The organism is Agrobacterium albertimagni AOL15 (genome assembly GCF_000300855.1).
In the GTDB taxonomy this organism is placed as follows: domain Bacteria; phylum Pseudomonadota; class Alphaproteobacteria; order Rhizobiales; family Rhizobiaceae; genus Allorhizobium; species Allorhizobium albertimagni.
The window spans coordinates 1-461373 of the sequence record NZ_ALJF01000002.1 but is presented as its reverse complement, the minus strand read 5'-3'; the positions used below and the strand labels follow the sequence as shown (position 1 = coordinate 461373).

At 61.5% G+C, this 461373-nt stretch carries 429 protein-coding genes, 3 tRNA genes, 1 rRNA gene, 2 pseudogenes and 3 riboswitches (1 of these 438 only partly in view); of the genes and pseudogenes, 225 read left to right on the top strand and 210 right to left on the bottom strand.

The window, feature by feature from the left end:
• The 3 genes in view from phnC (QWE_RS03010) to phnE (QWE_RS03000) are tightly spaced (each overlapping or abutting the next) and all read left to right on the top strand, a layout consistent with a single transcriptional unit that may run on beyond the window.
• On the top strand, positions 1–18 hold the 3' end of the coding sequence (phnC, locus tag QWE_RS03010; protein WP_006724597.1) for a phosphonate ABC transporter ATP-binding protein. The gene continues 822 nt to the left of window position 1, outside the view; 18 of the gene's 840 nt are visible here — the last part of the coding sequence; its start codon lies off the left edge, out of view; its stop codon occupies positions 16–18.
• On the top strand, positions 15–827 hold the full coding sequence (gene phnE / locus QWE_RS03005; protein ID WP_006724596.1) for a phosphonate ABC transporter, permease protein PhnE: 813 nt from the start codon (positions 15–17) through the stop codon (positions 825–827). Before phnC (QWE_RS03010) ends, phnE (QWE_RS03005) begins: the two co-directional genes overlap by 4 nt.
• Entirely contained in the window at positions 827–1645 is an 819-nt protein-coding gene (gene phnE / locus QWE_RS03000) for a phosphonate ABC transporter, permease protein PhnE (RefSeq protein WP_006724595.1), read from the top strand. The genes phnE (QWE_RS03005) and phnE (QWE_RS03000) overlap by 1 nt, the downstream gene beginning before the upstream one ends.
• Before the next feature lie 23 nt (positions 1646–1668).
• Here phnE (QWE_RS03000) and QWE_RS02995 read toward each other — a convergent pair whose 3' ends face one another.
• The 7 genes from QWE_RS02995 to aioX form a co-directional block, all read right to left on the bottom strand.
• Positions 1669–2964, bottom strand: a complete 1296-nt coding sequence (locus QWE_RS02995) for a molybdopterin molybdotransferase MoeA (RefSeq protein WP_083872811.1) — start codon at positions 2962–2964, stop codon at positions 1669–1671.
• Positions 2965–3041: 77 nt separating this feature from the next.
• Positions 3042–3425, bottom strand: coding sequence for a c-type cytochrome (locus tag QWE_RS02990; RefSeq protein ID WP_006724593.1), 384 nt, complete (start codon positions 3423–3425; stop codon positions 3042–3044).
• A gap of 90 nt (positions 3426–3515) precedes the next feature.
• Complete coding sequence (locus tag QWE_RS02985; protein ID WP_006724592.1) at positions 3516–6053, bottom strand: arsenate reductase (azurin) large subunit; 2538 nt, start codon at positions 6051–6053, stop codon at positions 3516–3518.
• A 13-nt stretch (positions 6054–6066) separates the two neighbouring features.
• Positions 6067–6594, bottom strand: coding sequence for an arsenate reductase (azurin) small subunit (locus QWE_RS02980; protein ID WP_193353699.1), 528 nt, complete (start codon positions 6592–6594; stop codon positions 6067–6069).
• A gap of 138 nt (positions 6595–6732) precedes the next feature.
• Positions 6733–8061, bottom strand: a complete 1329-nt coding sequence (gene aioR / locus QWE_RS02975; RefSeq protein WP_006724590.1) for an arsenic response regulator transcription factor AioR — start codon at positions 8059–8061, stop codon at positions 6733–6735.
• Positions 8051–9517, bottom strand: coding sequence for a sensor histidine kinase (locus tag QWE_RS02970; RefSeq protein WP_006724589.1), 1467 nt, complete (start codon positions 9515–9517; stop codon positions 8051–8053). Before QWE_RS02970 ends, aioR begins: the two co-directional genes overlap by 11 nt.
• Positions 9514–10434 (bottom strand): periplasmic arsenite-binding protein AioX, encoded by a 921-nt coding sequence (aioX, locus tag QWE_RS02965; protein WP_006724588.1) that lies wholly within the window; start codon positions 10432–10434, stop codon positions 9514–9516. The genes QWE_RS02970 and aioX overlap by 4 nt, the downstream gene beginning before the upstream one ends.
• A 524-nt stretch (positions 10435–10958) precedes the next feature.
• Between aioX and QWE_RS02960 the strand changes: the two genes are divergently transcribed.
• From QWE_RS02960 to QWE_RS02920, 9 genes are all read left to right on the top strand, one after another.
• Positions 10959–11207 (top strand): metalloregulator ArsR/SmtB family transcription factor, encoded by a 249-nt coding sequence (locus tag QWE_RS02960; protein ID WP_240532491.1) that lies wholly within the window; start codon positions 10959–10961, stop codon positions 11205–11207.
• Entirely contained in the window at positions 11204–12265 is a 1062-nt protein-coding gene (locus QWE_RS02955; protein WP_006724586.1) for a permease, read from the top strand. The genes QWE_RS02960 and QWE_RS02955 overlap by 4 nt, the downstream gene beginning before the upstream one ends.
• A 21-nt stretch (positions 12266–12286) precedes the next feature.
• Positions 12287–12517 carry a thioredoxin family protein gene (locus tag QWE_RS02950; protein WP_006724585.1) on the top strand — a complete coding sequence of 77 codons (231 nt, stop codon included), beginning with the start codon at positions 12287–12289 and terminating at the stop codon, positions 12515–12517.
• A gap of 11 nt (positions 12518–12528) precedes the next feature.
• Complete coding sequence (locus QWE_RS02945; RefSeq protein WP_006724584.1) at positions 12529–12927, top strand: rhodanese-like domain-containing protein; 399 nt, start codon at positions 12529–12531, stop codon at positions 12925–12927.
• A gap of 134 nt (positions 12928–13061) precedes the next feature.
• Entirely contained in the window at positions 13062–13466 is a 405-nt protein-coding gene (locus QWE_RS02940; protein WP_006724583.1) for an OsmC family protein, read from the top strand.
• A gap of 4 nt (positions 13467–13470) precedes the next feature.
• Positions 13471–14373, top strand: a complete 903-nt coding sequence (locus QWE_RS02935) for a cation diffusion facilitator family transporter (RefSeq protein ID WP_006724582.1) — start codon at positions 13471–13473, stop codon at positions 14371–14373.
• A 219-nt stretch (positions 14374–14592) separates the two neighbouring features.
• The gene (locus tag QWE_RS02930; RefSeq protein ID WP_006724581.1) at positions 14593–15594 is read left to right on the top strand and encodes an extracellular solute-binding protein; all 1002 of its coding nucleotides are present in this window, start codon (positions 14593–14595) and stop codon (positions 15592–15594) included.
• Between the two features lie 19 nt (positions 15595–15613).
• Positions 15614–16723, top strand: a complete 1110-nt coding sequence (locus QWE_RS02925; RefSeq protein WP_006724580.1) for an ABC transporter ATP-binding protein — start codon at positions 15614–15616, stop codon at positions 16721–16723.
• Positions 16724–16749: 26 nt separating this feature from the next.
• Entirely contained in the window at positions 16750–18423 is a 1674-nt protein-coding gene (locus QWE_RS02920; protein WP_006724579.1) for an ABC transporter permease, read from the top strand.
• Between the two features lie 70 nt (positions 18424–18493).
• Here QWE_RS02920 and QWE_RS02915 read toward each other — a convergent pair whose 3' ends face one another.
• The 4 genes from QWE_RS02915 to QWE_RS02900 are packed head-to-tail and all read right to left on the bottom strand — an operon-like array spanning position 18494 to position 23504.
• Positions 18494–19285 carry an inositol monophosphatase family protein gene (locus tag QWE_RS02915; protein ID WP_006724578.1) on the bottom strand — a complete coding sequence of 264 codons (792 nt, stop codon included), beginning with the start codon at positions 19283–19285 and terminating at the stop codon, positions 18494–18496.
• A gap of 16 nt (positions 19286–19301) precedes the next feature.
• The gene (locus QWE_RS02910) at positions 19302–20315 is read right to left on the bottom strand and encodes an ABC transporter ATP-binding protein (RefSeq protein WP_006724577.1); all 1014 of its coding nucleotides are present in this window, start codon (positions 20313–20315) and stop codon (positions 19302–19304) included.
• A 1-nt stretch (position 20316) separates the two neighbouring features.
• Entirely contained in the window at positions 20317–22488 is a 2172-nt protein-coding gene (locus tag QWE_RS02905) for an ABC transporter permease (RefSeq protein ID WP_006724576.1), read from the bottom strand.
• Positions 22485–23504 (bottom strand): ABC transporter substrate-binding protein, encoded by a 1020-nt coding sequence (locus QWE_RS02900; protein ID WP_006724575.1) that lies wholly within the window; start codon positions 23502–23504, stop codon positions 22485–22487. Before QWE_RS02900 ends, QWE_RS02905 begins: the two co-directional genes overlap by 4 nt.
• 155 nt (positions 23505–23659) lie before the next feature.
• Here QWE_RS02900 and QWE_RS02895 point away from each other — a divergent pair, with 155 nt between their 5' ends.
• Both QWE_RS02895 and QWE_RS02890 read left to right on the top strand, forming a co-directional pair.
• The gene (locus QWE_RS02895) at positions 23660–24298 is read left to right on the top strand and encodes a phosphatase domain-containing protein (protein WP_006724574.1); all 639 of its coding nucleotides are present in this window, start codon (positions 23660–23662) and stop codon (positions 24296–24298) included.
• A gap of 200 nt (positions 24299–24498) precedes the next feature.
• Entirely contained in the window at positions 24499–25551 is a 1053-nt protein-coding gene (locus tag QWE_RS02890) for an ArsO family NAD(P)H-dependent flavin-containing monooxygenase (RefSeq protein WP_006724573.1), read from the top strand.
• 181 nt (positions 25552–25732) lie between these two features.
• On the opposite strand, the gene QWE_RS02885 is transcribed toward QWE_RS02890, so the two are convergent.
• Positions 25733–26806 (bottom strand): site-specific integrase, encoded by a 1074-nt coding sequence (locus QWE_RS02885; protein WP_006724572.1) that lies wholly within the window; start codon positions 26804–26806, stop codon positions 25733–25735.
• Positions 26807–26926: 120 nt separating this feature from the next.
• Here QWE_RS02885 and dusA point away from each other — a divergent pair, with 120 nt between their 5' ends.
• A complete protein-coding gene (gene dusA, locus QWE_RS02880) occupies positions 26927–27973 on the top strand; it encodes a tRNA dihydrouridine(20/20a) synthase DusA (RefSeq protein WP_006724571.1) in 1047 nt (348 codons plus the stop codon).
• A gap of 80 nt (positions 27974–28053) precedes the next feature.
• On the opposite strand, the gene QWE_RS02875 is transcribed toward dusA, so the two are convergent.
• Positions 28054–28266, bottom strand: coding sequence for a cold-shock protein (locus QWE_RS02875; RefSeq protein ID WP_006724570.1), 213 nt, complete (start codon positions 28264–28266; stop codon positions 28054–28056).
• A 450-nt stretch (positions 28267–28716) separates the two neighbouring features.
• Here QWE_RS02875 and QWE_RS02870 point away from each other — a divergent pair, with 450 nt between their 5' ends.
• Complete coding sequence (locus QWE_RS02870) at positions 28717–29343, top strand: J domain-containing protein (RefSeq protein ID WP_006724569.1); 627 nt, start codon at positions 28717–28719, stop codon at positions 29341–29343.
• A 297-nt stretch (positions 29344–29640) separates the two neighbouring features.
• A complete protein-coding gene (locus tag QWE_RS02865) occupies positions 29641–29934 on the top strand; it encodes a DUF6074 family protein (protein ID WP_006724568.1) in 294 nt (97 codons plus the stop codon).
• A 68-nt stretch (positions 29935–30002) separates the two neighbouring features.
• On the opposite strand, the gene QWE_RS02860 is transcribed toward QWE_RS02865, so the two are convergent.
• Complete coding sequence (locus QWE_RS02860) at positions 30003–30542, bottom strand: hypothetical protein (protein ID WP_006724567.1); 540 nt, start codon at positions 30540–30542, stop codon at positions 30003–30005.
• 1426 nt (positions 30543–31968) lie between these two features.
• Here QWE_RS02860 and QWE_RS02855 point away from each other — a divergent pair.
• The 8 genes from QWE_RS02855 to QWE_RS02820 all read left to right on the top strand — a co-directional run bounded on the left by QWE_RS02855 (position 31969) and on the right by QWE_RS02820 (position 39645).
• Positions 31969–32826 (top strand): rhomboid family intramembrane serine protease, encoded by an 858-nt coding sequence (locus QWE_RS02855; RefSeq protein ID WP_006724566.1) that lies wholly within the window; start codon positions 31969–31971, stop codon positions 32824–32826.
• A gap of 174 nt (positions 32827–33000) precedes the next feature.
• Positions 33001–33750: an electron transfer flavoprotein subunit beta/FixA family protein gene (locus QWE_RS02850; protein WP_006724565.1), complete on the top strand. Its 750-nt coding sequence runs from the start codon at positions 33001–33003 to the stop codon at positions 33748–33750.
• A gap of 25 nt (positions 33751–33775) precedes the next feature.
• Positions 33776–34705: an electron transfer flavoprotein subunit alpha/FixB family protein gene (locus QWE_RS02845; RefSeq protein WP_006724564.1), complete on the top strand. Its 930-nt coding sequence runs from the start codon at positions 33776–33778 to the stop codon at positions 34703–34705.
• Positions 34706–34831: 126 nt separating this feature from the next.
• On the top strand, positions 34832–35713 hold the full coding sequence (locus QWE_RS02840) for a 3-hydroxybutyryl-CoA dehydrogenase (RefSeq protein WP_006724563.1): 882 nt from the start codon (positions 34832–34834) through the stop codon (positions 35711–35713).
• Between the two features lie 144 nt (positions 35714–35857).
• Positions 35858–36841: a thiosulfate ABC transporter substrate-binding protein CysP gene (gene cysP, locus QWE_RS02835; RefSeq protein ID WP_006724562.1), complete on the top strand. Its 984-nt coding sequence runs from the start codon at positions 35858–35860 to the stop codon at positions 36839–36841.
• A gap of 68 nt (positions 36842–36909) precedes the next feature.
• Positions 36910–37731 (top strand): sulfate ABC transporter permease subunit CysT, encoded by an 822-nt coding sequence (gene cysT, locus QWE_RS02830; protein WP_006724561.1) that lies wholly within the window; start codon positions 36910–36912, stop codon positions 37729–37731.
• Positions 37732–37735: 4 nt separating this feature from the next.
• Positions 37736–38626 carry a sulfate ABC transporter permease subunit CysW gene (gene cysW / locus QWE_RS02825; RefSeq protein WP_006724560.1) on the top strand — a complete coding sequence of 297 codons (891 nt, stop codon included), beginning with the start codon at positions 37736–37738 and terminating at the stop codon, positions 38624–38626.
• The gene (locus tag QWE_RS02820; protein WP_006724559.1) at positions 38623–39645 is read left to right on the top strand and encodes a sulfate/molybdate ABC transporter ATP-binding protein; all 1023 of its coding nucleotides are present in this window, start codon (positions 38623–38625) and stop codon (positions 39643–39645) included. The genes cysW and QWE_RS02820 overlap by 4 nt, the downstream gene beginning before the upstream one ends.
• 20 nt (positions 39646–39665) lie before the next feature.
• On the opposite strand, the gene tlpA is transcribed toward QWE_RS02820, so the two are convergent.
• The gene (tlpA, locus tag QWE_RS02815; protein WP_006724558.1) at positions 39666–40331 is read right to left on the bottom strand and encodes a thiol:disulfide interchange protein TlpA; all 666 of its coding nucleotides are present in this window, start codon (positions 40329–40331) and stop codon (positions 39666–39668) included.
• Positions 40332–40355: 24 nt separating this feature from the next.
• Between tlpA and argH the strand changes: the two genes are divergently transcribed.
• From argH to QWE_RS02795, 4 genes are all read left to right on the top strand, one after another.
• Complete coding sequence (gene argH / locus QWE_RS02810) at positions 40356–41759, top strand: argininosuccinate lyase (RefSeq protein WP_006724557.1); 1404 nt, start codon at positions 40356–40358, stop codon at positions 41757–41759.
• Positions 41760–41868: 109 nt separating this feature from the next.
• Positions 41869–42057: an LPS translocon maturation chaperone LptM gene (gene lptM / locus QWE_RS02805; RefSeq protein ID WP_040299387.1), complete on the top strand. Its 189-nt coding sequence runs from the start codon at positions 41869–41871 to the stop codon at positions 42055–42057.
• A gap of 13 nt (positions 42058–42070) precedes the next feature.
• Entirely contained in the window at positions 42071–43339 is a 1269-nt protein-coding gene (lysA, locus tag QWE_RS02800) for a diaminopimelate decarboxylase (protein WP_006724555.1), read from the top strand.
• 133 nt (positions 43340–43472) lie between these two features.
• Positions 43473–46127, top strand: a complete 2655-nt coding sequence (locus QWE_RS02795; RefSeq protein WP_040299322.1) for a TIGR02302 family protein — start codon at positions 43473–43475, stop codon at positions 46125–46127.
• 77 nt (positions 46128–46204) lie between these two features.
• On the opposite strand, the gene QWE_RS02790 is transcribed toward QWE_RS02795, so the two are convergent.
• The 3 genes from QWE_RS02790 to QWE_RS02780 form a co-directional block, all read right to left on the bottom strand.
• A complete protein-coding gene (locus tag QWE_RS02790) occupies positions 46205–46564 on the bottom strand; it encodes a response regulator (protein WP_006724553.1) in 360 nt (119 codons plus the stop codon).
• Positions 46565–46715: 151 nt separating this feature from the next.
• Complete coding sequence (hpt, locus tag QWE_RS02785) at positions 46716–47258, bottom strand: hypoxanthine phosphoribosyltransferase (RefSeq protein ID WP_006724552.1); 543 nt, start codon at positions 47256–47258, stop codon at positions 46716–46718.
• An 82-nt stretch (positions 47259–47340) separates the two neighbouring features.
• Entirely contained in the window at positions 47341–47994 is a 654-nt protein-coding gene (locus QWE_RS02780; protein WP_006724551.1) for a hypothetical protein, read from the bottom strand.
• A 200-nt stretch (positions 47995–48194) separates the two neighbouring features.
• Here QWE_RS02780 and ftsE point away from each other — a divergent pair, with 200 nt between their 5' ends.
• The 4 genes from ftsE (at position 48195) to QWE_RS02760 (ending at position 51526) form a co-directional block, all read left to right on the top strand.
• Positions 48195–48854 carry a cell division ATP-binding protein FtsE gene (ftsE, locus tag QWE_RS02775; protein ID WP_006724550.1) on the top strand — a complete coding sequence of 220 codons (660 nt, stop codon included), beginning with the start codon at positions 48195–48197 and terminating at the stop codon, positions 48852–48854.
• Entirely contained in the window at positions 48847–49857 is a 1011-nt protein-coding gene (locus QWE_RS02770) for a cell division protein FtsX (protein ID WP_006724549.1), read from the top strand. Before ftsE ends, QWE_RS02770 begins: the two co-directional genes overlap by 8 nt.
• A gap of 85 nt (positions 49858–49942) precedes the next feature.
• Complete coding sequence (locus tag QWE_RS02765; RefSeq protein WP_006724548.1) at positions 49943–50659, top strand: YdcF family protein; 717 nt, start codon at positions 49943–49945, stop codon at positions 50657–50659.
• A gap of 81 nt (positions 50660–50740) precedes the next feature.
• A complete protein-coding gene (locus tag QWE_RS02760; RefSeq protein WP_006724547.1) occupies positions 50741–51526 on the top strand; it encodes a lysophospholipid acyltransferase family protein in 786 nt (261 codons plus the stop codon).
• A gap of 32 nt (positions 51527–51558) precedes the next feature.
• Here QWE_RS02760 and QWE_RS02755 read toward each other — a convergent pair whose 3' ends face one another.
• Positions 51559–52086: a gamma-glutamylcyclotransferase gene (locus QWE_RS02755; RefSeq protein ID WP_006724546.1), complete on the bottom strand. Its 528-nt coding sequence runs from the start codon at positions 52084–52086 to the stop codon at positions 51559–51561.
• 48 nt (positions 52087–52134) lie between these two features.
• Between QWE_RS02755 and QWE_RS02750 the strand changes: the two genes are divergently transcribed.
• Positions 52135–53145, top strand: coding sequence for a DUF2125 domain-containing protein (locus QWE_RS02750; protein ID WP_006724545.1), 1011 nt, complete (start codon positions 52135–52137; stop codon positions 53143–53145).
• Positions 53146–53157: 12 nt separating this feature from the next.
• Here QWE_RS02750 and QWE_RS02745 read toward each other — a convergent pair whose 3' ends face one another.
• The 3 genes from QWE_RS02745 to QWE_RS02735 form a co-directional block, all read right to left on the bottom strand.
• Positions 53158–54099, bottom strand: a complete 942-nt coding sequence (locus QWE_RS02745; protein WP_240532496.1) for a prephenate/arogenate dehydrogenase family protein — start codon at positions 54097–54099, stop codon at positions 53158–53160.
• On the bottom strand, positions 54081–55184 hold the full coding sequence (gene hisC, locus QWE_RS02740; RefSeq protein WP_006724542.1) for a histidinol-phosphate transaminase: 1104 nt from the start codon (positions 55182–55184) through the stop codon (positions 54081–54083). Before hisC (QWE_RS02740) ends, QWE_RS02745 begins: the two co-directional genes overlap by 19 nt.
• Before the next feature lie 115 nt (positions 55185–55299).
• Positions 55300–56052: a class I SAM-dependent methyltransferase gene (locus QWE_RS02735; protein ID WP_006724541.1), complete on the bottom strand. Its 753-nt coding sequence runs from the start codon at positions 56050–56052 to the stop codon at positions 55300–55302.
• A 91-nt stretch (positions 56053–56143) separates the two neighbouring features.
• Between QWE_RS02735 and gloB the strand changes: the two genes are divergently transcribed.
• A complete protein-coding gene (gene gloB, locus QWE_RS02730; RefSeq protein ID WP_006724540.1) occupies positions 56144–56914 on the top strand; it encodes a hydroxyacylglutathione hydrolase in 771 nt (256 codons plus the stop codon).
• Positions 56914–57336, top strand: a complete 423-nt coding sequence (locus QWE_RS02725) for a cupin domain-containing protein (protein ID WP_006724539.1) — start codon at positions 56914–56916, stop codon at positions 57334–57336. Before gloB ends, QWE_RS02725 begins: the two co-directional genes overlap by 1 nt.
• A gap of 9 nt (positions 57337–57345) precedes the next feature.
• Here the strand turns inward: QWE_RS02725 and QWE_RS02720 are convergent, their stop codons facing one another.
• The 3 genes from QWE_RS02720 to QWE_RS02710 are packed head-to-tail and all read right to left on the bottom strand — an operon-like array spanning position 57346 to position 59672.
• Positions 57346–57987, bottom strand: a complete 642-nt coding sequence (locus tag QWE_RS02720; RefSeq protein WP_006724538.1) for a lysoplasmalogenase — start codon at positions 57985–57987, stop codon at positions 57346–57348.
• An 11-nt stretch (positions 57988–57998) separates the two neighbouring features.
• Positions 57999–58877 (bottom strand): aromatic amino acid exporter YddG, encoded by an 879-nt coding sequence (yddG, locus tag QWE_RS02715; protein ID WP_006724537.1) that lies wholly within the window; start codon positions 58875–58877, stop codon positions 57999–58001.
• Between the two features lie 33 nt (positions 58878–58910).
• Positions 58911–59672, bottom strand: coding sequence for a DUF3108 domain-containing protein (locus QWE_RS02710; protein WP_006724536.1), 762 nt, complete (start codon positions 59670–59672; stop codon positions 58911–58913).
• Between the two features lie 239 nt (positions 59673–59911).
• On the opposite strand from QWE_RS02710, the gene rpmB reads away from it, so the two are divergent.
• Positions 59912–60202: a 50S ribosomal protein L28 gene (rpmB, locus tag QWE_RS02705; RefSeq protein ID WP_006724535.1), complete on the top strand. Its 291-nt coding sequence runs from the start codon at positions 59912–59914 to the stop codon at positions 60200–60202.
• A gap of 151 nt (positions 60203–60353) precedes the next feature.
• The gene (locus QWE_RS02700; RefSeq protein ID WP_006724534.1) at positions 60354–60992 is read left to right on the top strand and encodes a VUT family protein; all 639 of its coding nucleotides are present in this window, start codon (positions 60354–60356) and stop codon (positions 60990–60992) included.
• Positions 60993–61065: 73 nt separating this feature from the next.
• Here QWE_RS02700 and QWE_RS02695 read toward each other — a convergent pair whose 3' ends face one another.
• From QWE_RS02695 to QWE_RS02680, 4 genes are read right to left on the bottom strand one after another with little or no spacing between them, the layout of a single operon-like run.
• The gene (locus QWE_RS02695; RefSeq protein WP_100220830.1) at positions 61066–62097 is read right to left on the bottom strand and encodes an esterase-like activity of phytase family protein; all 1032 of its coding nucleotides are present in this window, start codon (positions 62095–62097) and stop codon (positions 61066–61068) included.
• Complete coding sequence (gene cobT / locus QWE_RS02690; RefSeq protein WP_006724532.1) at positions 62090–63979, bottom strand: cobaltochelatase subunit CobT; 1890 nt, start codon at positions 63977–63979, stop codon at positions 62090–62092. The genes QWE_RS02695 and cobT overlap by 8 nt, the downstream gene beginning before the upstream one ends.
• Before the next feature lie 12 nt (positions 63980–63991).
• Positions 63992–64984, bottom strand: coding sequence for a cobaltochelatase subunit CobS (gene cobS, locus QWE_RS02685; RefSeq protein WP_006724531.1), 993 nt, complete (start codon positions 64982–64984; stop codon positions 63992–63994).
• Positions 64985–65044: 60 nt separating this feature from the next.
• Positions 65045–65671, bottom strand: coding sequence for a J domain-containing protein (locus QWE_RS02680; RefSeq protein ID WP_006724530.1), 627 nt, complete (start codon positions 65669–65671; stop codon positions 65045–65047).
• Between the two features lie 104 nt (positions 65672–65775).
• Between QWE_RS02680 and QWE_RS02675 the strand changes: the two genes are divergently transcribed.
• Entirely contained in the window at positions 65776–66057 is a 282-nt protein-coding gene (locus QWE_RS02675; RefSeq protein WP_006724529.1) for a BolA family protein, read from the top strand.
• Between the two features lie 13 nt (positions 66058–66070).
• On the opposite strand, the gene QWE_RS02670 is transcribed toward QWE_RS02675, so the two are convergent.
• The 3 genes from QWE_RS02670 to QWE_RS02660 are packed head-to-tail and all read right to left on the bottom strand — an operon-like array spanning position 66071 to position 69086.
• Complete coding sequence (locus tag QWE_RS02670) at positions 66071–67375, bottom strand: HlyC/CorC family transporter (protein WP_006724528.1); 1305 nt, start codon at positions 67373–67375, stop codon at positions 66071–66073.
• A complete protein-coding gene (gene aroB / locus QWE_RS02665; protein ID WP_006724527.1) occupies positions 67372–68499 on the bottom strand; it encodes a 3-dehydroquinate synthase in 1128 nt (375 codons plus the stop codon). The genes QWE_RS02670 and aroB overlap by 4 nt, the downstream gene beginning before the upstream one ends.
• Positions 68496–69086: a shikimate kinase gene (locus QWE_RS02660; protein WP_006724526.1), complete on the bottom strand. Its 591-nt coding sequence runs from the start codon at positions 69084–69086 to the stop codon at positions 68496–68498. Before QWE_RS02660 ends, aroB begins: the two co-directional genes overlap by 4 nt.
• 144 nt (positions 69087–69230) lie before the next feature.
• On the opposite strand from QWE_RS02660, the gene QWE_RS25445 reads away from it, so the two are divergent.
• From QWE_RS25445 to QWE_RS02635, 5 genes are all read left to right on the top strand, one after another.
• Entirely contained in the window at positions 69231–69383 is a 153-nt protein-coding gene (locus tag QWE_RS25445) for a hypothetical protein (protein WP_006724525.1), read from the top strand.
• Between the two features lie 13 nt (positions 69384–69396).
• Positions 69397–70338 (top strand): site-specific tyrosine recombinase XerD, encoded by a 942-nt coding sequence (xerD, locus tag QWE_RS02650; protein WP_006724524.1) that lies wholly within the window; start codon positions 69397–69399, stop codon positions 70336–70338.
• Between the two features lie 62 nt (positions 70339–70400).
• A complete protein-coding gene (locus tag QWE_RS02645; protein ID WP_006724523.1) occupies positions 70401–71354 on the top strand; it encodes an acetyl-CoA carboxylase carboxyltransferase subunit alpha in 954 nt (317 codons plus the stop codon).
• Between the two features lie 181 nt (positions 71355–71535).
• Positions 71536–72786: a L,D-transpeptidase family protein gene (locus QWE_RS02640; RefSeq protein ID WP_006724522.1), complete on the top strand. Its 1251-nt coding sequence runs from the start codon at positions 71536–71538 to the stop codon at positions 72784–72786.
• 4 nt (positions 72787–72790) lie between these two features.
• On the top strand, positions 72791–73033 hold the full coding sequence (locus QWE_RS02635; protein ID WP_006724521.1) for a sulfurtransferase TusA family protein: 243 nt from the start codon (positions 72791–72793) through the stop codon (positions 73031–73033).
• Here the strand turns inward: QWE_RS02635 and QWE_RS02630 are convergent.
• Complete coding sequence (locus QWE_RS02630) at positions 73030–74178, bottom strand: CobW family GTP-binding protein (RefSeq protein WP_006724520.1); 1149 nt, start codon at positions 74176–74178, stop codon at positions 73030–73032. The genes QWE_RS02635 and QWE_RS02630 overlap by 4 nt on opposite strands.
• Before the next feature lie 8 nt (positions 74179–74186).
• Positions 74187–75290, bottom strand: coding sequence for a D-alanyl-D-alanine carboxypeptidase family protein (locus tag QWE_RS02625; RefSeq protein ID WP_006724519.1), 1104 nt, complete (start codon positions 75288–75290; stop codon positions 74187–74189).
• 179 nt (positions 75291–75469) lie between these two features.
• Here QWE_RS02625 and QWE_RS02620 point away from each other — a divergent pair, with 179 nt between their 5' ends.
• The 3 genes from QWE_RS02620 (at position 75470) to QWE_RS02610 (ending at position 77135) form a co-directional block, all read left to right on the top strand.
• Positions 75470–76633: a M20 aminoacylase family protein gene (locus tag QWE_RS02620; protein WP_006724518.1), complete on the top strand. Its 1164-nt coding sequence runs from the start codon at positions 75470–75472 to the stop codon at positions 76631–76633.
• Positions 76634–76699: 66 nt separating this feature from the next.
• Positions 76700–76776: transfer RNA gene (locus tag QWE_RS02615), tRNA-Arg, on the top strand.
• Positions 76777–76907: 131 nt separating this feature from the next.
• On the top strand, positions 76908–77135 hold the full coding sequence (locus QWE_RS02610) for a hypothetical protein (protein WP_006724517.1): 228 nt from the start codon (positions 76908–76910) through the stop codon (positions 77133–77135).
• A 21-nt stretch (positions 77136–77156) separates the two neighbouring features.
• Here the strand turns inward: QWE_RS02610 and QWE_RS25180 are convergent, their stop codons facing one another.
• The 3 genes from QWE_RS25180 to QWE_RS02595 form a co-directional block, all read right to left on the bottom strand.
• Positions 77157–77345: a hypothetical protein gene (locus tag QWE_RS25180; protein ID WP_006724516.1), complete on the bottom strand. Its 189-nt coding sequence runs from the start codon at positions 77343–77345 to the stop codon at positions 77157–77159.
• 76 nt (positions 77346–77421) lie between these two features.
• Positions 77422–77610 carry a hypothetical protein gene (locus QWE_RS02600; protein WP_006724515.1) on the bottom strand — a complete coding sequence of 63 codons (189 nt, stop codon included), beginning with the start codon at positions 77608–77610 and terminating at the stop codon, positions 77422–77424.
• A gap of 118 nt (positions 77611–77728) precedes the next feature.
• Entirely contained in the window at positions 77729–78061 is a 333-nt protein-coding gene (locus QWE_RS02595; protein WP_006724514.1) for a hypothetical protein, read from the bottom strand.
• Between the two features lie 156 nt (positions 78062–78217).
• On the opposite strand from QWE_RS02595, the gene QWE_RS02590 reads away from it, so the two are divergent.
• The 3 genes from QWE_RS02590 to QWE_RS02580 all read left to right on the top strand — a co-directional run bounded on the left by QWE_RS02590 (position 78218) and on the right by QWE_RS02580 (position 80201).
• Positions 78218–78481 carry a hypothetical protein gene (locus QWE_RS02590; protein WP_006724513.1) on the top strand — a complete coding sequence of 88 codons (264 nt, stop codon included), beginning with the start codon at positions 78218–78220 and terminating at the stop codon, positions 78479–78481.
• Between the two features lie 98 nt (positions 78482–78579).
• Positions 78580–79107 (top strand): sigma-70 family RNA polymerase sigma factor, encoded by a 528-nt coding sequence (locus tag QWE_RS02585; protein WP_006724512.1) that lies wholly within the window; start codon positions 78580–78582, stop codon positions 79105–79107.
• Positions 79104–80201: a DNA topoisomerase IB gene (locus QWE_RS02580; RefSeq protein WP_006724511.1), complete on the top strand. Its 1098-nt coding sequence runs from the start codon at positions 79104–79106 to the stop codon at positions 80199–80201. Before QWE_RS02585 ends, QWE_RS02580 begins: the two co-directional genes overlap by 4 nt.
• Before the next feature lie 74 nt (positions 80202–80275).
• On the opposite strand, the gene QWE_RS02575 is transcribed toward QWE_RS02580, so the two are convergent.
• Positions 80276–80776: a YciE/YciF ferroxidase family protein gene (locus QWE_RS02575; RefSeq protein ID WP_006724510.1), complete on the bottom strand. Its 501-nt coding sequence runs from the start codon at positions 80774–80776 to the stop codon at positions 80276–80278.
• A 164-nt stretch (positions 80777–80940) separates the two neighbouring features.
• Here QWE_RS02575 and QWE_RS24600 point away from each other — a divergent pair, with 164 nt between their 5' ends.
• Positions 80941–81693: a BON domain-containing protein gene (locus QWE_RS24600; RefSeq protein WP_006724509.1), complete on the top strand. Its 753-nt coding sequence runs from the start codon at positions 80941–80943 to the stop codon at positions 81691–81693.
• Positions 81694–81700: 7 nt separating this feature from the next.
• Here the strand turns inward: QWE_RS24600 and QWE_RS02565 are convergent, their stop codons facing one another.
• Entirely contained in the window at positions 81701–83548 is a 1848-nt protein-coding gene (locus QWE_RS02565; protein WP_006724508.1) for a heavy metal translocating P-type ATPase, read from the bottom strand.
• A 108-nt stretch (positions 83549–83656) separates the two neighbouring features.
• Here QWE_RS02565 and dxr point away from each other — a divergent pair, with 108 nt between their 5' ends.
• Positions 83657–84835, top strand: a complete 1179-nt coding sequence (dxr, locus tag QWE_RS02560) for a 1-deoxy-D-xylulose-5-phosphate reductoisomerase (RefSeq protein WP_006724507.1) — start codon at positions 83657–83659, stop codon at positions 84833–84835.
• 8 nt (positions 84836–84843) lie between these two features.
• On the opposite strand, the gene QWE_RS02555 is transcribed toward dxr, so the two are convergent.
• From QWE_RS02555 to QWE_RS02535, 5 genes are all read right to left on the bottom strand, one after another.
• The gene (locus QWE_RS02555; RefSeq protein WP_040299378.1) at positions 84844–85962 is read right to left on the bottom strand and encodes a serine hydrolase domain-containing protein; all 1119 of its coding nucleotides are present in this window, start codon (positions 85960–85962) and stop codon (positions 84844–84846) included.
• Positions 85963–86040: 78 nt separating this feature from the next.
• Positions 86041–87255, bottom strand: a complete 1215-nt coding sequence (hemA, locus tag QWE_RS02550; RefSeq protein WP_006724505.1) for a 5-aminolevulinate synthase — start codon at positions 87253–87255, stop codon at positions 86041–86043.
• Between the two features lie 222 nt (positions 87256–87477).
• Complete coding sequence (locus tag QWE_RS02545) at positions 87478–88278, bottom strand: FAD binding domain-containing protein (RefSeq protein WP_006724504.1); 801 nt, start codon at positions 88276–88278, stop codon at positions 87478–87480.
• A 14-nt stretch (positions 88279–88292) separates the two neighbouring features.
• Positions 88293–90659 carry a xanthine dehydrogenase family protein molybdopterin-binding subunit gene (locus QWE_RS02540; protein ID WP_006724503.1) on the bottom strand — a complete coding sequence of 789 codons (2367 nt, stop codon included), beginning with the start codon at positions 90657–90659 and terminating at the stop codon, positions 88293–88295.
• Between the two features lie 118 nt (positions 90660–90777).
• Complete coding sequence (locus QWE_RS02535; protein WP_006724502.1) at positions 90778–91266, bottom strand: (2Fe-2S)-binding protein; 489 nt, start codon at positions 91264–91266, stop codon at positions 90778–90780.
• A gap of 317 nt (positions 91267–91583) precedes the next feature.
• On the opposite strand from QWE_RS02535, the gene QWE_RS02530 reads away from it, so the two are divergent.
• The 3 genes from QWE_RS02530 to QWE_RS02520 all read left to right on the top strand — a co-directional run bounded on the left by QWE_RS02530 (position 91584) and on the right by QWE_RS02520 (position 98114).
• On the top strand, positions 91584–91847 hold the full coding sequence (locus QWE_RS02530; protein WP_006724501.1) for a glycine zipper domain-containing protein: 264 nt from the start codon (positions 91584–91586) through the stop codon (positions 91845–91847).
• A gap of 148 nt (positions 91848–91995) precedes the next feature.
• Positions 91996–93930: an autotransporter assembly complex protein TamA gene (locus QWE_RS02525; RefSeq protein WP_040299316.1), complete on the top strand. Its 1935-nt coding sequence runs from the start codon at positions 91996–91998 to the stop codon at positions 93928–93930.
• Positions 93931–93956: 26 nt separating this feature from the next.
• Complete coding sequence (locus tag QWE_RS02520) at positions 93957–98114, top strand: translocation/assembly module TamB domain-containing protein (RefSeq protein WP_006724499.1); 4158 nt, start codon at positions 93957–93959, stop codon at positions 98112–98114.
• A gap of 23 nt (positions 98115–98137) precedes the next feature.
• Here the strand turns inward: QWE_RS02520 and QWE_RS02515 are convergent, their stop codons facing one another.
• Positions 98138–98563: an Lrp/AsnC family transcriptional regulator gene (locus tag QWE_RS02515; protein WP_006724498.1), complete on the bottom strand. Its 426-nt coding sequence runs from the start codon at positions 98561–98563 to the stop codon at positions 98138–98140.
• 123 nt (positions 98564–98686) lie between these two features.
• On the opposite strand from QWE_RS02515, the gene rocF reads away from it, so the two are divergent.
• The 4 genes from rocF to QWE_RS02495 all read left to right on the top strand — a co-directional run bounded on the left by rocF (position 98687) and on the right by QWE_RS02495 (position 103072).
• Positions 98687–99622, top strand: coding sequence for an arginase (gene rocF, locus QWE_RS02510; protein ID WP_006724497.1), 936 nt, complete (start codon positions 98687–98689; stop codon positions 99620–99622).
• A 217-nt stretch (positions 99623–99839) separates the two neighbouring features.
• Positions 99840–101624 (top strand): methyl-accepting chemotaxis protein, encoded by a 1785-nt coding sequence (locus QWE_RS02505; RefSeq protein WP_006724496.1) that lies wholly within the window; start codon positions 99840–99842, stop codon positions 101622–101624.
• Complete coding sequence (locus QWE_RS02500; protein WP_006724495.1) at positions 101624–102100, top strand: chemotaxis protein CheW; 477 nt, start codon at positions 101624–101626, stop codon at positions 102098–102100. Before QWE_RS02505 ends, QWE_RS02500 begins: the two co-directional genes overlap by 1 nt.
• 126 nt (positions 102101–102226) lie before the next feature.
• Positions 102227–103072, top strand: a complete 846-nt coding sequence (locus QWE_RS02495; RefSeq protein WP_006724494.1) for an asparaginase domain-containing protein — start codon at positions 102227–102229, stop codon at positions 103070–103072.
• Positions 103073–103090: 18 nt separating this feature from the next.
• Here QWE_RS02495 and QWE_RS02490 read toward each other — a convergent pair whose 3' ends face one another.
• The 8 genes from QWE_RS02490 to QWE_RS02455 all read right to left on the bottom strand — a co-directional run bounded on the left by QWE_RS02490 (position 103091) and on the right by QWE_RS02455 (position 111751).
• Positions 103091–103435, bottom strand: coding sequence for a formate dehydrogenase subunit delta (locus tag QWE_RS02490; RefSeq protein ID WP_006724493.1), 345 nt, complete (start codon positions 103433–103435; stop codon positions 103091–103093).
• Positions 103428–104258, bottom strand: a complete 831-nt coding sequence (gene fdhD / locus QWE_RS02485; protein WP_006724492.1) for a formate dehydrogenase accessory sulfurtransferase FdhD — start codon at positions 104256–104258, stop codon at positions 103428–103430. Before fdhD ends, QWE_RS02490 begins: the two co-directional genes overlap by 8 nt.
• A complete protein-coding gene (fdhF, locus tag QWE_RS02480) occupies positions 104255–107137 on the bottom strand; it encodes a formate dehydrogenase subunit alpha (protein WP_006724491.1) in 2883 nt (960 codons plus the stop codon). The genes fdhD and fdhF overlap by 4 nt, the downstream gene beginning before the upstream one ends.
• A gap of 151 nt (positions 107138–107288) precedes the next feature.
• Complete coding sequence (locus QWE_RS02475; RefSeq protein WP_006724490.1) at positions 107289–108857, bottom strand: formate dehydrogenase beta subunit; 1569 nt, start codon at positions 108855–108857, stop codon at positions 107289–107291.
• Positions 108854–109333 (bottom strand): formate dehydrogenase subunit gamma, encoded by a 480-nt coding sequence (locus tag QWE_RS02470; RefSeq protein ID WP_006724489.1) that lies wholly within the window; start codon positions 109331–109333, stop codon positions 108854–108856. Before QWE_RS02470 ends, QWE_RS02475 begins: the two co-directional genes overlap by 4 nt.
• Before the next feature lie 65 nt (positions 109334–109398).
• Positions 109399–110337, bottom strand: coding sequence for a LysR family transcriptional regulator (locus tag QWE_RS02465; RefSeq protein WP_006724488.1), 939 nt, complete (start codon positions 110335–110337; stop codon positions 109399–109401).
• Positions 110338–110366: 29 nt separating this feature from the next.
• Entirely contained in the window at positions 110367–110732 is a 366-nt protein-coding gene (locus QWE_RS02460; RefSeq protein WP_006724487.1) for an ArsR/SmtB family transcription factor, read from the bottom strand.
• Between the two features lie 86 nt (positions 110733–110818).
• Positions 110819–111751 (bottom strand): L-lactate dehydrogenase, encoded by a 933-nt coding sequence (locus QWE_RS02455; protein WP_006724486.1) that lies wholly within the window; start codon positions 111749–111751, stop codon positions 110819–110821.
• 168 nt (positions 111752–111919) lie between these two features.
• Here QWE_RS02455 and QWE_RS02450 point away from each other — a divergent pair, with 168 nt between their 5' ends.
• From QWE_RS02450 to QWE_RS02435, 4 genes are all read left to right on the top strand, one after another.
• Positions 111920–112846, top strand: coding sequence for a LysR substrate-binding domain-containing protein (locus QWE_RS02450; protein WP_040299312.1), 927 nt, complete (start codon positions 111920–111922; stop codon positions 112844–112846).
• A 102-nt stretch (positions 112847–112948) separates the two neighbouring features.
• Entirely contained in the window at positions 112949–114373 is a 1425-nt protein-coding gene (locus tag QWE_RS02445; RefSeq protein ID WP_006724484.1) for an aldehyde dehydrogenase family protein, read from the top strand.
• 42 nt (positions 114374–114415) lie between these two features.
• Positions 114416–115633, top strand: a complete 1218-nt coding sequence (locus QWE_RS02440) for a mandelate racemase/muconate lactonizing enzyme family protein (RefSeq protein WP_006724483.1) — start codon at positions 114416–114418, stop codon at positions 115631–115633.
• A gap of 9 nt (positions 115634–115642) precedes the next feature.
• A complete protein-coding gene (locus tag QWE_RS02435; protein ID WP_006724482.1) occupies positions 115643–117262 on the top strand; it encodes a GMC family oxidoreductase in 1620 nt (539 codons plus the stop codon).
• A gap of 65 nt (positions 117263–117327) precedes the next feature.
• Here the strand turns inward: QWE_RS02435 and QWE_RS02430 are convergent, their stop codons facing one another.
• The 8 genes from QWE_RS02430 to QWE_RS02395 form a co-directional block, all read right to left on the bottom strand.
• The gene (locus tag QWE_RS02430; RefSeq protein WP_006724481.1) at positions 117328–117735 is read right to left on the bottom strand and encodes a F0F1 ATP synthase subunit epsilon; all 408 of its coding nucleotides are present in this window, start codon (positions 117733–117735) and stop codon (positions 117328–117330) included.
• A gap of 69 nt (positions 117736–117804) precedes the next feature.
• Positions 117805–119268, bottom strand: a complete 1464-nt coding sequence (gene atpD / locus QWE_RS02425) for a F0F1 ATP synthase subunit beta (protein ID WP_006724480.1) — start codon at positions 119266–119268, stop codon at positions 117805–117807.
• Positions 119269–119292: 24 nt separating this feature from the next.
• Positions 119293–120171, bottom strand: coding sequence for a F0F1 ATP synthase subunit gamma (locus QWE_RS02420; RefSeq protein WP_006724479.1), 879 nt, complete (start codon positions 120169–120171; stop codon positions 119293–119295).
• A gap of 29 nt (positions 120172–120200) precedes the next feature.
• A complete protein-coding gene (gene atpA, locus QWE_RS02415) occupies positions 120201–121730 on the bottom strand; it encodes a F0F1 ATP synthase subunit alpha (protein WP_006724478.1) in 1530 nt (509 codons plus the stop codon).
• On the bottom strand, positions 121730–122296 hold the full coding sequence (locus QWE_RS02410; protein WP_040299310.1) for a F0F1 ATP synthase subunit delta: 567 nt from the start codon (positions 122294–122296) through the stop codon (positions 121730–121732). Before QWE_RS02410 ends, atpA begins: the two co-directional genes overlap by 1 nt.
• Before the next feature lie 263 nt (positions 122297–122559).
• Entirely contained in the window at positions 122560–122943 is a 384-nt protein-coding gene (locus QWE_RS02405) for an AGROH133_08824 family phage infection protein (RefSeq protein ID WP_006724476.1), read from the bottom strand.
• 114 nt (positions 122944–123057) lie between these two features.
• Positions 123058–125271 carry a primosomal protein N' gene (locus QWE_RS02400; RefSeq protein WP_006724475.1) on the bottom strand — a complete coding sequence of 738 codons (2214 nt, stop codon included), beginning with the start codon at positions 125269–125271 and terminating at the stop codon, positions 123058–123060.
• Positions 125272–125331: 60 nt separating this feature from the next.
• A complete protein-coding gene (locus QWE_RS02395; protein WP_040299374.1) occupies positions 125332–126228 on the bottom strand; it encodes a GNAT family N-acetyltransferase in 897 nt (298 codons plus the stop codon).
• Positions 126229–126370: 142 nt separating this feature from the next.
• Between QWE_RS02395 and QWE_RS02390 the strand changes: the two genes are divergently transcribed.
• Together QWE_RS02390 and QWE_RS02385 are read left to right on the top strand one after the other, a co-directional pair.
• Positions 126371–127294 (top strand): tyrosine recombinase XerC, encoded by a 924-nt coding sequence (locus QWE_RS02390; RefSeq protein WP_006724473.1) that lies wholly within the window; start codon positions 126371–126373, stop codon positions 127292–127294.
• Between the two features lie 183 nt (positions 127295–127477).
• A complete protein-coding gene (locus tag QWE_RS02385; protein ID WP_420804540.1) occupies positions 127478–128476 on the top strand; it encodes a TraB/GumN family protein in 999 nt (332 codons plus the stop codon).
• On the opposite strand, the gene QWE_RS02380 is transcribed toward QWE_RS02385, so the two are convergent.
• The 17 genes from QWE_RS02380 to sdhC all read right to left on the bottom strand — a co-directional run bounded on the left by QWE_RS02380 (position 128457) and on the right by sdhC (position 145816).
• On the bottom strand, positions 128457–128957 hold the full coding sequence (locus tag QWE_RS02380; RefSeq protein WP_006724471.1) for a DUF2867 domain-containing protein: 501 nt from the start codon (positions 128955–128957) through the stop codon (positions 128457–128459). The two genes, QWE_RS02385 and QWE_RS02380, sit on opposite strands and share 20 nt — an antisense overlap.
• 16 nt (positions 128958–128973) lie before the next feature.
• The gene (locus QWE_RS02375) at positions 128974–129471 is read right to left on the bottom strand and encodes a cytochrome b (protein WP_006724470.1); all 498 of its coding nucleotides are present in this window, start codon (positions 129469–129471) and stop codon (positions 128974–128976) included.
• A gap of 129 nt (positions 129472–129600) precedes the next feature.
• On the bottom strand, positions 129601–131007 hold the full coding sequence (gene lpdA, locus QWE_RS02370) for a dihydrolipoyl dehydrogenase (protein WP_006724469.1): 1407 nt from the start codon (positions 131005–131007) through the stop codon (positions 129601–129603).
• A gap of 24 nt (positions 131008–131031) precedes the next feature.
• Positions 131032–131781, bottom strand: a complete 750-nt coding sequence (locus QWE_RS02365) for an SDR family oxidoreductase (protein WP_006724468.1) — start codon at positions 131779–131781, stop codon at positions 131032–131034.
• Positions 131778–132272 carry a hypothetical protein gene (locus QWE_RS02360; protein WP_006724467.1) on the bottom strand — a complete coding sequence of 165 codons (495 nt, stop codon included), beginning with the start codon at positions 132270–132272 and terminating at the stop codon, positions 131778–131780. Before QWE_RS02360 ends, QWE_RS02365 begins: the two co-directional genes overlap by 4 nt.
• A gap of 8 nt (positions 132273–132280) precedes the next feature.
• The gene (locus QWE_RS02355; RefSeq protein ID WP_006724466.1) at positions 132281–132694 is read right to left on the bottom strand and encodes an MAPEG family protein; all 414 of its coding nucleotides are present in this window, start codon (positions 132692–132694) and stop codon (positions 132281–132283) included.
• Positions 132695–132706: 12 nt separating this feature from the next.
• Entirely contained in the window at positions 132707–133936 is a 1230-nt protein-coding gene (gene odhB / locus QWE_RS02350; protein WP_006724465.1) for a 2-oxoglutarate dehydrogenase complex dihydrolipoyllysine-residue succinyltransferase, read from the bottom strand.
• Between the two features lie 57 nt (positions 133937–133993).
• Positions 133994–136990, bottom strand: coding sequence for a 2-oxoglutarate dehydrogenase E1 component (locus QWE_RS02345; RefSeq protein ID WP_006724464.1), 2997 nt, complete (start codon positions 136988–136990; stop codon positions 133994–133996).
• A gap of 159 nt (positions 136991–137149) precedes the next feature.
• Positions 137150–138052, bottom strand: coding sequence for a succinate--CoA ligase subunit alpha (sucD, locus tag QWE_RS02340; RefSeq protein ID WP_006724463.1), 903 nt, complete (start codon positions 138050–138052; stop codon positions 137150–137152).
• A 17-nt stretch (positions 138053–138069) separates the two neighbouring features.
• Positions 138070–139263 (bottom strand): ADP-forming succinate--CoA ligase subunit beta, encoded by a 1194-nt coding sequence (gene sucC, locus QWE_RS02335; protein ID WP_006724462.1) that lies wholly within the window; start codon positions 139261–139263, stop codon positions 138070–138072.
• A gap of 45 nt (positions 139264–139308) precedes the next feature.
• On the bottom strand, positions 139309–140271 hold the full coding sequence (gene mdh / locus QWE_RS02330; protein WP_006724461.1) for a malate dehydrogenase: 963 nt from the start codon (positions 140269–140271) through the stop codon (positions 139309–139311).
• 161 nt (positions 140272–140432) lie between these two features.
• Entirely contained in the window at positions 140433–141608 is a 1176-nt protein-coding gene (zapE, locus tag QWE_RS02325; protein WP_006724460.1) for a cell division protein ZapE, read from the bottom strand.
• A gap of 61 nt (positions 141609–141669) precedes the next feature.
• Positions 141670–142200, bottom strand: a complete 531-nt coding sequence (locus QWE_RS02320; protein WP_006724459.1) for a protease inhibitor Inh/omp19 family protein — start codon at positions 142198–142200, stop codon at positions 141670–141672.
• Positions 142201–142382: 182 nt separating this feature from the next.
• Positions 142383–143162, bottom strand: a complete 780-nt coding sequence (locus tag QWE_RS02315) for a succinate dehydrogenase iron-sulfur subunit (protein ID WP_006724458.1) — start codon at positions 143160–143162, stop codon at positions 142383–142385.
• Positions 143163–143177: 15 nt separating this feature from the next.
• Positions 143178–145022 carry a succinate dehydrogenase flavoprotein subunit gene (gene sdhA / locus QWE_RS02310; protein WP_006724457.1) on the bottom strand — a complete coding sequence of 615 codons (1845 nt, stop codon included), beginning with the start codon at positions 145020–145022 and terminating at the stop codon, positions 143178–143180.
• Between the two features lie 6 nt (positions 145023–145028).
• A complete protein-coding gene (sdhD, locus tag QWE_RS02305) occupies positions 145029–145409 on the bottom strand; it encodes a succinate dehydrogenase, hydrophobic membrane anchor protein (protein ID WP_006724456.1) in 381 nt (126 codons plus the stop codon).
• A gap of 11 nt (positions 145410–145420) precedes the next feature.
• The gene (gene sdhC / locus QWE_RS02300; RefSeq protein WP_006724455.1) at positions 145421–145816 is read right to left on the bottom strand and encodes a succinate dehydrogenase, cytochrome b556 subunit; all 396 of its coding nucleotides are present in this window, start codon (positions 145814–145816) and stop codon (positions 145421–145423) included.
• 287 nt (positions 145817–146103) lie between these two features.
• Between sdhC and QWE_RS02295 the strand changes: the two genes are divergently transcribed.
• On the top strand, positions 146104–146466 hold the full coding sequence (locus QWE_RS02295) for a hypothetical protein (RefSeq protein ID WP_006724454.1): 363 nt from the start codon (positions 146104–146106) through the stop codon (positions 146464–146466).
• On the opposite strand, the gene QWE_RS02290 is transcribed toward QWE_RS02295, so the two are convergent.
• From QWE_RS02290 to tsaD, 5 genes are read right to left on the bottom strand one after another with little or no spacing between them, the layout of a single operon-like run.
• A complete protein-coding gene (locus QWE_RS02290) occupies positions 146463–147107 on the bottom strand; it encodes a class I SAM-dependent methyltransferase (RefSeq protein WP_006724453.1) in 645 nt (214 codons plus the stop codon). The two genes, QWE_RS02295 and QWE_RS02290, sit on opposite strands and share 4 nt — an antisense overlap.
• Positions 147108–147114: 7 nt before the next feature.
• Positions 147115–147546, bottom strand: coding sequence for an EVE domain-containing protein (locus tag QWE_RS02285; protein ID WP_006724452.1), 432 nt, complete (start codon positions 147544–147546; stop codon positions 147115–147117).
• Between the two features lie 5 nt (positions 147547–147551).
• Positions 147552–147845 (bottom strand): YciI-like protein, encoded by a 294-nt coding sequence (locus QWE_RS02280; RefSeq protein WP_006724451.1) that lies wholly within the window; start codon positions 147843–147845, stop codon positions 147552–147554.
• Positions 147846–147867: 22 nt separating this feature from the next.
• Positions 147868–148857: an NAD(P)H-dependent glycerol-3-phosphate dehydrogenase gene (locus QWE_RS02275; RefSeq protein ID WP_006724450.1), complete on the bottom strand. Its 990-nt coding sequence runs from the start codon at positions 148855–148857 to the stop codon at positions 147868–147870.
• Positions 148854–149948: a tRNA (adenosine(37)-N6)-threonylcarbamoyltransferase complex transferase subunit TsaD gene (tsaD, locus tag QWE_RS02270; RefSeq protein ID WP_006724449.1), complete on the bottom strand. Its 1095-nt coding sequence runs from the start codon at positions 149946–149948 to the stop codon at positions 148854–148856. The genes QWE_RS02275 and tsaD overlap by 4 nt, the downstream gene beginning before the upstream one ends.
• Positions 149949–150021: 73 nt before the next feature.
• Between tsaD and hemC the strand changes: the two genes are divergently transcribed.
• The 6 genes from hemC to QWE_RS02240 all read left to right on the top strand — a co-directional run bounded on the left by hemC (position 150022) and on the right by QWE_RS02240 (position 155930).
• Complete coding sequence (hemC, locus tag QWE_RS02265; protein ID WP_006724448.1) at positions 150022–150951, top strand: hydroxymethylbilane synthase; 930 nt, start codon at positions 150022–150024, stop codon at positions 150949–150951.
• A 3-nt stretch (positions 150952–150954) separates the two neighbouring features.
• The gene (locus tag QWE_RS02260; protein ID WP_006724447.1) at positions 150955–151674 is read left to right on the top strand and encodes a uroporphyrinogen-III synthase; all 720 of its coding nucleotides are present in this window, start codon (positions 150955–150957) and stop codon (positions 151672–151674) included.
• Positions 151675–151764: 90 nt separating this feature from the next.
• Entirely contained in the window at positions 151765–153036 is a 1272-nt protein-coding gene (locus QWE_RS02255; RefSeq protein ID WP_006724446.1) for a mitofilin family membrane protein, read from the top strand.
• Between the two features lie 3 nt (positions 153037–153039).
• Positions 153040–154716 carry a heme biosynthesis protein HemY gene (locus tag QWE_RS02250; RefSeq protein ID WP_006724445.1) on the top strand — a complete coding sequence of 559 codons (1677 nt, stop codon included), beginning with the start codon at positions 153040–153042 and terminating at the stop codon, positions 154714–154716.
• A 10-nt stretch (positions 154717–154726) separates the two neighbouring features.
• Positions 154727–155206 (top strand): tellurite resistance TerB family protein, encoded by a 480-nt coding sequence (locus QWE_RS02245; RefSeq protein ID WP_006724444.1) that lies wholly within the window; start codon positions 154727–154729, stop codon positions 155204–155206.
• Entirely contained in the window at positions 155196–155930 is a 735-nt protein-coding gene (locus QWE_RS02240) for a glutamine amidotransferase (RefSeq protein WP_006724443.1), read from the top strand. Before QWE_RS02245 ends, QWE_RS02240 begins: the two co-directional genes overlap by 11 nt.
• Here the strand turns inward: QWE_RS02240 and QWE_RS02235 are convergent.
• Positions 155915–157162, bottom strand: coding sequence for an MFS transporter (locus QWE_RS02235; protein WP_006724442.1), 1248 nt, complete (start codon positions 157160–157162; stop codon positions 155915–155917). The two genes, QWE_RS02240 and QWE_RS02235, sit on opposite strands and share 16 nt — an antisense overlap.
• 124 nt (positions 157163–157286) lie before the next feature.
• On the opposite strand from QWE_RS02235, the gene QWE_RS02230 reads away from it, so the two are divergent.
• On the top strand, positions 157287–157577 hold the full coding sequence (locus QWE_RS02230) for a YggT family protein (RefSeq protein WP_006724441.1): 291 nt from the start codon (positions 157287–157289) through the stop codon (positions 157575–157577).
• Positions 157574–157888, top strand: coding sequence for a DUF167 domain-containing protein (locus QWE_RS02225; RefSeq protein ID WP_006724440.1), 315 nt, complete (start codon positions 157574–157576; stop codon positions 157886–157888). The genes QWE_RS02230 and QWE_RS02225 overlap by 4 nt, the downstream gene beginning before the upstream one ends.
• Positions 157889–157892: 4 nt before the next feature.
• Here QWE_RS02225 and ppa read toward each other — a convergent pair whose 3' ends face one another.
• A complete protein-coding gene (ppa, locus tag QWE_RS02220) occupies positions 157893–158429 on the bottom strand; it encodes an inorganic diphosphatase (RefSeq protein ID WP_006724439.1) in 537 nt (178 codons plus the stop codon).
• 126 nt (positions 158430–158555) lie between these two features.
• On the opposite strand from ppa, the gene QWE_RS02215 reads away from it, so the two are divergent.
• A complete protein-coding gene (locus QWE_RS02215) occupies positions 158556–159188 on the top strand; it encodes a hypothetical protein (protein ID WP_006724438.1) in 633 nt (210 codons plus the stop codon).
• Positions 159189–159203: 15 nt separating this feature from the next.
• Here the strand turns inward: QWE_RS02215 and QWE_RS02210 are convergent, their stop codons facing one another.
• The 3 genes from QWE_RS02210 to QWE_RS02200 all read right to left on the bottom strand — a co-directional run bounded on the left by QWE_RS02210 (position 159204) and on the right by QWE_RS02200 (position 163937).
• Positions 159204–159710 carry a GNAT family N-acetyltransferase gene (locus tag QWE_RS02210; RefSeq protein WP_006724437.1) on the bottom strand — a complete coding sequence of 169 codons (507 nt, stop codon included), beginning with the start codon at positions 159708–159710 and terminating at the stop codon, positions 159204–159206.
• 185 nt (positions 159711–159895) lie between these two features.
• Entirely contained in the window at positions 159896–161716 is a 1821-nt protein-coding gene (gene typA, locus QWE_RS02205) for a translational GTPase TypA (RefSeq protein ID WP_006724436.1), read from the bottom strand.
• 157 nt (positions 161717–161873) lie between these two features.
• Complete coding sequence (locus tag QWE_RS02200; RefSeq protein WP_006724435.1) at positions 161874–163937, bottom strand: M3 family metallopeptidase; 2064 nt, start codon at positions 163935–163937, stop codon at positions 161874–161876.
• Between the two features lie 197 nt (positions 163938–164134).
• On the opposite strand from QWE_RS02200, the gene QWE_RS02195 reads away from it, so the two are divergent.
• Both QWE_RS02195 and QWE_RS02190 read left to right on the top strand, forming a co-directional pair.
• A complete protein-coding gene (locus QWE_RS02195) occupies positions 164135–164563 on the top strand; it encodes a hypothetical protein (RefSeq protein WP_006724434.1) in 429 nt (142 codons plus the stop codon).
• A gap of 108 nt (positions 164564–164671) precedes the next feature.
• Positions 164672–165862: a multidrug effflux MFS transporter gene (locus QWE_RS02190; protein ID WP_006724433.1), complete on the top strand. Its 1191-nt coding sequence runs from the start codon at positions 164672–164674 to the stop codon at positions 165860–165862.
• Positions 165863–165915: 53 nt separating this feature from the next.
• Here the strand turns inward: QWE_RS02190 and QWE_RS02185 are convergent, their stop codons facing one another.
• From QWE_RS02185 to QWE_RS02175, 3 genes are all read right to left on the bottom strand, one after another.
• Positions 165916–167139, bottom strand: a complete 1224-nt coding sequence (locus QWE_RS02185; RefSeq protein ID WP_006724432.1) for an argininosuccinate synthase — start codon at positions 167137–167139, stop codon at positions 165916–165918.
• 105 nt (positions 167140–167244) lie between these two features.
• A complete protein-coding gene (locus tag QWE_RS02180) occupies positions 167245–167535 on the bottom strand; it encodes a type II toxin-antitoxin system RelE/ParE family toxin (RefSeq protein ID WP_040299303.1) in 291 nt (96 codons plus the stop codon).
• Position 167536: 1 nt separating this feature from the next.
• Positions 167537–167782: a type II toxin-antitoxin system ParD family antitoxin gene (locus QWE_RS02175; RefSeq protein WP_006724430.1), complete on the bottom strand. Its 246-nt coding sequence runs from the start codon at positions 167780–167782 to the stop codon at positions 167537–167539.
• Positions 167783–167884: 102 nt separating this feature from the next.
• Here QWE_RS02175 and QWE_RS02170 point away from each other — a divergent pair.
• Positions 167885–168748: pseudogene (locus QWE_RS02170) on the top strand (SDR family NAD(P)-dependent oxidoreductase).
• A 74-nt stretch (positions 168749–168822) separates the two neighbouring features.
• Positions 168823–169464, top strand: coding sequence for a LysE family translocator (locus tag QWE_RS02165; RefSeq protein WP_006724427.1), 642 nt, complete (start codon positions 168823–168825; stop codon positions 169462–169464).
• A 33-nt stretch (positions 169465–169497) separates the two neighbouring features.
• On the opposite strand, the gene rlmN is transcribed toward QWE_RS02165, so the two are convergent.
• The 4 genes from rlmN to QWE_RS02145 form a co-directional block, all read right to left on the bottom strand.
• Entirely contained in the window at positions 169498–170736 is a 1239-nt protein-coding gene (rlmN, locus tag QWE_RS02160; protein ID WP_006724426.1) for a dual-specificity RNA methyltransferase RlmN, read from the bottom strand.
• A gap of 236 nt (positions 170737–170972) precedes the next feature.
• Entirely contained in the window at positions 170973–171476 is a 504-nt protein-coding gene (locus QWE_RS02155) for an invasion associated locus B family protein (protein ID WP_006724425.1), read from the bottom strand.
• Between the two features lie 263 nt (positions 171477–171739).
• Entirely contained in the window at positions 171740–172120 is a 381-nt protein-coding gene (locus QWE_RS02150; protein WP_006724424.1) for a YkvA family protein, read from the bottom strand.
• 69 nt (positions 172121–172189) lie between these two features.
• Positions 172190–172492 (bottom strand): 4a-hydroxytetrahydrobiopterin dehydratase, encoded by a 303-nt coding sequence (locus QWE_RS02145; RefSeq protein WP_006724423.1) that lies wholly within the window; start codon positions 172490–172492, stop codon positions 172190–172192.
• A gap of 27 nt (positions 172493–172519) precedes the next feature.
• Between QWE_RS02145 and QWE_RS02140 the strand changes: the two genes are divergently transcribed.
• The gene (locus tag QWE_RS02140; RefSeq protein WP_040299302.1) at positions 172520–172978 is read left to right on the top strand and encodes a low molecular weight protein-tyrosine-phosphatase; all 459 of its coding nucleotides are present in this window, start codon (positions 172520–172522) and stop codon (positions 172976–172978) included.
• On the opposite strand, the gene thpR is transcribed toward QWE_RS02140, so the two are convergent.
• Entirely contained in the window at positions 172927–173520 is a 594-nt protein-coding gene (thpR, locus tag QWE_RS02135) for an RNA 2',3'-cyclic phosphodiesterase (RefSeq protein ID WP_006724421.1), read from the bottom strand. The two genes, QWE_RS02140 and thpR, sit on opposite strands and share 52 nt — an antisense overlap.
• 66 nt (positions 173521–173586) lie before the next feature.
• Entirely contained in the window at positions 173587–174234 is a 648-nt protein-coding gene (locus QWE_RS02130; protein ID WP_006724420.1) for an arylesterase, read from the bottom strand.
• Between the two features lie 73 nt (positions 174235–174307).
• On the opposite strand from QWE_RS02130, the gene QWE_RS02125 reads away from it, so the two are divergent.
• From QWE_RS02125 to QWE_RS02115, 3 genes are all read left to right on the top strand, one after another.
• The gene (locus QWE_RS02125) at positions 174308–175021 is read left to right on the top strand and encodes an ABC transporter ATP-binding protein (protein WP_006724419.1); all 714 of its coding nucleotides are present in this window, start codon (positions 174308–174310) and stop codon (positions 175019–175021) included.
• A complete protein-coding gene (locus QWE_RS02120) occupies positions 175018–177564 on the top strand; it encodes an ABC transporter permease (protein WP_006724418.1) in 2547 nt (848 codons plus the stop codon). Before QWE_RS02125 ends, QWE_RS02120 begins: the two co-directional genes overlap by 4 nt.
• A 177-nt stretch (positions 177565–177741) precedes the next feature.
• Positions 177742–178470 (top strand): Bax inhibitor-1/YccA family protein, encoded by a 729-nt coding sequence (locus QWE_RS02115; protein ID WP_006724417.1) that lies wholly within the window; start codon positions 177742–177744, stop codon positions 178468–178470.
• Between the two features lie 137 nt (positions 178471–178607).
• On the opposite strand, the gene QWE_RS02110 is transcribed toward QWE_RS02115, so the two are convergent.
• From QWE_RS02110 to QWE_RS02095, 4 genes are all read right to left on the bottom strand, one after another.
• A complete protein-coding gene (locus tag QWE_RS02110; protein WP_006724416.1) occupies positions 178608–179180 on the bottom strand; it encodes a CarD family transcriptional regulator in 573 nt (190 codons plus the stop codon).
• A gap of 382 nt (positions 179181–179562) precedes the next feature.
• The gene (gene fdxA / locus QWE_RS02105) at positions 179563–179901 is read right to left on the bottom strand and encodes a ferredoxin FdxA (protein ID WP_006724415.1); all 339 of its coding nucleotides are present in this window, start codon (positions 179899–179901) and stop codon (positions 179563–179565) included.
• 192 nt (positions 179902–180093) lie between these two features.
• Complete coding sequence (locus QWE_RS02100) at positions 180094–180504, bottom strand: RNA-binding S4 domain-containing protein (RefSeq protein WP_006724414.1); 411 nt, start codon at positions 180502–180504, stop codon at positions 180094–180096.
• On the bottom strand, positions 180504–183542 hold the full coding sequence (locus QWE_RS02095; RefSeq protein ID WP_006724413.1) for a helicase-related protein: 3039 nt from the start codon (positions 183540–183542) through the stop codon (positions 180504–180506). The genes QWE_RS02100 and QWE_RS02095 overlap by 1 nt, the downstream gene beginning before the upstream one ends.
• Positions 183543–183891: 349 nt before the next feature.
• On the opposite strand from QWE_RS02095, the pseudogene QWE_RS25665 reads away from it, so the two are divergent.
• From QWE_RS25665 to QWE_RS02085, 3 genes and pseudogenes are all read left to right on the top strand, one after another.
• A pseudogene (locus QWE_RS25665) lies at positions 183892–184671 on the top strand (alpha/beta fold hydrolase); the annotation flags it as partial.
• Between the two features lie 229 nt (positions 184672–184900).
• Entirely contained in the window at positions 184901–185053 is a 153-nt protein-coding gene (locus tag QWE_RS25660; RefSeq protein WP_082511155.1) for a DUF3309 family protein, read from the top strand.
• Positions 185054–185094: 41 nt separating this feature from the next.
• Entirely contained in the window at positions 185095–185349 is a 255-nt protein-coding gene (locus tag QWE_RS02085) for a glycine zipper domain-containing protein (protein WP_006724409.1), read from the top strand.
• 212 nt (positions 185350–185561) lie between these two features.
• Here the strand turns inward: QWE_RS02085 and QWE_RS02080 are convergent, their stop codons facing one another.
• The 3 genes from QWE_RS02080 to QWE_RS02070 all read right to left on the bottom strand — a co-directional run bounded on the left by QWE_RS02080 (position 185562) and on the right by QWE_RS02070 (position 188038).
• A complete protein-coding gene (locus tag QWE_RS02080; RefSeq protein ID WP_006724408.1) occupies positions 185562–185948 on the bottom strand; it encodes a YunG family protein in 387 nt (128 codons plus the stop codon).
• Positions 185949–185981: 33 nt separating this feature from the next.
• A complete protein-coding gene (phbB, locus tag QWE_RS02075; protein ID WP_006724406.1) occupies positions 185982–186707 on the bottom strand; it encodes a beta-ketoacyl-ACP reductase in 726 nt (241 codons plus the stop codon).
• 149 nt (positions 186708–186856) lie between these two features.
• Entirely contained in the window at positions 186857–188038 is a 1182-nt protein-coding gene (locus tag QWE_RS02070) for an acetyl-CoA C-acetyltransferase (RefSeq protein WP_006724405.1), read from the bottom strand.
• A 224-nt stretch (positions 188039–188262) separates the two neighbouring features.
• On the opposite strand from QWE_RS02070, the gene phaR reads away from it, so the two are divergent.
• A complete protein-coding gene (gene phaR / locus QWE_RS02065; protein ID WP_006724404.1) occupies positions 188263–188841 on the top strand; it encodes a polyhydroxyalkanoate synthesis repressor PhaR in 579 nt (192 codons plus the stop codon).
• Between the two features lie 41 nt (positions 188842–188882).
• Here the strand turns inward: phaR and QWE_RS02060 are convergent, their stop codons facing one another.
• The 4 genes from QWE_RS02060 to mtgA form a co-directional block, all read right to left on the bottom strand.
• Entirely contained in the window at positions 188883–189278 is a 396-nt protein-coding gene (locus QWE_RS02060) for a hypothetical protein (RefSeq protein ID WP_006724403.1), read from the bottom strand.
• 133 nt (positions 189279–189411) lie between these two features.
• Positions 189412–189597 (bottom strand): 50S ribosomal protein L32, encoded by a 186-nt coding sequence (gene rpmF, locus QWE_RS02055; protein WP_006724402.1) that lies wholly within the window; start codon positions 189595–189597, stop codon positions 189412–189414.
• 156 nt (positions 189598–189753) lie between these two features.
• Positions 189754–190401 (bottom strand): glutathione S-transferase family protein, encoded by a 648-nt coding sequence (locus QWE_RS02050; protein WP_006724401.1) that lies wholly within the window; start codon positions 190399–190401, stop codon positions 189754–189756.
• A gap of 72 nt (positions 190402–190473) precedes the next feature.
• Complete coding sequence (gene mtgA, locus QWE_RS02045; RefSeq protein WP_006724400.1) at positions 190474–191289, bottom strand: monofunctional biosynthetic peptidoglycan transglycosylase; 816 nt, start codon at positions 191287–191289, stop codon at positions 190474–190476.
• Between the two features lie 63 nt (positions 191290–191352).
• Between mtgA and QWE_RS02040 the strand changes: the two genes are divergently transcribed.
• The 3 genes from QWE_RS02040 (at position 191353) to QWE_RS02030 (ending at position 194019) form a co-directional block, all read left to right on the top strand.
• The gene (locus QWE_RS02040) at positions 191353–192267 is read left to right on the top strand and encodes a polyprenyl synthetase family protein (RefSeq protein ID WP_006724399.1); all 915 of its coding nucleotides are present in this window, start codon (positions 191353–191355) and stop codon (positions 192265–192267) included.
• A gap of 1 nt (position 192268) precedes the next feature.
• Complete coding sequence (hisC, locus tag QWE_RS02035; RefSeq protein WP_006724398.1) at positions 192269–193324, top strand: histidinol-phosphate transaminase; 1056 nt, start codon at positions 192269–192271, stop codon at positions 193322–193324.
• 62 nt (positions 193325–193386) lie between these two features.
• Positions 193387–194019 (top strand): LysE family translocator, encoded by a 633-nt coding sequence (locus QWE_RS02030; RefSeq protein WP_006724397.1) that lies wholly within the window; start codon positions 193387–193389, stop codon positions 194017–194019.
• A 53-nt stretch (positions 194020–194072) separates the two neighbouring features.
• On the opposite strand, the gene QWE_RS02025 is transcribed toward QWE_RS02030, so the two are convergent.
• The 3 genes from QWE_RS02025 to QWE_RS02015 all read right to left on the bottom strand — a co-directional run bounded on the left by QWE_RS02025 (position 194073) and on the right by QWE_RS02015 (position 197405).
• The gene (locus QWE_RS02025; protein WP_006724396.1) at positions 194073–194738 is read right to left on the bottom strand and encodes a YiaD family glycine zipper/OmpA-like lipoprotein; all 666 of its coding nucleotides are present in this window, start codon (positions 194736–194738) and stop codon (positions 194073–194075) included.
• A 76-nt stretch (positions 194739–194814) separates the two neighbouring features.
• On the bottom strand, positions 194815–196080 hold the full coding sequence (gene ispG / locus QWE_RS02020) for a flavodoxin-dependent (E)-4-hydroxy-3-methylbut-2-enyl-diphosphate synthase (RefSeq protein WP_006724395.1): 1266 nt from the start codon (positions 196078–196080) through the stop codon (positions 194815–194817).
• Between the two features lie 131 nt (positions 196081–196211).
• Entirely contained in the window at positions 196212–197405 is a 1194-nt protein-coding gene (locus QWE_RS02015) for an MFS transporter (RefSeq protein WP_006724394.1), read from the bottom strand.
• 200 nt (positions 197406–197605) lie between these two features.
• On the opposite strand from QWE_RS02015, the gene QWE_RS02010 reads away from it, so the two are divergent.
• Positions 197606–198484: a DMT family transporter gene (locus QWE_RS02010; RefSeq protein WP_006724393.1), complete on the top strand. Its 879-nt coding sequence runs from the start codon at positions 197606–197608 to the stop codon at positions 198482–198484.
• On the opposite strand, the gene QWE_RS02005 is transcribed toward QWE_RS02010, so the two are convergent.
• On the bottom strand, positions 198466–199629 hold the full coding sequence (locus QWE_RS02005) for a M20 aminoacylase family protein (RefSeq protein ID WP_006724392.1): 1164 nt from the start codon (positions 199627–199629) through the stop codon (positions 198466–198468). The genes QWE_RS02010 and QWE_RS02005 overlap by 19 nt on opposite strands.
• Positions 199630–199766: 137 nt before the next feature.
• Between QWE_RS02005 and QWE_RS02000 the strand changes: the two genes are divergently transcribed.
• Positions 199767–200402: a TetR family transcriptional regulator C-terminal domain-containing protein gene (locus QWE_RS02000; protein ID WP_006724391.1), complete on the top strand. Its 636-nt coding sequence runs from the start codon at positions 199767–199769 to the stop codon at positions 200400–200402.
• Positions 200403–200760: 358 nt separating this feature from the next.
• A complete protein-coding gene (locus QWE_RS01995) occupies positions 200761–209268 on the top strand; it encodes a glycoside hydrolase family 94 protein (RefSeq protein ID WP_006724390.1) in 8508 nt (2835 codons plus the stop codon).
• Positions 209269–209332: 64 nt separating this feature from the next.
• Here the strand turns inward: QWE_RS01995 and pyc are convergent, their stop codons facing one another.
• Both pyc and QWE_RS01985 read right to left on the bottom strand, forming a co-directional pair.
• Positions 209333–212794, bottom strand: coding sequence for a pyruvate carboxylase (gene pyc, locus QWE_RS01990; protein ID WP_006724389.1), 3462 nt, complete (start codon positions 212792–212794; stop codon positions 209333–209335).
• Positions 212795–212911: 117 nt separating this feature from the next.
• Positions 212912–213649 carry a LuxR family transcriptional regulator gene (locus QWE_RS01985; RefSeq protein ID WP_006724388.1) on the bottom strand — a complete coding sequence of 246 codons (738 nt, stop codon included), beginning with the start codon at positions 213647–213649 and terminating at the stop codon, positions 212912–212914.
• Between the two features lie 280 nt (positions 213650–213929).
• On the opposite strand from QWE_RS01985, the gene QWE_RS01980 reads away from it, so the two are divergent.
• Entirely contained in the window at positions 213930–215675 is a 1746-nt protein-coding gene (locus QWE_RS01980) for a glucan ABC transporter ATP-binding protein/ permease (protein ID WP_006724387.1), read from the top strand.
• A gap of 13 nt (positions 215676–215688) precedes the next feature.
• Here QWE_RS01980 and QWE_RS01975 read toward each other — a convergent pair whose 3' ends face one another.
• The 10 genes from QWE_RS01975 to QWE_RS01930 all read right to left on the bottom strand — a co-directional run bounded on the left by QWE_RS01975 (position 215689) and on the right by QWE_RS01930 (position 228029).
• Positions 215689–217227: a cryptochrome/photolyase family protein gene (locus QWE_RS01975; RefSeq protein WP_006724386.1), complete on the bottom strand. Its 1539-nt coding sequence runs from the start codon at positions 217225–217227 to the stop codon at positions 215689–215691.
• Positions 217221–217937, bottom strand: a complete 717-nt coding sequence (locus QWE_RS01970) for an SDR family oxidoreductase (RefSeq protein WP_006724385.1) — start codon at positions 217935–217937, stop codon at positions 217221–217223. The genes QWE_RS01975 and QWE_RS01970 overlap by 7 nt, the downstream gene beginning before the upstream one ends.
• 68 nt (positions 217938–218005) lie before the next feature.
• On the bottom strand, positions 218006–218812 hold the full coding sequence (locus QWE_RS01965) for an alkaline phosphatase family protein (RefSeq protein WP_006724384.1): 807 nt from the start codon (positions 218810–218812) through the stop codon (positions 218006–218008).
• Positions 218813–218854: 42 nt separating this feature from the next.
• Positions 218855–219712: an SDR family oxidoreductase gene (locus tag QWE_RS01960; protein WP_006724383.1), complete on the bottom strand. Its 858-nt coding sequence runs from the start codon at positions 219710–219712 to the stop codon at positions 218855–218857.
• A gap of 119 nt (positions 219713–219831) precedes the next feature.
• A complete protein-coding gene (locus tag QWE_RS01955; protein ID WP_006724382.1) occupies positions 219832–221763 on the bottom strand; it encodes a beta-galactosidase in 1932 nt (643 codons plus the stop codon).
• Entirely contained in the window at positions 221763–222854 is a 1092-nt protein-coding gene (locus QWE_RS01950; RefSeq protein ID WP_006724381.1) for an ABC transporter ATP-binding protein, read from the bottom strand. The genes QWE_RS01955 and QWE_RS01950 overlap by 1 nt, the downstream gene beginning before the upstream one ends.
• Positions 222847–224952 (bottom strand): alpha-galactosidase, encoded by a 2106-nt coding sequence (locus tag QWE_RS01945; protein ID WP_006724380.1) that lies wholly within the window; start codon positions 224950–224952, stop codon positions 222847–222849. Before QWE_RS01945 ends, QWE_RS01950 begins: the two co-directional genes overlap by 8 nt.
• On the bottom strand, positions 224949–225800 hold the full coding sequence (locus tag QWE_RS01940; RefSeq protein ID WP_006724379.1) for a carbohydrate ABC transporter permease: 852 nt from the start codon (positions 225798–225800) through the stop codon (positions 224949–224951). The genes QWE_RS01945 and QWE_RS01940 overlap by 4 nt, the downstream gene beginning before the upstream one ends.
• Positions 225800–226708: a carbohydrate ABC transporter permease gene (locus QWE_RS01935; RefSeq protein WP_040299362.1), complete on the bottom strand. Its 909-nt coding sequence runs from the start codon at positions 226706–226708 to the stop codon at positions 225800–225802. The genes QWE_RS01940 and QWE_RS01935 overlap by 1 nt, the downstream gene beginning before the upstream one ends.
• A gap of 88 nt (positions 226709–226796) precedes the next feature.
• Entirely contained in the window at positions 226797–228029 is a 1233-nt protein-coding gene (locus QWE_RS01930) for an ABC transporter substrate-binding protein (protein WP_040299361.1), read from the bottom strand.
• A gap of 279 nt (positions 228030–228308) precedes the next feature.
• Here QWE_RS01930 and QWE_RS01925 point away from each other — a divergent pair, with 279 nt between their 5' ends.
• Positions 228309–229103, top strand: coding sequence for a helix-turn-helix domain-containing protein (locus tag QWE_RS01925; protein ID WP_420804539.1), 795 nt, complete (start codon positions 228309–228311; stop codon positions 229101–229103).
• A gap of 12 nt (positions 229104–229115) precedes the next feature.
• On the opposite strand, the gene QWE_RS01920 is transcribed toward QWE_RS01925, so the two are convergent.
• Both QWE_RS01920 and QWE_RS01915 read right to left on the bottom strand, forming a co-directional pair.
• Positions 229116–230204, bottom strand: a complete 1089-nt coding sequence (locus QWE_RS01920) for a mannitol dehydrogenase family protein (protein ID WP_006724375.1) — start codon at positions 230202–230204, stop codon at positions 229116–229118.
• A 3-nt stretch (positions 230205–230207) separates the two neighbouring features.
• Positions 230208–231095 carry a GntR family transcriptional regulator gene (locus QWE_RS01915; RefSeq protein WP_006724374.1) on the bottom strand — a complete coding sequence of 296 codons (888 nt, stop codon included), beginning with the start codon at positions 231093–231095 and terminating at the stop codon, positions 230208–230210.
• Positions 231096–231342: 247 nt separating this feature from the next.
• Between QWE_RS01915 and QWE_RS01910 the strand changes: the two genes are divergently transcribed.
• The 7 genes from QWE_RS01910 to QWE_RS01880 all read left to right on the top strand — a co-directional run bounded on the left by QWE_RS01910 (position 231343) and on the right by QWE_RS01880 (position 239295).
• Entirely contained in the window at positions 231343–232848 is a 1506-nt protein-coding gene (locus QWE_RS01910) for a UxaA family hydrolase (RefSeq protein WP_006724373.1), read from the top strand.
• 28 nt (positions 232849–232876) lie between these two features.
• A complete protein-coding gene (locus QWE_RS01905; protein WP_006724372.1) occupies positions 232877–233896 on the top strand; it encodes an aldo/keto reductase in 1020 nt (339 codons plus the stop codon).
• A gap of 10 nt (positions 233897–233906) precedes the next feature.
• The gene (locus QWE_RS01900; protein ID WP_006724371.1) at positions 233907–234353 is read left to right on the top strand and encodes an RbsD/FucU family protein; all 447 of its coding nucleotides are present in this window, start codon (positions 233907–233909) and stop codon (positions 234351–234353) included.
• A 188-nt stretch (positions 234354–234541) separates the two neighbouring features.
• Complete coding sequence (locus tag QWE_RS01895; protein ID WP_006724370.1) at positions 234542–235528, top strand: ABC transporter substrate-binding protein; 987 nt, start codon at positions 234542–234544, stop codon at positions 235526–235528.
• 100 nt (positions 235529–235628) lie between these two features.
• A complete protein-coding gene (locus QWE_RS01890; RefSeq protein ID WP_006724369.1) occupies positions 235629–237182 on the top strand; it encodes a sugar ABC transporter ATP-binding protein in 1554 nt (517 codons plus the stop codon).
• Between the two features lie 46 nt (positions 237183–237228).
• Entirely contained in the window at positions 237229–238200 is a 972-nt protein-coding gene (locus tag QWE_RS01885; RefSeq protein WP_006724368.1) for an ABC transporter permease, read from the top strand.
• A gap of 78 nt (positions 238201–238278) precedes the next feature.
• Positions 238279–239295, top strand: coding sequence for a zinc-binding alcohol dehydrogenase family protein (locus QWE_RS01880; protein WP_006724367.1), 1017 nt, complete (start codon positions 238279–238281; stop codon positions 239293–239295).
• Between the two features lie 62 nt (positions 239296–239357).
• Here the strand turns inward: QWE_RS01880 and QWE_RS01875 are convergent, their stop codons facing one another.
• Both QWE_RS01875 and QWE_RS01870 read right to left on the bottom strand, forming a co-directional pair.
• Entirely contained in the window at positions 239358–239966 is a 609-nt protein-coding gene (locus QWE_RS01875) for an alpha/beta hydrolase (protein WP_040299359.1), read from the bottom strand.
• Between the two features lie 59 nt (positions 239967–240025).
• Positions 240026–240955, bottom strand: a complete 930-nt coding sequence (locus QWE_RS01870) for a ring-cleaving dioxygenase (protein WP_006724365.1) — start codon at positions 240953–240955, stop codon at positions 240026–240028.
• A gap of 123 nt (positions 240956–241078) precedes the next feature.
• Here QWE_RS01870 and QWE_RS01865 point away from each other — a divergent pair, with 123 nt between their 5' ends.
• Entirely contained in the window at positions 241079–241990 is a 912-nt protein-coding gene (locus tag QWE_RS01865; RefSeq protein WP_006724364.1) for a LysR family transcriptional regulator, read from the top strand.
• 6 nt (positions 241991–241996) lie between these two features.
• On the opposite strand, the gene QWE_RS01860 is transcribed toward QWE_RS01865, so the two are convergent.
• Positions 241997–242683 (bottom strand): type 1 glutamine amidotransferase, encoded by a 687-nt coding sequence (locus QWE_RS01860; protein WP_006724363.1) that lies wholly within the window; start codon positions 242681–242683, stop codon positions 241997–241999.
• Between the two features lie 157 nt (positions 242684–242840).
• On the opposite strand from QWE_RS01860, the gene QWE_RS01855 reads away from it, so the two are divergent.
• On the top strand, positions 242841–243518 hold the full coding sequence (locus tag QWE_RS01855) for a GntR family transcriptional regulator (RefSeq protein ID WP_006724362.1): 678 nt from the start codon (positions 242841–242843) through the stop codon (positions 243516–243518).
• 30 nt (positions 243519–243548) lie between these two features.
• Here the strand turns inward: QWE_RS01855 and QWE_RS01850 are convergent, their stop codons facing one another.
• Positions 243549–246254, bottom strand: coding sequence for a cation-transporting P-type ATPase (locus QWE_RS01850; protein WP_006724361.1), 2706 nt, complete (start codon positions 246252–246254; stop codon positions 243549–243551).
• A gap of 390 nt (positions 246255–246644) precedes the next feature.
• Here QWE_RS01850 and QWE_RS01845 point away from each other — a divergent pair, with 390 nt between their 5' ends.
• Entirely contained in the window at positions 246645–250889 is a 4245-nt protein-coding gene (locus QWE_RS01845; protein ID WP_006724360.1) for a beta strand repeat-containing protein, read from the top strand.
• A 39-nt stretch (positions 250890–250928) separates the two neighbouring features.
• Here QWE_RS01845 and phnF read toward each other — a convergent pair whose 3' ends face one another.
• The gene (gene phnF, locus QWE_RS01840; RefSeq protein ID WP_006724359.1) at positions 250929–251648 is read right to left on the bottom strand and encodes a phosphonate metabolism transcriptional regulator PhnF; all 720 of its coding nucleotides are present in this window, start codon (positions 251646–251648) and stop codon (positions 250929–250931) included.
• Between the two features lie 103 nt (positions 251649–251751).
• On the opposite strand from phnF, the gene phnG reads away from it, so the two are divergent.
• From phnG to phnN, 14 genes are all read left to right on the top strand, one after another.
• Positions 251752–252222: a phosphonate C-P lyase system protein PhnG gene (gene phnG, locus QWE_RS01835; RefSeq protein WP_006724358.1), complete on the top strand. Its 471-nt coding sequence runs from the start codon at positions 251752–251754 to the stop codon at positions 252220–252222.
• Complete coding sequence (phnH, locus tag QWE_RS01830; RefSeq protein ID WP_006724357.1) at positions 252222–252830, top strand: phosphonate C-P lyase system protein PhnH; 609 nt, start codon at positions 252222–252224, stop codon at positions 252828–252830. The genes phnG and phnH overlap by 1 nt, the downstream gene beginning before the upstream one ends.
• Positions 252831–252833: 3 nt before the next feature.
• Complete coding sequence (locus tag QWE_RS01825) at positions 252834–253940, top strand: carbon-phosphorus lyase complex subunit (RefSeq protein ID WP_006724356.1); 1107 nt, start codon at positions 252834–252836, stop codon at positions 253938–253940.
• Between the two features lie 11 nt (positions 253941–253951).
• On the top strand, positions 253952–254830 hold the full coding sequence (locus QWE_RS01820; protein WP_006724355.1) for an alpha-D-ribose 1-methylphosphonate 5-phosphate C-P-lyase PhnJ: 879 nt from the start codon (positions 253952–253954) through the stop codon (positions 254828–254830).
• Positions 254827–255603, top strand: coding sequence for a phosphonate C-P lyase system protein PhnK (gene phnK / locus QWE_RS01815; RefSeq protein ID WP_006724354.1), 777 nt, complete (start codon positions 254827–254829; stop codon positions 255601–255603). Before QWE_RS01820 ends, phnK begins: the two co-directional genes overlap by 4 nt.
• A gap of 37 nt (positions 255604–255640) precedes the next feature.
• Entirely contained in the window at positions 255641–256348 is a 708-nt protein-coding gene (phnL, locus tag QWE_RS01810; protein WP_006724353.1) for a phosphonate C-P lyase system protein PhnL, read from the top strand.
• On the top strand, positions 256345–256959 hold the full coding sequence (locus QWE_RS01805) for a DapH/DapD/GlmU-related protein (protein ID WP_006724352.1): 615 nt from the start codon (positions 256345–256347) through the stop codon (positions 256957–256959). The genes phnL and QWE_RS01805 overlap by 4 nt, the downstream gene beginning before the upstream one ends.
• Positions 256960–257080: 121 nt before the next feature.
• A complete protein-coding gene (gene phnC, locus QWE_RS01800; protein WP_006724351.1) occupies positions 257081–257938 on the top strand; it encodes a phosphonate ABC transporter ATP-binding protein in 858 nt (285 codons plus the stop codon).
• 78 nt (positions 257939–258016) lie between these two features.
• A complete protein-coding gene (gene phnD / locus QWE_RS01795; protein WP_006724350.1) occupies positions 258017–258922 on the top strand; it encodes a phosphonate ABC transporter substrate-binding protein in 906 nt (301 codons plus the stop codon).
• An 82-nt stretch (positions 258923–259004) separates the two neighbouring features.
• Positions 259005–259967, top strand: coding sequence for a phosphonate ABC transporter, permease protein PhnE (phnE, locus tag QWE_RS01790; RefSeq protein ID WP_006724349.1), 963 nt, complete (start codon positions 259005–259007; stop codon positions 259965–259967).
• Positions 259968–259974: 7 nt separating this feature from the next.
• Positions 259975–261501 (top strand): phosphonate ABC transporter, permease protein PhnE, encoded by a 1527-nt coding sequence (gene phnE / locus QWE_RS01785; protein ID WP_006724348.1) that lies wholly within the window; start codon positions 259975–259977, stop codon positions 261499–261501.
• Between the two features lie 53 nt (positions 261502–261554).
• The gene (locus QWE_RS01780; protein WP_040299289.1) at positions 261555–262256 is read left to right on the top strand and encodes a DUF1045 domain-containing protein; all 702 of its coding nucleotides are present in this window, start codon (positions 261555–261557) and stop codon (positions 262254–262256) included.
• 5 nt (positions 262257–262261) lie between these two features.
• Positions 262262–263398, top strand: coding sequence for an alpha-D-ribose 1-methylphosphonate 5-triphosphate diphosphatase (locus QWE_RS01775; protein WP_006724346.1), 1137 nt, complete (start codon positions 262262–262264; stop codon positions 263396–263398).
• Entirely contained in the window at positions 263398–263994 is a 597-nt protein-coding gene (phnN, locus tag QWE_RS24595; RefSeq protein WP_006724345.1) for a phosphonate metabolism protein/1,5-bisphosphokinase (PRPP-forming) PhnN, read from the top strand. Before QWE_RS01775 ends, phnN begins: the two co-directional genes overlap by 1 nt.
• Here phnN and QWE_RS01765 read toward each other — a convergent pair.
• A tRNA-Ser gene (locus QWE_RS01765) sits at positions 263987–264075 on the bottom strand. The two genes, phnN and QWE_RS01765, sit on opposite strands and share 8 nt — an antisense overlap.
• Before the next feature lie 275 nt (positions 264076–264350).
• On the opposite strand from QWE_RS01765, the gene rplU reads away from it, so the two are divergent.
• From rplU to QWE_RS01745, 4 genes are all read left to right on the top strand, one after another.
• Positions 264351–264665: a 50S ribosomal protein L21 gene (rplU, locus tag QWE_RS01760; RefSeq protein WP_006724344.1), complete on the top strand. Its 315-nt coding sequence runs from the start codon at positions 264351–264353 to the stop codon at positions 264663–264665.
• 33 nt (positions 264666–264698) lie between these two features.
• Positions 264699–264968: a 50S ribosomal protein L27 gene (rpmA, locus tag QWE_RS01755; RefSeq protein ID WP_006724343.1), complete on the top strand. Its 270-nt coding sequence runs from the start codon at positions 264699–264701 to the stop codon at positions 264966–264968.
• A gap of 124 nt (positions 264969–265092) precedes the next feature.
• Positions 265093–265731: a GNAT family N-acetyltransferase gene (locus tag QWE_RS01750; RefSeq protein WP_006724342.1), complete on the top strand. Its 639-nt coding sequence runs from the start codon at positions 265093–265095 to the stop codon at positions 265729–265731.
• A complete protein-coding gene (locus QWE_RS01745; RefSeq protein WP_006724341.1) occupies positions 265728–266315 on the top strand; it encodes a GNAT family N-acetyltransferase in 588 nt (195 codons plus the stop codon). Before QWE_RS01750 ends, QWE_RS01745 begins: the two co-directional genes overlap by 4 nt.
• A gap of 35 nt (positions 266316–266350) precedes the next feature.
• On the opposite strand, the gene QWE_RS01740 is transcribed toward QWE_RS01745, so the two are convergent.
• Positions 266351–267211, bottom strand: a complete 861-nt coding sequence (locus QWE_RS01740) for an endonuclease/exonuclease/phosphatase family protein (RefSeq protein ID WP_006724340.1) — start codon at positions 267209–267211, stop codon at positions 266351–266353.
• 87 nt (positions 267212–267298) lie between these two features.
• On the opposite strand from QWE_RS01740, the gene obgE reads away from it, so the two are divergent.
• The 10 genes from obgE to QWE_RS01690 all read left to right on the top strand — a co-directional run bounded on the left by obgE (position 267299) and on the right by QWE_RS01690 (position 277299).
• A complete protein-coding gene (gene obgE / locus QWE_RS01735; protein ID WP_006724339.1) occupies positions 267299–268390 on the top strand; it encodes a GTPase ObgE in 1092 nt (363 codons plus the stop codon).
• Positions 268390–269565 (top strand): glutamate 5-kinase, encoded by a 1176-nt coding sequence (proB, locus tag QWE_RS01730; RefSeq protein ID WP_006724338.1) that lies wholly within the window; start codon positions 268390–268392, stop codon positions 269563–269565. The genes obgE and proB overlap by 1 nt, the downstream gene beginning before the upstream one ends.
• The gene (locus QWE_RS01725; protein ID WP_006724337.1) at positions 269558–270841 is read left to right on the top strand and encodes a glutamate-5-semialdehyde dehydrogenase; all 1284 of its coding nucleotides are present in this window, start codon (positions 269558–269560) and stop codon (positions 270839–270841) included. Before proB ends, QWE_RS01725 begins: the two co-directional genes overlap by 8 nt.
• Positions 270842–270878: 37 nt before the next feature.
• Positions 270879–271475 carry a nicotinate-nucleotide adenylyltransferase gene (locus QWE_RS01720; RefSeq protein WP_193353701.1) on the top strand — a complete coding sequence of 199 codons (597 nt, stop codon included), beginning with the start codon at positions 270879–270881 and terminating at the stop codon, positions 271473–271475.
• Positions 271476–271653: 178 nt separating this feature from the next.
• On the top strand, positions 271654–272013 hold the full coding sequence (gene rsfS / locus QWE_RS01715; RefSeq protein ID WP_006724335.1) for a ribosome silencing factor: 360 nt from the start codon (positions 271654–271656) through the stop codon (positions 272011–272013).
• 104 nt (positions 272014–272117) lie between these two features.
• A complete protein-coding gene (gene rlmH / locus QWE_RS01710) occupies positions 272118–272600 on the top strand; it encodes a 23S rRNA (pseudouridine(1915)-N(3))-methyltransferase RlmH (protein ID WP_006724334.1) in 483 nt (160 codons plus the stop codon).
• 141 nt (positions 272601–272741) lie between these two features.
• Positions 272742–274184, top strand: a complete 1443-nt coding sequence (locus QWE_RS01705; protein WP_040299357.1) for a murein hydrolase activator EnvC family protein — start codon at positions 272742–272744, stop codon at positions 274182–274184.
• Entirely contained in the window at positions 274174–275493 is a 1320-nt protein-coding gene (locus QWE_RS01700; protein ID WP_006724332.1) for a S41 family peptidase, read from the top strand. Before QWE_RS01705 ends, QWE_RS01700 begins: the two co-directional genes overlap by 11 nt.
• Before the next feature lie 83 nt (positions 275494–275576).
• Positions 275577–276758, top strand: a complete 1182-nt coding sequence (locus QWE_RS01695) for a divergent polysaccharide deacetylase family protein (protein ID WP_006724331.1) — start codon at positions 275577–275579, stop codon at positions 276756–276758.
• Between the two features lie 7 nt (positions 276759–276765).
• The gene (locus QWE_RS01690; RefSeq protein ID WP_006724330.1) at positions 276766–277299 is read left to right on the top strand and encodes an RNA pyrophosphohydrolase; all 534 of its coding nucleotides are present in this window, start codon (positions 276766–276768) and stop codon (positions 277297–277299) included.
• Between the two features lie 18 nt (positions 277300–277317).
• On the opposite strand, the gene QWE_RS01685 is transcribed toward QWE_RS01690, so the two are convergent.
• A complete protein-coding gene (locus QWE_RS01685) occupies positions 277318–277716 on the bottom strand; it encodes a rhodanese-like domain-containing protein (protein ID WP_006724329.1) in 399 nt (132 codons plus the stop codon).
• A gap of 69 nt (positions 277717–277785) precedes the next feature.
• On the opposite strand from QWE_RS01685, the gene ftrA reads away from it, so the two are divergent.
• Positions 277786–278817, top strand: a complete 1032-nt coding sequence (gene ftrA / locus QWE_RS01680) for a transcriptional regulator FtrA (RefSeq protein ID WP_040299280.1) — start codon at positions 277786–277788, stop codon at positions 278815–278817.
• Positions 278818–278823: 6 nt separating this feature from the next.
• On the opposite strand, the gene QWE_RS01675 is transcribed toward ftrA, so the two are convergent.
• Positions 278824–279267 carry a metallopeptidase family protein gene (locus QWE_RS01675; protein ID WP_006724327.1) on the bottom strand — a complete coding sequence of 148 codons (444 nt, stop codon included), beginning with the start codon at positions 279265–279267 and terminating at the stop codon, positions 278824–278826.
• Between the two features lie 159 nt (positions 279268–279426).
• On the opposite strand from QWE_RS01675, the gene QWE_RS25440 reads away from it, so the two are divergent.
• The 5 genes from QWE_RS25440 to bfr all read left to right on the top strand — a co-directional run bounded on the left by QWE_RS25440 (position 279427) and on the right by bfr (position 286330).
• A complete protein-coding gene (locus QWE_RS25440; protein WP_006724326.1) occupies positions 279427–280356 on the top strand; it encodes a hypothetical protein in 930 nt (309 codons plus the stop codon).
• Positions 280244–281824, top strand: a complete 1581-nt coding sequence (locus tag QWE_RS01665; RefSeq protein ID WP_167539681.1) for a Y-family DNA polymerase — start codon at positions 280244–280246, stop codon at positions 281822–281824. The genes QWE_RS25440 and QWE_RS01665 overlap by 113 nt, the downstream gene beginning before the upstream one ends.
• 16 nt (positions 281825–281840) lie before the next feature.
• Positions 281841–285197 carry an error-prone DNA polymerase gene (locus QWE_RS01660; RefSeq protein WP_006724324.1) on the top strand — a complete coding sequence of 1119 codons (3357 nt, stop codon included), beginning with the start codon at positions 281841–281843 and terminating at the stop codon, positions 285195–285197.
• Positions 285198–285317: 120 nt separating this feature from the next.
• The gene (locus tag QWE_RS01655) at positions 285318–285641 is read left to right on the top strand and encodes a hypothetical protein (protein ID WP_006724323.1); all 324 of its coding nucleotides are present in this window, start codon (positions 285318–285320) and stop codon (positions 285639–285641) included.
• Positions 285642–285844: 203 nt separating this feature from the next.
• On the top strand, positions 285845–286330 hold the full coding sequence (gene bfr / locus QWE_RS01650; RefSeq protein WP_006724322.1) for a bacterioferritin: 486 nt from the start codon (positions 285845–285847) through the stop codon (positions 286328–286330).
• Between the two features lie 124 nt (positions 286331–286454).
• Here bfr and QWE_RS01645 read toward each other — a convergent pair whose 3' ends face one another.
• Positions 286455–287294 carry an AAA family ATPase gene (locus tag QWE_RS01645; RefSeq protein ID WP_006724321.1) on the bottom strand — a complete coding sequence of 280 codons (840 nt, stop codon included), beginning with the start codon at positions 287292–287294 and terminating at the stop codon, positions 286455–286457.
• 364 nt (positions 287295–287658) lie between these two features.
• On the opposite strand from QWE_RS01645, the gene QWE_RS01640 reads away from it, so the two are divergent.
• From QWE_RS01640 to QWE_RS01610, 7 genes are all read left to right on the top strand, one after another.
• Entirely contained in the window at positions 287659–287949 is a 291-nt protein-coding gene (locus QWE_RS01640) for a hypothetical protein (RefSeq protein ID WP_006724320.1), read from the top strand.
• Between the two features lie 224 nt (positions 287950–288173).
• Positions 288174–288827: a thiamine diphosphokinase gene (locus QWE_RS01635; protein ID WP_006724319.1), complete on the top strand. Its 654-nt coding sequence runs from the start codon at positions 288174–288176 to the stop codon at positions 288825–288827.
• A 4-nt stretch (positions 288828–288831) separates the two neighbouring features.
• Positions 288832–290661, top strand: a complete 1830-nt coding sequence (locus tag QWE_RS01630) for an ABC-F family ATP-binding cassette domain-containing protein (RefSeq protein ID WP_006724318.1) — start codon at positions 288832–288834, stop codon at positions 290659–290661.
• 121 nt (positions 290662–290782) lie between these two features.
• A riboswitch (TPP riboswitch) is annotated at positions 290783–290897 on the top strand.
• 94 nt (positions 290898–290991) lie between these two features.
• Positions 290992–291963 (top strand): thiamine ABC transporter substrate binding subunit, encoded by a 972-nt coding sequence (thiB, locus tag QWE_RS01625; RefSeq protein ID WP_420804538.1) that lies wholly within the window; start codon positions 290992–290994, stop codon positions 291961–291963.
• 6 nt (positions 291964–291969) lie between these two features.
• Complete coding sequence (locus tag QWE_RS01620; protein ID WP_006724316.1) at positions 291970–293625, top strand: thiamine/thiamine pyrophosphate ABC transporter permease ThiP; 1656 nt, start codon at positions 291970–291972, stop codon at positions 293623–293625.
• On the top strand, positions 293615–294358 hold the full coding sequence (locus QWE_RS01615; RefSeq protein WP_006724315.1) for a thiamine ABC transporter ATP-binding protein: 744 nt from the start codon (positions 293615–293617) through the stop codon (positions 294356–294358). The genes QWE_RS01620 and QWE_RS01615 overlap by 11 nt, the downstream gene beginning before the upstream one ends.
• A 223-nt stretch (positions 294359–294581) precedes the next feature.
• Positions 294582–296108, top strand: coding sequence for a M48 family metalloprotease (locus QWE_RS01610; RefSeq protein WP_040299276.1), 1527 nt, complete (start codon positions 294582–294584; stop codon positions 296106–296108).
• A gap of 66 nt (positions 296109–296174) precedes the next feature.
• On the opposite strand, the gene QWE_RS01605 is transcribed toward QWE_RS01610, so the two are convergent.
• Both QWE_RS01605 and leuB read right to left on the bottom strand, forming a co-directional pair.
• Entirely contained in the window at positions 296175–297047 is an 873-nt protein-coding gene (locus QWE_RS01605; RefSeq protein ID WP_006724313.1) for an RNA polymerase factor sigma-32, read from the bottom strand.
• Positions 297048–297367: 320 nt separating this feature from the next.
• Positions 297368–298480 carry a 3-isopropylmalate dehydrogenase gene (leuB, locus tag QWE_RS01600; protein WP_006724312.1) on the bottom strand — a complete coding sequence of 371 codons (1113 nt, stop codon included), beginning with the start codon at positions 298478–298480 and terminating at the stop codon, positions 297368–297370.
• A 176-nt stretch (positions 298481–298656) separates the two neighbouring features.
• Here leuB and QWE_RS01595 point away from each other — a divergent pair, with 176 nt between their 5' ends.
• Positions 298657–299589, top strand: coding sequence for a pyridoxal-phosphate dependent enzyme (locus tag QWE_RS01595; RefSeq protein WP_006724311.1), 933 nt, complete (start codon positions 298657–298659; stop codon positions 299587–299589).
• A 58-nt stretch (positions 299590–299647) separates the two neighbouring features.
• Here the strand turns inward: QWE_RS01595 and leuD are convergent, their stop codons facing one another.
• Both leuD and QWE_RS01585 read right to left on the bottom strand, forming a co-directional pair.
• Positions 299648–300253 (bottom strand): 3-isopropylmalate dehydratase small subunit, encoded by a 606-nt coding sequence (gene leuD, locus QWE_RS01590; protein WP_006724310.1) that lies wholly within the window; start codon positions 300251–300253, stop codon positions 299648–299650.
• A gap of 164 nt (positions 300254–300417) precedes the next feature.
• The gene (locus QWE_RS01585) at positions 300418–300648 is read right to left on the bottom strand and encodes a hypothetical protein (RefSeq protein WP_006724309.1); all 231 of its coding nucleotides are present in this window, start codon (positions 300646–300648) and stop codon (positions 300418–300420) included.
• Between the two features lie 110 nt (positions 300649–300758).
• Here QWE_RS01585 and QWE_RS01580 point away from each other — a divergent pair, with 110 nt between their 5' ends.
• The 5 genes from QWE_RS01580 (at position 300759) to QWE_RS01560 (ending at position 305663) form a co-directional block, all read left to right on the top strand.
• Positions 300759–301679: an HpcH/HpaI aldolase/citrate lyase family protein gene (locus QWE_RS01580; protein ID WP_006724308.1), complete on the top strand. Its 921-nt coding sequence runs from the start codon at positions 300759–300761 to the stop codon at positions 301677–301679.
• A complete protein-coding gene (locus QWE_RS01575; protein ID WP_006724307.1) occupies positions 301676–301882 on the top strand; it encodes a DUF1737 domain-containing protein in 207 nt (68 codons plus the stop codon). The genes QWE_RS01580 and QWE_RS01575 overlap by 4 nt, the downstream gene beginning before the upstream one ends.
• A gap of 350 nt (positions 301883–302232) precedes the next feature.
• Positions 302233–302310: riboswitch (SAM riboswitch) on the top strand.
• A gap of 91 nt (positions 302311–302401) precedes the next feature.
• Positions 302402–303331, top strand: coding sequence for a homoserine O-acetyltransferase MetA (gene metA / locus QWE_RS01570; protein ID WP_006724305.1), 930 nt, complete (start codon positions 302402–302404; stop codon positions 303329–303331).
• A 94-nt stretch (positions 303332–303425) separates the two neighbouring features.
• Positions 303426–304610: a vWA domain-containing protein gene (locus QWE_RS01565; protein WP_006724304.1), complete on the top strand. Its 1185-nt coding sequence runs from the start codon at positions 303426–303428 to the stop codon at positions 304608–304610.
• A 42-nt stretch (positions 304611–304652) separates the two neighbouring features.
• Positions 304653–305663 carry an aldose epimerase family protein gene (locus tag QWE_RS01560; RefSeq protein ID WP_006724303.1) on the top strand — a complete coding sequence of 337 codons (1011 nt, stop codon included), beginning with the start codon at positions 304653–304655 and terminating at the stop codon, positions 305661–305663.
• Positions 305664–305770: 107 nt separating this feature from the next.
• Here QWE_RS01560 and QWE_RS01555 read toward each other — a convergent pair.
• Positions 305771–305845: transfer RNA gene (locus tag QWE_RS01555), tRNA-Gly, on the bottom strand.
• A gap of 276 nt (positions 305846–306121) precedes the next feature.
• Between QWE_RS01555 and QWE_RS01550 the strand changes: the two genes are divergently transcribed.
• From QWE_RS01550 to QWE_RS01535, 4 genes are all read left to right on the top strand, one after another.
• Positions 306122–306625, top strand: coding sequence for a prolyl-tRNA synthetase associated domain-containing protein (locus tag QWE_RS01550; protein ID WP_006724302.1), 504 nt, complete (start codon positions 306122–306124; stop codon positions 306623–306625).
• 67 nt (positions 306626–306692) lie between these two features.
• Positions 306693–307667: a thioredoxin gene (trxA, locus tag QWE_RS01545; RefSeq protein WP_006724301.1), complete on the top strand. Its 975-nt coding sequence runs from the start codon at positions 306693–306695 to the stop codon at positions 307665–307667.
• 86 nt (positions 307668–307753) lie between these two features.
• Entirely contained in the window at positions 307754–308431 is a 678-nt protein-coding gene (locus QWE_RS01540; RefSeq protein WP_006724300.1) for an LON peptidase substrate-binding domain-containing protein, read from the top strand.
• A 3-nt stretch (positions 308432–308434) separates the two neighbouring features.
• A complete protein-coding gene (locus QWE_RS01535) occupies positions 308435–308632 on the top strand; it encodes a Trm112 family protein (protein WP_006724299.1) in 198 nt (65 codons plus the stop codon).
• A gap of 36 nt (positions 308633–308668) precedes the next feature.
• Here the strand turns inward: QWE_RS01535 and QWE_RS01530 are convergent, their stop codons facing one another.
• A complete protein-coding gene (locus QWE_RS01530; protein ID WP_276306988.1) occupies positions 308669–309913 on the bottom strand; it encodes a ubiquinone biosynthesis hydroxylase in 1245 nt (414 codons plus the stop codon).
• Positions 309914–309966: 53 nt separating this feature from the next.
• Between QWE_RS01530 and tesB the strand changes: the two genes are divergently transcribed.
• The 6 genes from tesB to QWE_RS01500 all read left to right on the top strand — a co-directional run bounded on the left by tesB (position 309967) and on the right by QWE_RS01500 (position 317364).
• The gene (tesB, locus tag QWE_RS01525) at positions 309967–310851 is read left to right on the top strand and encodes an acyl-CoA thioesterase II (RefSeq protein ID WP_006724297.1); all 885 of its coding nucleotides are present in this window, start codon (positions 309967–309969) and stop codon (positions 310849–310851) included.
• Between the two features lie 215 nt (positions 310852–311066).
• Positions 311067–311417 carry a P-II family nitrogen regulator gene (locus tag QWE_RS01520; RefSeq protein ID WP_040299273.1) on the top strand — a complete coding sequence of 117 codons (351 nt, stop codon included), beginning with the start codon at positions 311067–311069 and terminating at the stop codon, positions 311415–311417.
• 27 nt (positions 311418–311444) lie between these two features.
• Positions 311445–312806, top strand: a complete 1362-nt coding sequence (locus QWE_RS01515) for an ammonium transporter (protein ID WP_006724295.1) — start codon at positions 311445–311447, stop codon at positions 312804–312806.
• A gap of 201 nt (positions 312807–313007) precedes the next feature.
• A complete protein-coding gene (locus QWE_RS01510) occupies positions 313008–315659 on the top strand; it encodes an FtsK/SpoIIIE family DNA translocase (protein WP_006724294.1) in 2652 nt (883 codons plus the stop codon).
• A gap of 110 nt (positions 315660–315769) precedes the next feature.
• Positions 315770–316441, top strand: coding sequence for an outer membrane lipoprotein carrier protein LolA (locus QWE_RS01505; protein WP_420804537.1), 672 nt, complete (start codon positions 315770–315772; stop codon positions 316439–316441).
• Positions 316442–316557: 116 nt separating this feature from the next.
• On the top strand, positions 316558–317364 hold the full coding sequence (locus QWE_RS01500) for an exodeoxyribonuclease III (RefSeq protein ID WP_006724292.1): 807 nt from the start codon (positions 316558–316560) through the stop codon (positions 317362–317364).
• 22 nt (positions 317365–317386) lie between these two features.
• Here QWE_RS01500 and QWE_RS01495 read toward each other — a convergent pair whose 3' ends face one another.
• Positions 317387–317842 carry a cyclic nucleotide-binding domain-containing protein gene (locus QWE_RS01495; protein ID WP_006724291.1) on the bottom strand — a complete coding sequence of 152 codons (456 nt, stop codon included), beginning with the start codon at positions 317840–317842 and terminating at the stop codon, positions 317387–317389.
• A 117-nt stretch (positions 317843–317959) separates the two neighbouring features.
• A complete protein-coding gene (locus tag QWE_RS01490) occupies positions 317960–318643 on the bottom strand; it encodes a response regulator transcription factor (RefSeq protein WP_006724290.1) in 684 nt (227 codons plus the stop codon).
• A 151-nt stretch (positions 318644–318794) separates the two neighbouring features.
• Here QWE_RS01490 and QWE_RS01485 point away from each other — a divergent pair, with 151 nt between their 5' ends.
• Together QWE_RS01485 and QWE_RS01480 are read left to right on the top strand one after the other, a co-directional pair.
• The gene (locus QWE_RS01485; RefSeq protein ID WP_040299352.1) at positions 318795–319325 is read left to right on the top strand and encodes a L,D-transpeptidase family protein; all 531 of its coding nucleotides are present in this window, start codon (positions 318795–318797) and stop codon (positions 319323–319325) included.
• A 156-nt stretch (positions 319326–319481) separates the two neighbouring features.
• Positions 319482–320312: an aldo/keto reductase gene (locus QWE_RS01480; protein ID WP_006724288.1), complete on the top strand. Its 831-nt coding sequence runs from the start codon at positions 319482–319484 to the stop codon at positions 320310–320312.
• 68 nt (positions 320313–320380) lie between these two features.
• On the opposite strand, the gene QWE_RS01475 is transcribed toward QWE_RS01480, so the two are convergent.
• A complete protein-coding gene (locus QWE_RS01475; protein ID WP_006724287.1) occupies positions 320381–320887 on the bottom strand; it encodes a nuclear transport factor 2 family protein in 507 nt (168 codons plus the stop codon).
• Positions 320888–321107: 220 nt separating this feature from the next.
• On the opposite strand from QWE_RS01475, the gene QWE_RS01470 reads away from it, so the two are divergent.
• Genes QWE_RS01470 through QWE_RS01460 form a run of 3 tightly spaced genes read left to right on the top strand, consistent with a single transcriptional unit; the run spans position 321108 to position 323765 of the window.
• Complete coding sequence (locus QWE_RS01470) at positions 321108–321905, top strand: transporter substrate-binding domain-containing protein (RefSeq protein WP_006724286.1); 798 nt, start codon at positions 321108–321110, stop codon at positions 321903–321905.
• Positions 321906–321942: 37 nt separating this feature from the next.
• Positions 321943–322761 (top strand): amino acid ABC transporter permease, encoded by an 819-nt coding sequence (locus tag QWE_RS01465; RefSeq protein WP_006724285.1) that lies wholly within the window; start codon positions 321943–321945, stop codon positions 322759–322761.
• A 41-nt stretch (positions 322762–322802) separates the two neighbouring features.
• Positions 322803–323765, top strand: coding sequence for a glycosyl transferase family 90 (locus QWE_RS01460; RefSeq protein WP_157790667.1), 963 nt, complete (start codon positions 322803–322805; stop codon positions 323763–323765).
• Positions 323766–323769: 4 nt separating this feature from the next.
• Here QWE_RS01460 and ppk2 read toward each other — a convergent pair whose 3' ends face one another.
• Positions 323770–324663 (bottom strand): polyphosphate kinase 2, encoded by an 894-nt coding sequence (ppk2, locus tag QWE_RS01455; RefSeq protein ID WP_006724283.1) that lies wholly within the window; start codon positions 324661–324663, stop codon positions 323770–323772.
• Between the two features lie 330 nt (positions 324664–324993).
• On the opposite strand from ppk2, the gene leuC reads away from it, so the two are divergent.
• Both leuC and QWE_RS01445 read left to right on the top strand, forming a co-directional pair.
• Positions 324994–326403 (top strand): 3-isopropylmalate dehydratase large subunit, encoded by a 1410-nt coding sequence (gene leuC, locus QWE_RS01450; RefSeq protein WP_006724281.1) that lies wholly within the window; start codon positions 324994–324996, stop codon positions 326401–326403.
• Positions 326404–326585: 182 nt separating this feature from the next.
• Positions 326586–327416 (top strand): DMT family transporter, encoded by an 831-nt coding sequence (locus QWE_RS01445; RefSeq protein WP_040299270.1) that lies wholly within the window; start codon positions 326586–326588, stop codon positions 327414–327416.
• 68 nt (positions 327417–327484) lie between these two features.
• Here the strand turns inward: QWE_RS01445 and rplS are convergent, their stop codons facing one another.
• Positions 327485–328021, bottom strand: coding sequence for a 50S ribosomal protein L19 (gene rplS, locus QWE_RS01440; protein WP_006724279.1), 537 nt, complete (start codon positions 328019–328021; stop codon positions 327485–327487).
• Positions 328022–328299: 278 nt separating this feature from the next.
• On the opposite strand from rplS, the gene QWE_RS01435 reads away from it, so the two are divergent.
• Positions 328300–329046 (top strand): sulfite exporter TauE/SafE family protein, encoded by a 747-nt coding sequence (locus QWE_RS01435; RefSeq protein WP_006724278.1) that lies wholly within the window; start codon positions 328300–328302, stop codon positions 329044–329046.
• Here QWE_RS01435 and trmD read toward each other — a convergent pair.
• From trmD to ffh, 5 genes are all read right to left on the bottom strand, one after another.
• Entirely contained in the window at positions 329028–329720 is a 693-nt protein-coding gene (gene trmD / locus QWE_RS01430; RefSeq protein WP_006724277.1) for a tRNA (guanosine(37)-N1)-methyltransferase TrmD, read from the bottom strand. The genes QWE_RS01435 and trmD overlap by 19 nt on opposite strands.
• 7 nt (positions 329721–329727) lie before the next feature.
• Positions 329728–330306: a ribosome maturation factor RimM gene (gene rimM / locus QWE_RS01425; protein WP_006724276.1), complete on the bottom strand. Its 579-nt coding sequence runs from the start codon at positions 330304–330306 to the stop codon at positions 329728–329730.
• 385 nt (positions 330307–330691) lie between these two features.
• On the bottom strand, positions 330692–331066 hold the full coding sequence (gene rpsP / locus QWE_RS01420) for a 30S ribosomal protein S16 (RefSeq protein ID WP_006724274.1): 375 nt from the start codon (positions 331064–331066) through the stop codon (positions 330692–330694).
• A 67-nt stretch (positions 331067–331133) separates the two neighbouring features.
• The gene (locus tag QWE_RS01415; RefSeq protein WP_006724273.1) at positions 331134–331454 is read right to left on the bottom strand and encodes a chorismate mutase; all 321 of its coding nucleotides are present in this window, start codon (positions 331452–331454) and stop codon (positions 331134–331136) included.
• A gap of 10 nt (positions 331455–331464) precedes the next feature.
• Entirely contained in the window at positions 331465–333036 is a 1572-nt protein-coding gene (ffh, locus tag QWE_RS01410) for a signal recognition particle protein (RefSeq protein WP_006724272.1), read from the bottom strand.
• Positions 333037–333344: 308 nt separating this feature from the next.
• On the opposite strand from ffh, the gene QWE_RS01405 reads away from it, so the two are divergent.
• The 11 genes from QWE_RS01405 to QWE_RS01355 all read left to right on the top strand — a co-directional run bounded on the left by QWE_RS01405 (position 333345) and on the right by QWE_RS01355 (position 344101).
• Positions 333345–334430, top strand: a complete 1086-nt coding sequence (locus QWE_RS01405; protein ID WP_006724271.1) for an MBL fold metallo-hydrolase — start codon at positions 333345–333347, stop codon at positions 334428–334430.
• Positions 334431–334477: 47 nt separating this feature from the next.
• Positions 334478–334608, top strand: a riboswitch (TPP riboswitch).
• 91 nt (positions 334609–334699) lie between these two features.
• Positions 334700–336538: a phosphomethylpyrimidine synthase ThiC gene (gene thiC / locus QWE_RS01400; protein WP_006724270.1), complete on the top strand. Its 1839-nt coding sequence runs from the start codon at positions 334700–334702 to the stop codon at positions 336536–336538.
• Entirely contained in the window at positions 336535–337518 is a 984-nt protein-coding gene (gene thiO / locus QWE_RS01395; RefSeq protein ID WP_006724269.1) for a glycine oxidase ThiO, read from the top strand. Before thiC ends, thiO begins: the two co-directional genes overlap by 4 nt.
• Positions 337515–337712, top strand: a complete 198-nt coding sequence (gene thiS, locus QWE_RS01390; RefSeq protein WP_006724268.1) for a sulfur carrier protein ThiS — start codon at positions 337515–337517, stop codon at positions 337710–337712. The genes thiO and thiS overlap by 4 nt, the downstream gene beginning before the upstream one ends.
• Before the next feature lies 1 nt (position 337713).
• The gene (locus QWE_RS01385) at positions 337714–338490 is read left to right on the top strand and encodes a thiazole synthase (protein WP_006724267.1); all 777 of its coding nucleotides are present in this window, start codon (positions 337714–337716) and stop codon (positions 338488–338490) included.
• Positions 338487–339092, top strand: coding sequence for a thiamine phosphate synthase (locus tag QWE_RS01380; RefSeq protein WP_006724266.1), 606 nt, complete (start codon positions 338487–338489; stop codon positions 339090–339092). Before QWE_RS01385 ends, QWE_RS01380 begins: the two co-directional genes overlap by 4 nt.
• An 87-nt stretch (positions 339093–339179) precedes the next feature.
• Complete coding sequence (dapF, locus tag QWE_RS01375) at positions 339180–340088, top strand: diaminopimelate epimerase (protein ID WP_006724265.1); 909 nt, start codon at positions 339180–339182, stop codon at positions 340086–340088.
• Positions 340085–341377, top strand: coding sequence for a tRNA (N(6)-L-threonylcarbamoyladenosine(37)-C(2))-methylthiotransferase MtaB (gene mtaB / locus QWE_RS01370; protein WP_006724264.1), 1293 nt, complete (start codon positions 340085–340087; stop codon positions 341375–341377). The genes dapF and mtaB overlap by 4 nt, the downstream gene beginning before the upstream one ends.
• A 19-nt stretch (positions 341378–341396) precedes the next feature.
• Entirely contained in the window at positions 341397–342845 is a 1449-nt protein-coding gene (ftsY, locus tag QWE_RS01365; protein WP_006724263.1) for a signal recognition particle-docking protein FtsY, read from the top strand.
• Between the two features lie 27 nt (positions 342846–342872).
• Positions 342873–343514 carry a septation protein A gene (locus QWE_RS01360; protein WP_006724262.1) on the top strand — a complete coding sequence of 214 codons (642 nt, stop codon included), beginning with the start codon at positions 342873–342875 and terminating at the stop codon, positions 343512–343514.
• Positions 343511–344101, top strand: a complete 591-nt coding sequence (locus tag QWE_RS01355; protein WP_006724261.1) for a DUF2585 domain-containing protein — start codon at positions 343511–343513, stop codon at positions 344099–344101. The genes QWE_RS01360 and QWE_RS01355 overlap by 4 nt, the downstream gene beginning before the upstream one ends.
• 10 nt (positions 344102–344111) lie before the next feature.
• Here the strand turns inward: QWE_RS01355 and QWE_RS01350 are convergent, their stop codons facing one another.
• Genes QWE_RS01350 through ccmA form a run of 5 tightly spaced genes read right to left on the bottom strand, consistent with a single transcriptional unit; the run spans position 344112 to position 346999 of the window.
• Positions 344112–344702 (bottom strand): DsbE family thiol:disulfide interchange protein, encoded by a 591-nt coding sequence (locus QWE_RS01350; RefSeq protein ID WP_006724260.1) that lies wholly within the window; start codon positions 344700–344702, stop codon positions 344112–344114.
• On the bottom strand, positions 344699–344872 hold the full coding sequence (gene ccmD, locus QWE_RS01345; protein ID WP_006724259.1) for a heme exporter protein CcmD: 174 nt from the start codon (positions 344870–344872) through the stop codon (positions 344699–344701). The genes QWE_RS01350 and ccmD overlap by 4 nt, the downstream gene beginning before the upstream one ends.
• The gene (locus QWE_RS01340) at positions 344869–345636 is read right to left on the bottom strand and encodes a heme ABC transporter permease (protein ID WP_006724258.1); all 768 of its coding nucleotides are present in this window, start codon (positions 345634–345636) and stop codon (positions 344869–344871) included. The genes ccmD and QWE_RS01340 overlap by 4 nt, the downstream gene beginning before the upstream one ends.
• Positions 345637–345695: 59 nt before the next feature.
• Entirely contained in the window at positions 345696–346355 is a 660-nt protein-coding gene (ccmB, locus tag QWE_RS01335) for a heme exporter protein CcmB (protein WP_006724257.1), read from the bottom strand.
• Positions 346352–346999, bottom strand: a complete 648-nt coding sequence (gene ccmA, locus QWE_RS01330; protein ID WP_040299346.1) for a heme ABC exporter ATP-binding protein CcmA — start codon at positions 346997–346999, stop codon at positions 346352–346354. The genes ccmB and ccmA overlap by 4 nt, the downstream gene beginning before the upstream one ends.
• A gap of 273 nt (positions 347000–347272) precedes the next feature.
• Here ccmA and acnA point away from each other — a divergent pair, with 273 nt between their 5' ends.
• Positions 347273–349966: an aconitate hydratase AcnA gene (gene acnA / locus QWE_RS01325; RefSeq protein WP_006724255.1), complete on the top strand. Its 2694-nt coding sequence runs from the start codon at positions 347273–347275 to the stop codon at positions 349964–349966.
• A gap of 162 nt (positions 349967–350128) precedes the next feature.
• A complete protein-coding gene (locus QWE_RS01320) occupies positions 350129–350917 on the top strand; it encodes a DUF1223 domain-containing protein (protein ID WP_006724254.1) in 789 nt (262 codons plus the stop codon).
• 271 nt (positions 350918–351188) lie between these two features.
• On the opposite strand, the gene QWE_RS01315 is transcribed toward QWE_RS01320, so the two are convergent.
• From QWE_RS01315 to chvE, 9 genes are all read right to left on the bottom strand, one after another.
• Positions 351189–351821 carry a 2-dehydro-3-deoxy-6-phosphogalactonate aldolase gene (locus tag QWE_RS01315; protein WP_006724253.1) on the bottom strand — a complete coding sequence of 211 codons (633 nt, stop codon included), beginning with the start codon at positions 351819–351821 and terminating at the stop codon, positions 351189–351191.
• A 3-nt stretch (positions 351822–351824) separates the two neighbouring features.
• A complete protein-coding gene (locus tag QWE_RS01310) occupies positions 351825–352757 on the bottom strand; it encodes a 2-dehydro-3-deoxygalactonokinase (RefSeq protein ID WP_006724252.1) in 933 nt (310 codons plus the stop codon).
• Between the two features lie 9 nt (positions 352758–352766).
• Positions 352767–354281: an aldehyde dehydrogenase (NADP(+)) gene (locus tag QWE_RS01305; protein WP_006724251.1), complete on the bottom strand. Its 1515-nt coding sequence runs from the start codon at positions 354279–354281 to the stop codon at positions 352767–352769.
• A gap of 21 nt (positions 354282–354302) precedes the next feature.
• Positions 354303–355232, bottom strand: coding sequence for a Gfo/Idh/MocA family protein (locus QWE_RS01300; protein WP_006724250.1), 930 nt, complete (start codon positions 355230–355232; stop codon positions 354303–354305).
• 11 nt (positions 355233–355243) lie between these two features.
• Positions 355244–356989 carry an L-arabinonate dehydratase gene (araD, locus tag QWE_RS01295; protein WP_006724249.1) on the bottom strand — a complete coding sequence of 582 codons (1746 nt, stop codon included), beginning with the start codon at positions 356987–356989 and terminating at the stop codon, positions 355244–355246.
• Between the two features lie 49 nt (positions 356990–357038).
• Positions 357039–358004: an AraD1 family protein gene (gene araD1 / locus QWE_RS01290; protein WP_006724248.1), complete on the bottom strand. Its 966-nt coding sequence runs from the start codon at positions 358002–358004 to the stop codon at positions 357039–357041.
• A 10-nt stretch (positions 358005–358014) separates the two neighbouring features.
• Entirely contained in the window at positions 358015–359226 is a 1212-nt protein-coding gene (gene mmsB / locus QWE_RS01285) for a multiple monosaccharide ABC transporter permease (protein ID WP_006724247.1), read from the bottom strand.
• Positions 359226–360761, bottom strand: coding sequence for a multiple monosaccharide ABC transporter ATP-binding protein (mmsA, locus tag QWE_RS01280; protein ID WP_006724246.1), 1536 nt, complete (start codon positions 360759–360761; stop codon positions 359226–359228). The genes mmsB and mmsA overlap by 1 nt, the downstream gene beginning before the upstream one ends.
• Before the next feature lie 121 nt (positions 360762–360882).
• Positions 360883–361953 carry a multiple monosaccharide ABC transporter substrate-binding protein gene (chvE, locus tag QWE_RS01275; RefSeq protein WP_006724245.1) on the bottom strand — a complete coding sequence of 357 codons (1071 nt, stop codon included), beginning with the start codon at positions 361951–361953 and terminating at the stop codon, positions 360883–360885.
• 153 nt (positions 361954–362106) lie between these two features.
• Between chvE and QWE_RS01270 the strand changes: the two genes are divergently transcribed.
• The gene (locus QWE_RS01270; protein ID WP_167539680.1) at positions 362107–363063 is read left to right on the top strand and encodes a LysR family transcriptional regulator; all 957 of its coding nucleotides are present in this window, start codon (positions 362107–362109) and stop codon (positions 363061–363063) included.
• Between the two features lie 94 nt (positions 363064–363157).
• Positions 363158–363556, top strand: coding sequence for a DUF2794 domain-containing protein (locus QWE_RS01265; RefSeq protein ID WP_006724243.1), 399 nt, complete (start codon positions 363158–363160; stop codon positions 363554–363556).
• Positions 363557–363559: 3 nt separating this feature from the next.
• Here the strand turns inward: QWE_RS01265 and QWE_RS01260 are convergent, their stop codons facing one another.
• On the bottom strand, positions 363560–364111 hold the full coding sequence (locus QWE_RS01260; protein WP_006724242.1) for a GNAT family N-acetyltransferase: 552 nt from the start codon (positions 364109–364111) through the stop codon (positions 363560–363562).
• Between the two features lie 410 nt (positions 364112–364521).
• On the opposite strand from QWE_RS01260, the gene QWE_RS01255 reads away from it, so the two are divergent.
• Complete coding sequence (locus QWE_RS01255; RefSeq protein WP_006724241.1) at positions 364522–365553, top strand: aspartate-semialdehyde dehydrogenase; 1032 nt, start codon at positions 364522–364524, stop codon at positions 365551–365553.
• A gap of 180 nt (positions 365554–365733) precedes the next feature.
• Positions 365734–366555, top strand: a complete 822-nt coding sequence (locus QWE_RS01250) for a lytic murein transglycosylase (protein ID WP_006724240.1) — start codon at positions 365734–365736, stop codon at positions 366553–366555.
• Positions 366556–366624: 69 nt separating this feature from the next.
• Here QWE_RS01250 and QWE_RS01245 read toward each other — a convergent pair whose 3' ends face one another.
• Together QWE_RS01245 and pdxY are read right to left on the bottom strand one after the other, a co-directional pair.
• Positions 366625–367278 (bottom strand): carbonic anhydrase, encoded by a 654-nt coding sequence (locus QWE_RS01245; RefSeq protein ID WP_006724239.1) that lies wholly within the window; start codon positions 367276–367278, stop codon positions 366625–366627.
• A 65-nt stretch (positions 367279–367343) separates the two neighbouring features.
• Complete coding sequence (pdxY, locus tag QWE_RS01240; protein WP_006724238.1) at positions 367344–368228, bottom strand: pyridoxal kinase PdxY; 885 nt, start codon at positions 368226–368228, stop codon at positions 367344–367346.
• A gap of 187 nt (positions 368229–368415) precedes the next feature.
• Between pdxY and QWE_RS01235 the strand changes: the two genes are divergently transcribed.
• Positions 368416–373203 carry an NAD-glutamate dehydrogenase gene (locus QWE_RS01235; RefSeq protein ID WP_006724237.1) on the top strand — a complete coding sequence of 1596 codons (4788 nt, stop codon included), beginning with the start codon at positions 368416–368418 and terminating at the stop codon, positions 373201–373203.
• Positions 373204–373258: 55 nt separating this feature from the next.
• Entirely contained in the window at positions 373259–374635 is a 1377-nt protein-coding gene (locus QWE_RS01230; RefSeq protein WP_006724236.1) for an MFS transporter, read from the top strand.
• A 55-nt stretch (positions 374636–374690) separates the two neighbouring features.
• On the opposite strand, the gene purH is transcribed toward QWE_RS01230, so the two are convergent.
• From purH to htpX, 4 genes are all read right to left on the bottom strand, one after another.
• Complete coding sequence (purH, locus tag QWE_RS01225; protein WP_006724235.1) at positions 374691–376307, bottom strand: bifunctional phosphoribosylaminoimidazolecarboxamide formyltransferase/IMP cyclohydrolase; 1617 nt, start codon at positions 376305–376307, stop codon at positions 374691–374693.
• A 100-nt stretch (positions 376308–376407) separates the two neighbouring features.
• On the bottom strand, positions 376408–378084 hold the full coding sequence (locus QWE_RS01220; RefSeq protein ID WP_006724234.1) for a heparinase II/III family protein: 1677 nt from the start codon (positions 378082–378084) through the stop codon (positions 376408–376410).
• A 189-nt stretch (positions 378085–378273) separates the two neighbouring features.
• Positions 378274–379662, bottom strand: a complete 1389-nt coding sequence (locus QWE_RS01215) for an RsmB/NOP family class I SAM-dependent RNA methyltransferase (protein ID WP_006724233.1) — start codon at positions 379660–379662, stop codon at positions 378274–378276.
• Positions 379653–380615 (bottom strand): zinc metalloprotease HtpX, encoded by a 963-nt coding sequence (gene htpX / locus QWE_RS01210; RefSeq protein ID WP_006724232.1) that lies wholly within the window; start codon positions 380613–380615, stop codon positions 379653–379655. Before htpX ends, QWE_RS01215 begins: the two co-directional genes overlap by 10 nt.
• A 123-nt stretch (positions 380616–380738) precedes the next feature.
• On the opposite strand from htpX, the gene QWE_RS01205 reads away from it, so the two are divergent.
• The 3 genes from QWE_RS01205 to QWE_RS24580 are packed head-to-tail and all read left to right on the top strand — an operon-like array spanning position 380739 to position 381764.
• A complete protein-coding gene (locus QWE_RS01205) occupies positions 380739–380942 on the top strand; it encodes a DUF1674 domain-containing protein (RefSeq protein ID WP_006724231.1) in 204 nt (67 codons plus the stop codon).
• Between the two features lie 19 nt (positions 380943–380961).
• Positions 380962–381450: a thermonuclease family protein gene (locus tag QWE_RS01200; RefSeq protein WP_240532487.1), complete on the top strand. Its 489-nt coding sequence runs from the start codon at positions 380962–380964 to the stop codon at positions 381448–381450.
• A gap of 35 nt (positions 381451–381485) precedes the next feature.
• Entirely contained in the window at positions 381486–381764 is a 279-nt protein-coding gene (locus QWE_RS24580) for an excalibur calcium-binding domain-containing protein (protein WP_338058753.1), read from the top strand.
• A 41-nt stretch (positions 381765–381805) separates the two neighbouring features.
• Here the strand turns inward: QWE_RS24580 and acs are convergent, their stop codons facing one another.
• Complete coding sequence (acs, locus tag QWE_RS01195; protein ID WP_006724229.1) at positions 381806–383758, bottom strand: acetate--CoA ligase; 1953 nt, start codon at positions 383756–383758, stop codon at positions 381806–381808.
• 233 nt (positions 383759–383991) lie between these two features.
• Here acs and QWE_RS01190 point away from each other — a divergent pair, with 233 nt between their 5' ends.
• Entirely contained in the window at positions 383992–384693 is a 702-nt protein-coding gene (locus QWE_RS01190; protein WP_006724228.1) for a DUF1013 domain-containing protein, read from the top strand.
• A gap of 73 nt (positions 384694–384766) precedes the next feature.
• Here QWE_RS01190 and QWE_RS01185 read toward each other — a convergent pair whose 3' ends face one another.
• Together QWE_RS01185 and QWE_RS01180 are read right to left on the bottom strand one after the other, a co-directional pair.
• The gene (locus QWE_RS01185; RefSeq protein ID WP_006724227.1) at positions 384767–386704 is read right to left on the bottom strand and encodes a propionyl-CoA synthetase; all 1938 of its coding nucleotides are present in this window, start codon (positions 386702–386704) and stop codon (positions 384767–384769) included.
• Between the two features lie 111 nt (positions 386705–386815).
• Positions 386816–387475: a YggS family pyridoxal phosphate-dependent enzyme gene (locus tag QWE_RS01180; RefSeq protein ID WP_006724226.1), complete on the bottom strand. Its 660-nt coding sequence runs from the start codon at positions 387473–387475 to the stop codon at positions 386816–386818.
• A 193-nt stretch (positions 387476–387668) separates the two neighbouring features.
• On the opposite strand from QWE_RS01180, the gene leuS reads away from it, so the two are divergent.
• Genes leuS through holA form a run of 3 tightly spaced genes read left to right on the top strand, consistent with a single transcriptional unit; the run spans position 387669 to position 391851 of the window.
• On the top strand, positions 387669–390290 hold the full coding sequence (gene leuS, locus QWE_RS01175) for a leucine--tRNA ligase (RefSeq protein WP_006724225.1): 2622 nt from the start codon (positions 387669–387671) through the stop codon (positions 390288–390290).
• On the top strand, positions 390280–390795 hold the full coding sequence (locus tag QWE_RS01170; protein ID WP_006724224.1) for an LPS assembly lipoprotein LptE: 516 nt from the start codon (positions 390280–390282) through the stop codon (positions 390793–390795). The genes leuS and QWE_RS01170 overlap by 11 nt, the downstream gene beginning before the upstream one ends.
• Positions 390796–390804: 9 nt before the next feature.
• Positions 390805–391851 carry a DNA polymerase III subunit delta gene (holA, locus tag QWE_RS01165; RefSeq protein ID WP_006724223.1) on the top strand — a complete coding sequence of 349 codons (1047 nt, stop codon included), beginning with the start codon at positions 390805–390807 and terminating at the stop codon, positions 391849–391851.
• Here the strand turns inward: holA and QWE_RS01160 are convergent, their stop codons facing one another.
• The 8 genes from QWE_RS01160 to hemE all read right to left on the bottom strand — a co-directional run bounded on the left by QWE_RS01160 (position 391852) and on the right by hemE (position 400493).
• On the bottom strand, positions 391852–392733 hold the full coding sequence (locus tag QWE_RS01160) for a ParB/RepB/Spo0J family partition protein (protein ID WP_006724222.1): 882 nt from the start codon (positions 392731–392733) through the stop codon (positions 391852–391854). It lies immediately after the preceding gene.
• Positions 392734–392754: 21 nt separating this feature from the next.
• Positions 392755–393549, bottom strand: coding sequence for a ParA family protein (locus QWE_RS01155; protein ID WP_006724221.1), 795 nt, complete (start codon positions 393547–393549; stop codon positions 392755–392757).
• A 15-nt stretch (positions 393550–393564) separates the two neighbouring features.
• Positions 393565–394188 (bottom strand): 16S rRNA (guanine(527)-N(7))-methyltransferase RsmG, encoded by a 624-nt coding sequence (gene rsmG / locus QWE_RS01150; RefSeq protein ID WP_006724220.1) that lies wholly within the window; start codon positions 394186–394188, stop codon positions 393565–393567.
• A gap of 1 nt (position 394189) precedes the next feature.
• Positions 394190–396061 carry a tRNA uridine-5-carboxymethylaminomethyl(34) synthesis enzyme MnmG gene (gene mnmG, locus QWE_RS01145; RefSeq protein WP_006724219.1) on the bottom strand — a complete coding sequence of 624 codons (1872 nt, stop codon included), beginning with the start codon at positions 396059–396061 and terminating at the stop codon, positions 394190–394192.
• Between the two features lie 28 nt (positions 396062–396089).
• Positions 396090–397412, bottom strand: a complete 1323-nt coding sequence (mnmE, locus tag QWE_RS01140; protein WP_040299343.1) for a tRNA uridine-5-carboxymethylaminomethyl(34) synthesis GTPase MnmE — start codon at positions 397410–397412, stop codon at positions 396090–396092.
• 51 nt (positions 397413–397463) lie between these two features.
• Positions 397464–398729 carry a transcription termination factor Rho gene (gene rho, locus QWE_RS01135; protein WP_085942900.1) on the bottom strand — a complete coding sequence of 422 codons (1266 nt, stop codon included), beginning with the start codon at positions 398727–398729 and terminating at the stop codon, positions 397464–397466.
• Positions 398730–398922: 193 nt separating this feature from the next.
• Entirely contained in the window at positions 398923–399459 is a 537-nt protein-coding gene (hemJ, locus tag QWE_RS01130) for a protoporphyrinogen oxidase HemJ (protein WP_006724216.1), read from the bottom strand.
• A gap of 2 nt (positions 399460–399461) precedes the next feature.
• Complete coding sequence (hemE, locus tag QWE_RS01125) at positions 399462–400493, bottom strand: uroporphyrinogen decarboxylase (protein WP_006724215.1); 1032 nt, start codon at positions 400491–400493, stop codon at positions 399462–399464.
• A gap of 405 nt (positions 400494–400898) precedes the next feature.
• On the opposite strand from hemE, the gene QWE_RS01120 reads away from it, so the two are divergent.
• From QWE_RS01120 to dnaQ, 5 genes are read left to right on the top strand one after another with little or no spacing between them, the layout of a single operon-like run.
• Positions 400899–401720, top strand: a complete 822-nt coding sequence (locus QWE_RS01120) for a pyruvate, water dikinase regulatory protein (RefSeq protein ID WP_006724214.1) — start codon at positions 400899–400901, stop codon at positions 401718–401720.
• 31 nt (positions 401721–401751) lie between these two features.
• On the top strand, positions 401752–402351 hold the full coding sequence (locus QWE_RS01115; protein WP_006724213.1) for a Maf family protein: 600 nt from the start codon (positions 401752–401754) through the stop codon (positions 402349–402351).
• Positions 402344–403204 (top strand): shikimate dehydrogenase, encoded by an 861-nt coding sequence (locus QWE_RS01110; RefSeq protein WP_006724212.1) that lies wholly within the window; start codon positions 402344–402346, stop codon positions 403202–403204. Before QWE_RS01115 ends, QWE_RS01110 begins: the two co-directional genes overlap by 8 nt.
• Positions 403201–403806, top strand: a complete 606-nt coding sequence (gene coaE, locus QWE_RS01105; RefSeq protein WP_006724211.1) for a dephospho-CoA kinase — start codon at positions 403201–403203, stop codon at positions 403804–403806. Before QWE_RS01110 ends, coaE begins: the two co-directional genes overlap by 4 nt.
• Positions 403799–404500, top strand: coding sequence for a DNA polymerase III subunit epsilon (dnaQ, locus tag QWE_RS01100; protein ID WP_006724210.1), 702 nt, complete (start codon positions 403799–403801; stop codon positions 404498–404500). The genes coaE and dnaQ overlap by 8 nt, the downstream gene beginning before the upstream one ends.
• 49 nt (positions 404501–404549) lie before the next feature.
• On the opposite strand, the gene secB is transcribed toward dnaQ, so the two are convergent.
• A complete protein-coding gene (secB, locus tag QWE_RS01095; protein ID WP_006724209.1) occupies positions 404550–405026 on the bottom strand; it encodes a protein-export chaperone SecB in 477 nt (158 codons plus the stop codon).
• 86 nt (positions 405027–405112) lie between these two features.
• Positions 405113–405601 (bottom strand): FxsA family protein, encoded by a 489-nt coding sequence (locus QWE_RS01090; protein WP_006724208.1) that lies wholly within the window; start codon positions 405599–405601, stop codon positions 405113–405115.
• A gap of 148 nt (positions 405602–405749) precedes the next feature.
• Between QWE_RS01090 and QWE_RS01085 the strand changes: the two genes are divergently transcribed.
• The 5 genes from QWE_RS01085 (at position 405750) to gyrB (ending at position 411072) form a co-directional block, all read left to right on the top strand.
• On the top strand, positions 405750–406448 hold the full coding sequence (locus QWE_RS01085) for a Tim44/TimA family putative adaptor protein (protein WP_006724207.1): 699 nt from the start codon (positions 405750–405752) through the stop codon (positions 406446–406448).
• Positions 406445–407560: a murein transglycosylase A gene (mltA, locus tag QWE_RS01080; protein ID WP_006724206.1), complete on the top strand. Its 1116-nt coding sequence runs from the start codon at positions 406445–406447 to the stop codon at positions 407558–407560. The genes QWE_RS01085 and mltA overlap by 4 nt, the downstream gene beginning before the upstream one ends.
• Positions 407561–408130, top strand: coding sequence for a Smr/MutS family protein (locus QWE_RS01075; protein ID WP_006724205.1), 570 nt, complete (start codon positions 407561–407563; stop codon positions 408128–408130). It abuts the gene before it with no gap.
• Positions 408130–408495, top strand: a complete 366-nt coding sequence (locus QWE_RS01070) for a helix-turn-helix domain-containing protein (protein WP_006724204.1) — start codon at positions 408130–408132, stop codon at positions 408493–408495. Before QWE_RS01075 ends, QWE_RS01070 begins: the two co-directional genes overlap by 1 nt.
• A 141-nt stretch (positions 408496–408636) precedes the next feature.
• On the top strand, positions 408637–411072 hold the full coding sequence (gene gyrB / locus QWE_RS01065; protein WP_006724203.1) for a DNA topoisomerase (ATP-hydrolyzing) subunit B: 2436 nt from the start codon (positions 408637–408639) through the stop codon (positions 411070–411072).
• Positions 411073–411189: 117 nt separating this feature from the next.
• Here gyrB and QWE_RS01060 read toward each other — a convergent pair whose 3' ends face one another.
• Positions 411190–411780: a nitroreductase family protein gene (locus QWE_RS01060; RefSeq protein WP_006724202.1), complete on the bottom strand. Its 591-nt coding sequence runs from the start codon at positions 411778–411780 to the stop codon at positions 411190–411192.
• Positions 411781–412056: 276 nt separating this feature from the next.
• Between QWE_RS01060 and QWE_RS01055 the strand changes: the two genes are divergently transcribed.
• From QWE_RS01055 to QWE_RS01020, 8 genes are all read left to right on the top strand, one after another.
• Positions 412057–413340 (top strand): polyhydroxyalkanoate depolymerase, encoded by a 1284-nt coding sequence (locus QWE_RS01055; RefSeq protein WP_006724201.1) that lies wholly within the window; start codon positions 412057–412059, stop codon positions 413338–413340.
• A gap of 144 nt (positions 413341–413484) precedes the next feature.
• A complete protein-coding gene (locus QWE_RS01050) occupies positions 413485–413916 on the top strand; it encodes a DUF2852 domain-containing protein (RefSeq protein WP_006724200.1) in 432 nt (143 codons plus the stop codon).
• A gap of 94 nt (positions 413917–414010) precedes the next feature.
• Positions 414011–414769 carry a M48 family metallopeptidase gene (locus QWE_RS01045; protein WP_006724199.1) on the top strand — a complete coding sequence of 253 codons (759 nt, stop codon included), beginning with the start codon at positions 414011–414013 and terminating at the stop codon, positions 414767–414769.
• A gap of 72 nt (positions 414770–414841) precedes the next feature.
• Positions 414842–415516, top strand: a complete 675-nt coding sequence (locus QWE_RS01040) for a phosphoribosylanthranilate isomerase (RefSeq protein WP_006724198.1) — start codon at positions 414842–414844, stop codon at positions 415514–415516.
• Positions 415513–416733, top strand: coding sequence for a tryptophan synthase subunit beta (gene trpB, locus QWE_RS01035; RefSeq protein WP_006724197.1), 1221 nt, complete (start codon positions 415513–415515; stop codon positions 416731–416733). The genes QWE_RS01040 and trpB overlap by 4 nt, the downstream gene beginning before the upstream one ends.
• A gap of 2 nt (positions 416734–416735) precedes the next feature.
• Positions 416736–417575, top strand: coding sequence for a tryptophan synthase subunit alpha (gene trpA / locus QWE_RS01030; protein ID WP_006724196.1), 840 nt, complete (start codon positions 416736–416738; stop codon positions 417573–417575).
• A gap of 38 nt (positions 417576–417613) precedes the next feature.
• Positions 417614–418522, top strand: a complete 909-nt coding sequence (gene accD, locus QWE_RS01025) for an acetyl-CoA carboxylase, carboxyltransferase subunit beta (protein WP_006724195.1) — start codon at positions 417614–417616, stop codon at positions 418520–418522.
• Positions 418523–418562: 40 nt separating this feature from the next.
• Positions 418563–419903 carry a bifunctional folylpolyglutamate synthase/dihydrofolate synthase gene (locus tag QWE_RS01020; protein WP_006724194.1) on the top strand — a complete coding sequence of 447 codons (1341 nt, stop codon included), beginning with the start codon at positions 418563–418565 and terminating at the stop codon, positions 419901–419903.
• A gap of 52 nt (positions 419904–419955) precedes the next feature.
• Here QWE_RS01020 and trxA (QWE_RS01015) read toward each other — a convergent pair whose 3' ends face one another.
• The 12 genes from trxA (QWE_RS01015) to QWE_RS00960 all read right to left on the bottom strand — a co-directional run bounded on the left by trxA (QWE_RS01015) (position 419956) and on the right by QWE_RS00960 (position 437514).
• On the bottom strand, positions 419956–420276 hold the full coding sequence (gene trxA / locus QWE_RS01015; RefSeq protein WP_006724193.1) for a thioredoxin: 321 nt from the start codon (positions 420274–420276) through the stop codon (positions 419956–419958).
• Between the two features lie 75 nt (positions 420277–420351).
• Positions 420352–423909, bottom strand: coding sequence for a double-strand break repair helicase AddA (addA, locus tag QWE_RS01010; protein WP_006724192.1), 3558 nt, complete (start codon positions 423907–423909; stop codon positions 420352–420354).
• Positions 423902–427090 carry a double-strand break repair protein AddB gene (gene addB, locus QWE_RS01005; protein WP_006724191.1) on the bottom strand — a complete coding sequence of 1063 codons (3189 nt, stop codon included), beginning with the start codon at positions 427088–427090 and terminating at the stop codon, positions 423902–423904. The genes addA and addB overlap by 8 nt, the downstream gene beginning before the upstream one ends.
• Before the next feature lies 1 nt (position 427091).
• Positions 427092–427826: a nucleotidyltransferase family protein gene (locus QWE_RS01000; protein ID WP_006724190.1), complete on the bottom strand. Its 735-nt coding sequence runs from the start codon at positions 427824–427826 to the stop codon at positions 427092–427094.
• Between the two features lie 5 nt (positions 427827–427831).
• A complete protein-coding gene (locus QWE_RS00995; protein WP_006724189.1) occupies positions 427832–429361 on the bottom strand; it encodes a bifunctional tRNA (adenosine(37)-N6)-threonylcarbamoyltransferase complex ATPase subunit type 1 TsaE/phosphotransferase in 1530 nt (509 codons plus the stop codon).
• On the bottom strand, positions 429358–431898 hold the full coding sequence (locus tag QWE_RS00990; RefSeq protein WP_006724188.1) for a sensor histidine kinase: 2541 nt from the start codon (positions 431896–431898) through the stop codon (positions 429358–429360). Before QWE_RS00990 ends, QWE_RS00995 begins: the two co-directional genes overlap by 4 nt.
• Positions 431899–432138: 240 nt before the next feature.
• Entirely contained in the window at positions 432139–433536 is a 1398-nt protein-coding gene (gene ahcY, locus QWE_RS00985) for an adenosylhomocysteinase (RefSeq protein ID WP_006724187.1), read from the bottom strand.
• Positions 433537–433696: 160 nt separating this feature from the next.
• Positions 433697–433984 carry an HPr family phosphocarrier protein gene (locus QWE_RS00980; RefSeq protein WP_006724186.1) on the bottom strand — a complete coding sequence of 96 codons (288 nt, stop codon included), beginning with the start codon at positions 433982–433984 and terminating at the stop codon, positions 433697–433699.
• Complete coding sequence (locus tag QWE_RS00975; protein ID WP_006724185.1) at positions 433981–434382, bottom strand: PTS sugar transporter subunit IIA; 402 nt, start codon at positions 434380–434382, stop codon at positions 433981–433983. The genes QWE_RS00980 and QWE_RS00975 overlap by 4 nt, the downstream gene beginning before the upstream one ends.
• 117 nt (positions 434383–434499) lie before the next feature.
• Positions 434500–434958, bottom strand: coding sequence for an HPr kinase/phosphorylase (locus QWE_RS00970; protein WP_006724184.1), 459 nt, complete (start codon positions 434956–434958; stop codon positions 434500–434502).
• Positions 434955–436736 (bottom strand): sensor histidine kinase, encoded by a 1782-nt coding sequence (locus QWE_RS00965; RefSeq protein WP_006724183.1) that lies wholly within the window; start codon positions 436734–436736, stop codon positions 434955–434957. The genes QWE_RS00970 and QWE_RS00965 overlap by 4 nt, the downstream gene beginning before the upstream one ends.
• Positions 436737–436788: 52 nt before the next feature.
• A complete protein-coding gene (locus tag QWE_RS00960) occupies positions 436789–437514 on the bottom strand; it encodes a response regulator transcription factor (RefSeq protein WP_006724182.1) in 726 nt (241 codons plus the stop codon).
• Between the two features lie 340 nt (positions 437515–437854).
• Between QWE_RS00960 and QWE_RS00955 the strand changes: the two genes are divergently transcribed.
• The 3 genes from QWE_RS00955 to QWE_RS00945 all read left to right on the top strand — a co-directional run bounded on the left by QWE_RS00955 (position 437855) and on the right by QWE_RS00945 (position 440647).
• A complete protein-coding gene (locus QWE_RS00955) occupies positions 437855–439465 on the top strand; it encodes a phosphoenolpyruvate carboxykinase (RefSeq protein ID WP_006724181.1) in 1611 nt (536 codons plus the stop codon).
• A gap of 115 nt (positions 439466–439580) precedes the next feature.
• Complete coding sequence (gene arfB / locus QWE_RS00950) at positions 439581–440015, top strand: alternative ribosome rescue aminoacyl-tRNA hydrolase ArfB (RefSeq protein ID WP_006724180.1); 435 nt, start codon at positions 439581–439583, stop codon at positions 440013–440015.
• A 2-nt stretch (positions 440016–440017) separates the two neighbouring features.
• Entirely contained in the window at positions 440018–440647 is a 630-nt protein-coding gene (locus QWE_RS00945) for an alpha-ketoglutarate-dependent dioxygenase AlkB family protein (protein ID WP_006724179.1), read from the top strand.
• A 15-nt stretch (positions 440648–440662) separates the two neighbouring features.
• Here the strand turns inward: QWE_RS00945 and coaA are convergent, their stop codons facing one another.
• The 6 genes from coaA to hisB all read right to left on the bottom strand — a co-directional run bounded on the left by coaA (position 440663) and on the right by hisB (position 444868).
• Positions 440663–441658 carry a type I pantothenate kinase gene (coaA, locus tag QWE_RS00940; RefSeq protein ID WP_040299255.1) on the bottom strand — a complete coding sequence of 332 codons (996 nt, stop codon included), beginning with the start codon at positions 441656–441658 and terminating at the stop codon, positions 440663–440665.
• On the bottom strand, positions 441655–441978 hold the full coding sequence (locus tag QWE_RS00935) for a phosphoribosyl-ATP diphosphatase (RefSeq protein ID WP_006724177.1): 324 nt from the start codon (positions 441976–441978) through the stop codon (positions 441655–441657). The genes coaA and QWE_RS00935 overlap by 4 nt, the downstream gene beginning before the upstream one ends.
• Positions 441979–441994: 16 nt before the next feature.
• The gene (hisF, locus tag QWE_RS00930) at positions 441995–442771 is read right to left on the bottom strand and encodes an imidazole glycerol phosphate synthase subunit HisF (RefSeq protein ID WP_006724176.1); all 777 of its coding nucleotides are present in this window, start codon (positions 442769–442771) and stop codon (positions 441995–441997) included.
• 10 nt (positions 442772–442781) lie between these two features.
• Positions 442782–443516: a 1-(5-phosphoribosyl)-5-[(5-phosphoribosylamino)methylideneamino]imidazole-4-carboxamide isomerase gene (gene hisA / locus QWE_RS00925; RefSeq protein WP_006724175.1), complete on the bottom strand. Its 735-nt coding sequence runs from the start codon at positions 443514–443516 to the stop codon at positions 442782–442784.
• An 18-nt stretch (positions 443517–443534) separates the two neighbouring features.
• Positions 443535–444185 (bottom strand): imidazole glycerol phosphate synthase subunit HisH, encoded by a 651-nt coding sequence (gene hisH / locus QWE_RS00920; RefSeq protein WP_006724174.1) that lies wholly within the window; start codon positions 444183–444185, stop codon positions 443535–443537.
• 86 nt (positions 444186–444271) lie between these two features.
• Complete coding sequence (gene hisB, locus QWE_RS00915; RefSeq protein ID WP_006724173.1) at positions 444272–444868, bottom strand: imidazoleglycerol-phosphate dehydratase HisB; 597 nt, start codon at positions 444866–444868, stop codon at positions 444272–444274.
• A 200-nt stretch (positions 444869–445068) separates the two neighbouring features.
• Here hisB and hslV point away from each other — a divergent pair, with 200 nt between their 5' ends.
• The 6 genes from hslV to QWE_RS00885 all read left to right on the top strand — a co-directional run bounded on the left by hslV (position 445069) and on the right by QWE_RS00885 (position 453906).
• The gene (gene hslV, locus QWE_RS00910) at positions 445069–445596 is read left to right on the top strand and encodes an ATP-dependent protease subunit HslV (protein WP_006724172.1); all 528 of its coding nucleotides are present in this window, start codon (positions 445069–445071) and stop codon (positions 445594–445596) included.
• 69 nt (positions 445597–445665) lie between these two features.
• On the top strand, positions 445666–446973 hold the full coding sequence (gene hslU / locus QWE_RS00905) for an ATP-dependent protease ATPase subunit HslU (protein WP_006724171.1): 1308 nt from the start codon (positions 445666–445668) through the stop codon (positions 446971–446973).
• A gap of 114 nt (positions 446974–447087) precedes the next feature.
• Positions 447088–448089 (top strand): DUF1402 family protein, encoded by a 1002-nt coding sequence (locus QWE_RS00900; protein ID WP_006724170.1) that lies wholly within the window; start codon positions 447088–447090, stop codon positions 448087–448089.
• 39 nt (positions 448090–448128) lie between these two features.
• Complete coding sequence (locus QWE_RS00895) at positions 448129–449532, top strand: cytochrome P450 (RefSeq protein WP_006724169.1); 1404 nt, start codon at positions 448129–448131, stop codon at positions 449530–449532.
• A 98-nt stretch (positions 449533–449630) separates the two neighbouring features.
• Positions 449631–451634: a hydantoinase/oxoprolinase N-terminal domain-containing protein gene (locus QWE_RS00890; RefSeq protein ID WP_040299336.1), complete on the top strand. Its 2004-nt coding sequence runs from the start codon at positions 449631–449633 to the stop codon at positions 451632–451634.
• 103 nt (positions 451635–451737) lie between these two features.
• The gene (locus QWE_RS00885) at positions 451738–453906 is read left to right on the top strand and encodes a malate synthase G (protein ID WP_006724167.1); all 2169 of its coding nucleotides are present in this window, start codon (positions 451738–451740) and stop codon (positions 453904–453906) included.
• A 76-nt stretch (positions 453907–453982) separates the two neighbouring features.
• On the opposite strand, the gene QWE_RS00880 is transcribed toward QWE_RS00885, so the two are convergent.
• Positions 453983–454648, bottom strand: coding sequence for a L,D-transpeptidase (locus tag QWE_RS00880; RefSeq protein WP_006724166.1), 666 nt, complete (start codon positions 454646–454648; stop codon positions 453983–453985).
• A gap of 177 nt (positions 454649–454825) precedes the next feature.
• On the opposite strand from QWE_RS00880, the gene QWE_RS00875 reads away from it, so the two are divergent.
• Entirely contained in the window at positions 454826–455308 is a 483-nt protein-coding gene (locus QWE_RS00875) for an MmcB family DNA repair protein (RefSeq protein ID WP_006724165.1), read from the top strand.
• Here QWE_RS00875 and QWE_RS00870 read toward each other — a convergent pair whose 3' ends face one another.
• From QWE_RS00870 to lhpI, 4 genes are all read right to left on the bottom strand, one after another.
• Positions 455309–455905 carry an ActR/PrrA/RegA family redox response regulator transcription factor gene (locus tag QWE_RS00870; RefSeq protein ID WP_006724164.1) on the bottom strand — a complete coding sequence of 199 codons (597 nt, stop codon included), beginning with the start codon at positions 455903–455905 and terminating at the stop codon, positions 455309–455311. It lies immediately after the preceding gene.
• Between the two features lie 70 nt (positions 455906–455975).
• Positions 455976–457277, bottom strand: coding sequence for an ActS/PrrB/RegB family redox-sensitive histidine kinase (locus tag QWE_RS00865; RefSeq protein ID WP_006724163.1), 1302 nt, complete (start codon positions 457275–457277; stop codon positions 455976–455978).
• Between the two features lie 25 nt (positions 457278–457302).
• A complete protein-coding gene (hrpB, locus tag QWE_RS00860) occupies positions 457303–459765 on the bottom strand; it encodes an ATP-dependent helicase HrpB (protein ID WP_006724162.1) in 2463 nt (820 codons plus the stop codon).
• Positions 459762–460715 (bottom strand): bifunctional Delta(1)-pyrroline-2-carboxylate/Delta(1)-piperideine-2-carboxylate reductase, encoded by a 954-nt coding sequence (gene lhpI, locus QWE_RS00855; protein WP_006724161.1) that lies wholly within the window; start codon positions 460713–460715, stop codon positions 459762–459764. The genes hrpB and lhpI overlap by 4 nt, the downstream gene beginning before the upstream one ends.
• 592 nt (positions 460716–461307) lie before the next feature.
• On the opposite strand from lhpI, the gene QWE_RS00850 reads away from it, so the two are divergent.
• A 16S ribosomal RNA gene (locus QWE_RS00850) occupies positions 461308–461373 on the top strand; the annotation flags it as partial.

The window sequence follows — 461373 nt, the reverse complement described above, 5'->3', positions numbered from 1 at the left end:
ATGGCAGGTGTCGTGTGACAGCCTCGGTTCGCACCTATCCGACGCAGTGGCGCCGGCCGCCTCTGTTCATCAAGGATCGGAACCTGCGCTGGTTCATCTATGGCGGGTTCCTGATCTATCTGATCCTGGCCGCCTCGACGGTCGAGGTAAACTGGGCCCGCGCCTATGAAGGTCTCGACCGCGGCTGGCGTTTCCTCCAGGGCTTCCTGGTGCCGGACTTCACCTCGCGCTGGCGTGATATCGTGTCCGGGCTGCAGGAAAGCCTGACAATGACGCTGTGCTCGACGATTGTCGGCATCCTGATCTCGATCCCGATCGGCGTTGGCGCGGCCCGCAATATGGCGCCGGCACCCGTCTATTATGTCTGCCGCTCGATCATCGCCGTATCGCGCGCCTTTCAGGAAATTATCATCGCCATTCTGCTGGTCACGATGTTCGGTTTCGGCCCCTTCGCCGGGTTCCTCACGCTCACCTTCGCGACGATCGGTTTCATCGCCAAGCTTCTCGCTGAAGACATCGAGGAGATTGACGAGTCCCAGGCCGAGGCCGTGCGCGCCACCGGTGCCTCCTGGCTGCAACTCGTCAACTACGCGGTCCAGCCTCAGGTCATGCCGCGCCTGATCGGCCTGTCGCTCTATCGTTTCGACATCAATTTCCGGGAATCGGCCGTCATCGGCATCGTCGGTGCCGGCGGCATCGGCGCCACGCTCAACACCTCGATCGATCGTTATGAATATGACAGCGCCGGCGCGGTGCTGATCCTTATCATCGTCATCGTGATGCTCGCCGAATACGGCTCCGGCCTCATACGCAAACGGATCCAGTGATGCCCATTTCAACGAATTCCGACGGCCGCAAGGTTTGGCAGCACCAGACGACCCGGGCTGAGATCCTGCAATGGGCCGGTTGGCTCGTGCTCGTTGCCCTGTTTATCTTCTGCTGGCAGGTGATGACCAAGGACACGATCTGGGCCTTTGTCTATGACGCACCCAAGCAGGGCGGCGATCTCCTGGCTCGTGCCTTTCCGCCGCGCTTCGAATATCTGCCGGAACTGCTCGTGCCGCTCTGGGATACGCTCAACATGGCGACGCTCGGCACCCTGGCCGGGACCATCATCGCCGTGCCGATCGCCTTTCTGGCCGCCAGCAACACCACGCCTAGCCGGGTATTCGTTCGGCCGGTCGCCCTGTTCCTGATCGTTGCGTCGCGATCGATCAACTCGCTGATCTGGGCCTTGTTGCTGGTCTCGATCCTCGGTCCCGGATTGCTGGCCGGCATCATCGCGATCGCGCTGCGGTCGATCGGTTTCGTCGGCAAGCTGCTTTACGAGGCGATCGAGGAAATCGATGAGAAACAGGTCGATGCCGTCTCGGCGACCGGTGCAAGCGGACTGCAGGTGATCGACTACGCAATCGTGCCGCAGGTCCTGCCGTCCTTCCTCGGCATCACCGTGTTTCGCTGGGACATCAACATCCGCGAATCCGCCATTCTCGGCCTAGTCGGCGCGGGCGGCCTTGGCCTCAAGCTGCAATCGTCGCTCAACATGCTCGCCTGGCCGCAGGTCACGACGATTTTCATCGTCATCCTGGGAACGGTGGTCGTGTCGGAATGGGTGTCCGCCAAGGTGCGCAAGGCGATCACCTGATCGCCGACGCCACGGGCGGCGCCTCACATCGCGAATGGTTCGAACCGCAGGGGCATGCCGCGCTCAATTGTCACGAGCTCCGGCGGCAGGATTGCCACGCCGTCGGCATGGGCCATGGGTGACAGGCTGCCCGACGACCCCCGGCCGAGCATTGCAACCACGGGCGTGCGAGAAGCGTCGCGACCCTGAACGCGGACGGGTACGAATTCCGTACGTCCCTCCTTCTTGCGCAACGCAAAGTCGGAGATCGCCATCATCCAGACTGGATCCCGATGCTCGATGCCCGCGACGGCCCTGATCGCCGGCAGCGCAATCTTGTCGAGCGTCACGGCGGCGGCCATGGGGTTCCCGGGAAGGCCGATGAAGAGTGCCGAGCCCAGTGTGCCGAAGGACACGGGTTTGCCGGGCCGCATCGCGACATCGAGCACGCCAAGAGATCCGCCGCAGCGTGTCAGGGCGTCACGCACATGATCCTCGCCACCCTTGGACAACCCGCCCGAGGTGACGACGATATCGTGGTGCATGGAAGCGCCGTGAATGAGTTCGGTCGTTGACTCGATCGTGTCCGGGATCGAGCCGAGATCGTGGACCTCAAGCCAGGGATGCGCGAGCATGGAGGCGAGAAGGTAGCGGTTCGAATTGTAGATCTGGCCGGCTCCCAGTGGTTCGCCGGGTTCCTTCAGTTCCGAGCCCGTCGTGATGAAACCGAGCCGGATCTTTCGAACGACAGAAATTCGAGACAGGCCTGCGGCTGCGAGAAGCGCAATCTTGTGCGGCGTCAGAACAGTCCCGGCCTTGAACAGCAGTGCGTCATGATCGACATCTTCGCCGGCCCTGCGGATGTTCTCGCCGGGGCGGGGCCGGTAGGCGGTGGTGAACTGGCGATCGTGCCTGGAGCATTTTTCACCGATGATCACGGTGTCGAAGTCAGCCGGGATCATCGCGCCTGTGAAGATTTCGACAGCCTCGGCGCTCTCGAAATCGCGTCCGACAGTATGATCACCCGCCGCCACCCGCGCCGCGATGCGAAAGGTCCAGGGACCGTTGCCTGTAAAAGAAGCCGCGCGCACCGCAAACCCGTCCATCGCTGAATGATCGAAGCGCGGCAAGGCGCAAGGAGAGCGAATGCCAGCGGCCACGACGCGACCGGCCGCCGAAAACAGATCGAGATCTTCGCTGGCGGTGACAGGCTGGCAGAGGCTGATGGCGCGGGTCACCGCATCGGCGACCGACAGCATGGGGCGAGCGGCGTAAGGCTGCCCGCAGTCGAGTGCGGCAAGGTCGGACAACGCGACGCTGTCCCTTGATATGAAGTTCATCGAGGCCTCCCAACCAAGATCACAGACACAGGTGTGGAGGTCGCGACCTCTCTTTATGAGATCGCGACACCAGAGCGTCACGGGGTGCTGAATGTCTTCAGATAGGCGATGACGTCGGCCACATCCTCGGGCTTCTTCAGGCCGGCGAAGGCCATCTTGGTTCCCTTGATATAGGCCCTGGGATTGGCGAGATATTCGGTCAGGTGCGCCTCGTCCCAGGTCCAGCCCTCTTCCGCCTTTGCCTTGAAGGCAGGCGAATAGTTGAAGCCCTCGACGCCTGCGACCTTGCGGCCGATCAGGCCATTCAGTTCAGGGCCGACCTTGTTGGCCGCACCTTCGCCGACCGCATGACAGGCGGCGCATTTCTTGAAAACGACTGCGCCCTTTTCCGCGTCACCCTCAGCCATGGCCGGGGAGGATGCGATCAGACACAGTGATACGATCGAAAACAGTTTCCGCATTTGTATTGTCCATATGTTTGAAGGAGTGGGCGGCGCTGGTGGCCGCCCACGTCTGGAGGTAAGAGTGGCAGGGGCCACTCGCTGGTGTGCTCAAGCCGACTGGTATTCTTTCGACTTGAAGGTGAGGTGCGCCACGTTCCTGGGCGCATCCGAAATCTTGCGGATATTGCCCCAGGTCTGCTTGTAGTTCGGGATGATCAACTCGTTCGTCCCGGCACTGGTCACATTGCCCTGCACGCCGGTCGGGAAACCGAACAGCATGAAGGTTTCGCCGCGGCGTGCCGTCGGTGTCGGATAGGCCATGGCCTGGGTTGCGCCGGCATCATTGTAGATCTCGACGAGGTCGCCCTCCTTGAGCCCAGCTTCGGCCATGTCCTCCGGGTTCATCTCGATGAACGGATAGGGAAAACGATCCATGACGAAGTCGTTCTCCTGATCGAGATAGGCGGATTGCCAGACGACATTGGCACGGCCGTTGTTGATCAGATATTTGTGGTTATCCTTCTGCTGCTGCTTGCCCGGTGCCTGCAGCCCGCGCCACGGCGCATCCATGAAGCGCGCCTTGCCGTCGTCGGTCGAGAACACGCCGTCGGTGTAGAGCCGCTGGGTGCCCGCGATCTTGCCGTCGGCAAAACTGGTGGCCGGCTCCTGGAAGCCGTTGGTGCCCATGGCGCTCAGCCGTTCATAGGTGACGAATTCGCCGCCATGGGCGTGTCTGTTGTAGCCGTCCATGAAGGCGTCTTCTTCGGTCTGCCAGTCGAAGCCCTTGAACTGGCCGGCATAGGTGGCGTCACCCATCTCGGTCAGCACGCGTTCCATGGTGTTTGCGAGACGCGCGGCAATCAGGCAGTCCGGCATGGACTGGCCGGGCGGATCCATGTAGCGCTCGGTCAGTCGCATCCGCCGCTCGCCGTTCATCGACGTCAGGTTCATCTCGCCCGAGGTGGCCGCCGGCAGGATGACATGACAGGCCTCGCCGATCTTCGTCGGGATGATGTCCATGTTGACGGCGAACAGACCACCCTGGTTGATCGCAGCGACAATGGCGTTCACCATGGCCTCGCGGTCACCGTAGGGGGCCGCACTCATCGCATCCTTCACCATGTCGGTGCGCTTCTTGTAGACGCGCTTGAACTCGTGGGCGTTGAGCGTAGTCTTGTAGTGGTCGCAGCCCCAGATGTGGTGCACGCCGCCCTGTCCACCGATCAGCAACTGGTCGACATAGGCCGCCGGTCGACCGACATGGGCGTCGGAGGGGCGCACATACCCTTCCTGGTGCCCGCCGAGGCGCACGACGCCGCCGCCGGGACGACCGATATTGCCGGTGGCCAGCGCCAGGTTCACCAGGGCGCCGTTGGTGCGGTAATTGTCATTGCCCCAGATCAGGCCCTTCTCGTAGCCGAACATGACGCGTCGACGCTTTCCACCCTCCTTCGGCATGGCGATCCATTCGGCTGCCTTGATGATCTGGGCGGCATCGAGCCCGGTGATCTCCGCAGCCTCTTCGATCGACATGCGGCAGCCTTCGACGGCGTCCTCGAAGCTGGAGAGGTGCCCCGGATTGCTCTCGGACACGCCACGAGCCGGATAGAGCGGCGGCCGGGTCGTCCCTTCGCGCAGCGTCGACTTGTCGATGAACTCCCGGTCGACCCAGCCCTTGTCGGCGATATAGGTGAAGAGCGCGTTGAACAGCGCAAGGTCGGTTCCCGAATTGATCGCCAGATGCAGGACGTTTTCTGCGCCGGCAGTCTCCTCGCAGGCATTGACGGTCACGGTGCGGCGTGGGTCGACGATGATGATCCGGCCAGCCTCGTGCGGCTCGTCCGGCATGAGTTCATTCTTCTTGCCAAGGCTTTCCCCGCGCAGGTTCGGGATCCAGTGATTGAGGAAATAATTGGTCTGGGTCTCGAGCGCATTGGTGCCGACGGCGACGATCGTGTCGGCCAGTTCGGCGTCCTCGTAGCAGTTGTTCAATTCGCCGACGCCCATGTCGCGGGTGCCGTGAACTTCGGAATTATAGGCCGGGCGATTGTGGATGCGGATGTTCTTGACCTTCATGGCCTCGAAATAGAGCTTGCCCGTGCCCCAGGTGTTCTCGTAGCCGCCGCCTGCACCGCCATGGTCGAAGGCAGACACGATGAGCGCATCTTCGCCCTTTTCCTTGATGATCTTCGCCGTCACGCGGGCGACGAGATCGAGCGCATCGTCCCAGCTCGTCGGCTGCATCTGTCCGTAGCGCCAGACGAGCGGATCGGTGAGGCGTTGCTGCTGGGTGTTGCGGGCTTCGGAAAAACTCGTCTCCGCCATGCGGGCGCCGCGCACGGAACCGAGACCGGAATTCACCACGCAGTCGTGGTCCGGCTTGATCACGACATGAACGTCGCGGCCATCCTGTTTGACGACATTGTACATGGACGGCGAATACCAGGCGTCGGTTTCCGCCTGCTGCTGTTCGGACAGATCGACGCCGAAGACGTTGTTTTGCGGATCCGTGCCGCCCTGTTTGTTGATCGGCCAGGTATAGGCGTGATAGCCGCAGCCGACGATGCAGAAGTGGCAGGTGACATTGTGCTTTTTCGCGTCCGCGGGAATGATCGGCAGACGGTCGATGTGACGTTTGAAGGCCATGATCTTCTTCCCCTTATAACACGTTGGACAGACGGCCGTAGAGCAGCTCGTCGACGCCTTCGGCAAAGATGTCGCCATTGTCGGCGACGCGGAGCACGTATTGCGGCAGGTTCTGCGTCGCCTGGCCCCAGACCTGCTGGCCACCCTTTTCAGGATCGAACACGGAGAAGTGGCCGGGACAGTTGAACGTCTTGTTGTCTGCGGAATAGCTCAGCGGAAATCCCTTGTGAGGACAGATGGTCGAAAAGCCGACGATGTCGCCGTCAGGACCGACGCCACCTTCGACACGGGTGCCTAGTTTCAGCAGCACGCCCGTAGCATCCTCGTCGGGATAGGCGACGTCGAGCGGTTCGTTCAGCGTCAGTTCCGAGATGTTCGCAAGACGATTGGCGGGATAGTCTACGCCGGCTGCAGCCGTGGCAGCTCTTGCATGCGGCGCACCGACGCCCGAGACGGCGACGGTTGCACTTGCGGCCGCAAGCGCCCCTCCGCGCAGGAACTGGCGCCGACCAATATCGACCATGTTTCGACAGCGTGACATGTGATCCTCCTCCATTGGATGTCGAAGGAATGTCTGCAATCACCGTGCCAGACGTCAGTGCTTTGGGTTTTCAGGCATTTTTACCTTGCCAAGTCAGGCAAACGTTCAAGAATTGGAACAGGCGCCGTCGGCTGATGTTCAACTATCTGAACATTCGCTTGTTTCTATCCCGAAGCGGGTCATCTTCCCCCAGAGCGTGGTGCGGGAAATGCCGAGCCGTCTCGCAGCTTGGGAGATCTGCCCGTTGGTCGCGCCAAGGACCCTGAGGATCTGGCGACGTTCGGCAGCCTCTCGCGCATTGGCAAGCGTCTCGATCTGCGGGGTATCGAATGCGGTTACGACGTCGGGGAAGATGTCCGCCGGCATCAGAAGCAGATTTTCCGAGAGTGCGGCTGCTCGCTCCAGCCGGTTTCTAAGTTCGCGGGCATTTCCGGGCCAACCGTGCTCCAGCATGGCATCTTCCGCGAGCGTACCGATGCCGCGAACGCGGGTATCCCGGATCTCCATGATCTCATCGAGAAAGCGGTGCGCGAGCCACAAAATGTCTTCCTGGCGTTCGCGCAGCGGCGCAATTCTGACAGGCAGGGCGGAAAGCCGGAAGAAGAGGTCCTTGCGGAAACTGCTGCCATCGGCCCCGATGGCCTGATGGGTCGCACAGACGATGCGGGCCTTGAAGGGGAGCGGCGCCTCGCTGCCGACCCGATGGAAAGTGCCATCCTCGATGAGGCGCAGCAGCTTGGCCTGCAGATTGGCCGGCATGTCGCCGATCTCGTCGAGAAACAGGATGCCGTCGCCGGCGCGTTCGGCATACCCGCGATGAAGCTGGTGGGCGCCGGTAAAGGCCCCCTTTTCGTGACCGAAGAGTTCACTCTCCAGCAACTCTGCGGGGATCGCTGCGCAGTTTACGGCGATGAAGGGTGCAGATTTTCGAGTGGATATCTGATGCAGGAAGCGGGCGCTGACTTCCTTACCGGTGCCTGTCTCACCCTGCAGGAGCACCGGCAAGGGATGAGATGCATAGCGTTGCAATACTTGCTCGACATTCCGCATGGCACTGGAGATGCCGAGCGTGCCACCGGAGGCGAGCTGTTCCCGGCTCCTCAGGCTCAGGGCCACCCGTTCAAGGAACGCCGCCATGTCGAACGGCTTGGTGATATAATCGACCGCGCCACTGCGCATCAGACGAACTGCCTGGTCGATGTCTCCATATCCGGACATGAAGAGAAAGGGCGCTGCCGTTTCGCGACTTGCTTTGCGGAACACTTCTTCGCCATTCATGTCGGGGAGGCGGATATCGCAGACGATGAGGTCGAAGGCGTCGGGACAGTCGATGAGTTCGCGAACTGCCTGCTCGCCCTTTGTCCACCACTTGACCCTATGTCCCTCAATGGTGAGGCGGTGCTGGAGTGACTCACCCATGATTGGATCGTCTTCGAGGATGGCAATACGCCCCGTATCATGCGGCATGGCTTGTTTCCTCCCCAGGAAGCGAAATCGGCAGATGAAGTTCGATAATCGTCCGACGGTCTTCGCTGCGACGAAGTTGGATATGTCCGCGTGCGTCTTCGACCATCTTGCGCACCATCCACAGACCGAGGCCGCCGGCCGATTGTGCTGCTGGCCACGGTTCGGATGAGACGAGTACGCGTGCTGCAGCGTCAGGCAGGCCTGGCCCACTGTCAGAGACGGACAGGATCAGTGTGGAGTGGTCGTCCTCAATACGCATCTCTACCGATATGCTGCCGTTGTTGCCAGCGGCAGCGCTCGCGTTCAGAACCAGATTAAGCAGCGCCTGGCGAACTGTCGAGCCGGAGAGTACGGGAAGGACGATATCCGCCGTATTGCTCATCCAGGTCAGCGTCTGCTTGCGTCCGGCAACAACCGGGCCGGCCAGGAGGCGAACGTCGTCGAGATCTTTCAGAACCAGCGGGCGGCCGGTGCTATCCGGTCGATAGGTCGCAAGCGCTGCCTGCACCACGTCACGGATGCCTGCCAGACCCCGCTCGAGAAGCGACAGGCTGGTGCCGCGCACAGCCTCGTTTGCGCCGTGCTGCTTGAGCGTGTCGATCGAGTTGAACAGGCCGCCGAGCGGATTGTTGATCTCATGCGCCATGCTGGAGGCGAGCCGGCCGAGGCTTGCGAGCTTTTCCTCTTCCGCCAGACGTCGGGTGAGAGCGCTTCTCTCCCGTTCCGCTTCGACCAGGGCGTTGAAGCCGTGGAACAGGTCCCCGAGTTCGCCGTTGCGGCGTGGAAACTCGGCGAGGGGGATCGTGTTGGGCGTTCCAGTCGCGCTGGCGCGCATGTGCTGCGCGAGAGTGGTAACGGGCTTGACCATGCGTCTGGTCAGCACATAGCCCGTCGCCGCAAAGACGAGCGCCAGCAAGGCATTCGTCGCGAGAAGGGTCTTGAGGACCTGATATCGTTCGGCGACCAGATGGGAAATGTCGAAGGAGGCATGCACGGTCCCGATGGTTTTTCCCTGATAAATGAGTGGCCGGGTCCCGAAGCCTGTGTCCGATTGCCAGTCAATGCGGATGTCGCCTGACGCGTTGCGATCTGAAAACGCGTCCGGCAGGGCTGAAAGCACGGGGATCTTGCGGGGGTCGCTGGAAGCCAGCACCAGGCCATCTCGTCCGATCACCACCGTCTCGATCGGGGAGACGGCCTGGAACATCGTGCGGGTACGGTCGAGCAGATCATAGGTTTCCCAGACGTCCTGCCGAAGCACAGCTGGAATAAGCACCGTCGACAGGCCGTCGAAATAGGTGCCGGCGACCCCGTTCAGATGCTGCTCCTGCATGTCGTTGAGGCGATTGAGAACACGTTCCGAGATGATCAAGCTGACGACCATCATCAGTAGGGCCACCATGGCCGGAACCCTGACGGTCAGCGGAATGATCCTGATGCGTTCAAGAAGGCTCATCCGAGCCTCCGCACGCGTTCCATGTTGGCAGCGATGCTGTCGTAACTTTCGGCCGTGGTTTCGACAAAGCCGTCGAGCTGCAACTTGGCAAGCACGGAGCGTCCGAGAACGTCCTGGTTCATGTCCAGGAGGGCGCTTCTGATCCTGGCGACCGCCTGGCTCTTCCTCTGTCCTGCGGCGGCTGCCACCGGTGGGAAGCCGTGCCAGCCGGATCTGACGAGCACCCGGGTCTTTGCGACCAGTTCCGGTTCAGTTGTTTTCATGACCTCCCAGACATAGCCGTCGACACTGCCGGAATCGGCAAGGCCCGAGGCTACCGCCCGGATCACATTGCGATGCCCATAGGTGAAGAAGGATTTGCGGAAGAAGGTTTCTTCCGACACGCCGCGCTCGGCAAGATAGGTCTTGGTGACGAGATACCCAGAATTGGAATCGGGATCGGAAAAAGCGTGAATGTCCCTTTGGCAGTCTTCGAAGCCTGAGATGTCGCGGTCCTGCCCGACAATGAGGTAGGACTGGTAAACCGGCCTGCCACGCCAGAGCGGTGTGGCGACCAGTTCCAGTTCGTCGCGGAATTTCATGAAGGGAAAGCCGCAGATCCAGGCGGCCTCGAGATTGCCAGAGACCAGCAGTGCCGTGACTTCCTGATAGGTGCGCTGGGTGACGAGCTGCACCTCCTCCCCGATGGCTCGGGTGAGATAGGCCTGCAGTTCGTCGAGAACCTCAAGGTCATTTGACAGAAACACGGGCGTCAGGCCGAAGCGGATGACGCCAGGCCGAAGCACCGTAGAAACGATTTCGCTCTGCGCATCCGACGCCGCAAGGCCGACCGTCGCCATGGCGCCGCCGATCAGGGTCCTGCGCGAAATTTTGTGCTCCGCTGGACGCTGATAGCGCCGTGCGTCTGGATCCGACACCGATTGTTTCTCCCATCGGGCTCGCTCCCAGAGCCTCAGGTCAGAATATTAGACCGGTGTCGTCGATTGTCCAACCTGCAATGGTCGCGCAGGCTTGCGACGGCCCTCGGCTGCCCGTCAGCGGGCCTGCATGAACAGCGGCAAGACGATCTGGGCGACACCGAGAAGCAGGATCAGCGCGAACAGCGCCAGTTTCCATTGGGGGATGTCGTGATTTTGCGGACGCATCGGTACACCTCCTTTGCCTCTGGGACGGAAGGGTCGACGGTTTTCGCCATTTCTGCAAGCAATTTTTGCCCGCTGGGCGATTTGAGCATGTGTTGGTGAACCGACTTCCTCCCGTATCTTTCGTCCTTTTTCGCCGTCGTGAGCACGTTCCGCCTGCGACATCTCGTCCGGAAAGTGATTCACTTGATCCCTTATGTTGCATTAAGATGTATCTACGAATACATGTTTATGCGCATAAGCGCAAAAGGTATCACGTGATCATGTCCTCCCTGACGGCTCTCGCCGAGCCGACCCGAATGGCAGTCGCTCTGATCCTTTCGGATGGATCAGAGCACTGCGTCTGCGAACTCATGAGAAGGCTTGATGTAACGCAAAGCCGGATGTCCCGGCATATGCAAACATTGAAACAAGCCGGTCTGGTGATCGACCGACGCAACGCGCAATGGGTGCGCTATCGGCTCAATCCGGCGATGCCGTCTGAGATCAGGGCGGTTCTCGACGCAGTCATCACTGCTGCAAGGGCCGAAGAGAGGATCGCTGCATGAGCCTGAATGCTTCCAGTCCCGTTCATCCCTACAGCCCGAACTGGCTTTGGCATGTAGCTGTTCTGGCCTTCGTCCTCGCTTGGTACGGCGTCTATGGGCTGTTAATCCCGTTTTCCGAATGGATCACGGCGCTCTTTCCCGTCGCGCGCCACAGCCATACTGGCGAGGCGATCGCCTTCTTCTTCTACGACGTGCCCAAGGTGATGATGCTTCTGACGCTCATCGTCTTTGCCATGGGTGTGGTGCGAAGCTTCTTTTCACCGGAACGCACGCGTGCGCTGCTCGCCGGCAAGCGGGAAGGCGTCGGCAATGTCATGGCGGCCTCGCTCGGCGTGGTCACACCCTTCTGTTCCTGTTCGGCGGTGCCGCTGTTCATCGGCCTGGTCTCGGCCGGGGTGCCCTTGGGCGTGACCTTTTCCTTCCTGATCTCGGCGCCCATGGTGAACGAGGTGGCGCTGGTACTGCTGTTCGGCCTCGTTGGCTGGAAGGTGGCGGCGACCTATTTCGCTTTCGGCCTCGGTGTTGCGATCATCGCCGGCTGGATCATCGGCCGACTGCATCTGGAAGGCTGGCTGCAGGACTGGGTGCGGGACATCCATTCGGGCGCCACGGCTCCGACGGTTACGGAAGGCGCGCGTTTGCCGATGGTCGATCGTTACCGGCTCGGCATCGTGGCGGTGCGCGAGATCTTCGCCAAGGTCTGGTTCTGGATCATTCTCGGTATCGGTATGGGCGCCCTGATCCATGGCTATGTGCCAGAGGATCTCATGGTCTCCATCATGGGGGCGGATCAGTGGTGGTCGGTGCCGGCCGCCGTGGTAATCGGCATCCCGATGTATACCAATGCGGCCGGGGTCATTCCGATCGTCGAAGCGCTTCTCGGCAAGGGAGCCGCACTCGGTACGGTTCTCGCCTTCATGATGAGCGTGATCGCGCTTTCCCTTCCCGAAATGATCATCCTCAAACAGGTGCTGACCCTGAGGCTCATCGCCGTGTTCATCGGTGTCGTCGGGTCGGGCATTCTCGCCGTCGGCTTCCTGTTCAACCTCCTCTTCTGATGTTCGAGAAAGGCAATCAAAATGGAAATCAAGATCTTGGGTCCGGGCTGTGCCAAGTGCAAGACAACGGTCGATCTGATCGATCGTGTTGCGAAAGAGACGGGCAAGGATGTCACCCTCGAAAAGGTCGAGGACATGCGCCAGATCGTCGGATACGGCGTCATGTCGACTCCCGGTGTCGTCGTCGGCGGCAAGGTCGTGCATACTGGCTCCGTGCCGACGCGCGATCAGGTTCTGTCCTGGTTGGGATGAGTGGATATCCGATGAATGAGACCGTAAAGAAGGATCTGGCGGAAGCGCGCGAGGTCTGCCCGACCACATCGGAACGCCTGCTCAGGGAAGGCGCGCTGCTTGTGGATGTGCGCGAGCCGGACGAGGTCGCCCAGGTCGGATTCGGTGGTGGCGAGGTCATCAACATTCCCCTGTCGGAATTCGAGGCGCGCTGGCGCGAAGTGCCGCGTGACCGCGACGTCATCCTCGCCTGCGCCGTCGGGGAACGGAGCCTCAAGGCGACCTATTTCCTGATGTACCAGGGATACGAGCGCGTCGCGAACATGCGCCCCGGCATAGGCCGATGGGCGGAACGCGGTTTCCCGATTACCGGCTCGGCTGAAAACGTTTCGACCACCGAGGCGGCTTCCACCTGCTGCGGGAGCGCATAGAACGGTTGCCGCGGAGATGTCTGTGGTCAAGGTGAAGGGACCGGGAGCGGGCCAGCCGCTTTCTGCTGACAAACCTTGGTCCGGCCACCAGGGTCGTCATGCGGATGACCATCCAATCGAAGAGGAAGAGGACGATGCTGGAATATCATGTTGCGGCCCGTAGGATCGACAGTCACGGATCGGAGGCGGCGACGAAACAGGCGACAATCATCCTCGACACCGACATGGCTGGCCGCCCGGACGCCTTCAATCCCGCCGAGATGTTGCTCGCAAGCCTGGCCGCCTGCATTCTCAAAGGTGCAGAGCGGGTGATCCCGATGCTCGATTTCGATCTACGCGGGATCGAAGTCACCTTGCACGGCATCCGACAGGAGAGCCCGCCCCGGATGGTGCGGATCAACTATGACATCGTCGTCGAAACCGACGAGACTGACGCACGGCTCGACCTGCTGCACCGCAATCTTCAGAAATACGGCACGATCTACAACACTCTGGCCGGCGCGACCGAACTGGTCGGCAACATCAGACGAAAAGAGTGAACTCTTGGCCCATGATCATGCCCACACGCATACGCCGCCGACCGATCTCGGTCCCGCCTTTCGCTGGGCTGTCGGTCTCAATACAGCCTATGTGATCATCGAGGCAACGGCGGGGCTCCTGACCGGTTCGCTTGCCCTTCTGGCCGATGCGGCGCACAACCTGACGGATGTTGCCGGCCTGCTGATCGCCTGGGGTGCAGCAGTGCTGGCAAAACGTGTCGGCACCGCCACCTATACCTTTGGCTATGGCCGCGCGACCATCCTCGCTGCCATGCTGAATGCGATCGCCATCCTGATCGGAGTCGTCGTGGTCATCTGGGAGGCAGCGCAGAGGTTTCAAAGCGCGGTCGAGGTGCCGGGCCTGACCATTCTCCTTGTGGCTTTGGTGGGGATCGGGGTGAATACCGGGTCGGCGCTCCTGTTCATGACATCCCAAAAGCAGGACCTGAATGCCAAGGGCGCCTATCTGCATATGGCCGCCGACGCGGCCGTCTCGGGCGCTGTCGTGCTGGCTGCTGCCGGCATCATGCTGACCGGATGGTCATGGCTCGACCCGGCCGTGGCCATTGCCGTCAGTCTGCTGATCGCGGTGACGGCCTGGCGCCTGCTGCGCGCGTCGCTTCTGCTCGAACTCGACGGAGTACCCGCAACGGTCGACAGACAGGCCGTCGCCGACTGGCTGGGCGCACAGACGGGTGTCAGCCATGTGCACGATCTGCACATATGGGCCCTCTCTACCACACGCACGGCGCTCGCGGTGCATCTCGTCTGGGATGGATCTGACCCCGATGCCTTTCTCGACCAAGTCACGGATGAGTTGGAGCAAGCCTTCGGGATTGCCCATGCGACCGTGCAATTGGAACGCAGGCCCTGCGAACGGGCAGGGATCTGCCTTGCTGTGAGATAGGTGCCGGGACTGGTAGCAAGTTGCGCAAAGCCGTTAGGCTAGCACCTTGATGGTTGCGTGGCAGACTGGATGGCCACCCGATGGCGCTGTTTGCCAGAACATCGTCAAGGAATACACCAACGGTTCGTCGCGAGGTGAGGTCGTGACCGCGGGCGCTGTCACCGCCCTGTCACGTGAGCGACCTATAGGCATGTTAAACCTCAACAAAGGAGACGTGTTGTGACCTTTTCCATCACCCGCCGCCAAACCCTCGCAGGCCTTGCTGCTACCACCTCCCTGCTGGCCGCGCCTGGCTTGCTGCGCGCCCAAAACAAGACGGTGTCGGTCTACACAGCCTTTGCTGAAGCGGTAAACGCACTCGCTCCCGGTTTCACGGCTGCCACCGGCTTTGCGGTTGAGACGGTCGCAGCAGGATCTGGTGAGTTGATCGCGCGGGTCAAGGCGGAGGCAGCGCGCCCGCTAGGTGATTGCGTAATCTCGATCGGCGGTGAAGGCATCGATGCCAGCCCGGACATTTTCCAGGCCTATACGCCGAAGGGGTCTGAGGCTGTGCGCACAGATATCAAGCTCAGTGATCTCTGGGCTCCCTTCTCGGTGACGGTGCCCGCAGTGCTAGCCGTGAACACCACCCTGGTGTCGGAGTCAGATGCTCCCACGTCGTGGGCAGAGCTCGCGGACCCCAAGTGGAAAGACAAGATTGCCTTTGCCGGCGCGGACAAATCTGGCTCCGCGCTGATCCAGATGCTGCAGATCATCCATACCGCCGAGACGGATGAAGCGGGTTGGGCATTGTTCGAAACCATGTTCCCCAATTTCATCGTGACCGGCAGCTCGAGCGCCGTGCCGCGTGGCGTTGCGGGTGGCGAATACGCGATCGGCCTCGTGCTGGAAGACGGTGCGCAACGTTTCATCGAGGGAGGGGCCCCAGTTCGCATCGTGTATCCGAAGGAGGGCGTCACACTCTCGTCGGACGCCATGGCGCTGATCAAGAACGGGCCGAATCCCGAAGGTGCTCAAGCATTCCTGGACTATATCACCTCGCCGGAGGGCCAGTCGGTAATCGTCGGTGAGTTCGGTCGCCGTCCGATCCGTGACGATGTCGGTGCGCCGAAGAACGTCCCGGTCGCAGCGGAGCTCCCGGTCAACAATCCGGATCCGGCCTGGGTGCGGATGGCGACGCCGAAATACAAGGACATGTATCTCGAACTCGCCCGCCGCTGAGGCCATTGTGGTGCACGGCATGACAGTCAATGATGAAGAGGCGGCTGCTGCCGCCTCTTCGTGCCATCTGCGCATCGACGCCGTTTCGGTCGCATTCGCCGATCATCACGCGCTGAAGGGAATAGATCTCAACGTGAAGCGGGGAGAGCTGGTTTCCTTGCTCGGTCCGTCCGGTTGCGGCAAGACGACTCTGCTGCGCTGTATTGCCGGTTTCATCACGCAGAATGCCGGTTCCGTTCGTCTCAATGGTCGTCCGGTGGACGGTGCCCCGCCACACCGGCGGAATTTCGGCATGGTGTTCCAGAATTATGCGGTGTTTCCGCATCTGTCGGTCGCGGAGAACGTTGCCTATGGATTGCGGGCTCGTGGTGTGTCCTCTTCGGAGCGCGGCCCCCGCGTCGTGCAGGCGCTTGAGCGGGTGCAGCTTGCGCATCTGGCGCATCGTTTTCCAGATGCCCTGTCGGGCGGCCAGAAGCAACGTGTCGGCATTGCCCGGGCACTGGTGATCGAGCCCGATCTCCTGTTGATGGATGAACCTCTGTCCAATCTCGATGCAAAGCTCAGAGTGGAGATGCGTCAGGAAATTCGGCTGATACAGCGAGAGCTCGGGATCACCACGCTTTATGTGACGCATGATCAGGACGAAGCAATGTCGATCTCAGATCGTGTGGCTGTCATGGATCGCGGCGTGATTCAGCAGGTCGCCCCGCCTGAGGTCATGTTCGAGGACCCGGCCAACGCCTTCGTTGCGGACTTCATCGGGGGGTGTAACTGGGTTGACGCGGAAGTGGTCGGCCCGCCGCAAATGCCTATTCTGCAGATCGCAGGTGAGGATCCGCTTTTGCTGCCGTCTAAGACCATTACGCGCGGGCCGGTCCGGGCAGGGATACGCGCCGAGGATATTCATGTCGTTCGCGAGGACGTGCCGGGCCTTTCCGCTCGGGTCCTCGTTCGTTCCTTTCTCGGATCCCGCACGCGGCTTCGGACGGAAACACAAGGCGGGATGCGGATGGATGTCGAGGTTCCCTCCGGCGCGGACTGCCCCCGAGAGGATCAGGTTCTGCGTCTTGGCGTTCTACCGGACAGTATCCGACTTTACGCGCTTGAAGACGGGCGGCGCCTCGGATGATTGTCAGGGCGTTTACGGATGGCGCAATGCGGAGGCTGCAGGCATCGGTCACTGACCCATGGTCTGTGCTGGCCGCCCTCAGTCTGGTATTCCTTCTGATCTTCGTCGCACTGCCGCTTGCCGAACTGGCGAAGCAGGCCTTTATCGGCCAACGTAGCGGTGTCTTCGGTCTGGAGAATTTTTCGACCTTCTTCAGCTCGGGTTTCTTTCGTCGGGCCTTGTTCAACAGCCTGGTGACCTCGGCCTTGGCGACACTTCTGGCGCTTGCGCTCGGTCTGCCCTTGGCCTTCATGTTTGCCCGATATGCCTTTCCGGGCAAACGGTGGATCGAGGTGGCGATCCTATTATCGATGCTGTCGCCGCCTTTTGTCGGTGCCTATGCCTGGATCATCCTGTTCGGGCGATCGGGCTTCGTGACCCTGTTCGCCCGAGACCTTGGCCTCAATCTGCCAACAATCTACGGCCCCTACGGGATCGCGCTCGCCTCGGCTTTCAGCCTCTTTCCGCTGGTCTTCCTGGTCGTGCGCGGTGCCTTCATGCGTGTCGACATCGGTCTGGAAGAGGCCGGAGCCAGTCTCGGCCGGCCGCCCTGGCGTGTGGCCGCAGATGTGACCTTGCCCTTGGTCATGCCGGCCATCACGACTGCGGCGCTGCTCGTATTTCTAGGCGCCATTTCGGACTTCGGAACGCCGGCGATCCTGGGTGAGGGCGACCGTTATCCCGTGCTCGCTACGCTCGCCTATTCGCTCTACATTTCCGAGATCGGCGCCGAGACCGGCATGGCCGCAACCACCTGCATGCTCCTGGTATTGATTGCATTCGGGCTGGTATTCGGTGCGCGGTTCCTGGCAACCCGGCGGCGTGTGGCCAACGACATGGCGCCCACGCGTGCTCTTCGCCACCTGTCGCCGAAAGGCGGGCGGTGGATGGCGATTGGAGTGTCATTTTTCGTCGCCATGACGAACCTTCCCCTGATCGTTGTGCTAGTTTCGTCCGTTCTGGAAGTGCGGGGGGTCGTGTTTCAGCCGGTATTAACCGTCGACAATTACACCCGCGCATGGGCAGTCATGGGGAGTGCGCTGAGTAACAGCCTGATGTTTGCCGGCACCGCGCTGGTGGCAACGGTCATTCTTGGTACGGCTTTGGGCTACTATGTCACGCGGCGGACCGGGCCGCTTGCGCGCGCAATCGATCTTCTGGTGATGATACCCTATGTGGTACCGGGCACTGTGATCGGGATCGGCTATGCGCAAGTGTTCAATGGCCCTCCAATATTTCTGACTGGGACGGCGACAGTCATAGGTATCGTCTATCTGGTGCGGCGTTTGCCCTACATGACGCGGGCGGCCTCTTCTGTGGTGTTCCAGATCGATCAAAGCCTTGAAGAGGCGTCGCAGAATCTTGGCATGCCGCCGGCACAGGGGTTCGCCCGCATCATGGTGCCATTGATGCGGCCGGCGATCCTGGCTGGCGCCGCGATTGCTTGGGTCGAGATATTGAACGAGCTTTCGGCTTCGATCGTCCTTTACACCGGCGCTACCCGCACTTTGCCGATTGCAGCCTATCAACAATCGCTGGGTGGTGATGTCGGTATCGCTGCAGCCTATGCAGCCATGCTGGTCGGTGTGACGGTTGTCGCGCTGCTGATTTTCTTCATGGCGGGGGGGCTGCGCGAAGATCGCGGTTTGGCTGCATTGTAAACCCTTACCCGCCATCGATCGGACGCTTTAATGCGTCGTAGAGGCGGGTAAAATCCGGGTCTCGCTGATCCTAGCGAGACGGTATTGCGGCATTGATGACGGCCTGCAACGTGGCGAACACGTTCGGGGCTGCGCCCAGCACCAGGCCTCCGGCCGGGTCGGCCGTCACTGGCAGTGTGTGCCCGCCGGCCTCATCGATCATGAGCAATCCTGCAAGGCAGTCCCAAGGGTTCATGTGCGGTTCGTAGTAGCCGCCCAGGCGACCCGCTGCGACGAGTGCAAGCATGAGCGCACCGGACCCATTGCGGTAAAACATGCCTCCGGCTTCCATGAGGCCGGAAACGACCAGTCCCACATGTGCCGGATCCGCACGGTGGCTGGCCCCGATGGCGACGAGGCTGTTGTCGATCCTGTATGCGGGATCGCAACGGAGCGCTACGCCATCGACAGACGCCCCTTCTCCGCGGACCGCTGTGAATGTCTCGTTTCCGCACGGATGCACGGTAACTGCAGCAACCGTCTCGCCACCCTGCACCAGGGCAATCACGACGCACCAGTGGGGCAGCCCGGCTAAGAAGGCGGAGGTCCCGTCGATCGGGTCGATTACCCATAGGAAGCCGCTATCACCTGACTGGCCGCCTCCCTCTTCGCCGAGCAAGGCATCATCGGGAAATGCTGCTCCGATGCGCGCACGGATCAGGTCCTCGACCTCACGGTCCGCACGGCTGACGATGTCCTGTGGCGTCGCCTTCGCCTCGACCACCAACTGATTACGATTGCGGAAATGGTCGAGCGCCAGCGCGCCGGCTTCGGCGGCCACAGTCGAGGCGAGACGGAAGCGGTCACGAACATCATCAGTCATGGAAAAAAACGACTCCTCAAGCGACGCGAAACGCGTCTTTGGATGAAATGACAAGGGAAACACTTTCGCCGACTTGGAAACGGGGTTCGGCAATCGAACGCGAAACGAGGATCTCGCCGGCTTGAGCGGCAATCACGTATTCCATGCGGCTTCCCAGATATGTGGCGCTCAGCACGTGGTCGCTTCCACCCCGCGAGAGTAGTATCCGTTCGGGCCTGATCGAGAGCGTTGCCTTTCCGCTCTGGCCGCCGATATCGAGGTGAATTCCGGGTGCGCTAAACTGGCCTTTCAAAACTTCGCCCTCAATGAGGTTTGCATCCCCGATAAAGTCGGCAATGAAAGGCGTCTCCGGACGTTCGTAGAGATCGGCAGGGGTCCCGACCTGGGCAATTGTGCCCCGGTCCATGACAACGATCCGGTCGGATACCGCGAGTGCCTCCTCCTGATCATGGGTCACATAAACGGCCGTCAGGCCGAAGCGACGCTGAAGCGCGCGGATTTCCTCACGTACCTTGCGGCGGAGCTTCGCATCTACATTGGACAGGGGTTCATCGAAGAGGATGACGTCGGGTTGCTGCACGATGGCACGGGCCACAGCGACCCGCTGTTGCTGTCCTCCGGACAATTCTGCCGGCAGGCGATCCTGCAATCCGGCCAGGCCGACCTGATCGAGAATTTCCAGCGCTCGCGCATGCGCTTCGGACCGCCTTGTCCCACGGATTGCCGGACCATAGGCCACATTCTCCAGCACCGACATATGCGGAAACAGGGCATATGACTGGAAGACCATGCCGACATTGCGCTCAGACGCAGGCGCCCGACTGACGTCGCGCCCGGCGATGAAGACCTGCCCTTCGCTGGGAAGCTCCAGTCCTGCGATGAGCCGTAGCGATGTCGTCTTGCCGCAGCCCGAAGGCCCCAGGAAAGTCACAAGCTCTCCCTTTGCAATGGAGAGGTCGATGCCGGCGACAGCGGTCGCACTGCCATAGCGTTTTACCACGCCGCGAAATTCGATAGCAATGTCACTCATACTATTCCTGTCCTGTCGGATTGCCTGCCTGTACAAGGGCTGATCTTCGCCCCAGAAGCCGCCGTCCGACGGCGAGGTTCATTAGTGCCACGCAAGCCGCCATGACCAGCATCAGGACGGTCGAATAGGCGATTGCCAGGGCAAACTCGCCGCTCTCGACGCGCCCCATGATATAGGCGGTGGCCATATTGTGCCGCGCCGAGACGAGGAAGATGACAGCCGACACTGCCGTCATGGCGGTTACGAAGGCATAGACCAAGGCAGTGAAGATTGCCGGCTTGATCAAGGGCAGCACCACGTCGCGGAGTACCCGCCCGCCGCCTGCCCCCATTGTCTGGCTTGCCTCCTCCATGCTGCGGTCGATCTGTGCCAGGGCCGCGATGCCCGCCCGCATGCCAACAGGCATATTGCGAAAGACAAAGCAGATGACCAGGATCCAGAGCGTTCCCGTGATGTCGATGGGGGGCACGTTGAAGGCCGCAATATAGCTGACGCCTACCACGGTTCCCGGAATCGCAAAGGACAGGAGGGTGCCGAACTCGAACGCCCGTTTTCCAGCAAAATCCTGCCGGGCGATCAGCCATGCCGTCAGTATGCCGATGCCCATGGTCAAAGGTGCAGACAGTGCGGATACCCAGAGCGTGGTGATCATGCTGTCCCAGGCGGAGCCGAAGAGCTGTACACCACGTTCGTTGATCTCGAAGGAAAAGGCCGTCCAGAGATGCCCGAAGGTTGGCGACAACTCCATCCGGGCGATGTCCTTGACGAAACCTCCAGCCAGAACGATCGCATAGACGCCGACGGTGAAAAGCACAAATGGCAGGACTGCCGCCACCGCCAGCCACTTTATGACAGGCGGCACGGGGGCAATCAGGCCGGCATCCGATTTGCCCGTGACTGTGACATAGCTCGCGCGGCCCAACCAGCGTGTCTGCACCCAGAAAGCCGCGACCGTCAGCGACAGAAGCAGCACGGACAAGGTGGCAGCCTGGCCCAGGTCATATTGCGCACCGACTACGGCGAAGAAGATCTTAGTGGAAAGAACGTCAAAACTGCCGCCCAGTACAATCGGATTGCCGAAATCGGCCAGGCTTTCGATGAAGGCGAGCAGGAATGCGGCAGCGAGCGCGGGTCGCAGCAGCGGCCAGGTTACGGTGCGAAACGTGGTCACGGGTCGTGCGCCCAGCGTCGTCGAGGCTTCTTCCAGCGTCGGGTTGATCGCCTCTAAGGCGGACAGGATGACGAGGAACGTGACCGGGGCAAAGGCGAGAACCTGCGCCATCAAGATGCCCGGAAGGCCGTAGATCCATCGTGTGGGTCGGATCCCGAACCACTCTGCGATCTCAACGGTGACGATGCCGGTTCGACCGAAAAGGACGATGATCGCCACCCCGACGACAAAGGGCGGCGTTATGATTGGGAGGATAGAGATCGCGCGCAAGGCACGCTTCATGCGAAAATCAGTCCGCGCCACGAGAAGCGCCAGTGCGAGCCCGAGTGCCGTGGCAAATGCTGCAGACAAGATACCCAACAGCAACGTGTTGATCACCACGCCGCAGCGTCCAGCGCCGGTAATGCAGCCGAGCGTCCAGAGATCGTCAGCGACAAGCCGGGCGATGAAAGGTGCCGCAGAGATGGAACCGCTTGGCGTGATGAATGCGGCGGACATCAGTTTCAAGATCGGAAAGAAAACAAAGAGGGTCAATGCGGCGACTATGCCGATGATAGAGAAGGCGGCAAAGCGCTCTCCCCGGCAGAACCCGCGAGAGGCGAGAACTTCGGCAAGCGTGCCCGTCAGAGCCAGACCTGCAAGCCAGGCTCCCCAGCCAAATCCCGGCTGTCCCTCGGCTGCCATCGGGAACAACATTTCCAGTCCCGGCAAGACCGGTCCGCGCAGTCCCACACCGAAGCCTTGCAGAAAGAGCCAGGCGAAGCCCATGCCGACCAAGACGGGGGTTGCGGCATGAATGCGCCAGTCCTTTGTCATCACGGTGAGAGCAGCCAAGACTGCAGCGATCACCAGCAGCGGCAAAAGCCAAACCCGGCCCTCCATGCCTTCTGCCAGGGCAGTCGAAAATGCGGCCCCGCCCTTGTACCAGGGCAGGGCCAACAATGCCGCCAGAAGCAGAAGGGGCCAGCCGAGGCTGGCCCGTCCTTTAAGCGTCTGGATCACTTCGGAAGTGCGCCGATTTCGGCATCCCAGCGTGCGAGCAGGGCGTTGCGCACTTCGGACGAGCCGTATTTGGCGAAGTCGTAGTCGATCAGCTTGATTTCCGAGAGCTTGGGCGCTTGCGGCGGTGTCGCAGCCTTCATGTTCGACGGAACCTGGAAGCTCTTGGCTGTCGCACCGACTTCCTGAGCCTTGGCGGAGAGGGCCCAGTCATACCAGATCTTGGCTTCTTCAGGGTTCGGGCCGCCCTTGATCAGCGACATCGAGCCGACTTCGTATCCGGTACCTTCGCAGGGCGCGACGGTGACAATCGGGGCACCTTCGACGGTCTGGGTCACGGCATCATGCATGAAGACGATGCCGATTGCGCTTTCGCCGGTGGCTGCAGCACGGATCGGAGCAGAGCCGGACTTGGTGTACTGGTTGATGTTGGCATGCAGTTCCTTCAGGTAGGCGAAAGCTTCGTCTTCGCCCATCAACTGCACGAGGGTGGCCAGCATGGTGTAGGACGTGCCGGACGAATTGGGGTTTGCGACCTGAATATCGTCCTTGTAGCGAGCGTCGAGCAGATCCTTCCAGCAGGCCGGAGCATTCTCTGTGACCATAGTGGAATTGTAGCCGAAGCCGAGCGCACCCGCATAGATGCCGACAGTCCGGTAGCCTGAGGTCTCGGCCTGGCTGACGGCCCAGGGCTGCAATTCCGCCAGGAGAGGCGAACGGTATTCTTCCGTCAGGCCTTCCTGTGCGGCCTGGAGATGGGGGTCGCCAGTGCCGCCCCACCAGACGTCGCCACGCGGCTGGCCTTCCTCGGCCTTGATCTGTGCGTAGGTTTCGCCAGAGGACTTGCGGGTCATCAAGACGTTGATGCCAGTGTCACGCGTGAATGCTTCCGACTGAGCGCGGCACCATTCCTCGCCGACCGTGCAATAGAGGACGAGTTCTTTTGCCTGGGCAATCGTGGTTGCCGGCAACAGGGCCATGGCCGTCGCGGCAAGCAATGTGAAACGGTTGATCATCATGTAGTTTCTCCTCATGTGGCGCCTTGGTGGCGACAGTCTGTGGGCGTTGCGAGTGCATGCCAGGTATCTGGCAGCCGAGCCGGCCAGTTCAGGGGCGCCCCGGCGCCGCCCTCCCCAAATTGGGGGTATGGCTAACCAGCCTGTGTAACAGCGGCATGACAGGGTTCGCATGCGAGCATGAGGTCCGGTTCCGGGAATTCAGCAAGAGACGCTATCTTTGGTGGTCGGCGATGGGGTATCAGAGCGAGCCATCGATCTTCGGCGACCCCATCAACCCAACGAGGCGGCACCAGATGCACAGATTTCCGGCACCTCATCTGTCTCGACTGGACTTTCCGGACGCTGGCGGCATCGCGATGATGCAGTGCCCCGGGCGAGCCGGAAACTTGGTCGAGGAGGTTGCCGCGTTGAAAGCGACGGGCGTCGACCTCGTGCTCAGCCTGATCCAGGACACAGAATATCCTGATCTTGCAGCCTTTGCGGCGGCGATGGACCTCCACCGCCTCGAATGGGTCAGGATGCCCTTGGTGCCCGGCGGGGTTCCGGGCAACGTAGATGAGTGGCCCGACATACGCGCAAGGCTGATCGTTAGAATCGCTAAAGGTGGCGTTGTCGCCATTCATTGTTGGGGAGGGCTCGGCCGAACGGGTGTGGTCGCAGCCGACCTGCTGATGGCCTTCGGCTTCACTGCTGACGAGGCCATTTCGCATGTTCGTGAAGTCAGGCCCGGAACGATAGAGTCCCAGGAGCAGGAGCTCTGGATAAAGCGGGGAAATTCTGACGGAGTTCGATGACACGCCGGCGAGTTTCGATGGGTGACCGAAGTGCCGCCTGTCTCAATCTTGCAGGAAAATTTCCCGGTACGCCCAGATGCTGCCATCCCCGCCTTTCGACCTATCGAAGGAGACCGTTTTTCAAGCGCCCGCGCGCGCATGTGACCACTTCCCTTTGGCGTGCGCGCCTTATTGACGGCCTCTAAATCGACAGGTGACCAATGTCCGTAAATCCCCTTGATGTGATCCTGATCGGAGCCGGGCAGGCAGGTCTTGCGTCTGCCTATTATCTGCGGCGGGCCGGTATCGATTTCGTCATGCTCGATGCCGAAGAAAGTTCCGGAGGCGCCTGGCGGCATGGCTGGAACTCGCTTCGGCTGTTTTCCCCCGCCTCCTTCAGTTCTTTGCCGGGATGGTTGATGCCGGCAAGGAGCGCGACGAGCTATCCTGGTCGCAACGAAGTGATCGACTACCTCTCGCGCTATGAAGCACGGTATGGGTTCAGGATTGAACGACCGGTTGTCGTCACATCGGTTCGCCAGATCGATGGCTGCCTGGAGGTCGTGACAGACAAGGCGCGGTGGCACGCACGGGCAGTCTTGAGTACGACTGGTACCTGGCGAAAACCGTTCATTCCCGACTATCCCGGTGCCTCTGAATTCAAGGGACGTCAGCTTCATTCGGCCGATTATGTGTCGGAGCAGCCGTTCGTTGGCCAGCGCGTCGCGATCGTCGGCGGAGGCAATTCCGGCGCACAGATACTTGCGGAGATTTCGAAGGTCGCGGAAACGGTCTGGGTCACACCGCAAGTGCCGGTGTTCCTTCCGGACGACGTCGACGGCCATGTGCTGTTCGAGAGAGCCACCGCCCGGGTTCTTGGCAAGAAGGACGGTTCAGAGCCCGGCGGGCTGGGGGACATCGTCATGGTGCCCTCCGTTCGCGAGGCGAGGGAACGCGGGGCGCTCGGATCGGTACGACCGTTCACCCATTTTGATGTAAATGGTGTCGTGTGGCGGGATGGCACGAGAACCGACCTCGACGCGGTTATCTGGTGCACGGGGTTTCGATCTGCGTTGGACCATCTTCGCGACTTGGACGTCGTGACGGAAGACGGCAAAGTGGAGGTCAATGGAGGACAATCGATCAAGCAGCCGCGTCTTTGGCTCGCCGGCTACGGCAACTGGACAGGCGCGGCGTCCGCGACTCTGCTCGGAGCGGGCAGGGCTGCGAGAGACATGATCCCGCGGCTCGTTGCGTCTGTACGAAGAGGGTAACGTAGTCCTCGTCGTGGACTGCGGAGTTCCAAAATTCCGCCTTATCCCGCAACAGGCGAGTTTGGCGCTCTTGACGCGGTTTTTATACAAGTCTCCGTGTGTTCAGGCCCCCGCGACCAATCCCTTCTCCACACTACGTGGTTCTTTCCTTGCGCCAGTGGCACAGTAGGTGGTCGGCTACCTATTTGGTGTCGATCGTCAATTGAAGGCCGTGCCAGCCCGCATATTTATCGCCCGTCTCGCGAACGTGTGTATATCGCTTGAGGCTGATCCATGAACGGTGCCCGCTGACTGCAGCCACATGAGGGATATTCCACCCCATCTCAAACAGCCGTGAAATGCCTTCGTGACGCAGGTCGTGAAAGCGCAGATCGTCGATGGCCAACAACTTGCAGGCTCGGGTAAAATTCGCGGAGATGGCGTCGGTGGAGTAGGGAAAGATCTCTGACTTACTCTTTGGCATGCTGCCGATGATCTGGACCGCCTGATCGGGAAGGTCCACCCAGGTATGATTACCGATCTTTTCTCCTGGATGCTTCATATCGCGAACGAGGACGCGTTTGTGCTCTCTCTGAAAGTCTTTCCATCTGATCCGCGTAATTTCCTCCTGACGGCGGGCCGAAAACAGTGCGAAAGCTATGACTTTGTGCATTGGCATTGACTGTGGGGCTTTATTCCGCCGTTCAATGAAATGGCCGATCAGACGATCCAGTTCCTCCAATGTGGGCCTTCGATCGCGTTGTGCTGACCGGGTTATGATACCCATCCGACGGGCAACCTTGACAGCGTCCCTCATCTCCTGCTCGTCGAGCCGATAGCCCCACATCGGCCGCGCGATCGCGAAGATTGCAGCGAGATGGCTGGCGTAGTTTCCGACGGTCTGTGGCTGTGCCGTCAATGACTGCAGGAATTCAACGATGTCTTTCGATTTGATGGAAGAGCAGGGCATGTTGGCGATCTCGTAGTTCTTGATCGCAGTTAGGACCTGCGCTTTTGTGCGACCAATCTCCTTGACGGTCTCCTCGATGTAGCGGTCGATTACCTTGGTCAACGTCGTCGGATCTTCATTTTTAGATTTGGCGACTGCCCCTGGTTTGGAGAGTTCCCGTTCGCGTTTTGAAATCCAGGCTGCGGCCGCAGGACGTCTGTCAAAGGTCTCGGTCTCGTGATAGGCTTCACCATCCCGCACAACCCGCACTCGTGCCATGTAGCCGATACTGCCGTCCTTGCGCTTGCGAGCGGTGATTGTGCCCATAGCCGTGCCTCAGTTGGTACATGAAAAACGATAATTGGTACATTGTACCAAGTCTAGTACCAAAATGGGCGGAAATAACGCAGAACGAGCGTAAACGAGACGATGAAGAAAGTGCCGTAAGTGTCTGTAAAAAAACAAAATGCCAATTATTTCAAGGCTCCCGTTTTCGCCGTTGCGCCGATGATCGACTGGACGGATCGGCATTGCCGGTTCTTCCACCGGCAGCTTTCGGCCCGCGCGCTGCTCTATAGCGAGATGGTGGTGGCCGATGCGATCATTCATGGGCCGCGGGAGAAGCTCCTGTCGTTCAACGGCGAGGAGCATCCCGTCGCGCTGCAGCTTGGCGGGTCGGATCCGGCAAAGCTGGTCGAGGCAGTGAAGATTGCTGCCGATTACGGCTATGACGAGATCAACCTGAATGTCGGATGCCCGTCGGACCGGGTGCAGTCGGGGACCTTCGGGGCTTGTCTCATGCAGACGCCGGAGGTTGTCGAAGCCTGTGTCGCGGCCATGAAAAAGGTGGCGACGGTGCCGGTGACCGTCAAGTGCCGGATCGGGGTGGACGAGCAGGAGCCGGCCGACGTGCTTCCCGATTTCCTCGCCCGGATGATCGGGGCGGGGGCGGATGCAATCTGGATCCATGCCCGCAAGGCCTGGCTGAAGGGCCTGTCGCCGAAGGAGAACCGAGAGATCCCGCCGCTCGATTACGAGCTCGTCTATCTGATGAAGCGGGAGAACCCGGATGTTTTCATCGGCATCAATGGCGGTATCACCGATCTCGACCAGGCGGTTCAGCATCTCGCGGTCATGGACGGCGTGATGCTCGGGCGCGCGAGCTATCACAATGCGACGCTTCTGACCGAGGTCGATGCCCGGATCTATGGTGAAGCGGCCGTCTCGGTCGACTGGGACCGGGTGCGCGATGTGATGATCGGCTATGCGGAGCGGGTGGTGGCGTCGGGCGGGCGGCTCAACCATGTCACGCGGCATATGGTCGGGCTGTTCCAGGCCTATGCGGGGGCTCGGCGTTACCGGCAGATCCTGTCGTCGGAGGCGACGAAGCCGGGTGTATCGCCGGACCTGATCGCCGAGGCTTTTGCGGCGGTCGATATCACGGGCGGGCCGAAGACACAGGGTGCTTCGGGGGCGTCTGCTGCGGCCGAGTAAGGTCTAGCGCGGCTTTCCGGCGTTTTTCAGGCCTGAAAGCGAGAATGGCGTCCCGGGGGACGCCATTCGAAAACTTTAGATCAGGCAGCCTGGATGTTGACGGCCTTGGGGCCCTTGCCCATGCGGTCCGGCTCGGTGTCGAAGGTGACCTGCTGGCCGTCCTGCAGGGTCTGCAGACCCGAAGCCTGGAGCGCGGAGATGTGGACGAATACGTCCTTCGCGCCGCCTTCCGGGGTGATGAAGCCGAAGCCCTTGTCCTGGTTGAAGAATTTTACGGTGCCCTTGGTGGCCATGGGGATAGTCCTTATTCCCGTGTTGTCGTCTGCGCCGCGGCCGGCTGACCGGAAGCGGCAAGGTAAAGTTCCGCCGAAACGGAACCGTCGAGGGATCGCGATAACGGGGAAAGAACGTCTACCGGCGGGAGAAGGCCCCCAAGGACCGCGCGGGCGGTCGATACAAGTCAGTCCAGTCTCCGGGATCATTTGTGCCCGAACAGCGTAAGAGGTAGGGACATTTCGGAATCTTGGCAAGTATGAAAAGTCACAGTCTGGCCGACAAAATCGCAGCAACGGGCTGAATTCCTTGAGATTTAATGGGTGGTACCGTTTCCATGTTCCATGCGCGCGCCCAAGGCCCTCGTGCGGGCCGCCCGGTTCGTGACCGGGGACAGAGGTTTGTTCCGTCTTGAAGCAGCCGCCATCCGGGGGTAGGGGAAGGGTGGCTGGGCGCGGGAGTGTGTGAGTATGGCAAAGACGGGTGCCGCAGTGATCGACCCTTACGATGTCCTGGGCGTGGCCCGCGATGCCGACGAGGCCGCCATCAAGGCCGCCTATCGCAAGGTGGCGAAGACAGCCCATCCGGATGCCGGTGGCGATGCCGAGGCCTTCGCCAAGATCTCCGCCTGCTATGAACTCCTGAAGGATCCCGTGCGCCGCCGCGTCTTCGACGACACCGGCTATGATCCGCAGCTGGCCGAGCCCACCGACCTCAAGGGGCTGATGGTGCTGGAAACGCTGATCAACGACATGATCCTCGACGAGCGCGAGCCCGGCTCCTTCGATCCGGTCGCGGGGCTGCGCCGCAAACTGACCGACGATATCCTGAAAGCCCGCTTCCACATTCTCGAGCTGGAGCGCCACCGGGCGCGGGTGCGGAAGCATCTCGACCGGCTCGGCCGGCGGCCAGAGACGGACGTGCTGGGCTCGATGCTGAGGGCGCGGGCGCAATCGATCACCGACGCGATCAAGTCCGCGGAAGTGCAGATCGGCGCGATCGAGCGGGCCTATTCCATGCTCGAGGGCTATTCCTACGAGATGGAGCCACTGCCTGTGGACGTCGAGGCCGAGGAGCTGCCGAAGGCGGCGGAATAGGCGCGGAGCGTAAGCTCCGTTTGACATTTTTTGTTCGACAACCTGACGAAACACAATTGTCGTGGAGAAGCTGTCAACGCCCGTTGACAGTGATCTATCGTCTTTTAGTGTTGCGACATACTCCGGTGAACTGGCCCTCGTTGAAGGCAGTATCGGCACTGTCACCCCAGTAGACCTGGCATGGCATAGCATGGCATGGATCAGATCCGCCGGGCGCTGCGCGCGTTTGCGCTGCCTCCTCCTGATCCGTGAACCCTGGGAGGGGTCCCCAGATACCAACAACTGGAGAAGGCACAGATGCATAGCGACGGCTTCGTTTCGCAGGCGCGCGAGACGATCATTCACTTCCCCCTTGCCCACCGCCGGCACCTCGTTCGCTCCGCTGCCTGTCGGCTGGATCAGCTGAACGGACAGGCGGCGACTGATTTCTGGAAATCGCTCTGCAGCCGGCTGAAAACCGAGCTGTTCGATACCGGCCAATCCCATGAGGATGTGCGCCGGGAGATCCTCGCCTTTCAGGCCGAGGTGCATCGGGAGCTGCTCCTGCTCTACGAGCCTATCGGCGGCGAGCGCAGTCTCGCGGGGGCCTAGCGGCGCTTCCTCCCCCTTGCGACGTTCGGGGGCTTGCGGCCTGTCCGCCGTGATGACGGCAGGCCGCGTCATGTCCTGTCGCAAGACAGTGGGATGCCTGACGATGGCGCGGCGCCCGAATTTGTGCGCGGGCGTTTGAGCATCTTGGTGTGGCGCCAGATGCGACGGCAGAGGGCGGTGGTTTCGGGGTCGGGGTCGGTGGCATACCAAGCGGCGAGCGCCGTCCGTTCGCTCTGCGGATGGGAGCCGGGGCGGGTGTGGATGCGCTCGACGATCGCCAGCGCCTGGCAAAGGTGGTTGGCCGCCTCTCTGTCATCCGGCCAGGTACCGGGGGCGGTGCGGTCGGCAAGCGGAGGCAGAATATCCGCTGCCCAGGCCAGGAACCGCCGGCGCAGCTCGGGTGTGGCGCGGATGGCGCAGGGCGGCAGCCATTCGTCTGCGTTGATCGGATCTGCCGGGCGATGGGCTGTGCCGCTGCAGTGCCGGCTGCGGCGGCATTGGCGCCGCGGGCAAAGGAGCGGGGTTCGGTGTTCGTCGAGGATGTCGCGCAACAGGCGCAGTTCCAGCGGTTCGGGGGCGGGGGTTTCGGAGATTTGTCGGTTCGGCATGTCTGGCTCCTTTCGGCGCTAAGGGAATTGGCGAAATAGGGAATTTCGGAAGGGGTGGGGGAGTGCGAGGCCCATCTCCCCCTTGGTGGGGGAGAAAGCGATTTCGATGAATTAGGCCAGCGCAAGCGGCCTAAACATCTGAAATCGCAAGTGAGGGGGGCCGTTCGTTGTGCCCGCAACACCGATCCCCTCACCAACAAAATCTGAGGTTTAGCCCTGATCGGGCTAAGCCCTCGATTTTGTAACCTCTCCCACAAGGGGGAGAGGTGGCAACCGCGCGCACCTCGCCTCCGAAAGGGGGAGGTGGAACTGAGCTGTCAAAAAACCCAAGCTTCGCCGCCGGTCGGGATCATCTCCCTCCGGGTGGGTCAAACTTGTCTCGGACGAGGCGCCAGAAGCAACCTGTCTAAGGTGTTTATGTGGCTCCTTCCGGCGCCCCGTTCGGCGTCTATTCCCGCTGCATGCGTCTCTCTGGCAAGGCGGCGACGGTCTTCGGGACCTTCGTCCCGAGGATTGACCGGGCGCAGGGTCCGGCTTGGCAGAGTCGTCCCGTGGGAATGTCTGCCAGAGCCTGGCCGGTGGCCCGGGAGGTTCCCGCCGGATGGTGCACCATTCCGACCGGGACCCTCGCCCGGGGGATGCGGCTCTGGTCATTGGCGACCTTTGCCCATCATCCCCGCCGTTTTATCCGCCCCGCCGTCTGGTGATGTTCGCGACGGCGTGGGCGCCTTGTCTGTGTGCCTCTGAGGCACGTCCTTCCGATCGGGGTATCCGGTGAAGAGGCATCCGACCCCTTAACCTTCGTTACCAGCCCCTCGTCCGGAGGGAGACCGTTGCAGCGGGCCGGGGATTTATGCCTGCGACAGCACGCCACCCCGGCGCCGGCCCCGCCTCGCCTGACATCGCATCGTCAGGTGTATCCGAGGGCGGGACGGGGACTAGGGTAAGGGCGTGGAAATGGGCGGGGATGAAAAAGTGTGCCGGGGTTTGAATCTGTTTGGGATTTTCTCAAAGTCATCCCCTTTTTTCGGCCGGAGACGCAGAGAATGTGGCTTTGCCCCTCACCCTACCTTCTCCCCGCTCGCGGGGAGAAGGTAGGGTGAGGGGCTAACGTGATTGGGATGAGGGGCGAAAGCTGAGAGCGCGATGCCCATCTCCCCCTTGGTGGGGGAGAAAGCGATTTCGATGAATTAGGCCAGCGCAAGCGGCCTAAACATCAGAAATCGCAAGTGAGGGGGTCCGTGATGTCGTGGCAACGGAACCGATCCCCTCACCAACAAAATCTGAGGTTTAGCCCTGATCGGGCTAAGCCCTCGATTTTGTAACCTCTCCCACAAGGGGAGAGGGATAGGAACCGCCGCTCGGCCCCTGTCCGCGCATCCCAACCTGCGTTAGGATTGGCCCACCCTAACCCCGACGAGGCGCGATGTTCATTCCCCTGCACGACCGAAACGCGCTGAAGCACATCCGCAAGCAGTATGTGACCCTGGGGCTGATCCTTGCCAATGTCGTGACCCATGTGCTGGCGACGCTGGCACCCGATGCGCTCTACGAGATCGGCGTCTATGGCATGGGTTTCATCCCGGCTGTCGCATTCAACATTGCCGAACTCGACCCGCGCCTCGTGCTGGTGCCGGAAGGTGCGACTTACGTCACCTATTCCTTTCTGCATGGCAGCTGGCTGCATCTGGGCTCCAACATGCTCTTCCTCTGGGTCTTCGGCGACAATGTCGAGGATGCCATGGGGCACTTCAAGTTTCTGTTCTTCTATCTTGCCTGCGCGGCCGCAGGTGCCTTTGTCCATGCGCTGGTGGTCCCGGCAAGCCAGGCACCGCTGATCGGGGCCTCGGGCGCAGTCTCCGGTGTCGTCGCCGCCTATCTGATGCTGCATCCGAAAGTGCGCGTCTGGGTGCTGGTCTTCATGCGTTTCCCCCTGCCGCTCCCGGCCTTCATCCCGCTTCTCTTCTGGGTCGGCCAGCAATTCGTCATGCTGGTCATCGACCGCGACAGCAACGTGTCCTGGGGCGCCCATGTCGGCGGAATCCTGCCAGGCGGACTCCTGGTGCTCTTTTTGCGACGTCCGGGCGTGCCGCTCTTCGATCGGGCGATCGTGACACCCAAGGCAGTCGAACACGCAGCGCCCACGGTTGATGTCGCGACCGTCGGACCCTGGGGTCAAAGACCGGCCGGCGACCCGAAAGGCCGGGAGCGGGACGAGACCGCAAACGGCGCAAAAACCCCGGCGTCGCAACCGGTTCGCAAGGTCACTCACTGGGGGCGATGACAAGAGGTCGCGGCCGCGAAGTATTGACGTGAACGTCAACGTAAATTATTGCTGTCCGTCAAACGGCATCGATCGTTGTGTTTGGGAAAAAAATGCGTATCGATGTCGCCAATCGACAAACGGCGGAGCGCATCAACGCGCATTTTCCGGCAGAAGATTTGAAGAGAGGAACCCATGAAGATACTCGTCCCAGTCAAGCGGGTTGTGGATTACAACGTCAAGATCCGCGTCAAGCCGGATGGTTCCGGCGTCGAGCTCGCCAACGTCAAGATGTCCATGAATCCTTTCGACGAGATCTCGGTCGAGGAGGCTCTGCGACTGAAGGAAGCCGGCAAGGCCGAGGAAGTGGTGATCGTATCGATCGGCCCTGCTAAGGCAGAGGAAACCATCCGCACCGCACTCGCCATGGGCGCTGATCGCGGCATCCTGATCGAGACCGACGAGACCGTCGAGCCGCTCGCGGTCGCCAAGCTCTTGAAGGGCGTGGTGGAAGCCGAGGCTCCGGGCCTCGTCATCGTCGGCAAGCAGGCAATCGACGACGATTCGAACCAGACCGGCCAGATGCTGGCAGCGCTGCTCGGCTGGGGCCAGGCGACATTCGCCTCCAAGCTCGAGCTCGGCGCCGACAAGGCGACCGTGACCCGCGAAGTCGACGGTGGTCTGCAGACCATCGACGTGAAGCTCCCCGCGATCGTCACCACGGATCTGCGCCTGAACGAGCCGCGTTATGCCTCGCTGCCGAACATCATGAAGGCCAAGAAAAAGCCGCTCGACAAGAAGGCGCCTGCCGACTTCGGCGTCGACGTTGCGCCGCGCCTCAAGGTTCTGAAGACCGAGGAGCCGGGTGGCCGCAAGGCGGGCATCAAGGTGAAGTCGGTGGCAGAACTCGTCGACAAGCTCAAGAACGAAGCCGGCGTATTGTAAGCGGAACGGACAGGAGAAACATAAAATGGCTATTCTTCTTCTCGCAGAACACGACAACGCGACCGTCTCCGAACAGACCGCGAAGGCACTGACGGCTGCCACTCAGATCGGTGGCGATGTGCATGTGCTGGTGGCAGGTGCTGGCGCCAAGGCCGCCGCTGATGCTGCTGCCAAGCTCTCGGGCGTCTCCAAGGTGCTGCTCGCAGACGACGCTTCGCTCGGCAACAACCTGGCGGAGCCGCTGGCCGCTCTCATCGTCTCGCTCGCCGGCTCCTATGACACGATCATCGCGGCTGCGACCTCGGTCGGCAAGAACGTGATGCCGCGCGTCGCGGCCCTGCTCGACGTGATGCAGGTATCGGAAATCACCGAGGTGGTCTCTGCCGACACCTTCAAGCGTCCGATCTATGCCGGCAACGCGATCCAGACCGTGCAGTCGACCGATGCCAAAAAGGTGATCACCGTCCGCACCGCCTCCTTCGCCGCCGCCGCTGAAGGTGGTTCGGCTGCCGTCGAGACCGTTGCTGCTGCCGCAAACCCCGGCGTTTCCAGCCACGTCTCCGACGCGCTGTCCTCGTCCGACCGTCCGGAACTGGCTTCGGCCAAGATCATCATTTCCGGTGGCCGCGCACTTGGCTCCTCGGAGAAGTTCCAGGAAGTGATCCTGCCCGTCGCCGACAAGCTGGGGGCAGCCGTTGGCGCCTCGCGCGCGGCTGTCGACGCCGGTTACGCCCCGAACGACTGGCAGGTCGGCCAGACCGGCAAGGTCGTTGCCCCGCAGCTCTACATCGCCTGCGGCATCTCCGGTGCCATCCAGCACCTCGCCGGCATGAAGGACTCGAAGGTCATCGTCGCGATCAATAAGGACGAGGAAGCGCCGATCTTCCAGGTCGCCGATTACGGTCTCGTCGCCGACATCTTCGAGGCCCTGCCGGAGCTCGAGAAGGCACTCTGATCACCCTTTCGCAACTGCGAAAGGACTGGTCAAAGAACCCTTTGCGGTCTATCAATCAGCCGGGCCCGCGATAAACGGGCCCGGCATTTTCTTGGGTGAAGTCTGGAACGGGTGAGGAGCGAGACGATGACGGGTAAGATCAGCAACGTGGGTGTCGTGGGTGCCGGCCAGATGGGCTGCGGCATCGCACAGGTCTCCGCCGCCGCCGGCTACAAGGTCACGATCTACGACCTCTCCAAGGACCGGATCGAAGCCGGTCTCGCCACGATTAACGGCAATCTCGCCCGCCAGGTGACCAACGGCAAGATCACCGACGAGCAGCGGAAGGCGGCCCTTGCCCTGATTTCGGGCTCGTCCGACGTCAACGATCTCGCTCCATCAGATCTCGTCATCGAGGCGGCAACGGAAGACGAGAGCGTCAAGCGCAAGATCTTCGCGGCCCTGTGCCCAGTGCTTAAACCCGAAGCCCTGATCGCGACCAACACCTCCTCGCTGTCGATCACCCGCCTTGCCTCTGCCACCGATCGGCCGGAGCGCTTCATGGGCATCCATTTCATGAACCCCGTTCCGGTCATGAAGCTCGTCGAACTGGTGCGCGGCATCGCGACCGACGAGACCACCTTCGCCACCGCCAAGGATTTCGTCTCCTCGCTCGACAAGACGATCACGGTGGCCGAAGACTTCCCGGCCTTCATCGTCAACCGTATCCTGCTGCCGATGATCAACGAGGCGATTTACACGCTGTATGAAGGCGTCGGCTCGGTCGAGGCGATCGACACGGCGATGAAGCTCGGCGCCAACCACCCGATGGGTCCGCTGCAGCTGGCCGATTTCATCGGTCTCGACACCTGCCTTTCGATCATGCAGGTCCTGCACGACGGCCTGTCGGACTCGAAGTATCGCCCCTGCCCGCTGCTGGTCAAATATGTCGAGGCCGGCTGGCTCGGTCGCAAGTCCGGTCGTGGCTTCTACGACTACCGCGGCGAAGTGCCGGTCCCGACCCGCTGACGCGCCATTCCGGTCCGGCACTCTCCGGCGGAAAGATATTTGCCCCTCCGGGCAATCATTGGTCGGCCATTCCTCGGAAGAGACGGGCCGACCCTCTAGTTTGCGGGGCAGATAGAGATCCCCCGCATACCGGAGTACCAGTCCATGAAACGCCTCCTGCTCTTGAGCGCCGCCATCGCCGCCCTCTCCCTGCCGGTTTCGGCCAGCGCCGCAGACAAGCTGCTCAACGCCTCCTATGACATCGCCCGCGAAATCTTCGCCGCCCAGAACGAAGCCTTCATCAAGGCCAATCCGGGTGTGACCATCGACCAGTCGCATGGCGGCACCTCGCGCCAGGCCCGCGCCATCGTCGAAGGTCTGGAAGCCGACGTCGTGACCTTCAACCAAGTGACGGACGTCGAATTCCTGGCGAAGAACGGCTTCATCAACGAGGGATGGCAGTCGGAATTCCCGAACAATGCCTCGCCCTTCTATTCCTTCCCGTCCTTCCTGGTGCGCGCTGGCAACCCGAAAAACATCAAGGACTGGGACGACCTCGCCCGTGACGACGTGCAGGTGATCTTCCCCAACCCGAAGACCTCGGGCAATGCCCGCTACACCTATCTGGCGGCAACGGCCTATGCGAAGGAGAAGTTTGCCGGCGACGAGGCCAAGGTGACGGAATTCGTCGACAAGATCTTCGACAACGTGCCGGTCTTCGACACCGGTGGCCGCGCCGCAACGACGACCTTCGTCGAGCGCGAGACGGGCGACGTGATCATAACCTTCGAAGCCGAAACCAAGTCGATCGCCAAGCAGTATGGCGAGGACAAGTTCCAGCAGGTCGTACCTTCGATGAGCCTTCTCGCCGAATTCCCGGTCGCCGTCGTCGACAAGGTCGCCGATGCGAAGGGAAGCCAGGAGATTGCCAAGAAGTATCTCGACTTCCTCTACACGCCCGAGGGACAGAAGATCGCCGCCGACTTCGGTCACCGCGTTCACGACGAGACGGTCGCTGCCGAATACAGGGACCAGTTCCCTGAGATCCGCCTCGTGACGGTCGAAGACGTGTTCGGCGGCTGGGAGAAGGTTTCCGCGGAGCATTTCGCCGAGGGTGCCATCCTTGATGGGATCTATGGCAGCCGCTAAGCACGGTTCCCGATCGATTTCAGGACCGGCGGATCATCCGCCGGTTTTCTCATGAAAGGACGACGACGTTGAAACGCCGCGTATTGCCCGGCTTCAGACTGTCCCTCGGGATCACGCTGGTCTATGCCGCGATCATCATCCTGTTGCCGCTGGCAGCCCTGATCTTCAAGGCCGCGAGCCTTGGCCCCGCCGACTACTGGCGCATTGTCTCTTCCGAACGCGCCGTGGCGAGCTATGGCGTGACGGTCGGCTCGGCGCTGGTCGCGACCCTGTTCAACCTCGTCTTTGGTCTGGCACTTGCCTGGGTGCTGGTGCGCTACCGCTTCCCTGGCCGCCGCATTGTCGATGCGCTCGTCGACCTGCCCTTTGCGCTGCCGACGGCGGTCGCGGGCATTTCCCTCACCACGCTTTTCGCCTCCAATGGCTGGTTCGGATCCGCACTCGGTGAAATCGGCATCAAGGTCGCCTATACGCCGCTCGGCATCATGGTCGCCATGGCCTTCACCAGCCTGCCCTTCATCGTCCGCACGGTGCAGCCTGTGCTCGAAGAGCTCGACCCGGCGCTTGAAGAGGCCGGCCAGACATTGGGTTCCAGCGACTGGTCGATCTTCCGCCGCGTGATCCTGCCGCTTCTGACGCCGGCACTGCTTGCCGGCACCTCGCTCGCCTTTGCCCGGAGCCTCGGCGAATTCGGCGCGATCATCTTCATCGCCGGCAACCAGCCCTTTTCGACGGAAATCACGGCGCTTCTCGCCTTCATCCGGCTCGAGGAATACGACTATCCGGCATCGGCGGCGATCGCCTCCGTCATGCTGTTTGCCGCCTTCGTCATGCTGGCGGTCACAAACTACCTGCAGGCCCGCGCCCTGCGCTACACGGTGAAAGGTTGAAGCCATGAGCCAGGCAACGACAGGGCGACGCCCGCCGCGCGTCGGCGACGCTCCTCTTTTCAAATATGCGCTGATTGGCGTGGTGCTGTTTTTCGTCCTGTTCGTCGTGGTCGCCCCAATGGCGGTCATCGGCATCGAGGCCTTTTCCAAGGGCGTGCCGTTCTTCCTCGAGACGATCGCTGCCCCCGACACGCGCCATGCCATCTGGCTGACGGTGATGACGGCGCTGATCGCCGTACCGATCAACACCATCTTCGGCGTGGCGGCCGCCTGGGCGATCACCAAGCATGATTTCCGCGGCAAGCGCTTGCTCACCATCCTGATCGAGATCCCCTTCTCGGTCTCGCCTGTTGTCGCCGGCGTCGCCTATCTCTTCGTCTATGGCCTGCAGGGCATATTCGGCCCCACCCTCGACAGCGCCGGCCTGAAGATCCTCTTTGCCCTGCCGGGCATCGTGCTCGCCTCGATGTTCGTGACGGCACCCTTCGTCGCGCGCGAACTGATCCCGCTGATGCAGGCGCAGGGGCGTGATCTCGAAGAGGCGGCCACCTCGCTCGGTGCGAGTGGCCTGCGCACCTTCTGGTCGGTGACATTGCCGAACATCAAATGGGCCATGCTCTACGGTGTGGTGCTCTGCAACGCCCGTGTCATGGGCGAGTTCGGCGCCGTGTCTATCGTCTCCGGCAACATCCGTGGCCAGACCAACACGCTGCCGCTGCATATCGAGCTGCTTTACCAGGACTACAACGCCGTCGGCGCCTTCGCTGCCGCCTCAATGCTCGCCGCGCTGGCACTTGTCACGCTCGTGGCCAAGGTTCTGCTCGAACGCCAGGGCGCAGGTCGGCGGAACCGCCCGACCACGCTCGCCGGCAATACTTCGGAGAAGATTTCATGAATATTCGCCTCGACACTGTCGTCAAGACCTTCGAAACCTTCCGTGCCGTTCACGGCGTCTCGCTCGACATCAGAAGCGGCGAACTGGTGGCGCTGCTCGGCCCCTCGGGCTCCGGCAAGACGACCATACTGCGCATGGTCGCCGGCCTCGAATTTGCCGATGGCGGCCAGATCCATTTCGGTGATGAGGATGCGACAGACATTCCCGTGCGTGATCGCGGCGTCGGCTTCGTCTTCCAGCATTATGCGTTGTTCCCGCACATGACGGTGGCCGAGAACATCGCCTTCGGCATGAAGGTGTCGAAGGTAAAGCGCTCGACCGCCGACATCGACCGGCGGGTCGAAGAGCTGCTCTCTCTCGTCCAGCTCGCTGGATTGGGCGAACGCTTTCCCGGCCAGATCTCCGGCGGCCAGCGGCAGCGCGTGGCGCTGGCCCGTGCGCTTGCCGTCGACCCACGCGTGCTTTTGCTCGACGAGCCTTTCGGCGCGCTGGATGCCAATGTGCGCCGCGACCTTCGCCGCTGGCTACGTTCCATCCATGACGAACTCGGCATCACCACGCTCTTTGTCACCCACGACCAGGAAGAAGCCCTTGACCTCGCCGATCGCGTCGTCATCCTCGACAAGGGCAAGATCGTTCAGCAGGGCACGCCGGAAGAAGTTTGCCGCCATCCGGCCAACGCCTTCGTCATGCGCTTCCTCGGCGACACCAATGCGCTGAAGGCGAGTGTTGTGAAAGGACAGGCGACCGTCTGCAACATGACCTATGCGGCGGACGGCCTGAAGGATGGATCGGCCGAGCTTCTCTTCCGTCCGACCGATGTCGTCTGGAGCGAAGACGCTTCAAAGGGCGTCGCGGCAACCATCCAGCGGGTTCTGGATCGGCCGGGCTCGCGACGGGTGCTCGCCGGAACGACAGACGGCACCACCGTCGAGTTCGACGTTGCCCCCGACTTCGCCAAAGCGAAGGGCGACGAGGGCTTCGTCGAAATTCTCAGGCCGCGCCTGTTTCAGGACTGACACCGGTCGCGGGCAGCGATTTAGCTGCCCGTCGCTGCCGCCATCACCAGCGCCTTGGCATCGGCCCCATCCCAGACGGCCGGTCCGTTCATGCTGCCGAGAAGGCAACCCTTTCCGTCGACCAGCAGCGTGACCGGCAGGCCGAAGGCAAGCCCCTCGCGCTTCAGCTGGTTGAACACGCCCATGGACGCGTCGCGATAGAGACCGAGCGCGTCGACGCCGGTCTCTTCCAGGAAGGTCTGCGGCTTTTCGACGTCGCCGGTGTCAATATTGATCGCGAGTACCTGGAAGGCTTCGCCGCCGGCCGCCGTCTGCAGGTTGTTGAGGGCCGGCATTTCTTCGCGGCAAGGCACGCACCACGTGGCCCAGAGATTGATCAGCACCGTCTTGTCGGCAAAATTTGCCATGGTCATCGGTGCGCCTTCCTTGTCCTGGAACGATAGCCCCTCGATGAGCTTCGGCTCGCTGACGGGGATCATCGCCGCGACATCGCCCTTCAAATAAGGCTTCAGGCTCTCAGCCCGCTCGACAGAACCCCCACATTGGGCGGCATCTGCGGTCTCCACGGCATTGCCAGACATGGTCTGCTTCACGTATACCGCAGCCGCGCCGGCGACGATGCCGGCCACCGCCGCGATCGCAACCAGCTTGGTGGGGAAGAGACCGCTAGGTCTTTTTTCTGTCATGTCATTCTCCAGGACGGGCACTTCATGGCCGAGGACATCAAGGACACCAAATCCTCCAACCAGATGTGGGGCGGTCGCTTCGCCTCCGGCCCTTCGGCCATCATGGAGGAGATAAATGCCTCCATCGGTTTCGACAAGAAGCTTTACGCCCAGGATATCCGCGGCTCAAAGGCGCATGCGACCATGCTGGCGCACCAAGGCATCATCTCCGTCGAAGATAAAGACAAGATCCTTCACGGCCTGGACACGATCCTGTCAGAGATCGAAAGCGGCAATTTCACCTTCTCGCGCAAGCTCGAAGACATCCATATGAATGTCGAGGCACGCCTTGCCGAGCTGATCGGCCCGGCCGCCGGTCGCCTGCACACGGCCCGTTCGCGCAACGACCAGGTGGCGCTCGATTTCCGCCTCTGGGTCAAGGAAGAACTGCAGAAGACGGAAGCCGCTTTGTCCGGCCTGATCGCGGCTTTTCTCGACCGCGCCGAAGAACATGCCGACACCGTCATGCCCGGCTTCACCCATCTCCAGACGGCCCAGCCGGTGACCTTCGGCCACCATTGCATGGCCTATGTCGAGATGTTCGGCCGTGACCGCCAGCGCGTGCGCCATGCGATCGAACACTTGGACGAAAGCCCGATTGGTGCTGCAGCGCTTGCCGGCACCGGCTACGACATCGACCGCCACATGACGGCGAAGGCACTCGGTTTCCGCGAGCCGACGCGCAACTCGATCGACACGGTGTCCGACCGCGATTTCGCGCTGGAATTCCTCTCGATCGCCTCGATCTGCGCGGTGCATCTGTCGCGTCTGGCCGAAGAGATCGTCATCTGGTCGACGCCGCAATTCGGCTTCATCCGCCTGTCGGACGCCTTCTCCACCGGCTCCTCGATCATGCCGCAGAAGAAGAACCCGGATGCGGCCGAACTGGTGCGCGCCAAGACCGGCCGGATCAACGGCTCGCTGATCGCGCTGCTGACCGTGATGAAGGGCCTGCCGCTCGCCTATTCCAAGGACATGCAGGAAGACAAGGAACAGGTCTTCGACGCTGCCGAAAGCCTGGAACTGGCGATTGCCGCCATGACCGGCATGGTCACCGACATGACCATCCGCACCGACAAGATGAAGGCGGCAGCGGGTTCCGGCTATTCGACCGCAACCGATCTCGCCGACTGGCTGGTCCGCGAAGCCGGCCTGCCCTTCCGCGACGCCCACCATGTGACCGGCAATGCGGTCGCCATGGCCGAGAAGAAGGGCTGCGATCTCGCCGAGCTTTCGCTCGAGGAGTTGCAGAGCATCAATGCGGCGATCACGGCCGACGTCTTCAATGTTCTGACCGTCGAAGCCTCGGTCGCCAGCCGCAAGAGTTTTGGCGGCACGGCACCATCGGAAGTCAGGAAGCAGATCGCCTGGTGGCGGGCCCGTAACTGACTGGGCAACTGATCACGCGCACCGACGCGACACATCACGAGATCAGGGGTGCACAAGCGCCCCTTTTTTCTGTAAACGCTAGCACAACAATATCTTCATGGACCGGGTCATGGTGAATTCGCTGAAACGCACGACGCTTACGCTCTCTCTTGTGCTGGCCGCCTCGCTGGCTCTGTCCGCCTGCGGCCGCAAGGGCGACCTCGACCCGCCGAGCACACCTGTGAGCCAGCAGAACCAGCGCGGCGCCGAGGCGCCGGCGACGCCAGACAGCCCCTTCCTTCTTGATCCGCTTCTCTGACAGGGCTTAACCCGTGAACCATTTCGAGTATCGCGACGGCGTCCTCTACGCCGAAGGCGTGGCCATCCCCGAGATCGCGCGTGCCGTCGGCACGCCCTTCTACTGTTATTCGACGGCAACGCTGGAGCGTCACTACAAGGTCTTCGCAAAAGCCTTCGACGGCGTCGATGCCCTCGTCTGCTACGCGATGAAGGCCAATTCCAACCAGGCCGTCCTGAAGACGCTGGGTCGCCTCGGCGCCGGCGTGGACGTGGTCTCGGAAGGCGAACTCCGCCGCGCGCTGGCAGCCGGCATCCCGGCAGAGCGCATCATGTTCTCCGGCGTCGGCAAGACGCCGAGCGAAATGGATTTAGCACTCGAAGCCGGCATCTACTGCTTCAACGTCGAGAGCGAGCCGGAACTGGAAATCCTGAACCAGCGGGCCATCAAGGCCGGCAAGAAGGCGCATGTCTCCTTCCGCATCAATCCTGATGTCGATGCCAAGACCCATGCCAAGATCTCGACCGGCAAGAAGGAAAACAAGTTCGGCATTTCCTACGAACGCGCACGCGCTGTCTATGCACGGGCAGCGTCGCTGGAAGGCATCCAGGTTTCCGGGATCGACATGCATATCGGCAGCCAGATCACCGATCTGCAGCCCTTCGAAGACGCCTTCCGCCTGCTGCGCGAACTCGTCCAGACGCTGCGCGGCGACGGCCACAGCATCGATCACGTCGATGTCGGCGGCGGTCTTGGCATTCCCTACAAGGACGACAACAACCCGCCGCCCGAGCCCGACGCCTATGCGAAGATCGTCAAGGACCAGCTTTCGGAGCTGAACTGCCGCATCGTCACCGAGCCCGGCCGCCTGATCGTCGGCAATGCCGGCATCCTGGTGACCGAGGTCATCTATGTGAAGGACGGCGGCGACAAGACCTTCGTCATCGTTGACGGCGCCATGAACGACCTCATTCGCCCGACGCTCTACGAGGCCTATCACGAGATCAAGCCCGTGGTGATTTCGGCGGCGAACGCGCCGCGCATCAAGGCCGATGTCGTGGGCCCTGTCTGCGAGACCGGCGACTATCTCGCGCTCGATCGCGAGATGGCCATGCCAAAGCCGGGCGATCTGATTGCCGTCGGTTCGGCGGGCGCCTATGGCGCCGTACAGGCCGGAACCTACAACACCCGCAGGCTCGTGCCGGAGGTTCTGGTGAACGGCAACGACTTCCATGTGATTCGGCCGCGTCCGACCTATGAGGACCTGATCGCGCTCGACAGCGTGCCCGACTGGTTGGCCTGATCCATTCACAATTCGGCGATGAGGCGGGAAAAGCTTGCCGCTTTTCCTTGCCGCCCTCGTCTTCGCCACAAAGACTGCTATCTTCGAGATCTGTCAGCCGTGATCATGCGCGGCGCTCTCGGAGACCAGACGGATGAGCTCTTCCCGCCCGGCCGGCCACAGGAAAGGCGCCTTGAAGGACGACCCCAAGCTTGCGCGTCGCGTCGGCGTCAAACGCGTGCTCGCACGGTCCGTGCTGTTTGCCGAGCGTCTGCTGCCGCTCTTCCTGCCGGTTTTCGGCATCGCCGCTCTCTTCGTTGCGCTTGCCTGGTTCGGCGTCTACCGCGAAGTGCCGGACCTTGTCCGCCTGGCGATCGTTTTCATTCTCGTGTTTGCTTTCGTCGCCTCCTTCCTGCCGTTCCTCAAAGTTCGTCTGCCGAGCATTGCCGAAGCCGACAGGCTGCTGGAAGAGCGCAACGGTCTCGCCCACCAGCCGGTGGCGGTGCAGGACGACCAGCTCTCAGCCGAGACGCCCTTTGCCCGCGCGCTCTGGCAGGAACACCAGCGGCGCATGGCCGAGCGGATCGCCGCTCTCGACGCCGGTCTGCCGCAGCCAGACATCGCCCGCTACGACCGGTACGCCCTTCGCGCCGTGCCAGCCCTGCTCTTCGTCACCGCACTTGCCTATTCCGGCTCCAATGGGGCAGGCTCGATCGCCGATGCCTTCCGTCAGCATGTGCCGGAAAGCGAGGCACCGACAATCCGCATTGACGCCTGGATCACGCCCCCGGGTTATACCGGCCAGCCGCCGGTCTTCCTGTCAGGTCTCGGCACGCAAGCCGCAGCCGGCGTAACCGTGCCGCAGAAGTCCAAGGTGACGGTACGCATCAGTGGCGGGCCGTCGGATGAAAAAGTCCTCTTCGTCCAGCAATCGGATGGTACTGTTGTCGACGTCGCCGAGAAGGACAATGCGGCCCGCATGCCAACGGTAGGCTCCGAGATTGACGCAAGGAGCCAGACGGCCGTTCCGACGCCGCCGCCAGCGCCGGTTCCGAACGCTCCGATGGTCGCGCGCACCCATGAACTGGAACTGGACGACGCGGGCGAGTTGCGCGTTGCCGACCGGACTTGGACGATCGGCGTCACACCCGACAGGGCACCCGAAATCGCCTTTGACGGCACGCCGCGTCGGGCGATCAACGGGGCGCTCGAAATCGCCTTCACCGCCAAGGACGACTATGGCCTGCAAAAGGCGCATGCCGAGATCGTGCCGGTCGAGGAACAGCCGGGTGCCACCCCGCTCTATCCGCTGCCCGACTACAAGCTCGACCTGCCGAGGCACAATGCGCGCGACACCAAGGGTGTGGCCAGCCGCAACATCACCGAACATCCGCTCGCCGGCCAGATGGTGAAAATCACGCTGGTGGCGACCGATGGCGCCGGCCAGACCGGCCGCAGCGAGCCGATCCAGATGCTCCTGCCCGGCCGCAATTTCAACGAGCCGCTGGCCGCAGCCGTTGCCGAACAGCGCAAGGTCTTTGCGCTCGACACCCGCCAGATGCCGCAGGCGATCGCGCTGAACGAAGCACTGGTGCTGCGCGCAGACGAGACGATCCCCGATCTCGGCAACTTTATTGCGCTCGAAAGCGCCCGCGCACGCATGAACATGGCGCGCGGCGAAGAACAGCTGAAGGATACCGCCGACTATCTCTGGGAAATCGCGCTCGGCATCGAGGACGGCGATCTGTCGCTGGCCGAACGCCGCCTGCGCGACGCCCAGCAGGCGCTCTCCGATGCGTTGGAGAACGGCGCCTCCGACGAGGAAATCCAGCGGCTGATGGCAGAGCTGCGCTCGGCAATGCAGGAATTCCTGCAGGCCCTCGCGCAGCGCATGCCGAACCAGCAGGGCGAACCGCAGCAGAATGCCCAGAACATGCTGCGCCAGCAGGATCTCGACAACATGCTCGACCAGCTGGAGAACCTCGCCCGCTCCGGCAATCGCGATCAGGCACAGCAACTCCTTTCGGAACTGCAGCGCATGATGAACAACCTGCAGGCCGGACGCCCGCAGCAGGGCCAGCAGCAGCAGAACAGCGAGGCCCGCCGCCAGATCGACAAGCTCGGCGAGATCATGCAGGAGCAGCAACGGCTGATGGACGAGACTTTCCGTCTGGATCAGGCGCTGCGCGACCGCATGCAACGCGGCGATCCGCAGCAGGGCGAAGAAGGCGCTGAAGGCCAGCAGCAGCAGGGTCAGCAGCAACAGGGCCAGCAGGGGCAGCAGGGCCTGGACGGCATGACGGCCGAACAGCTGAGGGAAGCACTGCGTCAGCTGCGTGAACAGCAGGAACAGCTCGGACAGCAGCTTGGCGAATTGCAGGAAGGCCTCAAAGGCCTCGGCATGGAGCCCGGCCCCGGTTTCGGCGAAGCCCAGCAGGAAATGCAGGGTGCCGGCGAGGCGCTTGGCCAGGGCCAGGGTGGCCCCGCCGTCGAAGGCCAGGGTCGCGCCATGGAGGCGCTTCGTCAGGGCGCCCGCGACATGATGAACCAGATGATGCAGGCGCAGCAGGGCGAGGGTGGCCAGGGTCCGCAGATGGGTCAGGGCCAGGGCAATCAGGATGGTCGCGATCCTCTCGGTCGCCCCCGCGCCACCAGCGGTCCGGATTTCGGCGAACGCGTGAAGGTACCGGACGAGATCGATGTCCAGCGCGCCCGCGAAATTCTCGAAGCGATCCGTGAAAAGCTCGGCGAAAACTCGAGCCCCGAGATCGAGCGGCGCTATCTGGAACGGCTCTTGGATATCCAGTAGTCCAAGCACACAGCTGCGAAGACGAATACGCCCGCATCAGCGGGCGCATTCGTGTTGAGGGATAGGGTGGAGAAGTCTCAGCCGGCGAGCGCCGAAGCGACGGCCTTACGAATATCAGGCAGCGCGAAGGGCTTGGAGACGACGTCGACGATCTTTGCCGACAGGTCGTCGGCGCGCTCGCGCTGTTCGGCATAGCCGGTCATCAGCAGGATCTTCATCGCCGGAAATTCGGAATGGGCGCGGTGCGCGAGCTCGATGCCGTCCATGACCGGCATGCGGATATCGGACAGAAGCAGGTCGAAGGCGCCTTCGGAGAGCTTCTCCAGCCCTTCGGCACCATCGGCGGCCTCATGCGTCTCGTGACCGTCGAGGCGTAGCGCGCGCGCCACGAAGGAGCGGAGGGAGTCTTCGTCTTCGGTGATGAGGATTCTCGCCATGGTTGAAGTCTTCTCCCGCGTTCTTTTCAGCCTTGCGAGAGGCAAATCACCAGACTTTCCTTGTCGAGTGGTAAACGCCGGACCTGCAGTCCGGCGTGATGGTTAACAGCTCACTGCCGTCAGGGGGCAAGATGTTTCCTTTTGAAACAGCTCACGCGTCGCCGGTGACAACGCCGACGAAGGGCAGTTCGCGGAAGGCATAGGCCACATCCATGCCGTAGCCCACGACGAAATAGTCGGGGCATTCGAAGCCGACATAATCAGCCTCAAACTGTTCTTTCCGCTTCACTTTCTTGTCGAGGAGTACTGCGATCGTGACGTTTGCCGCGCCACGCTCGAACATCAGTTCCTTGGCGAACAGCAGCGTACGGCCCGACTCCAGAATATCGTCGATCAGGAGGATGTTGCGCCCCTTCACGTCGCTGTCGATGTCCTTGATGATCTTTACGCCTTGGGAGACTGTGCCTGTGCCATAACTGGACAGGGTGATGAACTCGACCTCGGGAGCAAGACCGACATCATGCAACGCACGAATGAGGTCGGCAGCGAAAATGAAGGAGCCCTTCAGCACCGAAATGACCAGAAGATCATCGCAGGGGCCCTTGATGATATCCTGGGCGAGTTCGAGATTGCGCTGCCGGATCTGCTCGGCGGTAAAGAGCGGTTCGATGTTCTTTCCGCGAACTACGGGCATGGGGAACTCCTTGCTTGTCGACCTCAGGTCCATGGCCGGCGGCATGCCGGAAAGGCAAGGGCCTTAGCACACTGGCAAGGACTTAGGCACCCGACTCTTCGAAGGAAAGCCGGACTTCCGGCGTTTTTCCACCGGGATGCTGGAGACGCGTGACAATGCCGCGGCTCTCGCCGCCGTCGAGGCTTGCCACCGGTGGCTCAATATAGGTGCTGGCGATCACCTGCCCGTCGAGGAGAAGATCGGCCCTGAGCTTCGGCAATGACACTTCCCGGGCAGTGCGGTTTTCGACGATGGCATTGAGCAGGAGGACACGCATCCCGTTGCGGTCCTGCGGCGTCAGGTTGACATGCGTGAAGTCGAGCGGCTTGGCGGCAATCTCCGGATGCTCCCCGTCGCCGAAAACCAGCTGCCCGGCAAGCGAGAAGATGGAGACGAAGGCAATCGCCACCAGCAGCGAAAAGGCGACGTCCGACAGACGTTGCAGGCGCTGTTCGATGGCATTGACCGCATGACGGAGGAGTGTGCGCAGATCAGGTGCGACAGCTACGGCAGACACGGATGCAGCCGGGCGCGGCGACGCCTTGGGCGGTTCACGGACCGTGACGAACTGCGCATCGAGGACTTCGTGGCGCGGTGTGCGCGGGTGCTGGGGATCAATCCGGCGGCGGGCACGATCCGGCGGCAGGAGGTCGAGGTCCGCGGCGGCGGCCTGCTTCTGGTAACGGAAAGCGCTCATGCGTGCGGACCTTTCGCACAGCCAAAATCGGATACCCCGAAAGTCGGCGGTTGAAACGAATCCCCACCAGTCGTAAATTCAAATGGTTAATGCTTCGGAAAAGCGGCTGAGAAAGCCAGGCTCGCCGGCGCATCTTTACCGGCCGTTGACGATCTTCGTTTACGAGCCCCAGACCTCGGACACGTCAGACTGGGCCCCCTTTGATCCATTTCGAAAATGTCGGCCTGCGCTATGGGATGGGACCGGAGATCCTCCGCGACCTGACCTTCGACCTGCCGAAGGGATCCTTCCAGTTCCTGACCGGCCCGTCGGGCGCCGGCAAGACGACGCTTCTACGCCTGCTCTTCATGTCGCTGCAGCCGACGCGCGGACTGATCAAGAGCTTCGGTCGAGACATTACCAGCATCCCCCGCAGCGAATTGCCAATGCTGCGCCGCCGGGTCGGCATCGTCTTTCAGGATTTTCGCCTGCTCGACCACCTGACGACCTATGAAAATGTCGCACTGCCCCTGCGCGTGCGCGGCAAGGCCGAGCAAAGCTACAAGCAGGACGTCATCGAACTCTTGAAATGGGTGGGGCTTGGCGAGCGCATCAACGTGCTGCCGCCGGTGCTTTCGGGCGGGGAGAAGCAGCGTGTGGCGATTGCCCGCGCCCTGATCGACCGGCCGGAGATCCTGCTTGCCGACGAGCCGACGGGCAATGTCGATCCGCCGATGGCACGCCGGCTCCTGAGCCTCTTCCTGGAGCTCAACCGCCTTGGCACGGCGGTCGTGATTGCCACCCATGATCTGGCGTTGATGGACCAGGTGGATGCACGCCGCATGATCCTCACCGACGGGCGGCTCGACATCTATGAATGAGATCCCCCAGGACCCAAATCAGACGCCTGGTCAGAAGAAGCGCCGTGTCGAGATGACGGTGAGGCCGACAGGCCCGATCCTGCCGCCGTCGAACATTCAGGGCAATGCGCTGATGGTGGTGATCTCCATCATGGCCTTCCTCGCCTGCCTGACGCTGGGCGGCGTCTCCATGGTCCGCGCCACGGCCGCCGGCTGGCAGAGCGAGATTTCTCGCGAGATCACCATCCAGATCAAACCCGAAGAAGGCCTTGACATGGGCGCCGCCCTTGTCAAGGCGCGCGATCTAGCGCTCACCTTCGTTGGCACGCGCGACGGCCAGATCATGGACGATGGGGCGACCGCGCGCCTGCTTGAACCCTGGCTCGGCACGGGGCTCAACCTCGAAGACCTGCCCGTTCCGCGGCTGATCGTGATCACCATCGACGAGACCAATCCGCCCGACTTCGACGCCATGCGCGCGCTCCTGAATGAAGAAGTGCCACAGGCCTTCCTCGACGACCATCGCACCTGGGTCGACCGGCTGGTGCAGATGGCCCGCACGACGGTGCTGATCGGCTCGGGCATCTTGATCCTCGTCTTCACGGCCATGGTGCTGACGGTGGTCTTTGCGACGCGCGGTGCCTTGTCGGGCAATCGCCACATCATCGAGGTGCTGCATTTCGTCGGCGCCGAGGGCAGCTTCGTCGCCCAGGAATTTCAGAAACACTTTCTGAAGATCAGTCTCAAGGGAGCGGCGACCGGTGGTTTTCTCGCGGCCGCCTTCTTTGGCCTCGCGAGCTCCTGGCAGAGCCGTTCGCTGGCGACACCGCAAAGCGACCAGGCGACGGCCCTCTTCGGCACCTTCACGATCGGCTGGGGCGGCTATCTCGGCATCTTTGCGACGATGATCGTGATCGCGCTTCTGACCACCATCACGGCGCGCCTGACCGTCATGCGCACGATCTATGAAATCGATCTCATTCGCTCCGATCCGGCCCGCACGGACGGGCTTCTCGACGATTGACGAAATCTCGCATGTTGACTTGCCTTAAAGCCGCCTGTTCGCTGTGGGAAATCCCGGCTATTCACGGGCTATGAGCATGGATCGGATGACCTCGAATCAACCGCTGCGTGACGGCAGCCGCCCTCCTTGGGGTGGCGGCCTTTTTGCGCGTAAAGGCCTGATACGCCGCGCTTTGCGCTATAGCGGGATGCTCGTGATCCTCAGCGCCGCGGTGCTGGTGGCCGGCTTTCTGATCTTTGCTGATTCGGTGAGCAACATGCGCCCGCCCGACACGGTGAAGGCCGACGCGATCGTCGTTTTGACCGGCGGATACCAGCGTATCGAACAGGCGATCGATCTTCTGAAGCGCGGCTACGGCGAAAGACTTCTGATCTCGGGGGTGAACCCCTCGACCACCGCAGGCCAGATCCGCAAGGCGACGCGCACCTCGCCCGACCTCTTCGACTGCTGCGTCGACATCGGCTACGCCGCGATCGACACGATCGGCAATGCCAACGAGACGGCGATCTGGATCCGCGACAAGGGCTATCGCTCCATTCTGGTCGTCACCAGCAATTACCATCTTTCGCGCAGCCTGATGGAATTGCGCCGCAGCGACCCGGACACCGAATTCATCGGCTATCCTGTGGTCAATGCCGATCTGAAGACGCGCGCCTGGTACAGCGAGCCGGATGCGATGCGCACCATGCTGGCCGAATACGGGAAGACGGTGATTGCTTATGTCAGGGGCGTGACCGGATGGAGCCGGGATCAGGGCCTGCGTCCGGACGGAGAAATCACCGAATCTGGACGCACATCCTGACCAGCAAGAAGAAGCTAGCGCTTTTGCTGGCGGGACTTTTGCTCTAATGACGGTTTCGCCCGCCCTCGAGAGCCCCACGACATGATTGCGCTGCGTTCCATTCTCTTCAACACTGCCTTCTATGCCAACCTCATCATCAGGATGATCGTGCTGTCGCCGATCTATTTCCTCCTGCCGCGCAAGAAGGCCTTCTTCGTGCCGAAGGATTGGGCACGCGCCAATCACTGGCTGATGGAAAAGATCGTCGGCACGACGTTTACGGTCGAGGGACTGGAGAACATTCCAAAGAGCGGCGGCTATATCCTCGCCCCCAAGCACCAGTCCTTCTGGGACACCTATGCGCTGCTTCCCTGGCTGGACGACCCGGTCTACATCCTGAAGCGCGAGCTGATGTGGATCCCGGTCTTCGGCTGGTATGTCGCCAAGCAGCGTATGATCCCGGTCAATCGCGGCGCCAAGGGCAAGGTCATGGCCCAGGTCATCGAGCGCACCAAGCTCGAAATGGCCAATGGCCGCCAGCTGATCATCTATCCCGAGGGCACCCGCCGCCCGCCGGGCGCGCCGCCGGAATACAAATATGGCATCGCCCGTCTCTACCGCGACATCAACGTGCCGGTCGTGCCCGTGGCCATGCATCCCGGCCTCTTCTGGCCGCGCCGCAAGTTCCTGCGCTTTCCCGGGCATTTCGTCGTCCGCATCCTGCCGCCGATCGAGCCGGGTCTCGATCCCGACGTCATGCAGGCAACCCTGATGGAACGTCTGGAGGCGGCAAGCGACGAATTGCTGATCAAGACGGCCAAGGATAACCCGCAGCTGCCGCTGCCTCCCACAGCCGTGAACAGGCTGAAGGAACTTGGAGCGCTCTGAGCGCATTCAAGACGGGAATGGCGGGCGGCGCTTCAGGCTCCGTTCGCGGTGATGGCGGAAGCCACGCTCTCGAGCCAGTGGTCGCGAATGCCGATTTCCCGAAGATGGGCGACGGTGTTGGCGACATAGACCGGATTGGGACCCGAGCGACCGACGGCGCCCTCGATAATCTGCGCCGCCTCCTCGACAGTGACGGCGCCTGCATATTGCGGGTGGGCCCGGTCGATGACGTAGGTGAGTGCTCGGACAGAGCGGCCGTCGGAAAGCTGGGTGCGAACATGACGTTCGAGATAGACGCTAGTGACGAGTTCGCGTTCGCGCAGATAGTCGACGGTGGACTGCCATGAAGACGGGGCGACCCGAAAGGCGACACCCTTGCAGGAACCGCCGCGGTCGAGCCCCAGCACCAGGCCGGGCCGATCTTCGGTGCCACGGTGAACATAGGAGCGGACGCAGAGGGAACGACGATAACCGCCGAGCCGGGCGAGCACCCTTTCTTCATAGGGAAAGCCCGGATTCCACATCAGCGAGCCGTAGCCAAAGACCCAAAATTCGTCCATATCGCACGCCAATCGAAGATACGAAGTTATCGCAACGAGGAGCACCCCATGGCCATGTCGACCGCGCCGGAAAGCACGATCAGCCGAAAGGTTGTTCGGCTCGGCGTTTTGATCGTCCTCGTCATCGCTGTCTATAGCGTCGGGTGGTATTTTGCTGCGGAATTTCTGAAGAAACGCATTCTGACCTTCTTCGGTGGCGGAAATCCGGCAGGCGTGACCGCGACCTGCGAGGACGCGACCCTTGGCGGCTATCCCTTCCGCTTCCGGCTGAACTGCACGCGACTTGCCTTCGACGATCACTTCCAGGGCGTGGCCGCATCCTTCGGCTCGATGCGCGTGGCAGCCCAGATCTACAATCCAGGCCATGTCGTCTGGGAGCTGGACGGGCCGGCGGAAATCCGCTCGGCGCTCGGCTTCAACACCGCCATCGACTGGACCAACATGCAGTCCAGCTTCCGCATCGGCCTGTCCGGCCTGTCGCGCAGCTCCCTGATGATGGAAGGGCTGAGTGCGACGGTCACCTCGACGGTCTCGAACATGCAGGTGCAGATGACGGCGCCGAGCGCTCAGTCGCATGTCCGCCAGAACGATGGCAATCTCGACTATGCGACGCTGGTCCGCGATATGTCAGTCTCGATTGGCGGCGAGAGGATTGCGCTTCCGCCCGTCTCGGCGAGCCTCGACGCCACCTTCGCCGACAAGGGCGGACTTCTCGATCCCCGTGTCGCGCAGGAGCAGAAGCTTTACGGTACGAAGGGCGAGGTGCGCCGCATGGTGGTCGACATGGGCGAAGGCCGCGTCCTGACGCTGAGCGGCCCCTTCGAGGTGGGTGAAGACGGCCTGATCTCGGGGCGGATCAAGTTGCAGGTCGAGCAGGTCCGTGCTTGGCGCGATGCCATGAAAACGGCCTATCCGGAACAAGCCAGCATGATCGACAATGTCGCCAACGTGCTGCGGGCACTCGCCTTTGGCCGCGACGACAGCGAAGCCGAGATCACCATCCAGAACGGCGTGGCATCGCTCGGCTTCATCCCGCTCGGACAGATTCCGCCGCTCTGAGGCGGATGCGACTTACTTGTCGATGGAGTGGCGACCAAAGTCCGGCACGTCGACGTCCTGACCTGCCTGGACGATCGAGCGGCGGATGGTGCGGGTGCGCGAGAAGAGTTCGAACAGCTTGTCGCCCTCGCCCCAGCGGATCGCCCGCTGCAGATAGGCAAGGTCCTCCGAAAAGCGCGCCAGCATTTCGAGGATCGCATCCTTGTTGTGCAGGCAAACATCCCGCCACATGGTCGGATCGGAAGCGGCGAGACGCGTGAAATCGCGGAAACCCGAAGCGGAATACTTGATGACTTCCGATTCCGTCACCGCCTCCAGATCATCCGCCGTGCCGACGATGTTGTAGGCGATGATGTGCGGCAGGTGCGAAACGATGGCGAGCACCTTGTCGTGGTGCTGCGGATCCATCTCGTCACACATGGAGCCCAGGGCTTCCCAAAAGCCGCGCAGTCGGGCCATAGCCTCGGCGTCTGTGCCTGCAAGCGGCGTGAAGATGCACCAGCGGCCCTTGAAGAGACCCGGGAAACCGGCATCAGGACCGGACTTTTCCGTCCCTGCCAGCGGGTGGCCGGGAATGAAATGCACATGTTTTGGCATATGCGGCGCCATCTGCGCGATGACCGAGGCCTTGGTCGAGCCGACATCGGTGACGATGGCGCCCGGCTTCAGGTTGGGCGCGATCTGTTTGGCGACAGCTTCCGAGGCGCCGACGGGCACGGAGACGATGACGAGGTCGGCATCCTTCACCGCATCGGCTGCAGACGCCACGTAAGACGTGCCGAGCTCCAGTTCTTCCGCCCGCTTCAACGTCTCGGGGCTGCGGGTCGAGATCACAACCTCTTTCGCCAGCCCGAGCTTCTTCACGTCTCTTGCGATCGACGAGCCGATGAGGCCGATACCGATCAGGGCGATGCGGTCGAACAGGATTTCAGACATCAGGTGCGTTCCATGAATTCGGTGAGGGCAGCGATCACGCCGGTATTGGCCTCCTCGCTGCCGATCGTCATGCGGAGTGCATTGGGAAAACCATAGGACGATACGGCGCGCAAGACGAAGCCGCGCGATGTGAGGAAAGCATCGGCATCGGATGCCCGCTTTCCATCCCGGTCGGGGAAGTGGATCAGGATGAAATTCGTAACCGAGGGCGTGACCTCGAGGCCGAGAGCGGTGAGCGCTTCCGAGACCCGGGCGAGCCAGATCTGATTGTGTTCGATGGCCTTGGCCACATGTGCCTGGTCGCGCATGGCGGCAGCGCCGGCAAGAAGGGCCGGTGTGTTGATGTTGAACGGCCCGCGCACTCGGTTCAGCGTGTCGATGATCTCCGCCGGGCCATAGATCCAGCCGATGCGCAGAGATGCCAGCCCGTAGACCTTGGCGAAGGTCCGCGTCATCACGACGTTGCGGCTGCCCGAGACCAGTTCGATGCCTGCTTCATAGTTATTGCGGCGAACATATTCCGCATAGGCCGCATCGAGCACGAGGATGACATACGGCGGAAGCTCCGCATGCAGCCGCTTGATATCGGCATAGGGCACATAGGTGCCGGTCGGATTGCCGGGATTGGTCAGGAAGACAATCTTCGTCCGTTCAGTCACGGCGGCAAGGATCGCATCGACGTCAACGCGCCGGTCGGTCTCCGGAACCGTGACCGGCGTGCCGCCGGCCGCCAGGATCTGGATGCGATAGAGCAGGAAGCCATGTTCGGTGATGATGGCTTCGTCGCCGGGTCCGAGATAAATGTTGGCAAGCAGCGCCAGCAACTCGCCCGAACCGTTGCCGCAGAGGATATTGGCCGGGTTCAGCCCATGCACCTCGGCAATCGCATCCCGCAGCATACGGGCCTGACCATCGGGGTAAAGTTGGAGCTTTCCTGCTGCCGCCTGAAAGGCTTCGATCGCTTTCGGGCTAGGACCGAGGGGCGTTTCATTGGAGGAGAGTTTGAAGACGCGCGCGACACCACCCGCATGCTCCTTGCCCGGAACATAGGCGGCGATATCCATGACCCCGGGACGGGGCACCGGCTTTGTCGAGGCATTCATGAGGCTCATTCCCGGTCGTTGGGCAGCGAGAAGCAACCCATTTCATGGGCTTGGGATTACTGCGGAAACCGGCCTTTGTCGAGGAGGCGCGCACCCGGCCTGCCCCGACGGCAATTCAGGCCGAAGGCGGCAGGTTGCGTGTCGTGGGCATGCCTTGCGGTGCGAGCACCGGCGCAAAGACACGGCGGGAGGCACGCGCGGCAACCGGCAGCCCCTGATAGAGACGTTTTTGCGCCTCGACGACGATGACGCCGGAAAAGGCCGGCCAGAGAACCCGGCCAAGCCGCTCGAAGCCGCGGCGTAGGCGCAGGACCGCCCGGATCTTCGACGGCGGGAAGAACAAGGCCTCTGCCGAGGCCCCCGGCGTAAAATTCGTCTCGCGCAGCAACGAGGTAAGCTGGCCACGCGAATAGGGACGGCCCGAACCGAAGGGCGTGTGCTCCATGCGCGCCCACACACCACGACGGTTGGGCACGACGATGACGAGACGGCCGCCGGGTGCGAGCACGCGCCAGACTTCCTTCAGCGTCTCGCGCGGGTTCTCGGCGAATTCGAGGGAATGCACCATGAGAACGCGATCGACCGAACTGTCCGGCAGCGGCAGTTCCTCGTCGAAGACGAGCGCCGTAGCCGAGGGTTCGCCGACCGGCCAGTTCACCGCGCCCTGCCCTGCCGGCATGAAGGCCATGGTGCGCTCGGTGTCGGCGCGGAAGCGTTCGAGAAAGGGAATACAGTAACCGAGGCCGACAAGCCGTTCCTGCGGCAGGCGCGCCCAGACCGAGGAAATCGCCAAGGCAACCGACTGCTCCGCCACTCGGCCGAGCATCGTATAATAAAACTGCCTTAGATCGACGATATCGACATGCATGAACTTATTGTTAGCAGCCCATCCTTGGACTTCAAGCTGCAAGAGGGTACATTCCCGGCAACGAGGTGGGACATAAAAAAGCGGGTCGACAATGAAATCACTGCAGATCGAGGTATTCCTCTGCCGAAGTGACAACTTCGGCGTGCTCCTACATTGCCCGGAAACCGGGGAGACGGCGTCGATCGACGCACCGGAATTCGGTCCAATCGTGACAGCGGCAGAGAAGCGGGGCTGGACGATCACTCATATCTTCACGACCCATCACCACGGTGACCATGTCGAGGCCAATCTGGCGCTGAAGGAAAAATACGGCTGCGAGATCATCGGCCCGCGCAACGAGGCGGCGGTGATCCCCGGCATCGATCGGACCGTGGGCGACGGAGACGAGTTCACCTTTGCCAAGCGACCGGTGCGGGTGATCGAGACGCCGGGCCATACGGCGGGGCATGTTTGCTACTACCTGCCCGAGGATATGCTGCTCTTTGCCGCCGACACGCTTTTCGCCCTCGGCTGCGGGCGCCTCTTCGAGCGGTCGGCGCTCGACATGTGGCATTCCCTGCAGAAGCTTGCGGCGCTGCCCGACGAGACCATCGTCTATTTTGGCCATGAATATACACTCTCCAATGCTCGTTTCGCCTTGACGGTCGATCCGGAAAATGCCCGGCTCAGATCCCGCGCCGAATTGATCGAAATGCAGCGCAAGCGCGGCGACTTCACCATCCCGACGACGATCGGCCTGGAGAAGGAAACCAATCCCTTCCTGCGCGCCGGCGAACCGGATATTCGCCGCACGCTCGACATGGAGGGCGCGACGAACGACGAGGTCTTCGCGGAAATCCGCAAGCGCAAGGACTCCTTCTGATGCAGGCAGCCGATATCATCGCGACCCTCGGCATGCAGCGCCATCCCGAGGGCGGCTGGTATGTGGAGACCTATCGCGACGAACACGGCGGTCCCCGCGGTCATTCGACGGCGATCTACTATCTCCTTCAGGCCGGCGAACGGTCTCACTGGCACAAGGTCAAGGACGCCGCAGAGGCCCGGCACTACTATGCCGGTGCACCGCTTGCCCTGCACCGGTCCAAGGATGGGGTGACCCAGGAGACGGTCGTGCTGGGCCTCGATCTCGCGGCCGGTCAGCGTCCCCAGGCGATCATCGATGCCGATGAGTGGCAGGCGGCCGAGAGCCTCGGCGAATTCACCCTGGTCGGCTGCACGGTGGCGCCCGGCTTCGACTTTTCCGCCTTCGAAATGGCGCCGCCCGGCTGGGCGCCCGGCGCCTAAGCTAGCGAATCAGACCTCCGACAGCGTCAGCGTCAGGATCACCTGCGCTGCATAATAGGTCACCCAGACGAAATAGGCGGCCATGCCATCGATCGGGTGATCGGGGCCCGTCCAGTATTTGCGGATCGTCAGCACGATATCCGAGAGGATGAAGAGCGCCGCGCCGACAAATGCGAACGGATTGGCGAGGCCGAGCGTCAGCCAGACAAGCACCATGAACAAGAAGACATAGACGGCGATGGGCACCGCCAGTCGTCCGGCGGGCTTCCAGATGCGCATCAGCACGCCGAAGGTCAGGATGGCAACAAGCGCGCCGGCGATCACCCGCCAGGGCTCGGCGAAGGCAATGTCGAGGTCGGTGAGGGCCGCAAGCAAGGCCACATAGGCGATATGGGCAGAGAGAAAGGCGGCGACACCACCGACAAAGGCACGGTCTCCTTCAAAGGCGAGCGACAAGTCGCCAAGGGCTCCGAACACAAGGGCGGCAACCAGCAGCGGGTGCGCGCCGACGAGATGGGCATAGAGGGCAAGCAGCAGGACGGGTAACGTCTTCCAGACGGCCCGGAACACGGTTTTCTCCCGCGGCAGGATCCAGAGATAGCTGGTACCGAGCGCGACCGAAAGCCAGAGGATGCCGGTCGCCGTGGCCATTCAATCTCCCGTCAGGTCGCGCGCTCCGATTTGCGGAAAACCATATCGCGAGCCGCGAGCACCGCGCCACCTGTGATAAGCAGGCATGAAAGGCCAATTCTGACGCTAATCTCACCAAACCCAAAAATGATCAGGATCAGCGTGGAGAGAAGCGGCGCGGCATAGCTGGAAACGCCGAGGATCTGGATGTCGCCATTCTTCACGCCATAGTCCCAGACATAGAAGGCGAGCCCGACCGGCAGCAGCCCGAGACCGATCACCGCGGCCCATTGCGCCGTCGTATCCGGCCAGACGGTGGTCTCGAGCGCGAGATGGCAGAGAAGCGAGAGAGCCGATGTCGCAAGGCAGAAGCCTGTGACGACATCGGTCGAGACCTTCTCGAACTTGCGACTGATCAGCGAATAGGCGGCCCAGGTGAAGGCGCAGAGCAAGGCGGTGAAGTAACCGAGGCTATAGGCCGGGTCGAAAGCGAAACCGTTTTTGCCGACAATGAGCGCCGTTCCGGCAAGGCCGCACAGCGCACCGACGATATGATGCCAGCCGAGCCTTTCGCCCGGCAGGAGAGCCGAGCCGACCACAATGAGGAGCGGCCAGAGATAGGCGATCAGACCGGCCTCGACGGCCGGCGCATTCCGGAGTGCTGTGAAATACAGAAAGTGGTAGCCGAAGAGGCCACCGATGCCCGCAAGCCAGACCTTCGGCGGCTGGCGGAGTTCCTTCAACCGCTCCGGCCGGGCGATGAACAACAGGATGCCGGGCAGGCTGCCGATCGCAAAGGTGATGGCCGAAAGCTGGAAGGGCGGCATTGTGCCGGAGGCCGCCGTCATCAGCGCGAGGAAGGACCACATCAGGATCGCGGTGAACCCGATGAGCGTTGCCTTGGTCTTCATGAAATCCCCTGATGCGGGGCTCGCCCGCTGAAACTAGCCGTCGAACTTTTCTGCCGTCACATGCACGGTTCCGTAGCGGGTCGGGATCCTCGCATAGACAGGAGCATATAGCTGCAGCGTCGCGGTCTTGGCAAACCAGATCTCCATGCCGCTCACCGACTTCAGATATTCGATGTCCTTGCGGCCCTGGCGGTAACCGGACTTCGGCACATAGCGGACCGAACAGACGATGGCCTCGCCTTTGGCACTGCCGGCGGAAAAGGTCGCGGAGCGGTTCGGCGAGAGAACGAGATCCATGCGGCTTTCGCCGTCATAGACGGGCAGGGTCTGGCCGCAGACATCCGCATTTCCAGGGAGAAGGAGAGCGCCGATCGGATCGAGGACCGACTTCAGGTCACCAGGCTGGACAGGCACCCAGGTATCCGGCTTCGGCCGCTCCGGCGTTACCTTGGTCTCCACCACATTGCCGCCAGCGAAAAGCACCTCGTAGATGTGATTGCGCTTGCCGCTCTTGTAGTCGAGCACATAGCGCTCCGGGTTCATGGCGCCACCGGACATGCGGCCGGACACGGTGCTGTTGGCAGACACCTCGCGCACGATGTCGACGAGGCTCGACGAATGAAACTGGCCGGAAATCGTGTAGCGCTCGTTTTCGACGGCCGTCTGAAAGGTCATGCGCGCAATCGGCAAGACGCCGAGAGAAACCTTGTAGGATGTGTCGTAGCGATAATCGGCAGCCCCGGCGCCACCGGCGGCAAGGACGAGGAAGGCGGTAAGGAAGCCGGTCGGACGCAAATGCCATCTCCATCATGGGAATGCCGGCGGACCGGCGTCTTGAAGATGCATACTCGCCGTGGACTGTGGCAAGAAAATATCCTACACCTGCCTCGGCGCCCGGAAAATCCAAGGTTTGGCTTGACGCGCCGGTTCTCACTGACTATAGAACCGCAACTTTCCAATCAGACGCTGTTGGATTGCCTCGCCGGCATTTGGCCGGAAGCGATGCGATGGCCTAGAAAAACAATAGGTGTACCATGTCCCGCAGTTGCGAATTGACCGGCAAGGGCGTCCAGTCGGGCAACAACGTGAGCCACGCGAACAACAAGACCAAGCGCCGGTTCCTGCCGAACCTGTGCGACGTCACGCTGATCTCGGATGCTCTGAACCAGCGCTTCCGCCTGCGCGTTTCGGCTGCTGCCCTGCGCACGGTCGAGCATCGCGGCGGTCTCGACGCATTCCTGATCAAGGCTTCCGAAACCGAACTGAGCATGCGCGCTCGTCTGCTGCGTCGCCAGATCGTCAAGAAGACCGCTGAAGCCGCTTAATAGCGTCATTCGGCCAGACTTTCGAAAGGCTTGACCGGTGCGCCGGGCAAGCCTTTTCGTTTGGGATGTTCATGCGGGTCAAAGGCCTGACATGCGCTCCTGCCCTCACATTGTTGTCCCTCAAACTGGTGGCATCACCCAGGATAAAAAAATGCTGAACAAGCGCTATTTCTTTGTCTACAGCCTGCTGATGACGACAATCGTCGTCGCCTCGAACTTCCTCGTCCAGCACCCGGTCGATGGCGTTCTGGCCGGCATCAATCTTGCCGACCTCCTGACCTTTGGTGCCTTCACCTATCCGATCGCCTTCCTCGTCACCGACCTGACCAATCGTCAGTTCGGCCCTCAGGTTGCGCGCCGCGTCGTGCTCGTCGGCTTCATCGCAGGCGTTCTCCTGTCGATCCTGCTCGCCACCCCGCGCATCGCGATCGCATCGGGCTCGGCCTTCCTCGTCGGCCAGCTGCTCGACATCTCGGTCTTCAACCGGCTGCGCCAGCAGACCTGGTGGAAGGCGCCGCTGATGGGCTCGCTGATCGGCTCGGTGCTCGACACGATCATCTTCTTCTCGCTGTCCTTCGCACCCGTCTTCGGCTTCATCGGCCCGAATGACGACTTCGCGATTGCCGCAGCCCCGATCCTCGGCGTGTTGTCCGCGGAGGCACCGCGTTGGATTTCCTGGGCGATCGCCGATTTCGGCGTGAAGATGCTGATCGGCTTCATCATGCTTCTGCCCTATGGCGCGCTGATGAGTGTCGTCCGGCCCATGCCGACAGCGTCGCGAACGGCCTGACGGCAGCGACACCAAACGACGATCAGCAGCCCCGGGAAGCCGGGGCTGTTTTGTTTTGCGAGGTGCGGAAACGTCAGGACTGCGGCGCGGAGAGACGGAATTCCAACATCAAGGTCCGCTGCAGGATCGAATGATTGTCGTCGGAGACAACGATCAGCCGGACGGAGCCATCGGGCTCGGGGATGGCATCGATGCCTTCCATATTGTCGATCTGGGATCGGTAATTGGCCTCGAACAGGATCTCGCCATCGAGAAGCGCATCCGGTCGAATGCTGTCCCCATCGACGCGGCGCAAACGCATGCCCACACCTCTGGCGATGGTGAAGCGACGCTCGAGCAGCAGGAGATCGCCATTCGGCAGGAAAGTCGCATCGGTGATGTCAAAGTCATCACGCGGACGCACGCGAAACTCGCCAGCAAGCGGACCGCCGAGGATCGCCGCATAGATATTGCCGTCGCCGTCGAAGCTTTTCTCCGAAATCGCCACCAGCGCCCCACCGAGCGGTCCGTCCTTTTCGGCGATCACCAGCGATTCCAGACCGCCATTGCTGCGCAGGACATCGAGATCGAAGGGGAAGGCGAGCGGCTCAGACGGCACTGCCTTGCCGAGGTCGGACAGGGGTGAATAGGACACGACGCGGTGACGCTGTTCAAAACCGACGAAGGCGCGATCACCGTCCACCGCAAGGCTCTCGGCATCGACGTGGAACTTGGAGGGGCTTTCGCGCCCGGAGGCGTCGAGAAGCGGCGCCAGCTTCACGGCCTCGATGCCGGCAAGCCGACCCTCGGCATCGCGCCTGATCTGCCCCTCGATCCAGTAGCCGGTGTCGAACACGCCGAGGAAGCGCTGGTCGTCGAGGAACCGGATCGACGAGAAGGCACCAAACAGCGGCTCAGAGGAAGAGAGCTCGACACCACCGAGGAATGTCAGTTCGGGCGCCATGGTCGGGTTGCCGCCGAGCTGGGTGATCACACGGCTGTCGACCGGGATGGACAAGGTCTCGCCGGCCGGAATGACCGCAGGCGTACAGGCGGAGAGGACAAGCAGGCCCGCCAGCGCACAGCTCAGGCCCAGGCGCCGCCGATAGGTCGATCGCTTAGGCACGCAGACGCGCCCGGCCACCCGCCGTCTGTTCCTCGAACAGTGAAGCAAGCTGCTCGGTCATCGCGCCCGCCAGTTCGTCGGCATCAACGATGGTCACGGCACGGCGATAGTAGCGGGTCACATCGTGGCCGATGCCGATGGCCAGAAGCTCGACAGGAGACTTCGTTTCGATCTGCTCAATGACGGCCCGCAGGTGCCGCTCCAGATAATTGCCGGGGTTCACCGATAGCGTCGAATCGTCGACCGGTGCACCGTCCGAGATCATCATCAGGATCTTGCGCTGCTCGCGGCGACCGATCAGGCGGTTGTGCGCCCACATCAGTGCTTCACCGTCGATGTTTTCCTTGAGCAGGCCTTCGCGCATCATCAGGCCGAGATTGCGGCGCGCACGGCGCCAGGGGGCGTCGGCCGACTTGTAGATGATATGGCGCAGATCGTTGAGGCGACCGGGCGCCGGCGGCTTGCCGCCTGCGAGCCACTTCTCGCGCGACTGACCACCCTTCCAGGCCTTGGTGGTAAAGCCGAGGATCTCGACCTTGACGCCGCAGCGCTCGAGCGTTCGGGCAAGGATGTCAGCGCAGGAGGCAGCGACCGTGATCGGGCGACCGCGCATCGAGCCGGAATTGTCGATGACCAGCGTCACCACGGTATCGCGGAACTTGGTGTCCTTCTCCTTCTTGAAGGAGAGCGGCTGCATCGGGTCGATGATCAGGCGGGTGAGGCGCGCCGGATCGAGATAACCCTCTTCGAGGTCGAAGTCCCAGGAGCGGTTCTGCTGCGCCATCAGGCGACGCTGCAGGCGATTTGCAAGGCGTCCGACGGCACCCTGCAGATGCGCCAGCTGCTTGTCGAGGAAGGCGCGCAGCCGCTCGAGTTCGGCTTCGTCGCAAAGCTCTTCCGCCGTGATCTCCTCGTCGAATTCCTGGGTGAAGATCTTGTAGTCGACCTTCTCGTTGAAGTCGTCGAACGGGGTCGCCGGACGGCGCATTTCGCCGGGTGTCTCGCTGTCGTCGTCACCCTCGTCCGACATCTCCTCCTCGGAGATCTCGGCACCATCCATCTCGCCGTCGTCGAGCTGTTCCTGCGAGGCTTCGCTTTCTTCGGCGGGTGCGGAGTCCTGACCGGCTTCGTCTTCCGACGTCTCCTGGTCCTGCTCGCCGCTGCGCGGCTGCTCCTCGTCGGTAGACTGCTCGTCCTCGCTCTGCTCCTGGTCGTCGCCCATGTCCTCGGCCATTTCCATGGCCGACAGCATGTGGCGGATCACGCGGGAGAAGGCCTGCTGGTCTTCGATGACAGTCGCGAGGTTATCGAGGTCGGCACCGGCCTTGTCCTCGATGAAGGGGCGCCAGAGGTCGAGCACCTTGCCGGCCGATTCCGGGGCCTTCTGGCCGGTGAGCTTTTCGCGCACCAGCATGGCGACAGCTTCCTGGATGGGAGCATCTTCCTGGCGGCTGATCGTCGAGAAATTGGCCTTCACGTATTTCTCGGTGTTCATCGACTGGATGTTGGAGGCGACACCCGGCATGCGCAGCGACCCGAGCGACTCCACGCGAGCCTGCTCGACCGCATCGAAGATGGCGCGCGCATCGGCACCCTGCGGCGCCATCGAGGCATGGACCTTCTGATCGTGGCAGGCGAGACGAAGCGCCATGGAATCGCCGAGACCGCGGGTCACTGCAAGTTCATGGGCGGTCGGACGTTTGGACAGTTCCGGCAGGCGGATGCGCTCGCCGGCGAGACCGGGACGCTCATTGGCGAAGGCGACCTCGACCTGCGGATCACCCGCAATCGAACGGACGCAGCCGGTGATGGCCCGGCGCATCGGCTCCGTGTCTACTCCACCGCCGGCTCTCGCCTTCGAATTGTCGCCGCGCCCTGCCATGCTTCTCAGTCCTTATGCGCCGAGTACGATATTGGCCGCACTTTCCTTGAGTTCCACGCCGAAGGCGCGCTGATACTGCTCGGCCACCAGCGTGCGCTCGAGTTCGTCGCACTTATTGAGGAAGGTGACGCGGAAGGCAAAGGCCACATCGCCGAAGATCTCGGCGTTTTCCGCCCAAGTGATGACCGTACGCGGGCTCATGACGGTGGACAGATCGCCGTTGACGAAGGCGGCGCGCGTGAGATCGGCAAGACGCACCATGCGCGAGACGGTGTCGCGGCCCTCGGCGGTCGAACCGAAGCTCTTCACCTTGGCGGAGACGATGTCGACTTCCTTGTCATGCGGCAGATAGTTGAGCGTGGTGACGATCGACCAGCGGTCCATCTGGGCCTGGTTGATCTGCTGCGTGCCGTGATAGAGGCCCGTCGTGTCGCCGAGGCCAACCGTGTTGGCGGTCGCAAACAGGCGGAATGCAGGGTGAGGACGGATGACGCGGCTCTGGTCGAGGAGTGTCAGGCGGCCCGACGATTCCAGCACGCGCTGAATGACGAACATGACATCAGGACGACCGGCATCGTATTCGTCGAAGACGAGCGCGACATTGTGCTGGTAGGCCCAGGGCAGGATGCCGTCCTTGAATTCGGTGATCTGCTTGCCGTCCTTGAGGACGATGGCGTCCTTGCCGACGAGATCGATACGGCTGACATGGCTGTCGAGGTTGACGCGCACGCAGGGCCAGTTGAGGCGGGCCGCGACCTGTTCGATATGCGTGGACTTACCCGTGCCATGGAAGCCGGAGACCATGACGCGGCGGTTGTGAGCAAAGCCGGCGAGGATGGCGAGCGTGGTTTCGCGGTCGAAGAGATAGTCCGGATCGAGATCCGGGACATAGGCGTCGCCCTTGGAGTAAGCCGGGACACGGATGTCGCTGTCGATACCAAACACCTCGCGCACCGACACGGTGGTGTCGGGGAGATTGGTAATATCAAGATCAATTTTGCTCATCGTTTCTCCATGCCGGGCGCCACCGACCGGCCGCATCTCATCGCTGCTTGTGTGTTCGGATTAACAGAAACCGGCCTGCTTTAACAATTTGTAGGCTTCAATAACAGCGCGAAAACGCTCTTCAGAAGCCCTGTCTCCGCCATTTGCGTCGGGATGGTGTTTTTTTACAAGCTCCTTGTAGCGGGTCTTGATGTCGGTCGGCGTGGAGCTGACGGTAAGCCCAAGCGTATCCAGCGCTTTTGCCTCCAAAGTCTTCAATTTCCGATCCGCCGCCTGATAGCGCGAGGCGCCGCCGCGACCCTGCTGCACGAAGCCGAACGGGTCCTTCATGCGCGCCTGTGACGCAGCCGAACCGGAGCGCGCGGTGGAGTGCAACGGGCTCGCTTTCGCAGCCTTGTTGACGCCCACCGTCCAGGTCGGACGATGTCCGGTGATCGCTTCCTTCTGGTAGCGCGCAATTTCGGTGTCGGAGAGGCCGGAGAAGTAGTTATACCCCTTGTTGTATTCCTTCACGTGCTCGAAGCAGAACAGGAAGAACTGGCCCTCGGCATGACGACCCACGGGCGCGCGATGAGCCCCCGGCTTCTCGCAGCCGTCCCATTGACAGACAGGATTGGTTGGTTCGGGCTCCGCTGCCCGCTTTCGCCGGGTCCGTATCCCATCGAAGTATTTCGAGTCGAGTTTCATCCGGTAATTATGGGGCGTCGGCGGGGGTCGGACAAGAATTGACAAACCGGTTTGTTGCGCGCTTTGTGGGGCTTTTTGCGAAGCAGCAGAAAGAGGCAAGACCCATGTCGGTGAAGAGCCGGATAGAGACCCGCCTGACCGAGGCCTTCGGCCCCGAACGCCTTGTCGTGATTGACGAGAGCCATCACCATGCGGGTCATCAGCCTGACATCACCGGCACCGGCGAAACTCATATGCGGGTGCGCATCGTCGCAGAAGCCTTTTCAGGAATGACGCGGCTCTCACGCCATCGTGCGATTACGGATGTGCTCAAGCCGGAGCTCGATGCCGGGCTACATGCGCTGGCGATCGAGCCCGCCGCCCCCGGCGAGCCCACGCGCTGGTAGTCTTCGACTAAGATCAGACCTGCGGCTCGGCCGCATCGATCGGCCGGATGCGCAGACGGGTGATGCGGTTCTTCTCCCGCTTCAGCACGATGAAACGCTTGCCGTAGAACGTGAAGGCCTGACGCTCCTCAGGGATCGACTTCGACTCGTGGATGACGAGACCGGCGATCGTTGTCGCCTCCTCATCCGGTAACTGCCAGTCCATCGCGCGATTGAGGTCACGGATCGGCACGCCGCCATCGACCACGATCGAACCGTCGCTGTCCTGCCGCACCCCCTGGATCTCGAGATCGTGTTCGTCGGAGATATCACCGACGATTTCCTCGAGAATGTCTTCGAGCGTCACCACACCCTGCACTTCGCCATATTCGTCGACGACGACAGCGAAATGGCTCTTGCGGCGCAGGAAAGCGTTCAGCTGGTCCTTGAGGTTGGTGGTATCGGGTACGAACCACGGCTTCTGGGCGACCTTGACGATGTCGATGTCCTGCGGCTCGACATTCGGCTCGGCGAGTGCGCGGATCAGGTCCTTGGCATGGATCACCCCGATGATGTTGTCGGTCGAACCACGCCAGACCGGCATGCGGGTGTATGGGCTTTCGAGAATGTTGCGGATCGCGGTTTCCGGCGGTTCGTCGGCATTGACCGCCCGCATGGCCGTGCGGTGGATCATGATGTCGGAAACCTCGAGTTCACCGAGATCCAGCACACCACCGAGGCGGTCGCGGTCGGCCTTGATCACCGATCCCTCGCGGTGCAGGAGCGCCACGGCGCCACGCAGTTCTTCATGCGCAGACAGCATGGAGACTTCGCCGGAAATCGAGACGCCGAACATGCCGAGCAGCTTGCGGACGATCCAGTTGACGAGGCTGGAAAGCGGACCGACGATGGCCACGAAGGGCCGGACCAGCGGTGCAACGACGAGGGCAAAGCGTTCTGGCGCCGAGATCGCCCAGCTCTTCGGCAGTACTTCTGAAAAGATGACGAGGAGAACAGTCATCAACAGCGTGGCGATGGCAACACCGGAATCGCCGAACAGGCCGAGAAACAGGCTCGTCGTCAGCGACGAAGCAAGAATGTTGACCAGGTTGTTGCCGATCAGCAGCGCACCGATCAGCCGGTCGCGCCGTTCGATCAGCATGTTCACCACGCCCGCACGATCATCACCATTGACCTCGAGCGTGTGCATGCGCGCGCGGGACGTGGCGGTCAGCGCCGTCTCCGACCCGGAGAAGAAGCCCGAACAGCAGATCAACAGAAAGATGGCGAGGATGGTGAGCCAGTATTCGGCAAGGCCGGCCAGGATTTGCTCGATCATGATGGGCGCATCTCCTCGATGAAACGCTGGACTTCAGACGCCGGCACGTCGTCAGCGACAAAGGACTGGCCGAGACCACGGGTAAGGATGAAGGTGAGTTGGCCAGCCTTCACCTTCTTGTCCTGGGCGATGGCATCCATCAGGACATCGGTCGGCGGCAATTCGCCGGGGATCTGATTCATCCGGGTGGGAAGGCCGACCTCGCGCAGATGGGCCTCGACGCGATCGGCCAGATCCGGACTGACGAGGTTCATGCGCGCCGAGAAGCGATGCGCGAGCACCATACCGATCGAGACCCCCTCGCCATGCACGAGCCGGCTGCTGTCATACTGGGTCGCCGCTTCCAGCGCATGACCGAAGGTATGGCCGAGATTGAGAAGCGCCCGACGGCCGTTTTCGCGCTCGTCGGCGGCAACCACGTCGGCCTTGGCCTGACAGGAGACGGCGATCGCCTCGATGCGGGCCGCGCCGCCGGCAAAGACCTCGCGCCAGTTCTTTTCCAGCCATTCGAAGAAGTCGGGCTTGTCGATCAGGCCGTATTTCGCGACTTCGGCATAACCGGCGCGAAATTCGCGCTCAGACAGCGTGTCGAGCACGTCGGTATCGGCAAGCACCAGATCCGGCTGATTAAAGATGCCGATCAGGTTCTTGCCCTGGCGGGCATTGATGCCGGTCTTGCCGCCGACGGAACTGTCGACCTGCGACAGAAGAGATGTCGGGATCTGCACGAAGCGGACACCGCGCCGGACGATGCCGGCGGCAAAGCCCGTGAGATCGCCGATGACGCCGCCACCGAGTGCAATCACCGTATCGTTGCGTTCGATGCGCGCTTCGAGAAGCACGTCGCAGACTTTGGTGAGATAATCGAAGCTCTTGGTCTTCTCGCCGGCCGGAAGCGTGACAGACACCGCCTCGATGCCGTCGGTCTGCAGGCTGTCCATCAGCCCGTCGAGATAGCGCGCGCCAACATTCTCGTCGGTGACGATGGCGGCACGGCGACCCTTGATGCGGGTCGAGATTTCGCCGCCGGCACGCGTCATCAGGCCCGGGCCGATGAGAATGTCATAGGAGCGTTCACCCAGCGGCACATGCACCAGGCGTTCCAGGGTCTCGACCTTCGTCATAACGTCTTGTCCTTGCCGATATGTTCGATCACCGAGGTCAGGACCTCGTTGGCGATCACTTCCTTACGCACGTCACGCGACTGGACCGTGATATCCGCAAGAGCATAGATCGGATATCGCTTGTCCATCAGATCCTTCAGCGTCTGCTTCGGGTTCTCGGTCTTCAGCAGGGGCCGGTGGTCGCGCTTGTTCACCCGCTCCCAGAGCACGTCGAGATCGGCATTGAGCCACACCGAAAGCCCGCCACGCTCGATCTGCTTGCGGGTCCTCTCGTTGATGAAGGCGCCGCCGCCGGTAGAGACGACCCGCGGGCCCGTGCGCAGCAGGCGCTTGATGACACGGGTTTCAAGCGCGCGGAACTCCTCTTCGCCATAGGCGGCAAACAGTTCGGCGATCGTCATCCGCGACACCCGCTCGATTTCCGTATCGGTATCGACAAAGGGCAGACCGAGTTGCTGCGCAACAATCCGGCCGATGGCTGACTTGCCAGCGCCCATCAGGCCGACGAGCACGAGATTGCGTTTGCCGAGCGCCGTCTTGGCACGCACACCCAAACTGGGAGCAAGGTTGAGGATCGTTTCGGTCATCGGCCTGTTCACGACTGTTTCATGACCTATTGACATATAGAGGGCTAGCGTCAAGCCATGGCTGTATTTCCAGAAGCCCTGTCCCGGCCTTGGTAAACTGCATGTTTCGACCTATTTATTTTGAGAACCAGCGAAGGACCGACCATGCCCACTCTGTTTCGCTTTCTGTTCATCTGCGGGACCATCGTCGGTCTGGTCTATGTCACCATGTGGTCCTTTGCAGTCTTCGTCGAGCCGCGGGAACGCGACGTGACGGTGCGCATTCCTTCCGAGCGTATCAATCCGGTCGAGCAGTAGCGGGAAGCAAGATATGTCGGATCTGAGCCGGGCTCGTGTGGAGGCCTTTCTGGAGATGCTGAGCGCCGAGCGCGGAGCAGCCCAGAACACGCTCACCTCCTATGAGCGCGACCTCGACGACCTCGGCGATTTTCTTTCCGGCCGCAAGGTGACCCTGGGTGCAGCGACACGGGAAGATCTGGCCGCCTATCTCTCAGACCTTGCGCGACGCGGCTTTCAGCCGACCTCACAGGCAAGGCGCCTGTCGGCGATGCGCCAATTCTACAAATTTCTCTATGCGGAAGGGCTGCGCGGCGATGATCCGACCGCTATCCTCGACGCGCCGAAGAAGACCCGCCCCCTGCCCAAGGTGCTGACGGTCGAGGATGTCACCGGGCTTCTGTCGCTCGCCGAGCAGGAAGCGAACCTCGAAGGACCGGAACAGCCCGCGCGAATCCGGCGACTGGCGCTGATCGAACTTCTTTATGCAACCGGCATGCGCGTCAGCGAACTCGTCTCTTTGCCGGTGAAGGTGCTGACGCAGGAGGGCCGTTTCCTTCTGGTGCGCGGCAAGGGCAACAAGGAAAGGCTTGTCCCCCTGTCGCGGACGGCGATCGAGGCACTGGCACGATACGGTAAAATCCGGGGCGCCGATCCCGTGCAGGCCGACAGCCCCTTCCTGTTTCCTGCCGCCAGCAAGGAAGGCCATCTTCCGCGTCAGGTCTTTGCCCGCGACCTCAAGGACCTTGCCGTGAGAGCCGGATTGTCGGCGAATGCCGTGTCTCCGCATGTGCTGCGGCATGCCTTTGCCAGCCATCTTCTCGGCAATGGCGCCGATCTTCGCGCGGTGCAGGAACTGTTGGGCCACAGCGACATTTCGACGACACAAATCTATACGCATGTGCTCGACGAGCGCCTGCAGCAACTGGTGCATACGCATCACCCCCTTGCAAAACAGGCCAAAAACCCCGATTAGGACCGGCAAAGCCGGTTCCTGCGGGCGGCGAGCGCCAGGAACGAACGATCGGAACGGAGTTCATGCACAACTATCTCGACTTCGAAAAGCCCATCTCCGACCTCGAGGCCAAGATCCGCGAACTGAAGAAGCTCGCGGAAGAGGACGAGAGCATCGACACCTCGGAAGAGATCAGCCGGCTGGAAAGCCGCGTCGACGAGGCGATGGTGGAGATCTATTCGAAGCTCAACGCCTGGCAGAAGACGCAGGTCGCGCGCCATCCGCAGCGCCCGCACTTCGTCGATTATGCCGAAGCGCTGTTCACCGAATTCACCCCTCTGGCCGGCGACCGCAAATTCGCCGAGGACGCCGCCATCCAGGCCGGCCTCGCGCGCTTCCGCGGCCAGCCCGTGGCCGTGATCGGCCAGGAAAAGGGCAACGACACCAAGTCGCGCATCAAGCACAATTTCGGCAGCCCCCGTCCGGAAGGCTACCGCAAGGCGATCCGCGTCATGGAAATGGCCGACCGCTTCGGCCTGCCCGTCATCACCCTGATCGATACGGCCGGCGCCTATCCAGGCGTAGGTGCTGAAGAACGCGGCCAGGCGGAAGCCATTGCCCGCTCGACCGAGATGTGCCTCGGCCTCAAGGTGCCGATGGTCTCCGTCGTCATCGGCGAAGGCGGCTCAGGCGGCGCGATCGCGATTGCCACCGGCAACCGCGTCTACATGCTCGAGCATGCGATCTATTCGGTGATCTCGCCGGAAGGTGCCGCCTCCATTCTCTGGCGCGATTCGACCCGCGCCAAGGAAGCCGCGACCAACATGAAGATCACGGCGGAAGACCTAAAGGGCCTCGGCATCATCGATGCGATCATCCCCGAGCCCGTCGGCGGCGCGCATCGCGCGCCGGACCGGGTGATCGGCATGACCGGCGACGTGATCGCGACTGCACTTGCCGAATTGACGCCGATGCCCGGCGACAAGCTGCGCGCCGACCGGCGCCAGAAGTTCCTCGATATCGGTCGCAACCTCTGAGATAGAAGGCTGCGGCTGCGGCAATTTGCCATCACTCCGCCGCTTTGCAGCGGTAGCGGCGGAAGATGGATGGCGAAATCGGCGGCCATTGGTTTATAATTTGTGAAGAAAGCAGTTCTAAACTACGCATGATCGGCTCGGTTCGAGCCCCAACATGTGTTTCTGGAAAGAGCCTTCGCGCATGCGTTTGACATCAACGGCCCTGGTTCTGGTTTTCGCCGCCGCCCTCGCAGGCTGCAACGACACGTTGGAGAGTGCTGCCTACGATACGCCGCGCGTCGCCAACAAGGTCGCGCAGCCACTCCCCGCACGCCTGATTTCCGAAATCCAGAAGAAGGGCATGGATCGCAACTCGCCGATCATGATCCGTATCTTCAAGGAAGAGGGCAAGCTCGAGGTCTGGAAAGCAAAGACCAACGGCCGCTTCGACAAGGTCGTGGAATACGATATCTGCGCCTGGTCCGGCCGGCTGGGTCCGAAGGTGAAGGAAGGCGACCGTCAGGCGCCTGAAGGCTTCTATCCGCTGACGCCGTATCACCTGAACCCGAATTCCAAGTATTTCCTGGCGATCAATACGGGTTACCCGAACCAATTCGACCGGGCGAACGGCCGCAACGGATCCCACCTGATGATCCATGGCGCCTGCTCGTCGTCAGGCTGCTATTCGATGACGGACGCACAGATGCTGGAGATCTATGCATTCGCGCGCGATGCCTTCAAGGGCGGCCAGCAGGCAATCCAGTTGCAGGCCTTCCCCTTCCGCATGACGGCGGAAAACATGGCACGTCATCGCCACAGCCCGCACTTCGATTTCTGGAAGATGCTGAAGGTCGGCTACGACAATTTCGAGATCACCAAGCGGCCACCCGAGGTTAATGTCTGCGAGAAGAAATACGTCTTCAACCAGTCGGTTCCGGCTGGTTCGAGCTTCAATCCGCAGGGTACCTGCCCGGCCATGAGCACGCCTCCGGCACTCTCGGTCGCACTCAACGGCTTCAACGAAGCCTATGACGCCGCCTATGCCAAGGCGCTGAAGAAATATGACGGCAAGATCTGGTACGACCCGACGGAAGCCGAGCGCAAGGCGCTGGTGGCTGACCTTCGCAAGTCGCGCTCGCACGATCTCGCTTTCGCCCCGACGGGCTCTGCCCTGAAGGCCGGCAAGCTGCTTAACATCAATGATGCGGACCAGTCGGCGCCTCCGGCTGCCAATGGCACGGCTGCTGTCAACCAGATGGCGACCAACCCGAACGGCGACCCGCAGGCGCAGGCCGCAGAGGCAGCGACGCCCGCAGCGCCGGCTGCCACAGCCGTCCCGGTGCCGCAGCCCAATCCGCTTGCACCCCAGACAGCTGAGGCCGCAGTGGCAGCACCGGCACAGTCGCAAGCACAGGCACCGGCCGGCAAGAAGCCCTTCTGGAAGCTCTGGTAAGGGCATGACCGAGACGGTGATCTATGATCTGAGGGGGCTGAAATGCCCCCTTCCCGTTTTGAAGACCCGCCGACGCATGGCCGACATGAAGCCTGGGGACGAACTGGTGGTGGAGACCAGCGACCCGCTCGCCGGCATCGACATTCCGCATTTCTGCAACGAGGACGGTCATGAACTGGTCGCGCAGGAGCGGCTCGACGCCGGTCACCGCTTTCACATCCGCAAGGGCGGGATCACGCCTGCCTAGAACTTGAGGCCGGGAACCGAGAGCGGATTGTCCATCATCGCCGCGCGATCCGGCCGGTCGATCGCGACCTTGCCGGTGAAGGCTCCGAAGAGATCCCGCACATAGCTTTCCGACAGGTCTCTGGTGATCAGCACGAGCCGCGTCTTGCGGTCGGACCCTTCAGGCCAGGCCGGCAGGCGCACGGGCGGATGGAAGATCGACTGCACGCCATGGAGCACCAGCGGCTTGTCCGGCCGGTCGGTGAGCGCGACGATCGCCTTCATTCTGAGAAGCTTTTCGCCATGCGTGGAGCGCAGGAGATCGATGAACATGTTGATCGCCATCGGATCGATCGGCTCGTCATGCAGGATAGAATAGGAGCGGATCGAAGCACCGTGCCGGTTCACGTCATGATGGTGGTGATGGCCGTGGGAGTGCCCGTGGCTATGATGACCGTGATCATGATGATGATCATGGTGGTGATCGCCGGTCGCTGCCATTTCGTCCTTCAGCCAGCGATCGACATCGGCGATCTTGCTTGAGGCGTCGTAAAGCCCGTTGATCAGCATCGCTGCAGAGCCCGCATCCTCAGCATCGCCATCGGTGATCGGCGCACGGGGGTTGAGCATGCACAGCCGCTGCGTGATGGCAGAGACGGCGGCCTCTTCGGCGAGCGTCTTCTTGGTCAGGATCAGCCGGTCGGCGACCGCGACCTGCTTGTAGGCCTCTGGAAAGGCATCGATGGTGGAGAGGCCATTGACCGCGTCGACGACGGTTACGACACCATCGAGATCGAAATGCTGGGCGATCGACGGATGGCCCATGACCGACTGCATGACGGGTGCCGGATCGGCAAGGCCCGTCGTCTCGATGACGACGCGCGACAGCGGCTTAACCTTGCCAGTCTGCATGCCGTCGATCAATTCCGCCAGCGTATCGACCAGCTCGCCGCGCACGGTGCAGCACAGGCAGCCATCGGCCAGCTCCACCACCGCATCGTTCGAGGTCTCGACCAGCAGATGATCGATACCCACTTCGCCGAACTCGTTGATGATGACGGCCGCGTCCTTCATTGCCGGGTCCTTGAGCAACCGGTTGAGAAGCGTCGATTTGCCGGCGCCGAGGAAGCCGGTGAGGATGGAGACGGGAATGCGCGACTGGGTCATTGCGATGCTCAGAATGTGGGACGGGGCCTCGGGATCGGCACATTGGCGATCTGGCCCGCACCGGAGCCCTGTTTCGTCTCTACCGGCTCACTGCCGGGAATGAGACCGGCAAAACTCATCGCCGGCGGGCGGCCCATTTCCTTTATGTAAGGAGACGTCAGCTTCATGCGCCCGGCCTCATCACGGCCTTCGCTGCGGATCTGGCGCGCCTTCGGATTGCAGATCTCGGCGCTGATGTCGGTCACCTGATCCTGCCCTTCGCCATAGGGGGCGAGCTGGTCCAGCCGGTTGCCGGCGACCGAGGTTGTCAGCCCCTTCTGCAGGAGATCGGCGGAGAGATCGGCGCGTGCGCCAAGGCTGTCGGCGCCGAGCACCACGGAGATCACAGTGCGTCCATTGCGCGTGGCGGACGAGACCTGGTTGAAACCGGAGGCGCAGACATAGCCCGTCTTCATGCCATCGGCGCCTGGGAAACGACCGACGAGCAGATTGAAGTTCGGATAGTCCTTCTTGCCGGTGGTCACGCCTTCCAGCGCGAAATAACCCGCATATTCCGGGAATTCGCGACGGATGGTCGTCGCAAGCAGGGCCATGTCGCGAGCGGTCGTAAACTGCCCTTTGCCCGGCAGACCATTCGGATTGACGAACCGCGTCGACGTCATGCCGAGCCGGGCGGCCTCCTGGTTCATACGCTGGACGAAAGCCGCTTCGCTGCCGCTCACCGTCTCGCCGATGGCGACCGCTACGTCGTTGGCGGACTTGATGATCAGAAGCTTCAAGGCGCTGTCGAGCGTCAGTTTGGAGCCCGGCCTGAAATACATCTTGCTCGCCGGCTGGTCGGCCGCATGTTTGCTCATGACCACCACGGTCTCGGGCGAAAGCTCGCCCGAGCGCATCGAACGGAAGGTCGTATAGGCCGTCATCAGCTTGGTGAGCGAGGCCGGATACCATTTGCGGAAGGCTTCCTGATGGGCGATGACCCGACCACTGGCGACATCGACCACCATCATCGGGCTCGCTGCAGCCATTCCAGGCAGCACCAATGCCGACAGCGACAGGGCAACCGCCAGTCGACGAAATGCAATTGTTGCGGACAGAATTCCGGGACGCATCGTAAACACGAGTTCGATCCTCTTGTTCGGCTGGTCACTCGCCAAAGCCGTGGCAATCTCTTATGTAGTAGCGAAGGAATGGCAAAGCCCATTGAATACGTCAATTGAAAGGCGCACATTCGTGCCGACAATCACGTGATCCGCGCGACCGTGATCAAGAGTGAACGCAGGACGAGAGAATGCCGCTTCTGAACCGAGCTTCCGAACTCCAGTCGGAAGCCACCGAATGGCGCCGCCATCTGCATGCCAATCCGGAAATCCTCTATGACGTCGAAAACACGGCAGCCTTTGTCGAGGCAAAGCTGCAAGAATTCGGCGTTGACGAAATCGCAACCGGCCTCGGCCGCACCGGTGTCGTCGGCATCATCAAGGGTTCTGGCGGTGAGGGCCGGACCATCGGCCTGCGCGCCGACATGGATGCCCTTCCCCTCGACGAGATCACCGGCAAGCCCTGGGCCTCAATCATTCCCGGACGTATGCATGCCTGTGGCCACGACGGTCATACCGCGATGCTGCTGGGTGCCGCCAAGTATCTTTCCGAGACCCGCAATTTCTCCGGCCGCGTGGCGGTCGTCTTCCAGCCAGCGGAAGAAGGCGGCCGTGGTGCGCTCGCAATGGTCGAAGACGGAATGATGGAGCGCTTCGGCATCGACGAGATCTACGGCATGCACAACATGCCCGGAAAGCCTGTCGGCACCTTCGCCATCCGCAAGGGCGGCATCATGGCAGCGCCCGACAAGTTCTTCCTGAAGATCACCGGTCGTGGTGGCCATGCCGCCGAGCCGCACAACACGGCCGACACCATCGTGATCGGTGCGCAGATCGTCAGCGCCCTGCAGACGATCGCATCCCGCAATGCCAATCCGCTGCGCTCGGTCGTCGTTTCCGTGACCCAGTTCCATGCCGGAACGACCCACAACATCATTCCGGAAGAGGCCTTCATCACCGGAACGGTCCGCTCGCTCGACGAGGAGGTTCGCGATCTCGCCGAACGCCGGATCGGCGAACTGGCAATGGGGATCGCGGCAGCCCATGGGGCGGTGGTCGAGTTTGACTACGAGCGCGCCTGCCCCGTGACGGTCAATCATCCGTCCGAGACGGAATATGCAGCACGCGCTGCGATCGATGTGGTGGGCACCGACAAGGTGGATACGGAAGTGGATCCGAGCATGGCCGGCGAGGACTTCGCATTCATGCTGCAGTCGCGACCGGGCGCCTATATCATGATCGGTAATGGCGAAACGGCGGGCCTGCACAATCCGGCCTACGACTTCAACGACGAGGCGATCGCTGCCGGTATTTCCTATTGGGCTCGCCTGGCGGAGCAGAGATTGCCTCGCTGAACAGGTCGCTTGCCGCATGCAAAACCGCTTGGCTTGAAGGCTGTGCTTTTGTATGGAGAAGGAAGTGGTCCCGTAGCTCAGCAGGATAGAGCATCAGATTCCTAATCTGAGGGTCACGCGTTCGAATCGCGTCGGGATCACCATCATCTGACCACCCACATCTTGCCATTACGAATCTAGGGTTGCGTTCGTGCCGTTATACGGCATGATGGTTCCATGCCACGCCGACGGGTGCTTATTCTTCTTATCGTCGGCCTCGAACGGAGGGAATGTCATGGCACCAAGACCCCCGGGCAAGAACAATGATGAACATGCAATCGTGGAACGGGCCGTACGGCGGTTGTACGAACGCAAGTATACCGACAGGCATTTGAAGGAAAATGCCGAGGCGCTTGTCAGCTATCTGGTGAAGAGCGGCATTCGGGACGAAGACGATCTCGTCGAACTTGCTAGCATCGCGAATGGCAAGCGTTACGACCCGAACAATGGCAGTTTCCTGTAACGACGAATACGGCACCGATGTCTATCGGTTGCCGCCATAGGGGCTGGTATCTGCCCTTTCATCTTTTTCATACAGCTCCCGCGTGGCCGCGTCTTGATTGATGCGCTCACGGGCGCTGAGCCGTCTCTGCCGCGTGATGGCATAGAAGACGGCAACGCCGAGCAGAATCGGCCCGAGCGCGACGACAAACAACCATAAATAGTTGATCATGAAATATCCTTTCCTCAAATCTGGATGCACATTCAAAAGTGCAACCAATCGCGGGAGGAAAAGGTTCCGAGGGAAATCAGGTCGGCGTCTTGGAGGGCGCAACCTTTTCATCGATGGCCGATTGCAACTCTTCGGCAAGGGCGATCAGGTGCTCAGGCACTGCTTCACGGCGCGTCTCGTGCATCAGCAGGTCCAGCTTGTCACGTACGATGCCGCCCGTCCTGTCGCGTCGCGTCTCCGGAGATGAGATTTTCAGTTCTTCCATGTGGACCTCCGACTTGAGGGCATTGCTGGCGGGTTGAGTTTGATTTGTCCCTGATGCTTCACTTACGTCATCCGGACCATCTCGGATCAGTCTTTTTTGCCGAAATCAACCGCCTTGGTCAGTTGACGCCCCCTTCCGCCTCGGGAAAGGCTTCGATCAGCTTCTGGCGATCCGTGTATTCCAGCGGCTCAGCCTGGAGGATTACGCTGATGCTGTCGGATACGTCCAGCTGGCCGTCGTGCTCGAGTTCGGCTCGCTCGCCCGAGGCGAACACCAAAGTGGCGCGCGTCTCGAAGCCTTGGCGGATCAGCCAATCGCGCGGCGCCTGGATCTCGACCTTCGCAGTATAGCCTTCTCCCCGTCGCTCCACTGCGACGTGATAGCTGATGGGTGATACGCGTTCGCCGATCAACAGCTGGCCCTGGCCGTCGACATTCTGCACATGTGTCATGCTTCTCACTCTCGCTTTCGGATCATTCGGGAAAGAGAACATCCGGAAACGCTCTCTGTTCCGTCGGAAAAAGCGGCGCAGGGCCGGGAACCACTGGCTGACAGAGGCGTTCCATCAACGGGTCAAGGGGAGGAATGACAACAAGCGAGACACACCATGAGCAGTGCGCGTCAAACGACGGACCATGATGAGATACGCCGCTGGATCGAGGAGCGGGATGGCATGCCGACGCGCGTCAAAGACAGCGGCGAAGGCGGCATCCTGCGAGTGGATTTCGGCAAGCCAGAGGAAACGCTGGAAAAGGTCGAATGGGAGGAGTTCTTCCGGATCTTCGAAAAGAACGATCTCGCCTTTCTCCATCAGGACAAAACTGCCGACGGCAAACTGAGCCGCTTCAGCAAGTTCGTAAGCCGTAGCTGACATGGTCGCCGGCTTGGCCGACCGTTCACAATTTCGGGAACCAAGGCATGGGACGCGCGTTTTTGCGTCGTTCTGCCTGGTACCACAGACATCGGAGGATGGCGATCTTGACGACCCGTAGAGCCGAGCTTGCCGCACAATCTGAAGTGGTCGAGTTGATACCGGCATTGCGCGCCTTTGCGCGGACCTTTTGCCAGAAGCCTGAAGAGGCGGACGACCTCGTCCAGGAAACCCTGACCAAAGCGCTGGCCAATCTTGACAAATTCGAGCCGGGAACACGCCTGAAGTCCTGGCTGTTCACGATCATGCGCAACACATTCTGCACCCGCTTCAAGAAGAGCAGCCGCGAGACCATCGGCTTGCCCGAGGGTGTGGCCTCGCGACTGACCAGCGAGGCGAGCCAGGAGTGGACCGTGCAGGCCGAGGAGGTGCGGCGGGCACTCAACCGACTGCCCGAACATCACCGGGAAATGCTGGTGCTGATCGTCATGCTGGGCGAACGTTACGAAGATGCGGCCGAAATCTGTGGCTGTGCCGTGGGCACGGTGAAAAGCCGCCTCAGCCGGGCGCGGCAGCAATTGCGCCGCGAACTCGGTGAAACCGGGACGGACAGCCCCATCGGATGAGCAAGACCGATAGCGAGGATGCAGAGGTAACTGCCGGACCTCCTCCGTCGACGGACGATGTTCCTGAGCTCACCGAAATCGGTCTGATCTACGGCACCGATGCGGAACCCGGCATCAATCGCCGCCGCCGCGGCAAGGGTTTTTCCTATCATCTTCCGGACGGCACGGTCGTTGCCGACCAGACCGTCCTCGCCCGCGTCCGCAAGCTCGCCCTGCCACCGGCCTATGAACGGGTCTGGATCAGCCTCGAGCCCCGCAGCCACCTTCAGGCCACGGGTTACGACGCCAGGGGACGCAAGCAGTATCGCTATCATCTCGACTGGGCCGCGTGGCGCAGCGAGCGGAAATTCGATGATCTCATCGGCTTCGGCGAGGCGCTTCCGACGATCCGGCGCAGGATCGCCCGCGACATCGCCGAACATGCCGATTCCAGTTACTTCCTGCTCTCAGCCCTGATCAGTCTGCTCGACGTAACCTATATGCGCGTCGGCAATCGCGCCTATGCCGAGGAAAACAAGACTTATGGCGCAACCACGCTCCAGAAACGCCATCTGACCTTCGAGCCCGATGGCATCCGGCTGAGCTTCATCGCCAAGGGCGGCAAGCGGGTTCGCCGAAAGCTTCGTCATCCGAAACTACAGAAGATCCTCGAAGAGATTGCCGACCTGCCCGGACGGGACCTGTTTTCCTGGCGGGACAAAGACGGGCAGCTGCATCGCATCGATTCGGGCCGTCTCAACACCTATCTCGCTGAGATCACAGACATGCGGCTTTCGGCCAAGACCTTCCGCACCTGGGGCGGATCTGTCGCGGCATTCGCTGAAGCCTGGAAGCATATCGAGGCTTCGGAACGTCCGACAATCCGGCAGATGTGCCAGATCGCCTCCGACCGCCTGCACAACACGCCGACGATCTGCCGCTCAAGCTATGTGCATCCGGCGATCCTCGCCCTTGCCGACAAGAGCACGGACCTTGATGCTGTGCGTGACCTGGTGCGGACGGCACCTTCACGCGCCCTGCTTCGCGCCGACGAAAACCGGCTGATGGCTTTTCTGCAGGATCATTATGCCCGGAAGGACGCAGCCAAGGACTGAGTGGTTAGAGTAAGGCAACCCGCACAGAAAAAGGGGCCGGAACAGATCCGACCCCTTCCTTCGATTGGCAGCGATCAGGCCGCCTTCTTCTGGGCTGCGGCATTGACCGCCGTTTCGGCAAGCTTGGTCAGCGCCTCGTCGGTCTTCGATTCTTCCGCCAGCGTCTCGTCGAGAAGCTTGACAGCATCCTTGTAGCCGAGCTGCTGGGCCCAGGTACGCAGCGTGCCGTAGCGGCTGATTTCATAGTGCTCGACAGCCTGTGCGGCGGCGAGCAGACCGGCGTCGAGGGCGGGCGAACCCTTGAACTCTTCCATGATCTCTTCGCCTTCTTCAACGATGCCGTCGATGGCGGCGCAGGTCTTGGCGCGCGGACGCTTGCCGATGATTTCGAACACCTGCTGCAGGCGCTCGACCTGACCTTCGGTCTCTTCCTTGTGCTGCAGGAAGGCGGCCTTCAGCTTCTCGTCCTGCGCGCCACGTGCCATTTTCGGCAGGGCCTTCAGGATCTTGCGCTCGGCATAATAGATGTCCTTGAGGGTCTCGTGAAAAAGCTCTTCCAGTGTCTTGGTAGCCATGTCGTTATCTCCTCGGTTATCGGTTATGGCGAGAAAAGAACCGGCCGGATGGCGCTTTGTTCCTGACTTGTTTTTCAGGTTTTCACCGGAACGATCCACGGCTCCGCAGGGTTAGATTCGCAGGTGGCGCACGACGCTGCCCTCCAGACCCGAAGGAGGAAACAATGGTCAATCGCAACGACAATTGGGACGCCGGAGACGGCCGGAACCGGAATCGCAACACGCGCCACAGCCCGGCCGGTGACTACGGCCCCGGTGACAGCGGCTTCGTTCGCGGCTACGGCGACAACCGCCCCGATGCCGATCGCTATGACGCCATGCGCCAGCGCGACTACGGCATGGATGGCGGTTACGGCGCCAGCGGATCGCGCTATCCGCGCATGGGACGCTCCGACTGGACGACCGACGATCTGGGCTATTACGGTGAGCTGAGCGACCGCGGTTACGGAGACGACGAACGCCGTTATGCCCGGGGTGCCGGACGCGGTCACCATCCATCAGACAACAACCGCAGCTATCGCGGTGGTTACAACCAAGGCAATCGCGACTACGACGACGAACGCGGCTTCGTTGACCGCGCCAGCGACGAGGTCGCATCCTGGTTCGGTGACGAAGAGGCCGCCCGACGCCGCGAGATGGATAGCCACCGCGGCAAAGGTCCCAAGGGCTACCGCCGTTCGGATGCCCGCATCCTGGAAGACGTCAATGACCGCCTGGTCGACGACCCCGCCGTCGATGCCTCCGATATCGAGGTGACCGTGAAGGATGCCGAGGTGACACTGTCTGGCCATGTGACGGATCGCTTCGAAAAACGCCGCGCTGAAGACTGTGCCGAGCGCGTCAGTGGCGTTGCCCATGTGCAGAACAATCTGCGTGTGCGGATTTCAGGCGAAGGCAGCGTCATGACGCAGGCTTAAGGCCGACTTAGCCCCGAAGGGCGCGCAAGGCGTTGAGGATGACGGCGACGTCGATGACCTCCTGCAGCAGCGCACCCTGAACGGGCGAGAGATAACCGAAGGCGGCGAAGACCATCGCGCCGCCGGAGAGAATCAGCCCGGCAATTGCACTTTGCCGGGCAATGTTGCGGGAACGCCTGGCGATCCCGCAGGCCAGCGGCAAACGACGCAGATCATCGGCCAGCAGGACCACATTGGCCGCCTCCGATGAGGCAGCCGATCCCCGCGCACCCATTGCCACCCCGACATCGGCAAGCGCCAGCGCCGGCGCATCATTGACCCCGTCGCCGACCATCATCACTGTGCCCGTGTCACGCTCGCGACGGATCAGCTCCACCTTCCCTTCCGGCGTCAGATCACCCGAAACGGCGTCGAGACCAAGAGTTGCGGCCGCCTTTTCGGCAACATCGGTCCTGTCGCCGGACGCCATGACCATCCGCCCTATGCCCTCAGCCCGGAAACCGGCGATCGCATCGCCGGCATCGTGCCGGAGCGGATCGGAGAGCAGGACAAGCCCTGCGGCACGTCCGTCGATACCGACCGCCACGACGGCGGCACCATTCTCCACATTTGCGCGATCGAACGCCTCCCCCGCCACCAGGTGTGACAGCACATAGCCGCTGCCGCCCAGCACCACCCGCCGCTCACCGACGAGCCCTGACAAGCCGCGGCCGGCATCTTCAGCCACACCCTGCGGCAGGGTGAGGGCGAGGCCACGCGCGGTGGCGGCCCGTACGAGAGCTTCGGCCGCGACATGGCTCGAAGCCTGATCCAGCGAGGCGGCAAGCGCGAGCACCTGATCCACCGTGAAACCGACTTCCGCCCTGACATCTGCGACCTCGGGGCGTGCCGAGGTGACAGTGCCCGTCTTGTCGACCACCACGGTGGTGACGGCGGCCAGCGCTTCCAATGCGCCGGCCGTCTTGACCAGCACGCCCTGGGACGCAGCCCGCGACATGCCGGCGATGACGGCAACGGGCACGGCGAGGATCAGCGGACAGGGGGTGGCAACGACGAGCACCGCAAGCGGCCGCGTGGCCTCTCCGCTCCACCACCAGGCGCCACCGGCGAGCAGAAGCGTGATGCCGAGAAAGAAGAGTGCGTAACGATCTGCGAGACGCGCCATTGGCGCTCGGCTGGCCTGTGCCTGTTCGACGAGGCGGACGATCCCGGCATAGGTGCTTTCTTTGGATTCCCTGAGAACCAGAAGGTCGAAGGCATCACCGACTGCCGTTGCGCCACTCGGCACCTCTGCGCCGAGCGTGATCGAGACCGGGAGGGACTCCCCCGTCAGTGCCGACAGGTCGAGCACCGAAGACGGTGCAAGCAAACGACCATCGACGGGCACAACTTCGCCCTTGCGGACCAGGATCCGGTCCTGCGGCTTCAGCGCTTCGATTGCCACGCTTTCGAGGTTTGTGCCGCGATAAACCATCGCCGTTCGCGAGACACGACCGAGCAGGGCCGTCATGTCGCGCCGGGCCCGCCCCTCGGCAAAGCTTTCGAGCAATTGCCCGCCGGCATACATCACGGCGACGATGGCGGCGGCAAGGTTCTCCCCGAGTGCGAGGCCGACGCCGATCGACAGCGCGGCAATCGCGTCGACCCCCATCCGGCCCTGCAGAAGCGCGCGGAGAATATCGAAGACGAGAACGATGAGAACGGCGCTAGCGCCGATCATCCAGATCTGCGCCGCCTGTTCTGGCAGGGCTGAGAGGAACAGCGCCCCGCCGCCGGCGAGACAGAGAAAGGCGAGCGCCGCGAGCAGGACAGGCAGGCTCTCACGCAATCGTGTCGGCTGCGACAAGTCCGGCATCGTCATATTCCCAAAGGCGTTGGCGATAGGTCGAAACCGACCTCTCTTGCTGGTCTTCCCTTTCCCTTGTAGAGCCTTCTAAGCATGAAGCAATCGGACGTAAGCAGCATGATCGACAATGCCCGGCCCCGCCGCCTTACCATCCTCGGCTCGACGGGTTCGATCGGCGTGAATACGCTGGACGTGATCGAACAGCTCGGCGGTCGCGATAACTTCGAGGTGATGGCGCTCACCGGCAACGGCAATCTCGATCTGCTCGCCGAACAGGCCCGCCGCACGGGAGCAAAACTCGCCGTCACCGCCGACGAAAGCCAATACAGGACGCTCAAGGATCTGCTGTCGGGATCCGACACAGATGTTGCAGCCGGCCCAAGCGGGCTTGAGGAAGCCGCCGCTGTGGACGCAGGCTGGGTGATGGCGGCAATCGTCGGCACCGCCGGGCTCGCGCCGACCCTGAAGGCTGCCGCCCGCGGCGCCGACATCGCGCTGGCCAACAAGGAATGCCTTGTGTCTGCAGGCCCCCTCTTCGTCGATGCGGTAAAGAAGGGCGGCGGGCGCCTGATTCCCGTCGACAGCGAGCACTCGGCGATCTTCCAGTGTCTGGAGCAGGACCAGCGTCACGCGCTGGAGCGCATCGTCTTGACCGCCTCGGGTGGCCCCTTCCGCACCCACACGCGCGAGCAGATGGCGAATGTCACGGTGCAGGCGGCCCGAACCCATCCGAACTGGTCAATGGGCCTCAAGATCTCCGTCGGCAGCGCCTCGATGTTCAACAAGGCGCTGGAGATGATCGAGGCCAAGCACCTCTTCGACGTCCGCCCCGACCAGATCGAGGTCGTCGTCCATCCGCAATCGATCATTCATTCCATGGTCGGCTATACCGACGGTTCCGTCATCGCCCAACTCGGCGTGCCGGATATGCGCACCGCCATCGGCTATGCCCTGACCTATCCGAAGCGCCCGGCGCTCAATGTCGACAGGCTCGACTTTGCCAAGCTCGCAAGGCTCGATTTCGGGGCGCCGGACGAGACGCGCTTCCCGGCCCTGAGACTTGCCCGCACAGCGCTTGTGCGTGGCGGCCTGCAGGGCGCCATCCTCAATGCCGCGGAAGAGACCGCCTTCAACGCCTTCGTCGAGAACAAGATCCGCTTCCTGGACATGGCCGAGGTCGTGGAGACGGTGATGGACGCGATGGTCGAAGGGGTACCGGCAGACACGATCGCCGACGTCTATGCCGCTGATCGCGAGGCAAGGCGCAAGGCGACAGAGGTTATCGCGAAACGGTAAGCTACAACTTACCGATCGTAGACGGCCGCCCGCAGCATTTCCGGATAGGCTCCGTTGCAGCCTTCAAGCGCATTGTTGGTCAGGCTGATGACGGTCAGCTTCTCCTTCAAATCGATGAACCAGGTATTGCCGTAGACACCGCCCCACTGGATCACACCTTTCGGCAGGACAGTTTGCGCCGCCTCGGGATCGGTCACCACGCCCCCGACGAAGCTGAAGCGATAGCCGGGCTCGCCCTCGATATCACCGATCTGATTGGAAAGTGCGGCACACGCCATCCCGGGCGAGAGCAGACCGCCGCCATCGGTCCGCAGCATTTCCAGGAGCCGCAAGAAGTCCTTCGCTGTGCCGACCATGCCTGCCCCACCAGACTGGAAGGCCTTGGGGTTGAAGATGCGGCCGGGCGAAAACACGGTGCGCCAGTTCTCCTCGTCGCCGCTCACCCAAGGGTCTGGCATCCGCATGGGTCGACCCGGATGATCGGCATAGGCAACTGCGAGGCGCGCAGGATCCGTCACATGAAAGCGCGCATCGGTCATGCCGAGCGGGCCGGCGACATGATGGACGACGGCATCCTCCAGCGTCCCGCCATGCACGGCAGCGAGCACACCGCCGAGAATGTCGGTCGCGAAGGAATAGCCCCAGCGGCTACCCGGCTCGAAGGCAAGCGGGATGGCATTGTGTCGGCTGAAGTTATCCTCGAGGCTGAGATCCGTATTGCCAAGGCCGAGCGTCATGCGCTGTGCTTCGGGCAGAAGCTCCAGTGCCGGATCGTAGAGCAAACCGGACGTGTGGGTCAGCAGATGGCGAATGGTGATCCGAGCTTCCACGCCGTCTGCCGTCTTCGGCCGGAACCAGGGCAGGTATTGCGAGACCCGATCGTCAAGCCCGATCGACCCCTTCTCGACCATAATAAGCGCAGTGATGGCGACGATCGGCTTGGTAACGGAGGCATAGCGGAAGATCGTGTCGAGACGGGCAGGCACTACCGCCTCACGATCCGCAAAACCAGCGGCCTTTTCGAGGACAGGCTGACCATCCTGATAGACCAGAACAACGGCGCCAGTAATGCGCTCTTCCTCGACGACCCGATCAACAAGGTCATTCACACGCGCGGAAATGGACACGTTCTGCAAACCTCCCAAATCAAAAAATGCGGGCTCCGTTTCCGGAACCCGCATCTATGAAGGGTTGTTATCTGGCGATCAAGCCACCGCACGCGCCAGCGCGCAACGCGACCAGAGCTGGTGCAGCGAGCCGACGAGGTGTTCAAGATCGGCATCGGTGTGCAGCGGGGTCGGCGTAATGCGCAGCCGCTCGGTCTTTTTCGGGACCGTCGGATAGTTGATCGGCTGCACATAGATGGAACAGTTGTCGAGCAGCAGGTCGGAGATCCACTTGCACTTGGCGGCATCGCCGACCATGACCGGCACGATATGGCTCGGGTTCGGCATATGCGGAATGCCGGCCTTGTCGAGCATGGAACGCAGACGACGCACGCGCTCCTGATGGGCGAAACGCTCCACCTGGCTGGTCTTCAGATGGCGGATGGAGGCAACCGCACCGGCGGCGAGCGCAGGCGGCAGAGCGGTGGTGAAGATGAAGCCCGAGGCAAACGAGCGAACGAAATCGCAGAGAGCGGTCGAGGCGGCGATATAACCACCCATGACGCCGAAGGCCTTGCCGAGCGTGCCTTCAATGATCGTCAGGCGATCCATCAGGCCTTCGCGTTCGGCGATGCCACCACCATGGGCGCCGTACATGCCGACAGCATGGACTTCGTCGAGATAGGTCATCGCGCCATACTTGTCGGCGAGATCACAGATTTCCTTGATCGGTGCGATGTCGCCATCCATCGAGTAGACGGACTCGAATGCGATCATCTTCGGCGCCTTGGGATCGGCAGCAGCGAGCTTGGCTTCCAGATCCTTGACGTCGTTATGCTTCCAGATGACGCGCTCGGCCTTGGAATGACGAATGCCTTCGATCATCGAAGCGTGGTTGAGGGCATCCGAGAAGATGATCAGACCCGGGATCTTGGCGCCGAGCGTACCGAGCGCTGCCCAGTTCGACACATAGCCCGAGGTGAAGATCAGCGCCGATTCCTTGTTGTGCAGACCGGCGAGCTCGCGCTCGAGAAGAACGTGGTAGTGGTTGGTGCCAGAGATATTCCGGGTGCCTCCCGCACCCGCGCCACAGTCATCGATGGCCTGTTTCATGGCGTCAATGACGAGCGGGTTCTGGCCCATGCCGAGATAATCGTTGGAGCACCACACGGTCACCTCCTGGGTGCCGTTTTCGGTGTAGCGGGTCGCGCGCGGAAAATTGCCACGCTGGCGTTCCAAATCAGCGAAGACGCGGTATCGGCCTTCCTCGTGAAGCCCCGCGAGCTGATCCTTGAAAAACGCCTCGAAATCCATGCCTGTCACTCCAGTCTTTCAGCCTCTTTTGGGTCCGTCCGCGGTTCCGGTCAACCCTGCTTCTGTATATTCATTCTAAACTGCGACAAAAGGCGCGAATTTCAGAACTTTCTCACATAAATCCTAACGGATTGCAGCGGTCGAAAGTTGATCTGCGTCAAGCTGCAGAGAAAAAGGGCGACAACGGTCGCCCTTTTCCGTTTTTGGTGACGGACCCAGGCATCAAGATGCCTGAACGGCACGCTTGGCCATGACCCGGATGAGATTGGCACGATATTCGGCCGTGCAATGCAGATCCGACATCAGCTCCGACGAATCGATCTCGACACCCGCGACTGCCTCCGGTGACCAGTTGGCCGAAAGAGCCGCTTCAAGTCCGGCATGCCGGAAGACGCCTGACGATCCGGCGCCGGTCACCGCGACACGCACACCCCCTGCACCTTTCGACACAAAGACACCGGTCATCGCATAACGCGAGGCCGGATTGGCGAACTTGGCATAGCCGGCCTTTTCCGGAACGTCGAAACGGATGGCCGTGATGATTTCATCCTCGGCAAGCGCCGTCTCGAATAGGCCGACGAAGAAATCGTCAGCCGCGATCTCGCGCGTATTGGTCACCACCGTCGCCCCGAGGCCGAGCACGGCCGACGGATAGTCGGCAGCCGGATCGTCATTGGCGACAGAGCCGCCGATCGTGCCCATGTGGCGCACATGCGGATCACCGATCATCGAGGCGAGATGGCAAAGCGCCGGGCACACCGCGCGGATGGCGGCCGAAGAAGCGACCTCCGCATGGGTGACGGCAGCGCCAATGCTGACACGGCGCCCCTCGACCTTGATGCCCTTGAGGGTGTCGATGTGCCGGAGATCGACGAGATCAGACGGCTGGGCGAGGCGCTGTTTCAACGCCGCGATCAACGTCTGGCCGCCGGCGATGAACTTGCCGTCCTCGGCACCGGAGAGGAGCTTGCCGGCATCCTCGAGGGAGGAAGCACGATGGTAGCTGGTGGAATAGAGCTGCATGGTCCTCTCCTCCCTTATTCGGCGGCCTGGCGGGTCGCATTGGCCTGGAGCGCGCTCCAGACGGCAAGCGGCGTCGCCGGCATGTTGAGATCGTTGTTGCCGATCGCATCGGTGATCGCGTTGATCAGCGCCGGCGGAGACCCGATGGCGCCGGCCTCACCACAGCCCTTGATGCCAAGCGGATTGCCCGGGCACGGCGTGTTCTGATGCGAGACATTGAACGACGGCAGGTCGTCGGCGCGCGGCATGGCATAGTCCATGTAGCTTGCGGTCAGAAGCTGGCCGGTCTGCGGATCGTAATGCACGCCTTCGAGCAGCGCCTGGCCGATGCCCTGCGCGATGCCGCCATGCACCTGTCCCTCGACGATCATCGGATTGATGATGTTGCCGAAGTCGTCGGCTGCGACGAACTGCACGATCTCGGTCTTGCCCGTTTCCGGATCGACCTCGACTTCGGCGATGTAGCAGCCGGCCGGGAAGGTGAAGTTTGAGGGATCGTAGAAGGCGCCCTCCTTCAGACCCGGCTCCATGCCCGACGGCAGGTTGTGGGCGGTATAGGCCGCAAGCGCTACCTGGAACCACGGCACCGACTTGTCGGTGCCGGCGACCTTCAGCTCGCCATTGTCGATGACGATGTCGCTCTCGTCGGCTTCCATCAGATGCGCGGCGATCTTCTTGGCCTTCGCCTCGACCTTGTCGAGCGCCTTCACGATGGCAGACATGCCGACGGCACCGGAACGGGAACCATAGGTGCCCATGCCCATCTGCACCTTGTCGGTATCGCCATGCACGATCGAGACATTGTCGATCGGCAGACCGAAGCGTTCGGAGACAAGCTGGGCAAAGGTTGTCTCGTGACCTTGGCCATGGCTATGCGAGCCGGTGAGCACTTCGACTGTGCCGACCGCATTGACGCGGACCTCCGCCGATTCCCACAAGCCGACACCCGCACCGAGCGAGCCGACCGCCGCCGACGGCGCGATGCCGCAGGCCTCGATATAGCAGCTCATGCCGATGCCGCGCAGCTTGCCGCGCCGTGCGGCTTCCGCCTTGCGGGCCGGAAAGCCGTTCCAGTCGGCTGCGGACATCGCCGCTTCAAGCGAGGCGTCGTAGTCACCAGCGTCGTAGCACATGATCACGGGTGTCTGGTACGGGAAGGTCCGTACGAAGTTCTTACGGCGCAGTTCTGCCGGCGAGATGCCGAGTTCACGGGCGGCCGTTTCGACGGTGCGCTCAAGCAGATAGGTCGCCTCCGGACGGCCGGCACCGCGATAGGCGTCGACCGGCACGGTGTTGGTATAGACCGTGCGGACATTGGCATGGATCGCCGGGATCGCATACTGGCCCGACAGAAGCGTCGCGTAGAGATAGGTCGGGACCGAGGACGAGAAGAGCGACATATAGGCGCCGAGATTGGCGATGGTGTCGACCTTCAGACCGATGATCTTGTGGTCCTTGTCGAAGGCCATCTTCACCTTGGAGACATGGTCACGGCCATGGGCGTCGGTGAGGAAGGCCTCCGTCCGGTCGGACGTCCACTTGACCGGCACGCCTGTTTTCTTCGAGGCCCAGAGACAGACCACCTCTTCCGGATAGATGTAGATTTTCGAGCCGAAGCCGCCGCCGACATCGGGCGCGATGACGCGCAGCTTGTGCTCGGGCGCAACATTGTAGAAGGCGCTCATCACGAGACGCGCGACATGCGGGTTCTGCGACGTCGTATAGCAGGTGAAGTGATCTTCCGCCGTGTCGTAGATGCCGAGCGTGGCGCGCGGTTCCATCGGGTTCGGCGACAGGCGGTTGTTGAAGATCTCGATCTCGGTGACATGCGCGGCACTGGCGATCGCAGCGTCTGCTGCAGCGCTGTCGCCGATCTCCCAGTCGAAGATCAGGTTGCCGGGCGCTTCCGGATGAAGCTGCGGTGCGCCTGATTTCAGCGCATCGACGGCACCGGTCACAACCGGCAGCTCTTCATACTCGACAGCCACGGCTTCCGAAGCATCGCGCGCCTCGCCGACGCTGTCAGCGATGACGATCGCAACGGCGTCACCGACATAGCGCACGGTCTCGTGCGCGAGGGGACGCCAGGCGCCCATCTTCATCGGCGTGCCGTCCTTGGAATGGATCATCCAGCCGCAGATCAGATTGCCGATACCATCGGCCAAGAGCTGCTTGCCGTCGAGCACGTCGATAACGCCTGGCATGGCCTTGGCCGCCGCGACATCGATCGATTTGATCTTCGCATGTGCATAGGGCGAACGGACGAAATAGGCATATTTCATGCCCGGAACGACCATGTCGTCGGTATACCGGCCCTTGCCGGTCAGAAAACGCTTGTCTTCCTTGCGCGCCACGCGCGCGCCGATTCCTTCAACACCCATTGTCTTCTCCTCCAGAAGTGAGCGAATAGCGAATGGCGAATAGAGGGCTGAGTGCGTTCAGATGACGTCGCGGCGCGACGGTCCATTTGCTACTGGCTATTCCCTATTCGCTTGGACGTCACTCGGCGGCCTGACGGCCGGCGGTCATCGCTTCGTTGGCCGAAAGCACGGCCTTGACGATGTTGTGGTAGCCCGTGCAGCGACAGATATTGCCTTCGAGCTCGTGGCGGACGGTGGCCTCGTCGAGCGCACCATTGTGACGACAGATCGTGTCGAGCGCGGTCATCACCATGCCGGGCGTGCAGAAGCCGCATTGCAGACCGTGATGCTCCTTGAAGGCTGCCTGAACCGGGTGAAGCTCACCGCCGGAAGAGAGACCCTCGATCGTCGTGATCGACGATCCCGAGGCCTGGACGGCCAGGATCGAACAGCTCTTGATCGACTTGCCGTCCATGTGAACGACACAGGTGCCGCATTGGGTGGTATCGCAGCCCACATGCGTTCCCGTCAGACCAAGTTTTTCGCGAATGAAATGCACGAGCAGGGTGCGATCCTCGCACTCTCCGCTCACTGTCCGGCCATTCACCGTCAGTGTCACTTTAGCCATGTTGTTCCTCCTCGTGTCTCTCCCGGACACGGATGGCATGGTGTGAGTTTTATGTGACATGTGCAACCGTCTAGAACGTCGCAAACGAAAATTTGTGTGCCGCATCGCAGCATGGAACCGCCTGTAAATCCTGGGTTCATCTTCGGTGTCTCATGCAATGGAACACCCGAACGGGTGTGAGCCACGGCCATGGACTTTCCCTTGGCCAAGATTATGCTCATGAAAGCCTCAAGCCGCGTGGGGAGAGCTCGAGCGGCGAGGCATATTGTGACAACAAGACCGGTTCGACCGGGCGCGTGGAACTTGGAGAGATGAAGATGAAGAAAGCTCTTGTGCTGATGCTGGTCGGCCTTTCGGTCGCTGGCTGCACCCAGACGGAACGAGGTGCCGGCATCGGCGCTGCCTCCGGTGCAATCATTGGTGGTATCGCCACGGGCAACGTCCGGGGTGCCGCCGTCGGCGCGGCCATCGGCGGCGTTGCAGGTGCCGTGATTGGCCGCGTTTCGGAGCAGCCGGGCCAGTGCTATTACCGCGACCGCTACGGCAACCGCTACATCGACGCCTGCCCGCGCAGCTACTGAGGCAACGGCCGCAAACGAGACAGGGCGGGAAGACAACACTTCCCGCCTTTTTTCATAAGCGCTTAAAAAGGGGGTATGCTATGAGGCGCATTTCCGCCTAAGTTGTCCGGCGGGTGGGGAGTGCCTGAGGGATCGCGATGAAAGCGACATGCCGAGACCGAGTGGATGGACATTGCCGAAATTTAGTCATGCGTTCCGGCTCGGGCTGTTACTGAGCGTCGCGAGCCCCCTGTCCGTCAGCATAACCTCGCAGGCCTACGCCTTCGAGTTGTTCGGGATTCGTCTTTTCGGTAGCGACGAAGCCGACCGCGACATCATTGATCCCGTCGATTACAGCATTGTCCTCGAGACCGGCGACGCCGATCGCGGCGTGAAGAAAGCACTTGAACGCACGTCGTTGCTGGTGGCTGACGAAGATCAGCCCGTATCCGGCGATCTCGGCCTCGTCATCAAGGCCCGCGACGATCGCGATCGTCTGATCGCGACACTCTATGAAAACGCGCTCTATGGCGGCATCGTCACCGTGACGATCGACGGTCGCGACATCGACACTCTGCCGCCGAACCCCGTCTTCGACCGCTCACGCCCCGTTCCCATCGCCATCTCCGTGCAGCCTGGTCCGACCTTTGAACTGGGGGATATCAGCCTCGAAGGCGATGCGGCGCGTCTCGACCCCACAGAATTCGATCTGGTGCCCGGAGGCAATGCGGGCTCGTTGGTCATTCTGCGCGCAGCCGAACAGATGGCAGAGCGCCTGAAAGAAGAAGGCAGGCCCCTGACGAACGTGACCCGCCGTCAGGTGGTCGCCGACCACCAGACAAATACCGTCGATGTAACGATCGCCGTTGACGCAGGGCCCGTCGCGCCGCTTGGCGCCGTCACGGTCAAGGGCGCTCGGACAGTCGATTCGGACTTCATCGCCTACTATTCGAGACTGAGGCCGGGCCAGACCTATTCGCCCGAACAGTTGCGCAAGGCAGGCGAGCGGTTGCGCACACTCGGCGTCTTCTCGTCTGCGACCATCAACGAGGCGGAAGGACTGGATCCGAGCGGATCCCTGCCGATCGGCATCACCGTCTCGGAGGGCAAGCATCGCTATTTCGGCATCGGAGCGAGCTATTCCTCGCTCGACGGTGGCGGCATCGAGGGCTATTGGGGCCACCGCAATCTGTTCGGCCAGGCGGAATCGCTGAGGATCGAAGGCGCGGTGCGCGGGCTTGGAGAATTGAAGGACGTCAGCGACGTCACCTCGCTCGACTACACGGCCGGCATCACTTTCATAAAGCCGGGCGCCTTCGTCCCCTCGGGCACGCTTGAGGCCAGCATCAAGGGCAGCACGCTCAAGACCGACTATTACGACGCTGCAACGGTGACGGGCAAGGTATCCTATGCCTATGAACTCACCGATACCGACATCGTCAATGCCGGCGTCTCCCTTGCCTATGACAGCATCGACGATGCCTTCGGCGACGACAACGAGTACCTGACCTTCGGCGTGCCGCTCGGCTACATCAGGGACACCCGCGACAACCGGCTGAACGCCACCGAGGGTCATTACGGCACGATCTCGCTGACACCGAGCTACGATTTCTTCGGCCAGACCTTCTTCACCTCGCTCGAGGGTTCGATCTCGGCCTATCTCGGCTTTGGCGAAGAAGACCGCTTCGTCCTCGCCGGTCGTCTGAACGCGGGCACGCTGGTTGGCGGTGGCGATCTCTCGGCCATTCCAGCGACCCGACGCTTCTTCGCCGGTGGCGGTGGCTCGGTCCGCGGCTATTCCTTCCAGGAAATCACCCCGAAGACCGCCGCCGACGAGGGCACCGGCGGCCGATCCTATGTCACGGCCAATCTCGAAGCCCGTATCGGTGTGACCGATACGATCGGCATCGTGCCCTTTTTCGACATCGGCACGGTCACCGACACCACCGTGCCTGATTTCTCCGATATCAAGATGGGCGCAGGGGTCGGTCTGCGATACATGACCCCCTTCGGTCCTTTGCGGCTTGATGTAGCGGTTCCTCTGGACCCGTATGACGGCGGCAGCCGTTATGCAATCTATGCCGGCATCGGCCAGAGCTTCTGACCGGGCGAGACAGGACAATAGTGAACATGATCTGGTTGAAGCGCATCCTGACCTGGACGATTCGCCTTCTGGGCGGCCTGGTGGCTGCGCTGATCGCCCTCTTCGTGGTGGTCATTCTCGTCGGCGGCTTTTCGCGCACGGGAAGCCAGTTTCTCGCCGACCAGATCGCTAGGCTCATCTCGACCGACAATCAGCAGATTACCTTGACCGGCACCGGACCTTTGCTCAGCAGCAAGTTTTCCGTCGATCGCATCACGATAGCAGACAGCCAGGGCGTCTACGCGACAGTAGATGATCTTTCACTCGACTGGACACCGCGCGACCTCATCCGCAAGCGGTTTACGGCCGAACGCATCACGGCGCGCCAGGTGAGTGTCGAACGCGCACCGCTTCCATCTGCGGAGCCGCAATCGGACGAGCCGTTCTCGTTGCCGATCGAGATCGATGTCGCCTCCGTCGACTTGCCCTCCATCGAAATCGGGGCGGCCCTCGCTGAACGCGACTTCGCCCTGTCGGCACAGGGATCATTGACGATTGTTGGCGAAACGATCGCAAGCCGGCTGACGGCCACACGGCTCGACGATCCCGGCAACAATGCCGTGGTCGACCTGCTCTATGCGCCGAACGACAACCAGCTGCGCATCAACCTGGACTATCAGGAGCCGGCGGCAGGTCTTCTCGGCGAAAGGCTGCAACTGTCCGGTCTCCCGGCATTGGCGATCAAGGTGGACGGCGACGGACCGCTCGATGATTGGGCAGGCGAAGTCATGGCATCGCTCGACGGCGAGCGGACGATCACGGTCGATGTCACCCACAAGCTCGCCCAGGACGGAATGCGAACACTGACCGCAAATGGCGGCGGGCTCTTTTCAGGGCTGGTTCCGCCGGAACTGCGTGATGTCATGGCCGGGGAAACGTCGATCGATGTCGCGGCCCGACTGGGTGCAGACGGATCGGTTGCCATCGAGCGCGGCCAGTTTGCAACGGCTTCGGCCGAAGTCGAGGCCGCCGGTCTCTACGATCCGAACGGTCAGAACGATCTCAGGCTGACGGCCCGTGCGACCGGTGAACCCGTCGGCATCACCTCGCAGTCACCGGATTTCACCGGCAGTGTGAGGCTGCGGAGCCTCGATCTTGCCGTAACGGGACAGGCACCGGCCGCAAGCCTGTCGCTGCGCGCCGATCTCGCCGAAATCACCGTTCCCCAGGGCAGCTTCACGGATCTGACACTTTCTGCCGCCAGTGACAGCTTCGACCTTGCAAACCGTGCGGGACCGGTCAACCTTCAGGCATCGGTCCAGGGAACAGATATCCGCGACGAGTCCATCCGGCCTTATGTCAGGGGTCCGCTGACACTGATAGCGCCGCTGACCGTGACGCCGGAAACGATCGCCTTCGAGCAGCTGGTCTTCGATAGCAATGGTCTAGATCTGCAAGGCTCCGGCGAATACACGCTCGCCGACAACGGTTTCTCCGGGCGTCTCGCCGTTCGGGCCGAACCCGACATGCTGCCTCCCGCACTTTCGAGCCGGCTCAACGGACCCGTCGACCTGTCGGCCCGGGTCGATTTCGTCGCACCGGGCGCGGTAGCGCTGCGGGAGATCGTCCTTGCGAGCGACATCGCCCAAGCCGAAGGCTCCCTCTCCCTCGATCAGGACGGTATGATCGCCACCGACCTGACCGGTCAGCTTCGGGACATCGGGCTTTTCGTCGAACGACTTGAGGCGCCCGCCTCCTTCAACCTCTCGGCATCCGGCCCACTCGATGCGCTCGAGGCGTCCGTCACCCTTGTGGTCGAGGAGGGCCAGGCCGCCGGTTATCGCATCGACGATCTGACGCTCCAGCTCGACGGCGTGGCAAATCGCCAGGCGCCGTCCGCCAACCTGACCGCACGCGGCCAGATCGATGGGAAGCCGGTCGATGCGAAGGCGCAGGTCGTCAGTGCAGATGGCCTGACGCGGGTCAATGCGCTCGATCTTGCCATCGGCCCGAACCGGCTGACGGGTGCGCTCGATCTCGGGCCGGACATGCTACCGAGCGGCGACGTCGCGTTCGACTTTCCGGATCTGAGCCTGCTTGCCGCACTTGCCGGTCAGACCGTAGCGGGCGACCTCAAAGGAGAGGTGACGCTCGCCTCTCGCGAGGGTCGGCTCGCGGCGGACATTCGCGCCTCCGGCAATGCCATCCGGCAAGGCGCTCTGACGATTGCAGAGCCGACCATCGATCTCAGACTGCCCGACGCCGCGGCCCTTGCGGTTGAAGGCACAGTGCGCGCAGCGAGCGTCGCTTCCGGCGCAAACCGGCTGGAGGCGGTGACGCTCGGCTTCACGCGATCGGGCAGGGATACGGATTTCGACGTCACCGGGCGCTACGACAATGCTCCGGTTCGTCTTCGGGGCGCGCTGAACCAGGATGACGCAGGCCTGGCGGTCGCCATTGACGAATTGAGCGCCGCGCCACGCGGCATCGCGCTCGCCCTGGCGTCTCCCACCTCGGTTCGCGTCGCGGACGGGCAGGTCTTGATCGCCGAGACCGTCATTTCCGCGGGTTCGGGCCGGATTGCCCTTTCCGGCACCGTGGGCGAGAGGCTTGATCTTGCAGCCGACATCACCGCCCTTCCCGCCTCGCTCGCCGCAACGCTTGCCCCCGAGATCGCCCCGGAAGGCACGATTTCCGGCACGGTCACGGTGCGTGGCACGACCGCAGCGCCGATTGCGGACTACCGCCTCGACTGGCAGAACGCGGCGATCGCCCAGACCCGGGGCGCCGGAGTGCCTCCGCTCGGCATCACGGCAAACGGCCGGTTCGAGAACCAGAACCTGACTCTGGACAGCCGCGTTAGTGGGGCCGGTATCGGCCTCGCGGCTGGCGGCACCGTATCACTGCAGAATGGTCCCGGTCTCGACATCCGGGTCCAGGGCGACGTGCCGCTTTCCGCAGCCAATAGCCAGCTGGGTGCGCAGGGTTTCGTCGCCGAGGGCAATGCAAGCGTCAACCTCACGATTGGCGGAACCGGCGCACAGCCGAACATCACCGGTACCGTATCGACCAGCGGCGCCCGTATCGTCGACGTGAGACGCAACCTTGCGATCGAACAGATTGCAACGACAGTGAACCTCACCGGCACGCGCGCCGAGATCGGCAGCCTCACCGGAAACCTCGCGACCGGCGGACGGGTATCGGCAAGCGGTTTCATCGACATCGCAAATCCGGGCCTGCCCGCGGACCTCACGATCAACCTCGACCAGGCCGTCTATGTTGACGGCACTACGGTGACCAGCACGGCGGATGGCCGGCTTACCCTGACAGGGCAACTGCTGAACGGCCCGACGCTGGGCGGCACCATCAACCTTTCGCGCACATCGGTCACACTCCAGGAGAGCCGCCCTGCCAGCCTCCAGGCGCTGGACATCGAACACCGCCACGCCCCGCCGGCAATCCTCAGGCAACAACGCGAGCAGGCGCCGGCCGAAGGCCGTTCCGCCGGCGCACCCATTGCGCTCGACCTGACGATCTCTTCGCCGTCGCAGACCTTCATTCGGGGCCGAGGCATCGATGCGGAACTGGGCGGGACGATTCGCCTGACCGGCAGCGCTGCCGCACCGGTGGTCTCGGGCGCATTCGAACTCAGGCGCGGCCGCATGCAGATCCTGACCAAGCGGCTGGACATCACCCGCGCCACGATCACCTTTGGTGGCGATCTCGTGCCACTGCTCGACCTCGAGGCGACCACCACCTCCGGCAACGCAACCATCGTCATTTTGCTGACAGGGCTTGCCAGCAATCCGCAGGTGACCTTCACCTCGACCCCTTCGCTGCCCCAGGACGAGATCCTGGCCCAGCTGATTTTCGGTCAGTCGCTGTCGCGCCTCTCGCCGCTGCAGATCGCCCAGCTGGCCGATGCCGCTGCGCAACTGGCCGGCGGACAGGGCACATCGCTCTTCCAGTCCCTGCGCAGCACACTCGGCATCGATGATCTCGATATCTCGACCGACGAAACCGGGGGCACCAGTATTAGTGCCGGGAAATATCTGAACGACCGGACCTATATCGAACTGGAGCAGAGCGGTGCCGGCGAGACGAGGGCAACAATCAACCTGGATATCGGCCGGGGATTGAAGCTGAAAGGCGAAGCCGGTGGAGACGGTGCGGGCGGCGGCATCTTCTACGAGAGGGAATACTGAGCGGTCGCCGATGGCGTATAAGATCAGGCGACCTTGCTGGTCTTCAGGAGAATATTGGTCTCCGTGAAGTTGATCCCCTCGATCAACCGGATCCGGCGCAACGTTTCGTCGAAACTCGCGAGATCCCGCTCCTCCAGCTCGGCAATGAAATCCCACTTGCCATTGGTGCTGTGCAGGGATCGTACCTGGGGCATGCCGCGCAGCTGATGGGCCACCCGGTCGTGAAACTTCCCGACGACCTCGATCATGATGATCGCCCTGACACCGCTGGGCTGGATCTCGCTGCCGGTCAGGATGGTGAAGGCCGCAATCGTGCCGTTCGCCACCAGCCGGTCGATACGGGCCGAAATCGTCGCGCGCGACGCCCCGGTCATCGCCGCAAGCGAGGCAACCGGTAGGCGGGCGTTCTGGCGTAATGCGCCGAGGATGGTGCGATCGAGGTCGTCCATTTTTACAAACTGTCACATCACGGTTGCGATCTGCGCAAACTATAGCGCTTTGTGACGAAGTTCCACCTTTTTGAGAACGTCGCTTTGCCCGATCATGCGGGTCAGTGAAGAGAAGGACGAGACATGGCCAATCAACAGAAAACTGTCGCCCTCATCGGCGTACCGCTCGAAGAGGGATCGGGCCGCGGCGGGTGCGCCATGGGGCCTGCGGCCTATCGCATCGCGGGGATCGGTCCGGCCATGCGTGACCTCGGCTATACCGTCGAGGATCGCGGCGATCTTCGACCGGAGCCGGCAACGGATCTGGCGGATATGCCACGTGCCAAGAACCTGCCGGTTGTTGGAGCCTTCACCCGTGCCATCGAAGCCGCCACCTACGAGGCAGCGGCCAGCGGCGCCGTCCCGATCCTTCTCGGCGGTGATCACAGCCTCTCGATGGGCAGCGTTTCCGGCATGGCGCGTTATGCCAGTGAGGTGGGCCGACCGCTCTACGTGCTCTGGCTGGATGCCCATTCGGACTTCAATGCGCCAGAAACCTCGCCGTCAGGTAACATCCATGGCATGCCCGTCGCCTTCTTCTGCGGACAGGCCGAATTTGCCGCGATCCTGCCAAGCGAGCGGCCATTCGTCGACCCACAGCATGTTTACCAGGTCGGCATTCGTTCGGTTGACGAGGAGGAACGCCGGCTGATCGCAGAGAATGCCGTCAATGTCTTTGACATGCGCGCTATCGATGAAGAGGGGATGGGCAGCATCGTCAAGCGCATCTTGGCCGACGTGCGTCAGGCCGACGCGCTGCTGCATGTGAGCCTTGATGTCGACTTCCTCGATCCCGACGTTGCACCCGGCGTCGGCACCACGGTGCCGGGCGGCGCGACTTTCCGCGAGGCGCATCTGATCATGGAGCTTCTGCACGACAGCGGGCTCGTCTCCTCCCTCGACCTCGTCGAACTCAACCCGTTTCTCGATGACCGGGGCCGCAGCGCCCGCGTCATGGTGGAACTGGCGGCGAGCCTCTTCGGCCGGCGGATCCTGGATCGCCCGACGAGAGGCGGCTGAAGATACACCCGCATATTGGGATATACAGGTGTGAGCGCTATTTAGCGTCGTAATTGTAATTCGTCAGATTTCATCCCCTCAAAAATGTGGGAAATGACTGAATTTCATTCACGGGCATATGCTCAGGTTGTTGAACATTGACCATTGTTTAAGCCGACAAGACTAATATTGGCTCTGGAGCACCGGCTGCGGTGCAAGTTCATTCTGGAGGGCCAATATGGCGCTGATTGCATTTCCTGGGCTGGAGTCGAAGGCGGTGCTGGATGCACTCGGTCGCTCGCAGGCCGTCATCGAGTTCAAGCTGGACGGCACCATCATCACCGCGAACGAGAATTTCTGTCGTGCGCTCGGCTATAGTCTGGAGGAGATCAAGGGGAAGCATCACCGCATCTTCTGTGATCCCACTTACACGGCCTCTGCGGACTACCGCGAATTCTGGGCGATGCTCAATCGCGGCCAGTTCGAAAGCCGGGAATACAAGCGCATGAAGAAGAGCGGGGGCGAAGTCTGGATCCAGGCCTCCTACAATCCCGTCTTCAGGAACGGCAAGCTCTGGAAAATCGTCAAGTTTGCGACCGACATCACGGCAGCGAAACTGCGGGCGGCGGAAGACGCCGGCAAGCTCGAGGCGATCTCCCGCGTCCAGGCAACGATCGAGTTCACGCCGACAGGCGAGATCCTGACCGCCAACGAAAACTTCCTTGCGACCCTCGGCTATACGCTGAGTGAAATCGCCGGCAAGCATCATTCCATGTTCTGCGAGGCGGACTATGCGCGCAGCGATGCCTATCGCGATTTCTGGAAGACGCTCGCCTCGGGGCAATTCGTCTCCGAGGAGTTCAAGCGCATCGGCAAGGGCGGCAAGATCGTCTGGATCCAGGCATCCTACAATCCGATCTTCGATGCCAGTGGGCGCGTGTTCAAGGTCGTCAAATACGCAACCGACATTACCGGCCGTGTGAACGCCGTCGACGAAATTGCCAGGGGCTTGACGGCGCTCGCCCATGGTGACCTGACGGCGACGATCGACAAGCCCTTCATCCCCTCGCTCGAACAGATCCGCACCGACTTCAATGCCGCCATGGCACGCGTCGCAGCCGCGATGCAGAATGTCAGCTGCAACACCGACGCGATCGCGTCCGGATCGTCGCAGATCCGCGAAGCCTCCGACAGCCTTTCCAAGAGAACCGAACAGCAGGCTGCAGCGGTGGAGGAAACGGCAGCGGCCCTGGAGCAGATCACCCAGACCGTCGCAGACAGCTCCAAGCGCGCCAGCGAAGCCGGCAAACTCGTTGCCCGCACCAAGGAGGGAGCCGAAAGATCGGGGCTCGTGGTCAGGAACGCCATCGAGGCGATGAGCCAGATCGAAAACTCGTCCAAGCAGATCTCCAACATTCTCGGCGTGATCGACGACATCGCCTTCCAGACGAACCTCCTGGCCCTGAATGCCGGTGTCGAGGCTGCCCGCGCAGGGGAAGCCGGCAAGGGCTTTGCCGTGGTTGCCCAGGAAGTGCGTGAACTGGCGCAGCGTTCGGCGACCGCCGCCAAGGAAATCAAGGCGCTGATCAGCACCTCCACGGATCAGGTGAAGACCGGTGTCCAGCTGGTCGGCGAGACTGGCAAGGCGCTCGAGCAGATCGTCATCGAGGTCAAGGACATCAACACCAATGTCGCAGCGATCGTCGAGGCCTCGCGCGAACAGTCGACCGGCCTTTGCGAGATCAACAAGGCGGTCAACGCGATGGACCAGAATACGCAGCAGAATGCTGCGATGGTCGAAGAATCGACGGCCGCGAGCCATAGTCTTGCAAAACAGGCGGCTTCACTGCGCGAACTGGTGTCGCAGTTTAGAATTGGGCAACACTCTTCGCATAAAGTCATGGAAGCGCGTCCCGATGCTTCACCCGTTGCATCACCGGCACGCAAGCTCATGGCGAGTGTCGCTCGCGCCACAGGTGGCGCCGCCGCCGCCAAGGTACAGGAAGGTTGGGAAGATTTCTAATGGCAACTATCAGCTCCACCAGCTTCGGCAGTGAGACCCTCGAGATCATCGCCTTCCGGCTCCATGATCAGGAATTCTGCGTCAAGACCACCACGATCCGCGAAATCCGCGGCTGGGCACCCTCGACGCCGATCCCGCATGCGCCGGCCGATGTCATCGGTGTGATGAACCTGCGCGGCTCAGTTATCCCGATCATCGACTTGGCCTACAAGCTGGGCATGAAGAGCACCGTTGCCAACGAGCGTTCGGCGATCGTCGTGGCCGAAGTCCACAACATGGTCATCGGCATGCTGGTCGACCGCGTTTCGGACATCCTGACCATCCCGTCGAGCCAGGTACAGCCGGTGCCGGAAGTCTCGGCCTCCTTCGACAAGACCTTCTCCGAAGGCATCATCGCCAACGAAAACGGCATGATCTGCTTCCTGAACCTCGCCAAGATGTTCAAGGGCAGCGATCTCGAAGATCTGGCCGCCTGATCACGGCGACATTTCACTGATTTTGAAAGGGCAGCGCTGTCAGGCGCTGCCCTTTCGCGTTTCGAAGCCCGGTTGATCTCAGCGTCGCACTGCCCTACCAGACGACGACAAATCCGGGAGGCGAGAATGAAATTGCTGCTGATCCACACGGGTGGAACGATCGGGATGGCCGAGACATCCGAGGGCCTGGCACCCCGCATGGGACTCGTGGAAGAAGCGGTAGCGGAGCGCCTGCCCGCAGGGACAGATTTCTCGGCAGAGGTCTTCGATCCCCTGCTCGACAGCGCCGATGTCGGCCCTCGCCACTGGAACCGGATGCTGGACACGATCCGCAGCCATCCGGACGCCGCCGTCATCATTACCCACGGCACAGACACTATGGCCTTCACCGGCGCTGCCCTCTCTCAGGCGCTGGCGGGCGAGAACCGTCGTGTCATTCTCTGCGGCTCGATGCTGCCGCTCGGCCACAACGGCGATGCCGAAGGCAATCTCGACCTTGCAATCTCGGCCACGGGAAGCAGAGAGCCTGGCGTTTTCCTTGCCTTTGCCGGCAAACTTCTCGCCGCTGACGGACTGGTGAAACATGACAGCCACGAAGCGGATGCATTTCGCGCGCAGCCACAGACAATACCCGCCCCACCGAAGCAGCGGACCTTCGACGACCGCAAGCTTGCGATCCTCACATTGTCGCCGGGCATTCCGGCTGAGGCCGTCAAAGCAATGCTCGGCACGCTCGATGGCGCGGTGCTCAGGATCTTCGGCGCGGGGACTGCGATGAACGATGCGAACCTGCTGACGGTTCTGGCCGAGGCAGTGAAAAGCGGCAAGCGGCTGCGGGCGGTAAGCCAATGTGAAGCCGGCGGCCTGTCACCCGGCGCCTATGCGGCGGGTGCCGGCCTCTGGAGCACCGGCATCGAAAACAGTGGCACCGAGACGCCGGAAGCAGCACTCATCCATCTCTGGCTGAACTGAAGGCACTTCCGCCTCGGCTCAGGGCGTCGTCTCCGGGATGCTGGGCTCCGACAGCGATTCGCCTGTGGCCGCACCTTTGCCGCCGGGTGCACCATCCGCTGCATCCTGACCAAGGCCGACGGCAGCGGCATCCGGCGCGCCGGGGCGCTTGACGCTGTTGGCAGCCTCAACCACCAGCGGCAGGAAACCGGCATCGGGCATTTCCATCAGTTCATGGAAGCGGCGGCGCATGCGCGGCTCCCAGAACTTGTTGATATGCGTCGCCACGCCCTCCGCACGCACCTCTTCCGGCTGCGACAGGAAAAAGGTGGCGATCTGGTTCGCCATGCGGATCAGCTTGGCATCCGTGCCGGTGTCAGACATGCAGCGCTACTCCCTCGGCCACCCGGTCGGGCCGGGTGAAAATCTCGAAATCCTCGTCGCGTGCAATCCCGATCAGCGTGATCCCGGCTTGCGCCGCCGTGCGGATGGCAAGTGCTGTCGGTGCGGAGATCGCGATCAGCAGCGGCGCGCCAAGGGCCGCCGTCTTTTGCACCATCTCGACGGACAGACGACTCGTCACCACGACCGCCCCTTGGGCAGGGTCCCAGCCACCAATAACGACAGCACCGACGAGCTTGTCGAGCGCATTGTGGCGGCCCACATCCTCGCGAATCGCGACAAGCCCCTGACCGGCAATGTAGAAGCCGGCGCCATGCACGGCACGCGTCTGGCAGTTGAGGTCCTGCGCTGCACCGAGGCGCACCATGGCGTCGGCGATCTCACGCGCGGTGATGCGCAATCCCTCCGCCCCGACAAGCCGAACAGGGCGGCTCGCCTGTTCGATCGACTCGATGCCGCAGAGCCCGCAGCCGACAGGGCCGGCCATCCGCCGACGCCTGGCAACCAGCGCCTCGGCCGTCATCTCCTTCAGGGTCACCTGGACGTCGATGCCCTCACCCACTTCGATTGGATCGATGGCAAGTACATCCTCGGCACTCTCGATGATACCTTCGGCGAGCGAAAAACCGACGGCGAAGTCTTCGAGATCATCGGGCGTCGCCATCATCACGGCATGGGTGGTGCCGCCATAGGAAAAGGCAATCGGCACCTCCTCCGGCACGAGCCGGCTGCTGCTCGAAACGAGCCCACGGCTCGCCTTGAGCCCGCCGACCATGCGCGCCGTGGAGCCGATCAGATCACTCATTCCGCCGCTTCCAGCTTGCCGACGATCCGTCGCGACTGACGCGACAGTTCTTCATACTCTTCCTGCCATTCGGTCGGACCGTTGGACGGCGAGACCTGCACGGCGGTCACCTTGTATTCCGGGCAATTGGTCGCCCAGTCGGAAAAGTCGGTCGTGATGACATTGGCCTGCGTGTTCGGATGGTGGAAGGTCGTATACACCACGCCCGGAGCCACGCGATCGGTGATCAACGCGCGCAGCGTCGTATCGCCGGAACGGCTGGCGAGCTTGATCCAGTCGCCGTCCTTCACGCCGCGCTGTTCGGCATCATGCGGATGGATCTCCAGCCGGTCCTCCTCATGCCAGACACTGTTATCCGTGCGGCGCGTCTGCGCACCGACATTGTATTGCGAGAGAACGCGACCAGTCGTCAGCAGCAGCGGGAAGCGCGGGCCGGTGCGCTCATCCGTCGCGACATATTCGGTGCGGATGAACTTGCCCTTGCCGCGCACGAAACCGTCGACATGCATGATCGGCGACCCCACCGGGAACTTCTCGTTGCAGGGCCACTGCACCGAGCCCATCTTTTCCAGATAGTCGTAGGAGACGCCGGCAAAGCTCGGGGTCGTCGCTGCGATCTCGTCCATGATCTGAGACGGATGGGTGTAGTTCCAGGAAAGCCCCATGGCCTGGGCGAGCTTCTGGGTGACTTCCCAATCGGCATAGCCGTTCTTCGGTGTCATCACCTTGCGCACGCGATTGATTCGGCGCTCGGCATTGGTGAAGGTCCCGTCCTTTTCGAGGAAGGTCGAGCCCGGCAGGAAGACATGCGCGTAATTGGCCGTCTCGTTGAGGAAGAGGTCGTGCACCACGACGCATTCCATGGCGGCGAGACCGGCGGAGACATGCTTGGTATCCGGATCGGACTGCAGGATGTCCTCGCCTTGGATGTAGATGCCCTTGAACGTACCATCGACGGCGGCATCCAGCATGTTGGGGATGCGCAGGCCCGGCTCGCTGCTGAGCTCGACACCCCAGAGCTTTTCGAAGGTTTCGCGCGTCGCGTCGTCGGAGACATGGCGATAGCCGGGCAGTTCATGCGGGAAGGAGCCCATGTCGCAGGAACCCTGGACATTGTTCTGGCCACGCAGCGGGTTCACGCCGACGCCCGGCCGACCGATATTGCCGGTGACCATCGCGAGGTTGGCAATCGCCATGACGGTGGTCGAGCCCTGGCTGTGTTCGGTGACGCCGAGGCCGTAATAGATCGCGCCATTGCCGCCGGTGGCGAACAGGCGGGCGGCACCACGCAGTTCCTCGGCCGGAACGCCGGTGAACTTCTCGGTTTCCTCCGGCGAGTGCTCCGGCTCGGAGACGAAAGCGGCCCAGTCCTCGAATTCCGACCAGTCGCAACGCTCACGGATGAAAGCCTCGGCAAACAGACCTTCGGTCACGATGACATGGGCAAGTGCCGTGAGCACCGCGACATTGGTGCCGGGCTTCAGCGGCAGATGGTGGGCCGCTTCCACATGCGGGGTGCGCACCAGATCGATGCGGCGCGGATCGATGACGATCAGCTTGGCGCCCTGACGCAGCCGCTTCTTCAGGCGCGAGCCGAACACCGGATGGCCATCCGTCGGATTGGCGCCGATGACGAGAACCACGTCGGAGTGCTCGACCGAATCGAAGTTCTGCGTGCCGGCCGAGGTGCCGAAAGCCTGACCCAGACCATAGCCGGTTGGCGAATGGCAGACGCGGGCGCATGTATCGACATTGTTATTACCGAAGCCGGCGCGGATCAGCTTCTGGACCAGATAGGTCTCTTCATTCGTGCAGCGCGACGAGGTGATGCCGCCGATAGCTTCACGGCCATACTGATACTGGATGCGCTTGAATTCGGAGGCGACATGCGCATAGGCCTCTTCCCAGGTCACTTCGCGCCAGGGATCGGAGATCTTTTCGCGGATCATCGGGTTGAGGATGCGGTCCTTGTGGCTGGCATAACCATAGGCGAACCGGCCTTTGACGCAGGAATGGCCGCGATTGGCCTGACCATCCTTCCACGGCACCATGCGCACCAGTTCCTCGCCACGCATCTCCGCCTTGAACGAACAGCCGACGCCGCAATAAGCGCAGGTGGTAACAGCCGAATGCTCCGGCTGGCCGATGGCAATAACGGACTTTTCGGTCAGCGTGGCTGTCGGACAGGCCTGAACGCAGGCGCCGCAGGAGACGCATTCCGACGAGAGAAACGCCTCATGCGCGCCGGGTGACACGCGGCTGTCGAAGCCACGGCCTTCGATGGTCAACGCAAACGTGCCCTGCACCTCTTCGCAGGCACGCACGCAGCGCGAACAGACGATGCATTTCGACGGGTCATAGGTGAAATAGGGATTGCTCTCATCCTTCGGCATCCACTGAGCGTTGATCCCGCCCTCGGCAGACCGCGCCTTCACATGATTTTCGCCCTCATAGCCATAGCGCACATCGCGGAGGCCAACGGCGCCTGCCATGTCCTGCAGCTCGCAATCGCCATTGGCCGCACAGGTGAGACAGTCGAGCGGGTGGTCGGAGATATAGAGCTCCATCACGCCCTTGCGGATGGCCTTGAGCCGCTCCGTCTGGGTGTGCACGACGATGCCAGGGGCGACCGGGGTTGTGCAGGAGGCGGGCGTGCCGTTGCGACCCTCGACCTCGATCAGACAGAGACGGCAGGAACCGAAGGCATTGACCATGTCTGTCGCGCAGAGCTTCGGCACCTGAATGCCGGCCTCCATCGAGGCGCGCATGATCGACGTGCCCTCGGGCACCGTGATCGCGCGACCGTCGATGGTGAGCGTCACCATGTTTTCCGAGCGCGAGGCGGGGGTGCCGTAGTCGATTTCAGGAACGAGGGGCATGGCGCTTACCTTTCCGCCGTCATCCTCGGGCTTGTCCCGAGGATCTGCTGCGTCTGAACTTCGGGAGCCGGTTCAGCAATGAACGTCGCCCGCATGGCAAAGTCGGTAGATCCTCGGGACAAGCCCGAGGATGACGAAAGACAACCGCCCCTCATTCCGCTGCCTCCCTCACGGGTGCCGGCACAAAATCTTCCGGGAAATGCGCCATGGCGCTCATGACAGGATAGGGCGTGAAACCACCCAGCGCACAGAGCGAGCCGAACTTCATGGTGTTGCAGAGATCCTCCAGCAGCACCTTGTTCTTCTCCGGCTCGATGCCGCGCGCAATCTTGTCGACCGTTTCCACCCCACGGGTCGAACCGATGCGACAGGGTGTGCACTTGCCGCAGCTTTCGACAGCGCAGAACTCCATGGCAAAGCGCGCCTGCTTCAGCATGTCGGCGGTATCGTCGAAGACAACCACACCGGCATGGCCGATCAGGCCACCGGCCGCCGTAAACGCCTCGTAGTCGAAGATCGTGTCGAAGAGCGACGGCGGGAAATAGGCGCCGAGCGGCCCGCCGACCTGAACGGCCTTGACCGGGCGCCCGGAGATCGTGCCACCGCCGATCTCGTTGATCAGCCGGCCGAGAGGCAGGCCGAAGGCAGTTTCATAAAGGCCGCCATGCTTGAGATTGCCGGCAAGCTGGATCGGGATCGTGCCATGCGAGCGGCCGACGCCGAAATCGCGGTAGAACGCAGCACCCCGGTCCATGATGACAGGAATCGAGGCCAGCGACATGACATTGTTGACGACGGTCGGCTTGCCGAACAGGCCCTGCAGCGCTGGCAACGGCGGCTTGGCCCTGACAACGCCGCGCTTTCCTTCCAGCGAGTTGAGCAGAGAAGTTTCCTCGCCGCAGACATAGGCGCCGGCGCCCATGCGCACTTCCATGTCGAAGGCGTAAGGCGATCCCATCACCGATGGGCCGAGGATGCCCGCAGCCCTAGCAATCGCGATCGCCTCTTCCATTATGGCAATGGCATGCGGATATTCTGAGCGCGTATAAACATAGCCCTTGGTGGCACCCACCGCGATGCCGGCAATCACCATGCCTTCGATCAGCACGAAGGGATCGCCTTCCATGATCATCCGGTCGGCAAAGGTGCCGCTATCGCCCTCGTCGGCATTGCAGACGATGTATTTCTGGTCGGCCTTCGCATCCGCGACCGTCTTCCACTTGATGCCGGTCGGGAAGCCCGCACCGCCGCGACCGCGCAAACCGCTGTCGGTCACCTGTTTGACGATGTCGGTCGGCGCCATGGCAATCGCGTTGGCGAGACCCTTGAGGCCCTGATAGTGGCGGTAATCAGCGAGCGACAGCGGATCGGTGACACCACAGCGGGCGAAGGTCAGCCGCGTCTGGCCCTTCAGGAAGGGAATGTCCTGGGTGAAGCCATGGCCGAGGGGATGTTCGCCGCCATCAAGGAAGCCGGCATCGAAGAGCGACGGCACGTCGGATGCCTTGATTGGACCATAGGCGACGCGGCCGTGCTCGGTGCGCACTTCCACCAGCACTTCGAGCCACAGCATGCCGCGCGAGCCATTGCGCACGATGGTGACATCCTGGCCGCGCGCCATGGCTTCGCGCTCGATGGCAGCCGCCACCTTGTCGGCACCAACGGCAAGCGCTGCCGCATCCCGGGGGACGAAGACAGTGACGGTTTCTGGGACGCTCATGAGCGCACCTCCGCCAGAATGTCGGTGAGACAGTCTTCGTCGAGGCGGGCATGCAGCTCGCCGTCGAGCATCGCGGCCGGCGCCTGGGCGCAAAGGCCGAGACAGAAGACGGGTTCGAGTGTGACGGCACCGTCAGCCGTCGTCTCGTGCCAGTCGATGCCGAGCTTGGCCTTGATTGTCTCCGCCAGAGGCTCGCAGCCCATCGACTGGCAAGCCTCGGCACGACAGAGCTTCAGCACATGCCGTCCCGCCGGTTCGGCGCGGAAATCGTGGTAGAAGGTGACGACGCCATGCACTTCGGCACGCGACAGGTTCAGCGCGCTGGCAATGATCTGTTTGGCGACCTCCGGAATGTAACCGAATTCCTCCTGCAAGCGGTGCAGGATCGGGAGCATCGGGCCCTCCAGATGCTGCAACTCGGCGATCACAGCCGAAATGCGGGCGGAGACGTCGTCCGCAGCCACACGAATGTTCATGTCTTCCTCCTCACCCGCCGAGCCCTGGCGGGGTCGTCCATCGGAAGATGATGATGGGTCCGATGTCAGGAGGTCAATACGGCGCTTCCGTCGCTCGATAGAAGATTTCTATCGAAGGCTTGAGAGGCTGCGAGCAGACGGGCCTCGTGCAACAGGCCGGAAACCAGCGGCGTGAAGGGTTCACGATGGGTGGCGACGAGGCCGACCAGATGCTCGGCATCCGGGGAAGTGATCGGGATCATCCGGATTTCCTCGCCGAAACCGAAGGATTCCGCCACGTTTCTCGGCATGATCGACGCCCATTTGCCGGTCCGAATATGGGAGAAGAGCACGATCATCGAGTTGGATTCGAGCGTCGTCTTTGGCGATACGCCCGCCTCCGTCATGTGCTGGTTGATGATCCGGCGGTTCTGCATGTCGGCGGTCAAGAGGCAGAGCCTGAGATCCGCCACTTCGCTCCAGGTGACGCTGCCCTGATCGGCAAGCGGCGTGCCGACGCCGGTGATCAGGTGATAGCGCTCGGAATAAAGCGGCACGCTGGTGACGCGACCGAGCGGCTCATTGTCGAGATAGGTAATGCCGGCGTCGATCTCGAGATTCTCAAGCAGGCTCAACACCTGCAGCGAGGTGCGCGACACGACGGAAAAAGTGACGTCCGGATGCCGGGCCTGGAAGGGTTCGGTGAGCTTCTGCACCATCGCAAGCGCCGTGGGAATGACGGCGAGCCGGATATGGCCTGCAAGACCCCGCCGGGCAGCGCGCATCTCCTCGCGCATGGTGCGCGTATCGCCGACGATGCGCCGCGCCCATTCGAGCACCCGCTGACCCTCCGGCGTGAGTCCAAGAAAGCGCGAGCCGCGCTGCACCAGCATCACACCGAGCTGTTCTTCGAGCTGGCGGATGCCAGCAGACAGGGTCGGCTGGGTCACGCCACATTCTTCCGCCGCACGACCGAAATGCTGCTGGCGGGCGAGCGCGATGAAGAATTCCAGCTTGTCGATCATCTCCCCGCCCTCTCGGTGCGCTCTCGGGCTTACGCCTCGGTGAGCGCCGCCGTTTGACTGCTTGTCACGGGTGTCGGGCCGCAATACATTTTGTAGAGAACAGAGATCAGTTCAGCGAGTTGCGGATCGGCGATCCGGTAGTAGATCTGGCGTCCTTCACGACGCGTCTGGACCACCTTCTCGCTCCTCAGGCGCGCGAGCTGCTGGGAAACGACGGCCTGCTGGATGCCGAGGAACTGTTCGATTTCAGTGACCGTCTTCTCGCCCTGGCAGAGCATGCACAGCATCAACAGGCGCGTCTCGTGCGACAGCGCCTTTAGCAGGCCGCTGGCGGCGCGCGCCTTCAGCAGGAAATCGTCAAGGGCCTCAGGGGTGAGTGGCGGCGTTTCGTTCATCAAGTGATCCAGAAATCGGGGCGCTGTATCTGACAGGTGGCGCGCTGCCGCGCCTGCATATCCTGCCACTATATAGGCATTGCCCCCTACAAAGGAATGGCATCAGCTCGTTCCTTCAAAAGCGACGCGCTGCGGTTCAAGGCCGCATACTCCTCATCGTCGAGATCGGGAAACAAATCGGCGACAACACCCTCGGCGCCAACCACGCGCGGGATCGATAGAGCAACATCCCGAACGCCGGCCACCTCGGGCGTCGAGATCGAAACGGAGAGCACATCGCGCTGATCACGCGCGATCGCCTTGACGATGCGGGCAAGGCCGGCGCCGATACCGTAATAGGTCGAGCCCTTGCCGTTGATGATCTTGTAGGCCGCGTTGCGCACACCGTCATCGATCTGCGCGCGGACTTCCGCCGTAAGCGGGGACCCGACTTGCGCAGCAAAAGAAGACAGCGGCACGGAACCGGCCCGCGCGCTTGTCCAGGCAAGAACCTCGCTGTCGCCGTGTTCACCCAGCACATAGGCATGCACCGATTGCGGCGAGATGCCCAGATGCCGCCCGACAAGGCTGCGGAAACGCGCGGTGTCGAGAATGGTCCCGGAGCCGATCACCCGGCGGGGATCGAGCCCGGAAAGCCGTGTAGTGATCTGGGTCATGATATCGACAGGATTGGACGCGATCAGCAGGATCGCATCCGGTGCGACCGGCAACACCTCGGCAAGCACGGAACGGAAAACCGCGGCATTGCGCTCCAGAAGCTCGAGGCGCGTTTCGCCCGGCTTCTGGCTGACACCGGCGGAGAGGATGACGACACTCGCGCCCTCAAGATCCCGGTACTGCCCGGCATTCACCATGGTCGAGGACATGAACGGCACCGCATGGGCAATGTCTTCCGCCTGCGCGATGGCGAGTGCCTCGTTGCGATCGATGAGCACGACCTCGCTCGCAAGCCCCATCAGCGCCAGCGCATAACCCGCCGAGCTGCCGACCATTCCCGCACCTACGATACCGACCTTCATGCCAATTCCCCCGAAAGCATAAAACCCTGAGCCCTTGTGGCGTAGACCACTCGACAGCTTCAATCAGCTATATCGGAAAGCATGACACATTCGCGTCAAAACTGCATGGCGCAGGTCTGTGGCCTCTGATTTAATCCTCAAAACCTCATCGGAGCATTACGAGGGATCATGAGACGACTTCCGGCGCTATCCGCGATGAAGGTATTCGAGGTGGTGGGCCAGACCCGCAGCTTCACGCGTGCAGCGGAGTTGCTGAACCTCACCCAAAGCGCCGTCAGCCGACAGGTGCGCAATCTCGAGGAGCAGCTCGGCGAGCCCCTTGTCATCCGCAGGCACCATCACCTGGAACTGACGCCATCTGGCGCCGAATTGCTCGCCTCATTGCAGCAGGCTTTCCACACGGTGGAGATGACGGTCCGCAATATCCGCGAGAAAAGTAACAAGCGCCGTCTGAGGATCAATGTGCCACCGACCTTTGCCAAGCGCTGGCTGATGCCGCGCCTGACGAGCCTTCGAGCATTCCTGCCCGACGTCGATCTGAGCATCACCACGGATGTCGAAGACAATCTTTCGGAGCGCGGGATGCTGGACTGCGCGATCCGCTTTGGCGACGGCGAATGGCCGAGCCTGCGCTCGGAGCGCCTGTTCACAGAACGGCATATTGCCGTCTGCGCGCCACATCTCACGGACGGATTGCGAGCTGGCGAGACAATCGATCTCTCGCGCTTCACCTTCCTGCATGTACTCGCATCTGCCGATCAACGTTACCTCACCTGGCAACGCTGGCTGGATGCGGCGGGGCTCACCGAGACCGACACAGGTGGTGGCCTTGAATTCGACCTCCTCGATCTCGTTATCGAGGCCGCCTGCAACGGGCTGGGCGTCGCGGTGGCGGATCGGTCAATGGTGGCCCCCCTGATGCAGAACGGGGCGCTGGCGCAGTTTCTCGACGTCGAAGTCGAGGGGCACGAGTCCTACTGGCTGGTCACGCGGACGGATCGGGGGCTGTCTCCGCATGTCGAAGCGCTCAAACGCTGGCTGCAGCAGGAAATCACCGAAGGCTCGATGGCACAGCTCAAACAAGCGCACGTCTGAAACATTCCTTTTTGGAATGCTCGCCCCGACAATTCGTCGCTTGCGAAGCAGGAAGGGCAACTTCCTACTGGTGGCGAACTGACCTTAGTCGGAGTGCCTGCCATGCCCACCTTCCAGAACTTCATTGCCGGAACCTTTCGCGAGACCGGAGCCCGCCAGCCGATCGAGGTAAAAAACCCAGCGACCGGACGGTTCTTTGCCTCGATGACATCGGCGACAGAGGCCGATGTCATCGAGGCGGTGGACGCGGCCGCTGTTGCCCAGAAGCCGTGGGGGCGCCTGCCCGCCATCGAGCGCGGCAATGCACTCCGCAGGCTCGCCGACGCCGTGGAGCGCCATCAGCAGAAGATCGGCGCAGCACTGGCTGAGGAATCCGGCAAGAGCCTGGAGGATGCCGTGGCTGAAACCGGCTACGGTGTTGAGCTGATGCGCTACCACGCCGAATGGGCGCGCCGCGTCGAAGGCGAGGTCATCGAGAGCGACACGCCGGATGAAACGCTGATGCTGAAGCGGGCACCGATCGGCGTCGTCGCCTGCCTGATCCCCTTCAACTTTCCCATCTACACCCTGGTGCGCAAGATCGCCCCGGCCCTGATCACCGGCAATGCCGTGGTCGTCAGGCCCAGCAACAACACGCCGACTTCGGCCTTTGTGTTTGCGGAAGCGATCAGGGAGGCGGAGCTTCCCGCAGGTCTCATCAGCATCATGACCATGAGCCATGAGGTGGCAGAGGTCATGTGCACCCGCCGCGAAGTCGGCATGATCACGCTGACCGGAAGCGTGGCTGCCGGCCAGGTGGTTCTCGACTATTGCAAGGCAAACATCGCCAAGCCCTCGCTGGAACTCGGCGGCAAGACACCCGTCATCGTCGAGCCGGACGCCGATCTCGATGTGGTGACGAAAAGCGTTCTCGCGGCCAAGACTGCCCATTGCGGCCAGGTCTGCACCTCCGTCGAGCGTCTTTACGTGCATGCCTCCGTGCATGGCGCACTGCTCGCCAAACTAAAAGACGCCTTCGAACGCCGCCACTATGGCGATCGCAGCGAGGATCCGTCCCGCATGGGGCCGCTTGCCAATGCCGCAGCCCGTCTGCGCGTCCATCATATGGTCGAGCGCGCCAACGCGGATGGCGCGGTCATCGAGACGGGAGGCTTTCTGCCGCCGGGCGATGGCTATTTCTATCCGCCGACACTGCTTTCCGACTGCCGCCACGACATGGAGATCGTCCAGGAAGAGGTCTTCGGCCCCGTGCTACCCGTCATCCCCTATACCGATTTCGACCATGCACTTGCGATGGCAAGCGACCACCAGTTCGGCCTCGCCTCCGTCGTCTTCACCGAGAACTACCGCAAGGTGATGAAGGGCGCGAATGAGATCGAGGCGGGTGAACTCTACATCAACCGCTTCCCGGCCGACCCTTATCAAGGCTACCACGCCGGCTGGAAGCGCTCCGGCCTCGGCGGCGACGACGGCAAGCACGGCATGCTGGAATTCACCCAGACCCGCCTCGTCATCCTCAAGCATTGATCGCCGATTAGCCGGCTCAAGAATTCGTCATCGGGGGCATCCATGAAAGTCGCATCGCTCAAGACACACGTCGTCGCAACGCCCGCGCCGCATATCGGTGGCATGTACTGGATCTTCGTCGAGTTGGAGACGGCCTGCGGCATCAAGGGTGTCGGTGAAATCTATTCAACCGCCTTCCACCCCTCGGGCATCGCCGTTCTGGTCGAAGACGTCTTCACCCGCTATCTGGAGGGCCACGACCCGCACCAGATCGAGCGCTTCTGGCGCGCGGCCTATTCAAGCGGCTTCACTCAGCGGCCTGATCCGACCATGGTCGGGATCATCTCAGGCCTTGAAATCGCCTGCTGGGACATCATCGGCAAGGCTGCCGGACGGCCGGTCGCTGATCTTCTCGGCGGCCCTGTGCATGACAAGCTGCGCGCTTACACCTATCTCTATCCGAAGAATTCAGCCGGCGAATACGACTACAACGATCCGGATCTCGCCGCCGAAGAAGCGATCCGCATGGTCGAGGCCGGCTTTACCGGGCTGAAATTCGATCCGGCCGGCCCCTACACCAACTATTCCGGCCACCAGCTCTCGCTGCCGGTCATGGATCGTTGCGAGGAGTTTTGCCGCAAGATCCGCGATGCGATCGGCAACCGCGCCGACATCCTCTTCGGCACCCACGGCCAGATGGTCCCCTCCTCCGCCATCCGGCTCGCCAAGCGGCTGGAGAAGTATGATCCGCTGTGGTTCGAGGAGCCCGTGCCGCCCGGCCAGGAAGCCGCGATGGCGGAAGTCGCCCGCGCGACCTCGATCCCCGTCTCGACGGGCGAGCGCCTGACGACGAAGTACGAATTCCAGAGAGTATTGCAGCTTGGCTCTGCCTCAATCCTGCAGATGAATGTCGCTCGCGTCGGCGGCTTGCTGGAGGCGAAGAAGATAGCCGGGATGGCCGAGTCCTTCTATGCGCAGATCGCGCCGCATCTCTACAACGGCCCGGTCGGGGCAGCGGCGTCGATCCAGCTCGCGGCCACCTGCCCGAACTTCCTCATCCATGAGGCCATCATGGATTTCGGTGGATTCCACGCCGAGGTGCTGAAGACCAAGCTCGGCGTCGACGACGGCTATCTCATTCCGTCGCGAGAGCCGGGCCTCGGCATCGAGCTGAACCACGACGTCATCGCGAGGCACACGCCCTATACCGGTAACAGGCTGCACCTGCAGATGGGAGCCGAGCATGCCGATGTGAAGGCCTTCATGCCGGCCAAGGGCTGAGGGACACCCATGATCTTCGATTTCATCGTGGTCGGTGCAGGCTCCGCTGGCTGCATCGTGGCCAGTCGCCTGAGCGAAAGCGGTCGGCATTCCGTGCTGCTCATCGAGGCCGGCGGCGAGGACAAATCCTTCTGGTTCAAGATCCCCGTCGGCTACGCCAAGAGCTATTACAATCCGAAGGTCAATTGGATGTACCGCACGGAGCCTGAGGCCAACCTCGGTGGACGGCGGATCTATGCCCCGCGCGGCAAGGTGCAGGGCGGCTCGGGCTCGATCAATGCAATGGTCTTCGTGCGCGGCGCGGCAGAGGATTTCGACGACTGGCGGGCCGCCGGAAACACGGGCTGGGGCTTCGACGACGTGCTGCCCTATTTCCGCAAGCTGGAGACCCATGCGCGGGGAGAGAGCCAATGGCATGGCGGAAGCGGCCCGATCCATGTGACGCCGATGCGCGGGGCGACACATGCCTGCAGTGACGCCTTCCTCGACGCCTGTGACGAACTGGGCGTTCCGCTCAACGAAGATTTCAACGGCGCGACGATCGAGGGAGCCGGCGTCTACGACGTCAATACTCGGCGCGGCCAGCGCTCGCATTCCAGCGCGGAATATCTGCGCCCCGCGCTGAAGCGACCGAACCTCGCCATCGAGCGCGACGCCCACGCACGCCGCCTGCTGGTGGATCAAGATGGCAAGGTCTCGGGCATCGAAGTCATGCAACATGGGCGGGTAAGAAGCTTCAACGCGCGCCGCGAAGTGATCCTCGCAGCAGGTGCCGTGGACACGCCGAAGCTGATGCAGCTTTCCGGCTTCGGCGATGGATCGACGCTCTTTGCCCAGGGGATCGACACCCGAAAACACCTGCCGGCGGTCGGCCAGAACCTTCAGGACCATCTCTGTGCCAGCTTCTATTACCGGTCGAAGCGCCCGACATTGAACGGCGACTTTGCCAGTCTCATGGGCCAGGCCCGCTTTGGATTGACTTGGCTTATGAAGCGCAGCGGCCCCTTCGCGATGAGCGTCAACCAGGCCGGCGGCTTCTTTCGCGGCTCATCCGAAGAGCCCAGGCCGAACATCCAGGTCTATTTTAACCCGCTCTCCTACCGCATTCCGGACAATCCGAGGGCGGGCCTGACGCCGGAACCCTATCCGGGCTTTCTCATCGCCTTCAACGCCTGCCGACCGACCAGCAAGGGGACCATCACCATTGCCTCCCCCGATGCAGGCGACGCGCCTCTGATCCGTCCGAACTACCTGTCGACGGAACGGGACATCGACGAGGTTCTGCAGGGCAGCCGTCTCATGCGCAGGATTGCGGATGCTCGCGCGCTCTCGGACTGGGTGGATGAGGAAATCTCGCCCTCCAAATCTGCCGATACCGACGCCAAGCTGCTCGACTATTTCCGTCTCAACAGTGGCTCGATCTATCACCTCTGCGGCACCTGCGCGATGGGCACGGATCCTCGTCAGAGCGTGGTCGATGCCCGCCTCAGGGTCCATGGTGTGCCGGGACTGCGGATCGTCGATGCCTCCATCTTCCCCAACATTACAGCCGGCAACATCAACGCGCCGACCATGATGGTCGCGGAAAAGGGTGCCGCGATGATCCTGGAAGACGCCGTCTCAGCCTGACATCCGGGCATGAAAAAAGCCGGACCCAAGGGCCCGGCTCCAATTCCTTTATCGTGACCAGCCGATCAGGCGGCGACGAGAACGCCGTTCAGGTTGGTCAGCTCGGCGAGATACTGCTCGAGCTTGGTGCGGTGTTCGTGATGCTCGACACCTTCCAACTCCTTGCGGGCTTCATCGATGCGCTTGGTCAGCGTATCCGGAGCAATCTCGGCCAGCGGGACGGCCGATTCGGCGAGCAGCGTGCAGCCGGTCGGCAGAACGTCGGCAAAGCCGCCGAAGACCACGTATTTCGTGACCTGACCGGAAGCGAGCTTGACGGTCACGACGCCCGGCTTGATGGTCGTCATGGTCGGCGCATGATTGGCCATGACGGTCATTTCGCCTTCCGTTGCCGGAATGACGACTTCGCTCACCAGTTCGGAGAGCAGAAGACGCTCGGGCGAAACGAGCTCAAAGTTGAAATTGTCGGCCATGGTCGTTCACTTCTCTGATGAAGGATGAGGCGGCACGCGAGTCATCTCGCGTGCCGGCAGTCCCTGTACTTAAGCGGCTTCTGCAGCCAGGCGCTTGGCCTTCTCGATGGCTTCCTCGATGGAGCCGACCATGTAGAAGGCGGCCTCCGGAAGGTGGTCGTAGTCGCCGTTGACCAGGCCCTTGAAGCCCTTGATCGTGTCTTCGAGAGCAACCAGCTTGCCCGGCGAACCGGTGAAGATTTCAGCAACGAAGAACGGCTGCGACAGGAAGCGCTCGATCTTACGGGCGCGGGCAACTGTCATCTTGTCCTCTTCGGACAGTTCGTCCATGCCAAGGATGGCGATGATGTCCTGAAGCGACTTGTAGCGCTGCAGCGTCGTCTGAACCTTACGAGCGATCTCGTAGTGCTCTTCGCCGACAACCAGCGGGTCGAGCATGCGCGAGGTCGAGTCGAGCGGGTCAACGGCCGGGTAAATACCCTTTTCAGCGATCGAGCGCGACAGAACCGTCGTTGCGTCCAAGTGGGCGAACGAAGTGGCCGGAGCCGGGTCGGTCAAGTCGTCGGCGGGAACGTAAATGGCCTGAACCGAGGTGATCGAACCCTTGGTCGTGGTGGTGATGCGTTCCTGCATCTGACCCATGTCGGTGGCGAGCGTCGGCTGATAACCAACGGCAGACGGGATACGGCCGAGCAGAGCCGACACTTCGGAACCTGCCTGGGTAAAGCGGAAGATGTTGTCGACGAAGAACAGAACGTCCTGGCCCTTGTCGCGGAAGTCTTCAGCGATCGTCAGACCGGTGAGAGCGACACGAGCGCGGGCGCCCGGCGGTTCGTTCATCTGACCGTAAACGAGCGCAGCCTTGGAGCCTTCGCCGCCGCCGTGCTTGTTAACGCCGGACTCGATCATTTCGTGGTACAGGTCGTTGCCTTCGCGGGTACGTTCACCCACGCCAGCGAACACCGAGTAACCGCCGTGTGCCTTCGCAACGTTGTTGATCAGTTCCATGATCAGAACGGTCTTGCCAACGCCGGCGCCGCCGAACAGGCCGATCTTGCCGCCCTTGGCGTAAGGAGCGAGCAGGTCGACGACCTTGATGCCGGTGACGAGGATCTGCGATTCCGTCGACTGTTCGACGTAGGACGGCGCTTCCTGGTGGATGGCGCGGCGGCCTTCGGTAACCAGCGGACCAGCTTCGTCAACGGGCTCGCCGATGACGTTCATGATACGGCCGAGCGTTTCCGGACCAACCGGAACGGTGATCGGAGCGCCGGTGTCGGTTACCGGCTGGCCCCGGACGAGACCTTCGGTCGAGTCCATGGCGATCGTGCGGACCTGGTTTTCGCCGAGGTGCTGCGCAACTTCGAGAACGAGGCGGTTGCCGCCGTTGTCGGTTTCCAGCGCGTTCAGGATCGGGGGCAGTTCGCCTTCGAACGAGACGTCGACGACGGCGCCGATGACCTGCGTGACCTTGCCGAGAGCGCCGGCTGCGGACTTCACCGCCTTAGACTTGGGGGTAGCTGCCTTAGCCATTTATCTTACCCTCTTTCCTTAACCTCAGAGCGCTTCCGCGCCCGAAATGATTTCAATGAGTTCCTTGGTGATCTGCGCCTGACGCTGGCGGTTGTACGAAAGCGTCAGCTTATTGATCATCTCACCGGCATTGCGTGTCGCATTGTCCATGGCGCTCATCTTGGCGCCCATTTCACCCGCGACGTTTTCGAGCAGGGCCCGGAAAATCTGAACCGAGATATTGCGCGGGATGAGATCCTCGAGGATCCCAGCCGCATCCGGCTCGTATTCGTAGAGTGCAGATGCACCACCCTGCGGGGCAGCCTCGGCCGGAGCGGCCGGGATGATCTGCTGGGCGGTCGGGATCTGGCTGATCACCGACTTGAACTCGGAATAGAACAGCGTGCAGACATCGAATTCGCCGCGGTCGAACATGCCGATGACCTTGCGGCCGATGGCATCCGCATTGGTGAAGCCGACACGCTTCACTTCGCGCAGATCCGTCCGCTCGACGATCAGGCCGGCGAACTCGCGGCGCAGGCTGTCGTAGCCCTTCTTGCCGACGCAGAAAATCTTGACCGTCTTGCCCTGAGCCAGGAGCTTGCGCGCATGGTCACGGGCGAAACGGGCGATCGACGAGTTGAAACCGCCGCACAGACCACGCTCGGCAGTGCAGACGACGAGCAGATGCACGTCGTCCTTGCCGGTGCCGGTCATCAGGCGGGGTGCGCTGTCGTCCGAACCCACGGCTTGCGCGATGTTGGCCAGGACGACACCCATGCGCTGCGAGTACGGGCGAGCAGCCTCGGCCGCTTCCTGCGCACGACGCAGCTTCGCCGCGGCGACCATTTTCATCGCCTTGGTGATCTTCTGCGTCGCCTTGACGGAGGCGATCCGGTTTTTCAGATCCTTTAGTGAAGGCATCCGTTATCCGTCCTTGGCTTGAGCCTGAATTAGGCGAAGTTCTTCGCGAAGCTATCGAGGGCTGCCTTGAGCTTGCCCTTGGTGTCGTCGCTGATCGCCTTGTCGGTGCGGATCGCGTCCAGGATCGCCTTGCCTTCCGAGTGGAGGTAGGAGAGGAGACCCTGTTCGAACTTGCCAACCTGGTTGACCGGAACCTTGTCGAGGTAGCCGTTCACGCCAGCGAAGATCACGGCAACCTGCTCTTCCGTCTTGAGCGGAGAGAACTGGGCCTGCTTCAGGAGTTCGGTCAGACGGGCACCACGGTTCAGCAGGCGCTGGGTGGCGGCGTCGAGGTCGGAACCGAACTGGGCGAAGGCGGCCATTTCGCGATACTGGGCGAGTTCACCCTTGATCGAGCCGGCAACCTGCTTCATCGCCTTGATCTGCGCGGCAGAACCAACGCGGGAAACCGACAGACCGACGTTAACGGCCGGACGAATGCCCTGATAGAACAGGTCGGTTTCAAGGAAGATCTGACCGTCGGTGATCGAGATGACGTTGGTCGGAATGAAGGCCGAAACGTCGTTACCCTGGGTTTCGATGACCGGCAGAGCGGTCAGCGAGCCGGCACCGGCAGCGTCGCCCATCTTGGCAGCGCGCTCGAGCAGACGGGAGTGAAGATAGAAAACGTCGCCCGGATAAGCTTCGCGGCCAGGAGGACGACGCAGCAGGAGCGACATCTGACGGTAGGCAACAGCCTGCTTCGACAGGTCGTCGTAAGCGATCAGGGCGTGCTGGCCGTTGTCACGGAAGTATTCGCCCATGGCGCAACCGGCGAACGGTGCGAGATACTGCATCGGAGCCGGGTCCGAAGCGGTAGCAGCGATAATGATCGAGTACTGAAGAGCACCACGCTCTTCGAGGATCTTGACGAACTGGGCAACGGTCGAGCGCTTCTGGCCAACGGCGACGTAGACGCAGTAGAGCTTGTCGTTGTCGGGGCCGTTGTCGTGGATCGGCTTCTGGTTCAGGAAGGTGTCCAGAATGATCGCGGTCTTGCCGGTCTGACGGTCACCGATGACCAACTCGCGCTGGCCACGGCCAACTGGGATGAGGGCGTCGATGGCCTTGAGGCCGGTCGACATCGGCTCATGAACCGACTTGCGCGGAATGATGCCCGGAGCCTTCACGTCGACGCGCGAACGGCGGGTCGCGTTGATGGGGCCCTTGCCGTCGATCGGGTTGCCGAGCGCGTCGACGACGCGGCCGAGCAGCTCCGGACCAACCGGGACGTCAACGATGGCGCCGGTCCGCTTGACGATGTCGCCTTCCTTGATGCCACGGTCGGCACCGAAGATAACCACACCGACATTGTCGGCTTCGAGGTTGAGCGCCATACCGCGGATGCCGCCCGGGAACTCGACCATTTCGCCGGCCTGAACATTGTCGAGGCCGTAGACGCGGGCGATACCGTCACCGACGGACAGAACCTGGCCAACTTCAGAGACTTCCGCCTCTTTGCCGAAGTTCTTGATTTGATCTTTAAGAATTGCGGAAATTTCCGCGGCGCGGATATCCATCAGCCAACCTCTTTCAGTGCAAGCTTAAGGGTGGAAAGTTTGGTGCGAAGGGACGTGTCGATCTGGCGGGAGCCGATCTTGACGATCAGGCCGCCGAGCAGGGACGGGTCGACCGTGACGGAGATCGAAACTTCCTTGCCGGTAACGCCCTTCAGCGCCGCTTTCAGTTCGGTTTCCTGCTCGGCCGAAAGGGCATGAGCAGACGTGACGTCAGCCGTCATCTCACCCTTGTGACGGGCGAGGATCTGGCGATAGGCAGCCACCATGCCGGGAACGGCAAACAGGCGACGATTGCTTGCGACGACCTTCAGGAAGTTCAACACCAGCGCGTTGAAACCGGCCTTTTCGCCGATGACGCTGATAGCCTTGACCTGGTCTTCGGCCGTGAAGACGGGCGACTGTACCAGGCGCTTCAGATCGGCGCTTTCGTCGATCATCGCCTGGAAACGGTTGAGATCGGCGGCGACGGCGTCAAGCACGCCGGCTTCGAGCGCAAGCTCGAAAAGCGACGATGCGTAACGCTCCGCCACGCCTGAAATCACTTGGGATGCGTCTGCCACGGGCAAAAAATTCCCTGATCTTGATCCAGGTGGCCGGACACCTCTGTCGAGGCCTCTCAAGCTCCTGATATCGTTTTGTTTTTCCCCAAAAACACAAGCATGTTGCACTTGCGTTTTCCGAATTTCGCGGTTCGTCTAGCATAGCAGGTCTAGACTCGCAACACGCGTATTAACGGTTTGCTCCTTGAGAGCAAGGCCTTGGGGCTTTTTTTGTCCGAAACTGCGTCAAATTGACGAGATATCGGCAAAGCCCCGCCACAAACCGAAGATCAAGTCAGACCAAAGACATAGGCGAGAGCGAGGGAAGCAATGACCGCCTGCACAACCAGGAGGAGAAGGTTGCGCCAGGTGCTGCCCTGGTCGGACATGATGGACAGGATCCGGGCGAAGGCGGACAGCCCGACGGCGGCGCCAAATGCCAGATAGACCGTCGGCTGGCCAAGCAGCAGAGCAGTCCCGGCAAAGCCGACGATCAAGCCGCCGATGGATCGCGCGGCTCCCAGCCCTTCCGGACGGCCTTCCGCCGGAACAAGCGCAAGCGCCTTCAGGGTGAGGCCTGGTGCAAACAGCACGAAGCATCCGATGAGGGCTGCGGCAGAAGCCGACAGAAAGGCGAGCTGCTCGCCGAGTTCGATGGGAAAGTAGAATTCCATGGATCAACCCGCGTTGAAGGAAACCGCGCGGCTTATGGCATGAAATGCAGGGTCGCGGTATGGGCTCGGCATCCTATTTCACAGGCGCGGCGTCGGAAAATGCGGGCGATCGGCTTACAGGAAGCTCTGCGGATCGACATCCACCTGCACCTGGATCGACCGTCGTTCCTTCGGCCCCCGCTCGAGCATGCTGCGCACGAAGGCCTGCATGTCACTGTTGCGGCGCCCATGGACGAGCAGCCTGAAGCGGTGCCGTCCACGGATGAGCGCCAGCGGCGCTTCGGCAGGGCCGAGGATCATGATGCCGCTCTCATGGGGTGCCGCCTGACGCAGCCCGCGCGCATGCCCCTCTGCCTCGGCACGGCTATCGGCGGAGACGATGATCGAGACGAGGCGACCGAACGGCGGCAGTTGCGCCCGCTCGCGCTCCAGAATTTCGCGCTCATAAAAAGCGGCGGCATCGCCTGAGATGATCGCCTGCATGACCGGATGCTGCGGCTGGAACGTCTGCAACAGACCGAGGCTCTTGCGTCCTGTTCGTCCGGCACGACCCGTCACCTGCGAGAGCAACTGGAATGTCCGTTCGGCAGCACGCGGATCGCCGTTGGACAGACCGATATCCGCATCGATGATGCCGACCAGCGTCATCAGCGGGAAATTGTGTCCCTTTGCCACGAGCTGCGTGCCGATGACGATGTCGGCCTCACCATTGGCGATCGCCTCGAGCTCAAGGCGCAACCGCTTGACGCCACCAATATCGGAGGAGAGCACCAGCGTGCGGGCATCGGGAAAGTGTTTCTCCACCTCTTCGGCGATGCGCTCGACCCCCGGGCCGCAGGCGACCAGATGATCGAGTGTCCCGCATTCCGGGCATGCATTCGGCGTCGGCTCATGATAGCCGCACTGGTGACACTGGATCTGGCCGCGAAAGCGATGCTCGACCAGCCAGCTCGAACATTGCGGGCACTGGAAGCGATGGCCGCAGACCCGGCAGAGGGTCAGCGGCGCATATCCTCGTCGATTGAGGAAGAGCAGCGCCTGTTCGCCACGCTCGACAGCCTGACCGACGGAGCGCAACAGGATCGGCGACAGAAAGCCACCCCGTTCGGGCGGCGCACGCCTCATGTCGATGAGATGCAGATCCGGCATGGCCGCATCGGCAAAGCGCGTCGGCAGATGGATGCGCGTGTAGCGGCCCGCGATACAGTTGACCTGGCTCTCGACAGAGGGTGTCGCAGAGACCAGCACGACCGGGAAGCCCGCGATCCGCGCCCGGACGACCGCCATGTCCCGCGCGTTATAAAAGACGCGGTCTTCCTGCTTGAAGGCGGGGTCATGCTCTTCGTCGACAATGATCAGGCCGAGATTTTCGAAGGGCAGGAAAAGCGCCGAACGCGCACCGGCCACGACACGGATCTCGCCGGTCGCCACCTGGCGCCAGACCTTTTCACGGGTGCGGGTCGCGAGATCCGAATGCCATTCACCAGGTTTGGAGCCGAAACGATCCTGGAAGCGTTCGAGGAAATTGGCTGTCAGCGCGATTTCCGGCAGCAGGATCAGCACCTGCTTGCCTTGTTTCAGCGTCTCGGCGATCGCCTCGAAATAAACCTCCGTCTTGCCTGAGCCCGTCACGCCATCAATGAGAGAGACGTGAAAGCCGCCTTTGCTCAGGCTCTGAAGAATCTCTTCGGCCGCCTCCTTTTGCGGGCCGGCGAGCCGGCTTTCGGCATAGTCAGGGTCTGGAGCCGCAACCAGCGGCGGCGGCGGCAGGAAAACCTGTTCGAACACACCCTGCTTCACGAGACCATCGATAACACTGGTCGAGACGCCGCTCGCATGGGCAAGCCCGCTCTTCGTCCAGGAGAGGCCATCCGCTGCTATTTCCAGCACCTTCTGGCGGGCCGGCGTCAGCCGCTCTGGCTCATAGCCGGCATAACGCAGGCCTTCGATCATCGGATCCGGATCCAGGGCGGCAGGCGCCCGGAGCGCCATGCGGGCGACATAGCCAGGCGGCGACAGGGTGTAGGCTGCCACCCAATCGAGGAAGGTGCGCATATCCTGGTCGAGCGGCGGGCAATCGAAGACCTTCGTGATTTCCCTCAGCTTCTTCGGATCGACTGATGTGTTCTCGCCGCCATCCCAGACGACGCCGATGACCTGTCGTGGCCCGAGCGGCACCTGCACGATGGCACCCGGCTCGATCGTCAGCCCATCGGGCACGGCATAACTATAGGCCGTTGGCGCGGGCATGGGCACGAGCACCGGCACCACCTTGCGGCGCGGTGTGTCGAACAGCTCCCCGAACAGGCTTTCCGAATCGTCCTTCATCGGGCTGCAACTTGCCCCCTGAGGACCGGAAAGAAAACAGGCTTTATGTGACGGGGAAGATCAGCGGAAACTGCGGTCGGGGTCGGTAGGCAAGCCGTGGACGGTAAAGTCTTCCAGCGCCTTGGTCACCTCGGCGGGATCGCCGTCGAGAGCTTCGACCGGGATGAGGTTGCCGACCGTGAAATCGAAGCGACCGCCGCGCTTGTTCAGAAGCTCGTAGAAGACGGTCATGTCGCGCAGCTCCGTCGACCAGCGGGCGAACCAGTAGAACAGGCCGGAATTGCGGGCCTTCATGTTCACCGGCAGAATAGGCAGATTGTATTTGCGCGCGAGAGAAATCGCGGACGTCTTCCAGGGCCGCTCGTTGAGCTTGCCCTCGTCCCAGTAGGCGATGCGGCCCGAGGGAAAGAGTATTGTGGCCCTGCCCTCTTCTATGGCGCGCGTGGTGAGCTTCAGCGTCTCGCGCGCCTTCAGCTTCGACTTGTGCTCTTCGCGCCATTCGACCGGAATGATGATCTCGGCAAGCCGCGGGTTGACCCTGATGGCATCGCGGTTGGCAAAGAACGTCATGTCGGGACGGCGATCTTTCAGCAGATCATACATCGCGACCCCATCGGCAATGCCGGTCGGATGATTGCTGACCAGGATGAAGCCACCGGATGACGGGATGCGGTCGGCGTGCCGTACCTGGATATTAAGGCCAAGGGCCGCACTCAGATAGTCGAACACCTGCGGCCCCGGGAGATTTGCGACATCATTGGCGAACTGGATCGCCTTGTCGTAACGCAGAACGCTATAAAGAAAGGGACGCATTGCCGGCCAGAGCGGATGCTCGACGAGCCTTTGCCCTCGCTCGGCGATCAGCGTATCGACGATATGTCCGGGGCGCCCGTGAGACAGGAGCGACAGGGTGTCGGTAACGCTCGACAAGGCGGAAGCGGGAGAGCGGCGCATCAGCATTTACCTCGCCAGAATTCCATGGGTCTTCTGGCAGCCATTTGTGATCCGTTCATGACAGCCCCGGAATTCGTCTTTCGTTAACCCTCCCGCGCCATCGTGAGCCGGGTGGCCAACAGCCAACAACGCAAAAGGCGCGCAATTGATCCCGGCAGACGAAAAACTTCTCGGCGAACGCGCCGCATGGCTGGAAAGCCTCGGCGCCGAGCGCCGCCTGTCGGCCAACACGCTCGACGCCTATGAACGCGACACGCGCCAGTTTCTGCAATTCTTGTCAGGCCATGTCGGTGGGACGGTAAGGATCGATGACATCAAGGCCTTGCGCCCGGCAGACCTGCGCGGCTTCCTCGCCCATCGCCGCAAGGAAGGGGACGGCGCCCGGTCCCTCGGCCGCCATCTCGCCGGCCTGCGCTCCTTCCTGCGCCACTTGGAACGCAAGGGGCTGGTGAACGCAGCAGGTGCGAGCGCGATCCGCTCGCCGAAGCAGCCGAAATCCCTGCCCAAGCCGCTGAGTGGCCGTCAGGCTTTGGCCGTCGTCGCGGTCGATACACAAATGAACGAGGAGCCCTGGATTGCGGCGCGCGACGCGGCTGTCCTTTCCCTGCTCTACGGCTGCGGGCTGCGCATCTCCGAAGCCCTCGGTCTGACACCCGACGTCTTCCAGGGCCGGCCGACCACCCTGCGCATCACCGGCAAGGGCGGCAAGACGCGGCTGGTGCCCCTGCTTCCCGTGGTGATGGAAGCTGTGGAAACCTACTACAAGCTCTGCCCCTATCATCTGGAACCCGGTGCTGCGCTGTTCCGAGGCGCCCGGGGCGGCCCGCTTCAGCCGGCGATCATCCAGCGCGAGATGCAGAAGCTGCGCTCGGCCCTCGGCCTGCCGGATTCGGCCACACCCCATGCGCTTCGCCACTCCTTCGCGACTCATCTCCTCGGCAGCGGCGGGGACTTGAGGACGATCCAGGAGCTGCTTGGCCATGCGAGCCTGTCGACCACGCAGATCTATACCGGCGTAGACAGTGCCCGGCTTCTGGACATCTACGATCGCGCCCATCCCCGCGCCTGACGCGTGCAACCAGACCTGCGTTAACCAAGATCGTTAATCGAACATGAGGGCGATCACTCCTATTGTCCGCAACGTCTGACAGGAGATGACATGAACGCGCACCGCCTTTTCGCTCTGCGGCCGAGCCTGCCGCGCCTTTCGCTGTCCGAGATCGGTCTCTGGATCACAGGCGCACTGCCTCTTATGGTTTTCGCCCTCCTGCTCGCTGCACTTGTGGCGGTCGCGCCCGCCCGTGCCTCCGACGTCGCTTGCCATGGCGAAAACCTGCTTCTCGCCATGGAGACGGAACAACCGGAAGAGCTCGCGAAGATCCGCGCCGAGGCGGCCAAGGTTCCGAACGGCCAGGGCATTTTCTGGAAGATTGAAAAGGACGGGCTTAAACCCTCCTACCTGCTCGGCACCATGCATGTCACCGACCCCCGCGTTCTCACCATGCCGCAAGGCGCCAGTGAGGCGGCCGCCGCCGCTGATGTCGTGGTGATCGAATCGGATGAGATCCTCGACGAGAAGAAGGCCGCGGCCTCGCTTCTCATGCATCCCGAACTGACCATGTTCACCGATGGTAAGTCGGTGAAGGACCATCTCGACGCCGAGGAACTCCAGCGACTGGAAGCCGGACTGAAAGAGCGCGGCCTGGCGCTGGGCGCCGTTGCCAAGATGAAGCCCTGGATCCTGGCAAGCTTCGTGGCGCTCCCGGCTTGCGAGCTTTCCCGCAAGGCGGCCGGCGCCTCCTTCCTGGACAAGCAGATTGCCGAAGATGCCGTCGCCGCGGATAAGCCGGTGGCCGGCCTTGAAACGCTGGTCGAGCAATTGGAAGCCATGGCTGACCTGCCCGTCGATTTCCATTTCAAGGCACTGATTGAAACGATCGAACTGGGCGACAAGATGGAAGACGTCATCGAAACGATGACCGAACTTTACCTCGCCGGTGACATCGGCATGACCATGCCCTTGCTGAAGGTTGCCGCTCCCACGGCAGCCGGCGAAGATGAAAGCGCCTATGCCGCCTTCGAGACCCGCATCGTCCGAGATCGCAACCTTGTCATGGCCGAGGGCAGCAAGCAGCATCTGGAAAAGGGCAATGCTTTCATCGCCGTCGGTGCCCTTCATCTGCCGGGCGAGGAAGGTCTCGTCGAACTGATCCGCAGCCAGGGTTATACCGTCACGCGGATCGACGGCTGAGACCTCTTGAATCGGCAAAACGCTTCAGAAATGTCTTCACGATCAGCCTGTGAAACGGCGTGATGACGAGGATGTAGATCCGGCCGAAGAGATTGTGGCGCCGAACGAGGGTCGTCAGCGACACATACTGATGTCCGGTGCCCTCCGGCTCGACTGCAACGATGATCCGGAAATCGAGATGTTTGTCGTTGAAGCCGAGCAGCACATGATCGCCGTCATGGGCAATAACCGGAAAACCACCGATCCTGTCCTGGCCCGTCAGTTCTAGCTCAGCGGATTTCAATCCGAAGAAACCGACGATCAGGTTCCGGATCTTGAGGAGAGCCCCGACCCACTTCGGTGCCCGACCCATCAAATCCCGGGCGACCTCCATCGGATCGAGATCCGATCCATCGAGCCGGACGCCATAGCTGTCCGCCCAGTCGGCTTCGGGGAGGTCGGGATGCGGAAGCATGACACGCTGTTCAACGACGAGACCCATCAGTCCTCCCTTGCCGTCACCCTCGCGTCATGCGCGTGGCGACCGGCGTCTTCCAGTAGAACTGGTGTACCAGAAGCGCCAGGATATGCACCGCGATCAAAAGCCACATCAGGCTCTTCAGCGGGCCGCCATGCACGAAACCCGCCGTCGCATTGCCGAAGTAATAGGCGCCGATGCCACTGAGCGGCAGCATGAAGAAGAGCGCATAGAAGGTGCCATGGGCGAGTTTGGCAGCGAGACGCAAGACCGGTGGCTCTTCCGGCGGTGCCGAAGGCGCGCCTTTGATGAGCCGCAACACGATACGGATGGCCCCGAGACAGAGCACACTGATCCCGACATAGGCATGGATGTTCGCGAAGGTAAGATCGTCAGGCGACGGCACCTCGCCGCGTTCATAGGCTTCGGCAACCTCCTCCATCGCCTCGGCGAAGAGGAGGTTGAACAGGATGAGCAGAGCCATCAGCCAGTGAAGGGCCTTCTGCGACGTTGCGTAGGAAGCGGGTGCGAGGGCCATGATCTTTGCCTTTCGTTAGGTTCGAAGGGAGGCTTTGTGCGACCATGATAAAGGCCGCCGCTTGGCGCACAAGCGACGGCCTTCAACCTTACCGAAATATAATAATTTACCTATGTCAGGTCAGCAGGCTCACATATGCAGCGGCTTGAAGAAGGTCGCGAGTGCTGCTTCCTTGACGGCTTCCGACATGGTCGGATGCGCATGGCAGGTGCGGCCGAGATCTTCCGACGAGCCACCGAATTCCATCAAAACGGCCGCTTCGTGGATCATCTCGCCGGCGCCGAGGCCGATGATGTGCACACCCAGAACCCGGTCGGTGTCCTTGTCGGCGAGAACCTTGACGAAGCCGTCCATGGCCTGCATGGCGCGCGCACGGCCATTGGCGGTGAACGGGAACTTGCCGACCTTGTAGGATACGCCGGCAGCCTTCAGTTCTTCCTCGGTCTTGCCGACGGAGGCTACTTCCGGCTGGGTGTAGACGACGCCCGGAATGACATCATAGTTCACGTGACCATGCTGGCCGGCGAGAATTTCGGCGAGTGCCACGCCTTCGTCTTCTGCCTTATGGGCGAGCATCGGGCCCTTGACCACGTCGCCAATGGCATAGATGCCGGCAACATTGGTGCGGTAGTGGCCGTCGATCTCGACGCGGCCGCGATTGTCGAGGGCAACGCCCGATTCTTCGAGGCCGAGGCCTGCCGTATAGGGCTTGCGGCCGGTGGCGACGAGCACGACGTCGGCGTCGAGCGTCTGGGCTTCACCGCCCTTGACCGGCTCGAACGTGACCTTGGCGCCTTCGCCCGACTTCTCGACGCCGGTGACCTTGGCGCCGAGGTTGAACTCGATGCCCTGCTTGGCGAGAATGCGCTGGAACTGCTTGGACACTTCGCCGTCCATGCCGCCGAGGATCGTGTCGAGATATTCGACAACGGTGACCTTGGCGCCGAGACGCGACCACACCGAACCGAGTTCGAGGCCGATGACACCGCCGCCGACGACGATCATCTTAGCCGGGACCTTTTCAAGCGCGATACCGCCGGTCGAGGAGACGATGACCTTCTCGTCGATCTCGACGGCAACGCCCGGGATGCCGGCGACGTCAGAACCGGTTGCGATGACGATGTTCTTGGTTTCGAGAACCTGGACTTCGCCCTTGTCGTTGGTGACTTCGACCTTGCCGGCGCCGAGGATCTTGCCGGTGCCCTGGATGCCGTCGATCTTGTTCTTCTTGAACAGGAAGGAAACCCCCTCGACGTTCGACTTCACGGTCGCATCCTTGTGCGCCATCATCTTTTCAAGGTTCAGCGTCGGTGCGCCGACTTCGACACCGAGATCGGCCATGCCATGGGCAGCATGGTGGAAGACTTCCGACGCGTGCAGCAGGGCCTTGGATGGGATGCAGCCGATGTTGAGGCAGGTGCCGCCATAGGTGGCGCGCTTCTCGACCACGGCGACCTTCATGCCGAGCTGGGCGGCCTTGATGGCGCAGACATAGCCGCCGGGGCCGGAGCCGATAACGATGACATCATAAGACATGGGAGCTTCCTTCGTTTTCGACGGTTACCGACCGCCGCTGACATTCAAGATGGCACCCGTGACATAGGATGCCTGAGGCGAGAGGAGATAGAGCACGCTGTCGGCCACTTCGTCGGCCGTTCCGGGCCTTTGCATCGGAACGATTGGGGCCAGATCGCGCGCCCTGTCCGGCAGTCCGCCGGATGCGTGAATTTCGGTATCGATGATCCCGGGCCTGATGGCATTGACCCTGATGCCCTCGGTTGCGACTTCGCGGGACAAGCCCACAGTAAAGGTATCGACCGCAGCCTTGGCCGCGGCATAATCGACATACTGGCCTGAACTCCCGATCACGGCAGCCATGGACGAGATATTGACGATCACGCCACCCTGCCCGCCATGTTTCGTCGACATGCGCATCACGGCTTCCGTGGCGCAGCGGATCTTGCCGATCACATTGACGGCAAAAATCCGGTCGAGCCGCGCCCGGTCGAAATCCTCGACCCGCGCAGTGACATCGACGACGCCGGCATTGTTGACGAGACCATAGAGCGATCCAAGGCGGTCAACCGCCTGGAAGATGCTTTCGATGCCGGCCTCTGTCGCGGTATCGCCCTGGACAACCTCGGCATTCGCGCCGAAAGCCCTGCAGTCAGCCGCAACCGCCTCAGCCGCGATTGCATTCGAGTGATAATTGACCAGCAGGTCGTAGCCCTGCGCTGCCGCCTTTCGGCAGACGGCTGCACCGATGCCGCGGCTACCGCCCGTGACGAGGAGAAGGGGACGGCTGGTCATGAGGCGCATCCCTTGAACTCGAAGACATCCCAGGGCGCGCTTTCCATGCCTTTCCCGACGACAAACGACAGGATGGCAGGGCCAAAGCCGGGCAAGAGAAGCGCATCGGGCGCGTCGGCGCCTTCCAGCGGGAGGACATCGACATGGCCGGTCGTCTCGTCGATGCCATAGACGATGCCCTTCCAGACGGTGCAGGCAGCAATCGTTGCCCCAGTCACGTCGCCCTCGGGGCAATTGTTCATCAGCATGCCGATGGGACGCTCGATTTCGGGATCGAACATGACGTGACCATTGAGCTTGAAAGTGCCGATTTCGGTGCTGAACCCATGGGAAACAGGCGTATTCTCGCCGCTGGCAGTAGCAAAGACCAGCTCGACACCGGTTTCGGCTTCGCGGTAGGTGGCTTTTTCAATCAGGCAATCGGCGGCCATAGCCGCATCAGACAGCGCGAGCGCGGCAAGAAGGACGGTTGCTCCTGACGACGCGCCCATGCCTCACCTCAAAACGCCAGCGCGAGGAACATCAAGCCGAGGCCGGCCATGGCGGCGAGCCAGACGAGCGAGCGGATATAGGGAATGCCCGCCAGATAGAGCGGGTAGTAAACGATGCGCCCGACAAACCAGACGATCGCGCCGATAAGGCCGAGACCGGAGGTCTCGCCCGTGAACAGAAGCCCTGCCGCAAGCGCGACGAAGGCCGGATAGGTTTCGCGGAAGTTCGAGGACGCCCGCGCTGCGCGGCCGGCAAGCTTGCTCTCCGGCTGTTTGCCTTCATCACGAGGGCCGGCATTCCACTCCGTGCCCAGCTCCCTGGTAGCAAGCATGCCCTGCAGGAGGACATGCGCCACCAGCAAGACCACGCTCCAGGCAAGGAGCAGGGTGAGCGGAGAGGCGGAAGCGGATACCGGCTCCATCGTGAGACTTCCTCAGAGATCCAGAACCAGACGTTCCGGATCCTCAAGGCTTTCCTTGACGCGAACGAGGAAGGTCACCGCTTCCTTGCCGTCAACGATGCGGTGATCGTAGGAGAGGGCGAGGTACATCATCGGACGGATGACAATCTGGCCGCCAACGACGACCGGACGCTCCTGGATCTTGTGCATGCCGAGGATACCCGACTGCGGTGCATTCAGGATCGGCGAGGACATCAGCGAACCATAGACGCCACCGTTCGAGATGGTGAAGGTGCCGCCCTGCATGTCGGCCATCGACAGCTGGCCGTCACGGGCAGCCTTGCCGAGGCGGCCGATTTCCTTCTCAATCTCGGCGATCGACATCTGGTCGGCATCGCGCACGACCGGAACGACGAGACCCTTGTCCGTGCCGACGGCAACGCCGACATGGCAGTAGTTCTTGTAGATGATGTCGGTGCCGTCGATTTCGGCGTTGACGGCCGGCAGTTCCTTCAGCGCATGCGTGACGGCCTTGGTGAAGAAGCCCATGAAGCCGAGCTTCACGCCGTGCTTCTTTTCGAAGATGTCCTTGTAGCGGTTGCGCAGATCCATGACCGCCTTCATGTCCACCTCGTTATAGGTGGTCAGCATGGCGGCCGTGTTCTGGGCATCCTTCAGGCGCTTGGCGATCGTCTGGCGCAGACGGGTCATCTTGACGCGCTCTTCACGGGAGGCATCGTCACCGGAAGATGCCGGACGCGGAGCAGCCGGGGCTGCGGTCGGCGCCGGAGCGGAGCTGCCCTTGGCGATGGCGGCGAGCACGTCGCCCTTCAGCACCTGGCCACGCTTGCCGGAACCATCGACATCGGCGGTCGCGATGTTGTTGTCGGCAGCGAGCTTGGCGGCAGCCGGAGCAGCCGGCATGGCGGAAGAAGCGGCCGGAGCAGCAGCGGCCGGAGCCGGGGCAGCAGCAGGTGCAGGCGCAGCAGCGGGAGCCGGGGCAGCAGCACCGGCGGAACCGGCAGCGCCTTCAGCGATCTGGCCGAGCAGCGCGCCGAGACCGACGGTCTCGCCGTTCTGGGCGACGATTTCGGTCAGCACGCCAGAGGCGGGAGCCGGGACTTCGACGGTCACCTTGTCGGTTTCCAGTTCGACGATCGGTTCGTCGGCCTTCACGGTGTCGCCGACCTTCTTGAACCAGGTGCCGACAGTGGCTTCGCTGACGGATTCGCCGAGGGTGGGTACGCGGATTTCAGTGGCCATGATCTCAATTCCGTTGGTCAGAGAACGTTACGGTCTGCGAGGAGAAGACTGGGCGGATCAACCGCCCAGAGCGTCCTCAAGGAAGGCTTCGAGCTGGGCGAGGTGCTTCGACATCAGGCCCGTTGCCGGCGAGGCAGCAGCCGGACGACCGGTGTAGCGCACGCGCTGGTACTTGGCGTCGATATGGGCAAGCACCCATTCCAGATAAGGATCGATGAACGACCAGGCGCCCATGTTCTTCGGCTCTTCCTGGCACCAGACCATCTCCGCATTGCGGAAGCGCGACAGCTCGTTGATGAGCGCCTTGGCCGGGAACGGGTAGAGCTGTTCGATACGCAGCAGGTAGATGTCGTCGATGCCGCGCTTTTCGCGCTCTTCGAGCAGGTCGTAATAGACCTTGCCCGTGCACATGACGACGCGGCGGATCTTCGCATCCTTCTGAAGCTTGATCGGGCCGTCCTTGATGACCTCGGCATCGTCCCACAGCAGGCGGTGGAAGGAGCTTTCGCCGGCCATTTCGGCAAGGCTCGACGTTGCGCGCTTGTGGCGCAGCAAGGACTTCGGCGTCATCATGATCAGCGGCTTGCGGAAGTCACGCTTCATCTGACGGCGCAGGATGTGGAAGTAGTTCGACGGCGTCGTGACGTTCGCGACCTGCATATTGTCTTCGGCGCACATCTGCAGCCAGCGCTCGAGGCGGGCCGAAGAGTGTTCCGGACCCTGGCCTTCGTAGCCGTGCGGCAGAAGGCAGACGAGACCGGACATGCGCAGCCACTTGCGTTCACCCGACGAGATGAACTGGTCGAAGACGACCTGCGCCCCGTTGGCGAAGTCACCGAACTGGGCTTCCCAGAGCGTCAGCGCATTCGGACGGGCGAGCGAATAGCCGTATTCGAAACCGAGAACGGCCTCTTCCGACAGCATCGAGTTGATGACTTCATAGCGCGCCTGGTTCGGGGCGAGATTGGCGAGCGGGATGTAGCGTTCTTCGGTGTCCTGATCGTAGAGGACCGAATGGCGCTGCGAGAAGGTACCGCGTTCGCAATCCTGGCCGGACAAGCGGATCTTGTGGCCCTCGACGGCAAGCGAACCGAAGGCGAGTGCTTCGCCCATGGCCCAGTCGATGCCTTCGCCGGTTTCGATCATCTGCGCGCGGTTGTCCATGAACCGCTGGATCGTGCGGTGCGCCTTGAAGCCCTCGGGAATGGTCGACAGCTTGCGGCCGATTTCCTTGAGCTGCTTCATCGGCACAGCCGTCTTGCCACGGCGCTGCTCGTCGGCATTGTCGGCAGTCCTGAGACCCGACCAAACGCCGTCCAGCCAGTCGGCCTTGTTCGGCTTGTAGCTCTGACCGGCTTCGAACTCCTGCTCGAGATGGGCGCGCCAATCGGCCTTCATCTTCTCGAGTTCGCCCTCGGTGATCAGGCCCTCGGCGATCAGACGCTCGCCATAGATGTTGACCACGGTCTTGTGGGCGCGGATTTCCTTGTACATCTTCGGCTGCGTGAAGGACGGCTCATCGCCTTCGTTATGACCGAAGCGGCGATAGCAGAACATGTCGACGACGACAGGCTTGTGGAACTTCATCCGGTATTCGGTCGCGACCTTGGCCGCATAGACGACCGCTTCCGGATCGTCACCATTGACGTGGAAGATCGGCGCTTCGATCATCTTGGCAACGTCGGACGGATAGGGCGACGAGCGCGAGAAGGCCGGATTGGTGGTGAAGCCGATCTGGTTGTTGATGATGAAGTGCATCGTCCCGGCGACGCGGTGACCGCGCAGACCGGAGAGACCGAGGATTTCGGCAACGACGCCCTGACCGGCAAAGGCCGCATCACCGTGCAGAAGCAGCGGCAGAACCTTGGCGCGCTCCTTGAGGGGGATGACATCGCCTTCCCAAACCTTGGCGAGCTGGTCCTGCTTCGCGCGGGCCTTACCCATGACGACCGGATTGACGATTTCCAGGTGCGACGGATTGGCCGTCAACGACAGGTGCACCTTGTTGCCATCGAACTCGCGGTCCGAGGAGGCGCCGAGGTGGTACTTGACGTCGCCGGAGCCTTCGACCTCATCGGGCTTGAAGGAGCCGCCCTTGAATTCGTGGAAGATGGCGCGATGCGGCTTGCCCATAACCTGGGACAGAACGTTCAGACGACCGCGATGGGCCATGCCGAACACGATTTCTTCCATGCCTTCCTGGCCGCCACGCTTGATGATCTGTTCGAGCGCCGGGATCAGGGATTCACCGCCGTCGAGGCCAAAGCGCTTGGTGCCCTTGTACTTGACGTCGATGAACTGCTCGAAGCCTTCGGCCTCGATCAACTTCTGCAGAATGGCCTTCTTGCCGTTCGGCGTGAACTCGACGCCCTTGCCGGGGCCCTCGATACGCTCCTGGATCCAGGCCTTTTCTTCCGGATTGGAGATATGCATGAACTCGACGCCGAGCGTCGAGCAATAGGTGCGCTGCAGGATGTCGAGCATCTGCGGGATCGTGGCGTATTCCAGGCCCAGCACGTTGTCGATGAAGATCTTGCGGCTGTAGTCGGCCTCGGTGAAGCCATAGGACGTCGGCGACAATTCATCATAGTCCTCGACCGGGGCGGCGAGGCCCAGCGGATCGAGCTTGGCATGCAGGTGGCCGCGCATGCGATAGGCACGGATCATCATGATGGCGCGCACGCTGTCGCGCGTTGCCTGCAGCACCTCGGCTTCGGACACGGCCTTGCCGGTCGAGGCTGCGGTCGCCTCGGCCTTGGCCTGGACCTTCTTCTCAATCGCCTTCTCGACGACGCCCCAGTTGCCGTCGAGCGCGTTGACGAGGTCGCCGCCTTCGGCGATCGGCCAGTTCTTGCGCTTCCAGGAGGCGCCGGAGGCTGCCTTCTTCACGTCACCGGGATTGTCGGCGAGGGCCTTGAAGAAAGCCTGCCACTCGTCGGAGACCGAGGAGGGGTCTTCCTGATAGCGTGCGTAAAGCTGTTCGATATAGGCCGCATTCGATCCGTCGAGGAAGGACGTGATCAGAAACTGCTCGTTGGCTTCTTGCCTACCCATGGTGCTTCGCGAGCGTCTCGGCTCGCCTCCCGACTTGAATTGATGACCGGATGCCCGGCCTGCCGCTCACGACCGCAAAAGCGAATCGCCTTAAATATGCGAAGTCCAGGCGAAGGATTGGAGGCCCAACCCTTCGCCTGGCTTGATTTTCGTCAGGTCTCAGCCCTTGAGGACTTCGACCAGGGTCTTGCCCAGACGTGCCGGCGAAGGCGAAACCTTGATGCCGGCAGCTTCCATGGCTTCGATCTTCGATTCGGCGTCGCCCTTGCCACCGGAAACGACAGCACCGGCATGGCCCATGGTGCGGCCCTTCGGCGCCGTACGACCGGCGATGAAGCCAGCCATCGGCTTCTTGCGGCCCTTCTTGGCTTCGTCGATCAGGAACTGGGCTGCATCTTCTTCAGCCGAGCCGCCGATTTCGCCGATCATGATGATCGAGGTCGTGGCCGGATCGGCCAGGAACATCTCGAGCACGTCGATGAACTCGGTACCCTTGACCGGGTCACCACCGATACCGACAGCGGTCGTCTGGCCGAGGCCTTCGTTCGACGTCTGGAACACCGCTTCATAGGTAAGAGTTCCCGAGCGCGACACGATGCCGACCGAACCCTTGCGGAAGATAGAGCCCGGCATGATGCCGATCTTGCACTCTTCCGGCGTCAGGATACCCGGGCAGTTCGGGCCGAGCAGACGCGACTTCGACTTGTCGAGCTTTGCCTTGACCCGCACCATGTCCATGACCGGGATGCCCTCGGTGATGCAGGTGATGAACGGGATCTCGGCGTCGATCGCCTCGATGATGGCGTCGGCAGCGCCTGCCGGAGGAACGTAGATCACGGATGCGTCTGCACCGGTCTTTTCCTTGGCTTCGGCAACGGTTGCGAAGATCGGCAGGGTTTCACCCTTGGAGCCGGTCCAGTTTTCGCCACCCTTCTTCGGATGGATACCGCCGACCATCTGCGTGCCATAATAGGCAAGCGCCTGTTCGGTGTGGAAGGTGCCGGTCTTGCCGGTCAGGCCCTGAACGAGGACCTTGGTGTTCTTGTTTACAAGAATGGACATCGAATAGGTTCCTCAGATTAGCCGTTGATCGCCGCGACGATCTTCTTGGCAGCGTCGTCCAGATCGTCGGCCGCGGTGATCGCGAGACCGGATTCGTTCAGGAGCTTCTTGCCAAGTTCGACATTGGTGCCTTCGAGGCGCACGACGAGCGGAACCTTCAGGCCGACTTCCTTCACGGCGGCAATGACGCCTTCCGCGATGACGTCGCACTTCATGATGCCGCCGAAGATGTTGACGAGGATGCCCTCGACCTTCGGGTCAGCGGTGATGATCTTGAAGGCAGCCGCGACCTTCTCCTTGCCAGCGCCACCGCCGACGTCGCAGAAGTTTGCCGGCTCCTTGCCGTACAGCTTGATGATGTCCATCGTCGCCATGGCGAGACCGGCACCGTTGACCATGCAGCCGATATTGCCGTCGAGGGCCACGTAAGCGAGGTCCCACTTGGAGGCCTCGATTTCCTTGGCGTCTTCTTCGGTCTCGTCGCGCAGCGCGCGAACGTCGTCATGGCGGAACAGCGCGTTGCCGTCGAAGGACATCTTGGCGTCGAGCACGCGCAGATGGTCATTCTTCATGACGATCAGCGGGTTGACCTCGAGCAGAGCCATGTCCTTCTCGACAAAGGCCTTGTAGAGGATCGGGAAGAGCGACTTTGCGTCTTCCGCAGCAGCGCCGGTCAGCTCCAGCGCAGCCGAGATCTTGGTAACGTCGGCGTCGGTGACGCCAGTTTCCGGGTCGATTGCGATCGTGTGGATCTTTTCCGGCGTGTCATGGGCGACGGCTTCGATGTCCATGCCGCCTTCCGTCGAGACGACGAAGGCAACCTGGCCGACCGAGCGGTCGACGAGCAGCGAGCAGTAGAGTTCGCGGGCGATGTCGGCACCGTCTTCGATGTAGAGACGGTTGACCTGCTTGCCGGCGTCGCCGGTCTGGGCCGTCACCAGCGTATTGCCGAACATTTCCTTGGCATGCGCCTTGGCTTCATCGATCGAGAAAGCGAGGCGAACGCCGCCCTTGGCGTCCGGCGACAGTTCCTTGAACTTGCCCTTGCCGCGGCCACCAGCGTGGATCTGGCTCTTGACGACGTAGAGCGGGCCCGGCAGCTGCTTTGCGGCGGCTTCGGCTTCTTCCGCGGAGAAGATCGCCACACCTTCGGCGACCGGTGCACCAAAGCTCTTCAGAAGAGCCTTGGCCTGATATTCGTGAATGTTCATTGTCGTGTCCCTGTTCTGGGTCGCCCGATAGTGGGGCTAAGGCAATTACTTGAGAGCCGGAGCGATGTTGATGCAGGCTTCGCAGAGGCCGGCAACGGCGCCGACGGACTTCTGGAAGGCTTCTTCTTCGGCCTTGTTCAGGTCGATTTCGATGATGCGCTCAACGCCGCCTTCACCGATGACGACCGGTACGCCGACATACATGTCCTTCACGCCGTACTGGCCGGTGAGGTAGGCGGCGCAAGGCAGGACGCGCTTCTTGTCCTTGAGGTAGGACTCGGCCATCTCGATGGCGGAAGCAGCCGGTGCGTAGTAGGCCGAGCCGGTCTTCAAGAGGCCGACGATCTCGGCGCCACCATCACGGGTGCGCTGGATGATTTCTTCGAGGCGTTCCTTGGTCACCCAGCCCATCTTGACGAGGTCGGTCAGCGGGATGCCGGCGATGGTGGAGTAACGGGCGAGCGGCACCATGGTGTCGCCGTGGCCGCCGAGAACGAAGGCGGTGACATCTTCGACCGAGACGTTGAATTCAGCCGACAGGAAGTGGCGGAAGCGGGCAGAGTCGAGAACGCCGGCCATGCCGACAACCTTGTTGGCCGGGAGGCCGGAGAACTTCTGCAGGGCCCAGACCATCGCGTCGAGCGGGTTGGTGATGCAGATAACGAAGGCATCAGGCGCGTACTTCTTGATGCCAGCGCCGACCTGTTCCATGACCTTGAGGTTGATACCGAGCAGATCGTCGCGGCTCATGCCCGGCTTGCGGGCAACGCCGGCAGTCACGATGCAGACATCAGCGCCTTCGATCGCGGCGTAGTCGCTCGCACCGGAAAGCTTGGCATTGAAGCCCTCGACCGGACCGGACTGGGCAATGTCGAGACCCTTGCCCTGGGGGATGCCGTCAGCAATGTCGAACAGGACGATGTCGCCCAGTTCCTTCAGACTGGCGAGATGCGCCAGCGTTCCACCAATCATTCCAGAACCGATAAGAGCGATCTTTTTGCGCGCCATTGTAGACTTCCTTTTGGATCCGCGACCAAGGTCGAGACAAGTTTTAGCCTGCCCTTGTGGACAAACCGCATAGCTCCAAAGGGTGTAAATCGCAAACGATAATTTTCAGTGTATCAATTTCAATCGGTTAGAAGGTAAAATTCTTACGTAAACGTCAAGTATTATGTCACTGAGCCGTCATGATTTTGACGTTTTGACTGATGTAGCGCAAGGTAATCTGCGCTGCGCATTTCGAAAAGACGCGAAACTGTTCGATCAAATTCAAAGCCTTCGGTGCCCTTCTTTTCCGTCAGAAGGGCTTCCGGCATCGCAACGGCTGACGCGAAAAGCCGCACACTGGCGTCATAAAGAGCATCGATCAGGATGATGAAGCGTTTCGTCTCATTGCGCTTCTCGGGGCCGAGATGCGGAATGTTCTCAACGAAAACCACATCGAAGCGCTTGGCGATCGCCAGATAATCGGATGCGCCAAGCGGACGCTCACAGAGATCGCGGAAGCTGAAGCGCGCAGCCCGGCCAGCCGCACGCGGGATCTCTATGGTCCGCCCCTTCATCTCGATGGTGACCGCGACCTCGGGCGCCCCCTCCGTCACACGCTTCCAGGCGATGTCCATCATCTTCGGCGCGTCGTTGAGCGGCGCGATATAGACCGGAAGGCTCTCCATCTTCTCGAGACGGTAATCAGTGGGAGAGTCGAGCGTCGAGACATCGACATTCTTCTTCAGAAGATCGACGAAGGGCAGAAAGAGCCCCCGGTTGAGGCCGTCGCGGTAGAGATTATCAGGCTCGACATTCGAGGTTGCCACCAGTGTGCAACCCCGCGCAAAAAGCTCGGTGAACAGACGAGCAAGGATCATCGCATCGGCGATATCGGTCACCGTGAATTCGTCGAAGCAGAGAAGCTGCGCTTCTTCGCGAAGTGCTGCCGCAACCGGCGGCACGGGATCGGCCTGCTTCGTTTCGCCGGCCTTCACCTTCTGGCGATGAGCATGGATCCGCCCGTGCACGTCGGCCATAAACTCGTGGAAATGCGCGCGGCGCTTCTTCTCGACGGGTGCGAGCTTGAAGAACAGATCCATGAGCATGGTCTTGCCCCGACCGACGCTGCCATGGACATAAAGACCCTTGATGGGAATTTCCTGTTTGCGCCGCTGGGCAAACATCCAGCCCAGCGCACTCTTCTTGGCAGCCGGTTTGCGCGCCTTGAACTCCGTCAGGATACGGTCAAGCTTCTCGGCAACGCCGAACTGATGGCGATCAGGCTGAAGTGTCCCCGCCTCCGTCATCGCGCGCAACTGCTCGACGACGCTCAAGCCGTAGTCAGGAACTGGCTGCATGAATGAATGTCCCGCCCGGAGGGTGGCCCAAGGCGGGCCACCGCAGGAATGGAGAAGAGGATCAGCGGCTGAGGCTGACCGGCTGGCCGGACGCGGTGCTGCCGTCGAACCTGGCATCGGCGGTCTTGTAGAGGCTGCCGATCGTATTGCCGTTGCGGTCCTTGAGCACGACCTGCTTGCCGCCTGCCACTTCCCAAGAACCCATCGTCGTGAGTTCGCCAGCACAGCCGCGGGTGCCACCACGCGAGCCGCTGCCAAGGTTGGTGAGCGTCAGGAACATGTCGCAGCTTGCGCCGGCGCTCTGGACGCGCCAGTTGCCGACCATCGATTCCTTGGTGACGTCGAGCGCGGTGGCCGGTGCACCGGCAGCGCCGACAGCAGCCGCCGTATTCGTGGCCGGAGCAGCGGGGAACTGGTTGGGATCAGCCGAGCCGGGCGGCGGAAGCTGGCCGGACTGTACCGAGGGTACCGGCTGGGCCTGCAGCGGCGGAAGAGCGCTGTTGGCGGAATTCATGTTGCTGTAGGATGTACGCTGGCACCCCGCGAGCGCCAGAAGGATGGCTGCTCCGGTGACTGCATGGCTGAATTTCATCATTATACTCCCGCTCTCGCGACCTGCGCCGCAACCTGCCGTACAACTGGGTTTTAAATATGTTACGTGAATATGGTTAATCAAGTTCCATATCGCGCCCGATCGATAGCCGGCACTATAAGGATAAATTAAGGCCGCCCGAAACAGTTCCGGGCGGCCTCTCATTCTTTTGACAATGTGGCTCAGGCGCGACGCTCGACCATCATCTTCTTGATTTCCGCGATCGCCTTGGCCGGGTTCAGCCCCTTCGGGCAGGCCTGCGCGCAGTTCATGATCGTGTGGCAACGATAGAGGCGGAAGGGATCCTCGAGATTGTCGAGGCGCTCGCCCGTCGCTTCATCTCTGGAATCGATCAGCCAGCGATAGGCCTGCAGCAGGACAGCCGGACCGAGATAGCGGTCGCCGTTCCACCAATAGCTCGGACAGGAGGTCGAGCAGCAGGCGCAAAGGATGCATTCGTAGAGACCGTCGAGCTTCTGGCGATCCTCGTGGCTCTGCTTCCATTCCTTCGCTGGCGGCGGCGACACCGTCTGCAGCCAGGGCTCGATCGAACGATGCTGGGCGTAGAAATTCGAGAGATCAGGCACCAGATCCTTGACCACAGGCATATGCGGCAACGGATAGACCTTAACGGTCCCGTTCACCTCATCCATGCCCTTGGTGCAGGCGAGCGTGTTCGTGCCGTCGATGTTCATCGCGCACGAGCCGCAGATGCCTTCACGACAGGAACGGCGCAGCGTCAGCGTCGGGTCAATATTGTTCTTGATGTAGAGAAGGCCATCGAGAACCATCGGGCCGCAATCGTCGACATCGATGTAGTAGGTATCGATGCGCGGATTGGCGCCGTCATCCGGATTCCAGCGATAGACCCGGTATTCGCGAACGTTCTTGGCGCCAGCCGGCTTCGGCCAGACCTTGCCTTCGGTGACCTGGGAATTCTTGGGGAGAGCGAGTTCTACCATGATGAGTTCCTCAAATCAGTAGACGCGAGCCTTGGGCGCGATCTTCTGGGGATCGATGCCTTCAGCGATGAGCTCGGTATGAACAGGACGGTAGTCGAGCTTAACGTCGCCCGCTTCCGAAACCCAGGCCAGCGTATGCTTGCGCCAGTTTTCGTCATCGCGACCGCCAAACGGACCGGAGGTGTAGTCTTCGCGTGCATGCGAACCGCGGCTCTCCTTGCGGGCCTCGGCGCCATAGACCGTGGTGATCGCATTGGCCATGAGGTTGTGCAGCTCGAGGGTCTCGACCAGATCCGAGTTCCAGATCATCGAACGGTCGGTGACCTTGATATCCGGCAGCTCCTTCCAGATCGCCGACAGACGCTGGCAGCCGCTTTCAAGCGATTCCTGTGTCCGGAAGACGGCCGCGTCTTCCTGCATGGCGCGCTGCATCTTGTCACGCAGCACGGCGGTCGGGGTCTGGCCCGAAGCATGACGCGTGTTGTCAAAGCGGTCCATGATCTTGTCGCAGGCAGCGACGTTGAGCGCCGGGATCGGCGATGTGCGGTCGATGACCTCAGCAGCCCGGATCGCAGCCGCACGACCGAAGACGACAAGGTCGATCAGCGAGTTCGAGCCGAGACGGTTTGCCCCGTGCACCGAGGCGCAACCAGCTTCACCGACGGCCATCAGGCCCGGAATGATGCGTTCCGGATTGTTGGAGTCGGCGTTCAGCACTTCGCCCCAATAGTTCGTCGGAATGCCGCCCATGTTGTAGTGAACAGTCGGCAGAACCGGGATCGGCTCGCGGGTCACATCGACGCCGGCGAAGATCTTGGCCGATTCCGAGATGCCAGGCAGGCGTTCGTGCAGGACGGCGGGATCAAGGTGGTCGAGATGCAGGAAGATGTGATCCTTGTTCTTGCCGACGCCGCGGCCTTCACGGATCTCCATCGTCATGCAGCGCGAGACGACGTCACGCGAGGCAAGGTCCTTGGCGGACGGAGCATAGCGCTCCATGAAGCGCTCGCCCTCGGAGTTGACGAGATAACCGCCTTCGCCGCGTGCGCCTTCGGTGATCAGACAGCCGGCGCCGTAGATGCCGGTCGGGTGGAACTGGACGAACTCCATGTCCTGCAGCGGAAGACCCGCGCGGGCAATCATGCCGCCGCCGTCACCGGTGCAGGTGTGAGCGGACGTTGCCGAGAAGTAGGCGCGGCCATAACCGCCAGTCGCCAGAACGACCATCTTCGCGGAGAAGCGATGGATCGTGCCGTCGTCGAGGTTCCAGGCAACGACGCCGGTGCAGCGGCTGCCATCGTCAGACATGATCAGATCGAGCGCGAAATACTCGATGAAGAACTCGGCATTGTTGCGCAGCGACTGGCCGTAAAGCGTGTGCAGGATGGCGTGACCGGTACGGTCGGCAGCAGCACAGGTGCGCTGTACCGGCGGGCCTTCGCCATAGTTCTGCATGTGACCGCCGAAGGGGCGCTGATAGATCTTGCCTTCCTCGTTACGCGAGAACGGCACTCCGTAATGCTCGAGCTCATAGACCGCCTTCGGCGCTTCCATGGCGAGATACTGCATGGCGTCGACATCGCCGAGCCAGTCGGAGCCCTTGACGGTGTCGTAGAGGTGCCACTGCCAGCAGTCGGGCGTCATGTTGTTCAGCGAAGCAGCGATACCGCCCTGGGCCGCAACGGTGTGCGAACGGGTCGGAAAGACCTTGGTGATGCAGGCCGTCTTGAAGCCCTGTTCGGCCATGCCGAGCGTCGCGCGAAGGCCAGCACCACCGGCGCCGACGACCACGACGTCGTAGGAATGGTCAACATAGGTATAGGCTTTGCCGGTCTGGGCGAAGTTGTGAATGGTTGCCATGTTGATTTACCCTACGAATGCGATCTTCAAGATGGCGAAAAGACAGAGACCGCCAATCAGGATCGCGAAGAACGTGTTCAGCATCAGAAGCAGAAGCTTGGCGATCTCCGCATGGACATAGTCCTCGATAATCACCTGCATGCCGAGCTTCATATGGATCAGGGCCGAAAGCACGACCAGACCCATGACGACGGCAACGAGCGGGTGCGACAATGCGCCAACCACCTCGGCATAGGGCGCGCCGTTGTACATGACCAGAAAGCCGACGAAGAAGAGGATCAGCGGGATGTTCGAAACGGCCGTCAGACGCTGACGCCAGAAGTGCTCTGTGCCTTCCTTGGCCGAGCCGAGACCGCGGACCTTGCCGAGCGGAGTGCGCATATCCATGAAATGGTGCCTCAGGTGCGAATGATATAGGCGACGACCCAGACGAGGATCGTCAGGACGACGGACGCGATGATGTTCGCCTTGGCGAGCTTCGTCGAGAAATGCTTCTCGAAGCCATAGCCGACATCCCACATCAGGTGGCGAAGTCCGCCAAGCATGTGGTGGATCAGTGCCCAGGTATAACCGAACAGGATCAGGCGACCGATGATGGTGCCCATGAACCAGTTGACCCATTCGAAGTACTCGGCGCCGGTAGAGGCTGCCACGAGCCACCACGCAACGAGGATCGTACCGAAATAGAGCGCTGCACCAGTGATGCGGTGCAGAATCGACATGATCATCGTGGGAATAGGCTTGTAGATTTGCAGGTGCGGCGACAGGGGCCGGTTTTTTGTCACATTCGCCATCTAAACCTCGCGGCGTCTCGATGCGGTCCGATCATACGGACATATTGTTTGCAATGCGTCATAACGTTTGTGGTGCATTGCATCAGGGGGACGTTTAATCCTCGAACTCCCGGACGACAAGCACATTCGCTTGACGAATTCAATTTAATCGATTCGCGTGAACAGAGCTTTAGCGTCACGAAGAACCGCACCCCCCGATACGAAAAAAGCGTGGAAGTGGATGACTTTAGCAACCACTTGCGGCATGCTGCGTTAACGATTTGTTAACCGCGTTCCGGAGGTGCCCCATGCTAAAGTATCGTCTGACCACAGCGCTTGCGGCCCTGCTCATGACCTTGCCGGTCGGCTTCGCCCAGGCCGGCGACTGGAGCGGACATCACGGTCGTCACGCCCACCACGCCAACCGCAACGCGGTTATCGGCAGCAACGGACTGCCATCGGTCATCCCCGGAATCGGCACCTTTTCCGGCAGCGTCTCCGGCCTGCGGATCAAGGGCAATGGCGTCTTCCTCGCCATCGACCGGGGCCTGAGGCCGCAGGTCATCGCCTACCGCGCGCCCAAGGCAAAAATCATTGAAATTACTGCTGAAAATCCGGATGAGGCCTGCTCGTTCGAGGCCGGCGTCTGCGTTATAAGGCCGAAGAACTAGAGAAATTTCCAGACGGTCGTCTTCTTCACTTCGCTGTCTTCCAGAACGCGCGTGACCGGCACCTCATAGGTCGCCAGAGGCTCCAGGTGTTCGGTCGGGCGATAGCTTCGCCCGGGATCGCCGACAAGCACCAGACAACCGTCTTTCGCCATGTCCGCGAACCAGGTGACGAGCGCCCGAGCGAAGTCGCTATCGTAAAAGACGTCACCGGCCAGGATGACATCGACATCGACGGATCGACCAATGAGATCCTCGGTGGTGCAGTCAACGCTCACATCGTTCAGAGCGGCATTCAGCCGCACCGCAGTTCTTGCCCAAGGATCGATATCGGCGGCCAGCACTTCTGCTGCGCCGGCTTTCGCCGCAGCAATGGCTACCATGCCGGAGCCACTGGCGAAATCCAGCACGCGCTTGCCCCGAACCGTCTCCGGATGATCGAGCACATAGCGCGCGAGCCCCTGGCCGCCCGCCCAGGCAAAGGCCCAGAACGGCGGCGGCAGCCCGATCGCCTCCAGATCCTCCTCCGTCTTCAGCCAGAGATCATGCATCTCGCTTGCCAGATGGAGCCGGATTTCCGGCACATGCGGCGGCGAGAGCACGCTGGTGTTTTCGAGGATGAAGCGATCGGGATCCGTCTTCACAGGTGTGTCACACGGGCGGATTGTCGAGACCGCCCATGCGGCAGACCTCGAAGTACTCGTCTTCCGTCACCGGCTGAACGGAAAGCCGCATGGAGGTGACGAGCGCCATCTTCGACAGCTTCTCATTCGCCTTCACGTCCTTGAGGCTGACCGGTTTGGGCATGTCGCAGACGGCGCGGATGTCGACGCAGTCCCAGCGCGCGTCACCCTCGGCGGTCGAATCCGGATGCGAGAGCGCACAGACTTCGACGATCCCGACGATTTCCAGCCCCTCGTTCGAATGATAGAAGAAGCCCTTGTCGCCAATCTTCATCGCGCGCATGTGGTTACGGGCGAGATAGTTGCGAACGCCCGTCCATTCTTCACCGACGTCGCCCTTGGCCTTCTGCATTTCCCAGGACCACTTGAAGGGTTCGGACTTGTAGAGCCAGAATGCCATTGTCTTCACGCCTCGGGATTGTTGAAGACCCAGTTATAGGGCTTGATCTCGACGGTCTCGAACAGGCCGGCCTTTGCATAGGGGTCCTGTGCTGCCAGCGCCTTTGCAGCCTCGATATCATCAGCGACGATCAGCAGCATCGATCCGCAGGGCTTGCCGTCGGCATCGAGGAAGGGGCCGGCGATTTTCAGCTGGCCAGCGGCATTGAGGCCGTTCAGCCATTCGACATGCGGTGGGCGCGTTTCCATCCGAAGGTTCAGGTGTCCGGGCTTGTCGGCGCAGATGACGGCAAACAGCATCTTGTCTCTCCTCAAGGGTCTCTTATTCGGTGGTGATCGGTCGCGACATCAGTTGGGTGATCGCAGTCGGGATGTCCAGCCTGCCGTCGATGATCGCCGCAACGGCCTGCGTGATTGGCATCTCGATTCCATGTCCTTCGGCGAGACGCGCGGCAACGGCGGCGGCAAAGGCACCCTCGACGAGCGAACCACGCTGGGCTGCGATCGGCTCGCCACGGCCAAGCGCGATGCCGAAACGGAGGTTGCGGGACTGGTGGCTGGTCGCGGTCAGAACAAGGTCACCGAGGCCCGACAAGCCCCTCACCGTGTCCCCTCGCCCGCCCATGGCATCGACCAGTCGCGACATCTCGGCAAGGCCGCGGGCGATCAGCGCAGCGCGTGCCGAATCGCCGAGCCCCATGCCCTCGACGATGCCGCAGGCGATCGCCAGCACATTTTTCAAGGCACCGCCGAGCTGCACCCCGATCCGATCATCGGAGGCATAGAGACGGAACGTCTGGCCGGAAATCGCCTTGGCGAGGTGTTCGGCAAGAGTCAGCTCATGCGCCGCAATCGCCATGGCCGTCGGCAGCCCCTTGGCGATATCAGCCGCAAAGCCCGGACCTGACAGCATGGCGATCGGATGATCCGGCAGGGCATGTTCCAGCACATCGGTCAGAAGGCGAGACGTCTGCTTCTCGATGCCTTTCGCGCAGATGACAACGGGCGCGCCCGGCTTCAGATAGGGACCGTAGGTCTCTGCCGCAGCGACCTGTGCCTGCGAGGGCATGACGAAGAGGACGATATCCGCTGCGGTCAGCTCTTCCGGTCTGGCAGAGAAGGCCAGCCCCTCGGGCAAGCGAATGCCGGGCAGCGCCGCCTCGTGCATCCGACTGCTCGCAAGATCGGCCATCACCGATGCGTCGCGGCCGATCAGAACCGCCTCGGCCTTGCCGGTCTGGGCAATCACGGCGGCAAGCGCCGTCCCGAAGGCGCCTGCACCGATGACGGCGATACGTTGTATCTCGCTCATGCCTTGGCGCCCCGCTTTCCATAAGCGAGCAAGGCCTTGGCATCTTGGTCGAGCGGCCAGCGTGACCGAGGGGCGACGGCAAGATCATCCGAGGGCATGCCAAGCGCCATGCGCTCAAGACCCGCCCAGGCGATCATCACGGCGTTGTCGGTGCACAGATGATGCGGGGGAGCCACGAAGCGGAAGCGATGCTCGGCGCAGAGCGTATCCAGCGTCTGGCGCACCTCTTTATTGGCAGCGACTCCTCCAGCGACGACTAGCGCGGGCTCGGCGACGTCGGGATAAGTTTCCTTGAACCGCTGAAGACCTCGGCCGATGCGATCCTTCAGCGTGCGCGAAATGGCATGCTGGAAGGAGGCGCAGATATCGGCAATGTCCTGATCGGTGACAGGCGCGATGCCTTCTGCCGCCTGGCGCACGGCGGTCTTGAGCCCCGAGAAGGAGAAATCGAGGCGCGCTTCGCCAACCAAGGGCCGGGGAAAGGCAAACCGCTTGGGATTGCCCGTGGCAGCTGCCCGCTCGACGGCGGGACCACCCGGATAGGGAAGACCAAGAAGCTTGGCGGTCTTGTCGAAGGCCTCACCAAGCGCATCGTCGATCGTGGTGCCCCAGCGTTCGTATTCGCCCACACCCTTGACCAGAACCAATTGCGTGTGGCCGCCGGAAACGAGCAGCATGAGGTATGGGAAGGCAACGCCATCGGTGAGCCGTGCCGTCAGCGCATGTCCCTCGAGATGGTTGACGGCGTAAAGCGGCTTGCCCGTCGCCCGCGCGATCGCCTTGCCGGTCATCAGACCCACCAGCAGGCCGCCGATCAGGCCGGGGCCGGAGGTGGCCGCGATCGCATCGACTTCGGAGAGCGAAATGCCGGCCCGGGTCAGCGCCTCCTCGATCAGCGTATCCAGCGCATCGACATGGGCGCGCGCCGCAATCTCCGGTACAACGCCGCCATAGGCGCTGTGCTCGTCGAGCTGGCTCAACACGACATCCGCTTCGGTGACCGCAGAACCGTCAGGAAGCCGGATGACGACGGCCGCCGCCGTCTCGTCACAGCTCGTTTCGATGCCGAGGATGCGCAGTTTGGATGTCATGGCACCTGTTCATTGATTGCGGTCGCCGAGAAACCGGTCTACGAAACCTGTCGGTAACAACGGACAAGTTCGGATGCAAACAAAACCTTTCCGCATCGGTACACGCGGCAGCCCGCTCGCTCTCGCCCAGGCTTCGGAGACACGCGCCCGCCTCATGGTCGCGCATGGACTTCCGGAAGAGATGTTCGAGATCGTGGTGCTCTCTACCAAGGGCGACCGGATCACCGACCGGGCCCTGTCGGAGATCGGCGGCAAGGGGCTGTTCACCGAGGAGCTGGAGGATCAACTCCTCTCGGGCGACCTCGACTTCGCGGTCCATTCGTCCAAGGACATGCCGACCAAGCTGCCGGAAGGGCTTTTCCTCTCGGCCTATCTTCCGCGCGAAGATGTGCGCGACGCCGTCGTTGGCCGCACGGCTCCGACGCTGAAGGATCTGCCTCACGGCGCGACCGTCGGATCGTCTTCGCTACGTCGCCAGGCCCTCATCCGCCGCATCCGTCCCGATATCAACGTCATCACCTTCCGCGGTCTGGTCGACACCCGCCTGCGCAAGCTCGCCGATGGCGAAGTGGATGCAACCTTGCTTGCCTTTGCCGGCCTGAAGCGGCTCGGCAAGCCCGAGATCCCGACCGAACTGCTCGACCCCAGCGAGTTCCCGCCGGCACCGGCGCAAGGCGCGATCTGCATCGAGAGCCGCATCGGCGACACGAGGGTCAACGATCTGCTCGACGCCATCAATGACCGCGACACCTTCGACGCCGTCAGCTGCGAACGCGCCTTCCTCGGCGCACTCGACGGATCATGCCGCACCCCGATTGCAGGCCTGGCAACCGTAGAGGGCGACGCGATCCGCTTCGCCGGCATGATCCTGACGCCCGATGGCAGCCGCTGGCATGACGTGGAGATCGAGGGAAGCCGGACGGAGGCCGCAGTGCTTGGCGCAAGAGCCGGCGGAACGGTCCGCAGCGCGGCCGGCAGCGACTTCTTCGACAGCTGGAACTGAGCCATGCGCGTTCTCGTGACGCGTCCGGAGCCGGCCTCGGCCAGAACCGCTGCACAACTCGAACGCCGCGGTCATGAGCCTGTGCTCATGCCCCTGATGCAGGCAGTGCAACAACCTGAGGCACTCGCCTCCCCGCCCCCACCAGACACGGCGGTCCTTGCCGTCACCAGTGCCGAAGCGATGCGTGTGCTGGAGACGCTGCCGGACGATGCAAGACGCCCCTTCCAGGCCCTGCCCCTTTTCGCGGTCGGTCGCGCGACGGCCCGCGCGGCAAGAGAGGCTGGCTTCAGAGATGTTTCGGTTGCAGACGGTGACGGACACTCCCTCGCTGGGCTGCTCATCGCGAAGTCGTACCAGAATCCGGGCGCATCGATCCTCTATTTGACGGGAACTCCACGCTCTTCAGACTTCGAAGCCAAGCTGCAAGAAGCGGGACGCATGCTGGACGTACGAGAATGTTACCGCATGGTACCGACTACCCATTCCGACGCCGCGGCAATCGACAAGCTCACCCCGATGCCGGAAGCAATTCTGGTCTACTCCTCCGAAACGGCAAGGCGTCTCGGGGAGTTGCACGACCGCACTGACGACGTGCTCGAATGGCCCCGGACACGCTTTCTTTGCCTGAGTGAAAAGATCGCAAGCGCTCTACCGACAAATTTTCAGGCCAGAAGCCAATGGCCGATGGAACCTCGGGAAGATCTGCTCCTTCTTCTGCTTTGATGCAGTGCCGCGTGAAATGGAACCTCGGGCCTTCCCTTCGCCATGAGGACTGACTAGGTTTACTCACACGCGCGAAATGAAGAGGTTGTCATGGTTTCCGGAAAGCCACCCCGTCGATCGAAAGCCCCCGATGAACCGGTGACGATCGATCTGACCGCACAGGAAACCAAGTCCGCCGCGGGCTCCGGCAACGCCGAGACCGAGCCAGCAGATGCGCCTGCCACGTCTCCCGTACCAGACGAGCCGACCGCAGGTGCCGCGGCCTCGAACGATGCTCCGTTCGGAACTCCAGCCGATCCCTGGACACCAACGCCGGAGACGACCGCTGAAACCACCCCTGTCGATGACACGGACACCCGTGCTGAAGCGACACCGAAAAGCGAACCGACCACCAGCCGGGAACCGGCTCGCCAATCCCCCGCCACCTCGACCCTGATCGCATCCGGCATTTTCGGCGGCCTCGTGGCGCTCGCGCTGGCGGGCAGCATGCAATATGCCGGGATCGTTCCGGGTCTCGGACCGGAACAGACAGCGCCGGCGCCGGCCGTGGACACGGCAGAGCTTGACGCGTTGAAGGCAGAAGTCGCCCGTCTGGCGGCGCAGCCCGCAGCCCCCGCCACCGACCCTGCCTTGGTAGAGCGTATCTCAGCCCTTGAAACCAGCGTCGCCGATGCAGGCTCCACGCCGCCCGCCGATGCCGCCGCAGTCGAGGCGCTCAAGACCCAACTGGTCGCTGCCGAGCAGGCCATCGAATCGCTGCGCGCCGAAATCGCCAGCAACAAGCAGGCGCTCGATCAGAGCGCCACACGACTTGATGAAGCCGAGCGCAAGCTGGAAGAGCCGCGCAACGACGTGGAAATGGCGCGCGCCATCGCCCTTTCCGGGTTGAAGACCGCCATCGATCGCGGTGGACCATTCCTGTCGGAGCTTGACGCCCTGAAAAGCGTTTCGCCCGAGGACCCCGCTGTTGCGGCCCTGACCCCGCTCGCGAGCAATGGCGTACCGTCTCGAACGGATCTGACACGGCAGTTCAATCAGGTGGCGGAGGAGATCCTCGCCGCCATACACCAGCCAGAACAAGGCGAAGGCTGGACGGATCGCCTGATGGCCAGCGCCCGCTCGCTGGTCAAGGTTCGGCCCGTCGGCAATGTCGAGGGCGACATGCCCGAAGCCATCGTCGCACGGGTCGAGGACAAGCTGCAGAACGGCGACCTCAAGGGCGCGGCCCTGGAATGGGAAACGCTGCCGGAAGCCGGAAAGGCGGCTTCATCCGATTTTGCGACAACTCTGAAGAACCGGATCGAGGCCGAGGAGCGGGTAGCTGCCGCTCTGTCCCAGACCGTGGCCGGAAATGGAGGCTGACGCATGACAACCATCCTCAAGGTCCTCTTTTTCTTCGCCTTCATCCTGGCGCTCGGCTTCGGCTTCTCCTGGATCGCGGATCGTCCCGGTGAAATCTCGCTGATCTGGGAAGGCCAGCAATACAATACCGATCTCATTGTCGCGGTGACGGCGCTCGTCGGGCTCGTCGCCGCGATCATGGTGACCTGGTGGCTGCTGCGCACGCTCTGGACATCGCCCCATTCGGTCCGCCGTTTCTTCCGCGCCCGCAAGCGCGACCGCGGCTATCAGGCGCTCTCCACCGGTCTGATTGCCGCAGGTGCTGGCAATGCCATCCTGGCCCGCAAGATGAGTGCCCGCGCGAGAAGCCTGATCCGTGCCGATCAGGAGCCGCTGATCCGCGTGCTGGACGCCCAGGCCGCTCTGATCGAAGGCCGGCACGATGAGGCACGTCGCCTGTTCCAGGAGATGTCCGACGATCCGGAAACGCGCGAACTCGGCTTGCGCGGTCTTTACGTCGAGGCGAACCGTCTGGGAGCCCATGAGGCCGCCCGGCAATATGCCGAAACCGCGGCGGAAGCAGCTCCCTACCTGCCCTGGGCAGCAAAGGCGACGCTCGAACACCGCTGCCGCGCCGGCCACTGGGACGATGCGATCCGACTGCTGGATCAGCAGAAGATCGCCCATGTTCTTGAGCGGCACGAAGCCGAACGCCTGAAGGCCGTGCTTTTGACCGCAAAGGCGGAAGATCAGCTGGAAGCCGAGCCGGCAGGTGCTCGCGACAGCGCCTTGAAGGCGCTGAAACTCGCCAAGGATCTGGTGCCAGCCGCGATCGTTGCCGCCAAGGCCTATATGCGTGAAGACAACCTGCGCAAGGCATCGAGCACGCTGGAGCAGGTCTGGAAACTCGACCCGCATCCGGAAATTGCAAGGGCCTATGTGCGGGTACGCAGCGGTGACAGCGCCGTCGATCGTCTGAAGAAGGCGGAAAAGCTCGAAGCCCTGAAGCCGAACAATTACGAGTCCCTGCTCATTGTCGCCGAAGCAGCCCTCGATGCCCAGGATTTCAAGAAGGCACGCACCAAGGCGGAAGCCGCCGCCCGCATCGCCTCGCACGAAAGGGTCTATCTGCTGCTTGCGGATATCGAGGAAGCCGAGACCGGTGACCAGGGCCGCATCCGCCACTGGATGGGCCAGGCGCTGAAGGCGCCGCGCGATGCCGCCTGGGTGGCCGACGGCCATGTCTCGGAACGCTGGATGCCGATCTCGCCGGTCACCGGTCGCCTCGATGCCTTCGAATGGAAGACGCCCTTCGACCAACTGGCGGGTCCGATCGAGGAAGGCAGTGTCTCCGAAGGCGAAAAAGCTCTTGCTTCCCTGCCCCCCGTTGCAAGAACCGAAACACCTGCGCGACCCGAACCTGAGTTCGAGACGGCAAAGCCGAAAATCGTGCAACCGAAAGCCCGGGTGATCGATGTTGAGCCTCAGGCGAAAGCGATCGAACCGGAGACCCCGGAAACCCCTCCGGCCAAACCGGCAAAGCCGGTCAAACCCGTGGTGATCGCATCTGGAGATGCCACTCCCGCTGCCCAAGAGCCAACGGTGGTCGAGCCTTTCTTCGGCCGCCCGCCCGATGACCCCGGGGTCAAGGATCCAGCGCTTGCAGCACCGGAAGCCAAAACGCGCCTGAAACTCTTCTGACGGGATCCGCATGCTCGACCGCTTGCAAGCCTTTTTTCAATCCGTGATGCAGGACCGCCCCAAGGCGGTCTTTGCCCCCGACGACCCGCGCATCGCAGTCGCTGCCCTCTGTCTTCAGGTCATGGAAGCCGATGGCGTCGTCCGCGACGCCGAGCGAGTGAAGCTGCGGGAAATCCTGAAAGATCAATACGCACTGGACGATGCGGCACTCGATGCCCTGATTGCCGCCGGGCAGGACGCCGAGAGCGAAGCGGTGGACTACTATCGCTTCACCACGGAACTGAAGCGACAGCTGAACGAGGAACAGCGCCAGCAGCTCGTCGGTCTGCTCTGGGACATTGTTTATGCCGACGGCAACAGGAGCGAGATGGAAGACCACGCCATCTGGCGGGTCGCAGATCTCCTCGGCGTGTCGGCCCGGGAACGGATCGTGCAGCGACAGGAGGCGGCCGAACGCGCCGGCCTCGGAGCAATCGACGATGCCTCGTGACCTTCGGTCGCGTCCAAGCGATCGCAAACAACCGGTTATCATCGTCCTGCATCAGGAGCGTTCAAGCCCCGGCCGGGTCGGCCAGATGCTGGAAGAAAAAGGCTATACGCTGGATATCCGCCGCCCGGTGCTCGGCCAGGACTTGCCGAAGACACTGGCGGATCATGCCGGCGCCGTCGTCTTCGGCGGTCCGATGAGCGCCAACGACCCCGAGGATTATATCAAGACCGAGATCAACTGGCTGGACGTGCCCCTGAAAGAGAACAAGCCGTTCCTCGGCATCTGTCTCGGCGCCCAGATGCTGGTCCGCCACCTCGGCGGCAAGGTGGAGGCCGACCGCGAGGAGCGCACCGAGATCGGCTGGTATCCGATCCGACCGACGGAGCATGGCCGCCTGCTGATGCATTGGCCGAAGATGGTCTATCACTTCCATCGCGAGGGCTTCAGCCTGCCGCATGGTGCAAAATTGCTGGCGACCGGCGACATCTATCCGAACCAGGCCTTCCGCTATGGCGAGAACGCCTGGGGCGTGCAGTTCCACGCCGAACTCACGCGCGCCATGATGCACCGCTGGGTGGTCCATGGCGCCCATCGCTTCGTGCTGCCCAATGCGCAGCAGGGGCGGGAGCATCTGGAAGGCAGGATGATCTTCGACGCCCCCTTGCGGGCCTGGCTGTCGGATTTCCTCGACCTGATCTTCAAGCGCGATCAGCGCGCCTCCTGACGCTCCGGCGCCTCGAGGCTGTCAATCTTGCGCAGCTGCGGGAAGCCGAGCGCCCAGACGACGGCGACTGCGAGCGTCCCGAAGCCACCGATCACGACGGCCGGAACGGGCCCGATGAAATGCGCCATGGTGCCGGCGCGGAATTCGCCGAGTTCGTTGGACGCACCGACAAAGACCATGTTGACGGCATTGACGCGCCCACGCACCTCGTCCGGCGTCCAGAGCGCGATCAGCGTCTCGCGCACATAGACCGAGGCCATGTCCGCAGCCCCCATCAGCATCAGGGCGGCGATCGAGAGCCACGCATATTCGGACAATCCAAAGACGATCGTGCCGGCCCCGAACAGCGCAACACCGATGAACATGAAGACCCCGGCATTGTGGCGGATTGGAAAGCTTGCAAGCGCGATCGCGACGATGATCGCCCCAATTCCGGGTGCTGCGCGCAGGAGGCCGAGCCCCCAGGGGCCGAGATCGAGAATGTCGCGCGCAAAGACCGGCATCAGCGCGACGGCACCGCCCAGCAGCACCGCGAAGAGGTCGAGCGAGATCGCGCCCAGCACCACCTTCTCACCGAAGATGAAGCGGAACCCGGCAAACAGCGTGTCCAGACTGACGGCCTTTTCCGACTTTCGCTGCGGCGGGCGCTTGACGAGGAAGACAAGGATCGACGCGGCGGCAAAAAAGGCGAAGGACACCGAATAGGCGACAACAGGGCTTGCTCCGTAGAGCAGACCACCAGCCACGGGGCCGACGATCGACGCTGTCTGCCAGGAGGACGAATTCCAGGCGACCGCGTTCGACAAGTCCTTTTGCGGCACGAGATTGGGCGCAAGCGACTGCACGGCGGGTGCAGCAAAGGCACGCTCGATACCGAACACGACGAGGATGGCAAAGACGATCGTCGGCTCGAAGGCATCGGCAATGGTGAGCCCAAGCAGCGCTCCGGCGCAAATGGCGCTGACGATCATGCAGATCGAGACGATGGCCCGTCGGTTATAGCGGTCGGCGACGGAACCGGTAACGAGGATCAAAAGCAGCGACGGCAGGAACTGCACCAGGCCGATCAGGCCGAGATAGAAGACATTGCCCGTCATGTCGTACATCTGCCAGCCGACGGAGACGCTGAGGATCTGGGTGGCGAAGGCTCCCAGGAAGCGGGCAAAGAAGAAACGGGTATAGGAGGAATGCCGAAACGCGGCGAAACGATCGTCGGCCGAGGACGGGTGCATCGAAGTGACCTTAAGCTGCGGGCAGGCCCGCCGTTAAACATGATTCGGATTGCGTGGGCCCCATCCACTTGTCCGTTAAGTCGCCAATGTCTACATCTCTGTCAACCGAGAAATGGAGACCTGAATGTACGCCCTGTTTCAGACGATTGACCTTGCCTTGAGCATCTTCACCTGGATTCTGATCGGGAGTGCAATCTTCTCCTGGCTCTACGCTTTCAACGTGATCAATTCCAGCAACCGCTTCGTCGCGGCACTTGGACAGTTTCTCTACAATGTGACCGAGCCGGTTCTGCGCCCCATCCGCCGCTTCATGCCGGATCTCGGCGGCATCGACATCTCTCCGATCATTGTCCTGCTGATCATCTTCTTCCTGCGTTCGTTCCTCTGGAACAGCGTCTATCCGCTGGTGGCGTGACCAGCCCCTGCCGTCTTGCGCATGATCACATACTGCTCGCCGTCCGGTTGACACCGAACGGCGGGCGCGATGCGTTTGACGGGGTAGAGGTTTCCGCCGACGGGCTGGCGCATCTGAAGGCACGCGTGACCGCCGTGCCGGAAAAGGGCAAGGCCAACAAGGCCCTGATCGCCCTGCTTTCGAAAGCCCTGAAGGTCCCGAAGTCCTCGATATCGGTGGCGTCAGGCGATACCGCCAGACAAAAAATCCTCCGGATCGAGGGCGATCCGGAGGATTTGAAATCGCGGTTGGACGCTCTCGCGCCGACCTGAGAACTTACTTGGCTTCGTCCTTGGCGCGCTGGATCGACTCCAGAATGATCTGCTTGGCAGCGTCAACATCCATCCAGTCGCCGATCTTCACCCACTTGCCGGGCTCCAGATCCTTGTAGTGCTCGAAGAAGTGCTGGATCTGCTTCAGCGTGATTTCCGGCAGATCCGTGTAGTTAGTGATCTTGTCGTAGCGACGCGTCAGCTTCGGCACCGGAACGGCGAGAATCTTCTCGTCCATGCCGCCATCGTCTTCCATCATCATGACGCCAATCGGGCGGACATTGATGACGCAGCCGGGAACGAGCGGGCGCGTGTTGCAGATCAGAACGTCGAGCGGGTCGCCGTCCTTGCAAAGCGTATGCGGCACGAAGCCGTAATTGCCCGGATAGGTCATCGGGGTGTAGAGGAAGCGGTCGACGACCAGCGTGCCGGCGTCCTTGTCCATCTCATACTTGATCGGCTGGCCGCCGACAGGAACTTCGACGATGACGTTGATGTCTTCCGGCGGGTTCTTGCCGATGGCAATTGCATCAATACGCATATTATTGGACCCCGTAGAGTGTTGAATTCCTGCGCTACCTAATGCGAATTATGGCGCAATGCAACACGGCTTTCGGCGGACAGAGGCGGCGCGGCACAGGGCCAGCGACGAAGGGGGATTAGCGGCATGATCAGGGGAACGAAAAATCTGCTCGCAGGATTGCGCTGGCTGGCGTCTGTAGCACTCATCTCCGGACCCGCACTGGCTCAGGAGAGCGGATACACCGATCTCGACCTCGACGCCTGCGAAACACTTGCCGAGGACGTGATGGGGGTTTCCTTGAAATGCGAGGGCTACGAAGATTATCCCGTCTATTTCAAGGAAGGTGACATCCGCCAGAGCGTGATCTTCGGTCAGGTCGACCGCGAGCTGATCGACGGGGGCTTCGAGAGCTTCGCCGCTTTCAACCACGTCAACACCAGGATCGAATGGCGTGTCGATGACGGTGGCCGGCCATTTGCCGCGATCCTGCGCTGGTTCATCGACAATCCCGGCCCGGACGGCAGCTCGACCAGGCAAGGCCGTGGCGAGATCCTCGTTGTGTCCAAAGTTGCGACGCAAGGGGACGGCGGCTCCTGCTTCGTCGCCATGGTGGATGCCAAGGCCAACCCCAAGGCCAACGAACTGGCGAGGCAGGCGGCAGACACCGAGGCTGCCGATTTCGCCTGCGGCATGAACGAGCCGCAATGGATCGGCAAGCGCGGCGACCTTGTCAGCGAGCGGACGTTCAGCTGGCCCGAGGGTTATGTCGTGGAATAGACGCGCAGCGCAGTCTCAGTTCCAGATGAAGCCGAGTTTCTTCAGGTGGACGTCGTCGAAGTCTTCCATCCCCTCGACCGCATCCGTACCGCCGTTCGTCCGGAAGAAATTGGCGGCGATCTCGCTGTCTTCAAGGCACCAGACGACCATGCCGTTGCACCCCAGCGACTTCAGAATCCGCCGCGCCTCGTGAAACAGCTGATAACCGAGGCCGATACCCTGATATTCGGGCCGGAGATACAATTCATAGATCTCGCCCTCGTGCGGCAGGGCGCGTGCCCTGTTATAGCCGAGCGAGGCGTAACCGGCGACTTGACCGGCCACTTCGGCAACGAGGATAGTGGCCGGACCACGCGTTGCCTTGCGCCACCAGCTTTCGCCGCGGCGCTCGATCATCCGGGTCAGCGCACGATAGGGAATGATACCGGAATAGGCGTGCATCCAGGCATTGCGATGGGCATCCGCGATCGCGGCGGCATCACCGGGACCTGCCAAGCGCATGTCGATCGACAACGTCTTCATAACGTAAACCCACTCTGGCGCGCCCAACTCATCAGGCGCGGGGCCTGGACCTGCATCGGCCCAACGAGAAAATTTAACGCTTTTTTAAGATTACCCGCAAGGCAGAAGGCGGAGGATGCACAAACAAAACCCCGGCATTTTGGACCGGGGTTTCAAAACGAGACATATTTTCAGAGACTTGTGTCTCAGATGGCAGCCTTGGACTTTTCCATGCGCTTGCGGTCGTTCGCGTCGAGGAACATTTTGCGCAGGCGGATCGACTTCGGCGTGACTTCCATCAGTTCGTCGTCCTGGATCCAGGACAGCGCGCGGTCGAGCGTCATGCGGATCGGCGGCGTCAGCTTGACGGCTTCGTCCTTACCGGCCGAACGGATGTTGGTCAGCTGCTTGCCCTTGAGAACGTTGACTTCGAGGTCGTTGTCACGCGTGTGGATGCCGATGATCATGCCGGCATAAACCTTTTCGCCCGGCTCGATGATCATCGGGCCGCGGTCTTCCAGGTTGAACATGGCATAGGCAACAGCTTCACCCGACTGGTTGGACAGGAGAACGCCGTTGACGCGACCGGTGATCGCACCCTTGTAAGGCTGATAATCGTGGAACAGGCGGTTCATGATCGCCGTGCCGCGCGTATCGGTCAGCAGTTCCGACTGATAGCCGATCAGGCCACGGGTCGGTGCGTAGAAGCGCAGACGAACGCGGCTGCCGCCCGACGGACGCAGCTCGACCATTTCGGCCTTGCGCTCGGACATCTTCTGAACGACGACGCCGGAATGCTCTTCGTCGACGTCGATCACGACTTCTTCGATCGGCTCCATGGTCTGGCCGTTCTCGTCCTTGTGCATGACGACGCGCGGACGCGACACGGCAAGCTCGAAGCCTTCACGGCGCATGGTTTCGATCAGAACGGCGAGTTGCAATTCGCCACGACCGGACACGAAGAACGAATCCTTGCCGTCGGATTCTTCGATCTTCAGCGCGACATTGCCTTCCGCTTCCTTGAACAGGCGATCGCGGATAACGCGCGAGGTGACCTTGTCACCTTCGGTGCCGGCGAGCGGGCTGTCGTTGACGAGGAAGGACATGGTAACCGTCGGCGGGTCGATCGGCTGAGCGGTCATGGCTTCGGTGACCGAAGGATCGCAGAAGGTGTCGGCAACGGTGCCCTTGGAGAGGCCGGCGATGGCGACGATGTCACCAGCATGCGCTTCTTCGATCGGCTGACGCTCGATGCCGCGGAACGCGAGAATCTTCGAGATACGGCCGGTTTCGACCGTCTTGCCGTCCTGGGAGAGAACCTTGACCGCCTGGTTCGGCTTGATCGAGCCAGAAGCGATACGACCGGTGATGATACGGCCGAGGAAGGGGTTGGCTTCGAGAAGCGTACCGATCATGCGGAACGGGCCTTCTTCGACCTTCGGCTCCGGAACATGTTCCAGCACGAGGTCGAGAAGCGGCGCAAGACCTGCATCCTTCGGACCTTCAGGATTGACGTTCATCCAGCCGTCGCGGCCAGAACCGTAAAGGATCGGGAAGTCGAGCTGATCGTCGGTCGCGTCGAGATTGGCGAAGAGGTCGAAGACTTCGTTGATGACTTCTTCGTGGCGACCGTCCGGACGGTCGATCTTGTTGATCGCGACGATCGGGCGAAGGCCGACCTTCAGCGCCTTGCCGACGACGAACTTCGTCTGCGGCATCGGGCCTTCCGAAGAGTCGACCAGAACGATCGCGCCGTCCACCATCGAGAGGATACGCTCGACTTCGCCGCCGAAGTCGGCGTGGCCGGGCGTGTCGACGATGTTGATGCGGTGACCCTTCCACTCGATGGAGGTCGCCTTGGCCAGGATCGTGATGCCACGTTCCTTTTCGAGGTCGTTCGAGTCCATCATGCGCTCGGCGGTGCGCTGGTTCTCACGGAAAGACCCCGACTGCTTCAGAAGCTCGTCCACAAGGGTCGTTTTTCCATGGTCGACGTGCGCGATAATCGCGATGTTGCGCATTTTCATGTTTGTGATCTCTGATAGCTGGGGCGCAATACGGGAGAGTGGCGCCGATTTACTTTGGCGCGCTCATACCTTGTTTTTTGCATTTGCGAAAGGGGGAAACGCCCGATGCGCCGGCGATGGTTACCGCCGGCGGCAAATTTCGGGTGCATTGCAGGCCTTAAGCGGCAAGCCCTTTCTTCTTCAGCATCGCCTCCGGGCTTGGCAGTTTGCCGCGGAATGCCTTGTATGCATCCTCCGGATCGACCGATCCACCCGAGGCGTAAATGTGGGTCTTGAGCTTAGATGCCATCTCCGGATCGAAGGGATTGCCGGTCTCCTCGAAGGCAGAGAAGGCATCGGCGTCGAGGACCTCCGACCACATGTAGGAATAGTAGCCGGCAGAATAGCCATCTCCGGCAAACACGTGCTGGAAATGCGGTGTGGCGTGGCGCATGACGATCGAAGCGGGCATGCCGATCTTCTCGAGCACCTCGGTTTGGACTGCAATCGGATCTTCGACCGCCCCGCCTGTGTGGAAGGCCATGTCGACCAGCGCCGACGAGGTGAACTCCACCGTGGTGAAGCCGGCATTGAAGGTGCGGGCCGCCAGCACCTTGTCGAGCAGGGCCTGCGGCATCGGCTCGCCGGTCTGGTAGTGGACCGCATAAGTCTTCAGGATCTCCGGCACCGTAAGCCAGTGTTCATAGAGCTGCGAGGGCAGCTCGACGAAGTCGCGCGATACGCCCGTGCCGGAGACAGAAGGATAGGTGACATCCGACAGCATGCCATGCGCGGCGTGGCCGAACTCGTGGAAAAGTGTGCGGGCATCGTCGAGCGAGAGAAGCGCCGGCTTGCCGGCCTCGGGCTTGGCGAAGTTGCAGACATTGTAGATGATCGGCAGCTCACCCACGCGGCCGTTCTTCAGCGGCAGCCGGTGCTGCGCCTGGAAGCTGCTCATCCAGGCGCCGGAGCGCTTCGATGAGCGGGCGAAATAGTCACCGAGGAAAAGCGCCACCAGCTTATCATTCCGGTCGCGGATCTCGAAGACGCGCACGTCAGGATGATAGCCAACCACATTGGTGAGCGGCACGGCGCGGATACCAAAGAGCCGGCCGGCGACGTCGAAGCAGGCCTCGATGATCTTTTCGAGCTGCAGATAGGGCTTCAGCTCGGTTTCGGAAAAATTGAACTTCTGGGCCCGGAGCTTTTCGGCATAGTGGCGCCAGTCCCACGGCGCTACCTCGTGGTTCTTTCCCTCGTCGGCAATCAAGGCGGCAAGCTCGGCCTCTTCGGCGCGCGCTTGAGAGACCGCCTTTTCCCAGACCTGCATCAGGAGACCGTTCACCGCTTCCGGTGTCTTCGCCATCGTGTTGTCGAGCTTGTAGGATGCATAGTCCTTGTAGCCGAGCAGAGCCGCCTTCTCCGCCCTGAGGGCCAGAGTTTCCTTGACGATCTCCCGGTTGTCGGTTGCGCCGCCCTTGATGCCGCGCGAGGTCCAGGCCTTGAAGGCGATCTCGCGCAAGTCGCGGCGCTCGGAGAACGTCAGGAAGGGCTCGATGATCGATCGCGACAGCGTCACCACGTGGGCGTGTCCGCCGCCATGGGCGGCAGCGGCAGACGCCATGGCATCGCGCAGGAAGGCGGGAATACCGGCGAGATCCTCTTCCCCGACAAGCGGCAGGGTCCACGACGATTCGTCGCCGAGGACATTCTGGCCGAAGCTGGCACCGAGGCTCGCCAGCCGTTCATTGATCGCCGCCAGCCGTTCTTGTTCGGCCTTCGGCAGCTTGGCACCCGCTTTCACGAAACCCTTCCAGTGGCGCTCCAGAACGCGCGTCTGTTCAACCGAAAGCCCAAGATCCGCCCGGCGCGTCCAGAGGTCGTCGATACGGCGGAACAGCGCCGCGTTCATGCCAATCTTGGAATAGTGGCGAGACATCTTCGGCGCGATCTCGCGCTCCAGAGCCTGAATCCCGGGATTGGTATGGGCACCGGCCCGATTCCAGAACAGGGCCGACACGCGAGAAAGCGCGTCACCTGCGATCTCCAGCGCAACAATCGTGTTTGCGAAAGTCGCCGGTTCGGGGTTGTCCGCGATCGCATCGATTTCTGCGTCATGCTCCTTCAGCGCCGCTTCAAAAGCCGGTGCATAGTCGTCGTCGCCGACCTTCTCGAATTGCGGCAGGCCAAACGGCCCCTGCCAATCGGTGACGGCGGGATTGAAAACAGACGACTGAACCATGTGAAAACCTCCTGAGGCATCGCACCGCAAACGGGCGAAGCAATGATTTTCCACCATGTTATCCCGGCAACACATGGGTGAGCACGCAAAAATCGGTGAACAAGGCGAGATTTTTCCACCAAGGGTTCAGCCGCTAATTGACGTAGTTTCGAATAAGAACATAGATCGATACATCCTATGAAAGGACGGTCACGGCCATGGAAATCTTCTCGATCCAACCGGTAGGCGCTTCCTCCCTTCGCGTCAAAGAAAGCAGCCCGCAATCGGATGTCCGCCTGCCTGAGCTTTCCTCGAAGGTAGCGAACTCCAGAGAAGCCGAGGTTTTCGAAGAGGCGCTGTCGGTCTTCGCCAGCATGACACCGCGTCGCTTGCGCGAGATTGCTTCGGAGAGCTTTCAACGACAAGAGATCGATGCCGACACCTATCGCGAACTCTCGACGGAGCTGCCTTTGCAGATCGTTGATCGCAACGGCAACATGATGGATCTGTCGACGCTGACCGACGATTCCCAATTCGACTACGCGGAATACTATCGCACGCAGCAGTCGCTTGCCGAGATGATCGGCGACATGGACATGGCGGGCTCCTATGCGAAGGTTCTCGATTTCTTTTCGAAATCGACCTGATCGCGCAGGAAGCGAGAATTGGCACTCGATCCCGGACCACATTCGCACTAAGTCATCAGCAGGAGGCGCCGCAGTGGCGCCTTTCTTCTTGATGCCGGACGATTTGTGATGACCCCACTGCGCATGAGCGAGCGTCGCACCACCTTTCTCGGTGCGTTCCTGACCACGCTCGGCCCCATCTCCATGGCAATCTATACGCCGGCGATGCCGGAGCTGGTGCGCGCTTTCGGCACGACCGATGCGGCAATCAAACTCAGCCTCTCGATGTTCTTCGCTGGCTTCGCCCTTGCGCAGCTGGTCGCAGGCCCCCTCGCCGATGCCCTCGGACGCAAGAAGGCGACCTTGATCTTTCTTGCAATCTATCTCGCCGGCTCACTGCTGGCGACGCTGGCCCCCAGCGTGGAGTTCATCCTCGCCGCCCGCCTTGTGCAAGGCATCGGCGCATCTGTGGGCGTTGTCGTCGGGCGCGCGATCGTTCGAGACCTCTACACCGGCGCGGATGCCTCCCGGATCCTCAATACCATCGGCATCTTCCTCGCGGTCGGCCCGGCCATGGGACCAACCCTCGGCGGATTGACGTTGGCGGCCTTCGGCTGGAATGCGGTTTTCCTGCTGATGGTGGGCTTCGGCGCCATGGCCGTGGGCTTCACGGTGCTGCTGCTGAAGGAAACGATCGTTCCCGATCTGGCTCGCCTTCGCCCCGCCCAGTTGCTGCGCAACTATCTGGAGGTCGCCGCCAATGCGCGCTTCCTCGCAGCATCCCTCGTCCTGAGTGGCACCATCGGCGCGCTCTATGCGCAGTCGACCATGTTGCCCTTCGTCCTGATCAACGAAGTCGGCCTGACCCCGACCGCATTTGGCCTGGGCATGCTGATGCAATCAGGCGCATACCTCACGGGATCACTCACCCTGAAGCTCGTTTCCCGCAGGATCTCAGGGCTGACGGCGTCGCGGATAGGCATAGCCCTCTGCGGCAGCGGCGCTGTCATCATGGCGCTCTCGGTCGCATTCGTGCCGCCCTTCTTCCTTTCCGTCATGGCGCCGGTGGCCATCTGCACCTTCGGTCTCGCTTTCCTGAGCCCTCATGTCGTGACGATGAGCATGGCTCCCTTCCCGCACATCGCGGGGTCGGCGTCTGCCCTGACGGGCTTTCTGCAGATGAGCGCGGGCTTTGCGGGCGGGGTTGCCGCCGCCTCGATCGGCGATCCCTTGACCGCCTTCGGCATCATCATCCCCTTCATGGAGCTGAGCGCTGTCGCCGGTTTCTTCTGGCTCCGCCACCTCGAACGCCAGGCATGAAAAAGCCCGCCTCCCCAGAGAGGAGACGGGCTATCCGAAATGCCGGAACTGGCTTACTTGCCGAGATTGCGCTTGGCGAGCGTGCGCAGACGCAGCGCGTTCAGCTTGATGAAACCGGCTGCATCCTTCTGGTCATAGGCGCCCTGGTCGTCTTCGAAGGTGACGAGCTGGTCGGAATAAAGCGACTTCGCCGATTCACGGCCGATGACCATGACATTGCCCTTGTAGAGCTTCAGCGTCACTTCGCCTTCAACATGCTCCTGGCTCTTGTCGATCAGCGCCTGCAGCATCTCGCGCTCCGGCGAGAACCAGAAGCCGTAGTAGATCAGCTCGGCGTAGCGCGGCATGATCTCATCCTTGAGGTGGGCAGCACCACGGTCGAGGGTGATCGACTCGATCGCGCGATGGGCGGAAAGCAGGATCGTGCCGCCGGGGGTCTCGTAGACGCCGCGCGACTTCATGCCGACGAAGCGGTTTTCCACGAGGTCGAGGCGACCGATGCCGTTGTCGCGGCCATAGGTGTTGAGTTCGGCCAAGAGCGTTGCCGGGCTCATGCGGACGCCGTTGATCGAGACGGCATCACCCTTTTCGAAGCCGACCTTGATCACGGTCGCCTTGTCCGGGGCGGCTTCCGGCGAAATCGTGCGCATATGCACGTATTCAGGTGCTTCGACCGAGGGATCCTCGAGAACCTTGCCCTCGGACGAGGAGTGCAAGAGGTTGGCGTCGACGGAGAACGGCGCCTCGCCCTTCTTGTCCTTGGCAACCGGGATCTGGTGCTGTTCGGCGAAATTCAGGAGGTCCGTGCGGCTCTTGAAGGCCCAGTCGCGCCAGGGCGCGATGATCTTGATGTCGGGGTTCAGCGCATAGGCCGAGAGTTCGAAGCGTACCTGGTCATTGCCCTTGCCGGTCGCACCGTGCGCGATCGCGTCGGCACCCGTCTTCTTGGCGATATCGATCAGGTGCTTGGAAATGAGCGGACGGGCAATCGAGGTGCCGAGCAGGTAGACACCTTCATAGACCGCATTGGCGCGGAACATCGGGAAGACGAAGTCGCGGACGAATTCCTCGCGCACGTCCTCGATGAAGATCTCCTTGATGCCGAGCATCTCGGCCTTCTTGCGGGCCGGTTCAAGCTCTTCACCTTGACCGAGGTCTGCAGTGAAGGTGACGACTTCAGCACCGAGTTCGGTCTGCAGCCATTTCAGGATGATCGAGGTGTCGAGACCGCCGGAATAGGCGAGGACGACTTTCTTCACGTCTTTGGGGAGTGCCATGTCGATGTTCCGTCTGGAAGGAGCGAGGCTCAAACCCCGCCTGGATCAAGAATGCGGCACTTTTAGCGAGATTCCGCTGGCGTGCAAGGGCGGGAGGCAACTGGGTCAGAGATGGCGACCGATATTCATGCGCTGGTGGAGGATGCGGATAATTTCAACAGTCTGCTTTCGCTGCGCGTAGATGATAAAGTGGGATCCGCAGGCGAGACTGAGATAGCCGCGCTTGGCGATAGCCAAGGGTCTGCCAGCCTTTCGTCCGGCCTCAAGATCTTCGAACGCCTCGATGATCGCCATGTAATAGCGGTCGGCCTGGTCTTTAGACCAACGCTCCCAAGAATATCGCCATATGCCTTCAAGATCCCTCCGCGCTTGCGGTGAAAGCCTGTAGGCAGCCATATCAGGCTCCGTATTTGCTGTGCATTTCGTCGAGAAACCGCCTTGGGTCAAACGGCTGCGGCTCACCAGAGGCCTCGCCCTCCTCGATGGCAGCCTGGATCGCGGCAAGACCATCGACCTCATCGCGCAACAGGGCGAGCGCGGCCTCGATGACCTCGGCTTCCGAGGCATACTCTCCGGCAGAAATCTTGGCTTCGATGAACTCCGCCAGTTCCCCGGAGACCGTGACGGTCGTAACCTTGTTCATGGGCAGCCTTGCCTCCATCGAGCGCTGTCACGTTGACGATGTCCCGGGAGGATACCATATCGCGACCAGCCACAACACTACAGGTTCTGAAGGAGTTCGCCCATGACGCCCCAGCATCCCGCACTCGTCAAAGGCCATGTCGCCGTCATCACCGGTGCTGCTTCGGGCATCGGCCTTGCCGCCGCGAAAGCCTTCGCGCAAATGGGTCTGTGCGTCGTTCTCGTCGATCTCGAGGGAGATCGGCTGGCGAGCGCGGCCGTTGAAGTGACAGCACTTGCATCGGGGGGCGAGGCCGATGTCGTCGCGATAGGCACAGATGTCTCGAAGCTGGACGAACTTGAAGCCTTGGAACGCGCCGTCATCCAGCGCTTCGGGCGTGTGCATGTGTTGATGAACAATGCCGGCATCCAACCGGGCAGCGCGCTGTTCGGGCCTCAGGCCAACTGGGAAAACGTGCTCGGCGTCAACCTGATGGGCGTGGTCAACGGCACCCGCACCTTTGGTCCGGGCATGGTCGCCCACAAGGATGCGGCTCTCATCATCAACACTGGCTCGAAGTAGGGTATCACGACGCCGCCGGGCGACCCCGCCTACAATGTCTCCAAGGCGGGCGTGAAGGCCTTCACCGAAGCGCTTCAGCACGAGTTGCGCAACATGCCGGACTGTAATGTCACGGCTCACCTTCTGATCCCCGGTTTCGTCTTCACGGGTCTGACGGCAAACGGTCGAACCGAGAAGCCGGCCGGCGCGTGGACACCGGAGGAAACCGTCGACTTCCTGCTGGAGAGCCTGGCACGTGGCGATTTCTACATCCTCTGCCCCGACAATGAAGTGACCCGTGCGCTCGACGAGAAGCGTATCGCCTGGGCTGCCGGCGACATCATCGAAAACCGCCCGCCGCTGTCGCGCTGGCATCCCGAATATGCCGACGCCTTCAAGACCTACCTGTCTGTTCCCAAGGGCTGATTGGCAAGATCGCTGATCGCCGCTAAGGATGAAGCGCCCGCAGGTCGCGGGCGCCTTGTCATGCGGTGACCCCAATGGATTTTATCCCGAGCCTTCCCGTCTTTCTCGCCTTCAGCCTGGCGCTCCTGCTGCTCGCCATTACGCCTGGTCCCGATATGACCCTCTGGATCAGTCGATCGCTGCGTGATGGTCGCGTGATCGGCCTGATGACGCTGGCCGGCACCAGTTTCGGGATCTCGATCCACACTCTGCTGGTCGCCTTCGGCATTTCGGCGCTTATCGTCGCGTCGCCGACGGCCTTCATGCTTCTGAAGACCGGGGGCGCGGCCTATCTGCTCTGGCTGGCGCTTCAGGCCGTCAGGCACGGCTCGAACTTTGTCATCAAGGCGGATGGTGATGCGGTTGTCTCGAAGAAGGGCGCCTTCCTGAACGGGCTCTGGGTCAATCTCTTGAACCCCAAGGTCATCATCTTCTTCATGACCTTCCTGCCGCAATTCGTCACCGCGACCGACCCTCATGTGACGGGCAAGCTGATCTTTCTGGGACTGTGGTCGATCATTCTGTCACTGCCGATCGGCGTCGGCATCGTCTATGGTGCGGATTTCATGTCGAGCTGGCTGCAGGCGAACCGCAAGGTTCTGCGCGGCATCGATTACACCTTTGCCGGCGTCTTCTCGATCTTCGCGGTGAAGATCTTCATGACGCAGGCCAAGTAAGGTCGAGGGCGGGACAGCGACCCCGCCCAACCCTCAATCGTCGTCTTCGCCGTGGTTGGCGATCATCATCGCTTCAAACGCCAGACGCTCGGTCTTGCGCATGCGCTCGGATTCCGACTTAAGCTGACCGCAGGCGGCGAGAATATCGCGGCCGCGCGGCGTGCGGATCGGCGAGGCATAGCCGGCCTGATTGATGAAGTCGGCGAATTTCTCGATCTGCGCCCAGTCGGAACACTGGTAGTTCGTGCCCGGCCACGGATTGAACGGGATCAGGTTGATCTTGGCCGGCACGCCCTTCAACAGCTGGATTAGGCCCTTGGCGTCGTCGAGGCTGTCGTTGACGTCCTTCAGCATCACATATTCGAAGGTGATGCGACGGGCGTTCGACAGGCCTGGATAGTTCCGGCAGGCCTCAACCAGCTCCTTCAGCGGATACTTCTTGTTGATCGGCACCAGCATATCGCGGAGTTCATCGCGTACGGCATGCAGCGAGATCGCCAGCATGACGCCGATCTCTTCGCCGGTCCGGTAGATCTCCGGCACAACGCCCGAAGTCGACAGCGTGACGCGACGCTTTGACAGCGACAGCCCGTCGCCATCAGTCGCGATCAGCAGCGCCTTCTTCACTTCTTCGAAATTGTAGAGCGGCTCGCCCATACCCATCATGACGACATTGGTGATCTTGCGATCACTCGACGGCATCATGGTGCCGACGGGAATTTCCCGGTCCGGGAAATCACCCAGGCGATCGCGCGCCAGGAGCAACTGCGCGAGAATTTCTTCGGCGGTCAGGTTGCGCACCAGCTTCTGGGTGCCGGTGTGACAGAAGGAACAGGTGAGCGTGCAGCCGACCTGGCTCGAGATGCACAGCGTGCCGCGACCTTCTTCCGGGATATAAACGCTTTCGACTTCGACCGGACGACCGGCGCCGCGCGGAGGAAAGCGCAGCAACCACTTGCGGGTACCGTCGTTGGAGACCTGCTCTTCGACGATCTCCGGGCGCGCGATGGTGAAATGCGTCTTCAGCATTTCACGCATGTCCTTGGAGACATTCGCCATATGATCGAAGTCGGAGATGCCGCGGACGTAGAGCCAGTTCCAGATCTGCGCCACGCGCATCTTGATCTGCTTCTCGGGCACACCCTTTTCCCGTAGAGCAACGCCCAAGGCTTCACGATCAAGGCCGATCAGGCTCGGCTTCTCGAGGGAAGCGGCCGGGCGAACCGGGGCCGCAGTCTGGCTACGCTCTGGAAGCGTCACGGTGACAGTCATCGTCTGGACCTCTGGACCATAGGGAGAAGAACGCTCGGATGGAGCGCCTACCGCCTGGCAGATATGGATTCATGGATCTTGCGAACAGGGCAAAGGACCGATCGCTTTCATTTGCAGCGGCCAATAGCAGCTTTTTTGTCTTCCGTCACCCCGACCCCATGAAGGGCGGTCATGCATAAATGAAGGAGGCCGGCGATGTTGCGCCGGCCTCCCCAAACCAAACAGGCAATGCAGACTCAGTTGCAGTTCTGAATCTTCTGCAGTGCGGCCGAGATACCCGAAAGCGAGTAGGTGTAGCTTGTGGCCGTGCCACGAGCCGAAGTCGCCTTGACGGTCATTGTGGAACCACCCCTCATGGCGGCAACGAGGGCCGGTTCTTCGGCGGCGTTTTCGACCCATGCCGAGCTGTCCTTGACGAACAGCACGAAGTTCTTGTTGTCGATCGTCACATTGACCTTGGAGTCGCCCTTCATCGGGTACCCCATCATGGCCTGCGGCTCATACGAGATGTTCTGACCCGGGCGCTGCGAGACGACAAAGAAGATGTCGCCATGATTGACACTCGCCGGCTCCTTTGCAGTCGGAACGGAGAGCACGTAGCACACGGTGCCGCCATTCGACTTGTAGGAGTAGGCACCCCAGGCCCTGAACTGCTCGATTCGCGTGGGCGATTGCGCGTTGGCGAGCCCGCTGCTCGCCAGGAGGATTGCCAGTGCGGTTACGCTACTTCTTACGAACATGTCTTCCTGCCGGTTGTTTCCATCCATCACCCGGCCATGCGACCGGGCGCTCATCGTCAAAACCTGTGTTCAGTTTGACTTAATTTACCTTACCAAACGATGAACGACGCACGCCTTGTTGTCACATTCGGTGTCGGCGTTCCGTCTGGCGCCCCGAAATCCGGCATAAAACGGTTTTGGGACCTCGGTCCTGCCGACGATGTAGAAGGAAAGAAAAAGGCAAGAGTTGGGCTGTCCGGAGACCAGAGCAGCCACAAAATCGTCTAGGCGGGCAACTCATGGTCAGCGAGGGCCGCATCGGCAGCATCATAGTGCCGGTCCTTGATGTGCCTGTTGATCAGGGCGATTGCCGTTGTCAGCACAGCGATGTCATCCGTGAAGCCGACAACGACAAGCATGTCAGGGATCATATCGATTGGCAGGACAAAGTATCCGAGTGCAGCCAGCAGGATTCCCCGGACACGAAAGGGCGTTTCGCGATCCGTCGCGCAATAATAAGCGGCCACAAGATCCCGCGAAAACGGTATCTGCCGGGCAGCCTTTTTGAAGGTCGGCCAGAAACGGCTACGAACCTTCGCCTCCTGTTTCTCCTGCGTCTTCTCATCGCCGGGAAGCAGGATCTCACCGATCTTCACGTCATCCATAGCCCATCGATCCTTTCGTTCGGACCCGATAAATCATATGTGAATGGCAGCCTGGAATTTCAATCACCGTCACCCGGTCCGGGAAGCCGCCAGATCCATGAGAACGGCGAGCTTGAAATCGAGTTCCGTCACACCGCCGGCAGAATGAGTGGTGAGGGTCACATCGACCTTTTTATAGACATTGAACCACTCCGGGTGATGATCGAGCTTCTCCGCTGCCAGCGCACATTCCGTCATGAAGCCGAAGGCCTGGCGGAAATCGCGAAAGACGAAGTGTTTTTCGATAGCGGCGCCATCACGCCCCAGCGTCCAGCCGTGCACCTCTCCCAAACGTGCCGCAATGGACGCCTCATCCAGTTTTTCGTATTTCATCCTGGAACCCCTCCTTCTGATCAACCGATGCCGGCACCATCCATTCTCTTCGTCTGCCTGGGCAACATCTGCCGGTCACCCCTGGCGGAAGGAATTTACCGCCACCTCACTGCAGGGACTAGCGAAAAGCCCGTGATCGCTTCGGCCGGAATTGGCAACTGGCATGTCGGCAATCCGCCGGATCGGCGGTCGATCAAGGTCGCGGCGGCAAATGGGATCGATATCTCCAGGCAGCGTGCCCGTCAGGTTGAGCCGCAGGACTTCGAAAGGTTCGATCTGGTGGTCGCCATGGACAGAAGCAATCTGGCCAGGCTGCAGGCGCTTCGACCGCAACACGCGACAGCTGGCCTGCACCTCTTCGCCGAGCTCGCATTCGGGACACAAGACGATGTGCCCGACCCCTATTACGGTGAAACCAAGGATTTCGAGAGGGTCTACAGCATGCTCTTTTCGGGCTGCAGCGCAGTCGTCTCGAAATTCGAGTAACCACCCGTCTCGTAAAGCGGGAAGACCTCCTCGGTGAGATAGGGACCGCCACCGACCGATTCACGCGACGACAGGAGCACGAAGCGCCCAACCCCGAATGGCATGGTGTGGAAGTTGCCGCGACCGCTCAGGTAGTGCACGACGTCATCGAGGCGCGAGGCCTTCAATCGGGCAAGCGTCACGTGCGGGGTGAACTTTCGCGGGTCCGGCGGCAAGCCGATACGCTGGCAGATCCGCTCGATCTCGCCTTGCAGCGCGAAGAGCTCCGGCGCCGGAGAAACACCCGCCCAGATCGAATGCGGCTTCTTCGAACCGAAGGAACCGATACCGTTCAAACTTAGGGAAAACTCGGGGCGCTCGATCCGATCGAGCCTGTCGACGACTTCGTCCGCCGTCCGGCCATCCACATCACCGATAAAGCGCAGCGTGATGTGGTAATTCTCCACATCGATCCAGCGAGCCCCGGGGAGACCACCGCGCAGCAATGAGAGGCTCATTGCGGCGCTGCGGGGAATTTCGAGGGCAGTGAACAATCTCGGCATGGAGCGCTCCCCGAATCTTTTGCAGGTGCTCACAGCGAATCATGCAATGACATCAAGCGCAAGCGATTAGTTCGTCTGCCCCTTGATGCCGGCCACCCAAGATTCAGCGAGGGGCAGCATGCGCTCGGCCATGAGCTTCAACCCCTCGGTATTGGGATGCATTCCATCGTCGAGCAGGAGGCTGCGTTCGGTGATCACGCCGTCGAGCACGAAAGGGTAGAGCGGCAGAGCATGTTTTTCGGCGAGGCGTGGATAGATCGCATTGAATCTCTTGCCGTAGTCATCACCCATATTCGGCGGCGCCAGCATTCCCACGAGCAGGATCGGAATGTTCCGCTCCTTGAGCCGGGTAATGATCTGCTCAAGGTTCTTCTCGGTCTGATCAGGCGGGATCCCCCGCAAGGCATCATTGGCTCCGAGCTCGAGAATGACGCCATCGGTTCCCTCGGGCACAGACCAGTCGACACGTGACAGGCCGCCTGAGGTGGTATCGCCGGATACGCCTGCATTGGTAATGACAACGTCGTGCCCCTTGGCTACCAGCTGACGCTGAAGCTGGGCCGGCAGCGCATCTTCCTGCGGCAGCTGATATCCGGCCATCAGGCTGTCACCGAGGCCGACAAGCTGCAAAGGCTCGGCCGCAGCAATCCGCGGACCGGCAATGACCGCCAGCAGGATCACGGCGAAATGAAGGAACTGAGCTTTAAAAGTCATGGGGCCTTTCCTAGATTGCTGGGAATGCCGCACTGCGGCGAAGCTTCGTCTTGCAGATATAGGATGGTCGAGTGTGAGAAACAGCATCATTGAACTGAAAAGCGCCGATCTCACCCTTGGCAACGCCGCAGCCTCCGTTCACGTTTTGAAGAGCATCGACCTTTCGATCGCGGAGAGCGAAGCCGTGGGTATCGTCGGGCCGTCAGGCTCCGGCAAGTCGACGCTTTTGATGGTGCTGGCCGGACTGGAACGCCTAGACAGCGGAGAGATCCATGTTCGCAACACGCCGCTTCACACGCTGAGCGAGGATCGGCTCGCCGATTTCCGTGGCAAGAACATCGGCATCGTCTTCCAGTCCTTCCATCTGATCGCAAATATGACGGCTCTCGAAAACGTCGCAGTCCCCCTGGAACTCGCGAATGTAAAGGGCGCCTTCGACATCGCACGCAAGGAGCTCGAATCCGTCGGCCTCGGCGAGCGTCTCAGCCACTATCCGGGCCAGCTCTCCGGTGGCGAACAGCAGCGCGTAGCAATCGCACGTGCATTGGCTCCCTCGCCGGCAGTTCTGATCGCCGATGAGCCGACTGGAAATCTCGACACGGAGACCGGCCGGCAGATCGCTGACCTTCTGTTTTCCAAGCAGCAGGAACGCGGCATGACACTGATCCTCGTCACCCACGATCCGTCGCTTGCCGCCCGCTGCACCCGGCAGATCAAGGTGGCATCCGGCCGTATCGCCGGCGACAGCCGAACCGAGCAGACCCGTCTCGCTTCGGTGTCCGCATGACGTCCTTCGGCACCCGTCTGTCCATCGCCTTCCGCATCGCGCTTCGCGAATTGCGTGGCGGCCTGAGCGGCTTCTACATTTTCCTCGCCTGTATTGCGCTTGGAACCGGTGCGATCGCAGCGGTGAACTCCGTTTCGACGGCGATCACCAATGCGATTTCCTCGGAGGGACGGACGCTTCTGGCTGGTGACGTTCGCTTCGAACTCGACAATCGCGAAGCGACATCGGACGAACTGGCCTTCCTCGAAGGCTTCGGCACGGTCTCCGTCACCACCAACCTGCGCTCTATGGCCCGTGTCCCGGACGGATCGGATCAGTCGCTCGTCGAAATCAAGGCGGTGGACGAAGCCTATCCTCTCTACGGAAGGCTGGTGGCCGAACCGGACCAGCCGCTGTCCGAACTGCTCGCCGCCAATGAGGGTGCCTATGGCGCGGTCGTCGCCCCTCTCCTGCTTGAACGGATGAACATCAAGGTTGGCGATGACCTTCTTGTCGGCAATACCCGGTTCAGGATCAATGGCACGATCGTGACCGAGCCTGATGCCATCTCCGATGGCTTCGGCTTTGCGCCGCGCTTTCTGACAAGCCGCGAAGGCCTCTTCGCCAGCGGGCTCGTGGCGACCGGCAGCCTTGTCGAACACGCCTACAAGATCCGCTACGCTGACCCCGCACCGACGGCGCAAGCCATTCGTGACCGCGCTCAAGCCGAATACCCGACGGCTGGCTGGTCGATCCGCAGCAGTGATCGGGCAGCTCCTGCCTTGACGGAGAACGTCGAGCGCTTTTCGCAATTTTTGACCCTGGTCGGCCTGACCGCGCTCGTGGTCGGCGGTGTCGGTGTTGCCAATGCCGTTCGCGCCTTCCTCGATTCCAAGCGAACCGTGATCGCCACGTTGAAATGCGTCGGCGCACCCGCCTCGGTCGTTGTCATGGTCTATCTGATCCAGATCACCCTGGTGGCGTCCGTTGGCATTCTCGCCGGCCTCGTGCTGGGCGCAATCGCACCGCCGATCGTTGCGAACTATCTCTCCGGCATCCTGCCGATCTCCGCCGAAGCAACGCTTTATCCGCGCGCCCTTCTGCTCGCGGCCCTCTTCGGCATGCTCGTCACCTTTGCCTTTGCCATCCTGCCGCTGGGCCATGCCCGCAAGGTGCCGGCGACAGCCCTCTTCCGCGAGCAGGGCTTTGAGGCGTCAGGCCTTCCCTCCTGGCCATACCTTCTCGCGATGGCCCTGGCGCTCGGCGCACTGGCGGCCCTTGCCATCTTCACCTCGGAGCAACAGCGGATCGCGACGATCTTCCTGGCCGCCATGGCGGCTGGATTCGTGCTGCTCCGTGTGGTTGCCATGGGCATCGCCTGGCTTGCGAAACGCAGCCCGCGCATCAATTCGGCGGCGCTCAGGCTTGCGGTCGGCAATATCCACCGTCCCGGTGCCCTGACCCCTGCAGTCACGCTTTCGCTCGGCCTTGGCCTTAGCCTGCTCGTGGCGCTCGCGCTGATCGATGGCAATCTGCGGCGCGAACTGACGGGCAATCTGCCGGAACGGGCACCGAACTTCTTCTTTGTCGACATCCAGAGCGGCGAGATCGACGGCTTCCGCAATCTCGTTGAAGGAATGGCGCCGGAAGGCAAGCTGATCGAGGTGCCGATGCTGCGCGGCCGCATCGTCGAACTGAACGGCACCGATGTCGCCAAGGTCGAAGTGCCGCCGGAAGGGCGCTGGGTCCTGCGCGGTGATCGCGGTCTGACCTATGCGCGAAACGTGCCGGAAAACAGCACCGTGACCGAAGGCGAGTGGTGGGCCGACGGATATGAAGGCGAGCCTCTCGTCTCATTCGCCGAGCAGGAAGGCCGCGAACTCGGCCTGAAAATCGGTGACACGATCACCATCAATGTCCTCGGGCGCAACATCACAGCGAAGATCGCCAATTTCCGCACCGTCGAATGGGAAAGCCTGTCGATGAACTTCGTCATGGTGTTCTCGCCGAATACCTTTGCCGGCGCTCCGCATGCCTGGCTGGCGACGCTGATCGACCAGGATGCGACCGCCGCCGAGGAAGCCTCGATCCTGCGATCGGTCACCCAGCGGTTCCCGACCATCACGACCGTTAGGGTGAAGGATGCGCTGGATGTCGTCGATCGCCTCGTCGGACAGCTGGCAACGGCGATCCGTGCCGCCGCCGCCATCGCGTTGATTGCATCGGTGCTGGTTCTCTCAGGCGCACTCGCAGCCGGCAACCGGGCACGCACCCATGACGCCGTGATCCTGAAGACGCTGGGGGCGACCCGCGCCATGCTGATCCGGGCCTTCACCTATGAGTACATGCTGCTCGGCGCAGCCACCGCGATCTTCGCGCTCATCGCCGGTGGCGGCATCGCGTGGTTCGTGCTCAGCCAGATCATGAAGCTGCCGTCTAATTTCCTGCCTGACGTGGCCGCGATGACCCTTGTCATAGCGCTGGTGGTCACGATCGGCATCGGGCTGGCCGGAACCTGGCGCATCCTCGGGCAGAAGGCCGCTCCTGTTCTTCGCGAGCTTTGAGGCCAAAAGCGGCGGGCATCGCCCCGCCGCCCGCAGTATTACGGCGATTTAAGATTGTGGCCCTTGTCGTAGACAAGGGAACCTCTCATATTGAAAGCACGCATGCTGGGCTTCGCAGCGGCGCGGGAGCCAATCCGGGCTCCGCTGTCCATTTTCGAAGCTTTGAGAGAGGAAAACATGTCCGAACTTCGCAACTATCAGAGCCGTCCGGGCCAGACCCAGTCGGCCACGATGATCGACGAAGGTCTGCGCGCCTATATGCTGAAGGTCTACAACCTGATGGCACTAGGCCTCGCCATCACCGGTATCGCAGCCTTCGCTACCTTCCAGTTGGCAGTATCTAGCCCAGCCTTCGCCCAGGCCATCTATGGCTCGCCGCTCCGCTGGGTGGTCATCCTGGCACCGGTCGCCATGGTCTTCTTCCTGAGCTTCAGGATCCACAAGATGAGCGTTGCAGCCGCACAGACGACCTTCTGGGTCTATGCCGCGATGATGGGCCTGTCGCTTTCGTCGATCTTCCTGATCTACACGGGCGCAAGCATCGTCCAGACCTTCTTCGTCACCGCCGCCTCCTTCGGCGCCCTGTCGCTTTACGGCTACACCACCAAGCGTGACCTGTCGGCGATGGGCTCGTTCCTGATGATGGGTCTCTTCGGCCTGATCATCGCCTCGCTGGTCAACCTGTTCATGGCCTCCTCGGCCCTCGACTTCGCGATCTCGGTGATCGGTGTGCTGATCTTTGCCGGTCTCACCGCCTACGACACGCAGTCGATCAAGGAGTCCTACCACGAGAGCAATTCGAGCGAGATGGCTGGCCGCAACGCCATCATGGGCGCCCTGCGTCTCTACCTCGACTTCATCAACCTCTTCCTGTTCCTTCTGCGTTTCCTTGGAAACCGGAACTGACAGGTAAAGGCAGTCTCTGGAAAACCCCGCTTCGGCGGGGTTTTTCTTTGCCTGGCAATCGGCTTTGGCCGACGGCAAGCACAAAAAAACCTCCGAATTTCGCCGGAGGTTTTTTATGACCACATGTTGGAAACGGTTTACGCCGCTTCTTCCTGGGTATCGTCTTCTTCGATCGTCTTGCCGCGCTTGGGACCCTTGGCAAGGTTGACCTCGACAAGGCGGACGGCCTCTGTCTCGGACATCTTGTTCACGGCAGCGATTTCGCGTGCCATGCGATCAAGAGCAGCTTCATAGAGCTGACGCTCGGAGTAGGACTGCTCCGGCTGGTTCTCGGCGCGGTAGAGGTCGCGAACGACTTCAGCGATGGAGATCAGGTCACCGGAATTGATCTTGGCATCATATTCCTGAGCGCGACGCGACCACATGGTACGCTTCACGCGAGCCTTGCCTTGAACGACCTTCAGCGCGCGATCGACAAAATCCGTCTCGGACAGCTTGCGCATCCCGATGCTCACGGCCTTGGCAACCGGAACCTTCAGACGCATCTTGTCCTTTTCGAAATCGATGACAAAAAGCTCAAGCTTCATGCCGGCGACTTCTTGCTCTTCGATGGTGGTGATGGTACCCACGCCATGGGCAGGGTATACGATCGACTCGCCGGTCTTGAAGCCATGGCGTGCCGAGGAACTCTTCTTCTGCTGGGTCGTCATTCTATTCAAATACTCCCTGTTTTGCTCCCGGCGTGATGCCGGCGCCGGGTCGGTCAGGCCCGGATGAGACGACGAGGTTGCGAAACTTGTCGTCCTGATCCAGTCCGCGACACAATCAAACGTCACCCTCGTCGCGACTGAGACACGACACAAAAGTGTCGCCGATGTCACGTATATCGCGCGGTGGTGAATTTGCTTTCGTGATGGTTCAGGGCATAGCTATGCCGCAAAGTGGAACAGTTTCAGGAAGCTATCACAAAAAGACGAGGAAATCAATATTTTAGTGCAGTGCGCCACAATCATGGCGCACGCGACGGCGAATCTGACGCCAAGTGATGGAATTTTGGGCAGGATTCCATCTCACCCCACGGGCCGAAAGGTCTCAGTCGCCGGAGCCCGGCTTCTCGGAGAAGAACTGCTCGAACTTGCCATCAACGCCGTCCATTTCCTTGGCTTCCGGCATCGGATCCTTCTTGACCGTGATGTTCGGCCAGATCTTGGCGTATTCCGCATTGATCTTCAGCCACTTGTCCAGCCCCGGCTCCGTATCGGGCTTGATCGCCTCGGCAGGACATTCGGGCTCGCATACGCCGCAATCGATGCATTCGTCCGGGTGGATGACGAGGAAGTTTTCGCCTTCATAGAAGCAGTCGACAGGGCAGACCTCGACACAATCGGTGTATTTGCAGCGAATGCAGTTATCGGTGACGATATAGGTCATGCGGCACTCCAGGATGGCGTTCTCGAACGGCAGGAGAAAGACGAACGTGGGTGGTTCCTCAGGGAATGCGACCCTTTTTGGAACGGCCCGCGCCCTACCGGAAATTTCTGTCGGACGGCAAGTGAGCTAATGCGGAATCCCTGCCAAGGCAAGGATAAACACCCTCAATTCGGGCGCCTTTGTAGAAATTTTCTAATCAGCGGACCAATCCGGCTCGCCGCGCAGATCATCCAGCGCCCGGCGCTCTTTCTTGGTCGGCCGGCCCGCTCCTGGAGCTCGAACGCCCGGTTCGGATGGGCTGAAGGGCTTCATCTCGGGCGGCGGCGTGAGATCCTCATAGAGGAGTTTCGCCTCTTCGTAAGGGCCACGCCTCTCACCCGCCAGCCTGACAACGAGCACCAGATCGCGCTCCGGCATTGCGATATCCAGCCTGTCGCCAGGTTTGACCTGGTAGCTGACCTGGCGGACCTTCTGGCCATTGACACTGACATGGCCCGCAGCCACGCGCTCTTGCGCGAGGCTGCGTGATTTTGCCACACGGGCGAAGAACAGCCACTTGTCGATGCGCTGGCGCGAACCGCTTGGTGGCTGCTTCTCGCCCATTACTTCTTCAGCTGCTCCTTGAGAGCCGCGAGTTTGGCGAAGGGCGAATCCGGGTCGAGCGGCTTTTCCTTGCGGGGCGGCTTCGCCTCGAAACGCTGAGGCTGCGACTTGTTGTTGTCGCGCTCCGGACGCGGGCCCCGGTCCTTGCGGTCGCCACGATCCTGGCGATCACCCTTTCCGGCAAACTTGCCGCGATTGTCATCACGACGATCGCCACGATTGTCCGAACGGCGGTCGTCACGACGACCTTCGCCGCGCTTCTCGCCACCCGCCTCGCCGCCTTCGCGGGGAGCCGCGTTACGCTGACCCTGCGGACGACGATCGCCGCCGGGGCGGCCCGTCCCACGTTGGTTATCGCTACGGCCACCCGGACGCCAGAGAAGAACCGGCTTCGGCTCGGTGGCTTCGGCAGGCTGCTCCGCCGAGGCAGCATCTTCCGCCACCGCTGCAGGCTGCTCTTCGGCAACCGCCGCAGGGGCCTCGCCTTCGCTCGCCGCTTCGCCAGACTGATCGGCATCATCGACGCTGTCGTCTTCGTTCTTCTCAGAAGCTACAGTCTCTGTCGGAGCAGAGCCGGTCTGCGCCGCAAGGAAGGCGGCCGCCTCTTCGGCAGAAACGCTGTCGGCACGGTAGCCGAGCCCCTTCAGGATCTCTTCCATGTCGTCAGGCGTGGCGCCGAGGATAGAAAGCATGGCAGTCGTTGTGGTGAAGCGACGACCATCATAGGCACCATCGGGACGTGCCGGCGAACCGGGCTTCCACTGCAGCAACGGACGGATCAAGTCGGCGAGACGCTCGAGGATGTCGATGCGCACTGCCCGCTTGCCGAGGAAACGGAAGCCGGCAAGCTTGTAGAACATGCGCTCATAGCTCGGATCGGTGACGACAGAGGTACGACCGGCCGCCAGAACGGGGATCAGATCGCCATAACCCGGCTTGTCGAGGCCGTCATGCTTCAGCGCCCAGAGCAGCGTGATGAGTTCGGCCGGAGCCGGCTTCAGAAGCGCGGGCATAAAGATGTGATAGGCACCGAAGCGCACCCCATAACGGCGCATCGAGGCGCGGCCATCCTGATCGAGCGACTTGACGTCGTCGGCCACGTCGCGGCGGAAAAGTACGCCGAGGTTTTCGACGAGCTGGAAGGCCAGCCCCTTGGCCAGACCCTGCAGGTCTTCGGCGCGCGACAGATCGTCGAGGGGCTTCAGGACCGTCGAGATGTGATGATTGACGAACCGTTCGACGCGAGCAGCAACGTGATCCCGGGCAATGCCGGTCAGCTGTTCGTCGGCGAGCAGGATGACGCGGGGGTGCAGGATGTGATCCGTCCCAATCAGACGCGCGACCGGATCGCCGAGCCAGCGAACGAGACCATCCGAGCCGATGGCAAGATCATTATTGCCGGAAGCATGCAGGCGCGCGGCGCGCGCCTCGAACTCGAGCGCCAGCGCCTTGTAGGCGGCAGCCTGAACGGCCTTCGCGTCCGGGCCCTCCATGCCGGAGATCGGCGTGAACCGGAACCCCGCAAGTTGTCCCATGGCATGGCCTTCCACGAAGACATCGCCGTTCACACTGATTTCAGCTTCCAACATCGCATTCTCTCTCAAGCGCTTCATGAGCACAGATGTCCTGCGATCAACAAAGCGTTTCGTCAACCGTTCATGTAACGCATCGGACAATCGGTCTTCGATTTCCCGCGTCTTTTCTTGCCAGTGTGTCGGATCGGCAAGCCAGCCGGGCCGGTTCGACACATAGGTCCACGTTCTGATCTGCGCGATCCGCGCCGACAGCGTATCGATTTCGCCATCGGTGCGATCCGCGCGGCGCACCTGCTCTGCGAGAAAGTCCTCGTTGACGGTGCCCCGCCTGACCAGATCAAAATACAGACTCTGAATCAGATCAGCATGCTGTGCAGGCGTAATGCGCCGATAGTCGGGCAGCGCACAGGCTTCCCAGAGTTTTTCCACCCGTTCGGGCCGATCGGTGATGTCGGCGATCTCCGGATAGCGCGAAAGGTATTCCAGCGCCTGCTGATCCGTCGCCGGCAGGGCGCGCGTCAGTCCTTCGACACGCGGCACCGCGTCGAGGCTGCGCTGCAGGCCTGCAATCGATGAGAAATCGAATTTTTCAGTCCGCCATTGCAAGACTTTGACGGAATCGAATTGATGGGTTTGCAGCCTTTCGACCAGCTCTTCATCGAAGGGAGCCACCCGTCCGGTCACGCCGAACGTGCCATCCTTGATGTGCCGCCCGGCACGACCCGCAATCTGGCCAAGTTCACCGGGATTGAGATTGCGGAACTGATAGCCGTCGAACTTTCGATCCTGAGCGAAGGCCACATGGTCGACATCGAGGTTGAGACCCATGCCGATGGCATCGGTCGCCACCAGATATTCGACATCACCTTCCTGATAGAGACCGACCTGAGCATTGCGCGTGCGCGGGCTGAGCGCACCCAATACGACAGCCGCCCCGCCCCGCTGACGGCGGATCAGTTCGGCGATCGCATAGACTTCGTCCGCGGAAAACGCGACGATGGCTGCGCGCTGCGGCAGGCGTGTGATCTTTTTCTGGCCTGCATAGAAAAGCTGCGACAGGCGGGGGCGCTCGACGATGGTGATCCCGGGCAATAGCTGAATGAGGATCGACTTCATCGTCGAAGAGCCGAGAAGCAACGTTTCCTCGCGCCCCCTCAGATGCAGCAGACGGTCGGTGAAGATATGCCCGCGTTCCAGGTCGCCCGCGAGCTGGATCTCGTCGATCGCGACGAAGGCCGCCTTGGTTTCGCGTGGCATCGCCTCTACCGTACAGACGGAGAAGCGCGCTTTCGGCGGGCTGATCTTCTCCTCACCGGTCACGAGTGCCACGTTTTGCGCGCCGACACGCTCCACAACACGCGTATAGACCTCACGGGCAAGCAATCTCAGCGGCAGACCAATGATGCCCGACCCGTGCGCGACCATACGTTCAATGGCGAAATGGGTCTTGCCAGTATTGGTTGGCCCCAGCACAGCATTGACGCCGCGGCCACTCAGGATCATGGGTTGCGTATTCAAAGACCGCTCCGCTAGTCGGGACCGCGCTATTCCGCGCATCGGCACCCTCGGCCAACACATGGCGACGAAGAGGGGCAAAGGCAAGGCGCTTGAGACAATCACCCCAGAATTCGGCAGAAAGCTGAGTCCGATCAGAACCTTGGGGGACCGGAACAGGCTGCGAACGAATCAGCGACGAATCGATGACTTCGGCAGATTCAGGCTTTGTTCCCGGACGGATTCCGGCCCGGTTCGGGCCTCAGCCTGACAGCAGATCGAGTACCGGCTTCGAGAGATGAGACTCCAATGGAACAATTGCGAAGGCCGTCACGTTCCGCCGCCGAGGTGAAACCTGATGACATTGTCCCCGCCGCCTGCCGAATGGATTGGAAAGAACGACCTGCCGCAGGACTTTGTCCTGATCCACGGCATGGTCATGGCCCCGTCGTTCTGGCGCACTTATTCTCCCGATGTCGTGCGTAGGGCGCGCAGCGCCGCTTACGCGCTGCCTGGACATCACCCCTGGAAACTGTCCGAGCCTGGCCAGGCGATCACGCCCGAAGCTGTGGCGGCTGCCTATGCAGAGGCGATCCGTCGAGACTTTGGCGGTCGTCCCGTGACGCTGATCGGCCACTCGACCGGCGGCTTCGTGTCGCTCCTGATTGCCCGGCATTATCCTGAACTCGTGAAGTCGATCGTTTTGATCGGCGCCTTCGCCTGTGGCCGTTTCGAAGGCCAGGAACGATTGCCCGCCAAATTGCTGCGTGTACCGCGCGTCGGTCCCTTCCTGTTTCGCCAGTTCTTCCAGCGCTGGATCTCCACGAGCGAGCAATTTCGCTGGGGGTCGATCGAATGCGTCTTCGACAAGGGATGTCCCTGGCAAAACGAACGCGCCGTTGCCGCCATGGAGGAAGTCCGGCTGCAACTGCAGCAGGCTCGGCCCGAGGACATCGCAGCCTGCATCCGCTTCATGTCGGCAACCACCTTGGTGCACGACCTAGCCGAGATCCGCCGGCCCGTGCTCAACATCGTCGGAGCAGAGGACGCGATCGTCCCTTCGGCGCACCAGCTGCGGGTGTCGAAGCTCCTGCCGCAGGTCCAGACGGTTCTTCTGCGAAATTGCGGCCATCTGCCGATGGTGGAGCATCAGACGATGACGGCGGGGATCATCAGCGCCTTCGTCGATGGCATGGCGACGATCGAGGAAAAGAGGCAGCGCCAGATCAGTGCTCCGGCTGGAAAGGCTTCAGTCGATCTGTTCCGTCTCATGGGTCTTGGTCTTCGTCGGACGGAACAATCTGTCTCCGGTCGCGTTCAAACGGCACAACAAACTATCTTTCATCCAGGCTCAGGAGAGGGTCCAAATGAGTACTATCCTCATCGTCATTCTAATTCTGCTTCTCATCGGCGCGCTGCCGAGCTGGGGTTACAGCCGCGGCTGGGGCTACGGTCCGTCGGGGGGTCTGGGCCTTGTACTGCTCATCCTCATCATTCTGATGTTGATGGGTCGAATTTGACCTGAAGTAAAATCCAACTCTACGTGAAAAGGTATAGGACGATGAAAAAGACCCTTCTGGCACTCGCACTGATCGCCCCGCTCGCATCCTGCACAGCCACCGAACGTGGCGCCGGCATTGGCGCGGCTTCTGGCGCCGTCATCGGCGGTGTAGCAACCGGCAATGTCCGCGGCGCAGCGATCGGCGCAGGCGTGGGTGGCGTTGCTGGCGCGCTGATCGGCAACTCGCAGGAACGCTCTGGCTATTGCGTCTATCGTGACCGCAACGGCCGCACCTACGAAGCACGCTGCCGCTAACAGCTGCCTCATCCAAAGAAGCCGTCGGACGTCACCGTCCGGCGGCTTTTTCGTTGCTTGCATTAACCTCTCGACCAAAGCCGGAACGAATCGACGACGAATCGCGGACTCGACAATCTTCCCGGTTTGTTCACCGCTACATATTGTGGAATAACAGTTAGTTAACCATAGATGTCGGTGGATATTAAGAGTTTCGCCCGCCGTTGCAGCGTTCAGTCGTTAACAGGGAGCCCAAGGTTTCGGCACAATGCGCGATACTGTCCCGGATTGGTATCCAACATCGCTTCTTCCCTATCCGAGGGCAGATCCTGGTAGTCGATCGGATCAGCGAACTGGTCTAACGTGAAGTCGAAGCGGTGCCCGTCAATGAGGTTGTAGAAGTGGAGGCCCTGTTGAAGGGGGGTCTTCAAAATCTGACCGCCAAACACATCCTGAACGACAAGACTGGTGACGCCACACTGGCCCCTCGCCGGATTGTCCAACGACCAAAAGCTGGAGGTCTCGCTAGACCAAGCATTTGTGAGGCGTTCGGCAAATTGCGCGAGATCGACGACCGAATGAACCCTGGCACTTCCCAAGAGCGAATAAGGCCGGAACAAGGCCGGCCTCGAAGTCGAAACCTCTCACGTAACTTACACGAAAAACTGACCACCATTCGCGGAAATCGTCGAGCCAGTGATGAAGCCTGCATCGTCTGAGGCAAGGAAGACGACGCAACGGGCGATCTCTTCGGGCTCGCCGAGACGGCCCACGGGGATCTGTGGAATGATGCGCTCGTTCAACACCTTTTCCGGGATGGCGCGCACCATCTCAGTCCCGATATAGCCCGGGCAGATGGCGTTGACGGTGATGCCCTTTGCAGCACCTTCCTGGGCGAGCGCCTTGGTGAAGCCCAGATCGCCGGCCTTGGCCGCGGAATAGTTGGCCTGTCCCATCTGCCCCTTCTGGCCATTGATCGAGGAGATGTTGATGACGCGACCAAAGCTGCGGTCACGCATCCCGGTCCAGACCGGGTGGGTCATGTTGAAGAGGCCCGTGAGGTTGGTGTTGATCACCTCGCCCCACTGCTCGGGCGTCATCTTGTGGAACATCGCGTCGCGGGTGATGCCGGCATTGTTGACCAGCACTTCCACGGGTCCAAGGGCCGACTCGACGGCAGCGATGCCATCGACGCAGGCCTGGTAATTGGAGACGTCCCACTTGAACACCGGAATGCCGGTCTCGGCTTCGAAGGCCTTGGCCTTTTCTTCATTGCCGGCGAAATTCGCCGCGACCTTGTAGCCTGCATTCTTCAAGGCGACCGAAATCGCCGCACCGATGCCGCGTGTACCACCGGTCACCAAAGCCACTCTGCTCATACTGTCCTCCCCGTTCTTTTTCTATGGGTTCCCATCTGGATCACCGTCGCGGTTCCCGTCGCAACGGCATGACTTGGCCATCCCGACCAGGAGCCGGGATGGAAATTCGTCAGGTCAAGGGCGAGCGGCCGCCATTCGGTCAGGCCGGATCAGAGTGCCTCGAGGCACATGGCGACACCCATGCCGCCGCCGATGCACAGGGTGGCAAGGCCCTTCTTGGCGCCGCGACGCTTCATCTCGAACAGCAGCGTGTTGAGAATGCGCGCACCGGACGCGCCGACCGGATGGCCAATGGCGATTGCGCCGCCGTTGACGTTGACGATCGAGGTATCCCAGCCGAGGTCCTTGTTGACGGCGCAGGCCTGTGCCGCAAAGGCTTCATTGGCTTCGACCAGATCGAGATCAGTGATCTTCCAGCCGGCCTTTTCGAGCGCCTTGCGCGAAGCCGGGATCGGGCCGGTGCCCATGATCTTCGGATCGACACCTGCAGTTGCCCAGGAGACGATACGGGCGAGGGGCGCGATACCACGGCGCGAGGCCTCGGCCTCGGTCATCAGCAGAGTGGCTGCGGCGCCATCATTGATGCCGGAGGCGTTGCCGGCTGTGACCGTGCCTTCCTTGTCGAAGGCAGGCTTCAGCTTCTGCATGCTTTCGATCGTGGCGCCGAGGCGGATGTATTCATCCTGATCGACGGTCACATCACCCTTGCGGCTCGGCACGATGACCGGAACGATCTCGTCCTTGAAACGACCGGCGACCTGGGCGGCCTCTGCCTTGTTCTGCGACGCGAGCGCAAAGGCGTCCTGTTCGTCGCGGGTCAGCTGCCACTGACGGGCGACATTCTCTGCGGTCGTGCCCATGTGGTAACCGTAGAAGGCATCGGTGAGGCCATCCTTGATCATGGTGTCGACCATTTTCATGTCGCCCATCTTGGTGCCGTTGCGCAGATGCGCGCAATGCGGCGCCATGGACATCGATTCCTGCCCGCCGGCGATGATGATCTTCGCGTCGCCGGTTGCGATCTGCTGCATGCCGATGGCAACCGCGCGCAGGCCGGAACCGCAAAGCTGGTTGAGACCCCAGGCCGTCGCCTCCTGCGGAATGCCGGCCTTCATCGCTGCCTGGCGAGCCGGGTTCTGGCCCTGTCCTGCGGTGAGGATCTGCCCGAGAATGACTTCGTCGACTTCCGCGGCATCGACGCCGGCGCGCTCCAGCACGGCCTTGATGGCGATGGCGCCGAGATCATGCGCTGCGACGGATGACAACGCCCCGTTGAAAGATCCGACCGGGGTTCTGGCAGCGCTCGCGATAACGATGGACGGGGTGCTCATGGAGGTCTCCTCGGGTTTTGTGATTGAGGAGAAACTGACAAAGACTGCCGCCGGTGTCAAACAAGATAAGCCCGGCATTCTCGTTCTTTGGTTGCGCTTTCCTGTCTTTCGTCAAATGCCAATCCTGCATCGCACAAAGAGATTGTCACCGGACTGAATTTGCGCTTACACTTGACTTCGGGAAGAGCAAAAACAATCGAAAAACGACGGGTTAGGAGACAGAAATGGCCAAAGCCGATGGCGAAATCGTTATCAAGAAGTACGCCAATCGACGCCTCTACAACACCGGGACCAGCACCTACGTCACCCTTGAGGACTTGGCCAAGATGGTCAAGAAGGGCGAGGATTTCGTGGTGCAGGATGCCAAGTCCGGTGACGACATCACGCATTCCGTCCTGACCCAGATCATCTTCGAGCAGGAATCCAAGACCGGCAACACCCTGCTGCCGATCTCCTTCCTGCGCCAGCTCATCAGCTACTATGGCGATCAGATGCAAATGGTCGTCCCGAGCTTCCTCGAGCATTCGATGAAGGCCTTCACCGAACAGCAGACCCAGATGCGCGAGCAGATGACCAAGGCCTTCGGCGACCATCCGCTGTCCAAGAACCTGCAGATGCCGATCCAGCTGATGGAAGAGCAGGTCAAGCGCAACACCGAGATGTTCCAGCAGGCCATGCAGATGTTCTCGCCCTTCCTCGGCGGCCAGCAGCCGGCCAAGGAAACCAAGAAGGCGGAAGCCAAGGATATCGACGAGTTGAAGGAGCAGTTGCGCTCCCTGCAGAACAAGCTCGACAACCTGTGATTCAGGACAAGGCCCCGGATGGGGCCTTATTCATATCCGGATCAGAGCCCGATCGAAACGTCCCGTCCGGCAGCCCGGTTGGAGATCGTGAAGCCCGCGACGACGTCGATGAAGGCGATGACCATCAGGCTGAAGAACAGCTGCGTTGCCGCGTCGCGCACGAGAAGGAACTCGACGAGAAAGCCGATGAAGACCACCATGGAGAACATGTGGTTCATCAGCGATCCGCGCGTAGTCAGCGTCGCTTTCAAGACCTCGAAGAACAGCGCGATCAGCGCCGACAGGATAACGAGATCGCCGAGCGTCATTGTCCAGACGGCACCCGACAGCATCGGCACGGTCATGATCACACTCGAGAAGGCGGCAATCCCACTTCCCAGCATCACCGCGTTGTAGAAGATGAAGGGAATGATCATCAGCGGCACGGCAATCAGCATGCGGAATCCTTCCTTACACGGCGATCCCGTCCGGCTCCGCGGCGGGCGCGGCGCGATTTAACTATGCCTAATGACAAATGAAAAGGCCGGCGCAAGCGCCGGCCCTTCGAAACAGTCAGTCAAAACGCTGAAATTATGCGCTTTCCTTCGGCGTCAGAACCTGACGGCCGCGATACATACCGGTCTTCAGATCGATATGGTGCGGACGGCGCAGTTCGCCGGAGTTCTTGTCTTCGACATAGGTCGATGCCTTCAGCGCGTCAGCAGAGCGGCGCATACCGCGCTTGGACGGGCTTGTTTTTCTTTTCGGTACAGCCATTTTCGTTACTCCACGTGACGGACAAGACGGGTTTATGCGGCCTCGATGAGGCCGGACAGAACCTGTCTCGATCTCGGAATTTGGCGGGCTTATACATGCCCGAAGGGGGTTTGACCAGACCCCAGGTCACTTTTTTCGAATCTAAGCGAGGCCCGTTCAGGCCTCGTCTTCGGGCACGATCCAGGTCTCGGCCAGCGCCGCCTCTTCCCAGGCACGCCAGGCTGGATGCGCCCGCATGGTATCCATGTAGGCGATTGTCTCGGCATCACTGACCAGATCGTAGGCTGCAAAGCGGTTGACGACCGGCGCAAACATGGCATCGGCTGCGGAAAAGGCCCCGAACAGGAAGGGTCCGCCCGAATGTTTCAGCATATCGCGCCAGATCGTCTCGATGCGGGCGACATCGGCCGTTACCCCCTCGGGCAGCGGGATCGCCTTCACGGGCCGCCGCAGGTTCATCGGGCAGGCGCCACGCAAGGCTCGGAACCCGGATAGCATTTCCATCGAGATGGAGCGGGCATACGTCCGGCTCTCGCGATCAGCAGGCCAGAGCCCGGCATCAGGATAGAGCTCCGCGACATATTCGATGATCGCGAGCGATTCCCATACACGGATGGAGCCGTGATAGAGCACCGGGACCTTGCCGGTCGGCGAAAGCGCGCGGAATTGAGGATGCGTCGCACCCGGCCCGAACGGGATCAGTTCTTCGCGAAACGGGATGCCGGCGGCGGTCATCGCGATCCACGGTCGAAACGACCAGGAAGAGTAGTTCTTGTTGGCGATGTAGAGGATCAAGTCGTCCATAGCGCGCTCCGTGTTATCGAGAGCCGATCCTAGTCGCGCGACATCGGTTCCGACCAACGAAAGCTGCTGATCTCAGCCATAAAGACAGGTGATGTAATCACCCGAGGCGCGCGCACGGCGTTCGACGACCCCGGCCAGACGCTTCAGACCCGGCCCCGGCTTGCTCGCGACTCGATCGATCGGATTGGGCAGCGATACGGCGAGAAGGGCTGCCTGCTGGCGGCTCAGCTTCGCGGCCGATGTCTTGAAATGGTGCTGCGCGGCCGCTTCGATGCCGTAGATACCCGGACCCCATTCGGCAATGTTGAGGTAGATCTCCATCGTCCGCTGCTTGGGCCAGACGGCATCCAGCGCCAGCGCCAGCGGCAGTTCGAGACCCTTGCGAATGAACGAACGCCCGTTCCAGAGGAAAAGGTTCTTCGCGGTCTGCATCGGGATCGTGCTGGCGCCACGCGTTGCCTCGCCCGCCATTGCGTCGTCGATCACGGACTGAAGTTGGGCCCAGTCCACGCCGCCGTGGTTACAATACTGGCCGTCCTCCGACATCATCACCGCCCGAACGACATTCGGCGAGATATCCTCGAAGTCCACCCAGCGACGATCATAGCCTTGCAAGGTGGCGAGATCCGCCAGCATTAGCGTCGAGACAGGCCGGACGAAGTCCAGCCGGTAGAGCAGAATGAGGAGGTAGGGCGCGGCGAGGAAGAGGAAGAGCGCGATAAACACGGCCCGGACGATCCGGGGCCGGCGCCGCCGCTTCTCCTCGGGCACAAACTTCGCGTCTTGCTCCAATGCCTCGACTTCCAGTGTCAATGAAGTGGGGTCCGTGATCGATGATGGACCCTCATAGCCGCCCTCTTGGCAAATGACCAGTCTGGGTGCGCGCATCCGCCTCTTTCTCCGGCTCAATTTCCCGTTGCCTGACCAGGGGTAGCGTGCCAAATAGCCGTGATGACCAAGAGCGCCGATGCCTTTGAAAAAAGCCTGAATACCCACGCCACACTCGTCGAGGCGAGGCTCGACATCCTGCTGGACGCAACGCCGCGTCCGGCGGAAGTCGTCCGCCCCCGGCGCCTGATCGAGGCCATGCATTACGGCGCCCTTAATGGCGGCAAGCGCCTTCGGCCCTATCTGGTGATGCAGGCGGCCCGCCTCTTCGGCGGAAGCGAAGAGGCAGCCCTTCAGGTCGGCTGCGCGCTTGAATGCCTGCACAGCTATTCGCTCGTTCATGACGACCTGCCCGCCATGGACGACGACGACCTGCGCCGCGGCAAGCCGACGGTTCACAAGCAGTATGACGAAGCAACCGCGATCCTCGCCGGCGACGGCCTCTTGACCTATGCCTTCGACATCATCGCCTCACCGGACACACCCCTGCCCGACGCAGCGAAGGTCGCCCTCGTGCTCGAACTGTCCCGCGCAGCCGGGATTGGCGGCATGGCCGGCGGTCAGATGCTCGACCTCGTTGCCGAAACCGATCAACCCGACGAAGCAGGCATCGTGATGCTGCAGGCCATGAAGACGGGTGCGCTTCTGCGCTTCGCCTGCGAGGCAGGCGCGATCATTGCAGGCCGCGCGACAGAAGATCGTGACCGCCTGCGCCGCTTCGGCGAGATCATCGGCCGCGCCTTTCAGCTGGCCGACGATCTGCTCGACATCACCTCGGATGCCGCCACCCTCGGCAAGGCGACCGGCAAGGACGCGGCCAAGGGCAAGGCGACGCTAGTTGGCCTCAAGGGCACCGACTGGGCGCGCGCCGAGCTCGACCGGCTGGTCGCCGAAGCAAACGCCCTTCTTGAGCCCTACGGCGAACAGGCCGAACCGCTGAAGGAAGCCGCCCATTTCATCGCCTACAGGAAGAAATAGCATGAGCCGTTTCTGGTCGCCCGCCATCCATGCGCTGGAACCCTATGTCGCCGGCGAACAGCCGAAGATCCCGGGCCTTGTGAAGCTCAACACCAATGAGAGCCCCTACGGACCCTCGCAGAAGGTGCTGGATGCGATCGCGGCCACGTCCGGGGAGCGTCTGCGCCTCTATCCCGATCCGGCGTCCACGGGCCTGCGCGAGGCCATCGCGAAGCGCTTCGATCTGGCAATGGACGAGGTCTTCGTCGGCAACGGCTCGGACGAAGTGCTGGCTTTCACCTTCGCGGGCCTCTTGAAGCACGACGCGCCGCTTCTCCATCCCGACATCACCTACAGCTTCTACAAGACCTATGCCCGGCTCTTCGAGGTCAAGGTCGAGGAGATCCCGCTGGACGATGGCCTGCGCGTGCGCATCGGCGACTACGACCGCCCCTGCGGCGCGATCATTCTTGCCAATCCGAACGCCCCGACCGGCATCGCTCTCCCGCTCACGGAGATCGAAAAGCTGGTGGCCTCGCACCCGGATCAAGTCGTGGTGATCGACGAGGCCTATGTCGATTTCGGCGCAGAGACGGCAGCTTCGCTCATCCCGCGCTACGAGAATCTGCTCGTGGTCCAGACCTTCTCGAAATCCCGCTCGCTAGCGGGCCTGCGCGTCGGCTTTGCGCTCGGCCAGCGGCCGCTGATCGAGGCACTGGAGCGGATGAAGGACAGCTTCAACTCCTATCCCGTCGACATGCTCGCCCAGGCCGCCGCAACCGCGGCGATCGAGGATGAAGCCTGGTTTGACGAGGCCCGCGGCAATATCATCGCCAACCGCGAGATGGTGACAAAAGCGCTCGAAGCTCGTGGCTTCGAGGTTCTGCCGTCGTCGACCAACTTCGTCTTCGCCCGTCATCCGGCGCATCAGGGTGCGGATCTTCAGAGGGGACTGCGCGAGCGCGCCGTCCTCGTCCGGCACTTCAACAAACCACGCATTTCCGATTTCCTCCGCGTGACCATCGGCACGACAGAGGAATGCCATCAATTTCTCGAGGCGATTGATCAAATCATCTGACGTGTCGTCCGCGCCGGAAAGCGCTACGCTCCTGCAACTTTAGTGAGAGCCGGAGCGTGCCCGTGACTGAAATCCTGCAACACTGGCCCCAGGTCGTGGCCGCCTACCTCGTCTATCTCGTGGCGGTCTTGAGCCCCGGCCCGGCCACCATGGCCATCGCCTCCGCCTCGCTTGGCCAGGGGCGTCGCCATGGCCTGACGATTGCGTCCGGTATCTTCTGCGGATCGATGACCTGGGCCATTGCGGCCTCCCTGGGTTTGGCCGCGATCCTGTCGCAATATGCGCAGGCGCTGATCCTGATGCGCATCCTCGGCGGGCTCTATCTGCTTTATCTCGCCTGGCGCGCCTTCCGCTCCGCCGCGAGCAGCATCGACCCGCTCTCGCTGACGAAGGCCGCTTCGAGCCTGAAACGCACTTTCCTGATGGGCTACGCGATCCACCTGACGAACCCGAAGGCGATCTTTGCCTGGCTGGCCATCATCTCGCTCGGCCTGCCGGCCGGTGCAACACCAACGGCCGTCGCGATCATCGTCTGCGGCTGCCTCGCGACCGGCTTCATCGTCTTCATGGGTTACGCGTTGCTGTTCTCGACCCCCGGGGCACTGCGCATCTACAGCGCGACGCGCCGTTACATCGACGGAACGCTGGCGGTCCTGTTTGCCACTGCAGGCGTCAAGATGCTGACCTTCCGCTAAAACAAAAAAGGCGCCGCACGAGTGGCGGCGCCTTGCATGTGGTCGATCGCCGATCAGCCCTGTGTGAGCGGCGAGATCTGGATTTCGACGCGGCGGTTCTGCGCACGGCCGTCCGGAGTGGCGTTCGAGGCAACCGGCTGGTTCGGGCCGAAGCCGACGGCAGAGACGCGCCGCGGATCGACACCCTGTCCATTCAGATAACCTGCAACCGACATGGCGCGACGCTCGGACAGACCCTGGTTGTAAGCCTGGCTGCCGGTCGAATCGGTGTGACCGTTGATGTCGATCAGGGTCCGGTCGAACTTGCGCAGCACGATCGCAACCGAGTTCAGCGTCGGGTAGAACTGCGGCATGACCGCATCCTGATCGGTGTTGAAGGTGATGTTCGACGGCATGTTGAGGATGATGCGATCGCCGACGCGGGTGACCGAAATGCCGGTGCCCTGCAGCTGCGCACGCAGTTCCGATTCCTGCTGGTCCATGTAGTTGCCGATCGCGCCGCCTGCGAGCGCGCCGACACCGGCACCGATGAGGGCGGCATTCCGACGTCCGACCGGCGAACCGCCGACGGCCAGGCCTCCAAGCGCACCGACGGCTGCACCGATTGCGGCGCCACCCGCCGTATTCGAAACCTTCTGCTCGCCCGTGTAGGGGTCGGTCGTGGTGCAGGCGCTGAGATAGGTCGCGCAAAGCGCGATGATGGCGATCTTCTTGATCATGCTCGGTGTCCCTCCAGGATTCGGCTGATAATCCGTCAACCGTGAAATTGCGGCAACAAAAAGTTGGCCAGCACGCTCACTCGGCCGCCGATTTCTGGCCATAGCGCTTCTCGATATAGTCGGCCACCAGCGCCTCGAAATCGGCTGCGATGTTCGGACCGCGCAAGGTCATCGCCTTCTGGCCGTCGATGAACACGGGAGCCGCCGGGTTTTCACCCGTGCCCGGGAGCGAGATGCCGATATCGGCATGCTTGCTTTCGCCGGGACCGTTGACGATGCAGCCCATGACAGCAACGTTCAGGCCCTCTACACCCGGATACTTGTCGCGCCAGACCGGCATGTTCTTGCGCAGGTCATCCTGGATCTTCTGGGCGAGTTCCTGGAAGACGGTCGAGGTCGTGCGACCACAGCCGGGACATGCCGCGACAACAGGCACGAACTGGCGGAAGCCCATGACCTGCAGCAGTTCCTGGGCAACCTGGACCTCGCGTGTGCGATCGCCGTTCGGTTCGGGGGTGAGCGAAACGCGGATCGTGTCCCCAATACCATGCTGCAACACGTAGCCCATGGCTGCCGACGAGGCGACGATACCCTTCGAGCCCATGCCGGCCTCGGTGAGCCCGAGATGCAGCGCGTGGTCCGAGCGATCCGCCAGCATCGAATAGACGGCGATCAGGTCCTGCACCTGGCTGACCTTGGCCGAGAGAATGATGCGGTTGCGCGGCAAGCCGATCTCTTCGGCAAGCTCTGCGGACAGCAATGCCGACTGGACGATCGCCTCACGCGTGACCTGGCGCGCCGAAAGCGGTGAACCATTGGCCGCGTTCTCGTCCATCAGCCGGGTCAGGAGCTCCTGGTCGAGCGAGCCCCAATTGACCCCGATGCGGACAGGCTTGTCGTAGCGGATCGCCATTTCGACGATCTCGGCGAACTGCTTGTCCTTCTTATCCTTGAAGCCGACATTGCCGGGATTGATACGGTACTTCGCCAGCGCCTCGGCACAGGCAGGGTGATCGGCGAGCAGCTTGTGGCCGATATAGTGGAAATCGCCGATCAGCGGCACGTCCATGCCAAGCCGGAGCAGGCGCTCGCGGATCTTCGGAACGGCAGCGGCACTCTCGTCACGGTCGACGGTGATGCGGACGACCTCGGAGCCAGCCTTGTAGAGGGCGGCAACCTGCGCAACGGTCGCATCGATGTCTGCGGTATCGGTATTGGTCATCGACTGAACGACGACGGGAGCTCCACCGCCGATGATGACGCCACCGACTTCAACCGCGACCGAGGAACGGCGCGGCTTGGGGTCAAAGGCATCGGCGGGCTGGATCAGGGGTGCGGTCATGGCTGTTTCTCTGCAAGCCTCAATCGCCATGGAGGTGGATCAAAGCCGTTCGCTTGTCAACCGCAACACGCCGATGCGCGATCACATGCGCGTCTGCAGCCGCGCGAGAGCGGCCACATAGGCGGTCCGGGTCAATGGCCGCTCGCCCGGTCGGCATGGCGAGCAAGCCGGGAAAGCGCGAGCACAACGATCAGCAGAGCTGGGATCGCCGTGTAGACACTCGACAACGACGTGTGCTCGGCCACAAACCCGATCAGAGACGGAGCAAAGAGTATGCCGGAATAGCCCATGGTGGTGACGACGGAGAGGCCGACGCCGGGTGCAAGCCCCGGAATGTTGCCGCCCGCCGAAAAGGCGATCGGCACCATGTTCGAGATGCCGATCCCGGTGATGGCAAAACCGATCAGCGCAAAGGTGACGCTGGAAGACTGGCCCGCCATGACGAGCCCGATGATCGCCGCCACGCCGCAAAAGCGCAGCGTGTTGACGGCTCCGAAACGGTCACGGATGAAATCGCCGGCGAAACGGCAGACCGCCATGGTCAACGAGAAGGCGGCAAAGGCGAAGCCAGACATTTCCGTCGAGGCATTGAGTTCGTTGCGCAGGTAGAGCGCACTCCAGTCAAGAACGGTACCCTCCGGGATCATGCAGAACAGCGCGATCGTGCCGATCAGCCAGGGCAGCGGTGTCATCGGCAACTTGGCCCTCGCCTGCTCGTCACTCGGATGCGGCGCGTCCGAGAGGATCATGGGACGAGCGACGAGGAACAGCACGAGGCAGACGGCGGCCAGCAGCAGGACATGACCAACGACGCCGATGGAAGCAATCAGAAAACCGCCGGTCGCGGCACCGCAGAGCCCCCCAAGGCTCCAGAAGGCGTGGCAGGAGGACATGATCGACCGGCGCATCTTGCGCTCGACCTCGACGGCATTGGCATTCATCGCCACATCCATCGCTCCGGTCAGGCCGCCGAATAGGAAAATGGCGACGGCTCCGGTCCAGAGATTGTCGACCAGCGTTACCAGGACGATTGTGGGGATGAACAGGATTGTCGTGATCTCGACCACGCGACGCGAGCCGTAGCGTGCAATCTGCATGCCGGCGATCGGCATCAGCACCAGCGACCCCACGCCGAAGACGAAGATCATCACGCCCAGCATCAATTCCGTAAGACCCAGCGACTGCGAGAAGAAAGGGATCTTGGGCGCCCAGGCGCCGATAACGAGGCCATTGAGGAAGAAGAGCAGCGCAACCGCAACCCGCTCCCTGGTGACGATCGGTGTCGGTGCGGCGGTGGAAGTGATGGTCTGGGCTATCTCATTCATGTCCTGCTCCCATAGTCGGGGGCACTCTAATTAAATCGATTTAAACGACAACACTCGCCGCGCGCTGCACCTGTAAATTTTTGTTTCGAACGACAACAATGTCGGAGATCCGGACGGGGATTGACAGAACCCGGCCAACGCCTGAAACAGATAGCCATTGCGGACCTCCACCTGTGCCGCCCGACCCGAAAGACGCTTCCGTGAAAACCGCAGTTGGTGCTGGTATTCTCCTGTCCAGCCTCGCTTATCTCTGCTTTGCCATGCATGACGCCATGATCAAGCTGCTGGTGGAGACAACCACCGTCTGGCAGATCCTGTTTTGCCGCAGCATTGCGATCCTGCTTGGCTGTTACATCCTCGGTGGCCGCTCGCTCGGCCGGGAAACGGTGACGTCGCCGGCGCTTCGCCCGATGATGCTGCGCAGCCTTTTCCTGCTCGCCGCCTGGCTCTGTTACTTCAACGCGGCCAAGCATCTGCCCCTCGCGGACCTGACGACACTCTATTTCGCCGCACCGATCGCAGCGATCCTGCTCGCCATCCCCATTCTGGGTGAACGCGTTCCCATGAGCAGCTGGATTGCTGTCATCACCGGCTTCGTCGGCGTGGTCATCGCCAGCAATCCGACAGGCCTCGCCACGGGCTGGCCCGTCTACCTCGCCATCGTCGCCGCCATCTGCTGGGCGATCGCCACGACACTGCTCAGAACCACCAGCCAGAGCGCCAGCAGCATGGTTCAGATGACGATGACGAATGTCTTCTTCCTGGCGCTGACGACACCCATGGCCATCGTCTCCTGGACGATGCCAAGCGGTCCGACGCAGATAATGCTGCTGGCCGTCGGCTTCATCGGCGGCCTTGGCCAGCTGAGCTTTTTCGAGGCGCTGCGCCGCGCGCCGATCTCGGTGATTGCGCCCCTGGAGTATACGGCACTCGTCTGGGCCTTCGCGCTCGGCTACGCGATCTGGGGAGACATTCCGGGACCCAATGTCTGGGCCGGCGCCATCCTGATCGCCGGCGCAGGCCTTATCATTCTCTTTGCCCAGCGGCGCAAAATGCCCGCTCAGGACCTCGAGAGATAGCGCTCGGCAAGTTCCACCCAGAGGGTCGTGCCGACCGGCAGGATATCGTCGTTGAAGTCATAGCGCGGGTGATGCAGCGGCGGATCGTTGGGGGTCCGCTGCGTTCCGAGGAAGAAATAGCTGCCCGGGCGCTTGGCGAGCATATAGGCGAAATCCTCGCTTCCCATCATTGGACGCGGCAGGTCATAGACCTTGTCCTGTCCAGCAAAGCTTATCGCAAGATCGCGGACGAAGTCCGTTTCCGCCTTGTGGTTGATGGTTGGATCGTATCCCCGCTCGTAGTCGATGGACACGCCCATGCCGTAGCTCGCCGCCTGGCCTTCGGCCACCGCGCGAATGCGCTGCTCAAGCTGATCGCGGACCTTGGGATCGAAGGAGCGGATCGACAGCACCATCTCCGCCCGCTCCGGAATGACATTGCTTGCAGCCCCCGCATGAAAACCGCCGACGGTAATGACGGTCGGATCGAGCGGGTGGATGTTGCGCGAAACGATCGTCTGAAGCGCCATCACGATGGAGGCGCCACAGACGATCGGGTCAGCCGTGGATTGCGGCTCTGCCCCATGACCGCCGCGACCGTTGACGGTGATCTTGCACTCGTCGACGGCAGCCATGATCGGCCCTTCCCTAAGCGCGATATGGCCGAAAGGGATCTCCGGATCGTTATGCAGCGCGAAAACCGCATCGCAGGGGAAGCGATCGAAAAGGCCGTCCTCGATCATGATCCGCGCGCCGCCGAAATTCTCTTCCGCCGGCTGGAAGATCAGGTGAATGACGCCGTCGAAATTCCGTCGCTCGGCGAGGATCTTCGCCGCGCCGAGAAGCATCGCAGTATGGCCGTCATGGCCACAGGCATGCATGACACCCGGTATCTCGCTCGCATAGGGAAGACCGGTCTCTTCGAGGATCGGCAAGGCGTCGAAGTCGGCGCGGATGCCGATGCTTCGCTCGCTCGTCCCGTTCCTGAGGGTGGCGACGATACCGGTCTTGGCAAGCCCGCGCGTCACCTCATAGCCGAGCGCGGTCAGCTGCTCGGCGACATAATCCGATGTCTTGAATTCCGACAGGCCGATCTCCGGAAACCGATGCAGATGATGTCGCGTCGCGAGCACTTCAGCCATCACATTGGGCGCATGGATCGTCATGGAAATTGCCTTTCGGTCGTCTGGGCATGAGCAATGAAGCGCGGACTGTGGCACTTGCCGGTCCGTTGTTCAACCGTATAAAAAGACGTCCGCGGCTGACGAAAACAAGCCGCCTTACCCGTGCCGGAGAGACCACCATGACACGACGCACGTTCCAGCGTGCCGGTGAAGCCGAGCGCCGGAAGGACCTGATCGCAGCGACTCTGGACAGCGTCTCCGAACATGGACTGGAAGGCGCAACCGTCCGCGACATCGCCGCCAGAGCCGGCGTGACCGGCGGTTTGATCCGCCATTATTTTTCCGGCAAGGACGAGATGGTCCAAGCGGCCTATCGCGAAATGCTGGCGGGCATGACCGGCTCCGCCGTTGATGCCATGGCAGAAGCCGGCGCGAACCCGCAGCAGCGTCTGCATGACTTCATCGTCGCCAATGTCAGTCCACCAATTGCCGATCCGAAGGCGTTGTCCCTCTGGGCAGCGTTCATCGGACGGGTGCGATCGGATGAGGAACTCGCCCGTATCCATCGGGAAAACTACATGGTCTTCATTGGCATACTCGAAGACCTCGTCGGAGCCGTCTTGGCAGCGCGACACCACGAACCACCCTTCTCCGAAGTCCGCCACCTCGCGGTCGCGATCAATGGACTCATCGACGGTTTGTGGCTTGAGAATTCGCTCGCGAGCGACCTCTTCGACGAGGGACGCCTGCCGCAGATCGCACTGGATGCGGTCGAGGCCATGCTGGGCGGATTGTCGCTGAGGGGCACGAACTGAGCAATCAGACCCGCGTCGCAAACACGCATTCGGTGCTCGAAGCATTCGGGATCTGGTAACCTCACCGACAGATCGCTTGCCCGCAAAGTTTGACCCTGCTTCATCGCTGCTCGGCTGCTGCGAGCAAGCCCCTTGGCCAGCAGCTTGAAATAAGGCATAAAAACGCCAATTCACCTGCCTGGATGCGAAAGTCGCAACGAGAGTTCAACCGCCTCTGTTAGCCGTCGTATTACGGCCTCTTTCTGCCTCGATTGTTGGTCAACAACCCAATTTTGTGCAATGAGGCGCGGCGGCGAAGACCAGACGGTCGGACCACAACGGCTTTCTATTGAACCATCGAACCGAGAACCTATTTTTCATGACGCTGCATGTCCCATCGCGCGACCTCGAAACCAAGCAGATCGACCACAACGATTCCATTCGATCTGCCTATTTTACGATCGAGGAGTTGCGGGAGAGCGCCGCTTCCCTGGCGCTGAACGGCGTCGAGGAACTCCCGGGTCTGATGGACTTCGACTTCTTTGCCCGGCACAAGGAAAACGAGCGCGAGATCCTGCGCGTCTATCGCGCGACGGCGGCTGACGTCGAAGCCGGGGCTGCGATCACGCCCGCGGCAGAGTGGTTGCTCGACAACCACTACGTTATCGAAGAAGCGATCCAGGAAGTTCGCCGCGACTTCCCGAAGAAGTTCTATCGGCAGCTGCCGACGATGAAGATCGGAAGCCGCGAAATTCCGCGAACCATGGCGCTGGCCTGGCTCTACGTGGCCCACACCCATTCGACGGTCAGCCAGGAAAGCATGACGGCCTTGGTCGAAGGCTACCAGCAGCACCAGACGCTGGAGATCGGTGAACTCTGGGCGCTGCCCTCGATCGTCCGCTTCGTGCTGGTCGAAAACCTCCGCCGCATCGCGACCCGCGTCGATCGTTCGCGCCGGATGCGCCGCCGGGCCAACGAGGTGGCCGACGAGATCATCCGCTTGAACGACCCGGTCGCGGCCGCAACCTATCTCAGCCAGATCGAACAGCTCGCCGACGACAACACTTTTGCCACGCAGTTCCTCTACCGCCTGCGCAATGGCTCGCAGAACACGAGCTTTGCCGTCGAATGGCTGGAAAGCCGACTGGAAGCGGCCGGCCGCAACGCCCAGGAGGCGATGGATGCCGAGCATAACCGCCTCTCCTCCGGCAATGTCACGATGGGCAACATCGTGCGCGGCCTGCGCGAGATCGACGACAAGGAATGGTCGGTCTGGGTCGAAGAGGTCAGCCATGTCGACCGGGTTCTCGGCCAGCACACTGATTACCGCGAACTGGATTTTGGCTCGCGCAATGCCTACCGCAACACGATCGAAAGGCTGGCGCGTCGCTGCGACCAGAGCGAGATCGAGATTGCCCAGACCGCGATTGACCTGGCGACACAATCGGTAGGTCCTGATGGACATCTCGACGTGGGAAGCTATCTCGTCGGCAACAGACGGACCGAGCTGGAAAACGCCATCGGCTACAGCCAGCCGCTTTCCCGGATCCTGACCGACGGCATCAAGCGGCTCAACTGGCTCTCCATCGCAATCCCCGTCATTGCGCTCACCGTCGCAGCCCTTGCCGTTATCGGGTACTTCCTCAACCACGCCGGCGTCCCGACCTCGCTCATCCTGGTCCTGTTGCTCATGGTGTCACTGCCGGTATCCGAAGGCGCGACGGGACTGTTCAACACGCTTGTCACCTTCTTCGTCAGACCCGTCCGTCTGACCGGCTATGAATTCAAGCAGGGCATTCCCGAAGAAGCACGCACCCTCGTCGTCGTGCCGTGCATGATCACCAAGCGCGACGACGTCGATGAGCTCGTCCGCAACCTCGAAGTCCACTACCTGACCAACCCGCATGGCGAGATCTATTTCGCGCTGTTGAGCGACTGGAAGGACAGCCAGACGGAAGAAACCCCGGCCGATCTCGAAGTCCTCGATTATGCCAAGCGCGAACTCGCACAGCTTAATTGCCGTTACGATTTTGGTGGCAAGACTCGCTTCTACCTCATGCATCGCCGTCGCCTGTACAACGAAGCTGAAGGCTGCTGGATGGGCTGGGAGCGCAAGCGCGGCAAGCTGCACGAGCTGAACCTGCTGCTGCGCGGCGATCGAGACACGTCTTATCTGCCGGGCGCCAACATGGTGCCGGAAAACGTGCGTTACGTAATGACGCTCGATGCCGACACCCGCCTGATGCGCGATGCCGTCACCAAGCTCGTCGGCAAGATGCACCATCCGATCAATCGTCCGGTCCACGACGAGAAGACCGGCCGCGTGATCAGCGGCTACGGCGTCCTGCAGCCGCGCGTCACGCCCTCGCTGACCACGGGCAAGGATGCCTCGGTCTTCCAGCGCATCTTCTCGATGAACCGCGGCCTCGACCCTTATGTCTTCACGGTCTCCGACGTCTATCAGGACATCACGGCCGAGGGCACCTTTACCGGCAAGGGCCTTTACGACGTCGACGCCTTCGAGACGGCGATCAAGGGCCGTATCGATGAGAACAGCGTTCTCAGCCACGACTTGCTCGAGGGCTCCTTCGCCCGCTGCGCCCTCGTCACCGACGTCGAACTGGTCGAAGACTTCCCGACCCGCTACGAGGTCGAAATCTCGCGCCAGCACCGCTGGGCCCGCGGCGACTGGCAGCTCATTCCCTATATTGGCGACACCAGTCGCGGCATCACCAGCCTTGGCCGCTGGAAGATGGTCGACAACCTGCGCCGCTCGCTGACCCCGATCGCCTGGTATGCCGCCTCGGTTCTCGGCTGGGCCACCATGGAACCGGTCGGCGCCACCATCTGGCAGCTGCTTCTGATCTTCAGCCTCTTCGTCGCCCCAACCCTGTCACTTCTGTCGGGCATCGTCCCGCGCCAGACCGATATCGTTCCGGCCGCGCATTTCCAGACGCTGTGGTCCGAAGTGCGTTCCATCAACGCGCAAGTTGCGCTTCGCATCGTCTTCATCGCCGACAATGCCTGCATGATGGCTGACGCCATCGCCCGTTCTCTCTATCGCATGTTTGTCAGCCGCAAGCTGCTGCTCGAATGGCGGACGGCTGCCAGCGTCCAGTCGGCCGCCCAGGGCACGATCACCTCCTATTACCAGAACATGCGCCATGCGCCGATCCTCGCCATCCTCTCGGTCGGCGTCGCGGCGCTGCCAGGCGGCTATGGTTATCTGATCGGTCTACCCTTCGCCTTCCTCTGGGTCCTCTCCCCGCTGCTCGCCTGGTATGTCAGCCAGTCGGCCGAGACCGAAGACAGCCTGGAAGTGCCGGAAAACGTCTCCTACGAACTGCGCAAGATCGCCCGCCGCACCTGGCGCTACTATGAGACCTTCACGACCGCCGGGGACAACTATCTGCCCCCGGACAATTTCCAGGAAACACCCGAGCCGGTCATCGCCCATCGCACCTCGCCGACGAATATCGGCGTCTACCTGCTATCGGTCGTCTCCGCACGTCATTTCGGCTGGCTGAGCTTCGAACAGACCATCGAGCGCATGGAGCAGACGATCTCCACCGTCGAACGGATGGAGAAGCACCGCGGTCATCTCTACAACTGGTACTACACCGACACGCTGCAGACGCTTGGCCCGAAGTATATTTCGGCGGTCGACAGCGGCAATCTCGCCGGCCATCTGATCGCCATCGCCTCCGCCTGCCGCGAATGGGCGGAGGCACCGTCTGCCCACCTTCAGGGCAACTTCGACGGCATCGGCGATGTCGGCGGCATCCTGCTCGAAATCCTTGAGCAACTGCCCGACGACCGAAAGACGGTGCGTCCTCTGCGCAAACGTCTGGAAGAGCGCATCATCGGTTTCAACACGGCGCTCGCGGCCGTCAAGCGCGAGCATGAATTCGCCTCCATCCGCATCATCAATCTCGCAGTGCTTGCTCGTGACGCACAGAAGCTGGCGGCAAATCTCCACCACGAGATCCGGTCCGAAGCGAGTGCCGAGGTCGTACGCTGGACGGAATCGCTGGTCTCGGTGTGCGAAGCCCATATTGCAGACACCGCCTTCGACCTGTCGAACATCGATCCGCTGCGCCAGCGCCTGAGCCAGCTCTCCGAGCGCGCCCGTAACCTCGCCTTCTCGATGGACTTCACCTTCCTCTTCCGTCCGGAGCGTCGCCTGCTGTCGATCGGATACCGCGTCGACGCCCGCGAACTGGACGAGGCCTGCTACGATCTTCTGGCATCCGAGTGCCGCCTCACCAGCCTGTTTGCCATCGCCAAGGGTGATCTGCCGACGGAACACTGGTACCGGCTCGGCCGGCAGGTCGTGCCGATCGGTGCCCGCGCTGCCCTGATCTCATGGTCGGGCTCGATGTTCGAATATCTGATGCCGCCGCTCGTCATGCAGGAGCGCCAGGGCGGCATTCTCAATCAGACGAACAATCTCGTGGTCATCGAACAGATGAATCACGGCCGCCGGCTGAACATCCCCTGGGGCATCTCGGAAGCGGCCTTCAACGCCCGCGACCACGAGATGAATTATCAGTACACCAACTTCGGTGTGCCGACGCTCGGCCTCAAGCGTGGCCTGGGCCAGAACGCCGTCGTGGCCCCCTATGCCTCGATCCTTGCGAGCCAGTATTATCCGGAAGCGGCCCTCGAGAACCTGACGCGCCTGCGCAAGCTGGGTGCGCTTGGCCCCTTCGGGTTCCATGATGCCGTCGACTTCACCCCGACGCGCCTGCCGGACGGCAAGAAGTGCGCCGTCGTCAAGAACTACTATGCGCACCATCATGGCATGTCGATCGCAGCCATCGCCAACGTCGCCTACAACGGTCGTCTGCGCGCTCTCTTCCATGCCGATCCGGTGATCGAAGCGGCAGAACTCCTGTTGCAGGAGAAGACGCCCCGGGAAATCCCGGTCATGAGCGCGAAATACGAGCCGCAGACCCCGGCCAAGGGGCAGGCAGACCTTCTGCGCGCCGAAGTCCGCATGATCGAGGATCCTGCGACCAAGGATCGCGAAGTCGTATTCCTGTCGAATGGCCACTATTCGGTGATGATGACAGCCACCGGCTCCGGCTTCTCGCGCTGGAACGGTCAGGCCGTCACCCGCTGGAAACCCGACACGACCGAAGACCGGTGGGGCACCTTCCTCTTCCTGCGCGACATCGCAACAAACGAGTGGTGGTCCGCAACTGCAGCCCCGCGGCGTGCAGCGGACGAACAGACCAAAGTCATCTTCGGCGACGACAAGGCGGAGTTCTTCAAGACCGTCGGCGACATCTCGACCTCTGTCGAATGCATTGTCGGCACGGAACATGATGCCGAAGGCCGCAGGCTGACAATCCTGAACACCGGGACGGAAGACCGCTACATCGAGGTCACGTCCTACACCGAGCCGGTGTTGGCTTACGAGGACAGCGATAACGCCCATCCGCTCTTCTCGCGAATGTTCGTGAAAACCGAATTCGGTCGCCGCCGCGACGTCATCCGCGCCGAGCGCAACAAGCGCAGTCCGTCCGATCCGGATATGTGCGTCGCCCATCTGGTTGTCGACAGCGCCGGCCAGGGTCGCCCCACCGAATTCGAAACCGATCGCCGCAAGTTCCTCGGCCGTGGTCGCAGCCTCGGCGAGGCAGCAGCCTTCGACCCCGGCGCAAACCTCTCCGGCTCGGAAGGCTTCACGCTCGATCCGATCCTCAGTCTCCGCCGCGTGGTCCGCGTGCCCGCCGGCAAGAAGGTCCAGGTCATTTTCTGGACCATGGCAGCCCCGAACCGCGAAGAGATCGATCAGGCGATCGAGCGCTATCGTCATCCGGATTCCTTCAGCCACGAGCTCATCCATGCCTGGACGCGCGCTCAGGTCGAGCTTCGCCATATCGGCATCACCTCGCAGCAGGCGGCCGCCTTCCAGCATCTCGGCCGCTATCTGACCTATCCCGACAATCACCTGCGCGCGGATCCCGAAACGGTCCGCAAGGGCCTGAGGTCGCAATCGACGCTATGGCCCATGGCAATTTCGGGCGACTTCCCGATCTTTGCGCTGCGCATCAACGACGACATGGACATGGACATCGCCCGCGAAGCGATGAGCGCACTGGAATATCTGCGTCGCCGCGGCGTCGTGGCCGATCTCGCAATCATCAACGAGCGCGCGACATCTTACGCCCAGGACATGCAGCATGCACTTGACCAGATGGCGGACAATCTGCGCCACCGCCTGCCGGGCGGCCGCCAGCATGTCTTCACGGTCCGCGACGACTTGCAGGACGAAGGCGCGACGCTCGCGGTCCTCGCGGCTGCCCGTGTCGTGCTGCACACCCGCAACGGTAAGGTCGTCGATCAGGTGAACCGTGCCGTCTCCCTCTTTGCGACACCGCGAACCATCGATGGCGAAACGGAGTGGGCAGGCCTTCCGCCAGCGCTACCGTCACCTGCAAAGGCGGCGTCGCCGGTCGACGGTTCCGACCTCGACTTCTGGAACGGCTTCGGCGGCTTCTCGAAAGATGGTTCGGAATATGTCGTGCGTCTCAATGGATCTGCGGCAACGCCTCAGCCGTGGATCAACGTGATCGCCAACGAGAACTTCGGCTTCCACGTCTCCGCCGAAGGCGCCGGCTTCACCTGGAGCCAGAACTCGCGCGACTACCAGCTGACGCCGTGGACCAACGATCCCGTGACAAACCGTCCGGGCGAGGCTTTCTACGTGACCGATCTCGGCAGCGGACGCGCCTATGCGACCGTCAGCGCCCTGAACCTCGATCCGGCAGCGACCTTCGAGACGCGCCATGGCATGGGTTACTCGACCTTCATTAGCCAGCACGGCGATCTCCAGATCGAACTGACCCAGACCGTGGATCGCGAGCGGCCGGTCAAGCTCACAAAGATCCGGCTGAAGAACGCGAGCCCTGAGCCACGCAAGTTCCGCATCTACGGCTATGCAGAATGGGTCCTCGGCAACAACAGCGCCCGCACCGCCCCCTTCATTCTGTCCAGCTTCGACGAAGAGACCGGGGCGCTCCTCGCCTCCAATCCCTATGACATCAACTATTCGGGTCGCTTTGCCTTCCTGGCCGGACCGGAACAGCCGGACGGCTACACGACAAGCCGGCGCGAATTCATCGGGCGCAACGGCACGATCAAGCTGCCACAGGCCGTCGCCCGCGCCTCCGGGCTCACACGCTCGATCGAGAGCGAAAGCGACCCTTGCGCCGCCATCGCCTTCGATGTCGAGCTGGCACCCGGCCAGTCCCGCGACATGACCTTCCTTCTCGGTGAATGCGATACCGCGGAAGCCGCAGTCGATCTCGTGAAGACGGTCCGCGGCTCAGGCTTCGAGACGATCCTCAAGGCAAACCGCGACTTCTGGACAGGCTTCACCGGCAAGCTTTCGGTAGAAACCGCAGACAAGGCCTTCGACAATCTCGTCAATCGCTGGCTGCCCTACCAGGCGCTCGCCTGCCGTATCTTCGGCCGTGCCGGCTTCTACCAGGCAAGCGGCGCCTACGGCTTCCGTGACCAGTTGCAGGACACGCTCGCGTTCCTGACCGTTGAACCCAAGCTCGCCCGCCGCCAAATCCTGAACGCCGCTGCGCGTCAGTTCGTCGAAGGTGACGTGCAGCATTGGTGGCTGCCGCAGACGGGCGCCGGTGTCCGCACCATGATCTCCGACGACGTCGTCTGGCTCGCCTATGCGATCGATCAGTATGTGTCGGCCACAGGCGATGAAACGATCCTTGCCGAACAGATCCCGTTCATCGAGGGACCGCAACTCACGCAGGATCAGCATGACAGCTTCTTCCTGCCGAATGTCGCCGCCGAAACGGCCGATCTCTACGAACATGCGGCCCGCGCGCTCGACCTCGCCATTGCCCGGACCGGCGAGCACGGTCTGCCGCTGATCCTTGGCGGCGACTGGAACGACGGCATGAACCGTGTGGGCATCGAAGGCCGCGGCGAAAGTGTCTGGCTTGGCTGGTTGCTCGCCGCCACATTGGAACGCTTCAGGCTGCAGGCTGAAAAGCGTGGCGACCAAGACCGCAGCGCCCGCTGGGGCGATCATGCCACCAAGCTGAAAACGGCTCTGGAAACGGCCGGTTGGGACGGAGAACATTATCGTCGTGGCTATTTCGACGACGGCTCACCGCTCGGTTCGAATGGTTCAAGCCAGTGCCAGATCGACTCCATCGCCCAGTCCTGGAGCATTCTGTCCGGTATGGGCGATCCCGCGCATACCGAAAAGGCACTCGATTCCGCCGTCTCGAAGCTTGTAGACGCAGAGAGTGGCATCGTCCGCCTCTTCACGCCGGCTTTCGAGAAACCAGACATCGATCCAGGCTACATTGGCGCCTATCCGCCCGGCGTGCGTGAAAACGGCGGCCAATATACCCATGCGGCGATCTGGCTTGGCCTGTCCTTGGTGAAGGCGGGTCGCCTCGCCGACGCCTGGCGCGTCTTCGAACTGCTGAACCCGATCAATCATGCGAAAACGGCAGACGAGGCAGAACGGTATCGCGTCGAGCCTTACGTCGTGGCGGCCGATATCTACGGCGGTGATGGCTATGCCGGACGCGGTGGCTGGACCTGGTACACGGGATCTGCGGGCTGGCTTTATCGCTTCGCGGTCGAGGGCTTCCTCGGCATCCGTCGCAAGGGCGGCGAGCTTGTCGTGAACCCGGCCCTGCCGGAACATTGGCAGGGCTTCAAGGCCAAGGTCGACATCGATGGCCGGATGGTCGATGTCGCCGTCACACGCACCGCAGAAGGCTACGATGTGATACTTGATGGCAAAGCGCAGGTGGCGAGTGCGGATCTGCCGCCTGTACCGCCACCGGTCAAGAAACCGGCACGCAAGCCGAAGGTCAAAGCGGCCGAATGAGAAACGAAAGAGGCCCCGCCATCGCTGGCGGGGCCTCTTTCTTTTTAGCTTACCGGTGCGGCTGTCAGGCCGAGTAGACGATCAGCAGATCCTTGGCGTCGATCTGGTCACCAATCCGCACGAGCACTTCCGCAATCACACCGTCGCGGTCGGCATGCAGCGCCGTTTCCATCTTCATCGCTTCGATCGAAAGCAAGACGTCGCCAGACTTGACGGTCTGGCCGGCAGACACGGAAACCTGCGAGATGACACCCGGCATCGGCGCACCGAGCTGTGTGGCATTGCCGGTCTCCGCCTTGCGACGGATGGCACTACCAGAGGCACCATGAGCGCGGTCCGGCACCTTGATGCGGCGCGGCTGACCGTTGAGCTCGAAGAACACGGTGACCATGCCCTTCTCGTCCGTATTGCCAATCGCCTGATTGACGATGACGAGCGTCTTGCCCTTCTCGAGGTCAACGAAAAGCTCCTCGCCGGCCGGCAGGCCGTAGAAATACTGCGGCGTCGGGATGACCGAGACCGGACCATACATGTCGGCCGCCAGCGCGTAGTCGGTGAAGACCTTGGGATACATCAGGTAGGACGCGAATTCGAAGTCGCTGACCTCGCGACCGAGCTTTTCCTCGATCACCTTGCGTTCAGCATCGAGATCGGCTGCCGGCAGAAGCGAACCGGGCACCGCCGTATAGGCCTGCTCACCCTTGAGCGCCTTCTTCTGCAATGCTTCTGGCCAACCGCCTGGAGGCTGACCGAGATCACCCTTCAGCATCGACACGACCGAATCCGGGAAGGCGATGTCCTTGGCCGGGTTCTCGACGTCCGCCACCGAAAGATCCTGGCTTACCATCATCAGCGCCATGTCACCGACGACCTTGGACGACGGCGTTACCTTGACGATATCGCCGAACATCTGGTTGGCGTCGGCATAGGCCTGAGCGACTTCATGCCAGCGGGTTTCAAGACCGAGTGAACGGGCCTGTTCCTTGAGGTTGGTGAACTGACCACCCGGCATTTCGTGCAGATACACTTCCGAAGCCGGCCCCTTGAGGTCGCTCTCGAAGGCCGCATACTGCGTGCGCACGGCTTCCCAGTAGAAGGACAGGCGCCGGATCCAGTGCGGATCGAGGCCCGGATCGCGTTCGGAGCCGCGCAGGGCCTCGACGATCGAGCCAAGGCAAGGCTGCGAGGTATTGCCCGAAAAGGCGTCCATGGCGGCATCGACCGCATCGACGCCGGCTTCGACAGCGGCCAGCACCGTCGCAGCGGCAATGCCGGAGGTGTCATGGGTGTGGAAATGGATCGGCAGACCCGTTTCTTCACGCAGGGCCTTGAACAGCACCTTGGCGGCAGCAGGCTTCAACAGGCCCGCCATGTCCTTGACGGCGATGATATGCGCCCCGGCCTTTTCCAGCTCGGCGGCAAGTGTGGTGTAATACTTGAGGTCGTATTTCGGACGGGCCGAGTTGAGGAGATCGCTGGTGTAGCAGATCACCGCCTCGCAGAGCTTGTTCTCCTCGATGACGGCGTCCATCGACACGCGCATGTTGTCGACCCAGTTCAGGCAGTCGAACACGCGGAAGAGGTCGATCCCGCCCTTGGCCGCCTGGCGGACGAAATACTTCACGACATTGTCGGGATAGTTCTTGTAGCCGACACCATTTGCGCCGCGCAGCAGCATTTGCAGGAGCAGGTTCGGCGCGCCTTCGCGCACGAGAGCGAGACGCTCCCACGGATCTTCCGTCAGGAAGCGCATGGAGACGTCGAAGGTCGCCCCGCCCCAGCACTCAAGCGAGAAGAGATTCGGCAGCGCGCGGGCATAGGTGTCAGCGATTCTGGCGATATCATGCGTGCGCACCCGCGTCGCCAACAGCGACTGGTGACCGTCACGCATGGTCGTGTCGGTCATCAGGATACGCTTTTCATTGCGCATCCAGTCACCGAACTTCTTCGGGCCGAGCTCGTCGAGCAACTGCTTGGTGCCCGGCTTGATGGCAGCGTCGATAAACGGAACCACCGGCTCGGCCGCATCCGCCGGCGGCTTCGGGCGCCCCTTGACTTCCGGATGGCCGTTGACGGTCACATCGGCGAGATAGGTGAGGAGCTTCGTCGCGCGGTCCTGGCGCTTCACCTGCTGGAAGAGCTCCGGCGTCGTGTCGATGAAACGGGTCGTATAGGAATTGTCGCGGAAGCTCGGGTGGCTGATGATCGCTTCGAGGAAGGTCAGGTTGGTCGCGACGCCGCGGATACGGAACTCGCGCAGCGCGCGGTCCATGCGGCTGATCGCTTCCTGCGGCGTGCTGCCGGAAGCCGTCACCTTGACCAGAAGCGGATCGTAATAGCGGGTGATGATCGCACCCGAATAGGCGGTGCCGCCGTCGAGACGGATACCGAAACCGGCCGCCGAACGATAGGCGGTGATGCGACCATAGTCGGGAATGAAGTTCTGTTCCGGATCCTCGGTGGTGATACGGCACTGCAGTGCGTGACCGTTGAGGCGGATATCGGCCTGATCAGGCACACCCGATTCCGGCGTCCCGATCGCGTGGCCATCGAGGATATGAATCTGTGCTTTCACGATATCGATGCCGGTCACGACTTCCGTGACCGTGTGCTCGACCTGGATGCGCGGATTGACCTCGATGAAGTAGAATTTGCCGGTATCGGCATCCATCAGATACTCGACGGTGCCGGCGCCGATATAGTTCGTCGCCTTGGCAATCCGGAGCGAGTAGTCGGCCAATTCCTGGCGCTGCGCTTCGTTCAGATAGGGCGCCGGCGCCCGCTCGACGACCTTCTGGTTGCGGCGCTGGATCGAGCAGTCACGCTCGAAGAGATGCACGACATTGCCATGCGTGTCGCCTAGTACCTGGCTTTCGACGTGGCGCGCACGCTCGACGAGCTTTTCCAGATAGACCTCATCCTTGCCGAAGGCCGCCATGGCCTCGCGCTTGCCTTCCGTCACCTCGCGCAGCAGGTCCTTCGGGTAGCGAATGGCGCGCATGCCACGACCGCCGCCGCCCCAGGAAGCCTTGAGCATGACCGGGTAGCCGATCTCTTCAGCCAAACGATGGATTTCTGCCTCGTCGTCCGGCAGGGGTTCGGTCGCCGGCACAACCGGCACGCCGACGCTGATAGCGAGATTGCGGGCGGCAACCTTGTTGCCGAGCTGCCGCATCGTGTCACTCTTAGGACCGATGAAAATCAGACCTGCATCGTTGCAGGCATCGACGAATTCGGGACTTTCCGACAGGAGGCCATAGCCCGGATGAATGGCATCGGCGCCCGACAATTTGGCGACGCGGATGATTTCATCGATCGAAAGATAGCTTTCGATCGGGCCAAGATCCCTCTCCAGATGCGGACCGCGGCCAACCTGGTAACTTTCATCCGCTTTGAAGCGGTGCAGCGCGAGTTTGTCTTCCTCGGCCCAGATGGCGACCGTTTTCAGACCGAGCTCGTTGGCGGCGCGAAAGACGCGGATCGCGATTTCCGAACGGTTGGCGACAAGGATCTTGGATATTGGCAATTCGATCTCCCCAAAACGATATGCCAGGGCATTGTGCACCTGCGAAGAAAAGTCATAGCGCGTTGTTTTAGGAAGTTCAATTTGCCTTGGTCGACCTCGAGAAGATTCCGCTCCGTCTCAGGTCACCAGGCCGAGACGAAACGACAAAGCCACGACATGCTGGCGATTTTTCGCATTTAGTTTGTCCTGAATACCATTCATGTACCAGTCGACCGTGTGATTGGAGATTTTCAGGATCTTGCTGATCTCGTTAGACGTCAGCCCATCTGCCAGATAGTTCAGCACTTCCATTTCGCGACGCGTCATTCGCGTATCGATCGGCTTCGTCGCTTCCGTCTCGTTCGCATGCTTGAACTCGAGCAGACGCCAGTAGGCCTTCTTTGCCGCTGCATCGAACAGCGCAATCTCCGTCGGCGAAAGATCGACCGGACGCCCGCCGACCGTCATGTTGCCCAACAGACCTGTTCGTCCATGAACGGGGAAGATGTAGCCATCCATCAGCCCGAAACGCATGCTGTCTCCGAGCATGCGCTCCATCCGCTTGCGATGCGGATCGGCGCGGAAGGCGTGCAGCGCGTCGCGCCAGCGGAATCCGGCATGCGCCTGTCCGAGAAAGCGGATCGTCGGATCGATCAGGACGTATTTCTTGGCGATGTAGAGCTGCGGCCAACCCTCGGGCCAGTGGCCGGTGAGGACGAGGTTCATCGGATTCTCGTCCGGCTTCGGCTGGCGAACAACCCCATAATACTCAAAGCCGTAGCCTCGAACCAGTTTCTCCAGCTCCGAAACAACCTCGGCTGCCGATCGGCATTCGTCGACGATGACAAGGAAATGCAGCAATTGGTTGATATTCACAAAGTCTCTCCAAAATGCGCGTCTAAAATTACCATTAAAAAGCCACGAGCGACGACTTTTTCGGCCACGCGAAGCAATTTGAACGTTTACCGTCAAAATGGGTTATTGGAAACCTATGGCGGCGTGCGGAATTCTAGCTTCGACCGACCATCAAGCGCTGTCTGGCGTCGGTGGGATCTTGCGGCGGCATGGCTGTCGCATTAGGCATCCTTTCTGGCTGGCGGACTGCGCGAGCGGAAAATTCGGCGAGTTTCGCGACATCAGACAAAGGTGAACCCAGTTGTCCCTGCTCCAAGTCTATTTCAAAGCCCTGAAATACCTTGCAAGTTACAAGTTGCGAGTTTCCCTCGTCGTCGCCGCGAACGTCGTTCTCGCTGTCATTACGATCCTGGAGCCCATTCTTTTCGGTCGCATCATCGATGCGATCTCGGAAAAGCGCGACGCCACGGGAATCCTGATCGCCTGGGGCTGCTTCGGCGTCTTCAACACGGTCGCTTATGTGCTCGTCGCCCGCCAGGCCGATCGGCTGGCGCATGGCCGCCGTGCCGATCTGCTGACCGAATCATTCGGCAAGATCATTTCCATGCCGCTCAGCTGGCACCACACGCGCGGCACGTCGAATGCCCTGCATACGCTGTTGCGCGCGGGTGAGACGCTGTTCGGGCTTTGGCTGGAATTCATGCGCACGCATCTGGCGACCGCCGTCGCCCTGGCCCTGTTGATTCCGACCGCCTTTTCGATGGACGTGCGGCTCACATCGGTCCTGATCATCCTCGCTGTTCTCTATGTCATCATCGGCAAGACCGTGATGAACAGGACCAAGGAAGGCCAAGCCTCGGTGGAAGGCCATTATCACACGGTCTTCTCCCATGTGAGCGACTCGATCAGCAACGTCTCGGTCCTGCACAGCTACAACCGCATCGAGGCCGAAACCCGGGCACTCAAGGAATATACGACGAAGCTGCTCTCCGCCCAGTACCCGGTTCTCGACTGGTGGGCGCTCGCCGGCGCCTTGAACCGCATCGCTTCGACACTCTCGATGCTGGTCATACTCGTGATCGGCACGCTTCTGGTCCAGCGAGGCGAATTGAAGGTCGGCGACATCATCGCCTTTACCGGTTTTGCCGGCCTGCTGATTGCCCGCCTCGACCAAATGATCACCTTCATCAACCAGATCTTCGAGGCACGCTCCAAGCTGGAGGACTTCTACAAGCTGGAAGACGCGGTTCAGGAACGGGAAGAGCGCGCCGGCGCGGCCGATCTGAAGCCGGTCAAGGGTGATGTCGAGTTCCGGGACGTTTGCTTCGACTTTGCCTCGACCACGCAAGGCGTACGCGACATTTCCTTCCACGTCCGTGCCGGCCAGACCGTGGCGATCGTCGGCCCAACGGGCGCCGGGAAAACGACGCTCATCAATCTGCTGCAACGGGTCTACGATCCGCAGTCGGGCCAGATCCTGATCGACGGCCAGGACATCGCCAAGGTGACCCGCAAGTCGCTGCGCCATGCGATCGCGACCGTCTTTCAGGATGCGGGCCTCCTGAACCGCTCGATTAAGGAGAATATCCGCCTGGGACGCGAAGACGCGACCGAGGAGGAAATCATCCAGGCGGCCGAAGCAGCAGCAGCAACCGACTTCATTGAAAGCCGCATGATCGGCTTCGACACTCATGTCGGCGAGCGCGGCAACCGGCTGTCGGGCGGCGAGCGCCAGCGCATCGCGATTGCCCGCGCGATCTTAAAGAACGCGCCCATCCTCGTTCTCGACGAAGCGACCAGTGCGCTCGACGTGGAGACCGAAGCCCGCGTCAAACAGGCGATCGACCGGCTCAGAAAGAACCGCACCACCTTCATCATCGCGCACCGCCTCTCGACCATTCGCGAAGCAGACCTCGTCATCTTCCTCGATCACGGTCGGGTCATCGAAAAGGGCAATTACGACGAGCTGAGCGCTCTCGGTGGCCGATTCACCTCACTTCTGCGCACCAGCGGCCTGCTCAAGGAAGAGCCGAGCCCGGCGATCTGAACGGTGACAGCGCTCAGATCGCATCGAGCGTCTCAAGCACCTGGGCTGCATGCTTGCGAATGGCATCCTGCTTGAAAGGATCCATGCGCCGCCAGGTCGCATACATGTTGGAAAGCCGCGGATTGCGCGCCAGCTTCTCCGTATTGCGATCGAGGAAGTCCCAATAAAGCGCATTGAACGGACAGGCCTTCGGTCCCGTCGTCAGCTTCGGATCGTAACGACAGCCGCCACAGAAATTGCTCATCCGGTCGATATATTTGCCGCTCGCCGCATAGGGTTTGCTCGCCATGATCCCACCATCGCCATAGAGCGCCATGCCGAGCGTGTTCGGCAGTTCAACCCATTCATAGGCGTCGGAATAGACGGCAAGATACCATTCGCAGACTTCTGCCGGATCGATCCCGGCGAGCATCGCGAAGTTGCCCGTCACCATCAGCCGCTGGATGTGGTGGGAATAGGCGTGTTCGATCGTATCGCCGACCGCACCCTTCATGCAGGCCATGTCGGTCTTCGCCGTCCAGTACATCTGCGGCAGCGGACGAGAAGCCGAGAGATGGTTGAGCCCGGCATAGTCGGGCATCTCCGTCCAATAGATGCCACGGACATATTCGCGCCAGCCGAGGATCTGCCGGATGAAACCCTCGACGGCATTGAGCGGCGCCCGTCCCTCGAACCAGGCGGCCTCCGCCCGCCGGATGACGTCGATCGGCATGAGAAGGCCGGCATTGATGTAGGAGGAAACAAGCGAGTGGTAGAGATAAGGCTCGCCCTTCACCATCGCGTCCTGATAGTCACCGAAATAGGGCAGGATCTCGTCGAGGAACTGCTGAAGCTCCATCTCCGCCTGATCAGCGGTCACGGCAAAATGGAAGCTGTCGAGCGAGCCCATGTGGCCGGCGAAGTGCTCTTCGACCAGAGCCAGCACCGACTTCGTGATCGCATCCTTAGGATGGCTGATCCGCTTTGGTCCCTTCAGTCCCTCGGCCGGTGGTTTGCGGTTCTCGGCATCGAAGTTCCATTTGCCGCCGACGGGCTCGTCACCTTCCAGCAGCACGCGGTGACGCCGCCGCATGTCGCGATAGAAATACTCCATGCGCAGCTGCTTGCGCCCCTTGCGCCATTCCCGGAAGTCTTCGATCGAACAGAGAAAGCGATCATCCTCGCGGATCTCGACCGGCACACCGAGGTCGGATTCCCAGCCCCGCATATCCTCAGCCAGACGCCACTCCCCGCATTGCGTCACGACGACGGAGGTTGCGCCGGTCTCGGCAAGAGCGCGCACAAGCTCGCCTTTCAGGCTCTGCGCGTTGTCAGGATCTTCCAGGGTGACATAATGGACGGTAAGCCCCTTCTCTCTAAGCTCCTCGGCAAAGTGCCGCATGGCGGAAAAGAGAAAGGCGATCTTCTTCTTGTGATGCTTCACATAAGTCGCCTCGCCCATGACTTCCGCCATGAGCACGAGCGAGGTTTCCGGATCGGCATCGGCGAGCGCTGACAGGGAGTGACTGAGCTGGTCGCCGAGGACAAGATGAATGCGGGAAGGCTTCACCATTCGATCGGCTGACCGTCATAGGCGAAGAAGCCGCCTGTGTGTGCCGGCTCCAGCCCATCGAGAACCGACAGCATCATGGCGACGCTCTCGCCCGGCTGTATCTTGTCATGCGCCTTGGAGAAGCCGCCCGAAAAGCCGGTATCCACTGAACCCGGATGCAGTGCCACCACCACACTCTTCGGTCGCAGACGAGCGATCTCGATCGCCGAGGTGCGGGTGATCTGGTTCAGAGCCGCCTTGGCCGAGCGGTAGGATATCCAGCCGCCGAGCTTGTTGTCGCCGATCGAGCCGACCCGTGCCGAAAGCGTGGCGAAGACGCTCTTGCCCTCGTTGGAAAGAAGCGGCGCGAAATGCTTGAGCGCCAGCGCCGGACCGATCGCGTTCAGCGCGAATTGCGCCGCCATCACATCGCCTTGGATCGCCTTGATCGTCTTTTCCGGGCCATTGCCATCGATCACGAGCGCGCCGGTGGCGCAGAGGATGAGATCGAATTTCAGGCCCGCTTCCGAAAGCTTCGCGGCCGCAGCACCGACAGAGGCATCATCCGTGATGTCGAACCCGTCGACGCTGCGCGACAGTTCGACCACGCTGCCGCAGTTCGGATCGGCCTTGATCGCGGCGGCAAAGGCGCCGCCAATACCACCGCTCGCGCCAAGCACGAGCGCACGGTAGCCGGGGTTGAGGGACGTCATTCCGGAAAAGTCGGACATCTGGATCTCCTGCAGGTCTGTGCTACCCATTACGGCAGGCAGCCAGACCGGATCAGGCACAGATTGTCTCAGAGGCGCTCCACGGCTTCCTCGAAGGACGGTATCTGGCCAGGATCGATCTCCATCAGTCGACAGATGAGCCCCGCAATCTCAGTCTGGTTGAGCACGACTTCTGGATCGAGCCGGAAGCCCACCGTGTAGAACGGCACCTCCGTCTCCTGCGGCGTCGGCCCTGCATGATTGCCATCATCACCCATGCCGTGATCGGCAGTGACGATCACCGTATAACCGGCCTCAACCCAATCAGGCACATGCCGTGCGAGCAGATCGCCCTGCGTCCGTGCAGCGTTGCGATAGCCAATGCTGTCGCCGCCATGCTTGTGGCCGGCATCGTCGACATTCATCGGATGGAGCAGGAGAAAGTCCGGCGCCTTGGCCTGAATCAGCCACTCCGCATCGGCGAACAGATGGCTGTCCGGATAATGGTCGTCCCAGTAGAACAGGCCGTGTGTAATGTCTCCGGTGCCATCGACCAGGATGCGATCGCGATGCCGGTCGAACGGGCAAGAGATATAGAGCTCAGACACCCAGTGATAGGCGGCCGCAGCCGTCACGCCACCCTGTGCGCGCACTCGCGCGAAGAGATTGTCCCCCATCGACCGCCGTACGACGCCATTGCTGACCACGCCGTGGTCCACCGGCTTGCGGCCTGTCAGCAAGGTTTCATAAAGCGGCCGTGACATGGCCGGCAGCTCGCAGGTCAGCTTGCGCACATCGGCGCGCCCCGCAGCCACGAGGCCTTCCATATAGCCGAGACAGGTACGGGCCACGTCGTAACGCAGCCCGTCGAGAACGATCAGGATCACTTTGTTCATGGCGCGCAACTTGCCATGCCGCGCGCCAAAGGCAAGGCCGAGTTAGATGATGGGCTTCCCGCCTGTGACCGCGATGGTCGCGCCGGACACGTAGCTGGAGAGCGGATCGGCGAGCATGACATAGGCCGTTTGCAATTCCGCCGGTTGCCCGGGCCGTTTCATCGGCACCTGTTTGCCGAAGTTTTTGACCTTCTCTTCCGGCATGGTCGATGGAATGAGCGGCGTCCAGATCGGCCCGGGAGCTACCGCATTGGCGCGGATGTTCTTTTCCGCCAGCATCTGCGCAAGCCCTGCGGTAAAGTTCTGGATCGCGCCCTTGGTCGTCGCATAGGCGAGCAGTGACGGGTTCGGGCTGTCGGAATTGATTGACGCCGTGTTGATGATCGAGCCGCCATTCTTCATATGCGGCACGGCAGCCTTGGTCAGGTAGAACATCGCGTGGATGTTGACGCGGAAGGTGAGTTCCCACTCTTCGTCCGGAATCTCGGTGATATCCTCGAAAGACGCCTGGTGCGCGGCATTGTTGACAAGAATGTCGACGCCACCCAGTTCGCGAACCGCCGTGTCCACGATCTCCCGGCAATGATCCGCACTCTGGATGTCCCCCCGGACCAGCACGGTCTTGCGACCGGCCTTTTCCACCCAGCGCGCGGTGTCCTTGGCGTCCTCGTCTTCCTCGATATAGGAGATCAGCACATCGGCGCCTTCGCGGGCATAGGCGATCGCCACGGCCCGACCGATCCCGCTATCGCCGCCGGTGATAACAGCCTTCAGGCCTTCGAGCTTGCCCGACCCCTTGTAGCTCTCCTCACCATGATCGGGCCGCGGATTCATGTCTGCGGTGCGACCCGGCATCGGAACCTTCTTCTGTGGAAAGGGCGGTGTGGGATAGTCGGCCATGGGTCGTCTCCTCGTTGCTGATGTCGAGGGTCAAACCGGTGAGCCATGGATGAGTTCCGGAAAACGGTACCAGCAAATAAACAGGGCCGGCGTCACGCCGGCCCTCGAAACCGTGGAAATCAGCCCCGCCAGGCGGCGATGGCCTGCGGTTTCAGGACCATCTCACCCAGCACGGGAACGGCACCTTCCGGAAGCGTATAGTCTTCTGTTCCGTAATTGAAGGCAAAGACCAGATCACCGCGACGACGGATGCGAATGAAGTCAGGCACGCGCAGCGTGGCAACACCTGCCTTCTTTGTCGCCAGTTCCAGCACCTCGGCCAGTAGCCCTGCATCCGCCCAGCAGGCGAGATAGAGCACATTGTCCTTCTCGGTCAGCGCCGGATCGCCATTATCGAACGTGGCGAGCACCGAGGCCGATGTCTCGACATATTCCCGCCAGCGGATCGCATGACCCGAAACTGCACCGGAAACACCATCCGAGAGCCTCGGACGCATGGAGGAGACCTGAATGACGCGATTGCCCGTGAGTGTGCCCAGCGGACCCGGCGGCAGGTTTTCCGGAATGCGGAAATTGCGGTCGCGCGAACCCGTGCGTGCGCCGATCACGACGACACCATTGGCCTTATCGAGCGCGACCTGTGCCGCCTCAGTCACTTCCGTCATGCAGGGCACGACAACAAGCGGGTAACCCTCAAGCGAAGCACTCGGACGGACGAAATCGACGTTCAGGCCGAGATGGCGCAGCGCTTCGTACCAGCGGAAGCAGAGTTCCTCGTAGCGGAAATCCTTGCCCTGCGGCTGGATCATCGTCGACCAGTAGCTCTGATAGTCGAACACCAATGCGACAGGTGCCTGGCTCGTCTCGGGAAGCGCGCCGAGGACTGCCAGCTCCTCGGAAACCTGCATCGCTTCCTTGCCGCCCGGCGACCACTCGTCGAGGCCGGGCAGGTTCAGGCCCGCATGCATCTGTTCCTGCGCGAAGGGTGCCTGACGCCAGCGGAAATAGCTGACGACGTCAGCCCCATGCGCAAGGGCTTCCCAGGTCCACAGACGCACCATGCCGGGCTTCGGCACGGGGTTCCAAGGGGCCCAGTTCACTGGACCCGGCTGCTGCTCCATCACCCAGAAGCGGCCCTTGCCGACAGCGCGGTAGAGATCGTGGTGATAGGGCGCGATATCGGGATGCGAGGTCTCGGCCCAGCGGGTACGCTCGTCTTCCGTAAAGGGAAACTTCTCCACGAAGCCGATCGGATAGCTGTCCCAGGAGGCGAGATCGAGATTGTCGCCGACCTTGAAGTGGTCGAAATCGGAGACAAAGCCCATGAAGTTATGGGTGATCCAGCGACCGGGCGAATGCTTGCGAATGATCTCGCACTGCATTTGGTCGTAAGCTGCAACCTGATCGGAATGGAAACGCCAGAAATCCAGCCGCGTTGCCGGGTTCGGCTCGGTTACCGTTAGGTTCGGCAGCGCCACGTCGTCGAAGCTCGCCAGTTCCATCGACCAGAAGACCGAACCCCAGGCTTCATTGAGCTGGTCGGTCGACTGGTAGCGCAGGCGCAGCCAACGCTTGAAGCTCTTCAGATCTTCAGGGCCCCAGGAGAGCGTCGTGTCATGGCAGCCATATTCGTTGTCTGTCTGCCAGCCGACAATGCCGGGGTGGGTCCCGTAGCGCTTGGCGACGATCTCGACGATCCGGGCGCTTTCCTTCCACCAGGTCTCGGAGGAAAAAGTATAGTGGCGACGCGAACCGAAACCGCGCGGACGGCCCTGCTCGTCATAGGGGATGATGTCGGGGCATTCGTCCACAAGCCACTTGGGCGGGGTCGCGGTCGGCGTTCCCAACACGACTTTCAGGCCCGCTTCATGCAGCACATCGATCGCCCGGTCGAGCCATTCGAAGGTGAACGTGCCGCGTGAGGGCTCCAGACGCGACCAGGCGAATTCACCGATACGCACGAAGGAAATGCCGAGTTCGCGCATCCGGCGCGCGTCGGTTCGCCACCGGCTTTCGTCCCAGTGTTCCGGATAGTAGCAGACGCCCAGCATTATCGTGTCAGATCCCCATTGATGACGGCCTTGCCGTCCTTGTCGAACAGATGGCAGGCCTTGGAATTGATGCCGAGGCGCAGCGTCTGCCCAGGCTTTTCGCTGGCCAGACCATCCGCCTTCACCGCAAGCTCCGAGCCATCGGCCAGAGTCACGAAGAACAGCGTCTCAGACCCCAAATATTCGGCGAGTTTGACGGTCGCTTCGACGACGAAATCACCCTGGCCCGTCGCATCGATATGCTCAGGGCGGATACCGAAGGTCATCTCGCCGGCTGGAACGCTCGCCCCATGCGTCGGAATCGAGACCTCGGCGCCGGGCAGGTGCGCCACGGCAGCACCCTCGGCCGACGAGACCTGAACCTTCAGGAAATTCATTTTCGGCGAGCCGATGAAGCCTGCAACGAAGAGGTTGTTCGGGCGATGATAGAGTTCGAGCGGCGAACCGACCTGCTCGATCTGGCCTGCCGAGAGCACCACGATCTTGTCGGCCATGGTCATGGCTTCGACCTGGTCATGGGTGACGTAGATCATCGTTGCCTTGAGGTCCTGATGCAGCTTGGAAAGCTCCGTGCGCATCTGGACGCGCAGGGCCGCATCAAGGTTGGACAGCGGCTCGTCGAAGAGGAAGACTTCCGGATTGCGCACGATCGCACGGCCGATCGCGACACGCTGGCGCTGTCCGCCGGAGAGCTGGCCCGGCTTGCGCTGCAGGAGCGGTTCGAGCTGCAGCAGCTTGGCGGCAACGGCAGTGCGTTCGGCAATCATCGCCTTGGAATGCCCGGTCATCTTCAGGCCGAAGCCGATGTTTTCCTCGACGGTCATATGCGGGTAGAGCGCATAGGACTGGAAAACCATGGCAACGCCGCGCTCGGACGGGCCGATGCTGGTCATATCCTGGCCACCGATCGACAGAGCACCGGCAGTAATGTCTTCTAGGCCAGCAATCATACGCAGAAGCGTGGACTTACCGCAGCCGGAAGGGCCGACGAAGACGCAGAACTCGCCGTCCTTGACGTCGAGATCCACACCCTTGATGACGCTGAGCGCACCGAACTGTTTCTTGACGCCACGCAGGCTTACATCAGCCATGGGTCTTGCCTCCCTTGATCGGTTCGAGTTCGAGGAGAAGAGCGCTTTCGGGCGTCAGCATCGGCAGCGGCAGGCCGGCAAGTCCGGCACTGGAAAGCGCGAAGGTGACGGCACCGGAAAGCAGCGCTTTCTGGCCCTCGGAGATACGGATGAATTGCGGTTCTGCCGACAGCACGGTCTTGATCCGCCACTGGCCACCGAACTGGGTGACCTGATCGGGCAGGCGCAGCGGCGCCGGCTGTTCACCCACCATCTGCGGCCCTTGGGCAACGATGACCACGATCTTCTCGGCCGAAGCCGCACCCCAGACATAGCGACCGTCAAGCGGCTCCATGCGGAAGCTGGCGCCCGGCGCGTGGAAGAGATCGCGCAGCCGCTTGTAGGTCTCGATATAGACCTTGAGTTCGTCGCGCTCCTCATCGCTGAGCTCAAGCGGGTTGAGCTCCACACCGAGGTGATAGGCGATGGCCACCAGCGCCCGGAACGCAAGCGTGTGGCGGCGACCAGTCTGATGGTTCGGCGAGGCCGAGATATGGCTGCCGAGGATTTCCGGCGGCACGAAAACCGAAGCGCCGCGCTGGATTTCCAGCCGCTCCAGCGCATCCGTGCAATCCGAGGTCCAGACACGATGGGTGCGCTTCAAGGCGCCGTAATCGATGCGTCCGCCACCGGAGGCGCAGCTTTCGATTTCGACATCGGGATGAGCGGCACGAATGCGGTCCATCAGCGCATAGACGGCACGGGTCTGGGCGGCAGTCTTCGCCTTGCCGTCGCGACCGGCCGCATGCGTCAGATCGCGGTTCATGTCCCACTTGATGTAGGAGACGTCATGATTGGACAGCACTGCGTCGATCTTGCCGAAGAGATAGTCGGAGACTTCCGAACGCGTCAGATCCAGCACCAGCTGGGTACGCGATTCGAGGATCGGCCGCCCTTCAATCGTCAGTGCCCAGTCGGGATGCGCCTTGTAGAGCTCAGAAACCGGGTTCACCATCTCAGGCTCGAACCAGATGCCGAACTGCATGCCAAGCCCGGTGACATGATCGACGAGCGGCTTCAGGCCTTCAGGATATTTGCGCGCATCGATATCCCAGTCGCCAAGGCTCGTTGTGTCGTCGTCGCGCTTGCCGAACCAGCCATCGTCGAGCACGAAGCGCTCGATCCCCAGTTCGGCCGCCGCGGTCGCCTGGGCTTTGAGCGAATCCATCCGGTGGTCGAAATAATTGCCTTCCCAGGTGTTCAGCGTCACTGGGCGTGGGCTCATCGCGCCCCCGGGCCAGGTCATCAGTTCTTCGCGCACGAAGGCATGGAAGTCTTCCGTGTCGGCTCCGGCATAGGCGATCGGACTGCGATAGCTTTCGCCTGGTGCAAGGATGACCTCACCCGGCTCGAACAACTCACCCAGATGCACGAGCCGCTGGCCATCATCGGTCCGGTCGATCACCATCTGGTGGTTGCCGCTGAAGCCGAGTGTCACGCCGAAAATTTGGGTCTCGCTCTCGATGAACAACATCGGAAAACGGTCATGCGACGTGCGCCCGCGGCGATTTTCCTGGATCCAGGTACCATTGCCGAGAAGCTCGCGCCGCGTCTGGAATTCGCGGCCCCAGATACCGGTAAAGCTCATCACCTGCAGATCGCCAGCAGGCGCCAAGAAGGTCGCCGCCATGCAGCGGTCGAGCTGGTAGTCGCTCTCGCCCCGATTGGTGAGCTTCGTCGCCATCGAAATAAGGCCGGAAGGATGTGCAGTCAGCGTGATCGAGAGCTCGAGCTTGGCAACCGGGTCGTGGCCGACGAGAACGGTATCATGCCCGTCTCTTGAGAACGTCCAGTTGCCGAACTGTGCGACGAAGTCACGGCCCCCACGATGACCTGCAATCGCCGGCCAACCGAAGAAGCCCATGCCGCCTGTCGGCAGGAGAACGGACGAGGGTGCCGCCACGTCCATGCCGTTGACGCGGCTCGACCGTTCGATCTCGAACAGCGGATCGGGTTCGACAGGCTCCGTCCCGAAGGACAAGATCTCCGGCATGCCGAGGTCCGGCAGGCGCAGGCTCAGCGACAGCTGGCCCGAATCGATGATGATTATTTCACTCATCCCTTGGTCGCTCCGAGTGTGAGGCCGGCAATGAAGTGGCGCTGCATGAGGAAGAACATCGCGACCGGCGGCAAGGCCGCGATGATCGATCCCGCGGATACGAGATGCCAGGCGGCAACCCATTGCCCGTTCAGCGAATAGAGACCTGCCGTCACCGGCATGGCGTGCTGGCCCTGCACCAGCACCGTCGCCCAGAAGTAGTCGTTCCAGACGAAGGTGAAGATCAGCACGGACAGCGCGGCGATCGCCGGACGCATCAGCGGCAGCACGATGTAGCGGAAGATCCGCCATTCAGAGACGCCCTCGACGCGGGCCGATTCGATCAGCGCAAAGGGCAGGCCCTTGATGAAGTTGCGCATGAACAGCGTGCAGAAACCGGTCTGGAAGGCGACGTGGAAGAGCACCAGGCCCATCGTGGTGTCGTAGAGACCAGCACGCAGCGTCATGTCACGCACCGGGACCATCAGGATCTGGAACGGGATGAAATTTCCGGCGACGAACATGAAGAACAGGACGAGATTGCCCTTGAACTTGTAGACCGCGAGCGCAAAGCCGGTGAGGCAGGAGAGTGCTACGGCGCCGATCACCGTCGGGATGGTCACCTTGAACGAGTTCAGGATGTAATAGCCGATCGGCGAGTTGTTGAAGACCGCCGAATAGTTCTCGAAACCGGCAAAACCGGAAGGGATGCCGAAATAGTTGCCGGCAGCCAAGTCACCCGCCGGGCGCACCGATGTCACGGCAACGCCGATCAGCGGCAGGAGCCAGAGAAAGAGCGCTACCGGCAGCAGGATCTTGTAGGCCGTTTGCGCAAAGGGCGAGGCCTTCTGGATCGGAGTGGGGAACATCAGGCGTTCCTTTCCTGGGCGAGCATGCGGACGATGAAGAGCGAGATGAACACCATCATGATCAGGAACAGCACGACCGCGATCGATGCGCCGTAGCCCATCCGGAAACCGTATTCGGACAGAGCCTGCTCATACATGAAGTAGGACAGCACCTGGCTTGAGCCGTAGGGCCCGCCAGCGGTCATGATGGAGACGAGGTCGAAGGAACGCAGCGAGCCGATGACGGTCACGACCATGGCAATGAAGGTTGCCGGCGCAAGTTGCGGCAGGATCACATACCACAGGAGTTTCAGGCCCTTGGCGCCATCCATGCGGGCGGCTTCCACCTGCTCCGGATTGATGTTGTTGAGACCGGTCAGGTAGAGGATCATGCAATAGGCCGTCTGCGGCCACAGGCCGGCAATGATGATGCCGTAGGTCACGTAGCGTTCGTCAGCCAGGACGGCAATCTGCTCACCGAACAGCACTTCTGTCAGCTTCGCGAAGAGGCCGAAATCCGGCGCGTAGAACCACGTGAACATCAGGCCGACGACGACCTGGCTGATCACGAAGGGGAAGAAAAACAGCGACTTGTAAAGACGGATGCCGGTGACCGTCTGGTTGAGGAAGAGCGCGACGGCAAGACCCGCCGGGATCGACAGGAGATAGAGCACCAGCCAGATCACATTGTTGTAGAGCGAGGTGTAGAAGGAATCGTCATCCATTAGTTCGGCATAGTTGCCGAAACCGATCCAGGTCATGGCGCCGAGACCGTCCCAATCGTGAAAACTGATCCAGATCGACTCGAAGATCGGCACGAGCACATAGATCAGAAACATCAGCATGCCCGGCGCCAGGAACAGGAAGGGCGCAAGCGTCTGCTGGTTTCGCTTCCAGAAACCGGACGACGAAGGAACGGTGTTGCTCATGGCGGCACCTCTGATGAAAAGGGAAACGGCAACCGGATGCCGCGGGCCCAGGGAGACCCACAGCACCCGGCGCAGGGAGCTCTTTTGTTTACTTGTGAACGCGGGCCCGAACCTTTTCGAGACGCTCCAAGATGGCATCCAGTCGATCCGGCTTGACCATGAACTCCTGGAAGCCTTCCATGCCAGCCTTTGCCATTTCGGCATTGGCGTCGCGGTCATAGAACTGCGCGAGCGCATAGGCGTTCGACAGCATTTCGAAACCGGCATTGAGGAACGGATCAGCCGGCTTCTCGGCCTGGTTGTTGACCGGCAGCTGGCCGAGCGTCGCGTTCATCTTGGTCTGCGCTTCCGGCGAAGCAAGGTAGGCGAGGAACTTCTTCGCATCTTCCTTGTTCTTCGCGCCCGACGGAATGTGGAAGGTATCAGTCGGGGCCTCTTCCGACATCGGAATGCCAGCCGTGATTTCCGGGAACTGCATGAAGCCGATCTGATCTTCCGTCAGACCACCATCCTTCATCGTGGCAACGGCGAAGTTGCCCATCAGATACATGGCAGCCTTGCCCTGCACCATCTGCGGGATGGCATCCTGCCAATCGATCGCAGCGTGGTTTTCGTTGAAGTAGCCGGCATTGACCAGCTCGCCCCACTTTTCGAAAACGGCCCTCACGCGCGGATCCGTGTAAGGCACCTTGCCCGAGGTCAGTTCCATGTGGAATTCGTAGCCATTGACGCGCAGGTTCAGATAGTCGAACCAGCCGCCGGTCGGCCACAATGCCTTGGTACCGATGGTGATCGGTGTGACGCCGGCCGTCTTCAGCTTTTCGCAAGCGGCGAGGAATTCGGCCCAGTTCTTCGGAGGCTCGATGCCCTGTTCGGCGAAGATGTCCTTACGGTAGTAGATGCCCCACTGGTAGTAGGTGTAGGGCACGCCCCACTTCTTGCCGTCGATGGTCATCGAAGGCGCCGCAGACTTCAGCTGCTCGTTCAGGCCATTGGCTTCCCAGACATCCGAGACGTCTTCGAACAGACCGGCCTTGACGAAGGGCTCCATGCGATTGCCGGCATACCATGCGGCGACATCGGGCGCGTCAGCGGTCAGGAAGTTGCGGATGGCGGACTTGTAGCCTTCGTGGTCGAAGTTGTTCCACTTGACCGTGATGTCTGGGTTGGCCTTCTGGAAATCAGCGATCAGCTCTTCCATCGCCTTTTTCGGCGCCGGATCGGAGTGGTCGGAATTGAGAATGATTTCACCGGCAAATGCGGTGGATGACAGAAGGGTAGCACCCAAAGCGAATGCGCTCAGGCTTTTGAAAAAGGTCATGTTTTCCTCCCTATGACCGTTATGCAGTCCATTGCGGAGCTTGAAGCCCCGGATCCCACCGGAGCGGAATTCCCAGCTCTGCTTGATCATCGGGCTCAAACCCGTAATAATCTACCGAGTTTTGGTGGAAGTTTTCCGGGATCCTAAGATTTGGAACATGTTAAGCCCCTATTGCACGACGAGTCCGTCCCGGTCCATCCCGATCATGACCCGCGACACCCGCTGGTCATCTTCGGCGATCACCGTTTTTGCGCGGGCGAGAACCTGACGGTTCAGCGCATGGCGGGCCCGCACATGCACAGCCAGATCGAGCTCAACTTCGTTCTCTCGGGTCACATGACCTACTGGTTCGATGGTCGTGAATTGACGGTCGATGAGGGACGTCTCTGCCTGTTCTGGGGCATGATCCCGCATCAGGTGATCGATAGACAGGAAGGCACACGTTTCGTCTGCCTTTACGTGCCGATGTCCGTCTTCCTCGGGCTTGCAAATCTCAGTCGCTTTCGCGACGCCGTGTTTCGCGGTGCGATGATCGAGGCGCTGGAAATCCGCTCCTGGGACCGAGACATCTTCCAGCGCTGGCGCGAGGAACTGCTGGCCGGCGACGAGAACCTGACCGAGATCGTGCGCAACGAATTGACCGCGCGTGTTCTCAGGATCGAGCGCGACGGCTGGCGGGATCTGCGGGAAGAAGGCTCGGCGATCGCGAGCTTCAGCGCCAATGACAGCGAGCGCGTCGAACACATCGAGCGCATGCTGCGCTTCATCGCCGAACATGCGCTCGAAAACATTTCAGCCGAGGATGTCGGCCGTGCAGTTGCGCTGCATCCCAATTATGCGATGTCGATCTTCAAGCGCGCCGTTGGCCACACGATCAACCAGGCGATCGTACGCCATCGCCTCGATACGGCCCAATCCCTGCTGATCTCGACCGATCTGTCGATCACCGATGTCGCCTTCGAAAGCGGCTTCGGATCGGTCTCTCGCTTCTACGAGGCCTTCAGTGAACGCTTCGTCGAAAAGCCCAAGGCGTTTCGACGCCGCATGCGCTCGAAAGGGCTGCCCCCGGCCTGAGCCCGCCTTCTGTCAGCGCCCGGCGATGGCCGAAAGCCTGGGCATGGAGACGCCAGGGCACCAGTCCTGGAAACCGACAAGACGGCGAACGATCTTTTGCGCGTGATTGCCGGCGATGTCTCGCAGGCGGTGGTCGAGATAGGGGTTTGCAAACCGCTCGAGCGTGGTCGCAACATAGGCTTCTGCCTCTGCGCCGAACCCATGCATCTGGAAGCCGGGCACCACTTCCTCGCGATAGATCGTCATCAAGTCCTCGCGGACGGCTTGGTCTGCAAGGATGTCCTTGACGCATTCCATTTCGGATCGCCCGTCCTTCAGCCAGCGATCGGCCAGAAGCGTATGGCCGAGGTTGAGGATATGCAGCTTCAGCCGCGCGTAGGGCGTCAGATCATCGACGACCTTGATGCAAGGGTGCTCGCAGGGCAGCGTCAGCCCAGACTGGCGTTCGATCGCCCAGATCGCATAGGGCTCAGCAATCGCACCCGCCGGCTCGATCGGCTCGGACACGATGCGGTCGACGAGCGTATTTGCCCAGATGACCCGCTCGGACAGCCAGGAGACGAATGTTGCGTCGGGCGTGTGCCGGCTGGCGAGCTCGACCAACAACTGCTGCAGCACCTCACCGTTTCGGGAAACAAGTTCGCAAGGCAGAATGGTCAGTGGCATCCGGCCACCCCGAAACCGCGCATGGAGAAGCGCCAGAAGTTTCATCGGGAAAGAGCGTGGCACGCCATCGACGCTGTCACCGTCCAACAGGGAATAGCCCGTATCTCCGGTATTGCTGATTACGACCCTCGCCTCCTCGACGAACACCCGCTTGACCTCGGCCCAGTCACTGGACGTCGAAAGAGACCGCACCACGGATCGTACCCGAAGCGCACGCTCGACCGGCTGCCCATCCTCCAGCCCTCGGATGATCACCGGAAAGCCCTCCGTCGCCGACAGCGCCCCGATCCGCCCGGCACGTGCCGGATCACCCGACGTCTGCACAATGGTGATAGGTCCAAGCGCCTTCCCTGCCTCCATGGCCTCGCTGACGAAGAGATCGGCATGCGCCTGGAGAAATCGGCTCGTGCCGAATTGCAGGATGGGCGTCGTCATGGCTCAAGCAGGCTCCTGGATGGATTGCAGCAGGGTTTCGCGGGCCGATTTCAGGTGCTGGCGGCAGGCCTTCTGGATCGCTGCCGGATCGCGGGAAAGAAGCGCCCTGATATAGTCGAGATGCTCTTCCAGCGCTCGCTGGTTACGCGCCCGCGCATTCGTCTTGTTCCACTGGTAGTGGTAGTGGAAGACGATCGTGATGATGTCGTAGAAATCGATGATGAAGCGGTTGCTCGAGGCCTTCTGCACCAGAAGGTGGAAACGCTCGTCAAGCTCCGAAAACTCCATGTAGCGGTTGTCGATGTCGGCCAACAACGCATGGTGCTGGGCCTCCACGGTCTTCAACTCAGCCCAGGCTGGATGATCGGCCGCCAGATGGACGAAAGCCGCTGCAGAGCGCAGTTCGAACATCTCGCGGACTTCGGTGAGTTCGAGCGCAAACTCACGGGTAAAGCCCTTGAGCACCCAATGGCTGTTCGGCCTTTTCTCGATCAGCCCGAACCGGCTGAAGCGGATGAGGAATTCCCGTACGCTGGTCGTTCCGATGCCGATCTCGCGAGCCAGTTCCAGCTCGTTGATCTGCATACCCGGTTGCGCACCACCGGCAAGGATCCGGCGCATGAAGCTTCGCTCAATGATCTCCGACAGCGAGTTGGTTTCCTCGTCGGGGAAATAGTCGCCCTGTCCCGGCCTGCGAAGCACCGTCTTGGAGCGCTTGTCCCACGCCACCAGACCGACCTCGCCGAGCCGCGTCAGCACCGCACGCACAGTCGTCCGGCTGACGCCGAGCAGACCGCAAAGTTCCGGCTCCGAGGGGAGCGTATCCGTTTCCTCGATGAGCTTCAGCGTGCGATTGTAGGCGTCCTTGAAGACGGTGTTCTGCTTGGCCATGGCTCTGCCTGGTTGATGTTATCTGGCGCTTCGGTCTCTTGCCTCTTGGCGCAAGACGTGGCTTCGCGCAACGGAAACCACCGATTGGGGTGGCCCTGCCTCCTCTGGTCTGGGTCTAGACCTCCCGCTCCTGATCAAAGCAAATTGTTCTTTATCGATATCATACCCATTGACGAGAAACTGTCTATTGCCGATAAAAGACAAAACACAGGATCCGGTACCGCCGGACATATGGGAGAAACATCGGGTGTCGAAACCAGCCTGCATCCTGCTGTCGCAGGACGACAATGTTGCCGTGACCACTGTTGCGATCGAAGCCGGGCATGTCCTGCCGGGCGGCGCGCCGGCAGCGGCGAAGATTGATCCCGGCCACAAGGTCGCCGTCCGCGCTATCCGCCAGGGCGAGCCGGTCGTCAAATATGCCCAGGCGATCGGTCGCGCGACCACGGACATTGCAGCTGGCGACCACGTCCATTCCCACAATCTCGCCTTCGACGAAGATCGCCTGTCTGTCAGCGGCCTCGCCCAGCCCGAAACGGCCACCGCTGCCGACAAGGGCCGCACCTTCATGGGCTATCGCCGTGCCGACGGACGCGCTGCGACCCGCAATTACATCGGCATCATCGCCAGCGTGAACTGTTCCACCACGGTCTGTCGCGCGATTGCCGAAGCCGCGAACCGCACCATCCTGCCGCATTACGAGGGCATCGACGGCTTTGTGCCGATCGTCCACGACCAGGGCTGCGGCATGAGCTCGACCGGCGACGGCATGCGCACGCTGCACAGAACGATAGCCGGCTACACAAGGCACGTCAATTTCGGCGGCGTGCTGATGGTCGGCCTCGGCTGCGAGGTTAACCAGTTGACGCTTTACGGCCAGAGTGGCGCCGGCGCCTCCAAGCGCCACTTCAACATTCAGGATGCCGGCGGATCCCGCCGCGCGGTCGAGAACGCCCTTTCGATCCTGAAAGAGATCGCAGCCGAAGTCGGCATAATGCGCCGCGAACCGATCTCCGTCAGCGAGATCATCGTCGGCCTGCAATGCGGCGGCTCCGACGGCCTCTCCGGCATCACAGCCAACCCGGCCCTCGGTGTTGCCGTCGATATTCTGGCAGGCGCCGGTGGCACGGCGATCCTCTCCGAGACCTCGGAAATCTATGGCGCCGAGCACCTTCTCCGCAGCCGTGCCGTCAACGAGGACGTCGCGGTCAAGCTCGACGGGCTGATCTCCTGGTGGGAGGCCTATGTCGCCCAGCATGGTGCCTCGCTCGACAACAATCCCTCGCCCGGCAACAAGAAGGGTGGCCTGACCACCATTCTCGAAAAGTCGCTGGGTGCCGTGGCCAAGGGCGGGCGCTCGCCGCTGACCGCCGTCTATAACTACGCCGAACGCGTCACCGAACACGGCCTCGTCTTCATGGATACGCCCGGCTACGACCCGGTCTCCGCGACCGGCCAGGTGGCTGGCGGCGCGAATGTCATTGCGTTTACGACGGGCCGCGGCTCCTGCTTCGGCTCACGGCCCGTGCCGTCCATCAAGCTGACAAGCAACACCGCGCTCTACAAGTCGATGGAAGAGGACATGGACATCGACTGCGGCGTCATCGCCACGGGTGACGCCAGCGTCTCGGGCCTCGGCCGCGACATCTTCGACCTGATCATCGAGACCGCCTCTGGCCAGAAGACCAAGAGCGAGCTCTTCGGCTACGGCGACAACGAATTCGTGCCGTGGCACCTCGGCGCCACGCTCTGACGTCGACAACAGGACACTGGATACCAGCATGAAGACGAGACGCATCGGCAAGACTGCCCTCGAAGTGACCGAATACTCCTTCGGCACGGCCCCACTTGGCGGCCTGTATCGCCCCTGCCCTCGCGATGTCGGCATTGCGACCCTGCAGGCCGCCTGGGATCACGGCATCCGCTATTTCGATACGGCCCCGCATTACGGCTTTGGCCAGGCCGAGCGTTATGTCGGCGACTTCCTGCGCGACAAGCCGGAAGACACTTACGTGCTCTCCACCAAGGTCGGCCGCCTGCTCGCACCCGTGCCGAAGGACCAGATCCCCAATGTCGGCTTCGTCGATCCCCTGCCCTTCAAGCTGGTCTATGACTACAGCTATGACGGCATCATGCGCTCGGTCGATTTCAGCTATGCGCGCCTTGGCCTGAACCGCATCGATATACTCTATGTCCACGACATCGGCGTCTACACGCATGGCCGCGAAGTCAACGATCACTATGTGAAGCAACTGCGCGACGGCGGTTACAAGGCACTCGACCAGCTGAAATCTTCGGGCGCAATCAAGGCCTTCGGTCTCGGCGTCAACGAAGTGCCGGCCTGCCTCGAGATGATGGCCGATATCGATATCGACGTCATCCTGATGGCCGGCCGCTATTCTCTGCTCGATCGCTCCGCCGTCGAGGAACTGCTGCCGCTCTGCGAGAAGCGCGGAACCTCGATCACAGCCGGTGGCGTGTTCAATTCCGGTATCCTGGCGACGGGTGCCGTTCCGGGCGCACACTTCGACTATACGCCGGCGACCGACGAGGTCCTCGCCAAGGTGCGCGCCATGGAAGACCTCGCGAAACAGGCCGGTAAGCCGCTCGCCCAGTTCGCCCTGCAGTTCCCGCTGCACCATCCGGCCGTCGCCTCCGTTATCATCGGCACGGCAAAGCCGGAAAGCCTCGATCGCAACATGGCGCTGACATCAGAAGAACTGCCGGCCTCCGCCTTCGCGCCGTTCGACGCTCACACACTGGTCGCCCCGCCGCTCGGCGACGCGCCAGTGCGGGAATAGGGGGCGTATCATGCTGAAGGGCATCCACCCCCTGCTCGGACCTGATCTCCTGCACGCCATCGCCACCATGGGACACGGCGACGAGATCGTCATTGCCGACGGCAATTTTCCGGCCTCGACCATGGGTCCCCCGGTCATCCGGGCAGACGGCGTCGGCGCCGTCGAGATCCTGGAGGCGATCCTCGCTCACATGCCGCTCGATCAGTTTGTCGAGGATTCGGCATGGCGCATGCAGGTTGTCGGCGATCCGCACGCGGTTCCGGAAATCTGTGCCGAATTCCAGTCGGTGATCACGAGACTGGCCGGCGACGTCCAGCTGGAAAGCCTTGAGCGCTTCGCCTTCTATGAACGAGCGCAAACTGCAGCTTACATCGTCGCGACGACGGAATTGCGGATCTACGGCAACGTCATCCTGAAGAAGGGTGTTGTTTATCCGGAAGAGATTCACCGAGTCTGAAGGCTCGGAAGGCCCTGGAAATGAGGGCGAAAGGGGTTTGGAGGAGACCGCTTTTGCCAGCTTGCAATCTCCAGAATCCTGGAGTAGCGTGCCTCGATAAAATGTTTTTTATCGATAAAGATCGTTCTGGTTGCGTACTGCGGCACGATCTCACCGGAGGAACAGGACGCGTTGAGAGGAGAACCACAATGACCATTCTGAAGAGCATGACTCGCCGCGCCCTGATGGGGATCGCTGGCGCTGCAATGATGACATCGATGATGCCGACCGCGTCCTTCGCACAGGACGTGACCATTCCGATCATCGTCAAGGACACCACGTCCTTCTACTGGCAGATCGTGCTCGCCGGCGCCCGCCAGGCCGGCAAGGACCTCGGCGTCAACGTGCCGGAATTGGGCGCGCAGTCCGAATCCGACATCAACGGCCAGATCAGCATCCTTGAGAACGCCGTTGCTGGAAGCCCCGCAGCTGTCGTCATCTCGCCGACCGAGTTCAAGGCCCTCGGCAAGCCGATCGACGAAGCCGCCAAGTCTGTTCCGATCATCGGTATCGACTCCGGCGCGGACTCCCAGGCCTTCACATCGTTCCTCACCACCGACAATGTCCAGGGTGGCCGCATCGCCGCTGACGGCCTCGCAGCTGCCATCAAGGAAGCGACGGGCAAGGAAGAGGGCGAAGTCGCCATCATCACCAGCCTGCCGGGCGTCGGTTCGCTCGACCAGCGCCGCGAAGGCTTCCTCGACCAGATGAAGACGAAGTATCCGGGCATCACCGTGGTGGTCGACCGCTTTGCCGATGGTCAGGCGACGACCGGCCTCAACATGATGACCGACCTGATCACCGCCAACCCGAACATCGTTGGCGTCTTCGCCTCGAACCTGATCATGGCGCAGGGCGTCGGCCAGGCGATCGCTGAAAACAAGCTCGGCGACAAGATCAAGGTCATCGGCTTCGATAGCGATGAGAAGACCGTCGGCTTCCTCAAGGAAGGCGTTCTCGCCGGCCTCGTCGTCCAGGATCCCTACCGCATGGGCTATGACGGCGTGAAGACCGCGCTCGCAGTTTCCAAGGGCGAGAAGGTCGAGACCTTCGTCGATACCGGTGCAAACCTCGTCACTCAGGCCAACATGACCGAGCCGAAAATGGATGCCCTTCTGAACCCGAAGGTCAACTGATCGAGATTTCGGCACGCGCGGCACATGTCGCGCGTGCCGGACCGGAAAGGGCGGGCGCGGGAGGCGTCGGCCGCTTTCCCTGCTCTACGGGAGGAATGACATGACTTCGCTGCACGATCTGAGCCACCGGCACGACGACCAGCCGGAACTGCTGGAAACCGACCATATCCCGCCGGGAACGCCAATCCTCGAGCTCGTCGGATTGCAGAAGAAGTATGGGGCCGTCGAGGCTTTGAAGCCCGCGACAGTCACCTTTCTTGCCGGTGAAATCCACGCCATTGTCGGCGAAAACGGGGCTGGGAAATCCACGCTCATCAAGCTCCTAACCGGCGTCATTCCGCGCACCTCCGGCGAGATCCGCTGGTGCGGCAAGCCGGTGGCGCTGGCCACTCCGAACGAGGCGATCCAGCGCGGCATCAATGCCGTACACCAGGAAGTCGTACTCTGCTCGCATCTCTCCGTCGCAGCCAACATGTTCCTCGGCGACGAGATGTCATCGGGCGGCATAATGCGAAAGCGCGCCATGACCACGGCTGCGCAGAATGTGCTCGACGATCTCGGCTTCAACCTGCCGGCCGGCGAAATCCTTGGCAATCTAACCATCGGCCAGCAGCAGCTGGTCGCGACCGCCCGCGCCGCGATGCGCGGCATCCGCTTCCTCATATTCGACGAGCCGACGGCTTATCTGACGCGCCAGGAATCCGCCCAGCTCTTCCGCCTCATCCGCCGGCTGCAGTCGGAAGGTGTGACGATCGTCTATATCAGCCACCGCATGGAAGAGGTCTTCGAACTCGCAGACCGCGTCTCGGTCCTGCGCGACGGCACCCATGTCGGCACCCGCCTGATCGGCGAGACCAATGATGCGGAACTCATCTCGCTGATGATCAACCGCTCGATCGAGCAGATCTACCACAAGGAAAAACTGCCGATCGGTGCCACCATCCTCGAAGCGAAGGGCCTGTCAGGCCCGGGCTTCTCGGATGTCTCGCTTTCGGTCCGCTCGGGCGAAATCGTCGGCCTCTATGGCCTGATCGGTGCGGGTCGCAGCGAATTCGCGCTCGGCCTCTATGGCCGTCACAAACTGACCGCCGGCGAAGTCTTCTGGGACGGCAAGAAGGTCGTGATCGACACCGAGCGCAAGGCCATGGATCTCGGCATCGCACTCGCTCCCGAAAGCCGCCGCGACCAGGGCCTCTGCCTCAACCTGCCGATTGGCCTCAACATCAACCTGCCGGTCTTTGGCCGGTTGAGCCGAGGGCTCACCATCAGCCCGAAACTGGAAGCCGGAAACGCCGACAAGCAGATCAACGACCTGAAGATCAAGACGCCGACCCGGGCAGTTCTGGCGTCTGCCATGTCTGGCGGCAACCAGCAGAAGATCGTCATCGGCAAGTGGCTGAGCCACGGCGCCCGCCTCTTCATTTTCGATGAGCCGACCGTCGGCGTCGATGTCGGCACGAAGGCGGAAATCTACCGCCTCTTCGCCGAACTCCTGAAGCAGGGCGCAGGGATCATCCTGATCTCCTCCTACTTGCCCGAGGTCTACGAACTGGCCGACCGACTGCATGTCTTCCGTCAGGGCAGACTGGTGGCAAGCCACGACTACAGAGGCGCCTCGCATGAGGATGTGCTGACAGAGGCAATCGGCGTCTGAGCCGCCACGCAAACAACGACACGAAAAGACGACTGGGAGGACAAAGATGAGCATCGACACCACCGAGACCAAGGTCGCGCCGAAGAGGGGCATGAGCATCCTTTTCAGCCTCACGCTGCTTGGCCTCCTGCTCTTCCTCTGGCTGCTGCTCGGCTTCGCCACCAACAGTTTCTGGACGCCGAACAACATCAGCAACCTTTTGCGTCAGGGCGCGATGACCGCGATCCTCGCCGTCGGTCAGACCTTCGTCATCATCACCGCCGGCATTGATCTCTCGGTTGGCGCGGTCGTCGGTTTTGCCAGCGTTATCCTCGCCTGGCTGCTGGCCGCTGGCCTGCCCGTCTGGCTCGCGATCATCCTCACCCTTTTGATGGGCGTCGCGATCGGCAGTTTCCACGCCTTCGGCATCGTGCGCATGGGGCTCCCGGCCTTCATCATCACGCTCGCGACCCTCACCTCGCTACGAGGCATCGGTCTCTTGATCACCAATGGCTCGACGATCTCCATTTCTAACGAGGCTTTCACCAACTTCGCCCGTGCCGACTTCCTCGGCGTCCCCAGCCTCTTCTGGATGGTGATTGTGGTGGCCGTGCCGGCCTACATCTTCCTGCACCTGAGCCGCTGGGGCCGCTATCTCTTTGCGGTCGGCTCCAACAGCGAAGCAGCGCGTCTCTCCGGCGTCAACGTCAACCGCACGATCTACATGGCCTATATCCTGTCCTCGACCTGCGCTGCCTTCGTCGGCATCCTGCTTGCCTCGCGCATCGGGATCGGCAACGCCACCCAGGCCGAAGGCTGGGAACTGCAGGCGATTGCCTCCTCGGTCATCGGCGGCACCAGCCTGTTCGGCGCCGTCGGTTCGGTCCAGGGACCGCTGCTCGGCGCCTTCATCCTGGCGACGATCAACAACGGCGCCAACTTGATGAACGTCAACTCCTTCTGGCAGCGCATCATCACCGGCGCGCTGATCATCCTGATCGTCTATTTCGACCAGCTTCGCCGCCGCGGCAGCCGCTGATTTTTCCCAAGGTGGGGATGCCGCGAATGGCGTCCCCTTTTTTTTCCAACCCTTGCCGGGCAGCCGAAAGGAACCAGCATGAAGGCCGCATTGTGTGTCGAACCGGGCCGTCTCGAAATCGTCGATCGCGATCCCGCACCGCGCCCGAAGGCAGGTGAAGCCCGTATCGCGATAAGCCATGTCGGTATCTGCGGCACCGACTATCATATCTTCGAGGGCAAGCACCCCTTCCTCGAATACCCGCGCGTGATGGGCCATGAGATCTCGGCCACCGTCGTCGAGGCGGGTGAAGGCGTCGACTTGGTGGCGGGCACGAAGGTCATCGTCAATCCCTACATCGCCTGTGGCACCTGCATCGCCTGCCGCAAGGACAAGCCAAACTGCTGCACGAATATTCGCGTGCTCGGTGTCCATACCGATGGAGCAATGTCCGAGGAAATCACGGTCCCCGCCGTCAACCTGTATCCCGCCGACGACCTTTCACCGGAAGCTGCCGCCACGGTCGAGTTCTTGGCCATCGGCGCCCATGCTGTCCGTCGCTCCATGGCACCTGCGGGTTCAAGGGCACTGGTCATCGGCGCCGGTCCGATCGGGCTTGGCACCGCGATCTTCGCCCGCATCGCTGGCCATGACGTGACCCTGCTCGACACCAGCAGCGAGCGCCTCTCCATGGCAGCGGACCGCCTCGGCTTCAAGTCTGGGCTGATCGCCGATGACAGCCTCGAATCCGCGGTTGCGGAACTCACTGGGGGAGACGGCTTCGATGTCGTCTTCGACGCCACCGGCTACCGCCCCTCGATGGAACGCGCCTTCCGCTTTGTCGCCCATGGCGGAAGCCTGGTTCTCGTCAGTGTGGTAAAGGAAGACATCACTTTCTCAGACCCGGAATTCCACAAGCGCGAGATGATGCTGATCGGCAGCCGCAACGCGACCCGCGTCGATTTCGATCACGTCCGCAAGTCGATCGCGGATGGCCTCGTGCCGATCGACCAGCTGATCACGCATCGGACAACCCTGGCAGATCTCGCCACGGATCTGCCGCGCTGGGCAAGAGAGAAATCGGGGCTGATCAAGGCCCTCATCCGGATTGGTTGAAGACCACGACGAAAGAGGCCCGCAGCTTATCTGCGGGCCATTTGCGTTTCGTGTGCGTGATATCAGGCCTTCTGCAGGAAGGCGGCGATCGCGTCGACTTCGCCTTGCGAAACCTCGTGACCGCCCTGATGCAGGAAAGTCTCGACCTGAGCGCCTTGCGCCTGGAAATAGGCCGTCAGCCGTTCGGTGAGCGGCAGCGGGCAGATCGGGTCGCGCTGACCGGCAGTCACGAGCACAGCAACATCCGAAAGCCCCGGCTGTGTCGGCGGATCGAACGGGATCAGCGGATGCATGAGGATCACGCGATCGAAAAGATCAGGCGCCTCAAACAAAACCGAAGCCATGATATTCGCGCCGTTCGAGTAACCCAGCCCATAGATCGGGCGATCCGGGTTCTTCTCCTTGTGAGCGCGGATGAAGCCCGTCATCTTCGCCGTTCTCGCAGCGAGATCGGCCATGTCGTAGACGCCTTCGCCGGTGCGCTTGAAGAAGCGTGCCGCGCCATGTTCGGAGACGTCACCCCGCGGGGAAACGATCCCGGCCTGCGGCAGTATCCGGCTGACGAGGCCCGGAAACTGGTGTTCGTCGCCACCGGTCCCGTGGAAGGTGAAGACGAGCGGAGCATCGCCTTGCGGCGCCTGATAGAAATGAATGTAGCTGTCAGTCGACATGATGGGATCTCCGCAGCTGCCGACGTCCGCTACACGGGCGCCGGACAGCTGGCTCATGATTAGTCTTGGATCGGGGGCAGATGGGCTTCGATCTGCGAGCGATACTGCTGGTAGCGGGTCGGCAACTTCAGCGCCTCGCCGAGATGGGCTGTATCCTCATCGCGGTTGAAGCCCGGCTCGTTCGTTGCGATCTCGAACAGCACGCCGCCTGGCGTGCGGAAATAGATCGCCCAGAAGTAATCGCGGTCGATAACCGGTGTCACCTGATAACCGGTATCGAGCAGCGCCTTGCGCACTTCAAGCTGGGCGGCCCGGTCCTCTACGGCAAAGGCGACGTGATGCACCGACCCGGCACCCTGCAGGGCACTCGACGCGCCCGGCAGAACTTCGAGATCGATGTAATCCGCGCCATTGCCACCGGGGACCGCGTAGCGCACGAAGTCGCCCTGCTTGTCGACCGGCTGATAGCCCATGAACTTCAGGAGTTCACCCGTGGCGCCTTCGTCACGAAGCCGCATGGTGACGCCGCGGAAGCCGTGAATGCCTTCCGAGACCGCAACCGGGCCGGCAAACGGCACGCGATTGTCGCCATCGACTTCGGCCAGCGCAAAACCGTCCCCATCGGGACCCGCAAAACGCAGGCGGTCCTCACCGAAGAGCGAATAGGCGCCGAGCTCCTTCACGCCTTCCTTCGACAGGCGCTCCTGCCAGAAACCGAGCGTACCCCTGGGTACCGAGAACACGGTTTCCGACACTTCACCGGCACCGCGACCACCCTTGCCCATATTGGCAAAGGGGAAATAGGTCATGACCGATCCGGCATTGCCGACTTCGTCGCCGTAATAGAGGTGGTAGACATCGGGAGCGTCGAAATTGACGGTCTTCTTGACGCGGCGAAGGCCAAGCGTCTTGGTGAAGAAGTCGTTGTTTTCCTGAGCATCCGCAGCCATCGAGGTAACGTGATGCAGGCCTTTGATCTGGGTAAGCATGGCTCTGATCCTTTCCCGGCACGTCCGCCGGTCTTGTTCTGTTGAACCGAATATGGGCCATGGCTTTACCCGAGAGAATAGCGATAATATTGCGAATATTATTACGCTTGGAGCAATAATCTCATGGGTGAACTCGAAGCCATCCGGACCTTTCTCACCGTTGCCGAACAGAGCAGCTTCAGCGCCGCCGCCCGTCGTCTGGGCATGACGCCGGCATCCGTTACACGCACGGTGTCCGGATTGGAGGAGGAACTCGGCATTCAGCTGCTCCTGCGGACCACGAGAAAGGTCTCCCTGACCTCGGCGGGCGCCGCCTATGCTGCACGCGTCGCACCGCTGGTTCAGGGCCTTGCTCGCGCAACGGAGGAAACCCGGGATCTGCAGAAGGTCACGGCGGGCTCTCTGCGCGTCTCGGCTCCAATGTCGCTCGGCATGAAAGTCCTGCCGACCGTCCTGTCGCAATTTTCCATCATCCACCCGCGCACGAATGTGGCAATCGAGCTGTCAGACCGTTTCGTCGACATTCTGCAGGAAAACTATGATCTCGCGATCCGCATCTCCGGCCCGCCGACGGACAAGTCGACGATCTGGCGCAAAATCCGGCCAGTCCCGAGGGTTTTGGTCGCCTCGCCCTCGTTCCTGGCCCGCAACGGCATCCCGAAGGTGCCGGAAGACCTGACGACGCTCGAATGCCTGAGCTATCACGACCAGTCGAAGACCGAGACTTGGGAACTCAGCCGGCCCGGACAGAGCCGCATCGTTGAAGCCAAAGGACGTTTTTCGATCAACAACGGCGACTTCCTCGGTCGGCTTGCCGTCGCGGGAGAGGGGATCGCCCTCCTGCCGCGGTTCATTGTCGAGGAAGATCTTGCCGCCGGCCGTCTGGTCGAGGTGCTCCCGGGCTGGAGCACGCCGGAAATCTGGCTGACGCTCTTCTATCCCCCTTACGAGCAGCTGCCGCTCAGGGTCGCGACCTTCTCGGATTTCTTCGAAGCCTTCATCAGGGAAAGCTGGGATGCCGGTGCACCAACCTGAGACGCGTCAGCGATCGCGCGCCAGGAATTCGCCGATTTCTTTGGCGATCCGGTCGGTCGCGATCGGGACCTCGACCTTCTTGACCTTCTCGAACAAGGTCTCAGGGATGGCAGCCTTGCGGGCCTCCGCCAGCCCCTCGAAGAAGCGCGGCGAAAACTCCGGATGCGGCTGGTAGGAGAGACCCCAATCGCCATAGCGGATGACGGCATTCTCGCAGGCGTCGGTCTTGCCGACCACTTCGCCACCTTCCGGCACCTTGATGACCTGATCCTGATGCCAGGCGAGCAGAACCTGCTCTTCGCCCGTATCGGAGCGCTTGTAGGTCACAGGCCCGGCAGACCAGCCACCCTTGAACTTCTCGACCTCGCCGCCGAGGGCCTTCGCCATGACCTGGTGCCCGAAGCAGATCCCGACCATGGGCACCTTGGCCGCATGCACCTGGCGAATGAAATCCTCGAGCTTGCGGATCCACTCATGGTCCTCGTAGACGCCGAACTTCGAGCCGGTCAGCAGCCACCCGTCGACTTCAGTCGGGCTCGCCGGAAACTCGCCGTCGACGACGAAGTAGCGCTTGAACGAGAAGTCGAAATCGCCCAGCAGCGCGGCAAACATATCGGCATAATTGCCATACTCGCTTGTGAGTTCGGCGGGCGAGTGACCCGTGACGAGAATGCCGATGGTCTTGGCGGTCATGTGGGCTTCCTGAAATAGGCGAAAAGAGCAACGCGGGGGCCTTGCACTCGGTCCATCTATACCAAATGCTAGTTTGATCAAATTTCAAGAGGGCGCACGGCTATTCCGCGCGCCCTCACAACGATAGCGACGAAAAGGCGGGATCTCGATCTGACCCATGGCACTTGAAGAGGGCAAGGCGGAAAAATCGTTGAAGCAGCGGGTCTACCGGACCTTGCGCAATCGTGTGATGTCCGGCGCGGTGGCTCCCGGCCTGCCGATCACCATCAACGGTGTCGCCGAAGATCTGGCCGTCAGTGCCATGCCGGTCCGCGAAGCCCTGCACCGGTTGGTCGCCGATGGTGCGCTCGAATATCTCGACAACCGCCGCGTGCGCGTACCGGAAATGACGCTCTCCAAATTCGAGGAAATCATTGCGGCCCGCATCGCGCTCGAGACACTCGCAGCGACCAGGGCCCTGCCGCATATCGACGCCGAGCGCCTTGAACGCCTGGAGGTGATCGATACTGCGATTGACGAGGCCTATGCGGCGAATGATTTGCTGCAATCGACCGAACTCAATTTCCTTTTCCATCGTACGCTTTACGAGCCCGGAGCGAGTGGTGTCCTTCTCGACCTGATGGAGTCTGTCTGGTTGCGCCTTGGCCCGTTCATGCGCCTGGCCACGGACAAGCTGGAAGAAAGCTACCGAATCGACCGGCATGCCGAGGCCCTCGACGCAATCCGGGCGAGGGATCCGGATGCGCTTTCGGCGGCAATCGAAGCAGACATTCAGGATGGGGTTGGTCACCTCGGGCGGCACTTCCTGAAGGAAGCAACCGTTGCCGCCCGATGACTTGTGGCGCATGGTGCCTAGGGACCTGCATCAGCCCCGATTGCGGAATGCCAAACGCATCTGCTTTTCGATTTCCACGAGAGCAAAGAACACGGCACCGATCCCGACGATCAGCAACCCGTCCTGCAGGGGAACGCTCTGCGTCCCGAACAGGGATTGCATGAAGGGCAGATAGGTGACCGCAAACTGGGCAGCGGTGACCGAGATTACGCAGATCCAGACGACCTTGGTCCCGCGCACGGCCTGCCACGTGAGCGATGTGCCGTAGATATTGCGGATGAAGAAGACATTGAAGATTTCCATGACAACCAGGGTGTTCATCGCCATCGTGCGCGCGAGTTCGATCGGATAGCCCTTGTCCAGCGCGTAGAGAAATATTCCGAAAACCGCAGCGGCAAAGAGCACTGAGACGAGCAGGACATTCCAGATCAGGTCGGCGGTCAGCAGGGGCTCGTCCCGGCGGCGCGGCGGCCGTCGCATGGTGCCCTCTTCAGATGGCTCGAAGGCAAGCGCCAATCCGAGCGTGATCGCCGTTACCAGGTTGACCCAGAGGATCTGGACGGCCGTGACCGGGAGTGCCAGGCCGGCAAATAGTGCGATGATGATGGTCGCTGCCTCGCCGGCATTTGTCGGCAGGGTCCAGCTGATCACTTTCTTGATGTTGTCATAGACGGTACGGCCCTCGCGCACGGCGGCGGCAATGGAGGCGAAGTTGTCGTCCGCCAGAACCAGCTCTGCGGCTTCCTTTGCCGCTTCGCTGCCCTTCACGCCCATCGCGATCCCGGCATCGGCCCGCTTGAGGGCCGGCGCATCGTTGACACCGTCACCGGTCATCGCGACGGTCAGGCCCTGGGACTGGAGTGCGGTCACCAGCCGCAACTTGTGAGCCGGCGAGGTTCGAGCAAAGATGTCGGTCTCGGCAGCGGCAAGCGATAGCGTGGCATCGTCCATCCGGTCGAGATCCGCTCCGGTGAGCACCCGGTCGGTGTTCTTCAACCCGATCATTCCAGCGATCGCCCGGGCCGTCGCGGCATGGTCGCCGGTGATCATCTTCACCCGAATGCCCGCTTGATAGCAGTCGGCGACCGCGACAATCGCTTCCGGACGGGGCGGATCGATCAGACCCACCAGGCCGATCAGCGTCAGCGTGCCGGGAAGGTCGGCCTGGACGAGATGGGCCCCGCCGCTTGGGGGAGCGCCGACGGCAACAGCGAGCACACGTTGCCCTTCAGCGGCAAGGACCTCGACCATGTTTTCCCAGTAGGGAGCGTCGAGTTGTGCCGACGAACCATCCGGCATGCGCTGGGTGGCGCAAAGCTCGAGAACGGCCTCTGGCGCACCCTTCACGTGGACATGCCTTTTGTTTTCATCATCGACATGAAGGACGGCCATGTAGCGATGAGCGGCATCGAAGGGGATGGCGTCGATCCGCCGCCAGCCTGCGGTGAAGGGATCGCTACCGCCGCCGGTGATCTTGCCCGCCAGCGCCATAAGGGCCCCTTCCATGGGGTCGCCTTCCACCCGCCAGGCTCCATTCGCGGAATGCAGCACGGCATCGTTGCAGAGCCCCGCGGCGCGCGCGAATTCGGAGAGGACGGCGTGGTCCTGCGGGTCGACGTCGGCGTCGTTCCATCGGACGGCGCCTTCCGGTGCATAGCCTTCTCCATCAACGGCATAGACATGGCGCGCAGCCACGAGGCTTGCCACGACCATTTCGTTGCGCGTCAGCGTACCCGTCTTGTCCGTGCAGATCACGGACACCGAGCCCAGCGTCTCGATCGCCGGCAGCCGTCGAACGATCGCATTGCGTCCGGCCATCGCCTGGACACCAACGGCAAGTGTGATCGTCATGACCGCTGGGAGACCTTCCGGGATCGCTGCGACGGCGAGACCGACAATGGTCATGAACAGTTCATCGAACGGCAGATGCCCGACAACCAGCCCGTAGGCGAGGAGCATGCCAGAAATGATGAGGATGAAGAGGGTCAGCCAGCGTGCGAAGACATCCATTTGCCGAACGAGCGGCGTCGAGAGCGACTCGACGGCCTCAAGCATCCCGCTGATCTTGCCGATTTCCGTTGCCATGCCGGTTGCAACCACGACACCCTTGCCCGTCCCCGCGGCAACCAGTGTTCCGCTGAACAGCATGGAACTGCGATCACCGAGAACGGCATCGGCAGAGACGGCGTCTTGGGTCTTGTCGACAGGCACCGATTCACCCGTCAGGGCCGCCTCCTCGACCTTCAGGCTCCGTGCTTCCAGCAGTCGCAGATCGGCGGGAACGCGATCTCCAGCCTCGACCAGCACGATGTCGCCGGGCACGAGATCGGCGGCGTCGACGGACGTCCGGCGGCCGTCGCGCAGCACTGCGGCGTGCGGCGCCAGCATGACCCTGATCGAATTCATCGCATCTTCGGCACGGCCTTCCTGCAGGTAACCTACGACGGCATTGCCGAAGACGACGGCGAGGATCACGCCCGTATCGATCCAATGCTGCATGAATCCTGTGACCGCTGCGGAAGCCAGCAGGACGTAAATCAAGACATTATGGAACTGCGACAGGAAGCGGACGACGGGGCTGCGCTTCGGCGCGGCAGGCAGACGATTGGCGCCATGCACCTCCAGCCTCCTTTTGGCCTCCTCTGTCCCAAGCCCAGAAACATTAGTGTCCATCGCATGGAGCACATCCTGCGGCGGCAAGGCATGTGGCTTCAAATCTTCGGTTCTGTCGGTCATCCCAGTCCTCTGCGCATTTCCATTTGAATCAGGCCGGCTGAAAAATGGCCTCGGCAGCCCTTGCGGGCACTGCATCGCTGCAGTCGGCGGGAGAATGTCGTCCTGATGGGCCTGTCGCCTTGATCTATGACAATTTTGAAGGACGCCGGCCGCGGCTTCGTGGCTCGAAGCGCCCTTCGACGAGAACCAACCGGGAGGTGTGGAAGCACAGGCTCAGGCAAGCCTTGCATCTTAAAAGCAGGTCGTCCTGCGCGATGTCCTGAGACCCGCCGGGCAAGACTTTGTGCCGGAAAGTGTTGAAAAGGTTGAGACGCATTGCCTCGATCGGCTGCATGCCAACCGGCGGAACACTTTTGAGCACATTCGTTTCAGAACAAGAGGCCGATAGCGATGACGTCGATTTCCCTGCTCAGCCCAGCCCAGATCCGGGCGCTTCCCAATTCGACGGTTAGCTCGTGGTCAGACGACGAAATCAGCCAGCTTTCGAACACGCAGGTCAGCGCACTGACGTCGTCGCAGATTTCTGCGTTGCAGACGGAAGCCGTCGCAGGCCTGTCGACGTCGCAGTTGAGGGCGATCGCGCCCCGTTCGATCACCGGCCTGACGCTGGACCAGATCACCGCCCTATCGACCGAAGACGTTTCAAGTCTGGTCGTCTCACAGATCGCGGCGATGTCAGCAAGCCAGCTTGGCGGCCTGTCTTCCGAGCAGTCGGAAGCCTTGACACCGGCACAGGTCGCCCGATTGACCGCAACGCAATTGAGCGCCTTCAGCGCTGAAGATCTCGCGACGTTTTCGCCGGAAGATATCGCCGCAATCAACACGGCTGCCTTGCGAGGACAAACTCCCGAAAGACTGGCGGGCCTGAGCACCACCCAGATCGCGGCCTTGAAGCCGAACCAGATCGCAACGCTCACGCCCACCCAGATCGCAGCGCTCACGCCCGAACAGGTCGGTGTCTTCTCGAACCAGCAGATGGCAGCCCTGAGTGCAACCCAGGTTGCCGCTCTGACGGCCGACCAGCTTGGCGCTCTCTCCACGACGCAAGTCGCAGCCATTTCGCCGCGCGCAATCGTCGGCCTCTCGACCACCCAGATTGCAACGCTTGGGAATGAAAAGGTCGGCGCGCTCACCGCCGCGCAGATGGCAACGCTGACCTCGAAGCAACTGCCGGCCTTCACCACCGAACAAGTGGCCAACTTCTCGATGAGCCAGATTGCGGCGATCAATCCGCGTGCCATGTCCGGTCTCTCAGCCGACCAGATCGCGGCTTTGTCACCGCAACAGATGGCGAGCCTCACCGGTGCGCAGATCGCAGCCCTGACCCGCACACAGATGGCGGCCTTCAGCGGGGATCAGTTGTCGGCACTCACCGCAACCCAGATCAGAGCGCTGAGCGCGACGCAGATCGCGGCCATACCGCCAGCGACAGTCGCAGGCTTTGGCCCAACCCAGATCGCAGCGCTCACACCGAAGGCCGTCGCCGGACTGAATGCCGAGCAACTCGCGGCCATGAGCGTCGATCAGCTCAAGGGGCTCAGCACCTCTCAGGTCGCGGCCATGACGGCAACCCAGGTCGGAAACTTGTCGAGCGATCAGATCGCCGGCCTTTCGAACGCTCAGATCGGCGCAATGAGTGCCTCTGCCGTCACGGGCCTCACACCGTCGCAGATCTCCGCGCTCACTCCCGGTCAGATCGGGGCAATGTCGAGCACGCAGATCTCGGCCCTGAAGACCACACAGGTCGCGGCCTTCACCGCAGACCAGATCACGGGGTTGACCCCGACACAGATCCGCGGACTGACCGGCCCACAGATCGCCGCCATGTCCGAGAACTTCGTCACGGGTTTCTCCGAGGAACAGATCGCGGCCTTGAGCGCGCGCGCCATCGCCGGCCTGACGGCCGATCAGATCGGCGCACTGTCGATGGATCAACTGGATGCATTGAGCACCACCCAGATCGGCGCGCTGAATGCCACTCAGATCGCAGCCATGCCGCAAGAGGCCATCGCGGCGATGAGCCCGGCGAAGATTGCGGCGATCAGCGCGAAGGCGATCACCGGTTTGACGTCGGAGAATCTGGCATCGCTTGCGCCGAACCAGATTGCAGCCTTGACCACCACCCAGATCAGAGGCCTCAAGGCCGACCAGATCTCCGGCCTGACGGCGTTCCAGACCGAAGCGATGACCAACAGTCAGATCAGCGCATTGTCGGCGGCGCAGCTGTCGGCTCTGTCGGTCAACGCGGTAAATGCGTGGTCGCCCTCCCAGATCGGCGCCATCTCTTCTGCTTCGATCAGTGGACTGACCACCGATCAGCTGACTGCTCTGAATGACAATCAGATCGACAGCCTGACCGCCGCACAGATTGCGAGGATGAACGGGGCGCAGATCGGTGCGCTGTCCGAGCAGCAGCTGGCGGCGTTCCTTCCGGCCGAGATCGCGGCTATTTCTCCGAGCGCCATCTCATCCATATCGCCCGACAAGATTGATGGGCTGAGCCTCGAGCAGATCGCAAGGCTGACCACGGCCCAGATCGCCGCGATGAAGAGCGAACAGCTCGTGGCCTTCACGCCCACGCAGCTGGCCTCGCTGAGCTCCAGCCAGTTGCAGGCGGTAACCTCCGCCCAGATCGCAGCGCTCTCTCCGAGCAATATCGCATCGCTGTCACGAGAGCAGATTGCCAGCCTCTCTGCACGCAGCATTGCGTCTTTGAGCACGGAACAGATCGCCGCCATGTCCGCGGATCAGATCGATGCCATGACGGCCACCCAGATCGCGGGCCTCACGGCAAGCCAGCTCGACGCGATGCGCAAGGCTGATATCCTGGCTTTCCTGCCGGCCGAGATTGCAGCGATCAATGCGAGCGCCCTGAGCAGCCTCGATGCCGAGACCATTGCGGCACTCAGCATTGACCAGGTCGCCGCCATGACCCCGGCACAGCTGGGCGCCCTGAACGCCGACCAGGTCGCAGCGTTTACACCAACCCAGCTCGATGCCATGAGCGCAAAACAGTTGGCAGGCTTTGGCGCATCGCAAGTGACGTCGCTGACCACGGCAGCCTTGGGCGCGCTGACCCCGGAACAGATCGCAGGCTTCAGCACGGCTGCGATTGCCGCACTCTCGACGACACAGATCGCAGCCCTGTCGACAAACCAGATCGAAGCCCTGACCACCGCACAGATGGGCGCATTGACGGCCGCACAAGTGGCCGCCCTGACGCCGACCCAGCTGAGCAACCTGCCCACGGCAAAGCTGGCGGCAATCAGCCCAACCGGCATTGCTGGGTTGACCACCCAGCAGATCGCCGGCCTGGGCTCTGACCAGATCAGCGCCTTGACGGCCGCGCAGATCGCAGCGCTCACCCCGGCACAGGTTGGCGCAATGACGCCACAGCAGGTCACGCTCCTGTCCAACACCCAGATCGGAGCCTTGGGCGCCACCCAGGTCGCCGCCTTGTCGAACGACGCCCTGGCCACGTTGACAAGCGAAAAGATCGCGGCGCTGACGACCAAGGCGATCCCTGGCCTGACGGCGACCCAGATCGCCTCCATGTCGACCACGCAGATCGACAGTCTGAGCCAGACCCAGATTGCTGCTCTCACCTCGACGCAGATCGGCGCACTTTCGTCGGCCCAGTTGGCAACCTTCTCGAACGCCGAACTCGCCGCGATCGCCCCTGCAGCAATTCCCGGACTGTCGGCCGGAAACATCGCTGGCCTGAGCCAGGAGCAGATCGGCGTCCTCACAGCCGCCCAAGTCGGCGCCTTGACCTTCGATCAATTGAACGCCCTGCGTCCGGATCAGCTTGGCGTCATGACCCCGACCCAGATCGGAGCCCTGACCGCGACCCAGCTCGCATCACTGTCGGCAGGGACCATTTCCGGTCTGTCCGCAACCCAGGTCGCGGCCATTTCGACCAAGGCCATCCCCGGCTTGAGCACGGCCCAGATCGCGACGCTGACCCCAAGCCAGATCGATGCGATGACATCGGCGCAGTTCGGTGCCCTGAGTGCGACCCAGCTGTCGGCCTTCAGCCCTGCAGCGCTCGAAACGCTGACCTCTGCCGACATTGCGGCTCTCTCGCCGACCGCAGTCGGCGGCCTGTCGCCGGTGATCTTCGCCACGCTGCAACCAGAGCAGATTGCGGCAATGACGACCGGTCAGGTGGCGGCACTCTCCTACCATCAGCTTCGAGCCATGACCCAGGATCAGGTCGGCGCCATGACGACGGCACAGATCGGCGCGATGAACGCCGTGCAGCTGGCAACGCTCGGAACGGACAGGGTCGGCTGGCTGACGACGGATCAGGTCTCGGCCATCGATCCCAAGGCCATTGGCGGTTTGAGCGTGACCCAGGTCAGCGGCCTTACGGCAGCCCAGGCGGAGGCTTTGACCCCGGCACAAGTCGCGGGGCTGAGTTCGGCGCAATTGACGGCTCTTGGTGCAAACAACCTGAGGACCTTCTCGACCGAAGACCTCGCAGCGATCAGCCAGCAGGCGATCCCAGGCCTGACAGTCAGCCAGATCTCCAACATGACCTCCGCACAGCTGCAGGCGATCACGGCGACACAGTCCAACTTCCTGAGCCCGGACCAGATCGCCGCGGTTCTCGCAGCCTATCAGGCGGCTTGATGACAAAGACCCTGAGGTCGGCCAGCGGCCGGCCTCAACTCAGTTCCGAATGGTGAACTGCACCCGATCTGCCGGGAAACGCGTGACCGCAAACTGGATCGGGCATCCGGCCGGATCCGTATTCACGGCCCGGGTGACGAGCACGATGGCGCCTGGCGTCAACTCGAGATGCGCGACGTCATCCGGCTCTGCGTGGACGGCCGAGATCTCGGTGACCTCACGCACATAGTCATCGACACCACAGTGCGAGAGCGCCCGTGTGATCGAACCCGTCTCGGCAAATGCCGTGTCGATTCCGGCAAACCGCTCAGCTGGAAACCACATAGTCGAACGGGAGACAGCGCGGCCGTCGGCTTTTCGCATCCCATCCAGTCGCAAGACCTCGGCACCGGGTGTCAGCTTCAGTCGTTCCACGAGATCGGACGTGGCGACTTCCCGAGACGCAGAAAGAAGTATGCCGGTGACGTCGCGCGCCTGACCGCCGATACCCTCGGTAAATCGAGTACGCCTCCCGATCGGAAAATCAAACTTGTCGCGCTGGGTAATCATCGTGCCGCGCCCCTGGGCCGCGCGCACAATGCCCTCCTGCGCAAGCGCCGCAAGCGCGGCACGCACGGTATGCCGGTTCACCCCGAACTCTTCGGCAAGCGCCGTCTCCGCTGGAACCATGCCGGTCCCATCGTAGAGACCTGCGAGAATATTGGCGCGGATCCGATCGGAAATCTGGCGCCAGAGGGCGACCCCCTTCTGTCTCTGCATCACGGAAATACCGGCTCCTTGTCACAAGCTTGTCACGACCGCAGGTTACTCATACAGTAACTTGTATGGTTGTCTATATTACTAGACATTTCGAGGACTGACAATGGAAAAATCCACGGAAATCGATCCCGGTGCACAGGCCGCCAGAAAGCGGATCGTCGATCTGCTTGCGCGGGCGACGCCCGCCGAACTCGAAGACGCAATGTCCGCCTTCGACCCAGCACCGGCTTGCACCGCCCTGCGCGGCCCCGAGACCGGGCTCGTGATGGTCAAGGGACGTATCGGCGGCGGCGGTGCGCCCTTCAATCTTGGCGAGGCCACGGTCAGTCGCGCAAGCATCCGCCTCTCGGATGGCCGGATCGGCCATGGCTATCGGCTCGGAACCGACCGTAAGGCAGCACAGCTTTCAGCCGTGCTCGACGCGCTGGCGCAGGACGAAGCCGGCCGAGCCTTGGCTGAAACGCGCCTCCTGGCACCGCTCGAAGCACGCCTCGCGGTGGAAGCTAAGAAGCTCGAGACCGAAACGGCGGCCACGAAGGTCGATTTCTTCACCATGGTTCGCGGAGAAGACTGATGCTGGATGTAACTTCAAGTCTGGACGGTGGCTTCCCGGATGCCGTCACCGATGCCCAGAGCGTTTTTCGTTCGGTGATGGACGCCATGGCGCGTCCCGGTAGCATCGGTGATGTCGATGTCGACGTCACGCCACCCGCACCGCTCGGCATTGCGGCAGGCGCACTTTTGCTCACGCTCTGCGACCACGACACGCCGATCTGGCTGACGCCCGCACTCACAAAATCCGCCCTACCCGGTTGGATCGGCTTCCACACCGGCGCCAGCCTGACCTCCACGAAGACGGATGCCAAATTCGCTTTTGTCGAAGCAGGCGCCCCGGTCCCGTCGCTGACACAATTTGCACTGGGAACCCAGGAATACCCGGACCGTTCGACAACGCTGGTCGTGGAAGTCGCCGCGCTCGAGGGCGGCCAGTCTCTGCAGCTGTCAGGCCCGGGCATTCGCGACACCGCCATGATCGCCCCGAAGGGTCTGCCCGAAACCTTCCTGCGCCAATGGACCGACAATCGTGCCCTGTTCCCGCGCGGTGTCGACCTCGTGCTGACTGCGGGTCGCCGATTCATCGCGCTGCCGCGCACGACCAAGATCCGCGAGAGGGAGGCCTGAGCCATGTATGTTGCCGTCAAGGGTGGCGAGAAAGCCATCGCCAACGCCCACAAACTGCTTGCCGACCGCCGCCGCGGTGATCGGTCTCTTCCTTCCGTGACGATTGACCAGATCGTCGCCCAGCTCGGCCTCGCTGTGGACCGTGTCATGGCCGAAGCCTCGCTTTACGATTGCGCGCTTGCAGCCCTCGCCCTGAAGCAATCGCGCGGCGACATGATCGAGGCGATCTTCCTGCTGCGCGCCTACCGCACTACGCTGCCGCGCTTCGGCACGTCCCGGCCAATCGAAACGGCCGAGATGCGAGTCGAGCGCCGAGTCTCCGCCACCTACAAGGATCTGCCCGGCGGACAGCTGCTGGGGCCCACCTTCGACTATACCCACCGCCTGCTCGATCCCTCGCTGCTCGATGACGAGACGGTGGATATGGGCGAGCAGCGCGAGGAAGGTCTCGATCCGGTCATGCGGGTCTCTGACATCCTCGACTGCGAAGGCCTGATCGAGCCGGATGGCGAGATGCCCGAGGATCACGTCGCCGGCGACATCACCCGCGAGCCGATGGAATTTCCGATGCCCCGCGATCTGCGTCTCCAGACGCTCGCCCGTGGCGACGAAGGCTTCCTGCTGGCGCTCGGCTATTCGACCCAGCGCGGCTATGGCCGCACCCATCCCTTCGTCGGCGAAATCCGCATGGGGCTGGTTGAGGTCGAATTCGACGTGCCGGAACTCGGCTTCGCCGTCTCGCTCGGCGAAATCCGCGTCACCGAATGCCAGATGGTCAACCAGTTCAAGGGTTCGGCCAAGGCTCCGCCGCAATTCACCCGCGGCTATGGCCTCGTCTTCGGTCAAAGCGAACGAAAGGCCATGTCGATGTCGCTCGTCGACCGGGCGCTCCGAACCGAAGAATTCGGTGAGGATGTCGTCGCCCCCGCACAGGACGAGGAATTCGTCATCTCCCATTGCGACAACGTCCAGGCGACCGGCTTCGTCGAACACCTGAAGCTGCCGCACTACGTCGACTTCCAGGCCGAACTGGATCTCGTCCGCCGCATGCGGGCGAAGCACGATGCCGCCAAGACAGATCCGACCGACCTGAAGGAGGCCGCAGAATGAGCGCGCCGGCAATGGAACTTGCGACCTATAACTTCGCCTATCTGGACGAGCAGACCAAGCGCATGATCCGCCGGGCGATCCTCAAGGCGATCGCCATTCCCGGATACCAGGTACCCTTTGCAAGCCGTGAAATGCCGATGCCCTATGGCTGGGGCACCGGCGGCGTGCAGGTGACAGCCTCGATCATTGGCCGCGACGACACTCTGAAGGTCATCGACCAGGGCGCCGACGACACGACCAACGCCGTCTCCATCCGCGCCTTCTTCCAGAAGGTTGCGGAGGTCGCGGTGACGACGAAGACGAGCGACGCGACGATCATCCAGACGCGCCACCGCATCCCGGAGGAAAAGCTGAAGGAAGGCCAGGTGCTGGTCTACCAGGTGCCGATCCCGGAACCCTTGCGCTTCCTCGAGCCGCGCGAGACCGAGACCCGCAAGATGCATGCGCTGGAGGAATACGGCCTCATGCATGTGAAGCTCTACGAAGACATCGCCAGGCACGGCCGCATCGCCACCACCTATGCCTATCCGGTGAAGGTCGAGGGCCGCTACGTGATGGACCCCTCGCCGACGCCGAAGTTCGACAACCCCAAGATGCACATGTCGGAAGCCCTTCAGCTCTTCGGCGCCGGCCGTGAAAAACGCATCTATGCGGTCCCGCCCTTCACTGAAGTCGTCAGCCTCGACTTCGAGGATCACCCCTTCGAGATCCAGACCTTCGACAAGCCCTGCGCGCTCTGCGGTGCCCACAATGTCTATCTCGACGAGGTCGTGCTCGATGACAAGGGCGGCCGGATGTTCGTCTGCTCGGATACCGACCATTGCGAGACGCGCCAGGCCGATGGCCATGTCGGCGAAATGCGCGCCCAGAACAAGGAGGCCGCCGAATGAGCGATCAGCCACTTCTGAAAGTTCGCAACCTCTCCAAGTTCTACGGCAACCGCATTGGCTGCTCGAACGTCTCCTTCGATCTCTGGCCGGGAGAAGTGCTCGCCATCGTCGGCGAAAGCGGCTCGGGCAAGACGACGCTTCTGAACTGCCTCTCGACCCGGCTGATGCCGACGACCGGCAGCGTCGATTACCACATGCGCGACGGCCAATACCGCGAGCTCTATCACATGGGTGAAGCCGAGCGACGCTTCCTGATGCGCACCGACTGGGGCTTCGTGCACCAGAACCCGGCCGATGGCCTGCGCATGACGGTATCCGCCGGCGCCAATGTCGGTGAGCGCCTGATGGCGGTCGGCGACCGGCACTATGGCCGCATCCGTCAGACAGCGAGCGAATGGCTGGAGCGCGTCGAGATCTCGACCGATCGCATCGACGACCAGCCGCGCGACTTCTCCGGCGGCATGCGCCAGCGCCTGCAGATCGCCCGCAATCTCGTCACCGGCCCCCGCCTTGTCTTCATGGATGAGCCGACCGGCGGCCTTGACGTCTCGGTCCAGGCCCGTCTCCTCGATCTCGTCCGTGGCCTCGTCAACGACCTCGGCCTGTCCGCCATCGTCGTCACGCATGATCTCGCCGTCGCCCGCCTGCTCTCGCACCGAATGATGGTGATGAAGGACGGTCATGTCATTGAACACGGCCTGACCGATCGCGTTCTCGACGATCCGCGCGAACCCTACACCCAGCTGCTCGTCTCCTCGATCCTCCAGGTCTGAGATCTAGGTCTGACGGACGTCGCGAAAGGAAAAGATCATGCCGACCCCGCTCATCGTTTCGGAAGTCGCCAAAAGCTTCATCATGCATCTGCGCGGCGGGCTCGTCCTGCCGGTCATCTCCAACGTCTCTTTCTCGGTGGCAGCTGGGGAATGCGTCGTGCTCGGCGGCCCTTCAGGCATTGGCAAGAGCTCGATCCTCAAGATGCTCTACGGCAACTACGCCGTTGATCAGGGACAGATCCTGGTCAATCACGGCGGTCGCATCGTCGATATCGCCAGCGCCGATCCGCGCACGGTGCTTGAAGTCCGCCGTGGCACGCTGGGTTACGTCAGCCAGTTCCTGCGCACCGTGCCGCGCGTCTCGACTCTCGACGTCGTCGCGGAACCGCTTGTTGCGCGCGGTATATCTGTAAACGAAGCTCGCGAACGCGCGAGCGAACTCCTGAGCCGGCTAAACTTGCCGCGCGATCTCTGGCAGCTGCCACCCTCGACCTTCTCCGGCGGCGAGCAGCAGCGCGTCAACATCGCACGCGGTTTCATCACCGATCATGCAGTGCTCTTGCTGGACGAGCCCACTGCTTCGCTCGATGCCACGAACCGCGCAGTGGTTGTCTCGATGATCCGCGCCAAAAAGGAAGCGGGCGTAGCACTGTTGGGCATCTTCCATGACGAGGAAGTCCGCGAAGCCGTCGCCGACCGGATCCTCGACGTGATAACGTTCTCGCCGCGAAAGGTCGCAGCGTGACGAAGAAACTCGGAATCACGCCTCTGGTCCACGAGACGGCACGGGTCGTCAATTCGACGCTTGGCCGCTACACGGAAGTCGCCGATCGCTGCCGTCTCGATGAAGTCGAGCTGGGCGACTATTCCTACATCATGCAGGATGGCTCTGTCTGGTGCGCGACGATCGGCAAATTTGCCAACATCGCAGCCGCCGTCCGCATCAACGCGACCAACCATCCGACCTGGCGCCCGACGCTGCACCACTTCACCTATCGCGCGGCGGACTATTTCGACGGTGCCGAGAACGACCACGACTTCTTCGCCTGGCGTCGCGACAATCGCGTCGTGATCGGCCATGACGTCTGGATCGGCCATGGCGCCACCGTCCTCCCCGGCGTAACCGTCGGCGACGGTGCGGTGATCGGCGCCGGCGCCGTCGTCTCCCGCAACGTCGAGCCCTACACGATCGTCGGCGGCGTGCCGGCCAAACGCATTCGCGAGCGATTTCCACGTCCGGTGGCAGAGCGCATGCAGGCACTCGCCTGGTGGGATTGGGATCACGACCGGCTCTTCGCAGCCCTCGACGATTTTCGTCACCTGGACGCAGAAGAATTCGTCCAGAAATACGCCTAAGCCAAATAACTTCAAAGGCTTGGATGATTTAACAAATCCGACACAAAACTGACATTGGCGCTTCACGGGTCCCCGCTAATGCATGTCCAGCACCGCAATCAATGACGGCGAAGGAAAGACGATGCGCTTCAGGCTGGACAACCTCACTCGCCAGTTCGGGACCAACAAGGCCGTGGATTCCGTGACCCTGGAAATCCCCGCGGGCCAGATGGTCGGCGTCATCGGTCGCTCGGGCGCCGGCAAGTCGACGCTTCTGCGCATGATCAACCGTCTGGTCGACCCGACCTCGGGCAGCATCCGCTTCGGTGACCTCGAGGTCTCCAATCTGCACGGCACGGCGCTGCGCAACTGGCAGCGTGACTGCGCCATGATCTTCCAGCAGTTCAACCTGGTCCCACGCCTCGACGTACTGACCAACGTTCTGCTCGGCCGCCTGAACCATCGCTCGACAGCCCTTTCGATCCTCAACGTCTTCTCTCGCGAAGAGCGCCTGATGGCGATCGCCGCCCTCGAGCGCCTCGGCATCGAGCAGACAGCGCTGCAGGCAGCCGGAACGCTTTCCGGTGGCCAGCAGCAGCGCGTCGCGATTGCCCGTGCCCTGATGCAGTCCCCGAAGATGATCCTCGCCGACGAGCCGATCGCCTCGCTCGATCCCCTGAACGCCAAGATCGTCATGGACGCGCTGCGCGACATCAACGAGCGCGAAGGCATCACCGTCATAACCAACCTGCACACGCTCGATACGGCCCGCAATTACTGCGAGCGCATCATCGGCATGGCGCGTGGTCGTGTGGTCTTTGACGGCACCCCGGCCGAACTGACGGCGGAAGCCGTGCACGAGATCTACGGCGCCGATCAGTATGGCGCAGGCATCGATGAAACGATGACCTCGACGAGCATCACCATTGCGCATCAGGACAATGAACAGCGCAAGATTCAATCCGCTGGCCTGCGCCCTCTCGCCGTTGCCGAGGCCTGAGCCACGAAGATCGCTGGCCCTGCGACAAGGGCGACACGTCAAGACATATCCTCATCCTACGAAACAGGAGATGAACTCATGTTGAAGAAGACCCTGCTCGCCACGGCGGCTCTCGTTGCTCTGGCTTCCGGCGTCCACGCCGAAGACCTCAAGGAATTCCGTATCGGCATCCTCGGCGGCGAAAACGAAGCCGACCGCCTGCGCAACTTCCAGTGCATGACCGACAAGCTGCCGGCCGCTCTCGGCGTCGAGAAGGTCTCGCTCTTCCCGGCCGCCGACTATGACGGCGTCGTGCAGGGCCTCCTCGGTGGCACGCTCGATTACGCCGAACTTGGCGCCTCGGCCTATGCCAAGGTCTACCTCTCCAAGGAAGACGCGGTCGAGCCGATCCTGACGACCGTCCAGACCGATGGCTCCAGCGGCTACTACTCGATCATGGTCGCCCGCAAGGACTCGGGCATCACCAAGATCGAAGACATGAAGGGCAAGAAGCTCGGCTTTGCCGATCCGGACTCGGCTTCGGGCTACCTCGTTCCCCTCGTCACCCTCCCGGAAGCCATCGGCGGTCCGGTCAAAGAATATTTCGGTGAAACCGGCTTTGGCGGCGGTCACGAAAACCTCGTTCTCGAAGTCGTCAAGGGCACCTTTGCTGCCGGCACCACCTGGGGTTCTGGCGTTGGCGATTTCAGGGACGGCTACACTTCCGGCAACCTGCGCAAGATGGTCGACAAGGGCATCCTGAACATGGACGACCTCGTTGAAGTCTGGAAGTCCCCGCTGATCCCGAACGGCCCGGTCGTCGTTCGCACCTCGATGAACGAGGACATGAAGATGAAGTTCAAGCAGTTCATGATGGATCTGCCGACCTCCGACCCGGCCTGCTTCTCGGCTGTCCAGGGCGGCGACTTCAAGGGCTTTACCGAAGTCAACGTCGACTTCTACAAGCCGATCATCGAAGCCCGCAAGGCAACCATCGGCGGCTGATCGCTGACGCACCCAACAGGACCGCCGGTCGAGAAACCGCCGGCGGTCTTTTCTTGAAGCCCATTCCAGAGGAATTGTGGTAATGGCCATGACGGCGACACAGCCCATCTTGAGCGAACGCGGCGCGCTCGTCGAGCGCCATTGGCAGGAGCTCGCCGCGAAGCGGCGCATCTACACAGCTGTGAGTGCCCTGCTCCTGCTTTTGGCAGTCAGCGGTTCACTCTGGTTCGCCAACGAGACCAATGCCGGCAAGTTCTTCGACCGTCTGCCCTATCTCTTCGACTTCGTTGAAGAATTGGTTCCGCGCGATGGATGGGAGATCTGGCGGGCCCTCTTCGACCTTCCCTCGCCTTATGACGACGGCAGCCTGAAGTTCAATTATCCCGAAGGACGGCTTTACGTCACCGAGAGCCTCTACATCCCCGAATACTTCCACAAGATGCTCGAGACGGTGAACATCGCGCTGCTCTCCACGGTCATCGCGATGATCTTCGGTTATGGTCTCGCCTTCCTCGCAGCCAAGAACACCATGCCGAGCACATGGATCCGCTGGCCGGTCCGGCGTTTCATGGAAATCCTGCGTGCCTTCCCGGAGGTCGTCATCGCCGGCTTCTTCCTCGCCATTCTTTCGCTGGGCCCGATCCCTGCCATCATCGCAATCACGATTCACACCATCGGCGCACTCGGCAAGATGTTCTTCGAGGTCATCGAGAATGCCGACATGCGGCCGGACGAGGGGCTGCGAGCCGTGGGCGCCAACTGGTTCGAGCGCGTCTGGTTTGCCATGACGCCCCAGGTCATGCCGAACTTCATGAGCTACTTCCTGCTACGTCTGGAGATCAACGTGCGCGCCTCGACGATCATCGGCGCCGTCGGCGGCGGCGGGATCGGCGAAGCCCTGCGCCTGTCGATCGGTCAGGGCCACGAGGCAAAGACCCTCGCAATCATCCTTCTCCTTCTGTCGACCGTCATCGCTGTCGACCAATTCTCAGCCTGGCTGCGCCGCAAGCTCGTCGGCGAGCAGGCCTTCCAGTCGGTCACGTGAGGTTTCCATGTCGATGATGAACACCGCCGAACTGAACCGCCTGGCCGAACGCTATCCGCAGGTCCTGGAACGCAGCCTCTGGCAACGCTATCGGATCCCGTTTTCGATCGGCACGCTCGCGCTCTATTTCCTGTTCTGCTGGTGGTTCTTTGCCATCGGCAAGACGCTGTCCGAAGCCAATTGGGGCATCGCCGGCAATTACCTCGCAGACTGGGTGTCCTATGAGATCCGCCCCGAATTCAACATCGACCGCGACGGCGCGATTACCCTGACATATCCCCGCTTCGATCCGATCGGCCCAAACCCGAATCCCGAATGGATTGAAACCAGCCGCGACACCATCACGCGCTCCGCAGCGGTAACCCCCGATGCCTCCACCGCTGCGCCGACTGCGGCAAAACCGAGCACGTCCTTCAGTTTCATGGCATCGCCGACGCCTCAGGCGGCACCCGCCACGAGTGGAACCGAAACGCCGGACGCGACAGCCACCTCGACGTCGGAGGACGTGATTACGGAAGCCAGAGTGGCCCTGTCTACCAATGCTCATCTCGATATCTCAGGCGAACGCGTCACCTTGGTCCGTGGCGACGGAACTGCAACCCTGCTGCTGAATTCAGCTGAGGACACCGTCACCATCGAAGGCGAGAAACCGGATTGGGTCGAGCAGCGCCTCGAAGGCGGCCGTGTCATCGCCTATTTCGGCTCCGCAGGCTGGATCGACGTCTCCTCCGATCGCGTCCGCGTCCGCAAGCGCTTCTTCGGCTGGGAAAACTTCGTCTTTGACACCAACTCGCCCTTCTTCGGCCTCTCTACCGGCGAAGTCTGGCAGACGATCACATCCGGCGAACGCATTGATCCGAAGATGAGCAATCTGGCACTCGCCTGGAACAACATCCTCTACAATGCCTCCTGGCAGCATCTCGATGTCTGGACCAAGCTTCTGCAGACCATCGTCATGGCCTTCATGGGCACACTGCTCGCCATGCTGGTCGCCTTCCCGCTCTCCTTCATCGCCGCCCGCAACATCACCCGCAATCGGCCGGTCAATCAGATCACCAAGCGCTTTTTCGATTTCGTTCGCTCGGTCGACATGCTGATCTGGGCCCTGTTCTTTACCCGCGCCTTCGGCCCCGGGCCGCTTGCCGGCATCTCGGCAATCTTTGTCACCGACACCGGTACGCTCGGCAAGCTTTATGCCGAGGCGCTGGAGAACATCGACGACAAGCAGCGCGAAGGCGTGAAATCGGTCGGTGCACCGGCAGCGGCGGTGCAGCGATTCGGTGTGCTGCCGCAGGTCATGCCGGTCTTTGCCTCCCAGGCGCTCTACTTCTGGGAATCGAACACGCGATCGGCAACCATCATCGGTGCCGTCGGCGCCGGCGGCATCGGCCTCAAGCTCTGGGAAGCCATGCGCACCAATTCCGACTGGGAAAACGTCGCCTATATGGTGCTGCTCATCCTGATCGTGGTGTTCCTATTCGACGCCATCTCCAATAGCCTGCGCTCTCGCCTGATGGGCAAGAGTCGCCACTGATTCTTAAGGGCGCGGGGTCTGTTTCCGCCCCACTACAAACGAAAGACATAGCCTTGCGTTACGCCCTATACTTCGCACCCTGCGCCGACGCACCGCTGAGCCAGACGGCAGCGGCTTGGCTGGGACGCGATGCCTTCACCGGGACTGCACATCCAAGAATGGCCGAAACGGATTTTCCAGCGGAAGAACTGAATGCGCTGACGGCCGATCCCAGGCGCTATGGCTTTCACGCGACGCTCAAGGCGCCCTTTCACCTGGCCGAAGGCGTGAGAGAAGCCGATTTGCTTGCCGAGTTTGCCGCGTTCGCCACGAAAACGGCGTCCTTCGAAGTCCCCTCGGTTATCGTCGACCAGCTCGGTCACTTCTTCGCACTGGTTCCCGACAGCCTTCACGCTCCGCTGCAGCAATTCGCAGCCGATGTTGTCGAAACCTTCGAACCCTTCCGCGCCCCGCTCTCCGAGGCCGATATCGCAAGGCGCAAGCCGGACACACTGCCGCCGCGCCAGCGCGAAAACCTCCTGCGCTGGGGCTATCCTTACGTCTTCGATGAATTCCGATTTCATATGACGCTCACAGGACCAGTGCCCGAGCCAAAGGCACCGGCAATGGCCAGCATCCTTGCGGACAGATTTGCAGATTTCATCGAACGCCCCCTGCGGATCGACGGGCTTGCCCTCTTTGTCGAACCCGAACGCGGCGCTCCCTTCCTCGTCCATTCCCGGCTGCCCCTGAAGGGCGCCCAACCGAACGGCTGACCGATATGTCCGAGCAGATCCTTTCCAACGCCCGCATCGTCCTTGAAGATCGCATCATCGATGGAAGTGTCATCATAAGCGACGGCAGGATCGCGGCAATCGACGAGGGTTCGAGCCGCAGCGGCGAAGACTTCGGCGGCGATTATCTGATCCCCGGTCTGGTCGAGCTTCACACCGACCACCTGGAATCGCATTATTCCCCCCGCCCCGGCGTGCGCTGGCACATGACATCCGCCATCCAGGCGCATGACGCACAGATCGTCACCTCCGGCATCACCACCGTCTTCGATTGCCTGCGCATGGGCTCCGATGAGGACGGCGGCTTCGACAAGGGTGAGATGCGCGACATGGCCGACGCCATCCAGGCCGCCGAACGCGACGACCGGCTGCGGGCTCAGCATCTCATCCACCTGCGCTGTGAAGTCGCCTCCGACAATGTGCTCGAGCATTTCGCCGACTTCGAGAACGACCCGCATGTGCGTCTCGTCTCGCTGATGGACCACTCCCCGGGCCAGCGCCAGTTTCAGACGATGGAGCAGTACACGCTCTACTACAAGACCAAGCGCGGCCTGACTGACGAGCAGTTCGCCCGCTTCGTCGAAAGCCGGCTGCAACTCTCCGAGCGTTACTCTGCCCTGCATCGCGACACGCTCGCCAAGTCCTGCGCCGAGCGCGGGATCACGGTCGCAAGCCACGACGACGCGACGCTGGCCCATGTCGAGGAAGCCAAGGGACATGGCGTCAAGCTCGCCGAATTCCCGACCAGCATCGAAGCCGCGGAAGCCTCGCACCAATCCGGCATGAGCGTGCTGATGGGCGCCCCGAACGTCGTGCGCGGCAAGTCCCATTCCGGCAACATCGCCGCCCGCGATCTCGCCAAGCGCGGCGTGCTCGACGTCCTCTCCTCCGACTACGTGCCGCTGAGCCTTCTGCATGCGAGCTTCGTGCTCGCCGACGAGATCGACGGCATCTCTTTGCCCCAGGCGATCGCCATGGTGACGTCCACGCCCGCTCGCACCGTCAGCCTGTCCGACCGTGGTCGCATCGAAACCGGATTGCGCGCCGATCTCGTGCGCGTCCGCCGCGACGAAGGCGTACCGGTGATCCGCGCCGTCTGGCGGGAAGGCCGCCGGGTGGCCTGATGACACGCGCTGCAGAAAACGCTTCCGTGGAAGACAAGGCGACCAGCACCGGAACGCTGGTCGTCGTCGTCGGCCCGAGCGGCGTCGGCAAGGACAGTCTCATGGATATTGCGCGGCGTCACTTCGCCGGCCGCAAGGATGTCCGCTTCGTCCGACGAGCCATCACGCGCCCCGAAGACGCCGGCGGCGAAGACCATGATGCCATCAACCGCGACACGTTCGATCGCCTTGCCCGGTCCGGGGCATTCGCTGTGAGCTGGGAGGCCCACGGCCTCTGCTACGGCATTCCGGTCGATGTCCGTTCAGACCTCGCTCAGGGACGCACCCTGATCGTCAACGGATCCCGCTCGGCACTTGCGAGCGTCCACGCCGCTTTCCCCAATCTCGTAGTGGTCAACGTGACCGCACGCGCCGACGTGGTGGCAAAACGCTTGGCAGCCCGCGGTCGCGAGACGGCAACCGAAATCGAAGCCCGCCTCAACCGAACCACAGAGCCCCTCCCCGAAGATCTGAAAATGGTCACCATCGATAATAGCGGCGACTTGGAACTGGCCGGTGGGAAGCTCGTGCAATTGATCGAGGGTTTGTCGCAGTAAGGGTGGGATTCGAACCCACGATACCCTTGCGAGTATGCCGCATTTCGAGTGCGGTGCTTTCGACCACTCAGCCACCTCTCCGGTCACACTGGTCGGCGCTGGATGGCGCGGGCTGTCTCATAGCGGCAACTCACCCCCCATGCAAGAGCGAATGTGACGGTTTTTCCGGCTTTTGTCTTGACACCCCGCAGGGCCTCACGTATGCGACGCTCGACTTGAAGCGTAGGCGAGCTGCGCCTTCTGTTCTTCGCCTCCGGCGAAGCTCAACCGGCAGGATCAAAAATCCTGCTCCTCCGACTGGCAAAAAGACGGCCCCTCGCAAGGGGAGAGCCGGAACGAACATGAAAGGATAAAAAATGTTCGCAGTCATCAAGACCGGCGGTAAGCAGTACCGCGTGAACGCCAACGACGTGCTGACCATCGAAAAGCTGGAAGCCGAAGCTGGCGCAACCATCGAATTCACCGAGATTCTCGTCGTCGGCGAAGGCGAATCCGCAACCATCGGCGCGCCCTTCGTGGCCGGCGCCAAGGTTACGGCCGAAGTGGTCGAACAGACCCGCGGCAAGAAGGTCATCGCCTTCAAGAAGCGTCGTCGTCAGAACTCCAAGCGTTCGCGCGGCCATCGTCAGCACCACACCGTGGTGCGTATCACCGATATCGTCGCAGCCTGAAACGCTGATAACTAGGTTTAAAGGAGCAATCCAATGGCACACAAAAAAGCTGGCGGTTCCTCGCGCAACGGTCGCGATTCCAATTCCAAGCGCCTCGGCGTGAAGAAGTTCGGTGGCGAAGTCGTCATTCCGGGCAACATCATCGTGCGTCAGCGCGGCACCCAGTGGCATCCCGACGCAAACGTCGGCATGGGCAAGGACCATACCCTCTTTGCACTCACCGCTGGCAATGTGAACTACCGTACGAAGGCGAACGGCAAGGTATACGTGTCCGTCATGCCGAAAGCCGAAGCAGCAGAATAAAGCCGGTAGCGTTTAACAGCCGGCGTCTCATCGACCCGGCTGACCGCACCAGGTTCAGTCAGACAAAAAGGGGAGATGGGGCGCCATCTCCCCTTTTTTCTTGTCCAACGAAGGAGACTGAACCATGCAAAGTCTGATGTTGAGGGATGACCAATTACGGTCACCCGAAGAACAGCCAAGGCCCGATCGGCCGAGGAGCGATTGCCCTGTCTTATTGTCGCAAAGGCTCGTCCTGCGCGCTCCCCACATCGAAGACATCGACGCCCTTGCCCATCTCGCCAATAACGCCGCCATCGCCACCATGGTGGCGCGCATGCCGCATCCCTACACGGCGAAAGACGCGGCCGACTTCGTGCGACGCACGAATATCGGCGAGATCGGCAAGTGCGTCTATGCCATCACCAAAGCGGATAACGGCGAATTCCTCGGTTGCTGCGCGATGGAGCCCAACCCCGTCGATGATACGATTTTGGAGCTGGGTTACTGGCTGGGTGAGCCCTACTGGAACAGGGGTTATGCTACGGAAGCGGCCCATGCGCTGATCGACATGGCCTTTCGCACCCGCGAATGGGTGAGCCGCATCGATGCGCGCTGCCGGGTAACCAACATCGCCTCGCGCCGTGTCATCCAGAAGTCGGGCTTCCAATTCCAGGGCACCGGCATGGTCGGCAACCTTGCCATGGGCGGAACAGTGCCCGTCGAATGGTACCGCCTCGACCGCAAGACCTGGCTGTCGCTGAAGAGCTGGGGGGAGATGCGATGAGCGCGATGCTGGCGGATAGACCGACCACGACACCCGTCGTGCCGGGCCCCTGCCCGGTGATCGAGACGGGGCGCCTCGTTCTGCGTCCTCATCGGATGCAGGATGCGGATGCGATTGCCGGGTCGCTCGGCGATTTCGAAGTCGCCCGCATGCTGACGCGCGTGGCCGTTCCCTATGATCGGGAAGACGGTCGCGATTGGCTGAACATGGTGACATCGGGCCTGAAGCCCGACTGGCATTTTGCAATCACGCTGGATGGAGTGCATGTCGGCGTCGTCTCTCTGGAGGTCCGCCACGGTCTTTGGCACGTCGGCTACTGGCTGAACCGCTTCTATTGGGGCAAAGGCATCATGTCCGAAGCGGTCGAGGCGGCGCTCGACCGCTTCTTCCGACGCATGCCGGCGGTCGAGATCACAAGCGGCGCCTTTGCCGATAACCCTGCCTCGCTGCGCCTGCTGCAGGCACGGGGTGCCCGGATCACCGGCATGCGCGACGTCTTTTCGAAGTCACGCGGCCAGATGGTTTCGCTGGTCGAAATGCGGCTCAACCAGACGGACTTTGCCAGCCGCAATCACAAAGCATAGCCGACTTTCCTCCGGGCGCTCCGCGCCCGGAGCCACTACTCCCCGAGTTCGACCCAGACCGGGAAATGGTCGGATCCGACGGCGGAGCGATCGACGCGGCAGCTCCTCAACCGCCCGGCAAGGCCACCACTGACGAAACAGTAATCGAGATGCATGCGCCGCGAACCATCATCGCTGACCCAGCTATAGCCGTCCGAAGGACGCGCCCGGAGATGCGCCTCGGCATCGACGGGGAAGCCCGCTCTCGGCGCCCGCCCGTAATAGGCATCCTTGCGCCCGACCATCGCTATGTATTCGGCGCTTTCCGGCTCCATGTTGAAGTCGCCCATGACAAGGAAGTCCTCCGGCAGCGGCGGATCGGTGACGGCGAATTCGATCGCACCGGTGAGGGCTCCGCCCTCGGAGAGATAACCGAAGACACGCTCCTTGAGATAAGCGACCTGGGCGATGCGCTCGTCCGGCGAGACATGGTCGAGGTGGACGGAATAGACACGCAGGGCGCCATCAGGCGTCTCGATAACGGTCTCCAGCGCGCCGCGCTGCAGGTTCAGCTTGTCGAATGTGCGGTTGCGCGGCAGAAGCAGGTTGCGGCTCGATCGGATCGGATAACGCGACAGGACCATGTTGCCGAACTGGAAGCGCCGCTCACGGAGGCGACCGTCGATCGTGGTATTATCCACCAGCACGTCGCAGGCCGGACCGAAGGCCGCAAAGTAGTCCGGAAACAATGCGGAAAAGGTCTCGACCAGATCTGCGTAACCGTTCCGGCTATAGCCACGGGTCACCTCCTGCAGCGCAATCACATCCGCATCGCGGATGCTGTCGGCGATCCGATCAGGGTCAAAACGCCCGTCCTGGCCGATACCATACTGGATGTTGTAGCTTACGAACTTCACGATACTCTTTGACCTCCGCGCCAAGCGGCTATATCGATGGCCGCAACTCTCCGCGCAGAACCTGACAGAAGAATTGACGGCAGCAAGATGAAATTTCTCGACGAGGCTAAGGTATATATTCGCTCGGGCGACGGCGGCGCCGGTGCTGTTTCGTTTCGGCGCGAAAAGTTCATCGAGTTCGGCGGACCTGACGGCGGCGACGGCGGTCGTGGCGGTGACGTCTGGGTCGAGGCCGTCAACGGGCTGAACACCCTCATCGACTTCCGCTTCCAGCAGCATTTCAAGGCGAAGACCGGTACGCACGGCATGGGCCGCAACCGCACGGGCGCCAATGGCGAAGACGTGACGCTGAAGGTCCCTGTTGGTACCCAGATCTTCGAGGAAGACAACGAGACCCTGATCGTCGACATGACGGTCGAGGGCCAGCGTTTCCGCATCGCCAAGGGCGGCAATGGCGGCTTCGGCAACGCCCATTTCAAGACATCGACGAACCAGGCCCCGGACTGGGCCAATCCGGGCCTCGAAGGCGAGGAAAAGACCGTCTGGCTGCGACTGAAGCTGATCGCCGATGCCGGTCTCGTCGGACTGCCCAATGCCGGCAAGTCCACCTTCCTGGCCTCCGTCACCCGCGCTCGGCCGAAGATTGCCAACTATCCCTTCACGACGCTGCACCCCAACCTCGGCGTTGCGACCGTCGATGAGCGAGAGTTCATTCTGGCCGATATTCCGGGCCTGATCGAAGGCGCCCATGAAGGTGTCGGCATCGGCGACCGTTTCCTCGGCCATGTCGAACGCACACGCGTGCTCCTCCACCTTGTCTCCGCTCAGGAAGAAGAGGTCGGCAAGGCCTACAAGACCGTGCGCTACGAGCTCGACGCCTATGGCGGCGGTCTGGATGACAAGCCAGAAATCGTCGCGCTGTCGCAGATCGACGTGCTCGATGAGGCCGAACTGAAGAAGAAGGCGGCGGAGCTGAAAAAGGCCTGCGGTCAGACTCCCCTTCTGCTCTCCGCCATCACCGGCAAGGGCATGACGGATGCCTTGCGTGCTCTGCGTGACGTGATCGTTGCGGCACAGGGCAACCGGCCGCTTCCCGAGAAACGCGAAAAGAACCGCCGCAATCGTGATGACGACGGCAATCTGGAAGCCGGCCTCGACGACGGAGAAGGCGACGATTGATGTCCACTCGGCTCCGCTCGCTCTCCCGCGTCAAGCGGGTCGTCATCAAGATCGGATCCGCCCTTCTGGTCGATCGCGGTTCCGGGATCCGCAAGCATTGGCTCGATGCGATCTGTGACGATATCGCAGCGCTGAAAGCCCGTGGGACCGACGTTCTCGTCGTCTCCTCAGGCGCGATTGCGCTCGGTCGCACCGTTCTCGACATGCCCTCTGGCGCCCTGAAGCTCGAGGAGAGCCAGGCTTGCGCTGCTGTCGGGCAGATCGCACTTGCCCGCCACTGGTCGGAAAGCCTGTCTCGCCACCAGATTGTCGCCGGCCAGATCCTGCTGACGCTCGGCGATACCGAAGAGCGCCGTCGCTATCTCAATGCCCGCGCCACCCTAAGCCAGCTTTTGAAGATCGGTGCCATCCCGATCATCAATGAGAACGACACGGTCGCCACGACCGAAATCCGCTATGGCGACAATGATCGTCTGGCCGCTCGCGTGGCGACCATGGCCGGTGCCGACCTGCTCGTTCTTCTCTCCGATATCGACGGCCTCTACACAGCCCCGCCGCACCTCGATCCTGAGGCGCAGTTTCTCGATACGATCGAGGAAATCACCCCCGCCATCGAAGCGATGGCCGGAGGGGCTGCGTCAGAACTCTCCCGCGGTGGCATGCGCACAAAGATCGATGCCGGCAAGATCGCAACCAGTGCCGGCTGCGCCATGATCATTGCTTCCGGCAAGACGATGAACCCGCTGTCATCGATAGAGAACGGAGCACGCCATTCCTGGTTTGCGGCGTCCAAGTCGCCCGTCACCGCACGCAAGACCTGGATCGCTGGTCAGCTGCAGCCGGCGGGCACGCTTCAGGTCGACAACGGTGCCGAAGGCGCGCTGCGCTCGGGCAAGAGCCTGCTCCCGGCCGGTGTCCGCTCCGTCTCCGGCGCCTTCCATCGCGGCGATACCGTATCGATCGTCACGATCGAAGGACGCGAGATCGCCCGCGGACTGGCGGGTTACGACGCCGACGAGGCGCGCCGCATCTGCGGCCGCAAATCCAATGAGATCGAGCAGATCCTCGGTTATGCAGGTCGCGCTGCGATGATTCATCGCGACGACCTCGTCATGACCGAACTCGGCCAGCGCGAGAGCGCAGCCGGTGACCGGAAGGATGCCGCCCATGCATGATACCGTGTCGAACCAGAACTTCGTCGAGGGACTGATGCTCGACATCGGCCGCCGCGCCCGAGCCGCCGCTCGTCCCCTGGCGATCGCATCAACAGAAGCGAAGAACCGGGCATTGCTGGCCATGGCCGACGCCTTGATGGCGGCCGAGGCCGAGATCCTCGCGGCCAATGCGATCGACCTCAAGAATGCAGCCGAGTCGGGCCTTGCAGCATCCTTCATCGACCGTCTTACTCTCAATGCCGCCCGTGTTGCAGCGATCGCTCAGTCGATGCGCGAAATCGCCGAATTGCCCGATCCCGTCGGCACCGTCATCACCGAATGGGACCGCCCCAACGGCCTGCATATCGAGCGCGTCCGCACGCCGCTCGGCGTCATCGGCGTCATCTACGAAAGCCGCCCCAACGTCACAGCCGATGCCGGTGCCCTTTGCCTGAAGGCAGGCAATGCCGTGATCCTGCGCGGCGGCTCGGATTCGGCCAATTCGTCGCGCGCCATCCATGCCTGCCTGGTGAAGGGCCTTCTGTCCGCCGGCCTGCCCACTGACGCCATCCAGCTTGTGCCGACCACCGATCGTGCCGCCGTCGGTGCGCTGTTGTCCGGCCTTGAGGGATCGATCGATGTGATCGTGCCGCGCGGCGGAAAAAGCCTCGTCGCGCGAGTACAGCAGGAGGCACGCATACCGGTCTTCGCCCATCTCGAAGGACTATGCCACGTCTATATCGACGGCTCCGCCGATCTGGAGATGGCAAAGAAGATCGTGGTCAATGCCAAGATGCGCCGCACCGGCATCTGCGGTTCGGCCGAAACCCTGCTGATCGACAGTGCGGCAATCGCCACCCATCTGCAGCCCCTGATCGAGGCGCTGACCGAAGCCGGATGCGAAGTCCGTGCCTCCGCGACAGTGCTCCGGGTCATGCCGGGCCTCACGCCGGCAACGGAGGAGGACTGGCGCACGGAATATCTCGACGCGATCATTTCCGTCGCGATTGTCGACGGCATTGGTGGTGCGATCGACCATATCGCCCGCTATTCGTCGAACCACACCGAAGCCGTGATCGCCGAAGACCCCGCCGTCGTCGAACGCTTCTTCAACGAGATCGATTCCGCCATCCTGCTTCACAACGCATCGACGCAGTTCGCCGATGGCGGTGAGTTCGGCATGGGCGCCGAGATCGGCATTGCGACCGGCAAGATGCATGCGCGCGGGCCCGTGGGCGTTGAGCAGCTGACGTCCTTCAAGTACCGCGTCCGCGGCACCGGCCAGGTCCGTCCCTGACGTGGCGGAAGAGGCGGTCGCCCATCGTCATCTCGTGATGCCACATGTCGAGCGTGGTATGGTGGTCGGCCTGTTCGGCGGTTCCTTCAACCCGCCGCATCAAGGACACCTGCTCGTCGCCGAAATCGCTCTGCGTCGCCTTGGCCTTGACCAGCTCTGGTGGATGGTGACACCGGGCAACCCGTTGAAGAGCCGCACCGAACTGACGCCTCTCGCAGAGCGCCTGGAGGCCTGCGAACAGCTGGCCACGGATCCGCGCATCAAGGTGACAGCCTTCGAAAAGACGCTCGGCACGAGCTATACGGCCCGTACGCTCGAATATATCCGGTCGCGCAATCCCGCCGTCCATTTCGTCTGGATCATGGGCGCCGACAATCTCGCAGGTTTCCATCACTGGCAGCGCTGGCAGAAGATCGCCACGACCTTCCCGATCGCCGTGATCGACCGGCCCGGCTCGACGCTCGCCTATCTCTCGTCGAAGATGGCCCGCACCTTCGACTATGCGCGTGTCGATGAAGATGACGCGGGCGTGCTCTGGCAGAAGCGGGCACCGGCCTGGACCTTCATTCACGGACCCCGCTCGACGCTGAGCTCGTCGGCCATCCGAGCAGCAGCCGGCACCATGCGGCAATGACGACGCAAAGCCCGGCATCTGCGAACCTGCCTTGAAAGTTTAACGGATCGATGCCACCTTTTGTCTGCGATCTCAGTTAGGAGAATCGCAGACGTGCTGTTCTGTTTTGCCAAGGAAAGGACGAACTCTGACAACAGTACACACCAAGGGACGCGCCACCCGCGCAATCCCGAAGAGCATGGAACGTGGCGCCGATGCCGCAGCCCGTGCGCTTGAGCTGGTCCTCGCAAGCCTCGAGGACTCGAAAGCAGAAGACATCGTCTCTATCGACATTGCCGGAAAATCGGCGCTGGGCGACTACATGGTGGTCGTGTCCGGACGCTCGAACCGTCATGTCTCGGCGATCAGCGAACACCTCATTTCCGACCTCAAGGACGAAGGCATGGGCTCCGCCCGCGTCGAAGGCCTCGAGACCGGCGACTGGGTTCTGATCGATACGGGAGACATCATCGTGCATGTGTTCCGACCCGAGATCCGCGAGTTCTACAACCTGGAAAGGATGTGGGCCACTCCGGACATCGAGGACCGCCTGCACTGAAAACGGCCGGCCGTCTTCAAGGACGGTCCCGAAGCCGGATTGACACGGCGGGTCGATTCCTGCCGATAGAGATGGTTTTGTGACCTGAAACTGGGACTGCCCGCATGAAAATTGGCATCTACGCCGTGGGCCGGCTGAAAGCCGGTCCGGAGAAGGAACTCGCGTCCCGCTATCTGGACCGCTTCGCCAAGGCCGGACCGCAATGCGGCCTGGAATTCACGCGCTCCGTGGAGCTGAACGAAAGCCGCGCCGGCAATGCCGACACGAGAAAGCGCGAGGAAGCCCAGGAGCTTTCCCGCCAGATCCCTGACGGCGCGCTGATTGTCGTCCTCGACGAGCGCGGCAAGGCCTTCGACAGTGCCGAATTTGCGAAATTCGTCGGCGATGCTGCAGACAATGGCCAGCGCGACATGGCCTTCGTCATCGGTGGCGCCGATGGCATCGACCCGGACTTGCGCGATCGCGCCCGGCTCGTCCTCAATCTCGGCAAGCTGACCTGGCCGCACCAGCTCGTGCGCATCCTGATCGCCGAGCAGCTTTACCGGGCCGTGACCATCCTGACGGGCCACCCTTACCACCGCGTTTGACCTCAAATCCTGCGACCGCCGAGGCAATGCTTTGCCTTGTGCGCAAATCAGCGTATTTTCGCGCCGAACCGGATAAAGACCTTGCCAACCGCAGCCAACGACATCGCACGTCTGACCAGAGGCAAGAGCCGACAGGCTGGCCTGACGGCGGCCTGCGTTCTGGCAGCACTGGTGGCATCGGCATCACCACTTTCGACCCGTGCACAACAGCCCTCGCCTCCGAGTGAGGCAACTGAAACCCCTGCCGATGCTGAGACCACCACCGGCGCTCTGCCGCCGGGCCCCGCGACGACGGGTGATCGCGTCGTATCAGGTCCAGCGCCTGATCCAGCCCTCGAACTGCGCGCCAAGCGGGATCAGGTGAGTTCCGAGCTGCAGGAAATCGCCGCCAGCATGAAGCTGTCGGAAGAAAAGGCGACCGAACTTGAGAACAGCATCGCAGAGCTGGAAAAGACCTCGGAGAGCCTGAAGACCGCACTGATCGAATCCGCCAAACGCCGCAAGGACATCGAAAAGCAGATCAGCGAGGGCGAGAAGCGGCTGGCCGATATCGGTCTGCGCGAGGATGAGATCCGCGCGTCCTTCCGTGAGCGGCGCTCGATGCTCGCCGAAGTCCTGGCCGCTCTCCAGCGTATGGGCCGCAATCCGCCGCCGGCTTTGCTGGTCAGCCCCGAAGACGCACTCAGCTCCGTCCGTACCGCCATTCTGCTGGGAGCCGTGGTGCCCGGCATTCGCCATGAGACGGACAAGCTGGCCGCCGATCTCGAAGAGTTGATCGCGCTCAGGAATGCGGGGAAGCAGGAGATGGACAGCCTCGTCGCGGCCATCGCTAACCGCCAGGAAGAAGAGCGGCGGATGGATCTTCTCGTCGTCGAAAACGACCGGCTCGCCCGCACAAATTCGCTGCAGCTGCAGGCAGAACGCAAGCAATCGGAGGCACTTGCCGAGCGTGCCTCGACGATGGAGGCCCTGATCCAGTCGCTCGAAAGCGAGATCACTTCGGTGCGCCAGGCGGCGGAGCTTGCCCGCGCCGAAGAGGCAAGACGCAGCCAGATGAGCGAGGAGCAGAAGGCCCGCGCGCTCGAGCTTGCGCAGTCTGGATTGCCCGATAAAAACCGCATTGCGCCAGCATATCCGTTCTCTGAGCTGAAGCAGAAACTGGACTTGCCGATTGCCGGCGAAACCCTGCGACAGTTCGGCGACCCGGACGGGACAGGCCATCAGGCGCAGGGCATCGTGATTGCCTCACAGCCCGGCGCACTGGTCACTGCACCGGCCGATGCATGGGTGGTGTTTGCTGGAAATTTCCGAAGCTACGGCCAGATGATCATTCTGAACACGGGCGACGGCTATCACATGGTGCTGTCGGGCATGGACCGGATCAGCACGAGCCAAGGCAAGTTCGTCCTCTCTGGGGAGCCTCTGGCGACCATGGGTGAGAAAAGAGTGGCCAGCGCGACGGTATTGGCGCTGGAAACCGATCGGCCGACGCTTTACATTGAACTTCGGAAAGACGGTAAACCGGTTGATTCCCGTCCCTGGTGGGCCGGAGGCGATTCTGGAAAGGCACAGAATGATACGTAGGGTCTCTCTTCTCCTCGTCGGCGCATTGATGGGCGCAACCGCGATGAGCGTCATTTATTCGGCGGGTGTCCCGGCGCAGGCCGCGGGCAACTCCACCTATCGTGAACTGTCGATCTTCGGCGATGTCTTTGAGCGCATCCGCGCCCAATACGTCACACCGCCGGACGAGAACAAGCTGGTTGAAAGTGCCATCAACGGCATGCTCACCTCGCTGGACCCGCACTCCGTCTACATGAACGCCAAGGATGCGGCCGACATGCAGACCCAGACGCGCGGTGAGTTCGGCGGCATCGGCATCGAAGTCACGATGGAAGAGGAACTCGTCAAGGTCATCACACCGATCGATGACACGCCGGGCGCCAAGGCAGGCATTCTTGCCGGCGACTTCATTTCCGAGATCAACGGCGAAAGCGTCCGCGGCCTCAAGCTCGAGGAAGCTGTCGAGAAGATGCGTGGTGCGGTCAACACCCCGATCAAGCTGACGATCCTGCGTCAGGGTGCGGACAAGCCGCTCGACATCACGGTGACCCGTGAAATCATTCCGATCCGCGCCGTCAAGTCGCGCGTCGAGGGCGATGTCGGCTATCTGCGCGTCATCTCGTTTACCGAGAAGACCTATGACGACCTCGAAGCCGCCATCGAGAAGATCAAGAAGGATGTTCCGGCCGACCAGCTGAAGGGCTATGTCCTCGACCTGCGTCTCAACCCGGGTGGTCTTCTGGATCAGGCAATCTATGTCTCCGACGCCTTCCTGGAGCGCGGCGAAGTGGTTTCGACCCGTTCGCGCGATCCGCAAGATACCCGCCGCTTCAACGCCACCGCAGGTGATCTGACCGACGGCAAGCCGGTAGTCGTGTTGATCAATGGTGGTTCGGCATCGGCATCGGAAATCGTTGCTGGCGCGCTGCAGGACCTGAAGCGTGCGACCGTGCTTGGCACCCGCTCCTTCGGCAAGGGTTCCGTGCAGACCATCATCCCGATGGGCGACAAGGGCGCATTGCGCCTGACGACGGCACTCTACTACACCCCGTCGGGCAGCTCGATCCAGGGAACCGGCATCGAGCCCGACATCAAGGTCGAGCAGCCGCTTCCGGAAGAGCTTCAGGGCAAGGTGCGGACCGAAGGCGAATCCTCTCTTCCTGGCCATATCAAGGGCCAGAACGAGAACGAGGAAGGCTCCGGCTCGGTCGCCTACGTGCCGCCGGAAGCCAAGGACGACGTCCAGCTCAACTATGCACTCGACCTGCTGCGTGGCGTGAAGACCGATCCGGCCTTCCCCGCCGATCCGCAGAAGGCCGCTCTGCAGTAAGCATTTGATCCGACCGCCCGCGTATCCCTGATGCGCGGGCGGTCTTTCTGTATCCGGACTGCCGACATCACTGGAAGTATCGCATGGATCTTCATGCACCGCTCGGTCAGGAGCGCAAGGACAAGAAGCCAGGCAAAGGCGGCACTGCTTTGTCCAGTCTTGCGTCTGCCCTTGCCGTCGTCTCCCTTGCAGGCTTTTCCGCATGGACGGCCCTGTCCCCTGCGAACCTGCGCGCGGTCCCGCCGATCAATCTCACCCCTGCACCACCGGAAACCGCCGAGGCGCCAGACACGCTGGCAAGCCGCGAACCGCAGCAGGAGGCAGCCGGCATCGTCAGGAGCGGCCCGAACGACGGAGCCGTGCTCCGCCGCACCACCACTCCGGATGGGAATGTCGTCACGACCTTCAGCCCGACGGGTCGACAGGGGCCTGTCATCATCGGCACCGCATCGACCCAGGATCCGCGCCTGGCCGGCCAGCCGAATGAAGACCTGATCGAACTCACCGATGCGGGCGGATTGCCTGCCGTGTCGGCCTCCGGCCTCCGCCCCGTCGATTTCTATGCAAGACCCTGGTCCGGCGCACGCGGCACGCGGATCGCGATCGTCATTGGCGGCATCGGCCTCAGCCAGACGGGTAGCCAGAAGGCGATCCGGGAACTGCCCGAGGACATCACGCTCGCCTTTGCCGCAACGGGCAACAGCCTGCAGCGCTGGATGCAGGAGGCGCGACGCAAGGGTCACGAGATCGTGCTTCAGGTGCCGATGGAGCCCTTCGATTATCCGGCGAACGATCCGGGACGAGGCGCTCTGCTCGCCGAAAAGACGGCTGCGACCAATGTCGCCAACCTGCACCAGGCCATGGCGCAGATCAGCAATTACACTGGCATCATGAACTATATGGGCGCCCGCTTCCTCGCCGACGACAAGGCCATGGATCCTGTCATGCGCGACATCGGCAAGCGCGGGCTGATGTTCCTCGATGACGGCTCCACCGCGCGCTCTCTCTCGGGTGACTTCGCTAAGGCGATCGGCTTTCCGCATGCCTATGCGGACGTGATGATCGACGCGCAGTTGGACCGCCAGGCGATCCTGGCGAAGCTCGATGAGCTCGAGCGGATCGCCAGGCGCAACGGCCAGGCGATCGGCGTCGGTGCGGCCTTCGACGAGACCATCGCAGCGGTCGCCGAATGGCGTAATGAAGCAGTCGCCCGCGGCATCGAATTCGTCGGCGTCTCAGCGCTCGCCAACGACAACAGCCCCTGAGGATATCATGACCGAGCCCCAATCGACCAAGCCCCAGGTGAAGGCCGAAGACCTACCCTATCGCCCCTGTGTCGGGATCATGGTGTTGAACCGCGAGGGTCTCGTCTGGGCGGGACGCCGCCTTTCCGAAGGCAATTCGGAATATGACGGCTCGCCGCAGCTCTGGCAGATGCCGCAAGGCGGCATCGACCCCGGCGAAGACCCGCTGCCCGCTGCCATGCGCGAGCTTTATGAGGAGACCGGCATGAAATCCGTCTCCCTGCTTGCCGAAGCCGGTCGCTGGATCAATTACGACCTGCCGGCCCATCTGATCGGGATTGGCCTGCGCGGCAAGTTCCGCGGCCAGACCCAGCGCTGGTTCGCCTTCCGCTTCGAAGGCGACGAGAGCGAAATCGCCATCAACCCACCCCCGGGCGGCCATTCAGCGGAATTCGACGCCTGGGACTGGAAACCGATGCAGGATCTGCCTGGTCTCATCGTCCCCTTCAAACGCCGCGTCTACGAAGAGGTCGTCGCCGAGTTCGCCCATCTGGCGGGGTGAGACACGCCGCCGATTGGTTCAGGAACCGGTTGCGATCTCGAACCCTTCATCCGCCCAGCCGGTCATGCCGCCGATCATCACCTTGACCCGGCACCCGAGCCGCGCAAGCCTGAGCGCCGCGCGATCCGTGCCGTTGCAATGCGGTCCTGCGCAATAGACAACGAAGAGGGTATCCTCGGGCCATTCCGCCATCTTCCGCACGGTCATCTTGCCATGCGGCAGGTTGATCGCGCCGGGAACATGCGCTCTTTCGAACAGCTTCGGTCCGCGCACGTCGAGGAGTACGAAGTCGGCCTCGCCACGGCTCATCACCTCATGCACATCCCAGCAATCGGTCTCGAAGGCGAGCCGCGCCTGATAGTGCTGCGCGACAAGGGCCGGATCGGCGGCGGGAATTTCACTGACGAGGCTTGGCATGGCAGGCTCCTGTTCGGTCGTTGATTACTGGACCTTGCCTTTTCCCGGAATTTCAGAAAACTGGCGCGAATGACAACATGCGTAAAGATCACGCCAATGACGTCGGCATCCCCTTCTTCATCCTCGCCGCTGACGGGACCCCGCGTCGTAACCCTCGCCTATGACGGCCTTTGCACCTTCGAATTCGGTGTTGCCGTGGAAGTCTTCGGCCTTGCGCGGCCGGAAATGGGAGATGGCTGGTATCGTCACGCAACAGCTGCGATCGAGCCGGGGCCTCTGCGGGCCGCCGGCGGTCTGTCGATCAGCGCTTCAGGTGGGCTGGAACTCCTCAGCGAGGCGGATCTGATCGTCGTGCCCGGCTGGCGCGGGATCGACGAGCCTGTCCCGGCCTCGTTGATCGAGGCGCTATGCTTGGCCCATGCCAGGGGAGCGCGCCTGATGTCGCTATGTTCAGGCGTGGCAGTGCTGGCCGCGACCGGCCTCCTCGGTGGCCGGAAAGCCACGACCCACTGGCGCTATGCCGACACCGTTTCGCGAAGGCATCCCGACATCCATCTCGATCCCGACGTGCTCTATGTCGACGAAGGCCAGATCCTGACGGCTGCGGGCAGTGCTGCCGGCATCGATCTCTGTCTGCATGTCGTCCGCCGCGATTTCGGCGCGGATGCAGCCAACAGCGTTGCCCGCCGCCTTGTGGTCCCGCCGCATCGGGAAGGCGGGCAGGCGCAGTTCATCGAGAGGCCGGTGCCCCAGGAACGCGAAGGACAGCGGATGGGACCGCTGATCGACTGGATCGAGGCTAATCTGCAGCGCGAGGTGACACTCGCCAAGATGGCAGCGCGGGCTGGGATGAGCAGCCGGACCTTCCAGCGCCGCTTCCGCGACCTGACCGGCCAAAGCCCAGGTGAATTCCTCATGACCCGCCGGCTGCGCCATGCATGTGACCTGCTGGAGCACAAGGCAAGCCTGTCACTCGACGACATCGCGATCGCTTCAGGCTTTGGCACACCGGCAACACTGCGCCATCATTTCCGCACACGGCTTTCGACGAGCCCGGCCGCCTATCGGGCCAGGTTCGGGCATACAGGCAAGAATGGATAGCCGGACTTACCGATCGGCGGCGGCGGCCTCTTCGGCACTTTCCTCGATGCGCTCCATGTCGTCATCGGAAAGGCCGAAATGATGGCCGATCTCGTGGATCAGCACATGGGTGATGATATCACCCAGCGTTTCCTCGTTTTCAGCCCAGTAGTCGAGAATGGGGCGGCGATAGAGGATGATGCGGTTCGGCATCATGCCCGTTTCCATCGAGAAGCGTTCGGAAATCCCGCGCCCCTCGAACAGACCGAGCAGGTCGAAGGGTGTTTCGAGCGCCATGTCTTCGAAGACTTCATCCGTGGGGAAGTCGGCGATCTCGATGATGAGGTCGCGGCTGAGATCGCGGAACTCCTGCGGCAGGTGTCCATAGGCCTCGATCGCCAGCGACTCGAATGTGCTGATCGTCGGGGCGTGTCGTTCGCGCCAATCCTCGCTCTGGTCTATGCGGGCCATGAATACTCCTTACTGCCCGGAGATATAGGATGTTTGCGACGGTATTTCGAGAGTGAATTCAACCGAGGAATAAATTCTCATTTGAATCCGGTTGACTCTTTCGCAAAGCTCTGGAATCCATAGGAACAAATAGAGAACAATTGATCAGGAGACATCGTCATGGGCGAGAGCCCTCAGGCGCGCGAGACGCTTTTTGCCTTGCGAGAGGCAATAGCCCGGATCGAGGGAAAGCCCGACCATGCCGCGCGTCTGACGGTCCAGCCTACCGGCGCGGCCTCGAAACAAAGGGTCATGAATGAAAGGCTCGAGCAACGCGATCTCTTCGACAGCATTGTGGGTGAAAGCCTGGCCCGGGGGACGTTGATCGAAGTGAGGGGACAGAGGCTGCAACAGGCGGGAACGGTGACCGGCTTCGGGCTGGCGCTTGCCCTCATGGCCGCGGAGAACAACCAGACGCAGAGGCAGCGCCTCCTCTTCATCGCCGATCCTCAGGTCGTCCGGGAAGCGGGTCTCGCCTATGGTCCTGGCCTCCTCGATTTCGGCCTGTCGTCGACCGCATTGGTGCATGCCCTGCCTCGCCGGATCGAGGACGCGCTCTGGCTGGCCGAGGCAGCGCTTGCCTCCCGTGCCTTTTCCACCGTGCTCCTCGAAGTACAGGGCAATCCGAAGAAATTCGGCCTCACCGAGAGCCGGCGCTTGAGCCTCAAGGCACGCGCCACCGGTGGCAGGCTGTTGATCCTCCGTCAGGCAGGCGAGGAAGAGGCGTCGAGCGCTCTTCTTCGCCTGTTTGTCGAACCCGCGCCGGCGGCGGCGCGATCCCTCGCCGACGGGTCCCTGCTGGGCGGCAGCATCGGGTCGTCAGTCTTTCGCATCACACCTGAGAAATCCCGCATTCCGGGCTCACCCGAACTCATTCTGGAGTGGAATTCCGATGACCGCCGCCTTCAACTTTTCGAGCAGCCCGAACCCGCAAGCCTTGGATCGCCGCATTCTTTCGCTGTTTTTCCCAAGGCTCCCGACCGACCGCATCGCCCGACGGCGCTGGGGTCTCTCGTGGCGTTTGCACCAAGGCTCGACCGCGCATCCTGACCGGGCGCCACTGGCCTGCGCCGGTCGTTCCGCCAATGCCATGCGGATCACCGCACTGGATGAGATCGCGGAAGGCTACGGCCTGCGGATCGGACAGGGGCTGGCGGAAGCCCGGGCCATTTGTGCGGATCTCGACGTGATCGAAGCGGATCCGGCCGCCGACCGCGCTCTTCTCGATGCCATCGCCGACTGGTGTGACCGCTACACGCCGCTGGTGGCTCTCGACGGCGATGACGGACTGATGCTGGATATCACCGGCTGCGCCCATCTCTTCGGCGGCGAGGAAAGGCTGATCGAGGACGTTGATCGCCGCATGACCGCCTTCGGCCTTGCGGTCAAGATCGCCGTCGGCCCGACCCCTGGTCTCGCCCGTGCCTGCAGCCGTTTTGACGGCCCCCGGCGCGTCGCCCCATCCGAGGCCGCAGCCGCACTCGCTCCCCTGCCGATCGCGGCCCTCAGGCTCGAACCGCAGATCGTCATGAATCTCGCCCGTGTCGGCTTGAAAACAATAGGGGATCTTCTCGCAGCCCCGCGTGCGCCGATCACCCGCCGCTTCGGTGCGGGTCCGATGCTTCGCCTCGATCAGGCGCTGGGACACGAGGGAGAACCCATTTCGCCGCGACGCCATCTGCCTCTGCTTTCGGCCGAACGGCGTCTCGCAGAACCGATCATGACCGAAGATCAGGTCCTCGATCTCGCCGGCCGCCTGGCTGCCGGCTTGAAAACCTCGCTCGAAGCCCGTGGTGAAGGGGGCCGTCTGTTCGAACTTCTGGTCTTCCGGGTCGATGGCAAGGTCTTTCGGATCGAGGTCGGGGCCTCCGCCCCCTTGCGCGATCCAGGCCGCATCCGGACCCTGTTCGAGGAGCGCCTTTCCGTCATCCATGATGAGCTCGATGCCGGCTTCGGCTTCGAACTCGTGCGCCTCAATGTCCTCCTGAGCGAGGCCTTTGAAGTGCGCCAGTCCGCCCTTGCCGACGAGGAGGACGGCAGCGAAGATCTCACGCGCTTCCTCGACCAGGTAGCCGCCCGCTTGGGAGAACGGGCGCTGCGTCTGCCCGTGCCGCTGGCCAGCCACTGGCCGGAGAGAGCCTCGACACATGCCCCGGCCGCCGATGCGCTGAAGGCGGCAGATCTCTCTTTGTCTCGCCCTCAAACGGCGGCGAGACAGGCGCGTGCCCTGCGTCCCTTGCGCCTTCTCCATCGGCCTGAAGAGGTCGAGGTCATGTCCGTGGTCCCGGATGGTCCACCGGCCAGCTTCCGCTGGCGCCGTGTGCAACGACGCATCCTCAGGGCCGAAGGCCCGGAGCGCCTGGCGCCGGAATGGTGGTCCGATGGCGAGGATGCCCCGCCACGCGATTATTTCCGCATCGAGGATACCGACGGCCAGCGCTTCTGGCTCTATCGCGAGGGTCTTTATGAGCGCCGCACCGTGACGCCGAGCTGGTTCCTTCAAGGCTTCTTCGCGTGAGGCAGGAGCCGTGACGATGCAGAGGTTTTACGAAATCGGATTGCGCAGCAATTTCTCCTTCCTCGACGGCGCATCCCATGCCGAGGAACTGGTGGAACGAGCGCTGTTTCTCGGCCTGTCGGGCCTTGGCCTCGCCGATCGCAACACGGTCGCCGGTGTTGTCCGCCTGCATGCCGCTGCAAAATTGAATGGTCTCGAATTCCGCCCTGGCGCCCGCCTCGTCTTCGACGACGAAACACCTGAGCTTCTCGCCTATCCCTTGAACCGCAAGGGATGGGGCAATCTCTGTCGTTTGCTGAGCGAGGGAAACCTGCGCTCGAAAAAGGGTGTTTGCACGCTGTGGGAAAAGGATCTTCTGGCATGGTGCGAGGATCTTCTGTTCATCGCCATGCCACCCCCGCTGGCAAACCATGCCGATGTCGAAGCCTTTGAAAGCCGGCTCGCCTCTCTCCGCCCTCGCCTGGCGGATCGTCTGTATCTCGGCCTCGTTCCCCGTCATGATGGCGCCGACCAGAGGAATTTCGCGGAGCTTGACGGAATTTCGAAACGGCTCGGCCTTCCCCTGATCGCCACCAACGACGCCCTTTACCACGCCCCGGATCGCAAGCCGGTTGCCGATGTGGTCGTCGCAATCCGCGAACATGTGACGATTGCCGAAGCCGGGCTTCGCCTGCACGCCCATGCCGAACGACACTTGAAAAGCCCGGAGGAAATGGCCCGGCTGCTGCGCGCCTGGCCGGAGGCCCTGGACAACAATATCGACTTCTTTAGCCGGCTTCATTTTTCTCTCGATGAATTGTCGCATCAGTATCCCGATGAGATTTTCGACGGAGAGGCTCCGCCTCTGGCCCTGCGGCGACTGACCTATGAAGGCGCGCGCAACCGCTATCCGGAGGGCATCCCACAAAAGGTCCTTGGTCTCCTCGACTACGAACTGAAACTGATCGCGGAGAAGCGCTACGAACCCTATTTTTTGACCGTCTACCGGATCGTCTGCCATGCCAGGGAGGCAGGCATTCTCTGCCAGGGCCGCGGCTCGGCCGCCAATTCCGCCGTCTGTTTCTGCCTCGGCATCACGGAAGTCGACCCGCAGAAGACGACGCTGCTGTTCGACCGTTTCATCTCGACGGAACGCGACGAGCCGCCGGATATCGATGTCGATTTCGAACATGAGAAGCGGGAGGATGTGATCCGCTTCATCTACGAAACCTATGGTCGCCAGCATGCCGCCCTGACAGCGGCCGTCATCAGCTATCGCGCCCGGTCAGCAGGCCGCGAAGTGGCGAAGGCCTTCGGCATGTCAGAGGATGTGCAGTCCGCCCTTGCCGGTTCGATCTGGGGCTGGTGGACCAGCGATTTCACCGAGGAGCAGGCAAAGGCCGCAGGCCTCGACCTCAAGGATGCCACCACCCGGCGCGTGCTTGATTACGCCCAGGCCCTGCAAGGCTTTCCCCGCCATCTCTCCCAGCATGTCGGCGGTTTCGTCATCACCCGCGACCGTCTGGATGAAGTGGTGCCGATCATGAACACGGCCGATGGCCGCTTCATGGTCGAATGGGACAAGGACGATCTCGACACGTTGAAGATCCTGAAGATCGACGTTCTCGCGCTCGGCATGCTCACCTGCCTCGCCAAAGCCTTCAAGCTGCTGGCCATTCATTACGATCGCCACGAGACGCTGGCCTCGGTCAATCAGGACCAGTGCCCTGAGGTCTATGACATGATCTGCCGCGCCGACACGATCGGCGTCTTCCAGATCGAAAGCCGCGCCCAGATGAGCATGCTGCCGCGGCTGAAGCCCCGCGAGTTCTATGATCTGGTCATCGAGGTGGCGATCGTCCGGCCAGGCCCCATCCAGGGCAACATGGTCCACCCTTACCTGAAGCGACGGGAGGACGTGCTGGCCGGCCGGCCGATCGACTATCCGAGCGATGAACTGCGCAGCGTGCTGAAACGCACGCTGGGCGTCCCTCTTTTCCAAGAGCAGGCCATGCAGATCGCCATCACGGCTGCCGGTTTCACCCCGGGAGAGGCCGACAAGCTGCGCCGTGCCATGGCCACCTTCCGCCGCACCGGCCAGGTTTCCAGCTTCCAGAAGCGCATGATCGAGGGAATGGTGACCAATGGCTACGATCCGGATTTTGCCGCCCGCTGCTTCAGCCAGATCGAGGGCTTCGGCGAATACGGCTTCCCCGAAAGCCATGCCGCCTCCTTCGCCCTGCTCGTCTATGTCTCCTGCTGGTTCAAGGCCTTCTATCCGGATGTCTTCTGTGCCGCGATCCTGAATTCACAGCCCATGGGTTTCTACGCCCCCGCCCAGCTCGTGCGCGATGCCCGCGATCACGGCGTCGATATCCGCCCGGTCGGCATCAATCACTCGACCTGGGACTGCCTGCTCGAAAGTCATGAGGAAGAGGCGGGCGGCTTCGATCCCGCCCGCATCGCCAGCCGTCATCGGTCCATGGCCGGCGTCATCAGAACGAAAAAGGCCGTTCGCATCGGCTTTCGCCAGATCAAGGGCATACCGAAGGAGGCCATGGATATCCTCGTTTCGCAACGCGGTAAGGGTTATGATTCCGTTCGCGACCTGTGGCTGCGCACGCGGCTTGCCCGCCCCGTCATCGAGAAACTCGCCGATGCCGACTGCTTTTCCTCCCTTGGACTGTCGCGTCGGGAGGCACTGTGGGCGGCTCAGGCCCTCGATGGAGAGGCCGCCGTCGAAGTCCTGCCGCTCTTCGAGGCAGCCCCACAGGAAAATCTGCAGCACGAGGCGGAAATGGTCCTTCCCCGCATGTTGCCAGGCGAGGAGGTCTTAAGTGATTACCGCAGCCTGACCTTCTCCCTGAAGGCGCATCCCGTTTCATTCCTCCGCCAGGCCATGCAGCGGGCCGGGCTTAAATCGGCGACCGATCTCGAAAGCCTTTCCCATGGCGCCAAGGTTGAGATTGCAGGCCTAGTCCTTGTCCGCCAAAGACCGGGTTCGGCAAAGGGTGTCATCTTCATGACGCTGGAGGATGAGACGGGCACAGCCAATGTCATTGTCTGGCCGAAGGTGTTCGAACGTTACCGACCGATCGTTATGGGCGCGCGGCTGGTCGCCCTGCGCGGACGCCTGCAGAAGGCGCATGGCGTCATCCATGTGGTCGCAGACCATCTGGTCGACGCCAGCTCCAGGCTCGGCCTCCTGCTCGAAGATCTCAAGACCTTCGACACGCTCGCCCATGCGGATGAAGTTCGTCGCCCGGGCGTCGATCAGAGACAGGCGAAACGGGACAAGGTCCCGCGTCCCTCCATAGCAGCAGCCCCTCCGCCCGGCCATCCTCGCCGCAGCGCCATGGCGGACCTGATGCCGAAAGGGCGGAACTTCCACTGACGGATCGACGCTTCGGGCGACGGTCACATATGCTGCCCTATCCGCGATTTTTCTTGACAAAGGCCATCTGGTTTACGAGAAAGGCGAGAGTGAATGTCATGTTTGACGAGTGCCCCGTCCATGCTGGTCTGCAGCTGCAATTACATCACCGACAAAGACATCAAGTCAGTCATCAACGAGATGCTGGACGAAGACTGTTGGCAGTTGATTGTTCCGGGTAAGGTCTACCATGCCATGAACAAGCGCGGCCGCTGCTGCGGCTGTTTTCCGAATGTCGTCGACCTGATCATTCGCACCACCGAAGAATATCACGCCCTCCGCCAGACCGAAGAAACCAAGGTCATCAACTTCATGGAACGCCTCAAGCAGTTCCACGAAGAGCAGAAGGCAGCGCTGGCCGAACGGCGCCAGGCCATGCTGACAGCCAAGCGCGCGGCCGGCTGAGACGACTGCATCGGCATCAGCCCACCGCTTGGGCGCCAGAACGATTCCCCGTCACATCCCAGTGCTATGATACGGCGAATGCAATTCGCCCGGCGGAGTCTTGCGCGCAAGCCCAAGAATTAGAATACTTCTAAAAAAGGCTCGACAGGTGGCAGCGCTGGCGCTAGAGTTGCGCCATTCAATTCATACAAGGGACGAACATTATGAAGGGTGATCCGAAGGTCATTGAACGGCTCAACGAAGCGCTGTTCCTCGAGCTCGGTGCGGTCAATCAGTACTGGCTGCACTACCGCCTGCTCAACGATTGGGGCTACACGAAGCTCGCCAAGAAGGAGCGGGCCGAGTCGATCGAGGAAATGCAGCACGCCGACAAGATCATTGATCGGATCATCTTCCTCGAAGGTCACCCAAACCTCCAGACCGTTGCACCGCTGCGCATCGGCCAGAACGTCAAGGAAGTGCTCGAAGCGGATCTCGCCGGCGAATACGATGCCCGCACCTCCTACAAGGCCTCGCGCGACATCTGTTATCAGGCCGGCGATTACGTCTCGATGAAGATCTTCGAACAGCTGTTGATCGACGAAGAAGGCCATATCGACTTCCTGGAGACCCAGCTCGAGCTTCTCTCCAAGATCGGCGAAGAAAAATACGGTCAGCTCAACGCGGATTCCGCAGACAACGCCGAGTAAACCGCCATCCGCTCTTCACGAAAGCCCCGCTTGCGGGGCTTTTTTCGTTTTTGGGGGCAGGCATGCACGCGCTCTTATACCAAGTGTCGACGCTTGGCATCAGCGTCTCCGCGCAATTGCGAACTCACCGATCTCGCCGCGCCATGAAGGCGAGGCGCTCGAAGAGATGCACGTCCTGCTCGTTCTTCAGAAGCGCCCCATGCAGCTTCGGCAGGGCATTCTTCGCCTCGCCGCGCAGATCGGCGGGGTCGACGTCTTCGGCCACGAGCAACCGGATCCAGTCGAGCGCCTCCGAGGTGGACGGCTTCTTCTTCAGCCCGGGGGTCTCGCGGATCTCGTAAAACTGGGTCAGCGCATTGCGCAGCAGCGTCTTCTTGATACCGGGATAGTGAACCTCGACGATCCGCTGCAGCGTTTCTGCATCGGGAAAGCGGATGTAGTGGAAGAAGCAGCGCCGCAGGAAGGCGTCCGGTAGCTCCTTCTCGTTGTTCGAGGTGATGATGACGATCGGCCGGATCTTTGCGCTGATCGTCTCCCCGGTCTCGTAAACGTGGAACTCCATCCGATCGAGTTCCTGCAGCAGATCGTTGGGAAACTCGATATCCGCCTTGTCGATCTCGTCGATCAACAGCACGCATTTCGTTTCCGTGGCAAAGGCCTGCCACAGCTTGCCCTTGCGAATGTAGTTCTTCACGTCATTCACCCGCTCATCGCCGAGCTGGCTGTCACGCAGGCGCGAAACGGCGTCATATTCATAGAGCCCCTGCTGCGCCTTGGTGGTCGATTTGACGTTCCACTCCAGGATATCGAGCCCGAGCGCCGCCGCCACCTGCCGGGCAAGCTCGGTCTTGCCGGTTCCCGGTTCTCCCTTGACGAGCAAAGGCCGCTCCAGCCGGATGGCGGCATTGACCGCAATCATCAGATCCTTGTCTGCCACATAGTCTGCGGTACCCTGAAACTGCATCATATCTGAGCCTCGTTCATCCTCGGCCGCAACCTAATGACGCATCTGACAGGGTGCAAGCATAGGCACGGCTTTCGCCCGCTTACCAGAAAAAGCTTGTATTTTCCCGGCAATCTGACAGGCTACATTCCATGAACGCTGATGCGTGTCCGTCTGCAAGTGCCCCATCCGCAAGGACGGAATTTCGGGCTCCGGACATCACCGACCTTCTCCTCGACCCCATATTCGCAGTCTGGACCAATTGGTCCGGCCGCAATGCCTCGTAGAACGGCAGGCTCCTATAGACCGGCGGGACGTTTCGTCCGAACCGCAGGTCACAAGGATGTCTGTCCCGACCGCAGCCTCCCAGCTGCAGGAGATCCCCATGACCAGACACCTGTATTCCATCGGCGACACAGTGACGCTGAAAGACGGCCCTGTCCGCCTCGCCCGCAGCAATGGCGCCTGCAAGGTGCTGGCGACGCTCCCCGAGACCGGCGGAAGCCGCCAGTACCGCGTCCGCTTCGAAAGCGAGAGCTTCGATCGCTGCATCGCCGAAACCGATATTGATCCCAGCCGCAGCAACGCATCCGCCCGGACGGCGGCTCCCGCAAGCACCCCGAAAAAGGAAAGCACCTCATGGCTAAAGGCCAACAGCGTTCGAACCGCGAAGTAAGAAAGCCGAAGCAGGACAAGGCCAAGCCGGCTGCGACCGCGGTTTCGAGCTTCACCACTCAGATCAAGAGTGCCGAGGCCGCTTCTCCCAAGAAGCGCTGAAATCCCTCGACCCGGACCATGCCTGAAACGGCTGGTCCGGGGAGCCGTTTGACAAGCAGCCAAGCACAGTCTGCGACGCATTCGCCTTTCCCTTTTTGGCGAAGATGCGCTAAGGGCAGGCGCATGACCACGACCTCTTTCACCCTTCTTCTCGGCGGAAGCCTCGCCGTTACCGACCGCCTGCGGGCGCTGACCGGAGGAAGCCGCGTGATTGCGGCCGATGGCGGCATGCGCCATGCAGAAAGCCTCGGCGTGACCCCGGAGCTCTGGGTCGGAGACTTCGACAGCAGCGACACCGGATTGATCGCCCGTTTTCCGACTGTGGAACGCCGCAGCTATCCGGCAGCAAAGGCCGTCACCGACGGGGAAATCGCGGTTGCGGAAGCAATCGCGCGCGGCGCCACCCGGTTGATCTGCGTCGGCGCCCTCGGCGGCGAACGCTCCGATCACGCGCTGCAACATTATCTGAACGCCCTCGGCCTCGTCGAAGACGGTTATGAGGTGGTCCTGACCTCCGGCGAGGAAGAAGCCTATCCTTTCGCCGCGGACAGCGAACTGGCTCTCGAAATGCCAAAAGGCGCGCTTTTCTCGGTGCTCGGCTTTACCACGCTCGAAGGGCTTACGATCCGCAACGCACGCTATCCATTGCAGGACTTCAGTCTGCCCTTCGGCTCGTCGCGCACGATATCCAACATCGCCGAAGGACCGATCTCGGTCTCGCTGTCCCGTGGCAGAGCAATTCTGCTCGCCCGCCCCTACGATCTTTCCGGAGCCTGATGCCTTGGCACCTCCCATTCTGAAACTTGACGATATCCAACTCTCCTTCGGCGGAACGCCTTTGCTCGCCGGCGCCGGCCTGCAGGTGGAGCCTGGCGACCGCATCTGCCTGGTTGGCCGCAACGGTTCTGGCAAATCAACGCTGATGAAGATTGCCGCCGGCCTCGTCGAAGCGCAGTCCGGCGAAGTTTTCCGCCATCCGTCCTCGACCATCCGCTACCTGGAGCAGGCACCGGATTTTGCCGGTTATGCAACCGTCCAGGCCTATGCCGAGGCCGGCCTTGGACCGGGCGATGATCCCTATCGCGTCACCTATCTGCTCGAGCATCTCGGCCTGACCGGCCAGGAAGATCCGACCCGTCTCTCCGGCGGGGAAGCCCGCCGCGCGGCCCTTGCCCGGGTGCTGGCGCCCGAGCCGGACATCCTGATGCTCGACGAGCCGACCAACCATCTCGACCTGCCGACCATCGAATGGCTCGAAGGCGAGCTGTCGAAGAGCCGCAGCGCGCTTGTCCTGATTTCACACGACAGACGTTTCCTCGAAAAGATCTCGACCGCCACCGTCTGGCTCGATCGCGGCCAATCGCGCCGGCTGAACCGTGGCTTTGCCCATTTCGAGGAATGGCGTGACCAGGTGCTGGAAGAGGAAGAGATCGAACAGCACAAGCTCGGTCGCCAGATCGAGCGCGAAGAGCACTGGCTGCGCTATGGCGTGACTGCACGCCGCAAGCGCAACATGCGCCGCCTCGGAAATCTCCAGGCACTGCGCGCCAATTACCGTGGACACAAGGGGCCGCAAGGCACGATCCAGGCCACGGCCACCGAAGGCAAGGAAAGCGGCAAGCTCGTCATCGAGGCGGACAAGATCACCAAGACCTATGGCGATCGGACCATCGTCGCGCCCTTTTCGATCCGCGTTCATCGCGGTGATTGCATCGGCCTGATCGGCCCGAACGGCGCCGGCAAGACGACGCTTTTGAAGATGCTGACGGGTCAGCTCTCGCCGGACGAGGGCTCGGTGAAGCTCGGCACAAATCTGGAGATCGCCGTTCTCGACCAGAAGCGCGAGGACCTGAACCCGGATGACACGCTTGCCCACTACCTGACCGACGGCCGTGGTGACAACCTTCTGGTCAATGGCGAGCAGAAGCATGTCACCGGCTATATGAAGGACTTCCTCTTCCAGCCGGAACAGGCCCGCACGCCGATCCGCAACCTCTCGGGCGGCGAGCGCGCCCGCCTGATGCTGGCGCGCATCATGGCAAAGCCCTCAAACCTCTTGATCCTCGACGAACCGACCAACGATCTCGACATCGAAACGCTCGATCTTTTGCAGGAAATCGTTGCCGGCTATTCCGGCACGGTCATCCTCGTCAGCCACGACCGTGACTTCCTCGACCGCACCGTGACCTCGACCATCGCACCGGCCAATCCGGACGCACCCGACGGTCGCTGGATCGAATATGCCGGCGGCTATTCCGACATGCTCGCCCAGCGCAAGGGCGTCGAGGACGAGCGCAAACGGGTCGAAAAGGCCGAGAAGGCGAAGGTTCTCGAGGCTTCCGGCGGCAAACCGGCCGGCAGCGCAAACAGCAAGGGCAAGCTTTCCTTCAAGCAGAAATTCGCGCTCGAAAATCTGCCGAAGGAAATGGAAAAGGCCGAAAAGGAAATCGCCGCCCGCGAGGCCAGGATGGCCGATCCCAACCTCTTCACTAAGGACCCGGCGACGTTCAACAAGCTCGCCGCCGAAATGGAAAAGCTGCGTGCCGACATCACGCGTATGGAAGAGGAATGGCTGGACCTCGAAATGCTGCGCGAGGAATTGGAGGGCTGAGGCCCTCCTCTGTCTTGCCCTCCATCGGGCACCCTCCCTCCTGCCCCTCCATCTTCCATGTTCCAGTCTCGTGCCAAGGGTTCGGGTCCTTGCAGAACCGTGCCAGTCGCGCTATCTCCACAGTGCTCTAACGGGGTGCCTTTCGATCCTTCGGGACCGAAATGCTGAGAGGCGTCAGCCAACCCGCGGAACCTGATCCGGTTAACACCGGCGGAGGGATTAGACGCGTCGATCGCAAAGCGCCCTATCCCGACAGTTATGATGATGAAGGAGGAGGGCGCCATGCGACCCAAGACTGTTTCCCTGTTTATCGGCGGCGTTACAGCTGCCATGATCGGCTTCGTCTCCCCGACGTTCGCCGCCGACAAGACGCTGACCGTCTACACCTATGAAAGCTTCGTCTCGGAATGGGGTCCCGGCCCCAAGGTCAAGGAAGCCTTCGAACAGACCTGCGACTGCACCGTCAATTTCGTCGGCGTCGCCGATGGCGTGGCACTGCTCACGCGCCTGAAGCTGGAAGGCGAGACCTCGAAGGCCGATGTCGTGCTAGGCCTCGATACCAATCTCGTCGAGGAAGCCAAGCAGACCGGCCTGTTCGAAGCCCACAGCGTCGACGCGTCTGCGGTCCAAGTGCCCGGCGGTTTCAGCGACGATGTCTTCCTGCCCTATGACTACGGCCATTTCGCCGTGATCTACGACACCGAGGTCATCACGACCCCGCCGACGAGCCTCAAGGACCTGGTCGAGGGCGATCCGGCCCAGAAGATCGTCATCCAGGATCCACGCACCTCGACGCCGGGTCTCGGCCTGCTGCTCTGGGTCAGGTCGGTCTATGGCGACCAAGCGCCGGAAGCCTGGGCCAAGCTCAAGGATCGCGTCCTGACCGTCACCCCCGGCTGGTCGGAAGCTTACGGCCTGTTCACCAAGGGCGAGGCACCGATGGTGCTCTCCTACACGACCTCGCCTGCCTATCACATGGTCGCCGAAGAGACCGACCGCTATCAGGCAGCCGAATTCTCCGAAGGGCATTACATCCAGATCGAGGTCGCAGGCCTTCTGAAGAATGCGCCGGAAAAGGAGCTCGCCCGCCAGTTCCTCGCCTTCATGCTTGAGCCCGGCTTCCAGAACACCATCCCGACCAACAACTGGATGATGCCCGTCGCCGCAACCTCTGAGCCCCTGCCGGAGGCCTTCGGCAAGCTTGTCCAGCCGAAGACGACCTTCCTGATGGACCCCGCCGAAGTGGCAGCCAACCGCCAGGCCTGGATCGACGAATGGCTGAAGGCCATGACGTTGAATTGACACCGGATGCTCCGACCGCTTCACCAGTCGAGACGTCAGAGGCTGCCCGCATTCGCGGGCGGCCTTTTGGTTTTGCTGGCCGTGGCGGCTTTCGTCGGCATCGCCCTCTCCGCACTGCTCGCCGGGAGAATGACCGGTGGCATTCTGCAGGCCTTTGGCGATCCCGTCGTTCGTTCGGTGCTGTCATTCACCCTCTGGCAGGCGTTTCTGTCGACGCTCATCTCCGTCGGTCTTGCCCTGCCCGTGGTCAGCGCGCTTGCCCGTCAGCCGGCTTTTCCCGGACGTATCTGGCTGATCCGCCTGATGGCCGTTCCCATGGGTTTACCGGTTCTGATCGGTGCTCTGGGTCTGATCGGGATATTCGGTCGCAACGGCATCGTCAACGATGCCTTGGTAAGCCTCGGTCTGTCGCAGCCCATCTCCGTCTACGGCCTGACCGGAATTCTGATTGCCCATGTCTTTTTCAACCTGCCGCTGGCCACGCGACTGATGCTGTCAGCCCTGGAGCGCGTGCCGGCCGAATACTGGCGGATGTCGGCGAGCCTCGGCCTGTCGCCGATCGCCACATTCCGCTTCATCGAGTGGCCCGTCTTGGCGCGGGTCATCCCGGGAGCCGCGGGTCTGATCTTCATGCTTTGCGTGACGAGCTTCACGCTGGTGCTGATCTTCGGCGGGGGCCCTGCGGCAACGACAATCGAGGTCGCCATCTATCAGGCGCTGCGCTTCGACTTCAATCCGGAGCGCGCCGTATCGCTGGCGCTGCTGCAGATCACGGTCACCGGCGTCATCCTCATCGGCCTCAGCCTGCTGCCGGCAGCCTCCGACACCGGCGTCACCAGCGGGCGGCGTTTCCACCGTTTCGATGGTCGACGCCCGCTCGTCCGCTTGATCGACGCCCTGCTGCTTTCCCTGGCAGGCCTTTTCCTCATCCTGCCGCTTGGCCAGGTCGTTGTCTCGGGACTACAGGCAGATCTCGCTCGGCTGATATCGCAATCGGCCTTCCAGCAGGCAGCTCTGACCAGCCTGCTGGTGGCGCTCGTGTCGGGCGCTACGGCGACACTGCTTGCCTTTGGCGCGGTCGCAGCAAGAACTGAAATCGACACGCTGCGAAACCGGAATGTCGGCAACCGCGCCATGTCGATCGCGCTCGCCTCTCTGTCATCGCTGGTTCTGCTTGTCCCAACTAGCGTGCTTGCCACCGGCTGGTTTCTGGCGCTCCGACGGAGCGGTGAGATCGCAAGCTTCGCGCCCTTGATCGTCGCCGGCATCAATGCCCTGATGGCCCTGCCGTTCGCCGTGCGCGTGCTGGAGCCGGCCTATCGCGAGCACCGTGCGCGCACGGGGCGCCTTGCCGAAAGCCTCGGTCTCTCCGTCGCTCAGCGTCTGCGCCGGGTCGACTGGCCGGAGCTGAAGCGGCCATTTCTCACCGCGCTCGCCTTCGCCATGGCACTTTCCTTAGGAGATCTCGGAGCAGTCGCCCTGTTCGGCTCGGAAAACATCATGACCCTACCCGCCCTCATCTATGCGTCCATGGGAAGCTACCGCAGCACCGATGCCGATGGACTTGCCCTATTGCTCGGTATGGTATGCCTCCTCCTCGCGCTCCTCGGAGCGCCGGGAACACGTCAGGCAAGTGAACGGGAGGCCCCCGATGCGCGATGAGACTTCAACGGCGATTCGCCTCGATGCGGTGCGACTGACACTCGGCCAGCGCGACTTTCACTTCGATTTCGGTATCAATGCCCGCAAGATTACCGCGATTGCCGGCCCGTCCGGATCGGGCAAGTCCACCCTGCTCAACCTCGTCTCCGGCTTCGAGCAACCCGACAAGGGTCGGATCGAAATCGCGGGACAAGATGTGACGGATCTGGCGCCAGCGGAGCGGCCGATCTCGCTGGTCTTCCAGGACAACAACCTCTTTGCCCATCTCGATCTTTTCACCAATATCGGCCTTGGAGTTCATCCGGGCCTGCGCCTGACGCCGGCCGACCGCAAGGCGATCTCCGCCGCTCTGGTGCGGGTCGGCCTTGCAGGCTACGAGCGGCGGCTGCCGGGTTCGCTCTCGGGCGGAGAGCGGCAGCGGGCAGCCTTCGCTCGCGCCTTGGTCCGCAGCCGCCCGATCCTGCTCCTCGACGAGCCCTTCGCCGCACTCGATCCGGGTTTGCGGAGCGCGATGGTTGACCTGCTTGCAGAACTTCATGCCGAAACAGCGGCCACCATCCTGCTCGTCACCCACGATCCTCGTGACATCTTGCGTTTGGCGGACCAGGTCGTCTTCCTCGAAAACGGCCAAGTGCTAGTGAATGCATCGAAAAGTGATTTTCTCGCGAGAACCGATGTCACAGCCGTAAGCGACTTCCTCGGCGTGGCACCGATTGCACCCGAATCGCCTTAATTTGGTCGCCCGCGCCTGCCATGCGCGTTTGGAATGGTTGTTCCTTCAGCAAGAGCATTGGTCATTTGCTACGGCGTGACTATCTTCTGGAGCGAGCGGTGTTTTCGCACTATGTGAAATGCTGCCGGATCAGCACAATGCGGATATCGGCTGAAGGCAATTGGATGCTGCACCCGGATATCGCCGGCTTGGTGGTCGTTCGGGAACAGGGTGAAGGGGCAGGATGCAGTTTTTGAGCCGGAACAGCGCGATAGCTGCCGAAACGGATCGGCGGCGCCGGCCCTTCAGGCTTGCGTCGAGTGTTGCCGTGCTCGTCTCGGCCGGTCTCGTGCTCTCGTCCTGCCAGTCGGTATTCGAACAGGCCTACGAGCCATCAGTTGCGCCCTCCAGCAATCCGCAGATCGTCGACGAAGTGCAGAAGGGCGATCCGCGCGCCCAGATGGGTGCCCGTGAACACCCGCGCATCGTCGCATCCTATGGCGGTGAATATTCCGACGCCAAGACCGAACGCCTGGTCGCCCGCATCGCCGGCGCCCTGACCGCCGTCTCGGAAAACCCGAACCAGTCCTATCGCATCACCATCCTGAATTCGCCGGCGATCAACGCCTTCGCACTTCCCGGTGGCTATCTCTACGTGACACGCGGTCTCCTGGCGCTCGCCAACGACGCATCGGAAGTCGCAGCCGTTCTCAGCCATGAAATGGCGCACGTGACCGCCAACCACGGCATCGAACGCCAGCGTCGTGAAGAGGCGGAAGTGATTGCGAGCCGCGTCGTCGCCGAGGTTCTGTCGAGCGATCTCGCCGGCAAGCAGGCGCTGGCTCGCGGCAAGCTGCGCCTTGCCGCCTTCTCGCGCCAACAGGAACTGCAGGCCGACGTCATCGGTGTGCGCACGCTGGGTGAAGCTGGTTACGACCCCTACGCCGCCGCACGCTTCCTCGATTCCATGGCCCGCTACAGCCAGTTCAGCTCGGTCGACCCCGATGCCGACCAGAGCCTCGACTTCCTCTCGAGCCATCCGAACGCGCCGCAGCGTGTGGAACTGGCCAAGCGCCATGCCCGCGCCTTCGGTCCAGAAGGCAGCCACGGCGAAACAGGCCGCGAATATTATCTGAATGGCATCGATGGCCTGCTCTATGGCGACAGCCCCCAGGAGGGCTTCGTCCGTGGCCAGACCTTCCTGCATGGACAGCTCGGGATCCGCTTCGACGTGCCCCAGGGCTTCCAGATCGATAACAAGGTCGAGGCCGTCCTCGCCACCGGACCTGGCGACGTGGCCATCCGTTTCGACGGCGTGGCCGACAGTCAGAAGATCAGCCTGCCGAACTATATTTCGAGCGGCTGGGTAACCGGTCTCCTGCCGGATACGATCCGCACCGTCAGCGTCAACGGACTGGAAGCGGCGACCGCCCGTGCCTCCGCCGATCGCTGGGATTTCGATATCACCGTCATCCGCATCGGCCCGCAGATCTTCCGCTTCCTGACCGCAGTGCCCAAGGGCAGCCCGGCACTGGAAACCACGGCCGCCCAGCTGCGCGCTTCCTTCCGCCGGATCACGCCACAGGAAGCAGCCTCGCTGAAGCCGTTGCGCGTCCGCGTGGTGACGGTCGGTCCTAACGACTCGGTCGGCACTCTGTCTGCCCGTATGATGGGCACCGATCGTAAGCTCGAACTCTTCCGCTTGATCAACGCCCTCGGCCCGACCTCGACAGTCGCGCCCGGTACGCGCGTCAAGATCATTTCCGAATAAAGTCCCTGAAATCAAGCCAACAAAAAAGCCGGCACAAGGCCGGCTTTTAAGGGTATTCGGGATCTCTCAATAAGCCATTTCATAGCGCGAAGCAGCAGGAGCCTTGTCGGTCAGGGCAAGCTTCAGCTTTTCCAGCGCTCGCGTCTCGATCTGACGGACGCGCTCCTTCGAAATCCCAAGCTCGGCACCCAGTTCTTCCAGTGTCGCGCCATCTTCGGTGAGACGACGGGCCTTGATGATCCGGCTCTCACGCTCGTTGAGGCGGTTCATCGCATCCCTGAGCCAGCCGTTCCAGCGCTCACCATCGATGATCGAGGTAACCTGCTCATCCGGCAGCGCTTCATTGCTCTCCAGCATATCCAGCTGTTCGGTGCCTTCGCCGTTGCGACCGGCAACAGGGGTCTGAAGTGAGGCGTCGTTGCCGGACAGGCGCGCGTCCATCGACTGCACGTCGGAGAGGCTGACGCCAAGCGCCGAGGCGATTTCTTGATGGATGGCCTGATCGGAGAGGCGATTGTCGCCCTGGGCGAGCTTGGCGCGAAGTCGGCGCAGATTGAAGAACAGCGCTTTCTGGCTCGAACTGGTGCCACCGCGGACGATCGACCAGTTGCGCAGGATATAGTCCTGCATCGAGGCCCGGATCCACCAGCCGGCATAGGTCGAGAAACGGACCTCGCGACCCGGATCGAAGCGGGCAGCCGCCTCGAGAAGGCCGATATAGCCTTCCTGGATCAGATCGTTGAGGGGAAGTCCGAAACCACGGAACTTTGAGGCCATGGCGATGACCAGCCGCATATGCGCCTGGGCGATGCGATTACGCGCCCCTTGATCGTCATTTTCCTTCCAGCGGATCGCTAGGTCGAGCTCTTCCTCGCGCTCCAGATAGGGCTGTGACATGGCATACTTTATGATGTGTCTGTCAGCGGATGTGGCTTTCATCGAACATCTCCATGGTCTCTCGGGACCGCTGGCCTCTTGCAGGCCTATTTGCCGGCATTATCTGCTGAACGGCTCAGTCCCGGTCAGGTTCCGACAATGACGAACAAGGGCGGTGGTTTCATCAGTCTCATCTGCTTGTCTGAGCACCATTACGCCACGCATGCCCCTTCGGATTGCCGCCTGGGGTGCGACCTTCTGTCGAACAGGGGCGATCACGGTGAAGTGAGAGAAAGGGCGGGCCCAAGCTGGTCGCGATGACGCCGAAACGCAAAACGGCGCGGGTTGCCCCGCGCCGTCAGATCAGACTTCAGATGGATGGATCAGGCCGAAAGAGCCTTGAACTCTTCGAGGATCGCATCGCCCATTTCGACCGTGCCGACCTGGCGGCAACCGTCGGCCATGATGTCGCCGGTGCGGATGCCCTTGTCGAGCACGTTAGCAATCGCCTTTTCGAGACGATCGGCTTCCGTGACCATGTTGAACGAATAGCGCAGGCACATGGCGAAGGAGGCGATCATCGCGATCGGGTTGGCAATCCCCTTGCCGGCAATGTCGGGTGCCGAACCATGCACCGGCTCGTAAAGCGCCTTGCGCTTGCCGGTCTTCGCATCCGGTGCACCAAGCGAGGCCGACGGCAGCATGCCGAGCGAACCGGTCAGCATGGCAGCAACGTCGGAGAGCATGTCGCCGAACAGGTTGTCGGTGACGATGACGTCGAACTGCTTCGGCGCGCGCACCAGCTGCATGCCGCCGGCATCGGCCAGCATGTGGTCGAGCTTCACGTCGGAGAACTTCTCTTTGTGCGTCGCGGTAACCACCTGGTTCCACAAGACGCCCGACTTCATGACGTTGCGCTTTTCCATCGAGCAGACGGCATTATTGCGGGTGCGGGCCAGTTCGAAGGCGACGGCGGCGATGCGCTCGATCTCGTAGGTGTCGTAGACCTGTGTGTCGACGGCGCGCTTCTGGCCATTGCCGAGATCGGTGATCGTCTTCGGCTCGCCGAAATAGACGCCGCCGGTCAGTTCACGGACGATGAGGATGTCGAGACCCTCGACCAATTCCGGCTTCAGCGAGGAAGCGTTGGCGAGCGCCGGATAGCAGATGGCGGGACGCAGGTTGGCGAAGAGTTCGAGATCCTTGCGCAGACGCAGAAGGCCGGCTTCAGGGCGCACGTCGTAAGGAACGTCATCCCACTTCGGACCACCGACGGCACCGAAAAGAACGGCATCGGCGGCAAGCGCCTTCGCCATGTCTTCTTCCGAAATCGCCGCTCCATGCGCATCATAGGCGGAACCGCCGACGAGACCTTCGTCGGTGACGAAGCCGGCGCTCTGTGCCTCGTTCATATAGGCGATGATCTTGCGGACTTCGGCCATGGCCTCGGGGCCGATACCGTCACCGGGCAAAAGGAGAAGATTGCGAGCCGTCATGGAAACCCTCCACTCGAAAAGAAGTTGCGGTGTCTTACGCGCGGGTCAGGGTCATTTCAAGCGAGATAGGCCCGAAACGGTACGCTTCCGGCCATTCCGCGCAAGGGCTGCACGGTTGACCAGGCTGTTTCCGAGGTCCAAAAGATCTGCATCCCTCCAGCATTCCCGAGTGCCCCATGCCCCTTTCTCCCCTTCATATCGAAACGCCACTCCTGCGCACTTCCGCCGACTACAGCAAAAGCGGCCTGCCTCTTTGGCTGAAGCTCGATGCCTTGCAGCCTTCCGGCAGCTTCAAGCTGCGCGGGGTGGGACTGCTCTGCCAACACGAGGTCGCCAAGGGGGCGAAGGAAATCTTCTGCGCCTCTGGCGGCAATGCCGGCATTGCGGCGGCCGTCGCTGGCAAGGCGCTTGGCGTGCCAGTCACCATCGTCGTACCGGAAACCACGTCCGCCGAGGTCCGCACGCGGATTGCCGCAACGGGTGCCAAGGTCATGGTCCACGGGTCCGTCTTCGACGAGGCCAATGCCCATGCGGTGGCGCTCGCGGCCGAACGCAAGGCCGCATACGTCCATCCCTATGATCATCCGCTCCTCTGGGAGGGCCACGCAACGCTCATCGACGAGGTGGTCAAATCAGGTGCAGAGTTCGATTGCGTGGTGACGAGCGTCGGCGGCGGCGGCCTGCTCGCCGGCATCGTTGAAGGATTGCGCCGAAACGGGCTTAGCGATGTGCCCGTCATCGCAGTCGAAACGGAAGGCGCCGCCTCGTTCCACGCTGCCGCCCTGGCAGGAGAACGGGTGACGCTTCCGGCGATCACCTCGATCGCCAACTCGCTTGGCGCCCGGCAGGTCGCGCAACATGTCTTCGATCTTCTCGAAACCCATCCGATCGAAAGTGTCACGGTGACCGACGCCGAGGCTGTTGCGGCCTGCCTGAAATTCGCCGATGCCCAGCGCATTCTCGTCGAGCCCGCCTGCGGTGCAGCCCTTGCTGTGACCGATGTGCATGCGGATCGACTGTCGCGTTTCAAAGCACCGCTGATCGAGGTGTGCGGCGGGATCGGCGTGTCGCTCGCAGCGCTTGAAGCCTGGCGGGCCCGTTTCCTCTGAGGGCAAAGAAAAAGCCGGGCGCGAGCCCGGCTTCATCAATTCAGCACTTGAGACCGGCTCAGGCCCAGGGACGCTGGGTAGCGTTGGACTGCTCGAAGGTCGTGATGCTGGCCCCCTTCTCAAGCGTCAGGCCGATATCGTCGAGGCCGTTCAGCAGGCAATGGCGCTTGAAGGCATCGATTTCGAAGGCGATCTTGCCTCCGTCAGGACCGGTGATTTCCTGAGCTTCCAGATCGACGGTCAGCACGGCGTTGGACCCGCGCGACGCATCATCCATCAGCTTGTCCAGGTCTTCCTGGCTGACGACGATCGGCAGAATGCCGTTCTTGAAACAATTGTTGTAGAAGATGTCGGCGAAGGACGTGGAGATCACGCAGCGGATGCCGAAGTCGAGAAGCGCCCACGGGGCATGCTCGCGCGAGGAACCGCAACCGAAATTGTCGCCGGCAACGAGGATCTGCGCATTGCGATAGGCTGGCTTGTTCAGAACGAAATCCGCGTTCTCCGAACCGTCTTCCTTGTAGCGAGCCTCGGCGAACAAGCCGGTGCCGAGACCGGTGCGCTTGATCGTCTTCAGGTAATCCTTGGGGATGATCATGTCCGTGTCGACATTGACGACCGGAAGCGGTGCCGCGACACCGGTGAGCTTTACGAACTTGTCCATCAGTCTGCCTTCGATCTGGCTAATGCGCGTGTGATGCCCCGCCCATAGAGCAAAACCGCAGAAATTTGAAGGAGAATCTTGAAGAAGCTCTGTCGCCGTCTTCCGCACGGAAAGGAGATCTCACCCGATGGATAGGTGAGATAATGGATCGGCCTGCGGCCAGATCAAAGATCGATGATCGTGCCCTTGCCGTCGTTCCAGACGCGGACGTCTTCGCGACGCTTGGCTTTCACATAGGCCGGTGCACGCTTCGTCTTGCCCATCAGCATGCGGGCGCCGAGCGTCACGGTCAGGAGTGCGCCGATCACCAGAGTGAGCGACACCGCAAAGGCGGCGGCGAGGCCGACAAAAGCGAGGCCAACGAGGGCATAGGCGGCGGAGCGGATGTTCTGCATGTTCGTGTCCTTTCGCACTTTCCAAAGTGGTCCTTATCCCAAGGCTTTGCAAGGGCCTTTCACCCAATTGTCATCTTGCGTGGCCGGCCAAAGCTTGCCAGAACTCGACCATGACATCAGAGGCTTCCTCCTTTCGCTTTCACCACCCGTCCCGCCTTCGCCGATCCGTGCTGACGGTGCCCGCGATCAACGACCGCGCCCTGGACAAGGTGACGGGCCTCGATTGCGATGCCGTCATCTTCGATCTCGAGGATTCCGTCGCCGAAGACCGGAAGGCCGACGCCCGGCACAAGCTTCTGGAATTCCTGCAAAATGCCGATCTTAGCCATCGGGAACGCATCGTCAGGATCAATGCCTCCGACACACCCCATTTCCGCGAGGACATGCGCCTCGTCTTGCAGTGCCAGCCCGACGCCGTGCTGCTTCCCAAAGTCGAGGAACCGGTCACGGTTCAGGACGTGGCGGACCTGATCGGCGAACAGGATGCGGCGGAAGGTCTCAGGATCTGGGCCATGATCGAAACGCCGCGCGGTGTGCTCAATGCGGCAGCGATTGCTTCTTCGGGACGCACCAGCGACAGCCGGCTCGATGCCTTCGTTCTAGGGCTGAACGACCTGCGCAAGGCGACCGGCATTCCAGCAGCCCCCGGACGCACCTATCTGGTTACCTACCTGATGCAGGTCGTGCTCGCCGCCCGCGCCTATGGTCTCGACGTGATCGACAGCGTGTCGAACGATTTCCGCGACCTCGAAGCCTTCTCGGACGAATGCGCTCAAGGAAGGGCCATGGGCTTCGACGGCAAGATGCTGATCCATCCGGCCCAGGTCGAGCCCTCCAACCACCATTTCGGCCCCTCGGAGGCTGCCATCGCGGAGGCCCGTCTGGTGGCCGACGCCTTTACCGACCCGGCCCATGCGGGCCTCAACGTCATCAACATCGATGGCCGCATGATCGAGCGACTGCATGCCGAGGAGGCGGCCCGCCTTCTCGCCAAGGTCGAAATGATCAACGCCAGAAAGGACAAGCCATGAAAGTCTATCGTTTCCTCACCGGCCCGGATGATTCGAGCTTCTGCCACCGCGTCACCGACGCGCTCAACAAGGGCTGGGAGCTGCACGGCTCGCCGAGCCACACCTTCAACGCCGCCGAGAACAAGCTGTATTGCGGCCAGGCCGTGGTGAAGACGGTGCATGGCAAGGAATACGATCCGTCGATAAAGCTCGGAGAGCAGTAAGGCGCTGCATCATGGGAGAGGGGCTCTAAGCTTGCGTCTCGATGCCCTCATGCTGAGGTGCCAGCGAGAATCGCGGGCCTCGAAGCACCCCTCTTATTCTTCAGTAACTGTGGCCTGGCCCTTCGAGGCCCGACGATGTCGGGCACCTCAGGGTGAGGGGATATGTCGATGTCAAAAACCCAAGCTTCGCCGCCGGTCGGGATCGCTCCCTCCCGTTCGGGTGATGCTTGCCCTCGGGTTAAACCCGAGGATCCGACGAGGCGCCAGAAGCACTCACCCTTGCGGGTGAGGTGGGCAAAGGCAGCGATTGCCTTCCCCATTGATTCGCATCCCCGACAGGCGTAAAAGGCCTCGTGTTCCGTGGTGATTTGGCCGGCCGGCTTGCAGCCACGTAAAATAAGTCGCTAAAGGGCCGAGGCGAGTTTGAAGACTTTCCGAGGACCGGTGGCGATATGAAAGCTGCCGGTATTTTTGTTTCCGCGGTCTGAAACCGCCGTGACAAGGAAAGTCGAGAGTAAGATGCCGATCAGGATCCCCGATACGCTGCCCGCCTTTGAGACCCTCGTGCATGAGGGCGTGCGGGTGATGACCGAAACCGTGGCCATCCGCCAGGACATTCGCCCGTTGCAGATCGGCCTGCTCAACCTCATGCCGAACAAGATCAAGACCGAGGTGCAGTTCGCCCGCCTCATCGGTGCCTCGCCGCTGCAGGTGGAGCTGACGCTGGTGCGCGTTGGCGGCCACAAGGCCAAGAACACGCCAGAAGAGCATCTGCTCTCCTTCTACCAGACCTGGGACGAGGTAAAGGATCGCAAATTCGACGGCTTCATCATCACCGGCGCACCTGTCGAGACGCTGCCCTTCGAGGAGGTTACTTACTGGCCGGAGCTGGAAGAGATCCTCAATTGGACCGAGACCAACGTGCATTCGACCATGAATGTCTGCTGGGGCGGCATGGCAGCGATCTACCACTTCCACAGGGTGCCGAAGCATGCGTTGAAGGAGAAGGCTTTCGGGGTGTATCGCCACCGTAATCTTGCGCCCTCGTCCGTTTATCTGAACGGTTTTTCCGATGACTTCCAGGTGCCGGTCTCGCGCTGGACGGAAGTCCGTCGCCAAGACATCGAGAAGGTGCCGGAACTGGAGATCCTGCTCGAATCCGACGAGATGGGTGTGTGCCTGGTGCAGGAGAAACGGGCGAACCGCCTCTACATGTTCAACCATGTCGAATATGACTCGACCTCGCTCGGCGACGAATATTTCCGCGACAAGTCATCGGGCATTCCGATCAAGCTGCCGCACAATTATTTCCCGCACAATGACGACACGCTGACACCGCTCAACCGCTGGCGCGGCCACGCGCATCTTCTGTTCGGCAACTGGATCAACGAAATCTACCAGATGACGCCATACGATCTGAACGAGATCGGCAAGGATCTGGCAGGCTGACAGCGGCACGGGGGACGGCAGCGGATTTTGCCAGGACAGGCGGGGTCCGCTATGACAGGATGCCGCCGCCGACGAACCGAGCCATTGTCATCCGATGTTTCTGCCGTTTTTTCTGCGTCTGAAAGAAGAGAAGGTTCCCGTGACCCTGCGGGAATACCTGGCGCTGCTCGAAGGCCTGCAGGCGGGGATCGTCGATTTTGACCCGGAGGGCTTCTATTATCTCGCCCGCACCACGCTTGTGAAAGACGAGCGCTTCATCGATCGCTTCGACCAGGTCTTTTCCGAGGTTTTCGGCGGCATCCTGAGTGAGGGCGCGGCTGACGGTGTCGATTCCCAGGTGATCCCGAAAGACTGGCTGCGCAAGATCGCCGAAAAGCACCTCTCGGACGAGGACAAGAAGCTGATCGAAGCGCTCGGCGGTTTCGACAAGCTGATGGAAACACTGAAAGAGCGGCTGGCCGAGCAGAAGGAGCGCCACCAAGGCGGCAACAAGTGGATCGGCACGGCCGGCACCTCGCCCTTTGGTGCCCATGGCTACAATCCGGAAGGTGTGCGCATCGGCCAGGAGGAAAGCCGGCACCGCCGCGCTGTGAAAGTCTGGGACAGCAGAGAATTCCGCAATCTCGACGACCGCGTCGAACTCGGCACCCGCAACATCAAGGTGGCGCTTCGACGGTTGCGCCGCTTCGTGCGCGAAGGGGCGGCAGAGGAGCTCGATCTCGCAGGCACGATCCGCTCCACCGCCGAGCACGGCTATCTCGACGTGAAGACGCAAGCCGAGCGCCGCAATGCCGTGAAGCTTCTGATGTTCTTCGATATCGGTGGCTCGATGGATGATCATGTGCGCGAGGTCGAGGAGCTGTTTTCGGCGGCACGCTCAGAATTTCGCCACATGGAATATTTCTACTTCCACAACTGCCCCTATGAGCGCGTCTGGAAGGACAATCAGCGCCGCCATGCCGACACCATTCCGACATCGGACGTCATCAGAACGTTCGGCCCGGACTATCGGCTCATTTTTGTCGGCGACGCGGCCATGAGCCCCTACGAGATCACCCATCCGGGCGGCTCGGTCGAGCACTGGAACACCGAAAGCGGCGCGGCCTGGCTGGCGCGATTGACCGATCACTTCCGCCGGCATCTCTGGATCAATCCGCTTCCGCAGGCGAACTGGGACTATACGATGTCCGTCGGTCTGATTCGTCGGCTGATCGGCGACCGCATGTATCCGCTGACCCTGGGCGGCCTGGAGGCTGCAGCCCGTGAACTGGCGCGATGACCGACAAAAGACTCTGAAGAAACAAGGCGAGGAAACGACAGAATGACGAAGACGATATTCGGCGTGATGCCCACGGGCGAGGCGGTCGAGAAGGTGGTATTGCAGGGCGGGGGCCTCACGGCATCGATCATCACCTTCGGCGCGGTCCTGCAGGATCTGCGGCTCGAAGGACATGACGCACCGCTGGTGCTCGGCTTCGAGGATCTCGCCGGCTATCTCGACCATTCTCCGTACTTTGGCGCGACACCCGGCCGCTGCGCCAACCGCATCGGCGGCGGGCGCTTCACCCTGGATGGCGTCGATTACCAGCTGGAGCTGAACGAGAAGGGGATCTCCCATCTGCATGGCGGCTCAGACGGCATGGGCCGACAGAACTGGACGATCCTCCAGCATGGCAGCGATTTCGTCGTGATGGAGGTGACCGATCCGGACGGTCGTGCCGGCTATCCGGGGACCACACGCACCCGAGCCACATTTGCGCTGAAGCCAGGCGGCGTGTTCTCGGCGCTCTATGAAACGGTGACCGACAAGCCGACCATCGCCAATGTCTGCCACCACGCCTATTTCAATCTCGATGGCCGTGCGGACATCCTCGGCCATGATCTGATGATCGCGGCCGATCACTATACGCCTGTCGACGAGCGGCTGATCCCCACCGGAGAAATCAGGCCGGTCGAGAACACTGCCTTCGACTTCCGCGAGATGCGGCCGATCCGGCTCGAAGTCGAGGGCGAACAGCTCGGCTACGACCACAATTTCTGCTTCTCGAGCAGCCGGGTCGCCAAGCGCAGCGTGGCGCTTGCCCGCAGCGTCAACTCCGGCTTGACGATGGAAATCCTGACGACGGAGCCGGGCGTGCAGTTCTATGCCGGCGGCAAGGTCGCTCCGGCCGTTCCCGGCCTGGACGGCCGCCGCTACGGCGCCTTTGCCGGCTTCTGCATGGAAACCCAGGTCTGGCCGGATGCAATCAACCATGCGAACTTCCCGAACGCGGTGCTGCGACCGGGCGAAGTCCTGCGTCAGGAAACCGACTACGTGTTCTCGAAAGCCTGAATGTAGAAAACCGGCTGCGGGGCAACCTGCGGCCGGTGACATATTGCGGAGAGCACAGCGCCAAGGCGCCAAAATTTCCACTGAAACTGTATTGTCTGGAGGAAGAATGGAGCGGGTGAAGCGATTCGAACGCTCGACCCCAACCTTGGCAAGGTTGTGCTCTACCCCTGAGCTACACCCGCTCATAACCGCGATCCTGGGGTAGTGTCTGGATCGTGGGCCGTCCGTCTTGCGGCGACGGGCGCTATATGGCCCAACCGATTTTCAAATGCAACAGGGAAATGACGGATCGACGCGAAAAAAAATTGAGGAAGGGGACAACGACCTGAGAAAGCTCAGCTTTTCCGGGCTTTTGCGGCGCTTGAAAGATTGCGAAACGTCGGCCCTGGACCTATTGCTGAGGTGGAAATCCGATAGTGGGAGCTCAAGGCCCCGGACGATTCAGAGTGAGAACAGCCATGACGACAGCCAAGACCGCCGAAGACCTCTTTCGTTTTCTCGACGAACTCGGGATCGCCCACAAGACGAAGACCCACCCGCCGGTTTTCACCGTCGCGGAATCGGTCTCGATGCGCGACGAGATTCCCGGCGGCCACACCAAGAATCTGTTCGTCAAGGACAAGAAGGACAACTTCTTTCTGCTGACGGTCGAGGAGAATGCCTCGGTGGACCTAAAGACGGTGCACACGATCATTGGGGCTGCCAGCAAGGTGTCCTTCGGCAAGCCGGAAAAGCTGATGGAGTATCTTGGCGTCGCGCCCGGCTCCGTGACGGCCTTCGGTGCGATCAACGATACGGGCAAGAATGTCACCTTCGTGCTCGATAAGGATCTGATGGAGCATGACATCATCAATTGCCATCCGCTCTCCAACGACGCGACGACATCGATCGGACGGGATGACCTCATCCGCTTCATGGAGGCAACCGGCCACACGCCGCTTGTCTTGAAAGTCTCAGGCTGACATACGATCTTAACAGCAAGAACGTCAGCCTCCTAAAGGCTGCGAAACAGGCGGGAGATGCGAGAAGATGAGCGACTACGGCAACCCTTACGGCAGCTACGGCAACCAGACCATGACAGCCAAGGCGGAGTTCGGTGGCGCTTCCCCGGCCGCGCCCGCAGCCGGCGACCTGATCAAGGACACGACGACGGCAAACTTCGCACGCGACGTCATGGACGAATCGCGCAACCAGCCGGTTCTCGTCGATTTCTGGGCCCCCTGGTGCGGTCCGTGCAAGCAGCTGACCCCAATCATCGAAAAGGCGGTCAACGAAGCGGGTGGCCGCGTCAAACTCGTCAAGATGAACATCGACGACCATCCGTCGGTTGCCGGCCAGCTCGGCATCCAGTCGATCCCGGCGGTGGTTGCCTTCGTCAACGGCCGACCCGCCGATGGCTTCATGGGCGCGCTGCCTGAGAGCCAGGTCAAGGCCTTCATCGACAAGGTTGCAGGCCCGGCGGGTGCAGATCAGGCAGCCGAGATCGCAGCCGTGCTCGAGGAAGCCTCGGGCTTGCTCGCGGCGGGAGACATCGATGGTGCGGCCCAGCTGTTTGCCGCGATCCTCCAGGCTGATCAGGACAATACCCAGGCGATTGCCGGCCTCGCTGAATGCATGATCGGGGCGAACCAGCACCAGCGCGCCCGCGAACTCGTCACCCAGCTTCCGGAGGAACTGGCCAAGGCACCGGAGATCCAGGCGATCCTCAAGCGGCTCGATCAGATCGACGAGGCACGCAAGCTCGGTGATCCGGTGGCGCTGGAGCACACGCTGTCGCTGAACCCCGACGATCACGAGGCGCGTTTGAAGCTCGCCAAGATCCGCAATGTCGAAGGCCGGCGCGAGGAAGCCGCTGAACATCTGCTGCTGATCATGAAGCGGGATCGCACCTTCGAGGACGATGGTGCGCGCAAACAGCTGCTGCAATTCTTCGAGGTCTGGGGTCCGAAGGATCCGGCCACCATCATGGCGCGACGCAAACTCTCGTCGATCCTCTTTTCGTGAGCCGCGGCCGGCCTTGAGTTTTGGCTGGCGCGACCCAGATAGAAGCAGGAATGAACGCCGGAATTTTCCGGACAGGATGTGCTTCGATGCAAGTGGGAAATGCCCGATATCTGACGGCTGGTGACCTTCCCGAGACGGTGCCGGTCTTCCCTATCTCAGGGGTGCTGTTGCTGCCCGGCGGCCAGCTGCCGCTGAACGTCTTCGAGCCGCGTTATCTCGCAATGCTGGATGCGGCGCTTTCCGGCAATCGACTGATCGGCATGATCCAGCCGGCGATGTCGGAGGTGCAGGCCAATATTTTGCCCGAGCGCCCGCAGCTGGCACCGGTCGGCTGCCTTGGGAGGATCACCTCCTTCACCGAAACCGGCGATGGCCGCTACATCGTCTCGCTGGCAGGGGTGTGCCGTTTCCGGCTGATGGACGAGGTGACGACCAGCAAGCCCTTCCGCAGCTTCCAGATCGCACCCTTCATCGCCGATCTTAGCTCGGCGGAAGACGAGGGCCAGGTCAACCGTGCTGGTCTCCTTGCGGCCTTCAAGGCCTATCTGGAGGCAAACAAGCTCGAAGCCGATTGGGAAAGTGTCGAGCGCGCCTCGAACCTGACCCTGGTCAACTCCCTGTCGATGATGTCGCCCTTTGGCCCGCCTGAGAAACAGGCGCTTCTGGAGGCGCCCGACCTGAAAACGCGCGCCGAGACCCTGATCGCCATCACCGAAATTGTTCTGGCTCGCACCTTCGGCGACGCCGATACCATTCTCCAGTGAGCCATGGCCGATAATCCCACCAGCCTCATCGATCCGAAGATGCTCGAACTTCTGGTCTGTCCTCTGACGCAGGGCACGCTGAAATGGGATCGGGAGAAGAGCGAACTCGTCTCCGAGAAGGCGCGTCTCGCCTACCCCATCCGCGATGGGATACCGATCATGCTGGTTTCGGAAGCCCGCAAGCTGGAAATGCCCGTCTGAGCAGGCCTGCCCTCTGCTGGATCCTTGAATGCGCTCTCAGATGCTCTGGCCACCCAGAAGCCGCGGCCCGGCATGCCCGGACGTGCCAGCAGCCTCGCGGATGAAGTAGTTCTTCAGGCCCGGGATACGGTCAACGACGCCCAGGCCGAAATCACGCAGCACCCGGATCGGTGTCACGTCGTTCGAGAACAGCCGGTTCAAGACATCCGTGGTCACGCCCATGCGGAACGTGTCGAAGCGCCGCCAGATCTGGTAGCGCTCGAGCACATTGACCGACCCGATGTCGAGACCCAGGCGGTCAGCCTCGACGATCGTCTCCGCAAGTGCTGCGACGTCCTTGAAGCCGAGATTGAGGCCCTGACCGGAGATGGGATGGATGCCATGCGCGGCGTCACCGGCAAGCGCCAGACGCGGCGCAATGAAGGCGCGGGCAAGGGTCAGACCGAGCGGGAAGGCCCGACGATCCGGCGTCGCACGGATCGTGCCGAGCTTGTGGCCGAAGCGCCGCTCGAGCTCGGCCTCGAACAGCAGATCGTCGGAGGCGACGAGCCGGTCGGCATCATCAGTCCGCTCCGTCCAGACCAGAGACGAACGGTTGCCCTTCAGCGGCAGGATGGCAAACGGACCCGCCGGCAGGAAATGCTCTTCGGCGACGCCGTCATGCGGCCGCTCATGCTCTACGGTGGTGACGATGCCGGACTGGCCATATTGCCAGGTCACGGTCTTGATACCCGCGAGATCGCGCAGCTTGGACCGCACGCCGTCGCAGGCAATAACGAGGCGTGACGAAACGACGCTGCCATCAGAAAGCGTCAGTTCGGCGCTCGGTCCGGTATCGCGAAAGCCGGTCGCCCGCAGACCGTGCCGAATGGTGATGCCGCGTTCCTCGCAGGCCTGGCGCAATGCCGCAACCATGCTGACATTCGGAATCATGTGCGCGAAGGGCTGACCGTCTTCGACGGCACCATCGAAGGTCAGGAAGACCGGTCGCACGGGATCGGACGTCTTCGAATCCGTCACGATCATCCGATTGATCGGCTGCGCATCCGGCTCGATCCGATCCCAGAGCCCGAAAACGTCGAGCATCTTGGTCGCTGCCGCAATGATTGCCGAGGCCCTCGGGTCCTTCTTCCAGGCGTCCTCGGGCGCTGCTTCGACGACTTCGACGGCGAGATGCGGGGCCGCCTGCTTGATTGCGACCGCAGCGGAAAGACCGACATAGCCACCGCCGACGACGAGCACATCCAGCATGGCAAATTCCTTTGTTCTTGTAGACCTGATGACACCTATATAGATCAGCCTTAAACGGGTGCCTATAAGCGGAGCAATGCAATATGTCGCAGCCAGCTGGACAGACCAAACCGATGCAAGACCTGATCGAGCGCCTCGATCTGGAAAAGCTGGAGGAAAACCTGTTTCGCGGCAGCAGCCCGCAGAATGGCTGGCAACGGGTGTTCGGGGGTCTGGTCATCGCACAGGCGCTGATGGCGGCACAGCGCTGCGTCGATCCGGATCGCATCGTCCATTCGCTCCATGCCTATTTCATGCGCCCGGGTGATCCCTCCATCCCGATCGTCTATCAGGTCGAGCGCATCCGAGACGGCTCTTCCTTCACCACCCGCCGCGTCGTTGCCATCCAGCATGGCAAGGCAATCTTTTCCATGTCGGCCTCCTTCCAGATCGAGGAACCGGGCTTTGATCATCAGGTACAGATCCCGAACGTTGCCGCACCCGAACAGCTGATGGGCGAAGCCGAGTTTCGCGCCGCTTTCCTGGCCCAGGCGCCGGATACGGTGAAGAAATACTGGGGCCGCGAGCGGCCGATCGAGATCCGGCCCACATCCCTGACCCACTATCTGTCCCGCGAAAAGCTGGAGCCGGAGGCCCATATCTGGGTTCGTGCATCAGGCATCGTGCCCGACGACAGGCATTACCAGGCGGCAATCCTCGCCTATCTCTCGGACATGACCCTGCTCGACACCTCGCTCTATGCGCACGGCACCTCGATCTTCGATCCGGAGCTGCAGGTGGCGAGCCTTGACCACGCCATGTGGTTTCATCGTCCGTGCCGACTGGACGACTGGCTGCTCTATACGCAGGACAGTCCGAGTGCGGCGGGCGCACGCGGCATGACCCGCGGCAGTATCTTTACCCGCGACGGACGACTGGTCGCCTCAGTGGCCCAGGAAGGGTTGATCCGCAAACGGGCAAATGACTAGATTTAAGCCATTCGCTGTAAATTGCACAATTTGTGTGCGCTCATTGCGCACTCATTTGCCTGTTTATTGGCTGTGCTTTTCATAACCTTTACATTTCAATAACTTATAGAGAATTCCGAATCTGGCACGCCTTTTGAATGTCACTCTTCAGTCGCTGCGCGAATGTTGCTGCGGGCGGCAAGGAGAGTCGGCTCCGAGCCGAGGACAAGCAAAGGATGGGAAACCAGATGAAGATTGTGATGGCTATCATCAAGCCGTTCAAGCTGGACGAGGTACGCGAGGCCTTGACGGCTGTGGGGATCCAAGGCCTGACCGTGACCGAGGTCAAGGGCTATGGACGCCAGAAGGGGCACACCGAAATCTACCGCGGCACCGAATACGCCGTCAGCTTTCTGCCGAAACTGAAGATCGAGATCGCAGTCTCGTCCGAGCTTGCCGACAAGGCCGTCGAAGCCATCGCTTCGTCCGCCAAGACCGGCCAGATCGGCGATGGGAAGATCTTTGTCTACTCGATCGATCAGGCCGTGCGCATCCGCACCGGCGAAACCAATACCGAAGCGCTGTAAGAACGGCTGTAAGGGGAGTTGTTACTGATGTCATTTGCCAATCTGAATTCCAATCTCGTGCGCCTTGGCGCCGCGTCCGCCGCTGTGCTGGCGCCGGTTGTCGCCTTCGCGCAGGAAGCAGCGCCCGCTGCAGCCGAAGCAGTTGCTGCAGCTCCGGTTCCGGACAAGGGCGACACCGCCTTCATGTTCCTCTGCACCATCCTCGTGCTCTTCATGCTGATCCCGGGCCTCGCTCTCTTCTATGGCGGCCTGGTTCGCGCCAAGAACATGCTCTCGGTTCTCATGCAGTGCACCGTCATCGGCTCGTCGGTCATGCTGGCCTGGGTGATCTACGGTTACTCGTTCGCCTTTGGCGGTTCTGAAAGCGCCTATTTCGGCGGTTTCGCCAAGCTGTTCCTCTCCGGCGTCACGCCGGAAAGCACGGCAGCCACCTTCTCTGATGCCGTCATTCCGGAATACATCTTCATCATGTTCCAGATGACGTTCGCCGCCATCACGCCGGCTCTGATCGTCGGCGCCTTTGCGGAACGCATCAAGTTCTCCGCAGCTGTGCTCTTCTGCCTGCTCTGGGTCACCCTGGTCTACTTCCCGGTCGCTCACATGGTCTGGGACGCCAACGGCCTGATTTTCGGCTGGGGCGCGCTCGACTTCGCTGGCGGCACCGTCGTTCACATCAATGCCGGCGTGGCTGGTCTGATCGGTGCGATCATGCTGGGCAAGCGTACCGGCTATGGCAAGGACATGATGGCTCCGCATTCGATGACGCTGACGCTCGTCGGTGCAGCCATGCTTTGGGTCGGCTGGTTCGGCTTCAACGCAGGCTCCAACCTCGAAGCCTCGGGCGGCGCCATGCTGGCAACCGTCAACACCTTCGTCGCGACCGCAGCTGCTGTCGTCTCCTGGTGCCTGGTTGAAACCTTCACCCGTGGCAAGGCTTCGATGCTGGGCGCAGCGTCCGGCATGATCTCCGGCCTGGTTGCGATCACCCCGGCTGCCGGCATTGCCGGCCCGATGGGCGCGATCGTCATGGGCCTGCTTGTCTCGCCGCTCTGCTACTTCTTCGTTGCAGTCGTGAAGAACAAGTTCGGCTATGACGACACCGCAGACGTCTTCGGCGTCCACGGTATCGGCGGCCTCTTCGGCGCCATCGCAACCGGCATCTTCGCATCCGCGTCGCTCGGCGGCATTGGTTACGCCGAAGGTGTGACCATGGGTGGCCAGGTCATGACCCAGATCTATGCTGTCGTCGTCACCCTTCTGTGGTGCGGCATTGGCTCGATCATCCTCTACAAGGTGGTCGATCTGGTCGTCGGTCTGCGCGTACCGGTCGAAGCCGAGCGCGAAGGCCTCGACCTCGCCTCGCATGGCGAAGCAGCCTACCACAGCTAAGATCCCTCGGATCCTTGCAGTTCAAATGCGGCAGCGCCCGGGTCTCATCACCCGGGCGTTTTTTGCTTCAAACACGACGATGCTTCGTGTCGCGCATGGTTAATGCAGCATTAACCCTCATTCCTGTAGTCTAGCGGGTGGTGGTCTCCGTCCCGGGCGGGGATCAAAGGCATCACCGGCAACAGGACGGACAGTAACCCCATGAGCAGAAGCCATTCAGCAACGCTTCCGGAGCACTCGACGCGCTCGGCGTTGTCAGCCTTCCTGCTGCGCCAGATCATGGCTCTGACCGGCTTTGGGCTGTTCCTCCTACTGGTGCTCGCGGTTGCAGCGCTCGCCACCTGGAACGTCTCGGACCCGAGCCTCTCCTATGCGACGGACAATGCGCCGACGAATATCCTCGGACTACCCGGAGCCGTCTTTGCCGATCTGATGATGCAGTTCTTCGGACTGGGCAGTCTTCTGGCACTCCTGCCGGTCATGGCCTGGTCCTTCGCCTTGATCGGCGGCCGCCGCGTGACCCGCATCCCGGCCCGCCTTGGCGCCTGGGTCGCCGGCGCCCTGGTGGCGGCAGCGGCCGTCGGCTGTTTCCCGCCGCCACAAACCTGGCCTCTGCCGAGTGGCACAGGCGGCGTGCTCGGCGATCTCATTTTGCGCTTTCCCGCGTTGTTCATCGGCGCCTATCCGACATCGACCTTCGCCATGATCCTCGGTGCAGTGCTCGCCCTGCCGGCGACCTGGCTGATGCTGTTTGCCGCCGGCATCGTCGGCAAGGCTGTCGAGGCAGCGGATGATGAGGAAACTGTCGCGCCGCTGGTCCGTGCCAAACCGAAGACACCCGTCTTCGAAGAGGATGAGGAGGACGACGAACGCGAAGGCCCGATCGCCCTGGTCATGGGTGCAGTGACCCATAACTGGTACACGACACGCGCCCGCGTCCGACGCCTGTTCGGCCTGACGTCCAGCGATCGTCGCGAGCGCGATTTCGAACAGCCCTATGATTTCAACGATGACGAGTTCGGGACACTCAATGAGCCGGTGCGCGCCAAGGCACCGCCGCTCAATGCCCGCGTCGAACCCTCACTGGACGGTGCGCCGCTACGCCCGACCGGCCGCTCGATCGTATCCCCGCCACCGATGTCGGCTGGAAACTTCGATGACGACGAGGACGATTTCGATCTCGATGATCTTCCGCGGCCGGCCGGCATCCTCTCCGACGACGGCCTGCGGTCGGCGCCTGCAAGGGCTGCTGGCGCCTCGCCGCGCGTAGTGGCACCCGCTGCACGCCCCAAGCCGGGGCCCCGCATGGAGCGTGATGCGCAAGGCTCGCTGCTGCGTCCCGAAGGCTTCCAGCTGCCGTCGGTCCATCTTCTGGCCGAACCGCGCGCCATCACGCGCGATGCGACGCTGTCGGCCGAGGCGCTGGAACACAATGCCCGCCTGCTCGAAGGCGTTCTCGACGACTTCGGCGTCAAGGGCGAGATCATCCATGTGCGGCCCGGTCCTGTCGTCACGCTCTACGAACTGGAGCCTGCACCGGGCATCAAGTCGTCCCGCGTCATCGGCCTTGCCGACGACATTGCACGTTCGATGAGCGCGATTGCAGCCCGTGTTGCCGTGGTTCCCGGCCGCAATGCGATCGGCATCGAACTGCCCAACCAGACGCGCGAGACCGTTTACCTGCGTGAACTGATCGGCAGCCGCGACTTCGACGGCAACAAGGCAAAGCTTGCCATGGCGCTCGGCAAGACGATCGGCGGCGAACCCGTCATCGCTGACCTCGCCAAGATGCCGCATCTGCTCGTCGCCGGTACCACCGGTTCAGGCAAGTCGGTCGCCATCAACACGATGATCCTGTCGCTCCTCTACAAGATGACGCCGGAGCAGTGCCGCCTGATCATGATCGATCCGAAGATGCTGGAACTCTCCGTCTATGACGGCATCCCGCATCTGCTCTCGCCTGTCGTCACGGATCCGAAGAAGGCCGTGGTGGCGCTCAAATGGACCGTCCGCGAGATGGAAGAGCGCTACAAAAAGATGTCGAAGATCGGTGTCCGCAATATCGACGGCTTCAATGCCCGTGTTGCCCAGGCGCTCGAAAAGGGCGAGGTGCTGACCCGCACCGTGCAGACCGGCTTCGACCGCCAGACGGGCGAAGCGATCTACGAAACGGAGGAATTCGATCTGCAGCCGCTGCCATATATCGTCGTCATCATCGACGAAATGGCAGACCTGATGATGGTCGCCGGCAAGGACATCGAAGGCGCCGTACAGCGCCTCGCTCAGATGGCCCGTGCCGCCGGCATCCATGTGATCATGGCAACCCAGCGCCCGTCCGTCGACGTCATCACCGGTACGATCAAGGCGAACTTCCCGACGCGTATATCCTTCCAGGTGACGTCGAAGATCGACAGCCGCACCATTCTCGGCGAACAGGGGGCAGAACAGCTGCTCGGCATGGGCGATATGCTCTATATGGCCGGTGGTGGCCGCATCCAGCGTGTCCACGGCCCCTTTGTCTCCGACCATGAGGTCGAAGAAATCGTCGCTTACCTCAAGACCCAGGGCTCGCCGCAATATCTGGAAGCGATCACCGTCGACGATGACGAGGATGGCGAAGATGGCGGCGGTCCTCTTGGAACCGGAAACCTCGGTGAATCCGACGACCCCTATGACCAGGCGGTCGCGATCGTGCTGCGTGACGGCAAGGCGTCGACCTCCTATGTCCAGCGTCGTCTCGGCATCGGCTACAACCGCGCCGCCTCCCTGATCGAGCGCATGGAGAAAGAGGGCATCATCGGCCCTGCGAACCATGCCGGGAAACGCGAAATACTGGTGCCGACCGAAGAGTAGGCACCGAAACGGTTCCGGTATGGAACAAGCGGGCGGCTGGACGAGTTGCCGCAGCGGCTAAGGCGATGACGGCCATGAAGCCGCCGCCTTTTTCGGCGAGACCGAAGCATATGAAGGAGTATCGCATGAAAGAAACCAAGGAACGCGACGCCCGCCTCCCGATGATGGCCAGCCGTCGCCAGTTCGTGCTGGGAACGGCTGCGATGATGGCTTGTGCCGCTCTGCCGTTTCCCGTCTTTGCACAGGCGGGTGCGGCCCAGCAGATCGCCGACCATTTCTCGAGCGTGAGCACCATGATGGGCGAATTCGTCCAGTTCGGTCCGCGTGGCGAGCAGACAGGCGGCAAGTTCTTCATCGAACGTCCCGGCAAGCTGCGCTTCAACTATGAACGCCCGTCGCCGATGCGCGTGATTTCCGATGGCAAGAATGTCGTCATCGGCAATACCAAGCTGAAGACCTGGGACCTTTATCCGCTCAACAAGACGCCGCTCAGCCTGCTTCTTGCCAACCGGATCGATCTCGGCAACCAGATGGTCCGCGACGTGAAGCAGGAAGCCGACCTGACGACGATCGTGCTCGGCGACCGGACGATCTTCGGCGACTCGACGATCACCCTGATGTTCGATCCGAAATCCTACGAACTGCGCCAGTGGACGATCACCGACGTGCAGAAGAAGGATACGTCGGTGATGATCTTCAATGTTCAGAACGGCGTGAAGTTCGACCCGAGCGTCTTTGAAATTCCCTATGCCGAAGTGCATGGTCAGCGGCGCGGCGGCTGAGGCAATCTGTTTCGACTTGTGGAGAAGGCGGCCGATCGCAAGGGATCGTCCGCCTTTTCCTGTTCATGGGCACCTGAATCTCCTAAACAGCCAAAGGAACATTCAAGGCGGCCACGATGACACTCGCAATCACGACCTGGAACATCAACTCGGTGCGTCTGCGCCTGCCGATCGTCCAGGACTTCCTCAAGCGTGAAAATCCGGACATCCTGTGCCTGCAGGAGATCAAGTGCCAGAACGACCAGTTCCCGGCAGCGGAGATCGCCGAGCTCGGCTATTCCAACATCGTGATCCATGGCCAGAAGGGCTATCACGGGGTCGCAATCTGCTCGAAACTACCATTGGCCGAAGATCACCGTCAGGATTACTGCGGCGTCGGCGACAGCCGTCACATCTCGGCAGTTTTCGAATGGGCCGGACGGCGGATCCGCCTGCACAACTTCTATGTGCCGGCCGGCGGCGACGAGCCGAACCGCGAGATCAACCCCAAATTCGGGCACAAGCTCGACTTCATCGAGGAGATGAAGGCCCTGTCCGCCGAGGCAGAACCGAACACGGGCTCCATTCTGGTCGGCGACCTCAACATTGCGCCGCTCGAGCACGATGTCTGGTCCCACAAGCAGATGCTCAAGATCGTCAGCCACACGCCGGTCGAAACCGACGGGCTGCTCGACATCATGCGTCAGGGCAGGTGGGTCGACCTGATGCGCCAGCACGTACCGGCTTCGGAAAAGCTCTACACATGGTGGAGCTACAGGGCGAAGGATTGGGCTGCAGCGGATCGAGGCCGTCGTCTCGATCACATCTGGTCGTCTGCGGATCTCGCACTACTTCTGTCGCGCGTCGACATCCTCAAGGAAGCGCGTGGCTGGAACCAGCCATCCGACCATGTTCCCGTGACAGCCCGCTTTCAGAATCCATAGCAGGCGATGTAACGCCAGCTATCTAGGAGAATTTCGGCGCCAGCGCTTCCGCGCCGTCAATCAGAGCCGCAAGTGACTGCTTGATCCGTCCCTCGACCTGTCGCGCCATCTGCGGATACTCCTCGAGCAGTCGGTGGAAGAGCGTGCGGGTGATCCTGATGACGTCGGCATCCTCGACCGCAACGGCGGTGTATTTGCGCTCCACCATGGTGATAAGGGCGAGTTCGGACAGCATGATCCCGGGACCGACCCGGGCTTCCAGATGCGGCTTTCCATCCCGGCCGATGACATAGAGCTCGATCTCGCCGCGAACGACGACATAGGCGCATTCTGCCGGCGCCTTTTCTCGGAACAGAGCCTGACCCGCCGCGACCTGCCTGTGCTCGGCACCGAAGGCGATCAGCCGCAGCTGATCCTTGTCCAGACCGGAAAAGAGAGGCAGAGCCGAGAGAAGCTCGATATCGTCGCTGAGTGACATGACGTTTCCTGGTCCGATCGGGCATGCTCGATACGCCCGCAGTCAGTCCATAACGCAAAACGGGGATGAAAACGACACTGAGGTCGCCTTCATCCCCGTCGCATTCGGTTAAGTCGCTCAGGGAACGATCTTGTAGCCGCCGTTTTCCGTGACCAGGATTTCGGCATTGGAGGGATCACGCTCGATCTTCTGGCGAAGCCGGTAGACATGCGTTTCCAGCGTATGGGTCGTCACGCCGGAATTATAACCCCAGACCTCTTCGAGCAGAACGTCGCGCGTCACGACCTTCTGGCCGGCGCGATAGAGATAGCGGATGATCGCCGATTCCTTTTCCGTCAAACGGATCTTCTTGCCGTCTTCGGTCGTCAGCAGTTTCTGGCTCGGCTTGAAGAGATAGGGGCCGACACCGAACGTCGCGTCCTCGCTCTGCTCGAACTGGCGCAATTGTGCACGGATACGGGCGAGCAGAACGGCGAAGCGGAAGGGCTTGGTGACATAGTCATTGGCGCCCGCTTCAAGGCCGAGGATCGTATCGGAATCCGTATCGTGGCCTGTCAGCATGATCACCGGCGACTTGAAGCCGCCCTTGCGCAGGAGCTTGACCGCTTCGCGGCCATCCATGTCCGGCAGCCCGACATCCATGATCATCAGATCGATCTGGGAGGCTTTTGCCGTCTGCATGGCGCGGGTCGCATTGCTTTCCTGCATGAGCGAAAACTCTTCATAGAGAGAGAGCTGCTCGACCAGGATCTGCCTCAGATCGTCGTCATCATCTACAAGCAGAATGGTCCGCGTCGTCATCCGTCATCCTTCCGAATTGGTCCCGTGCTCGGGTCTTGCTGCCCAAGTACACTGGATGTAAGCCTTACTCGCAGCCGTTTAAGGGCTATGAATACAACAATATTCACGAACAAGGCAAAAAGTCGTGACCAAGAGGCGGAAGGCAGCGAAAATCGCCGGTTCGGCAGTCAAACGACTGTTAATCCGCCCTGCTCCTGGCAATCAAAGGCAGGCTATTCTTCAGGCGGGATCGCTGACCTTCCGAGCGGCCCTCGGACGCGGTGGGCGAACCAGTAGGAAACGTGAGGGCGATGGTGCGACACCGATTGCGGTCATGCCTCTGCTCTCTGCCTATCGCCGGGGTGACCGTGGGCCCTGGCCTTCTACCCTTTTGAGCATGCGGAGATCATCATCCGACATGCTCTGGTGCGACGCGGTCGGCGACCCGAACTACAATCGCCCCGTCCGCGCACCCTTCAGCCGCAGTCATGAGACCTTGCAGCGGAGCGACGAGCTGTATGATGTCTGCATCGTGCTCGACTGGAATCTCAGAAGCCGCAAACGCCGATGTGGCTCGGCGATCTTCTTTCACATTGCAAGACCCGGCTATACACCTACAGAGGGCTGCGTCGCCATCAGCCCTCGGGACATGCGCCGTCTGCTCCCACATCTCGGTCCCCGCACCACGCTTCAGGTTCTCTGAACGGAGATTAAGGGCTTTTGCGCGGACCGGGCCTTTCACCGATGGCGGAGCAGCCTAGATACCGAGGTGGCGGATGGCGTATTTTTTGCGCCCCTTCCTGACCGCCACCGATTTCGCGCTGAGCGCAACGAATGACAAATCTGGAGATTTCCACTGATGAGAGACCAAACCCATATTACCCTCAACGACGGCGCCCGTATCCCCCAGGTGGGCCTGGGCGTCTGGCAGACCCCGAACGACGAAGCAGCCCCCGCCGTCAAGGCCGCGCTGTCGGCCGGCTATCGCCATGTCGACACGGCCGCCGTCTATGAGAACGAAGAGGGCGTGGGCGAAGGCATTCGTCAGTCCGGAATCGACCGATCGGATATCTTTCTCACGACCAAGCTCTGGAACACCGAACAAGGCTACGACCAGACGCTGAAAGCCTTCGACGCCAGCCTGAAGCGGCTGGGAACCGACTATGTCGATCTTTATCTCATCCATTGGCCCTCGGCCCATCGGGGCCTGTTCGTCGACACCTGGAAGGCATTCGTGAAGCTGAAGGAAGAAGGGCGGGCGAAATCCATCGGTGTGTCCAATTTCTACCCGGAGCACATCGAGAAGATCATCGCCGAAACTGGTGTAATCCCGGTCATCAATCAGATCGAACTTCATCCGGATTTCCAGCAGCGCGAGGCACGCGCCTTCCATGAGAAGCACGACATCGCGACGCAATCCTGGAGCCCCTTGGGCCAGGGCAAGCTGCTTGCCCACCCTGCCATCGCTGACATCGCCGCCAAGCTTGGTCGTACGCCGGCTCAGGTGATCATCCGCTGGCACATCGACAATGGTCTCGTGGTCATCCCGAAATCGGTGACACCGTCGCGGATCGCTGAGAATTTCAAAGTCTTCGACTTCAAGCTTTCTGCGGAAGATCTGGACACGCTGAACGGACTCGACGATGCAGGCGCCCGGATTGGCCCCGATCCAAAGACGGCAACCTTCTGATTCACGTGAGACACGGCTGATCGACATGCAACGGCCCGCCTCCAAACCAGGAGGCGGGCCGTTTGCTTTCATTGCTTGATGGCCGAATCCCAGTGCTCGTCGGCCTTGCCGTCGACGATCCGCCAGGTGTCATACCAAGTGGTGGTATAGGTCTTGGACGGATCCTGAGGATCCTTCTCCTCGCGGACAATACCGACGGTTACCAGATCGCCCTCGGCTGTGACGAAGGCCACCGGGGTCGAAAGCTTTTTGGGGAGCGGCTTCTTCTCGACTTTCAAGACCTCGGTGAAAAATGCGACGACGGTATCGCGACCCGAGGCGACGTTCGGATTGTGCTGGATGTAGCGCTCGGTCAAGAAGCGGTCGGCCTGGTCCCAGTGCCCGGCCTCCAGGAGGTCGCGCAGGATGTGATAGACGACCTGCTTGTTGGCATGCAGCTTCGGATCAGGGCTGATGAACAAAGCCTCCTTGTCGGCAGCGGCAACCACCGCTTCCTGTGCAGAAGCCGTGGCGGAATAGGAGAATGGTGCAAAGAGACTGAGGGTAACGGCAAGAATGGCCGATTGCTTGATCATGGTTTCATCCTCGGAGGCAGCAGGGGAGATCATCCGGTGATACCGCTTGCCGGCCGAAGCAGGTAGAAGGCAGTTTTTTCAGCCGAAGTCTGCAAAACAGAACCGGCACGACGTCTGCTCCACAAGAACGAGGAGCCGGATATGGTCTCTGGCATGGGCAGTTCTTGCCATCCCTGAACAAGATGTGACACTGTGCGCTGCCACAATTCGGGAGATTTCCATGCTGTTTCGCCGCGCTGTCCTTGCCGGTCTCTCCGCTCTTGCCCTGCTGCCTCTCGCTGCGAACGCCACCGACCTGCCGGATTTGGGCGGCAAGACGGTCGTCGTTGTGACGGAGAATGCCTATCCGCCGCTGCAGTTCGTCGACCCGAAGTCCGGCCAGCAGATCGGCTGGGAATATGACGCGATGAACGAGATCGCCAAGCGGCTCAATTTCACGGTCGAGTATCAGAACACCTCCTGGGATGCGATGATCCAGGCCGTGTCGGACAACCAGTTTCAGATCGGGATGACCGGCATCACCATCAAGGAAGACCGCAAGGAAAAGGTGGATTTCTCCGAGCCCTACATGCGCTCCGAGCAATTCATGCTGGTTCGCGGCGACGAGAGCCGGTTCACCGACGGCAAGAGCTTCGCCGAATTCGAAGACGGCCTTGTCGGTGCACAGCCGGGCACGACCCCCTTCTACACGGCCGTCTATGAGATCCTCGACGGCAATGAGCAGAACCCGCGCATCAAGCTGTTCGAGACCTTCGGTGCGACTGTCCAGGCACTCAAGACCGGCGACGTCGACGTCGTGCTGACGGACGGCACGGCGGGCAAGGGCTATGTCGATGCCTCGAATGGGGGACTGAAGCTCGTCGGCGGCCCGCTCGGTTCGGAGGACTTCGGCTTCATCTTCCCGAAGGGCTCGGAACTCGTCGCTCCCGTCAATGCCGCGATCGCCGCGATGAAGGCCGACGGCACCATCGAGACGCTGAACAAGAAGTGGTTTCTAGACTACAAGATGGGCGAATGAACCGCGTCCGACCCTGCGACCTGAAAGCGGGTGACTGATGGCATTTCAGACCCTTCCGCAGGGTGATCAAAAAGGCGATCGGCCCTGGTGGCTGATCGCTTTCCTTGTGCTGGCGGCAGCGCTTGCCGGCGTCATCTTCGTCAGCGACCTCTATGCGCAGGTCTTCAACACGGTGGCCAAGGGTCTCTGGGTGACGATCTTCGTCACGCTGGTCGGCTTTGCCCTGGCAACGGCTCTCGGCCTGCTGATTGCACTTCTTGGAATGTCGGACAGCGTGGTCCTGCGCCAGATCGCCCGCTTCTACGTCGAGGTCGTGCGCGGCATTCCGATCATCGTCCTGCTCTTCTACATCGCCTTTGTCGGCGCGCCCGGCCTCGTCGCGCTCTATAATCTCATCACGTCTCCACTCGTATCGGCGGGCCTCACGGAGCCGATGGTGGTGCGTGACATCTCCCTGATGTGGCGTGCAATCATTGCGCTGATGATCGGCTATTCGGCCTTCATCGCCGAGATCTTTCGCGCCGGGATCCAGTCGATCGACAAGGGGCAGATCGAGGCGGCCAAGGCGCTGGGCTTGAGCCGCGGCCAGCGCTTTCGTCTGGTGGTCTTTCCCCAGGCCATCCGCGTCATCTTCCCCCCACTGTCGAATGACTTCGTCGCCATGGTGAAGGATTCGTCCCTCGTATCGGTCCTTGGGGTTGCCGACATTACGCAGATGGGCAAGGTCTATGCCTCAGGTTCGTTTCGCTTTTTCGAGACCTATTCGATCGTGGCCTATGTCTATCTCGTCCTGACAATCGGTCTCTCGATCCTCCTGCGAGGCTTTGAACAGCGCATGAGGGCGCGGCATCGATGAAGCTCCCTGCGCTCGATAAAACGGCAAAGACCATAAATCGCGTGCGTTACTATGCAGCCGGCATCACGCGACATGCGGTGCCGCGCGAATGGTATCTGCAGCGGTGCAGACAGATCCTCGGCGATCTGGAAGCGTCACCCGAACTCGAAGAGCTGATGCGAAGGGCGAACTACTACAACAGATTGCCCCATTGTTCCGTCCAGCTCGGCACGAGGCTGAACGCGGTGGACCGTGCTCAGAGCCGCTACTATTTCGATCTGGACGAATATCTGCGCTACTTTCCTTGCCGGTTGAAGGTCAACTATCTCTTCGGCGACGTGACCTGGGTTCCGAACGCGCCAAGCCTCGTCAAGAGCCGTCCGACCGGAGAAGCCAACGAAAATTCCGTGCTTCTGAACCTCGACAAGCTCCGGCATTTCCGGCTGTGCGCCGACGACACCCCCTGGGCGAAGAAGAAGCCGATGGCCGTGTGGCGCGGCGCGCTCAACAATCCGCTTCGCGTGGAACTGTTGCGCCGGCATCAGCAGAGCGAATTCGCCGATGTCGGCCATATCGGAGAAGCAAAAGACGGTCTCCAGGCCAAGGGTTTCCTCAGCCCGCAAGAGCAGATGGGTTACCGCTACATCCTGTCCATCGAGGGCTTCGACGTCGCCACCAACCTGAAATGGATCATGGCTTCGCGCAGCGTATGCGTCATGCCGAAGGGACGCTACGAGACATGGTTCATGGAAGGCGGCCTGATCCCCGACCATCACTTCGTCGAGGTACGCCCTGATTTCAGCGACCTCGAGGACAAGATCGCCGAGCTGGAACGCAATCCGCAATGGGCGCAGGACATCGTGGCCAATGCCAATGCCTATGTCGCCTCGTTCTGCGATCGCAAGACCGAGCGCAAGATCTCCCTGCTGGTGCTTCAGAAGTATTTCGAAGCGACGGGGCAGCTTCCCCCGTCAGCCTTCAGCCCGCTGTTCTTTCAGCAGACGCGCGAATTACAGCCTGCATGACCCGTCAGTACGTTTCCGGAACATACATGTCCGCCGGCACGGGATGGCGGATGTAGTCTGCATTGCGCACCCGGGCGGGAAGCTCGATCGCTTCCTTTGGCACATGCTCATAAGGCACCTGCGTCAGGAGATGCGCGATCATGTTGAGCCGCGCCTTCTTCTTGTCGACGGCCTGGACCACCCACCACGGCGCTTCGGGGATATGCGTGCGGTCCAGCATCTCCTCCTTGGCGCGTGTATAGTCTTCCCAGTGCACACGGCTTTCGAGGTCCATCGGCGAGAGCTTCCACTGTTTCAGCGGATCATTGATCCGCATCCGGAAGCGGAATTCCTGCTCTTCATCGGTGATCGAGAACCAGTATTTGACGAGAATGATCCCCGAGCGCACCAGCATGCGCTCGAATTCCGGGACGGAGCGGAAGAATTCTTCGAGCTCGTCCGGCGTGCAGAAGCCCATCACCCGCTCGACGCCGGCGCGATTGTACCAGGAGCGGTCGAACAGAACCATTTCGCCGGCCGTTGGCAGATGCTGCACGTAACGCTGGAAATACCACTGGCTACGCTCGCGCTCAGTCGGTGCCGGCAGGGCAACGACACGGCAGACACGCGGATTAAGCCGCTGGGTCACGCGTTTGATCGCCCCGCCCTTACCGGCCGAATCCCGTCCCTCGAACAGCACGACCATTTTCAGCTTCTTGTAGTGCACCCAGTCCTGCAGACGAACCAGCTCGTGCTGGAGGCGAAAGAGTTCGCGAAAGTAGATCCTCCGGTCGATCGTCGGCTCTGACATGCCGTCGGCGACGAGCTGGTCCAGCCGATCCTCTTCCAGCTGCTGCTCCAGCTCCTCGTCGAAGCTGTCGAGGAGTTCGGTCTTGATGCGGTGGATCTCTTCGTTCATGGCGCCGGTTCCGAATGGAGTTCGATACTGACGAAGACCAATCATGCTTGCAAGAAAGCTTCATGACAGTCGCATGTCATGGGGCACTCGAAGCAATTGCCGACATCAGCGAAAACTGGTATGACGCCGCCCATGGGATCGAAATTCGGATGCCTCGCGAACCAGTTCATCGTGCTGCAGGACCACAAGCGTCTGCCGGCACGCTTCTTCGCGCGCGTTCAAGGGGCCCTTGCGAGCCTTCGCGGCTGAGCTCCTGCGACCGGAAGACCGGCGCGATAAGACCTCACACTTCAAGAAATCCCTTATACTCAGTCTGGATGGAACTCACCCATGAGCGCACCTCGCACCCTTTACGACAAGATCTGGGACGACCACGTCGTCGATCGTCAGGTCGATGGCACCTGTCTTCTCTACATCGACCGTCACCTCGTGCATGAGGTGACGAGCCCCCAGGCCTTCGAAGGTCTGCGCATGGCTGGCCGCAAGGTCCGCGCGCCGCAGAAGACGCTGGCAGTCGTTGACCACAACGTGCCGACCTCGCCAGACCGCCATCTCGGTATCAAGAACGAGGAAAGCCGCATCCAGGTCGAGGCGCTTGCTACCAACGCAGCCGAATTCGGCGTCGAATACTACTCGGCTTCCGACAAGCGTCAGGGCATCGTGCATATCGTCGGCCCGGAACAGGGCTTCACCCTGCCCGGCATGACCATCGTCTGCGGTGACAGCCACACCTCGACACATGGCGCCTTCGGTGCGCTGGCGCATGGCATCGGCACGTCTGAGGTCGAGCACGTGCTCGCGACCCAGACGCTGATCCAGAAGAAGGCCAAGAACATGCTGGTGCGCGTCGACGGGAAGTTGCCCGAAGGCGTGACGGCAAAGGACATCATCCTCGCGATCATCGGCGAGATCGGCACGGCCGGCGGCACTGGCCACGTCATCGAATTCGCCGGCGAAGCCATCGAGGCGCTGTCGATGGAAGGCCGCATGACAGTCTGCAACATGACGATCGAGGGCGGCGCACGCGCCGGTCTCATCGCGCCGGACGAAAAGACCTTCGAATACATCAAGGACAAGCCGCGTGCGCCAAAGGGTGAAGCGCTCGAGCAGGCAATTGCCTACTGGAAGACGCTGAAGTCCGACGAAGGTGCGCATTTTGATCGCGTCGTCGTACTCGACGCGGCCAACCTGCCGCCGATCGTCTCCTGGGGCTCGTCGCCGGAAGACGTCGTGTCCATCGAGGGCGTGGTTCCGAACCCCGACGACATCCAGGACGAGACGAAGCGCACCTCCAAGTGGCGCGCGCTCGACTATATGGGCTTGAAGCCGGGCACCAAGATCACCGACATCGCCATCGACCGCGTCTTCATCGGCTCCTGCACCAATGGCCGTATTGAGGACCTGCGCGAAGTGGCGAAGGTCGTTGAAGGCAAGACGGTGGCATCCACGGTATCTGCCATGATCGTTCCGGGCTCCGGCCTGGTGAAGGAACAGGCCGAAGCGGAAGGCCTCGACAAGATCTTCAAGGCGGCCGGCTTCGACTGGCGCGAGCCGGGCTGCTCGATGTGCCTTGCCATGAACGACGACCGCCTGAAGCCGGGCGAACGCTGCGCCTCGACGTCGAACCGCAACTTCGAAGGCCGCCAGGGCTTCAAGGGCCGCACACACCTCGTTTCGCCGGCCATGGCCGCTGCCGCCGCTGTAGCGGGTCACTTCGTCGACATCCGCAGCTTCAAGTAAGCGCAAGCGACAAACGACCGATTATCAGCCGCCCGCTGCAAAGCGGGCGGTTTCTTTTTGGCTGCCCGTTGCAAACAGACGTGAAGCGACTATCGTCGAGCTGTCACAAAACTGTCATCTGCCGCTTGCGGGTCCCTCATGAAAACCAGTGAATTCGTCAACTCGATCCGCAGGCCGCGGTCGTGAGTGCTGTTGCCGTGGGGCTGGCGCTTGTCGCCGCGATCTTGCACGCCACTTGGAACGCCTTCCTGCGGACGGGAGCAGACCGTCTCTGGTCGATCACCGTGATGAGCCTGGCGGGCAGTGTCATCACCCTCCCCCTGCTTTTTACGGTGCCTGTGCCGGGGGCAGCCGCATGGCCCTATATCCTGCTCTCGGCAAGCCTTCAGGTGGGCTATAGCCTGTTTCTGGTGGCGGCTTACCGGCATGGCGAACTGGGCCAGGTCTACCCGATCGTTCGTGGCACGGTTCCTCTCCTGGTCACGCTCGGCGGCTTTCTCTCCTTCGGCGAAGTCTTGGGGCCGTGGCAGACCCTCGGCGTCATCATGATAGCGACCGGCATCATGAGCCTGTCGCTTGGCAAGACCCGAGCTGCAACCTCTTCGATCCTGTTTGCCCTGGCCACGGGCCTGATCATCGCCTGCTATTCGACCGTAGATTCCCGTGGCGTGAAGCTGGTCGAACAACCGATCGCCTATGCACTCTGGGTGCTGTTTCTTTTTGGCATCATGATCACGATCGCCTTTGCCGTGACACGCCGCGGCCTGATCATCGATCTGCGCTCGCCGCTGACCTGGAAGGCGGCCGCTGGAGGCGTCGTCGCCATGCTGGCCTATGGCCTCGTCGTAGTGGCCTATGCCTATGCCCCTGCAGGGCTTGTCACGGCAGTCAGGGAAACCAGTGTCGTCTTCGCCGTCTTGATCGGCGCCCTTCTCCTCGGCGAACCTCTCACCGTCCGCAGGCTTCTTGCCTGCCTGATCGTTGCCGGCGGCGCAATCAGCGTCAGTCTCTGACAGAAAGCCGAAACGAAAAAAGGCTCCGGAAACCGGAGCCTTTCGTCATGCGATATGCTGGCAGCTGCTTATTCGGCAGAAGCTTCAGCGGCGGCTGCAGCTTCAGCAGCAGCGGCCTTTTCAGCGGCTTCGGCTGCTGCCTTTTCGGCGGCCAGTGCCTGTGCTGCTGCAACCTTCTCGGCTTCCAGACGTGCCTTTTCCTCGGCAACGGCGGCGCGCTCGGCGTCGTTCAGCTTGCGGGCGCGGGTGCCGGTGTTCTCGACGATACGAGCCGACTTGCCGCGACGATCGCGCAGGTAGTAGAGCTTGGCGCGACGGACCTTACCGCGGCGAACGATTTCGACGCTTTCGACGAGCGGCGAGTAGACCGGGAACACTCGCTCGACGCCTTCGCCGTAGGAGATCTTGCGAACCGTGAAGCTCTCGTTAATGCCGCCGCCCGAACGAGCGATGCAAACGCCTTCATAGGCCTGTACGCGGGTACGGTTGCCTTCCTTGACGGTGACGTTGACGCGGAGCGTGTCGCCCGGGGAGAATTCCGGAAGCTTGCGCTTGGCTTCGATCTTGGCGGCCTGTTCGGCTTCCAGCTGCTGAATGATGTTCATGTCTAACCTCGGTTTTCTTCTGAAACAGCCAGAGCGCTCGACTACAATCCCTTGGTCTATGCCGCAGGATTTTGACCCTGACGGGCCGGAGCGAATTCACAGTTCTTTGTTGTGGCAGACGGGCAAAGAGCCCATTTCCGACGCGGCCAATACACCAAGACGCTCCGCTTGTCACCCCTAAGGCTGCGAATTTTTGCATGTGCGATGCGGCGCGAAGCCTTGCGGCGCAGGAACTCTCCTCCTATCACGTCCTCCTCATCATGGAGGAGATGGTACGCATGTCGATAGCTCTGATCGCGCTGCTCTTTGCGGCGGGCTTCCTGTCTGGCGCAGTCAATGCGATCGCTGGCGGCGGGACCTTCCTCACTTTCGGCGCACTGACACTTGTTGGCCTTCCGCCGATCAGCGCCAACGCCACCTCCTCGGTCACTCAGATCCCCGGTTACATCACATCGACGCTCGCCTATGGCAAGGAATTGCGGGCCATGGGACGCGGGGTCTGGGTCCTCGCCGCCGTTTCGGCCGTCGGGGCTCTCGGGGGCGCGCTGTTCCTGATTTCGCTCTCCAATCCCGCCTTCCGAACTATGGTGCCCTGGTTGCTGCTCGTCGCGACCGTGATCTTCGCGGCCGGGCCGAAGTTGAGGCCGAAGACACAAGGGGAGAGCCATCCGGCCAGCCCGCTCGGGCTTGCGCTGCAGGGTGTGACGTCCTTCTATGGCGGCTTCTTCGGCGCCGGCATGGGCATCATGATGCTGGCATCACTGGGCCTGGCGAGCGGCGGCGACTATCACCGCCTCAACGCGCTGAAAAACTTCCTGTCGATTGTCATCGCAGCCGTCGCGATCGTCGTCTTCGTCGGTGCGGGCGCGCTCTCCTGGCTTCACGCCCTGATCATGATCCCGGCCGTGGCCGCCGGCGGTTATGCAGGCGTGGCGATGGCCAGAAAGGTCCCCCAGGCCGTCTTGCGCTGGATTGTGGTCGCCGCAGGTCTGGCGCTTGCCGGCTACTACTTCGTAACCGGCTGATCGGGCAAGAGGTCAGGGCGCCGTTCGCGGGTGAGCTTCACCGCCTGCTCATGGCGCCATTTTTCAATGGCGGCATGATTTCCCGATGTTAGCACTTCGGGAATCTCCCGCCCTTCGAAGACCTGGGGGCGCGTGTATTGCGGATGTTCGAGCAAACCACCCTCGAAGCTCTCATGCACGCCGGACAACTGGTTGCCCATCACGCCGGGCAGGATGCGTACCACCGCATCGAGTAGCGTGAGCGCAGCGGGCTCACCGCCGGAAAGAATGTAGTCGCCGATCGAGACTTCTTCGAGCTGGCGCGCATCGATCACCCGTTGATCGACGCCTTCAAACCGACCGCAGACGATCACCACGCCTTCACCTGCGGCGAGTTGTCGAACGCGCTCCTGCGTCAGCGGACGACCGCGCGGGCTCATCAGCAGCCGCGGCCGTCCATCGTCGGCTATGGAATCGATCGCACGCGCCAGCACATCAGGACGCAGCACCATGCCGGCACCGCCACCCGACGGGGTATCGTCGACGCTCCGATGTTTGTCTTCGGCGAAATCGCGGATTTGCACCGCCTCGATCCCCCAGTCCCCGCGCTCCAGGGCCCGGCCGGCGAGCGCCAGCCCGAGATGGCCCGGAAACATGTCCGGATAGAGCGTCAGGATGGAGGCCTTGAAAGGCATGGAGCGCTCAGCGGCCATTGTTCGGCCGCGGCTTGCCGCCGGCATTGCCGTAGGGCTTCTCTTCCCCGTCGTCCTTCAGGCCGGCTGCAATTGGATCGACGAGCAGACGACCGCCTTCGAGATCGATCTCAAGCACGGCGGCTTCGGAAAAGGGAATGAGCACGGGCCGCTTGCCGGGGCCCTTCAACTCGAGCAGGTCACCGGCGCCGAAATCATAGACGGCGGTCACCGCGCCGTAGTGATTGTTCTCGGCGTCATAGACCTCAAGGCCTTCGAGATCGGCATAGTAGAATTCGTCCTCATCGAGATCGTCATCCGGCAGCGCATCCCGGTCGACAAAAAGCTCGGTGCCGTTGAGTGCTTCGGCGGCATTGCGATCGTTGACCCCGCGAAAACGCACGACGGCCACCGTCTTGCCGTCACGGATCTCGAGAATCTCGAACTTTCGCCCGTCAGCCGCATAGAGGACGCCATAGTCGCCGAGACCGAGCGGATCCTCGGTGAAGGCCTTGACCCGCACCTCGCCCCGGAGCCCCTGGGCGGCACCGATCACGGCCATCAGTATCGGATTTTCAAGCTTGCTCATGAGTGGGAACGGTCCTGCACACGTCTCGGTTCGCCATTCCTTTTATACCAAGTGTCGATGATAGGAACCCATAGGATCGGCTCGACTGCCCTTTCTGGCTAGCAGAGGTCCGAAGAGCGATGCTGGCGCATCGGTCAAGGAGCTCGACGACGCCAGAACGGGCGGGAAGCCGAAAAGGTGGCTTATTGTGGCCCTCTGGCGTTGTTGCGCCGCTTGGCCGATGCGACAGCATCGCCCGGCGCGCCCGCCTAGCCAGAAACCCACAATAAGCCATCCTATCGGTTCCTATCATCGACACTTGGTATTAGGCGGAAGCGACCGGAAAGAAAATGCAAAAACGGGCGGTGGGATGACCCACCGCCCGCTGAAAACGGCTATTTGCCGATTATTCTGCAGCGGCTTCCGAAGCGGCGGCAGCAGCGTCAGCAGCCTTCTGGGCACGCTCGGCAGCGCGCTCCTGAGCCTTCTTGCCCGGCTTTGCCTTGTCCGGGTTGCTGCGGGTGGCGCGCTCGGCGAGACCAGCTTCAGCCATGAAGCGCAGAACGCGGTCGGTCGGCTGTGCGCCCTTGGCAACCCAAGCCTTGATGGCTTCGGCGTCCAGCTCGACGCGCTTTTCGTTGTCCTTGCCGAGCATCGGATTCCAGGAACCGACCTTGTCGAGGAAACGGCCGTCGCGCGGCGAACGGGCGTCGGCAACGACGATCTGGTAGTAGGGGCGCTTCTTGGAACCACCGCGGGCGAGACGAATCTTGAGGGACATTGCATTACTCCTTAGGTTTTCGATGCAGGCTGCCGGGGCATACCTGTTTTTCTTGTTGAGGCCGCCGTCAGGCGGTCTTTTCGGTTGCACCGCCATGTTCGGCGGCAATGGCTTCATGATGCCGGATGACTTCCTTGATGATGAAGTTCAGGAACTTCTCGGCGAAATCCGGGTCCAGATTGGCATCCTGAGCCAGACGGCGCAGGCGGGTGATCTGGTATTCCTCGCGCGCCGGATCGGCGGGCGGCAATTCGTGTGTGGCCTTCAGCACGCCGACGGCCTTGGTGCAGCGGAAGCGCTCCGCCAGCATGTGGACCAGCGCCGCGTCGATATTGTCGATCGACTGGCGATAGCCTGACAGTTGCTCCTTGACGGACGGATCAATCATCGGCGCGCCCTCACTTCTTCTTCGGCAGGCCGGGGAGCCCCGGGAAACCACCACCACCGAGGCCAGGAAGCTTCGGACCGCCAAGACCAGGCAATCCACCGGCGCCGAGGCCCGGCAAACCACCCGGCTTGATGCCAGCGGCTTCCGCCTGCTTGGCAAGCGCTTCGAGCTGCTTCGGGTCCATCTTCGACAGATCCGGCATGCCCATGCCGCCACCCATGCCGCCGAGGCCCATCTTAGAAGCGAGACCGCCCATCATCTGCTTCATCATGCCGCCGCCCTTCTTGCCGCCCATGGCTTTCATCATGTCGGCCATCTGGCGATGCATCTTGAGCAGTTTATTGATGTCGGAGGCATCGGTGCCGGAGCCGGCTGCGATGCGCTTCTTGCGGGAATGCTTCAAGACGTCAGGATTGGCGCGTTCGGCCTTGGTCATCGAGGAGATGATCGCGAGCTGGCGCTTGAATACCTTGTCGTCGAGACCGGCGGCCGAGATCTTGTCCTTCATGCCGGCCATGCCCGGCATCATGCCCATGATACCGCCCATGCCGCCCATGGCCTGCATCTGCTTGATCTGTTCGGCGAGGTCGTTGAGGTCGAACTTGCCCTTGGCCATCTTCTCGGCCATGGCGCGGGCCTTGTCCGCGTCGATGTTCTCGGCGGCCTTTTCGACCAGCGAAACGATGTCGCCCATGCCGAGGATGCGGTCGGCGATACGGCGCGGATGGAACTCGTCGAGCTCCGACATCTTTTCGCCGACACCGATCAGCTTGATCGGCTTGCCGGTAACGGCACGCATCGAAAGGGCAGCACCACCGCGACCATCGCCGTCCATGCGGGTCAGAACGAGGCCTGTGATGCCGACGCGTTCGTCGAAGTTGCGGGCGAGATTGACGGCGTCCTGACCGGTGAGCGAGTCGGCGACCAGCAGGATTTCATGTGGCTTGGAGCGGGCCTTGATCTCGGCCATCTCGATCATCAGCGGCTCGTCGATATGCGTACGGCCGGCGGTGTCGAGGATGACCACGTCATGGCCGCCAAGCTTCGCGGCTTGCACAGCACGCGATGCAATATCGGTCGGCGACTGGCCGGCAATAACAGGCAGCGTGTCGACGCCCGTCTGTACCCCGAGCTGGCGAAGCTGTTCCTGGGCGGCCGGACGACGCGTGTCGAGCGAGGCCATCAGGACCTTCTTCTTGTCGCGATCCGTCAGGCGCTTGGCGATCTTGCCGGTGGTGGTCGTCTTACCCGAGCCCTGCAGACCGACCATCATGATGACGACCGGCGCTGCGGCATTGAGATCGATCGACACGCCTTCCGTGCCGAGCATTTCGACCAGCTCGTCATGGACGATCTTGACGACCATCTGGCCGGGCTTGATCGATTTCAGGACCGAGGCCCCAACGGCCTTTTCGCGAACCTTTTCAGTGAAGGCGCGGACCACTTCGAGAGCGACGTCGGCCTCGAGAAGAGCACGACGGACCTCGCGCAGAGCTGCCGAGACATCCGCCTCGGACAGCGCGCCACGGCCGGTCAGTCCACTCAGAATGGATCCAAGACGGTCCTGGAGGTTCTCAAACATCGGCTCTTCCTTGCATGGTTTCGGACACCCGAAACCTCGGTCTTCTCCGCGCGGAAAACAAGACGCAAAGCCAAAAAGCACCCGAGGGCGCAACGCGCTGTCGGGTGTTGACCTCCGGGATCTCTTTATACCTTCACGGGTCCCGGTCGGCGGCTCGGAGTGCTTGTCTCTTCGCAGATTGCGGCGGATAAACAGGAAAACGGCCAGGAAGTCAAGCGAAGTCCTGCGAAACAGGGACTTCACGCGGAGTTGACGATCTGCTGCCCGCCCATTGTCGTACAACCGGCAGAACCACATATGGGTGTGCAATGAACAGACGCAGCTTTCTCAAATGGTCGGGCTTCAGCCTCGTTGCCGCAACACTCGGAGGTCTCGGCTTGCGCGAGGCACATGCGGGCAACCGCTATTATTCCGGCCCCATCTCGGATCATTTCGATGGCAAGGTGTTCTTCAACCCAGGTGGCGAAGAGCCCCGTGGTCTCTCCGATCTGCTCCGCTGGCAGTTCGGCGGCGGCAAGATGGAATGGCCGAAACCAGTCACGGCCGCCGACGTCGTGACGACGAAGCCGGAACCCCGCGTTGAAGGAAGCCGGCTTGTCGTCACCATGGTCGGCCATGCGACGCTTCTTATCCAGACGGCCGGACTGAACATCCTGACTGACCCAGTCTGGTCGGAACGCGCGAGCCCTGTGCCCTTTGCCGGGCCGAAACGCAACAATCCGCCCGGCGTCGCCTTCGATGACCTGCCGAAGATCGACATCGTCATCGTGACCCACAATCACTACGACCATCTCGACGTCGCGACGCTCAACAAGATTGTACGTGCACACAATCCGCAAATCATCACACCGCTCGGCAATGACACGATCATTCGTGCGGAAAATCCCTTTTCCCGGACCGCCGTCATGGACTGGGGCGATCGGCTCGACCTCGAAGGTGGCTTCGTCGTCCACTGCGAGCCCTGCCATCACTGGTCCGCACGCGGCATGGGTGACAGGCGCATGGCACTCTGGGCCGCCTTCGTCATCGAAACGCCCGGCGGAAAGATCTACCACATTGGCGATACCGGTTATGCCGAAGGCAAGCATTATCGCGAAGTCAGGGAAAAGCATGGCGACATCAGGCTCGCGATCATGCCGATCGGTGCCTATGAGCCGCGCTGGTTCATGAAGGCGCAGCACCAGAACCCGGAGGAGGCGATTTCAGGCTTTCGTTCGAGCGGCGCGGCTTTCGGCATCGGCCACCATTTCGGCACCTTCCAGCTGACCAATGAAGGCATCGACGATCCACCGAAAGCACTGGGCGTGGCGATGTCAGCCGCCGGAATTGGCGCGGACCGCTTCAAGGGCCTGCGCCCCGGCCAGCAGTTCGAGGTGCCGCGCGCCGGCGCCTGAGCCGAACGTTCCGCGTTGACAGGCCGAGCTCTTTTGGCCAGACTTCAGACATTCACCAGGGGTGTCCCGACAAGGGGCTGAGATTTCGCTACGCCAAACCGCAAGGGACAAGCAGCGCGATGACCCGTTGAACCTGATCCAGTTCATACTGGCGTAGGGACGGTGCGAGCGCTGCAAAAACGATGATTCGGAATCCGAATCCCGTGGCGTCTTTCCATCATTCCGGCTGACATGACTGGGTCTCCAACCTGAACACTTGGAGCTCCACGATGAACATTGCCCCTGACTTCAACAGGCCCGACGTTACCACCGGGCCGCTTCCCGCCTCGACCAAGATTTTCCTGCCCGGGGAAATGCACCCGGATATCCGCGTGCCCCTGCGCCAGATCGCCCTGCACCCGACCTCCGGCGAACCGCCTGTCAATGTCTATGACGCGTCAGGTCCCTATACCGACCCGCAGGCGACCATCGCCATCGACCAGGGGCTTTCCCGGCACCGGACGGCCTGGGTCAAGACACGCGGCGATGTCGAGGCCTATGACGGCCGCGCGGTCAAACCCGAGGACAACGGCTTTGTCTCTGCCGAAAAGATGACGCCGGTGTTTCCCGTGAAACATCAACCCCTTCGGGCAACGGGTGGCAAGGCCGTGACGCAGCTGGCTTATGCCCGCGCTGGCATCATCACGCCGGAAATGGAATATGTGGCGATCCGCGAAAACCTTGGCCGCAAGGCAGCGAAGGAAGCGCTCATCCGCGACGGCGAGAGTTTTGGAGCTGCGATCCCCGATCACGTGACGCCGGAATTCGTCCGCCAGGAGATCGCCCAGGGACGGGCGATAATCCCCGCCAACATCAACCATCCGGAACTCGAGCCGATGATCATCGGCCGGAATTTCCTGGTGAAGATCAACGCCAATATCGGCAATTCCGCCGTCACCTCCTCCATGGCCGAGGAAGTCGAGAAGATGGTCTGGGCGATCCGCTGGGGTGCCGACACGGTCATGGATCTCTCGACCGGCCGCAACATTCACAACATCCGCGACTGGATCATCCGCAATGCGCCCGTGCCGATCGGCACGGTACCGCTCTACCAGGCGCTGGAAAAGGTCGGCGGCATTGCCGAGGATCTCAATTGGGAGGTCTATCGCGACACGCTGATCGAGCAGGCTGAGCAAGGCGTCGACTATTTCACCATCCATGCCGGTGTCAGGCTGCATTACATCCCGCTCACCGTCAACCGCGTCACCGGCATCGTTTCGCGCGGCGGCTCGATCATGGCCAAGTGGTGTTTGCATCATCACAAGGAGAGCTTCCTTTACGAGCATTTCGAGGAAATCTGCGACATCTGCCGCGCTTACGATGTCTCTTTCTCGCTCGGTGACGGTCTGCGTCCTGGCTCGATTGCCGATGCCAATGATGCCGCCCAGTTTGCCGAACTCGAAACGCTTGGTGAACTCACGCAGATCGCTTGGGGCAAAGACTGCCAGGTGATGATCGAAGGTCCCGGCCATGTTCCCATGCACAAGATCAAAGAGAACATGGACAAGCAGCTGAAGACCTGCGGCGAGGCGCCTTTCTACACACTAGGGCCGCTCACGACAGATATCGCACCGGGCTATGACCACATCACCTCCGGCATTGGTGCCGCGATGATCGGCTGGTTCGGCACGGCCATGCTCTGCTACGTCACGCCGAAGGAGCATCTGGGGCTGCCGGACCGCAACGACGTGAAAACCGGTGTCATCACCTACAAGATCGCAGCCCATGCCGCCGATCTCGCCAAGGGTCATCCGGCAGCGCAATTGCGCGATGATGCGCTTTCCCGCGCCCGCTTCGAATTCCGCTGGGAAGACCAGTTCAACCTGTCGCTCGACCCGGAAACCGCGCGCTCCATGCATGACGAAACCCTGCCGAAGGAGGCACACAAGGTCGCGCATTTCTGCTCGATGTGCGGGCCGAAATTCTGCTCGATGCGGATCTCGCATGACATCCGCGCAGAGGCCCAGAAGGAGGGCCTGACCGCCATGGCGGAGAAATACCGCGCCGGCGGCGATCTCTACATGACAGCAGACGAGATCACCGCCCTCGATGCTGGGGAGCGGTCATGACCGTTCTCGTAAAAGGCGCCGGTGTCGCAGGGCTGGCGACCGCGCTGGAACTGGCGCGCAGGGGTATCCCTGTTGAGGTCGTGGAGCGCCGGGCCGATATCGGGCTTGGTGCATCCCATTGGGCAGGCGGCATGCTCGCCCCCTATTGCGAGCGGGAAACGGCAGAAGAGATTGTGCTGACATCAGGCCTTGCCGCCGCCGACTGGTGGGATGAGGCCGTGCCCGATCTCGTCCAGCGCCGGGGCACGCTTGTGCTGGCCAATCCCCGCGATCTTGCAGACCTCAAGCGCTTTGCGAGCCGCACGCGCGGCCATCGCTGGCTGGGCGAGGAGGAAATCGGAGACCTCGAACCCGATCTCGCTGGGCGCTTCGGCACTGGCCTCTTCTTTTGTGAGGAGGCCCATCTCGATCCCCGCAAGGCATTGCGGGGTCTCTACGATGCGGCAAGGCAGCTCGGTGGCTCCTTCCGCTTCGGGGAGGAGGCCGGTGATGCGGGAGACTATGCGAGGGTGATCGATTGCCGTGGGCCACAGGCGATCGGTGACATCGAAGGCTTACGCGGGGTGCGCGGCGAGATGCTCTATCTGGAAACGCCCGAGGTGGGCCTCTCCCGTCCCGTGCGCCTCCTGCATCCCCGCCACCCGCTCTACATCGTACCGCGCGGCAACGGGCTGTTCATGCTGGGCGCGACCATGATCGAGGCTGAGGATGACGGGCCGATCACGGCGCGTTCGATGATGGAGCTGCTCAACACCGCCTATGCCCTGCACCCGGCCTTTGCCGAGGCGCGCATTGTGGAAACCGGCACCGGCATCCGCCCGGCTTTCGCAGACAACGTGCCGCGCATCGTTGAGACGGTAGAGGGATTGGCCGTCGCCGGCATGCACCGCCACGGCTTTCTGCTCGCCCCAGCCTTGGCCCGCGAAGCGGCGGAGAAGATTTCGACCACCCACGCCCTGGAGAAAAGGAGGACCGCATGAAGCTCATCGTGAATGGAGACGCCCTGGAGCTGGAGGCGGCAAGCCTCGCCGATCTGCTCTTGAAGCTGGACTACGAAGGCGACTGGCTGGCAACCGCCGTCAATGGCGAGCTGGTTCACCGCGAGGAGCGAGCCGCCCATCCTCTGAACGATGGCGACCGGATCGAAATCCTTTCGCCCATGCAGGGAGGCTGAGATGGCCCTGGAACTCTACGGCAAGACCGTCACCTCGCGCCTCCTGCTCGGCACAGCCCGCTACCCCTCGCCATCAGTGCTGGCGGAGGCTGTGCGGCGATCGAGGACCGAGATCGTAACCGTTTCCCTTCGCCGGGAAACCGCGGGCGGCAAGACGGGCGGCGCCTTCTTCCAGATGATCCGGGATCTCGGTGTTCATGTTCTGCCCAACACGGCAGGCTGCCACAGCGCGCGCGAGGCGGTGCTAACGGCGAAGATGGCGCGGGAGGTGTTTGGCACCACCTGGATCAAGCTCGAGGTGATCGGCCATCACGACACGCTGCAGCCTGACGTTTTCGAACTGGTGGAAGCGGCAAAGATCCTGGTTACCGAGGGCTTCGAGGTTTTCCCCTACACCACCGACGATCTGGTGGTCGGGGAGAAACTGCTCGCTGCCGGATGCCGGGTGCTGATGCCCTGGTGCGCGCCGATCGGCAGCGCCATGGGGCCGCAGAACGTGGCCGCGCTCAAATCCATGCGGGCGGAATTCCCCGACGTGCCGCTGATCGTCGATGCCGGCATCGGACGCCCGTCCCATGCGACTGTTGTGATGGAGCTCGGCTATGACGCCGTGCTGCTCAACACCGCTGTTGCCTCGGCCGGTGATCCGGCCGCGATGGCAGAGGGTTTTGCCAAGGCCATCGAGGCGGGGCATATCGCCCATCAAGCCGGCATGCTGGAACCGCGTGATATGGCCGTGCCATCCACGCCTGTGATCGGAAAGGGGATCTTCGCATGAAGCTCGATCCCTTCTACCTCATCGTTGACAGCGCCGACTGGATTGAGCGGCTGGTGCCGCTGGGCGTCAAGCTGGTGCAGCTGCGGATGAAGGACGCGAATGACACCGTTCTTCGCCAGCACATCCGCCGCGCCCGGCAATGCTGTGCCGATCATAGCTGCCAGCTCATCGTCAACGACTTCTGGCAGATCGCCATCGACGAGGCCTGCGACTTCGTGCATCTCGGCCAGGAGGATCTGGCAACGGCGGATCTCGCCGCCATCCGGAATGCGGGCCTGAAACTAGGCCTCTCCACCCATGACGAGGCCGAACTCGAAACGGCGCTGGCCGCCAAGCCTGACTATATCGCGCTTGGCCCCGTCTATCCGACGATCCTGAAAAAGATGCCCTGGGCGCCGCAGGGCCTAGAACGGCTGACATCCTGGAAGGAAAAGATCGGCCCCCTACCCCTGGTCGCGATCGGCGGGCTTCGCCCCGACCGGCTTCCCGGCGTCTTTGCAACAGGTGCCGACAGTGCAGCCGTGGTCACCGACATCACGCTCAATGCCGATCCCGAGGCGCGAACCCGGGAATGGCTTGATGTGACCGAGCCGTGCCGTTGACCATGGTCGCGCAGTTTTGCCCGCTCTACTGGTAATTCCGCTGCATTTCCGCCATATAGGCTGAAAATGCAGCTTTCTGGAGTGACGATGTCGGATCGGGTCGAATTCGCTAGGATGAACGGGCTTGGCAACAAGATCCTGGTCGTCGACATGCGCGGTCGCACCGATCGGGTCACGCCGGCTGCGGCGATCGCGCTCGCCGCCGACCCCTCGACCGCTTTCGACCAGATCATGGCGATCCATGATCCGAAGGTGGATGGTACGGACGCGTATATCGACATCCTGAACTGCGACGGCTCGAAGGCCCAGGCCTGTGGCAATGGCACCCGCTGCGTGGTGCAGGCGCTTGCCAGTGAAACCGGCCGCAAGAGCTTCACCTTCCAGACCATCGCCGGCATTCTGAATGCCGTCGAACATGCGGATGGCACGATCTCCGTCGACATGGGCAAGCCCGTCTTTGCCTGGGACAAGATCCCGCTCTCAGAAGAATTCCACGACACCAGCCGCATCGAGCTGCAGATCGGCCCGATCGACGCACCGATCCTGCATTCGCCCTCGGCCATGTCGATGGGCAATCCGCATGCGGTCTTCTGGGTCGATCGCGATCCCATGACCTATGATCTGGAACGCTTCGGCCCGCTCCTGGAAAACCATCCGATCTTCCCGGAAAAGGCCAATATCACGCTGGCTCAGCTCACCTCGAAGACATCAATGGTAACACGCACCTGGGAACGCGGCGCCGGCCTGACCCTCGCCTGCGGGTCTGCCGCCTGCGCCGCTGGTGTATCCGCCGCGCGCACCGGCCGCACCGAGCGCAAGGTGACGATCACCGTCGCTTCGAGTCCGAACCGCGGCACGCTGACCATCGACTGGCGCCCTGATGATAAGGTCGTCATGACCGGCCCGGCCGAATGGGAATGGTCCGGCACGGTTGATCCGACGACCGGTGCCTGGCAGCGCGACGAGAGCGGCCAAGCAGAGGCCGCCACCCCGTGACCTCTGCGCGACAAGGCGCTGTCGAGGTCATCACCTTCGGCTGTCGCCTGAACACCTATGAATCCGAGGTCATGAAAGCCGAGGCCGCCAAGGCCGGCCTCGACAATGCGATCCTCGTCAACACCTGTGCCGTGACGTCAGAAGCCGTGCGTCAGGCGCGCCAGGCGATCCGCCGGGCACGCCGGGAAAACCCGGAAGCCCGTATCATCGTCACCGGTTGTGCTGCCCAGACGGAGGCTGACACCTTCGCCGCCATGGCCGAGGTCGACGCCGTGCTTGGCAATGAGGAAAAGCTGAAGGCCGAGCACTATCGCCGCCTGCCGGACTTCGGCGTCTCGGCGGAAGAGAAAGTGGCTGTCAACGACATCATGAGCGTGACCGAGACGGCACCGCAGATGGTGGCCCATATCGACGGCCATGTGCGCGGCTTCCTGCAGGTGCAGAACGGCTGCGACCACCGTTGCACCTTCTGCATCATCCCCTATGGCCGTGGCAATTCTCGCTCAGTGCCGATGGGCGCCGTCGTCGAGCAGGCGCGCAAGCTCGTCGAGAACGGCTATCGCGAGGTGGTACTAACGGGGGTGGACGCGACGAGTTATGGCGCTGACCTGCCCGGCAATCCGACGCTCGGCCTTCTCGCCAAGACGCTCCTGAAGCAGGTGCCGGAGATCCTGCGCCTCCGCCTCTCCTCGATCGACAGCATCGAGGCGGACAGCCATCTCTTCGACCTGATTGCCGATGAGCCGCGCTTCATGCCGCATCTGCATCTGTCGCTGCAGCATGGCGACGACATGATCCTGAAGCGCATGAAACGGCGGCATTCGCGCGCCGATGCCATTACCTTTGCCGAACAGGTCCGGCGCCTGCGGCCCGGCTTTGCCTTCGGCGCCGACATGGTCGCCGGTTTCCCGACGGAGACCGATGAGATGGCGGCAAACTCCGCGCGCCTCGCCGAGGAGATCGGCATCGCACATCTGCATGTCTTTCCCTACAGCCCGCGTCCAGGGACCCCGGCAGCCCGCATGCCGCAGCTCGATCGGGCACTCGTCAAGGCGCGTGCGGCAGAACTTCGGGCCACCGCCGATCGATTGCAGGCTATCCATCTCGCTGCGCATATAGGCAGCCGGCAGAAGCTGCTGGTCGAGCGCAACGAAATGGCGCATACGGAAGACTTCACCCTCGTTGCAGCGCCCGGAATGACACCCGGCAGCCTCATCGAGGTCTCGATCGGCGGCCACACCGGGCGCCATCTGACGATTGCATCGGCAGCGGCAAGCGCTGCTGCCTGACAGACGGAATAGAGTGACCATGGCCCTCGGCTTCATCAAGAAAGTCTTCACCTTCGGCAAGGAGAAGGCTGCCCAGACGACGCCCGATGCCTCTGAAGACAAGGCGCCGGTGCCGCAAAGCGAGATCCCGGTCCTTTCAGGCGCATCGCACGTTCATCTTGAAGACTTGCCTTTGGCCGATGATCCTGTCCTTGCCGAGGAAATGGATACCGCCGGAGGCCCGTCACCGGATCTTGAAGCGGAACAGGACCAGCCTGAGGCATCGGAGCTGACGATCACAGAGCATGCGGATCTCGAAATGGTGCCGCTGGCGCTTCTCGAGGCGGAAGAGGTGGCCGAGCAAGACGAGAGCCTTGCCACCGGCGAGCCGGTCGAATCCCCGGTGCTGCCCTTCCACGAAAATCCGGTTCAGCCGGCCGATGTATCGCAGGGCGTGATCGCCGAAGCGATTGACCCGACGGAAACTCCAGTGCCTGTCTCGCTCCCGAAGGGGTTCTCGACGGCGGAGACTATGCCGCTGCCCCCAGTCGCCGAGCTTCCGCAGGTCAAACAAACCTGGTTTCAGCGACTGACCGCTGGCCTTTTCCGCACCTCCTCGCAACTGACAGGTCAGATCACCGCTCTCTTTACCAAGCGCAAGCTCGACGACGAAACGCTGGAGGAACTGGAGGATCTGCTGATCCAGGCCGACCTCGGCGTCGAAACCGCCCTGCGCGTCACCGACACGCTGGCATCCGAACGCTACGGCAAGGATGTGACCGGCGAGGACGTCACCAAGATCATGGCGACCGAAATCGTCAAGGTGCTGAAGCCGGTCGCCAAGCCGCTGGCCCTTGATCTCAGCCACAAGCCGCACGTCATCCTTGTCGTCGGCGTCAACGGCACCGGCAAGACGACGACGATCGGCAAGCTCGCCGCCAAGCTTTCGGGCTCCGGTCTGAAGGTGATGCTGGCGGCCGGCGATACCTTCCGTGCCGCTGCCATCGAGCAGCTGAAGATCTGGGCGGACCGCACCGGCTCGACCTTCCTCGGCACCAAGCTCGGCGCCGATGCGGCAGGCCTTGCCTACGAAGCCTTCGAAAAAGCCAGGGCTGACAAAGCCGACGTGCTGATCATCGACACCGCCGGCCGGTTGCAGAACAAGGCCGAGCTGATGGCGGAACTGGAAAAGATCGTCCGCGTTCTCGGCAAGCTCGATCCGGATGCGCCGCATACCGTGCTGCAGACCCTCGACGCGACCACCGGCCAGAACGCCCTCCAACAGGTCGAGATCTTCCGCAATGTGGCGGGTGTAAACGGCCTGATCATGACCAAGCTCGACGGCACGGCGCGCGGCGGCATCCTGGTTGCCATCGCCGCCAAACACAAGCTGCCCGTCTATTTCATCGGCGTCGGCGAAGGCATCGACGACCTCGAACCCTTTGAGGCGGAAGACTTCGCCAGCGCCATTGCCGGCATCGCGCGCTGAGCGCCGGAAACTTTAGGAAACGACATCATGTCGGACACATCCACCGATACCCACGCCTCCAAGGTCGAGAAACAGAATCCCTTGCTGAAGATGGCGCTCGAACTAGGGCCACTCTTGATCTTCTTCTTCGGCAACCTGCGCGGCGAATGGCTGGCCAAGACCTTTCCAGCACTGACCGCGATCGGTGGCCCGCTTCTCATCGCGACCGCCCTCTTCATGGTCGCAACCGTGCTCTCGCTGATCGTCTCGAAAATCGTATTCAAGCACCTGCCGGTCATGCCCTTCGTCTCGGGCATCGTCGTTCTGGTCTTCGGCGGACTGTCGATCTGGCTGCAGGACGACACCTTCATCAAGATGAAGCCGACCATCGTCAACACGCTCTTCGGCGTCGTTCTGCTCGGCGGCCTCGCCTTTGGTACCTCGCTTCTCGGTTACGTCTTCAACGCTGCCTTCCAGCTCGACGCTGAAGGCTGGCGAAAACTGACGCTTCGCTGGGGCATCTTCTTCCTCTTCCTCGCCGTGTTGAACGAGGTCGTCTGGCGCAATTTTTCGGATGACGTCTGGGTCAACTTCAAGGTCTGGGGCACCATGCCGATCACCATCCTCTTCACGCTTGCCCAGATGCCGCTGATCATGAAGCACTCGCTGGAAGAGAAGGAAGCGGAATGACCGCGACAGCGAGCCGGCAAGGCGACAACACGACGGCACGGTTCTGGCTCGCGGTGACGGTGATCATCGTTCTGGTGCAGGTGCTGGCCCAATATCTGATGGGGCGGCTCTGGATCTGCGAATGCGGCTATGTGAAGCTCTTCGAAGCCGGCGTGAATACGCCCGGGAATTCCCAGCATCTCTTCGATTGGTACACGCCGTCGCATATCATCCACGGCTTCCTCTTCTACGGCCTCGGCTGGCTCGTGCTGCGCCGGAAGCCGCTCACGGCAAAGCTCGCGCTCGCAGCCCTGATCGAAGCCGGCTGGGAAATCCTGGAAAACTCGCCCATCGTGATCGACCGCTACCGGACGGCCACAATGGCGGTCGGCTATAGCGGCGACAGCATCCTGAATTCGGGGATGGACATGATGGCGATGATCGCCGGATTCTTTTTTGCGGCGCGCGCGCCGATCTGGCTCACCGTTGCGATCGCAATCGCATTCGAGATCCTGACGGCTTTCGTCATCCGCGATAACCTGACGCTCAATGTCGTCATGCTGGTTTGGCCGATCGAGGCGGTGAAGACGTGGCAGGGAGCGCTCTGATCGAGGAGGCTCAGCTGCCGGCAAGCGCCTTTTCGATCGCCGGCATCAGCTGCGTCTGAAAGCTCTCCGGATCGAAGGGCCCGACCTTCTTGTAGAGGATCATGCCATCGGCACCCACGAGGTAGCTCTCCGGAATGCCATAGACGCCCCAATCAATGGCAGCCTTGCCATTGGGATCAACCCCAATCGCATCGTAGGGATTGCCGAGTTCACCAAGAAACCGCAGGGCGTTGTCGTTGCGGTCCTTGTAGTTGATGCCGACAACATTGACGCGCGGATCCTTGGACAGCTCGAGTAGCATCGGGTGCTCCTGGCGGCAGGGCACGCACCAGGAGGCAAACACGTTGACCAGTGTCAGCTTGCCGGAAATGGCCGCGGTGGTCAGTGCCGGGAGCTCGGAGCCCTCAAGGGCAACGAGGTCAAGGACCGGTGCCTTCGTCCCAATCAGCGCCGACGGGATCTCCGATACGTCGCGACCGGACTGGAGCTGCGTCATGAAGACCGCTGCCAGGCCGGCAAACAGCAGAAGCGGCAGGGCGGCAATCAAGTAACGCCCACGCCCCGTGGAACCGGCAGCTTCGCTTTCGGTCTGCTCGGTCATGCAGGCGTGTCCTGTCCAGCAGAGGCCGAACGGCGGCGAATGCCCTGCCCTTCCAGTGCCTTCAATTCCGCCTGCCGTGCCCGACCATCAAGATAGATCCAGACGGCCAGGCTGAGACAGATCGCGGCTGTCAGCACATAAGATCCAATGACATAGAAGCCGTGGGTCATGACTGGTGTTCCCGGCCAGCCTGACGCGCGGCCATGCGGCGCTGTGCCCCAACACGGCGACGCCAGATTTCGTTGCGCATCGCCATGAAGTGCAGCGTGAAGAAGAGAAGGGTGAAGGCGAGCGCCATCACAAGCAAGGGCCAGAGAAATTCGGGGTGAATGGTCGGGCCATCGAGGCGCATGACGCTGGCCGGCTGATGCAGCGTGTTCCACCAATCGACCGAGAACTTGATGATCGGAATGTTGACGAAGCCGACCAGGATCAGCACCGCACTGACCCGCGCAGCCTTGGACGGATCATCCATAGAACGATTGAGCGCGATCAAGCCGAGATACATCAGGAACAGCACGAAGACCGAGGTGAGGCGCGCATCCCAGACCCACCAGGTGCCCCACATCGGCTTGCCCCACAGCGAGCCGGTGACGAGAGCGATCAGCGTGAAGGCAGCGCCGAGCGGGGCAGCCGCCTTGTGACTGACATCCGCCAGCGGATGACGCCAGACCAGGGTGCCGATCGCCGAGATCGCCATCACGGAGTAACACATCATCGAGAGCCAGGCGGCAGGCACATGCACATACATGATGCGCACCGTATCGCCCTGCTGGTAGTCCGTTTCGGAGGTGAAGCCGAGATAGAGGCCCACCGCAAAGAGCAGCAATGTCACGCCCACGAACCACGGCAGAACCCGCGCGACAAAAGCGAGGAATCGCGTCGGATTGGCGAGATCGATGATCTTGGTCACGGCAAGGCTACTGTCGGTCATGTCTTGTTCTAGCGTGTCTCAGGCGGCCCTGCAATTGATCCTGGTCAAGCCGAATTGTCTCAATCGCCCGAACTGCGCAAGGCCGCGGCCGCACCCACGGGTCCGATCACGGCAAAGAGAAGCGTGATGGCCGACAGGAACATGAAGGGCGGCAGGAAAGGCGCAGGATCCTCGACCGCCGCATAGGAGGCACTGACCCCGAAGATCAGTACGGGGACGGCGAGCGGCAGCACGAGAATGGAGACCAGCAGACCGCCGCGGGGCAGGGCGACGGCCACCGCCGCCCCGGCCGCACCGATGAAGGTGATGGCCGGCGATCCGACCAGCAGCGTCAGCATGACGGCGCCGATGGCGACCTCATCCATGTTCATGAACAGACCGAGCAGCGGCGAGGCGATCACGAGCGGCAGACCGGTCGCCGCCCAATGCGCCAGGCATTTCACCAGGACGGTCAGTACGAGCGGCGTTTCCTGCATCAGCAGGATGTCGAGCGACCCGTCGTCGCGCTCGGCCTGGAACAGGCGGTCAAGGCCGAGCAGGGCCGAAAGCAGCGCACCGATCCAGACGATGGCGGGTCCGATCCGCGAGAGGAGATTGAGATCCGGCCCGACGCCGAAGGGGATGACGGCAACCACCGTGGTGAAGAACAGGACCCCAATCATGGCGCCGCCGCCGGCACGGACGGAGAGTTTCAGATCCCGGAGAAACAGCGCCATCATGCGGAATACTCCAGTTCGACGCCATCGAAGCCGAGCATCTCCAGCGTCTGGGCTCCATCCATCCCGAGCGGCTGATGGGTTGCGGCAAGTGCGATGCCGCCCGCTTCCCGGTGACGACGCACCAGCCCTTCGAACATCGCGTCGGCCTTGCGGTCGAGTGCGGCCGTCGGCTCGTCGAGGATCCAGACCGGGCGATGCGCGACAAGAAGCCGCGCCATCGCAAAGCGCCGCTGCTGACCGGCAGAAAGATAGCCGTAGGGAAGATGCGTGATGCCGGAAAGATCGACGGCCGCGGCAGCCTCCTCCACGCTGAGCCCCACTCCTCCGCCGATATCGCCGAGGAAGGATTTCCAGAAAGCGAGGTTCTCGGCGACCGTCAGCTCACGTTTCATGCCGTTTCGATGGCCGAGGTAATGACTGAATTCTCCGGCGGGCCGGGCCTCTCCGTCCGCGTCGGAAACACAGACCGCCCGGCCTGTCTCCGAACGAAGCAGTCCGGCAATCACGCGCAGAAGCGTCGATTTTCCGGAGCCGTTTCGGCCCGTCAGAACCATCGCTTCTCCCGGAGCCAACTTAAAGGAAACATTAACGAAAATCAGATCCTCGCCACGGCGCGCTGAGAGATTTTCGGCTTCGAGCCTGATCATGGTCGCCTTCTGGCAGGATGAGGCCTGCCTCATAAAAAATTCCGATTTCGTCCTTCGTCGGTCTGGCGCCTTTCTTAGAAATTATCTATAAGACCTGCAACCACGCCAGCGGCCGGCGTGAAGTTCATCCTTGTGCCGAACTTGGATATCGCGAGGAGCGATTTTCACGTGCGGACAGCGGAAATGGTCGTACCCGCATCCTGATGTGCATGAAGTGCATAGGCGTCCGCACGAACGTGTTGGCTATCAGAATATGCGGGGTTTCTATCCGTGGCTAAATCTCTCGACAGTTTCAATTGCCGGTCGGTCCTGACGGTCGATGGCAAGGACTATGTCTACTACAGTATCCCGAAGGCCGAAGCGAACGGTCTTGCCGGTGTATCGAAGCTCCCTTACTCGATGAAGGTGCTTCTCGAGAACCTTCTCCGCAATGAGGATGGCCGCTCGGTCACCAAGAAGGACATCCAGGCCGTCGCCGAATGGCTTGTTAACAAGGGCCTGGCCGAAGCGGAAATCGCCTACCGCCCGGCCCGCGTGCTGATGCAGGACTTCACCGGCGTTCCCGCCGTTGTCGACCTGGCCGCCATGCGCGACGCCATGGTTAATCTCGGTGGTGATCCGGAAAAGATCAACCCGCTGGTTCCCGTCGATCTCGTCATCGACCACTCTGTCATCGTCGACGAATTCGGCACGCCGACGGCCTTTGCCCGCAACGTCGAGCTCGAATACGAGCGCAATGGCGAGCGCTACCGCTTCCTGAAGTGGGGCCAGCAGGCGTTCAAGAATTTCCGCGTCGTGCCACCCGGCACCGGCATCTGTCACCAGGTCAATCTGGAATACCTCGGCCAGACCGTCTGGACCAAGGATGAGGACGGCGAAACCACGGCTTACCCGGACACCTGCGTCGGCACGGACAGCCACACCACGATGATCAACGGTCTTGGCGTTCTCGGCTGGGGTGTTGGCGGTATCGAAGCCGAAGCCGCCATGCTCGGCCAGCCGGTCTCCATGCTGCTGCCTGAAGTCATCGGCTTCAAGCTGACCGGCAAGGTCAAGGAAGGCGTGACCGCAACCGACCTCGTTCTGACCGTCGTGCAGATGCTGCGCAAGAAGGGCGTCGTCTCGAAGTTCGTCGAATTCTACGGCCCCGGCCTTGATTCGATGTCGCTCGCCGACCGCGCAACCATCGGCAATATGGGTCCGGAATACGGCGCCACCTGCGGCTTCTTCCCGGTTGACGGCGAAACCATCAACTACCTGACCATGTCGGGCCGCACCAAGGACCGTATTGCCCTGGTTGAAGCCTATTCCAAGGCTCAAGGGATGTGGCGCGACAATGATGGCGCCGACCTCGTCTTCACCGATACGCTGGAACTCGACCTCGGCGACGTCGTGCCGTCGATGGCCGGCCCGAAGCGTCCGGAAGGCCGTCTGCCGCTCGAAACCATTGCTCCGAACTTCGCAACGGCTCTCGAAGGCGATTACAAGAAGCCGGGTCAGCTGACCAATCGCTACGCGGTTGAAGGCACGGACTTCGACCTCGGCCATGGCGACGTGGCGATTGCCGCCATCACCTCCTGCACCAACACCTCGAACCCGAGCGTGCTGATTGCAGCTGGCCTTCTCGCCCGCAATGCCGTCGCCAAGGGCCTGAAGTCGAAGCCGTGGGTGAAGACCTCGCTGGCACCGGGATCCCAGGTTGTTGGCGAATATCTGGCCAAGTCCGGCCTTCAGACCTCGCTGGATGCCCTCGGCTTCAACCTCGTCGGCTTCGGCTGCACGACCTGCATCGGCAACTCCGGCCCGCTGCCGGCGCCGATCTCGAAGACGATCAACGACAAGGGCCTGATCACAGCGGGCGTGCTCTCTGGCAACCGCAACTTCGAAGGCCGCATCTCGCCTGACGTCCAGGCCAACTACCTGGCATCGCCGCCGCTGGTCGTCGCCTACGCACTCGCTGGCACCGTCCAGAAGGACCTGACCACCGAGCCGCTCGGTGAAGACCAGGACGGCAATCCGGTCTACCTCAAGGACATCTGGCCGACCTCGCACGAGATCCAGGAATTCATCCTGAAATACGTCACGCGCGAACTGTACGAATCGAAGTATGCCGACGTCTTCAAGGGCGACGAAAACTGGCAGGCCGTTCAGGTTCCCGCCGGTCAGACCTATGCCTGGGACGACAAGTCGACCTATGTCCAGAACCCGCCTTACTTCGTCGGCATGGGCAAGACCGGCTCGGGCCTGAAGGACATCAAGGGCGCCCGCGTCCTCGGTCTCTTCGGCGACAAGATCACCACCGACCACATCTCTCCGGCCGGTTCGATCAAGGCAGCGTCTCCGGCAGGAGCCTACCTGACCGACAACGGCGTCGCTGTGGCGGACTTCAACCAGTACGGCACGCGCCGTGGCAACCATGAAGTCATGATGCGCGGCACCTTCGCCAACATCCGCATCCGCAACCACATGCTCGGCCCGAACGGCAAGGAAGGTGGCTACACGGTCCACTATCCGTCTAAGGAAGAGCTGTCGATCTACGATGCGGCCATGATGTACAAGGAAGAGGGCGTTCCGCTCGTCATCTTCGCAGGTGTCGAATACGGTAACGGTTCGTCGCGTGACTGGGCTGCCAAGGGCACCAACCTGCTCGGCGTCAAGGCCGTGATCGCGCAGTCCTTCGAGCGCATCCACCGTTCGAACCTCGTTGGCATGGGCGTCGTGCCCTTCACCTTCGAGGACGGCACCACCTGGGCCTCGCTCAACCTCAAGGGCGACGAGATCGTCACGATCGAGGGCCTGGAAGGCGACATCAAGCCGCGCGAGAAGAAGATCGCCAAGATCACCTACTCCGACGGCACCGTGAAGGACGTACCGCTGCTCTGCCGCATCGATACGCTCGACGAAGTCACCTACATGAACAATGGCGGCATCCTGCAGACCGTTCTGCGCGATCTCGCCGCCTGATCGTCTGAGGCACAAGTCCAAGAGAGGCCGTCGGGAAACCGGCGGCCTTTCTTTTTGCAGAAGCCCGCTCGGTCAGTGCCGAAAGTTTCACCCCATCGTGACTTCCCGCATGGCGCTCTTGGCGCTATCAGTGCAGCACTCAAGTGAAGGCATCTCGATAGCATGCGGCACAAGAACTCTGACAAGACAACGGCATGGGTCACGGCATGGGCGATGGTGGCCTTGGCTGTCTCAAGCCTTTTCCTGTTTCCGGGACAAGGCGCGGCCGAGGAATTTGTCGAGCCAAAGGGTGTCGTCGAGCTCTTCACCTCGCAGGGCTGTCGCTCATGCCCGCCCGCCGATCGCGCATTCGAGAAACTGGTGCGCCAGGGCGAGGTTGTGGCCCTCTCCTATCACGTCGATTACTGGAACTATCTCGGTTGGGCCGATACGCTTGCCACGCCCGAGAACACCGAGCGGCAATATGCCTATGCCAAGGCCTTTGGCCGGAGTGGCGTCTACACGCCCCAGGCGGTTCTCAACGGTCGGGAGCACCTGAAGGGCACTGATGCTACCGATATCGACCGCCGCCTCCAGAGGCTCCAGTCTGCCGGCAAGGGTCTCGTCGTGCCCATCCGCGCATCGCGCCATGACGACCAGCTTTCGATCTCCGTGGGTGCCGGCCGCGGCAAGGCCAATGTTGTCGTTGTCTACTTCCGCCAGCATCAGGCCGTCGAGGTCCTGAAGGGTGAAAATACCGGACAGAACCTGGACTACTGGCACAGCGTGACCGATGTGCAGACCGTCGGCATGTGGGACGGGAAGCCTCTGGATCTCACACTTCCCGCCAGACGCATGGGCGACGACAAGAGCGACGGCTGCGCTATCCTGCTGCAGGCAGCGGATGAAAAAGGAAACCCATCTCATATCGTCGGTGCGACGATGATGATGGTGAAGCCGAAGACTCTGTAAGGGAAAAGAACTTGGTGTGGTCCGGCCCGGAAGCATTGGGGGGCTGGGGGTAAGGGGTCAATGCGCCAGACCGGACCGTTTGGCGCACCGCGCCAACCAAGTTAGTTATATACTATCGCAAAAAGCGGCGCAGGTATGTTCAAAATTGGGCAGTCGGACGTTTATCTGATTTGACGCGTGACAACGGTCACACGCGATCGCCAAAAGTTGAAACGAAAAAAGCCCGTCCGGCAGGCGGATGGGCTTCTGATGCAATTACCGTGGTCTCGACTTAGCCCTGCAGGGCGTCGTAGGCCGCAACGCTTCTGACGGCACGCTCGCCAATCAGCTTGACATCGTCGCCCGGTTTGTACAGGCTGGAGCCAAGGCCGAACGCACGAACGCCGACTTTCCAGTAGTCGGCGAAGTTGGCATCGGAGACACCACCAACAGCGCCGATCGGCAGATTCGGTGGCAGGATCGCCTTGATGGCCGAAATGCCGCCTGGTCCGAGCACGCTTGCCGGGAAGAACTTCAGCGCTGCAGCACCAGACTTGGCGGCAAGAAGCGCTTCGGTCGGCGTGAAGACGCCCGGCATTGCCACCATTCCATGGGCGACGGCACGCCTGATGACGTCGGGTTCGACATTCGGCGTTACCAAAAGATTTCCGCCAACGTCATGAAGCCGATCAACCTGCTCGACCTCAAGCACCGTGCCAGCACCGATTAGAACGTTTGAGGGTGCGCGCTTGCGCGCCTTCTCGATCGACACGAAAGGGTCAGGTGAGTTGAGCGGCACTTCGATCGCTTCGAAGCCGGCTTCGACGAGAGCATCGACGGTTGCCTCAATCTCGGTCGGATTGATGCCGCGCAGGATGGCAACGAGATTGCGGCGAAGGGCGGGCCAGGCAACGGATGCAGTCATCGTTCAGTCCTTGAATTCGTGGTCGAAAAGCGAAAGGGCCGACGCGAGCAGGCCTCGGCGCACCAGCAGACCGCCATCAAGCAGGATAGGCTCACCGCCGGCCTTGGTGATGGCGCGCGCATAAAGACGCGTCAGCTTGCCCGTTCCGATTAGATAGGCCTTTCCGTGGCGCAGAAGGTCATCGCGGATGGCGACGATCTCGGCACCGATGAGAAGGCCGGAAAGGCGCGCCGCCGCATTGACCTTCGCCCCTTGGCCAGCAAGAAGGCTTTCGGCACGGATGGAAAACAGCACCGACGTCAATGCGAAGCCGGGCGCGAGCGCCTGCGCAACGGCCGCATCGAAAATGTCGGGATCCGCCTCCGCATCCCCGTCTTCCGGAACGGAAAGACGCAGGATCGATTGCCGGCTAATCAGATTGAACAGCTCACCGGTCATGACCGTCGAGAAGCGCCTGACCTGACCACCCTCGACCAAGGCCCATTTGGAATGAGTACCGGGCAGGCAGAACAGGGCGTCATCGAGGCCCTGCTCCAGCGCGCCGGCCAATTGCGTTTCCTCGCCGCGCATGACGTCAAAGGCGCCACCTCCGCGCTGGCAGACACCCGGAAGGATGTAGACAGGACGGCTGAGGCCCTCGGGCTGCACGGCATGTTGGAAGAGGCCCACCAGAGGCGCTGGCGTTTCCACATAGGGTGCTTCGCGCCAGCCGGTGCGAGCGCCCGCCATGCCCGCAATGACGACCGGTAGATCTGCAGGCGCGCCAAGCGCCGACAGGTGTGCCTCCAGCACCGCGGGATAGGCAGCCTTCTCCAGGCTGCCCATTCCCTCAGGCGACTGTCGTTCACCGATCACCGCACCTTGGCTGTCGACGAGCCAGATACGCAGGTTGCTGGTGCCCCAATCGACGAGCGCGGCAAACGGTGATCCAGTCACGTCGGCTCCTTAAGCCAGATCGATCGGCAGAAGGGCAGCCGGGATATCCTGGTAGCAGACCGGCCGCAGGAAGCGGCGGATCGAGAGCGTACCGACCGAAGTCGCACCGAAGTTCGTGGACGCCGGGTAGGGACCGCCGTGAACCATGGAATCGGCCACTTCGACGCCCGTCGGGAAGCCGTTGGCCAGCACACGGCCAGCCTTGCGTTCCAGGATCGGCATCAGCCGCTTGCCAAGCGCTTCGTCACCGGCGTCGACATGCAAAGATGCCGTCAACTGGCCGGAAAGGCTGCGGGCCATGGCGACCATTTCGTCTTCGCTTTCCGCGATGACGATAAGGCCGAGCGGACCGAAGACCTCTTCGCCGAGCACGTGATTGTCCAGCCAATCCTTGGCGGTGGTCTGGAACAGGTACGGTGTGGCATTGCGCAGGTCGCAGGTCGAGGTGAGTACCGAGCGCACGCCTTCGGTACCGGCGATGCGGGTGGCACCGTCGCGATAGGCCTTGGCGATGCCGTCGGTCAGCATGGTCTGCGGTCCGACACCCGAAAGGGCCTCGGTAGCCGTCTCGACGAACTTGTCGGCATCGGCGCCCTTCAGCAGCACAACGATACCAGGGTTCGTGCAGAACTGCCCGGCACCCATGGTCAGCGAACCGACCCAGCCCTTTGCGATGGCTTCGCCACGGTTGGCAATGGCCTTCGGCAGCATGAACATCGGGTTGACCGAGCCGAGCTCACCGAAGAACGGGATCGGCTCAGGGCGCTGGGCGCAGAGATCGAAGAGTGCGCGGCCACCACCGAGCGAACCGGTGAAACCGACCGCCTTGATCAGCGGATGCTGGACGAGGGCCTGGCCGACATCGCGGCTGCCGCCATGCACGAGGGAGAAGACGCCCGGGTGAACGCCGCAACGCTTGATCGCTGCGTCAATGGCGGACGCCACGATTTCACCCGTGCCCGGATGGGCATCATGCGCCTTGACGACGACGGGGCAGCCGGCTGCGAGGGCCGCTGCCGTGTCACCACCGGCCGTTGAAAAGGCGAGCGGGAAATTCGAGGCGCCGAAGACGGCAACCGGGCCGATTGGGCGCTGGACCATCTGAAGGTCCGGACGCGGAAGCGGCTTGCGATCGGGCAGGGCTTCGTCGTGACGACGATCGAGATAGTCGCCCTTGCGGATATGGGCCGCGAACAGGCGAAGCTGGCCGACAGTACGACCGCGCTCACCGATCAGGCGGGCTTCCGGCAGGCCGGTTTCCTGAGAGCCGATCTCGGTGATCGCATCGCCACGCGCATCGATTTCTTCTGCGATGGCATCAAGAAAAGCGGCGCGCTCTTCGCGCGTCGAATAGGCATAGGTTTCGAAGGCCTCTTCAGCGGCCTTGACCGCCTGATCGACCAGGGCAGGGGTGCCCTTCGAGAAGGTGTGGGAGGAGCCCGTGGCAGGCGACGAGGCGAAGGTGTCCGTGCTGGCAATCCAGTTGCCGGCGATCAGGTGTTTTCCAGTCGGTATATAGGCCATGGATCGGGCCTCCTTTTCTTCTCAGTCTTCGAAGTGAGCGACGACTTTTCGTTCCCCGCAGAGGAATGAATCCGCCACGATACGCAGCGGCTGATAGTCGGTGTCGCTCTGGCGGGAGCGTATGAGGTGGGCAAAGCGTTCGTAGATTCCCGCATATTCGCGGTCCGGGCCGGACGCCTGTTCCTTACCCCCGATATAGAGTTCCGAGCCGCCCTTTGAAAGGCGCAACTCGCCGGCATTCGTCTGGACTGTGATGTCCCACGTCTGAGGGCCTTCCTGTCGCCAGTCGAATTCGGCCGAGATGGGCGCGCCTTCGACGGTCCGCATGGCGATGGAAGCGGCGATCGGCTGCTTCTTGTTTTCAGGGAACTCGAGAACCGAGTTCTGCACCATGATATGGCCGGGTACGATCTCGGTCAGAATGGAGAGTGCATTGATGCCGGGATCGAAGACGCCGAAGCCGCCCGGTTCCCAGATCCAGGCCTGGCCGGGATGCCAGCGGCGCACATCTTCCTTCCAGACGATCGAGATCGACTGGATGACCTTGTCCGACAGCCACTGCTTTGCCGGCTCGACACCAAGGGCAAAGCGCGAATGCCAGGTGGCAAACAGCGTCACACCGGCCTTGGCAGCGAGCTCCGACAGAGCCTCGGCTTCGCCAAGCGTCGTTGCAGGCGGCTTTTCCATCAGTACATGGCGACCGGCTGAAATCGCAGCCTTTGCCATGTCGAAGCGGACCTCAGGCGGCGTGCAAAGCGACACGACCTTGATGTCTGGGCGCGCTGCGAGGAACTCGTCGAAATCGGTGAAGTTCTCCGCACCCTCGACCTTTCCGTGACGGCTGACGCCGACGGCAACGACGAAATCATTGCCGCCTTCGATCGACGGGATGTGCTGGTCGCGGGCGATCTTGCCGATGCCGACGAGCGCGAGCGGGATACGTTCTGCCATGGTGAGATCCCTCAGTGTGCGTCCTTGCCGACCGGCGAGCCGCGGCAGCCCTTCAGGAAGTCGAAGTCGGCACCGGTATCGGCACCCTCGACGTGATCATGGAAGAGCTTGGCATAACCGCTTGCCGGCGGTTCGACCGGCGGACGCCATTCGGCGAGGCGACGCTGCATTTCCTCGTCGGAGATATCGAGATGCACGCGACGCGATTCGACATCGACTTCGATGAAGTCACCATTCTTGACGATGGCGAGCGGTCCACCGCGCGCCGCTTCCGGCGAGGTGTGCAGGAGCACTGTGCCGTAAGCGGTGCCGGACATGCGCGCGTCGGAAATGCGGACCATGTCGGTGATCCCCTTGCGCAGCACCTTCGGCGGAAGGCCCATATTGCCCACTTCCGCCATGCCCGGATAACCGCGCGGACCGCAGTACTTGAGGACCATGACGCAGGTCTCGTCGATGTCGAGCGCCTCGTCGTTGATCTTCGCCTTGTAGTCGTCGATGTCTTCGAAGACCACGGCGCGGCCGCGATGCTTCATCAGGTGCGGAGAGGCAGCCGACGGCTTCAGCACGCATCCCTTCGGCGCGAGGTTGCCGCGCAGAACGACGATACCGCCCTGCTGGGTGAGCGCCTTGTCGACCGGCAGGATAACGTCCTCGTTCCAGTTGCGAACGTCCTTGACCTCGTCCCAGATGCTTTCGCCGGAAACCGTCAGAGCGTCCTTGTGCAGCTTTCCGGCTTCGCCGAGCATCTTGATGACCACAGGCAGACCACCCGCATAGAAGAACTCTTCCATCAGATACTTGCCCGACGGCATGAGGTTGACGATCGTCGGGATGTCGCGGCCGAGGCGGTCCCAGTCGTCGAGCGTGATGTCGACGCCGACGCGGCCGGCCATCGCCAGAATGTGAACGACAGCATTCGTCGAGCCGCCGATGGCACCATTGACGCGGATCGCGTTCTCGAAGGCTTCCTTCGTCATGATGTCGGAGGGCTTGAGATCGTCCTTGACCATCTGCACGATGCGACGGCCTGAAAGCTGCGCCATCACTTTGCGGCGGCTGTCGACGGCCGGGATCGCGGCGTTTCCGGAGAGCGCCATGCCGAGAGCTTCAACCATCGACGCCATGGTCGAAGCAGTGCCCATGGTATTGCAGGTACCGCTGGAGCGGGACATCGAAGCTTCGGCCTCGACGAATTCTTCCTGCGTCATCTCACCCGCCTTCACGGCTTCGGAGAACTTCCACAGATGCGTGCCGGATCCGACACGCTCGCCGCGGAAATAGCCGTTCAGCATCGGACCGCCAGTCACGACGATCGAAGGAATGTCAGTCGAAGCGGCCCCCATGACGAGCGAAGGGGTTGTTTTGTCGCAGCCGACGAGCAGAACGGCACCATCGATCGGCTGGCCGCGCATGGCTTCCTCGACGGCGAGTGCCGCAAGGTTGCGATACATCATGGCGGTCGGGCGGAAGGTGTTTTCCGACGCCGAGAATACCGGAACTTCGACCGGGAAGCCGCCGGCTTCCCAAACGCCAGCCTTCACCTTTTCGGCCAGCTCGCGCAGATGCCCGTTACAGGGGGTGAGGTCGGACCAGGTGTTGAGAATACCGATGACGGGACGACCGTCGAACAGGTCGTGCGGGTGGCCCTGGTTCTTCATCCAGCCACGATGATAGATCGTGTCGCGGGACGTGCCCCCGTACCAGTGCTGCGATCTCAGTTGGCGCGGCCAGGCCGCCGGTTTGAATTTGCTCATGGCTATCGTCCTGTCTCTGTTGAATGGGCGGGTCGGCTGACCGATCCGCTCAGAGCATCTTCACCTTGACGGTCTCTGCGGCAGCCTTTGCCAGGCGGTTGCGCAGCGGAAGACCGAATTGCGGGGACTCGATTTCGAATACGTCGCCTTCCTGCGTCACGAATCCATCAGCCACGGACAGTGTTGCCGTGCCGTACATGTGGATGTGAAGGTCGCCGGGCTGGCAGAACAGCGCATATTTGAAGTGGTGATATTCAAGGTTCGCGATCGTGTGAGACATGTTCGCCTCGCCCGAAAGGAAGGGCTTTTCCCACACTGTCTTGCCGCCACGCAGGATGCGCGAGGTGCCTTCGACGTGATCGGGAAGGGCGCCGACACGAAGCTCCGGACCGAAGGAGGCCGGACGCAGCTTGGAATGGGCGAGGAAGAGATAGTTGATCTTCTCGGTCACATGGTCGGAGAATTCGTTGGCAACGGAGAAGCCGAGGCGATGCGCAGTGCCGTCGTCACCGATGATGTAATAGCCGGCCATTTCCGGTTCTTCACCGCCATCGAGAGCGAAAGACGGCGAGACGAGGTCGTCACCGGGTGCGACTGCGTTGAAGCCGTTGCCCTTGTAGAACCACTCGGGCTGGACGCCCGTTTCGCCGGGCTTCGGCTTGCCGCCTTCGAGCCCCATGCGGAACATCTTCATCGAGTCACTCATGCCGGCGGTATCCGCATGCATGTTGTCTCGCGCCGATGCCGAACCCGTATGGGTCAGACCCGTACCGGTCAGGTACATATGTGCCGGATCGGGATGGCGGACCGGGCAGTCGAGCTTGCCTTCGGCGGCGAGCGCGAGGAAGTCTACAGTGTCGCCTTGGCCCTGCTTTTCGATCAAGGCTGCAACGGTGGTCCCGGCGGCAATCGCCGCCTTGGCCAGTTCGTAGGTGGAGTTAAATCCTGGGACAAGGCGCGCAGCCTCACCCTGGCGGCAAATGATGCCGCCAGCCTTCAATTGCGAGAGAAACATAAGCCTATCCTCAGACTGCTTTGTTCTTGTTGTAAACGTCGAAGAAGACAGCAGCCAAAAGCACGAGGCCCTTGATGAGCTGCTGGTAGTCGATGCCGATACCCATGATCGACATGCCGTTGTTCATGACACCCATGATGAAGGCGCCAATGACTGCACCGGTAATCTTGCCAACGCCGCCGGATGCCGAGGCGCCGCCGATGAAGCAGGCCGCGATGACGTCGAGTTCGAAGCCGACGCCCGCCTTCGGCGTTGCCGAATTGAGGCGCGCCGCGATGATCATGCCGGCGAGAGCCGCAAGCACGCCCATGTTGACGAACGCATAGAAAGTGAGCCGCTCGGTGTTGATGCCCGAGAGCTTGGCCGCCTTCTCGTTGCCACCCAGTGCATAGATCCGGCGACCGATGGTCGTCCGTGTGGTGACGAAGGAGTAAAGCGCAATCAGGATGCCCATGACGACGAGCACGTTCGGCAGGCCGCGATAGGTCGCCAGCTGATAGCCGAGGAAGATCGCGACAACGCTGATGATGCCCATCTGCACGGCGAAGAAGACGAAGGGTTCGTTTTCAGTGCCGTGCTCTTCGTTCAGGCGACGATGCTTCATGCCGTTGAAGATCGCCAGAGCCACGAGCAGCACGACGACGATGATGGCGACATGGTTTGCGATACCCGTCGTTGCAGTGTCCGTCAGCGGCAGGAAATCCGGGATGAAGCCGGTCGACAGCAGGGTGAATTCCTTCGGGAACGGACCGATTGGGCGCCCCTGCAGGACCACATAGGTGAGACCGCGGAAAACCAGCATGCCGGCAAGCGTCACGATGAAGGACGGGATCTTCTGATAGGCGACCCAGTAACCCTGGGCAGCGCCCATGATGCCGCCAAGCATCAGACACAGCGGAATGACCAGCGAGAAATGCCAGCCCCATTTGACCAGCATGATCGCCGATATACCGCCGATGAAGGCGACGATCGAGCCGACCGACAGGTCGATATGCCCCGCCACGATGATCAGCAGCATGCCGAGCGCCATGATGACGATGAACGAGTTCTGCAGCACCAGGTTGGTGATGTTGACCGGGCGGAAGAGAACGCCATTGGTCAGGAATTGGAACAGCAGCATGATGACGACGAGCGCCAGCAGCAGTCCGTATTCGCGGATGTTGTTGCGCAGGTAGTCGCCCACGGAGACCTTGGGGGTTTCGGTTCTTGTGTCGATGGCCATTAGTGTTTCTCCCCAGAGCGCATGATGGCACGCATGATGGACTCTTGGCTTGCTTCTTCCTTGGACAGTTCCGCGACGATGCGACCTTCGTTCATGACGTAGATGCGGTCGCAGGTGCCGAGCAGTTCCGGCATTTCCGATGAGATCATCAGAATGCCCTTACCTTCGGCGGCAAGCTGGTTGATGATGGTGTAGATTTCGAATTTCGCGCCGACGTCGATGCCGCGGGTCGGCTCGTCGAGGATCAGGATCTCCGGATTAGTGAACAACCACTTCGACAGCACAACCTTCTGCTGGTTGCCGCCGGACAGGTTGACCGCTTCCTGATAGATCGAATGCGACCGGATCCTGAGCTTCTGCCGGTAATCGGCAGCCACCTTGGCTTCCTTGCGATCGTCGATCACTGTGCCACTGGACACGCCATTGAGATTGGCGAGCGTGGTGTTTTCCTTGATATTGTTCTGCAGGACGAGACCGAGATGTTTGCGGTCTTCCGTCACATAGGCAAGACCCGCACCGATCGCCTTCGGGATGGTCGAGACGTCGACCGGTTTACCGTGCATCCACACATCGCCGGTGATCTTGTGACCCCAGGACTTGCCGAAAATGCTCATCGCCGTCTCGGTGCGGCCAGCACCCATGAGACCGGCGATGCCGACGACTTCGCCGGCCCGAACGTTGAAGGCGACATCATGCAGGAACTGGCGATCACGGTGGTTCTGATGGAAGACGTTCCAGTTCTTCACTTCGAGAAGCATCTCGCCGATCTTCGGTTCGCGCTTCGGATAGCGGTCTTCCATGTCACGACCGACCATGCCCTTGATGATCCGGTCTTCCGTGATTTCCTGCGTATGACAGTCGAGGGTTTCGACCGTGCCGCCGTCGCGAATGATGGTGATCTGGTCGGCGACCTTGCGGATTTCGTTGAGCTTGTGGGAGATGATGATCGAGGTCATCCCCTGCTTGCGGAACTCCATCAGAAGCGTCAGCAGCGCGTCCGAATCCGTTTCATTAAGCGAAGCTGTCGGCTCGTCGAGAATGAGAAGCCGGACCTTCTTCGACAGCGCCTTGGCGATTTCGACCAGCTGCTGCTTGCCGACGCCAATGTCGGTAATGCGCGTCGAAGGCGGGTCCTTCAGGCCAACCTTCGCCAGCAGCTCTTTCGTCCGCGCGAAGGTCTGGGGCCAGTGGATCACGCCATTGTCGGCGATCTCGTTGCCGAGGAAGATGTTCTCGGCGATCGACAGGAGCGGCACGAGCGCCAGCTCCTGGTGAATAATGATGATGCCGAGTTCCTCGCTGTCGGAAATCCGGCCGAAGCGACGGACTTCGCCGTCGTAGTAGATATCGCCGTCATAGGTGCCCGCCGGATACACGCCGCTCAGGACCTTCATCAGCGTGGACTTGCCGGCACCGTTTTCGCCGACCAGCGCGTGGATCTCTCCCTCGCGCACCTTGAAGCTGACATTGTCCAGCGCTTTCACGCCGGGGAATGTCTTTGTGATGCCGCGCATCTCGAGAATGATGTTGTCCATGTACAGAATTCCTGCGCCAAGCCAGCGATCCTATCTGGATCCAGCCGGAGGCGCGAGCTCCCTCAATGCGTATAGAAAAGGGGTCCGCGACGGATCGCGGACCCGGATGCGATCCGAAGGATCAGTTGTCGATCTGCTCGGCCGTGTAGTAGCCGGCATTGACCAGAACGTCCTTGGCATTGGCCTTGTCGAGAGCGACAGGCTTCAGCAGGTAGGACGGAACGACCTTGACACCGTTGTTGTAGGTCTCGTTGTCGTTGATCTCGGGCTCCTTGCCTTCCATGATGGCTTCGACCATCGAGACGGCAACCTTGGCGAGTTCGCGGGTGTCCTTGAAGACGGTCGAGTACTGCTCGTCAGCAAGCATCGACTTGATCGAGGGCAGCTCGGCGTCCTGACCGGTGACGACCGGCATCGCCATGTCGCCCGAACCGTAGCCTACGCCCTTGAGAGCCGACAGGATACCGATGGAGAGACCGTCATACGGCGAAAGAGCGCCGTGCAGCTTGTCTTCGGTGTAGGTCGAGGACAGCAGGTTTTCCATACGAGCCTGGGCAACAGTACCGTCCCAACGCAGCGTACCGACCTGGTCCATGCCCTGCTGGCCGGACTTGATCACGATGTCGCCGCTGTCGATGAGCGGCTGCAGAACCGACATGGCGCCGTCGTAGAAGAAGAAGGCGTTGTTGTCGTCAGGCGAACCGCCGAACAGTTCGACGTTCCACGGCTTGGTGTCCGGGAACTTGGCCTTGAGGCCATCAACGAGGCTGGTTGCCTGGAGAACGCCGACCTGGAAGTTGTCGAAGGTGGCGTAGAAGTCGACATTGCCCGAGTCACGGATCAGACGGTCATAAGCGATGACCTTGACGCCGGCATCAGCAGCCTTCTGCAGGATGTCGGAGAGCGTGGTGCCGTCGATGGCGCCGATCACGAGAACCTTGGCACCCTTGGTGACCATGTTTTCGATCTGGGCCAGCTGGTTCGGAATGTCGTCGTCAGCAAACTGCAGGTCCGGCGTGTAGCCAGCGTCCTGGAACAGCTTTTGCATGGTCTCGCCATCGGAAATCCAGCGGGTCGACGTCTTCGTCGGCATTGAAATGCCGACCATGCCCTTGTCCTGTGCGAAGGACGCGGGCGCGAATGATGCGATGCCGATTGCGAGCGACGCAATCAGGGCGCCAAGTTTCTTCATGGTAACCTCCCTGGTCATACCGTGCGAGGCCAAGCTCCTCCTGGCACTCGCTGAAACAAGAACGAGCGGCTGACGGGGCAGCCCCCAGCTCCGTGGCGAGTCTTATCGTGGCCAATATACCGATCAAATGATTATTTTGACTTTCTGCATACCATGGTTGATATATCCTGTATGGCCGAATTTCATGTCCACCGATTGCAACCAAAGCATCTGAACCTGATCCGCTCGATCTCCGAGCACGGACAATTAAGCTTGGCCGCTCAGGAACTTGCGCTGACGCAGCCTGCGGCTTCCCGCATGCTGGGCGAAATCGAACGCTATGTCGGGTCACCAATTTTCGTCCGCACACCGAAAGGCATGGAGCCGACGGCCGTCGGCAGCGCACTCGCCCGCCGGGCTCAGAACGTGCTGGAGGAAATGCGCGAAGCTGCCCGCGAGGTCGAAGCCATTCAGCGCGGCTTGACGGGAAAGGTCAGGATCGGCGCCGTCACCGGCGGCGCAGTCGGTTACGTCGTGCCTGCCATCCGCGCGTTGAAGGCTGAAGCCTCCACCGTCGATATCCATGTCGACGTTGCACCGAGCGGCGAGATGATCCGCGATCTTCTGTCAGGCCAATACGACTTCGTTCTCGGGCGCATCCCGTCCGGCATCGACGCGCGGCAGTTCCATGTCGACGGCGCGACCATGGAAGAGGTCGAGATCGTCGTGCACCGCAGTCATCCGCTGGTCAACGTGGACCGACTCAACATCTCGGACATGGCCCATTTCCCCTGGGTCATGCAGGCGCCCGGCACCCCGCTGCGCCAGGCGGTGGAAAATGTCTTCATCGAGGAAGGTGCCCCAATCCCGCGCAACATCGTCAACACCACATCTCTTCTGGTCATGATCGCGATGCTCGCCTCGTCCAACGCGATCGCTCCGATGTCGCGTGAAGTCGCCGATCTACTCTGTCGACAGACCCCCGTCGGCGACCTGACCACGCTCAAACTCGATACGCCGATCGAAGTGACGCCCTATCATCTGATCACCCTGAGCGGCAAACGTTTGTCGCCGATCGCCGCAAGGCTGCGTGAGCTGCTGCTCAGTCGGTTCCTCAGCAGGGGGCGCTGAGACCATGGTCGCGGGACCCCGATAAGCTTGCAATTTCGGGCATGTCAGGCACACTGTCACCCAGCCGTCATGAATCGCAGCTCATGGAGCATTGATGACAGAGCAGCCGGAAGGGCAGCGCCGCGAAGACGAGGGAACCGAGAAAAGCGCCACCGGCGTGGTTGATCTCGGCATCTACAGACAATCCCTCGATCCTCTTCCCGTCACGTTCCATCGCCGCGAACTGGACGCGATCCTCTGGATCTATGGCCGCATGGTCGGCGAGGGTGAATGGCGCGACTATGCGATCGATCACCTCAAGGATCGCGCGGTCTTTTCCGTCTTCAAACGGTCAGGTGAATATCCGCTCTACCGGATCGAAAAGAACCCGAAGCTTGCCGCCAAGCAAGGCGCCTTTTCGGTTGCGGCCACGGATGGCCGGATCCTGAAGCGCGGTCACGATCTGCGACAGGTCCTCAAGGTTTTCGACAAGGCGCTGAAAGCCCTCGACTGACGATCAGGGCATCGTGCCGGGATAGCTGGACAGATCCGGCATGGTCGAATTGCCCTCGCCAAGCGCTTTCTGCATGAAGACGGTGTCGAGCCACAGATCATGCTTGAAACCGGTACCCACCAGCCGTCCGGCGGGCTCGAAGCCACAACTGCGGTGCACGGCCATGGACGCCTCGCTCGCACCGCCGATGACGGCGACCATCTGGCGAAAGCCCAGCTTCTCGCACTGGATCAGCAATTCCCTCAGCAGGGCCTTGCCGACACCGCGGCCACGGGCGGCGGGTGCGATGTAGATCGAATCTTCGACGAGCCAACGATAGGCGGGTCGGGTTCTGAAAGCCGAAGCATAGGCATAACCGGCAAGCGATCCCTGTTCGTTGATGGCGGCGAGGTACGGATAGCCCTTGACCTTGAGGGCGGCAAATCTCGCCGACATTTCGTCGAGATCCGGCGCAACGAGCTCATAGCTCGCGGTTCCATTGACCACAGCGTCCGCGTAGATCGCAGTCACCTGCGAAAGGTCATCAGGGGTCAGATCGCGAATTTCGAGATTCATGCAATTACTCCGGTCAATCTCCTTCTTTATCCACGCGCGGAGAGGCGAGACAAGCGCCGGCGTGTCATGGTGACATCGCCGTCACCGAGATGGCCTTCGCTTTTCGCCTGAGCTGGCGGTCAGTCGGCTTGACTCGTGCTGAAAACCTTGTAATTCCTCGCCGCGAAGAGGAATTCGGTCCATGCACGCTTTCGGGCAACCCTTTGCGGTCTTCCACCTCCTGCAGCAGTCTGCTGCCGGTGGCGCATGCCTTTCTCTTGCATCCACGACCAAGGCCAAAACGACGACGAAAACCGTCTGACGTCTTCGGCCACCGCTCTCTCCCCGGCACGGCCGGGGACAAGGAAGGTTGCGTCTTTTCGCGAACTTCCCCCTCACCATCCGCGGAGAGACAGAAAGAGAGCATAGACATGGGTTTCAAGATTGCAGTCGTAGGCGCAACCGGCAATGTCGGGCGCGAAATGCTGAACATCCTCTCCGAACGCGGTTTTCCGGCATCGGAAGTCGTGGCACTCGCATCGGCGCGTTCACAGGGCACGGAAGTCTCCTTCGGTGACAAGGTCCTGAAGGTTTCCAACCTCGAGAACTACGATTTCTCCGATACGGACATTTGCCTGATGTCGGCCGGTGGCACGATTTCGCAGAAGTGGTCGCCGAAGATCGGCGCGCAGGGCTGCGTTGTCATCGACAACTCCTCGGCCTGGCGCTACGACTCCGAGGTTCCGCTGATCGTTCCGGAAGTCAATCCGGACGCCATTGTCGATTTCAAGAAGCGCAACATCATCGCCAATCCGAACTGCTCGACCGCCCAGCTCGTCGTGGCCCTGAAGCCGCTTCATGACGTGGCCAAGATTAAGCGCGTCGTGGTCTCGACCTACCAGTCGGTTTCCGGCGCCGGCAAGGAAGGCATGGACGAACTGTTCACGCAGACCCGCGCCGTTTTCGTCGCCGATCCGGTAGAGTCGAAGAAGTTCACCAAGCGTATCGCCTTCAACGTCATTCCGCACATCGATAGCTTCATGGAAGACGGCTATACGAAGGAAGAGTGGAAGGTTCTGGCCGAGACGAAGAAGATGCTCGACCCGAAGATCAAGGTGACCTGCACGGCCGTGCGCGTACCGGTCTTCATTGGCCATTCGGAATCCGTCAACATAGAGTTCGAGAACGAGATCACCGCAGACCAGGCGCGCGACATCCTGCGCGATGCCCCGGGTTGCCTTGTCATCGACAAGCATGAAAACGGCGGCTACATCACCCCCGTTGAATGCGCCGGCGAAGACGCCACCTACATCTCGCGTATCCGCGAGGATGCGACGGTGGAGAACGGTCTCAACATGTGGGTCGTCTCCGACAACCTGCGCAAGGGTGCAGCCCTCAACGCCATCCAGATTGCCGAGCTGCTCGTCAATCGCGGCTTGATCAAGCCCCGCGCGGCCGCTTGATTTATCAAAGCAGAGGCTTCCCGAATGAAAGCGGGAAGCCTCGCAGGACGCTTTCAGCTGAAAGTGATCCGATTTGAGACCTTCGCGGCCCTACATTAGCTTACGACAGATGACAGAGTCATCTTTCACTGGCATGGTGCGGCCGAATCGCCCCCTTCCACAGTCCGTTATGAGGCTTCAATGCGACTGACATCCACTTTGTCGGCAGCTCTCGTTTCCGTCGTCGCGCTGTTCGCCGGCACGCAACAGGCCGCCGCCGCTGCTTGCAGCAACACCTCCGCTGGCTTTGAAGAATGGAGCTCCGCCTTCAAGCAGCAGGCCGCCGCCCAGGGCTTCAGCCCACGCATGCTCGACAGGGTTTTCTCTACGGTCAGCTATAGCCGCAGCACGATCAGTGCCGACCGCGGTCAGAAGAGCTTCAAGCTGTCCTTCGACCAGTTCATGCAGAAGCGCGGCGGGCAGACCATCATCAACCGCGGCAAGACGATGAAGAAGAACAACGCCGCTCTCTTCGCGCGCCTTGAACAGCGGTATGGCGTCCCGGCCGGTCCGCTGATCGCCATCTGGGGCATGGAGACCGGTTTCGGCTCATTCCTCGGCAAGGAGCACACCCTCTCGGCCGTCGCCACGCTCGCCTTCGATTGCCGCCGCAGCGCCTTCTTCACCGACCAGTTCTACGCCGCGCTGGAACTCGTTCAGGCCGGCAACCTCGACGTGAACGCCAAGGGCGCAGCCCACGGCGAAATCGGCCAGACACAGTTTCTCCCGCGCAACGTCATTCGCTACGGCGTCGACGGTGACGGCGATGGCCATATCGACATGGTCCGTTCGCGCGCCGACGCTCTTGCATCGACCGCAAACTTTTTGCGCGGCCATGGCTGGCAGCCAGGAGCCGGCTATCAGCAGGGTGAGCCGAACTACGCCGCCATCCAGGGCTGGAATGCCGCGGGCGTCTACCAGCAGGCAATTGCCTATATCGGCGCGCGGATCGACGCCGAATAATCGACAAGCAAACGGCGGCCACGGGCCGCCGTTTCGCATTTCAGGTGATGCAAGCGCCTGACCGGGTGATCAGCTGTTCGGCTCTGCCCCGAGCCGTTCGAAGTCCTTGGTCTTCGGGTCCATGACCCACAATTCCCCATTGCTGATGTCGAACCAAGCACCGTGGATGCGCAGTTTGCCGCGCTCCTCGAGGATCTTCACATACGGGAATGTCCGCAGATTGGCAATCGAATTGCGGATGGAGATGCGCTCAAGCGCCGTCTGCCGCTCGGCGGGGGTCATGGTCGAGTTGCCCTGGATCTGCTCGGCAGCGGGCGCGACGAGGTTCATCCACTTGCCGATGAAATCGCCCGGCGAGAGCGGCTCTGCGTTCGGGTCAAGGGCTGCACGAATACCGCCGCATCGCCCATGGCCCATCACGATAATGTCCTGCACACGCAGCGCCTGAACGGCGAATTCAAGGGCGGCCGAGGTCGAGTGGTACTGGCCGTCCGGCTCGTAGGGCGGCACCATATTGGCGACATTGCGGACGACGAAGAGCTCGCCCGGAATGGAATCAAAGATCACCTCGGGCGCGGCCCGGGAATCGCAGCACGCAATCACCAGCGTATTGGGCTTTTGCCCCTGCTCGGCGAGCGCACGGTAGCGATCACGCTGATCGTGATACCGGCCGCTCATGAAATTGCGATAGCCGTTGAGAAGTGCGGATGGAAAATGGCTCATTGCTACCGATTACAGCGCGTGAACGACCCTGGCAACTGATTGCAGCCACAGAATTGCCTGGGAAATCAGGGCCGGGTGCTGGGCTTGCGCGGGGCAGGATGCAGCAGGCGGCGCATCTGTACCATGGCCATGGGCGTCGAGAGACTGGAGGCGTCGCTCTCCAGGGTCAGTTCGTCACTGCCGCGCTTGGCTGTCTGCGCGAGAATTTCAAAGACACTGGCCGTCGCCAGTTGCAGCGCCTTTTCTTCGTCCAAGCCTTCGAGAAGACGTGCCAGAAAGACGGCGGCGAGAAGATCACCCAACCCATTTGGCGGATTGTCGATAAGCCGGTGTTCGGCAAGCAGAGCCGATCGGCCACTCAGCAGGAGGTTTCCCGTCCCCTTGGCCATCATTGGCACCGCGGAGGTGACCAGCATGCGTTTCGGTCCGAGATCGCCCGCCGCTTCAATGATGGCCTGGTTGCTTGGCAGCTCGCGCCCTGCCAGCCACTGCAGTTCATAGCGATTGGGTGTCGCGAGATCGGCAAGCGGAATGAGCCGGTCTCGGATGGCCGTTGCGGTTTCGACTGGAACGTAAAGCCCTCCGAGATCGCCGATCACGGGGTCGCAGACATAGATCAGATCCGGATTTTTCTGTTTGGCAGCCTCGACGAGACGGGCGATAGCGGCTGGCTGGCGGGCGCTGCCGAAGTACCCAGACAAGACTGCCGAGACCTCACCCAACCATGGCGCCCTGATCAGATCATCGATCGCCTGGTCGAAGTCGTCGTCGGGAAATCGCAGACGCGTCGCAGGACCATGTCCCGGATGCCAGGGAAGCACGATCGTTGGAAGCGCCCAGACCGGCCGCCCCAGGACTTCCAGGGCGAACACGGCGGCTCTGTTGCCGACGGATCCACGGACAACATGGCTTGAGATGACGATGACGGCACCCTTGCTCTTTTCGCGCATTTTATGTGATTCGCTTTCTCACCCGGCAATCGAACTGGCAAAGCACCATCTGATGCAAAAATTTCCTGAATTTTATGAATTTGACCGCATATTTTCGCCTGATTTTTTCGTATTTCTGTTCCATACATACTTTTGCAAGCCATTTGCGTGAAGATTACGCGCAATGGCGCGATTTACGGAGGGGTACATGGGCAGGACCGGGTTCAGCAAGCGGGACGAATTGCTGGAAAATGCGGAGCAGATGGCGCGAGAAACGGGCGATGCCCATGTGTCGCTGAAAGTCATATTCGGAAGAGCAAGCAACGACGACCTCGATCGCTACGATGCGTCGATGCTGGCACGATCGGCGTCGAGAGCCGCACGTGACATTGCGGCTTGGGATCGAACGATGCCCCATATCAGCATCGATACCATCGAGGGCGTAAGCCCGAACGGCATTCCAGTCAGCGTTCTCTCCATTGTCGACCACAACAAGTCCTTCCTCTACGATTCGCTGATGGGCGAGGTGACCAGCCACTATCGCGACATCTATATGGCGGTTCATCCTATCCTTGCTGTGACACCGCGCGGTGACATCTCGCTGTCGAACCCGGACTCGGATCCGGAAGGTGCGATCAAGGTCAGCTACATCCAACTTCATCTCGCACCGCTCTCGGCGGAGCAGTCGGCCGAATTGATCCGCCGGCTTCAGAATGTCCTGGCGCAGGTCAAGATGGCGGCGACCGACTGGAAGCCGATGCTGAATCTGCTGGAAACAGCGCTTTCGGAGCTTCGCGATCTGTCTGCCGGACGGACCGAAGCTGAGCGCGACGAGGCGGTCGCGTTCCTCGAGTGGTTGCGCAACAACAATTTCACCTTCCTTGGCATGCGCGAATACACCTATTCGGGCGACGGAGCGGAAGCGACCGTCGAGCGCGAGAAGGGCAGCGGCCTCGGCATTCTCTCGGACCCCGATGTTCGCGTGCTTCGCCAAGGGCAGCACCAGGTCACGACCACCCCCGAGATTCTGGCCTTCCTGCAAGGTCCCGACTATCTCATCGTCACCAAGGCGAATGTCAAATCCGTCGTTCACCGCCGCGCCTACATGGATTACATCGGCATCAAGCGCTTTGGTCCAAACGGCAAGGTTGCGGGCGAGCTCCGCATCGTCGGTCTGTTTACAGCCACCGCCTATACGCGCTCGGTCAATCAGATCCCGCTCCTGCGCGCCAAGGTCGAGAAGGTCGTCTCCCACTTCGACTTCGACCCCCGCAGCCATTCCGGCCGCATGCTGCAGAACACGCTGGAAAATTATCCGCGCGACGATCTCTTCCAGATCACGCCCGACCTGCTGGCGAAGTTCTGCGAACAGATCAACGACCTTTCCGAACGCCCGCGCGTGCGCGTGTTGCCGCGCATTGACCATTTCGATCGTTTCGTCTCGCTGATCGTTTACGTGCCCCGCGAAGACTACAATTCGATGGTTCGCGAGAAGATCGGCCTCTACTTCCAGTCCGTCTACAACGGGCATGTTTCAGCCTTCTATCCGGCCTTCCCTGAAGGGGGCGTGGCCCGCGTGCATATCATCATCGGCCGACGCGAGGGAGCGACACCTCAAATCCCCCAGGCGGCGCTTGAAGAGGCGGTGCGCCAGATCACCGCGCGCTGGACGGATCGTTTTGCTGCCCTTGCCGGCAAAGGTGCTCCGACGCTCGAAGTGGGTCAGGCATTCGAGGAAGCCTTTACCCCGGAAGAGGCGGTCAGCGATCTCAGGCACATCAACGCCTGCATGGCAGGAGCCCCGCTATCGCTCGAATTCCACCAGGTGACGGATGAGCGCGGCCCGCTTCTCTACCTCAAGATCTTCCATGTGAGTGATCATCTTCCCCTATCCCGTCGTGTGCCTCTGCTCGAAAACCTCGGATTCCGGGTGATCAGCGAACGCACCTTCGACATCGGCATCGGTCGCTCCGACGACGCGCAGCGTGTCATCGTTCTCCACGATATGGAACTGCAGGTTCCAGATGGGGTGAACTTCGACATCAAGCAGCATGCGACACAGGTTGAAGAAGCCTTTCTGGCTGCCTTTACGGGAGCGGTCGATAACGACCCATTCAACCGCCTGATCCTCGCAGCAAGCGTCACTGTCCGCGAGGCATCGGTGCTGAGAGCTTATGCCGCCTATCTCCGCCAGGCCGGCGCGGTCTATTCGCTGACCTACATGGCGGAAACGCTGACCAAACACCCGGCCATCGCGGCCGACCTTGTGGCACTGTTCAAGAATCGCTTCGATGTCTCGCTGGCCGAGAAAAGCCGCAAGAGCCGCCACGCAGAACTGCTCGGCGCGCTGGAAAGCAAACTGAACGACGTGAAGATCCTCGATGAGGACCGGATCGTGCGTCGCTACATCAATGCGATCGAGGCGACACTCAGAACCAATTTTTACCAGAAGGGCTATCAACAAAGCGATCGCCCGATGCTCGCTTTCAAGTTCGATCCGCACAAGCTGGAAGGCCTGCCCGAACCGCGTCCGTTCCGCGAGATCTTCATCTACGGTGTCGAGGTCGAAGGCGTCCACCTGCGCTTCGGCAAGGTTGCCCGCGGCGGCCTGCGCTGGTCGGATCGCGCACAGGACTACCGCACGGAAGTGCTCGGTCTCGTCAAAGCGCAGCAGGTCAAGAATGCCGTGATCGTGCCAGTCGGTGCGAAGGGCGGCTTCTTCCCCAAGCAACTCCCGCCTGCGACCAACCGCGAAGCCTGGTTCGCCGCCGGCACGGAAGCCTACAAGACCTATATCCGCACCCTCCTGTCGATCACCGACAACATCGTCGCCGGTGACATCGTTCCGCCAGCCGATACCCTCCGGCCGGATGGCGACGATCCCTATTTCGTCGTTGCCGCCGACAAGGGCACGGCGACCTTCTCGGACACGGCAAACGGCCTGGCTCAGGAAGCCGGCTTCTGGCTCGACGATGCTTTCGCCTCTGGCGGCTCTGCTGGGTACGACCACAAGAAGATGGGCATCACGGCGCGCGGCGCCTGGGAAACGGTCAAGCGGCACTTCCGGGAAATCGATACCGATATCCAGACGACGCCGTTTACCGTGGCGGGCGTGGGCGACATGTCGGGCGACGTCTTCGGCAACGGCATGCTGCTGTCGGAAAAGATCAGGCTGATCGCGGCCTTCGACCATCGCGACATCTTCATCGATCCCAACCCGGATCCGGCCACCTCGTTTGCCGAGCGCAAGCGCATGTTTAATCTGCCGCGTTCGAGCTGGCAGGACTATGACCGCTCGACGCTCTCGGCTGGTGCGATGATCATTTCTCGTGCCGAGAAATCCGTCAAACTCACCCCGGAAGCGGCTGCGGCCATCGGTCTTGAAACGACCACCGCCACGCCGATGGATATCATGACGGCAATCCTCAAGGCGCCGGTGGATCTCCTGTGGTTCGGCGGCATTGGCACCTACATCAAGGCAGCAGCCGAGACCGATGCCGAAGTCGGTGACCGCGCCAATGATGCAATCCGCGTCAACGCAGCCGATGTCCGCGCCAAGGTCATCGGCGAAGGCGCCAATCTGGGCGTGACCCAGAAGGGCCGTATCGCCTACGCCTTGAATGGTGGCCGCTGCAACTCCGATGCGATCGACAACTCGGCCGGGGTGAATTCCTCGGACGTCGAGGTCAACATCAAGATCGCCTTGAGCCCGGCCATGCTGGAGGGGCGGCTGCCGCGGGAGAAGCGCAATGTGCTGCTCGCCGAGATGACGGACGAAGTGGCAGATCTCGTTCTGCGCAACAACTACCTCCAGTCGCTGTCGATCTCGCTCACCGAAGCCAAGGGAGCCGGCAATCGCGAAGAGCTGAGCCGGCTCATGGATTATCTGGAGGGCATGGGGCGCCTCAACCGCAAGGTCGAGACACTTCCGGATTCCGCCGCTGTTGCGGAACGCTACGTCTCGGGCAAGGCGCTGACCAGGCCGGAAATCGGCGTGCTTCTCTCCTACGCGAAGATCGTGCTCTTCGATCAGCTGATCGACTCGGACCTTCCGGACGACAGCTATTGCGAGGCGACGCTGTTCAACTACTTCCCGGCCGCCATGCGCGACAGCTTTGCGAGCGACATCGCCGGTCATCGCCTCCGCCGTGAAATCATCGCGACGGTTCTCGCCAATCACGCCATCAATCGTGGCGGCCCCGGCTTTGTCGTTTCGGTCTGCGACGCGACGGGGAGCTCACCGGACACCGTCGTCAAGGCCGCACTGGTCACCCGCGAGGCGCTCGGTCTGACGCCGCTCTGGGACAAGATCGACGCCCTGGACGCCCAGATCCCGGGGCAGACCCAGAACCGGCTCTATGCGATCATCTCGGATATCTATGCCGCGATGACGAGGTTGCTGATCGACACCGGCTATGTGAAGGGTTCGATCGGCGATGCCGTGGCGCAGTTGAAGGCCGCGGTCACTTCAGCGTCACCCGTGTTCAAGAAGACGGTTCCGACCGCCCTTCGTCAGCACTTCGACGACCAGATTACCGCCCTCATCGAAGCCGGCGCGCCGCAAGCCTTGGCGGCTGAGGTCGTCAATCTGCAGACCATGCAGCTGCTGCCCGAGATCCTGCAGATTGCCGAACGCACCGGCGCCGATTTCGCCGGTGCCATGCGCGGCTTCTTCGCAGTCTCCGAAGCCTTCCGCATCGGCCGCATCATCGAGAATGCCGGACGGATCCAGACGACCGACCACTACGACAGTCTGGCCCTGACACGTAGCCTCGACCGAATCGGTCAGGCGCGCAGACAGATCGTCTGTGTGGCGCTGACGAGCCATGGCAAGGAGCTGCAACCGGTTCAGGCGTGGATTGCGACGGACAGAAACCGTGTCGAGCGGATCGGCAAGGAACTGGCATCGATCGTCGACAGTGGCGAACCGAGCATTTCCAAGCTCGCTGTCGCTGCCGGGCTCCTGGGTGATCTTGCACAGGACCACGTGAGGTGACACTGTCCCCGGGCTTTTAGAGGCTCCGGGGGTGCGCGTGACGACACGTACAGACATGAAGACCAGCCACGGCACCATCGACAGGGGTGTTCGTGGCTGGATGTTTTTTGACTGGGCAGCTCAGCCCTTCTTCACCGTGGTGACGACCTTCATTTTCGGTCCGTACTTCGTCTCGCGGATGACCGATGATCCGGTGAGCGCCCAGACGGCCTGGAGCAATGCGGCGACGATTTCCGGCATCATCATTGCCATCCTCGCACCCATTCTTGGTTCAATCGCCGACGAGTCCGGATCCAGGAAGCCCTGGATCGCCTTCTTCGCGCTGATCAAGATCGCCTGCCTCGCCCTTCTCTGGACAGCCGCTCCGGGATCGCCTGTCGCCTTCGTGATGCTGCTGATGATCCTCGCCAGCATCGCCGCAGAATTTTCTATCGTCTTCAACGATTCCATGATGCCGCGCCTCGTCAGCCAGCAGGATGTCGGGCGCGTGTCCAACATCGCCTGGGGCATGGGCTATATGGGCGGCATGATCGTGCTGATCTTCGTGGTGCTCTTCCTGGCCGGCAATCCGACGACCGGAAAGACGCTGATCGGGCTCGATCCCTTGTTCGGCCTCGACCCGGTGGCAGGCGAGGACGCTCGCATTACCGGCCCGATTTCCGCCGTCTGGTATTTGATCTTCATCCTCCCGATGTTCTTCTTCACCCCGGACGCAGCGAAGGGCAAAGCTTTAGGCGCGGCCGTCCGGTCCGGACTTCGCGAGATCCGCTCGACACTTGTTGAACTCCGCCATCGCAGCAATATCCTGCGCTTCCTCATCGCCCGGATGATCTATCAGGACGGCGTCAACGGACTTCTCGTGCTGGGCGGTGTCTTCGCTGCCGCCATGTTCGGCTGGTCGACGATGGAGATCGGCATCTACGGGATCATTCTCAACATCGTCGCGATCTTCGGCTGCCTCGTGGCCGGTCGGGTGGACAGGGCACTCGGCTCCAAGGTGGTGGTCATGGTGAGCTTGGGATTGCTGATCGTTGCCACCTTCGGGATCATCTCGACCGGCGTCGACTTCACCCTCTTCGGGCTGTTGAGCCTGCCGATCACAGGTACCGACGGGCTGTTCGCCACCCCCGCCGAAAAGGCCTATGTCCTGTACGGCCTGTTGATTGGCATGTCCTTCGGCCCCGTTCAGGCCTCATCGCGCTCCTATCTCGCCCGCAGCGTCGAACTGCACGAAGCCGGCCGTTATTTCGGGATCTACTCCCTATCAGGCCGCGCGACGAGTTTCCTTGCGACGCTGTCCTTCTCTGTGGTCACCGCATGGTCGGGCTCACCGCGTGCCGGCATGGCCACATTGCTGGTGTTTCTGATTGGCGGCCTCGTCCTTCTCTTGAGGACGAATTACCCGGCGACAGACCACGGTAAGACCTCGTGAAAAAGGCCGGTGGATCGCTCCACCGGCCATTCAGTTTCTCTGCGATCAGGTTTCCTCAATGGCGGAAGTGACGGACGCCGGTAAAGACCATCGCCACGCCATGTTCGTCGGCAGCTGCAATCACTTCTTCGTCGCGCATCGAACCACCGGGCTGGATGACAGCAGTGGCACCCGCAGCGATCGCGGCCAGAAGACCGTCGGCGAAGGGATAGAAGGCCTCGGAGGCAACCGCGGAGCCCTTGGTCAGCGGCGCCGAAAGGCCGAGCGCCTTGGCGGCGTCTTCCGCCTTCAGCGCGGCAATGCGGGCGGAATCGACACGGCTCATCTGGCCGGCGCCGATGCCGGCCGTCTGGCCATCCTTGGCATAAATGACCGCATTCGACTTCACATGCTTGGCGATCTTGAAGGCGAACTTCATGTCCTCGAGCTCGGTCGCCGTTGGCGCGCGCTTGGTGACGACCTTGAGGTCGAGATCCTCGACCATGACATTGTCGCGGCTCTGGACAAGCAGACCACCGGAGACCGTCTTGGCCATTACGCCGCGGGCGCGCGGATCGGGCAGTCCGCCCGTGGTCAGCAAGCGCAGGTTCGGCTTGGCGGCGATGATCGCCTTGGCCTCGTCGGTGACGTCAGGGGCAATGATCACTTCGGTGAAGAGCTTGACGATTTCCTGCGCGGTCTCGGCATCGAGGATCTGGTTGAGCGCGATGATGCCGCCGAACGCCGAGGTGCTGTCACAGGCAAGCGCCCGCTTGTAGGCCTCGACCAGGCTTGAGCCTGTGGCGACGCCGCAGGGGTTCGCATGCTTGATGATTGCGCAGGCCGGGCCGTTTTCCGGCGGAAACTCGGCAACGAGTTCGAACGCCGCGTCCGTATCGTTGATGTTGTTGTAGGAAAGCTGCTTGCCCTGCAGCAGCGTCGCGGTCGCGACACCCGGACGGTTGTCGCCAGTGACATAGAAGCCCGCGCTCTGATGCGGGTTCTCGCCATAGCGCATCTTTTCCTTCAACACGCCGCCCACAGTCCGGTAGGCAGGCATCTCGATCTCGAGCGCTTCTGCAAACCAGTTTGAGATCGCAGTGTCATAGGCGGCGGTGCGGGCATAAGCTTTGGCTGCGAGGCGTTGACGCAGCGCATAGGTCGTCTGGCCGTCATTTTTGGAGAGCGCGGCAATCACCTCGGCATAGTCGGCCGCATCGGTGACGACGGTGACATAGGCGTGGTTCTTCGCCGAAGCGCGGATCATTGCGGGTCCACCGATGTCGATGTTTTCGACGGTGGTCGGATAGTCGCCGCCGGCGGCGCGAACCTGTTCGAACGGATAGAGGTTGATAACGGAGAGATCGATGGCCTCGATGCCGTGCGCCTTCATCGCATCGACATGTTCTGCATCGTCCCGGATCGACAGGAGACCGCCATGGACCAGCGGATGGAGCGTTTTGACCCGGCCATCCATGATCTCGGGGAAGCCCGTGATCTCGGAGACGTCGATGACTGGCAGGCCGGCCGCAGCAAGAGCCTTGTGGGTGCCGCCAGTCGACAGTAGGCGGACGCCGCGCTGGTGCAGCGCCTGGGCGAATTCGACGATGCCGGTCTTGTCGGACACCGAGAGAAGTGCGGTACGCACGCGCACGAGGTCGGGGGCGGGGATCTTCTTGGAAACGACGGCCATGGTTCTCTCCGAGCTGGCGGGCGCCCGGAAATGCGGCAGCGGGCGCGATGCCGCCGCCTAGCACAGCTTCACCTGTGAGGAAACCGCAAGATGCCCGCCATCAGGCGTGATGCGCGAGAAACCAGCGTATTTCCGGCCCCTCGAAGACAATCTCCAGCTGCTGCGACGGGCGGATGCCCGAAACATCGGCGAAGAAGACGTCTTCACCAATCGCGATTTCACCGACGGGGATGGAGAATGACCAGCTCTCGCCATCCGGTGCCACCAGCCGTATCTTCCGGGCGTCGGAACGTTCCACGGTGATTGTCGGATGCACATGGAAACGCGCGATGACCTCTGCACCCGGCAGATTGGGTGTCGGCAACCCGTCCGGCAACAGCAGACGGTCCCGCCCGGCGATCTTGGTGCCCTGCTCGTTGATGCGGATCTCCCGCTCGTGCAAGACACCGAAGCGCTTTACATAGCCGTCGTGCCGTGCCGACAGTCGGTCACTGCCATCGGGACCGGTCTGTCGTTCGACCTCGATTTTGGAGGGACCCGACAGCATGATCGTTCCGAGGCGGGACGACTGCGCGATCCGCGCCGAGGAAACGTCACCAATGCACACGGTGCTATGGGCTGCCGTAGCACGGGCAAGTTGACGGAGGCGTTCCCCTGCAAAGCGCGGTGACCCGCTGTTGATCAGGAAGCGGTTCCGTCCCGAAGACAGTTCGAACGAGAGACAACCGGCATGCGCCGTGCTCGATAGCCGCGCCGAGAGGGGTTTGCCGGTGTCGACCAGGATCGTGGTGTCCCCCCCGGAAAGCCGATGATAGCCGCCATGCGGAAGAGCCTTGAAGGGCTGCCCCGCCGTTTCGTCATATCGGAGGACACTCATGAGATCGGTGGCAAGCGACGAACTGGCGCCATTGAAGAGGGCGAGATCGCCGCTGCTGTGACGGAAGAAGCGCACGGCCGGGTACATCCGGTCGATGACCGGAATGAGCTTGGCGGGAACCTCGTGACCGAGATTGATGTAGCTTTGGCGCAGCGGCAGAAGATCGAAGAGCAAATCGACAGAGGCCTGCGGATTGCGAGAGACATGGCTGCCGTCTGCCAGAACCTGCCGCTCAAGCTCCCGGTCAAGCAATCGTCCAGCGCGACGAACGGCAGCAGGGCGCGCCTCGGCCGCGATCGACGCCATGGCGATGGCGATGCGCGCCTTGAGGCGCGGGAGACCCTCCGGCATTGAATCGGCGCGGCGCTGAAGGTGGCGCACCTGCTGCCCAAGCGAGGACGTGAACCGGCGATAAAAGCCAGCATCGGCTTCGTGAAGCACGATCGGTGAATGCGAAAGCCAGCTGATGATCCGCCGGGACACGACCTCGCTGTCCCAGGCGACGCCCTTGCTGCGGCCGCCATGAAGGGTGATCCACTGGTCCGTGATCCATCGGGCATTCTCGCAGGCGGCTGCCGTCTTGTCGGCGCGAATATGGCGCAGCCAGCCGAAGCCGTGCAGGCGGCGCGCAAACTGGACGGACGGCAACTCCAGTTCGAAGGGAGATTGACCCTCGGTATCGAGAACGCGTCCGGCAAGTGGAAAGCGTCCGTTGAAGACCTCATCCGCCACAAACGAGTCGATCGCCCTGAGATCGGTCGGCGCTACGACGACTCGGTTGAGGCGGAAAGCTCCCCGCTGCACGGCAGAAGGCATCACGATGGCAGCCGCCTGCCGCATACGCCGCCAGGATTCGGCGACGTGGAGCGAGATCAGTCGGACGCGATCATTGATTCGCATAATGGTTCCTGTCACCAGATCATGATGATCCAGCCATTCCGGTTGTCCGAGCCCAAGGAGTTCGAAGGGATAAGGCCTTCGGGCTACTGACGTGGGCACGAAATGACAAGTCATAGAGCCGCGCCCCGTCCATGCGGAGCGACGGTCCACGTTCACGCAGACTTCCCAACAGGTTTATTGAGATATTAGTTAAATTTTAGCAATGACCGCGGCGTAGAAGCCGTCAAGCCCGCCAATTTCTCGAAGCATGTCGGGCGTGGTCCTGAATTCACCCTTGGCGGTGATGGCTGCTTCCAGCCCGGGCCAGTCTGCCGGGTCGATCGGCTGCAATTGCAGACCGGGGACCTCCGCCAACACTCGGGCAACAATCTCTTCGCCTTCGGAAGGATCGATAGAGCAGTTGGAGAAGACCAGACGGCCACCCGATTTCAAGAGTGTCACGGCATGACGCAGCAACTTCTCCTGCAGTTCGGCCAGCTTGGCGATATCGGCCGCATTCTTTGTCCAGAGAACATCCGGGTGGCGACGCGTGGTGCCGGTCGATGAACAGGGTGTATCGAGCAGGATCGCATCGAAAGTCTCTGTCGCATCGAGATCGAGCAGGTTCGCACAGCGGATTTCGACCGAAAGTCCGAGGCGCTGGAGATTGGACTCCAGACGCTTCAGACGAGACTTCGATTGCTCGACCGCCAGGACATCACCGCCGGCGAGCACCAGCTGTGCCGTCTTGCCGCCGGGTGCAGCGCAAAGATCGGCAGCCCGTTTTCCCGTGAGATCACCGAACAGCTTTGCAGGGATCGCGGCGGCTGCATCCTGCACCCACCACGCACCTTCATCGAAACCTTCAAGCGCGGTCACAGAGCCACGAAACCGCTCGAGACGCACACTGCCGGTTGGCAAGACCTGTCCGCCAAGCCGCGTCGCCCAGCCGGCCGCATCCGACTTCACGGTCAAATCGATCGTCGGGGGCTCCAGCTGGGACGCCGCGATGGCAAGCGCTTGTTGCTCGCCATAGACTTGCGTCAGGCGCGCCATGAACCAGTCCGGCATGCAGGGAAGATCATCCACGGCAGCAAGAAGCTCTGTCTTTTCACGCCCGATGCGGCGCAGGATGGCATTCACCAGCTTGGAGAAACGGCGACTTCTGGGATCGCCATTGGCCTGCTCCACGGCAAGGTCAACAGCCGAATGATCGGGCACATCAAGATAGAGCATCTGCGCCGCAGCCACGATCAGAAGGTGATGTAGGGAGCGGGCACCGTCCGGCAGCGGAGTGTCGAGCAATTCTCCGATAATCGCCTCGATCCGAGGCAGATGGCGCAGAGCGCTCTGAAGGATCGCCTTCACGAGGCTGCGATCGGCATCGTTCAGTGGCAGGAATGCGGGATTGCCATGCTCTGAATCCAGCATGCCGTCGAGCGACGTCTTCCGATCGATTACCGCTGCCAGAATTCGGCTTGCGGCAATTCGGGCTTCGAGCCCTGGCTTCAAGGGCTGCCGAGGGGCACGCTCTCCATGCTTTTTGCTGCCATTGTGCTTGCTTTTCGGTTTGCCCGTCGATGTGTCGTTCAAGACCATGGTCCCTTGGGTGGTTCGGCTTTGCCGCGTCCCCAACCGGTGGTCGGAACAGAACGCGCTGTGCGCGATGCCTTAACAGGGGCCTCCGGCGGCGTCGATCCCCCGGGCCGGATATCGCTCATAGCCAGCAGCGCTTCGATACGATTGCGCGTGTTGGGATGGGTCGAAAAGAGATTGTCCATTCGCTGACCGTTCAAGGGATTGATGATGAACATGTGGGCGGTTGCCGGATTGCGCTCCGCGTCCACGTTTTCGATGTGAGACGCGTCGCCGGCGATCTTCTGCAGGGCCGATGCGAGCCAGCGCGGCTGCCCGCAGATTTCTGCGCCGCGGCGGTCAGCCGCATATTCCCGCGTCCGGCTGATTGCCATCTGGACCAGCATGGCAGCCAGGGGGGCAACGATCATGGCGATGAGGACGCCGACTATACCAAGCGGATTGTTGCGATCACTCCGGCCACTGGAAAACAGGAAGGCGAAATTCGACAGCATCGAGATCGCACCCGCGAGCGTTGCCGTGATCGTCATCGTCAGCGTGTCGCGGTTCTCGATATGGGCAAGCTCATGCGCCATGACGCCTGCGACCTCTTCCGGGCTGAGCCGTTGCAGCAGTCCCGTCGACGCAGCAACGGCGGCGTTCTGAGGATTGCGACCAGTCGCAAAGGCATTCGGCTGCGGGTTGTCGAAGACATAGACCTTCGGCATCGGCAGACCCGCATTGCGCGCCAAATCCCGCACCATGATGTAGAATTCGGGAGCCGTCCGCTCGTCGACTTCCTGGGCCCGATAGGCCCGAAGCACCATCTTGTCGGAATTCCAGTAGGAGAAGAAGTTCATGCCCGCGGCGATGATGAAGGCGATCATCATGCCGCCCCTGCCACCGATCAGGAAACCGACGCCCATGAAGAGGGCAGTCATGAAGGCGAGCAGCATGGCAGTCCGCATGGTATTCATGTCGTGGTCCTCTAAAAGCAGCGGATGGCAACGTTCTTGCCGTTTTCGTCTGTTGATTTAAAAAGTGCGCAACCCAATTTCAATGTTTGCGCATGAAATGCCGTCTCAGCAAAGGACGATGTGATGTCAGAAGATCGTGAAGCCGAAGTCGACGTGGAGCCGCCGCGTGAATTGAGCCCGGCCGCGAAGCGGGCACTGGCCGAAGCAGAGGAAAGGCGCCAGCGCGAAGCAGCGCAGCAGATGCCACCTGAAATCGGAGGCCGAGGCGGCGCTGATCCCGCCCGTTTTGGCGATTGGGAAATCAAGGGTCGCGCAATCGACTTCTGAGGAATTATTACCCATTGAATTGCGCCAGATATCGGAATATGTTCCTATTATGTTCCGATCAACCCTCCCATCTATGACAATCTTCCTGATGCTGGTGTCCGTCGCGCCGTTAAGCGCAGCGAGCCGCCAGATCGACGGGCCAGTCGTGGCCGAAGTGGTCAAGGTCATCGATGGCGACACGGTTCTCGTCGAGGCCATGCCTTGGCCAGATCACAAGGTCAGCACCTATGTGCGCCTGCGCGGCATCGATGCGCCTGAGCTGAAGTCGAAATGCGCCGCCTTCCGCGAGGCGGCGCTCAAGGCAAAAAGCGAACTGACAAGCCTGGTAAATGGCCGTGTGACGGTTCAGCTAACCGCAATCTCTGGCGATAAGTATTTCGGACGCGTCGTTGCAGATCTCACTCTGGCAGACGGCAGTCGCCCGGCGGACCGACTTCTGGCCGCTGGTTTGGCCGAACCATATGCGGGAAAGCAAAAGGCCAAGAGAGTTTGCCCCCGCGGATTGTAGGGGATTTGTAGACAGCTGCCGCCAGTTGCTGCTTGATGCAAAGCATGTCGATTCGTCAGGCTTTTTTGTTCAGACCCGCATTTTTTCTGGTTTTGCTTCTTTTGGCGCAGGCAGGATCCAGCGCGCATGCACAGACAAGCGCAATTGAACTGGCAGCGCGATCCTGCAAGCAGGTCTCAAGTTGCGAGGAAGCGGTCATCCTGTGGTGCAACGGGTATCGACGCGCCGATGGCGACAATGACGGTATACCCTGTGAGAACGTCTGCTCGTCAGTGGAGCAGGTCAATGAAATCCGCCGTGTGATCGGATGTTGAGACCACCGGGAGCTTGAGGAAGCTCCCGGTGGTCTTTTTTGTCAGGCGCTCTTGTTCTGACGATTGGCGATCAGATCGTCGACGACAGCCGGATCGGCCAGCGTCGAGGTATCGCCAAGCGCGCCAAAATCGTCCTCGGCGATCTTGCGCAAGATGCGGCGCATGATCTTGCCCGAGCGGGTCTTCGGCAGGCCGGGTGCGAACTGGATCTTGTCCGGCGTAGCGATCGGCCCGATTTCCGTCCGCACATGCTTCACCAAATCGGCTCTGAGCGCATCATTGCCCTCGTGACCCGACATCAAGGTGACATAGCAATAGATGCCTTGGCCCTTGATAGTGTGCGGATAGCCGACGACGGCCGCTTCGGAAACGAGGTGGTGCGAAACCAGAGCCGACTCGACTTCGGCCGTTCCCAGACGGTGACCGGACACGTTCAGGACGTCATCGACGCGGCCGGTGATCCAGTAATAGCCGTCTTCGTCCCGGCGGCAGCCGTCACCCGTGAAGTACTTGCCCTTGTAGGTGGAGAAGTAAGTCTGCACATAACGGTCGTGGTCGCCATAGACAGAGCGTGCCTGTCCTGGCCAGCTGTCGGTGATGCAGAGATTGCCGTCGGTCGCACCCTCCAGCACATTGCCTTCATTATCGACAAGCTCTGGCTTGATTCCGAAGAATGGCATGGTCGCCGAACCCGGCTTCAGTGCCGTCGCACCCGGCAACGGCGTGATCATGATCCCACCGGTTTCGGTCTGCCACCAGGTATCGACTACAGGCGATTTCTGCTCGCCGACGACGTTGTAATACCATTCCCAGGCTTCCGGATTAATCGGCTCGCCCACAGACCCGAGAAGCCGGAGCGACGAACGGTCCGAACGCTTGACGAAGTCATCACCCGCACCCATCAGCGAACGAATGGCCGTCGGTGCAGTGTAGAAGATGTTGACCTTGTGCTTCTCGATCACTTCCCAGAACCGTCCCTGATCGGGGAAGGTCGGAATGCCTTCAAACATCAGCGTCGTCGCGCAGTTCGAAAGTGGTCCGTAGACAATGTAGGAATGGCCGGTCACCCAGCCGACATCGGCCGTGCACCAGTAAACGTCCCCATCGTGATAATCGAAAACATATTCATGGGTCATCGAGGCATAGACGAGGTAACCGCCCGTCGTGTGCATCACGCCCTTCGGCTTGCCCGTCGAACCGGAGGTGTAGAGGATGAACAGCGGATCTTCCGCCTTCATCTTGACCGGGGGGCAGTCTGCCTTGACCGTGTGCACTTCCTGGTGATGCCAAATGTCGCGGCCCGGCGCCCAGCCGATCTTGCCGCCGGTGCGGCGCACGACGAGCACCTTGTTGACGATGACATACTGCTTTGCGGCGATGTCGATCGCGATGTCGGTGTTTTCCTTGAGCGGTACCGGCTTGCCGCCGCGCACGCCTTCATCGCAGGTGATCACGAAGGTTGATTCGCAGTCGACGATACGGCCGGCCAGCGCTTCCGGCGAGAAGCCGCCGAAGACGACCGAATGGATGGCACCGATGCGGGCGCAGGCGAGCATCGCATAGGCCGCTTCCGGGATCATCGGCATGTAGATGGTGACGCGGTCACCCTTCTTGACGCCGTGCTTCTTCAAGACGTTCGCCATACGGCAAACATGCTCGTAGAGCTCGTTATAGGTGATCTTCTTGTCGATATAGGGGTTGTCGCCTTCCCAGATGATGGCGGTCTGTTCGCCATGCGTCTTCAGGTGGCGGTCGATACAGTTATAGGAGACGTTGGTGAGACCGTCTTCGAACCACTTGACCGGGACTTTGCCCTTGAACGACGTGTTCTTGACCTTCGTATACGGCTTGAACCAGTCGATCCGCTTGCCGTGTTTGCCCCAGAACTTCTCGGGGTCCTCGATGCTCTCCTGATACCATTTCTGGTACTTGTCTTCATCGATCAGAGCGCGAACTTTTGCCGATTTCAGCACCGGATAGGTTTTGGCTGACATGAATTCCTCCTCATGTTGACGGGCCACAACTGGCGACCAGGACCGTCCTCCCCGGCCTATCGCCGACATACATAGCAGGTGCAACATGGCCAGCAATTAGACAAAGGTCATTCGCGACTTCGCGAATTGCAATTTCGTTACATAATCGCTATAAGGACGCCGAATTCCCGGAAATAGTGGTTTAAACCCACGGCCCGCGACAACCGGCGCGGACCCTCAGAAGGATTGTATCCATGGCCCAGACACTGCTCATGCCGAAGGCGACCGCTGTATGGCTCGTCGACAATACCGCGCTGTCATTCGACCAGATCGCGCAGTTCTGCAAGCTCCACCCGCTCGAGGTGAAAGCGATTGCAGACGGCGAAGCGGCCCAGGGCATCAAGGGTCTCGACCCGATTGCGACCGGCCAGCTCTCGCGCGACGAAATCGCGCGCGCTGAAAAGGACGTGAACTACAAGCTGAAGATCTCCGAACCCAAGGTTCGCGTTCCCGACTCCAAGCGTCGTGGCCCGCGTTACACGCCGGTTTCGAAGCGTCAGGATCGCCCCAACGCCATCCTCTGGCTGGTTCGCAACCATCCGGAACTGAAGGACGCCCAGATTTCCCGTCTCGTCGGCACCACGAAGTCGACCATCGAGCAGATCCGCGAGCGCACCCACTGGAACTCGGCCAACCTCGCGCCGATGGATCCGGTCACACTCGGCCTCTGCAGCCAGATCGACCTCGACCTCGAAGTCGAAAAGGCATCGAAGGGTCGTCCGCTGCCGACCGCTGCCGAACTCGGCGCGACGCTGCAGTCTGCTAGCGAGACTGAAAACCTCGGCTTCGGCTACGAGCGCGAAGAAGAGAAGGAAATCGACGCCAACGCCGTCTTTGCAAAGCTGCAGTCGCTCAAGTCCGACCGCAACAACGACGACGAAGACGACCAGTACTGATCAGAGATCTTTACAAGCGATGGACCCCGGCAGCCCCAAGGCGGCCGGGGTTTTTTCTTGTCCGACTGAAATCTCAGGCGCTTGCCACGGCCTTGCCGGATGCCGGCACCTGACCGTGTGCCTGCAACACCGCAGTGATTTCATCGAGGATTGCAGGGTCGTCGATCGTCGCGGGCATCTTCCAGGGCAGACCGTCGGCGATCTTCTGCATCGTGCCACGCAGGATCTTGCCCGAGCGCGTCTTCGGCAGACGATCGACCATCAGCACCATCTTGAAGGCCGCCACGGGCCCGATTTCATCGCGCACCAACTGAACGACTTCCTTGGCGATCACTGCATGGTCGCGATGCACATTCTTTTTCAGGATGAGGAAGCCGCAGGGGATCTGGCCCTTCAACTCGTCGGCAATCCCGATGACCGCACATTCCGCCACATCGGGATGCATGGCGCAGACCTCTTCCATGGCGCCAGTCGACAGACGGTGACCGGCACAATTGATGATGTCGTCGGTGCGGGCCATGACGAAGACATAGCCGTCATCGTCAATGACGCCGGCATCCGCCGTCTTGTAGTAGCCGGGAAACTCCTCAAGGCAAGATGCGCGAAAACGCTCGTCGGCATTCCAGAAGGTCACCAGGCAACCCGGGGGCAGAGGAAGCTTGGCGACAATGTTGCCGAGTGTTCCAGGGGCGACCGGATGTCCCGCATCATCAAGCACTTCGAGCGCATAGCCCGGCATGGCCTTGGTCGGTGAGCCATGTTTGACGGGAAGCAGTCCGAGGCCTGCGGGATTGGCGGCAATCGCCCAGCCCGTTTCCGTCTGCCACCAATGGTCGATGACAGGGATCTTCAGGATCCGCTCCGCCCATTTCAGCGTCTCCGGATCAGCCCGTTCGCCGGCCAGGAACAGGGCGCGAAGACCGGATATGTCATAGCGCGCGACATGTTCGCCCTCCGGATCGTCACGACGGATCGCACGGAAGGCCGTCGGTGCGGTGAACAGCGCCTTCACGTCGTGGTCGGCCACCACGCGCCAGAAAGTGCCGGCATCCGGCGTACCCACGGGCTTGCCCTCGAAAATCACGGTCGCATTGCCGGCCAGAAGGGGGCCATAGACTATGTAGGAATGGCCGACGACCCAACCGATATCCGATGCAGCCCAGAAGACTTCTCCAGGCTTCACGCCATAGATGTTCTTCATCGTCCAGTTGAGAGCGACCATATGGCCACCATTGTCGCGCACGACACCCTTGGGCTGACCGGTGGTCCCCGAGGTGTAGAGAACGTAGAGCGGATCCGTGGCGGCCACCGGTACACAATCGATGTTTGTGCCGTTGATCTTTTCCTGTTCGATAGCCTGGGCCAGATCGACATCGCCATGCTCGTAACGCAACGGCGCATGATACTGGTTGCGCTGGAGGATCAGGCAGTAATCGGGCTTCACCTTCGCCATGTCGATGGCCTGGTCGAGCATCGGCTTGTAGGGAACGATACGCCCGGGCTCGAGACCGCAACTTGCGCCGATCACCACTTTGGCGCCGGAATCGTCAATGCGGGTCGCCAGCTCATGCGCCGCAAAGCCGCCAAAGACAACGGAATGCACAGCGCCGATACGCGCGCAGGCAAGCATCGAGAACACGGCCTCCGGGATCATCGGCATGTAGATGATGACCCGATCGCCCTTGGCGACGCCGTGATTGCACAAGACGGCGGCGATCGCGCTGACTTCCGTCAGCACCTGGTCATAGCTGTAGCGAGCCGTCTGACCGGTCATCGGACTGTCGTAGATGACGGCCGTATCAGCACCACGCCCGGCTTCGACATGACGGTCGATGCAATTGTAGCAGGTATTCGTCTCCCCGCCGGCAAACCAGCGGCCATAGGTGCCTTGTGAAGCGTCGAAGACCGCCTCCGGCGCTTTAAACCAATGAATCTCCTCCGCAGCCGTGGCCCAGAAGCCGTCCGGATCTGCCTTCCAGGAATCGTAGATGTCCTGATAGCTCTCGCGCATGTCGATCCTCCCATGACAACGCTTGAGGCTTTCGCCTTTCCCGTCATTTTAGGATCGACGAAGGAAGGAGGAAAGAGAGACCAAAGCGCTATGCCGAAGGTCTAAGGCAAATTAACGTGTGCCAAAAATGGCTGATCCGACTCTGACGCTCGTCGCTCCGAAGCCGATCGCGGTCTCGAAATCGCCGGACATGCCCATCGACAGCTTCGAAAGGCCATTTTCCTCTGCGAGTTTGGCAAGCAGGGCAAAATGTGGCCCTGGGTTCTCATCGACCGGAGGGATGCACATGAGGCCCTCGACATGCATCGCAAGTTCATCGCGGCAGAGCGCGACGAAGGACCCGACATCATCGGGCGCGATCCCGGCCTTCTGCGGCTCGAGACCGGTGTTGACCTGAATGTAAAACCTTATCGACCGGCCCTGCCGCTTTGCCTCTTCCGCGAGCGCACGTGCGATCTTTTCCCGGTCGACCGTCTCGATGACATCAAACAGGGCGACGGCATCGGCTGCCTTGTTCGATTGAAGCGGGCCGATCAGATGCAGTTCGAGATCAGGGGTTTCCGCCTTCAGATCAGGCCATTTGCCTTGTGCTTCCTGGACACGGTTCTCGCCGAACACGCTCTGCCCCTTAGCGATCGTCGGGCGGATATGCTCGGCATCGAAGGTCTTGGAAACCGCGACGAGTGAAATCGAATCCGGCTCACGACCGGCTTCCTGCGCAGCCTTCGTGATTTTGCCCCGGACGTCCTGAAGCTGCTCTTCGACCGACATGCCCAACCCTCGTTTTCATCTGCCCGATATCTGGTGTGACCAGATCTTTCGGCAAGGGGTTAATGGCAGGCTGCGGCCATGGCAAGCGCTTGGCGGGAAAGGCCTTGCGAATGCCTCAAAAACTTGACGCTTGGCCGGTTTCGTGATGAAGGTCGGCCCTCTCTTTTTGATGCTATTCCCGGAAATGCGATCCATGGCTACCGAACGTTACAATCCGCGCGACGCCGAGCCCCGTTGGCAGGCGAAATGGTCCGAAGACAAGGTCTTCGAGACCGACAATGCCGACCCGCGCGAGAAATACTACGTGCTTGAGATGTTCCCCTATCCTTCGGGACGCATCCATATGGGCCATGTCCGCAACTACGCGATGGGCGATGTCGTGGCGCGTTACAAGCGCGCCCGCGGCTACAACGTGCTGCATCCGATGGGCTGGGACGCCTTCGGCATGCCGGCGGAAAACGCCGCGATGAAGAACAAGGTTCACCCCAAGGCCTGGACCTATGAGAACATCGCGACCATGCGCGGCCAGTTGAAGTCCATGGGCCTGTCGCTGGACTGGTCGCGCGAATTCGCGACCTGCGATGTCGATTATTATCACCGCCAGCAGCACCTCTTCCTGGACTTCCTGGAGAAGGGCCTGGTCTATCGCAAGAACTCCAAGGTCAACTGGGACCCGGAAGACATGACCGTGCTCGCCAACGAGCAGGTCATCGATGGCCGTGGATGGCGCTCCGGCGCGCTGGTCGAACAGCGTGAACTGACCCAGTGGTTCTTCAAGATCACCGACTTCAGCCAGGACCTGCTCGACGCGCTCGACGAACTCGATAACTGGCCGGAAAAGGTCCGGTTGATGCAGAAGAACTGGATCGGCCGCTCGGAAGGCATGGCCATCCGCTGGGAGGTCGCCTCCGGCAGCGAAGCCGGCGAAGTGACCGTCTACACCACCCGGCCCGACACCCTCTTTGGCGCCTCTTTCCTGGCGATTGCCGCTGATCACCCCTTGGCCAAGGAAGCGGCTGCACGAGACGAAGCGGTCGACGCCTTCTGCCAGGAATGCCGCCACGCCGGCACGTCGCTGGCAGCACTGGAAACGGCCGAGAAGAAGGGCATCGACACCGGTATCCGCGTGAAGCACCCGCTCGACCCGAACTGGGAGCTGCCGGTCTATGTCGCGAACTTCGTCCTGATGGACTACGGCACGGGCGCGATCTTCGGCTGCCCTTCCGGCGACCAGCGCGACCTCGATTTCGCTCGCAAATATGACTTGCCCGTCGTCCCGGTTGTCATGCCGAGGGATGGTGATGCCGCAAGCTTTGCGATCGGCGACACCGCCTTCACCGATGATGGCGTGATGATCAATTCGCGTTTCCTGGATGGCCTCTCGACGACGGATGCCTTCGAAGAAGTGGCGAACCGCTTGTCGTCTCAGCAACTGAACGGCGCGCCGCAGGGCGAACGCAAGGTCAACTTCCGTCTGCGCGACTGGGGCATCTCCCGCCAGCGCTATTGGGGTTGCCCGATCCCAGTCATCCATTGCGATGACTGCGGCGTCGTGCCGGTCCCGAAGAAGGACCTGCCGGTCAAGCTTCCCGACGACGTGAGCTTCGACAAGCCGGGCAATCCGCTCGACCGCCACGCCACCTGGCGTCATGTCGCCTGCCCCCACTGCGGCAAAGACGCCCGTCGCGAGACGGACACCATGGATACCTTCGTCGATTCGAGCTGGTATTTCGCGCGTTTCACGGCGCCTTGGGAGGACAATCCGACGGATCCCTCCGTTGCCAACCACTGGCTGCCGGTCGACCAGTATATCGGCGGCATTGAGCACGCGATCCTGCACCTGCTTTATTCGCGCTTCTTCACCCGCGCCATGCGCGAAACCGGTCATCTCGATCTGAAGGAACCCTTTAAGGGGCTCTTCACGCAGGGCATGGTCGTGCATGAGACCTACAGCATCGGCGAAGGTCTGCAGCGCGAATGGGTCGCCCCGGCAGACCTGCGTATCGAAGAGACCGATGGTGCACGTCGCGCATTCCTGCTCAGCAATGGCCAGGAAGCCAAGATCGGCTCGATCGAAAAGATGTCGAAGTCGAAGAAGAACGTCGTGGATCCCGATGACATCATCGGCTCCTACGGCGCCGATACGGCCCGCTTCTTCGTGCTCTCTGACTCACCGCCGGATCGTGACGTCATTTGGTCCGAATCGGGCGTCGAAGGCGCCCACCGTTTCGTCCAGCGCGTCTGGCGTCTCGTCTCGGAAGCTGCCGAGCGCCTAAAGACGGTGCCTTCGAATCCGGCTAAGGACGGCGACGGACTGGCGATCTCGCAAGCGGCGCACAGGACCTTGAAGGCTGTCCAGGGCGACCTCGACAAGCTGGCCTTCAACAAGGCGATTGCGCGCATCTACGAACTGGTCAATGCACTGGCCGCTCCGCTGACGAATGTTGCGGCAGGGCAGGGAGATGCAGCATACGTCGCCGCTGCCCGCAATGCAGCGGAGATCCTGGTGCATCTGATCGCTCCGATGACCCCGCATCTCGCCGAGGAATGCTGGTCGATCCTCGGAAATGACGGCCTGATCGCCAAGACAGACTGGCCTCAGTTCGATGAGGCGCTGGTCGCAGAGAACGAGATCGTTCTGCCGGTGCAGATCAACGGTAAGAAGCGTGCCGAATTGACAATCGCGCGCGACGCAGACCAGAATGCCGTCCAGGAAGCCGTTCTGGCGCTCGACGCCGTCAAGGCCGTTCTCAATGGCCAGGCCCCGAAGAAGATCATCGTTGTCCCGCTAAGGATCGTGAACATTGTCCTCTGAATTCAAGCCTTCCAAGCTGCTTCGGCGCTCGGTTCTGATCGGCGCGGCTCTGCTGATGGCGGGCTGCCAGGCACGTCCGCTCTATCAGGACACCAACGGCGAAACCCGCGGTGCATTGGCTGCGATCGCCTATTCCGAAGCGACCAGCCGCATAGGCCTCGAGACGCGCAACCGATTGATCTTCTTGACCAGCGGCGGTGACGAAACGAAGACCCCGGAATATCGGGTCGACCTGACTGTCAGCGGTGGTGTCGAGGGCATCCTTCTCGATGAAACCTCCGATACGGCAAACGCGGGTCGCGCCGTCGTCACGGGCACCTACACGCTGAAGCGGATATCCGACGACACGGTTCTGAAGACGGGTCGCCGATCGGGTGTCGCCCTCTTCGATTATCCGCGCCAGGAGTTCGCAAAGCTCCGTGCCGTGCGTGATGCCGAGACACGCGCCGCCCGCGAGCTTGCTGAAATCATCTATGCCGATCTCGCCATGGCTCTCGGTCGCTGATCTGCGGCTATGGTTGAGGTCAAATCGCATGAATTCGAAGGGTTCCTGGCCAAATCGGCCAGGCACTACCGGATGTTCGTTATCTACGGACCCGATCGCGGTCTGGTGGCAGAGCGCGCGTCCCAGGTTGCCAAGACAACCGGTGTCGATCTCAACGACGGCTTTGCACTGATCCGGCTGGATGCCTCGGACATTCAATCTGATCCCGGTCGCCTCATCGACGAAGTCAACGCCTTCGGGCTGTTCGGCGGTGAGAAGCTGATTTGGGTCAGGGGCGCCGCCAACGAGAAGCAGTTGGTCGACGGATTAGCGCATCTCGCCTCACACCCTCCCGAAGGCAGCTATCTTCTGATCGAAGCCGGTGATCTCAAAAAGGGTTCGGCACTTCGCAAGGTCGCTGAAGGCGAGCGCAGCGTCGCCTGCATCGCCTGTTACCAGGATGATGCAAGGGCGCTGAATGGCCTGATCGACGCCGAACTGGCAGGCGCCAATCTGCGCATCACGCCGGCAGCACGAGAACTTTTGCTGGAATCGATCGGCGGCGATCGGATCGCCTCCCGCAACGAAATTCAGAAACTGGTTCTCTACTGCATGAAGGACGAGTTGATCGACGAAAACCATGTGCTCGAGATCGTTGGCGATGCGAGCGCAGTATCGACCGACGAGGTCGTCGACGCCGTGCTCTCAGGTGATCCCGACGGATTTCTGCATGCCGTCCAGAAAGTCATTGCCTCCAAAACGGCTGTCTTCCTCGTCCTGCAGGGCACGATGAAACAGGTGCAACTGCTGGAGACCATGCGCCTGGAGATGGAAGAGCGCCAGCAACAGGCTTCACAGGTCATGCAGACGCATGGGCGGGGAATTCACTTCAAGCGCAAGCCGGTCATCGAGAAAGCGTTACGGAACTGGAATAGTTCGGATCTGGCGCGGGAAAGCGCAAGACTGAACGCCGCCATCCTTCAAAGCCGCCAGAACGCGCAGCTTGAAGATAATCTGGCAATCCAAACGCTTCTTGCGACGACCCTTCAGTCAGCACGTCGCAATCGCCGTGGCTGATCAACGCGCTTCGAGCAGGCGGCAGATCTCTTCCAGCTGGTCGAGCGTCTTGTAATTAATCTTCAACTGACCGCCGCCACCCTTGTGGTTGATCGACACGGACAGTCCGAGGCGATCCGAAAGGCTGCGCTCCAGGGCAATTGTATCGGAATCCTTGGATTCACGCACTTCCGTCGGGGCAGGGGCATGCTGCGCCTTGATATGGTTCTGCGCCAGCTTCTCCGCATCGCGAACAGAAAGCCCCTTTTGGGCGATCGTCTTGGCAAGAACCACGGGATCGGGAGTGGAAACAAGCGCACGCGCATGACCTGCCGAGAGGCTGCCGTCAGCGAGCATGTCACGAACCGGATCGGGGAGCTTCAACAGTCGAAGACTGTTGGCGACATGGCTGCGGCTCTTGCCGATGATTTCCCCGAGATCGTTCTGGGTATAACCATGTTCGGCAATGAGCTGCTCATAGCCAAGCGCTTCTTCGAGGGGATTGAGATCGGCACGCTGGACGTTTTCGACGATGGCGAGCTCAAGGGCTGTACGGTCATCGACATCGCGAACGATGACGGGGATCTCGACGAGGCCGGCGAGCTGCGCCGCGCGCCAACGTCGCTCCCCAGCGATGATTTCATAGCGATCGCTGCTCGTGGTACGCACGACGACAGGCTGCACGATCCCGTGCTGCCGAATGGATCCGGCAAGATCCTGAAGTTCAGCTTCGTCGAAATACCGACGAGGGTTCTTGGGGCTACGCGCCACGAATTCGATCGGAACGGTCCGGTCCGCGCTAACGGTCGGGCGCGTCTCGCCGACGGGAACTGGCTGATCCATCTCGCCGATCAGCGCTGCAAGTCCACGCCCAAGGCGCCGTTTCGATACGTCTTCGCTCATACTCACACCCTTGTACGAAGATTAGGCAGCTTTGCGCTGCCGTTCGCGCTGAATGACTTCAGAAGCCAGCTGGAGATAGGCTTGGCTGCCGGCGCATTTGAGATCATAAAGGATAGCCGGCTTACCATATGATGGCGCTTCGGAAACCCGAACATTCCGCGGAATAAGCGTCGCGTAAACCTTCTCACCGAGATGCTCACGGACATCGCTCACGACCTGCTGCGCCAGATTGTTTCGAGAATCGAACATCGTCAGCACAATACCCTGGATATCCAGGGTCGGATTCACAGTCTGCCGCACCTGGTTGATGGTGTCGAGCAACTGGCTGAGACCTTCGAGCGCAAAGAATTCGCACTGCAACGGCACCAGGACTGAATGGGCTGCGGCCATCGCATTCATCGTCAGAAGATTGAACGAAGGCGGGCAGTCGAGCAGCACATAGCTATAAGCGCGCGCATCATCCTGATTGAGGGCTCTCTTCAGACGAAAGACCCGATCGGCCTGCTGCGAGATTTCCATCTCGAAACCAAGCAGATCCATCGTCGAAGGGACGATGGAGAGGTTGGGCACCGCCGTTTCCAGAACCGCCTCGCTGACCGAATGCGTCCCGATCAACACGTCATACGAAGACAAGCGACGGTCACGGCGGTCGATGCCGAGGCCGGTGCTGGCATTTCCCTGCGGATCCAGGTCAACGATAAGGACCCGCTCCCCGATCGCCGCCAAAGCGGTCGCCAGGTTGATGGCGGTCGTTGTCTTGCCGACGCCACCCTTTTGGTTGGCGATAGTGATGATGCGGTTTTTCTCGAGACTCATTTGGCACCCGGAGCGTTAAACCTTGCGCGTCAGAGAGGTGATCTCCAGAATGACCGAGTCCGCCTCGACAACGCTTTGATGTTTTAACAGATCGAAGTCCCAGCGACCACGCGCTTTATCGACCTCTGACTGGTAATCCCGCCCTTTGTGGAGGACGAGTTTAAGATTAGGATTGTCTTTCGCCCAGGCTTGGGCATAGGCGAACAGTAGATCGAGGTCCGCCAGGGCCCGCGCCGAGATGAAGTCCGGGGCAGGGAGAGACTTGGATGCATCTTCGATGCGCACCGGATGCACCGATCCACGACCACCGGTCTCAGCCAGGGCAATGCGCAGAAAGCTGCATTTCTTGTTGTTACTCTCAACAAGATCAACCCAACCGGTACCATGCTCAGCGAGTACGATCGACGTAATGATCCCTGGAAAACCACCACCACTGCCCAGGTCAATCCAACGCCCAGCAGTGGGAACAATGTGTCGGAGTTGCAACGAGTCCGCTATGTGCCGTTCCCACAACTGGTCTTTTGTGGACGGCGCGATCAGATTGATTCTGGCCGCCCACTTGATGAAAAGGTCGGCGAAACGTTCGAGCCGCTCCTGCGTTTCACGTGAAACATTGATTCCAAATTTGGCAGGCAGCATTTCAGGAAGCCATTCTTTGTGTGGTATTTTTTCGAAGATGGGCAACAAGCAAAGCGACAGCTGCAGGGGTCATCCCCTCAATGCGGCTCGCTTGAGCCACGTTCTGGGGTCGTTGAGCACCCAGTTTCAGCTTCAGCTCGTTCGACAGACCCGAAAGCGAGTCGTAATCGAAGTCCAGTGGAATCGCCCTGCTTTCCTCCGAGCGCACGCTCTCGACATCCGCCGACTGCCGCTCCAAGTAGACGTGATAGAGGCAATCGATCGCAACAGCTTCCGCAATCTTGGCATCAACCGCGCGCAATTCAGGCCAGACACGCGCAATATCGCTCCAGTTCCGATCCGGATAGGAAAGGATCTCGCGAGCGCTTCGGCGACGACCGTCCTGATTGATAGGCACCTCTGCGCTCGCCATCTCATTGGGCGATGCCGTCAATTCACCCAACAGCGCGTAAACCGATTCACGCTGTTCTCTATAGTTGGTAAACTTGCGCGCGCGCTCTTGGCCAACGCAACCGAGGGAAATACCAAACGGAGTCAACCGCATGTCAGCATTGTCGGAGCGCAGTGATAGCCTGTATTCCGCCCGGGAGGTGAACATCCGATAGGGCTCGGCCACCCCTCTGGACGTCAGGTCATCGACCATCACGCCGATGTAGGAATCCGTGCGGCTGAACGAGATCCCTTCCTGCCCAGCGGCGAGACGCGCGGCGTTGATCCCCGCCAGCAAGCCTTGTGCCCCGGCTTCTTCATACCCCGTTGTGCCGTTGATCTGACCTGCCAGGAACAAACCAGTAACACCCTTGACGGCCAAAGACAGATCCAGTTGCTGCGGATCAACGAAATCATATTCAATCGCATAGCCAGGCTGAAGGATTCGAACCTTCTCCAATCCAGGGATTGACCGAATGAACTGCTCCTGAACCTCTTCTGGCAGGGAGGTCGAAATACCGTTCGGATAAACTGTGTCGTCGTCCAACCCTTCCGGCTCCAGGAAGATCTGGTGCCCATCGCGATCACCGAACCGACTGATCTTGTCCTCGATCGAGGGACAATAACGAGGCCCGACTCCTTCAATCTGCCCGGAATACATCGCGGAGCGATGGATATTGTCCCTGATGATCCTGTGGGTTTCCGAGGTGGTTCGCGTTATCCCACATGCAATCTGGGGCGTAACGATCGCATCCGTCATGAACGAGAACGGAATGGGGTCAGCGTCGGCTTCTTGAACTTCGAGAGCAGTCCAGTCGATCGTCTTTCGGTCTAGACGCGCCGGCGTGCCGGTTTTGAGACGCCCGAGTTTCAGACCGAAGGAAGCGAGATCCGCGCTCAAGCCCAAGGCTGGCTCCTCGCCAACTCTGCCCGCTGCAATTTTTCGATCACCAATATGAATTAAACCGTTCAAGAAAGTGCCGGTGGTCAGAACCACCGCAGGCGCAAAGAGTTCTTCGCCACTCTCCAGCGATACGCCTTTTATTACGGAGGAGTCACGAATAAGGCCTACTACACCGCCTTCGACGACCTCGAGGTCCGGTATGTCAGACAACAAGCGTTGAACGGCGAGCCGATAGAGCTTTCGATCCGCTTGCGTCCTGGGACCCCAAACCGCCGGTCCTTTTTTCCGGTTGAGCATGCGGAACTGAATGCCACCTTCGTCCGCAGCACGCCCCATGATGCCATCAAGAGCGTCGATCTCCCTGACCAGGTGGCCTTTGCCAAGACCGCCGATAGCGGGATTGCATGACATGACGCCGATGGTGGCGGCTTTATGGGTGATAAGCGCCGTCTTGGCGCCCATACGTGCGGCCGCGGCCGCGGCCTCGGTGCCGGCATGACCGCCGCCCACAACGATTACATCAAAATGTCTGGCAGACATGGTTCAAATCCAGCCTGTTTCACGTGAATCATTTTCCGACGCAGAATTCGGAGAAGATTTTGCCAAGAAGCGTTTCGGTGTCGATTCGACCTGTAACGCGCGCTAGCTCCACTGTCGCAAGTCTCAAGTCTTCAGCTCTGATTTCGAGGGGCATAGCCCGCCCCTCAGAGCCAAGGTGGAGCGAAGCCGAGCGAAGGCGCTCTGCATGCCTCAAGCGGCTGGGAATTGCAAGGCTCTCGACCTGCGTCCCTTGACGCACAGCATCAAGAAGCCGCTCCCGCAAGACCTCCAAACCGGCCCCACTCACCGCAGAGAGTGTCATGTCCAGTTCCGGCCCGGCAGGATCACCACTGATGGCAAGGTCTGACTTGGTCCCAATCCGGAGCGTTGCACGTGCTTCAACCTCAACGTCATCTGCATGCGGATTTGATAGGTCAATCAAGTGTAGGACAAGGTCCGCATCACCGATCGTTCGAAGAGCGCGCTTGATGCCTTCCTGTTCGACGACATCAACGGTCCCCCTGATACCTGCGGTGTCGAAGAGCTCGAACTTGTAACCCTCAATATCGAGTTCGCACCGCACGACGTCACGCGTTGTACCGGCTATCGGGGTAACAATTGCCACGTCTCTCTGGGCGAGCGCATTCATCAAGCTTGATTTCCCGGCATTCGGACGTCCTGCAAGCGCCACCCTGAAGCCGTCCCGAATGATCTCACCAGCCCGTAGATCGCCGATTGCCTTGTCGACCTGGCTCTTCAGCGTGGCAACCTCAGCCCATACCCGATCGGAAACAGACCCAGGGATGTCGCCCTCATCACTGAAGTCGAGCTCGGCTTCGAGCATGGACCTGATATAGATGAGTTTCTCCCGCCATTCGTCGTAGACGGCGGACAGGTGCCCGTTGGCCTGTTCGTTCGCCAGACGGCGCTGCATTTCGGTCTCGGCCGCCAAAAGGTCCGCAAGGCCTTCGACCTCGACGAGATCCATTTTTCCGTTTTCGAAAGCGCGTTTGGAGAACTCGCCAGGCTCGGCAAATCGCACGCCATTGAATCCGGCTAATGATCCAAGAATCGCATTCACGACAGCGCGACCACCATGAACCTGCAGTTCGGCACAGTCTTCGCCTGTAAAGGAATTCGGGCCCGGGAACGTCAATACCAAGCCGCGGTCCAATATGTCTCCGGCGGACGACTTCAGCGTACGGAGCGAGGCTTGGCGTGGCCGGGGGAGGGGCCCAATCAAGGCGCTCACTGCATCGAAGGCAACAGGTCCGCTGATCCTGATGACGGCAACGCCCGATGGCAAGCCACCGGACGCCAATGCACAGATCGTGTCTTTTCGCGTGGTCACGAGGTCACCCAGTGCCACCAAGACGCATTACCGGCCGAAACCGGCAACACGTCAGGTGTTCATCGAGTCGAAGAAGTCGCCGTTGTTCTTCGTCTGCTTGAGTTTATCGATGAGGAATTCGATTGCATCAGTTGTCCCCATCGGCGCCAGAATGCGGCGCAGAACGAAGATCTTTTGGAGATCCTGGCGCGGCACCAGCAGATCTTCCTTACGCGTACCGGACTTGAGGATGTCCATGGCCGGGAAGATGCGCTTGTCCGCGACCTTGCGATCGAGAACGATTTCCGAGTTACCAGTGCCCTTGAATTCTTCGAAGATGACTTCGTCCATACGGCTGCCGGTATCGATCAGCGCCGTTGCGATAATCGTCAGCGAACCGCCTTCTTCGATGTTACGGGCAGCACCGAAGAAGCGCTTCGGGCGCTGCAACGCATTGGCGTCCACGCCACCGGTCAAGACCTTGCCGGAAGACGGCACAACGGTGTTGTAAGCGCGGCCGAGGCGCGTGATGGAATCGAGCAGGATGACGACGTCACGGCCATGTTCGACGAGACGCTTGGCCTTTTCGATGACCATTTCGGCGACCTGCACGTGGCGAACGGCCGGCTCATCAAAGGTCGAAGAAACGACTTCACCGCGGACCGAACGCTGCATGTCGGTCACTTCTTCCGGACGTTCGTCGATCAGAAGAACGATCAGATAACATTCCGGATGATTGGCAGTGATCGAGTGCGCGATGTTCTGCAGAATGACGGTTTTACCGGTTCGCGGCGGCGCAACGATCAGGCCGCGCTGGCCCTTGCCGAGCGGTGCCACGAGATCGATGACGCGGGCAGACAGATCCTTCGACGTTGGAACATCAAGCTCCATCTTGAAGCGCTCGTTCGGATAGAGCGGCGTCAGGTTGTCGAAATGAACCTTGTGGCGGATCTTTTCGGGATCCTCGAAATTGATCGTGTTGACCTTCAACAGAGCGAAATAGCGCTCGCCTTCCTTGGGTCCCCGGATCGGGCCTTCTACGGTATCACCGGTCTTCAGCGAGAAGCGGCGGATCTGCGAAGGCGAGATATAGATATCGTCCGGGCCGGGAAGATAGTTCGCATTGGCGGAACGCAGGAAACCGAAGCCATCCTGCAGAACTTCCACCACGCCTTCGCCGATGATCTCAACATCCTGGCTCGCCAGCATCTTCAGGATCGCGAACATCAGCTCCTGCTTGCGCATCGTGCTCGCGTTTTCAACTTCGAGCGATTCAGCAAAGGTCAGGAGATCGGTCGGCGATTTGCTTTTGAGTTCTTGTAGCTTCATTTCAGCCATGAAGAGGGACCACGTCAGATAGAATTTTCAAGGGGAACGGCGAGCTGGTGGAATTCGGTACGATCGCGAGAGCCGCAAATGACTGAATAGTACGCAAGCCAAAAGAAGGAAGTGGCGCGAAAATAGCGACTCGCGGATTCGACCGCAAGCGAAAAGCCGCCACCGGCAAAAATAAAGCGTGATCGGGCCGAGATCAGAACGGTTTGACGACGGCAAGCACCACAATCAGGATCATCAACAGGGTCGGCGCCTCGTTCATCATGCGCCAGTACCGCGGCGTTCCAACGTATTCGCCACGCCCGAATGATTTGACAGCTTTGGCGAAATAGCCGTGAACACCGGACAGTGCGACCACGGCTGCGATCTTCGCATGCAGCCAACCGCCTTGAAAACCAAAGACCTGCCAGGCCAGATACAGTCCGAGGATCCATGACACGATCATCGCCGGCGTCATGATCACCTTCATGAGCCTGGTTTCCATCACGGCAAATGTCTTTGCCTGCTGCGACGACGGCTGGCAGTCGGAATGGTAGATGAAAAGCCGCGGCAGATAGAGCATGCCTGCCATCCAGGAGATGATGGCGATCACATGCAGCGCCTTGATCCAGGGATAAGCCTGATCTGGTCCAGCCAGCATGATGCCGGCGCCGACGATGCCGAAGAAGACGAGAGCCGACGCGGCCTTGTGCGCTGCCCGCCTCCCGGGCTTGTCGTCGATCTGCTTCTCCATAGTCAGCCGAAACTCCGAACCTGAGCCACGAGCTCTGTTACATGCTCCGGATCAGCCTGCGGCGTAATCCCATGGCCGAGATTGAAGATCAGCGGTCCATGACCGAGCGCTTGGAGGATCGCATCGATCCCATCCTTAAGCGCTGCGCCACCTGCCACGACACGCATCGGGTCCAGATTGCCTTGAACAGGGCCATCCTTCTGCAGCTCGACAGCGAAGCTCAAGGGAACCGACCAATCGAGACCGATGGCGTCGGCATTTGTGTCCTGGCGATAGTTCTTCAGCAAAATCCCCGCGCCCTTGGCAAAGGCAATCACCTTCGCCTGAGGGCGACGAGACTTGACCAAGTCGATGATCCGCCGAACCGGCCGCACGGCGAAAGCCTCGAATTCCGCCTCGCCGAGAACACCTGCCCAGGAATCGAAGATCTGGACTGCATCCGCACCGGCATCGATCTGCGCGATGAGATAATCGGCCGAGACGTCAGCGAGAAAATCGAGCAGCCGGGCAAAGACCTCGGGATGGCGATAGGCGAAGAGACGGGCGGGGGCCTGGTCGGGCGTGCCATGTCCAGCGATCATGTAAGTCGCCACGGTCCAGGGAGCGCCACAGAAGCCGAGCAGGGTCGTTTCGCTGGGCAGTGCCCCACGCAGTCGTGAAACCGTCTCCATGACCGGCTTGAGGTGATCCAGGACACCTTCTTGCGAAAGGGCCAGTATGCCGTCTGCATCAATGGGGTCCATTTGCGGACCATGGCCTTCGGTGAAAGTCACGTTGCGATGAAGCGCATCCGGGATCACCAGAATATCCGAAAACAGGATGGCGGCGTCGAAGCCATAACGCCGTATCGGCTGAAGGGTCACCTCCGTCGCATACTCGGGCGAATAACAGAGATCGAGAAAGCTCCCGGCCTTCTTTCGGGTTTCTCGATATTCCGGGAGATAACGGCCTGCCTGTCTCATGAGCCAGATGGGAGGTGGCGTGACCGTTTTCCCATTCAGAACGTCGAGGACTTTTCGGTTCGGCGTGCTCAAGGCTCAAGCCCTTTCAAAAAAGAAAAGAGATATTGAATCTTCTTCTATTTCTAAGAGTCTCTGACTATCAAGGATTAATCTAGGATCACAGCTCGTTCCCGATCCGTGATATCAGTCGAGTGGCGAGGTCGCCCCTGACATCCAGTCTTTGGGATAGTGGGGATAACTGCAAATTAACCCGCGATTCCATGGATTTGCGATCCGGGCAAAATCCGCGTTAACGAGGGAGGAAGAGTCGGAATGCGAGGAACGATCTTCTGTCATCACCGCAATTCACAGCCCCCCGGAATCCGAAGCCTCACGGTGACCAACTGTGGATAAAACGGCACTTTTCCCGCCTCTCGTCCGTCCCGCTCGCCGCGGCCTCTGTTTATCCCAGGCTATCAACAGGGTGCGGTGAAGAACGTGGAGAACCGCAAAAACTTCTTTCATCTCCATCTGATTTCTGACTCAACCGGGGAGACCTTGATCTCGGCGGGGCGAGCAGCAGCGGCGCAATTTCGTGGTTCCAATGCCATCGAACATGTCTATCCCCTGATCCGCAGCAAAAAGCAGATCAAGGCGCTGATCGATGCGCTCGACCGCGAACCGGGCATCGTTCTCTATACGATCGTCGACCAGGATCTCGCAGCACTTGTCGAAACAGGATGTCATGAACTCGGCTTGCCCTGCGTCAACGTGCTAGCCCCGATCATCGAGAAGTTTCAGGATTATCTGGGTGCGCCGTCCCGCGGTCGCGTCGGTGCCCAACACGTTCTGAACGCCGAATATTTCGCGCGCATCGAAGCGTTGAATTTCACCATGGATCATGACGATGGCCAGGCGCCGGAAGATTATGATCAGGCCGATGTCGTGATCATCGGCATCAGCCGCACCTCCAAGACCCCAACGAGCATCTATCTCGCCAACCGGGGCATCAAGACTGCGAACCTGCCGATCGTCCCGGGCGTTCCACTACCTGAAGGATTGCTGAAAGCAACGCGGCCGCTGATCGTTGGGCTGATCGCCACGTCGGACCGGATTTCCCAGGTTCGCGAGAACCGGGTTCTTGGCGCGACGACGGGCTATGACCGTAGCGAATATGTTGACCGCGCCTCGATCACGGAAGAGCTGAAATATGCTCGCTCGCTGTGCGCCCGCAACAACTGGCCTTTGATCGACGTGACGCGTCGATCGATCGAAGAGACGGCAGCGGCCATTGTTGCTCTGCGTCCCAAGCCGCGCTAATTCAGGACATTGCCATCACGAAGGTCTCAGCATGGGCTCACCCTTGATTCTCGCGTCGGGCAGCACGGCGCGCCAGATGCTCCTCAAAAATGCCGGCCTCGACTTTGTCGCGATGCCTGCAACGGTGGATGAAAGAGCGATCGAGGAAAACCTGCCGCTCGCAGGACGAGACCCCGTATCGGTTGCCCGGCATCTGGCATTGGCCAAGGCTATGAATGTGTCGAAGCGCTCTCCAGGCGCCTTCGTCATTGGCTGCGACCAGACCATGTCTCTCGGCAACCGGATCTTTCACAAGGCGGCTTCTCTTGAGCAAGCCCGGCAGACCCTGATCAGCCTGCGGGGGAAGGCGCACTTCCTGAACAGCGCAGTCTGTCTGGTTCGGGATGGCGAACTGCTCTGGAGCGATATAACGAAGGCCTGCATGCAGGTTCGCGATTTCTCGGATGAGTTCCTGGACGGCTATGTCGAGCGGAATTGCAATTCGATCTTGTCTAGCGTCGGCTGCTATCAGCTCGAAGGGGAGGGCGTTCAGCTCTTCGATGCGATTGCCGGTGACTATTTCACCATCCTTGGTCTACCCCTTCTGCCGCTCCTCGCGGCTCTTCGTGAGCATGAGATTAACCATGCGTGATTCACGTGAAACATTTTTGCCCCGTGCTTTTGTCGCCGGCTATCCAATCAAGCATTCTCGCTCACCAATGATCCATGGGCACTGGCTCGAAACCTATGGTCTGCCCGGTTCCTACGACAAGATCGCGGTTGCGCCGGAGGACTTTGCAGACTTCATGCTTCGTTTAAAAGACGCGGACAGTCCCTATCGTGGTGGCAATATCACGATCCCGCACAAGGAGGCCGCGAGCAAGCTTGCCGATCGGATAGACCCGGTCGCCGAAGAGCTCGGAGCGGCCAATACGCTCTGGCGGGAAGACGGGCTTCTGCATGCGACAAACACCGACGGCATCGGCTTTGTTGCCAATCTGAATTCGCAGCACCCGGGATGGGACAAGGTCGAACGCGCTGTGGTCTTGGGAGCAGGGGGCGCCAGCCGCGCCATTCTGCAGGCTCTTCGTGATCGTGGCATACCCGAAGTTCACGTGGTCAACCGAACCGTCGAGCGCGCGCAGGAACTCGTAGACCGCTTCGGGGCACCGCTCCAAGCTCACGGGATGGACGCCCTTAACTCCCTCCTGGAGGGCGCCGGGCTCTTCGTGAACACGTCATCCCTCGGGATGGATGGAACGGCAGCGCCCGTTCTTCCCTTCGACAGGATGAGGGAAGATGCCGTTGTCACCGATATCGTCTACGTGCCGCTGAAGACGCCGTTCATTCAACAGGCAGAGCAGATTGGTCTGCCGACGGTCGATGGTCTGGGCATGCTTTTGCATCAGGCTGTGCCGGGGTTTGAACGATGGTTCGGACAAAAGCCCGAAGTTACCGCCGCCTTGCGCCAGCTCGTGCTCGATGACATCAAGGCGCATGCATGATTATCGTGGGGCTCACAGGCTCGATCGGCATGGGCAAGTCCACGACTGCCGCGCTCTTTGCCGACGAGGGTGTGCCCGTCAATGACGCTGATCGCGTGGTTCACGAACTGTATCGGTCGGAAGCCGTGGCACCCATTGCGGGCCTCTTTCCCGATGCCATCGTCAACGGCATTGTCGATCGTGCGAAGCTGTCGGCGAATCTGGCAAAGAATCCGGCTAAGTTTAAGGAGCTCGAGGCCATCGTTCATCCCCTCGTGCGCGACAAGGAACGCGCTTTCCTTGATCGGCAAAGCGCACTCGGCCATGCCCTAGTCCTTCTCGACATCCCCCTCTTATTCGAGACCGGTGGCCAAAAGCGTGTGGACCGGATCGTTGTCGTCAGTTGCGAACCTGAGCTGCAGAGAGAAAGAGTGCTGGTACGGCCGGGAATGACGGAAGAGAAATTTCAGCTGATCCTATCGAGGCAGGTTCCGGATGCAGAAAAGCGTGTCCGGGCCGATTACGTCATCGACACAGGTCACGGGATTGACAGCGCGCGCGCGCAGGTCAAAACGATCGTCAGAGAACTACGCGAACAGGCGGAACGGACGGACAATGCGTGAGATCATCTTCGACACGGAAACGACCGGGCTCGACAACAAGGCTGATCGGGTCATCGAAATCGGTGGCATCGAATTGCTCAACCACTTTCCCACCGGTCGCACATTTCATGTCTATATCAATCCCGGCGACCGCAAGGTCCATCCCGATGCATTGGCGGTGCACGGCATCACTGACGAATTTCTGAAAGACAAGCCGGTGTTCGCCGAGATCGTCTCCGACCTCCAGGAATTCTTTGATGGGGCCAAGTGGATCGCTCACAACGCCTCATTCGACATGGGTTTCATCAACGCCGAGTTCGAGCGTCTGAGCCTCGCGCCGGTCCCCTCCGACATGGTGATAGACACTCTGGCGCTCGCACGTCGCAAACATCCGATGGGGCCGAACTCGCTGGACGCTCTTTGCCGTCGATACGGTATCGACAACTCGCATCGTACGAAGCACGGCGCTCTGCTCGACTCCGAACTGCTCGCCGAAGTCTATATCGAGATGCTGGGTGGTCGGCAGGCCGCACTGGGTCTGACGACCATCGAGACGCGGCGGAACCAGTCGAACGAAATCGATGATGTGATCGAGATCAGCTATGATCGTCCGCGTGCTCTTGCGCCCCGCCTGTCCGCAGCGGAAGTGGAAGGTCACGCGAAACTCGTCGGCCGCCTTGGCGGCAAGGCTATCTGGTCGAAATACGACGCATGAAAAAAGGGCCCGCGAGGGCCCTTTGCTCTGGCAAATACGGAACGCTCACTCAGTTCGGTGCAGCCTGCGTCTTTGCGCGAGACTGTTCCTCGGAAACACGCTGAGCAAACATCTGGGCAAAGTCGATCGGATCGATCATCAGCGGTGGGAAGCCACCGTTGCGGGTCGCGTCGGCGATGATCTGACGAGCGAACGGGAAGAGCAGCCGCGGGCACTCGATGAAGAGAACTGGCAGCATGTGTTCCTGCGGAAAGCCGGTAATCCGGAAGACGCCGCCATAGATGAGTTCGGTGACGAACACGACCTTGTCGCCATCCTTGGCTTCTGCATTCAACGCCAGGACGACGTCGAAGTCGGTGTCCGAAAGCGGGTTTGCATTGACATTGACATTGATGTTGATGGCCGGCGCCTTGTCGCGCGCCTGAAGCGAGCGGGGTGCACCTGGATTTTCAAACGAGAAATCCTTGATGTACTGGGCGAGAATGTTGAGGGACGGAGAAGCCGTTCCCTGATTGTTGTCGGCCATAGGGCGTGTCCTTGAAGATGAATTGCTAAGGCCATCTAACATTTGAAACTTGCGCTTACAACCCTGCGCGCCGGTGCGTCAGGGGGTCACTCGCGGCCGATCCGTGGATCGCGCCAGGGCGAGTTCTGGTCGGGTTCGCGCTGATATTCGTCGTCGCCGAGGTCGACCACATTTTCGTCCTTAGGGCGGCTCGTCCTGAAACCGGCCTCAGAATACGTGCTTCGGACAACGACCCGCGGCTTGATCAGACGCCAGGCGAGATCGCGAACGAAGGGCACGAAGAGCAGAATTCCGATGACATCGCCGAAGAAGCCCGGCACGATCAGAAGGAAGGCAGCCACCACCAGAAGGGCGCCGTGAACCAGTTCCCGTCCCGGATCGAGGCCGCGCTGCGCCTCGCTCCGCAATCGGCGCAGGATACCCGCCCCTTGATAGCGGAGCAGTATGACACCTGCGAAAGCCGCAAGAATGATCAACCCGAGGGTCGGCAAGACACCGATGGCTTGCCCAACTAGGATAAAGCTGGCGATTTCAACGAGGGGTGCGATGAGAAAAAGCACCAGGGGAAGGCGCATGGGCTGCTCCAAACGCCTTTGTGATCCGGATATCGCAAGAGTCGGCGCTTACTCGATGCAAAGAATGCATTGCGCCATTTGAATGATGCAGCGCTCCGGACTATATGGGAGAAGGAAAAATCAAATTCAATCAAGCCTGGCGGTATTCATGGGGTCTAGTGATTTCGTTACATTGTTCTTCCTGGTCGCAGCGGTTCTGATCTTCTTTCAGCTCCGCAGCGTTCTTGGACGACGCACGGGCCACGAAAAGCCGCCGTTCGATCCGTTCGCACAGCGTGATCTGGCCAAGGGAGCAGCGCGCGACGATGGCAAGGTTGTCACCCTTCCGCGCCGCGAGGACGGTAACGCTGAAGATCGGTTTGTCGCTGTAGATGCTTATGCACCTGCCGGCACGCCCCTGAACGATCAGTTGCGCGAGCTTCTACACCACGATCCGAGCTTCAGCCCGAAAGAGTTCCTTAACGGTGCGAAGATTGCCTACGAGATGATCGTCATGGCTTATGCCGATGGCGACAGGAAGACCTTGAAAGGCCTTCTGTCCCGCGAAGTCTTTGACGGTTTCGAAAGCGCAATCGCCGATCGCGAGAGCCGCGGCGAGGTCGTGAAGTCGACATTTGTCGGCATCGAGAAGGCGGACATCATCCAGGCATCCGCTCGTGAAAACGAGGAGCAGGTGACCGTTCGCATCGTCAGCCAGCTGATCACGGCAACATACGACAATGCAGGTGCCATGATCGACGGCGATGCCGAGGCGGTATCCGAGGTGAACGACGTGTGGACCTTCGCCCGCGATGTGCGCTCGCGCGATCCGAACTGGAAGCTGATCGCGACCGAAGCAGAACAATGAACGATCTCAGCGCCTGTCGCCTGAGGCCGGTTTCCTTCGATGATCTGCCCGGCTGGTCATCTGACGATACTTCATCACTCTGGCCTGCCTTGACCGACTGTAGGAGATACCTGCAGTCGGTCAAACCATATAAGCCAGGTGCTTTCGGACTGACCGCCGAAGATCTGATGCCTCTGCTGGACGCTGCATCGACGCACAGTCCGGACAACGCAGCTCAGGCGCGGCTTTTCTTCGAACAGCACACGCGACCCTTTCTGGTCGAGCCCAGCGGCCAAAACGCAGGCCTACTTACGGCCTTTTACGAGCCGGAGGTCGCCGTCAGCGATCGGCCTGACGACGAATACCGCCACCCCTTCTATCGCCGTCCTCTGGATCTTGTGGACGTGGATGATGGCAATCGGCCAGCCGACCTTGAGGCCGGTTACGCCTTTGCCCTTCGAACCGACAATGGCCTGAAGCCCTATCCGGATCGTCGGGACATCGATCACGGCTGGCTTGAGGGCAGGGGGCTTGAAATTGCCTGGGCCCGCTCGAGGGTCGATGTGTTCTTTGCCCATGTCCAGGGTGCTGCACGACTACGATATCCCGATGGACGCGTCCGACGGATAACCTATGCGGCAAAGGCCGGGCACCCCTTTTCCGGCATCGGGCGCCTTCTGATTGACCAGGGCGAGATCCCGGAGGCGGATATCTCCATGCAGTCGATTAGGGCCTGGCTCGCTGCTCATCCGGACCGAGTGGACGAGATCCTTTGGCACAATCGATCCTACATCTTCTTCCGGGAAGCGGAGGTCAACGACCTCACCCGAGGACCGATTGCCGCCGCAAAGGTGCCGCTGATCGCGGGCCGATCACTTGCGGTCGATCGCCAGATCCACACCTTCGGCTTTCCATTTTTCATCCACGCCAAGGGGCTGACGCATATGGATGGCGGACGCGATTTCGCCCGGACCATGCTGGCGCTCGATACCGGGTCAGCGATCGTCGGACCCGCGCGTGGAGATATCTTCACGGGCTCCGGAGATGAGGCAGGCGAGTTGGCGGGGGCCGTGCGCAACGCGGCCGACTTCTATATACTCATCCCGAAGCAGGCGGCAGAGAGGTTTGTCTGAGTGTCGGGTGGACCAAAGCTCAATCCGGAAGATCGCATCCTCTGGGGCAAGGTTGCGCGTTCGACCCGCCCGATGCCCGGGCGTATGGAAGACCTGCTGAGTTTCGAGGAGCAGTTCGAGGCGCCAGTCGAAGAGAAGGTCGTGCCCGCGCTCAATCGTGCCGCCATCTCATCGTCGACCTCGACCTCGACCTCAGCTACTGATCCTGAGCGTAAGCCAGCACCCCGAATCCACCATCCCCTGGAAAAGCCGGTCAAGCGCAAGCTCTCTCGCGGTCATCTGGCGCTTGAAGCGCGGATCGATCTGCACGGGCTGATCCAGAGTGAAGCGCATGGAATGCTGCTCGATTTCCTCATCCGGGCCCATGATCGGGGTCTGCGCCACGTCCTCGTCATCACCGGCAAGGGAAGCTCGCTTGGGAGTGAAGGCGCCTTGAAGCGCGCGGTGCCGCTCTGGTTTTCCCTGCCGGAATTCCGTTTCCTGATCTCCTCCTATGAGCCTGCGGCACGTCAGCATGGCGGGGAGGGGGCACTTTATGTGCGGCTCTCCCACCGCGGACAGGAGCGCTGATGACGCCCTTCGGTGATGCGTTGCGGCAATTGCGGGAACGCAAGGGCGTCTCTCAGAAGGAGATGGCCGCAGCGATCGGGGTCTCGCCCGCCTATCTCTCGGCACTTGAACACGGCAGGCGCGGCCTGCCCAATTTCGACTTTCTCCAGCGTGTTGCTGGCTACTTCAACATCATCTGGGACGAGGCCGAAGAGCTCTTCTCGACGGCGGGCCGTTCCGATCCCCGCGTGGTGGTCGATACCTCAGGAATGAAGCCGGAATATACGGCCTTCGCCAACGATCTGGCGAAGCTGATTCGCCAGCTCTCTCCCGATGTGATAGGAGAAATGCAGGATATTCTGGATAGCGCAAAAAAACGGCCTTGAAGGGGTTGAAAAGCCCAATCTATCCACGAGAAACGACGCCCTCGCCTTTGGAACTCAGGCCAAAACCCCTATAGTCGGGCCACTTGAAGCTGCTGATTCGAATCAGCCGGGCCTTTGAGAATTGACTGGAAAGATTGCTGAATGACCGACTTGCCGATCGCGGAGAATGGTGGACCGGCCGAATATGGCGCGGATTCGATCAAGGTTCTGAAGGGACTGGACGCCGTCCGCAAGCGCCCCGGCATGTATATCGGTGATACCGACGACGGCTCCGGTCTCCATCACATGGTCTACGAAGTCGTCGACAACGCGATCGATGAAGCGCTGGCCGGTCATGCCGACATCGTCACCGTCACGCTGAATGCCGATGGCTCCGTCACCGTGACTGACAACGGTCGTGGCATTCCGACGGACATTCACACGGGCGAAGGCGTCTCCGCCGCCGAGGTCATCATGACCCAGCTGCATGCTGGCGGTAAGTTCGACCAGAATTCCTACAAGGTCTCCGGCGGTCTGCACGGCGTCGGCGTATCCGTCGTCAATGCGCTTTCGGTAAAGCTCATTCTGAAGATCCGCCGCAACAACAAGCTGCACGAAATCAGCTTCACCCATGGCGTAGCCGATGGCCCGCTGAAAGTGATCGGCGAATATGAGGGCCGTTCGGGAACGGAAGTGACCTTCCTGCCCAGCACCGAGACCTTCACCAATGTCGATTTCGATTATGGAACGCTCGAGCATCGCCTGCGCGAACTCGCGTTCCTGAACTCGGGCGTTCGCATTCTCCTCACCGACAAGCGCAAATCCGACATTCGTCAGGAAGAGATGCTCTATGACGGCGGTCTTGAAGCCTTCGTCCGTTATCTCGATCGCTCGAAGAAGCCGCTCGTCGACAAGCCGGTGGCCATCAAGGGCGAGAAGGACGGCATTACGGTCGAAGTCGCGATGTGGTGGAACGACAGCTACCACGAAAACGTCCTCTGCTTCACCAACAACATTCCCCAGCGCGATGGCGGCACTCACATGGCCGGCTTCCGCGCGGCACTGACCCGCCAGGTCACCTCCTATGCGGATAGCTCCGGCATCACCAAGAAGGAAAAAGTGACGCTGCAGGGCGAAGACTGCCGCGAAGGCCTTTCCGCTGTCCTTTCCGTGAAAGTTCCGGATCCCAAGTTCTCGTCCCAGACAAAGGACAAGCTCGTATCGTCCGAGGTTCGACCGGTCGTTGAAAACCTCGTCAACGAGGCGCTGAGCACCTGGTTCGAGGAACACCCGACCGAAGCCAAGATCCTCGTCGGCAAGGTCGTCGAGGCTGCGGTCGCTCGCGAAGCTGCCCGCAAGGCGCGCGAACTCACGCGCCGCAAGGGTGCCCTCGATATCGCCTCGCTGCCAGGCAAGCTCGCCGACTGCTCGGAACGTGACCCGGCAAAGTCTGAACTCTTCCTTGTCGAGGGTGACTCGGCAGGCGGCTCGGCAAAGCAGGGCCGTTCGCGCGAAAATCAGGCGATCCTGCCGCTGCGTGGTAAGATCCTCAACGTAGAGCGCGCCCGCTTCGATAAGATGCTGTCGAGCCAGGAAATCGGCACGTTGATCACGGCGCTCGGCACCTCGATCGGCAAGGACGAGTTCAACGCCGACAAGCTGCGCTATCACAAGATCATCATCATGACCGATGCTGACGTCGACGGCGCGCATATCAGAACACTTCTGCTGACATTCTTCTTCCGCCAGATGCCGGAGCTCATCGAGCGCGGCCATCTCTACATCGCCCAGCCGCCGCTCTATAAGGTTTCGCGCGGCAAGTCCGTTCAGTACCTGAAGGACGAGAAGGCGCTGGAAGATTATCTGATCACCATGGGTCTCGAAGAGGCGACACTCACGCTCGCCAATGGTGAGGTCCGCGCCGGACAGGATCTGCGCGACGTGATCCAGGACGCGCTGCGCATCCGTTCGCTGATCGACGGTCTCCACTCCCGCTATAACCGCAACGTTATCGAGCAGGCCGCGATCGCCGGCGCGCTGAACCCGGAGCTGACGGGCAACCGCCAGCAGGCGGAAGCGACAGCAGCGCTCGTCGCAAGCCGACTGGACATGATCGCCGAAGACACCGAACGCGGCTGGCAGGGTTTCGTCACCGACGAAGGCGGCCTTCGCTTCGAGCGCATGGTTCGTGGCGTCAAGGAAGTGGCCTCCGTCGATGTCGCCCTGATCGGCTCTGCCGACGCTCGTCACATGGACCAGATGTCCGCGCGCCTACGCGAGATCTATTCCGAACCGCCGGTACTCACCCGGAAGGACGGCCGTAGCGACATGCCGGGCCCGCGCGCGCTTTTGGATTCGATCTTCGCAACCGGCCGCAAGGGTCTCTCCATGCAGCGATACAAGGGTCTCGGCGAAATGAATGCTGAGCAGCTCTGGGAGACCACGCTCGATCCGAACGTTCGCTCTCTACTGCAGGTCCGTGTCAACGACGCGACCGATGCCGATGGCCTGTTCTCGCGCCTGATGGGCGACGAGGTCGAGCCACGCCGTGAGTTCATTCAGGACAACGCGCTGAGCGTCGCGAACCTCGATATCTGAGGTCTTCAGAGCGCAATTCAAAAGGGCCGCTCCCGAGGAGCGGCCCTTTTTCGTGATCAACAGGTTTAGTTGATCGGATGGTTAACGTGATTCACGTGAAACCATAAACACGGGCGCTCAGAAACGCCCCTCGAATGCCACCTCAGCCAGAGCCTTGCGCCCATTCGGCGTTTCCTTCGAACGCAGACCTTCTGGCAGAGCTTCCTTGTCACCCAGCGTGCCGATGGCCACTGCTGCATTGATGTGGAAACCATCAGGCGCGCCAAGCTCCGAGACGGCCCGATCGAAGTCGAAACCAGTCATCGCATGCGCGAAATAGCCGGACTTCATCGCCTGAAGCGAGAGCAGACCCCAGGCCGCACCCGCGTCGAAACTATGGCTGCGATAGGACTTCGGCTCCGATCCGTCAGCCGGACGGCTTAAAGTGTCGGAAAAGATGAAGACGAGCGCAGCTGCATTCTTGGCCCAGCCCTGATTGAACTCGATCAGGATATTCAAGAACTTGTCGAAGTCAGGCGTTCCCCTCAGGGCGTAGATGAAACGCCAGGGCTGGTAGTTGAACGCCGAGGGCGCCCAATGTGCGGCATCGAGGATGGTCAGGAGATCTTCCTTCGGCATCGTGCTTCCGTCAAAGGCACGCGGCGACCATCGATCGAGAAAGATCGGATCGACATTGTATTCGGACTTGCGGTGATTGCTGCTGGTCATGGTGTTCCTTCACTCGTGTCTTGGGATGACCGATGGAACAAACATCAATTCGCAAGCCTCGGAAAGGGTCCGGCCTGCAAATTAGGGTGAACACTGTGATCGTTGATTAACCCCGCGCCAGGGGAGGAACTTTAAGGCTTTTCGAACATCATCCGAAGTCATGAGACATTGTGTGCTGCGAAAGGAGGGATAATCCGGGCTTTTGCGATGCACAAAGTCTGTTAGTGTAGCGAATGAACGCGGGCCAGCCTGGTCCGACACAAAGGTACAGAACCCATGTTCTATCAGCTCTATGAATTGAACCATGCATTCATGGCACCATTCCGGGCAACAGCGGACGCAATGAACCTGGCTTGGAGAAACCCGCTTAACCCGTGGTCCCATACGGTCGTCGGGCGTTCATTCTCAGCGGGCTTTGAAGTTTTCGAACGTGTGACACGCCGCTATGGCAAGCCGGCCTTCGGTCTCCCGACAACGCGGATCGATGATGAAAGCGTCACGGTCGAGGAAGAAATCGTCTGGCGCAAGCCCTTCTGCGACCTCATTCACTTCAAGCGCCATCTTCCGGCCGGCGCTGAAAAAGGCCCGCGCATCCTTATCGTTGCTCCCATGTCCGGCCACTACGCGACTTTGCTCCGCGGGACGGTCGAGGCGCTGCTGCCGAGTGCTGATCTATACATCACCGACTGGATCGACGCCCGTATGGTCCCGGTGACCGAAGGCGATTTCGATCTCGACGACTATATCGACTATGTCATCGACATCCTCCATCATCTGGGTCCAGACACCCATGTCGTCGCCGTTTGTCAGCCTTCGGTTCCCGTACTGGCCGCTGTCGCCGTCATGGAAGGTGAGGGGGACGTCTGCGCACCGTCCTCGATGACCCTCATGGGTGGGCCCATCGACACGCGCATCAATCCGACGGCCGTCAATCAGCTGGCTCAGGACAAGCCGCTCGAATGGTTCCGCGACAACGTCATCATGCAGGTGCCGTGGCCTCAGCCCGGTTTCATGCGTCAGGTTTATCCTGGCTTCCTGCAGCTCTCGGGCTTCATGTCGATGAATCTCGATCGGCACATGATCGCGCACAAGGACTTCTACGTGCACCTCGTCAAGAATGACGGGGATTCGGCCGAGAAGCACCGCGACTTCTACGATGAATACCTGGCGGTCATGGACCTGACGGCGGAATTCTATCTCCAGACCGTCGAGACGGTGTTCATCAAGCACTCCCTGCCCAAGGGCGAGATGATGCATCGCAACAAGCGCGTCGACACGACAGCGATCCGCAACGTCGCGCTTCTGACAGTCGAAGGCGAAAACGACGATATCTCGGGCCTGGGCCAGACTAAGGCGGCGCAGACGATCTGCACCAACATCCCCAACGATATGCGCCTGCATTACATGCAGCCGGATGTGGGCCATTACGGCGTCTTCAATGGCTCGCGTTTCCGCCGCGAAATCGCGCCGCGCATTGTCGAGTTCGCTCGCACACACGGCAAGAATGCCAAGACCACGACCCCGGTCAAGCGCGTCATCAAGGGCGGCAAGGCTCTCTGACATTTTCGTCATTCCGAATTTAAGAAGCGGATTCAGTCGGTTCTCCGATTGGGTCCGCTTCTTTCTTGAAGGGCAGGGCGGCATTTCCCACATCGAAACTATCGGGCGGCATTTCGCCGTCCGCGCAAAACGAGGTTATCGATGATGAACCAGTCAGCACTGCTCCGGCCGGATTGGACTCCGGCAACCGTCGCCTTGATGGTGCTCGGCTTCGTGGTCTTCTGGCCGCTCGGTCTGGCCATGCTTGCCTACATCCTGTTCGGCGAGAAGTTCCAGAACTTCAAGCGCGAAGCCAATCGTAAGGCGGACAACGCCTTCGCCTGGTGCCGCACCAACAGCTACAGCACCTCCGCCCCGACCGGCAATGTCGCCTTCGATGACTGGCGCAAGGCAGAGCTAGAGCGTCTCGACGAAGAGCGTCGCCGTCTCGATGAGATGCGCGCCGAATTCGACAACTACGCCCGCGAACTGCGTCGGGCGAAGGACCAGGAAGAGTTCGACCGCTTCATGCGCGATCGCCAGCAGATGAAAACTTCAGGCGAGGGCGGTCCCGCCCAGGGTTTCACCGGCAACTGACCGGTCGAGCCATCCTGTCGCAACAGGGGTCGGCGCACTTGCGCCGGCCTTTTTTCGTTGCAAGAAGAGACCCCGAATCGGCTACAACACCCCCATGTTTCCCCTGCTGAAAAAGCTGACACCACAGAGAGCCCCGGCGATCCAGCTGGAGCGGGCGATTTCCGTGGATGGTCGGTCGATCCCGCTGACCATCAGAAAGAACAGCCGCGCGACCCGCATCACGCTCCGGATCGAGCCTGGCGGGCGCGCTTTGAAGATGACCATTCCCCCGGGGTTGCGCGAACGGGACATCGACGACTTTCTCGATCGCCACCAGGGCTGGCTCAGCACCAAGCTCAAGCGCCAGAAAACAGCCGGCGCGATCGAAGATGGCGGGGAGATACTGCTTCGGGGCGTTCCCCACCGCATCGTTCATACGGGTCAGTTGCGTGGCCTCACCCAATCGATCGACAGTGAAATTGGCCATATCTTGAGCGTCAGCGGCCTTGAGGACCACCTTCCGCGTCGCGTCGCCGACTTTCTGAAAAAGGAGGCACGTTACGATCTTGAGCGCCTCGTAGCCCTGCACGCCAGGAATGTCGGCAAGCCTGTGAAGAACATGACGCTGAAGGATACCCGCAGCAGATGGGGATCCTGTTCCTGGGATGGAAAGCTCAGCTTTTCCTGGCGCATCGTCATGGCGCCGCCTTTGGTTATCGACTATCTCGCCGCTCATGAAGTCGCGCATTTGCGCGAAATGAACCACGGTCCGGCCTTCTGGGCACTCTGCAAGGAGCTCTGCCCACGTATGGATGAAGCCAAGGCTTGGCTCAAGCGTCACGGCTCGACCCTGCACGCGATAGACTTTGCCTGAGTAACCCGCGACCTTTCAGCCTCTGTCGCAAATTGGCTCGACTCTTTTTTGATTTCGTGCGACTTCGCTGCCATGAGACCCGATATCAAGATCTGCGGACTGAAGACGCCGGAGGCGGTCGATCGTGCGGCCGACCGCGGCGCGAGCCATATCGGCTTCATCTTCTTCGAAAAGAGCCCGCGCAACATCGAGCCCGACATCGCCGGCATACTCGCCGATCGCGTTCGCGGCCGTGTGAAGAGCGTCGCGGTAACTGTTGACGCCGATAACGACGATCTCGACGAGATCATCGCCTTGATGCGTCCAGATATCCTGCAGTTCCATGGTCACGAGAGCCCGGAACGCCTGCTGACCGTCAAGGCGGTCACCGGCCTGCCGATCATCAAGGCATTTTCCATCCGCGACGCCGATGATTTGAGGCGCATCGAGCCCTATATCGGTATTGCAGATCGTTTTCTTTTTGATGCCAAGCCGCCGGTGGGCTCCGATTTGCCTGGCGGCAATGGCGTGACCTTCGATTGGCGTCTGCTGCGTTCGCTTGACGACAGCGTCGATTACATGCTTTCCGGAGGCCTCAACAAGGCCAACATCGCAGAAGCCCTGCGGGAGACCGGAGCGCGGGCGATCGACGTGTCCTCCGGCGTGGAATCTGCGCCGGGCGTCAAGGATCTGCAGATGATGGACGAGTTTTTTGCGGCCGTTGCCGAGGCAAGTCGTGCACAGCCGGTTTCAGGGAGTGTCAAGTGAACCAGTCACCGAAACCCAATTCCTTCCGTGAAGGTCCAGACGAAGACGGCCGTTTTGGCATTTTCGGCGGCCGCTTCGTCGCCGAAACGCTGATGCCGTTGATCCTCGACCTGCAGGCGGAATGGGAAAAGGCAAAGACGGATCCGGAATTCCAGGCAGAGCTGGCGCATCTCAACACCCACTACACCGGTCGTCCGAGCCCGCTCTATTTCGCCGAGCGTCTGACGGAAGAACTGGGCGGCGCGAAGATCTACTTCAAGCGCGACGAGCTGAACCACACCGGTTCGCACAAGATCAACAACTGCCTCGGCCAGATCCTACTTGCCAAGCGCATGGGCAAGACCCGCATCATCGCAGAAACTGGCGCCGGCCAGCACGGCGTGGCATCGGCCACGGTCGCGGCCCGCTTCGGCATCCCCTGCGTCGTCTACATGGGCGCGACCGACGTCGAGCGCCAGGCACCGAACGTGTTCCGCATGAAGCTCCTCGGCGCCGAAGTGAAGCCGGTCACGGCTGGCCATGGCACCCTGAAGGATGCGATGAACGAGGCGTTGCGCGACTGGGTCACCAATGTCGACGACACCTATTACATGATCGGCACCGCCGCCGGCCCACATCCCTATCCAGAAATGGTCCGCGACTTTCAGTCGGTCATCGGACGCGAAACGCGCGAACAGATGCTGGCTGCCGAAGGCCGCCTGCCGGACATGCTGATCGCAGCTGTCGGCGGAGGTTCGAACGCGATCGGTCTCTTCCATCCTTTCCTCGATGACGAGAGTGTCCGCATCGTCGGCGTCGAAGCCGGTGGCAAGGGTCTCCAAGGCGAAGAACACTGCGCTTCGCTGACTGCGGGCACGCCCGGGGTTCTGCATGGCAACCGCACCTATCTGCTGCAGGACGGCGACGGCCAGATCAAGGAAGGTCACTCGATCTCCGCCGGCCTCGATTATCCCGGCATTGGCCCCGAGCACTCGTGGCTGAAAGACATGGGGCGTGTCGAATACGTGCCGATCAGGGATGACGAAGCCCTTGAGGCCTTCCAGATGCTGACGCGCACCGAGGGCATCATCCCGGCGCTCGAGCCGAGCCACGCGCTCGCCGAAGTCATCAAGCGCGCGCCCAAGATGGACAAGGACCAGATCATCGTGATGAACCTCTGCGGCCGCGGCGACAAGGACATCTTCACTGTCGGCAAGATTCTCGGTATGGGGCTCTGATCATGACTGCGCGTATGGACCAACGTTTCGCTGCCCTGAAGGCTGAAGGCCGCCCGGCACTCGTCACCTATTTCATGGGTGGCGATCCGGACTACGACACGTCGCTTGCGATCATGAAGGCCCTGCCAGAAGCCGGCGCGGACGTTATCGAGCTCGGTATGCCCTTCTCGGATCCGATGGCTGATGGCCCGGCGATCCAGCTTGCCGGTCAGCGGGCTCTGAAGGCCGGCCAGACCCTCGTGCGCACGCTCGACCTGGCGCGCGAATTCCGCAAGACGGACAATGAAACGCCGATCGTCATGATGGGTTACTACAACCCGATCTACGTCTATGGCGTCGAGCGTTTCCTCGACGATGCGCTTGCGGCCGGCATCGACGGCCTGATCGTTGTCGACCTGCCGCCGGAAATGGATGACGAGCTCTGCATTCCGGCTCGCAGCCGCGACATCAACTTCATCCGCCTGGCAACACCGACGACCGACGACAAGCGTCTGCCGACCGTTCTCAAGAACACCTCGGGCTTCGTCTATTACGTCTCGATGAACGGCATCACCGGCTCGTCGCTGCCGGATCCGTCGCGCGTCGCCGGCGCCGTCCAGCGCATCAAGGCGCATACGGACCTGCCGATCTGCGTCGGCTTCGGCGTCAAGACCGCGGAGCATGCCCGCCTGATCGGCGCCAATGCCGATGGCGTCGTGGTCGGGACCGCGATCGTCAATCAGGTTGCCACCAACCTCACAGCCGATGGAAAAGCGACGGGGGATACGGTTCAGGCCGTTGCCACGCTGGTGCGCGGACTGGCAAGCGGCGTGCGCTCTGCACGCCTTGCTGCTGCCGAATAAGCACCCCATATGGGCTTTAAATATCAGGAGTAAGCCGCGTGAACTGGATCACCAACTATGTGCGCCCGCGCATCAATTCCATGCTGGGCCGCCGCGAAGTTCCGGAAAACCTCTGGATCAAATGCCCGGAAACGGGCGAGATGGTCTTCCACAAGGATCTGGAAGAGAACAAGTGGGTCATCCCGGCTTCCGGCTATCACATGAAGATGCCGGCAAAGTCGCGCCTGATCGACCTCTTCGACGATGGCCAGTTCGAGGCGCTGCCGCAGCCGAAAGTCGCGCAGGATCCGCTGAAGTTCCGCGATTCCAAGAAATACACCGACCGTCTTCGTGACAGCCGCGTGAAGACGGATCAGGAAGACACGATCGTTGCCGGTGTCGGCACGGTGCAGGGCCTGAAGCTCGTCGCCGTCGTCCACGAGTTCAACTTCATGGGCGGTTCGCTCGGCATTGCCGCTGGCGAAGCGATCGTGAAGGCCTTCGAGCGCGCCATCAAGGAAAAATGCCCGCTCGTCATGTTCCCGGCTTCGGGTGGCGCCCGCATGCAGGAAGGCATCCTGTCGCTGATGCAGCTGCCGCGCACGACGGTTGCCGTCGACATGTTGAAGGAAGCCGGCCAGCCCTACATCGTCGTCCTGACCAACCCGACAACCGGTGGCGTGACGGCATCCTATGCCATGCTAGGCGACCTCCACATTGCAGAGCCCGGTGCCGAGATCTGCTTTGCCGGCAAGCGCGTTATCGAGCAGACGATCCGCGAGAAGCTGCCGGAAGGCTTCCAGACCTCCGAATATCTCCTGGAACACGGCATGGTGGACATGGTCGTCAAGCGTCACGACATTCCGGACACGCTGGCGCGCGTCCTGAAGATCATGACCAAGCGCCCTGCGAACGACATGGCGGTCCCTGCGAAGGTGGCGGAGCCGGTCGAGAAGGCCTCGGCCTGAGCCGCGTTTTCTGTGAGGCCGCGCTCGCGGAACGAATGTGATGACAGCCCCCATCGTCAGTCAGGCCGATGCCGAGATCGAAAAACTCATGGGGCTGCACCCCAAGGGTTATGATCTCTCGCTCGACCGTATCCGCCGCCTCCTCGAAGTGCTCGGCAACCCGCATCTGAAACTGCCGCCGGTCATTCATGTGGCCGGCACCAATGGCAAGGGCTCTGCGACGGCCTTTTGCCGCGCGCTTCTCGAGGCTCAGGGCCTAGCGGTCCATGTGCATACCTCTCCGCATTTGGTGCGCTGGCACGAGCGCTATCGCATCGGCGTCAAGGGTGGTCCCGGTCAGATCGTCGACGATGAACTGTTTGCCGATGCCCTTCGCCGCGTGGCCGATGCCAATGGCGGCAAGCCGATCACCGTCTTCGAGATCCTGACGGCAGTGACCTTCATTCTCTTTTCCGAGCAGCCTGCCGATGTGGTTGTGCTTGAGGTCGGTCTCGGCGGCCGCTTCGACGCCACCAACGTCGTCGAAAAGCCGGCTGTCTGCATCATTCAGCCGATTTCCCTCGATCATCAGGCCTATCTCGGCGATCGCGTCGAACTGATCGCCGCTGAAAAGGCCGGAATCATGAAGCGCTGCATGCCCGTGGTCATCGGCCATCAAGAGTTCGACGGTGCCAAGGATGTGCTGATCAGCACGGCCGAGCGCCTCGGCTGTCCGCTGACCGTCTTTGCCCAGGATTTCCTGGCGTATGAAGAATTCGGTCGTCTCGTCTATCAGGACGAATTCGGCCTGATGGATCTGCCCCTGCCGCGTCTGCCAGGTCGTCACCAGATCGGCAATGCCGCAACAGCAATCCGTGCGGTCAAGGCAGCCGGCTACTCCGTCACCGAGGAGATAGCCGAAAAGGCCATGCTTTCGGTCGAGTGGCCCGGTCGCCTGCAAAAACTGACCGAAGGTCGGTTGGTGGAGCGCGCACCGGTCGGCGCTGAAATCTGGCTCGATGGTGGCCATAATCCCGGTGCGGGCGAGGTGATCGCCGAAGCCATGGCAGCCATGGAGGAGCGCCAGGCACGGCCTTTGCATCTGGTGATCGGCATGATCAACACCAAGGACCCGATCGGCTTCTTCCGCGCTTTTGTCGATATCGCCCAGAATGTCTACACCGTCCCGATCCTTGGCTCGGACGTCGGCCTCGATCCGGTGGCGCTCGCCCAGTCCGCCGCAGAAGCCGGCCTGAAGGCTATGCCGATGAGTTCCGTGGGCCAGGCACTCGATGCCATTCGCGAACGCAGCGAAGGCGGAATTCCGCCCCGCATCATGATCGGTGGCTCGCTTTATCTGGCGGGCAATGTGCTCGCCGAAAACGGCACCATCCCGACATGAAAAAAGCCCGGCGAAAACCGGGCGTTTTCTTTGTTCATCAATAACGGGAGGCTTATGCCGCGCCGGCGATCCAGCTGGACAGCGCGGTCTTCGGAGCCGCACCCACCTTGATGTCAGCCACTTCGCCACCCTTGAAGACGGCCAGCGTCGGGATCGAGCGAACGCCGAACTGGGCAGCCAGTTCCGGGTTCTCATCAATGTTGAGCTTGGCGATCTTCACCTTGCCGGCGAGCTCGTTGGAGATTTCTTCGAGGCTCGGTGCAATCATCTTGCACGGGCCGCACCATTCGGCCCAGAAATCCACGACAACCGGTTCGGAAGCGTTGAGCACCTCGGCCTGGAAATTGGACTTGTCGACTTTAACGGTAGCCATGGGGCTCTCCCTTCATAAATACGGAATTGACTAGATATGTGATGCCGGGCGGCAGCGATTTCAATATGCGGTATCTCACGATGTTTCGAGGTCGGCAAGGGACCGCTCAAGAAGGCTGTCATCGAGCGGAATGAGGCTGCCGTTTTCCGTGTAGATTAGCCAGCATTCGATCCGTTTGCCGGCATAAAGCGGCTGCAGGATCTCGCGATAGATGGCGAGCTGCACCCGATGGGAAAGGGGGGCTTGTGCGGCCTCCAATGGTGGATTCCGGTTGGTCTTGTAGTCGGCGATGATCACCCGATCCGCAAGCACTGTCATGCGGTCGATCCGGCCGGAGACCGCACGCAATTCTCCCTTCAGCCGCATTGTGCCCATAACTGAAACTTCCGCGCGACTGCCGGCGTCAAACAGCGGGCGAAGCGCCTCGTCTTCGAGAACGGTGATCACGGTGGAAACCAGTCTCTGCCGCTGCTCTACCGGCCAGAACCGGGCCGCACGTTCTGCATAACGCTCGGCTGCCTCACGGCGGTCACCCTCCGGAAAGCCCGGCAGGTTCTGCAGCATCCGATGGATGAGCCGCCCGCGCTGGAGGGCGAGATCCGCTTTCTCCGACGCGGAAAACAGCGCCGAGGCCGTCAGCACATCCTCGTCTTCGTCCACGGTGATGCTGCCGGCACCCGATGGGCTGAGCGGTCTCGGCAGGCTGACCGGGGGCGGCAACGGGTTCCAGAGCGTCGAGGGCAGGCTATGGCCCTCCTCAGCCTCAGCGCGCTCTTCCGTGACGGGGAGATCATGCTCTGCCTCGCCGAGAGACCAGCGCAATCCGGCCCAGCTGCCATCCGGCCCGGTGAACTCGACCTGTTTGCAGCGCGTTTCGTCGGCGCTCAGCGCCCGCGCGATCATCTTGTGCCAGATCTCGCCCGTGTCCTGCACGCCGCGATAGCCGCCAACGATCAGACGGTCGGCAGCGCGCGTCATCGCGACATAGAGCAGCCGGCGATATTCCTCCTCGGCCTGGTCCTTGCGCTGATCCATATCGGCAGCGGCGACAGAATTGCCGAGGGATTTCGACGGGACCCAGATCGGGAAGGGCATGCCTTCAGCCCTCCCGATGATCCGCAGCTTTGAGACATGGTTCGAATTGAAGGGCTTCGAGCCGCCATCGATCAGGAACACGATCGGCGCCTCAAGTCCCTTCGAGGCATGAACAGTCATGATCCGGACTTCGTTGCGTTCCTTGTCCTGCTCGCGCTTGACCTCCGGCGCTTCCATCTCGAGCGTCGAAACGAAGGACTGCAGCCCGGGCAGGCCGCTGGTCTCGAAAGCGAGCGCAAAGGTCAGGAACTCGTCGAGGATGTCGCTGACCTCCGAGCCGAGGCGCCCGAGATAGGCCCGCCGGCCTCCATGGACGCTGAGAACCCGGGCGTAGAAATCATGGACCGAGAATTCCCCCGCCTGTTCGAGAAACAGATTGAGCCGCTCGTATGTCTTCTTCCACGCGCCATCCGTCTCAGCCTGCTCAGCCAGTCTCGCCCAGAGGTTCTGCGCTTCTGGGCGTTCGGCGGCGAGCGCCATTAGATCGTCTTCGCTATGGTTGAAGAGCGGGCTCTTGAGGAGCGAAGCAAGCGAGAGATCGTCACCCGGCAGCAGCAGGAAACGCCCAAGCGCCAGCATGTCCTGCACGGAAATATGGCTGGTCAGCTTCAGGCGGTCGGCACCGGCGACCGGAATGTTGTAGGGGCGTTTCAGCGCCCGGGTCAGCGCATTGACGAAACCGTCGCGTTTGCGAACGAGCACGAGGATGTCGCCCGGGCGGATCAGCCGCTTGTTGCCCTTCTCGACGATCGTCTCGCGTCCGACGATCTGGCTGATCTGATGCGCCACGCGTCGTGCGAGGATTGCCGAAGGTGCGCTTTCCGGCGTCGCGTCGAAGGGGGCGGTCCAGTCCTCGTCCTTCTCCTGCTTCTCCGCCGCAATCATGTCCCAGACGTCGACTGTGCCGGGATGTCCGATGCGGCTCGACTGGTGGATGACGGGGTCCCCGCCGGCACTGAGGCCCCGGCTGTTTTCCGCCAGGCTGAAGACCTGGTCGACCGCCGCAAGAACAGATTGCGTCGAGCGGAAGGACAACGGCAGGCGCACCGTGTTGAAACTCTGCCCGCTTTCCGTGACCGCGCGTTCGGTCTGGCGCGCTTCCTGCGAGAACTGCTCGGGGCGTGCGCCCTGGAAGGAATAGATCGACTGCTTCTCGTCCCCCACGGCAAAGAAGGTGCGGATCCCCGGCCGGGCACTCAGCCCGGTAAAAAAGTCCTCGCGCAGCGACCGGATGACGTCCCATTGCACCGGGCTCGTGTCCTGCGCTTCATCGACGAGGATATGGTCGATGCCCTGGTCCAGCTTGTAATGCACCCATGCGCCGACATCGCCGCGCGTCAGAAGCCGGGCGGTGCGCACGATCAGATCCTCGAAATCGAGCTGCGAGCGCCGCTTTTTCAGTTCCTCGTAGTCGGTGTCGAGACGCACGGCCAGCGTCAGCGCGGACCGCGTCGCCTCATACATGCGGAAGATGCGCAGCCGATCCCGCGTGGCTATCACATGGTCGCGGGCCGCAATCACGGCATCCTTGAGATCAGGCGCCACCTTGGTCATGGCGACTGCAATCAGCGAGCTGTCGGCCTTCGGCGCTTCCTGCGCCGTCAGAAAAGCCAGGTCCAGAAGCTTCGCCCGCTCCAGGGGATCAGACACCACCAGTGCCCGTTCCAGGACTTCCGCGACGGCCCGCACTTTCTCGCCGCCCTTTTCAAGCGCAAGCTGGATGTAGCGGCTGAAATTGCCCCCCGACAGGCCGGCAAGCGGCCAGTATTCCTCGGCGCGACTGACCTCACTTTCGAGCGGGCCGATGCCAAGACCCTTCCGCAGGGTCGCATCAAGGCCACCCGTCCGTTCCGCCCGTTGTCGGAAATCACGGATCGCATGGCGATTGGCGACGGTATCGGCGATCAACGCTTCGAGCCCGCTTTCATCGGCGATGCTCAAGACCTGCGAGAAGGCTTCGGCAAGTGCCGCATCATTCTCCGTCGACGTGGCCGTCAGCAGCGATCGGCGTGCTTCGGCGAGAACGGTCACAGCCGCGCGATCGTCGAGCACGTTGAAATGCCCGGCGACGTTCGCTTCGAGCGGAAACTGGTGCAGCAACGCTTCGCAAAAGGCGTGTATCGTCTGGATCTTCAGACCACCCGGCGTTTCCAGTGCCTTGGCGAACAGTCGCCGTGCGGCCGCAAGCGTCGCGCGGTCCGGCTCCTTCTGCTCGATCGCCGCAATCCGCTTGGCCAGTTCCCGATCATCCAGCGTCGCCCATTCCGCCAGCCGTTCGAAAACGCGGTTCGACATTTCGGATGCCGCGGCCTTGGTATAGGTGAGGCAGAGGATGGACGAAGGGCGGGCGCCTGCCAGCAGCAGCCGGATCACCCGCTGCGTCAGTACATGCGTCTTGCCGGAGCCGGCATTGGCCGACACCCAGGCCGACTGGCCGGGATGGGATGCGCGCGACTGGGCAAGCGTCGTCCAGCCGAGCCAGGCGGCGGGATCGCTGCCGGTCGGTAGCTCGTCCAGGGCGAAGCGCTGATCACTCATCGCCGGCTCCTTCCTCGGCTTCCGCCGTCGACCACTCCGCAACGCGCGCCAGATGGTCGTATTCGCCGCCATAGGCGTTCTGTTCAGCCGGGATGAGGCGGGACACGTAACCGCGCTCGCCACTCTGCAGCGCCTGAACGAAGCGACCGAGCTCGTCGACCGATTGCGTCGCAAGCTCAAGCGCAGACTTCTTGCTGTCGCCCCGTGTTGCCATCTCGTTGTTCACCTGGTCTGCCGAGAACCGGTCGCCGGGCCGCAGACGGACATAGACAAGGTTAAGCGGCTTGACCTCTCCCGCAGACTTGAAGGCCCCTTCGAAGAGGGCCGCTGCTTCAAGTGCCAGCTGCGGGTCGAGCAGGCTGCGAGCCTGATTTGCACTCGGGTTGAGGCCGGTCTTGTAATCGATGATATCGGCAAAGCCGCCGCCCCGGATATCAATACGGTCGGCAATCCCGCTGATGGTGATATCAACAGGGCGCAGCAGGACCTTGCCACGCAGTTCGGTCAGCGACCGCTTGATCTCCGGTCTCCGCTGCCGCTCCCAATCGAGAAATGCCGAGGCGACACTGTAGAAGCGTTGGCGCCAGACGATGTCGATATGCAGCGGCAGGGCTTCCTCCAGAAACGCCTCGTCGGTGATCCGGTGCAGGATATCGAGCGCGTCCAGCCGGGCCGGATCATGGTCCTCGCGGATGAAGCGCTCGACGATCCGGTGATAGAGCGTCCCGCGTTCGGCAGCCCCCGGATCCTGGTTGAAGGGATCGACCGGATCGAGACGCAGGATACGCCGCGCATAGATCGAATAGGGATCACGCCGGAAGCGCCCGACCTCGGAAAAGCTGAAGGCCCGCGGTTGTAGCTCTGCGCGCGGCCGTGGCGCGGGGCGCTGGGCGGGAGCCTGGCTTTCGCCTTGGTCGATCAGGTCGGCATAGCGCCGGTAGATCTGACCGCGCTTTCGCATCTCGTCTTCCAGCATGGGCCCGCCGAGCGCTGTCAGGCGCTGGATCCAGCGCGAGGCTACCGTGGGCGCAGACCCCTGACGCAGCGAGCGCGAGAAGATAAGCTTTCGCGTGCCGCAGGCCATCTGGAAGTCATGGGCAACCTGGCCGATCTGCCGTTCCGGCGGCTCAAGCCCGACTTCCGTCTTCATGACACGTGAGAGGAAGGGATTGTTCTTGGTCTGGCCAGGCCAACTCCCCTCGTTCATGCCCCCGATCACCATCATGTCGACATTCTGCAGACGTGCTTCCAGCGTTCCGAAGATGAAGACGCGTGGATGCCGCATGGCCCGCGGTTTCACAGCCTGCCCGGCCATCAGCGCCGTTAGGATATCCACCCATTGCGCTCCATCGGCCTCGATCTGCCCGTCTGTTTCCAGAACTTCGGCAAGAAGCCGCGCCAGAGCCTCGCCCGCAGCATTGCCCCAGAGGCCCGCGAGATCGCCCCGTTCATCGACCGTGACGGCTTCGAGCACGCGGCCCGTGCGCTCTGCCCAGTCGCTGAGCGTCAGCGTCTGTGACAGCGCGCGTCCATCGCGGGAACGGACGAGCGAGGAGACGAGCGGCTCGACTGCCCGCGTAACCCTGTGTGCCAGTTCACGCGCAAGCTCGATTTCCTCGGGGCTGATCGAGATCCGCCACTGCGGCTGGTGTCGGTCTGCCAGATGCGCGTCCACTCCCTCGGCGAACAGAACGTCCAGTTCCGCAAGATCGATGGTTTTCAAGCCGCCACGCAGGGCGATCCGTTCCAGAGCATCGGCAGCCTTGCGCATGTCTTCGGCCGTGAAGCCGAAGCGCGCCAGCGGGTGTTTGATTACCGAGACGATGGCCACGGGGTCACCCGGACGCAGGCAAGCCTCCGCCACCACCTGGGTCAGCATGGCAGCCTGGGTCCCGGTCATCGGCGTACCCGCCGAATCATCCGCCTCGATCCCGAACCGCGCCAATTCGGACATGACACGCCGCGCGAGCGCGCGATCAGGCGTGATCAGCGCGACACGGCTTTCCGGGTTGTCGGAAGCCTCTTCAAGCCCCAGTCGCAGCGCAATCGCGATGGCCGTTGCTTCCTCGCGCTCATTCGCCGTCTCGATCAGCGACACATCGCGAAAAGCAGCCAGAACACGATCATCGGCGATCTCCTGCCGCCAGGCTTTCCAGGTGTCGGTCGCCTCGGCGGGCGCCATGGCGCGCGACAGAAATTCGGCCCGATCGGCAAGTGCCGGGTCGGCTGCCTCGAGAACCTTTGCATCTGCACGCTCCAGCTTCATATGGCGCAGCAGATGGGCGAGCCCGTATTGGGGATGGCCCCGGACCGCCGGGCTTGGACGCATCACCGAAATCTCGCGATCGTTAAGCTTCGCCCAGTCTTCGTCCGGCATGTCCAGATCCAGCCCCGGCAGCACGACGACACCCTGGTCGAGTTCTGCGATGGCCGCGATGAGCTCGGCCGCTGCCGGGATCGAGCCGGTCGAACCGGCGACGATGACAGGACCCTCAGCACCCTGCCTGCGGAAGCGCTCAGCCTCGGCCCGGAGCACGGCGTCGCGGTGGCGTGCCGGAGATGACCGCACCAACTCCTGCAGCCGTGCAGGCCAGAACAGGGTCGCAATTTTCAGAAACTCCAGCGTCAACTGCCACCAGGAGCCGAAATCGGCCGATTGAAGGTTCTCCAATTCCGTCCAGTCGCAACCTTCCGTCTCCGCTGCTTCGATCAGCTCGATCAGCGCCCGGGCGAGCCAGACGGCGTCGGCGGGGCTCGCGGGCGCGACCAGCGGCGTGTCCGAATGGATCGACCTCACGATCTCCGGCAGCTGGTTGCGCCAGGCCAGGATCAGCCGGGCGAGTTCCAGAAGCATCACCGTGCCGCTGACCGGTGGCGCCAGATCCATCAACTGCGGCGCATCGAGATCGAAGAAGCCACTGTCGTCATCCGTTTCGCCGAGCGTGCGAATATCCGGGAGTATCGCTGCTCGCCCGCCGAGCAGATCGACGAATTCGGATCGCAAAACGCGGGCTGCGCGGCGGGTCGGGACGAGAAGCGTCACGCCGGCGAGCGATAGCGGATCGGCCGGATCGTGGCGGAAACTCTCGGTCAGTCGACCGTCGAGCAGCGATTCAGCGAGCGTCCTGAGAAAGGGCCGGCCTGGAGGGATTGTTAGCAGACGCGGCGCTTTGCTCACCATATCAAGAGCTCCCGCCATATCGGGCGACGACCGCTTCGGCAGGCTGGATGGCATCGGGCGTACCGACGGTCAGCCAATGTCCTTCAAGTCGGGTCCCGAACAGCCGACCGGCGGCAATCGCACGATCAAAATAGATGTTGAGGTTGAAGGGGCCATCCGGCGCGTCGTCTAAGAGATGCGGCATCAGCGCTAAGGCCCCGGCATAGACGACCGGGTTCGGCGCCCCCGCGACGTAACGGGTGAGCCTTCCGTCATCCGCCATCGAGAAATCGTTCTTGCCGTTATGGCCCGTGGTCCGTTCCTGCTCGACGCAGAGCATCGCAATGTCCATCTGGGAGGGACCGAACTGCTGCGCCAGGCGAACAAGATTGCTCGGCTCATCGTCGCGCTCGCCGACCCAGAACAGATCGGCATTCATGACGAGTGCCGGCTGGTCTTGGTCGAGCAGCTTGAGACCCCTTGCGAGACCACCGCCAGAATCCATCAACCGCTCCCGTTCGTCGGAGATCCGGATCTCCGCCCGTGTCTCCCTGGCGAGATGGGTTTCCATCTGATCGGCATGGTGATGCACGTTGACCACTACCGTCTCGATACCAGCCCCCACCAGTGCGTCGAGCACATAGTCGATCATCGACTTACCGCCGATCTGAACCAGTGGTTTCGGCATCGTCTCGGTAATCGGGCGCATTCGCGTGCCGAGGCCGGCCGCGAGCACCATGGCTTGCTTGATGATCATTTTGCCTATGCCGGTGATTCGGGAAGCTCGATTCCAGCCTCTATGCACCAGTTCCGCAAGGGGGCGAGGACAGGATGATCGAAAGCGACGCTCAAGTGCCAGAGGGTGCGTGGCAGGTGGCGCATATAGCCCGGCTTGCCGTCGCGTTCCTTCAGCCGCACCCAGAGCCCGTTCAGCTTGCAGGCGCGCTGTGCCGACATGATCGCCCAGCTTTTCAGGAAGGCGGCCTCGTTGAAACCCGGTTTCTTGGCGCGCGCAGTCAGATAGTCGGCCATCAGCTGATCCATCAGCGGCCGCTCGATGGTGACCCGCGCATCCTGGACCAGCGAGACGAGATCATAGGCCGAGGGACCAATCATCGCGTCCTGAAAATCGATGAGGCCGACCCTGTCATGGCCCTTGCGGTCCTCTCGCCAGATGATGTTCGGCGAGTGAAAGTCCCGCATCACGATGGAGGCGTCAGCATCGGCCAGTTCGTCGATCAGCTGATCCCAGATGGCGAGATAGCGGGCACGTTCCTTCGCCGTTGCCGACTGCCCGTCACGTTTCCAGGGCAGGTGCCAGTCGAGAAGGAGTTCAACCTCAAACTTCATCGCCGCACGATCAAAGTCGGGAATGACGTGTCGATACCCGCCGGGGATGACGATCTCCCGATCGAATGGCGTGCCATGAATGGCGGCCAGGCAGGCAGCACTGGCCCGATAGCGCTCGGCGATCGGTTTGCCCTGAGCATCCAGTACGCCGTCCTCACCGAGATCTTCGAGAAGCAACAGACCGGCATCGAGATCCTGTGCCAGGATATCGGGTGCTGAAAAGCCGCGCTCGCGAAGCGCCTGCCCGATAGCGACGAAAGGACGGACATCCTCGGCCAGATGGACGAGCTGTGAATAGGGCTTGCCATCCCGGATCGGCGGACCATTCGGCCGCTTGGGCGCATCCATCAGGACAAGGCTTGCACTGCCGTTGGCAGGATAGACATGCTCATAGGCCCGGTTGGAAGCGTCGCCCGTCAAATGCCGTCGATGAGCATCTCCGTATCCGCTCGTCTGCAGGAAGCGGCGGATTTCATCGACGCGGCGAAGCCGCGCCAGTTTTGTCTCGGGCGCGCGGATAACGAGGTCCCGCCCGCCATTGGAAGCAAACTGAAACTGGATCTCGATCCGGTTTTTCGGAAGCGCGCGGCCTGCCTTGCCCGGCCACTCGACGAGGCAAATGCCGTCGGCCAAGGCCTCTTCCAGTCCCAGTTCATCGAGCTCGCTTGGATCTGACAGCCGGTAAAGGTCGAAGTGGGCGACGGGAATGCTGAGGTCGTAATTCTGAACGAGCGTGAATGTCGGGCTCGGCACTTCGAGATCGGGATCATCGGCCAGGGCGCGAATGAATGCCCGGCTCAAAGTGGATTTTCCGGCCCCGAGATCACCGTCGAGTGCGACGCAATCGCCAATCTGAAGTGCCAGCAACAGATCCTCGCCGAACAGTGCCGTAGCGGCATCGTCGGCAAGGTGAACGATAAGCGTGGACGGCTCGGGGTTCATTCTGCAGCGGCGATCATCTGCGGTATGCTGGCATTGGGAATGCGGCAATGAACCGTGGTTCCCTGATCAGGCTCGCTCTCGATCTTGACGTCACCCTTGTGGAGATTGACGAAGCTCTGGACGATCGAAAGGCCAAGACCGGGTCCGCTGCGCTTGCCACCCTTGGCACTTGTCGAGAAACGATCGAATGCCGAGGAAACAAGATCGGCGCTCATGCCGCAGCCACTGTCGGTGACCGAGAACGAAAAATCAGTGCCGTCGCGCCAGCATTTCATCGAAACGACGCTGCCCTCGGGTGCGAAATTGACGGCGTTCGTCAGGATTTTGATGAGGATCTGCTTCAGCCGTTGCCGGTCTGCGATCAGGTGACCGAGCAGGGCAGGAGCCGCAATCTCCAGCGTCACGCCGCCTTCCTGCAACCGGTCCGTCATCTGCATCGAGACATCATCCAGCAGGTCGCTCAGATCGATCTCGGAATAGTCAAGCTGCATGATTCCCGCATCGACGGTCGCGAGATCGAGGATGTCATTGACGATGGTCAGGAGGACGGACGACGACGTTGAGATGTGATCGATATACTCGGCTTGCCGTTCGTTGAGCGGACCGATCGTTGGTGTCTTCAGAAGATCGGTGAAGCCGATGATGTTGGTGAGTGGCGAGCGCAGTTCGTAGGAGACGTGCTGGACGAAATCGTTCTTCAGCTCGTCGGCCTTTTGCAGCGCTTCGTTCTTCTCCTTGAGAGCCCGTTCCGCCCGGACGCTGTCCGTCATGTTGACGAAGGTCAGCATGGTCTGTGCGTTGGGCAATGGCGTCACGGCATAGTCGAGCACCAGACCCGAATAGAGCTCGAGGGTCCCCTGGCTGGACGGACGTTCGTCCTCGAAGCTGGTGATCATCTTGCCGAAGGCCTTCCAGCCATCCGGCTTGTCATAGGACGGCGCACAGGCGGCTTCGAGCAGGCGGATATGCGTGCCGACGGCGGCCTGGGTCTCTGTGATGCCCCAGAGTGCCCGGAAGGCCGGATTGGAGAGCTGAATGCGGCCATCGGGCCCGAACACGGCGACACCCTCCGACAGATGGTCGATGGTTTCGCCCTGCACCTGGACCAGCGTGTTGTAGCGGGTTTCCAGATTGAACTGTTCGGTCAGGTTTTCGAAGACCCAGGTCGCGCCGCCCTGTGGGTGCGCGGAGGCGATCACGCGCAGCGTCTGGCCATTGGGCAGGTGCCAAAGATCGGTCTGGGTTTCGAGGGCGCGGTAGACAGAAAGGCAATTGTCCTTCCAGGCCTTCCAGCTCAACTCTTCCGGCAATTTGTGAGCATCGCGCAGCCGATCAAGCAGTTCGGCGTGATCCGGTCGGCTCTCGAGGAACTTGGTCTCGAGGCCCCAGAGCTGGAGGAAAGCCTGATTGTAGAACTGAAGCCGACGGTCTGCGTCGAAGATCGCAACCGGAGTTGCGAGATGGTCGAGCGTATCGGCGTGGCTCTTGAGTGTCCGCGCAAGTTCCTCCCTGAGCGTCTCGGAGGAGGATACATCCATCGCCATGCCGCAGGAGCCGCCAGGACCCCGGACATCGACGACGTCGAAGAAGGTGCGTGCTCCACGAACCGCGGTCGAAACGGTATCGTGAAACGGTGATTCCGGCGTCGCGGAAGCCTTGATCTTTTCGCGCGTCAGAGTGCCCAGGATCTCGCGTCCTTCCTGCACCGCCTGTTGCGGCGATGTGGATTCGACGGCATCGCTATACGCCTGGTTGACCCAGACGAGACGCCCATCGCCGTCCCGCTGCCAGACCGGCTGCTCGATCGAATCGAGTAGTGACTCGAAGGTGGCGATCGAGTTGCGCAGGCGGTTGCGTTCGATCTTCAGTTCTGCGAGTTCGGCGCGCAGATTGTCCAGCGCCACAAAATGTGCGTAGGCGCGACCACCGTAGAGATTGCCCTGAACCTCCAGAACTTCGCCGCGCTGGGTCTCGACCACGAGTTCGAAAGACTTGGCGTTAAGCCGCAGCCCCTCGATTGCGCGCTCCACCTCGCTGGCGGAATGCGGCTTCAGCCAGCGGCCGAAGGCCAGGAAATCCGGATCCTGCTGGGGAGCACCCGTTTCTGCTGGAAGCTGTCCGAGAAGTTCGGCCTTGCCGTTATGTCCCTCCCAGATCACCGTGCGCCGGTTCTTGTCGGCAATCAGGGTCTGATAGCGCGAGATCTTCTGCTGGCTGTCCGAATAGGCGGAGCGCAGTTCGCGCACTTCGACATCGAGTTTGTTGCGCTGACGCAGGAGAACAGCCGCGAAGATCAGGGCGGCCGAAACCGAACCGAGAAGCACCGCATATCCGGTGACGTCGACACTGTCGAAACCGCGCATGGCATTGCTTGCCTGCGCATGGGCAAGGCCCGGAACGAACAAACTTGCGAGCGCACTTCCGCACGACAGAAAACGCCTCGTCACGGACAGGCCGGGACGATGGGTGAGCTTGCGAAGCTTCCCGTATTTCTGCTCAGAAACTGGCCGCCAGAGGCTCGAAAAACCGGCCGTCATGGCCGTATCCCGCGGAAGCGGGGCGCGTTGATCTACCGACATTCTCGGTCTGTCTCCGTCTCATTATGTGCCGCATCGTCGACAAGACATCCGTACCCGTGGACTGCTCGTCCAGCCCACGAATCAAGTTCTAAAACAATACCGCCGATGGAATGGGTCGGGAAGGCCGCGCCCCAAAAAAGAAAGCGGCGCCTTTGTCAAGGCGCCGCCCACTAGATGTAGATATTATCCAGCTATATTTTAATAGCGGTAGTGTTCTGCCTTGAACGGGCCCTGCGGCGTGACACCGATATAGGCGGCCTGTTCGTCCGAAAGCGTCGTCAGCTTCACGCCGAGCTTTTCCAGATGCAGGCGAGCGACCTTTTCATCGAGGTGTTTCGGCAGGACGTAGACGCCCGGCTTGTACTCGTCGGTCTTGGCGAAGAGTTCGATCTGGCCGAGAACCTGGTTGGTGAACGAGGCAGACATCACGAAGGACGGGTGACCCGTTGCATTGCCGAGGTTCAGCAGACGCCCCTCGGACAAGAGGATCATGCGGTTACCCTTCGGGAACTCGATCATGTCGACCTGCGGCTTGATATTCGTCCAACGCAGGTTCTTCAGCGAAGCGACCTGAATCTCGTTGTCGAAGTGGCCGATATTGCCGACGATCGCCATGTCCTTCATCTCGCGCATGTGCTCGATGCGGATGACGTCCTTGTTGCCGGTCGTGGTGATGAAGATGTCGGCCGAGGAGACGACGTCTTCGAGCGTGACCACTTCAAAGCCGTCCATGGCAGCCTGCAGGGCGCAGATCGGATCGACTTCCGTCACCTTGACGCGGGCGCCAGCGCCACGCAATGAGGCAGCCGAACCCTTGCCGACGTCGCCGTAACCGCAGACTACGGCGACCTTGCCGGCCATCATCACATCGGTACCGCGGCGAATGCCGTCGACCAGCGATTCCTTGCAGCCATACTTGTTGTCGAACTTCGACTTCGTGACCGAGTCGTTGACGTTGATGGCCGGGAAGGGAAGGAGGCCCTTCTTGGCGAGTTCGTAGAGGCGGTGCACGCCGGTGGTGGTTTCTTCGGTGACGCCCTTGATCGCATCGCGCTGCTTGGTGAACCAGCCCGGCGAAGCGGCAAGGCGCTTCTTGATCTGCGCGACCAGGATTTCTTCTTCTTCCGACTGCGGATTGGAAAGAACGTCCTCGCCGGCTTCGGCGCGGGCGCCGAGCAGGATGTACATGGTGGCATCGCCGCCATCATCGAGGATCATGTTGGAGAAGCCGCCGTCGGTCCACTGGAAGATCTTATCGGTGTATTCCCAGTAGTCGGTGAGCGACTCGCCCTTGATCGCAAAGACCGGGATGCCGGCAGCAGCGATTGCCGCAGCGGCGTGGTCCTGGGTGGAGAAGATGTTGCACGATGCCCAACGGACATCGGCGCCGAGCGCGACGAGGGTTTCGATCAGAACGGCAGTCTGGATCGTCATATGCAGCGAACCGGTGATCCGCGCACCCTTCAGCGGCTGGCTCGCGCCGAATTCTTCGCGGCAGGCCATCAGGCCCGGCATTTCGGTTTCAGCGATGCTGATTTCCTTGCGGCCGAAATCGGCAAGACCGATATCAGCGATCACATAGTCATGTTTGCTCATGGGATTCTCCGGCTGGATCCGACCCGATCCGCATCTCATGGCGGATGGATTAACTGGCTCTCCCGCAGTCAAGGCTGCAGGGCTGGCGATCTTCTAGCAGGGAATGGCGGCAAAGGCAATCTGACATAAAGAAGTCTTTATGTCTTTATGTCGCGATGCTTTACATCTCTTCACCAAAGCGGTCTGCGACCAGGGCCGCAAGAGCGTTCATGACGTCCTCGGCCTGATTGCCGGATGCCGAAACGCAGATCGAGCAGCCCGGGCTTGCCGCCAGCATCATCAATCCCATGATCGAAGTGCCGCCGACAGTCGTTCCGTCCTTCGAGACGCTGACACTCGCATCGAAGCCGCTGACAGTCTGCACGAACTTCGCGGACGCGCGCGCATGCAATCCGCGCTTGTTGATGATCAGGAGATCGCGGGAGATCGCGTCGGCCATCGCGGTCATTTGCCACTCAATACGCGGCTTGCAACATTGATGTACTTGCGCCCAGCCTCGGAGGCCTCGACGAGGGCGCGATCCATGTCGTTGTCGCCGCGGACGCCGGCAAGCTTGATCAGCATCGGGAGATTGACCCCGGCGATCACTTCAATCCGGCCGGTGTTCATCACGGAGATCGCGAGGTTCGAGGGAGTACCACCGAACATGTCGGTCAGGATGATGACGCCATGGCCATCATCGGCACGTGACACGGCATCGAGAATGTCCTGACGACGTTGATCCATGTCATCTTCGGGGCCGATCGAGACGGTCTCGATGCATTTTTGTGGGCCTACGACGTGTTCCACAGCGTGGTGAAACTCTTCAGCCAGCTTGCCATGGGTGACAAGCACAAGTCCGATCATTCTCTACTGCCCCTTAGCGCAACTCTGGCCAAATAGCTCAAGATTGGCGTTTCGTCCATCAGTAGGACGCCATCTTGTCGATCAAAGCGGGAAGTGCAAGCCAAATCAGCGTGTAAATTACCGGTTCGCCCCAAGGCTTCGAATACGCGCCAGGATCAGGCTGAGCGGAAAACGGCTCCACGTCGGCACTCTGACGACCGGAAGGCTAAGTCCCGCGGCAAGCTCGAATTGCTCATCGTCGGGCGGCAATCGATGTCTTTCATCAGCGCCAACCGGCAGCACGACATAGTTCAGTTGGGCGCGCTCCAGATGATCGACGGAGACAATACCGCTGTATCGGAGTTCGATCAGGCCGCGGATCGGTTCGGGGCAGGACGCAAAGACCCGACCGTTCTCAAGCGAGATGATGACACGGTCATCCGAAATCAGCGCAGCCGGTATATTGGCGAGCCTTGCCTCTGCGAGGCAATCGAAAGCAAGGCTCGACTTGCCGCTGCCCGATGGCCCGACAAATGCCAACCCGAGGCCATCGACGCTGATCGCCGTCGCGTGGATGTTGTGGGTCTCGCCCGTCATGCCGCAGTTTCTACGGGCAGGGACAGGACGAAGCGGGCGCCGGAGATGCGGCCCGATGCCGGGTCCATGACGTTTTCGGCCCGCAAGGTTCCGCCATGAGCCTCGGCGATCTGTCGGCTGATCGATAGCCCGAGACCGGAATTCTGGCCGAAGCTCTCGCCTTCGGGTCGGTCGGTATAGAAGCGCTCGAAGATGCGGTCGATGTCTTCGGCCTGAATGCCGGGCCCGTTGTCCTCGACCTGGATCAGGCAGCGCGCGCGGTTGCGCGACAGCTTGACGAGGATCCGGCCGCTGTCCTCGGGCACGAAGGACCGTGCATTTTCGATCAGATTGGTGACGATCTGCCCGAGGCGCAAGTCATGACCGTGGACGACGAAGTGCTGGTTCGAACCGGGTTTCTGATCGATCACATAGTCGATCTGAACCGCCTTCTTGCCGCTACGGATTTCCCTGGAGATGTCGACAAGGCTGGATACAAGGATCTCAAGATCGACGGGCTTTGCATCCGAGCGCGCCAGTTCCGCGTCAAGGCGTGAGGCGTCGGAGATGTCACTGATCAGGCGGTCGAGACGGCGCACGTCGTGCTGGATGATATCCATCAGCCTCTGCCGGGACTGGTCTGTCTTTGCAAGCGGCAGGGTTTCGACGGCCGAACGCAGTGAGGTCAGCGGGTTCTTCAGTTCGTGGCTGACATCGGCGGCGAAACTCTCGATCGCATCGATGCGGTCGTAGAGTGCCGTCGTCATTTCGCGAAGCGCGATGGAAAGGTTGCCGATCTCGTCCTGTCGGATGGAGAAGTCGGGGATTTCCTCACGCTCCTTTGCGCCACGGCGAACACGGATGGCGGCAGCAGAGAGGCGGCGCAGCGGGTTAGCGATGGTGGAGGACAAGAGTAGCGACACGACGATGTTAACAAGGGTCGCCACTCCGAACACCCGCAGGATGGCGAGACGTTCCGCATGCACGATCTTGTCGATGTCTCCGGCCTGTGTCGAAAGCAGCAGCACACCGAGGACAGCACGCGATCGCTGCACCGGCACCGCGACAGACACGATGAGCTCCCCCTGGTCCGTCACGCGCACGACCGCGCCACGAACACCGGTCAACGCGTTCATGACCTCCGGATAGATCGAGCCATCACCGCCCGGGGCTTCGCGATAGACTGGCAGATTGCCGGGCTGTAGGATCGTGTTGAAGAGGCGGGTGATCCAGTCGGTAAAGCTGGTGGAATCATTGTCGACCGGCGGCAGGTCGAAGCGCAGAACCTGGCCACGCGAATAGAGATGCCGCGAATCAAGCAGCAGATTTGCATCCGCATCGAAGAGGCGCGCGCGGATGCGCGTCGGCGAGATCAGCCGGCGAAGCACCGGTGCCACACGCTCGGGATTGATCGGAAACTCCAGATCTTCATCGTTCGGAACCGGCGTGATGCTCTGTCCGGCCTGCAGTTCGAGCAACTTTTCCGGATCGATGGTGATCGAGTTCGTATCGACCGAGGCAGACGCAGACACGGCCGCCGCGATGATCTCGCCCTGGGTCAGAAGGCTCTCGACGCGCGCATCGATCAGCCCCTCGCGGAACTGGTTGAGATACATGATGCCGCCGACGAGCACGATCAGCGCGGCGAGGTTGAAGAAGACGATCCGGCGCGTCAGGCTGGAAAACAGCGCATGGCCGAAGATCCGGCGAATGAGCGTGAAGGGATGGCTGAACAGCCGACGCCGCTCGGAGCCGGAATCCGTCTCCTCCAGATGTCCCTCGTCAACCTGCTGGGTCAAACCTTTGCCTTTCGCCCGTCTTGTCAGCCACCAGGGCCGCTATGGCGGGACCTTACGCTGCCTCGCGGAAGCGGTAGCCGACACCGTAAAGCGTTTCAATCATGTCGAAGTCGGTATCGACCATCTTGAACTTCTTGCGCAGCCGCTTGATGTGGCTGTCGATCGTGCGATCATCAACATAGACCTGCTCGTCGTAGGCCGCGTCCATCAGGGCGTCGCGGCTCTTGACCACGCCGGGGCGCTGCGCCAGCGACTGGAGAATGAGGAACTCGGTCACGGTCAGCGTCACCGGATCACCCTTCCAGGTGCAGGTGTGACGCTCCTGGTCCATCACGAGCTGACCGCGCTCGAGCGTGCGGGCCTGCTGCTCCGGGCTTCCCTTTGCAGGGCCGTTACCCGCTGCGAAGCTTTCGCGGCTCGCAGAGCGACGCAGGATCGCTTTCACGCGCTCCACCAGCAAACGCTGCGAGAAGGGTTTGGTGATGAAATCGTCGGCGCCCATCTTCAGGCCGAAGAGCTCGTCGATTTCCTCGTCCTTCGAGGTCAGGAAGATCACCGGAATGTCGGATTTCTGGCGCAGGCGACGCAGCAACTCCATCCCATCCATGCGCGGCATCTTGATGTCGAAGATGGCGAGCTGTGGCGGTCGGGCCAGAAGACCATCGAGAGCCGAGGCGCCATCGGTGTAGGTTTCGACCTTATAACCTTCCGCTTCGAGTGCGATGGAAACCGAAGTCAGAATATTGCGGTCGTCATCCACGAGGGCGATCGTCTGCATTGGGTACGTCTCCGTCATCGTTGCGCTGCTCCTGGTCTGTCCAGCCCAGCTCTGGTTCCATGGCAGTGCGATATGGGGATAAAGGTGGAACAAATTGTGGCAGAGGGGAAGGGGCAGGGATAGCGGTTTTCGTTTCCTTTGCCGATTTCGGTCCCTCACGGTCCTTGATGGGAGCGGAATGGAAGCGGAACTAAACGATTTAAAAAGAGCATTTATCGTTTTAAATCGATTAAATAATTGATATCATTATATTTTTCACGATGTTGCCTTGCATTTCGCAGCTCCGCCGTTTAGGTTTCGCTCATTCAAAGTTCTGGCCCATGTGAGAGGAAAGCGGACCATGGAGGAATTCGGCGTGAGGAACCCGGCTGCGGGGATCGCGGAAATCGGCTTGGGGAAGGCTGCCAGCGTTCGCTACAACTTCCTGGAAGCGGCTCTTTATGAAGAGGCGATCCGTCGCGGCGAGGCGGAGCTGACCGCAGATGGTGCACTTCGCGCGCTGACCGGTCAGCACACCGGCCGTTCCGCCAAGGACAAGTTCGTTGTCCGTGACGACAAGACGGACGACCAGATCTGGTGGGACAACAACAAGCCGATGTCGCCGGAGCATTTCGCTGTGCTGCATCAGGACATGTTGGCTCATGCTGCAGGCATGGATCTCTTCGTTCAGGACCTGATCGGTGGCGCGGATGAAAGCAATGCGCTGCCCACGCGCGTCGTGACCGAATTCGCCTGGCACTCGCTCTTCATCCGCAACCTGCTGATTCGCCCCGAGCGTGACGCTCTGGAAGGTTTCCTGCCGAAGCTGACGATCATTGATCTGCCGAGCTTCCGCGCCGATCCGGCCCGTCACGGCTGCCGGACCGAAACCGTCATTGCCTGCGACCTGACCAATGGCATCGTCCTCATCGGCGGCACGTCCTATGCCGGCGAGATGAAGAAGTCGGTCTTTACCGTTCTCAACTACCTGCTGCCGTCGAAGGGCGTCATGCCGATGCATTGCTCGGCCAATGTCGGTCCCGATGGCGATGCGGCTGTCTTCTTCGGCCTGTCCGGCACCGGCAAGACCACGCTCTCGGCGGACCCCAAGCGCACACTGGTCGGTGACGACGAGCATGGCTGGGGCGAGAACGGCATCTTCAACTTCGAAGGTGGTTGCTACGCCAAGACCATCCGTCTCTCGGCCGAAGCAGAGCCGGAAATCTTCGCCACGACCAAGCGCTTCGGCACGGTGCTGGAAAACGTCATTCTCGACGAGAACCGCGTGCCTGACTTCAACGATGGGTCGCTGACGGAAAACACCCGTTGCGCCTATCCGCTGCATTTCATCCCGAATGCGTCGGAAACCGGAATCGCGCCGCATCCGAAGACGATCATCATGCTGACGGCAGATGCCTTCGGCGTGTTGCCGCCGATCGCGAAGCTCACGCCGGAACAGGCCATGTACCACTTCCTGTCTGGTTACACCGCAAAGGTAGCCGGCACCGAAAAGGGTGTAACCGAACCGGAGGCGACCTTCTCGACCTGCTTTGGCGCACCCTTCATGCCGCGCCATCCGACCGAATATGGCAACCTGTTGCGTGATCTGATCGCCCGTCATCAGGTCGATTGCTGGCTGGTCAACACCGGCTGGACCGGTGGTGCCTACGGGATCGGCAATCGCATGCCGATCAAGGCGACGCGCGCTTTGCTGACGGCTGCACTGACCGGAGAACTGAAGAAGGTCGAAATGCGCACCGATGCGAACTTCGGTTTCGCGGTTCCGGTCGCCGTCGATGGCGTCGATAGCAAGATCCTCGACCCGCGTTCGACCTGGGCCGATGGTGTGGCCTACGACGCGCAAGCCAAGAAGCTGGTCGGCATGTTCATCGACAACTTCGCCAAGTTCGAAGCCCATGTCGACGGCAAGGTTCGTGACGCGGCCCCGGGCATTCGCCTCGCGGCCGAGTGAGCGACAGATTTGACGACCATGAAGAGGCCCGGCATGTTTGCCGGGCCTCTTCTGCTTCCGGCTTGCCTTTGGAGTCTTTGCGGCCGATATGGAAGCCGAGACAGAGACCGATGACATGGCAAGTGAACCACTCGAGATCAACAACCGCATCACGATCGCCGGCTGGGAACTGACGGAGCAATTCGTGCTGGCCGGTGGCCCGGGCGGCCAGAACGTTAACAAGGTCTCGACCGCCGTTCAGCTCTTCTTCAACCTGCTCGGATCGCCCTCGCTGAACGACCGCGTAAAGCAGAACGCCGCGAAGCTCGCCGGCAAGCGCCTGTCCAAGGAAGGCGTTTTGATGATCGAGGCGAGCCGCTTCCGCAGCCAGGATCGCAACCGGGAAGATGCGCGCGAACGGCTGAAGGAATTGCTCCTGGAAGCCGCCAAGCCGCCACCGCCACCGCGCAAGAAGACGAAACCGACCAAAGGCTCGATCGAACGGCGCCTCAAGGCGAAATCCGGTCGCTCGGACGTGAAGAAGATGCGCGGCAAGCCGGCGGGAGATTGACCATGGCCGCAGCGAAAGCCGAGATCAGTCTTTCATCCGGTCTTCGTTACCTGCCTGGCCGGCTGGCGCGTGAAGAGCAGGAAAACCTTGTCGAGATCATTCGCAGCGTCGTCACTGACGCGCCGCTTTATGTGCCGGTCATGCCGGGCTCTGGCAGGCCCATGTCTGTCCGGATGACAAATTGCGGGCCGCTCGGCTGGGTGACGGACAAGGAGCGCGGCTATCGCTATCAGCCGACCCACCCGATGACGGGCAAGCCCTGGCCCGCGATCCCGCAAGTGCTCCTCGATCTCTGGCGTGAACTCTCGGGTTATCCGAAAGACCCCGAGGCCTGTCTCGTCAATTTTTATGCTGACGATGCCAAGATGGGCCTGCATCAGGACCGCGACGAAACGGAATTTGCGGCACCGGTGCTTTCGATCTCGCTCGGCAATACCTGCCTGTTTCGCATCGGGGGACTGGCGCGAACCGATCGCACCCAATCGCTGAAGCTGGAAAGCGGCGATGTCTTCTTGCTCGGCGGGGAGGGGCGCCTCTGTTTCCACGGCGTCGACCGGATCTATCCCGGCACCTCGACACTGCTGAAGTCGGGCGGACGCATCAACCTGACGCTCCGTCGCGTCAATCCATAGCCGACGATCGATCGCTTACAGTTTTCTGAGCGCCACCGTCTCGACGAGATGGTTGTCACCCTTGCGCAGGATGAGATCGGCGCGGGGACGCGTGGGCAGGATATTCTCGCGGAGGTTCTTGAGGTTGATATTCGTCCAGAGCCCTTCGGCGATTTCCTTGGCCTCATCCTCACTGATGGTCGCATAGCGATGGAAGTAGGAGTTCGGATCGCGGAACGCCGTCTGCCTCAGCTTCATGAAGCGGTCGACATACCAGCGGTGGGTCGCGTTCTCGTCCGCGTCGATATAGATCGAGAAGTCGAAGAAATCCGAGACCATTGGCACGATCTTGCCATCAGCCGGCAGGTTGCGCGACTGAAGAACGTTGATGCCTTCGAAGATCAGAATGTCGGGTCGGTCGACCACGCGATGTTCATTCGGCAACACGTCATAGGTGAGGTGTGAGTAACTGGGCGCCTTGACGTTGGGCAAGCCCGCCTTGATGGCAGACAGAAAGCGCAACAGCGCGCCAACGTCGTAGCTTTCCGGGAAACCCTTGCGGTTCAGGATCCCGTTTTTCACCAGGTGCGCGTTGGGGTAGAGGAAGCCGTCGGTGGTGACGAGGTCGACCTTCGGGCTCGACGGCCAGCGTGCAAGAAGCTCTTTCAGAACACGCGCTGTCGTAGACTTTCCAACCGCCACCGATCCGGCAATGCCGATGACGAAGGGTGTCTTGAAGACATCCGACAGGCTGAGAAAGCGGTTACGCTGCTCGAACAGCAGCTGAGACGATTCCACATGTGACGACAGGAGACGCGACAGAGAAAGATAAATGCGCCTGACTTCATCCAGATCGATCGGGTCATCGATCGAGCGCAGGCGGTGCACTTCGTCCGCGGTCAGAGTTAGCGGGGTATCGGCACGGAAATGCGCCCATTCTTCCGAATCGAAGAAGTGATAGGGGGAATAGCTGTTCGCCTGGAAATGGTCGAGGACGTCTGGCGTTTCGGAGTCCCGCATAGCTATCGTCATGGATCCTGCCGACTGGCCTTCTCGCTCAGGCCTGTCTGAGCAGTCCGGCGCTCGAGTTCCTGCATCACTGCTTGTAACGGGATGTCCGCAATTTTCAATACGACCATCAGATGATAGAGCAGATCAGCGCTCTCGTAGACGAGGTTCTCGCGATCTTGCCTGACCGCAGCCATCACAGCCTCGATCGCCTCTTCACCGAGTTTCTTGGCCGCCTTGTCCTGGCCGCCTGCAACGAGTTTTGCCGTCCAGGATTGGCTTGGATCAGCCTGAGCCCGGCTCGCTACAATGGCTTCGAGATCGGCAAGGGTGAAACTGCTCATCAAAGGTCCTTCCGCGTCAGTCGAGACGCATGGCGATGCCGGCTGCGGCCATATGGGTCTTTGCCTCTGCAATCGAATAGGTGCCGAAGTGGAAGATCGAGGCGGCGAGAACCGCAGTGGCATGCCCATCGCGAATACCCGCGACCAGGTCATCCAGATTGCCGACACCGCCGGAGGCAATGACGGGCACGCGGACACTGTCGGCGATCGTGCGCGTGAGGCCGATATCGTAACCGCTCTTCGTCCCGTCCCTGTCCATTGAGGTGACCAACAGTTCGCCTGCCCCGCGCTCGACCATCTTGATTGCGAATTCGACCGCATCGATGCCAGTCGGCTGACGACCGCCATGGGTGAAGATTTCCCAGCGATCCGCTTCGCCGGCAGCGGAAACCTTCTTCGCGTCGATCGAAACGACGATGCACTGATTGCCGAACTTGTCGGCAGCTTCTGCCACGAAATCGGGGTTCTTCACCGCAGCGGAATTGATCGACACCTTGTCGGCGCCGCAGAGCAGGAGCTTGCGAATATCGGCGACGGCCCGAACGCCGCCGCCGACCGTCAGCGGCATGAAACAATGGTCGGCAGTCTGGGCCACGACATCGAAGATCGTGTCGCGATTGTCGGAGGAGGCGGTAATATCGAGGAAGCAGAGTTCGTCGGCACCTGCTGCATCATAGGCCTTGGCAGCCTCGACCGGGTCACCGGCATCGATGAGATCGACGAAGTTGACGCCCTTGACGACGCGGCCGTCCTTGACGTCGAGGCAGGGGATCACGCGGGCCTTGAGTGTCATGGTCTTGTCCTCAGCCTCTCGCAGCCTTGATCAGCGCGAGCGCCTCTGCAGGGTCGATGCGCCCATCATAAAGCGCGCGGCCGGAAATCGCACCTTCGAGCTTCGCGGCATCCGGTTCCAGCATACGCTTGATGTCCTCGATAGAGGCGAGACCGCCGGAAGCGATCACCGGGATCGAAACGGCAGCGGCAAGCTCCAACGTCGAGGCCCAGTTGATACCGGTCAGGATCCCGTCGCGGTCGATATCGGTATAGATGATCGCGGCCACACCAGCGCCTTCGAAACGCTGGGCGAGTTCGATCACGCCGAGTTCGGAGGCTTCCGCCCAGCCTTCGACGGCGACCTTGCCGCCCTTGGCGTCGATACCGACGGCGACCTTGCCGGGGAAGCGCTTGCAGGCTTCGATGACAAGCGCCGGATCACGGACGGCGACCGTACCGAGGATGACGCGCGATAGCCCACGCGACAACCAGCTCTCGATATGGTCGAGCGTGCGAATGCCGCCGCCGAGTTGCACCGGGTTCTTCGTCGCCTGCAGGATCGCATCGACGGCAGCGCCATTGACGCTTTCACCGGCGAAGGCACCGTTCAGGTCGACCACATGCAGCCATTCGAAGCCCTGGTCTTCGAAAGCGCGCGCTTGTGCTGCCGGATCGGGGTTGTAGACGGTCGCCTGCTCCATATCGCCCAGCTTGAGGCGAACGCACTGGCCGTCCTTGAGGTCGATGGCGGGGAAAAGGATCATGAGTACTATCCGTGCCCTTCAGGGCGTCCAGGTCAGGAAATTGGCGATGAGCTTCAGGCCAAGCGCCTGGCTCTTCTCGGGATGGAATTGCGCACCCACCATGTTGTCGCGCCCGACAAAGGCCGTCATTGCGCCACCATAGTCGGTCGTCGCAATCACATCTTCGGGCTTGCGCGCTGCAAGGTGATAGGAATGCACGAAATAGGCGTGCAACCCGTCCACGCCGGTCGGAATGCCGTCGAACAACGGATGCGGGCGGTTGAGTGCCAGCGTGTTCCAGCCGATCTGCGGGATCTTGAGGGACGGATCGGACGGCGTCATTTCGACCACATCGCCTTCGATCCAGCCGAAGCCGTCGGTCACAGTCTTCTCGAGCCCGCGCGACGACATGAGTTGCATGCCGACGCAGACGCCGAAGAAGGGGCGGCCCTTCTTCTCGACAACCTCGGTGATCGCATCATGCATGCCGGGAACGGCATCCAGCCCCTTGCGGCAGTCGGCATAGGCGCCGACGCCCGGGAGCACGATCCGGTCGGCAGTGGCGATCCGGTCCGCCTTGTCGGTGAGTTCGATCTCGGCGTCGAGCCCGGCCTCGCGGGCAGCCCGTTCAAAGGCCTTGGTGGCCGAGCGCAGATTGCCCGAACCGTAGTCGATGATGGATACACGCATATTGTCCAGTCCTTTCTGCTCGACGATTAGGGGTCAACGCCCGAACCGGAGCAAGGTGGCAGTCTCCCCATGGGGGAAGGTGCCCCTTAAACCAGGGTGCCCTTGGTGGAGGGAATACGGTTTGCCTGCCGCGGATCGACTTCGGTTGCTGTGCGAAGCGCGCGCGCGACCGCCTTGAAGCAGGTCTCGGCAATATGGTGGTTGTTGGCGCCGTAATGGTTCAGCACATGCAGCGTGATCCCGGCGTTCTGGGCAAACGCCTGGAAGAACTCGCGCACCAGTTCGGTGTCGAATGTGCCGATCTTCGGCGTGCTGAAATTGACGTTCCAGACCAGGAAGGGTCGGCCCGAGACATCGATCGCCGCCTTGGTCATCGTCTCGTCCATGGCAAGATCGATCGAGGCATAACGCGTGATGCCCTTGCGGTCGCCGAGCGCCTTGGAAATCGCCTGGCCGAGCGCGATGCCGGTGTCCTCGACGGTATGGTGATCGTCGATATGCAGGTCACCCTTCACGTCGATGTCCATGTCGATGAGTGAGTGACGGCAGAGCTGGTCGAGCATATGGTCGAAGAAGCCCACGCCCGTCGAAATCTTGCCCGTGCCGGTGCCGTCGATATGGACGGAAACCGAGACCGAGGTTTCGTTGGTCTTGCGGGAAACTTCGCCTTTACGCTCTGCCATTTGGCTGCTCCATGAGGATCTCGGCCCTCCCATAACAGCAGGGCGGTGAAATATCCAGAAGTTACATTGCGCTGCCGCAAGGCGCAGGCGCACGCTTTTGCCGCAGATTGCAATCGCTGAAAGCCCACTTACATAGGAACCGACTAACCGGGCGGAATGCCCGCCCCACAAGGCCCGCTAGCGCGGGTGACAGGTGATTGATGACAACGATTGTTACCGTACGCAAAGACAGCAAGGTGGTGATGGCCGGTGATGGTCAGGTCAGCCTTGGCCAGACCGTAATGAAGGGCAATGCCCGCAAGGTGCGCCGCATCGGCAAGGGCGGCGAGGTGATCGCAGGCTTCGCCGGCGCGACCGCCGATGCCTTTACCCTGCTCGATCGCCTCGAAAAGAAGCTTGAGCAATATCCCGGCCAGCTGATGCGCGCCGCCGTCGAGCTCGCCAAGGACTGGCGCACCGACAAGTATCTGCGCAATCTCGAAGCCATGATGCTGGTTGCCGACAAGTCGATCACGCTTGCGATCACCGGCAACGGCGACGTGCTGGAGCCAGAGCATGGCGCGATCGCCATCGGATCCGGCGGCAACTACGCCTACGCAGCCGCCCGTGCGCTTATGGATACCGACCACTCGGCCGAGGATATCGCCACCCGCGCTTTGACGATCGCCGGCGAAATCTGCGTCTACACCAACAACAACATGGTGATTGAGACCCTCGACGCCGACTGACGGCTGCCGATCGAATTCCACACCAAGAGACGATGCGCGGGTCCGCGGCATCGTGAGGAGCAACCCGAAATGACCAATTTTTCTCCGCGCGAGATCGTCTCCGAGCTCGACCGCCATATCATCGGCCAGCATGACGCCAAGCGCGCGGTCGCCATCGCGCTGCGCAATCGCTGGCGGCGCCAGCAGCTTTCGGAAGATCTGCGCGATGAGGTCATGCCGAAAAACATCCTGATGATCGGGCCGACCGGCGTCGGCAAGACGGAAATCTCCCGTCGGCTGGCCAAGCTTGCCGGTGCGCCCTTCATCAAGGTGGAGGCCACTAAGTTCACCGAAGTGGGTTATGTCGGCCGCGACGTCGAGCAGATCATCCGCGATCTGGTGGAGATCGGCATCGCCCTCATTCGCGACAAGAAGCGGCAGGAAGTGCAGGCCAAAGCCCATCAGCTGGCCGAAGAACGTGTGCTCGACGCTTTGGTGGGTGCCACCGCGTCGCCGGCCACTCGCGACAGCTTTCGCAAGAAGCTTCGTGGTGGTGAACTGGACGACAAGGAGATCGACATCGAGGTCGCCGACAGCGGTTCCGGCGCGCCCGGTTTCGAGGTCCCCGGCATGCCCGGTGCCAATATCGGCATCCTCAATCTGTCGGAAATGTTCGGAAAGGCCATGGGCAACCGGACAAAGAAGGTCCGCACCACCGTCAAGGCGTCCTACGGCGACCTGATCCGCGACGAGTCGGACAAGCTGATCGACAATGAGGTCATCCAGCGCGAAGCGCTTCGCTCGGTCGAGAATGACGGCATCGTCTTCCTCGACGAAATCGACAAGATTGCAGCCCGCGAAGGCGCGATGGGTGCGGGCGTCTCGCGTGAAGGCGTGCAGCGCGACTTGCTTCCACTCGTCGAGGGCACAACGGTTGCGACCAAGTATGGGCCGGTCAAGACCGACCATATCCTCTTCATCGCGTCTGGCGCCTTCCACGTCTCCAAGCCCTCCGACCTCCTGCCGGAACTTCAGGGCCGCCTGCCGATCCGGGTCGAGCTGAAGCCGCTGACCAAGGAAGACTTCCGCCGCATCCTGACGGAAACCGAAGCGAGCCTGATCCGCCAGTACAAGGCGCTGATGGCGACCGAGGAGCTCAATCTCGACTTCACCGAGGACGCGATCGATGCGCTTGCCGATGTCGCGGTCCAGCTCAACGAGACGGTCGAGAATATCGGTGCCCGTCGCCTGCAGACGGTCATGGAGCGCGTGTTGGACGAAATATCCTTCCATGCACCGGACCGTGGTGGCTCGGAAGTCATGATCGACTCGACCTATGTTCAGGAGCACGTCGGGGATCTCGCTGCGAACACCGATCTGAGCCGCTATATCCTGTGATCTTTGTGCATCTATGGGTCGCTTTCGCCATTGCCATGTCGGGAAAGTGAAAGCGACCCATATCGACAATACAGGCACCCCTTATGTAAGGAGAGCCGCTGTCGGACGACGCCCATGGATGCGTCGGCAATCCGTTCGGGGACACATGTCCAGGGGCCGCGCATCGTGCTGAACATCACCAGGATCATCATCGTCGCATTGGGACTTGCAGGGCTTGTTCCTTTGTCGGGCCAGGCTGCAGACAAGGTGCCGCCGGGAAATCGCAATGCCGAGCAGCCGGCCGTTCCTGGCGCCTCGGTGCGCCGCACCAAGGCGGGCAAGACCAGCTTCGACATCAAGTACGAGAAGGTACGCGATCTCCTGAAGACCGACTCGAGACTGGTCGGGAAGATCAAGAAGACGGCATCAGCCTATCAGATCGCTCCGATCCACATGGTGGGCGCGATCGTCGGCGAGCACACCTACAACGTCGATGCCTATGACAGTCTGCAGAGCTATTATGTGAAGGCTGCCTCCTACGCCGGCAACAGCTTCCGTTTCGGTTACAAGGACGAGAGCATTTCGGATTTCGTCGGCCGATCCGAATTTTCCGAATGCAGCGGCTATTCGGACAGCTACCGTCTCTGGACCTGCCGCGAGAAGGTCTGGGAAGATCAGTTCCGCGGCAAATCCGTCGGCGGTAAGTCCTATCCAAACAATCGCTTCAGCGCCGTATTCTTCCAGCCTTTCTATGCCGGCCAGACCTTTGGTCTGGGGCAGATCAATCCTCTGACCGCCCTGATGCTGTCGGACCTCGTGCATGAGAAGTCCGGCTATCCGAAGCTGGACGAGAATGATGCGGCGGGCGTCTACAAGGCGATCATGGATCCCGATATCTCGCTTGCCTTCATGGCAGCGGTCATCCGCAAGTCGATCGACGACTACCGTGAGATCGCCGACGTCGATATCTCCGGCAATCCGGGTGTTACGGCGACGCTCTTCAATATCGGCGGCTCGCAGCAGCGCGCACGCGCACTGGCTGCGAAGCGCTCGAGCGGTGCGGCGAATTGGCCGGAAGAGAACTATTACGGCTGGTTGATCAACGATCGGCTGGACGAGTTGGAGCCCCTGCTCTAACTCATTAGGGGGGGCTCCAACCCTTCGAGGGAGCAACACATGGACGCCAGTCTGCGCAAATCGACCTTCGAGCCGCCGGCACCCGTGCCGCGGACGGTCCCGCCCAGCCGGCTGGAGATCATTCGCACGGTCTTGAAGAACCCGCTCGAGCTGTGGGGACAGCCCTCCTACACTTGGCCATGGATCGTCACGCGCTTTTTCGGCCAAACCACCATCATCGCCAATGATCCGGGTCTGATCCGGCATGTTCTCGTCGACAACGCTTCGAATTACGAGATGTCCGAGATCCGCCAGCTCGTTCTGCGCCCCATTCTGCGGGATGGGCTTTTGACGGCCGAAGGTCCGGTTTGGAAACGCTCGCGCAAGGCCATGGCACCTGTCTTCACCCCGCGGCATGCGCGCGGTTTCGCGCGCCAGATGCGTGAGCAAAGCGAACTTTTTCTCGACCGCTACGAAGCCGGTGCCGAAGGCGTGGTCCGCGATGTCGCCGTCGACATGACCGAACTCACCTATGCCATTCTGTCCGAGACACTTTTCTCGGGCGGTATCGTCTCCGAGCAGGGTGATTTTGCCAAGGACGTCGACGATCTCCTGCACAGCATGGGTCGTATCGACCCGCTGGACTTGCTGAAGGCTCCCAGATGGATCCCGCGCCTGACCCGCATCCGGGGTCTCGGCGTTCTGCGCAAGTTCCGCGAACTTGTGCGCCGGACGATGGATCACCGCCGGTCCATCATCAGGACTGAGCGCGAGAACGCACCGGACGATTTCTTGACCTTGCTGCTCGAACTGGAAGGACCTGACGGTCTCACCTCCGAAGAGATCGAGGACAACATCCTGACCTTTATCGGGGCAGGGCACGAGACCACGGCGCGTGCCCTGGCCTGGACGCTGTACTGTGTGGCCCATTGCCCGGATGTCCGCGACGCAATGGAGCGCGAAATCGATGAGGTCATCGCGTCCGGTGCCGATCCTGTCGAGTGGCTCGACAAGATGCCGCATGTGCGAGCCTCCTTCGAGGAGGCGATGCGGCTTTATCCGCCGGCGCCCTCGATCAATCGCGATGCGATCGCCGACGATCGCTACACCGCGCCCAATGGCGAAACCGTCGAGATTGCGAAGGGTGCCACCGTCCTCGTCATGCCCTGGACCCTGCACCGCCACGAGCTTTACTGGGACAAGCCGCGCGTCTTCGACCCCTCGCGCTTTCTGCCGGGCGAGCGGGAGAAAATTGGCCGCTTTCAGTATCTGCCATTTGGAGCCGGTCCGCGCGTCTGCATCGGCGCCACCTTTGCGCTGCAGGAAGCCGTCATCGCGCTCGCTGTGCTGATGCAGCGATATCGTTTCGCCGCGACGCCGCAGACGAAACCCTGGCCGGTCCAGAAGCTCACCACCCAACCCGCAGGCGGCCTGCCGATGCGCATCACGCCCCGCAAGACGTAATGCGGCGTCATCCTGCCGCTCCTCCGCTGGAAATCCGGCGAATGCCTGTGTCATAAGGGATGCGTCGCCGTTCGGGCGGGCATCATGGGGAAGACTGCGTGACATCCGATTACATGCTGGGCATCGACACCGGCGGCACCTATACGGACGCCGTCATCTATAGCGAAACGCATGGGATCGTCGCCAAGGCGAAATCGCTCACCACCCGCCACGATCTGTCGATCGGCATCTCCGGTGCGCTCGAAAGTGTGCTCGCCGAATCAGCGATCGATCCTACGGCGATCGGACTTGTCTCGCTGTCGACGACGCTTGCCACAAATGCCCTCGTCGAAGGGCAGGGCGGCCGCGCCGGTCTCATCATGATCGGTTTTGGCCCGGAAGATTTGAAGCGCGATGGTCTGGCCGATGCACTCGGCAACGATCCGGTCCTCTTCATTGCCGGCGGCCATGATGTTCATGGCAACGAGACGCCGTTCGACCAGGAGGCGCTGGAAGCGGCACTGCCCGAGCTTTCGGCCAGTGTTTCGTCCTTTGCCATCGCAGGCTATTTCGCCGTCCGCAATCCGGCGCATGAGCAGCGGGCGCGCGAGATCATTCGCCGGCATTCGGGTCTGCCGGTCACCTGTAGTCATGAACTCTCGTCCAAGCTGGGTGGACCGCGCCGGGCGCTGACAACCCTTCTCAATGCCCGACTCGTTTCAATGATAGACCGCCTGATCGGGTCCGCCGAGCGCTACCTCCTGGAGCGCGGCATCCACGCGCCGCTGATGGTCGTTCGTGGTGACGGCGCGTTGATCTCGGCAGCCGAAGCCCGCCTTCGGCCGATCGAGACCATTCTCTCCGGTCCCGCAGCGAGCCTTGTCGGCGCCCGCCACCTGACTGGCCTCGATGATGCCGTCGTCTCCGACATCGGCGGTACGACCACGGACGTTGCCGTCATGGAAGCCGGCCAGCCGCGGCTTGATCAGGATGGCGCCGTCGTCGGCGGTTACCGAACCATGGTGGAAGCGGTCGCCATGCGCACCTTTGGCCTCGGCGGCGATTCGGAAGTCCGTTTTGACGACCGGGGCCTCGCGGCGAAGATCGAGCTCGGCCCCCGTCGTCTCGTCCCCTTGAGCCTTGCAGCCGCCCTGCATGGGACGGTGATTACCGATGTACTCGAGCGCCAGCTGCGCGCGCCGCATCTCGGTCGCCATGACGGACGTTTTGCTGTCCGCACCGGTGTGCCGGATCACCTTGCCGCGGGTCTGCAGCCACAGGAGGCCGCCCTCTTTCAGAAGATCGGCGCGGCACCGCTGCCGCTCGACCAGTTGATCAGCTTCACCCAGCAGAAGGCGACACTCGACCGGCTCGTCGCTCGCGGCCTCGTCCATATCTGCGGTCTGACCCCTTCTGATGCCATGCATGTCCTGGATCGCCAGGGCCAGTGGGATCGCAGGGCTGCCGAACTCGGCATGGCGCTGGCGATGCGTCAGAAGGATGGTTCTGGTCAGCCGATCGCGTCATCGCCCGAAGTGCTTGCCCAGCTCATCGTCGATCGCCTGACCCGCCAGTCTGCCGAGGTCATTCTTTCTGCCGCCCTTGCGGAAGATGGGCTCGCCGACGTCGAGCCTTCGAAATCCATATTGATCGACCGTGCCCTCCGGCGTCAGGCGGGAATCGCTCGCTTCAACCTCTCGCTCGATCGGCCTTTGATCGGTCTCGGCGCCTCGGCCGGTGTCTACTACCCAGCGATCGCCGAGATGCTGGCATCCGAATTCGCCGTGCCTGCCGATGCCGACGTTGCCAACGCTGTGGGTGCGGTGGTCGGGCAGGTGCGCAGCAGCGTGACGGTCACCATTGGCTCACCCGAGGAGGGGCTTTTCATCATCACCGGCGGCGGCGACAGCGAGCGGCTGACGGATGAAGCTGTTTCTTTGGAAAGGGCGAGGACAAGGGCAACCGAACTCGCGCGCTCACGTGCCGAAGCCAGCGGTGCCGTCGATGTCGTGCTGGTCATCCGGGAAGAGCTCGATGCGCCCGAGATCGAGGGACGTCGCAAGCTCGTGGAGGCGCGGATCACGGCGATCGCCTCGGGGCGCCCCAGGACGGCACGCGGCTGACTTTCGAATTTGGAAACAATATTTCGTATTTATGACGGATTGACTGCTAATCGGTTTCAGCCATGCTGCGTGCCAAAGCCAGTCCAGTATGAGGAATGACGTCATGACATCAGTTGAAGCCCACGGCCTTTCGATCGACAAGCACCTCTACGATTTCATCGTGACCCAAGCGATCCCGGGAACGCATGTCGAAGCTGATGCCTTCTTCGCCGGCTTTTCCCGGATCGTTCACGACCTGGCACCGAAGAACCGCGCACTGCTTGCCAAGCGGGATGAGCTGCAGGCGCAGATCGATGCCTGGTATCGCCAGAACGGCGCGCCCGCCGATCTGGCCGCCTATGAAAGCTTCCTGCGTGAAATCGGCTATCTCCTGCCCGAAGGCCCGGATTTCAAGATCGAGACGGCCAATGTCGATCCGGAGATTTCGTCGATCGCCGGCCCGCAGCTCGTCGTGCCCGTCATGAACGCGCGCTATGCGCTGAATGCCGCTAATGCCCGCTGGGGTTCGCTTTACGATGCGCTTTACGGCACGGATGCGATTTCCGAGGCTGATGGCGCGGAGAAGGGCAAGGGCTACAATCCGGTTCGCGGTGCCAAGGTGGTAGCGTGGGCGAAGTCATTCCTCGACCGGAGCCTGCCGCTCGCCGGCGGCAGCTGGGCCGATGTTACAGGTTTCGACTTCGAAAACGGCGCGCTCTTCGTCGAGACCGCCAGCGGCCGGACAGGCCTTTCCAGTCCCGACCAATATGTCGGCTTCAAGCGTGAAAGTGAAAAGGCATATCGCCTCTATTTTCGCACCAACGGCCTGCACACCCTCGTCTTCGTCGATCCGGATAGCCTGATCGGCAAGGACGATCCCGCCTGTATCGCCGATGTCGGGCTCGAATCGGCGCTCACCACCATCATGGACTGCGAGGATTCGGTCGCCGCCGTCGACGCCGAGGACAAGATCACCGTCTATTCCAACTGGCTCGGCCTGATGAAGGGCGATCTGACGGAAGAAGTCTCCAAGAGTGGCAGGACGTTTACGCGTGCTCTGAGCGGAGACCTTGAGCTCACGGGTGTTGACGGTGGTGCGGTGACGCTGCCGGGCCGCTCCCTGATGCTCATCCGCAATGTCGGTCACCTCATGACCAATCCCGCGATCACCGACAAGGACGGATATGAGGTGCCGGAAGGCATCATGGATGCCGCGATCACGGCGCTTGTCGCACTGCATGACATCGGCCCGAATGGCCGCCGCAAGAACTCCCGCGCAGGCTCGATGTATGTTGTGAAGCCCAAGATGCATGGCCCCGAAGAGGTTGCCTTCGCCTGCGAGATCTTCTCGCGCGTCGAAGAACTGGTCGGCATGGCGCCCAACACCATCAAGATGGGCATCATGGACGAGGAGCGCCGCACGACGGTCAATCTCAAGGAATGCATCCGCGCCGCGCGTGACCGCGTCGTCTTCATCAACACCGGCTTCCTGGACCGTACCGGCGACGAAATCCACACTGCGATGGAAGCGGGCCCGATGATCCGCAAGGGCGACATGAAGCAGGCCGCCTGGATTTCGGCCTATGAAAACTGGAACGTCGATATCGGCCTTGAATGCGGCCTGTCCGGCCATGCTCAGATCGGCAAGGGCATGTGGGCCACGCCGGATCTGATGGCCGCCATGCTGGAACAGAAGATCGCCCATCCGAAGGCTGGTGCCAACACCGCCTGGGTTCCGTCGCCAACGGCAGCAACGCTGCATGCCACACATTATCACAGCGTCAACGTCGCCGAGATCCAGAACGGCTTGAAGTCACGGCCGCGCGCGAAACTGGCCGATATCCTCTCCGTTCCGGTCGCAACGCGTCCGAACTGGACGCCAGAGGAAATCCAGCGGGAACTCGACAACAATGCCCAGGGCATCCTCGGCTACGTCGTCCGGTGGATCGACCAGGGCGTCGGCTGCTCCAAGGTGCCGGATATCAACAATGTCGGACTGATGGAGGACCGCGCCACGCTTCGCATCTCCGCCCAGCACATGGCAAACTGGCTGCATCACGGCGTGGTGACGGAAGAACAGGTCGTCGAGACATTGAAGCGCATGGCTGTCGTCGTCGACGGACAGAATGCCTCCGACCCGGTCTATGTGCCGATGGCGAAAGACTACGATGGCTCGGTCGCTTTCCAGGCAGCACTTGACCTCGTGCTGAAGGGCCGGGAGCAACCGAACGGCTATACCGAGCCGGTTCTCCATCGTCGCCGCATCGAACTCAAGGCAAAGTCCGCGGCCTGACAGCCAGTCTTTGGCGAAACGAAAAGCCCCGCCGGATCGCTCCGGCGGGGCTTTTCGTATTCTGCGTTGGTGCAGCTTACTGCTGAACCACGACCTTGGAGTTCCGGCCCGGCTTGACGCGATTGTAGAGGTCGATCACGTCCTGGTTCATCATGCGGATGCAGCCCGACGAAGCAGCCGTTCCGATCGATGCCCATTCCGGCGTGCCGTGCAGACGGAACAGAGTGTCCTGGCCCTTCTCGTTGAAGAGATACATGGCGCGTGCGCCGAGCGGGTTGCGCAGGCCGGGTTCCATGCCCTTTTCGACATACTTGGCGACCTCAGGCTTACGTTCCGCCATTTCCTTCGGCGGATGCCAGGTCGGCCATGCCTGCTTCCAGGCGATATAGGCTTCACCTTCCCAGGCAAAGCCCTGCTTGCCGACGCCGATACCGTAACGAACGGCCTTGCCGCGCGGCAGGACGTAATAAAGGAAGCGCTCGCGCGTGTTCACCACGACCGTGCCGGGTTTTTCCGTGGTCGCATAATCGACAATTTGTCGGTGAAACTTCTTGTCGACCTTCTGAATCGGAATGGCAGGCAGGGCATAACCTGCATCCGTGACCGAACCGTAGGAGTCGCTGAAGATCTCGACCTTGGTGGTTTCGGCCACTTCGGCCTTGTCGCCGGTCGTCGTTGTGCAGCCCGCGAGGCCTAGGGACATAACCAGGCCAAGCGCGGTCAAGATATTGCGGAAGCGCATGATAAAGCTCGTGGGTGATGGCTGAGAGACGGTCTTGTGACCATCTTTGATTATGGTTTATTTTGAATTAATCTCGGCAACGCAAGTGCCGTACTACAGCCGACTGTGTTCGGCGCTGCAAAATGACTCCGCATTGCTTTTTTGCAACAGACCTTGGCGCGCGGAGCGGAGTTATCCATGACCTTAGTCTCCATCACGGTGAACAATCCCTTAATCGATGGGCGTCAGTCCGATCGAGCCATGATGATTCGCCGTGGTGTTCAGATCCTCCTGGCGGAGATGCGTTTCGCGATCCTGCCGGAATTGACGCTCGCCAATGGACGTCGGGCCGACCTCATCGCCCTTTCCGAAAAAGGCGAGATCTGGATTGTCGAGATCAAATCATCGATCGAGGATTTTCGGGTCGATCGGAAGTGGCCGGATTATCGTCGCTACTGTGACCGATTGTTTTTCGCTACGCACGCCGGTGTGCCTCTCGAGATCTTCCCGGAAGACTGCGGCCTCTTTCTGTCTGATGGCTATTCCGGCCACCTTTTGCGAGACGCACCCGAGCACCGGCTGCCGCCTGCGACGAGGAAGTCTGTCACTCTCGATTTTTCGAGGGCCGCAGCACAGAGGCTCATGGCCGCGGAATGGGCGGCCCAGCTCAAGTCGGTGTGATTACTTCGGCGCGCGTTTGGCGAGAATGCGCTGCAGGGTGCGTCGATGCATGTTGAGCCTGCGCGCCGTTTCCGAGACGTTTCGGTCACAGCTTTCATAGACGCGCTGAATATGCTCCCAGCGAATCCGGTCGGCCGACATCGGATTTTCCGGGATCTCGGCCTTCTCGCCAGGCCTCTGCGTCAGCGCCAGGTAGACATCATCAGCGTCTGCAGGCTTTGCCAGATAATCGAGTGCCCCGAGCTTAACGGCCGTCACTGCCGTTGCGATGTTGCCGTAACCGGTGAGCACGATGATCCGTGTGTCGGAACGGCGCTCCCGGATCGCCTCGATGACGTCGAGCCCGGTTCCGTCACCCAGCCGCAGATCGACAACGGCATAGGCGGGTGCAGCTTCCTTGGCTTTCGCAATACCCTCGGCAACGGAGCCGGCAAGCTCCACCGTGAAGCCGCGGCTTTCCATGGCGCGTGCCAGGCGACGCAGAAAGGGCGCATCGTCATCGACGATCAGCAGGGACGGATCAGGGCCGAGATCGTGACTGTCCGCTGCTTGCGTGCCGGCGGCTGGTTTTGCGACCTGTGATGCTGCGTCTGCCATCTTTTCGTTCCTGCGACTGTTCCAAAACTTCGCTGTCGACCTTATGCGTGCGAAGACCCTACAGGTAAAGTCATAACGACGTGTCCAATTCCATGTATTCGCGGGGCCAGATCACCACGACGCGCGCGCCGGACCCTTCCGGGCTGCGGTTTTCGAAACGAAGGCTGGCTCCGGACCGTTCGAGCAGTGTCTTTGCGATGAACAGCCCAAGACCGAGCCCCCCGGCGCGCGTTTCATTCTGCCTGCTGGTAACATAGGGCTCGCCAATTCTTTGCAAGACCCCTGCGGAGAAACCGGCCCCGTCGTCCTCGATCGTGACGGTGACGTCCGCGGCCGTATGCTCCACGCTGACCATGACCTTGGACCGGGCATAGTCGACCGCATTCTCGAGCAGGTTGCCGAGCCCATAGAGAATGGCGGGATTGCGGGTGCCGACCGGCTCGAGTGCCCTGTCGGACAACTCGATCAGCTCGACTTTCACCCCGAATTCCCGATGCGGCGCGATGACTTCTTCCATCATCGAGGAGAGCGGAAGCTCCCGCATATGGGCTTCGCCTTCCGTGGCGAGCGACGTCAGTCGGCGCAGGATATCGCGGCAGCGCTCGCTCTGGCTGCGCAGAAGCTGCACGTCTTCGCGATACCGCTCGTCATTGCCGAGGTCGCGCTCCATCTCCTTGGCCACCACACTGATGGTCGCGAGCGGCGTTCCGAGCTCATGCGCTGCCGCTGCCGCCAGACCATCAAGCTGATGCAAGTGCTTTTCCCGTTGCAGGATGAGTTCGGTCGCAGTCAGGGCGTCCGCAAGCAGTGTCGCCTCCTGGGAGACGCGATAGGCATAAAAGGCGGCAAAGGCAGTCATCGAGACGATCGAGCTCCACATGCCGAGCTGCAGAAGCGGGTGCACTTCGAGCGTTCGACCCTCGAACCAGGGCAGGGGATAGGGCGTGAAGGCAAGCAGGGTGATGAAGGCGAGCGCCGTCACGAAAAGCGCAATCGAATGCCGGCTCGGCTGAGATGCGAAGGAGATGATGACGGGGATGCAGATCAGTGGCGCGAAGGGATTGTTGAGCCCGCCGGTGATGAAGAGCAGGGCTCCCATCTGGAAGAGATCGAGCGCAAGCACCGCGAAAGCCGCCGCCGGTTCCAGCCGGTAGGTGGGCGGGAACGCCACGGACATGAGCGAGTTGGCCGCAGCCAGTGCGGCGATCAGCCCAAGGCATGTCATGAGCGGCAGAGGAAACTCGAACCAGAGCGACACGACGAGAATGGTCAGCAATTGCCCCGCCACGGCAACCCAGCGGAGCTTCACCAGGGTTTCGAGACGCAGGCGCCGGCTGCTCGGACCGAATTTGGCTGCCAGATCCATGGTCATCACTATTCCCTGTTCTGCCGCGCCATCAGGTTCCGCGGGGTTTCACTCGTGTCGTCGGGGCTGCTGCAGCCGGGTCTTCTGGCCAGGGATGCTTCGGATAGCGGCCACGCATGTCGGCGCGCACATCCTTCCACGATCCCGTCCAGAACCCCGGAAGATCCCGTGTTGTCTGAATGGGTCGATGGGCGGGCGAGGTCAACTCCAGAAGCAGTGGCAATTTGCCGCCGCCGATCGTGGGGTGGCTCTTCAACCCGAAAAGCTCCTGCACGCGGATCTGCAGAACGGGCTCATCCCCCTCGTAGCGGATCGGATGGGATTGCCCGGTTGGCGCGGTGAAATGCGTCGGGACGAGCCGGTCGAGTTCCCGCTGCGATCCTCCGGGCACCATCGCCATCAGCCCGTCGTGCAGGCTGGAAGCGGTAATCTCCTGGAAGCTCGTCACGCCGGACTGAAAGGGCACGAACCAGTCGTCCAGTTTCGCGATCAGGCCGTCATCGCTGGTATCCGGCCATGGCTCGCCAAGGCTGCGGTAAAGAAAGCCGAGCCTTTGCCGCAGCTGGGCCGCCGCCTTGGAAAAGGGCAGGGCGGCAACACCAAGAAGGCGCACTCCCTCGGCAAGTGCTCTGGCGGCATCGTCGCCCTTGGGCTTCGGCAGGGGTTGCTCGTCGAAGATGATCGCGCCCAATCGCGTCACCCGTCTCGCCCGCACCTGGCGGCTCGCCGTATCGAAGCCGCTTTCCTCCGATGTCGTGATCGCCGAGGGCAGAAGTGTCTCGATGTCGCCGCGTGAGGTTTCCGCTGCGGCGAGCACACGTCCCTGCGCCGCCTTGCCGGTCAGATCGGCGATGACAAGCAATTCTGCTCCGGCAAGACGCTCGGAAGCGGGGATCTCCGCACCCCGGCCATTGGCCATCACGAACCGGCCACGCCCGCCCCGTTGGCGGGCAATCCTGTCCGGGAAGGCGTGAATGAGCAGGGCGCCAGCTGAGACAGGTGCATCGGCATCATCCCGATGCTTGAGACCGGACGATAGCCGTTGCGCAAGGTTGCGGGCGTTGCGGGCCCGCTCGCCGCGATCCCGGCGGAACTGCCTCAGCCGCTCATCGAGGTCGAGATCATTGCCGCCCAGTCCTTGTTCGGTGAGGAGAACCGCCAGCTCTGCGGCGGCCTTGGCGTCGCCACGCTCGGATGTGCCGAGCACCATGGCGGACAGCCGGGGTGGCAGTCCGAAATCCCGCATGCGTCGACCCTTGTCGGTCAACTGAAGCTTTTCGTCGAGCGCCCCGAGACCGATCAGCAACTGGCGTGCCTCCTTGAGGGCGGCCTCCGGTGGCATGTCGAGGAGCAGGAGCTGGCCGGGATCCGCAACGCCCCAATGGGCAAGGTCCAGCGCAAGACCGGAAAGGTCACTCGACAGGATTTCCGGCGGCGTGAAGGCGGGAAGGGCGGCCGTTTGCCCGGCATGCCAGAGGCGGATCGCAATCCCCGGTTCCGTTCGTCCCGCACGCCCGGCCCGCTGGTCTGCGGAAGCCCGGGATACCCTGACCGTTTCGAGGCGCGTGATCCCCGTCGATGCTTCGAACACGGGAAGCCGCTGCAACCCGCTGTCGATCACCACACGCACACCGTCGATGGTGATTGAGGTCTCCGCGATCGAGGTGGACAGCACGACCTTGCGTTTGCCCGGTGCTGCTGGGCGGACCGCCGCGTCCTGATCCGCCTGGCTCAGCACGCCATAAAGCGGTGTGATCGTCACATCCGGCCCGATCCTGCCCTCGATCCGTTCGGCGGTGCGCCGGATCTCCGCCTGCCCCGGCAGAAAGGCGAGGATCGATCCCGCCTCCTCCGACAGTGTCTGCAGAATGGTCGCGGTGACCGCATCTTCAATGCGCTCGTCGCCCGAGCGGTCGCGGTGGCGGATCTCGACCGGAAAGCTTCGCCCCTCACTGATGATGACAGGTGGATCTTCAAGCAACTGCCCGATCCGCTCGATATCCAGTGTTGCCGACATCACGACGATCCGCAGATCCGGGCGCAGTGCGGCTTGGGCATCGAGCGCCAGCGCCAGCCCGACATCGGCGTCCAGCGACCGTTCGTGGAACTCGTCGAACAGGACGGCGGCCACACCGGTCAGTTCCGGGTCGTCGAGGATCATGCGCACAAAGACGCCTTCCGTCACCACCTCGATCCGCGTCCGGCCACTGATCCGGTTGTCCAGCCGCATCCTGTATCCCACGGTCTCACCGACGCTTTCGCCGAGCAGCCCGGCCATACGCGACGCGGCCGCCCGTGCGGCAAGTCGCCGAGGCTCCAGCAGGATGATCCGGCCGTCGCCGCGCCAGGGCTGGCCGAGCAGATGCAAGGGAACGATCGTCGTCTTGCCGGCGCCGGGGGGCGCCGAGAGCACGGCGCGATTGCCCTTTTCGAGAGCCGTACCAAGCTGATCGAGACGATCGCTGATCGGAAGAAGCGGAAGCGAAGGTGTCACGAAGCTGCACTGTCCTGACTGGCGGTCTCGTAAGCAAGGATCGCGCCGGCAAGATCCTCGAGCGCTGCGCCCACGGATTTGAACAAGGTGATGTCCTCGGCGCTCCGGCGCCCACCATGACCCTTGACCAGTTCTGCCAGTTCCCCCTGCACATGATCTTTGGCGATGGCGCCGGAAGCGATCGCCTGCAGGATATCGCCGGCTTCGGCAAAGGCGCCGGCGCGTGTATCGACAAACACGCGGGCCCGGCGAACGGCCTCGTCATCGCTCTCGCGCATATCCTTGGTAAAGGCGCCGATCAGATCGAGATGGCTGCCGGGCTTCAGCCACTCTCCCCGGATCAACGGCGCGCGTGACAGGGTCGCACACGAGATGATGTCGGCCTGGCGGGCAGCACTTTCCAGATCGGCGGCAACCTCGACGGCAAAGCCGAGCGCCCGCGCCTCATCCGCCGCGCGCTTTGCTTTGTTCCGATCCCGCCCCCAGACCGACACCGCCCGAATGGGTCGCACGCGGCTATGCGCTTCGATGAGATTGACGCTGAGCCGACCTGTTCCGACCACGAGCAGGCGGGACGCATCTTCGCGCGCCAGATGGCGTGCCGCGAGCGCCGAGGCAGCGGCTGTGCGCCGCGCTGTGAGTTCGCCGCCATCGATCACCGCAAGCAGTTCACCGGTACGCCCAGAGGAGAGGAGATAACTGCCATGGATCGCAGGCAGCGAGCGCAGATGATTGTCCGGGAAAACCGAAACCAGTTTCACGCCTATATAGTGTCCAGGTTGCCAGGCCGGCATCAGCAGCAGCGTCGCATCGGTCTCTCCCGGCACATCGACCGTATGATGGTGACGAACCGGCATGACGCAGTCCCCCTGGAACATGGCGTCGAGTGCGCCGATGAGCGCGCTCCATTCGAGGCAATGGCTGGTCTGGTTCTGATCAAGGATGAGCATGCGAGGACAACTCCGGGATGGGGATGCCGGACACTAGCAAGGCAAGTCCGGCTTGCAAACGCATGGAGTGGGGTTGAACAGCACCCAAGGCCCTCCAGATACCTGTGTAATCGATGCTGAAATGGTGTCACTTGTCACCAACAAATCAAGGGTATCGAAATAAACGCAAAAAAATCAATGGCATGTCGATTTTTTGCACTTTTGTGAAATCCGGCTGTTGACGGTTTGTGGGCGTGGCCGTATAAGCCGCTTCACCGAACGAGAGGGCGGCGCCGCAGGGCCCGCCGGACTGGTTCAGACAAGATCCTTGAAATTGGCTGCGATGCTGGTTTTGTTGCCCGACTTTAGGGTTGGGCGGTGATGGATTTTCGACGGGTTTTGGTCCGTCTGTTTTTTGACAATTGAAGATGGAAGAAAGAGAAACGTGGGCGGCGGTCTTGCGTAGATGGAGTGGAAACACTTTGTCTTAGAAGACAAGATGACGGTCACGTTTTGATATGAGAACACCAGATTGGTAGCGCAGTGATGCGTTTTCAATCGAGTGAGTTCTCGTCGATTCAGAACATAAAGTGATTAGTCACGATTGAATTCTCAACTTGAGAGTTTGATCCTGGCTCAGAACGAACGCTGGCGGCAGGCTTAACACATGCAAGTCGAG

Bases quoted from the DNA above. Each gene is read 5' to 3' on its own strand.
- phnE (WP_006724595.1), top strand. From the start codon at position 827: ATGCCCATTTCAACGAATTCCGACGGCCGCAAGGTTTGGCAGCACCAG.
- QWE_RS02995 (WP_083872811.1), bottom strand. From the start codon at position 2,964: ATGAACTTCATATCAAGGGACAGCGTCGCGTTGTCCGACCTTGCCGCA.
- QWE_RS02990 (WP_006724593.1), bottom strand. From the start codon at position 3,425: ATGCGGAAACTGTTTTCGATCGTATCACTGTGTCTGATCGCATCCTCC.
- QWE_RS02985 (WP_006724592.1), bottom strand. From the start codon at position 6,053: ATGGCCTTCAAACGTCACATCGACCGTCTGCCGATCATTCCCGCGGAC.
- QWE_RS02980 (WP_193353699.1), bottom strand. From the start codon at position 6,594: ATGTCACGCTGTCGAAACATGGTCGATATTGGTCGGCGCCAGTTCCTG.
- aioR (WP_006724590.1), bottom strand. From the start codon at position 8,061: ATGCCGCATGATACGGGGCGTATTGCCATCCTCGAAGACGATCCAATC.
- QWE_RS02970 (WP_006724589.1), bottom strand. From the start codon at position 9,517: ATGAGCCTTCTTGAACGCATCAGGATCATTCCGCTGACCGTCAGGGTT.
- QWE_RS02960 (WP_240532491.1), top strand. From the start codon at position 10,959: ATGGCAGTCGCTCTGATCCTTTCGGATGGATCAGAGCACTGCGTCTGC.
- QWE_RS02955 (WP_006724586.1), top strand. From the start codon at position 11,204: ATGAGCCTGAATGCTTCCAGTCCCGTTCATCCCTACAGCCCGAACTGG.
- QWE_RS02950 (WP_006724585.1), top strand. From the start codon at position 12,287: ATGGAAATCAAGATCTTGGGTCCGGGCTGTGCCAAGTGCAAGACAACG.
- QWE_RS02945 (WP_006724584.1), top strand. From the start codon at position 12,529: ATGAATGAGACCGTAAAGAAGGATCTGGCGGAAGCGCGCGAGGTCTGC.
- QWE_RS02940 (WP_006724583.1), top strand. From the start codon at position 13,062: ATGCTGGAATATCATGTTGCGGCCCGTAGGATCGACAGTCACGGATCG.
- QWE_RS02925 (WP_006724580.1), top strand. From the start codon at position 15,614: ATGACAGTCAATGATGAAGAGGCGGCTGCTGCCGCCTCTTCGTGCCAT.
- QWE_RS02920 (WP_006724579.1), top strand. From the start codon at position 16,750: ATGCGGAGGCTGCAGGCATCGGTCACTGACCCATGGTCTGTGCTGGCC.
- QWE_RS02915 (WP_006724578.1), bottom strand. From the start codon at position 19,285: ATGACTGATGATGTTCGTGACCGCTTCCGTCTCGCCTCGACTGTGGCC.
- QWE_RS02910 (WP_006724577.1), bottom strand. From the start codon at position 20,315: ATGAGTGACATTGCTATCGAATTTCGCGGCGTGGTAAAACGCTATGGC.
- QWE_RS02900 (WP_006724575.1), bottom strand. From the start codon at position 23,504: ATGATGATCAACCGTTTCACATTGCTTGCCGCGACGGCCATGGCCCTG.
- QWE_RS02895 (WP_006724574.1), top strand. From the start codon at position 23,660: ATGACAGGGTTCGCATGCGAGCATGAGGTCCGGTTCCGGGAATTCAGC.
- QWE_RS02890 (WP_006724573.1), top strand. From the start codon at position 24,499: ATGTCCGTAAATCCCCTTGATGTGATCCTGATCGGAGCCGGGCAGGCA.
- QWE_RS02885 (WP_006724572.1), bottom strand. From the start codon at position 26,806: ATGGGCACAATCACCGCTCGCAAGCGCAAGGACGGCAGTATCGGCTAC.
- QWE_RS02875 (WP_006724570.1), bottom strand. From the start codon at position 28,266: ATGGCCACCAAGGGCACCGTAAAATTCTTCAACCAGGACAAGGGCTTC.
- QWE_RS02870 (WP_006724569.1), top strand. From the start codon at position 28,717: ATGGCAAAGACGGGTGCCGCAGTGATCGACCCTTACGATGTCCTGGGC.
- QWE_RS02865 (WP_006724568.1), top strand. From the start codon at position 29,641: ATGCATAGCGACGGCTTCGTTTCGCAGGCGCGCGAGACGATCATTCAC.
- QWE_RS02860 (WP_006724567.1), bottom strand. From the start codon at position 30,542: ATGCCGAACCGACAAATCTCCGAAACCCCCGCCCCCGAACCGCTGGAA.
- QWE_RS02855 (WP_006724566.1), top strand. From the start codon at position 31,969: ATGTTCATTCCCCTGCACGACCGAAACGCGCTGAAGCACATCCGCAAG.
- QWE_RS02850 (WP_006724565.1), top strand. From the start codon at position 33,001: ATGAAGATACTCGTCCCAGTCAAGCGGGTTGTGGATTACAACGTCAAG.
- QWE_RS02845 (WP_006724564.1), top strand. From the start codon at position 33,776: ATGGCTATTCTTCTTCTCGCAGAACACGACAACGCGACCGTCTCCGAA.
- QWE_RS02840 (WP_006724563.1), top strand. From the start codon at position 34,832: ATGACGGGTAAGATCAGCAACGTGGGTGTCGTGGGTGCCGGCCAGATG.
- cysP (WP_006724562.1), top strand. From the start codon at position 35,858: ATGAAACGCCTCCTGCTCTTGAGCGCCGCCATCGCCGCCCTCTCCCTG.
- cysW (WP_006724560.1), top strand. From the start codon at position 37,736: ATGAGCCAGGCAACGACAGGGCGACGCCCGCCGCGCGTCGGCGACGCT.
- QWE_RS02820 (WP_006724559.1), top strand. From the start codon at position 38,623: ATGAATATTCGCCTCGACACTGTCGTCAAGACCTTCGAAACCTTCCGT.
- tlpA (WP_006724558.1), bottom strand. From the start codon at position 40,331: ATGACAGAAAAAAGACCTAGCGGTCTCTTCCCCACCAAGCTGGTTGCG.
- argH (WP_006724557.1), top strand. From the start codon at position 40,356: ATGGCCGAGGACATCAAGGACACCAAATCCTCCAACCAGATGTGGGGC.
- lptM (WP_040299387.1), top strand. From the start codon at position 41,869: ATGGTGAATTCGCTGAAACGCACGACGCTTACGCTCTCTCTTGTGCTG.
- QWE_RS02795 (WP_040299322.1), top strand. From the start codon at position 43,473: ATGAGCTCTTCCCGCCCGGCCGGCCACAGGAAAGGCGCCTTGAAGGAC.
- QWE_RS02790 (WP_006724553.1), bottom strand. From the start codon at position 46,564: ATGGCGAGAATCCTCATCACCGAAGACGAAGACTCCCTCCGCTCCTTC.
- hpt (WP_006724552.1), bottom strand. From the start codon at position 47,258: ATGCCCGTAGTTCGCGGAAAGAACATCGAACCGCTCTTTACCGCCGAG.
- QWE_RS02780 (WP_006724551.1), bottom strand. From the start codon at position 47,994: ATGAGCGCTTTCCGTTACCAGAAGCAGGCCGCCGCCGCGGACCTCGAC.
- QWE_RS02770 (WP_006724549.1), top strand. From the start codon at position 48,847: ATGAATGAGATCCCCCAGGACCCAAATCAGACGCCTGGTCAGAAGAAG.
- QWE_RS02765 (WP_006724548.1), top strand. From the start codon at position 49,943: ATGACCTCGAATCAACCGCTGCGTGACGGCAGCCGCCCTCCTTGGGGT.
- QWE_RS02760 (WP_006724547.1), top strand. From the start codon at position 50,741: ATGATTGCGCTGCGTTCCATTCTCTTCAACACTGCCTTCTATGCCAAC.
- QWE_RS02755 (WP_006724546.1), bottom strand. From the start codon at position 52,086: ATGGACGAATTTTGGGTCTTTGGCTACGGCTCGCTGATGTGGAATCCG.
- QWE_RS02750 (WP_006724545.1), top strand. From the start codon at position 52,135: ATGGCCATGTCGACCGCGCCGGAAAGCACGATCAGCCGAAAGGTTGTT.
- hisC (WP_006724542.1), bottom strand. From the start codon at position 55,184: ATGAATGCCTCGACAAAGCCGGTGCCCCGTCCCGGGGTCATGGATATC.
- QWE_RS02735 (WP_006724541.1), bottom strand. From the start codon at position 56,052: ATGCATGTCGATATCGTCGATCTAAGGCAGTTTTATTATACGATGCTC.
- gloB (WP_006724540.1), top strand. From the start codon at position 56,144: ATGAAATCACTGCAGATCGAGGTATTCCTCTGCCGAAGTGACAACTTC.
- QWE_RS02725 (WP_006724539.1), top strand. From the start codon at position 56,914: ATGCAGGCAGCCGATATCATCGCGACCCTCGGCATGCAGCGCCATCCC.
- QWE_RS02720 (WP_006724538.1), bottom strand. From the start codon at position 57,987: ATGGCCACGGCGACCGGCATCCTCTGGCTTTCGGTCGCGCTCGGTACC.
- yddG (WP_006724537.1), bottom strand. From the start codon at position 58,877: ATGAAGACCAAGGCAACGCTCATCGGGTTCACCGCGATCCTGATGTGG.
- rpmB (WP_006724535.1), top strand. From the start codon at position 59,912: ATGTCCCGCAGTTGCGAATTGACCGGCAAGGGCGTCCAGTCGGGCAAC.
- QWE_RS02700 (WP_006724534.1), top strand. From the start codon at position 60,354: ATGCTGAACAAGCGCTATTTCTTTGTCTACAGCCTGCTGATGACGACA.
- cobT (WP_006724532.1), bottom strand. From the start codon at position 63,979: ATGGCAGGGCGCGGCGACAATTCGAAGGCGAGAGCCGGCGGTGGAGTA.
- cobS (WP_006724531.1), bottom strand. From the start codon at position 64,984: ATGAGCAAAATTGATCTTGATATTACCAATCTCCCCGACACCACCGTG.
- QWE_RS02680 (WP_006724530.1), bottom strand. From the start codon at position 65,671: ATGAAACTCGACTCGAAATACTTCGATGGGATACGGACCCGGCGAAAG.
- QWE_RS02675 (WP_006724529.1), top strand. From the start codon at position 65,776: ATGTCGGTGAAGAGCCGGATAGAGACCCGCCTGACCGAGGCCTTCGGC.
- QWE_RS02670 (WP_006724528.1), bottom strand. From the start codon at position 67,375: ATGATCGAGCAAATCCTGGCCGGCCTTGCCGAATACTGGCTCACCATC.
- aroB (WP_006724527.1), bottom strand. From the start codon at position 68,499: ATGACGAAGGTCGAGACCCTGGAACGCCTGGTGCATGTGCCGCTGGGT.
- QWE_RS02660 (WP_006724526.1), bottom strand. From the start codon at position 69,086: ATGACCGAAACGATCCTCAACCTTGCTCCCAGTTTGGGTGTGCGTGCC.
- QWE_RS25445 (WP_006724525.1), top strand. From the start codon at position 69,231: ATGCCCACTCTGTTTCGCTTTCTGTTCATCTGCGGGACCATCGTCGGT.
- xerD (WP_006724524.1), top strand. From the start codon at position 69,397: ATGTCGGATCTGAGCCGGGCTCGTGTGGAGGCCTTTCTGGAGATGCTG.
- QWE_RS02645 (WP_006724523.1), top strand. From the start codon at position 70,401: ATGCACAACTATCTCGACTTCGAAAAGCCCATCTCCGACCTCGAGGCC.
- QWE_RS02640 (WP_006724522.1), top strand. From the start codon at position 71,536: ATGCGTTTGACATCAACGGCCCTGGTTCTGGTTTTCGCCGCCGCCCTC.
- QWE_RS02635 (WP_006724521.1), top strand. From the start codon at position 72,791: ATGACCGAGACGGTGATCTATGATCTGAGGGGGCTGAAATGCCCCCTT.
- QWE_RS02630 (WP_006724520.1), bottom strand. From the start codon at position 74,178: ATGACCCAGTCGCGCATTCCCGTCTCCATCCTCACCGGCTTCCTCGGC.
- QWE_RS02625 (WP_006724519.1), bottom strand. From the start codon at position 75,290: ATGCGTCCCGGAATTCTGTCCGCAACAATTGCATTTCGTCGACTGGCG.
- QWE_RS02620 (WP_006724518.1), top strand. From the start codon at position 75,470: ATGCCGCTTCTGAACCGAGCTTCCGAACTCCAGTCGGAAGCCACCGAA.
- QWE_RS02610 (WP_006724517.1), top strand. From the start codon at position 76,908: ATGGCACCAAGACCCCCGGGCAAGAACAATGATGAACATGCAATCGTG.
- QWE_RS25180 (WP_006724516.1), bottom strand. From the start codon at position 77,345: ATGATCAACTATTTATGGTTGTTTGTCGTCGCGCTCGGGCCGATTCTG.
- QWE_RS02600 (WP_006724515.1), bottom strand. From the start codon at position 77,610: ATGGAAGAACTGAAAATCTCATCTCCGGAGACGCGACGCGACAGGACG.
- QWE_RS02595 (WP_006724514.1), bottom strand. From the start codon at position 78,061: ATGACACATGTGCAGAATGTCGACGGCCAGGGCCAGCTGTTGATCGGC.
- QWE_RS02590 (WP_006724513.1), top strand. From the start codon at position 78,218: ATGAGCAGTGCGCGTCAAACGACGGACCATGATGAGATACGCCGCTGG.
- QWE_RS02585 (WP_006724512.1), top strand. From the start codon at position 78,580: ATGGCGATCTTGACGACCCGTAGAGCCGAGCTTGCCGCACAATCTGAA.
- QWE_RS02580 (WP_006724511.1), top strand. From the start codon at position 79,104: ATGAGCAAGACCGATAGCGAGGATGCAGAGGTAACTGCCGGACCTCCT.
- QWE_RS02575 (WP_006724510.1), bottom strand. From the start codon at position 80,776: ATGGCTACCAAGACACTGGAAGAGCTTTTTCACGAGACCCTCAAGGAC.
- QWE_RS24600 (WP_006724509.1), top strand. From the start codon at position 80,941: ATGGTCAATCGCAACGACAATTGGGACGCCGGAGACGGCCGGAACCGG.
- QWE_RS02565 (WP_006724508.1), bottom strand. From the start codon at position 83,548: ATGCCGGACTTGTCGCAGCCGACACGATTGCGTGAGAGCCTGCCTGTC.
- dxr (WP_006724507.1), top strand. From the start codon at position 83,657: ATGATCGACAATGCCCGGCCCCGCCGCCTTACCATCCTCGGCTCGACG.
- hemA (WP_006724505.1), bottom strand. From the start codon at position 87,255: ATGGATTTCGAGGCGTTTTTCAAGGATCAGCTCGCGGGGCTTCACGAG.
- QWE_RS02545 (WP_006724504.1), bottom strand. From the start codon at position 88,278: ATGCAGCTCTATTCCACCAGCTACCATCGTGCTTCCTCCCTCGAGGAT.
- QWE_RS02540 (WP_006724503.1), bottom strand. From the start codon at position 90,659: ATGGGTGTTGAAGGAATCGGCGCGCGCGTGGCGCGCAAGGAAGACAAG.
- QWE_RS02535 (WP_006724502.1), bottom strand. From the start codon at position 91,266: ATGGCTAAAGTGACACTGACGGTGAATGGCCGGACAGTGAGCGGAGAG.
- QWE_RS02530 (WP_006724501.1), top strand. From the start codon at position 91,584: ATGAAGAAAGCTCTTGTGCTGATGCTGGTCGGCCTTTCGGTCGCTGGC.
- QWE_RS02525 (WP_040299316.1), top strand. From the start codon at position 91,996: ATGCCGAGACCGAGTGGATGGACATTGCCGAAATTTAGTCATGCGTTC.
- QWE_RS02520 (WP_006724499.1), top strand. From the start codon at position 93,957: ATGATCTGGTTGAAGCGCATCCTGACCTGGACGATTCGCCTTCTGGGC.
- QWE_RS02515 (WP_006724498.1), bottom strand. From the start codon at position 98,563: ATGGACGACCTCGATCGCACCATCCTCGGCGCATTACGCCAGAACGCC.
- rocF (WP_006724497.1), top strand. From the start codon at position 98,687: ATGGCCAATCAACAGAAAACTGTCGCCCTCATCGGCGTACCGCTCGAA.
- QWE_RS02505 (WP_006724496.1), top strand. From the start codon at position 99,840: ATGGCGCTGATTGCATTTCCTGGGCTGGAGTCGAAGGCGGTGCTGGAT.
- QWE_RS02500 (WP_006724495.1), top strand. From the start codon at position 101,624: ATGGCAACTATCAGCTCCACCAGCTTCGGCAGTGAGACCCTCGAGATC.
- QWE_RS02495 (WP_006724494.1), top strand. From the start codon at position 102,227: ATGAAATTGCTGCTGATCCACACGGGTGGAACGATCGGGATGGCCGAG.
- QWE_RS02490 (WP_006724493.1), bottom strand. From the start codon at position 103,435: ATGTCTGACACCGGCACGGATGCCAAGCTGATCCGCATGGCGAACCAG.
- fdhD (WP_006724492.1), bottom strand. From the start codon at position 104,258: ATGAGTGATCTGATCGGCTCCACGGCGCGCATGGTCGGCGGGCTCAAG.
- fdhF (WP_006724491.1), bottom strand. From the start codon at position 107,137: ATGCCCCTCGTTCCTGAAATCGACTACGGCACCCCCGCCTCGCGCTCG.
- QWE_RS02475 (WP_006724490.1), bottom strand. From the start codon at position 108,857: ATGAGCGTCCCAGAAACCGTCACTGTCTTCGTCCCCCGGGATGCGGCA.
- QWE_RS02470 (WP_006724489.1), bottom strand. From the start codon at position 109,333: ATGAACATTCGTGTGGCTGCGGACGACGTCTCCGCCCGCATTTCGGCT.
- QWE_RS02465 (WP_006724488.1), bottom strand. From the start codon at position 110,337: ATGATCGACAAGCTGGAATTCTTCATCGCGCTCGCCCGCCAGCAGCAT.
- QWE_RS02460 (WP_006724487.1), bottom strand. From the start codon at position 110,732: ATGAACGAAACGCCGCCACTCACCCCTGAGGCCCTTGACGATTTCCTG.
- QWE_RS02455 (WP_006724486.1), bottom strand. From the start codon at position 111,751: ATGAAGGTCGGTATCGTAGGTGCGGGAATGGTCGGCAGCTCGGCGGGT.
- QWE_RS02450 (WP_040299312.1), top strand. From the start codon at position 111,920: ATGAGACGACTTCCGGCGCTATCCGCGATGAAGGTATTCGAGGTGGTG.
- QWE_RS02445 (WP_006724484.1), top strand. From the start codon at position 112,949: ATGCCCACCTTCCAGAACTTCATTGCCGGAACCTTTCGCGAGACCGGA.
- QWE_RS02440 (WP_006724483.1), top strand. From the start codon at position 114,416: ATGAAAGTCGCATCGCTCAAGACACACGTCGTCGCAACGCCCGCGCCG.
- QWE_RS02435 (WP_006724482.1), top strand. From the start codon at position 115,643: ATGATCTTCGATTTCATCGTGGTCGGTGCAGGCTCCGCTGGCTGCATC.
- QWE_RS02430 (WP_006724481.1), bottom strand. From the start codon at position 117,735: ATGGCCGACAATTTCAACTTTGAGCTCGTTTCGCCCGAGCGTCTTCTG.
- atpD (WP_006724480.1), bottom strand. From the start codon at position 119,268: ATGGCTAAGGCAGCTACCCCCAAGTCTAAGGCGGTGAAGTCCGCAGCC.
- QWE_RS02420 (WP_006724479.1), bottom strand. From the start codon at position 120,171: ATGCCTTCACTAAAGGATCTGAAAAACCGGATCGCCTCCGTCAAGGCG.
- atpA (WP_006724478.1), bottom strand. From the start codon at position 121,730: ATGGATATCCGCGCCGCGGAAATTTCCGCAATTCTTAAAGATCAAATC.
- QWE_RS02405 (WP_006724476.1), bottom strand. From the start codon at position 122,943: ATGGAATTCTACTTTCCCATCGAACTCGGCGAGCAGCTCGCCTTTCTG.
- QWE_RS02400 (WP_006724475.1), bottom strand. From the start codon at position 125,271: ATGAAGGACGATTCGGAAAGCCTGTTCGGGGAGCTGTTCGACACACCG.
- QWE_RS02385 (WP_420804540.1), top strand. From the start codon at position 127,478: ATGGTTTTCGCCCTCCTGCTCGCTGCACTTGTGGCGGTCGCGCCCGCC.
- QWE_RS02380 (WP_006724471.1), bottom strand. From the start codon at position 128,957: ATGGGTCTCGTCGTTGAACAGCGTGTCATGCTTCCGCATCCCGACCTC.
- QWE_RS02375 (WP_006724470.1), bottom strand. From the start codon at position 129,471: ATGGCCCTCGCACCCGCTTCCTACGCAACGTCGCAGAAGGCCCTTCAC.
- lpdA (WP_006724469.1), bottom strand. From the start codon at position 131,007: ATGTCTTATGATGTCATCGTTATCGGCTCCGGCCCCGGCGGCTATGTC.
- QWE_RS02365 (WP_006724468.1), bottom strand. From the start codon at position 131,781: ATGACCAGCCGTCCCCTTCTCCTCGTCACGGGCGGTAGCCGCGGCATC.
- QWE_RS02360 (WP_006724467.1), bottom strand. From the start codon at position 132,272: ATGGGCGCGTCGTCAGGAGCAACCGTCCTTCTTGCCGCGCTCGCGCTG.
- QWE_RS02355 (WP_006724466.1), bottom strand. From the start codon at position 132,694: ATGGAGCCGGTATCCGCTTCCGCCTCTCCGCTCACCCTGCTCCTTGCC.
- odhB (WP_006724465.1), bottom strand. From the start codon at position 133,936: ATGGCCACTGAAATCCGCGTACCCACCCTCGGCGAATCCGTCAGCGAA.
- QWE_RS02345 (WP_006724464.1), bottom strand. From the start codon at position 136,990: ATGGGTAGGCAAGAAGCCAACGAGCAGTTTCTGATCACGTCCTTCCTC.
- sucD (WP_006724463.1), bottom strand. From the start codon at position 138,052: ATGTCCATTCTTGTAAACAAGAACACCAAGGTCCTCGTTCAGGGCCTG.
- sucC (WP_006724462.1), bottom strand. From the start codon at position 139,263: ATGAACATTCACGAATATCAGGCCAAGGCTCTTCTGAAGAGCTTTGGT.
- mdh (WP_006724461.1), bottom strand. From the start codon at position 140,271: ATGGCGCGCAAAAAGATCGCTCTTATCGGTTCTGGAATGATTGGTGGA.
- zapE (WP_006724460.1), bottom strand. From the start codon at position 141,608: ATGCAGCCAGTTCCTGACTACGGCTTGAGCGTCGTCGAGCAGTTGCGC.
- QWE_RS02320 (WP_006724459.1), bottom strand. From the start codon at position 142,200: ATGAAATTCAGCCATGCAGTCACCGGAGCAGCCATCCTTCTGGCGCTC.
- QWE_RS02315 (WP_006724458.1), bottom strand. From the start codon at position 143,162: ATGGTAGAACTCGCTCTCCCCAAGAATTCCCAGGTCACCGAAGGCAAG.
- sdhA (WP_006724457.1), bottom strand. From the start codon at position 145,022: ATGGCAACCATTCACAACTTCGCCCAGACCGGCAAAGCCTATACCTAT.
- sdhD (WP_006724456.1), bottom strand. From the start codon at position 145,409: ATGGATATGCGCACTCCGCTCGGCAAGGTCCGCGGTCTCGGCTCGGCC.
- sdhC (WP_006724455.1), bottom strand. From the start codon at position 145,816: ATGGCGAATGTGACAAAAAACCGGCCCCTGTCGCCGCACCTGCAAATC.
- QWE_RS02295 (WP_006724454.1), top strand. From the start codon at position 146,104: ATGCTAAAGTATCGTCTGACCACAGCGCTTGCGGCCCTGCTCATGACC.
- QWE_RS02285 (WP_006724452.1), bottom strand. From the start codon at position 147,546: ATGGCATTCTGGCTCTACAAGTCCGAACCCTTCAAGTGGTCCTGGGAA.
- QWE_RS02280 (WP_006724451.1), bottom strand. From the start codon at position 147,845: ATGCTGTTTGCCGTCATCTGCGCCGACAAGCCCGGACACCTGAACCTT.
- QWE_RS02275 (WP_006724450.1), bottom strand. From the start codon at position 148,857: ATGAGCGAGATACAACGTATCGCCGTCATCGGTGCAGGCGCCTTCGGG.
- tsaD (WP_006724449.1), bottom strand. From the start codon at position 149,948: ATGACATCCAAACTGCGCATCCTCGGCATCGAAACGAGCTGTGACGAG.
- hemC (WP_006724448.1), top strand. From the start codon at position 150,022: ATGCAAACAAAACCTTTCCGCATCGGTACACGCGGCAGCCCGCTCGCT.
- QWE_RS02260 (WP_006724447.1), top strand. From the start codon at position 150,955: ATGCGCGTTCTCGTGACGCGTCCGGAGCCGGCCTCGGCCAGAACCGCT.
- QWE_RS02255 (WP_006724446.1), top strand. From the start codon at position 151,765: ATGGTTTCCGGAAAGCCACCCCGTCGATCGAAAGCCCCCGATGAACCG.
- QWE_RS02250 (WP_006724445.1), top strand. From the start codon at position 153,040: ATGACAACCATCCTCAAGGTCCTCTTTTTCTTCGCCTTCATCCTGGCG.
- QWE_RS02245 (WP_006724444.1), top strand. From the start codon at position 154,727: ATGCTCGACCGCTTGCAAGCCTTTTTTCAATCCGTGATGCAGGACCGC.
- QWE_RS02240 (WP_006724443.1), top strand. From the start codon at position 155,196: ATGCCTCGTGACCTTCGGTCGCGTCCAAGCGATCGCAAACAACCGGTT.
- QWE_RS02235 (WP_006724442.1), bottom strand. From the start codon at position 157,162: ATGCACCCGTCCTCGGCCGACGATCGTTTCGCCGCGTTTCGGCATTCC.
- QWE_RS02230 (WP_006724441.1), top strand. From the start codon at position 157,287: ATGTACGCCCTGTTTCAGACGATTGACCTTGCCTTGAGCATCTTCACC.
- ppa (WP_006724439.1), bottom strand. From the start codon at position 158,429: ATGCGTATTGATGCAATTGCCATCGGCAAGAACCCGCCGGAAGACATC.
- QWE_RS02215 (WP_006724438.1), top strand. From the start codon at position 158,556: ATGATCAGGGGAACGAAAAATCTGCTCGCAGGATTGCGCTGGCTGGCG.
- QWE_RS02210 (WP_006724437.1), bottom strand. From the start codon at position 159,710: ATGAAGACGTTGTCGATCGACATGCGCTTGGCAGGTCCCGGTGATGCC.
- typA (WP_006724436.1), bottom strand. From the start codon at position 161,716: ATGAAAATGCGCAACATCGCGATTATCGCGCACGTCGACCATGGAAAA.
- QWE_RS02200 (WP_006724435.1), bottom strand. From the start codon at position 163,937: ATGGTTCAGTCGTCTGTTTTCAATCCCGCCGTCACCGATTGGCAGGGG.
- QWE_RS02195 (WP_006724434.1), top strand. From the start codon at position 164,135: ATGGAAATCTTCTCGATCCAACCGGTAGGCGCTTCCTCCCTTCGCGTC.
- QWE_RS02190 (WP_006724433.1), top strand. From the start codon at position 164,672: ATGACCCCACTGCGCATGAGCGAGCGTCGCACCACCTTTCTCGGTGCG.
- QWE_RS02185 (WP_006724432.1), bottom strand. From the start codon at position 167,139: ATGGCACTCCCCAAAGACGTGAAGAAAGTCGTCCTCGCCTATTCCGGC.
- QWE_RS02180 (WP_040299303.1), bottom strand. From the start codon at position 167,535: ATGGCTGCCTACAGGCTTTCACCGCAAGCGCGGAGGGATCTTGAAGGC.
- QWE_RS02175 (WP_006724430.1), bottom strand. From the start codon at position 167,782: ATGAACAAGGTTACGACCGTCACGGTCTCCGGGGAACTGGCGGAGTTC.
- QWE_RS02165 (WP_006724427.1), top strand. From the start codon at position 168,823: ATGGATTTTATCCCGAGCCTTCCCGTCTTTCTCGCCTTCAGCCTGGCG.
- rlmN (WP_006724426.1), bottom strand. From the start codon at position 170,736: ATGACTGTCACCGTGACGCTTCCAGAGCGTAGCCAGACTGCGGCCCCG.
- QWE_RS02155 (WP_006724425.1), bottom strand. From the start codon at position 171,476: ATGTTCGTAAGAAGTAGCGTAACCGCACTGGCAATCCTCCTGGCGAGC.
- QWE_RS02150 (WP_006724424.1), bottom strand. From the start codon at position 172,120: ATGGATGACGTGAAGATCGGTGAGATCCTGCTTCCCGGCGATGAGAAG.
- QWE_RS02145 (WP_006724423.1), bottom strand. From the start codon at position 172,492: ATGAAATACGAAAAACTGGATGAGGCGTCCATTGCGGCACGTTTGGGA.
- QWE_RS02140 (WP_040299302.1), top strand. From the start codon at position 172,520: ATGCCGGCACCATCCATTCTCTTCGTCTGCCTGGGCAACATCTGCCGG.
- thpR (WP_006724421.1), bottom strand. From the start codon at position 173,520: ATGCCGAGATTGTTCACTGCCCTCGAAATTCCCCGCAGCGCCGCAATG.
- QWE_RS02130 (WP_006724420.1), bottom strand. From the start codon at position 174,234: ATGACTTTTAAAGCTCAGTTCCTTCATTTCGCCGTGATCCTGCTGGCG.
- QWE_RS02120 (WP_006724418.1), top strand. From the start codon at position 175,018: ATGACGTCCTTCGGCACCCGTCTGTCCATCGCCTTCCGCATCGCGCTT.
- QWE_RS02115 (WP_006724417.1), top strand. From the start codon at position 177,742: ATGTCCGAACTTCGCAACTATCAGAGCCGTCCGGGCCAGACCCAGTCG.
- QWE_RS02110 (WP_006724416.1), bottom strand. From the start codon at position 179,180: ATGACGACCCAGCAGAAGAAGAGTTCCTCGGCACGCCATGGCTTCAAG.
- fdxA (WP_006724415.1), bottom strand. From the start codon at position 179,901: ATGACCTATATCGTCACCGATAACTGCATTCGCTGCAAATACACCGAT.
- QWE_RS02100 (WP_006724414.1), bottom strand. From the start codon at position 180,504: ATGGGCGAGAAGCAGCCACCAAGCGGTTCGCGCCAGCGCATCGACAAG.
- QWE_RS02095 (WP_006724413.1), bottom strand. From the start codon at position 183,542: ATGATCCTGAGTGGCCGCGGCGTCAATGCTGTGCTGGGGCCAACCAAT.
- QWE_RS25660 (WP_082511155.1), top strand. From the start codon at position 184,901: ATGAGTACTATCCTCATCGTCATTCTAATTCTGCTTCTCATCGGCGCG.
- QWE_RS02085 (WP_006724409.1), top strand. From the start codon at position 185,095: ATGAAAAAGACCCTTCTGGCACTCGCACTGATCGCCCCGCTCGCATCC.
- phbB (WP_006724406.1), bottom strand. From the start codon at position 186,707: ATGAGCAGAGTGGCTTTGGTGACCGGTGGTACACGCGGCATCGGTGCG.
- QWE_RS02070 (WP_006724405.1), bottom strand. From the start codon at position 188,038: ATGAGCACCCCGTCCATCGTTATCGCGAGCGCTGCCAGAACCCCGGTC.
- phaR (WP_006724404.1), top strand. From the start codon at position 188,263: ATGGCCAAAGCCGATGGCGAAATCGTTATCAAGAAGTACGCCAATCGA.
- QWE_RS02060 (WP_006724403.1), bottom strand. From the start codon at position 189,278: ATGCTGATTGCCGTGCCGCTGATGATCATTCCCTTCATCTTCTACAAC.
- rpmF (WP_006724402.1), bottom strand. From the start codon at position 189,597: ATGGCTGTACCGAAAAGAAAAACAAGCCCGTCCAAGCGCGGTATGCGC.
- QWE_RS02050 (WP_006724401.1), bottom strand. From the start codon at position 190,401: ATGGACGACTTGATCCTCTACATCGCCAACAAGAACTACTCTTCCTGG.
- mtgA (WP_006724400.1), bottom strand. From the start codon at position 191,289: ATGCGCGCACCCAGACTGGTCATTTGCCAAGAGGGCGGCTATGAGGGT.
- QWE_RS02040 (WP_006724399.1), top strand. From the start codon at position 191,353: ATGACCAAGAGCGCCGATGCCTTTGAAAAAAGCCTGAATACCCACGCC.
- hisC (WP_006724398.1), top strand. From the start codon at position 192,269: ATGAGCCGTTTCTGGTCGCCCGCCATCCATGCGCTGGAACCCTATGTC.
- QWE_RS02025 (WP_006724396.1), bottom strand. From the start codon at position 194,738: ATGATCAAGAAGATCGCCATCATCGCGCTTTGCGCGACCTATCTCAGC.
- ispG (WP_006724395.1), bottom strand. From the start codon at position 196,080: ATGACCGCACCCCTGATCCAGCCCGCCGATGCCTTTGACCCCAAGCCG.
- QWE_RS02015 (WP_006724394.1), bottom strand. From the start codon at position 197,405: ATGAATGAGATAGCCCAGACCATCACTTCCACCGCCGCACCGACACCG.
- QWE_RS02005 (WP_006724392.1), bottom strand. From the start codon at position 199,629: ATGACGATCCATGCGCCCAATGTGATGGCTGAAGTGCTCGCGACGCGA.
- QWE_RS02000 (WP_006724391.1), top strand. From the start codon at position 199,767: ATGACACGACGCACGTTCCAGCGTGCCGGTGAAGCCGAGCGCCGGAAG.
- QWE_RS01995 (WP_006724390.1), top strand. From the start codon at position 200,761: ATGACGCTGCATGTCCCATCGCGCGACCTCGAAACCAAGCAGATCGAC.
- QWE_RS01975 (WP_006724386.1), bottom strand. From the start codon at position 217,227: ATGGTGAAGCCTTCCCGCATTCATCTTGTCCTCGGCGACCAGCTCAGT.
- QWE_RS01970 (WP_006724385.1), bottom strand. From the start codon at position 217,937: ATGTCCGACTTTTCCGGAATGACGTCCCTCAACCCCGGCTACCGTGCG.
- QWE_RS01965 (WP_006724384.1), bottom strand. From the start codon at position 218,812: ATGAACAAAGTGATCCTGATCGTTCTCGACGGGCTGCGTTACGACGTG.
- QWE_RS01960 (WP_006724383.1), bottom strand. From the start codon at position 219,712: ATGGCCGACTATCCCACACCGCCCTTTCCACAGAAGAAGGTTCCGATG.
- QWE_RS01955 (WP_006724382.1), bottom strand. From the start codon at position 221,763: ATGCTGGGCGTCTGCTACTATCCGGAACACTGGGACGAAAGCCGGTGG.
- QWE_RS01950 (WP_006724381.1), bottom strand. From the start codon at position 222,854: ATGGCTGATGTAAGCCTGCGTGGCGTCAAGAAACAGTTCGGTGCGCTC.
- QWE_RS01945 (WP_006724380.1), bottom strand. From the start codon at position 224,952: ATGAGTGAAATAATCATCATCGATTCGGGCCAGCTGTCGCTGAGCCTG.
- QWE_RS01940 (WP_006724379.1), bottom strand. From the start codon at position 225,800: ATGTTCCCCACTCCGATCCAGAAGGCCTCGCCCTTTGCGCAAACGGCC.
- QWE_RS01935 (WP_040299362.1), bottom strand. From the start codon at position 226,708: ATGAGCAACACCGTTCCTTCGTCGTCCGGTTTCTGGAAGCGAAACCAG.
- QWE_RS01930 (WP_040299361.1), bottom strand. From the start codon at position 228,029: ATGACCTTTTTCAAAAGCCTGAGCGCATTCGCTTTGGGTGCTACCCTT.
- QWE_RS01925 (WP_420804539.1), top strand. From the start codon at position 228,309: ATGGCGGGCCCGCACATGCACAGCCAGATCGAGCTCAACTTCGTTCTC.
- QWE_RS01920 (WP_006724375.1), bottom strand. From the start codon at position 230,204: ATGACGACGCCCATCCTGCAATTCGGCACGAGCCGATTTCTCCAGGCG.
- QWE_RS01915 (WP_006724374.1), bottom strand. From the start codon at position 231,095: ATGGCCAAGCAGAACACCGTCTTCAAGGACGCCTACAATCGCACGCTG.
- QWE_RS01905 (WP_006724372.1), top strand. From the start codon at position 232,877: ATGAAGACGAGACGCATCGGCAAGACTGCCCTCGAAGTGACCGAATAC.
- QWE_RS01900 (WP_006724371.1), top strand. From the start codon at position 233,907: ATGCTGAAGGGCATCCACCCCCTGCTCGGACCTGATCTCCTGCACGCC.
- QWE_RS01895 (WP_006724370.1), top strand. From the start codon at position 234,542: ATGACCATTCTGAAGAGCATGACTCGCCGCGCCCTGATGGGGATCGCT.
- QWE_RS01890 (WP_006724369.1), top strand. From the start codon at position 235,629: ATGACTTCGCTGCACGATCTGAGCCACCGGCACGACGACCAGCCGGAA.
- QWE_RS01885 (WP_006724368.1), top strand. From the start codon at position 237,229: ATGAGCATCGACACCACCGAGACCAAGGTCGCGCCGAAGAGGGGCATG.
- QWE_RS01880 (WP_006724367.1), top strand. From the start codon at position 238,279: ATGAAGGCCGCATTGTGTGTCGAACCGGGCCGTCTCGAAATCGTCGAT.
- QWE_RS01875 (WP_040299359.1), bottom strand. From the start codon at position 239,966: ATGTCGACTGACAGCTACATTCATTTCTATCAGGCGCCGCAAGGCGAT.
- QWE_RS01870 (WP_006724365.1), bottom strand. From the start codon at position 240,955: ATGCTTACCCAGATCAAAGGCCTGCATCACGTTACCTCGATGGCTGCG.
- QWE_RS01865 (WP_006724364.1), top strand. From the start codon at position 241,079: ATGGGTGAACTCGAAGCCATCCGGACCTTTCTCACCGTTGCCGAACAG.
- QWE_RS01860 (WP_006724363.1), bottom strand. From the start codon at position 242,683: ATGACCGCCAAGACCATCGGCATTCTCGTCACGGGTCACTCGCCCGCC.
- QWE_RS01855 (WP_006724362.1), top strand. From the start codon at position 242,841: ATGGCACTTGAAGAGGGCAAGGCGGAAAAATCGTTGAAGCAGCGGGTC.
- QWE_RS01850 (WP_006724361.1), bottom strand. From the start codon at position 246,254: ATGACCGACAGAACCGAAGATTTGAAGCCACATGCCTTGCCGCCGCAG.
- QWE_RS01845 (WP_006724360.1), top strand. From the start codon at position 246,645: ATGACGTCGATTTCCCTGCTCAGCCCAGCCCAGATCCGGGCGCTTCCC.
- phnF (WP_006724359.1), bottom strand. From the start codon at position 251,648: ATGCAGAGACAGAAGGGGGTCGCCCTCTGGCGCCAGATTTCCGATCGG.
- phnG (WP_006724358.1), top strand. From the start codon at position 251,752: ATGGAAAAATCCACGGAAATCGATCCCGGTGCACAGGCCGCCAGAAAG.
- phnH (WP_006724357.1), top strand. From the start codon at position 252,222: ATGCTGGATGTAACTTCAAGTCTGGACGGTGGCTTCCCGGATGCCGTC.
- QWE_RS01825 (WP_006724356.1), top strand. From the start codon at position 252,834: ATGTATGTTGCCGTCAAGGGTGGCGAGAAAGCCATCGCCAACGCCCAC.
- QWE_RS01820 (WP_006724355.1), top strand. From the start codon at position 253,952: ATGGAACTTGCGACCTATAACTTCGCCTATCTGGACGAGCAGACCAAG.
- phnK (WP_006724354.1), top strand. From the start codon at position 254,827: ATGAGCGATCAGCCACTTCTGAAAGTTCGCAACCTCTCCAAGTTCTAC.
- phnL (WP_006724353.1), top strand. From the start codon at position 255,641: ATGCCGACCCCGCTCATCGTTTCGGAAGTCGCCAAAAGCTTCATCATG.
- phnC (WP_006724351.1), top strand. From the start codon at position 257,081: ATGCGCTTCAGGCTGGACAACCTCACTCGCCAGTTCGGGACCAACAAG.
- phnD (WP_006724350.1), top strand. From the start codon at position 258,017: ATGTTGAAGAAGACCCTGCTCGCCACGGCGGCTCTCGTTGCTCTGGCT.
- phnE (WP_006724349.1), top strand. From the start codon at position 259,005: ATGGCCATGACGGCGACACAGCCCATCTTGAGCGAACGCGGCGCGCTC.
- phnE (WP_006724348.1), top strand. From the start codon at position 259,975: ATGTCGATGATGAACACCGCCGAACTGAACCGCCTGGCCGAACGCTAT.
- QWE_RS01775 (WP_006724346.1), top strand. From the start codon at position 262,262: ATGTCCGAGCAGATCCTTTCCAACGCCCGCATCGTCCTTGAAGATCGC.
- phnN (WP_006724345.1), top strand. From the start codon at position 263,398: ATGACACGCGCTGCAGAAAACGCTTCCGTGGAAGACAAGGCGACCAGC.
- rplU (WP_006724344.1), top strand. From the start codon at position 264,351: ATGTTCGCAGTCATCAAGACCGGCGGTAAGCAGTACCGCGTGAACGCC.
- rpmA (WP_006724343.1), top strand. From the start codon at position 264,699: ATGGCACACAAAAAAGCTGGCGGTTCCTCGCGCAACGGTCGCGATTCC.
- QWE_RS01750 (WP_006724342.1), top strand. From the start codon at position 265,093: ATGCAAAGTCTGATGTTGAGGGATGACCAATTACGGTCACCCGAAGAA.
- QWE_RS01745 (WP_006724341.1), top strand. From the start codon at position 265,728: ATGAGCGCGATGCTGGCGGATAGACCGACCACGACACCCGTCGTGCCG.
- obgE (WP_006724339.1), top strand. From the start codon at position 267,299: ATGAAATTTCTCGACGAGGCTAAGGTATATATTCGCTCGGGCGACGGC.
- proB (WP_006724338.1), top strand. From the start codon at position 268,390: ATGTCCACTCGGCTCCGCTCGCTCTCCCGCGTCAAGCGGGTCGTCATC.
- QWE_RS01725 (WP_006724337.1), top strand. From the start codon at position 269,558: ATGCATGATACCGTGTCGAACCAGAACTTCGTCGAGGGACTGATGCTC.
- QWE_RS01720 (WP_193353701.1), top strand. From the start codon at position 270,879: ATGCCACATGTCGAGCGTGGTATGGTGGTCGGCCTGTTCGGCGGTTCC.
- rsfS (WP_006724335.1), top strand. From the start codon at position 271,654: ATGGAACGTGGCGCCGATGCCGCAGCCCGTGCGCTTGAGCTGGTCCTC.
- rlmH (WP_006724334.1), top strand. From the start codon at position 272,118: ATGAAAATTGGCATCTACGCCGTGGGCCGGCTGAAAGCCGGTCCGGAG.
- QWE_RS01700 (WP_006724332.1), top strand. From the start codon at position 274,174: ATGATACGTAGGGTCTCTCTTCTCCTCGTCGGCGCATTGATGGGCGCA.
- QWE_RS01695 (WP_006724331.1), top strand. From the start codon at position 275,577: ATGGATCTTCATGCACCGCTCGGTCAGGAGCGCAAGGACAAGAAGCCA.
- QWE_RS01690 (WP_006724330.1), top strand. From the start codon at position 276,766: ATGACCGAGCCCCAATCGACCAAGCCCCAGGTGAAGGCCGAAGACCTA.
- QWE_RS01685 (WP_006724329.1), bottom strand. From the start codon at position 277,716: ATGCCAAGCCTCGTCAGTGAAATTCCCGCCGCCGATCCGGCCCTTGTC.
- ftrA (WP_040299280.1), top strand. From the start codon at position 277,786: ATGACAACATGCGTAAAGATCACGCCAATGACGTCGGCATCCCCTTCT.
- QWE_RS01675 (WP_006724327.1), bottom strand. From the start codon at position 279,267: ATGGCCCGCATAGACCAGAGCGAGGATTGGCGCGAACGACACGCCCCG.
- QWE_RS25440 (WP_006724326.1), top strand. From the start codon at position 279,427: ATGGGCGAGAGCCCTCAGGCGCGCGAGACGCTTTTTGCCTTGCGAGAG.
- QWE_RS01660 (WP_006724324.1), top strand. From the start codon at position 281,841: ATGCAGAGGTTTTACGAAATCGGATTGCGCAGCAATTTCTCCTTCCTC.
- QWE_RS01655 (WP_006724323.1), top strand. From the start codon at position 285,318: ATGCTGGTCTGCAGCTGCAATTACATCACCGACAAAGACATCAAGTCA.
- bfr (WP_006724322.1), top strand. From the start codon at position 285,845: ATGAAGGGTGATCCGAAGGTCATTGAACGGCTCAACGAAGCGCTGTTC.
- QWE_RS01645 (WP_006724321.1), bottom strand. From the start codon at position 287,294: ATGCAGTTTCAGGGTACCGCAGACTATGTGGCAGACAAGGATCTGATG.
- QWE_RS01640 (WP_006724320.1), top strand. From the start codon at position 287,659: ATGACCAGACACCTGTATTCCATCGGCGACACAGTGACGCTGAAAGAC.
- QWE_RS01635 (WP_006724319.1), top strand. From the start codon at position 288,174: ATGACCACGACCTCTTTCACCCTTCTTCTCGGCGGAAGCCTCGCCGTT.
- thiB (WP_420804538.1), top strand. From the start codon at position 290,992: ATGATCGGCTTCGTCTCCCCGACGTTCGCCGCCGACAAGACGCTGACC.
- QWE_RS01620 (WP_006724316.1), top strand. From the start codon at position 291,970: ATGCTCCGACCGCTTCACCAGTCGAGACGTCAGAGGCTGCCCGCATTC.
- QWE_RS01615 (WP_006724315.1), top strand. From the start codon at position 293,615: ATGCGCGATGAGACTTCAACGGCGATTCGCCTCGATGCGGTGCGACTG.
- QWE_RS01610 (WP_040299276.1), top strand. From the start codon at position 294,582: ATGCAGTTTTTGAGCCGGAACAGCGCGATAGCTGCCGAAACGGATCGG.
- QWE_RS01605 (WP_006724313.1), bottom strand. From the start codon at position 297,047: ATGAAAGCCACATCCGCTGACAGACACATCATAAAGTATGCCATGTCA.
- leuB (WP_006724312.1), bottom strand. From the start codon at position 298,480: ATGACGGCTCGCAATCTTCTCCTTTTGCCCGGTGACGGTATCGGCCCC.
- QWE_RS01595 (WP_006724311.1), top strand. From the start codon at position 298,657: ATGCCCCTTTCTCCCCTTCATATCGAAACGCCACTCCTGCGCACTTCC.
- leuD (WP_006724310.1), bottom strand. From the start codon at position 300,253: ATGGACAAGTTCGTAAAGCTCACCGGTGTCGCGGCACCGCTTCCGGTC.
- QWE_RS01585 (WP_006724309.1), bottom strand. From the start codon at position 300,648: ATGCAGAACATCCGCTCCGCCGCCTATGCCCTCGTTGGCCTCGCTTTT.
- QWE_RS01580 (WP_006724308.1), top strand. From the start codon at position 300,759: ATGACATCAGAGGCTTCCTCCTTTCGCTTTCACCACCCGTCCCGCCTT.
- QWE_RS01575 (WP_006724307.1), top strand. From the start codon at position 301,676: ATGAAAGTCTATCGTTTCCTCACCGGCCCGGATGATTCGAGCTTCTGC.
- metA (WP_006724305.1), top strand. From the start codon at position 302,402: ATGCCGATCAGGATCCCCGATACGCTGCCCGCCTTTGAGACCCTCGTG.
- QWE_RS01565 (WP_006724304.1), top strand. From the start codon at position 303,426: ATGTTTCTGCCGTTTTTTCTGCGTCTGAAAGAAGAGAAGGTTCCCGTG.
- QWE_RS01560 (WP_006724303.1), top strand. From the start codon at position 304,653: ATGACGAAGACGATATTCGGCGTGATGCCCACGGGCGAGGCGGTCGAG.
- QWE_RS01550 (WP_006724302.1), top strand. From the start codon at position 306,122: ATGACGACAGCCAAGACCGCCGAAGACCTCTTTCGTTTTCTCGACGAA.
- trxA (WP_006724301.1), top strand. From the start codon at position 306,693: ATGAGCGACTACGGCAACCCTTACGGCAGCTACGGCAACCAGACCATG.
- QWE_RS01540 (WP_006724300.1), top strand. From the start codon at position 307,754: ATGCAAGTGGGAAATGCCCGATATCTGACGGCTGGTGACCTTCCCGAG.
- QWE_RS01535 (WP_006724299.1), top strand. From the start codon at position 308,435: ATGGCCGATAATCCCACCAGCCTCATCGATCCGAAGATGCTCGAACTT.
- tesB (WP_006724297.1), top strand. From the start codon at position 309,967: ATGTCGCAGCCAGCTGGACAGACCAAACCGATGCAAGACCTGATCGAG.
- QWE_RS01520 (WP_040299273.1), top strand. From the start codon at position 311,067: ATGGGAAACCAGATGAAGATTGTGATGGCTATCATCAAGCCGTTCAAG.
- QWE_RS01515 (WP_006724295.1), top strand. From the start codon at position 311,445: ATGTCATTTGCCAATCTGAATTCCAATCTCGTGCGCCTTGGCGCCGCG.
- QWE_RS01510 (WP_006724294.1), top strand. From the start codon at position 313,008: ATGAGCAGAAGCCATTCAGCAACGCTTCCGGAGCACTCGACGCGCTCG.
- QWE_RS01505 (WP_420804537.1), top strand. From the start codon at position 315,770: ATGAAGGAGTATCGCATGAAAGAAACCAAGGAACGCGACGCCCGCCTC.
- QWE_RS01500 (WP_006724292.1), top strand. From the start codon at position 316,558: ATGACACTCGCAATCACGACCTGGAACATCAACTCGGTGCGTCTGCGC.
- QWE_RS01495 (WP_006724291.1), bottom strand. From the start codon at position 317,842: ATGTCACTCAGCGACGATATCGAGCTTCTCTCGGCTCTGCCTCTCTTT.
- QWE_RS01490 (WP_006724290.1), bottom strand. From the start codon at position 318,643: ATGACGACGCGGACCATTCTGCTTGTAGATGATGACGACGATCTGAGG.
- QWE_RS01480 (WP_006724288.1), top strand. From the start codon at position 319,482: ATGAGAGACCAAACCCATATTACCCTCAACGACGGCGCCCGTATCCCC.
- QWE_RS01475 (WP_006724287.1), bottom strand. From the start codon at position 320,887: ATGATCAAGCAATCGGCCATTCTTGCCGTTACCCTCAGTCTCTTTGCA.
- QWE_RS01470 (WP_006724286.1), top strand. From the start codon at position 321,108: ATGCTGTTTCGCCGCGCTGTCCTTGCCGGTCTCTCCGCTCTTGCCCTG.
- QWE_RS01465 (WP_006724285.1), top strand. From the start codon at position 321,943: ATGGCATTTCAGACCCTTCCGCAGGGTGATCAAAAAGGCGATCGGCCC.
- ppk2 (WP_006724283.1), bottom strand. From the start codon at position 324,663: ATGAACGAAGAGATCCACCGCATCAAGACCGAACTCCTCGACAGCTTC.
- leuC (WP_006724281.1), top strand. From the start codon at position 324,994: ATGAGCGCACCTCGCACCCTTTACGACAAGATCTGGGACGACCACGTC.
- rplS (WP_006724279.1), bottom strand. From the start codon at position 328,021: ATGAACATCATTCAGCAGCTGGAAGCCGAACAGGCCGCCAAGATCGAA.
- QWE_RS01435 (WP_006724278.1), top strand. From the start codon at position 328,300: ATGTCGATAGCTCTGATCGCGCTGCTCTTTGCGGCGGGCTTCCTGTCT.
- trmD (WP_006724277.1), bottom strand. From the start codon at position 329,720: ATGCCTTTCAAGGCCTCCATCCTGACGCTCTATCCGGACATGTTTCCG.
- rimM (WP_006724276.1), bottom strand. From the start codon at position 330,306: ATGAGCAAGCTTGAAAATCCGATACTGATGGCCGTGATCGGTGCCGCC.
- rpsP (WP_006724274.1), bottom strand. From the start codon at position 331,066: ATGTCCCTCAAGATTCGTCTCGCCCGCGGTGGTTCCAAGAAGCGCCCC.
- QWE_RS01415 (WP_006724273.1), bottom strand. From the start codon at position 331,454: ATGATTGATCCGTCCGTCAAGGAGCAACTGTCAGGCTATCGCCAGTCG.
- ffh (WP_006724272.1), bottom strand. From the start codon at position 333,036: ATGTTTGAGAACCTCCAGGACCGTCTTGGATCCATTCTGAGTGGACTG.
- QWE_RS01405 (WP_006724271.1), top strand. From the start codon at position 333,345: ATGAACAGACGCAGCTTTCTCAAATGGTCGGGCTTCAGCCTCGTTGCC.
- thiC (WP_006724270.1), top strand. From the start codon at position 334,700: ATGAACATTGCCCCTGACTTCAACAGGCCCGACGTTACCACCGGGCCG.
- thiO (WP_006724269.1), top strand. From the start codon at position 336,535: ATGACCGTTCTCGTAAAAGGCGCCGGTGTCGCAGGGCTGGCGACCGCG.
- thiS (WP_006724268.1), top strand. From the start codon at position 337,515: ATGAAGCTCATCGTGAATGGAGACGCCCTGGAGCTGGAGGCGGCAAGC.
- QWE_RS01385 (WP_006724267.1), top strand. From the start codon at position 337,714: ATGGCCCTGGAACTCTACGGCAAGACCGTCACCTCGCGCCTCCTGCTC.
- QWE_RS01380 (WP_006724266.1), top strand. From the start codon at position 338,487: ATGAAGCTCGATCCCTTCTACCTCATCGTTGACAGCGCCGACTGGATT.
- dapF (WP_006724265.1), top strand. From the start codon at position 339,180: ATGTCGGATCGGGTCGAATTCGCTAGGATGAACGGGCTTGGCAACAAG.
- ftsY (WP_006724263.1), top strand. From the start codon at position 341,397: ATGGCCCTCGGCTTCATCAAGAAAGTCTTCACCTTCGGCAAGGAGAAG.
- QWE_RS01360 (WP_006724262.1), top strand. From the start codon at position 342,873: ATGTCGGACACATCCACCGATACCCACGCCTCCAAGGTCGAGAAACAG.
- QWE_RS01355 (WP_006724261.1), top strand. From the start codon at position 343,511: ATGACCGCGACAGCGAGCCGGCAAGGCGACAACACGACGGCACGGTTC.
- QWE_RS01350 (WP_006724260.1), bottom strand. From the start codon at position 344,702: ATGACCGAGCAGACCGAAAGCGAAGCTGCCGGTTCCACGGGGCGTGGG.
- ccmD (WP_006724259.1), bottom strand. From the start codon at position 344,872: ATGACCCACGGCTTCTATGTCATTGGATCTTATGTGCTGACAGCCGCG.
- QWE_RS01340 (WP_006724258.1), bottom strand. From the start codon at position 345,636: ATGACCGACAGTAGCCTTGCCGTGACCAAGATCATCGATCTCGCCAAT.
- ccmB (WP_006724257.1), bottom strand. From the start codon at position 346,355: ATGATGGCGCTGTTTCTCCGGGATCTGAAACTCTCCGTCCGTGCCGGC.
- QWE_RS01320 (WP_006724254.1), top strand. From the start codon at position 350,129: ATGCGGCACAAGAACTCTGACAAGACAACGGCATGGGTCACGGCATGG.
- QWE_RS01315 (WP_006724253.1), bottom strand. From the start codon at position 351,821: ATGACTGCATCCGTTGCCTGGCCCGCCCTTCGCCGCAATCTCGTTGCC.
- QWE_RS01305 (WP_006724251.1), bottom strand. From the start codon at position 354,281: ATGGCCTATATACCGACTGGAAAACACCTGATCGCCGGCAACTGGATT.
- QWE_RS01300 (WP_006724250.1), bottom strand. From the start codon at position 355,232: ATGGCAGAACGTATCCCGCTCGCGCTCGTCGGCATCGGCAAGATCGCC.
- araD (WP_006724249.1), bottom strand. From the start codon at position 356,989: ATGAGCAAATTCAAACCGGCGGCCTGGCCGCGCCAACTGAGATCGCAG.
- araD1 (WP_006724248.1), bottom strand. From the start codon at position 358,004: ATGTTTCTCTCGCAATTGAAGGCTGGCGGCATCATTTGCCGCCAGGGT.
- mmsB (WP_006724247.1), bottom strand. From the start codon at position 359,226: ATGGCCATCGACACAAGAACCGAAACCCCCAAGGTCTCCGTGGGCGAC.
- mmsA (WP_006724246.1), bottom strand. From the start codon at position 360,761: ATGGACAACATCATTCTCGAGATGCGCGGCATCACAAAGACATTCCCC.
- chvE (WP_006724245.1), bottom strand. From the start codon at position 361,953: ATGAAGAAACTTGGCGCCCTGATTGCGTCGCTCGCAATCGGCATCGCA.
- QWE_RS01270 (WP_167539680.1), top strand. From the start codon at position 362,107: ATGGTTGATATATCCTGTATGGCCGAATTTCATGTCCACCGATTGCAA.
- QWE_RS01265 (WP_006724243.1), top strand. From the start codon at position 363,158: ATGACAGAGCAGCCGGAAGGGCAGCGCCGCGAAGACGAGGGAACCGAG.
- QWE_RS01260 (WP_006724242.1), bottom strand. From the start codon at position 364,111: ATGAATCTCGAAATTCGCGATCTGACCCCTGATGACCTTTCGCAGGTG.
- QWE_RS01255 (WP_006724241.1), top strand. From the start codon at position 364,522: ATGGGTTTCAAGATTGCAGTCGTAGGCGCAACCGGCAATGTCGGGCGC.
- QWE_RS01250 (WP_006724240.1), top strand. From the start codon at position 365,734: ATGCGACTGACATCCACTTTGTCGGCAGCTCTCGTTTCCGTCGTCGCG.
- QWE_RS01245 (WP_006724239.1), bottom strand. From the start codon at position 367,278: ATGAGCCATTTTCCATCCGCACTTCTCAACGGCTATCGCAATTTCATG.
- pdxY (WP_006724238.1), bottom strand. From the start codon at position 368,228: ATGCGCGAAAAGAGCAAGGGTGCCGTCATCGTCATCTCAAGCCATGTT.
- QWE_RS01235 (WP_006724237.1), top strand. From the start codon at position 368,416: ATGGGCAGGACCGGGTTCAGCAAGCGGGACGAATTGCTGGAAAATGCG.
- QWE_RS01230 (WP_006724236.1), top strand. From the start codon at position 373,259: ATGAAGACCAGCCACGGCACCATCGACAGGGGTGTTCGTGGCTGGATG.
- purH (WP_006724235.1), bottom strand. From the start codon at position 376,307: ATGGCCGTCGTTTCCAAGAAGATCCCCGCCCCCGACCTCGTGCGCGTG.
- QWE_RS01220 (WP_006724234.1), bottom strand. From the start codon at position 378,084: ATGCGAATCAATGATCGCGTCCGACTGATCTCGCTCCACGTCGCCGAA.
- QWE_RS01215 (WP_006724233.1), bottom strand. From the start codon at position 379,662: ATGGTCTTGAACGACACATCGACGGGCAAACCGAAAAGCAAGCACAAT.
- htpX (WP_006724232.1), bottom strand. From the start codon at position 380,615: ATGAATACCATGCGGACTGCCATGCTGCTCGCCTTCATGACTGCCCTC.
- QWE_RS01205 (WP_006724231.1), top strand. From the start codon at position 380,739: ATGTCAGAAGATCGTGAAGCCGAAGTCGACGTGGAGCCGCCGCGTGAA.
- QWE_RS24580 (WP_338058753.1), top strand. From the start codon at position 381,486: ATGCAAAGCATGTCGATTCGTCAGGCTTTTTTGTTCAGACCCGCATTT.
- acs (WP_006724229.1), bottom strand. From the start codon at position 383,758: ATGTCAGCCAAAACCTATCCGGTGCTGAAATCGGCAAAAGTTCGCGCT.
- QWE_RS01190 (WP_006724228.1), top strand. From the start codon at position 383,992: ATGGCCCAGACACTGCTCATGCCGAAGGCGACCGCTGTATGGCTCGTC.
- QWE_RS01185 (WP_006724227.1), bottom strand. From the start codon at position 386,704: ATGCGCGAGAGCTATCAGGACATCTACGATTCCTGGAAGGCAGATCCG.
- QWE_RS01180 (WP_006724226.1), bottom strand. From the start codon at position 387,475: ATGTCGGTCGAAGAGCAGCTTCAGGACGTCCGGGGCAAAATCACGAAG.
- leuS (WP_006724225.1), top strand. From the start codon at position 387,669: ATGGCTACCGAACGTTACAATCCGCGCGACGCCGAGCCCCGTTGGCAG.
- holA (WP_006724223.1), top strand. From the start codon at position 390,805: ATGGTTGAGGTCAAATCGCATGAATTCGAAGGGTTCCTGGCCAAATCG.
- QWE_RS01160 (WP_006724222.1), bottom strand. From the start codon at position 392,733: ATGAGCGAAGACGTATCGAAACGGCGCCTTGGGCGTGGACTTGCAGCG.
- QWE_RS01155 (WP_006724221.1), bottom strand. From the start codon at position 393,549: ATGAGTCTCGAGAAAAACCGCATCATCACTATCGCCAACCAAAAGGGT.
- rsmG (WP_006724220.1), bottom strand. From the start codon at position 394,188: ATGCTGCCTGCCAAATTTGGAATCAATGTTTCACGTGAAACGCAGGAG.
- mnmG (WP_006724219.1), bottom strand. From the start codon at position 396,061: ATGTCTGCCAGACATTTTGATGTAATCGTTGTGGGCGGCGGTCATGCC.
- rho (WP_085942900.1), bottom strand. From the start codon at position 398,729: ATGGCTGAAATGAAGCTACAAGAACTCAAAAGCAAATCGCCGACCGAT.
- hemJ (WP_006724216.1), bottom strand. From the start codon at position 399,459: ATGGAGAAGCAGATCGACGACAAGCCCGGGAGGCGGGCAGCGCACAAG.
- QWE_RS01115 (WP_006724213.1), top strand. From the start codon at position 401,752: ATGGGCTCACCCTTGATTCTCGCGTCGGGCAGCACGGCGCGCCAGATG.
- QWE_RS01110 (WP_006724212.1), top strand. From the start codon at position 402,344: ATGCGTGATTCACGTGAAACATTTTTGCCCCGTGCTTTTGTCGCCGGC.
- coaE (WP_006724211.1), top strand. From the start codon at position 403,201: ATGATTATCGTGGGGCTCACAGGCTCGATCGGCATGGGCAAGTCCACG.
- dnaQ (WP_006724210.1), top strand. From the start codon at position 403,799: ATGCGTGAGATCATCTTCGACACGGAAACGACCGGGCTCGACAACAAG.
- secB (WP_006724209.1), bottom strand. From the start codon at position 405,026: ATGGCCGACAACAATCAGGGAACGGCTTCTCCGTCCCTCAACATTCTC.
- QWE_RS01090 (WP_006724208.1), bottom strand. From the start codon at position 405,601: ATGCGCCTTCCCCTGGTGCTTTTTCTCATCGCACCCCTCGTTGAAATC.
- QWE_RS01085 (WP_006724207.1), top strand. From the start codon at position 405,750: ATGGGGTCTAGTGATTTCGTTACATTGTTCTTCCTGGTCGCAGCGGTT.
- mltA (WP_006724206.1), top strand. From the start codon at position 406,445: ATGAACGATCTCAGCGCCTGTCGCCTGAGGCCGGTTTCCTTCGATGAT.
- QWE_RS01070 (WP_006724204.1), top strand. From the start codon at position 408,130: ATGACGCCCTTCGGTGATGCGTTGCGGCAATTGCGGGAACGCAAGGGC.
- gyrB (WP_006724203.1), top strand. From the start codon at position 408,637: ATGACCGACTTGCCGATCGCGGAGAATGGTGGACCGGCCGAATATGGC.
- QWE_RS01060 (WP_006724202.1), bottom strand. From the start codon at position 411,780: ATGACCAGCAGCAATCACCGCAAGTCCGAATACAATGTCGATCCGATC.
- QWE_RS01055 (WP_006724201.1), top strand. From the start codon at position 412,057: ATGTTCTATCAGCTCTATGAATTGAACCATGCATTCATGGCACCATTC.
- QWE_RS01050 (WP_006724200.1), top strand. From the start codon at position 413,485: ATGAACCAGTCAGCACTGCTCCGGCCGGATTGGACTCCGGCAACCGTC.
- QWE_RS01045 (WP_006724199.1), top strand. From the start codon at position 414,011: ATGTTTCCCCTGCTGAAAAAGCTGACACCACAGAGAGCCCCGGCGATC.
- QWE_RS01040 (WP_006724198.1), top strand. From the start codon at position 414,842: ATGAGACCCGATATCAAGATCTGCGGACTGAAGACGCCGGAGGCGGTC.
- trpA (WP_006724196.1), top strand. From the start codon at position 416,736: ATGACTGCGCGTATGGACCAACGTTTCGCTGCCCTGAAGGCTGAAGGC.
- QWE_RS01020 (WP_006724194.1), top strand. From the start codon at position 418,563: ATGACAGCCCCCATCGTCAGTCAGGCCGATGCCGAGATCGAAAAACTC.
- trxA (WP_006724193.1), bottom strand. From the start codon at position 420,276: ATGGCTACCGTTAAAGTCGACAAGTCCAATTTCCAGGCCGAGGTGCTC.
- addA (WP_006724192.1), bottom strand. From the start codon at position 423,909: ATGAGTGATCAGCGCTTCGCCCTGGACGAGCTACCGACCGGCAGCGAT.
- addB (WP_006724191.1), bottom strand. From the start codon at position 427,090: ATGGTGAGCAAAGCGCCGCGTCTGCTAACAATCCCTCCAGGCCGGCCC.
- QWE_RS01000 (WP_006724190.1), bottom strand. From the start codon at position 427,826: ATGATCATCAAGCAAGCCATGGTGCTCGCGGCCGGCCTCGGCACGCGA.
- QWE_RS00995 (WP_006724189.1), bottom strand. From the start codon at position 429,361: ATGAACCCCGAGCCGTCCACGCTTATCGTTCACCTTGCCGACGATGCC.
- QWE_RS00990 (WP_006724188.1), bottom strand. From the start codon at position 431,898: ATGACGGCCGGTTTTTCGAGCCTCTGGCGGCCAGTTTCTGAGCAGAAA.
- ahcY (WP_006724187.1), bottom strand. From the start codon at position 433,536: ATGAGCAAACATGACTATGTGATCGCTGATATCGGTCTTGCCGATTTC.
- QWE_RS00980 (WP_006724186.1), bottom strand. From the start codon at position 433,984: ATGACCGCGATGGCCGACGCGATCTCCCGCGATCTCCTGATCATCAAC.
- QWE_RS00975 (WP_006724185.1), bottom strand. From the start codon at position 434,382: ATGATCGGACTTGTGCTTGTCACCCATGGCAAGCTGGCTGAAGAGTTT.
- QWE_RS00970 (WP_006724184.1), bottom strand. From the start codon at position 434,958: ATGACGGGCGAGACCCACAACATCCACGCGACGGCGATCAGCGTCGAT.
- QWE_RS00960 (WP_006724182.1), bottom strand. From the start codon at position 437,514: ATGCAGACGATCGCCCTCGTGGATGACGACCGCAATATTCTGACTTCG.
- QWE_RS00955 (WP_006724181.1), top strand. From the start codon at position 437,855: ATGGAGGAATTCGGCGTGAGGAACCCGGCTGCGGGGATCGCGGAAATC.
- arfB (WP_006724180.1), top strand. From the start codon at position 439,581: ATGGCAAGTGAACCACTCGAGATCAACAACCGCATCACGATCGCCGGC.
- QWE_RS00945 (WP_006724179.1), top strand. From the start codon at position 440,018: ATGGCCGCAGCGAAAGCCGAGATCAGTCTTTCATCCGGTCTTCGTTAC.
- coaA (WP_040299255.1), bottom strand. From the start codon at position 441,658: ATGACGATAGCTATGCGGGACTCCGAAACGCCAGACGTCCTCGACCAT.
- QWE_RS00935 (WP_006724177.1), bottom strand. From the start codon at position 441,978: ATGAGCAGTTTCACCCTTGCCGATCTCGAAGCCATTGTAGCGAGCCGG.
- hisF (WP_006724176.1), bottom strand. From the start codon at position 442,771: ATGACACTCAAGGCCCGCGTGATCCCCTGCCTCGACGTCAAGGACGGC.
- hisA (WP_006724175.1), bottom strand. From the start codon at position 443,516: ATGATCCTTTTCCCCGCCATCGACCTCAAGGACGGCCAGTGCGTTCGC.
- hisH (WP_006724174.1), bottom strand. From the start codon at position 444,185: ATGCGTGTATCCATCATCGACTACGGTTCGGGCAATCTGCGCTCGGCC.
- hisB (WP_006724173.1), bottom strand. From the start codon at position 444,868: ATGGCAGAGCGTAAAGGCGAAGTTTCCCGCAAGACCAACGAAACCTCG.
- hslV (WP_006724172.1), top strand. From the start codon at position 445,069: ATGACAACGATTGTTACCGTACGCAAAGACAGCAAGGTGGTGATGGCC.
- hslU (WP_006724171.1), top strand. From the start codon at position 445,666: ATGACCAATTTTTCTCCGCGCGAGATCGTCTCCGAGCTCGACCGCCAT.
- QWE_RS00900 (WP_006724170.1), top strand. From the start codon at position 447,088: ATGGATGCGTCGGCAATCCGTTCGGGGACACATGTCCAGGGGCCGCGC.
- QWE_RS00895 (WP_006724169.1), top strand. From the start codon at position 448,129: ATGGACGCCAGTCTGCGCAAATCGACCTTCGAGCCGCCGGCACCCGTG.
- QWE_RS00885 (WP_006724167.1), top strand. From the start codon at position 451,738: ATGACATCAGTTGAAGCCCACGGCCTTTCGATCGACAAGCACCTCTAC.
- QWE_RS00880 (WP_006724166.1), bottom strand. From the start codon at position 454,648: ATGCGCTTCCGCAATATCTTGACCGCGCTTGGCCTGGTTATGTCCCTA.
- QWE_RS00875 (WP_006724165.1), top strand. From the start codon at position 454,826: ATGACCTTAGTCTCCATCACGGTGAACAATCCCTTAATCGATGGGCGT.
- QWE_RS00870 (WP_006724164.1), bottom strand. From the start codon at position 455,905: ATGGCAGACGCAGCATCACAGGTCGCAAAACCAGCCGCCGGCACGCAA.
- QWE_RS00865 (WP_006724163.1), bottom strand. From the start codon at position 457,277: ATGACCATGGATCTGGCAGCCAAATTCGGTCCGAGCAGCCGGCGCCTG.
- lhpI (WP_006724161.1), bottom strand. From the start codon at position 460,715: ATGCTCATCCTTGATCAGAACCAGACCAGCCATTGCCTCGAATGGAGC.